The 457,167-nt window shown below is 62.8% G+C and carries 390 protein-coding genes, 8 tRNA genes, 10 rRNA genes, 7 pseudogenes and 1 riboswitch (2 of these 416 only partly in view); of the genes and pseudogenes, 177 read left to right on the top strand and 238 right to left on the bottom strand.

Annotated elements, in window-relative coordinates; translation table 11 throughout:
• Nucleotides 1–955, bottom strand: partial view of a proline--tRNA ligase gene (locus ACZ0AJ_RS16790; RefSeq protein ID WP_499455627.1) — the 5' portion only. 764 nt of this gene lie to the left of the window's left edge; 955 of the gene's 1,719 nt are visible here — the first part of the coding sequence; its start codon is at nt 953–955; its stop codon lies beyond the left edge, outside the window.
• 226 nt (nt 956–1,181) lie between these two features.
• Here ACZ0AJ_RS16790 and ACZ0AJ_RS16795 point away from each other — a divergent pair, with 226 nt between their 5' ends.
• The 3 genes from ACZ0AJ_RS16795 to ACZ0AJ_RS16805 all read left to right on the top strand — a co-directional run bounded on the left by ACZ0AJ_RS16795 (nt 1,182) and on the right by ACZ0AJ_RS16805 (nt 3,978).
• Nucleotides 1,182–1,817, top strand: a complete 636-nt coding sequence (locus ACZ0AJ_RS16795) for an RNA pyrophosphohydrolase (RefSeq protein ID WP_499455629.1) — start codon at nt 1,182–1,184, stop codon at nt 1,815–1,817.
• 138 nt (nt 1,818–1,955) lie between these two features.
• Nucleotides 1,956–3,479 (top strand): aspartyl protease family protein, encoded by a 1,524-nt coding sequence (locus tag ACZ0AJ_RS16800; RefSeq protein ID WP_499455630.1) that lies wholly within the window; start codon nt 1,956–1,958, stop codon nt 3,477–3,479.
• A 70-nt stretch (nt 3,480–3,549) separates the two neighbouring features.
• Complete coding sequence (locus tag ACZ0AJ_RS16805; RefSeq protein WP_183556282.1) at nt 3,550–3,978, top strand: DUF1841 family protein; 429 nt, start codon at nt 3,550–3,552, stop codon at nt 3,976–3,978.
• Between the two features lies 1 nt (nt 3,979).
• Here the strand turns inward: ACZ0AJ_RS16805 and ACZ0AJ_RS16810 are convergent, their stop codons facing one another.
• The 3 genes from ACZ0AJ_RS16810 to ACZ0AJ_RS16820 all read right to left on the bottom strand — a co-directional run bounded on the left by ACZ0AJ_RS16810 (nt 3,980) and on the right by ACZ0AJ_RS16820 (nt 6,284).
• Complete coding sequence (locus ACZ0AJ_RS16810) at nt 3,980–5,503, bottom strand: SulP family inorganic anion transporter (RefSeq protein ID WP_499456806.1); 1,524 nt, start codon at nt 5,501–5,503, stop codon at nt 3,980–3,982.
• Between the two features lie 83 nt (nt 5,504–5,586).
• The gene (locus ACZ0AJ_RS16815; protein WP_499455632.1) at nt 5,587–5,925 is read right to left on the bottom strand and encodes a c-type cytochrome; all 339 of its coding nucleotides are present in this window, start codon (nt 5,923–5,925) and stop codon (nt 5,587–5,589) included.
• A gap of 8 nt (nt 5,926–5,933) precedes the next feature.
• Nucleotides 5,934–6,284, bottom strand: coding sequence for a c-type cytochrome (locus ACZ0AJ_RS16820; protein WP_183556280.1), 351 nt, complete (start codon nt 6,282–6,284; stop codon nt 5,934–5,936).
• 176 nt (nt 6,285–6,460) lie between these two features.
• Between ACZ0AJ_RS16820 and ACZ0AJ_RS16825 the strand changes: the two genes are divergently transcribed.
• The 4 genes from ACZ0AJ_RS16825 (at nt 6,461) to ACZ0AJ_RS16840 (ending at nt 10,892) form a co-directional block, all read left to right on the top strand.
• Nucleotides 6,461–7,318 (top strand): AAA family ATPase, encoded by an 858-nt coding sequence (locus ACZ0AJ_RS16825; RefSeq protein ID WP_499455633.1) that lies wholly within the window; start codon nt 6,461–6,463, stop codon nt 7,316–7,318.
• Between the two features lie 25 nt (nt 7,319–7,343).
• Nucleotides 7,344–8,513, top strand: a complete 1,170-nt coding sequence (locus tag ACZ0AJ_RS16830) for a vWA domain-containing protein (RefSeq protein ID WP_499455634.1) — start codon at nt 7,344–7,346, stop codon at nt 8,511–8,513.
• Nucleotides 8,514–8,584: 71 nt separating this feature from the next.
• A complete protein-coding gene (locus ACZ0AJ_RS16835) occupies nt 8,585–9,775 on the top strand; it encodes a cation:proton antiporter (protein ID WP_499455636.1) in 1,191 nt (396 codons plus the stop codon).
• Nucleotides 9,765–10,892, top strand: a complete 1,128-nt coding sequence (locus ACZ0AJ_RS16840; RefSeq protein ID WP_499455637.1) for a YbdK family carboxylate-amine ligase — start codon at nt 9,765–9,767, stop codon at nt 10,890–10,892. Before ACZ0AJ_RS16835 ends, ACZ0AJ_RS16840 begins: the two co-directional genes overlap by 11 nt.
• Before the next feature lie 10 nt (nt 10,893–10,902).
• On the opposite strand, the gene ACZ0AJ_RS16845 is transcribed toward ACZ0AJ_RS16840, so the two are convergent.
• Entirely contained in the window at nt 10,903–11,247 is a 345-nt protein-coding gene (locus ACZ0AJ_RS16845) for an antibiotic biosynthesis monooxygenase family protein (protein ID WP_499455638.1), read from the bottom strand.
• The gene (locus tag ACZ0AJ_RS16850; protein ID WP_499455640.1) at nt 11,244–11,570 is read right to left on the bottom strand and encodes an NIPSNAP family protein; all 327 of its coding nucleotides are present in this window, start codon (nt 11,568–11,570) and stop codon (nt 11,244–11,246) included. Before ACZ0AJ_RS16850 ends, ACZ0AJ_RS16845 begins: the two co-directional genes overlap by 4 nt.
• 72 nt (nt 11,571–11,642) lie before the next feature.
• Here ACZ0AJ_RS16850 and ACZ0AJ_RS16855 point away from each other — a divergent pair, with 72 nt between their 5' ends.
• Nucleotides 11,643–12,374, top strand: a complete 732-nt coding sequence (locus ACZ0AJ_RS16855) for an ArsR/SmtB family transcription factor (protein WP_499455642.1) — start codon at nt 11,643–11,645, stop codon at nt 12,372–12,374.
• On the opposite strand, the gene ACZ0AJ_RS16860 is transcribed toward ACZ0AJ_RS16855, so the two are convergent.
• The 3 genes from ACZ0AJ_RS16860 to ACZ0AJ_RS16870 all read right to left on the bottom strand — a co-directional run bounded on the left by ACZ0AJ_RS16860 (nt 12,328) and on the right by ACZ0AJ_RS16870 (nt 14,670).
• Nucleotides 12,328–12,675 carry a hypothetical protein gene (locus ACZ0AJ_RS16860; RefSeq protein ID WP_499455643.1) on the bottom strand — a complete coding sequence of 116 codons (348 nt, stop codon included), beginning with the start codon at nt 12,673–12,675 and terminating at the stop codon, nt 12,328–12,330. The genes ACZ0AJ_RS16855 and ACZ0AJ_RS16860 overlap by 47 nt on opposite strands.
• A gap of 94 nt (nt 12,676–12,769) precedes the next feature.
• Entirely contained in the window at nt 12,770–13,780 is a 1,011-nt protein-coding gene (locus ACZ0AJ_RS16865) for a gamma-glutamyl-gamma-aminobutyrate hydrolase family protein (protein ID WP_499455644.1), read from the bottom strand.
• Nucleotides 13,781–13,845: 65 nt separating this feature from the next.
• The gene (locus ACZ0AJ_RS16870; RefSeq protein WP_499455645.1) at nt 13,846–14,670 is read right to left on the bottom strand and encodes a response regulator; all 825 of its coding nucleotides are present in this window, start codon (nt 14,668–14,670) and stop codon (nt 13,846–13,848) included.
• 173 nt (nt 14,671–14,843) lie between these two features.
• On the opposite strand from ACZ0AJ_RS16870, the gene ACZ0AJ_RS16875 reads away from it, so the two are divergent.
• Both ACZ0AJ_RS16875 and parC read left to right on the top strand, forming a co-directional pair.
• Nucleotides 14,844–16,838, top strand: a complete 1,995-nt coding sequence (locus ACZ0AJ_RS16875) for a DNA topoisomerase IV subunit B (RefSeq protein WP_258835692.1) — start codon at nt 14,844–14,846, stop codon at nt 16,836–16,838.
• 152 nt (nt 16,839–16,990) lie between these two features.
• Nucleotides 16,991–19,330, top strand: coding sequence for a DNA topoisomerase IV subunit A (gene parC / locus ACZ0AJ_RS16880; protein WP_499455680.1), 2,340 nt, complete (start codon nt 16,991–16,993; stop codon nt 19,328–19,330).
• A 307-nt stretch (nt 19,331–19,637) separates the two neighbouring features.
• Here the strand turns inward: parC and ACZ0AJ_RS16885 are convergent, their stop codons facing one another.
• Both ACZ0AJ_RS16885 and ACZ0AJ_RS16890 read right to left on the bottom strand, forming a co-directional pair.
• Nucleotides 19,638–20,132 (bottom strand): hypothetical protein, encoded by a 495-nt coding sequence (locus tag ACZ0AJ_RS16885; protein WP_183556267.1) that lies wholly within the window; start codon nt 20,130–20,132, stop codon nt 19,638–19,640.
• A 144-nt stretch (nt 20,133–20,276) separates the two neighbouring features.
• Complete coding sequence (locus ACZ0AJ_RS16890) at nt 20,277–21,689, bottom strand: IgA Peptidase M64 (RefSeq protein WP_499455648.1); 1,413 nt, start codon at nt 21,687–21,689, stop codon at nt 20,277–20,279.
• Between the two features lie 153 nt (nt 21,690–21,842).
• Here ACZ0AJ_RS16890 and ACZ0AJ_RS16895 point away from each other — a divergent pair, with 153 nt between their 5' ends.
• The gene (locus ACZ0AJ_RS16895; protein WP_499455649.1) at nt 21,843–22,874 is read left to right on the top strand and encodes an alpha/beta fold hydrolase; all 1,032 of its coding nucleotides are present in this window, start codon (nt 21,843–21,845) and stop codon (nt 22,872–22,874) included.
• A 4-nt stretch (nt 22,875–22,878) separates the two neighbouring features.
• Here ACZ0AJ_RS16895 and ACZ0AJ_RS16900 read toward each other — a convergent pair whose 3' ends face one another.
• Together ACZ0AJ_RS16900 and ACZ0AJ_RS16905 are read right to left on the bottom strand one after the other, a co-directional pair.
• A complete protein-coding gene (locus ACZ0AJ_RS16900; protein ID WP_499455683.1) occupies nt 22,879–24,123 on the bottom strand; it encodes a cyanophycinase in 1,245 nt (414 codons plus the stop codon).
• A 67-nt stretch (nt 24,124–24,190) separates the two neighbouring features.
• Nucleotides 24,191–24,628, bottom strand: coding sequence for a GNAT family N-acetyltransferase (locus ACZ0AJ_RS16905; protein ID WP_499455652.1), 438 nt, complete (start codon nt 24,626–24,628; stop codon nt 24,191–24,193).
• Nucleotides 24,629–24,827: 199 nt separating this feature from the next.
• On the opposite strand from ACZ0AJ_RS16905, the gene argH reads away from it, so the two are divergent.
• Nucleotides 24,828–26,225 carry an argininosuccinate lyase gene (argH, locus tag ACZ0AJ_RS16910; RefSeq protein WP_332532226.1) on the top strand — a complete coding sequence of 466 codons (1,398 nt, stop codon included), beginning with the start codon at nt 24,828–24,830 and terminating at the stop codon, nt 26,223–26,225.
• A gap of 77 nt (nt 26,226–26,302) precedes the next feature.
• Nucleotides 26,303–26,968, top strand: coding sequence for an HAD-IA family hydrolase (locus ACZ0AJ_RS16915; protein WP_499455654.1), 666 nt, complete (start codon nt 26,303–26,305; stop codon nt 26,966–26,968).
• Between the two features lie 108 nt (nt 26,969–27,076).
• Here the strand turns inward: ACZ0AJ_RS16915 and paaZ are convergent, their stop codons facing one another.
• Genes paaZ through paaA form a run of 12 tightly spaced genes read right to left on the bottom strand, consistent with a single transcriptional unit; the run spans nt 27,077 to nt 38,798 of the window.
• Entirely contained in the window at nt 27,077–29,149 is a 2,073-nt protein-coding gene (paaZ, locus tag ACZ0AJ_RS16920; protein WP_499455656.1) for a phenylacetic acid degradation bifunctional protein PaaZ, read from the bottom strand.
• Nucleotides 29,150–29,165: 16 nt separating this feature from the next.
• Nucleotides 29,166–29,765 carry a phenylacetic acid degradation protein PaaY gene (locus tag ACZ0AJ_RS16925; protein ID WP_499455657.1) on the bottom strand — a complete coding sequence of 200 codons (600 nt, stop codon included), beginning with the start codon at nt 29,763–29,765 and terminating at the stop codon, nt 29,166–29,168.
• A 4-nt stretch (nt 29,766–29,769) separates the two neighbouring features.
• Nucleotides 29,770–30,972, bottom strand: a complete 1,203-nt coding sequence (gene pcaF / locus ACZ0AJ_RS16930) for a 3-oxoadipyl-CoA thiolase (RefSeq protein ID WP_499455686.1) — start codon at nt 30,970–30,972, stop codon at nt 29,770–29,772.
• Between the two features lie 14 nt (nt 30,973–30,986).
• The gene (gene paaK / locus ACZ0AJ_RS16935; RefSeq protein ID WP_499455658.1) at nt 30,987–32,300 is read right to left on the bottom strand and encodes a phenylacetate--CoA ligase PaaK; all 1,314 of its coding nucleotides are present in this window, start codon (nt 32,298–32,300) and stop codon (nt 30,987–30,989) included.
• A gap of 18 nt (nt 32,301–32,318) precedes the next feature.
• Nucleotides 32,319–32,756: a hydroxyphenylacetyl-CoA thioesterase PaaI gene (paaI, locus tag ACZ0AJ_RS16940; protein ID WP_499455659.1), complete on the bottom strand. Its 438-nt coding sequence runs from the start codon at nt 32,754–32,756 to the stop codon at nt 32,319–32,321.
• Nucleotides 32,749–34,275 (bottom strand): 3-hydroxyacyl-CoA dehydrogenase PaaH, encoded by a 1,527-nt coding sequence (gene paaH / locus ACZ0AJ_RS16945; protein ID WP_499455689.1) that lies wholly within the window; start codon nt 34,273–34,275, stop codon nt 32,749–32,751. Before paaH ends, paaI begins: the two co-directional genes overlap by 8 nt.
• Nucleotides 34,276–34,277: 2 nt before the next feature.
• Nucleotides 34,278–35,069 (bottom strand): 2-(1,2-epoxy-1,2-dihydrophenyl)acetyl-CoA isomerase PaaG, encoded by a 792-nt coding sequence (paaG, locus tag ACZ0AJ_RS16950; protein ID WP_499455661.1) that lies wholly within the window; start codon nt 35,067–35,069, stop codon nt 34,278–34,280.
• Nucleotides 35,070–35,100: 31 nt separating this feature from the next.
• On the bottom strand, nt 35,101–36,177 hold the full coding sequence (paaE, locus tag ACZ0AJ_RS16955; protein ID WP_499455691.1) for a 1,2-phenylacetyl-CoA epoxidase subunit PaaE: 1,077 nt from the start codon (nt 36,175–36,177) through the stop codon (nt 35,101–35,103).
• 8 nt (nt 36,178–36,185) lie between these two features.
• Nucleotides 36,186–36,698: a 1,2-phenylacetyl-CoA epoxidase subunit PaaD gene (gene paaD / locus ACZ0AJ_RS16960; RefSeq protein WP_499455663.1), complete on the bottom strand. Its 513-nt coding sequence runs from the start codon at nt 36,696–36,698 to the stop codon at nt 36,186–36,188.
• Complete coding sequence (gene paaC / locus ACZ0AJ_RS16965; RefSeq protein ID WP_499455665.1) at nt 36,698–37,450, bottom strand: 1,2-phenylacetyl-CoA epoxidase subunit PaaC; 753 nt, start codon at nt 37,448–37,450, stop codon at nt 36,698–36,700. The genes paaD and paaC overlap by 1 nt, the downstream gene beginning before the upstream one ends.
• Before the next feature lie 20 nt (nt 37,451–37,470).
• Nucleotides 37,471–37,755, bottom strand: coding sequence for a 1,2-phenylacetyl-CoA epoxidase subunit PaaB (gene paaB / locus ACZ0AJ_RS16970; protein ID WP_183556248.1), 285 nt, complete (start codon nt 37,753–37,755; stop codon nt 37,471–37,473).
• Nucleotides 37,756–37,808: 53 nt separating this feature from the next.
• Nucleotides 37,809–38,798, bottom strand: a complete 990-nt coding sequence (gene paaA, locus ACZ0AJ_RS16975; RefSeq protein ID WP_499455666.1) for a 1,2-phenylacetyl-CoA epoxidase subunit PaaA — start codon at nt 38,796–38,798, stop codon at nt 37,809–37,811.
• A 101-nt stretch (nt 38,799–38,899) separates the two neighbouring features.
• Between paaA and paaX the strand changes: the two genes are divergently transcribed.
• Together paaX and ACZ0AJ_RS16985 are read left to right on the top strand one after the other, a co-directional pair.
• Entirely contained in the window at nt 38,900–39,820 is a 921-nt protein-coding gene (paaX, locus tag ACZ0AJ_RS16980; RefSeq protein ID WP_499455694.1) for a phenylacetic acid degradation operon negative regulatory protein PaaX, read from the top strand.
• A 56-nt stretch (nt 39,821–39,876) separates the two neighbouring features.
• Entirely contained in the window at nt 39,877–41,010 is a 1,134-nt protein-coding gene (locus ACZ0AJ_RS16985) for a M14 family metallopeptidase (protein WP_499455668.1), read from the top strand.
• Between the two features lie 479 nt (nt 41,011–41,489).
• On the opposite strand, the gene ACZ0AJ_RS16990 is transcribed toward ACZ0AJ_RS16985, so the two are convergent.
• The 3 genes from ACZ0AJ_RS16990 to pmbA are packed head-to-tail and all read right to left on the bottom strand — an operon-like array spanning nt 41,490 to nt 44,007.
• On the bottom strand, nt 41,490–42,386 hold the full coding sequence (locus tag ACZ0AJ_RS16990; RefSeq protein WP_499455670.1) for a DUF4214 domain-containing protein: 897 nt from the start codon (nt 42,384–42,386) through the stop codon (nt 41,490–41,492).
• Nucleotides 42,387–42,405: 19 nt separating this feature from the next.
• A complete protein-coding gene (locus ACZ0AJ_RS16995) occupies nt 42,406–42,645 on the bottom strand; it encodes a hypothetical protein (protein ID WP_183556243.1) in 240 nt (79 codons plus the stop codon).
• A gap of 9 nt (nt 42,646–42,654) precedes the next feature.
• On the bottom strand, nt 42,655–44,007 hold the full coding sequence (pmbA, locus tag ACZ0AJ_RS17000; protein ID WP_499455697.1) for a metalloprotease PmbA: 1,353 nt from the start codon (nt 44,005–44,007) through the stop codon (nt 42,655–42,657).
• A 93-nt stretch (nt 44,008–44,100) separates the two neighbouring features.
• Here pmbA and yjgA point away from each other — a divergent pair, with 93 nt between their 5' ends.
• Genes yjgA through ACZ0AJ_RS17015 form a run of 3 tightly spaced genes read left to right on the top strand, consistent with a single transcriptional unit; the run spans nt 44,101 to nt 45,981 of the window.
• The gene (gene yjgA, locus ACZ0AJ_RS17005; RefSeq protein ID WP_332532208.1) at nt 44,101–44,709 is read left to right on the top strand and encodes a ribosome biogenesis factor YjgA; all 609 of its coding nucleotides are present in this window, start codon (nt 44,101–44,103) and stop codon (nt 44,707–44,709) included.
• Nucleotides 44,687–45,316: a molybdopterin adenylyltransferase gene (mog, locus tag ACZ0AJ_RS17010; RefSeq protein ID WP_499455699.1), complete on the top strand. Its 630-nt coding sequence runs from the start codon at nt 44,687–44,689 to the stop codon at nt 45,314–45,316. The genes yjgA and mog overlap by 23 nt, the downstream gene beginning before the upstream one ends.
• Nucleotides 45,313–45,981: an alpha/beta hydrolase gene (locus tag ACZ0AJ_RS17015; RefSeq protein ID WP_499455700.1), complete on the top strand. Its 669-nt coding sequence runs from the start codon at nt 45,313–45,315 to the stop codon at nt 45,979–45,981. The genes mog and ACZ0AJ_RS17015 overlap by 4 nt, the downstream gene beginning before the upstream one ends.
• 162 nt (nt 45,982–46,143) lie before the next feature.
• Here ACZ0AJ_RS17015 and ACZ0AJ_RS17020 read toward each other — a convergent pair whose 3' ends face one another.
• Complete coding sequence (locus tag ACZ0AJ_RS17020) at nt 46,144–47,469, bottom strand: aspartate aminotransferase family protein (RefSeq protein ID WP_499455672.1); 1,326 nt, start codon at nt 47,467–47,469, stop codon at nt 46,144–46,146.
• A 131-nt stretch (nt 47,470–47,600) separates the two neighbouring features.
• On the opposite strand from ACZ0AJ_RS17020, the gene ACZ0AJ_RS17025 reads away from it, so the two are divergent.
• Complete coding sequence (locus ACZ0AJ_RS17025; RefSeq protein ID WP_499455673.1) at nt 47,601–48,158, top strand: carboxymuconolactone decarboxylase family protein; 558 nt, start codon at nt 47,601–47,603, stop codon at nt 48,156–48,158.
• Between the two features lie 6 nt (nt 48,159–48,164).
• Here ACZ0AJ_RS17025 and ACZ0AJ_RS17030 read toward each other — a convergent pair whose 3' ends face one another.
• The 3 genes from ACZ0AJ_RS17030 to ACZ0AJ_RS17040 are packed head-to-tail and all read right to left on the bottom strand — an operon-like array spanning nt 48,165 to nt 49,990.
• The gene (locus ACZ0AJ_RS17030) at nt 48,165–49,013 is read right to left on the bottom strand and encodes a fumarylacetoacetate hydrolase family protein (RefSeq protein WP_499455674.1); all 849 of its coding nucleotides are present in this window, start codon (nt 49,011–49,013) and stop codon (nt 48,165–48,167) included.
• A 57-nt stretch (nt 49,014–49,070) separates the two neighbouring features.
• Nucleotides 49,071–49,427 carry a c-type cytochrome gene (locus ACZ0AJ_RS17035; RefSeq protein WP_183556235.1) on the bottom strand — a complete coding sequence of 119 codons (357 nt, stop codon included), beginning with the start codon at nt 49,425–49,427 and terminating at the stop codon, nt 49,071–49,073.
• Nucleotides 49,424–49,990, bottom strand: coding sequence for a c-type cytochrome (locus ACZ0AJ_RS17040; RefSeq protein ID WP_499455703.1), 567 nt, complete (start codon nt 49,988–49,990; stop codon nt 49,424–49,426). The genes ACZ0AJ_RS17035 and ACZ0AJ_RS17040 overlap by 4 nt, the downstream gene beginning before the upstream one ends.
• A 156-nt stretch (nt 49,991–50,146) precedes the next feature.
• Between ACZ0AJ_RS17040 and ACZ0AJ_RS17045 the strand changes: the two genes are divergently transcribed.
• From ACZ0AJ_RS17045 to ACZ0AJ_RS17060, 4 genes are read left to right on the top strand one after another with little or no spacing between them, the layout of a single operon-like run.
• Nucleotides 50,147–50,533, top strand: coding sequence for a c-type cytochrome (locus tag ACZ0AJ_RS17045; RefSeq protein WP_499455678.1), 387 nt, complete (start codon nt 50,147–50,149; stop codon nt 50,531–50,533).
• Nucleotide 50,534: 1 nt separating this feature from the next.
• Nucleotides 50,535–51,503 carry a cytochrome c oxidase subunit II gene (coxB, locus tag ACZ0AJ_RS17050; RefSeq protein ID WP_499455679.1) on the top strand — a complete coding sequence of 323 codons (969 nt, stop codon included), beginning with the start codon at nt 50,535–50,537 and terminating at the stop codon, nt 51,501–51,503.
• Nucleotides 51,500–54,004 (top strand): cytochrome c oxidase subunit I, encoded by a 2,505-nt coding sequence (gene ctaD, locus ACZ0AJ_RS17055; protein WP_499455681.1) that lies wholly within the window; start codon nt 51,500–51,502, stop codon nt 54,002–54,004. The genes coxB and ctaD overlap by 4 nt, the downstream gene beginning before the upstream one ends.
• 4 nt (nt 54,005–54,008) lie before the next feature.
• Nucleotides 54,009–54,335, top strand: a complete 327-nt coding sequence (locus ACZ0AJ_RS17060; RefSeq protein WP_183556231.1) for a hypothetical protein — start codon at nt 54,009–54,011, stop codon at nt 54,333–54,335.
• 112 nt (nt 54,336–54,447) lie between these two features.
• On the opposite strand, the gene ACZ0AJ_RS17065 is transcribed toward ACZ0AJ_RS17060, so the two are convergent.
• The 3 genes from ACZ0AJ_RS17065 to ACZ0AJ_RS17075 all read right to left on the bottom strand — a co-directional run bounded on the left by ACZ0AJ_RS17065 (nt 54,448) and on the right by ACZ0AJ_RS17075 (nt 58,537).
• Nucleotides 54,448–55,761, bottom strand: coding sequence for a PQQ-dependent sugar dehydrogenase (locus ACZ0AJ_RS17065; RefSeq protein ID WP_499455682.1), 1,314 nt, complete (start codon nt 55,759–55,761; stop codon nt 54,448–54,450).
• A gap of 77 nt (nt 55,762–55,838) precedes the next feature.
• A complete protein-coding gene (locus ACZ0AJ_RS17070; RefSeq protein WP_499455684.1) occupies nt 55,839–57,113 on the bottom strand; it encodes an MFS transporter in 1,275 nt (424 codons plus the stop codon).
• A gap of 29 nt (nt 57,114–57,142) precedes the next feature.
• A complete protein-coding gene (locus tag ACZ0AJ_RS17075) occupies nt 57,143–58,537 on the bottom strand; it encodes a KamA family radical SAM protein (protein ID WP_499455685.1) in 1,395 nt (464 codons plus the stop codon).
• Between the two features lie 287 nt (nt 58,538–58,824).
• Here ACZ0AJ_RS17075 and ACZ0AJ_RS17080 point away from each other — a divergent pair, with 287 nt between their 5' ends.
• Together ACZ0AJ_RS17080 and ACZ0AJ_RS17085 are read left to right on the top strand one after the other, a co-directional pair.
• Nucleotides 58,825–59,280 carry a cache domain-containing protein gene (locus ACZ0AJ_RS17080; protein ID WP_499455708.1) on the top strand — a complete coding sequence of 152 codons (456 nt, stop codon included), beginning with the start codon at nt 58,825–58,827 and terminating at the stop codon, nt 59,278–59,280.
• Between the two features lie 80 nt (nt 59,281–59,360).
• Nucleotides 59,361–61,076 carry a methyl-accepting chemotaxis protein gene (locus ACZ0AJ_RS17085; protein WP_499455687.1) on the top strand — a complete coding sequence of 572 codons (1,716 nt, stop codon included), beginning with the start codon at nt 59,361–59,363 and terminating at the stop codon, nt 61,074–61,076.
• Here the strand turns inward: ACZ0AJ_RS17085 and ACZ0AJ_RS17090 are convergent.
• On the bottom strand, nt 61,073–61,657 hold the full coding sequence (locus ACZ0AJ_RS17090) for a DNA-3-methyladenine glycosylase (protein ID WP_499455688.1): 585 nt from the start codon (nt 61,655–61,657) through the stop codon (nt 61,073–61,075). The genes ACZ0AJ_RS17085 and ACZ0AJ_RS17090 overlap by 4 nt on opposite strands.
• A 161-nt stretch (nt 61,658–61,818) precedes the next feature.
• Here ACZ0AJ_RS17090 and ACZ0AJ_RS17095 point away from each other — a divergent pair, with 161 nt between their 5' ends.
• Together ACZ0AJ_RS17095 and ACZ0AJ_RS17100 are read left to right on the top strand one after the other, a co-directional pair.
• Nucleotides 61,819–62,676, top strand: a complete 858-nt coding sequence (locus tag ACZ0AJ_RS17095) for an HDOD domain-containing protein (RefSeq protein ID WP_183556224.1) — start codon at nt 61,819–61,821, stop codon at nt 62,674–62,676.
• A gap of 65 nt (nt 62,677–62,741) precedes the next feature.
• Complete coding sequence (locus tag ACZ0AJ_RS17100; protein WP_499455690.1) at nt 62,742–63,938, top strand: tetratricopeptide repeat protein; 1,197 nt, start codon at nt 62,742–62,744, stop codon at nt 63,936–63,938.
• A 68-nt stretch (nt 63,939–64,006) separates the two neighbouring features.
• Here the strand turns inward: ACZ0AJ_RS17100 and ACZ0AJ_RS17105 are convergent, their stop codons facing one another.
• The 7 genes from ACZ0AJ_RS17105 to ACZ0AJ_RS17135 all read right to left on the bottom strand — a co-directional run bounded on the left by ACZ0AJ_RS17105 (nt 64,007) and on the right by ACZ0AJ_RS17135 (nt 73,580).
• The gene (locus ACZ0AJ_RS17105) at nt 64,007–64,516 is read right to left on the bottom strand and encodes a DNA-deoxyinosine glycosylase (RefSeq protein ID WP_499455692.1); all 510 of its coding nucleotides are present in this window, start codon (nt 64,514–64,516) and stop codon (nt 64,007–64,009) included.
• An 88-nt stretch (nt 64,517–64,604) separates the two neighbouring features.
• On the bottom strand, nt 64,605–65,876 hold the full coding sequence (locus ACZ0AJ_RS17110; protein WP_499455693.1) for a glucan 1,4-alpha-maltotetraohydrolase domain-containing protein: 1,272 nt from the start codon (nt 65,874–65,876) through the stop codon (nt 64,605–64,607).
• A gap of 309 nt (nt 65,877–66,185) precedes the next feature.
• Nucleotides 66,186–67,697, bottom strand: coding sequence for an efflux transporter outer membrane subunit (locus ACZ0AJ_RS17115; protein ID WP_499455712.1), 1,512 nt, complete (start codon nt 67,695–67,697; stop codon nt 66,186–66,188).
• The gene (locus ACZ0AJ_RS17120; RefSeq protein ID WP_499455695.1) at nt 67,697–70,879 is read right to left on the bottom strand and encodes an efflux RND transporter permease subunit; all 3,183 of its coding nucleotides are present in this window, start codon (nt 70,877–70,879) and stop codon (nt 67,697–67,699) included. Before ACZ0AJ_RS17120 ends, ACZ0AJ_RS17115 begins: the two co-directional genes overlap by 1 nt.
• Nucleotides 70,880–70,885: 6 nt before the next feature.
• A complete protein-coding gene (locus tag ACZ0AJ_RS17125) occupies nt 70,886–72,091 on the bottom strand; it encodes an efflux RND transporter periplasmic adaptor subunit (RefSeq protein WP_499455714.1) in 1,206 nt (401 codons plus the stop codon).
• A gap of 428 nt (nt 72,092–72,519) precedes the next feature.
• A complete protein-coding gene (locus ACZ0AJ_RS17130) occupies nt 72,520–73,365 on the bottom strand; it encodes an alpha/beta hydrolase (protein ID WP_183556212.1) in 846 nt (281 codons plus the stop codon).
• Nucleotides 73,362–73,580 carry a hypothetical protein gene (locus ACZ0AJ_RS17135; protein ID WP_258835739.1) on the bottom strand — a complete coding sequence of 73 codons (219 nt, stop codon included), beginning with the start codon at nt 73,578–73,580 and terminating at the stop codon, nt 73,362–73,364. Before ACZ0AJ_RS17135 ends, ACZ0AJ_RS17130 begins: the two co-directional genes overlap by 4 nt.
• Before the next feature lie 140 nt (nt 73,581–73,720).
• Between ACZ0AJ_RS17135 and ACZ0AJ_RS17140 the strand changes: the two genes are divergently transcribed.
• From ACZ0AJ_RS17140 to ACZ0AJ_RS17155, 4 genes are all read left to right on the top strand, one after another.
• Complete coding sequence (locus ACZ0AJ_RS17140) at nt 73,721–74,674, top strand: LysR family transcriptional regulator (RefSeq protein ID WP_258835740.1); 954 nt, start codon at nt 73,721–73,723, stop codon at nt 74,672–74,674.
• Between the two features lie 62 nt (nt 74,675–74,736).
• Nucleotides 74,737–75,183, top strand: a complete 447-nt coding sequence (locus ACZ0AJ_RS17145) for an Mpo1 family 2-hydroxy fatty acid dioxygenase (RefSeq protein ID WP_499455701.1) — start codon at nt 74,737–74,739, stop codon at nt 75,181–75,183.
• A gap of 81 nt (nt 75,184–75,264) precedes the next feature.
• On the top strand, nt 75,265–76,203 hold the full coding sequence (locus ACZ0AJ_RS17150; RefSeq protein ID WP_183556208.1) for a DMT family transporter: 939 nt from the start codon (nt 75,265–75,267) through the stop codon (nt 76,201–76,203).
• Nucleotides 76,200–76,691 carry a GNAT family N-acetyltransferase gene (locus ACZ0AJ_RS17155; RefSeq protein ID WP_499455702.1) on the top strand — a complete coding sequence of 164 codons (492 nt, stop codon included), beginning with the start codon at nt 76,200–76,202 and terminating at the stop codon, nt 76,689–76,691. The genes ACZ0AJ_RS17150 and ACZ0AJ_RS17155 overlap by 4 nt, the downstream gene beginning before the upstream one ends.
• Before the next feature lie 237 nt (nt 76,692–76,928).
• Here the strand turns inward: ACZ0AJ_RS17155 and hutI are convergent, their stop codons facing one another.
• From hutI to ada, 8 genes are all read right to left on the bottom strand, one after another.
• Nucleotides 76,929–78,131, bottom strand: coding sequence for an imidazolonepropionase (hutI, locus tag ACZ0AJ_RS17160; RefSeq protein WP_499455704.1), 1,203 nt, complete (start codon nt 78,129–78,131; stop codon nt 76,929–76,931).
• On the bottom strand, nt 78,124–78,735 hold the full coding sequence (locus ACZ0AJ_RS17165; protein ID WP_499455705.1) for a HutD/Ves family protein: 612 nt from the start codon (nt 78,733–78,735) through the stop codon (nt 78,124–78,126). The genes hutI and ACZ0AJ_RS17165 overlap by 8 nt, the downstream gene beginning before the upstream one ends.
• A 12-nt stretch (nt 78,736–78,747) precedes the next feature.
• A complete protein-coding gene (locus tag ACZ0AJ_RS17170) occupies nt 78,748–80,106 on the bottom strand; it encodes a formimidoylglutamate deiminase (RefSeq protein WP_499455706.1) in 1,359 nt (452 codons plus the stop codon).
• Nucleotides 80,103–80,891 carry an N-formylglutamate deformylase gene (hutG, locus tag ACZ0AJ_RS17175; protein WP_499455707.1) on the bottom strand — a complete coding sequence of 263 codons (789 nt, stop codon included), beginning with the start codon at nt 80,889–80,891 and terminating at the stop codon, nt 80,103–80,105. Before hutG ends, ACZ0AJ_RS17170 begins: the two co-directional genes overlap by 4 nt.
• 18 nt (nt 80,892–80,909) lie before the next feature.
• Nucleotides 80,910–82,454 carry a histidine ammonia-lyase gene (hutH, locus tag ACZ0AJ_RS17180; RefSeq protein ID WP_499455709.1) on the bottom strand — a complete coding sequence of 515 codons (1,545 nt, stop codon included), beginning with the start codon at nt 82,452–82,454 and terminating at the stop codon, nt 80,910–80,912.
• A 4-nt stretch (nt 82,455–82,458) separates the two neighbouring features.
• On the bottom strand, nt 82,459–84,180 hold the full coding sequence (gene hutU / locus ACZ0AJ_RS17185; RefSeq protein ID WP_499455710.1) for a urocanate hydratase: 1,722 nt from the start codon (nt 84,178–84,180) through the stop codon (nt 82,459–82,461).
• 180 nt (nt 84,181–84,360) lie between these two features.
• Complete coding sequence (locus ACZ0AJ_RS17190) at nt 84,361–86,028, bottom strand: amidohydrolase (RefSeq protein ID WP_499455719.1); 1,668 nt, start codon at nt 86,026–86,028, stop codon at nt 84,361–84,363.
• 97 nt (nt 86,029–86,125) lie between these two features.
• On the bottom strand, nt 86,126–87,235 hold the full coding sequence (gene ada / locus ACZ0AJ_RS17195; protein WP_499455711.1) for a bifunctional DNA-binding transcriptional regulator/O6-methylguanine-DNA methyltransferase Ada: 1,110 nt from the start codon (nt 87,233–87,235) through the stop codon (nt 86,126–86,128).
• A 130-nt stretch (nt 87,236–87,365) separates the two neighbouring features.
• Here ada and hutC point away from each other — a divergent pair, with 130 nt between their 5' ends.
• From hutC to ACZ0AJ_RS17250, 11 genes and pseudogenes are all read left to right on the top strand, one after another.
• Nucleotides 87,366–88,106, top strand: a complete 741-nt coding sequence (gene hutC, locus ACZ0AJ_RS17200) for a histidine utilization transcriptional repressor HutC (RefSeq protein WP_499455713.1) — start codon at nt 87,366–87,368, stop codon at nt 88,104–88,106.
• 86 nt (nt 88,107–88,192) lie between these two features.
• Nucleotides 88,193–88,597 carry a response regulator gene (locus ACZ0AJ_RS17205; protein ID WP_499455722.1) on the top strand — a complete coding sequence of 135 codons (405 nt, stop codon included), beginning with the start codon at nt 88,193–88,195 and terminating at the stop codon, nt 88,595–88,597.
• Between the two features lie 233 nt (nt 88,598–88,830).
• Nucleotides 88,831–89,157, top strand: a complete 327-nt coding sequence (gene trxA / locus ACZ0AJ_RS17210; protein WP_183556197.1) for a thioredoxin TrxA — start codon at nt 88,831–88,833, stop codon at nt 89,155–89,157.
• 148 nt (nt 89,158–89,305) lie between these two features.
• Nucleotides 89,306–90,568 carry a transcription termination factor Rho gene (gene rho, locus ACZ0AJ_RS17215; protein ID WP_183556196.1) on the top strand — a complete coding sequence of 421 codons (1,263 nt, stop codon included), beginning with the start codon at nt 89,306–89,308 and terminating at the stop codon, nt 90,566–90,568.
• Between the two features lie 188 nt (nt 90,569–90,756).
• Complete coding sequence (locus ACZ0AJ_RS17220; protein ID WP_183556195.1) at nt 90,757–91,026, top strand: type B 50S ribosomal protein L31; 270 nt, start codon at nt 90,757–90,759, stop codon at nt 91,024–91,026.
• 140 nt (nt 91,027–91,166) lie between these two features.
• On the top strand, nt 91,167–92,885 hold the full coding sequence (locus ACZ0AJ_RS17225; protein ID WP_499455725.1) for an ArnT family glycosyltransferase: 1,719 nt from the start codon (nt 91,167–91,169) through the stop codon (nt 92,883–92,885).
• A 265-nt stretch (nt 92,886–93,150) separates the two neighbouring features.
• Nucleotides 93,151–93,618, top strand: a complete 468-nt coding sequence (locus tag ACZ0AJ_RS17230; protein ID WP_499455727.1) for a hypothetical protein — start codon at nt 93,151–93,153, stop codon at nt 93,616–93,618.
• Between the two features lie 110 nt (nt 93,619–93,728).
• Nucleotides 93,729–93,813 (top strand) — tRNA-Leu (locus ACZ0AJ_RS17235).
• A 1,297-nt stretch (nt 93,814–95,110) separates the two neighbouring features.
• Nucleotides 95,111–96,544, top strand: coding sequence for a DUF8370 family protein (locus ACZ0AJ_RS17240; RefSeq protein ID WP_499455729.1), 1,434 nt, complete (start codon nt 95,111–95,113; stop codon nt 96,542–96,544).
• Between the two features lie 37 nt (nt 96,545–96,581).
• Nucleotides 96,582–96,908 (top strand): annotated as a pseudogene (locus ACZ0AJ_RS17245) (translation initiation factor IF-2 associated domain-containing protein); the annotation flags it as partial.
• A gap of 87 nt (nt 96,909–96,995) precedes the next feature.
• The gene (locus ACZ0AJ_RS17250) at nt 96,996–98,672 is read left to right on the top strand and encodes an ATP-dependent nuclease (protein WP_499456807.1); all 1,677 of its coding nucleotides are present in this window, start codon (nt 96,996–96,998) and stop codon (nt 98,670–98,672) included.
• A gap of 448 nt (nt 98,673–99,120) precedes the next feature.
• Here ACZ0AJ_RS17250 and ACZ0AJ_RS17255 read toward each other — a convergent pair whose 3' ends face one another.
• A complete protein-coding gene (locus ACZ0AJ_RS17255) occupies nt 99,121–100,389 on the bottom strand; it encodes a sensor histidine kinase (RefSeq protein WP_499455720.1) in 1,269 nt (422 codons plus the stop codon).
• On the bottom strand, nt 100,386–101,939 hold the full coding sequence (locus tag ACZ0AJ_RS17260; RefSeq protein WP_499455731.1) for an ATPase domain-containing protein: 1,554 nt from the start codon (nt 101,937–101,939) through the stop codon (nt 100,386–100,388). The genes ACZ0AJ_RS17255 and ACZ0AJ_RS17260 overlap by 4 nt, the downstream gene beginning before the upstream one ends.
• Before the next feature lie 223 nt (nt 101,940–102,162).
• On the opposite strand from ACZ0AJ_RS17260, the pseudogene ACZ0AJ_RS17265 reads away from it, so the two are divergent.
• The 3 genes and pseudogenes from ACZ0AJ_RS17265 to ACZ0AJ_RS17275 all read left to right on the top strand — a co-directional run.
• Nucleotides 102,163–104,193 (top strand): annotated as a pseudogene (locus ACZ0AJ_RS17265) (O-linked N-acetylglucosamine transferase, SPINDLY family protein); the annotation flags it as partial.
• Between the two features lie 138 nt (nt 104,194–104,331).
• Nucleotides 104,332–105,510, top strand: a complete 1,179-nt coding sequence (locus ACZ0AJ_RS17270) for a DegT/DnrJ/EryC1/StrS family aminotransferase (protein WP_499456808.1) — start codon at nt 104,332–104,334, stop codon at nt 105,508–105,510.
• A gap of 18 nt (nt 105,511–105,528) precedes the next feature.
• On the top strand, nt 105,529–106,713 hold the full coding sequence (locus ACZ0AJ_RS17275) for an FkbM family methyltransferase (RefSeq protein WP_499455724.1): 1,185 nt from the start codon (nt 105,529–105,531) through the stop codon (nt 106,711–106,713).
• On the opposite strand, the gene ACZ0AJ_RS17280 is transcribed toward ACZ0AJ_RS17275, so the two are convergent.
• The 8 genes from ACZ0AJ_RS17280 to ACZ0AJ_RS17315 form a co-directional block, all read right to left on the bottom strand.
• Nucleotides 106,710–107,348 carry a hypothetical protein gene (locus tag ACZ0AJ_RS17280; RefSeq protein WP_499455734.1) on the bottom strand — a complete coding sequence of 213 codons (639 nt, stop codon included), beginning with the start codon at nt 107,346–107,348 and terminating at the stop codon, nt 106,710–106,712. The two genes, ACZ0AJ_RS17275 and ACZ0AJ_RS17280, sit on opposite strands and share 4 nt — an antisense overlap.
• A complete protein-coding gene (locus tag ACZ0AJ_RS17285; protein ID WP_499455736.1) occupies nt 107,338–108,474 on the bottom strand; it encodes an aromatic ring-hydroxylating oxygenase subunit alpha in 1,137 nt (378 codons plus the stop codon). Before ACZ0AJ_RS17285 ends, ACZ0AJ_RS17280 begins: the two co-directional genes overlap by 11 nt.
• Before the next feature lie 11 nt (nt 108,475–108,485).
• A complete protein-coding gene (locus ACZ0AJ_RS17290; protein WP_499455738.1) occupies nt 108,486–109,133 on the bottom strand; it encodes a PglD-related sugar-binding protein in 648 nt (215 codons plus the stop codon).
• Nucleotides 109,124–109,888 (bottom strand): SDR family NAD(P)-dependent oxidoreductase, encoded by a 765-nt coding sequence (locus ACZ0AJ_RS17295; protein WP_499455740.1) that lies wholly within the window; start codon nt 109,886–109,888, stop codon nt 109,124–109,126. Before ACZ0AJ_RS17295 ends, ACZ0AJ_RS17290 begins: the two co-directional genes overlap by 10 nt.
• The gene (locus tag ACZ0AJ_RS17300) at nt 109,885–110,631 is read right to left on the bottom strand and encodes an SDR family NAD(P)-dependent oxidoreductase (RefSeq protein WP_499455728.1); all 747 of its coding nucleotides are present in this window, start codon (nt 110,629–110,631) and stop codon (nt 109,885–109,887) included. Before ACZ0AJ_RS17300 ends, ACZ0AJ_RS17295 begins: the two co-directional genes overlap by 4 nt.
• A gap of 19 nt (nt 110,632–110,650) precedes the next feature.
• Nucleotides 110,651–111,688, bottom strand: coding sequence for a ketoacyl-ACP synthase III (locus ACZ0AJ_RS17305; protein ID WP_499455730.1), 1,038 nt, complete (start codon nt 111,686–111,688; stop codon nt 110,651–110,653).
• A gap of 4 nt (nt 111,689–111,692) precedes the next feature.
• Nucleotides 111,693–111,917 (bottom strand): acyl carrier protein, encoded by a 225-nt coding sequence (locus ACZ0AJ_RS17310; RefSeq protein WP_499455732.1) that lies wholly within the window; start codon nt 111,915–111,917, stop codon nt 111,693–111,695.
• Nucleotides 111,918–112,030: 113 nt separating this feature from the next.
• Nucleotides 112,031–112,786 (bottom strand): substrate-binding periplasmic protein, encoded by a 756-nt coding sequence (locus ACZ0AJ_RS17315; RefSeq protein WP_499455733.1) that lies wholly within the window; start codon nt 112,784–112,786, stop codon nt 112,031–112,033.
• A 252-nt stretch (nt 112,787–113,038) separates the two neighbouring features.
• On the opposite strand from ACZ0AJ_RS17315, the gene ACZ0AJ_RS17320 reads away from it, so the two are divergent.
• The gene (locus tag ACZ0AJ_RS17320; protein ID WP_499455743.1) at nt 113,039–116,401 is read left to right on the top strand and encodes an MHYT domain-containing protein; all 3,363 of its coding nucleotides are present in this window, start codon (nt 113,039–113,041) and stop codon (nt 116,399–116,401) included.
• Nucleotides 116,398–117,393 carry a response regulator gene (locus ACZ0AJ_RS17325; protein ID WP_499455745.1) on the top strand — a complete coding sequence of 332 codons (996 nt, stop codon included), beginning with the start codon at nt 116,398–116,400 and terminating at the stop codon, nt 117,391–117,393. The genes ACZ0AJ_RS17320 and ACZ0AJ_RS17325 overlap by 4 nt, the downstream gene beginning before the upstream one ends.
• Before the next feature lie 383 nt (nt 117,394–117,776).
• Here the strand turns inward: ACZ0AJ_RS17325 and ACZ0AJ_RS17330 are convergent, their stop codons facing one another.
• The 5 genes from ACZ0AJ_RS17330 to ACZ0AJ_RS17350 form a co-directional block, all read right to left on the bottom strand.
• Nucleotides 117,777–118,955, bottom strand: coding sequence for a glycosyltransferase family 4 protein (locus ACZ0AJ_RS17330; protein WP_499455735.1), 1,179 nt, complete (start codon nt 118,953–118,955; stop codon nt 117,777–117,779).
• Between the two features lie 12 nt (nt 118,956–118,967).
• On the bottom strand, nt 118,968–120,107 hold the full coding sequence (locus ACZ0AJ_RS17335) for a glycosyltransferase family 4 protein (RefSeq protein ID WP_499455737.1): 1,140 nt from the start codon (nt 120,105–120,107) through the stop codon (nt 118,968–118,970).
• Nucleotides 120,104–121,033, bottom strand: a complete 930-nt coding sequence (locus tag ACZ0AJ_RS17340) for an NAD-dependent epimerase/dehydratase family protein (RefSeq protein ID WP_499455739.1) — start codon at nt 121,031–121,033, stop codon at nt 120,104–120,106. Before ACZ0AJ_RS17340 ends, ACZ0AJ_RS17335 begins: the two co-directional genes overlap by 4 nt.
• Before the next feature lies 1 nt (nt 121,034).
• The gene (gene gmd, locus ACZ0AJ_RS17345) at nt 121,035–122,075 is read right to left on the bottom strand and encodes a GDP-mannose 4,6-dehydratase (RefSeq protein WP_499455747.1); all 1,041 of its coding nucleotides are present in this window, start codon (nt 122,073–122,075) and stop codon (nt 121,035–121,037) included.
• 288 nt (nt 122,076–122,363) lie between these two features.
• Nucleotides 122,364–124,676, bottom strand: coding sequence for an NADP-dependent malic enzyme (locus ACZ0AJ_RS17350; protein WP_183556172.1), 2,313 nt, complete (start codon nt 124,674–124,676; stop codon nt 122,364–122,366).
• Nucleotides 124,677–124,824: 148 nt separating this feature from the next.
• Between ACZ0AJ_RS17350 and thiL the strand changes: the two genes are divergently transcribed.
• Nucleotides 124,825–125,799, top strand: a complete 975-nt coding sequence (thiL, locus tag ACZ0AJ_RS17355) for a thiamine-phosphate kinase (protein ID WP_499455741.1) — start codon at nt 124,825–124,827, stop codon at nt 125,797–125,799.
• On the opposite strand, the gene ACZ0AJ_RS17360 is transcribed toward thiL, so the two are convergent.
• Both ACZ0AJ_RS17360 and ACZ0AJ_RS17365 read right to left on the bottom strand, forming a co-directional pair.
• Complete coding sequence (locus tag ACZ0AJ_RS17360) at nt 125,781–128,405, bottom strand: EAL domain-containing protein (RefSeq protein ID WP_499455742.1); 2,625 nt, start codon at nt 128,403–128,405, stop codon at nt 125,781–125,783. The two genes, thiL and ACZ0AJ_RS17360, sit on opposite strands and share 19 nt — an antisense overlap.
• Nucleotides 128,402–130,438: a sensor histidine kinase, YfiR-like protein-associated gene (locus tag ACZ0AJ_RS17365; RefSeq protein WP_499455750.1), complete on the bottom strand. Its 2,037-nt coding sequence runs from the start codon at nt 130,436–130,438 to the stop codon at nt 128,402–128,404. The genes ACZ0AJ_RS17360 and ACZ0AJ_RS17365 overlap by 4 nt, the downstream gene beginning before the upstream one ends.
• A gap of 398 nt (nt 130,439–130,836) precedes the next feature.
• Here ACZ0AJ_RS17365 and ACZ0AJ_RS17370 point away from each other — a divergent pair, with 398 nt between their 5' ends.
• The 5 genes from ACZ0AJ_RS17370 (at nt 130,837) to ACZ0AJ_RS17390 (ending at nt 136,841) form a co-directional block, all read left to right on the top strand.
• Nucleotides 130,837–131,319 (top strand): CinA family protein, encoded by a 483-nt coding sequence (locus ACZ0AJ_RS17370; protein WP_370660568.1) that lies wholly within the window; start codon nt 130,837–130,839, stop codon nt 131,317–131,319.
• A 165-nt stretch (nt 131,320–131,484) separates the two neighbouring features.
• The gene (locus ACZ0AJ_RS17375; RefSeq protein ID WP_499455752.1) at nt 131,485–134,319 is read left to right on the top strand and encodes a M16 family metallopeptidase; all 2,835 of its coding nucleotides are present in this window, start codon (nt 131,485–131,487) and stop codon (nt 134,317–134,319) included.
• A gap of 81 nt (nt 134,320–134,400) precedes the next feature.
• Nucleotides 134,401–134,751 carry an ArsR/SmtB family transcription factor gene (locus ACZ0AJ_RS17380; RefSeq protein ID WP_183556166.1) on the top strand — a complete coding sequence of 117 codons (351 nt, stop codon included), beginning with the start codon at nt 134,401–134,403 and terminating at the stop codon, nt 134,749–134,751.
• On the top strand, nt 134,748–135,758 hold the full coding sequence (locus ACZ0AJ_RS17385; protein ID WP_499455748.1) for a cation diffusion facilitator family transporter: 1,011 nt from the start codon (nt 134,748–134,750) through the stop codon (nt 135,756–135,758). The genes ACZ0AJ_RS17380 and ACZ0AJ_RS17385 overlap by 4 nt, the downstream gene beginning before the upstream one ends.
• Before the next feature lie 135 nt (nt 135,759–135,893).
• Nucleotides 135,894–136,841, top strand: coding sequence for a GSU2403 family nucleotidyltransferase fold protein (locus ACZ0AJ_RS17390; RefSeq protein WP_499455749.1), 948 nt, complete (start codon nt 135,894–135,896; stop codon nt 136,839–136,841).
• A 73-nt stretch (nt 136,842–136,914) separates the two neighbouring features.
• On the opposite strand, the gene ACZ0AJ_RS17395 is transcribed toward ACZ0AJ_RS17390, so the two are convergent.
• Together ACZ0AJ_RS17395 and tcdA are read right to left on the bottom strand one after the other, a co-directional pair.
• Nucleotides 136,915–137,442 (bottom strand): FKBP-type peptidyl-prolyl cis-trans isomerase, encoded by a 528-nt coding sequence (locus tag ACZ0AJ_RS17395; protein WP_499455751.1) that lies wholly within the window; start codon nt 137,440–137,442, stop codon nt 136,915–136,917.
• A gap of 48 nt (nt 137,443–137,490) precedes the next feature.
• Nucleotides 137,491–138,390: a tRNA cyclic N6-threonylcarbamoyladenosine(37) synthase TcdA gene (gene tcdA, locus ACZ0AJ_RS17400; protein WP_499455753.1), complete on the bottom strand. Its 900-nt coding sequence runs from the start codon at nt 138,388–138,390 to the stop codon at nt 137,491–137,493.
• Nucleotides 138,391–138,476: 86 nt separating this feature from the next.
• Here tcdA and pdxH point away from each other — a divergent pair, with 86 nt between their 5' ends.
• Nucleotides 138,477–139,703, top strand: a complete 1,227-nt coding sequence (gene pdxH / locus ACZ0AJ_RS17405; protein ID WP_499455756.1) for a pyridoxamine 5'-phosphate oxidase — start codon at nt 138,477–138,479, stop codon at nt 139,701–139,703.
• 104 nt (nt 139,704–139,807) lie between these two features.
• Here pdxH and msrA read toward each other — a convergent pair whose 3' ends face one another.
• A complete protein-coding gene (msrA, locus tag ACZ0AJ_RS17410) occupies nt 139,808–140,347 on the bottom strand; it encodes a peptide-methionine (S)-S-oxide reductase MsrA (protein WP_499455755.1) in 540 nt (179 codons plus the stop codon).
• A gap of 155 nt (nt 140,348–140,502) precedes the next feature.
• Here msrA and ACZ0AJ_RS17415 point away from each other — a divergent pair, with 155 nt between their 5' ends.
• Nucleotides 140,503–141,015 (top strand): flavin reductase family protein, encoded by a 513-nt coding sequence (locus ACZ0AJ_RS17415; RefSeq protein ID WP_258835791.1) that lies wholly within the window; start codon nt 140,503–140,505, stop codon nt 141,013–141,015.
• A 92-nt stretch (nt 141,016–141,107) separates the two neighbouring features.
• Nucleotides 141,108–142,301: an acyl-CoA dehydrogenase gene (locus tag ACZ0AJ_RS17420; RefSeq protein WP_183556159.1), complete on the top strand. Its 1,194-nt coding sequence runs from the start codon at nt 141,108–141,110 to the stop codon at nt 142,299–142,301.
• 37 nt (nt 142,302–142,338) lie between these two features.
• Here the strand turns inward: ACZ0AJ_RS17420 and ACZ0AJ_RS17425 are convergent, their stop codons facing one another.
• Nucleotides 142,339–143,217, bottom strand: a complete 879-nt coding sequence (locus tag ACZ0AJ_RS17425) for a LysR family transcriptional regulator (RefSeq protein WP_499455757.1) — start codon at nt 143,215–143,217, stop codon at nt 142,339–142,341.
• A gap of 111 nt (nt 143,218–143,328) precedes the next feature.
• On the opposite strand from ACZ0AJ_RS17425, the gene ACZ0AJ_RS17430 reads away from it, so the two are divergent.
• From ACZ0AJ_RS17430 to ACZ0AJ_RS17445, 4 genes are all read left to right on the top strand, one after another.
• A complete protein-coding gene (locus tag ACZ0AJ_RS17430; protein WP_499455758.1) occupies nt 143,329–144,288 on the top strand; it encodes a 3-hydroxyacyl-CoA dehydrogenase NAD-binding domain-containing protein in 960 nt (319 codons plus the stop codon).
• Between the two features lie 2 nt (nt 144,289–144,290).
• On the top strand, nt 144,291–144,983 hold the full coding sequence (locus ACZ0AJ_RS17435; protein WP_499455759.1) for an aspartate/glutamate racemase family protein: 693 nt from the start codon (nt 144,291–144,293) through the stop codon (nt 144,981–144,983).
• Nucleotides 144,984–145,035: 52 nt separating this feature from the next.
• On the top strand, nt 145,036–146,001 hold the full coding sequence (locus ACZ0AJ_RS17440) for a Bug family tripartite tricarboxylate transporter substrate binding protein (RefSeq protein WP_499455760.1): 966 nt from the start codon (nt 145,036–145,038) through the stop codon (nt 145,999–146,001).
• Nucleotides 146,002–146,085: 84 nt separating this feature from the next.
• Entirely contained in the window at nt 146,086–148,050 is a 1,965-nt protein-coding gene (locus tag ACZ0AJ_RS17445; RefSeq protein WP_499455761.1) for a phosphatase PAP2 family protein, read from the top strand.
• An 82-nt stretch (nt 148,051–148,132) separates the two neighbouring features.
• Here ACZ0AJ_RS17445 and ACZ0AJ_RS17450 read toward each other — a convergent pair whose 3' ends face one another.
• Nucleotides 148,133–148,480: a hypothetical protein gene (locus tag ACZ0AJ_RS17450; RefSeq protein WP_258835797.1), complete on the bottom strand. Its 348-nt coding sequence runs from the start codon at nt 148,478–148,480 to the stop codon at nt 148,133–148,135.
• A 238-nt stretch (nt 148,481–148,718) separates the two neighbouring features.
• On the bottom strand, nt 148,719–150,995 hold the full coding sequence (locus ACZ0AJ_RS17455) for a DOMON domain-containing protein (protein ID WP_499455762.1): 2,277 nt from the start codon (nt 150,993–150,995) through the stop codon (nt 148,719–148,721).
• Between the two features lie 273 nt (nt 150,996–151,268).
• Between ACZ0AJ_RS17455 and ACZ0AJ_RS17460 the strand changes: the two genes are divergently transcribed.
• Nucleotides 151,269–153,368: a putative bifunctional diguanylate cyclase/phosphodiesterase gene (locus tag ACZ0AJ_RS17460; RefSeq protein WP_499455763.1), complete on the top strand. Its 2,100-nt coding sequence runs from the start codon at nt 151,269–151,271 to the stop codon at nt 153,366–153,368.
• Nucleotides 153,369–153,414: 46 nt separating this feature from the next.
• On the opposite strand, the gene ACZ0AJ_RS17465 is transcribed toward ACZ0AJ_RS17460, so the two are convergent.
• From ACZ0AJ_RS17465 to ACZ0AJ_RS17515, 11 genes are all read right to left on the bottom strand, one after another.
• Entirely contained in the window at nt 153,415–154,098 is a 684-nt protein-coding gene (locus ACZ0AJ_RS17465) for an OmpW/AlkL family protein (protein WP_499455764.1), read from the bottom strand.
• Nucleotides 154,099–154,167: 69 nt separating this feature from the next.
• Nucleotides 154,168–155,529 carry an SGNH/GDSL hydrolase family protein gene (locus tag ACZ0AJ_RS17470; protein WP_183556149.1) on the bottom strand — a complete coding sequence of 454 codons (1,362 nt, stop codon included), beginning with the start codon at nt 155,527–155,529 and terminating at the stop codon, nt 154,168–154,170.
• A 259-nt stretch (nt 155,530–155,788) separates the two neighbouring features.
• A complete protein-coding gene (locus ACZ0AJ_RS17475) occupies nt 155,789–156,820 on the bottom strand; it encodes an L-threonylcarbamoyladenylate synthase (protein ID WP_499455765.1) in 1,032 nt (343 codons plus the stop codon).
• A 2-nt stretch (nt 156,821–156,822) separates the two neighbouring features.
• Entirely contained in the window at nt 156,823–158,022 is a 1,200-nt protein-coding gene (locus ACZ0AJ_RS17480) for a 5-(carboxyamino)imidazole ribonucleotide synthase (protein WP_499455766.1), read from the bottom strand.
• 4 nt (nt 158,023–158,026) lie between these two features.
• Nucleotides 158,027–158,524, bottom strand: coding sequence for a 5-(carboxyamino)imidazole ribonucleotide mutase (gene purE / locus ACZ0AJ_RS17485; RefSeq protein ID WP_332532801.1), 498 nt, complete (start codon nt 158,522–158,524; stop codon nt 158,027–158,029).
• Nucleotides 158,525–158,527: 3 nt separating this feature from the next.
• On the bottom strand, nt 158,528–159,424 hold the full coding sequence (locus ACZ0AJ_RS17490; protein WP_499455767.1) for a phosphoribosylaminoimidazolesuccinocarboxamide synthase: 897 nt from the start codon (nt 159,422–159,424) through the stop codon (nt 158,528–158,530).
• A gap of 275 nt (nt 159,425–159,699) precedes the next feature.
• The gene (gene fba / locus ACZ0AJ_RS17495) at nt 159,700–160,764 is read right to left on the bottom strand and encodes a class II fructose-bisphosphate aldolase (protein ID WP_183556144.1); all 1,065 of its coding nucleotides are present in this window, start codon (nt 160,762–160,764) and stop codon (nt 159,700–159,702) included.
• Between the two features lie 110 nt (nt 160,765–160,874).
• On the bottom strand, nt 160,875–162,323 hold the full coding sequence (gene pyk / locus ACZ0AJ_RS17500) for a pyruvate kinase (protein ID WP_183556143.1): 1,449 nt from the start codon (nt 162,321–162,323) through the stop codon (nt 160,875–160,877).
• Between the two features lie 53 nt (nt 162,324–162,376).
• Nucleotides 162,377–163,591 carry a phosphoglycerate kinase gene (locus tag ACZ0AJ_RS17505; protein ID WP_183556142.1) on the bottom strand — a complete coding sequence of 405 codons (1,215 nt, stop codon included), beginning with the start codon at nt 163,589–163,591 and terminating at the stop codon, nt 162,377–162,379.
• A 38-nt stretch (nt 163,592–163,629) separates the two neighbouring features.
• Nucleotides 163,630–163,974 (bottom strand): AzlD domain-containing protein, encoded by a 345-nt coding sequence (locus ACZ0AJ_RS17510; protein ID WP_183556141.1) that lies wholly within the window; start codon nt 163,972–163,974, stop codon nt 163,630–163,632.
• Complete coding sequence (locus tag ACZ0AJ_RS17515; protein ID WP_183556140.1) at nt 163,967–164,725, bottom strand: AzlC family ABC transporter permease; 759 nt, start codon at nt 164,723–164,725, stop codon at nt 163,967–163,969. Before ACZ0AJ_RS17515 ends, ACZ0AJ_RS17510 begins: the two co-directional genes overlap by 8 nt.
• A 222-nt stretch (nt 164,726–164,947) precedes the next feature.
• On the opposite strand from ACZ0AJ_RS17515, the gene ACZ0AJ_RS17520 reads away from it, so the two are divergent.
• From ACZ0AJ_RS17520 to ACZ0AJ_RS17530, 3 genes are read left to right on the top strand one after another with little or no spacing between them, the layout of a single operon-like run.
• Nucleotides 164,948–165,142, top strand: coding sequence for a zinc-finger domain-containing protein (locus tag ACZ0AJ_RS17520; protein WP_183556139.1), 195 nt, complete (start codon nt 164,948–164,950; stop codon nt 165,140–165,142).
• 47 nt (nt 165,143–165,189) lie between these two features.
• A complete protein-coding gene (locus tag ACZ0AJ_RS17525) occupies nt 165,190–166,173 on the top strand; it encodes a YheT family hydrolase (protein WP_499455768.1) in 984 nt (327 codons plus the stop codon).
• Between the two features lie 4 nt (nt 166,174–166,177).
• Nucleotides 166,178–166,765: a DUF2946 family protein gene (locus ACZ0AJ_RS17530; RefSeq protein WP_499455769.1), complete on the top strand. Its 588-nt coding sequence runs from the start codon at nt 166,178–166,180 to the stop codon at nt 166,763–166,765.
• Between the two features lie 317 nt (nt 166,766–167,082).
• Here ACZ0AJ_RS17530 and ACZ0AJ_RS17535 read toward each other — a convergent pair whose 3' ends face one another.
• Complete coding sequence (locus ACZ0AJ_RS17535; RefSeq protein ID WP_499456809.1) at nt 167,083–168,621, bottom strand: M48 family metalloprotease; 1,539 nt, start codon at nt 168,619–168,621, stop codon at nt 167,083–167,085.
• A gap of 124 nt (nt 168,622–168,745) precedes the next feature.
• On the opposite strand from ACZ0AJ_RS17535, the gene moaC reads away from it, so the two are divergent.
• The gene (moaC, locus tag ACZ0AJ_RS17540; RefSeq protein ID WP_499455770.1) at nt 168,746–169,252 is read left to right on the top strand and encodes a cyclic pyranopterin monophosphate synthase MoaC; all 507 of its coding nucleotides are present in this window, start codon (nt 168,746–168,748) and stop codon (nt 169,250–169,252) included.
• Nucleotide 169,253: 1 nt separating this feature from the next.
• Here moaC and ACZ0AJ_RS17545 read toward each other — a convergent pair whose 3' ends face one another.
• Nucleotides 169,254–170,186, bottom strand: a complete 933-nt coding sequence (locus ACZ0AJ_RS17545; RefSeq protein WP_499455771.1) for a MerR family transcriptional regulator — start codon at nt 170,184–170,186, stop codon at nt 169,254–169,256.
• A 167-nt stretch (nt 170,187–170,353) separates the two neighbouring features.
• Between ACZ0AJ_RS17545 and ACZ0AJ_RS17550 the strand changes: the two genes are divergently transcribed.
• The gene (locus ACZ0AJ_RS17550; protein WP_183556134.1) at nt 170,354–170,809 is read left to right on the top strand and encodes a fasciclin domain-containing protein; all 456 of its coding nucleotides are present in this window, start codon (nt 170,354–170,356) and stop codon (nt 170,807–170,809) included.
• 156 nt (nt 170,810–170,965) lie between these two features.
• Nucleotides 170,966–173,032 (top strand): S9 family peptidase, encoded by a 2,067-nt coding sequence (locus tag ACZ0AJ_RS17555; RefSeq protein WP_499455772.1) that lies wholly within the window; start codon nt 170,966–170,968, stop codon nt 173,030–173,032.
• Between the two features lie 51 nt (nt 173,033–173,083).
• Here the strand turns inward: ACZ0AJ_RS17555 and ACZ0AJ_RS17560 are convergent, their stop codons facing one another.
• The 6 genes from ACZ0AJ_RS17560 to recA form a co-directional block, all read right to left on the bottom strand.
• Nucleotides 173,084–173,572, bottom strand: coding sequence for a pilin (locus tag ACZ0AJ_RS17560; RefSeq protein WP_499455773.1), 489 nt, complete (start codon nt 173,570–173,572; stop codon nt 173,084–173,086).
• Between the two features lie 306 nt (nt 173,573–173,878).
• Nucleotides 173,879–174,760, bottom strand: a complete 882-nt coding sequence (gene sucD / locus ACZ0AJ_RS17565; RefSeq protein ID WP_183556132.1) for a succinate--CoA ligase subunit alpha — start codon at nt 174,758–174,760, stop codon at nt 173,879–173,881.
• 19 nt (nt 174,761–174,779) lie between these two features.
• Complete coding sequence (gene sucC / locus ACZ0AJ_RS17570) at nt 174,780–175,949, bottom strand: ADP-forming succinate--CoA ligase subunit beta (protein ID WP_183556131.1); 1,170 nt, start codon at nt 175,947–175,949, stop codon at nt 174,780–174,782.
• Between the two features lie 66 nt (nt 175,950–176,015).
• The gene (locus ACZ0AJ_RS17575) at nt 176,016–176,582 is read right to left on the bottom strand and encodes a DUF2889 domain-containing protein (protein WP_499455774.1); all 567 of its coding nucleotides are present in this window, start codon (nt 176,580–176,582) and stop codon (nt 176,016–176,018) included.
• Nucleotides 176,583–177,022: 440 nt separating this feature from the next.
• Entirely contained in the window at nt 177,023–177,487 is a 465-nt protein-coding gene (gene recX / locus ACZ0AJ_RS17580; protein ID WP_499455775.1) for a recombination regulator RecX, read from the bottom strand.
• A 75-nt stretch (nt 177,488–177,562) separates the two neighbouring features.
• On the bottom strand, nt 177,563–178,636 hold the full coding sequence (recA, locus tag ACZ0AJ_RS17585) for a recombinase RecA (RefSeq protein ID WP_183556129.1): 1,074 nt from the start codon (nt 178,634–178,636) through the stop codon (nt 177,563–177,565).
• 301 nt (nt 178,637–178,937) lie between these two features.
• Here recA and ACZ0AJ_RS17590 point away from each other — a divergent pair, with 301 nt between their 5' ends.
• The 5 genes from ACZ0AJ_RS17590 (at nt 178,938) to ACZ0AJ_RS17610 (ending at nt 185,729) form a co-directional block, all read left to right on the top strand.
• On the top strand, nt 178,938–179,678 hold the full coding sequence (locus ACZ0AJ_RS17590; RefSeq protein ID WP_183556128.1) for a response regulator: 741 nt from the start codon (nt 178,938–178,940) through the stop codon (nt 179,676–179,678).
• Nucleotides 179,675–181,222 (top strand): sensor histidine kinase, encoded by a 1,548-nt coding sequence (locus tag ACZ0AJ_RS17595; RefSeq protein WP_499455776.1) that lies wholly within the window; start codon nt 179,675–179,677, stop codon nt 181,220–181,222. The genes ACZ0AJ_RS17590 and ACZ0AJ_RS17595 overlap by 4 nt, the downstream gene beginning before the upstream one ends.
• 4 nt (nt 181,223–181,226) lie before the next feature.
• Nucleotides 181,227–181,526 (top strand): DUF4212 domain-containing protein, encoded by a 300-nt coding sequence (locus ACZ0AJ_RS17600; protein ID WP_499455777.1) that lies wholly within the window; start codon nt 181,227–181,229, stop codon nt 181,524–181,526.
• On the top strand, nt 181,523–183,589 hold the full coding sequence (locus ACZ0AJ_RS17605) for a sodium:solute symporter family protein (protein WP_499455778.1): 2,067 nt from the start codon (nt 181,523–181,525) through the stop codon (nt 183,587–183,589). Before ACZ0AJ_RS17600 ends, ACZ0AJ_RS17605 begins: the two co-directional genes overlap by 4 nt.
• Before the next feature lie 121 nt (nt 183,590–183,710).
• Nucleotides 183,711–185,729 (top strand): alpha/beta hydrolase family protein, encoded by a 2,019-nt coding sequence (locus ACZ0AJ_RS17610; protein ID WP_499455779.1) that lies wholly within the window; start codon nt 183,711–183,713, stop codon nt 185,727–185,729.
• 15 nt (nt 185,730–185,744) lie between these two features.
• Here the strand turns inward: ACZ0AJ_RS17610 and tssK are convergent, their stop codons facing one another.
• A complete protein-coding gene (tssK, locus tag ACZ0AJ_RS17615; RefSeq protein ID WP_499455780.1) occupies nt 185,745–187,076 on the bottom strand; it encodes a type VI secretion system baseplate subunit TssK in 1,332 nt (443 codons plus the stop codon).
• A gap of 196 nt (nt 187,077–187,272) precedes the next feature.
• Between tssK and tssE the strand changes: the two genes are divergently transcribed.
• The 11 genes from tssE (at nt 187,273) to ACZ0AJ_RS17670 (ending at nt 201,723) form a co-directional block, all read left to right on the top strand.
• A complete protein-coding gene (gene tssE / locus ACZ0AJ_RS17620) occupies nt 187,273–187,755 on the top strand; it encodes a type VI secretion system baseplate subunit TssE (RefSeq protein WP_499455781.1) in 483 nt (160 codons plus the stop codon).
• A 20-nt stretch (nt 187,756–187,775) separates the two neighbouring features.
• Complete coding sequence (gene tssF, locus ACZ0AJ_RS17625; protein WP_499455782.1) at nt 187,776–189,617, top strand: type VI secretion system baseplate subunit TssF; 1,842 nt, start codon at nt 187,776–187,778, stop codon at nt 189,615–189,617.
• Nucleotides 189,581–190,687, top strand: coding sequence for a type VI secretion system baseplate subunit TssG (gene tssG, locus ACZ0AJ_RS17630; RefSeq protein WP_499455783.1), 1,107 nt, complete (start codon nt 189,581–189,583; stop codon nt 190,685–190,687). Before tssF ends, tssG begins: the two co-directional genes overlap by 37 nt.
• A gap of 49 nt (nt 190,688–190,736) precedes the next feature.
• On the top strand, nt 190,737–193,421 hold the full coding sequence (locus ACZ0AJ_RS17635; RefSeq protein ID WP_499455784.1) for a type VI secretion system Vgr family protein: 2,685 nt from the start codon (nt 190,737–190,739) through the stop codon (nt 193,419–193,421).
• A complete protein-coding gene (locus ACZ0AJ_RS17640) occupies nt 193,418–195,247 on the top strand; it encodes an esterase/lipase family protein (RefSeq protein WP_499455785.1) in 1,830 nt (609 codons plus the stop codon). The genes ACZ0AJ_RS17635 and ACZ0AJ_RS17640 overlap by 4 nt, the downstream gene beginning before the upstream one ends.
• 110 nt (nt 195,248–195,357) lie before the next feature.
• Nucleotides 195,358–196,395, top strand: coding sequence for a T6SS immunity protein Tli4 family protein (locus ACZ0AJ_RS17645; protein ID WP_499455786.1), 1,038 nt, complete (start codon nt 195,358–195,360; stop codon nt 196,393–196,395).
• 31 nt (nt 196,396–196,426) lie between these two features.
• Nucleotides 196,427–196,684, top strand: a complete 258-nt coding sequence (locus ACZ0AJ_RS17650; protein WP_499455787.1) for a PAAR domain-containing protein — start codon at nt 196,427–196,429, stop codon at nt 196,682–196,684.
• Nucleotides 196,685–196,783: 99 nt separating this feature from the next.
• Nucleotides 196,784–198,412 carry a tetratricopeptide repeat protein gene (locus tag ACZ0AJ_RS17655; protein ID WP_499455788.1) on the top strand — a complete coding sequence of 543 codons (1,629 nt, stop codon included), beginning with the start codon at nt 196,784–196,786 and terminating at the stop codon, nt 198,410–198,412.
• A gap of 42 nt (nt 198,413–198,454) precedes the next feature.
• The gene (locus ACZ0AJ_RS17660; RefSeq protein WP_499455789.1) at nt 198,455–200,083 is read left to right on the top strand and encodes a tetratricopeptide repeat protein; all 1,629 of its coding nucleotides are present in this window, start codon (nt 198,455–198,457) and stop codon (nt 200,081–200,083) included.
• A gap of 42 nt (nt 200,084–200,125) precedes the next feature.
• Nucleotides 200,126–201,202 (top strand): SEL1-like repeat protein, encoded by a 1,077-nt coding sequence (locus ACZ0AJ_RS17665; protein ID WP_499455790.1) that lies wholly within the window; start codon nt 200,126–200,128, stop codon nt 201,200–201,202.
• Between the two features lie 263 nt (nt 201,203–201,465).
• Nucleotides 201,466–201,723, top strand: a complete 258-nt coding sequence (locus ACZ0AJ_RS17670; RefSeq protein WP_499455791.1) for a PAAR domain-containing protein — start codon at nt 201,466–201,468, stop codon at nt 201,721–201,723.
• Nucleotides 201,724–201,892: 169 nt separating this feature from the next.
• On the opposite strand, the gene cysC is transcribed toward ACZ0AJ_RS17670, so the two are convergent.
• Together cysC and purM are read right to left on the bottom strand one after the other, a co-directional pair.
• Nucleotides 201,893–202,504 (bottom strand): adenylyl-sulfate kinase, encoded by a 612-nt coding sequence (gene cysC, locus ACZ0AJ_RS17675; protein ID WP_499455792.1) that lies wholly within the window; start codon nt 202,502–202,504, stop codon nt 201,893–201,895.
• Nucleotides 202,505–202,509: 5 nt separating this feature from the next.
• Nucleotides 202,510–203,553: a phosphoribosylformylglycinamidine cyclo-ligase gene (gene purM / locus ACZ0AJ_RS17680; protein ID WP_258835832.1), complete on the bottom strand. Its 1,044-nt coding sequence runs from the start codon at nt 203,551–203,553 to the stop codon at nt 202,510–202,512.
• 190 nt (nt 203,554–203,743) lie between these two features.
• On the opposite strand from purM, the gene hda reads away from it, so the two are divergent.
• The 5 genes from hda (at nt 203,744) to ACZ0AJ_RS17705 (ending at nt 207,643) form a co-directional block, all read left to right on the top strand.
• Nucleotides 203,744–204,427 (top strand): DnaA regulatory inactivator Hda, encoded by a 684-nt coding sequence (gene hda / locus ACZ0AJ_RS17685; RefSeq protein ID WP_183556114.1) that lies wholly within the window; start codon nt 203,744–203,746, stop codon nt 204,425–204,427.
• Nucleotides 204,424–205,098 (top strand): HAD family hydrolase, encoded by a 675-nt coding sequence (locus ACZ0AJ_RS17690; protein ID WP_183556113.1) that lies wholly within the window; start codon nt 204,424–204,426, stop codon nt 205,096–205,098. The genes hda and ACZ0AJ_RS17690 overlap by 4 nt, the downstream gene beginning before the upstream one ends.
• On the top strand, nt 205,091–206,554 hold the full coding sequence (gene pcnB / locus ACZ0AJ_RS17695; RefSeq protein WP_499455793.1) for a polynucleotide adenylyltransferase PcnB: 1,464 nt from the start codon (nt 205,091–205,093) through the stop codon (nt 206,552–206,554). The genes ACZ0AJ_RS17690 and pcnB overlap by 8 nt, the downstream gene beginning before the upstream one ends.
• Nucleotides 206,551–207,024 carry a 2-amino-4-hydroxy-6-hydroxymethyldihydropteridine diphosphokinase gene (gene folK / locus ACZ0AJ_RS17700; protein ID WP_499455794.1) on the top strand — a complete coding sequence of 158 codons (474 nt, stop codon included), beginning with the start codon at nt 206,551–206,553 and terminating at the stop codon, nt 207,022–207,024. The genes pcnB and folK overlap by 4 nt, the downstream gene beginning before the upstream one ends.
• Nucleotides 207,025–207,103: 79 nt before the next feature.
• The gene (locus ACZ0AJ_RS17705) at nt 207,104–207,643 is read left to right on the top strand and encodes an NUDIX hydrolase (protein WP_499455795.1); all 540 of its coding nucleotides are present in this window, start codon (nt 207,104–207,106) and stop codon (nt 207,641–207,643) included.
• Nucleotides 207,644–207,913: 270 nt separating this feature from the next.
• Here the strand turns inward: ACZ0AJ_RS17705 and ACZ0AJ_RS17710 are convergent, their stop codons facing one another.
• Nucleotides 207,914–208,459, bottom strand: a complete 546-nt coding sequence (locus ACZ0AJ_RS17710) for a TetR/AcrR family transcriptional regulator (protein WP_499455796.1) — start codon at nt 208,457–208,459, stop codon at nt 207,914–207,916.
• 120 nt (nt 208,460–208,579) lie between these two features.
• On the opposite strand from ACZ0AJ_RS17710, the gene ACZ0AJ_RS17715 reads away from it, so the two are divergent.
• Nucleotides 208,580–208,918 carry a DMT family transporter gene (locus ACZ0AJ_RS17715; protein WP_499455797.1) on the top strand — a complete coding sequence of 113 codons (339 nt, stop codon included), beginning with the start codon at nt 208,580–208,582 and terminating at the stop codon, nt 208,916–208,918.
• Between the two features lie 18 nt (nt 208,919–208,936).
• Nucleotides 208,937–210,289: an acetyltransferase domain-containing protein gene (locus ACZ0AJ_RS17720; RefSeq protein WP_499455798.1), complete on the top strand. Its 1,353-nt coding sequence runs from the start codon at nt 208,937–208,939 to the stop codon at nt 210,287–210,289.
• A 199-nt stretch (nt 210,290–210,488) separates the two neighbouring features.
• Here ACZ0AJ_RS17720 and ACZ0AJ_RS17725 read toward each other — a convergent pair whose 3' ends face one another.
• Nucleotides 210,489–211,406, bottom strand: coding sequence for a LysR family transcriptional regulator (locus ACZ0AJ_RS17725; RefSeq protein WP_499455799.1), 918 nt, complete (start codon nt 211,404–211,406; stop codon nt 210,489–210,491).
• A 223-nt stretch (nt 211,407–211,629) separates the two neighbouring features.
• Here ACZ0AJ_RS17725 and ACZ0AJ_RS17730 point away from each other — a divergent pair, with 223 nt between their 5' ends.
• The 3 genes from ACZ0AJ_RS17730 (at nt 211,630) to ACZ0AJ_RS17740 (ending at nt 213,794) form a co-directional block, all read left to right on the top strand.
• On the top strand, nt 211,630–212,517 hold the full coding sequence (locus ACZ0AJ_RS17730) for a pirin family protein (RefSeq protein ID WP_499455800.1): 888 nt from the start codon (nt 211,630–211,632) through the stop codon (nt 212,515–212,517).
• The gene (locus ACZ0AJ_RS17735; RefSeq protein WP_499455801.1) at nt 212,514–213,119 is read left to right on the top strand and encodes an FMN-dependent NADH-azoreductase; all 606 of its coding nucleotides are present in this window, start codon (nt 212,514–212,516) and stop codon (nt 213,117–213,119) included. The genes ACZ0AJ_RS17730 and ACZ0AJ_RS17735 overlap by 4 nt, the downstream gene beginning before the upstream one ends.
• 93 nt (nt 213,120–213,212) lie before the next feature.
• Nucleotides 213,213–213,794: a YceI family protein gene (locus ACZ0AJ_RS17740; protein ID WP_499455802.1), complete on the top strand. Its 582-nt coding sequence runs from the start codon at nt 213,213–213,215 to the stop codon at nt 213,792–213,794.
• Between the two features lie 880 nt (nt 213,795–214,674).
• Here the strand turns inward: ACZ0AJ_RS17740 and ACZ0AJ_RS17745 are convergent.
• From ACZ0AJ_RS17745 to ACZ0AJ_RS17765, 5 genes are all read right to left on the bottom strand, one after another.
• A complete protein-coding gene (locus ACZ0AJ_RS17745; RefSeq protein ID WP_499455803.1) occupies nt 214,675–215,256 on the bottom strand; it encodes a cytochrome b in 582 nt (193 codons plus the stop codon).
• A gap of 1,349 nt (nt 215,257–216,605) precedes the next feature.
• Nucleotides 216,606–217,325, bottom strand: coding sequence for an arsenical resistance protein ArsH (gene arsH / locus ACZ0AJ_RS17750; RefSeq protein ID WP_499455804.1), 720 nt, complete (start codon nt 217,323–217,325; stop codon nt 216,606–216,608).
• A gap of 13 nt (nt 217,326–217,338) precedes the next feature.
• Complete coding sequence (locus ACZ0AJ_RS17755; RefSeq protein ID WP_499455805.1) at nt 217,339–218,619, bottom strand: arsenic transporter; 1,281 nt, start codon at nt 218,617–218,619, stop codon at nt 217,339–217,341.
• A 56-nt stretch (nt 218,620–218,675) separates the two neighbouring features.
• The gene (locus ACZ0AJ_RS17760; RefSeq protein ID WP_499455806.1) at nt 218,676–219,155 is read right to left on the bottom strand and encodes an arsenate reductase ArsC; all 480 of its coding nucleotides are present in this window, start codon (nt 219,153–219,155) and stop codon (nt 218,676–218,678) included.
• A gap of 35 nt (nt 219,156–219,190) precedes the next feature.
• The gene (locus ACZ0AJ_RS17765; protein ID WP_499456810.1) at nt 219,191–219,517 is read right to left on the bottom strand and encodes an ArsR/SmtB family transcription factor; all 327 of its coding nucleotides are present in this window, start codon (nt 219,515–219,517) and stop codon (nt 219,191–219,193) included.
• Between the two features lie 267 nt (nt 219,518–219,784).
• Between ACZ0AJ_RS17765 and panB the strand changes: the two genes are divergently transcribed.
• Nucleotides 219,785–220,672 (top strand): 3-methyl-2-oxobutanoate hydroxymethyltransferase, encoded by an 888-nt coding sequence (gene panB / locus ACZ0AJ_RS17770; RefSeq protein WP_499455807.1) that lies wholly within the window; start codon nt 219,785–219,787, stop codon nt 220,670–220,672.
• A 13-nt stretch (nt 220,673–220,685) separates the two neighbouring features.
• Here the strand turns inward: panB and ACZ0AJ_RS17775 are convergent, their stop codons facing one another.
• On the bottom strand, nt 220,686–221,837 hold the full coding sequence (locus ACZ0AJ_RS17775) for an MFS transporter (RefSeq protein WP_499455808.1): 1,152 nt from the start codon (nt 221,835–221,837) through the stop codon (nt 220,686–220,688).
• A complete protein-coding gene (locus ACZ0AJ_RS17780) occupies nt 221,834–222,610 on the bottom strand; it encodes a DeoR/GlpR family DNA-binding transcription regulator (RefSeq protein WP_499455809.1) in 777 nt (258 codons plus the stop codon). The genes ACZ0AJ_RS17775 and ACZ0AJ_RS17780 overlap by 4 nt, the downstream gene beginning before the upstream one ends.
• Nucleotides 222,611–222,791: 181 nt before the next feature.
• On the opposite strand from ACZ0AJ_RS17780, the gene ACZ0AJ_RS17785 reads away from it, so the two are divergent.
• From ACZ0AJ_RS17785 to ACZ0AJ_RS17795, 3 genes are all read left to right on the top strand, one after another.
• Nucleotides 222,792–223,853 (top strand): sensor histidine kinase, encoded by a 1,062-nt coding sequence (locus ACZ0AJ_RS17785; protein ID WP_499455810.1) that lies wholly within the window; start codon nt 222,792–222,794, stop codon nt 223,851–223,853.
• A gap of 2 nt (nt 223,854–223,855) precedes the next feature.
• Nucleotides 223,856–224,590 (top strand): LytR/AlgR family response regulator transcription factor, encoded by a 735-nt coding sequence (locus ACZ0AJ_RS17790; protein ID WP_499455811.1) that lies wholly within the window; start codon nt 223,856–223,858, stop codon nt 224,588–224,590.
• Nucleotides 224,591–224,666: 76 nt separating this feature from the next.
• Entirely contained in the window at nt 224,667–226,112 is a 1,446-nt protein-coding gene (locus ACZ0AJ_RS17795; protein ID WP_499455812.1) for a high affinity choline transporter 1, read from the top strand.
• Between the two features lie 106 nt (nt 226,113–226,218).
• Here ACZ0AJ_RS17795 and ACZ0AJ_RS17800 read toward each other — a convergent pair whose 3' ends face one another.
• Both ACZ0AJ_RS17800 and ACZ0AJ_RS17805 read right to left on the bottom strand, forming a co-directional pair.
• Nucleotides 226,219–227,589, bottom strand: coding sequence for a glutamine synthetase family protein (locus ACZ0AJ_RS17800; protein WP_183556091.1), 1,371 nt, complete (start codon nt 227,587–227,589; stop codon nt 226,219–226,221).
• A 55-nt stretch (nt 227,590–227,644) separates the two neighbouring features.
• Entirely contained in the window at nt 227,645–228,415 is a 771-nt protein-coding gene (locus tag ACZ0AJ_RS17805) for a gamma-glutamyl-gamma-aminobutyrate hydrolase family protein (protein WP_499455813.1), read from the bottom strand.
• A gap of 251 nt (nt 228,416–228,666) precedes the next feature.
• Between ACZ0AJ_RS17805 and gabD the strand changes: the two genes are divergently transcribed.
• Complete coding sequence (gene gabD / locus ACZ0AJ_RS17810; protein WP_499455814.1) at nt 228,667–230,121, top strand: NADP-dependent succinate-semialdehyde dehydrogenase; 1,455 nt, start codon at nt 228,667–228,669, stop codon at nt 230,119–230,121.
• A 13-nt stretch (nt 230,122–230,134) separates the two neighbouring features.
• Here gabD and ACZ0AJ_RS17815 read toward each other — a convergent pair whose 3' ends face one another.
• The 10 genes from ACZ0AJ_RS17815 to ACZ0AJ_RS17860 all read right to left on the bottom strand — a co-directional run bounded on the left by ACZ0AJ_RS17815 (nt 230,135) and on the right by ACZ0AJ_RS17860 (nt 240,894).
• On the bottom strand, nt 230,135–230,530 hold the full coding sequence (locus ACZ0AJ_RS17815; RefSeq protein ID WP_499456811.1) for a nucleotide pyrophosphohydrolase: 396 nt from the start codon (nt 230,528–230,530) through the stop codon (nt 230,135–230,137).
• Nucleotides 230,493–231,191: a carbonate dehydratase gene (gene can / locus ACZ0AJ_RS17820; RefSeq protein ID WP_482896414.1), complete on the bottom strand. Its 699-nt coding sequence runs from the start codon at nt 231,189–231,191 to the stop codon at nt 230,493–230,495. The genes ACZ0AJ_RS17815 and can overlap by 38 nt, the downstream gene beginning before the upstream one ends.
• A 228-nt stretch (nt 231,192–231,419) precedes the next feature.
• Nucleotides 231,420–232,547 carry a molecular chaperone DnaJ gene (gene dnaJ, locus ACZ0AJ_RS17825; protein WP_332533169.1) on the bottom strand — a complete coding sequence of 376 codons (1,128 nt, stop codon included), beginning with the start codon at nt 232,545–232,547 and terminating at the stop codon, nt 231,420–231,422.
• 120 nt (nt 232,548–232,667) lie between these two features.
• Nucleotides 232,668–234,620: a molecular chaperone DnaK gene (dnaK, locus tag ACZ0AJ_RS17830; protein ID WP_499455815.1), complete on the bottom strand. Its 1,953-nt coding sequence runs from the start codon at nt 234,618–234,620 to the stop codon at nt 232,668–232,670.
• A 93-nt stretch (nt 234,621–234,713) separates the two neighbouring features.
• The gene (gene grpE / locus ACZ0AJ_RS17835; RefSeq protein ID WP_183556083.1) at nt 234,714–235,277 is read right to left on the bottom strand and encodes a nucleotide exchange factor GrpE; all 564 of its coding nucleotides are present in this window, start codon (nt 235,275–235,277) and stop codon (nt 234,714–234,716) included.
• A gap of 196 nt (nt 235,278–235,473) precedes the next feature.
• Nucleotides 235,474–236,583: a ferrochelatase gene (gene hemH, locus ACZ0AJ_RS17840; protein WP_499455816.1), complete on the bottom strand. Its 1,110-nt coding sequence runs from the start codon at nt 236,581–236,583 to the stop codon at nt 235,474–235,476.
• Nucleotides 236,584–236,730: 147 nt separating this feature from the next.
• Entirely contained in the window at nt 236,731–237,159 is a 429-nt protein-coding gene (locus ACZ0AJ_RS17845) for an organic hydroperoxide resistance protein (RefSeq protein WP_343026298.1), read from the bottom strand.
• A gap of 76 nt (nt 237,160–237,235) precedes the next feature.
• Nucleotides 237,236–238,900: a DNA repair protein RecN gene (gene recN, locus ACZ0AJ_RS17850; protein WP_499455817.1), complete on the bottom strand. Its 1,665-nt coding sequence runs from the start codon at nt 238,898–238,900 to the stop codon at nt 237,236–237,238.
• 76 nt (nt 238,901–238,976) lie between these two features.
• Complete coding sequence (locus tag ACZ0AJ_RS17855; protein ID WP_499455818.1) at nt 238,977–239,879, bottom strand: NAD kinase; 903 nt, start codon at nt 239,877–239,879, stop codon at nt 238,977–238,979.
• 130 nt (nt 239,880–240,009) lie between these two features.
• On the bottom strand, nt 240,010–240,894 hold the full coding sequence (locus tag ACZ0AJ_RS17860) for a DUF3667 domain-containing protein (RefSeq protein ID WP_499455819.1): 885 nt from the start codon (nt 240,892–240,894) through the stop codon (nt 240,010–240,012).
• Nucleotides 240,895–241,037: 143 nt separating this feature from the next.
• On the opposite strand from ACZ0AJ_RS17860, the gene ACZ0AJ_RS17865 reads away from it, so the two are divergent.
• The 4 genes from ACZ0AJ_RS17865 to ribB all read left to right on the top strand — a co-directional run bounded on the left by ACZ0AJ_RS17865 (nt 241,038) and on the right by ribB (nt 243,298).
• A complete protein-coding gene (locus ACZ0AJ_RS17865; protein WP_499455820.1) occupies nt 241,038–241,379 on the top strand; it encodes a hypothetical protein in 342 nt (113 codons plus the stop codon).
• Between the two features lie 3 nt (nt 241,380–241,382).
• Nucleotides 241,383–241,814 carry an OsmC family protein gene (locus ACZ0AJ_RS17870; protein ID WP_183556076.1) on the top strand — a complete coding sequence of 144 codons (432 nt, stop codon included), beginning with the start codon at nt 241,383–241,385 and terminating at the stop codon, nt 241,812–241,814.
• 93 nt (nt 241,815–241,907) lie between these two features.
• Nucleotides 241,908–242,321, top strand: a complete 414-nt coding sequence (gene gloA / locus ACZ0AJ_RS17875; protein ID WP_258835858.1) for a lactoylglutathione lyase — start codon at nt 241,908–241,910, stop codon at nt 242,319–242,321.
• Between the two features lie 71 nt (nt 242,322–242,392).
• Nucleotides 242,393–242,545: riboswitch (FMN riboswitch) on the top strand.
• Between the two features lie 105 nt (nt 242,546–242,650).
• A complete protein-coding gene (ribB, locus tag ACZ0AJ_RS17880) occupies nt 242,651–243,298 on the top strand; it encodes a 3,4-dihydroxy-2-butanone-4-phosphate synthase (protein WP_499455821.1) in 648 nt (215 codons plus the stop codon).
• 110 nt (nt 243,299–243,408) lie between these two features.
• Here ribB and ACZ0AJ_RS17885 read toward each other — a convergent pair whose 3' ends face one another.
• From ACZ0AJ_RS17885 to ACZ0AJ_RS17900, 4 genes are all read right to left on the bottom strand, one after another.
• Nucleotides 243,409–244,767 carry a TolC family outer membrane protein gene (locus ACZ0AJ_RS17885; protein ID WP_183556073.1) on the bottom strand — a complete coding sequence of 453 codons (1,359 nt, stop codon included), beginning with the start codon at nt 244,765–244,767 and terminating at the stop codon, nt 243,409–243,411.
• Between the two features lie 39 nt (nt 244,768–244,806).
• Complete coding sequence (locus tag ACZ0AJ_RS17890) at nt 244,807–245,130, bottom strand: rhodanese-like domain-containing protein (protein WP_258835861.1); 324 nt, start codon at nt 245,128–245,130, stop codon at nt 244,807–244,809.
• A 10-nt stretch (nt 245,131–245,140) separates the two neighbouring features.
• Nucleotides 245,141–245,794, bottom strand: a complete 654-nt coding sequence (locus ACZ0AJ_RS17895) for a protein-L-isoaspartate O-methyltransferase family protein (protein WP_499455822.1) — start codon at nt 245,792–245,794, stop codon at nt 245,141–245,143.
• 183 nt (nt 245,795–245,977) lie between these two features.
• The gene (locus ACZ0AJ_RS17900; RefSeq protein ID WP_499455823.1) at nt 245,978–246,628 is read right to left on the bottom strand and encodes a TetR/AcrR family transcriptional regulator; all 651 of its coding nucleotides are present in this window, start codon (nt 246,626–246,628) and stop codon (nt 245,978–245,980) included.
• A gap of 179 nt (nt 246,629–246,807) precedes the next feature.
• On the opposite strand from ACZ0AJ_RS17900, the gene ACZ0AJ_RS17905 reads away from it, so the two are divergent.
• Entirely contained in the window at nt 246,808–247,092 is a 285-nt protein-coding gene (locus ACZ0AJ_RS17905; RefSeq protein ID WP_499455824.1) for a YkgJ family cysteine cluster protein, read from the top strand.
• A 10-nt stretch (nt 247,093–247,102) separates the two neighbouring features.
• Here the strand turns inward: ACZ0AJ_RS17905 and ACZ0AJ_RS17910 are convergent, their stop codons facing one another.
• Nucleotides 247,103–247,312: a hypothetical protein gene (locus ACZ0AJ_RS17910; RefSeq protein WP_499455825.1), complete on the bottom strand. Its 210-nt coding sequence runs from the start codon at nt 247,310–247,312 to the stop codon at nt 247,103–247,105.
• Between the two features lie 381 nt (nt 247,313–247,693).
• On the opposite strand from ACZ0AJ_RS17910, the gene ACZ0AJ_RS17915 reads away from it, so the two are divergent.
• On the top strand, nt 247,694–248,527 hold the full coding sequence (locus ACZ0AJ_RS17915) for an undecaprenyl-diphosphate phosphatase (protein ID WP_258835866.1): 834 nt from the start codon (nt 247,694–247,696) through the stop codon (nt 248,525–248,527).
• Nucleotides 248,528–248,585: 58 nt separating this feature from the next.
• A complete protein-coding gene (gene recQ / locus ACZ0AJ_RS17920; RefSeq protein ID WP_499455826.1) occupies nt 248,586–250,442 on the top strand; it encodes a DNA helicase RecQ in 1,857 nt (618 codons plus the stop codon).
• A 24-nt stretch (nt 250,443–250,466) separates the two neighbouring features.
• Here the strand turns inward: recQ and trmB are convergent, their stop codons facing one another.
• Nucleotides 250,467–251,147: a tRNA (guanosine(46)-N7)-methyltransferase TrmB gene (trmB, locus tag ACZ0AJ_RS17925; protein WP_499455827.1), complete on the bottom strand. Its 681-nt coding sequence runs from the start codon at nt 251,145–251,147 to the stop codon at nt 250,467–250,469.
• A 154-nt stretch (nt 251,148–251,301) separates the two neighbouring features.
• Between trmB and ACZ0AJ_RS17930 the strand changes: the two genes are divergently transcribed.
• Complete coding sequence (locus tag ACZ0AJ_RS17930) at nt 251,302–252,417, top strand: succinylglutamate desuccinylase/aspartoacylase family protein (RefSeq protein WP_499455828.1); 1,116 nt, start codon at nt 251,302–251,304, stop codon at nt 252,415–252,417.
• Here the strand turns inward: ACZ0AJ_RS17930 and ACZ0AJ_RS17935 are convergent.
• The 3 genes from ACZ0AJ_RS17935 to ACZ0AJ_RS17945 form a co-directional block, all read right to left on the bottom strand.
• Nucleotides 252,389–253,081: a DUF6064 family protein gene (locus tag ACZ0AJ_RS17935; RefSeq protein ID WP_499455829.1), complete on the bottom strand. Its 693-nt coding sequence runs from the start codon at nt 253,079–253,081 to the stop codon at nt 252,389–252,391. The genes ACZ0AJ_RS17930 and ACZ0AJ_RS17935 overlap by 29 nt on opposite strands.
• Nucleotides 253,078–254,007: an aldo/keto reductase gene (locus ACZ0AJ_RS17940; protein WP_499455830.1), complete on the bottom strand. Its 930-nt coding sequence runs from the start codon at nt 254,005–254,007 to the stop codon at nt 253,078–253,080. The genes ACZ0AJ_RS17935 and ACZ0AJ_RS17940 overlap by 4 nt, the downstream gene beginning before the upstream one ends.
• A gap of 374 nt (nt 254,008–254,381) precedes the next feature.
• Nucleotides 254,382–254,455, bottom strand: a tRNA-Gly gene (locus ACZ0AJ_RS17945).
• A 626-nt stretch (nt 254,456–255,081) separates the two neighbouring features.
• Between ACZ0AJ_RS17945 and ACZ0AJ_RS17950 the strand changes: the two genes are divergently transcribed.
• A complete protein-coding gene (locus ACZ0AJ_RS17950) occupies nt 255,082–256,050 on the top strand; it encodes a DNA-methyltransferase (RefSeq protein ID WP_499455831.1) in 969 nt (322 codons plus the stop codon).
• A gap of 60 nt (nt 256,051–256,110) precedes the next feature.
• Here the strand turns inward: ACZ0AJ_RS17950 and ACZ0AJ_RS17955 are convergent, their stop codons facing one another.
• Nucleotides 256,111–256,827 carry a BglII/BstYI family type II restriction endonuclease gene (locus ACZ0AJ_RS17955; RefSeq protein WP_499455832.1) on the bottom strand — a complete coding sequence of 239 codons (717 nt, stop codon included), beginning with the start codon at nt 256,825–256,827 and terminating at the stop codon, nt 256,111–256,113.
• A gap of 845 nt (nt 256,828–257,672) precedes the next feature.
• The gene (locus ACZ0AJ_RS17960) at nt 257,673–257,930 is read right to left on the bottom strand and encodes a tyrosine-type recombinase/integrase (protein ID WP_499456813.1); all 258 of its coding nucleotides are present in this window, start codon (nt 257,928–257,930) and stop codon (nt 257,673–257,675) included.
• Between the two features lie 722 nt (nt 257,931–258,652).
• Here ACZ0AJ_RS17960 and ACZ0AJ_RS17965 point away from each other — a divergent pair.
• The 3 genes and pseudogenes from ACZ0AJ_RS17965 to ACZ0AJ_RS17975 all read left to right on the top strand — a co-directional run bounded on the left by ACZ0AJ_RS17965 (nt 258,653) and on the right by ACZ0AJ_RS17975 (nt 261,289).
• Nucleotides 258,653–259,803 (top strand): annotated as a pseudogene (locus ACZ0AJ_RS17965) (IS3 family transposase).
• Nucleotides 259,804–259,810: 7 nt separating this feature from the next.
• On the top strand, nt 259,811–260,155 hold the full coding sequence (locus ACZ0AJ_RS17970; RefSeq protein ID WP_499455833.1) for a hypothetical protein: 345 nt from the start codon (nt 259,811–259,813) through the stop codon (nt 260,153–260,155).
• A 252-nt stretch (nt 260,156–260,407) separates the two neighbouring features.
• Nucleotides 260,408–261,289 (top strand): DUF4268 domain-containing protein, encoded by an 882-nt coding sequence (locus ACZ0AJ_RS17975; protein WP_499455834.1) that lies wholly within the window; start codon nt 260,408–260,410, stop codon nt 261,287–261,289.
• A gap of 929 nt (nt 261,290–262,218) precedes the next feature.
• On the opposite strand, the gene ACZ0AJ_RS17980 is transcribed toward ACZ0AJ_RS17975, so the two are convergent.
• The 18 genes from ACZ0AJ_RS17980 to ACZ0AJ_RS18065 form a co-directional block, all read right to left on the bottom strand.
• Entirely contained in the window at nt 262,219–263,937 is a 1,719-nt protein-coding gene (locus ACZ0AJ_RS17980) for a putative bifunctional diguanylate cyclase/phosphodiesterase (RefSeq protein ID WP_499455835.1), read from the bottom strand.
• Nucleotides 263,938–263,939: 2 nt separating this feature from the next.
• Nucleotides 263,940–265,658, bottom strand: a complete 1,719-nt coding sequence (kaiC, locus tag ACZ0AJ_RS17985) for a circadian clock protein KaiC (RefSeq protein WP_499455836.1) — start codon at nt 265,656–265,658, stop codon at nt 263,940–263,942.
• A 275-nt stretch (nt 265,659–265,933) separates the two neighbouring features.
• Nucleotides 265,934–266,962, bottom strand: a complete 1,029-nt coding sequence (locus ACZ0AJ_RS17990) for a TraB/GumN family protein (protein WP_499455837.1) — start codon at nt 266,960–266,962, stop codon at nt 265,934–265,936.
• 169 nt (nt 266,963–267,131) lie between these two features.
• Nucleotides 267,132–268,667, bottom strand: a complete 1,536-nt coding sequence (locus tag ACZ0AJ_RS17995) for a UdgX family uracil-DNA binding protein (protein WP_499455838.1) — start codon at nt 268,665–268,667, stop codon at nt 267,132–267,134.
• Entirely contained in the window at nt 268,664–269,893 is a 1,230-nt protein-coding gene (locus ACZ0AJ_RS18000) for a putative DNA modification/repair radical SAM protein (RefSeq protein WP_183556056.1), read from the bottom strand. The genes ACZ0AJ_RS17995 and ACZ0AJ_RS18000 overlap by 4 nt, the downstream gene beginning before the upstream one ends.
• 108 nt (nt 269,894–270,001) lie before the next feature.
• Nucleotides 270,002–271,552 (bottom strand): SEL1-like repeat protein, encoded by a 1,551-nt coding sequence (locus ACZ0AJ_RS18005; protein WP_499455839.1) that lies wholly within the window; start codon nt 271,550–271,552, stop codon nt 270,002–270,004.
• A 6-nt stretch (nt 271,553–271,558) separates the two neighbouring features.
• Complete coding sequence (locus ACZ0AJ_RS18010; protein ID WP_499455840.1) at nt 271,559–273,781, bottom strand: GGDEF/EAL domain-containing response regulator; 2,223 nt, start codon at nt 273,779–273,781, stop codon at nt 271,559–271,561.
• 8 nt (nt 273,782–273,789) lie between these two features.
• A complete protein-coding gene (locus ACZ0AJ_RS18015) occupies nt 273,790–275,961 on the bottom strand; it encodes an HDOD domain-containing protein (RefSeq protein ID WP_499455841.1) in 2,172 nt (723 codons plus the stop codon).
• 287 nt (nt 275,962–276,248) lie between these two features.
• Nucleotides 276,249–277,532, bottom strand: a complete 1,284-nt coding sequence (locus ACZ0AJ_RS18020) for a multidrug effflux MFS transporter (RefSeq protein WP_499455842.1) — start codon at nt 277,530–277,532, stop codon at nt 276,249–276,251.
• Nucleotides 277,533–277,545: 13 nt separating this feature from the next.
• Nucleotides 277,546–278,748, bottom strand: a complete 1,203-nt coding sequence (locus ACZ0AJ_RS18025) for a THUMP domain-containing class I SAM-dependent RNA methyltransferase (protein ID WP_379730857.1) — start codon at nt 278,746–278,748, stop codon at nt 277,546–277,548.
• Nucleotides 278,749–278,989: 241 nt separating this feature from the next.
• Nucleotides 278,990–279,403, bottom strand: a complete 414-nt coding sequence (locus tag ACZ0AJ_RS18030) for a CopD family protein (protein WP_499455843.1) — start codon at nt 279,401–279,403, stop codon at nt 278,990–278,992.
• Between the two features lie 25 nt (nt 279,404–279,428).
• Complete coding sequence (locus tag ACZ0AJ_RS18035) at nt 279,429–280,694, bottom strand: glutamate-5-semialdehyde dehydrogenase (protein WP_499455844.1); 1,266 nt, start codon at nt 280,692–280,694, stop codon at nt 279,429–279,431.
• An 81-nt stretch (nt 280,695–280,775) separates the two neighbouring features.
• On the bottom strand, nt 280,776–281,789 hold the full coding sequence (holA, locus tag ACZ0AJ_RS18040) for a DNA polymerase III subunit delta (RefSeq protein ID WP_183556049.1): 1,014 nt from the start codon (nt 281,787–281,789) through the stop codon (nt 280,776–280,778).
• A gap of 3 nt (nt 281,790–281,792) precedes the next feature.
• The gene (locus tag ACZ0AJ_RS18045) at nt 281,793–282,362 is read right to left on the bottom strand and encodes an LPS-assembly lipoprotein LptE (RefSeq protein WP_499455845.1); all 570 of its coding nucleotides are present in this window, start codon (nt 282,360–282,362) and stop codon (nt 281,793–281,795) included.
• Nucleotides 282,362–285,004, bottom strand: a complete 2,643-nt coding sequence (leuS, locus tag ACZ0AJ_RS18050) for a leucine--tRNA ligase (RefSeq protein ID WP_499455846.1) — start codon at nt 285,002–285,004, stop codon at nt 282,362–282,364. Before leuS ends, ACZ0AJ_RS18045 begins: the two co-directional genes overlap by 1 nt.
• Nucleotides 285,005–285,133: 129 nt before the next feature.
• Entirely contained in the window at nt 285,134–285,460 is a 327-nt protein-coding gene (locus tag ACZ0AJ_RS18055; protein WP_499455847.1) for a barstar family protein, read from the bottom strand.
• Between the two features lies 1 nt (nt 285,461).
• Nucleotides 285,462–286,271, bottom strand: coding sequence for a 4-hydroxy-tetrahydrodipicolinate reductase (gene dapB, locus ACZ0AJ_RS18060; protein WP_258835898.1), 810 nt, complete (start codon nt 286,269–286,271; stop codon nt 285,462–285,464).
• Between the two features lie 8 nt (nt 286,272–286,279).
• Nucleotides 286,280–286,891, bottom strand: a complete 612-nt coding sequence (locus ACZ0AJ_RS18065; protein WP_229424818.1) for an outer membrane protein assembly factor BamE — start codon at nt 286,889–286,891, stop codon at nt 286,280–286,282.
• A gap of 79 nt (nt 286,892–286,970) precedes the next feature.
• On the opposite strand from ACZ0AJ_RS18065, the gene fur reads away from it, so the two are divergent.
• Entirely contained in the window at nt 286,971–287,402 is a 432-nt protein-coding gene (gene fur, locus ACZ0AJ_RS18070) for a ferric iron uptake transcriptional regulator (RefSeq protein WP_499455848.1), read from the top strand.
• An 80-nt stretch (nt 287,403–287,482) separates the two neighbouring features.
• Here the strand turns inward: fur and hrcA are convergent, their stop codons facing one another.
• Together hrcA and ACZ0AJ_RS18080 are read right to left on the bottom strand one after the other, a co-directional pair.
• Nucleotides 287,483–288,499 (bottom strand): heat-inducible transcriptional repressor HrcA, encoded by a 1,017-nt coding sequence (gene hrcA, locus ACZ0AJ_RS18075; protein ID WP_499455849.1) that lies wholly within the window; start codon nt 288,497–288,499, stop codon nt 287,483–287,485.
• Nucleotides 288,500–288,590: 91 nt separating this feature from the next.
• Nucleotides 288,591–289,352, bottom strand: coding sequence for an HAD family hydrolase (locus tag ACZ0AJ_RS18080; protein ID WP_499455850.1), 762 nt, complete (start codon nt 289,350–289,352; stop codon nt 288,591–288,593).
• A gap of 19 nt (nt 289,353–289,371) precedes the next feature.
• Between ACZ0AJ_RS18080 and ACZ0AJ_RS18085 the strand changes: the two genes are divergently transcribed.
• The 3 genes from ACZ0AJ_RS18085 (at nt 289,372) to ACZ0AJ_RS18095 (ending at nt 290,843) form a co-directional block, all read left to right on the top strand.
• Nucleotides 289,372–289,512 (top strand): hypothetical protein, encoded by a 141-nt coding sequence (locus tag ACZ0AJ_RS18085; protein ID WP_258835903.1) that lies wholly within the window; start codon nt 289,372–289,374, stop codon nt 289,510–289,512.
• Between the two features lie 73 nt (nt 289,513–289,585).
• The gene (locus ACZ0AJ_RS18090; protein WP_499455851.1) at nt 289,586–290,179 is read left to right on the top strand and encodes a hypothetical protein; all 594 of its coding nucleotides are present in this window, start codon (nt 289,586–289,588) and stop codon (nt 290,177–290,179) included.
• Between the two features lie 19 nt (nt 290,180–290,198).
• Nucleotides 290,199–290,843 (top strand): hypothetical protein, encoded by a 645-nt coding sequence (locus ACZ0AJ_RS18095; RefSeq protein ID WP_499455852.1) that lies wholly within the window; start codon nt 290,199–290,201, stop codon nt 290,841–290,843.
• 234 nt (nt 290,844–291,077) lie between these two features.
• On the opposite strand, the gene rsmA is transcribed toward ACZ0AJ_RS18095, so the two are convergent.
• The 4 genes from rsmA to ACZ0AJ_RS18115 all read right to left on the bottom strand — a co-directional run bounded on the left by rsmA (nt 291,078) and on the right by ACZ0AJ_RS18115 (nt 296,713).
• On the bottom strand, nt 291,078–291,854 hold the full coding sequence (rsmA, locus tag ACZ0AJ_RS18100; protein ID WP_499455853.1) for a 16S rRNA (adenine(1518)-N(6)/adenine(1519)-N(6))-dimethyltransferase RsmA: 777 nt from the start codon (nt 291,852–291,854) through the stop codon (nt 291,078–291,080).
• 14 nt (nt 291,855–291,868) lie between these two features.
• On the bottom strand, nt 291,869–292,945 hold the full coding sequence (pdxA, locus tag ACZ0AJ_RS18105; protein WP_499455854.1) for a 4-hydroxythreonine-4-phosphate dehydrogenase PdxA: 1,077 nt from the start codon (nt 292,943–292,945) through the stop codon (nt 291,869–291,871).
• 3 nt (nt 292,946–292,948) lie between these two features.
• Complete coding sequence (locus tag ACZ0AJ_RS18110) at nt 292,949–294,361, bottom strand: peptidylprolyl isomerase (RefSeq protein ID WP_499455855.1); 1,413 nt, start codon at nt 294,359–294,361, stop codon at nt 292,949–292,951.
• 75 nt (nt 294,362–294,436) lie between these two features.
• Complete coding sequence (locus tag ACZ0AJ_RS18115) at nt 294,437–296,713, bottom strand: LPS-assembly protein LptD (RefSeq protein ID WP_499455856.1); 2,277 nt, start codon at nt 296,711–296,713, stop codon at nt 294,437–294,439.
• Nucleotides 296,714–296,826: 113 nt separating this feature from the next.
• On the opposite strand from ACZ0AJ_RS18115, the gene ACZ0AJ_RS18120 reads away from it, so the two are divergent.
• From ACZ0AJ_RS18120 to ACZ0AJ_RS18135, 4 genes are read left to right on the top strand one after another with little or no spacing between them, the layout of a single operon-like run.
• Nucleotides 296,827–297,891, top strand: a complete 1,065-nt coding sequence (locus ACZ0AJ_RS18120) for an aminoglycoside phosphotransferase family protein (protein WP_499455857.1) — start codon at nt 296,827–296,829, stop codon at nt 297,889–297,891.
• 10 nt (nt 297,892–297,901) lie between these two features.
• A complete protein-coding gene (gene murU / locus ACZ0AJ_RS18125; RefSeq protein ID WP_499455858.1) occupies nt 297,902–298,624 on the top strand; it encodes an N-acetylmuramate alpha-1-phosphate uridylyltransferase MurU in 723 nt (240 codons plus the stop codon).
• A complete protein-coding gene (gene pepP / locus ACZ0AJ_RS18130) occupies nt 298,621–299,967 on the top strand; it encodes a Xaa-Pro aminopeptidase (RefSeq protein WP_499455859.1) in 1,347 nt (448 codons plus the stop codon). Before murU ends, pepP begins: the two co-directional genes overlap by 4 nt.
• On the top strand, nt 299,964–301,112 hold the full coding sequence (locus ACZ0AJ_RS18135; RefSeq protein WP_499455860.1) for an FAD-dependent monooxygenase: 1,149 nt from the start codon (nt 299,964–299,966) through the stop codon (nt 301,110–301,112). The genes pepP and ACZ0AJ_RS18135 overlap by 4 nt, the downstream gene beginning before the upstream one ends.
• A gap of 226 nt (nt 301,113–301,338) precedes the next feature.
• Here ACZ0AJ_RS18135 and ACZ0AJ_RS18140 read toward each other — a convergent pair whose 3' ends face one another.
• The 5 genes from ACZ0AJ_RS18140 to ACZ0AJ_RS18160 all read right to left on the bottom strand — a co-directional run bounded on the left by ACZ0AJ_RS18140 (nt 301,339) and on the right by ACZ0AJ_RS18160 (nt 305,778).
• Nucleotides 301,339–302,025 carry a type 1 glutamine amidotransferase domain-containing protein gene (locus tag ACZ0AJ_RS18140; protein ID WP_499455861.1) on the bottom strand — a complete coding sequence of 229 codons (687 nt, stop codon included), beginning with the start codon at nt 302,023–302,025 and terminating at the stop codon, nt 301,339–301,341.
• 89 nt (nt 302,026–302,114) lie between these two features.
• Nucleotides 302,115–302,720, bottom strand: coding sequence for a TetR/AcrR family transcriptional regulator (locus tag ACZ0AJ_RS18145; protein ID WP_499455862.1), 606 nt, complete (start codon nt 302,718–302,720; stop codon nt 302,115–302,117).
• A gap of 132 nt (nt 302,721–302,852) precedes the next feature.
• Nucleotides 302,853–304,310, bottom strand: a complete 1,458-nt coding sequence (locus ACZ0AJ_RS18150) for an NAD(P)(+) transhydrogenase (Re/Si-specific) subunit beta (RefSeq protein ID WP_499455863.1) — start codon at nt 304,308–304,310, stop codon at nt 302,853–302,855.
• The gene (locus tag ACZ0AJ_RS18155) at nt 304,307–304,627 is read right to left on the bottom strand and encodes an NAD(P) transhydrogenase subunit alpha part 2 (protein WP_332533242.1); all 321 of its coding nucleotides are present in this window, start codon (nt 304,625–304,627) and stop codon (nt 304,307–304,309) included. Before ACZ0AJ_RS18155 ends, ACZ0AJ_RS18150 begins: the two co-directional genes overlap by 4 nt.
• A 38-nt stretch (nt 304,628–304,665) precedes the next feature.
• Nucleotides 304,666–305,778, bottom strand: a complete 1,113-nt coding sequence (locus tag ACZ0AJ_RS18160; protein WP_499455864.1) for a Re/Si-specific NAD(P)(+) transhydrogenase subunit alpha — start codon at nt 305,776–305,778, stop codon at nt 304,666–304,668.
• A gap of 248 nt (nt 305,779–306,026) precedes the next feature.
• Between ACZ0AJ_RS18160 and ACZ0AJ_RS18165 the strand changes: the two genes are divergently transcribed.
• Together ACZ0AJ_RS18165 and mnmA are read left to right on the top strand one after the other, a co-directional pair.
• Nucleotides 306,027–306,509: an NUDIX hydrolase gene (locus ACZ0AJ_RS18165; RefSeq protein WP_258835919.1), complete on the top strand. Its 483-nt coding sequence runs from the start codon at nt 306,027–306,029 to the stop codon at nt 306,507–306,509.
• 21 nt (nt 306,510–306,530) lie between these two features.
• On the top strand, nt 306,531–307,643 hold the full coding sequence (gene mnmA / locus ACZ0AJ_RS18170; RefSeq protein ID WP_258835920.1) for a tRNA 2-thiouridine(34) synthase MnmA: 1,113 nt from the start codon (nt 306,531–306,533) through the stop codon (nt 307,641–307,643).
• A 7-nt stretch (nt 307,644–307,650) separates the two neighbouring features.
• On the opposite strand, the gene ACZ0AJ_RS18175 is transcribed toward mnmA, so the two are convergent.
• The gene (locus ACZ0AJ_RS18175; protein WP_499455865.1) at nt 307,651–309,429 is read right to left on the bottom strand and encodes a sensor domain-containing phosphodiesterase; all 1,779 of its coding nucleotides are present in this window, start codon (nt 309,427–309,429) and stop codon (nt 307,651–307,653) included.
• A 167-nt stretch (nt 309,430–309,596) separates the two neighbouring features.
• Here ACZ0AJ_RS18175 and ACZ0AJ_RS18180 point away from each other — a divergent pair, with 167 nt between their 5' ends.
• The gene (locus ACZ0AJ_RS18180; protein WP_499455866.1) at nt 309,597–310,331 is read left to right on the top strand and encodes a GAF domain-containing protein; all 735 of its coding nucleotides are present in this window, start codon (nt 309,597–309,599) and stop codon (nt 310,329–310,331) included.
• Nucleotides 310,332–310,337: 6 nt separating this feature from the next.
• Here the strand turns inward: ACZ0AJ_RS18180 and ACZ0AJ_RS18185 are convergent, their stop codons facing one another.
• From ACZ0AJ_RS18185 to ACZ0AJ_RS18210, 6 genes are all read right to left on the bottom strand, one after another.
• Complete coding sequence (locus ACZ0AJ_RS18185) at nt 310,338–310,736, bottom strand: ANTAR domain-containing response regulator (RefSeq protein WP_499455867.1); 399 nt, start codon at nt 310,734–310,736, stop codon at nt 310,338–310,340.
• A 33-nt stretch (nt 310,737–310,769) separates the two neighbouring features.
• Nucleotides 310,770–311,552: a 5'-3' exonuclease gene (locus ACZ0AJ_RS18190; RefSeq protein ID WP_499455868.1), complete on the bottom strand. Its 783-nt coding sequence runs from the start codon at nt 311,550–311,552 to the stop codon at nt 310,770–310,772.
• Nucleotides 311,553–311,642: 90 nt separating this feature from the next.
• Complete coding sequence (locus ACZ0AJ_RS18195; RefSeq protein WP_499455869.1) at nt 311,643–312,323, bottom strand: glutathione S-transferase; 681 nt, start codon at nt 312,321–312,323, stop codon at nt 311,643–311,645.
• Nucleotides 312,324–312,393: 70 nt separating this feature from the next.
• On the bottom strand, nt 312,394–312,654 hold the full coding sequence (locus ACZ0AJ_RS18200; protein WP_499455870.1) for a DUF6587 family protein: 261 nt from the start codon (nt 312,652–312,654) through the stop codon (nt 312,394–312,396).
• A 2-nt stretch (nt 312,655–312,656) separates the two neighbouring features.
• Nucleotides 312,657–314,537 carry a ferrous iron transporter B gene (feoB, locus tag ACZ0AJ_RS18205; protein ID WP_499455871.1) on the bottom strand — a complete coding sequence of 627 codons (1,881 nt, stop codon included), beginning with the start codon at nt 314,535–314,537 and terminating at the stop codon, nt 312,657–312,659.
• Between the two features lie 4 nt (nt 314,538–314,541).
• Nucleotides 314,542–314,796: a FeoA family protein gene (locus tag ACZ0AJ_RS18210; protein WP_183556016.1), complete on the bottom strand. Its 255-nt coding sequence runs from the start codon at nt 314,794–314,796 to the stop codon at nt 314,542–314,544.
• Between the two features lie 248 nt (nt 314,797–315,044).
• Here ACZ0AJ_RS18210 and ACZ0AJ_RS18215 point away from each other — a divergent pair, with 248 nt between their 5' ends.
• Both ACZ0AJ_RS18215 and bfr read left to right on the top strand, forming a co-directional pair.
• Complete coding sequence (locus tag ACZ0AJ_RS18215; protein WP_183556015.1) at nt 315,045–315,254, top strand: (2Fe-2S)-binding protein; 210 nt, start codon at nt 315,045–315,047, stop codon at nt 315,252–315,254.
• 252 nt (nt 315,255–315,506) lie between these two features.
• Nucleotides 315,507–315,977 (top strand): bacterioferritin, encoded by a 471-nt coding sequence (gene bfr / locus ACZ0AJ_RS18220; RefSeq protein WP_183556014.1) that lies wholly within the window; start codon nt 315,507–315,509, stop codon nt 315,975–315,977.
• A 56-nt stretch (nt 315,978–316,033) separates the two neighbouring features.
• Here bfr and ACZ0AJ_RS18225 read toward each other — a convergent pair whose 3' ends face one another.
• Together ACZ0AJ_RS18225 and ACZ0AJ_RS18230 are read right to left on the bottom strand one after the other, a co-directional pair.
• Nucleotides 316,034–316,969: a PfkB family carbohydrate kinase gene (locus ACZ0AJ_RS18225; protein ID WP_499455872.1), complete on the bottom strand. Its 936-nt coding sequence runs from the start codon at nt 316,967–316,969 to the stop codon at nt 316,034–316,036.
• Nucleotides 316,966–317,583, bottom strand: coding sequence for a glutathione S-transferase N-terminal domain-containing protein (locus tag ACZ0AJ_RS18230; RefSeq protein WP_499455873.1), 618 nt, complete (start codon nt 317,581–317,583; stop codon nt 316,966–316,968). The genes ACZ0AJ_RS18225 and ACZ0AJ_RS18230 overlap by 4 nt, the downstream gene beginning before the upstream one ends.
• Before the next feature lie 157 nt (nt 317,584–317,740).
• Between ACZ0AJ_RS18230 and purB the strand changes: the two genes are divergently transcribed.
• Nucleotides 317,741–319,120 (top strand): adenylosuccinate lyase, encoded by a 1,380-nt coding sequence (gene purB, locus ACZ0AJ_RS18235; protein WP_499455874.1) that lies wholly within the window; start codon nt 317,741–317,743, stop codon nt 319,118–319,120.
• A gap of 72 nt (nt 319,121–319,192) precedes the next feature.
• Here the strand turns inward: purB and ACZ0AJ_RS18240 are convergent, their stop codons facing one another.
• On the bottom strand, nt 319,193–321,175 hold the full coding sequence (locus ACZ0AJ_RS18240; RefSeq protein ID WP_499455875.1) for a TOL_0244 family TonB-dependent receptor: 1,983 nt from the start codon (nt 321,173–321,175) through the stop codon (nt 319,193–319,195).
• 148 nt (nt 321,176–321,323) lie between these two features.
• Between ACZ0AJ_RS18240 and ACZ0AJ_RS18245 the strand changes: the two genes are divergently transcribed.
• The 3 genes from ACZ0AJ_RS18245 to ACZ0AJ_RS18255 all read left to right on the top strand — a co-directional run bounded on the left by ACZ0AJ_RS18245 (nt 321,324) and on the right by ACZ0AJ_RS18255 (nt 323,158).
• Nucleotides 321,324–321,872 (top strand): cytochrome b, encoded by a 549-nt coding sequence (locus tag ACZ0AJ_RS18245; protein WP_499455876.1) that lies wholly within the window; start codon nt 321,324–321,326, stop codon nt 321,870–321,872.
• Nucleotides 321,869–322,441, top strand: a complete 573-nt coding sequence (locus tag ACZ0AJ_RS18250; protein WP_499455877.1) for a YceI family protein — start codon at nt 321,869–321,871, stop codon at nt 322,439–322,441. The genes ACZ0AJ_RS18245 and ACZ0AJ_RS18250 overlap by 4 nt, the downstream gene beginning before the upstream one ends.
• A 147-nt stretch (nt 322,442–322,588) precedes the next feature.
• Nucleotides 322,589–323,158: a YceI family protein gene (locus ACZ0AJ_RS18255; RefSeq protein ID WP_258835932.1), complete on the top strand. Its 570-nt coding sequence runs from the start codon at nt 322,589–322,591 to the stop codon at nt 323,156–323,158.
• Between the two features lie 111 nt (nt 323,159–323,269).
• Here ACZ0AJ_RS18255 and ACZ0AJ_RS18260 read toward each other — a convergent pair whose 3' ends face one another.
• Entirely contained in the window at nt 323,270–324,592 is a 1,323-nt protein-coding gene (locus ACZ0AJ_RS18260; RefSeq protein WP_183556008.1) for a hypothetical protein, read from the bottom strand.
• A gap of 281 nt (nt 324,593–324,873) precedes the next feature.
• Here ACZ0AJ_RS18260 and ACZ0AJ_RS18265 point away from each other — a divergent pair, with 281 nt between their 5' ends.
• From ACZ0AJ_RS18265 to ACZ0AJ_RS18275, 3 genes are all read left to right on the top strand, one after another.
• Complete coding sequence (locus tag ACZ0AJ_RS18265; protein ID WP_123067791.1) at nt 324,874–325,143, top strand: GlsB/YeaQ/YmgE family stress response membrane protein; 270 nt, start codon at nt 324,874–324,876, stop codon at nt 325,141–325,143.
• A gap of 70 nt (nt 325,144–325,213) precedes the next feature.
• Nucleotides 325,214–326,491, top strand: coding sequence for a phospholipase D-like domain-containing protein (locus ACZ0AJ_RS18270; protein ID WP_258835933.1), 1,278 nt, complete (start codon nt 325,214–325,216; stop codon nt 326,489–326,491).
• Nucleotides 326,492–326,653: 162 nt separating this feature from the next.
• Nucleotides 326,654–328,813, top strand: a complete 2,160-nt coding sequence (locus ACZ0AJ_RS18275) for a S46 family peptidase (protein ID WP_499455878.1) — start codon at nt 326,654–326,656, stop codon at nt 328,811–328,813.
• 400 nt (nt 328,814–329,213) lie between these two features.
• Here the strand turns inward: ACZ0AJ_RS18275 and ACZ0AJ_RS18280 are convergent, their stop codons facing one another.
• The 12 genes from ACZ0AJ_RS18280 to ACZ0AJ_RS18335 form a co-directional block, all read right to left on the bottom strand.
• The gene (locus ACZ0AJ_RS18280; protein ID WP_499455879.1) at nt 329,214–329,864 is read right to left on the bottom strand and encodes a CatA-like O-acetyltransferase; all 651 of its coding nucleotides are present in this window, start codon (nt 329,862–329,864) and stop codon (nt 329,214–329,216) included.
• A 16-nt stretch (nt 329,865–329,880) separates the two neighbouring features.
• The gene (locus tag ACZ0AJ_RS18285) at nt 329,881–331,365 is read right to left on the bottom strand and encodes an APC family permease (RefSeq protein ID WP_499455880.1); all 1,485 of its coding nucleotides are present in this window, start codon (nt 331,363–331,365) and stop codon (nt 329,881–329,883) included.
• A gap of 140 nt (nt 331,366–331,505) precedes the next feature.
• Entirely contained in the window at nt 331,506–332,381 is an 876-nt protein-coding gene (locus ACZ0AJ_RS18290; protein ID WP_499455881.1) for a head GIN domain-containing protein, read from the bottom strand.
• Nucleotides 332,382–332,505: 124 nt separating this feature from the next.
• Nucleotides 332,506–333,618, bottom strand: a complete 1,113-nt coding sequence (locus ACZ0AJ_RS18295; protein ID WP_499455882.1) for an NADH:flavin oxidoreductase/NADH oxidase — start codon at nt 333,616–333,618, stop codon at nt 332,506–332,508.
• Nucleotides 333,619–333,890: 272 nt separating this feature from the next.
• A complete protein-coding gene (locus ACZ0AJ_RS18300; RefSeq protein ID WP_499455883.1) occupies nt 333,891–334,892 on the bottom strand; it encodes a succinylglutamate desuccinylase in 1,002 nt (333 codons plus the stop codon).
• 1 nt (nt 334,893) lies between these two features.
• Entirely contained in the window at nt 334,894–339,600 is a 4,707-nt protein-coding gene (locus tag ACZ0AJ_RS18305) for an NAD-glutamate dehydrogenase domain-containing protein (RefSeq protein WP_499455884.1), read from the bottom strand.
• Between the two features lie 97 nt (nt 339,601–339,697).
• Entirely contained in the window at nt 339,698–341,038 is a 1,341-nt protein-coding gene (gene astB / locus ACZ0AJ_RS18310) for an N-succinylarginine dihydrolase (RefSeq protein ID WP_499455885.1), read from the bottom strand.
• Between the two features lie 2 nt (nt 341,039–341,040).
• Nucleotides 341,041–342,525 (bottom strand): succinylglutamate-semialdehyde dehydrogenase, encoded by a 1,485-nt coding sequence (gene astD / locus ACZ0AJ_RS18315; RefSeq protein WP_499455886.1) that lies wholly within the window; start codon nt 342,523–342,525, stop codon nt 341,041–341,043.
• Nucleotides 342,518–343,597 carry an arginine N-succinyltransferase gene (gene astA, locus ACZ0AJ_RS18320; protein ID WP_499455887.1) on the bottom strand — a complete coding sequence of 360 codons (1,080 nt, stop codon included), beginning with the start codon at nt 343,595–343,597 and terminating at the stop codon, nt 342,518–342,520. The genes astD and astA overlap by 8 nt, the downstream gene beginning before the upstream one ends.
• A complete protein-coding gene (locus ACZ0AJ_RS18325; protein WP_499455888.1) occupies nt 343,588–344,640 on the bottom strand; it encodes an arginine N-succinyltransferase in 1,053 nt (350 codons plus the stop codon). The genes astA and ACZ0AJ_RS18325 overlap by 10 nt, the downstream gene beginning before the upstream one ends.
• A 68-nt stretch (nt 344,641–344,708) precedes the next feature.
• Complete coding sequence (locus ACZ0AJ_RS18330; RefSeq protein WP_258835945.1) at nt 344,709–346,010, bottom strand: acetylornithine/succinyldiaminopimelate transaminase; 1,302 nt, start codon at nt 346,008–346,010, stop codon at nt 344,709–344,711.
• 309 nt (nt 346,011–346,319) lie between these two features.
• Nucleotides 346,320–347,258 carry a GlxA family transcriptional regulator gene (locus ACZ0AJ_RS18335; protein WP_183555994.1) on the bottom strand — a complete coding sequence of 313 codons (939 nt, stop codon included), beginning with the start codon at nt 347,256–347,258 and terminating at the stop codon, nt 346,320–346,322.
• A gap of 224 nt (nt 347,259–347,482) precedes the next feature.
• On the opposite strand from ACZ0AJ_RS18335, the gene ACZ0AJ_RS18340 reads away from it, so the two are divergent.
• The 5 genes from ACZ0AJ_RS18340 to ACZ0AJ_RS18360 all read left to right on the top strand — a co-directional run bounded on the left by ACZ0AJ_RS18340 (nt 347,483) and on the right by ACZ0AJ_RS18360 (nt 352,013).
• Nucleotides 347,483–347,911: a MarR family winged helix-turn-helix transcriptional regulator gene (locus ACZ0AJ_RS18340; protein ID WP_229424815.1), complete on the top strand. Its 429-nt coding sequence runs from the start codon at nt 347,483–347,485 to the stop codon at nt 347,909–347,911.
• Nucleotides 347,908–348,189: a hypothetical protein gene (locus tag ACZ0AJ_RS18345; RefSeq protein ID WP_183555992.1), complete on the top strand. Its 282-nt coding sequence runs from the start codon at nt 347,908–347,910 to the stop codon at nt 348,187–348,189. The genes ACZ0AJ_RS18340 and ACZ0AJ_RS18345 overlap by 4 nt, the downstream gene beginning before the upstream one ends.
• 92 nt (nt 348,190–348,281) lie before the next feature.
• A complete protein-coding gene (locus ACZ0AJ_RS18350) occupies nt 348,282–349,115 on the top strand; it encodes an HDOD domain-containing protein (RefSeq protein ID WP_499455889.1) in 834 nt (277 codons plus the stop codon).
• Between the two features lie 263 nt (nt 349,116–349,378).
• Nucleotides 349,379–350,176, top strand: coding sequence for a 3-oxoacyl-ACP reductase FabG (gene fabG, locus ACZ0AJ_RS18355; RefSeq protein ID WP_499455890.1), 798 nt, complete (start codon nt 349,379–349,381; stop codon nt 350,174–350,176).
• Complete coding sequence (locus tag ACZ0AJ_RS18360; protein WP_499455891.1) at nt 350,169–352,013, top strand: glycoside hydrolase family 15 protein; 1,845 nt, start codon at nt 350,169–350,171, stop codon at nt 352,011–352,013. The genes fabG and ACZ0AJ_RS18360 overlap by 8 nt, the downstream gene beginning before the upstream one ends.
• 4 nt (nt 352,014–352,017) lie before the next feature.
• Here the strand turns inward: ACZ0AJ_RS18360 and ACZ0AJ_RS18365 are convergent, their stop codons facing one another.
• On the bottom strand, nt 352,018–353,046 hold the full coding sequence (locus ACZ0AJ_RS18365) for a zinc-dependent alcohol dehydrogenase family protein (RefSeq protein WP_499455892.1): 1,029 nt from the start codon (nt 353,044–353,046) through the stop codon (nt 352,018–352,020).
• Between the two features lie 103 nt (nt 353,047–353,149).
• Between ACZ0AJ_RS18365 and ACZ0AJ_RS18370 the strand changes: the two genes are divergently transcribed.
• On the top strand, nt 353,150–354,043 hold the full coding sequence (locus tag ACZ0AJ_RS18370) for a LysR family transcriptional regulator (protein ID WP_499455893.1): 894 nt from the start codon (nt 353,150–353,152) through the stop codon (nt 354,041–354,043).
• A gap of 145 nt (nt 354,044–354,188) precedes the next feature.
• Here ACZ0AJ_RS18370 and secF read toward each other — a convergent pair whose 3' ends face one another.
• The 5 genes from secF to queA form a co-directional block, all read right to left on the bottom strand.
• On the bottom strand, nt 354,189–355,211 hold the full coding sequence (gene secF, locus ACZ0AJ_RS18375; protein WP_183555986.1) for a protein translocase subunit SecF: 1,023 nt from the start codon (nt 355,209–355,211) through the stop codon (nt 354,189–354,191).
• Nucleotides 355,212–355,227: 16 nt separating this feature from the next.
• The gene (secD, locus tag ACZ0AJ_RS18380; protein ID WP_499455894.1) at nt 355,228–357,102 is read right to left on the bottom strand and encodes a protein translocase subunit SecD; all 1,875 of its coding nucleotides are present in this window, start codon (nt 357,100–357,102) and stop codon (nt 355,228–355,230) included.
• Between the two features lie 59 nt (nt 357,103–357,161).
• Complete coding sequence (yajC, locus tag ACZ0AJ_RS18385) at nt 357,162–357,494, bottom strand: preprotein translocase subunit YajC (protein WP_183555984.1); 333 nt, start codon at nt 357,492–357,494, stop codon at nt 357,162–357,164.
• Nucleotides 357,495–357,674: 180 nt separating this feature from the next.
• On the bottom strand, nt 357,675–358,814 hold the full coding sequence (tgt, locus tag ACZ0AJ_RS18390; RefSeq protein WP_499455895.1) for a tRNA guanosine(34) transglycosylase Tgt: 1,140 nt from the start codon (nt 358,812–358,814) through the stop codon (nt 357,675–357,677).
• A 12-nt stretch (nt 358,815–358,826) separates the two neighbouring features.
• Nucleotides 358,827–359,849, bottom strand: a complete 1,023-nt coding sequence (gene queA / locus ACZ0AJ_RS18395; RefSeq protein WP_499455896.1) for a tRNA preQ1(34) S-adenosylmethionine ribosyltransferase-isomerase QueA — start codon at nt 359,847–359,849, stop codon at nt 358,827–358,829.
• A gap of 118 nt (nt 359,850–359,967) precedes the next feature.
• On the opposite strand from queA, the gene recG reads away from it, so the two are divergent.
• On the top strand, nt 359,968–362,028 hold the full coding sequence (gene recG, locus ACZ0AJ_RS18400) for an ATP-dependent DNA helicase RecG (RefSeq protein WP_499455897.1): 2,061 nt from the start codon (nt 359,968–359,970) through the stop codon (nt 362,026–362,028).
• On the opposite strand, the gene ACZ0AJ_RS18405 is transcribed toward recG, so the two are convergent.
• Nucleotides 362,025–362,705, bottom strand: a complete 681-nt coding sequence (locus ACZ0AJ_RS18405) for an NYN domain-containing protein (protein WP_499455898.1) — start codon at nt 362,703–362,705, stop codon at nt 362,025–362,027. The genes recG and ACZ0AJ_RS18405 overlap by 4 nt on opposite strands.
• Before the next feature lie 266 nt (nt 362,706–362,971).
• Between ACZ0AJ_RS18405 and ACZ0AJ_RS18410 the strand changes: the two genes are divergently transcribed.
• From ACZ0AJ_RS18410 to ACZ0AJ_RS18420, 3 genes are all read left to right on the top strand, one after another.
• Nucleotides 362,972–363,718: a hypothetical protein gene (locus ACZ0AJ_RS18410; RefSeq protein ID WP_499455899.1), complete on the top strand. Its 747-nt coding sequence runs from the start codon at nt 362,972–362,974 to the stop codon at nt 363,716–363,718.
• An 87-nt stretch (nt 363,719–363,805) separates the two neighbouring features.
• Nucleotides 363,806–364,447: a nucleotidyltransferase domain-containing protein gene (locus tag ACZ0AJ_RS18415; protein WP_499455900.1), complete on the top strand. Its 642-nt coding sequence runs from the start codon at nt 363,806–363,808 to the stop codon at nt 364,445–364,447.
• Nucleotides 364,377–364,808 (top strand): hypothetical protein, encoded by a 432-nt coding sequence (locus ACZ0AJ_RS18420; protein WP_499455901.1) that lies wholly within the window; start codon nt 364,377–364,379, stop codon nt 364,806–364,808. Before ACZ0AJ_RS18415 ends, ACZ0AJ_RS18420 begins: the two co-directional genes overlap by 71 nt.
• 31 nt (nt 364,809–364,839) lie before the next feature.
• Here the strand turns inward: ACZ0AJ_RS18420 and ACZ0AJ_RS18425 are convergent, their stop codons facing one another.
• The 4 genes from ACZ0AJ_RS18425 to pyrC are packed head-to-tail and all read right to left on the bottom strand — an operon-like array spanning nt 364,840 to nt 368,071.
• Nucleotides 364,840–365,199: a glyoxalase superfamily protein gene (locus ACZ0AJ_RS18425; protein WP_499455902.1), complete on the bottom strand. Its 360-nt coding sequence runs from the start codon at nt 365,197–365,199 to the stop codon at nt 364,840–364,842.
• The gene (locus ACZ0AJ_RS18430) at nt 365,196–366,197 is read right to left on the bottom strand and encodes a Gfo/Idh/MocA family protein (RefSeq protein WP_499455903.1); all 1,002 of its coding nucleotides are present in this window, start codon (nt 366,195–366,197) and stop codon (nt 365,196–365,198) included. The genes ACZ0AJ_RS18425 and ACZ0AJ_RS18430 overlap by 4 nt, the downstream gene beginning before the upstream one ends.
• A gap of 15 nt (nt 366,198–366,212) precedes the next feature.
• Nucleotides 366,213–367,016: a DUF3025 domain-containing protein gene (locus ACZ0AJ_RS18435; protein WP_499455904.1), complete on the bottom strand. Its 804-nt coding sequence runs from the start codon at nt 367,014–367,016 to the stop codon at nt 366,213–366,215.
• Between the two features lie 5 nt (nt 367,017–367,021).
• Nucleotides 367,022–368,071 (bottom strand): dihydroorotase, encoded by a 1,050-nt coding sequence (gene pyrC, locus ACZ0AJ_RS18440; protein ID WP_499455905.1) that lies wholly within the window; start codon nt 368,069–368,071, stop codon nt 367,022–367,024.
• A gap of 264 nt (nt 368,072–368,335) precedes the next feature.
• On the opposite strand from pyrC, the gene ACZ0AJ_RS18445 reads away from it, so the two are divergent.
• The 3 genes from ACZ0AJ_RS18445 to ACZ0AJ_RS18455 all read left to right on the top strand — a co-directional run bounded on the left by ACZ0AJ_RS18445 (nt 368,336) and on the right by ACZ0AJ_RS18455 (nt 372,074).
• Complete coding sequence (locus ACZ0AJ_RS18445) at nt 368,336–369,604, top strand: dicarboxylate/amino acid:cation symporter (protein ID WP_499455906.1); 1,269 nt, start codon at nt 368,336–368,338, stop codon at nt 369,602–369,604.
• An 81-nt stretch (nt 369,605–369,685) separates the two neighbouring features.
• Nucleotides 369,686–370,969, top strand: a complete 1,284-nt coding sequence (locus ACZ0AJ_RS18450) for a metal-dependent hydrolase family protein (protein ID WP_499455907.1) — start codon at nt 369,686–369,688, stop codon at nt 370,967–370,969.
• 31 nt (nt 370,970–371,000) lie between these two features.
• Entirely contained in the window at nt 371,001–372,074 is a 1,074-nt protein-coding gene (locus ACZ0AJ_RS18455; RefSeq protein ID WP_499455908.1) for a type II asparaginase, read from the top strand.
• On the opposite strand, the gene ACZ0AJ_RS18460 is transcribed toward ACZ0AJ_RS18455, so the two are convergent.
• On the bottom strand, nt 372,075–373,958 hold the full coding sequence (locus ACZ0AJ_RS18460) for an ABCB family ABC transporter ATP-binding protein/permease (protein WP_499455909.1): 1,884 nt from the start codon (nt 373,956–373,958) through the stop codon (nt 372,075–372,077).
• A 56-nt stretch (nt 373,959–374,014) separates the two neighbouring features.
• On the opposite strand from ACZ0AJ_RS18460, the gene ACZ0AJ_RS18465 reads away from it, so the two are divergent.
• On the top strand, nt 374,015–374,458 hold the full coding sequence (locus ACZ0AJ_RS18465; protein ID WP_183555969.1) for an acyl-CoA thioesterase: 444 nt from the start codon (nt 374,015–374,017) through the stop codon (nt 374,456–374,458).
• Nucleotides 374,459–374,512: 54 nt separating this feature from the next.
• Here ACZ0AJ_RS18465 and ACZ0AJ_RS18470 read toward each other — a convergent pair whose 3' ends face one another.
• The 4 genes from ACZ0AJ_RS18470 to ACZ0AJ_RS18485 all read right to left on the bottom strand — a co-directional run bounded on the left by ACZ0AJ_RS18470 (nt 374,513) and on the right by ACZ0AJ_RS18485 (nt 381,351).
• On the bottom strand, nt 374,513–376,195 hold the full coding sequence (locus tag ACZ0AJ_RS18470; protein WP_499455910.1) for a long-chain-fatty-acid--CoA ligase: 1,683 nt from the start codon (nt 376,193–376,195) through the stop codon (nt 374,513–374,515).
• An 89-nt stretch (nt 376,196–376,284) separates the two neighbouring features.
• Nucleotides 376,285–377,973, bottom strand: coding sequence for a long-chain-fatty-acid--CoA ligase (locus tag ACZ0AJ_RS18475; RefSeq protein WP_499455911.1), 1,689 nt, complete (start codon nt 377,971–377,973; stop codon nt 376,285–376,287).
• Nucleotides 377,974–378,146: 173 nt separating this feature from the next.
• Complete coding sequence (locus ACZ0AJ_RS18480) at nt 378,147–379,223, bottom strand: aminopeptidase (protein WP_499456814.1); 1,077 nt, start codon at nt 379,221–379,223, stop codon at nt 378,147–378,149.
• A 25-nt stretch (nt 379,224–379,248) separates the two neighbouring features.
• Nucleotides 379,249–381,351 (bottom strand): molybdopterin-containing oxidoreductase family protein, encoded by a 2,103-nt coding sequence (locus ACZ0AJ_RS18485; RefSeq protein WP_499455912.1) that lies wholly within the window; start codon nt 381,349–381,351, stop codon nt 379,249–379,251.
• A 245-nt stretch (nt 381,352–381,596) separates the two neighbouring features.
• Here ACZ0AJ_RS18485 and ACZ0AJ_RS18490 point away from each other — a divergent pair, with 245 nt between their 5' ends.
• Complete coding sequence (locus tag ACZ0AJ_RS18490) at nt 381,597–382,790, top strand: M20 aminoacylase family protein (protein WP_499455913.1); 1,194 nt, start codon at nt 381,597–381,599, stop codon at nt 382,788–382,790.
• Nucleotides 382,791–382,835: 45 nt separating this feature from the next.
• Here the strand turns inward: ACZ0AJ_RS18490 and ACZ0AJ_RS18495 are convergent, their stop codons facing one another.
• Nucleotides 382,836–383,537, bottom strand: a complete 702-nt coding sequence (locus ACZ0AJ_RS18495; protein ID WP_499455914.1) for a suppressor of fused domain protein — start codon at nt 383,535–383,537, stop codon at nt 382,836–382,838.
• Between the two features lie 140 nt (nt 383,538–383,677).
• Here ACZ0AJ_RS18495 and ACZ0AJ_RS18500 point away from each other — a divergent pair, with 140 nt between their 5' ends.
• A complete protein-coding gene (locus ACZ0AJ_RS18500; protein WP_332533527.1) occupies nt 383,678–384,241 on the top strand; it encodes an acyloxyacyl hydrolase in 564 nt (187 codons plus the stop codon).
• 120 nt (nt 384,242–384,361) lie between these two features.
• Nucleotides 384,362–385,753 (top strand): DHA2 family efflux MFS transporter permease subunit, encoded by a 1,392-nt coding sequence (locus tag ACZ0AJ_RS18505; protein ID WP_499455915.1) that lies wholly within the window; start codon nt 384,362–384,364, stop codon nt 385,751–385,753.
• A 52-nt stretch (nt 385,754–385,805) separates the two neighbouring features.
• Here the strand turns inward: ACZ0AJ_RS18505 and ACZ0AJ_RS18510 are convergent, their stop codons facing one another.
• The 6 genes from ACZ0AJ_RS18510 to ACZ0AJ_RS18535 form a co-directional block, all read right to left on the bottom strand.
• Complete coding sequence (locus tag ACZ0AJ_RS18510; RefSeq protein ID WP_499455916.1) at nt 385,806–386,090, bottom strand: hypothetical protein; 285 nt, start codon at nt 386,088–386,090, stop codon at nt 385,806–385,808.
• A gap of 174 nt (nt 386,091–386,264) precedes the next feature.
• Nucleotides 386,265–386,377, bottom strand: a 5S ribosomal RNA gene (gene rrf, locus ACZ0AJ_RS18515).
• Between the two features lie 154 nt (nt 386,378–386,531).
• A 23S ribosomal RNA gene (locus ACZ0AJ_RS18520) occupies nt 386,532–389,423 on the bottom strand.
• A gap of 211 nt (nt 389,424–389,634) precedes the next feature.
• Nucleotides 389,635–389,710 (bottom strand) — tRNA-Ala (locus ACZ0AJ_RS18525).
• 22 nt (nt 389,711–389,732) lie between these two features.
• Nucleotides 389,733–389,809 (bottom strand) — tRNA-Ile (locus tag ACZ0AJ_RS18530).
• 82 nt (nt 389,810–389,891) lie between these two features.
• A 16S ribosomal RNA gene (locus ACZ0AJ_RS18535) occupies nt 389,892–391,424 on the bottom strand.
• The 16S, 23S and 5S rRNA genes sit together here with 2 tRNA genes alongside, the layout of an rRNA operon.
• 524 nt (nt 391,425–391,948) lie before the next feature.
• Here ACZ0AJ_RS18535 and ACZ0AJ_RS18540 point away from each other — a divergent pair.
• Nucleotides 391,949–392,359, top strand: a complete 411-nt coding sequence (locus ACZ0AJ_RS18540) for a DUF2061 domain-containing protein (protein WP_258838229.1) — start codon at nt 391,949–391,951, stop codon at nt 392,357–392,359.
• A gap of 215 nt (nt 392,360–392,574) precedes the next feature.
• Here the strand turns inward: ACZ0AJ_RS18540 and ACZ0AJ_RS18545 are convergent.
• From ACZ0AJ_RS18545 to ACZ0AJ_RS18620, 16 genes and pseudogenes are all read right to left on the bottom strand, one after another.
• Nucleotides 392,575–394,055: pseudogene (locus ACZ0AJ_RS18545) on the bottom strand (DUF3999 family protein).
• 18 nt (nt 394,056–394,073) lie between these two features.
• Complete coding sequence (locus ACZ0AJ_RS18550) at nt 394,074–397,325, bottom strand: DUF2339 domain-containing protein (protein WP_499455917.1); 3,252 nt, start codon at nt 397,323–397,325, stop codon at nt 394,074–394,076.
• Between the two features lie 357 nt (nt 397,326–397,682).
• A 5S ribosomal RNA gene (rrf, locus tag ACZ0AJ_RS18555) occupies nt 397,683–397,795 on the bottom strand.
• Nucleotides 397,796–397,952: 157 nt separating this feature from the next.
• A 23S ribosomal RNA gene (locus ACZ0AJ_RS18560) occupies nt 397,953–400,828 on the bottom strand.
• Nucleotides 400,829–401,072: 244 nt separating this feature from the next.
• Nucleotides 401,073–401,148, bottom strand: a tRNA-Ala gene (locus tag ACZ0AJ_RS18565).
• A 24-nt stretch (nt 401,149–401,172) separates the two neighbouring features.
• Nucleotides 401,173–401,249 (bottom strand) — tRNA-Ile (locus tag ACZ0AJ_RS18570).
• Between the two features lie 84 nt (nt 401,250–401,333).
• Nucleotides 401,334–402,866 (bottom strand): 16S ribosomal RNA (locus tag ACZ0AJ_RS18575).
• A gap of 389 nt (nt 402,867–403,255) precedes the next feature.
• Nucleotides 403,256–403,420: a Wadjet anti-phage system protein JetD domain-containing protein gene (locus tag ACZ0AJ_RS18580; RefSeq protein ID WP_499455918.1), complete on the bottom strand. Its 165-nt coding sequence runs from the start codon at nt 403,418–403,420 to the stop codon at nt 403,256–403,258.
• A 475-nt stretch (nt 403,421–403,895) separates the two neighbouring features.
• A pseudogene (locus ACZ0AJ_RS18585) lies at nt 403,896–404,414 on the bottom strand (ATP-binding protein); the annotation flags it as partial.
• Nucleotides 404,375–405,136 carry a DJ-1/PfpI family protein gene (locus ACZ0AJ_RS18590; protein WP_499455919.1) on the bottom strand — a complete coding sequence of 254 codons (762 nt, stop codon included), beginning with the start codon at nt 405,134–405,136 and terminating at the stop codon, nt 404,375–404,377. The pseudogene ACZ0AJ_RS18585 and the gene ACZ0AJ_RS18590, both read right to left, overlap by 40 nt.
• 129 nt (nt 405,137–405,265) lie before the next feature.
• Nucleotides 405,266–405,378: ribosomal RNA gene (rrf, locus tag ACZ0AJ_RS18595) — 5S ribosomal RNA — on the bottom strand.
• Nucleotides 405,379–405,535: 157 nt separating this feature from the next.
• Nucleotides 405,536–408,411, bottom strand: a 23S ribosomal RNA gene (locus tag ACZ0AJ_RS18600).
• A 211-nt stretch (nt 408,412–408,622) separates the two neighbouring features.
• Nucleotides 408,623–408,698 (bottom strand) — tRNA-Ala (locus tag ACZ0AJ_RS18605).
• A gap of 24 nt (nt 408,699–408,722) precedes the next feature.
• Nucleotides 408,723–408,799, bottom strand: a tRNA-Ile gene (locus ACZ0AJ_RS18610).
• 85 nt (nt 408,800–408,884) lie between these two features.
• Nucleotides 408,885–410,417, bottom strand: a 16S ribosomal RNA gene (locus tag ACZ0AJ_RS18615).
• A 300-nt stretch (nt 410,418–410,717) separates the two neighbouring features.
• Nucleotides 410,718–411,644: a LysR substrate-binding domain-containing protein gene (locus ACZ0AJ_RS18620; RefSeq protein ID WP_499455920.1), complete on the bottom strand. Its 927-nt coding sequence runs from the start codon at nt 411,642–411,644 to the stop codon at nt 410,718–410,720.
• 97 nt (nt 411,645–411,741) lie between these two features.
• Here ACZ0AJ_RS18620 and ACZ0AJ_RS18625 point away from each other — a divergent pair, with 97 nt between their 5' ends.
• Complete coding sequence (locus tag ACZ0AJ_RS18625; protein ID WP_499455921.1) at nt 411,742–412,617, top strand: aldo/keto reductase family oxidoreductase; 876 nt, start codon at nt 411,742–411,744, stop codon at nt 412,615–412,617.
• Here the strand turns inward: ACZ0AJ_RS18625 and ACZ0AJ_RS18630 are convergent.
• The 5 genes from ACZ0AJ_RS18630 to ACZ0AJ_RS18650 form a co-directional block, all read right to left on the bottom strand.
• A complete protein-coding gene (locus ACZ0AJ_RS18630; RefSeq protein ID WP_499455922.1) occupies nt 412,601–415,012 on the bottom strand; it encodes a penicillin acylase family protein in 2,412 nt (803 codons plus the stop codon). The genes ACZ0AJ_RS18625 and ACZ0AJ_RS18630 overlap by 17 nt on opposite strands.
• A 203-nt stretch (nt 415,013–415,215) precedes the next feature.
• Nucleotides 415,216–415,328: ribosomal RNA gene (rrf, locus tag ACZ0AJ_RS18635) — 5S ribosomal RNA — on the bottom strand.
• A 107-nt stretch (nt 415,329–415,435) separates the two neighbouring features.
• Entirely contained in the window at nt 415,436–416,113 is a 678-nt protein-coding gene (locus tag ACZ0AJ_RS18640) for a M48 family metallopeptidase (RefSeq protein WP_499455923.1), read from the bottom strand.
• A gap of 132 nt (nt 416,114–416,245) precedes the next feature.
• Complete coding sequence (locus tag ACZ0AJ_RS18645; RefSeq protein WP_499455924.1) at nt 416,246–416,710, bottom strand: YbjQ family protein; 465 nt, start codon at nt 416,708–416,710, stop codon at nt 416,246–416,248.
• Nucleotides 416,710–417,024, bottom strand: a complete 315-nt coding sequence (locus ACZ0AJ_RS18650) for a YbjQ family protein (RefSeq protein ID WP_183555251.1) — start codon at nt 417,022–417,024, stop codon at nt 416,710–416,712. Before ACZ0AJ_RS18650 ends, ACZ0AJ_RS18645 begins: the two co-directional genes overlap by 1 nt.
• Nucleotides 417,025–417,163: 139 nt before the next feature.
• On the opposite strand from ACZ0AJ_RS18650, the gene ACZ0AJ_RS18655 reads away from it, so the two are divergent.
• From ACZ0AJ_RS18655 to ACZ0AJ_RS18705, 11 genes and pseudogenes are all read left to right on the top strand, one after another.
• The gene (locus ACZ0AJ_RS18655; protein WP_499455925.1) at nt 417,164–418,678 is read left to right on the top strand and encodes a B12-binding domain-containing radical SAM protein; all 1,515 of its coding nucleotides are present in this window, start codon (nt 417,164–417,166) and stop codon (nt 418,676–418,678) included.
• Between the two features lie 52 nt (nt 418,679–418,730).
• Nucleotides 418,731–419,864: an MlaE family ABC transporter permease gene (locus ACZ0AJ_RS18660; RefSeq protein WP_499455926.1), complete on the top strand. Its 1,134-nt coding sequence runs from the start codon at nt 418,731–418,733 to the stop codon at nt 419,862–419,864.
• Nucleotides 419,864–420,722: pseudogene (locus tag ACZ0AJ_RS18665) on the top strand (ABC transporter ATP-binding protein). The gene ACZ0AJ_RS18660 and the pseudogene ACZ0AJ_RS18665 overlap by 1 nt, the downstream one beginning before the upstream one ends.
• A 1-nt stretch (nt 420,723) precedes the next feature.
• Nucleotides 420,724–421,671, top strand: a complete 948-nt coding sequence (locus ACZ0AJ_RS18670) for an MlaD family protein (RefSeq protein WP_499455927.1) — start codon at nt 420,724–420,726, stop codon at nt 421,669–421,671.
• An 8-nt stretch (nt 421,672–421,679) separates the two neighbouring features.
• Nucleotides 421,680–422,306 carry an ABC-type transport auxiliary lipoprotein family protein gene (locus tag ACZ0AJ_RS18675; RefSeq protein WP_499455928.1) on the top strand — a complete coding sequence of 209 codons (627 nt, stop codon included), beginning with the start codon at nt 421,680–421,682 and terminating at the stop codon, nt 422,304–422,306.
• The gene (locus ACZ0AJ_RS18680; protein ID WP_499455929.1) at nt 422,303–423,445 is read left to right on the top strand and encodes a VanZ family protein; all 1,143 of its coding nucleotides are present in this window, start codon (nt 422,303–422,305) and stop codon (nt 423,443–423,445) included. Before ACZ0AJ_RS18675 ends, ACZ0AJ_RS18680 begins: the two co-directional genes overlap by 4 nt.
• A 33-nt stretch (nt 423,446–423,478) precedes the next feature.
• Nucleotides 423,479–423,802, top strand: a complete 324-nt coding sequence (locus tag ACZ0AJ_RS18685; protein WP_183555244.1) for a (2Fe-2S) ferredoxin domain-containing protein — start codon at nt 423,479–423,481, stop codon at nt 423,800–423,802.
• Between the two features lie 2 nt (nt 423,803–423,804).
• Complete coding sequence (locus ACZ0AJ_RS18690) at nt 423,805–424,434, top strand: alpha/beta hydrolase (protein WP_183555243.1); 630 nt, start codon at nt 423,805–423,807, stop codon at nt 424,432–424,434.
• 103 nt (nt 424,435–424,537) lie between these two features.
• Nucleotides 424,538–425,683 carry a D-alanyl-D-alanine carboxypeptidase family protein gene (locus ACZ0AJ_RS18695; RefSeq protein WP_183555242.1) on the top strand — a complete coding sequence of 382 codons (1,146 nt, stop codon included), beginning with the start codon at nt 424,538–424,540 and terminating at the stop codon, nt 425,681–425,683.
• Nucleotides 425,684–425,906: 223 nt separating this feature from the next.
• Complete coding sequence (locus ACZ0AJ_RS18700) at nt 425,907–426,833, top strand: aldo/keto reductase (RefSeq protein WP_499455930.1); 927 nt, start codon at nt 425,907–425,909, stop codon at nt 426,831–426,833.
• Nucleotides 426,833–427,144 carry a metal-sensitive transcriptional regulator gene (locus ACZ0AJ_RS18705; RefSeq protein ID WP_499455931.1) on the top strand — a complete coding sequence of 104 codons (312 nt, stop codon included), beginning with the start codon at nt 426,833–426,835 and terminating at the stop codon, nt 427,142–427,144. The genes ACZ0AJ_RS18700 and ACZ0AJ_RS18705 overlap by 1 nt, the downstream gene beginning before the upstream one ends.
• Nucleotides 427,145–427,176: 32 nt before the next feature.
• Here the strand turns inward: ACZ0AJ_RS18705 and pssA are convergent, their stop codons facing one another.
• Nucleotides 427,177–427,959 carry a CDP-diacylglycerol--serine O-phosphatidyltransferase gene (gene pssA / locus ACZ0AJ_RS18710; protein ID WP_499455932.1) on the bottom strand — a complete coding sequence of 261 codons (783 nt, stop codon included), beginning with the start codon at nt 427,957–427,959 and terminating at the stop codon, nt 427,177–427,179.
• A gap of 141 nt (nt 427,960–428,100) precedes the next feature.
• Here pssA and ACZ0AJ_RS18715 point away from each other — a divergent pair, with 141 nt between their 5' ends.
• Together ACZ0AJ_RS18715 and ACZ0AJ_RS18720 are read left to right on the top strand one after the other, a co-directional pair.
• On the top strand, nt 428,101–429,069 hold the full coding sequence (locus tag ACZ0AJ_RS18715; protein WP_499455933.1) for a CAP domain-containing protein: 969 nt from the start codon (nt 428,101–428,103) through the stop codon (nt 429,067–429,069).
• Nucleotides 429,066–429,698 (top strand): Hpt domain-containing protein, encoded by a 633-nt coding sequence (locus ACZ0AJ_RS18720; RefSeq protein WP_499455934.1) that lies wholly within the window; start codon nt 429,066–429,068, stop codon nt 429,696–429,698. The genes ACZ0AJ_RS18715 and ACZ0AJ_RS18720 overlap by 4 nt, the downstream gene beginning before the upstream one ends.
• On the opposite strand, the gene ACZ0AJ_RS18725 is transcribed toward ACZ0AJ_RS18720, so the two are convergent.
• Both ACZ0AJ_RS18725 and ACZ0AJ_RS18730 read right to left on the bottom strand, forming a co-directional pair.
• Complete coding sequence (locus ACZ0AJ_RS18725; protein WP_499455935.1) at nt 429,688–429,903, bottom strand: hypothetical protein; 216 nt, start codon at nt 429,901–429,903, stop codon at nt 429,688–429,690. The two genes, ACZ0AJ_RS18720 and ACZ0AJ_RS18725, sit on opposite strands and share 11 nt — an antisense overlap.
• Before the next feature lie 211 nt (nt 429,904–430,114).
• Complete coding sequence (locus ACZ0AJ_RS18730; RefSeq protein ID WP_499455936.1) at nt 430,115–430,696, bottom strand: DUF1439 domain-containing protein; 582 nt, start codon at nt 430,694–430,696, stop codon at nt 430,115–430,117.
• A 207-nt stretch (nt 430,697–430,903) separates the two neighbouring features.
• Here ACZ0AJ_RS18730 and ACZ0AJ_RS18735 point away from each other — a divergent pair, with 207 nt between their 5' ends.
• Nucleotides 430,904–431,296: a Rap1a/Tai family immunity protein gene (locus ACZ0AJ_RS18735; RefSeq protein ID WP_499455937.1), complete on the top strand. Its 393-nt coding sequence runs from the start codon at nt 430,904–430,906 to the stop codon at nt 431,294–431,296.
• Nucleotides 431,297–431,491: 195 nt separating this feature from the next.
• Here ACZ0AJ_RS18735 and mnmE read toward each other — a convergent pair whose 3' ends face one another.
• From mnmE to rpmH, 5 genes are all read right to left on the bottom strand, one after another.
• Nucleotides 431,492–432,871 (bottom strand): tRNA uridine-5-carboxymethylaminomethyl(34) synthesis GTPase MnmE, encoded by a 1,380-nt coding sequence (gene mnmE, locus ACZ0AJ_RS18740; RefSeq protein WP_258838055.1) that lies wholly within the window; start codon nt 432,869–432,871, stop codon nt 431,492–431,494.
• A 213-nt stretch (nt 432,872–433,084) separates the two neighbouring features.
• Nucleotides 433,085–434,764 carry a membrane protein insertase YidC gene (gene yidC / locus ACZ0AJ_RS18745; RefSeq protein WP_499455938.1) on the bottom strand — a complete coding sequence of 560 codons (1,680 nt, stop codon included), beginning with the start codon at nt 434,762–434,764 and terminating at the stop codon, nt 433,085–433,087.
• Between the two features lie 8 nt (nt 434,765–434,772).
• Nucleotides 434,773–435,045: a membrane protein insertion efficiency factor YidD gene (yidD, locus tag ACZ0AJ_RS18750; protein ID WP_183555235.1), complete on the bottom strand. Its 273-nt coding sequence runs from the start codon at nt 435,043–435,045 to the stop codon at nt 434,773–434,775.
• A complete protein-coding gene (rnpA, locus tag ACZ0AJ_RS18755) occupies nt 435,042–435,437 on the bottom strand; it encodes a ribonuclease P protein component (RefSeq protein ID WP_258838052.1) in 396 nt (131 codons plus the stop codon). The genes yidD and rnpA overlap by 4 nt, the downstream gene beginning before the upstream one ends.
• A gap of 27 nt (nt 435,438–435,464) precedes the next feature.
• Entirely contained in the window at nt 435,465–435,599 is a 135-nt protein-coding gene (gene rpmH, locus ACZ0AJ_RS18760) for a 50S ribosomal protein L34 (protein WP_040378179.1), read from the bottom strand.
• A gap of 358 nt (nt 435,600–435,957) precedes the next feature.
• On the opposite strand from rpmH, the gene dnaA reads away from it, so the two are divergent.
• The 5 genes from dnaA (at nt 435,958) to ACZ0AJ_RS18785 (ending at nt 442,861) form a co-directional block, all read left to right on the top strand.
• Nucleotides 435,958–437,385, top strand: a complete 1,428-nt coding sequence (gene dnaA, locus ACZ0AJ_RS18765) for a chromosomal replication initiator protein DnaA (RefSeq protein WP_183555234.1) — start codon at nt 435,958–435,960, stop codon at nt 437,383–437,385.
• A gap of 96 nt (nt 437,386–437,481) precedes the next feature.
• Complete coding sequence (dnaN, locus tag ACZ0AJ_RS18770) at nt 437,482–438,588, top strand: DNA polymerase III subunit beta (RefSeq protein ID WP_499455939.1); 1,107 nt, start codon at nt 437,482–437,484, stop codon at nt 438,586–438,588.
• Nucleotides 438,589–438,783: 195 nt separating this feature from the next.
• Nucleotides 438,784–441,288, top strand: coding sequence for a DNA topoisomerase (ATP-hydrolyzing) subunit B (gene gyrB / locus ACZ0AJ_RS18775; protein ID WP_258838051.1), 2,505 nt, complete (start codon nt 438,784–438,786; stop codon nt 441,286–441,288).
• A gap of 243 nt (nt 441,289–441,531) precedes the next feature.
• The gene (locus ACZ0AJ_RS18780; RefSeq protein WP_499455940.1) at nt 441,532–441,969 is read left to right on the top strand and encodes a hypothetical protein; all 438 of its coding nucleotides are present in this window, start codon (nt 441,532–441,534) and stop codon (nt 441,967–441,969) included.
• 142 nt (nt 441,970–442,111) lie between these two features.
• Complete coding sequence (locus ACZ0AJ_RS18785; protein WP_499455941.1) at nt 442,112–442,861, top strand: HNH endonuclease; 750 nt, start codon at nt 442,112–442,114, stop codon at nt 442,859–442,861.
• Nucleotides 442,862–442,869: 8 nt separating this feature from the next.
• Here the strand turns inward: ACZ0AJ_RS18785 and ACZ0AJ_RS18790 are convergent, their stop codons facing one another.
• The 3 genes from ACZ0AJ_RS18790 to ACZ0AJ_RS18800 all read right to left on the bottom strand — a co-directional run bounded on the left by ACZ0AJ_RS18790 (nt 442,870) and on the right by ACZ0AJ_RS18800 (nt 445,090).
• The gene (locus tag ACZ0AJ_RS18790; RefSeq protein WP_499455942.1) at nt 442,870–443,181 is read right to left on the bottom strand and encodes a hypothetical protein; all 312 of its coding nucleotides are present in this window, start codon (nt 443,179–443,181) and stop codon (nt 442,870–442,872) included.
• 9 nt (nt 443,182–443,190) lie between these two features.
• The gene (locus ACZ0AJ_RS18795) at nt 443,191–443,811 is read right to left on the bottom strand and encodes a hypothetical protein (RefSeq protein WP_499455943.1); all 621 of its coding nucleotides are present in this window, start codon (nt 443,809–443,811) and stop codon (nt 443,191–443,193) included.
• A 178-nt stretch (nt 443,812–443,989) separates the two neighbouring features.
• Entirely contained in the window at nt 443,990–445,090 is a 1,101-nt protein-coding gene (locus ACZ0AJ_RS18800; protein WP_499455944.1) for an NHL repeat-containing protein, read from the bottom strand.
• A gap of 602 nt (nt 445,091–445,692) precedes the next feature.
• On the opposite strand from ACZ0AJ_RS18800, the gene leuA reads away from it, so the two are divergent.
• Nucleotides 445,693–447,375 (top strand): 2-isopropylmalate synthase, encoded by a 1,683-nt coding sequence (leuA, locus tag ACZ0AJ_RS18805; RefSeq protein ID WP_183555319.1) that lies wholly within the window; start codon nt 445,693–445,695, stop codon nt 447,373–447,375.
• 123 nt (nt 447,376–447,498) lie between these two features.
• On the opposite strand, the gene ACZ0AJ_RS18810 is transcribed toward leuA, so the two are convergent.
• Nucleotides 447,499–449,136 (bottom strand): ATP-binding domain-containing protein, encoded by a 1,638-nt coding sequence (locus ACZ0AJ_RS18810; RefSeq protein WP_499455945.1) that lies wholly within the window; start codon nt 449,134–449,136, stop codon nt 447,499–447,501.
• A 189-nt stretch (nt 449,137–449,325) separates the two neighbouring features.
• On the opposite strand from ACZ0AJ_RS18810, the gene ACZ0AJ_RS18815 reads away from it, so the two are divergent.
• From ACZ0AJ_RS18815 to ACZ0AJ_RS18850, 8 genes are all read left to right on the top strand, one after another.
• Complete coding sequence (locus tag ACZ0AJ_RS18815; RefSeq protein ID WP_499455946.1) at nt 449,326–452,064, top strand: DUF6701 domain-containing protein; 2,739 nt, start codon at nt 449,326–449,328, stop codon at nt 452,062–452,064.
• 20 nt (nt 452,065–452,084) lie between these two features.
• Nucleotides 452,085–452,534, top strand: coding sequence for a pilus assembly FimT family protein (locus tag ACZ0AJ_RS18820; protein ID WP_499455947.1), 450 nt, complete (start codon nt 452,085–452,087; stop codon nt 452,532–452,534).
• On the top strand, nt 452,524–452,967 hold the full coding sequence (locus ACZ0AJ_RS18825; RefSeq protein WP_499455948.1) for a type IV pilus modification PilV family protein: 444 nt from the start codon (nt 452,524–452,526) through the stop codon (nt 452,965–452,967). The genes ACZ0AJ_RS18820 and ACZ0AJ_RS18825 overlap by 11 nt, the downstream gene beginning before the upstream one ends.
• Nucleotides 452,964–453,845: a prepilin-type N-terminal cleavage/methylation domain-containing protein gene (locus ACZ0AJ_RS18830; RefSeq protein WP_499455949.1), complete on the top strand. Its 882-nt coding sequence runs from the start codon at nt 452,964–452,966 to the stop codon at nt 453,843–453,845. The genes ACZ0AJ_RS18825 and ACZ0AJ_RS18830 overlap by 4 nt, the downstream gene beginning before the upstream one ends.
• The gene (locus tag ACZ0AJ_RS18835; protein ID WP_499455950.1) at nt 453,842–454,369 is read left to right on the top strand and encodes a hypothetical protein; all 528 of its coding nucleotides are present in this window, start codon (nt 453,842–453,844) and stop codon (nt 454,367–454,369) included. Before ACZ0AJ_RS18830 ends, ACZ0AJ_RS18835 begins: the two co-directional genes overlap by 4 nt.
• 113 nt (nt 454,370–454,482) lie before the next feature.
• Nucleotides 454,483–455,397, top strand: a complete 915-nt coding sequence (locus ACZ0AJ_RS18840; RefSeq protein ID WP_499455951.1) for an AraC family transcriptional regulator — start codon at nt 454,483–454,485, stop codon at nt 455,395–455,397.
• Between the two features lie 75 nt (nt 455,398–455,472).
• Nucleotides 455,473–456,132: an HAD hydrolase-like protein gene (locus tag ACZ0AJ_RS18845; RefSeq protein ID WP_499455952.1), complete on the top strand. Its 660-nt coding sequence runs from the start codon at nt 455,473–455,475 to the stop codon at nt 456,130–456,132.
• Between the two features lie 50 nt (nt 456,133–456,182).
• Nucleotides 456,183–456,599, top strand: a complete 417-nt coding sequence (locus ACZ0AJ_RS18850; RefSeq protein WP_499455953.1) for a hypothetical protein — start codon at nt 456,183–456,185, stop codon at nt 456,597–456,599.
• Nucleotides 456,600–456,650: 51 nt separating this feature from the next.
• Here ACZ0AJ_RS18850 and ACZ0AJ_RS18855 read toward each other — a convergent pair.
• Together ACZ0AJ_RS18855 and folE are read right to left on the bottom strand one after the other, a co-directional pair.
• A pseudogene (locus tag ACZ0AJ_RS18855) lies at nt 456,651–456,926 on the bottom strand (transposase); the annotation flags it as partial.
• An 87-nt stretch (nt 456,927–457,013) separates the two neighbouring features.
• Nucleotides 457,014–457,167 carry the 3' portion of a GTP cyclohydrolase I FolE gene (gene folE, locus ACZ0AJ_RS18860; protein ID WP_499455954.1) on the bottom strand. Its footprint extends 413 nt past the window's final position, so 154 of the gene's 567 nt are visible here — the last part of the coding sequence; its start codon lies off the right edge, out of view; the stop codon is at nt 457,014–457,016.

The raw sequence follows: 457,167 nt of genomic DNA on the forward strand, positions 1-457,167 counted from the left end.
AGCGGTAACCGGCCAGGCCGTCGACCTTGCCGACCTTGATCTCGTTGAGTTCATGGTCGCCGCGCAGCAGCAGCACCCAGTAGCTCTTCTTGCCGTCGTTCTCGACGGTCAGGGCGATGGTCTTGACGGTCTGCGCCAGGTTCACGCCCAAGAGCGCAGCGACGGTCTCGCACTTGGTCGTGCCCGGGGTTGGCGTCTTGGTCAGCGTTTGCGTGGCAGCGGCGCGCTCGCCGCTGGCCACGGCTTCGGCCGCTTCCATATTGGCCGCGAAATCGGACGTCGGGCAGTAGACCAGCGCATCTTCGCCGGTGCTGGCGATGACGTGGAATTCGTGCGAGCCGGTGCCGCCGATGGCGCCGTTGTCGGCTGCCACCGCGCGGAACTTCAGGCCGAAGCGCGTGAAGATGCGGGTGTAGGCATCGAACATGGTCTGGTACGACGTCTGCATGCCGGCAACGTCGCGGTCGAACGAATACGCATCTTTCATCGTGAATTCGCGGCCGCGCATCAGGCCGAAGCGCGGACGGCGCTCGTCGCGGAACTTGGTCTGGATGTGATAGAAGTTCACCGGCAGCTGGCGATACGACTTGATCTCGCTGCGCACGACGTCGGTGATGACTTCTTCGGACGTCGGCTGGATCGCGAAGTCGCGGCCATGGCGGTCTTTCACGCGCATCAGCTCATCGCCCATCTTGTCCCAGCGACCTGTCTCTTGCCACAGTTCGGCCGGCTGCACGAGCGGCATCAGGAGTTCGATACCACCAGCGCGATTCATTTCTTCACGGACGATCGCTTCGACCTTGCGGATGACGCGCAGCCCGACCGGCATATACGTATAGATGCCGGAACCCAGGCGCTTGATCATCCCGGCGCGCATCATCAGCTTGTGGCTGACGATCTCGGCATCGGAAGGCGCTTCTTTCAGAGTTGAAATAAAAAATCGTGAGGCACGCATATCTGTGAATTCTTTTTAAAAAGAGAGGGTTATAATCGACCTAATTTTAAAGGATTAGCCGGCTGATGCGTCCAATCTTTCTACAAACAGGGTCCGGAACCAGCATCATCGACCGCGCAAGCGGTGCGGAAACCCCTTGGGCATGACAATACGTAAGTAAAAACACAAGGGTACCGAGTGCCCGCAAGAGGGAACGTCCGCCGGCAGAAAGTATCGAGGTGCACTTATGCTCGACCGTGAAGGGTTTCGGCCCAACGTCGGCATCATCCTGCTGAACGCTAACAACGAGGTCTGGTGGGGCAAGCGGGTGCGAGAGCACTCATGGCAATTTCCTCAAGGGGGAATCAAGTACGGCGAAACACCCGAGCAGGCAATGTACCGCGAGCTCGAGGAAGAAATCGGTTTGCGTCAGGAGCACGTCAAGATCGTGGGTCGCACCCGCGATTGGCTGCGCTATGAAGTGCCCGATCATTTCATCAAGCGTGAAATTCGCGGGCATTACCGTGGCCAGAAGCAGATCTGGTTCCTGCTGCGCATGGTCGCGCGCGACAACGAAGTCAATCTGCGCCTGACCGACCACCCCGAGTTCGACGCCTGGCGCTGGCACGACTACTGGGTGCCGCTCGACGTCGTGATCGAGTTCAAGCGCGACGTGTACCAGCGCGCACTGCAGGAGCTGTCGCGCTTTCTGAGCTGGCCCGCCAAGGGCCAGCACGGCGAGCGGCGTCACAGCGCGCGCTACCTGCGCCAGCCGCATGGCCGCGCGCAGCCTGGCGCCAAACCGGGGCAAGAGATGCTCGGGGCGGCCGGGCCGGGCAATCCGGCGGCGCCCGATGCACTGGTGCTGGCGCCGAACAAGTAGGCGTCAACAACGCATCGATACCGGAGCTGGCGTACGACGCGCCATGCTCCGGCTTCCCGCCTGCCCCTCGCAGACGCCCCCTTCATTTCATGCTCAAAGCATTGTTTTCACGGCAACATTCGCCGGTACAATGCTTGCATGACTACGCCTACCGCCCGCCTGCATTTGCTGCTGCTACTCCTTGCCCTGAGTGCCGTGCCCACTGCCCATGCCTGGCAGGCCGAGCCCAAGCGTTGTCAATTAACCCAGCTCGCGACGCTGCCCGTACGCTATACCGGCCCGGACCTGAACCTGACGATCGAAGGGCGGATCGACGGCACGCCGGCCGACATGCTGGTCGACACCGGCGCCAATGGCACGATACTCACGCGTACCGCGACCGAGCGGCGCGCGCTGACCCTGCGCCCTACTGACGGGCGTGCCTATGGCATTGGCGGCGCGGCCCGCATCTACAGCGCGCAGATCAAGGAATTCAAGGCCGGGCCGGCGGCGATCACCAACAGCCGCGTACGGGTACTGGGTGACTTCGGCACCGCGCCATCGTTCGAAGCGATCCTGGGTGCGCCATTCCTGCTCCAGTCCGACCTCGAGATTTCGCTGGCAACCAAGGAAATCAAGTTCTTCAAACCGACCAATTGCGATACCGCGCACCTGGCCTACTGGGACGAGAACGCCGTCGAGATTCCTTTCCGCTGGACCAGCTCGCGTCAGGCCAATCCCGAATTCAAAGTGCTCCTGAACGGCAAGGAAGTCACGGCGGTGATCGACAGCGGCGCCTCCAGCACGATGATGACGCGCCGGGCCGCGGAAAAAGCGGGTCTGAATCTGAATGCGCCAGATGTCACGCGGGCCGGCGAAGCGGGCGGCATTGGTACCAGGCGCATCGCGCGCTGGAACGTGACGCTGGACAAACTGCAGATCGGCCGCGAGACGATCAACAATGCCGACATCGGCGTGATCGACACGAATGACCTCGACGTCGATTTGCTGCTGGGCGCCGACTTCCTGCGCTCACACCGCGTCATGTTCGCGATGAGCCAGAAGAAGCTATACATCACCTACGTCGGAGGCGACGCACTTGGCCAGCGGCGCCGCATCGAACCGTGGCTGCAGCAGGAGGCCGACGCCGGCAATGGCGATGCGCAGATGATGGTGGCCTCGATGCACCGAAGCGGTCATGGCACGCCGCCTGACATGGCGCAGGCGCTGGTCTGGCTCGACAAGGCGGCCGCCAGCGGAAACCCGCGCGCCAACCTGGTGGTCGGCCAGCGCCTCATGAAAGAACGGCGCTATACCGAAGCGGTGATAAAGCTGCGCCAGGCGCTCGACCGCATGCCGGGCGAGCGCTCCGGCGCGCTGATGCTGTACACGGCGCGCATGCACAATAAAGATCCCGAGCTGGCGCGGCGCGAACTGGCCAGCGCCTTCACGCACGACATCGATGAATGGCCGGGGCCGATCGCCGATTTCTATCTCGGCAAGCTCGATGAAAGCCAGCTGCTCAAGCTCGCGCGCGAGGAATCGGCGCATGCGCTGCGGCGCACCTGCCAGGCGCGCTTTGCGATCGCCGAGCGCCATCGGTTCACGGGCAATGAAGAGCAGGCCAGGCGGGTGCTGGATGAGGCGCCCGAGTGCCGCCAGGGGCCGAAAGAGGCGTCCTGAGGCCGGCCCCGCGCCGGATCGGCGGCTGCGCTACAATGCCCGCTCTCCCCTTTTTTCGCCCCCTCCTGCCATGTTCACTCCGTCCTCGCACGACGTGCGCCGCTTTTTCTGCGACGCCTATCGCAAGCAACGCAATGGCGAAATCCTGACGCCGATGGATGCCATCGCGGCCGACTGGATCGTGCAGCATCCCGAGTACCACGACCAGTTCGAGGACATCGAGGCGGCGATCGCGCGCGACTATTCGGTCGAAGGCGGCAAGCCCAATCCGTTTTTGCACCTGTCGATGCACCTGTCGATCGCCGAGCAGATCTCGATCGACCAGCCGCGCGGCATCCGCGCCGCGCACGACATGCTGGTGGCCAAACGGGGCGAGCATGATGCCCACCACGAAATCATGGAATGCCTGGGCGAGATGATCTGGGCCTCACAGCGGGGCGGCGTGCCGCCCGATACCGAGGCGTATATCGAGTGCGTACGGCGCCGCGCGTTTGCCTGATTCAAGCGAGCTTGTCGTCCGCGACCCGGTAACGCGGGTCTTCCACCAGATTCACCTCGATCATGTCCTGCGCCTTTTCCAGCAGCTCGCGGCAGTCGGGGCTCAGGTGGCGCAGATGCAGGCGCTTGCCCAGCAGGCGGTAACGCTCGGCCAGCGCGTCGATCGCCTGGATCGCCGAATGGTCCACCACGCGCGCATGCAAAAAGTCGATCACGACGTCCTGCGGATCGTCCTTCGGCGTGAAGATGCCCTGAAACGCACTCACTGACGCGAAGAACAGCGTGCCATCGAGCGCGTACACCTTCCAGCCTTGATCATCGACCGCGACCGCCGCCTTCACCTGGCGCGCATGCTGCCACGCGAACACCAGCGCCGAGACGATCACGCCGGTCAGCACCGCCACCGCCAGGTCGACCAGCAGCGTGATGGCAGCCACCAGCACGACCACGAACAGATCCGCACGCGGCACGCGGCCGGCCAGGCGGAACGTGCCCCATTCGAAGGTCTTTTCGCAGACGACAAACATCACGCCGATCAGCGCCGCCAGTGGAATCGCCTCGATCCAGCTGGAGCCGAACAGGATGAAGCACAGCAGGATCACGGCCGCTGCGATGCCCGACAGGCGCCCGGTCGCGCCGCTGTTCACGTTGATCATGCTCTGGCCGATCAGCGCGCAGCCGCCCATGCCGCCAAACACGCCGCTGACGACGTTGGCCGCGCCCAGTGCCAGCGATTCGCGGTTCGGCTGGCCGCGCGTGTCGGTGATTTCGTCGATCAAGGTGAGCGTGAGGAGCGATTCGATCAGGCCCACACCCGCCATCACGAGCGCGTACGGGAACACGATGCGCAGCGTGTCCCACGTCATTGGCACGTCGGGCAGCGCGAAGCTGGGCAAGCCGCCGGCGATGGAACCGAGGTCGCCCACGGTGCGGGTCTCGACGCCCAGCAGCGCGCAGCCGACGCTGGCCACCAGGATGCCCACCAGCGTGGACGGCACCGCTTTGGTGATGCGCGGCGTCAGGTAGATCACCGCCATCGTGATGGCGATGATGACGCCCATCGTGACCAGCTGCGCGGCCGGCATCCATTGGGGCGTGCCATCAGGGCCCGCCACCTTGAAGTGCCCGAACTGGGCGAGAAAAATCACCAGCGCCAGCCCGTTGACGAAGCCGAGCATCACGGGATGCGGCACCATGCGGATGAATTTGCCGAGCCGCGCGGCGGCAAACAGCAGCTGCAGCACGCCCATGAGCACCACGGCCGCCAGCAGGTACTGCGCGCCATGCTGCACCACCAGCGCGATCATCACGACGGCCAGCGAGCCGGCAGCGGCCGAGATCATCCCGGGCCGCCCGCCGAATGCAGACGTGATGAAGGCGACCAGCACGGCTGCGTACAGGCCGGTGAGCGGCGACAGGTGGGCAACCAGGGCGAAGGCAATCGCCTCGGGCACGAGGGCCAGGGCGACCGTCAGGCCGCTGAGCAGGTTGGTTTTGAGGTAGGCAGGCGAAGTGAGAATAGACAGAGATGACACGAAAAGCTCCGGCGGGTGACGCGGCAAGGGGCTCGCATGTTACCAGGGAGTGCCTTGCGCGTCTGGCGCCGGGCTTATTTCTTGGTCACCAGCTGGCCCGGCAGACTGCCCAGGTAGGCGCCGAGATCGACCATGTCGCGGTTCGACAGTGGCTGCACCAGCGCCGCCATGATCGGGTTCACGCGCCCGTTCGGGCCGGCGCCGCGCTTGTAGGCACGCAGCGCCGTCGTCAGGTAGTCGGCGTGCTGGCCGGCCAGCTTGGGGTAGCTCGGGTCGATCGGCTTGTTGAAGTCGGCCCCGTGACACGAGGCGCAGTTGTGCGTCTTGGCCAGCGCCGCGCCGCGCGCGATGTCGGCGGCCGATGCGCTCGCGCCCAACGCGCCTAGCACCAGGGAAAAGACAATCCGTTGCATGGCGTGGTTCATCGCGTGGCCACCGTCTGTTGGGAGTAATAGGCCGCCACGTCGGCAATGTCCTGGTCGCTCAGCGACTTGGCGATATTGACCATCGACGGATGTTTGCGGTCGCCCTTGCGGTAAGCCTTGAGGGCGGATTCGAGATATTTGGCCGACTGGCCGCCGATCATGGGCACCCGGTAGACTTCGGGGAAGGCCGTCTTGTAGCCGCCCTGGATGCCGTGGCAGCCGATGCACATCTCGATCTTGGCGACGGCCGCCTTGGGATTGCCGACGACTTCTGCGGCCGTGGCGACGGCGCTGCCGGCGGTACAGGCGCATGCTGCCAGTACCAGTGGTGCCAAACTTGTTTTCATGGGCGTCTCTTAGTTGTAATTCAAAAACCGCAACCGCATAAAAAGTTAGCAAAGGTCTACCAACGGGCCGATTCTATCTGAAGACTTGACACCAGTCTACAAACCGGACGGCGGCAGCGTGGCCAAGGTTATGGCGTATACTTCCTGCCACCGACCGACTCGACAAAGCACCCGCCATGCATGCTGCTCCCCGCTTCGAAGGCAGCGACAAGTACGTCGCCACCGCCGACCTGAAACTGGCCGTCAACGCGGCCCTGACGCTGGGCCGCCCGCTCCTGATCAAGGGCGAGCCGGGCACCGGCAAGACCATGCTGGCCGAAGAAGTCGCGGCCAGCCTGAACATGCCGCTGCTGCAGTGGCACGTGAAATCGACCACCAAGGCCCAGCAGGGACTGTACGAGTACGACGCCGTCTCGCGCCTGCGCGACTCGCAACTGGGCGACGAGCGCGTGCGCGACATCCAGAACTACATCGTCAAGGGCGTGCTGTGGCAAGCCTTCACGGCGCCCGAACCCGTCGTGCTCCTGATCGACGAAGTCGACAAGGCCGACATCGAGTTTCCGAACGACCTGCTGCGCGAACTCGATCGCATGGAGTTCTATGTGTATGAAACGCGCGAGATGGTCGTGGCCACCCACCGCCCGCTCGTGATCATCACGTCGAACAACGAGAAGGAACTGCCGGACGCCTTCCTGCGCCGCTGCTTCTTCCACTACATCCAGTTCCCGGACCGCGAAACGATGGCCGACATCGTCGGCGTGCACTTCCCCAACCTGCGCCAGGATTTGCTGGCCGCCGCGCTGCAAAGCTTCTATGCCATGCGCGACGTCCCCGGCATCAAGAAGAAGCCATCGACGTCGGAATTTCTCGACTGGCTCAAGCTGCTGCTGGCCGAAGACGTGCCGGCCGAGGCCCTGCGCACCAGCGGCGAAGGCAAGGTGGGCATCCCGCCGCTGCACGGCGCCCTGCTCAAGAACGAGCAGGACGTGGGCCTGTTCGAGCGCCTGATGTTCATGGCGCGGAACAACCGGTGATGGTGGCGCCAGCCCCCTCGATGCGATGCTGATCGATTTTTTCCGCGCCCTGCGCGAGGCCCGCATCCCGGTCTCGATCCGCGAATTTTTGACACTGCTCGACGCGCTGCAACGCGGCGTGATCGCGCCGTCGCTGGACGACTTCTACTATCTCGCGCGCCTGACGCTGGTGAAGGACGAAGCCCATTTCGACAAGTTCGATCGCGTGTTCGGCGCCTGGTTCCGCGGCGTCGATGCGGTGTTTGACGAGAAGTCCGAGATTCCGCTCGACTGGCTGATCAAGCGCTTCGAGCGCGAACTCACGCCGGAGCAAAAGGCGCAGCTGGAAAAATTCGGCTACGACAAGCTGCAACAACGCCTGCAGGAACTGCTGAAAGAACAGAAGGAACGCCACGCGGGCGGCAGCAAGTGGATCGGCACCGGCGGCACGTCGCCGTTCGGGCATGGTGGCACTAACCCCGAAGGTATCCGCATTGGCGGCGAAAGCCGGAATCGCACCGCTGTGAAAGTGTGGGACCAGCGCACCTACCGTGACTACGACGGCGAGCGCGAACTGGGCACGCGCAACCTGAAGGTGGCGCTGCGCCGCCTGCGCCGCTTCGCGCGCCAGGGCGCGGCGGACGAACTGGCGCTGGACGATACGATCCGCGCCACCGCCAGCAATGCCGGCTGGCTCGACATCCGCATGCGCCCCGAGCGCAAGAACCGGATCAAGGTCGTGATGCTGTTCGACGTCGGCGGCTCGATGGACGACCATATCGAACGCACCGAAGAACTGTTCTCGGCCGCCAGCAGCGAATTCAAGAACATGGAGTTCTACTACTTCCACAACTGCGTCTACGACTACCTGTGGAAGAACAACGCACGCCGCCACAGCGAGCGCTTCGCCTCCTGGGACGTGCTGCGTAAATATCCGGCCGATACGCGCGTGCTGTTCGTTGGCGATGCAACCATGAGTCCGTACGAAGTCATGGCGCCCGGTGGCTCGGTCGAATACAACAACGACGAAGCCGGCGCGGTCTGGCTGGCGCGCTTCATGACAGCGTTTCCGAAATGCGCCTGGCTCAATCCCGAACCCGAGCACCTGTGGCAGTACCGGCAGTCGATCGCGCTGATTCGCCAGGTGATGAGCAACCGGATGTTCCCGATCACGCTGGAGGGCCTGGAACGGGCCATGCGCCTGTTGAGCAAGTAGTGTTAGCACGAACACGGACGCGAGCCGCCGGGCGCACTAGAATCGCGCAACGATAAGAAGAAGGAGACCGCATGCCTGACCTGTTGTCCGTATTGACGAGCCTTGCCTGGCCCCTGGCGATTGCGCTGGCGTGGCTGGCCGGTGAATTTGGCCAGCGCTGGACCGGCCTGCCCCGCATCAGCTTCTACGGCCTGGTCGGCTTCGCGCTGGGCAGTTCGCAGATCGGCGTGCTGCCCGCGGCCGATCTGGGTCCGGTCGCACTGCTGGCCAATATTGCCTTCGGCCTGGTCCTGTTCGAACTGGGCAACCGCATCAACCTGCGCTGGCTCGTCAACAATCCGTGGATCGGCGTAGCCGGCCTGGTCGAGTCCAGCCTGACGTTCATGCTCGTCTACCTCGTCGCCATCGCGTTTGGCGCGGCCCAGATCACGGCGCTGCTGATGGCGGCACTCTCCATGGCCACCTCCCCCGCCACCGTCGTGCGGGTCATCAACGAACAGAAAAGCTCGGGCCAGATGACCGAGCGCGTGCTGCACCTGTCGGCCCAGAACTGCGTGCTGGCCGTATTCGCGTTCAACGCCATCATCGGCGTCTGGCTGTTCCACACGCAGGATGCCGTCAGCGAGGCACTGTGGCAAAGCCTGGTCATGCTCGCCGCGTCGATCGTCGCCGGCGCCGTGTTCGGCCTGCTGGTGCCGGCGCTGCTGCGCGCGATCGGCAATGCGCAGCAGGACACCACTGTCGCGTTTGCGCTGGCCGTGATTCTGCTCGTGTCGATGTGCGATGTCGGCGGCCTGTCGCCGGTCGTGGCGGCGCTGGCCTTTGGCCTGACCGTGCGCTCGCGCCGCGTGACCTTTACCCAGACCCAGCGCAATTTCGGCGCGCTGGGCGAAGTGCTGACCGTGCTGCTGTTCGTGTACGCCGCCTCGACGCTCGACTGGCGTCTGGTGGCGGCCGGCGGCGTGATGGCGGTCGTCGTCGTGCTGGTGCGGCTGCTGGCCAAGACCGCTGGCGTGGCCGCGTTCTCGCACCTGTCGGGCGTCACCTGGCGCAAGGGCGCCCTCACCGGCCTGGGCCTGGCGCCGCTGGCCGTGTTCGTGATCCTGATGCTCGAACATGCGCGCTATGCCGGCCTGAAAGTGGTCGACGACCTGCACGCAATGGCTGCCGTGGCGATGCTGCTCGAAGTGTTTGGCCCGATCATCATCCAGCGCGCCCTGATCTGGGCGCACGAAGCACCGGAGTCCCATCATGCCGCTTGACGCGTTTACTTCGTCCACGCCGCTCACCTTCGGGGTCGAGCTCGAACTGCAACTGGTCAACCTGTCGGACTTCAACCTGACCGCCGCCAGCCCCGACCTGATGCATCTGCTGGAGCGCAAGCCGTTCCCCGGCAACGTCACGCCCGAGATCACCGAAAGCATGATCGAGATTAATTCGAGCGTGCACACATCGTATGACCCGTTGCTGGCCGAGCTGACCGAGATCCGCGACACGCTCGTCGCGGCGAGCGACACGCTCAATATCGGCATCGCCGGCGGCGGCACGCACCCGTTCCAGCATTGGTCCGACCAGCGCATTTCGGCCAAGCCGCGCTACGAATACCTGTCGCAGCTGTACGGCTACCTGGCCAAGCAGTTCACGGTGTTCGGCCAGCACGTGCACATCGGCTGCGCCAACGGCGACGATGCGATGTACCTGCTGCACGCGCTGAACCGCTACCTGCCGCACTTCATCGCGCTGTCGGCGTCGTCGCCGTTCGTGCAGGGCCACGACAGCCTGTTCGAATCGGCGCGCCTGAATTCCGTGTTCGCGTTTCCGATGAGCGGCCGCGCGCCTTTCACGCTCAGCTGGCAGGAGTTCACCGACGTGTACTTCGCCAAGATGGAACGCACGAACATCATCAAGAGCATGAAGGATTTTTACTGGGATCTGCGACCCAAGCCCGAATTCGGCACGATCGAGCTACGCGTGTGCGACACGCCGCTGACGGTGGAGCGGGCCGCCGCGCTGGCCGCCTACCTGCAGGCGCTGTGCCGCCACCTGCTCGAGCGCAAAGACGAGGCGCCTGCTGAAGATGACTACCTCGTCTACAACTACAACCGCTTCCAGGCTTGCCGCTTTGGCCTGGATGGCAGCATCACGCACCCGAAAACCTACGAGAGCATCGTGATCCGCGACGATATCCTGGCCACGCTCGAGCGGATGCTGCCGCACGCCGAAGCGCTGGGCAGCGTCGAGGCGTTGCAGCATCTGGCTGCCGCCGCGCGCGGCGGCAGCGATGCAGCCATCCTGCGTCGCCACGCCGAGCGCGAAGGCTCGGTCGAAGGGATGGTCAATGCGGCGATCGGGCACTTCCGGGGTGACCGCGTGGCGTGAGCTGCGCAAATCAGCCGTGCACTGCCCGGCTATCCGGCGGCGCCTGTTCCCGCTGCTGCATCCCGTAGTCGCGCACCACGTGCGCCACGCGCAAGCGGTAGTCACGAAACACGCCGTCACGGCCGGCCGCCTGCGCCGCCTGGTGCGCTTCCAGCGTGCGCCAGCGCTGCACAGCGTCTTCATCGCGCCAGAACGACAACGACAGCAGGCGGCCGGGCTGCGTGAGCGATTCGAACCGTTCCACCGACACGAAGCCATCGATCGCCTCGAGCGACGCGCGCAGCGCCTGCGCCGTGGCGAGGTACTCACGCTGGCGCGCCGGGTCGGGTTCGACTTCGAAAATGACCGCGATCACGCGCGGCTCCCGAGCGTGCCCTCCACCGCTTCGGTGAACGTGCGCGTTTCACGCATGATGAAACGCCCCTCGCGCGCCAGCGCAAAATTGGCGCGCGCTTCGTCATCCGTCTTCAAGCGTGTGCGGTACGCTTCGTAGTCAGCCAGACTGGCAAAGCCCACCAGACCCCAGGCCTCGTCGTTGGTCCCCTCGTGCGGCAGGAAGTAGCCGATCAAGAAGCCACCGAGCCGGGGAATGATGCGGCCCCAGTTGGCGGCGTATTCACGAAACTGCTCACGCTGAAACGGATCGATGCGATAGCGGATGAAACAGGTGATTGTCATAGTGACTCCTCGGGTTTGGAGCGGTCACCTTAGCCTGATGCCGTGGCCAGATGCTTCGGTTAAGATCGAAGCATGAGAGACGGTCCGAATATCACTACCATCGCCGCACTGATCGGCGACCAGGCGCGCGCGCAGGCCCTGACCTTGCTGATGGCCGGACGGGCGCTCACCGCCACCGAGCTGGCCGATGCGGCAGGCGTCACGCGCCAGACGATCAGCACCCATCTGGCGAAGCTGGTCGATGCCGGGCTGCTGGCCGTCCAGGCGCAGGGGCGGCACCGGTATTTCAGCATCGCCGATGCCGACGTGGCGGCGCTGCTCGAAACGCTGATGGGCATGGCCTTCGGCGCCGGCACGCTGCCGCTGCACCTGAAGCTGGGCCCGTCCGCGCCGGCCCTGCGCAAGGCGCGCGTCTGCTACGACCACCTGGCCGGCGAGCTTGGCGTGGTGCTGCATGACCGGCTGGCTGCGCGAGGCGCATTCGGCTTCGGCGCCGACGGCATGGTGCTCACGACCGCAGGCGCGTTACTGATCGGCCAGCTGGGCATCGATACCGCTGCACTGGCGCGCTCGCGGCGGCCCGTGTGCCGCACCTGCCTGGATTGGAGCGAGCGGCGTCACCATCTGGCCGGCGCACTGGGCAGCGCTCTGCTCGACCGGTTCGAACAACTTGGCTGGACGCGCCGCGTGGCAGGTTCGCGCGTCATGGCCTTCGATGCGCAGGGCGAGGTCGCCCTGCGTGACTGGCTCGATCAGGTCAGCCCGCCACCGGCACGCCCTTGCCCACCCAACCCGTCTTCATGAAGCGCGCCAGCAGCGGCTGTCTGGCAGGCGCCGGCGCCGGCAGCCTGGCGTCGACCACACTGGCCCACTGGTCGGCCAGTTGCTCGCAGGTGGCGCGCAGCACCGGGTCGATCGTCGGCAGGCGCGCCAGCGCGCACAGGTGGCGCTCAATGACGGACGCCAGCTTGACGCACGGCGGCTCGCCGTCGCCTTTCGCGCTGTAATGCGACATCAGGTGCAGCAGCGAGGCGACCAGCAGCGTGTCCTGGTTGCGCGGCTCGCCCGCTGTGGATGGCGTGGTGGGTGTGGGGGAAATCGTCATGCGAAGCGCTCCATGGACCAGAACAAGACAATGAGATGAGAATGATTCTCATTCATTATTCCCGTGTCACACGGCGAAAGCAAGCGATTTCGTGCTACAGGCGCGTCTCGCGCGCCGCGCGCAGAAATTCATCGAGCACCGGCGTGCAGTCGAGCAGATCGACACCGCCCGCGCGGTGGAACTCGGGGTGCCACTGCAAGCCCATGACGAAGTTGGCGCGCTGGTAGCGGATCGCCTCGATGATGCCGTCCGGCTCGGACATGGCTTCGATGCGGATATCGCGCCCCAGGTCCTTGACGGCCTGGTGGTGGATCGAATTGACCATCGCCTGCTGGATATTGGGGAACATGCGGCTAAGGGACGAACCCTTGGGGAACACGATCGCATGACGATGCGCGTCGTACAGGTCGTGCACGTGCGCCAGCGCGTCGGGACGGTCGGTGGCGACGTCCTGGTGCAGCGTGCCGCCGAAGGCCACGTTGATCAGCTGGCAGCCACGGCACACGCCCAGCACCGGTTTGCCGGCGTCGACGAATTCGTGCAGCAGTTCGAGCTCGTACACATCGCGCGCGCGGTCGCCGCTCCATTCGGGACGGGTGGGCGTTTCGGAATAGGTTTGCGGGGCGACGTCGGCCCCGCCCTGCAGCACCAGGCCATCCAGGTGACGTGCATAGTGGCGCAGCGTGATGTTGCTGGGGTGGAGCAAGCCGTTGGTATTGACCGTCGGGATCATGAACACCAGCACGTCGCGCGACATCACCCACTGAGCGATGGATTCCTCGAGGTATTGCAGGTTTTTGCTCAGCAGCCCCTTGGCGCCCGCTTCGGGATGGAAGATGCGGGCCGAGACACCAATGTGCAGCGTGCGCTGCATGATGTCGCGACTGAAGCGTTCACGCAGCGAGCGAAAGCGCGATGTGATGACCCGGCCGGCCAGGGCCACCGGGTTGTCGCCATCGCGCAGATAGCGCGCCGGTCCGCGTGCGTGCTGGCCGCCGCTGGCGCGCCGGTCGGGCACACGCACGCGCGTCTCGCGGCGTTCATCGATATCCGCCTCGGGCGAGGGGTCGTCTGGCTTGCGCTTGATGGGTTCGTCTTCGGTCATGTCATTAATATAACTTCGGCAATGCTGCGCACGATTCAAAGTTGTTACAAAAGGTCGCCATGCGCTCAGACCGGCACGTCGAGCAGCTTCTGGAAGGTCAGCATCAGGTGGCGCCCCGCCACGGGTGTCTCGAGCAGGCCGCGCGCGCCGGCCAGCCGGGCGCGGGCGCTGTCGTACTGAAACGATGGCGCGACCATGAACACCACGGGCGTGCGCCCGGCGCCGGCCTGCGCCTTGATCGATGAACACAGCGCATACGGTTCGATGCCTGGGGCGGCCGTGTTGATCAGGACCAGCGCGACCGGCGTCTCGTCGCACAGGCGCACGGCGGCGGCCCGGCTGTCGGTCCATTCGACGCCGATCCGGCGCGGCCCGAGCACCTGCGCCACCCGGTTGCGCAGGTTGCACGCCTGATCGACGATCAAGACCGGGCCATCGACGGGCCCATGGCGCAGTCGCGTGTAGAATGCGGGCGTTTCAAGATCCGGTCCCAGGCGCGGACGGCGGCGGCGTTCGGCCAGCACGCGGCGCGCACGGGCGCCATGCTGGGCCAGCGCATGCACGCGCGTGTCGAGTAGTTCGGCCAGCCTTTCATGCAGCGCCCGTTGGTCAAGCGGGCGGGTCAGGTTTGGCCAACGGGTGGCGTCGCTGCCGCCGATGACCAGTACCGGTTGCAGCGCATCGGGTGGCCGGCACGCCATTTGCGCCAGCGCAAACGGGTTGTCGCCGTTGGCAACCAGCAGATCCGGCTCTTGCAAACTATCGGCATGCAGGCAAGAATACGACGGCCCGACGCCCGGCGCGTCTTCGAGCAGCGCCGCCAGCCGGGCGGTTTCAACCGGATCAAAGCCGATCGGACGCACGGTGAACAGACAATGGGATCGCTGCATCGGGCCCCACCCTTCTTGCATCGATTATGTATTTACAGCGTAATCTAGCACAAAGGTGCAAGGCGAAAAGCACGACATAAGCGCAAAATACTGTATATTTATACAGTTAAAAAGCATTTCCTTTTCCGCTCGACAAGATAGAATGCCAACGCATTCTACAAATACTCTTCAAGATGGCCTCCAAGAAACCCGCTCCAGACTACAGCGAATCATCCATCCGTGTCCTCAAGGGACTCGAACCTGTGAAACAGCGTCCGGGCATGTACACCCGCACGGAAAATCCGCTCCACATCATCCAGGAAGTGATCGACAACGCCTCCGACGAGGCGCTGGGTGGCTATTGCAAGAACATCAGCGTCACGATGAACCCGGACGGCTCGATCACGGTCGAAGATGACGGCCGCGGCATCCCGGTCGGCATCCACCCCGAAGAAGGCGTGTCCACGGTCGAAATCGTGTTCACGCGCCTGCACGCCGGCGGCAAGTTCGACAAGGGCTCGGGCGGCGCGTATGCGTTCTCGGGCGGCCTGCACGGCGTCGGCGTGTCGGTCACCAATGCGCTGTCCAAGCGCCTCGAGATCGAAGTCTGGCGCAAGGACGATCAGGGCAACGGCCAGCACAAGCTGGTGTTCGCTGCCGGCGACGTGATCGAGCCCCTCACCTCCGCGCCGTTCGAGCGCGGCGGCAAGAAGAACGGCACGCGCGTCACGGCCTGGCCGGACGGCAAATACTTCGATTCGCCGACCATCCCGATGAACGACCTGCAACGCCTGCTGCGCTCGAAAGCCGTGCTGCTACCGGGCGTGACGGTCACGCTCACGAACGCCAAGGGCGAAGTCCAGACCTGGCGCTACGACGAGGGTCTGCGTGGCTACCTGACCGAAGCGCTGGCGCAAAGCTCCACCGGCGAAACCCTGATCCCGCTGTTCGAAGGCGCGCAGTACGCCGCTGCCGGCGACGACAGTTTTGCCGAAGGCGAAGGCGCGGCCTGGGTCGTGGCATGGACCGAAGAAGGCGGCGTGGTGCGTGAATCCTACGTCAACCTGATCCCCACCGTCAGCGGCGGCACGCACGAAGCCGGCCTGCGCGACGGCCTGTACGGCGCCGTCAAGAACTTCGTCGAGCTGCATGGCCTGCTGCCCAAAGGCGTCAAGCTGCTGCCCGAAGACGTGTTCGCGCGCGTCTCGTTCGTGCTGTCGGCCAAGGTGCTCGACCCGCAGTTCCAGGGCCAGACGAAAGAGCGCCTGAATTCGCGCGACGCGCTCAAGCTGGTTTCGACCTTCACCAGGCCGCCGCTCGAACTGTGGCTGAACCAGCACGTCGAATACGGCAAGAAGCTGGCCGAACTCGTGATCCGCCAGGCGCAATCGCGCCTGCGCTCGCTGCAGAAAGTCGAAAAGAAAAAATCGTCGGGCGTGGCCGTGTTGCCGGGCAAACTGACCGATTGCGAATCGAACGACATCACGCGCAACGAGCTGTTCCTGGTCGAGGGCGACTCGGCCGGCGGCTCGGCCAAGATGGGCCGCGACAAGGAATTCCAGGCCATCCTGCCGCTGCGCGGCAAGGTGCTCAACTCGTGGGAAACCGACCGCGACCGCCTGTTCGCCAACAATGAAATCCACGATATCTCGGTGGCGATCGGCGTCGATCCGCACAGCGCGGGCGACTCGCCCGACCTGACCGGTCTGCGCTACGGCAAGATCTGCATCCTGTCCGACGCCGACGTCGACGGCTCGCACATCCAGGTGCTGCTGCTCACGCTGTTCTTCAAACACTTTCCGGCGCTGTTCGCGAACGGGAACATCTGCATCGCGCGCCCTCCGCTGTTCCGTGTCGACGTGCCCGCGCGCGGCAAAAAGCCGATCCAGAAGCTGTATGCGCTGGACTCGGGCGAACTGCTGGCGATCGAAGACAAGCTGAAAAAAGAAGGCCTGAAAGAAGGCGTGTGGAGCATCTCCCGCTTCAAGGGCCTGGGCGAGATGAACGCCGAGCAGCTGTGGGAAACGACGATGAACCCGGACACGCGCCGCCTGCTGCCCGTGTTTTTGGGCGACTACGACCACGCCGAATCGTCGGCACGTTTCAATATGCTGATGGGCAAAGGCGAAGCCGCCGCGCGCCGCGCCTGGATCGAAGAACACGGAAACGAGACCGAGGCGGACATTTGATGAGACTGTGATCTGCAAGCTGAACTTGGGTTCCCGCCTCCGCGGGAACGACGGTCTTGCAGCCACTGGCCCAGGCACGTCGTTCCAGCGAAAGCTGGAACCCAAGTCCTCCGCACCGCCACTATCGCTCGCCAGAACACGAAACACACACCATGACGAACCAACCAAGTCTCTTTGAACAGCAACACGAGCCGTCCGACGTCGAGACGCTCACCCTCTCCACCTTCGCCGAGCGCGCCTACCTCGACTATGCCGTTTCGGTGGTCAAGGGCCGCGCGCTGCCGGACGTGTCGGACGGCCAGAAGCCGGTCCAGCGCCGCATCCTGTACGCGATGAATGAACTGGGCCTGGGCCCGACCGCCAAGCCGCGCAAATCGGCGGCCGTGGTCGGCGACGTGCTCGGCAAACTGCACCCGCACGGCGACCAGTCGGTGTACGACGCGCTGGTGCGCATGGCGCAGGACTTCTCGCTGCGCTACCCGCTGATCGACGGCCAGGGCAACTTCGGCTCACGCGACGGCGACGGCGCCGCCGCGATGCGCTATACCGAAGCGCGCCTGACGCCGATTGCCCGCATCCTGATGGATGAAATCGACATGGGCACGGTCGACTCGCAGCCGAACTACGACGGCTCGACCACCGAGCCGCGCACGCTGCCGGCGCGCCTGCCGATGGTGCTGCTCAACGGCGCCTCGGGCATCGCGGTCGGCCTGGCCACCGAGATCCCGTCGCACAATCTGCGCGAAGTGGCTGCCGCCGCCGTCGCCATGATCCGCAATCCGAAGATGTCGCACGCCGAGCTGATGGCCATCGTGCCCGGCCCCGACTTCCCGGGCGGCGGCCAGATCATCACCCCGGCGTCCAGCATCGCCGACATGTACGCGGTCGGCCGCGGTTCGATGAAGGTGCGCGCGCGCTGGAAGATCGAAGAACTGGCGCGCGGCCAGTGGCAGGCGATTGTCTACGAACTGCCGCCGGGCTGCTCGTCGCAGCGCGTGCTCGAAGAAATCGAAGAACTGACCAATCCGAAGGTCAAGGCCGGCAAGAAGGCGCTGCTGCCCGAGCAGCTCGCGCTGAAGAACACCGTGCTGGGCGCGCTCGATACGGTGCGCGACGAATCGGGCCGCGAAGCCGCGGTGCGCCTGGTGTTCGAGCCAAAGTCGAAGAACCAGGACCAGAACGAATTCATGCTGATGCTGCTCGCGCACACGTCGCTCGAGTCGTCCAGCCCGATCAATATGGTGATGATCGGCGGCGACGGCCGCCCGCGTCAAAAAGGCCTGGGCACGATCATCCAGGAGTGGATCGACTATCGCTTCACGACGATCCGCCGCCGCACCGACTTCAAGCTGGCCAAGGTCAACGACCGCATCCACATCCTGGAAGGCCGCGAGACGGTCCTGCTGAACATCGACAAGGTCATCGCCATCATCCGCAATGCGGATGAACCGAAGGCCGCGCTGATCGAAGAATTCCACCTGAGCGAACGCCAGGCCGAAGACATCCTCGAAATCCGCCTGCGCCAGCTGGCGCGCCTGGAAGCGATCAAGATCCAGCAAGAGCTGGCCGACCTGCGCAGCGAGAAGGAAAAGCTGCAGGACATCCTCGAGAACCCGTCGTCGATGAAGCGCCTGATCATCCGCGAAATCGAAGCCGACGCCAAGCAGTTCGGCGACGAGCGCCGCACCGTGATCGAAGAAGCACAGCGCGCAGTGGCCGAGCAGAAGGTCGTCGACGAACCGGTGACCGTCATCGTGTCCGAAAAAGGCTGGGTGCGTGCCCGCACCGGCATCGGCCACGACCCGGCGCAGTTCGCGTTCAAGGCCGGCGACTCGCTGTACAAGGCGTTCGAATGCCGCACGGTCGACCATCTGCTGGGCATTGGCGACAACGGCAAGGTGTATTCGGTGCCGGTGGCGGCGCTGCCTGGTTCGCGCGGTGACGGCGTGCCGATCACGACGCTGGTGGACCTGTCGGGCGGTATCCGCATCCTGCATTATTTCGCGGGTAATCCCGAGACGCGCCTGCTGCTGTCGACGTCGGATGCCTTTGGCTTCATCACCAAGGCGGGCGACATGGTCAGCCGTCTGAAAGGCGGCAAGTCATTCATCACGCTCAACGACGGCGCGACGCCGCTGCCGCCACGGATCGTGACCGACAGCTGCGGTGCGATCGCGTGCCTGTCCGAAAAGGGCCGCGTACTGGTGTTCGGCATTGACGAGATGAAGGTGCTGACCAATGGCGGCCGCGGCGTGACGCTGATGGAACTGGAGCCCAAAGAAACCATGCTGGCGGCGCAGCCGATCAACCAGAAAGGCCTGAACGTGATCGGCACCTGGGCCGGCGACAAGGCCCGTACGGTGGAACTGTTCGCGTCAGGCCTGGAGCCGCACTTCGGCAAGCGCTCGCGCAAGGGCAAGGCTTTGTCGGCGCGCATGAAGGCGCATGATCTGGGGATGCGGGCACTTGACGCCGATGCCGCGAAATCCTGACGCAACCACAGAGCGGCATAACGCCGCTCGTTGAATGCAAAAAATGCCGGCCTTCCGGCATTTTTCATTAGAGCGACTGCTTAGTTTTCAAAGCCGGGGTCAGGTCTGACATTCGGACACGACCTCAGCTCTAGCTACTTCCAATGGCGTCTATCCTGGAATTAACATAGAACGGGGCCAGCTCGTTCCGACTACATGACTGTCGAGATCGTGTCCAAATGTCAGACCTGACCCTCGCTTTTTCACTCACTCGTTGAACGCAAAAAAAATGCCGGCTGAGCCGGCATTTTTTATTGGAGCTAGTTGCTTAGTTCTTTGCAGCAGCCTTGTGCACGTCAGCCTGGGCTTCAGCGCGGACCTGTTCGGTCTTGGCAGCAGCGGTTGCCTTGTCGGCAGCAGCGTCGACCTGTGCTTTCAGCACTTTCTCGTCAGCCTTGATCATTTTCTTCTCGGCCTTCAGGTTCGCATCAGCGACTTTGCCTTCGGCCTTGGCCATTGCCTTGGCGCGGTCTTCAGGATCGGCCTTGGCGACGTTGGCAGCAGCGTCGGTGTGGGTCTTGACCAGCTTGGCGTGTGCATCGCCCTTGGTTTCGGTGGCCTTGGCCACGGTCTTGTTCAGCTTCTGGTCAGCCTTGACTGCGGCCTTGATTTCTTTTTGTTCTGCCTTGATGACGTCTTTCTCGGCGCTGGCTTCAGCCTTCACGATGCGGTTGTCCGCAGCGGTGGTGGTTGGTGCGGTGGTCTGGGCGTGAGCAGCGGTAACCATCAGGCCGGCGATAAGGGTTGCGATCAGTTTGTTCATGATAAGTTTCCTTTTGGTGGTCGCTGTACAGAGCGGGTTGCCCGTGCAGTCGTTGTTGTTGTTCAGTGATTCCAGAATACGGCGTCAAGACAGTCTGGTCTGTTAGCCACCACACGCAGAAATTGTCAGAGTTGTAAGCAAAGATTACTGACGAACAGAGCCCGCGTACAAATCAATGATGTCGGTGACCCCATCGCGGCACACCGGACAGAACGCATCGCTGCGATCGAACATCAGGCACTGCATCGCGGGCCGGTAGTAACCGCTGGCTTCGTAGTTGGCGCCTTCAAAAGCGCCGACCGCGTGGCGGTGCGGCTGCCGGTCGAACAGCGCGTTGGTCTGTTTGAGGTCTTCATGGAACAAGGCGCTCATTTCCGACTCCGGCCGGTTGGCCTCGCGCAGTGCGGCGCGCTTTTTTTGGTAGGCGCGCGACGCAGCTTCGTAGTCGGCCTTTGGCCATGGCGTCGGCAACGGCGTACCGGCCGTCACATGGCGCTGCCATTTGAGCTTGGCCGGGTCACGCAGTGCTGTCACGTTCGGCTCCCACGGCTCCATCCGTCCGCTCGCCGCGGCGTAGGCCACGGGCGATGTGTAGTACTCGTCGGCCAGGCCCGCGAAGTGGTGCCCGAATTCGTGTACGAACAGATAGTCGGCCCAGTCGTTGCCAGCTGCCGCGGTGCTGAACTGACCGAAGATCCCGCCACCGCCATAGGTGTCGTTGTTGACCAGGATCTCGATGAATTCATACGGCGCATGCTGGGCGATGTCGCGCAGCGCGCGGTTGTCGAGCGTGAGCACATAGCGCTCGCTGCCAAAAATGTCGTAGCGCGTGCCCAGCGCCGATGGGTGGTGAACGCCGGTCGATGGCCGGCTGATGCCCGACTGCGCGGTCGGCACGGCCATCGCCCAGACATTGAAGTCCTTCGCCCGCTCCTTGAATGGCGAGACCGAGAACAGGTGCGCCGACAGGCGCCGCGCATCCTGCTCGAATTTTTTCATCTCTGCCTCCGTGTAGCCATCGCCCAGGATCAGCAGGTCGACCTTGTCGGGCGACGGGCCGCTGACTTGAATTGGGATCGGCTTTGCCGCCGCCGGCGGCTGACGCTTGACCACGTCGGGTGCGTTTGGATCGACGTCGATGCTCCAGGCGACCGAAAACTGGTTGCGCTCGTCGCGTTTGAGGATGCGCACGCGCACCGGCTGCGCGAACTGGGGAAAGCGCACCGACTCGCTGAAACTGCGGCTGATGCGCCCTGCTTCCTCGGTCGTGCGCCACTCGCCGAACACGGTGGAAAAACCGCGCGAGTACAGGACGTCGCCCGTTTTCGAATCGACCACTTCGACCCGGTTCTGGCCACGGTTGGTGTCGTCCAGATTGCGCGCCGCGCTGCCGGGCCAGGGCAATGGCTCGATGACGACACGTTCGATCGCGTAGCTGTCCGCCAGCGCATTGCCGCTGTGCGCGTAGTCCAGGCGGACCGTGGCCGGCTGCGCGGCGTGGGCGAGTGAAGCGAACGCGCCAATCAGCAGCGCAGCAAAGGAATGAAACAGGCGCATCGCGAATCCCTGACAAGTAGATCGCGCTATTCTAAGCCCGCCGCGACCTGCAGCGACGCCGCCACCTGTCAGATGTGCCAGGCCAGGGCGATTGACCCGGCCGGGTAGCCACGCCACAATCGGCCTGGTCACCCTTGTCCATCCGGAGTTCCGATGTTCCGCCTGCGCGCCTGCCTTGTCGTTCCACTATTCAGTGCCTGCCTGGCCCATGCCGCTCCAATCTGCAAGCCCGGCCAGCCGGTCGACGAAAGCGGCTTCGTGGAGATCGGTGGCATCGCGCAGTGGGTCACCGTCAGCGGCGACGATTGCGCCAATCCGGTGCTGCTGTACGTGCATGGCGGCCCGGGCAATCCGACTTCGGTGTTTGGCGCCGGCCCGTATGCATCGTGGCGCAAGCACATCACGCTGGCCCAGTGGGATCAGCGCGGCAGCGGCATGACCTGGGGCCGTCACCGCCCCGGCGAGGACATCCCTTTGCGCATCGAACAGCTGCGCGACGATGGCCTCGACGTGGCGCGCTATCTGACGCAGCGTTTCGGCAGGGACAAGGTGATCCTGCTGGGCAGCTCGTGGGGCTCGATGATCGGCGCCCACATGGCCAAAGAAAAGCCGGGACTGTTCTGCGCCTATGTCGGCGTGGCCCAGCTGGTGGGTTACCGGGACAATGCCACGTCATGGAGCACGGTCATTGCGCGCGCCAGAACGGCGAACGACACTGCCACCGTCACGCAACTGGAGGCGCTCGGGCCGCCGCCCTGGACCAATCCGCGCAACTTCGGCATCGTGCGGCGCGCCGTGCGCAAGTACGAGGCGCCCAACATCGATCCGACGCCGCCACCCTGGTTCGAGGTGCTGCCTTTGTATGCTTCGCCGCAGGCAAAGGCCGACTACACCGAGGGCGAGGATTATTCGTTCCTGAAGTTCGTCGGCTGGAAAGGCGACGGCATGGCGTCCACGATGGACCTGTACCGCCTGGGCACACGCTACGAGCTGCCGGTCTATCTGGTGCAGGGAACAGAAGACCTGCTGACCGAGCCGAAGGTGACGCGCCGCTTCTTCGAGGCCATCACGGCGCCAGACAAGGCATTGATTGAGGTGCCGCGCGCCGGCCACGATCCGAACGGTCCGCTGATCGATGCACAGCGCCAGGTGCTGGCCGAACGCCTGCAGTGGCGCTGCGACTGAGCGATCACCGGTACTGATACAGCGGCCGTTGCACCACAATCGGCCGGATATCGAGCCGCACGTTGTAGACCGAATAGGCTTCGCTGTACGCCGACTGGTAGCCGACCGTCTCGTTCACGCGACCGAGCTTGAACTCGAAGCCGAGGTCGGGCCGGTCGGCATTCGGGCTGTCGAGCGACAGGCCGATTGCATCCGGCTGGTCGCTGTCGACCAGCTTGGACATCAGGTCGACCACCGTGCCGTTGCCGAGGATGTCGGCCGAGAACAGCGGCCCGCGCCAGTACGGCTTGTTCGCATCGAGCTTGCCGCGAACTTTCTCGGGCGCCGGTGTGAACACCTTGCTGTCCAGGTTGAAGCGGTCGCCGTTATCGAGATAGCTCAGGCGGCCGTTGCTGAGGTTGAAGGTGCCGTCGCGCGTGGCGGCATTGCTCAGGTCAACCAGCAGCGCGCCGCGATAGCCAAGCACTTCGACGTCGCGCTTCGGGCCCACGACCATCGCCGTGTTTTCGTCGATGCCCAGGCCGATGTTGTAGCCCTTGGCCAGCATCGCCGGCAGCATGCGCGCAAAGCGCCCGCGCACCAGCAGGTGCTGGTCGATGAAGACGTCGTCGCCGATGAAGCCCAGGCCGCGCGTGATCTGGCGGCCATCGGCCACGCCATGCTGCAGCGTGCCCAGCACCGAACGCGGATGGCCGAACATCGTGGCGCTCATGATGGCAGCGCCAGCGCTCGAGCCGGCGATGACGCCGCCGCGCCGGTACATGTCCCACAGCGCATCGAGCAGTTGCGTGTTGCTGCCATCGGGCCGGCGCAGCGCATTCGTAATGCGCGCCTGGTCGCCGCCCGAGAAGTAGGCACCGCCGGCCGAACGCACCGCCTCGACCAGCGCCGGATCTTCGGCCGCGGCGCGCACGTCGGAACCATCAAGGCGTTCGGCCACGGGGACGAAGAAGGCCTTGGCACCGTGCTGGTCCAGCCGTTCGATGAGATAGTTGCCAGCGCGTTCGGGGCTGGCCGAGGCCGAGGCAAACACCGCGATGCGGGCGTTCTTGCCGCCGGCAAGCTGCACGATGCGCGTCCAGACGGCGTCGTTGTCATCGCGCAGTGCGCCGCCGATGATGACGAGCGAGCCCTTGGGCTGCGGTGATGATGGCATGGACGGCGACTCGGCCGCGTGGCTATTGACGCTGGCGGCGACAGCCAGCGCGAGCGTGGCATGAACAACAATACGGACGACAGATTGGAACATGCGACTTCCCCCGATGAGTCATCAGCGTAAGCCTGATTCCAGTTTCACGTCGCCATGTTGAGTGCGCTCAGGATAAGTAGATGTTGGGAAAGTAACGCTCCATCAATGTCTCTGGACGCAACGGCGACGTAAACCCGAAGCGTTCGTACAGGCCGTGGCAATCCGACGTGGCCAGCGTGAAGCGGCGCAATTGCTGCAGGCTGGGATGCCGCATCACCACACCGATCAATTGCTTGCCATAACCACAGCCGCGGGATTCCGGCACGACGAACACATCCACCAGGTTCGCGAAGGTGGAAAAATCGGTGATCACGCGCGCGAAGGCGATCTGGCGACCATCGAGATAGCCCCCAAAGCACAGCGAGTTTTCAATGGCGCGCTCGACGACGGGCCGAGAAATGCCCACGGCCCAGGTGGACTGCTCGCTGAGGAAGCGGTAGATCATGGGAATGTCGAGACGGGTCTGGTCGGTGCTGACCTCGAAGCTGGAATCGTTCGTCATCATGGCCTGGACAAGGTGACAAAAAGTCATTCTAGCGCCGATTGGTACCAACGCAAGCGGCGATGTGGCGTGCCGCACCGGATTTTGCCAGGCCCCGCAAGGAAGTCTGTCCGCGAGCCGGCCTGCGAGCCCCGCCAGCCATGCCACATGGCACACGGGCAGCGCAGTTTATAATCGAAGGATCCCCAACCGGAATCCCACCATGACCGAACAATTCTCCAAAAAAGCCGAAGCCTGGTCTGCCCGCTTCTCCGAACCTGTATCGGATCTCGTCAAGCGCTACACCGCATCGGTCTTCTTCGACAAACGCCTGGCCCCGCACGATATCGAAGGCTCGCTCGCGCACGCCGAGATGCTGGCCGCGCAAGGCATCATCAGCGAACACGACCGCGCTGAAATCGAACGCGGCATGACGCAGATCCGGGCCGAGATCGACGCCGGCAGCTTCGAATGGCTGCTCGACCTCGAAGACGTGCACCTGAACATCGAAAAGCGCCTGACCGAACTGGTGGGCGACGCCGGCAAGCGCCTGCACACGGGCCGCTCGCGCAACGACCAGGTCGCCACCGACATCCGCCTGTACGTGCGCGCCGCGATCGACGACATCGTCACGCTGCTCGCCAGCCTGCGCGGCGCCCTGACGGACCTGGCCGAACGCCACGCCGACACGATCATGCCGGGTTTCACGCACCTGCAGGTGGCGCAACCGATCACCTTTGGCCACCACATGCTGGCCTACGTCGAAATGTTCGGCCGCGACGCCGAGCGCATGCTCGACGCGCGCCGCCGTGTGAACCGCCTGCCGCTGGGCGCCGCCGCCCTGGCCGGCACGACCTTCCCGATCGACCGCCTGCGCGTGGCCAAGACGCTCGGCTTTGACGACGTGTGCCACAACTCCCTCGATGCAGTGTCAGACCGCGACTTCGCGATCGAGTTCACGGCCGCCGCATCGATCCTGATGATGCACATCTCGCGCATGTCCGAAGAACTGGTCATGTGGATCAGCCCGCGCATCGGCTTCATCGACATCGCCGACCGCTTCTGCACCGGCTCGTCGATCATGCCACAAAAGAAGAATCCGGACGTGCCGGAGCTTGCCCGTGGCAAGACCGGCCGCGTATATGGCCACCTGATTGGCCTCCTGACCCTGATGAAGGGCCAGCCGCTGGCCTACAACAAGGACAACCAGGAAGACAAGGAACCGCTGTTCGACACGATCGACACCGTGATGGACACGCTGCGCATCTTCACCGACATGGCCTCGGGCATCACGGTCAAGGCCGAGAACATGCGCTCGGCAGCGCTGCAGGGCTATGCCACGGCCACCGACCTGGCCGACTACCTGGTCAAGCGCGGCCTGCCATTCCGCGACGCCCACGAAGCGGTGGCGCATGCCGTGCGCGCCTGCGACGTGGCCGGTTGCGACCTGTCCGAGATGTCGCTCGAGACACTGCAGACGTTCTCGCCGCTGATCGAAGAGGACGTGTTCGCGGTCCTCACGCTCGAAGGTTCAGTGGCCGCGCGCGACCACGTGGGCGGCACCGCGCCGAACCAGGTGCGTATCGCCATCGAGCGCGTGCGCAAGCAGCTGGCCGAGTAATTTCACATCCCTGGAGCGGGCCGGCGCTGCTACAGCGCCGGCCCGCTTTTCCATGCCCTTTTTAGATTGATGACGCCATGACCGCATTGCCCGCACGCGACTACGCCGCCTTCCTGTTCGACATGGACGGCACCATCCTGACATCCATCATCGCCGCCGAGCGCGTCTGGGCCGACTGGGCGCGCAGCCACGGGCTGGACGTCGACGTGTTCCTGCCGACGATCCACGGCAAGCGCAGCGTCGACACCGTGCGCGGCCTGGGCCTGCCCGATATCGACGCGGAAGCAGAAGCGCACCGCATCACGCTGGCCGAGATCGAGGACGTCGACGGCATTGAAGCGATTGCCGGTGTGGCTGCTTTCCTGGCCACGCTACCAGCAGAGCGCTGGGCAATCGTGACGTCGGCGCCGCGCGCGCTGGCCCAGGCGCGCATCGCCGCCGCGGGCCTGCCGCTGCCGCCGGTGCTGGTCGCGGCCGAAGACGTCAAGCACGGCAAGCCGGCGCCGGACCCGTTCCTGCTCGGCGCCGAGAAGCTGGGCATGCGCCCGGAAGAATGCCTCGTGTTCGAAGACACGCTGGCCGGCCTGCAGTCGGCCGCAGCCGCCGGCATGGACAGCGTGATGGTCACCGCGACGCACAAGCATCCGGTCGAAACCGACGTCACCGGCGTGCCGGATTACGATGATTTGCGGGCGATTCGCACGGGTGATGGCTTGCTGCGCCTGCAGCGCACGCGCTCGTGATTTTTTTTAAATCGTTCGACGTTCGTTGAACGCGTGGACGGGAGACCCGTCCACCCTACGATCGGTGGCATTGCGTAGGGTGGACGTGTTTCACGTCCACGCGTTCAATCAATGCAAAGACGATTCATCCACTGCGCGCTTCTGCACCAACGTCAAAATGTCATAACTGGCCACCAGCTCATCGCGCTGGTTGGTCACCTGCACGTCCCACGCGACCACGCCCTGCCCCCGTCCCTGCTCGTCCGTCCGGTTGCGATCGACCTTGCGCTTGCACGTCAGGCGCGCGCGGATCGTGTCGCCGATCGCCACCGGCGCCACGAAACGCAGGTTGTCCAGGCCATAGTTGGCCAGCACTGGCCCCGGCGCCGGCGAGACAAACAGGCCCGCGGCCGCCGACAGCACGAAGTAACCGTGCGCGATGCGCTGCCCGAACTGCGTGTCCTTGGCCGCGATGGCGTCGAAGTGCATGTAGAAGTAGTCGCCCGAAACGCCGCCGAAGTTGACGATGTCCGCTTCGCTCACCGTGCGCCGGTGCGTCAGCAGCGAGTGCCCGACTTCCAGATCCTCGAAATGCCGGCGGAACGGATGCAGGTCGCTTTCCTTGACCGCGCCACCGCGCACGTATTCGCCCGTGACGGCGCCGAGCATCGTGGGCGAACCCTGCACCGCCGCGCGCTGCAGGAAGTGCTTGACGGCGCGGATGCCGCCCAGTTCTTCACCGCCACCGGCGCGCCCCGGGCCGCCGTGCTTGAGTTGCGGCAGCGGCGAGCCGTGGCCGGTGCTGTCCACCGCCGCCTCGCGGTCGAGGATCAGCACGCGGCCGTGCGACGCCGCCACGATCGGCACCGCGTACGCAGCCAGCACCGGGTCTTTGGTCGCGAACGTGGTCACCAGGCTGCCCTTGCCGCGCGCCGCCAGTTCGAGGGCTTCGTCGATGTCGGTGTAGGTCATCAGGGTGCTGACCGGGCCGAAGGCTTCCACGTCGTGCACGGCGTCGTTGACCATCGCATTGCGGCATAACAGCAGCGTGGGCGAGAAGAAGGCGCCGCTGGCGACGTTCTCGCCCACCGGCTTGAACCCGTCGCGCGCACCGAACAGCACCTCGTTGCCGCGCGCGAGCAGCTCGACCCGCGCGCTCACGTCGCGGTGCTGGTCCATCGACGCCAGTGCGCCCATGCGCACACCTTCAACTTTCGGGTCGCCCACCGTGATCTTCGCGAGCCGCTCGCGCAGCCGCTCGCCGACCGCATCGACCAGCGCTTCGGGCACGATCACGCGCCGTATCGCCGTGCACTTCTGACCCGCCTTGCCGGTCATCTCGCGCGCGACTTCCTTGATGAACAGGTCGAACTCGGGATCGGACGGCAGCACGTCGGGCGCCAGCACCGCGCAGTTGAGCGAGTCGGCTTCGGCGGTGAACGGTACCGAGGCGCGGATCAGGTTCCCGTTCGCGCGCAGCATGGCGGCCGTGTCGGCCGACCCGGTGAACGTGACGGCATCAAAGCCGCCGAGGCGATCGAGCAGGTCGCCCGTGCTGCCGATCACGAGCTGCAGCGCGCCATCGGGCAGCAGGTTCGAGTCCACCATCATTTTCACCACCGCGTGGGTCAGGTAGCTGGTGGCGGTGGCTGGCTTGGCGATGCACGGCATCGCGGCCAGAAAGCTCGGCGCAAATTTTTCGAGCAGGCCCCAGATCGGAAAGTTGAAGGCGTTGATGTGCACCGCCACGCCGCCGCGCGGCACCAGGATGTGGGTGCCGGCAAAGCCGCCCCCCTTGCCCAGCGCGATGGCCGGACCTTCGTGCAGCACATTCGACGACGGCAGCTCGCGCGAGCCCATGCTGGCGTAGGCGAACAGCGTGCCGATGCCGCCTTCGACGTCGACCCAGCTGTCCTGGCGCGTCGCGCCGGTCAGGTGCGAGATGGCATACAGTTCTTCCTTGCGCTCCATCAGGTACAGCGCGAGCGCCTTCAGCGCGGCCGCGCGTTCCTGGAACGTCTGGCGCATCAGCGTCTTGACGCCCGTCTTGCGCGCAAAGGTGAGTGCTTCGTCGAAGTCGATCTTCTCGGCGTGCGTGTGATAGATCAGGGTGCTGTCGAGCGCGCTGTGCAGCGGCGTGTACGATGCGGCGCCGTGCCAGCGGCCGGCGATCAGGCTTTGCAGTGTCGGGATGTGGCCCATAAGGTCTCCAGTAGGTTCAGGACTTCGGCGTGTGCAGCGCGCTCGTGTCGAATGCAATGCGGCCACGGTCCGGCGCCACGGCGGTATCGGCATCGACTTCGCGCATTGTCTGCAGCGAGCGCACGGCCAGCTCGTGGTACTGGCGCGTGCCGAAACTCTTCCACGCGACGTCGTCGTCGGTCAGCGCGCGCACCACCTTGGCCGGCGTGCCCATAACCATCGAGCGCGGCGGGATGACCATCCCGGCTTTCACGAAGCTCATCGCGGCAACGATCGATTCCGCGCCGACGACCGCCTTGTCCATCACCACCGCGTTCATGCCGACCATCGCATTGCGCCCCACGCGGCAGCCATGCAGCACGGCGCCGTGGCCGATGTGGCCATCGACTTCGACCACGGTGTCTTCCAGCGGAAAGCCGTGCATCACGCACGAATCCTGCAGGTTGGCGCCTTCTTCGAGGATCAGGCGCCCGAAGTCGCCGCGCAGGCTCGCGCACGGGCCGATATAGCAGCGCGGGCCGACGATCACGTCGCCGATCAGCACGGCGGAAGGATGCACGTAGGCGCTTGGATGCACGACGGGCCGCACACCGTCGATTTCATAGACTTTGACCATGCTGCTAGACCCGCTCGACGATCAGGGCGATGCCCTGGCCGACGCCGATGCACATCGTGCACAGCGCGTAGCGCCCGCCTGTACGGTGCAGCTGGTTCACGGCGGTCATGACGAGGCGCGCACCGGACGCGCCCAGCGGATGCCCCAGCGCGATCGCGCCGCCGTTCGGGTTGACGTGCGCCGCGTCGTCCGGCACGCCCAGGTCGCGCAACACGGCCAGGCCCTGCGCGGCAAACGCCTCGTTCAATTCGATCACGTCCATCTGGTCCAGCCTCAAGCCCGTTTGCGCCAGCAGCTTCCTGACGGCCGGCGCCGGGCCGAAACCCATGATGCGCGGCGCCAGGCCGCTTGTCGCCATGCCGATCACGCGGGCACGCGGCGTCAAGCCGTGGCGCGCCGCGGCCTCGCCAGAGGCCAGCAGCAGCGCGCAGGCGCCATCGTTCAGGCTCGACGCGTTGCCGGCGGTGACCGAACCGTCCGGGCTTACCACGCCCTTCAGCTTGGCCAGCGCCTCGATGCTGGAATCGGCGCGCGGCTGTTCGTCGGTGTCGACGATGCGCGTTTCTTTTTTGCCCTGGAGCGTGACCGGCACGATCTCGTCCTTGAAGACGCCAGCAGCATGCGCCTGCGCCCAGCGCTGCTGGCTGCGCAGCGCGAATGCATCCTGATCGGCGCGGCTGACATTGAATTCGCGCGCCACGTTTTCGGCCGTTTCGGGCATCGAGTCGATGCCGTACTGCGCCTTCATGCGCGGATTGACGAAGCGCCAGCCGAGCGTCGTGTCCTCGATTTTCGCCGCGCGCGAAAACGCGCTGTCGGCCTTGCCCATGACGAACGGCGCACGCGTCATGCTCTCGACGCCGCCTGCGATCACCAGCTGCGCTTCGCCGGCCTTGATCGCGCGCGCGGCGGTGCCGATGGCGTCCATGCCCGAGCCGCACAGGCGGTTGATCGTGTTGGCCGGCACGTCCTGCGGCAGCCCGGCCAGCAGCGCGGCCATGCGCCCGACGTTGCGGTTGTCTTCGCCCGCCTGGTTCGCGCAGCCGTAGAACAGGTCGTCGACCTGGGTCCAGTCCACGCCGGGGTTACGGGCCATCAGCGCGGCGATGGGCAGCGCGGCCAGGTCGTCGGCGCGCACGGTCGAGAGTAGCCCGCCGTAGCGGCCGAAGGGTGTGCGGATGGCGTCGCAGATGAAAGCGTCAAGCATGCTGGTTTCCTTGTTCATTGTTTGGGACGGCCGTCGACCACGCGCCGGGCCTTGCCCGTCAGCGTGCGCTCGATGCCTTGCGGCGGCAACAGGCGCACACGCGTGGTCACGCCGACATAGGTCTTGATGCAGTGCTGCAGTTCACGCGCCTGCGCCTCGACGGCATCAGGCAGGAGCAGCGTATCGCGCAGTTCGCACAGCACCTCGAGCGTGTCGAGATGGCCGTCGCGCGCCACGACCAGCTGGTAGTGCGGCGCCAGTGCGGGCATGCGCAGCACCAGTTCTTCGATCTGGCTGGGGAACACGTTCACGCCGCGGATGATCAGCATGTCGTCCGAGCGCCCGGTGATGCGGCCCATGCGGCGCATCGCGCGCGAGGTCGGGGGCAGCAGGCGCGTCAGGTCGCGCGTGCGGTAGCGGATGATTGGCAGCGCTTCCTTGGTCAGCGACGTGAATACCAGCTCGCCCTCCTCGCCATCGGGCAGCACCTCGCCCGTGTCGGGGTCGATGATCTCGGGGTAGAAATGGTCTTCCCAGATCACCGGGCCGTCCTTGCTCTCGATGCATTCGCTGGCCACGCCCGGCCCCATCACCTCGGACAGGCCGTAGATGTCGACCGCATCGATACCGGCGCGCGTCTCGATCTCGCGCCGCATCGCATCGGTCCACGGCTCGGCGCCGAAGATGCCGACCTGCAGCGACGACGCTGCCGGGTCGAGCCCCTGGCGCGCGAATTCCTCGACAATGTTGAGCATGTACGACGGCGTGACCATGATGATCGATGGCTTGAAGTCGCAGATCAGCTGCACCTGTTTTTCGGTCTGCCCGCCCGACATCGGCACGACCGTGCAACCGAGGCGCTCGGCGCCGTAGTGCGCACCCAAGCCCCCGGTGAACAGGCCGTAGCCGTAGGCGATGTGCACCAGGTCGCCCCGGCGCCCGCCGGCAGCGCGGATCGAACGCGCGACGATGTTGGCCCAGGTGTCGATATCGTTCTGCGTGTAGCCGACCACGGTGGGCTTGCCGGTGGTGCCGGACGAGGCATGCACGCGCACCACCTGCTCGCGCGGCACCGCGAACATGCCGAACGGGTAGTTGTCGCGCAGGGCCTTCTTTTCGGTGAACGGAAATTTCGCCAGGTCGGCCAGGGTTTTTAAATCGCCCGGATGCACGCCTGCGGCGTCGAACGCGGTGCGGTAATGCGGCACGTTGTCATAAGCGTGCTGCAGCGTCCATTGCAGGCGTTGCAGTTGCAGCGCCTGCAGTTCGTCGCGGCTGGCGCGCTCGATCGGTTCCAGGTCGCCCGGTGCGGGAAGGTGTTGGACCATCTGTCGACTCCTTGTGGTTCAGGCGTCCACGGGCGCCACGGTGCCGCCGATGCGATGCGATTTGCCGCGAAACAGCGCGATGGTGCGCCCGTCCGCGGTCTTCACCGTGACGTCGTAGACGCCGGTTTTGCCCTGCAGCGCCTGCTCGGTGGCTTCGGCCACCAGCACGTCGCCCGCGCGGCCAGGGGCGAGATAATCGATCGTGCAGCCGGCGCCCACGGTGCTGAGGTTGTGCGAGTTGCAGGCGAAGGCAAAGGCGCTGTCGGCCAGCATGAAGATGTAGCCGCCGTGGCAGGTCGCATGCCCGTTGAGCATGTCGGCGCGCACCGTCATCGTCATCCGCGCGTAACCGGGCCGGATGTCATCCAGCACCATGCCCAGCGCCTGGCTGGCCGGGTCGCGTTCGAACATCGTGCGCCCGGCCAGCTCGGCGAGCATTTGTGCGTCTTCATGCATGAAAGCGCGCTCCCTGCGGATCGGCGGCCAGCTTGCGGCGCAGCAGCGGCGAGACGCGGTAGCGGTCTTCGCCATATGTCGCGGCCAGGTTCGACAGCACGGTCACGACCTGCCCCATGCCGATCGCGTCCAGCCAGGCCAGCGGCCCGCGCGGATAATTCACGCCCTTCTGCATCGCGATGTCCACGGCGCGCGCGCTGCACACGCCCTGGTGAACGGCGTCGGCCGCTTCGTTGGCCAGCATTGCCACCGTGCGCATCACGGCCAGGCCCGGGACGTCGTCCAGGCGCGTCACGACGAAACCGGCAGCCTGGAACAGGCCGACCGCCGCGCGCCAAGCCTCATCGCTACAGCCATCGGCACGTGCGAGCGCGATGCGCGGCGCCGTGGCCGCATCGAACAGCAGGTCGAACACGATCGTGTCGCGCTGGTTATCCGCCTGCGCGCGCTCGGTGGCGCTGCGCCCATCCGTGAGATGGATCGCCGCGCCGCCGCAGTACAGGCCCGGCGCCGCTTCGATCTCGGTCAGCTCGATGCCGGAAGCCTTCAACCGCGCGACGAGCGCATCGACGCCGCCGGGCGCGCCCGCGTACTTGATCGCCGCCGGCCGGTCGCAGGCAGCTTCGGAATGAACAACCGGCGCTTCCGCCCCGTCGCCGTAGCGATAGAACCCGCGTCCCGTCTTGCGGCCCAGATAACCCGCATTCACCAGCTCCTGCTGCAGCACCGAGGGCGTGAAATGCGGGTCGCCGAAGTACGCTGCGAACACCGATTGCGTGACCGAGAAATTGACGTCATGCCCGATCAGGTCCATCAGCTCGAAGGGCCCCATGCGAAAACCGCCGCACTCGCGCATGACGGCGTCGAGCGTGGCAACGTCCGCCGCCTGTTCAAGCAGCAGGCGCAGGGCTTCGCCATAGAACGGGCGCGCCACGCGGTTGACGATGAAACCAGGCGTCGACTTGGCGTGTACGGGACTTTTGCCCCATTTTTCGGCGGTGGCATACACGACCTGTGCGACTTCGCGCCCGGTCGCCAGGCCGCTCACCACTTCCACCAGCGCCATCAGCGGCGCCGGATTGAAGAAATGCATGCCGACCACGCGTTCGGGATGCGCCAGTTGCGCGCCGATCGCTGTGACCGAGATCGATGACGTGTTGGTCGCCAGGATGCAGTCGCTGGCAACGACTTCTTCGAGTGCGGCGAACAGCGCGCGCTTGACTTGCAGGTCTTCGACGATGGCCTCGATGACGAGCACCGCACCGGATGCTTCGTGCAAGGCATCGATGCGGCGCAGGCGCTCGCGCGCGAGATCGGATTCGACCGCGCCCATGCGCCCCTTCGCGACCAGGCGCGCATAGGTGGTGCCAATCTGCGCGATGGCCTTGTCGGCGGCGCCGGTGCGGGTATCGAACAGCAGAACCTGATGGCCGGCCGTGGCTGCGACCTGGGCGATGCCGGCGCCCATCGCGCCGCTGCCGATGACGGCAATCGTCGAATGCGGTGGCAGTGACTGCATCCCTAGTTCCCCTTGAACTGCGGCGCGCGCTTGGCCAGGAACGCGGCGACGCCTTCGCGGTAGTCGTGGCTGTTACCGAGTTCGCGCATCATGTCGGCTTCGAGCTGCAATTGCTGCTCCAGCGTGTTGGCGTAGCTGGCCTGAAAGGCGCGCTTGGTGAATGCCAGGCCCTTGGTCGGCGCCGCGGCAAAGTGCTTGGCCATGGCCAGCGCTTCGTCCATCAGGACGTCGTCCGGCACGCAGCGCCAGATCAGGCCCCAGGCTTCGGCTTTTTCGGCGCTGAGTTTTTCGCCCAGCATGGCCAGGCCCATCGCGCGCGCGGGGCCGATCAGGCGCGGCAAATGCCAGGTGCCGCCGGTGTCCGGGATCAGGCCCAGTTTGCTGAAGGCTTCGATGAAGCTGGCCGATTGGGCGGCCAGCACGATGTCGCAGGCCAGCGCCAGGTTGGCGCCGGCGCCGGCGGCCACGCCGTTGACGGCGCAGATGACGGGCATCGGCAGGTTCTTCAGCGTCAGCACGAGCGGCGCATAGAACTCCTCGACCGACGCGCCCAGGTCGACACTCGGGGCGCCCGGATCGACGGCGCGGTCGGCGAGATCCTGGCCGGCGCAAAAACCGCGGCCGGCCCCGGTCAGCACCAGCACGCGCACGGACTGGTCGGCCTGCACGCGGGTGAGCGCATCGCGCACTTCGAGGTGCATGGCGCGGGTAAAGCTGTTGAGGCGATCTGGGCGGTTCAGGGTCAGGATGGCGACGCCGCCTTCTACCTTGAACTGGATGCTGTCGTAGTTCATCGTGGTCTCCGTTTTTGTTCTGGTTGCGCGGTTATTCGGCGATATCGAAATCCACCACCACCTTGTCGGTCACCGGGAAACTCTGGCAGCTGAGCACGAACCCGCGCGCGACTTCATAGTCTTCCAGCGCGTAGTTGACGTCCATCTCCACTTCGCCATCGAGCACCTTGCAGCGGCAGGTCGAGCACACGCCGCCCTTGCACGAATAGCGCATGTCGATGCCAGCGCGCAGGCCCGCGTCCAGCAGCGATTCGGTGTCCCGATCCATCGTGAAGCTGGCGGCGCTGCCGTCCATGATCACGGTCACTTCGGTGTGCTGACGCGCGCTGGCAGCAACCGCGCGCGGCGTGCGCTCGCGGGTCGGCGCGCTCGCGGCAAACAGCTCGATGCGGATCTGCTCCTTGGCCAGCCCGGCCGCCTGCAACGCGCGCGAGACGCCATGCATCATGTCTTCGGGCCCGCAGATGAAGGCGACGTCGATGGCCTTGATGTCGATCCACTGGCGCAGGAACTGCGTGCACTTGTCTTCGGTGATGCGCCCGTTGAAGAGTTCAATGTCCTGCTGCTCGCGGCTCATCACGTAGACCAGGCGCAGGCGGTCCATGTACTGGTCCTTGAGGTCGGTGAGTTCGTCGCGAAACAGCACGCTCGACGAAGCGCGGTTGCCGTAGACGATCGTGAAGCGGCTGCCCGGTTCGGCCAGCAGCGTGGTCTTGACGATCGACAGGATCGGCGTGATCCCGCTGCCGGCGGCAAACGCCAGGTAGTGGCGAGCGCTGGCCGCGTCGAGCGGCACGTTGAAGTTGCCGCTCGGGGGCATGACGTCGAGCTGCGCGCCCGGTTGCAGGCTGTCGTTGGCCCAGCTGGAGAACTGGCCGCCGGGCGTGCGCTTGATCGCCACACGCAGCTGCTCGTCCTGAACCGCCGAACAGATCGAATACGAGCGGCGCACGTCCTCGCCATCGATCGTGGCGCGCAGCGTCAGGTACTGGCCCTGGCGGAAGGCGAAGGTTTCTTTCAATGCCGGCGGCACGTCGAACGTCACGCACACGGCGTCGCGCGTTTCGTGTTTCACCTTGCTGACGGTGAGTGGATGGAATTGGCTCATGCTGGGCTTTAATGACACTTGAAGTAATCGAACGGCTCACGGCAATCGAGGCATTTGTAGAGCGCCTTGCACGGGGTCGAGCCGAATTCACTGGTCAGCTGGGTGTGGGCCGAGCCGCAGTGCGGGCAACTCACGGCCGGCGCGGCGCGGCGGCGGATGCCGGCATGCAGGCCGCTGATGTCGATCGCCTGCTGCACGGGCGGCGCGATGCCGTAGCCGGTGAGCGCGGCCTTGCCGGCAGCGCTCATCCAGTCGGTGGTCCAGGCGGGCGCCAGACGCGTCGCGATGCGCACGCGCTCGAGGCCATGCGCGCGCAATGCGTCGCCCACGCTGTCGGCGATCACGGTCATGGCCGGACAGCCCGAATACGTCGGCGTGATCGTCACCACCCACGTGTCGTCGTCCAGCGTCACGTCGCGCACGATGCCCAGGTCGACGATCGAGATGACGGGAATTTCGGGATCGGCAACTTCGCCGAGCCAGGCCCAGACCTGCTCGACCGACACGGCCAGCGCAGTCATCACCAGGCCGCGCCCGGATAGGCGCGCTGCAGGAACTGCATCTCGGCCAGGATGAAGCCGAGGCGCTCGCTGTGCCGGCCCTGCTTGCCGCCGCGCTGCATCCAGGCGTCAGGCGAAGGCATGGTCAAGGTGGCTTCGGTGAATATGTCGGCCAGGTGGTTCAGGTAGGCTTCGCGCAGCGGCCCGACGGCCGGCGCCACGCCCTGTGCCACCATCGCCTCGTCGACCGCGTCGTACAGGAACATCTCGCCGCTGTACATCCACAGGTCGTCGAGCGCGGTCTGCATCATCGCGTGGCTGGTGGCCGTGCCGTCGCCCAGGCGCACCACCAGGTCGCCACTGCGGCGCAGGTGGTACGTGACTTCCTTGAGCGACTTGGCCGCGATTTCGACGATGCGCGGGTCGCTCGAGCGGGTCAGGCCATCCATCAAAAAGTAATGCCACGCATCGAACAGGAACTGGCGCATGACGACGTCGGCATAACTGCCATTGGGCTGCTCGAGCAGGATGCAGTTGCGGTACTCGCCGCCGTCACGCAGGAACGCAAGACGGTCTTCGTCGCGGCCCTGGCCTTCGAGTTCGGCGGCGTACGAGAGCCACATCCGGGTCTGGCCCAGCAGGTCGAGCGCCACGTTCGACAGCGCCATGTCTTCTTCGAGTGCCGGCCCCTTGCCGCACAACTGGCACAGTTGCTGCGACAGGATCAGGGCGTTGTCGCCCTGGCGCAGCAGGTAGTCGATTTTTGCATCCATGGGATTGGTCTCCGGCGCGCTCACAGATTCTTGACTTCTTCCGGCATCGGGAAGAACGTCGGGTGGCGATACACCTTGCTGTTTGCTGGCTCGAACAGCGACGATTTATCGGCCGGGCTGCTGGCGACGATGTCGGCGGCGCGCACGACCCAGATCGAGACGCCTTCGTTGCGGCGCGTGTAGACGTCGCGCGCGTTGTTGACGGCCATCTCGGCGTCAGGGGCGTGCAGGCTGCCGACGTGCTTGTGGGCGAGGCCGTGCTGGCTGCGGATGAAGACTTCCCACAGGGGCCATTCTTTGCTCATTGTTGTCTCCGTATTGCCATCGCATCGTGTGAGTGTGCGAATGTGCGGTGGAATCAGGCGGCCACTTTTTTTGCGGCCTGCTTGTCGGCGTGCGCGACCAGCGCGTCGCGGAACCATTCGCCGTCGTCCCAGGCCTTGACGCGCGTGCGCAGGCGCTCGCGGTTGCACGGGCCGTTGCCCTTCAAAACGTCGTAGAACTCGCTCCAGTCGATCGCGCCGAAGTCGTACGAGCCGCGTTCGGCATTCCATTTGAGGTCGGGATCCGGCACCGTCAGGCCCAGGTACTCGGCCTGGGGCACGGTCTGGTCGACCATGCGCTGGCGCAGTTCGTCGTTGGAGAACAGCTTGATGCGCCAGGCGCTCGACTGCGCGCTGTTGACCGACTCGGCATCGGACGGGCCGAACATCATCAGCGACGGCCACCACCAGCGATTGAGCGCATCCTGCGCCATCGCCTTCTGCTCGGGCGTGCCCTTCGCCAGCGCCATCATGATGTCGTAGCCCTGGCGCGCATGGAACGATTCTTCCTTGCAGACGCGGACCATGGCGCGCGCATACGGCCCGTACGAGCAGCGGCACAGCGGGATCTGGTTGATGATCGCCGAACCGTCGACCAGCCAGCCGATCGCGCCCATGTCAGCCCAGCTCAGGGTTGGGTAATTGAAGATGCTCGAATACTTGGCCTTACCGGCATGCAGCGCCGCCAGCAGCTCGTCGCGCGAGACGCCCAGGGTCTCGGCCGCGCTGTACAGATACAGGCCGTGGCCGGCCTCGTCCTGGATCTTGGCCAGCAGGACCGACTTGCGCTGCAGGGTCGGGGCGCGCGTGACCCAGTTGCCTTCCGGGAGCTGGCCGACGATCTCGGAATGGGCATGCTGCGAGATCTGCCGGATCAGCGTCTTGCGGTATGCTTCCGGCATCCAGTCCTTCGGTTCGATCTTGATCCCGGCGTCGATGCGCGCCTGGAATGCCCCCTCTTCGGCGCTCATGTCCTGTTCTGTGCGGACTTTATTGAGGCCTGTCTCCACCATTTGTGCGTACATGGATCTCTCCCGTTGCAAAATCTGTGCGAATCATAATACGATACAAAAAATCGGAAGTACACAATAATTTTGAATCATATCGAGCCAGCCCCGTGAATGACATGACCAGCACCCAGTGGATTGCCCACAGCCTGGCCACCGATCCGCCGCGCCACAAGTCGCTGGTAGTGACGATCTGCGGCGACGCGATCGCGCCCCACGGCGGCGCCTTCTGGCTCGGCAGCATGATCGAGCTGCTCGCCCCCTTTGGCGTGAACGACCGGCTGGTGCGCACCAACGTGTTCCGGCTGGTGCAGGAGGGCTGGCTGACGGCCAGCCGCGAGGGCCGGCGCAGTCGCTATGCGCTGGCGCCAACAGCGCTGCCGCGCTTCGAACGCGCCAACCGTCGCATCTACGCCGCGCCCGGTCAGGACTGGGATGGCCGCTGGACGTTCGTGCTGGCCACCAACGGCAGCATCGACAGCGACCTGCGCGCGCTGGTGCGCAAGGAACTTGAATGGGAAGGCTTTGCAATGCTGTCCAGCGGCGTGATGGCGCATCCGGCGCCCGACCGCGACCTGCTGCGCGACATCCTCGCGCGCACGGGTGCCGAGGGCCGCGTGTTCGTGTGCCAGGCCGATGAATTGCCGGATGCCGGTTCGCGCCCGCTGCCCGAACTGGTGGGCGACTGCTGGAACCTCGATGCGGTGGTGCTCGGGTACCGCGGCTTCATCGAGACGTTTGCGCCGCTGCCGGCGTTGCTGGCACGCGGCGATGTCAGCCCGGCGCACGCATTCGCGATCCGCACCTTGCTGATCCACGCCTACCGCCGCGTGCAGCTGCACGACCCGATGCTGCCGCTGCCCCTGCTGCCCGACCCGTGGCCGGGCGCCGACGCATATGCACTGGCGCGCACCATTTATCAACTGAGCCACGAACGCGCCGAGGAACACGTGCTGGCCATGCTGCGCGTCGAAGATGCGGCCACGCCCGACGCGGATGCGGCGTTTCGCGGCCGCTTCGGCGGGCTGGCGCCACGGTAGCGCGGCGAAAGCGGTATCATTTCTTCTTTGACGTCTTCCCAACACAGGACAACACCATGTCTATCAAGATCAGCAGCCAATTCGACGCTGGCGCCATCGAGGTCGTGAACGCCACGAGCGCGAACGCCATCGACCTGAACATCCGCAAGGATTCGCACGCCGACATCATCCAGTGGTTCTACTTCCGCCTGCAGGGCGCGCAAGGGCAAGCCTGCACCATCCGCCTGCTCAATGCCGGCAAGGCCGCCTATCCGGCCGGCTGGGAAAACTACCAGGCGATGGCGAGCTACGACCGCGTGAACTGGTTCCGCGTGCCGACATCGTTCGACGGCAACGTGCTGGCCATTGAGCACACGCCCGGCATGGACAGCGTGTATTACGCCTACTTCGAGCCGTATTCGTTCGAACGCCACCTCGAGCTGCTCGACCGCGCCCAGATGGCCGAAAACGTGCGCATGCTCGACCTGGGTTCGACCGTCGACGGCCGCGACCTGAACATGCTGGTGATTGGCGAGCCGGCCGAAGGCAAGAAGAAGGTCTGGGTCATCGCGCGACAGCACCCGGGCGAGACGATGGCCGAATGGTTCGTTGAAGGCATGCTCGACGCGCTGCTCGATCCGGCCAACCCGTTCGGCCGCCAGTTGCTCAAAGAGTCGGTGTTCTACGTCGTGCCGAACATGAACCCGGACGGCTCGGTACGCGGCAACCTGCGCACGAATGCCGCCGGCGCCAACCTGAACCGCGAGTGGCTCAATCCGAGCATGGAGCGCAGCCCGGAAGTCTTCCTGGTGCGCCAGAAGATGCACGAGACGGGCGTGGACGTGTGCCTCGACGTGCACGGCGACGAAGGCTTGCCGTACGTGTTCGTGGCCGGCAGCGAGTCGCTGCCGAACTTCACCGCCGAGCAAGGCGCGGCGCAGGCCAGCTTCATCGCCGACTTCAAGGTCGCCAGCCCCGACTTCCAGGACGTGCACGGCTACGGTAAGACGCCGTACACCGACCAGACCCTGACCATGGGCTCGCCGCACATCACGCACACCTTCGGCGCCCTGTCGCTGACGCTGGAACTGCCATTCAAGGACAATGCGAACGACCCGGATCCGCTGGTCGGCTGGGACGGCGCACGCAGCGCACGCCTGGGCGCGGCAGTGCTGCAGCCGGTGCTCAAGGCAATCCGCTCGCGCAAATAAGGACCGGCTCTGCAATGCAAAGCGCCGTCAAATCGACGGCGCTTTTTTTTATGCGTAGGGTGGGCGGGTACCCCGCCCACGCGTCCAACCAACCTTCGCATAACATGGAGCAAAGCTGGTTCAAACGCGTAAAGGTCCACAGCCGGGCTTTTTGAACCTAGCTTTTCACTGCAGCCGGGGTCCACAGCCGGGGTCAGGTCTGACATTCAGACACGACCTCAGCCTTAGTTTCTTCTAATGGTCTATTGCCCATTATTTGTGTGGCCCAATGCCAGCCAGTTCTGGTTATCCGACTGCCCGACTGTCGAGATCGTGTCCGAATGTCAGACCTGACCCCGGCTTTTTCAGTGCACGCCTGGGCGCGGCCGTGCTGCAGCCGGCGCTGAACACGATCCGCGCACACAAGTCGTCGCCTGCCACGCAATGCAAGGCGCCGTCAAACCGACGGCGCTTTTTTCATGCCTACGGTACGGAGAGCATCAACCGTACGGCACGTACTCGAAGCCGTTGGCGATGAGCGGCGCGACCGCCGCGATGTTTTCGGGGCTGTCGCTGATCGCGTCGAGTACCTGTGCGGCGGTTGCCTTGCCGCTGTCGAGCAGACCGGCCCAGTAGGCCAGGCCGCCTGCGTCGGGTGCACGTTCGAGGATGTTGGTGTAGTACTTCGTCACCAGGTCGGTATTGCTGGTCACGCCGCTGTACAGCCTGGCGTATTCGGCGCTGCCGATGAAGCCGGCGGCGATGTCGACGATGCTCAGGCCATCGTCGAGGCGGCCCATCCAGTACCCGAGACCGGCCAGGTCGGGCGCCCGGTCCAGCGCGGCCTGGTACAGGCGGTAGATGGTGCCGCCATTGTCGTTGGCGCCGACGTCGATGGCGATGTGCTTGTCAGTGAAGGCCAGGCGCTCCACGTTGATCAGGGTGTCGCTGCCGGCGGCGCCCGTGACCGCAAACGCGCTGTCGCTGCCACGCAGCATGTAGCTGGCGGCCGTGCCGCGATAGACGGCGGTGTCGATGCCGCCATAGCCATTGAGGAAATCATTGCCGGCGCTGCCGATGAGCGTGTCGGCGCCCGAGAGCACATAGGCGTAGGTCTGCTGCGTATCGAGTTCGTTGCGCGCGAATTGCGCAATCCGGGCGGCATCGAGCTGCGCATCCGAGACCCGGTAGACTTCGACGTTGTTCTGGAAATAGGACGTACCGGTGAACGTGCCGGCCACCCGGTCGATGCCGAGATAGGAGAAGGCGCCGCTGAAGGTCTGCTTGTTACCCGCACCCTCGATCGTGATGCGATTCTGGATCGCTTCGGTGATGGTCCACTCCCAGTCCTGGGCAGTACGGAAGTCGAATGCTCGATACAGCTCGATAGTGGCCATGCGCGATCCTTTCGGTGGATTACAGATCGACGCCCAAATGTGCCTTTACCCAGGCGTTGGCGTCGCTGCTGCTGTCGAAATGCAGGGTGGCGATCGCGGTTTTATCCGGCGCCAGGAAAGTGGCATACACCTTGCGGCCGTCCCCGCTCGAGCTGAGCAGATCGGATTGGGGAGCGAGCTCCACGGTGGCTACCAGGTCGAGGTTCAACAGCACCGTCTTGGGGCTGCTTTCCTTGTCGATGCGAACAAAGCGGGTCATGCGTTTTCCTTAGTTGCCGGCAATGACCATGTTCTCGATCAGAATCGAGCCCGTGGTCTTGTTGCCGCGAACCAGCGTGTCGGTGCCGACGGCAACGATCTGCTGGAACATATCGCGCATATTGCCGGCGATCGTGATTTCTTCGACCGGATACTGAATCACGCCCTGCTCGACCCAGTAACCGGATGCACCGCGCGAATAGTCGCCGGTGACGTAGTTGACGCCCTGCCCCATCAGTTCAGTAACCAGGAGGCCCGTGCCCAACTTGCGCAGCATGCCTTCGAAGTCATCGGTACGGCGGGTGGCCGTCGAGACGATCTCGAGGTTGTGCGCGCCGCCGGCGTTGCCGGTCGTTGGCATGCCCATCTTGCGCGCCGTATACGACGACAAGAAATAGCCTTGCAGCACGCCATCGCTGATCACCTTGCGGCGCACGGTCTTGACGCCCTCGTCATCGAACGGGGCCGAGCCGACGCCGCCGATCAGGTGCGGGTCTTCGACCACCTGGATATGCGATGGGAATACCGGCTTGTCGAGCATGTCGAGCAGGAACGTGGACTTGCGGTACAGCGCGCCACCGGAAACGGCTTGCACGAACGCGCCCAGGAGGCCCGCAGCCAGCGGCGCTTCGAACAGCACGGGGCAGGTGCAGGTGTTGAGCTTGCGGGCATTCAGGCGCGCCAGCGCGCGCTCGGCGGCGTAGCGGCCGACTTGTTCAGGCGCCGCCAGTTGCTTGGGATCGCGCGACGACGTGTACCAGTCGTCGCGCTGCATCCCGTTGCCCTTGCCGGCAATGGGCGCGACCGAGATCGTGTGACGCGAGAACGGGTAGCCGCCCAGAAAACCACGCGAATTGGCGGCCACGAAGTGCGACTGCTGCACGTAGACGCTGGCGCCTTCGCTGTTGGTGATGCGCTTGTCGACGGCGAACGCGGCGCCTTCGCAGCGCTGACCCAGCTCGACGGCTTGTTCGGTGGAGATCGGCCACGGGTAGAACAGGCGCAGGTCGCGCGGCGCGGTTTCGATCAGGTCGGCGTCGGGCAGACCGGCGCAGTCGTCCTCGGCCGTGAAGCGCGCGATGCTGGACGCGGCTTCGACCGTGGCCTTGAGCGAATCGGCGGAAAAATCGGACGTGCTCGCGTTGCCGCGGCGCTGGCCGAAATACACGGTGATGCCCAGGCCCTTGTCCTTGTTTTGCTCGATCGTCTCGATATTGCCTTTACGCACAGAAACCGACAGCCCGCTCCCTTCACTGATTTCGACCGCTGCATCGGACGCACCCTGCTCGCGCGCAAGCGCCAGCATGTCGCGCGCCAGCTGTTTCAGCTGATCCTGGGTGTGGGTAAAAGGGGTGTCATTCATGTGTGTTTTTCGTGGCCGTCCCTAAAACAGTTATCATAGCAGCCGTTTACTGTTTTCACTGATCGGCCCAGCGCCAATCAAATCATCCAAATCATGCCTAATCCAAATCGCGGCTCGGTGGGCTTCCAGTCCAACGAGTTCGAACCAGAGTACGACCGTCCTTCCAAATCTGAGCTCAAGCGCCAGTCGAACGAGTTGCAGAAGCTCGGCGAGCAGCTCGTCGAAGCGGCGCGCGACCGCGTCAAGCGCGTCGAGATGCCGGAGGACGTGCGCGATGCCATCCTCACGTGCCAGACCATTACCAACCACGAAGGCCGGCGCCGCGCGCTGCAATTCGTGGGCAAGAAAATGCGCACGCTGAACGAAGAAGAAGTCGCCGTCATCCAGCGCACGATCGACAGCTGGAAAGGCGCGTCGAAGGCCGAAACAGCATCGCTGCACGCGCTCGAACGCCGCCGCGACAAGCTGCTGTCGGACGACACGGCGCTGACCGTGCTGCTCGAAGAAAATCCCGAGCTCGACGTCCAGCACCTGCGCACCCTGATTCGCAACGCGCGCAAGGAAGTGGCCGAGTCCAAGCCGCCGAAAGCCTTCCGCGAAATCTTCCAGATCCTCAAGGACCTGCAAAAGAAGAAGAAAGCCGATGCGGCTGCCGCTGCCGACGACGAAGAAGCGAACGATGACGAGTCCGACGACGAGTAACGCTGTCGGCAACGACGAGCTGGTGATCGGCCTTGTCTCCGTTTCCGACCGCGCCAGCGGCGGGGTCTACGAAGACAAGGGCATCCCGGCGCTGAACGACTGGCTGGCCAGCGCGCTCACGACACCGTACCGGATCGAGACGCGCCTGATCCCGGACGAGCGCGCGGCCATCGAAGCCACGCTGATCGAGCTGGTCGACACGGCGCGCTGCCACCTGGTGCTCACCACCGGCGGCACCGGCCCGTCGCGGCGCGACGTCACGCCCGAGGCCACGCTGGCGGTGGCCACCAAAGAGATGCCGGGCTTTGGCGAGCAGATGCGCCAGATCAGCCTGCGCTTCGTGCCGACCGCGATCCTGTCGCGCCAGACCGCCGTGATCCGTGAAACCGCCGACCACGCGGCCCTGATCATGAACCTGCCGGGCCAGCCCAAGTCGATCAAGGAAACGCTCGAAGGCCTCAAGGACGACGCCGGCGCCACGATTGTCGGCGGCATCTTTGCGGCCGTGCCCTACTGCGTCGACCTGATCGGTGGCCCGTATATGGAAACCAATCCGGCGGTGAGCAAGACCTTCCGCCCCAAATCGGCATTGCGAAAGACACCATGACCCAGTTGCTGGACAATATCGAAATCGAGACCGCCCCGAATCCGACCATCGCCGTCGTCTGGCTGCACGGCCTGGGCGCCGACGGCAACGACTTCGTGCCGCTCGTGCGCGAACTAGACCTGACCGGCCTGCCGGGCATCCGCTTCGTGTTCCCGCATGCGAACACGATGCCGGTGACGATCAACGGCGGCTACGTGATGCGCTCGTGGTACGACATCGTCGCCACCGACCTCACGCGGCGCGAAGACGAAGGCGGCCTGCGCGCATCGCAGCTGCAGGTCGAGGCGCTGATCGCCCGCGAAAAAGCGCGTGGCATCCCGGCCTCGCGCATCATCCTGGCCGGCTTCTCGCAGGGTTGCGCGATGACGCTGCAGACTGGCCTGCGCCATCCAGAGAAACTGGCGGGCATGCTGTGCCTGTCGGGCTACCTGCCGCTGTCCAGCGTCGCCGGTGCCGAGCGCAGCGAAGCAAGCGTGGGTACGCCGATCTTCATGGCGCACGGCGTGCAGGATCCGGTGGTGCCGTTTGCCCGCGCCGAAGAGTCGCGCAAGGTCGTCGAGGCGCTCGGCTACCAGGTCGAGTGGCATGCGTATCCGATGCAGCACACGCTGTGCCTCGAAGAGGTGCAGGACATCTCGGCCTGGATTCGCAAGGTCGTGGCTTGATTTGACGTGACTGGTGTGCGGGGCTGACTTGGATTCCCGCCTTCGCGGGAATGACGTGCATTGGTAGCCGACTACGGTCATTCATCTTGGCCACGTGCCTGAAAAAACGTCGTTCCCGCGAAGGCGGGAACCCAAGTTTCGAAGCGCACCACCAACGCCACATCAGCCCACGATCGCCGCCTCCACCGCATCGGCAAGCCGCGACACAATCTCCGACAACTCCCCCGGCGTCACGATGAACGGCGGCGCCAGCAACACATGGTCACCATGCTGACCATCGATCGTCCCGCCCATCGGATACACCAGCAAGCCGCGCGCCATCGCCTCGGCCTTGATCGCCGCGTGTAGTTTGACCTCCGGCGCGAACGGCGCTTTCGTCTCCCGGTCACGCACGAATTCCAGCGCCAGGAACAGCCCGCGCCCGCGGATATCGCCCACGTGCTCGTGCGTGCCAAACGCATCGCCCAGCATCTGCCGCAGCAATGCGCCGCGGCGCTGCACTTGGGCCAGCAGGTCGTCACGCTCGATCACCTGCTGCACCGCCAGCGCCGCCGCTGCCGCCACCGGGTGGCCGATATACGTGTGCCCGTGCTGGAACATGCCGCTGCGCTGGCGCAGCGTGTCGACGATCGCCTCGTGTGCCAGCACCGCGCCGATCGGCTGGTAGCCGGCGCCCAGGCCCTTGGCCACGGCCACGATGTCCGGCGCCACGCCCTCCTGCCCGATCGCGTACATGCTGCCGGTGCGGCCCATGCCACACATGACCTCATCGGCGATGAACAGGATGCGGTGCCGGTCGCAGATATCGCGCACGCCCTGGAAGTAGCCCGGCGTGGGCGGGATCGCGCCGCCGGTGGCGCCCACCACCGGCTCGGCGACAAAAGCGATGATGGTGTCCGGCCCGGCCTTGATGACGGCCGTTTCGAGTTCGTCGAGCAGGCCGGCGGTGTAGTCGTCGAGCGACATGCCTTCGCTGCAGCCCCGGTAGGCATAGCAGGGCGCGACGCGCAGCGCCTCCTTCAGCAGCGGGGCAAAGGCGCGCTTGCGCCACTCGTTGCCGCCCACGCCCAGCGCGCCGAGCGTGTTGCCGTGGTAGCTCTGGCGACGCGCGATGAATTGCGTGCGCTGCGGCTCGCCCGCCTCGACCCAGTACTGGCGCGCCAGCTTGAGCGCGGTCTCCATCGCTTCCGAACCGCCCGAGACGAAATACACGCCGCCCATGTCCTGCGGCCCGCCGGCGATCAGGCGATCGGCCAGTTGCTCGGCCACTTCGGTGGTAAAGAACGCGGTGTGGGCGTACGCGCAGCGGTCGATCTGACGGTGCATAGCCGCGATCACGTCCGGGTGACCGTGGCCCAGCGACGACACGGCGGCGCCGCTGCTGGCGTCGAGGTAGGTCTTGCCGGTGCTGTCGCGCAGCACGATGCCGGCGCCGCCAACCGCCGTGGGCGGCATCTGGCGCAGGTTGCGGTGGATGATGTGGCTCATGGACGGCTCCCTCGGCGGTGGCTGCAACGCTTGACGATAAGCGTGCTCCGAGGCACTTCTTTTGATTTTTAGCGCGGGCCGTGCGAATATTTTCCTGCCTTCAATTTCGATACAACAGGCGGGTATGCTCGATGAATGAACGTCTCGGCCCCATCCCCGATCACGCCTTGACCACGGCCCAGCGCGCCGCCGCGCAGGAGATCATCGACGGCCCGCGGGGCGCCGTCTACGGCCCGTTCGTGCCGCTGCTGCGCAGTCCCGAACTGATGCTGCATGCGCAGCGCATGGGCGAGTACCTGCGCTACCGCAGCGCGCTCGGTGTGCGGTTGTCGGAGCTGGCGATCCTGGTCACGGCACGCCAGTGGGACCAAGCCGTCGAATGGGCGATCCACGCGCCGATCGCAGCGCAGGCGGGGATTCCGGCAGCGGTGATTGCAAAGATTGCAGAGCGCGAGCGGCCCGCCGATATGCTGGTCGACGAGGCGGTGGTGCACGACTTCTGCATCGAGCTGCACGAGACAAAGGCGGTGTCGGACCGCGTGTATGCGGACGCGCTGGCGCTGTTTGGTGAACAGGGCGCGGTCGACTTGATGGGGATCTGCGGCTACTACACGCTGCTGGCGATGGTGATGAATACAGCGCGCACCGCCGTACCGGATACAGGCGAGCCGCGCGGCAGCCCGCCTTGATACCCCTTACTTCGGATACGCCACGACGTCGGCCTGCTGCTCGCCGAGACCGGCGATCCCCAGGCGCAGCTGGTCGCCCTTTTTCAGGAAGCGCTGCGGCTTGCGGCCCATGCCCACGCCCGGCGGCGTGCCGGTGGTGATGATGTCGCCAGGTTCGAGCGTCATGAAGCGCGACACGTAGCTCACGAGGTGCGCGACGCTGAAGATCATGCTGGCCGTGTTCCCGGTCTGCATGCGCTTGCCGTTCAGTTCCAGGTACAGGTCGAGGTCCTGCACGTCGAGGATATCGTCGCGCGTGACGAGGAACGGACCAACCGGGCCGAAGGTATCGCAGCCCTTGCCCTTGTCCCACTGCGAACCCATCTCGAACTGGAAGGCGCGCTCGGTGACATCGTTGACCACGCAATAGCCAGCCACGAACTTGAGCGCCTCTTCTTCGCTCACGTACTGCGCGCGCGTGCCGATGATCACCCCGAGCTCGACTTCCCAGTCAGTTTTCTTCGAGCCTTTCGGCAGCTGGATCGGATCGTCCGGGCCGTTCAAGGCGCTGATCGCCTTGGTGAAGAAGATCGGTTCGGCCGGCACCTCGGCGCCCGTTTCGCGCACGTGGTCCAGGTAGTTCATGCCGATGCCGATGAATTTGCCGATGCCCTTGACCGGCACGCCCAGACGCGGATTGCCACGCACGAGCGGCAGCGTTTTCTGGTCGAGCTTGGCGAGTTTGCGCAGCGCCTTGTCGGACAGCTGCGACGGATCGATGTCGTCGATGATGCCGGACAGGTCGCGCAGGCGGCCCTCTTCATCGAACAGGCCCGGCTTTTCCTTGCCCGGGCGGCCATAGCGGACCAGTCTCATGATGTCATTCCTGTAGAAAAACGCGAATGATACCAATGAATGGGATCAATGAATGCGCTAGTGGCTCAGCAGGTAGGCGCTGATATCGATCGCATCGCGCTCGCTCACGCCCATGTTCGGCATCGCATTGCCCGGATCGATCGCCTGCGGATCGCGGATCCAGCGCACCAGGTTGGCCTGCGTGTTGGGCAGCTTGCCCGCGATGTAACGCTGCTGCGCGAGCTCGTCGAGCGGCCGGCCCACGCGCACGTCCGAACCGGGCACGCCCGGCACCACGTGGCAGGAGTGGCAGGCGTATTGCGCGGCGGCGATCTTGCCGCGCATCGGGTCGCCGACGAGGCCAGGGGCCAGTTTCGGGCCGCAGCCGGCCAGCAGCGCGGACACGCCAAGGAGGATGGTGATCGTGGATTTCATGGCTGGCCTTCCTGACCCTGCTGTGCGCGGCCTGTTGCTGTCTGCTCGACATGCGCCGGGACCGCACCGCCCGCCGTCATGCGTTTGAAGTCCTGGCTCGTCATGCCCGGCATGGCGCCCACGAACGCCACCACCGCCCACATGTCCGGCTCGCTCAAGTGGTATTCCCAGGCCGGCATGCCGCTCATCTTGATGCCGTTGCGGGTGATCCAGTACAGCTCGCGCGTCTTCCAGTTGACATCGGCATCCACCAGCGGGCCCGGGGCCGGCTGCATGCTCATCCCGATCGTATTGGGCGCGACGCCCGGGCCGCCGTGGCATTGCACGCAGTTGGCCTGGTAGACCAGCGCGCCGCGCTGCAGGCGTTCGGGCGTGTTCAGGTTGGGTGGCACCACGATCTCGCGCGCATGGTTCTGCACCGAGTACTGCATGCCCTCGCCCAGCACGGTGTACACCAGCGCGTAGTGCTGCGTGATCGCACTCAAGTCATAGAAGCCGCCGCGCAGCACGATCAGACCACCGACGGCGCCGATCGTGCCTGCCCCCAGCAGGGTCAGGACCATGGTCTTGACAATAAGTCGTGCGCGATTCGATAGCATAGCCTAGGGCGTCCAGTTGAAAGAATGACATCTACTTTCCTTGTATTATAAAAGCCATCGCTTTTTCACGAAAAATCAACCGTGCGCAACCCATCTCGTCAATATCAAGGCCTGTCTTCTGTGCTGAGGGCATTCCGCCCTACGCGCCTGACAACGGGCGCCCTGCTCTGCGCCGCAGCCCTGGCGAGCGGCTGCGCAAAAGAAGAACCCGCCTCGCGCGTTGTGGGCGGCGATCCCGAACGTGGCCGCTTACTGGTGCAGCAGTACCAGTGCGCCGCCTGCCACTTCATCCCCGAAGTACAGGGTCCGAACGGCGATGCCGGTCCGTCACTGCAGTACATGGGTCGCCTGAGCTATATCGCCGGCAGCATTCCGAACCAGCCCGAGAACATGATCCGCTTCCTTCAGAATCCCCCTGCCGTGAAACCCGGCACCCTGATGCCGGCGCTCGGTATCACCGACGACGAGGCGCGCCACATGGCCGCCTTCATGTATTCGCTCAAATAATATGACTCCCTTGAGCGACATCCAGTCCGTCATGCATCCGGCCGGCGCCGACGCGGCCATCATCTATCAGTTCACATGGGTCCTGTTCGTCGGCGGCACCGTGATCTTTGCCATCGTCATGGGCCTGCTCGCGCTGGCCATGCGGCGCCAGGCGCGCCCGATCACGCCTGGCGTCTGGATCCTCGGCGCCGGCATTGCATTCCCCGTCATCGTTCTGACCGCGCTGCTCAGCTGGAGCACGTGGCGCACCGGCCAACTGGTGCCGCAAACCTCGCACAAGGCATTGACCATCTCCGTGACCGGCAAGATGTGGTGGTGGGAAGTGCGCTACCGCGACCCGGCCAGCAACCGCGAAATCATCAGCGCCAACGAGATCGTCATTCCGGTCGGCGAATCGGTATACCTGGGCTTGACCGCATCGGACGTGATCCACAGCCTGTGGGTGCCGTCGCTGGCGGGCAAGCGCGACATGATCCCGGGCCGCGTCACGGGCCTGAACCTGCGCGCCGACAAGCCGGGCACCTACCGCGGCCAGTGCGCCGAATACTGCGGCGAGCAGCACGCCCGCATGGCGTTCCACGTGATCGCCCTGCCACGCCCCGAGTTCGACGCCTGGCTCGCACGCCAGGCCCAGCCGGCCGCGCCGGCCGACACCACGGTGCTGCAGCGCGGCCGCGAGGCCTTCCTCGCGCAGCAGTGCCAGACCTGCCACACGATCCGCGGCGTGACCGATGTCGCGCCGCAGCTGGATGCCCGGATTGCCGATGCCCCGCGCCTCGGCCCCGACCTCACGCACATCGGCAGCCGCCGGCACATCGCCGCCGGCACGCTGCGCAACCACCGCGGTACGCTGGCCGGCTGGATCGCCGACCCGCAAGCCATCAAAACGGGCGTCTTCATGCCGCCCTCCCCGGACCTGGACGGCGAGACCCTGCGCGCACTGGCCACCTACCTTGAGCACCTGAAATGACGCGCGACGCAACCTTACCCAATTCCGCCCCACGCCCGCCAGAGGAGCTGGAAAAACTGGAGGCCGTGTGGAAGACGCCATCCGGTCTGGGCTTCTTCAAGTCGGTCAACAACACCAATATCGGCCTGCTGTACATCGGCACCGCGATCCTATTCTTCATCCTGGCCGGCATCCTGGCCCTGATCATGCGGGTGCAGCTGTCGGTGCCGGACAACGACCTGGTCTCGGCCGGCACCTACAACCAGATCTTCACGATGCACGGCACCGTGATGATGTTCCTGTTCGCGATTCCGATCGTCGAGGCGATCGCCGTCTACCTGCTGCCGAATATGCTGGGCGCGCGCGATCTACCGTTCCCGCGCCTGTCGGCGTATGCGTTCTGGTGCTACGCCTTTGGTGGCCTGGCGTTCTTCTGCACGCTGTTCTGGGGTCTGGCGCCGGACGGCGGCTGGTTCATGTACCCGCCGCTGACGGGCATGAAGTATTCGCCTGGCCTCAACGCCGACTTCTGGCTGCTGGGGATTGGCTTCATCGAGATTTCCGCCATTGCCGGCGCCATCGAGCTGATCGTCGGCATCCTGTTTACCCGCGCGCCCGGCATGACGCTGCGCCGCATGCCGGTGTATGCGTGGGCCATGCTGGTCGTGGGGGTGATGATCGTGATCGCCTTCCCGGCCGTGATTGCCGGCACGGCGCTGCTCGAACTCGAGCGCGCGCTGAACCTGCCGATCTTCGACCCCGAACGCGGCGGCGACCCGATCATCTGGCAGCACCTGTTCTGGTTCTTCGGCCACCCCGAGGTCTACATCATCTTCCTGCCGGCCGCCGGCATGATCTCGACGATGATCCCGACCATCGCCGGCAACCGCCTGGTCGGCCGCCGCGCGATCGTCGTTGCGCTGGTCGGCGTGGGCATCTTCAGCTTCGGCCTGTGGGCGCACCACATGTTCACGGCGGGCCTGGGCGTCATTGAAATGAGCCTGATCTCGGCGGCCAGCATGGCCGTGGCGATCCCCACCGGCATCCAGGTGTTCGGCTGGATCGCCACGCTCTGGAGTGGCCGCATCAGGATGAATGCGCCGACGCTGTTCATGCTCGGCTTCATGTTCATCTTCGTGCTGGGCGGCCTGACCGGCGTGATGGTGGCCGTGATCCCGTTCGACTGGCAGGTGCACGACACCTACTTCATCGTGGCCCACCTGCACTATGTGCTCATCGGCGGCATGGTGTTCCCGGTGTTTGCCGCGATCTACTACTGGATCCCGCTCATCAACGGCAACACGATGTCCGAGCGCCTGTCGAAATGGACCTTCTGGCTGTTGTTCGGGGGCTTCAACATCAGCTTCTTCCCGATGCACATCACGGGCCTGTTCGGCATGCCGCGCCGCGTCTACACGTATTCGAGCGAGATGGGCTGGGATGCGCTGAACATGATCTCCACCCTGGGCTCGTTCCTGTTCGCCCTGGGCATCCTCTTGATGATCGTCGACGCCACGCGCACGCTGCGCCGTCCGACCAAGGACGTGGGCAATCCGTGGAATGCGGCCACCCTCGAATGGCTGCCGTCGGAAGACTACGGCAACCGCAGCATCCCGATCATCACGTCGGACGACCCGCTGTGGGACCAGCCGACGCTGTCGAAGGAAGTCGCCGAAGGCCGCCACTACCTGCCGAACACCGTCACCGGCCGCCGCGAAACCATCTCCACCAGCCCGGTCAGCGCCAGGCCGACCTACCTGATGATCCTGCCGGGCGACAGCTGGCTGACCGTGCTGGGCGCCTTCGGCACCGCCGGCTTCTTCCTGCTGCTGACCGTCAAGGCCAACGTGCTGGCGATCATCTGCGGCCTGATCGCCATCGGCTCGATCATTGCCTGGCTGTGGCAGTCGGACCAGAAGGTGCCGATGCGCGAAGCCGACATCGGCGGCGGCGTCACGCTGCCGATCGGCGCGCGCGGCACGGCGTCGCACTCGTGGTGGGGCACGTTCATCATGCTGATCGTGCTGTTCCTGATCTACTGCTCGTTCGCCTACGTCTACATCCACACATCGATGCGGCTGCAGATCTGCCCACCGCCGGGCGCATCGCTGCCGGCGTGGTCGTGGACGCTGCTGTCGGCCGCCCTGCTGCTGGGCGGTTCCGCGCTGGTGTGGCTGAGCGACCGGGTCTCGAACAAGCTCACGCCGTGGGTGCTGATCGTGGCACTGGCGTGCACCGCCGGCGCCTTCGGTGTCGACGTCTACAGCTGGCGCCTGGTGAACCTGGACGGCACCCGCGACACGTGGAGTGCATCGATCTCGATCCTGCTCGGCTTCCAGGGCATCATGCTGTTCGTGCTGCTGCTGGCCGCGCCGTACCTGTGCGTGCGCGCCTGGCGCGGCATGATCGTCCCCGAGAACCGTGCCACGCGCGACAATATCGCGCTGATCTGGCACTACGTGACGCTGCAGGGCTTCGCCGGATTCCTGGTGATCCGCGGCCTGCTGCTGGTGATGGAGTGATGCGATGAGCGACCATTTCTTTTCGCGCGCCACGCGCGCTTCACTGCCCCTGCTGATCTGGGGCGCGCACTTCGCGTTCGCGTATATCGTCGCAGCGAGTCAGTGCACGCCGGGCGCACTGCGCGCTGCGGGTCCCAATCCGTGGCTGTTGGGCGGCGCGACGCTGCTGTCGATGGCGGCGTGCGTGTGGGTCGGTGCCCTGGCCGGCAAGCGCCTGCGCCAGGGGTCCGACGAGTTCGTGGATTATGTGGGTGCAGCCAGCGCGGTACTGGCCGTGGTGGCGGTGGCGTGGACCGGGATTCCGGTGCTGCTGGTCACAGGCTGCGCCTGAAACACGTCGTTCCCGCGGAGGCGGGAACCCAAGTTCTTCGCGGTGCCAGTAACGCAAGCACACTTGGGTTCCAGCCTTCGCTGGAACGACGTGGGAGCGTTGTGAGTAGTTGCTATCCGGCGTCCGGCACCACCCGCCAGATCACATTGCCGACATCGTCGGCCACCAGCACCGCGCCCTTCTTGTCCACGGCAACGCCCACCGGCCGGCCCTGCGCCTCGCCATCCTTATTGACGAAGTCACTGAGGATGTCGACCGGTTTCCCGTTCGGCATGCCATCCCGGAACGGAATGAACACGACGTTGTAGCCCGAGCGCGGTTTGCGGTTCCATGAACCGTGGTTGCCGATGATCGCGCCGTTGCGGTACTGCGCCGGCAGCAGTGTGCCTTCATAGAACGTCAGGCCGAGCGCGGCCACGTGCGCGCCGAGCGCGTAGTCGGGCACGATCGCCTTGTCCACCAGATCAGGCCGCTGCGGCTTGACGCGTGCATCGATGTTCTTGCCGTAGTAGCTGTACGGCCAGCCATAGAACCCGCCGTCCTTCACCGACGTCAGGTAATCGGGCACCAGGTCGCTGCCGATTTCATCGCGCTCGTTCACGACCGTCCACAGCGCGCCCGTCTGCGGATTCCACGCCATGCCGTTCGGATTGCGCAGGCCCGACGCGAACAAACGCGTGGCGCCACTGGCCAGGTCCACCTCAAGGATCGCAGCGCGGTTCTTTTCGATGTCCATGCCGTTTTCGGCGACGTTGCTGTTCGAGCCGACCGTGGCGTACAGCTTCTTGCCGTCCGGGCTGGCGATGATGTTCTTGGTCCAGTGGTGGTTCAGCCCGGCCGGCAGCGGCGCGACCGGCTGCGCGGCTTGCGTGATTTCGGTGGCGCCTTCCTTGTAGTTGAAGCGCACGATGGCATCGGCATTGGCCACGTACAGCATGTCGCCCACCAGCGCCATGCCGAACGGCGAATGCAGGTTCTTCAGGAAGACCGTTTTGAGTTCGGCCACACCGTCGCCATCAGCGTCGCGCAGCAGCGTGATGCGGTTCGCGCTCGGTACACCGGCGCCGGCGCGGGCCATCACCTTGCTCTGTATCCAGTTGCGGATCCCGCCTGCCTCCGGCTTGGCCGGGGCATTCGATTCGGCTACCAGCACGTCGCCGTTGGGCAGCACGTACAGCCAGCGCGGATGATCGAGCGCCGTGGCGAACGCATTCACGTCCAGGCCGGCGGCCGCCGTGGGCATCACGCCCGCGGGCCAGCCGGTGGCCTTAGCGATGTTGACCGTCGGGATCAGGGTCTTGTTGGGCGCCTTGAGCTCGGGCTGCGGCCCGATGTCGGCGCCTTGCGGCAGCGTCGACTTGTCGCCGCAGGCAGCCAGCAACAGGAGGGTGGCGCCGGCGCACAGGCGCGGCAGATGATGTCGCATGGTGTTCCCCCAAAATACAGAATGGGGAATCTTATATTGACAAAACATTACAGCACGTACGTTACGGGGCAGCAATCTCAGGTCACCGGCAACGGTGCATCCTTGCGGCGGCGCGCGTACTGCCACAAGCCAGGCACCTGGATCAGCACCAGCAGCGCGAACGCACAGCGGTAGGCGGCGTCAGGCGCGTGGCCCAGCAGGTCGGGCTGCCACAGCCCGATCACCACGCCAAAGCCCGCCTGCACCAGGAAGGCGCCGATGAAGATCAACAGGTTCAAGAAGGTAGCGGCGCGCCCGGTCAGGGCCCGCGGCATCGACTGGGCCACGATCGCGTAGTCGATGCCGGTGACCGTCCCGGCCAGCGTGAACATCACCGACAGCCACGGAAAGCTGGGCCGGTAGCCGATCACGAACGCCGCCTGGATCAGCACGAACATCGTGATGCCGGCGGCCGCCACGTCGAGCGGTGGCATGCCGCGCCGTCCAGCCCACTCAGTGATCATCCCCACCGCGATGGCGCCGAACACCACGGCCGCCATGCCCAGGTACAGCAGGTAGGCGACGGCGTCTTCCGGGTACAGCGCCACGTCGGCCAGCCAGCGCCCGATCCACAGGCCCTGCACGCCGAAGAACACCGCATGCGGCACCAGCACGAGGGCCACCACCGCACGAAAGCCGGGCGCGCGCCAGACCTCGCGCAGCGCCGGCAAGAGCGGTGATAACGGGCTGCGGCTGGGCGCGGCGTCGCCCGTCTTCGGGTACAGCAGCGCGATCAGCAAGCCGGTACAGGCGACCAGGCCGGCCAGCAGCAGGAACAGACCTCGCCAGTCGGTGTACTCGAGCATCGCGCGCACCGGCATCGTGGCACTGGCCGCGCCCATGCCGCCCACGGCGATCAGGTAGCCGTGCACCGATGGCAGCCGGCTCGGGGCGATCCAGATCGACACGGCCTTGACCGCCGCCATGAAGCAGCCGCCCAGGCCGCACCCCATGACGGCGCGCGCCGCGAGCAGGCTCCAGAAGCCGCCGCCACGCGCAAACAGCAGCGCGCCGCAGGACGCCACCAGCAGCATCGCCACCTGCACGCGGCGCGGCCCGTAACGGTCCAGCGCCATCCCCACCGGCAGCTGGACCAGCGCGAACGCAAAGAAGAACGCGCTGGTGAGCAACCCCAGTTGGCCCGGCGTGAGCGCGAGCGCGCTCGCCAGTTGCGACGCCAGCACCGCATTCACGTTGCGCAGCAGCGAGGACAGGTAATGCCCCAGCGCGAACGGCACGAACACGTACATGAACACCGCCAGGCCGGACAGGCGCGGAGGAGCGGGAGACACCACCGTGGCAGCGGGTTGCATGGCGCAGGATCCGACCAAGCGTCGACCGGTTATGCCGCGTCGGGCTGGGCGTGGCCGCGCTGGCCGGCCGGCACCAGCGGGATCACGCGGCCGCCGGCGCCGCGCAGGGCGCCGCCGCTTTCGGTCTCGAAGAAGAAGCGGTCGCGCCCGAACGCGGGTTTCAGGTGATCGAGCCAGGTCGCCGTCGCATCGTATTTGGCAAAGAACGGCCGCCGCACCCATTCCGGATTGCGGGCCTGCAAAAACTGCAGCGCGAACAGCTTTTCGCCATTGATCGTGACGACGCCGTCGATCACGACCTTGCCGGGGAACGCGCTCATCGACGGCCCGCGCACGGTGCGCGACAGGCCCGAGACCATCGAATAGGCTGCCTGGAAGATCTCGTGGGCGCGCGCCAGCGGCAGTGCGAAGTAGTCGCGCGGGCCGGTGTCGCGCTCGACGAACATATAGTAGGGAATCGCGCCCAGGCGCACGCCCGTCGTCCACAGCTCGGCCCAGCTTTTCGGGTCTTCGTTGATGTGGCGGATCAGCGGGCCCTGCATGCGCAGCGTGGCGCCGGTGCCGACGATGCGCTTGACCGCCTGCTGCGCGATGGGTGCGCGCAGTTCGACCGCGTGATTGTAGTGGCCCATGATGGCCAGGTTCTTGCCGCTGGCGACCACCTTCTCGAACAGGCGCATCAGATCGTCGCTGTCCTTGTCCGACACGAAGCGCTGCGGCCAGTACGCGACCGACTTGGTGCCGATGCGGATGTTCTGGATGTGGGCCAGCTCGGGGATCAGGAGCGGCTCGAGGAATTCGGCCAGCGAGCGCGTATTCATGATCATCGGATCGCCCCCGGTAATCAAAACGTCGGTGACCTCGGTGTGCACCTTCAGGTAGTCCACCAGTTCGCCGCACTCGCGCGCATCGAACTTCAGGTCGTCCATGCCGACGAACTGCGGCCAACGAAAGCAGAAGGTGCAGTAGGCGTGGCAGGTCTGGCCGGCGCTCGGGAAAAACAGCACCGTTTCCTTGTACTTGTGCTGCAGGCCCTTGAGCGGCGCATCGTTCACGCGCGGCACGTTGTGCGTCATCTGGCCGGCCGGGTGCGGATTCATGCGCATGCGGATCGCGTGCACCAGGCGCGCGATCGCGGCGTCATCTTTTTTGACCAGCACCAGGTCGCGCAGCTGCTCGTATTCGGCGCCCGGGAGCATGTCGCGGTGCGGGAACGTCAGGCGGTAGATCGGATCGTCCGGCACCCGCGACCAGTCGATCAGCGTATCCATCACATACGCGTTGGTGCGAAACGGCAGCACGTGCGAGACCACCTGCACGGCTTCCTGCAGCTCGGGCGTGAGCCATTCCCATTGGCGCGCGGTCACGATCGACTGGCGCGTGAAGGGCTTGAACTTGGTGGGCGTCGTTGCAGTCGTGTTCACGAAGATCTCCAGAAGAAGACGATGGGAAGGCGGCGGAGTGCCGGAAAGAACCCATCTTAGGGAGGCCAAATGGACAGCAATTGCCATCAATCAATGAGATGGTGTCTGACTGCGTGAATAGGACAATCACGGGCTGTTGTAGGAAAAAGTGCGGCATCGGCGCAACGGCGCCCGTGCGATTTCCACGCGCTTGTGCGTGCGCAATCCGGCTCGGGCACGCGCCGCTAGAGTAGTGAATGCACTTAAGCAATATTTCCGAGGCATTTACCGCGAAAGGAAGCACCACCATGAAACTGATCGCTACCGCCGCCGCCCTGTGCCTGGGGCTGGCCTCGACCGCCGCCCTGGCCAATGAACCGACCGAGAAGGACGCCATCGCCATGGCCGAGCGCGGCGCCGCCCTGATCAAGGCCAAGGGCAAAGATGAAATGATGAAGCGCATCAATGCCAAGGACCCGGAATTCGTCCAGGGCCCGCTGTACATCGACCTGCGCGACGTCAAGACCGGCATCGTGCTGGCCCACCCGTACAACCCGTCGATCGTCGGCAAGGACCTGACCGACGTGCCCGATGCGAACGGCAAGAAGTACCGGCGCGAGATCATCGAGCTGGCCGCGGCCAAGGGCAAGGGCTGGGTCGATTACCAGTACAAGAATCCCACCACCGGCAAGATCGAACCCAAGACCACCTACATCCTGCTGGTCGACGGCGTGGTGCTCGAAGCGGGCATCTACAAGAAATAAGCCTGCGCCGGCCTCGCGCATCCCCTGCTGTCGCTGCCGTCGCCCTGCCCGCGATGGCAGCTTTTTTTGTGGAGTGACCCATGCTGAACAAACTGCGGATCGGCCAGAAACTGCTGCTCGCCCCGGGCCTCGTGCTCGTGCTGCTGACCATGCTGTCAGGCGCCTCCTACTATGGCATGGTGCGCCAGAACGCCTCGCTCGAACACATGGTGCAGGTGCGCGCCGCGCGCCTGCAGGCGGTGGCCGATGTCGCCGGCGAGGCGCGCTTCGTCCACGCCAACGCCTACCAGTTGCTGGCCTGGACCAATGGCAGCTTCGCCGAGAACCGCTTGCGCGCACTGACGGCCGACATCGGCCGCCGGCACGCCGCCCTCGGCGACAAATTGGGCAAGTTCGCGCACGCCGCCGAACGCGAAGAACGCGCGCCGGTCGCGGCCTCGCAAGCGGCGCTGACACGCTATCGCAAGGCGATCGGCGAGACGATCGAGATGGCGGCCGTGGACCAGTCGATCGCCACCAATGCGATGCAGAAGGCCGAGCAGCAGTTCGGCGCGCTCGACACCGCGCTGACGCAGCTGGCACAGATCGAAAAGACCATGAACCAGGAGGCCTACGCCGCCGCCAGGGCTGAATTTCGCACGCTGGGCTGGACCATGGCCGGCCTGGTGCTGCTGTCGATCACGCTGTCACTGGCGGTGACGATGCTGGTGCGGCGCGCGATGCTGGCCGGGATCCACTCGATTGCGCACACGGTCGGCGAACTGGCAGAAGGCCGGCTCGACGCGCCACCGGTAGACGCGCAGGGCCGCGACGAAATCGCCGACACGGGCCGCGCGCTGGATCACACGATCGCACGCCTGAATGCGGCGCTGCGCAGCGTGATGACGGCGGTGCGCTCGATCGATACGGCGTCGCGCGAAATCGCCACCGGCAATATGGACCTGTCGAGCCGCACCGAGATGCAGGCCAGCTCGCTCGAACAGACGGCCAGCACGATGGAGACCTTGACCACGGCGGTGAAGGACAACGCCACCAATGCGCGCCAGGCATCCGAGCTGGCGGCCGAAGCGGCGCAGCTGGCCGCGCGCGGCGGCCAGGCGGTACAAGGGGCGGTGACGACGATGGAATCGATCCAGGCCAGCTCGCGCAAGATCGTCGAGATCATCGGCGTCATCGACGGCATCTCGTTCCAGACCAATATCCTGGCCCTGAACGCAGCGGTGGAAGCAGCGCGCGCTGGCGAGCAGGGACGCGGCTTTGCCGTGGTGGCGTCCGAAGTGCGCACGCTGGCGCAACGCTCGGCGGCAGCGGCCAAGGAAATCAAGGGCCTGATCGCGGACTCGGTCAGCATCATCGAACGGGGCAACGCGTCGGTGAGCGAAGCCGGCGCCAGCATGGGCGACATCGTCTCGTCGGTGCGCCAGGTGAACGACATCATCGGGCGCATCAGCATCGCCAGCACCGAGCAAGCCGACGGCATCGCCGACGTCAATCGCGCGGTCGGGCAGATGGACAGCATGACGCAGCAGAATGCGGCGCTGGTCGAACAGGCCGCAGCAGCGGCCGAAAGCCTGAACGAGCAGACCGTCAATCTGGCCAAGGCCGTGGCGATCTTCCGCATCGCACCGGGTGACGACGACGTCGAAGAGGTGGAAGGAATGGAAAAAGCGCACGACGACGCGCCGGCGGTGGGCTTCCAGGGCGTGGCCGATCGCCGCAGCCGCGCCAGTACGATGCGCGCGAAGCCGGTGCCGGCCTTGCCACCGGCGACAACGCGCCGCCGCGGATCAGCTTAATTGCGCGCCTGGCTACGGATTGGCCGGCTCAGAAAACGCGAGCCGGCCAGGCCGAAGCGCCACGGCACGTCGACCGCCTTCGAGATGCCGATGCGGACGCCTTCCATGACGACCAGTCCCTCCTCTGCCGGCAGCAAGGTAAACGACGCGCCCTCCAGCGCCATCCCGTCGTGCGCACGCGTCACGCCCAGCGCCTGGCACAACTTGCCCGGCCCCGAACACAGCGCGCGCTCATCGAACGCATCGCGCCGGGCGCGCATGACGTCCAGCCCCGCCACCGGCTCCAGCGCGCGGATCAATACCCCGGCCCCGTGCCCCGCCTCGCGGCACACGAAGTTCAGGCACCAGTGGATGCCGTACGAGCGGTAGACGTAGGCATGCGCTGGCGGACCGAACATCGACGCGTTGCGCTCCGTCTCGCCGGCAAACGCGTGCGATGCCGCATCTTCGCGGTCATAGGCCTCGGTCTCGACGATGCGCCCGCCCACCCCGTCGAGCAGTACCGTTACCCCGATCAGCTGGCGCGCCACGGTGGCGGCGTCGGCTGAAAAATCAATTCCTGCAATTGTCGAAATAGCCATGGCGGGATTCTAGCGCGCACGCCAGTGCCCTGGCGCTATGGTGGAATTGCCACATTAACCAGTTGATTTGCACATTGCCTTGCTGCAATATTTTGGCGTGTGGAGTATAGTGACACGTTCCCCCGCAACGTCCGAGATGCCCTCTCGTGCCCCGCCATTTCATGAATACCGTCGTCGAATCCGCCCCCCAAACCGACCAGGTCGATGCCCTGATCAAGTCGATCCGCATTCCACCGCGGCCGAGCCTGCTTGCCGATCTGCAGCGCGAACTGGGGGCCGACGATCCATCGCCCGACGCCATCGGCCGGATCGTGGCCAGCGACGTCGGCATGTCCGGCGCCCTGCTCAAGCTGGCCAATTCGGCCGTTTACGGCGGGCGCCGCAAGGCCAAGTCGATCGAGCAGGCCATTCTGTTCCTGGGGATTAACCAAGTGGCGGCCCTGATGACCGGACTGCTGGCGCGCCAGGCGATTCCTGTCAACAGCGCCGCGCTGGCCAGCTTCTGGGACATCTCGACCCGCCGCGCGCACGCGATGGTGTTCCTGACGCGCCGCCTGCGCATGGGCGAGGCCGACGTGGCGCACACGTTCGGCCTGTTCTGCGACACCGGCGTGCCGCTCCTGATGGACCGCTTCAAGGATTACGACGTGACCTACGGCGCGGCGTCGATGGAAGCGCATCGCCCGTTCACCGACCTCGAGAACGAACGCCACGCGACCAGCCACGCCGCAATGGGCTGCCTGCTGGCCCGCAACTGGGGCCTGTCCGACCACGTGGCCTGGGCCATCCTGCACCATCACGATTTCGCCGTGATCGACGATGCCGCCACCGCGGGACCCGTGCGCTCGCTGGTCGCCCTGTCGCTGCTGGCCGAGAACGCGATCTGCCGCTACCAGGGCCACGCCGAGTCGAACGAATGGAACAAGGGCGGCGTGGCGGCCTGCGCGTATCTGGGCCTGTCGGACGAAGAAACCGCCGAGATCATGGACGAACTGCTGGAAGCGTTTCACGAAGACTGAGTTTTGACTTCGCCCGCAAGGGAGCGGATACTGCCATGTCAGTACGCTCGTTTGCAGGAGGCGCCATGCGCTGGGTCTTGTTCAATTGGCTGTCGCTCGGTTGGCTGTTTTTGTCGATGCTGCTGGCCGGCTGCGCCAGTCTCGCTCCTCCCCCTGCCCCGCCAGCGGCCTTGTTTGCCGATGCACGCTTTGCGCCACCCTCCGAGCCCATCGGCGCGCACGACCTGTTTGCGCTCAGCCCCGCGATGCGCACTTACCTGAACAGCAGCGCCTTCACGTCGCGCCTGCGCACCAAAGGCCTGCAGCACGGCCTGGTCGATGCGCTCTACAGCAAGTCCGACCTCAAGCTCGAATACGAATCGACCGTCACCCGCACCGCCAGCCAGACCTACGCTGCGCGCACGGGCAACTGCCTGTCGCTGGTGATCATGACGGCGGCCTTCGCGAAAGAGCTGGGCATGCCGGTCCGGTTCCAGAGCGTGGACGTCGACAACACCTGGAGCCGCACTGCCGGCCTGTACCTGTCCAGCTCCCACATCAATGTCAGCCTGGGCGAACGTCCGGCCGACGCGCCGCGCGGCTACCACCCGCAGCGCGTGCTGGTGGTCGATTTCATCCCGCGCGACGAGGCCGCGCGCCTGCGCACGCGCGAGCTCGAAGAAGACGACATCGTCGCCCTGTTCCTGAACAACCGCGCCGCCGAAGCGCTGGTGCAGGGCCGGCGTGACGACGCCTACTGGTGGGCGCGCGCGGCGGTCCTGGCGCGCCCCGGCGTGGCGAGCACGCTCAACACACTGGGCGTGATCTACCAGCGGCATGGCGAACCGGCGCTGGCCGAGCGCGCGTTCCAGGCGGCGCTGGTGCGCGAGCCCGAGAACCTGGCGGTGCTGCACAACCTGCAGCCGGTGCTGGTGGCGCTCGGCCGACCGCTGGAAGCGGCGGCGCTGGCCGCGCGCATCGCGGCGGTCGATCCGACGCCGCCGTACCACTACTTCGACCTGGGCACGGCCGCGCTCAAGGCTGGCCGGTATGACGATGCGGTAACCCACTTTGCGCGCGAGGTGCGGCGCGCGCCGTACAACGACGAGTTCCGGTTCTGGCTGGGCGTCGCCCATCTGCAGCTGGGGCATGTGCGCGATGCACGCGAACAGATCGCGCTGGCGGTCGATCACAGCACGCGGCAGGATATGCGCGAGGTGTACGTGGCAAAGCTGGCATATCTGCGGAAAATGGCGGCGGGGACCGGGACGCTTATTCGGTAGGCGGCGCTGATGATCCACCGCTTGCATCCGCAGCGCGGTGGCGTTACCTTGGTGATATCTGCAAAACGTCAATCCCCCAGCAAGCGCTGCCAGGCCAGCAGCTTTTGCGCAAACGGCATCGCCGCATACGCCGGCGAGGTCGATGGCAGCAGGACCGTGCGATACCCGGCGTCGGCAAATTGCGGTGCAAATTTGCCTGCCGTCCTGCCATTGAAGCCGACGGTTTCAAGCTGCGGGCAACGCTCGCGCAGCCGCGCGAAATCGTTCGCGGCCGGTGCACGGATGGCGGAATCGAGACTGCCTTCTCGCTCGCAGGCACCCAGCACATCCCACAAGCCGATGCCGTGCGCCAAAAGGCGCGGCAGGCGCTCGTCGTAGGGCAAGCCGGCCAGGTCTTCGCTCGTCAGTTGCGACAGGATCGGCCACAGCAGATTGCGCGGGTGCGCATAATACTGTCCGGCCGCCAGCGACGCGGCGCCCGGAAAACTGCCCAGCACGAGAATGCGGGTAGTAGCGTCGATCACGGGCGCGAGGCCAGTGAGCGGGGGAACAGGAACACAAGCAGATACGATGGACATGGCGCCATTGTAGCGGCGCGCAGCCGGCATCAGGCTGACGACCGGCCGCCGTGGCTGGCAGCCGGTACGTCACACACACAGCGGATCCTTACTTCATCCACACCGCGTAATTGCTGCCCGACGTCTGCAGCACCCAGCCCGTGCCGGTCGGGCTCCAGGCGTTCGGTCCGATCTTCATCGCGAGCTGGCGCGTGTTGCCCGTGACGACTGCGGCGTACAGTCCCTGCGCCGCCTGCTGGATCGCCACCGGCGACGTCGACGTTACCCCTGCTGCCCGGCGCGCTGCCATCAGCGCGGCAATCGGCGTCTTCAGGCCCCAGTTGTAGATGTGCGGGTAGTACACGGTCGGAATGCCGGGGTGGCTCAGCACATAGGCGTAACCCTGCATCACCGCGCCGCACGGCACGGCCCAGTGGTTCTGGCCGTTGCCGCAGCTTTCGGACGGACCGGTGTCGTGGTTGTCGACGAACGTCACCGCCATCGCCGGCCACCAGCCAATAGCGCCCTGCGGCTTGCCGGCGGCATCCTTCAGGCGCCAGTAATTGCCGTTGGCCAGCGCATCGTTGAGCAGGCCCTTGGTGGTGAAGTCGAACGCGCCGCAGCTGTTGCTGGTGCCGTTAATCCAGTTCATGATTTCCTGGCGGTGCGCATCGACGTTGTTCAGGTTCAGGTCGTTCCACAGCTCGCCGACGCAGAATTCGGCGTTGAAGGCATTGGCATACTGCCCGACGTAGCTGGGGCTGAAGCCGCGCACGTAGTCCACCCGCATGCCAGTAAAGCCCACCGGTTTGAGCGTGTAGTTCAGCCACGTGGTGATGCCGTTCTGGACTTCGCCGACGTTGCGGTGGTCCAGGTCGCGCCCGCCGTTGAAGCCGAGCGCCGTGTCGGCGCTGCCCAGGCCGCAGTTGCACTCGTCGTTGTTGACGATCGAATACGTGGTCCAGTTGGGATTGGTGAAGTCCGACCAGCCGGTGGTGCCGACGCGGTGGTTGACGACGACGTCGGCCACCGCCTTGATGCCGCTGTTCGTGAACGCGCGCACGACGTTGGTCAGCTCGGCCGAGCTGCCGTAGGCGGAATTCAGGTTGTTCAGCTGGCGCGGCAGATAGCCCTGCGACGCCGCCGAATCGGACGGCGGTGGGAACCAGACGTGGCTAAAGCCCATGGTTTTCAGCTCGCCCACATTGCCCTGCAAGGTGTTGTACCAGTTCGGACTCCTGGCACTCGACGAGTTCCAGTGGAAGCCCTGCAGCAGCACGGCAGAACTGTTACCCGCCTGGGCAGGCGGGGTGGCGGCCAGGGCCGGGTTACTCAATGCCACAACGCTGGTGGCAAGCATGGCGATGATGCTTTTCTTCATTTTGTCTCCTCCGGTGTAATTGATGTGTTTCAGTCCTTCAGGACATCGACGGACATACTGTTGGTCACGTAGATAAACTACGTAGCCGGTTGCCATGGTCTCTGAGCGGACACTTTCGGCCCACAGATTCTGTTCCTACCGTTTAACGGAGTCAATTGAATCAGGATATTTTGTAGTTTTGCTACACCAGTAAAAAAAACGGCGGTGCGTCCACACGCACCGCCGCAAAGGGCAAACAATTTTCGTAGGGTGGGCGGCATAGCCGCCCACCCTACCCGGCCGCCATATCACGCAGGGGCAGGTGAATGATCAGCGTTGCGCTACCGCCGCATTTACTGGCTGCGCTGCATTTATTGGCTGCGTCGCATCCCACCCGCCGCCCAGTGCGCGAATCAGCGCCACGGTCGTCAATGCGCGCTCACCGCGCAACTGCACCGCCGTGCGTTCTACGACCGCCAGGTTGCGCTGGGCGTCGAGCAGTTCGAGATAGCTCGAGCGGCCAGCGTCGTACAGCTTCTGCGCCAGGTCGGCCGAACGGCGTGCCGAGACCACGGCCGCGTCGATCTCACCGGCCTGCCCTGCCAGGATGCGCAGGCCGGCCAGGTTGTCCTCGACCTCGGCAAACGCCACCAGCACGCTCTGGCGATAGGTGCCCACCGATTCCTCGAGCACCGCTTCGCTGCGCACGATGTTGTTGCGGTTGCGGCCACCGTCGATGATCGGCATCGAGGCCAGGGCCCCAAGCAACCACGAACGGCTGCTCCACTTGAACACTTCCGAGAACACGCCGCCCACGCCGCCGCCATCGGCATTGATGGTCAGGGCCGGGAACATCGCCGCGCGCGCCACGCCGATGCGTGCGTTCGACGCTTCCATCGCGCGCTGGGCGGCGACGATGTCGGGCCGGCGTTCGAGCAGCGACGACGGCAGGCCGGCTGGAATCGCCGGCATCAGGCTCGCATCGAGCAGCGGGCTCGGACCAGCCACGTAGTCGGCCGCCGGTTTGCCCAGCAAGACCGCCAGTGCGTGCTCGGTCGTGGCGCGCTGGCGCTGCACGCCGATGGCTTCGGCGCGCGCGGTGGACAGCTCGGTGCGGGCGCGCGACAGGTCGAATTCACCGATGTCGCCCAGGTCGAAGCGGCGCTGCGTAACCTTGATGCTTTCTTCACGCAGCCGCACCGTGTCGGCCAGCGTCACCAGTTCGGCATCGAGCGCGCGCAGCCTGAAATAGGTCTGCGCAACATCCGCCTGCAAGGCCAGCAGCACCGAGCGGAAGTTGGCTTCGGAGGTCGCCGCATCGCCCCGCGCTGCCGACACGCCGGCCGCCACGCGGCCGAACAGATCGACCTCGTAGCTGGCCGACAGGCGCGCGCTGTAGCTCGTGTACGCCTCGGTCCCCACGCCTTGCGGCAGGTTCGATTCGCGTGGCGACAGGCGCGCACGCTGAGCGCCGATGCCCACGCCCACCTGCGGGATACGATCCGCTTCGGCGATGCCGGCAATCGCGCGCGCCTGCTTGACGCGGCTGGCCGCGACCGACAGGTTGGCGTTGTTGGCGGCGGCTTCGTCGATCAGCGCAGTCAGCGCCGGGTCGTTGAAGGCCAGCCACCACTGGCCACGTGGCTGCTGCTCGGCCGGCTGCGCCGGCTTCCAGCGCGCGCCGTCAATGCCCGCCACTTCCGCGGCCGGCGCTGGTGCCTGCGACTCGCGGAAGGCGTCCGGCGTGGCCACGTGCGGCTGCACGAAGTCGGGCGTGGCGCAGGCCGTCAGCAGCAGCGCCGCTAGCAGGGGCGCGACACCCTTTGCAATCATCGTATTCATCAGTGCACTCCTTCTGCGCTGTGCGCCACCGCAGGTGCGGTGTGCACGGGTTTTTCAAAACGCTTGGCCAGCGAGCGCAGCAACACGTAGAACAGCGGCGTGAGGAACAGGCCGAAGAAGGTCACGCCCAGCATGCCCCAGAACACGGCGACACCGATGGCGTGGCGCATCTCGGAACCCGCGCCGCTCGAGAACACCAGCGGCACGACGCCGGCGATGAACGCGATCGACGTCATCAGGATCGGCCGCAGGCGCAGGCGGCTTGCTTCCAGCGCAGCCTCGACGACGCTGCGGCCATGGTCTTCCAGTTCGCGGGCGAATTCGACGATCAGGATCGCGTTCTTCGACGCCAGGCCGACCAGCACGAACAGCGCGATCTGCGTGAACACATTGTTGTCGCCACCGGTGAGCTTGACGCCGATGAGCGCGCACAGGATCGACATCGGCACGATCAGGATCACCGACAGCGGCAGCGTCCAGCTTTCGTACTGGGCCGCCAGCACCAGGAACACCAGCAGCACGCACAGCGGGAACACATAGATCATCGTGTTACCCGACAGGACGTCCTGGTAGGTCAGCTCGGTCCATTCGTACGACACGCCCTTCGGCAGCACTTCTTTCGCGATGCGTTCCATCGCCGCCTGCGCCTGACCGGACGACACGCCGGGCGCTGCGCCGCCATTCATCTCGGCCGAAACATAGCCGTTGTAGCGCGTGACGCGGTCCGGACCATAGGTGTCCTTCACGCGCATCATCGACGACAGCGGAATCATCTCGCCCGTATTGCTGCGCACCTTGAACTGCTCGATCTGCTCGCGCTGCGAACGGAACGGCGCGTCAGCCTGCACACGCACCTGGTAGGTACGACCGAACTGGTTGAAGTCGTTCACGTACAGCGAGCCGAGGTTCACCTGCAAGGTCTGGTTGATGCTCGCCAGCGGCACGCCCAGCTGCTTGGCCTTCACGCGATCGATGTCCGCGTACAGCTGCGGCACGTTGATCTGGAAGCCCGAGAACACGCCGGCCAGTTCCGGCGTCTGCGCGGCCTTGGCCGTCAGTGCCTGCACTGCCTTGTTCAGCTCTTCGTAGCCGACATTGCCGCGGTCTTCGATCATCATCTTGAAGCCGCCCGTCGTACCGAGGCCATTGACCGGCGGCGGCGAGAGCACCATCACGAATGCATCTTCGACGGCGCCCATGCGCTTGTTGATCTCGGCGGCGATGGCTTCGGCGCTTTTCGCCTTGTCCTTGCGCTGGTCGAACGACTTCAGGCCGACGAACACGATGCCGGCGTTTGGCGCATTGGTAAAGCCGTTGATCGACAGGCCCGGGAAGGCGATCGACGATTCGACACCGGGAATCTCCTGGGCGATCTTCGACATCTGACGGATCACGGCGTCGGTGCGGTCGAGCGACGCAGCGTCCGGCAGTTGCGCGAAGCCGATCAGGTAGGCCTTGTCCTGCGGTGGCACGAAGCCCGGCGGCACCGCCTTGAACATGAACACCCCGGCCACGGCCAGCGCCAGGTAGACGCCGATCGCGGCGCTCTTGCGGCGCAGGACGCCCTTGACGCCGTGTTCATAGCGCACCGACGAGCGGCCGAAGAAGCGGTTGAAGGCGGCAAAGAAGCGACCCAGCACGACATCGATCATGCGCGTCAGGCGGTCTTTCGGCGCGTTGTGCGGTTTCAGCAAGGCAGCCGACAGGGCCGGTGCCAGCGTCAGCGAGGCGAAGGCCGAGATCACGGTCGAAATCGCGATGGTCAGTGCGAACTGGCGATAGAACTGGCCGGTCAGGCCCGACACGAAGGCGATCGGCACGAACACGGCGCACAGCACCAGCGCGATGGCGATGATCGGCCCGCTGACTTCCTTCATGGCCTGGATGGTCGCATCGCGTGGATTGAGGCCATCGGCGATATTGCGCTCGACGTTTTCCACCACCACGATCGCATCGTCGACCACGATGCCGATGGCCAGCACGAGGCCGAACAGCGACAGCGTATTGATCGAGAAACCGAAGGCCAGCATCACGGCAAAGGTACCGACCACCGACACCGGCACGGCCAGCAGCGGAATGATCGAGGCGCGCCAGGTCTGCAGGAAGATGATGACCACCAGCGCGACCAGCACCACCGCTTCGAACAGCGTCACGATGACCGAGTTGATCGACTCGCGCACGAACTGGGTCGGGTCATACACGATCGAGTACTTCACGCCTTCCGGGAATTCCTGCGACAGCGCTTCCATCGTTGTGCGCACGTCGGCCGAGAGTTGCAGGTCGTTCGCGCCAGGCGCCGCGAAGATCGGGATCGCGACGGCCGACTTGTTGTTCAGCAGTGAACGCAGTGCGTACGAGCTTGAACCGAGTTCCATGCGCGCGACATCCTTGAGCAGCGTGGTGCCGCCGTCGGCATTGGTCTTCAGGACGATGTCGCCGAATTCGTCGGTGCTTTGCAGGCGCCCTTGCGTGTTCACGGTGAGCTGGAAGTCGGCGTCCTTGGCCGGACCCTGGCCGATCACACCGGCTGCGACCTGCACGTTCTGTTCGCGGATCGCGTCGATGACGTCGCCGGCAGTCAGGCCACGCGCGGCGACCTTCTGCGGATCGAGCCAGATACGCATTGCGTAGTCGCCCGAGCCGAACAGCTGGACTTCGCCCATGCCCTTGATGCGGGCCAGCTGGTCCTTCACGTTCAGCACTGCGTAGTTGCGCAGATACAGGTCGTCGTAGCGGCCATCCGGTGAATTCAGATGGACCACCATCGTCAGGTTCGGCGACGACTTCACGGTCGTCACGCCGATCTGGCGCACTTCTTCGGGCAGCCGTGGCAGCGCGCGCTGGACCCGGTTCTGCACCGCGGTCTCGGCCTGCTCGACATCGGTGCCGATTTTAAACGTGACGGTCAGCGCCAGCGCGCCGTCGGACGTGTTTTGCGACGACATGTACAGCATGTCTTCGACGCCGTTGATCTGCTCTTCCAGCGGCGTGGCCACCGTTTCGGCGATGACCTTCGGATTCGCGCCCGGATACTGCGCGCGCACCACCACGGAGGGTGGCGTGACTTCGGGGTACTCGGAAATCGGCAGCATGAAGATCGAGATCAGGCCGGCGACAAAGATGATCACCGACAGCACGACCGCGAAGATCGGTTTGTCGACAAAGAATTTAGGAAAGTTCATGGTGACTTATGCTCCCGTTGCAGCCGCTGGGGTGGCCGCTGCCGCTGCGGGTGCCGGTGCTGCGGTGGCCACCATCGGCACCACTTGCGCGGCGATCGGGGCGCCCGGGCGCACGCGCTGCAAGCCGTTCACGACGATCTTCTCGCCCGGTTTCAGGCCTTCGCGCACGATGCGCAAGCCATCGTCCAGGGGCCCGAGTTTGACGCTGCGGTATTCGGCCTTGCCATCCTTGTCGACGACGTAGACGAACTTGCGGTCCTGGTCGGTGTTGATGGCGCGGTCGACGATCAGGATCTGCGGGGTCGGCGCGCCGCCGGCAATCTGCACGCGGGCAAAGAGGCCCGGCGCCAGCGCGCGGTCGGTGTTGGCCAGCGTGGCGCGCATGCGCACGCTGCCGCTGCGGCTGTCGAGCTGGTTGTCGACGAATTCGAGCTTGCCGCTGTGCGGGAAGCCTTCTTCGCCGGCCAGGCCCACCTTCACGTCCACCGGCTGGCCGGCGTTGGTGCGGCGCGACACGCGCAGGTAGGTGGATTCATCGCCATCGAAGCTGGCGTAGATGCGTTCGAGCGAGACGACCGAGGTCAGCACCGCAGTGGCGTCCACCAGATTACCAAGGGTGATTTCGGCCTTCGACACGCGGCCGTCGATCGGCGACGTCACGCGGGTGTAGGCCAGGTTCAGGCGCGCCGTTTCGTGCTCGGCCTGGGCGGCGCGCACGCTCGCATCCAGTTCCTTCTGGCCAGCCGAACGTTCGTCGAACTCGCGCTGGGCGATGGCCTTGTCGGCCAGCAGGCGCTCGGCGCGCTGCAATTCCAGGCGCGCCAGGTCGGCGCGTGCCTGCGCCGCAGCGGCAACGGCCTTCGTGCGGTCCGCTTCGGCCTGGTACGGCCGTGGGTCGATCACGAACAGGACTTCGCCCTTTTTCACTTCGGCGCCCGGCTTGAAGTTCACCGCCGTGATGTAGCCCGACACGCGGGGGCGGATTGCAACGACTTCGATCGCTTCCAGGCGACCGGAGAATTCCTGCGTTTCCGTCACGGCGCGCTGGATGACGACCGCGCTCGTGACTGGCGGCGCACTTGGCGCTGCGGCTGCCGGTGCGTCGTCGCTGGTGGCGTCCGCGCAGCCGGTGATACCGGCGCCCGCAAGACCTGCGATTGCCAGCGCGGCGATGATGACGCGCAGTTTGCCCATCCCTGATTGGTTATTCATGATTAACCCTTTTATTAAGAACGATGAAGTACGACGATGAAAAAAAAAGACAATAGAACCCCGTCCCGCGTCGCTGGCATGTCGGGCCAGACGAAACGCAGGCAAGACGAATCCCCTTCCGCGCCAGAGCGTGGAAAAATTTCTTGTTAGCTGATGTAGAGCCGGTGGCTTAGTCCGGCGGGTAGTTGTGCGTTATCTGCGAGGCAGGTACTGCGATTGGGCGCTGTGATTCATTCGCACTCTCTTATTTTGATTAACTCTTACTTACCCAAAAACCTGCATTAATCGTAGGGTGGACGGCTACGCCGTCCACGCGTTCAAATCCATATGGTTTTGTGGCACGCCATTGTTCGTTGGACGCGTGGGCGGGAAACCCGCCCACCCTACGTTATTGTTGTGATGACGTAATCGGAACAAGCCGGCGCACATCAAGCCCCCTGCCGCCCCTCCAGCCGCGCCAGGAAGTTGGCAATCTCGCCCATCGCCTGCCATTTGCAGGCGCATTCATTGCGGCCGTTCGGGTCTTGCAGATCGGCGGGCGCCATGCGCCGCACCGTGGTGCAGATGCCCGCATTGATCAGTTTTGCGCCATACAGCTCGGCTTCATCGCGCAGCGGATCGTCCTCAGCCGACAGGATCAGCGCCGGCGCCAGGTTCTTCAGGCGGCTCGAATGCAGCGGCGCTGCGTACGGATGCGAACGGTCAGCTGCATGGGGCAAATAGCCGCGATAGGCTTCGGCGCAGATCGTGGCGGCCTTTTCGCGGTCGGAGCATTGCGTGAGCTGGCGCATCGAGCCAGTGCTCAGGGCCGGATCGAGCATCGGCATGACCAGTATCTGGCCAGCGAGTGCCGGACCACCACGATCACGCGACATCAGCGCGCACACGGCCGCCAGGTTGGCGCCGGCTTCGATGCCGGCCGTCACCAGGAGCTTGCCGTTCCAGCCAAGCTTGGTCTTGTTCTTCTTGGCCCATTGCAGGACCGCGTGGGCATCCTCGACGGCGGCCGGGAACGGGCTGACAGTGGCCAGCGTGTAGCTCGGCGCCAGCACCAGCGGCAGATGATCGCATTCGGCCAGCGAGCGCAGGAAGTCGTCCGCCTCGTCGAGGTCGCCGCTGTCGAAGCCACCACCGTGGTAGAACACGACCAGCATGTCTCGCTTGGCGGCCGGGCCGGCGGCGTACAGGCGCGCGGGCAGCGGGCCGGTGGCGCCCGCGACTTCGAGGTCACGTACCTTCAGTGCGCGCTCCGGCATGTCGCCCACGGCATTCATCGCGGGACCTGCCCGAGTTCGAGCTCGACAATGCGTTCGTCGACGACGGCGCAATCGCCGACGCAGCTCATCTGCATCTGCATCGACAGCGCCCGCACGCCGCGTGCTTCGGCGCCAGCGGCGCGGGAATAAGCATCCGTGCAAAGCAATCCCGCCAGCGCGACGCCGCTAAGCGTGACTGCAACCGTGGTAAAAATGCCATCTCGAATACTCATGTCCTGCTCCGTCTTCTCAAGTAAATACTTTGTTGCGATGCACACATAATAGTCTTGATCCCCAATCGGATAAAGATGACAATACCGAATTGATTGTTCAGATTCCTGAACAATGTCACCAATTTCGAATCAAAATACAGATGAACAAGCTGCAAGCCATGGAAGTATTCGTGCAAGTCGTCGATGCGGGTAGCTTCACGCGCGCCGCCGATACGCTGCAAATGCCCAAGGCGACGGTGTCGACACTGATCCAAGCGCTGGAAACATCGCTCGCCTCGCGCCTGCTGCACCGCACGACCCGCCACGTGTCGGTGACATCCGACGGCGCCGCCTATTACGAGCGCTGCGTGCGGATCCTGTCGGACGTGCGCGACGCCGAAGAATCGCTCACGCGCCACCGCTTCAGCCCGAGTGGCCGGCTGCGGGTGGATGCGCCCACGGGTCTCACCTGCGAGATCCTGATCCCGGCCCTGCCCGATTTTTTTGCGCGCTATCCCGACATCACGCTGGAGATGGGCAGCACCGATCGCCCGGTCGATCTGGTCGAGGAAGGCGTCGATTGCGCCGTGCGCGGTGGCGACCTGATCGACAACAATCTGATCGCACGCCGCGTTGGCGTGATCAATTTCGTCACCTGCGCGGCGCCCTCATATATCGAGCGCTTCGGCATGCCGCTGCATCCGAACGATCTGGAGCGCCATCGCTGCGTCAATTATTTCTCGTCCAAGTCGGGCAAGGTCAGCGGCTGGGATTTCACCCGCGACGGCGAGCGCATCGAGGTCATGCTGCCCGGCGCCATCGCGCTCAACGACTCGAATGCCTATATCAAGGCGGGCCTGGCCGGCCTGGGCGTGATCAATATGACCGACTATCTTTTGTCCGAGCAGCTCGCTACCGGCAAGATGGTGCGGCTGCTGCCGGATTGGCGCTGCGATCCGATTCCCGTCCACGTGGTGTATCCGCACAACCGCCATTTGTCGGCCAAGGTGCGGGTATTCGTCGAATGGATCGCCGAGCTGTTCGCGAACCATGCCCATTTGCGCGTGCAGCCGGCCGACACCATGGCGCCGACGCCGGCGCTGCCGCCACGATAGGCCGCCGCACGGGGAACTGCAGCGGTAGAATCGTCCCTACAACAATACAGGGAGACGCCGCCATGTACACCGCATCCACGCCCCGCGCCATCGATGTCCTGCTGGCGCGCTATGGCGAAAGCCACCGCAATCCCGTCAATGAACTGATCCACATCGTCTGCATCCCGGCAATCGTGTTCAGCCTGCTGGGCATTCTATGGGCGCTTCACCCGGCGGTGGCGCTGCTGGTCGTGGCGGCAGCGCTGGCGTATTACGTCACGCTGTCGCGCACCTTCGCCCTGGGGATGGGCGTGATGGCTGGCGCCATGCTGGTACTGCTCGCCATGTTGCCGGACGGGACCGTGCTGCCGACGTCGATCGGCGTGTTCGTGGCGGCCTGGCTCGGCCAGTTCGTCGGCCACCACATCGAGGGCAAGAAGCCATCGTTCTTCGACGATCTGCGCTTCTTGCTGATCGGGCCGCTGTTCGTGCTGAGCATCCTGTACCGGCGCATCCGGGTCGCGTGGTGATGTTGCATTTCTACTACATCGGGGATGCCGGCCGATGAGCTGATGCCGACAGGAACCTGGCGGGCCATCTATACTCCCGCGATGTCTTCCCCCATCCTCTTTACCATCGCGTCCCTGATCTGGGGCTCGACCTTCTGGGCCATCACCCTGCAACTGGGACACACCGCACCGGCGGTGTCGGTGGCCTACCGCTTCTTCCTCGCCGCCGCGGCCCTGTTCGCCGTCTGCATCGCACGCCGCGAACGCCTGAGCCTGCCATGGCGCACGCACCGCTGGATGGCGCTGCAGGGCGGCCTGACCTTCGGCATCTCATATATCTGCACCTACCACGCGGAGCAGCACGTCGTCTCCGGCCTGGTGGCCGTGATGTTTGCGCTGATGGTGTTCTGGACGCCGATCTGGAGCCGCCTCTTTTTCGGCACCGCCATCAACCGCCGCACCTGGACTTGCGGCGCGGCGGCCACGGTGGGGGTCGCGCTGCTGTTCTGGCACGCCATTGGCGACGCCTGGCAGGCGATCCAGGCCGGCGGCAACGGCCACTTCATTGCGGGCGTCGTGCTGGCGCTGGCCGCGACCATGGCCAGCGCGGGCGGCAGCGTTGTCGTCACCAAGGTCAAGCAGCAGTGCGCGAACCTGCCGCTGACGATGGCGTGGTCGATGCTGTGGGGCGCGTCGATGGTGACGCTGTGGTCGCTCGCGAACGGCGACGCCTTCACACTGCCCGACAGCGGCACCTACTGGGCCGGCCTGTTCTACCTGTCGATCTTCGGCTCCGTCGTCGCCTTCTTTGCCTACTTCACGCTGATCGCCCGCATCGGCGCCAACAAGGCCGTGTACGTCACCGTCGTCACGCCCGTGCTGTCAGTGCTGCTGTCGGTGCTGCTTGAAGATTACCGCCCCGGCGCGCTCGAGTTCCTCGGCATGATCGTGTGCCTGGCGAGCGTGGCCTGGGCCGTGCGTGCGCCCGCACCGAAAATCGTCCAATCCGCCAATCTGAACAATCCCATCGAATCGCCATGACCGCTGCCCCATTTTCCATCCGCCCTGCCCGTCCGGACGACGTCACCCACATCCACGCCATGATCGTGGAACTGGCCGTCTTTGAAAAACTCGAACACATGGTCGTGGCCACCGAAGCGCTGCTGCACGAAGGCCTGTTCGGCGCGCACCCGTCGTGCGAAGCCATCGTCGGCGAAGAGAACGGCGAGGTCGTCACCTTCGCGCTGTTCTTCCATAACTTCTCGACCTTCCTCACCAAGAAAGGTTTGTACCTCGAAGACCTGTATGTGAAGCAGGCGCATCGCGGCAAGAACATCGGCACGCGCATGCTGCAACGCCTCGCTCAGCTGGCGGTCGAGCGCGGCTGCGGGCGTTTCGAGTGGTCGGTGTTGGACTGGAACGAGCCTGCAATTAATTTCTACAAGGCGATGGGCGCTGACGTGATGCCCGAGTGGCGTATCTGCCGCGTGACGGGCGAGAGCCTGACGGCACTGGCCGAACGCAGCTGATTCGGCTGACGCTAAATCCGACCGACAAAGAAAAACCCACGACGCGTTGGCGCCGTGGGCAAACCCATTTTGGCAAATGGGGAGGGGAGAAGTTGAATCACGAGAAGGACTATAGCCAGCGATCCTTAACGATTGATTAAGCCTTACATTTGCTTACGGCAGTCACCGTTTTTTTTACACGTCGTGAAATTCATCTTCTCCGAAACGGAGATGACAGCCTTGCGGGCGGTCAAAAGGTCAGCCGATGGTGCGCAAGACGCCGCCATGGATGACGACCTGGCAAGGATTCAAACCCATCGCGTAGGCAAGATCGGCAGGTCGCGCGATGTTCCATAACGCCAGGTCGGCGCGCTTGCCAACCGTGAGCGTGCCGATCTCGTCCTGCAAACCCAGCGCGCGCGCTGCGTGCGCGGTCACGCCCAGCAATGCCTCTTGCGGCGTGAGACGCCACAGCGTGCACGCCATGTTCAGCGCCAGCAGCAAGGACGTCAGCGGCGAGGTGCCGGGATTGCAGTCGGTGGCCACGGCCATCGGCACGCCAGCGGCGCGCAATGCGGCGATTGGCGGCATGGTCGTTTCGCGCAGATAGTAATAGGCGCCCGGCAGCAGCACGGCCACCGTGCCGGCCTGCGCCATCGCGGCAATGCCCTCTTCGCTCAGGTGTTCCAGATGATCGGCCGACAAACCACCATGGCGCGCCACGAGTGCGGCGCCGCCCTGGTCGGACAACTGCTCGGCATGCAGCTTGACGGGCAAGCCCAGCGCGCCTGCCTTGTCGAACACGCGCGCGGTCTGGGCGTTGGTAAAGCCGATGCGCTCGCAGAACGCATCGACTGCGTCCACTAAGCCCTGCGCCGCCAGCGCAGGCAGCATGACGTCGCACACGTCGGTCATGTAGTCGTCCGGGCGTCCCGCAAATTCAGGCGGCAGCGCGTGCGCGCCCAGAAAGGTGGTGACGACGCGCACCGGCAGCAGTTCACCAATGCGGCGCGCCGCGCGCAGCATGCGCTCTTCGGCGTCGGGCGCGAGGCCGTAGCCCGACTTGATCTCGAGCGTCGTCACGCCTTCCGCCAGCAAGGCCTTCACACGCGGCAGGCTGCCCGCGACGAGCGCATCGACATCCAGCGCGCGCGTGGCGCGCACGGTGGCCATGATGCCGCCGCCCTGACGCGCGATGTCTTCATAGGTGGCGCCGTTCAGGCGTGCTTCCCATTCGTCGCTGCGGTTGCCGCCATGGACGATATGCGTGTGGCAGTCGATCAGGCCGGGCGTGAGCCAGCCGCCGCCGCAGTCGTATTCGTGCGCGGCCGGCGGCGCATCATGTCGCGCGCCGATCCACGCGATGCGGCCATCCTTGATCGCCAGCGCGGCGTCGTGCAGCACGCCGTAGCCGTTGTCCATCGTGGCCAGGTGCACGTTGGACAGCAGCAGGTCAGTCATACATCCCCATGTCGTCATCGTCGTCGTCAGAGTAATAGTGGACGTCGACGATATAGATCGTGGCCTGCCCCGCCTCGAGGGTCCACACGGTGCCCTGGTCGAGCACCACCGCGTCGTAGCGCACGAGGCCGATGCGCTCGCTGTCGCTGGCCAGCTGCAGGCTGTCGCCTTCGGCCAAAAACAGCACCGTGATCTCGGCGCGCGCGATGAAGGTCGAGTCGCCGCTCAGGCGCCGCCGCCCGAACTGGTGATAACAGCGCTCGCTGCGCGACATGACATTGAAGTCGGTCGTCGGCCCGCGATTGAGCTTGGCCCGCACTTCCGAGCTGCCGTCGAACGCCACGACCGGCTCGGCATGCGTGATCAGGGTCGGCTCGCCATCGATCTGCAAGGTCATGCCGTGGCCGTCGACCAGCGCCAGCGTGCGGTCGACGCCCTCGAACTGCGAGAACGCGCCGTCTTCGGCGATGGTGGCGAGGCTGACGCGCCAGTCGAAATCGTCGAAGCCGGCGTCGAGCGGGCCGATCGCAATCTCGGTCGTGTTGCCGCCGCCGTTCTTCCACGGTACCGGGGCCAGGCCTGCAAACGGAATCAAGACAGTCATGTGGTCACCTTTCTAAGAACGCAAATCCCGCAGCGCCTGGCGGTAGCGCGCCGCAATCGCCTCCTGCGCCCGATGGCGGCCGCCCTGCACCACCCAGCGTCCGCCGCACAGCACGTCGCGCACGAGGTTATCGTTACCGCAAAATACCATGCGGCCAAGGACCTCGGCGTGGTCCACGCCATCCAGGTTCGGATGCTGCGCGTCGAGCACCAGCAGGTCGGCGCGCCGCCCTGCCGCCAGTGCGCCGACGCGCCGGCCAGTGGCCTGCGCGCCGCCAGCCAACGCAGCTTGCCACAAAAAGTCGCCGACGCTGCGCTGCGCTGGCACGTGCGCGACATTGCGCTGCCGGTGCTGCAGGCGCTGGCCGTATTCAAGCCAGCGCAATTCTTCGACAGGGCTTTGCGATACATGGCTGTCGCTGCCGATGCCGAAGCGCCCGCCGGCGGCGATGTACGGCGCCAGCGGAAACAGGCCGTCGCCCAGATTCGCCTCGGTGGTCGGGCACAGGCCGGCCACGGCGCCGCTGGCCGCCAGCGCCGTCACTTCCGCCGCGTTCAGGTGGGTGGCATGCACGAGGCACCAGCGTTCATCAAGCGCGAGCTGGTCGAGCAGATAGGCAACAGGCCGCTGACCCGTGTGCGCGATGCACTGCGCCACCTCGGCCTCCTGCTCGGCGATGTGGATGTGCAGCGGCCGCGCGGCGGGCAAGCCGGCCGCCAGCGCGCGGATCGCATCGATCCCGGCCGCGCGCAGCGAGTGCGGCGCCGCGCCCACTTCGAGCTGGCCGCCCCGCAGCGGCGCCAATGCCTCGACGATGCCCAGCACGTCGTCGACGTCCGTGCGAAAACGCGCCTGGCCCGCTGTGAGCGGCTGCGCGGCAAACCCGGCGTGGCTGTACAGCACCGGCAGCAGCGTCACGCCCATGCCGGCCAGTTGCGCGGCCGCGGCCACGCGCTCGGCTGTTTCGGCGGGCCGCGCGTAGCTGGCGCCATCAGCAGCGCGCTGCAAGTAATGAAATTCGCAGACCGATGTGTAGCCATGACGCAGGCACTCGGCGAACAGCTGCGCGGCGATGGCTTCGATCCCCTCCGGCGTGATGCGCGCGGCGAAGCGGTACATCAGGTCGCGCCAGGTCCAGAAACTGTCCGGGCCATCGCTGCCCGTTTCGGTCAGGCCGCCCAGCGCGCGCTGGAACGCGTGCGAATGCAGGTTGACCATCCCCGGCAGCACATACTCGGCGCGCGCCACGTTCAGCGGCGGGCGCGCGCCGGGCGCCACCTGCGTCAGGTCGCCCCCGCTGTCCCATTCGAGCAGCACGTCGCGCTGCCAGCCCTGCGGCAGCAGCGCGTGGCGCGCGAACAGCGCTGTCATGGGCGCACCCAGTCGACGGCGGCCTTGACCATGTCGCGCAGCAGCGGCCGCAGCGTCGCGGCGACCGCTGGCCGGTACTCGAACGGCGGCGCTTCGTTCATGTACAGGTACTGGCATTTCTCGAGCTGGATCGCGTGCACGCCCGATGCCGGCTGGCCGTAGTGGCGCGTGATGTGGCCGCCCTTGAAGCGGCCGTTGAGCGCGATCGAGAAACGCTCCTGTGCGCGCGCCACGTCCAGCACCGCGGCTTCGAGGCCCGGGGCGCAGGAGGTGCCTTCGGCCGTGCCGAAGTTCAGGTCGGGCAGCTTGCCGTCAAAAAAGCGCGGGACAACAGAGGCGATGGAGTGCGCGTCCCACAGCACCACGCGCCCGTGCTCCATCTTCAGGCGGTCGAGCTCCGCGCGCAACTGCGCGTGATACGGCTGCCAGTAGCGCGCCAGGCGCCGCTGCACCTCGGCCGCGTCGGGCTCCATGCCGTCGCGGTACAGGCGCTCGCGTCCGAACGTATCGAGCGGGCACAGGCCGGTGGTGTCCAGGCCCGGATACAGGTTCGTGTCTTCGGGTGGGCGATTCAGATCGATCAGGTAGCGCGACCAGCGCGCCGAGATGGTCGAGATGCCCATCTCTTCGAGAAAACCGTACAGCTCGGGCAGGTGCCAGTCGGTGTCGGCGCGCGCGGCGGCGCACGGTGCCAGCGTGTGCGCCACCTCGTCGGGAATATCGGTGCCCGCATGCGGCATCGATACCAGCATGGGAAGCCTGCCTGCCTTGAACCGGAATTCCATCGCAACTCCCTGGTCGATTTACGGATGCAGCGCCGAAAACAGCGTCTTGCACGAGGCCGACAAGGCCCCCTGCCACACCATCGTGCGCGCCGCCTCGATGTCCGGCGCGAAGAAGCGGTCGGCATCATATGGCGCAACCTGCTCGCGCAGCTGCGCATGGACCGATTCCAGCGTCTGCGAACTGCGCAGCGGCCGGTGGAACTCGATGCCCTGGCACGCGGCCAAGAGCTCGATGCCGACGATCACGCAGGTATTGTGCGCCATCTGGTGAAGACGGCGCGCCGCGAAGGTGGCCATGCTGACATGGTCTTCCTGGTTGGCCGAGGTCGGCAAACTGTCGACGCTGGCGGGATGGGCCAGCGACTTGTTTTCGGACGCCAGCGCCGCCGCCGTCACGTGGGCGATCATGAAGCCGGAATTGAGGCCCGGCTCGCGCACGAGGAAGGCCGGCAGGCCGGACAGGTTGGCGTCGATCAGCAGCGCGATGCGGCGTTCGGCCAGTGCGCCGATCTCGGCGATGGCCAGCGCCAGCGAATCGGCGGCAAACGCCACCGGCTCGGCATGGAAATTCCCGCCAGACAGGATGACGCTCCCCGCCTCGCCATTCATGAACAGCAGCGGATTGTCGGTGACGGCATTCGCCTCGATCAGCAGCGTGCGGCCGGCATTGCCGATCAGGTCCATCACGGCGCCCATCACCTGCGGTTGGCAACGCAGGCTGTACGGGTCCTGCACGCGCTCGTCGCCGACCAGGTGCGAGGCGCGGATTGCGCTGCCGGCCACCAGCTCGCGGTAGATGGCCGCTGCTGCGATCTGGCCCGGCTGCCCGCGCACGGCGTGGATGCGGGCGTCGAACGGTGCATCGCTGGCACGCGCGGCGTCGACCGACAGCGCGCCGGTGACCATGGCCGCTTCGAGCAGGCGCTCGGCCAGGAACAGGCCGTGCAGCGCCAGCGCGGTCGAGACCTGGGTGCCGTTGATCAGTGCCAGGCCCTCTTTCGCACCCAGCACGACCGGCGCGATGCCGGCCGCCGCCAGCGCATCAATGGCCTCGACCAGCACGCCGTTGTGGCGCACCTGGCCCACGCCCAGCATGGCCAGCGTCATGTGCGCCAGCGGCGCCAGGTCGCCCGATGCGCCAACCGATCCCTGCACGGGAATGGCCGGCATGATGTTGGCGTTGTACAGCGCAATCAGCGTCTCGACGATGAGCGGGCGCACGCCCGAGTAGCCGCGCGCCAGGCTGCCGATCTTGGTCAGCAGGATCAGGCGGACAATCTGGTCGTCGATCAGCGGCCCCGTACCCACCGCATGCGACAGGATCAGGTTGCGCTGCAGCGTGGCCAGTTGCTCGACCGGGATATGGGCCTTGGCCAGAATGCCGAAGCCCGTGTTGATGCCGTAGGCCGGATCGCCCTTGGCGACAATGGCGTCGACGGCCGCACTGGAAGCGGCGATGTCGCGCCAGGCCGCGCTGGCCAGGGTCAATGGTGCGTGCGCGCTCCAGGCGGCGCGCAGGTCGCCCAGGGTCAGCTGGCCGGGTTGCAGAGTGAATTCGTTCATGGATTTATTTGATCATCGGAAGATTGAGGCCATTGCGCCGGGCGCAGTCGATGGCGGTGTCGTAGCCGGCGTCGGCGTGGCGCATGACGCCCGAGCCACAGTCGTTGACCAGCACCCGCGCCAGGCGTTTTGCGGCGGCGTCGGTGCCGTCGGCGACGATGACGACGCCCGAGTGCTGCGAATAGCCCATGCCCACGCCGCCGCCATGGTGCAGGGAGACCCAGGTCGCGCCGCCCGCTGTATTGAGTAAGGCGTTCAGCAGCGGCCAGTCGGATACGGCATCGGTCCCGTCGCGCATCGCTTCGGTTTCGCGATTCGGGCTGGCGACCGAGCCGGTGTCGAGGTGGTCGCGCCCGATGACGATCGGCGCCTTCAGTTCGCCCGTGCGCACCATCTCGTTGAACGCGAGGCCCGCCAGATGGCGCTCGCCCAGGCCCAGCCAGCAGATGCGCGCCGGCAGGCCCTGGAACGCGATGCGGTCGCGCGCCATGTCGAGCCAGCGGTGCACGCGCGCGTCGTGCGGGAACAGCTCCTTGATTTTGGCGTCCGTTTTGTAGATGTCTTCGGGGTCGCCCGACAGCGCCACCCAGCGAAACGGCCCGCGCCCTTCGCAGAACTGCGGCCGGATATACGCCGGCACAAAGCCAGGGAAATCGAACGCATCCTGCACGCCTTCATCCTTGGCCACCTGGCGGATATTGTTGCCATAGTCGACCGCGTGGCAGCCCATCGCCTTGAAGTCGAGGATGGCGCGCACGTGCTGCGCGCAGGATGCCGCCGCGTCGCGCGTCAGGCGCGCGTGCTGCGCCGGGTCGCGCTGCGCGGCCTGCCATTCGGCCACGCTCCAGCCGCTTGGCAGGTAGCCGTTGATCAGGTCATGGGCCGAGGTCTGGTCGGTCACCAGGTCGGGCTTGATGCCGCCGGCCCGGGCGCGCCGTACGAGCTCCGGCAGCACGTCGGCGGCATTGCCAAGCAGGCCAATGGAGACGGCCTCGCGCTGCGCTGTGTGCTGCTGCACCATTGCCAGCGCCTCGTCGATGTCGCGCGCCTGCTTGTCGAGGTAACGCGTGCGCAGCCGAAAATCGATGCTGCTTTGCTGGCACTCCACGGTGAGCGACACAGCGCCGGCGAAGCTCGCGGCCAGCGGCTGCGCGCCGCCCATGCCGCCCAGGCCCGCCGTCAGGATCCAGCGACCCAGCATATCGCCGCCAAAGTGCTGGCGCCCTGCTTCGGCAAAGGTTTCGTAGGTGCCCTGCACGATGCCCTGCGTGCCGATATAGATCCAGCTGCCGGCCGTCATCTGGCCATACATGAACAGGCCACGGCGATCCAGCTCGTTGAAGTGGGCCCAGTCGGCCCATTTCGGCACCAGGTTGGAGTTTGCGAGCAGCACGCGTGGCGCGTCCGGGTGGGTCTGGAATACGCCGACCGGCTTGCCGGACTGGATCAGGAGGGTCTGGTCGTCGTCGAGCTCGCGCAGGCTGGCCAGGATCTGGTCGTAGCAGGCCCAGTTGCGGGCTGCACGGCCGATGCCACCATAGACGACGAGGCGCTGCGGGTTTTCCGCGACCTCGGCGTCCAGGTTATTTTGAATCATGCGGTAGGCCGCTTCGGTCAGCCAGCTCTTGCAACTGAGCGTGGTGCCGCGCGGGGCCTGGATCACGCGCGAGGGGTCGAAGCGGGGATCGTCGCGTGAATCGTCGATGAGACTGGCATCTTGGGACATGGCGGCTCCTTCGGGTCAGGGATGGGAATCCGCGTGCTTGCCGGATGATTTGGCTGCCAACCATCACCGCGTGGACGGAAATCCGACCACCCTACGAATGGGTTGGCGCCAACCGTCCCCGCGTGAACGCAGAATGCGTTCACCGTACCTCATTCAGGTTGTCTATACAACCCCGCCGGATTACTTTTTGAAGACCTGCTTGCCTGCCACCCACGTTTCGAGCACGCCGGTCTTGTGGATGTCGTACGTCGGCATCTTGAACAGGTCCTGGTCGATGATGATGAAGTCGGCCAGCTTGCCGGCTTCGAGCGAGCCGAGGCTGTCTTCGCGGTGCCCGGCGTAGGCAGCGTCGAGCGTGAAGCAGCGGAACGCCTCTTTCAGCGACATCGCCTGGTTCGGGTACCAGCCGGCCACCGGCTGGCCCTGCGCATCCTGGCGCGTGACGGCAGCGTGCAGGCCGAAGAACGGGTTTGGCGCTTCGACCGGGAAGTCCGAGCCGCAGGCGATGCGCGAACCCTGGTGCAGGAAGGTGCGCCAGGCATACGCGCCCTTGATGCGCTCGGGACCGACGCGGGTCTCGGCCATGTTTTTATCCGACGTCGCGTGGGTGGGCTGCATCGACGGGATGATGCCGATCGACTTGAAGCGCGGGATGTCGCCCGGCTGCACGACCTGCGCATGCTCGATGCGGTGACGCTGCGCGCTGCTCTTGGTTGCCGAGACTTCTTTCTGGTAGATGTCGAGGATCTGCTTGTTGCCGGCGTCGCCGATCGCATGCACATTGACCTGGTAACCGCGGCGCATCGCCTTCGTCATCATGGTGTCCATCTGCCCGCTCTTGAAGAACAGCAGGCCGTGCGAATGCGCATCATCGCTGTACGGCTTGATCAGCGCCGCGCCGCGGCTGCCCAGCGCGCCGTCCGAATATAACTTGACGGCGCGCAGTGCGTACATGCCGTTGCCGTAGTCGTTCAGCGGGCCGTTCTTGGCCAGCACATCGAAGTCCGCGCCGGCGCCGCCGATCATGCCGTATACGCGCGTCGTCAGCTTGCCCGCATCGGCATAAGCGCGGTACAGGCGGTCCTGGGTCACGTCCACGCCGGCGTCGTGCACGCTGGTCAGGCCCACGCGCGCCAGTTCGCTCAGGGCGCGGTCGAGGATCGTGCGCGATTCGGCCTCGGTCTGCGGCGGCAGCACCTTGGTCAGCAAATCCTGCGCGGTATCGACCAGGACGCCGGTGGCTTCGCCATTGGCGTCACGCACGATCTTGCCGCCGACCGGATCCGGCGTGGCTTTCGTGATGCCAGCCAGCGCCAGTGCGCGGCTGTTGGCCCAGCCGGCGTGGCCGTCGACGCGTTCGAGCCACACCGGCCGGTCGCTGACGACGGCGTCGAGTTCGGCGGCAGTGGGGAAGCGTCCCAGCTTCCAGTTTTCCTGGTTCCAGCCACGCCCGCGCAGCCACGGGTGCCCAGGATTGGCGCCTGCGTACTCGCCGATCGACTTCAGTGCGCCGGCCAGCGACGTGCTGTTGAACAGGTCGAGCTGCGTCAGTTGCTGGCCCAGGCCGAACACGTGGCCGTGGGCGTCGATCAGGCCGGGCAGCAGCGTGCGGCCACCCATGTCGATGCGTTTGGCCTGCGGCGCCTTGGCCGCGACATCCGCGCTGGCGCCCACGGCGATGATGCGGCCCGCGTCGTCAAAGGCGAGCGCGGTGAACTGCACCAGGTCGCCCTTGGTGTTGAGGGTATAGCCGTTGGCGTTGTCGATCAGGGTCGCGGCGTGGGCTGGCAAGCTGCCGGCAACGGCCAGGACGATCAGGGAACACAGGGGGGTCAAGCGGGCGCGCATGCGTGGTTTTCTCCGTTGGTTGGGATCCCGCGCCTCGTGGGCGCAGCTCGGCAGAGTGTATCGAAATTTGCATGCCCGGCATAGCACCGGCGTCCGTTCAATCCGGGTTGGATGCAACCTGCTCTTGTTCGCGTTCGAGCAGCGTGCGCTTGCGCTCGATCCCCCACCGATAACCCGACAGCGCGCCGCCCGTGCGCACCACGCGGTGGCAGGGAATCGCCACTGCCACCGGGTTGGCGGCGCAAGCCCCGGCCACGGCGCGCGCGCCGCCGGCCACGCCGACGATGGCGGCCAGCTCGGCGTAGCTGACCGTGCGGCCAGCCGGGATGCTGCGCAGCGCCTGCCACACGCGCTGCTGGAATGCGGTGCCGCGCACGTCCAGTGGCAACTCGAAACCGATGCGCGGCGCTTCGACCAGCGCGACGACCTGCGCCACGGTCTGCCCGAACGCAGCGTCGGCGCCTTCGAGTACGGCCTGCGGAAAGCGCGCCTGCAGATCGTCCAGCAGCGGCGCGGGCGCGTCGCCGATCAGGATCGCGCAGATCCCCCGCTCGGTCGCCGCCACCAGGATCGCGCCTAGTGAGCACTGCCCGATGGCGAAGCGGATCGTCTCGCCGCGCCCGCCGGCCCGGTAGTGCGCCGGCGCCATGCCCAGCACCGCCTGCGCGCCCGCATAGAAGCGCGTGCTGGAACCGTAGCCGGCGTCGAACAGCGCATCGAGCACCGGCGCGCCCTGCGCCAGCCCGCGCCGTACGCGCTCGCCGCGCCGCGCGGCCGCATACGCTTTCGGCGTGATCCCCGTCTGCGCCTTGAACACACGGTGAAAGTGAAAGCGGCTCATGCCAGCGGCCTGCGCCAGGCTGTCGAGGTCCGGCGCTTCGTCGGCGGCATCGATCAGGCGGCACACCCGCGCAACGGCGTCGCGCTGGCGCTCGGCGAGCGGCGGCAAGTGCGGCGCGCAGCGCAGGCAGGGTCGAAAGCCGGCAGCTTCGGCGGCATTTGGGTCCGCATGAAAGGCCACGTTGGCGCGCCGCGCCGCGCGCGATGGGCACGACGGCCGGCAATACACGCCGGTAGTGCGTACCGAATACACGAAGCAGCCGTCGAAGGCCGGGTCGCGCCCCTGCACGGCGGCCCAGCGCAGATCGGCGCTGTCGGCGCTGGCGTCGGCGTCGGCATTGGCATCGGTGGGAATGGTCATGTTCATGTTCATCTCCATGGGTCAGGCGGCAAGCCTATCGTAGCCCCATGCCTGGTGCTATGCACGCCGGGTCTTGCTTTCGAATCGAATGCTAAAATCGCAGCTGGTCAGACAGGCCGTCACTTCGGAGAACCGCTTGGACCCAAGGACCACACACGATCCCCTGCAAGACAGCCCCCCGGACAAAGCACCCATTTTCCGGCAAATCAAGGATTACCTGGTCGGCGAAATCGCGACCGGGCGCTGGAAGGAAGGCGACCTGGTGCCGTCCGAACAGGCGCTGGTGCGCCTGTTCGGCGTCTCGCGCATGACGGTCAACCGCGCCGTGCGCGAGCTCACCGCCGAACAGGTCCTGGTGCGGCGCCAGGGCTCGGGCACGTATGTCGCGCCGCAGAAGTACCAGGCCACGCTGGTCGAGATCCGCAATATCGCCGACGAGATCCGCGAACGCGGCAAGCAGCACACCAGCCGCGTGCTGGTGCTGGCAGCCGGCGTGGCGGACGATGGACTGGCCGCCGAATTCGCACTCGAGACGGGCAGCACGCTGTACCACTCGCTGATCGTCCACTTCGAGAACGACGTGCCGATCCAGTTTGAAGACCGCTGGGTGAATCCGGCCTGCGCCCCGGCTTACCTGGAACAGGATTTTTCCAGCATCACGCCCAATGAACACCTGATGGTGAGCGCGCCGCTGCAAGGCGCGACCTATACCATCGAGGCCCTGCCGGCAGCGGGCGACCCGGCCACGCATCTTGGCATCGCGCCCGGCGCGCCGTGCCTGGTGCTGCATCGGCGCACGACGTCGGCCGGCCGGATCGCCTCGGTGGTCACGATGTGGCATCCGGGCCACCTGACCCGCTTCACGGGCAGCGTATAACGATTAATTATGCGAACAGACAATAAACCATGCCACACTCTGGCCAACTGGCGGACCAGCCATCACCTTCCCCGTCAGGTATGACCATGCCATCGCCAGCGGCCAACGCGCCCATCCCTGAAGCGCCCCTGCACGTACTGGTGCTCGACGACGATCCGCTGCTGCTGGACGTGATGCGGGAAATGCTCGCCGTATGCGGAGTGAGCAACATCGCGCTCGAAACGCAGGCATGCAGTGCGCTGCAGCGCCTCGACCAATCGATGCCAGATGTCGTGATCTGCGACCTGATGATGCCGGAAATGGATGGCATCGAGTTCCTCCAGGCTGCAGCGGCGCAAGGGTATCAGGGCAAGGTGATCCTGATGTCGGCGCTCGAAGACGGCGTGCGCGAAGCGGCTGGCGAACTGGCGCGTGCACTGGGGCTGCAAGTCGTCGGTTCATTTCGCAAGCCGCTCGAACAAAACCAGTTGCGCGCCGCGCTGGCCTGTTGAATTTTTGTACAACCGGCTAAACACTTTTCAAAAAAATGCGGTATTATTCGGCTCATTCCCCGCCTGACACCCTCTAGCCGTTCTTCCAATATTGAAATTCGCACACAGTGCCTCCACCATTGTGTAGTAACAATATTAAGCAACACAGGAAGATACCCGGTAGCCGGTCGAGACGTTCCGCATGTCCTGTCTCAAGGCGTTAATCACAGTTACTACCTCTTATCGAGGAAACCATGAGCGAAAACATCAAACACATCAGCGATGCATCCTTTGAATCCGACGTGCTCAAATCCGAGCTGCCGGTGCTGGTCGATTTCTGGGCCGAGTGGTGCGGTCCTTGCAAGATGATTGCCCCGATCCTCGAAGAAGTCGCCAAGGAATACGGCGGCAAGATCACGATCGCCAAGATGGACGTCGACGCGAACCAGGCTGTTCCAGCCCAGTTCGGCATCCGCGGCATCCCGACCCTGATCCTGTTCAAGAATGGCGAAGTCGCTGCGCAGAAAGTCGGCGCACTGGCAAAAGGCCAATTGACCGCATTCATCGACAGCAACATCTGATTCAGCTGATACAATAAGCGGCGACGACGCGCCCGCGTCATCGCCTCCCGGCCGGGAGGGCCCACGGCTCATTGCCACCTTCCCGCCTTGATTAACCCACGCAGTTCCCTCCCCTACCTTTTTTACCCGTCACGGGTTACCCAAACACATGCATTTATCTGAACTGAAGGCGATGCACGTTTCCGCGCTGCTGGAAATGGCAATCGGCCTCGATATCGACAACGCAGCCCGCCTGCGCAAACAGGAATTGATGTTCGCAATCCTGAAGAAGCGCGCAAAAGGCGGTGAGCAGATCTTCGGCGACGGCGCTCTGGAAGTGCTGCCGGACGGTTTCGGTTTCCTGCGCTCGCCTGATGCGAGCTATATGGCCTCGACCGACGACATTTATATCTCCCCGTCGCAGATCCGTCGTTTCAACTTGCATACGGGTGACTCGATCGAAGGCGAAGTGCGTACGCCAAAAGACGGCGAACGCTATTTCGCGCTGGTCAAGGTCGACAAGGTCAATGGCGAATCGCCGGAAGCCTCGAAGCACCGCATCCTGTTCGAGAACCTGACGCCGCTGCACCCGAACGAGCCGCTGCGTCTCGAGCGCGACATGAACGGCGCCGAAAACATCACCGGCCGCATCGTCGACCTGATTTCGCCGATCGGCAAGGGCCAGCGCGGCCTGCTGGTGGCGTCGCCGAAGTCCGGCAAATCGGTCATGCTGCAGCACATCGCGCATGCGATCACGGCCAATCACCCCGACGTCACGCTGATCGTTCTGCTGATCGACGAACGTCCGGAAGAAGTGACCGAGATGCAGCGTTCGGTGCGCGGCGAAGTCGTCGCCTCGACCTTCGACGAACCAGCAACCCGCCACGTGCAGGTTGCCGAGATGGTGCTGGAAAAAGCCAAGCGCCTGGTCGAAATGAAGAAGGACGTCGTGATCCTGCTGGACTCGATCACCCGCCTGGCGCGCGCCTACAACACCGTGATTCCTGCCTCGGGCAAGGTCCTGACCGGTGGTGTCGACGCCAACGCGCTGCAGCGTCCGAAGCGCTTCTTCGGCGCAGCCCGTAATATCGAAGAAGGCGGCTCGCTGACCATCATCGCGACCGCGCTGATCGAAACCGGTTCGCGCATGGATGACGTGATCTTTGAAGAATTCAAGGGCACGGGCAATATGGAAGTGCACCTCGAGCGCCGCCTGGCCGAAAAGCGTGTCTATCCGTCGATCAACCTGAACAAATCGGGCACCCGTCGCGAAGAACTGCTGATCAAGCCGGACCAGCTGCAGAAAATCTGGATCCTGCGCAAGCTCCTGTACTCGATGGACGAGATCGAAGCGATGGAGTTCATCCTCGACAAGATGCGCGCCACGAAGAACAATGTGGAGTTCTTCGACATGATGCGCCGCGGCGGCTAAGCCACTGCAACGCATCACGCGCAAAGGCAGCCTTCGGGCTGCCTTTTTTGTTGGGCATTGCCGGAAGCTGAAAACCTATTTATAATCGCCGGTTCTGCCCAACCCTGGCAAGTGATCGGCAATCGGGTCAAGAAGCGAGACGACCGACGAAGTGCTGTTTGGCTACCAACTCTATAGAAAGCAAGACCATGAAGACCGAAACTCACCCAGAATACCGCGACGTCGTGTTCCATGACGTGTCGTGCGACTTCAAGTTCATCACGCGCTCGACCATCAACACCCGCGACAAGATCGAACACGAAGGCAAAGAATACCCACTGGTCAAGATCGAGGTGTCGGCTGAATCGCACCCGTTCTTCACCGGCAAGCACAAGATCGTCGACACCGCCGGCCGCGTCGAGAAGTTCCGCCAGAAATTCGGCGCAGTTGGTTCGAAGACCTCGGTCGCCAACGGCTAATTGCCGATGTAATACCGTCAAAGCCTTCACCGGCTTTGGCCAGACAGCCGGCTTTGCCGGCTTCAAAAAAGAAGCCGCTTACCCGGCTTCTTTTTTTTCGCGGCTATACTACGCGCTCATTTCCGCCATCAGACTTATCGATGAAACCAGTCCGTCTTCCCGCCGCCGCCACCCTGGCACTGCCCCGCTGGGCCCTGCTTGCGCTGGGCCTGTTCTACATCCTGCCAGGCCTGATCGGCCGCGACCTGTGGAAGGAAGACGCCGCCAGCTTCGGCATCATGTGGACGATGGCGCATGGCACGCTGGCCGACTGGCTGTATCCGAACATTGCCGGGCTTGCCAGCGTCGATGAAGGACCGCTCGCATTCTGGCTCGGCGCCGTGTGCATCAAGCTGTTCGGCTGGCTGCTGGGCGACGTGCTGGCTGCACGTGTCTCGACCGTCGGCATCTTCGTGCTGGGCACGATGTCGCTCTGGTACACCGCCTTTCACCTGGGCCGCCGCGCCGAAGCGCAGCCGCTGCGCCTGGCCTTCGGCGGCCAGCCCGAACCGGACGACTATGGCCGCACGCTGGGCGATACCGCCGTCCTGATCTACCTCGGCAGCCTGGGCCTGCTGCTGCAAAGCCACCTGACGCTCGCAGCGACGCTCCAGGGCGCCCTGCTCGCCTTCTTCCTGTACCGCGCCGTGCGCTACGTCGAGCTCGCCGGCACGCGCAACGCGGTACTGGTGGGCATCGCCCTTGGCGCGCTGACGCTCACGCAAGGCTTCCTGCCGCCGCTGGTACTGCTCGTGGCACTGTTTGCCTGCACCCGCTACCTCGAGCTGCCCACGCCACGCGCGCTGCGCGACCTGGCCGTTGCCGCCGGTGTCGGCTTCGCCATCACGCTGATCTGGATTGTACCCGCCACGGTATTGCAACCCTACGGCCTGTCGCCCGTCGCTGACTGGCTCAACTGGAACGCGCACCAGATCGGCCTGCCCGGCTGGCCAGCGCTGAAAGCCTTCTTCCGGATCGGCATCTGGTTCTTCTGGCCAGCCTGGCCATTCGCGCTGTGGGCAGTCTGGGCCTGGCGCCGCCAGCAGATGCTGCACATCGTGCTGCCCGTGTTCTTCTTCCTGGCACTGGTGCTGCAACTGCTGGCCGACCCCGCGCCCGAAAACAGCGACTTCCTGAAAATGCTGCCGCCGCTGGCACTGATGGCCGCTTTTGGTCTGCCAACGATGAAGCGTGGCGCGATCAACGCCATCGACTGGTTCTCGGTGATGGTGCTGACGATGCTGAGCGCGATCATCTGGCTGTTCTGGATCGCCAAGCTGACCGGCTGGCCGGCGCAGCTGGCCAAGAACGCGCTCAAGCTGGTGCCGGGCTTCACGCCCGAAATCGGCGTGGTCACCTTCATCGTTGCGGCCGGCGCCAGCGTCGGCTGGATCATGCTGGTGCACTGGCGCCTGTCGCGCCAGCCGGCGGTGCTGTGGCGCGCCGTGGTGCTGTCCTCCGGCGGCCTGATCCTGCTGTGGGTGCTGTTGATGACGCTGTTCCTGCCCGACCTGAACTACGGCAAAAGCTACGCCGGCGTGGCCCAGCAGATCGCCGCCCGCCTGCCAGCGGATGCCAACTGCATCGCCACCAACGTCGGCGCCGCCCAGCGCGCCTCGCTGGCCTTCTACGGCCGCCTGCCATTCGTCACGCTGGCCGGCGGCAAGTGCGACTACGTGCTGCTGCAAGACAGCCTGCGCAACCGCCGCGACGCGACCCTGCTGCCCAAGTGGAACGTGCGCGACGCGGTGCCGCTGTGGGAAGGCCGGAGGGCATCGGACCGCGACGAACGCTTCCGGCTCTTCCGCCAGAAGCCCTGAGCACTTCCCCCACAAGCCGCACTTCTGTGCGGCTTGTTCGTTCTGGGCCAATGACTGGCTGAAATCCACCTGTGCGCGGCAAGTGTTGTCTTTATGAGAAGCTGGCTTCAACGAATGCGTGTTTGCGCGCAGTCAAACGTCAGCCTCTGAGCGCTCGTCACAATGATCAAGTCGATGACGATTCAAATAATAGTTGGCTGGATATTGCACCAGTTTTCTTGATCGGCGCGAACACGGACTGATGCAGGCAGCCAGGGAGAGCAGCATGAACAGCGTGACATTTTCTGAAATCGAGCGTATCGGGAAACGCCCTGGCTTCCTGCAGCGCATCGATACCTGGCGCCAGTCGCTGCCATGGGCGCTCACATTGCTGGCCGGGTTGCCGCTACTGGTACTGGCCCTGCACCTGATCGATCCCGGCACGCCGATGCCGTTCCTCGTGGTGCCCGCCGTGGTCGGCGGCCTGCTCCCCGTCTGCATGCTGGGCCCCGGCCGCTTTGAAATGCGCAGCCGCGTCGATGCTTGCCAGATGATTGACAGGCTCGACGAAGCGCTGGGGGCGCTTGGCTACCGGCGCACGGCCGCCGACAGCACCAGCATCCGCTACTTCCGCCCACGCCCCTGGCTGCGCGGGCAGGAAGGTGCGATCGATGTCGCAGTGCGCGAGCATGTGCTGGAGATCGTCGGACCGATGGGGAGCTTGCGGTTGTTGCAGCATCGGATGACTTGTTAGCCAGCGTGGCGCTTGCTGTTGGGGTGTCCATATGGCGGCCCTCACAGCGAATTTCGCAGCACACTGGCCAGCTGAGCAATCGATGTGCTAAGATGCCCGCCTGCGATTGGGCCTCTGTGGCGGAATTGGTAGACGCACTTGACTCAAAATCAAGCGCCGTAAGGCGTGCCGGTTCGATTCCGGCCGGAGGCACCACCTACTCGCATCATGCATTCGTATTACGTTAAAAACCCGTTATCTTCTCAGGAAGCGCGGGTTTTTTGCTATCCGGCCTCAGCATTATCATACGCACGCCGTTTAGGGCAGCCACCGGTAACCGAGTCGCAAATTTCCCCTGCGTGGCAAAACATTGGATGTCGGGTCAAAACGCTGGGTCAATAACTTCGGGATCAGGTCTGACATTTAGAGACGAACTCAACGTAGTCAAACCTACTCGTCTCTTAAAAACATTGTTTAGGGAGTCTAGGCTATACGGAATGCACTCATTCAGTTTTGTAGATATGGAAGAACGTCAAATTTAAACCGCGGACTCTGACTTGGCTCGTTCAAAAGTGAGTCTTTTTTCAAATGTCAGACCTGAAAATGATTTTTGTTGTCGGCTCTTAGCTTGACTGAGCGACAGCAGTGGGAATGCGCTTCTGCGCTCGAGCCCCAAACGAAGTTCGTTACCAAGACCGAAGCACTAGCTGTCGCGTGTTTAAGGGCTGCAAGACGACATGCGAACTGTGCACCGGACGGCCACCTTTACCGAGATTGAAGCGTTGATGAAAGTACAACGCCGCTACGTGCTTTGGCGCTGTGCACTTGTGGTCGGGACTGAAAGCGCACCACTATTCGTAACTCGTTACGAATAGTTGACCGGCAAGCCGATCACGCGACAGGCCGCAGCACAGCAACTTGAAAAAGTGCGCAGCGCTCTTTCCAAATCGCGATAAGGTTCTAACCCAGCCGCGAGATGACTAGGTTAGGATTGACTTCTTTTCCTGGCGCTACTAGCCCGAAATTGCTCTAGTCATGCCTCACATCCCTCAGAATCCGCACCAATTCTAGGTGCAGACGACCCCGCACATGACAGGTCCAAATGACCTGACCTGTTTTGGCAAACGCTTCCTCATAGGTCAACCTTACACCGCCTGTTCTGGGTGGCGTAGCGCTTACGCGCCATAGCTCAAAGACATCGCTGTCCTCAAAATAAGCTGACCAAGCACTCAATAAAAGTAATTTTTCGTACCCCAAACGTTCAATTTCTTGACGAAGTTATTTTTTTTAAATTACTATTAGTTACCTACCAAAAAGAAATATTTTCCTCGACGATCGGCCGGCGTCGCTGAGCGATTCTGGATATGAAAGTCCTAGATTGTTCTCTAAAGCGTTGGGGGTAATGTAGAACAACTTTAAGCTGCGGAGCGTCAAACCCTATAGAATGTAAATATTATTAAGATACAATAGTATCTTGATCCATTCAAATTAGAAAAGAAAATATCTTCGAGCGATGGCAAAAGTACAGAACCCCATTTTATTTTCTACTCATTTCGGATTAGAACCAAGTGCCCTAGAAACGGCGGGTTTAATCGATCCATTTCTGAACGTAGATACTCAACTCTTCATCGATCCAACATTATTGGAAAAGTCTTCGAACTCGATAATTAAAGATAAGGCCTTACCTAATTTTAGGAGACACTTCAGCGATTTTTTGCGATTGTTAGTTATTTCTGAGCAAGAAGGTGATGCTGCATGGAGGGCCGCGCAACGCTTACTAGACCTTAGCGAACCTGGCGACAATGGATTAGGATACGGAGGGAGTGGGAGATCGGGAAGCTCTAGACCAAACGAAATCAGAGACAAGATAGTCAGGACTGCGAAAGAGATTATTACGTTAGGAAGCAAAGATCCCGAAATGCTAGGCCTTATGGGTTTCTTCGAAGAAAACGTAGGACCGGATACCATTAGCGACTTTACGACCCGAGTAATTGCAGATCAACTTTCTGAGATCACAGAGATTTTTTGCTTAACTAATAACATTCCAACCAGTGACAAAAATGAAGAAAGTCAGTTTAGCCTTCCATCATTTGATATCGGTGGAGGAAAGAAAAAATATTTTTTACTGGTACCAAGTGACATAGTCCGCGAGTTACCAATCTCAAACGATCCATCTGAAATATACGCAGCAATTTCTTTCAATCAAAAGATACGTGATAAAGTAAATTCATTCCTAGCGCACCCCGAAAAAACAACGGCAGCGGAACGCAAGGAAGCAATTCGCCGAACCGCATTGGAGTCAGTCGATTTATTTAATTCATTTTTAAAGGCAATCAAGGACTACACGCAACCTTATGATCAAAAAGAAGATTCTCTCGGATATCAAAAGCTAAAAGAAGTCCTTCAGTCAGACCTTGATTCATTCAAAATAGGGACAAAGTTCGACTTTTCAGAGGGACCTGAAAAAATCGTCGAACTGGTACATGAAACTATAGGATATTTCAAACATCACGTCGAAAATGGAAATTTATGGGAAGCGCTATGGGAAAATGGGAAACCCAAGAGAGAGAGAGCTTCTCAATTGATCTACTTTGCGATTGCCGACTGTTTTTGCAAGGCGAATAATATTGACATTTCTCCTGAAGCCAATATGGGAGGAGGCCCTATCGATTTCAAATTCAGCAAAGGATATGATGCCAGAGTTCTTGTCGAAATTAAGCGATCAAATGGCACAGTCAAGCATGGATACGAAAAACAACTTGAATTTTATAAGAAAGCAGCAAAAACATTTTTCGGAATTTTTGTGATAATTGATTACGGCGACTTGGGAAATAAATTACTTGCAATTGAAAAAATACGTGCAGACCGTATTGAATCTGGAGAGATCGCTTCCGCTATTGTCGTGATTGATGCCACTCCAAAAAAATCTGCAAGCAAGCGAGAATAGCGGTCAAATTCACTTATTAATACAACATTAAAATATAATGGCTAGTCAAACTGTTGGTCAATTTGCCACCGAACTGAAAATTCCGGCAGACCTGCTTATTACGCAGTTGCGCGCTGCAGGCGTACTGAAGGACAGCATAGCTGATTCGTTATCGCATGACGATAAGAACAAGTTGTTATACCATCTTCGCCAAACCCATGGTGCTGCTTTGGATAAGAAGAAGATCCAAGTCTCGCGAAAAGAGACCAACGAGGTTAAGCAGAGGGATGCAAATGGAAAAGCGAGAACAATCCAAGTTGAAGTTCATAAGAAAAGAACCTTCGTTCCGAGAGAGGCACTAGTTAAAGCTGAGACAATTGTTCCGACCGTTACCGACGTCTCTATCGCCAGCCTGACGCCAGGAACCGAATTCTCAACAGAAAAAACGATTCGATGGAGCAAGGTTGAATCAATTGAAATAGGAAATTTTAAAGCGATTGACAAATTAACATTGCCGCTATCTGATGTCACCATTATGGTCGGACCAAATGGGTCTGGAAAGTCATCAGTGTTGCAAGCAATTCATTGGGCTGCTCGGGCCGCCAGTTATATTGCGCCTCAAAAGCAAACTGAGGTGGTGTCATTTGAGCGACTGGATTACCTACCATCTAGCGAACCACTTATGACAGCACACAAACAAGAACTATCGAGCGATGGCGCAGAACCTACAACAGTCGTAATAAGGCACGTAGCCGCAGCAGGTGCAGTTGGGCAAGCTGCACATATTCGCATCCGGGCTGCTCGCAATCGTGGTGCTATTTCTGTTCAAATTGACGGTGGCAGCGCTGTTACTCCTTTTAAACAGAGAGAAAAGCTTATTACGGCCTATATTCCAGGCTTAGCAGGCCTTGCAGAGAAGGAGGCTTTGCTGGTTCGCCCTCTACTTCGGCGACAGGCATCAGGCGGGGATGCAGGGGGTGTGCTCAGAAATGTGCTTTTCAATATTGGAAGTCGACAGGATGGTGAGGATACCAATCTTGAAGCACTACTTCGTCTCGATAGGCTTAATGAACTTCTTAAGAGCGTCCACCCTAATGTTCACGTTGAAGTTGCATTCAACGATAGGGAAGACATCAATATACAGGCGAGTTTTGATGATGAACGGCTTAGTGGGGCTTGGCGACCGCTGGAGATGGCTGCAACTGGCGTCTTACAAGTGATTCAAATTTTTGCTTATCTTATACTTTTCCGACCTAAATTGTTGCTAGTGGATGAACCAGATGCTCATTTACATCCTGACAAGCAAGAAAGACTTATCGAGGCTCTTGAAGCTGCTGCTTCAGAATTTGATACCCAGATAATTTTGACAACACATAGCCCTCATATTGTTCGAGCTGCATCACCTAATGCTAATTTAGTTTGGATTAAGGAAGGGGCGGTAGTTGAGGAAGATAGTTCCTCCATACGTTCGCTGCTTGGATGGGGAGGATTAGATAAGAAAGTTCTCTTCTTTGTCGAGGATGAGCACGACCAGCATACGCGTGCCCTGCTTCGCCAGTGGCCCAAACTGCAACGGCAAGTTTCTATCTGTCGTTGTTATGGTGTCGATAACCTGCCGCGAAAAGCACTACTTACAGGATTTCTTGACGACAATTCCTTCGGTGTTAAGGTACTAATTCACAGAGACGGCGATTTTATGACGGCCGTTGAAAAGCGCAAGTGGGCTGAGCGATACAAACATGATGGGGTTGAAGTCTGGATTACTGAAAATGCTGATGTTGAGAGCTATTTTTGCCAGCCAAATTATTTAAGTGCTCTTTACGGAATTTCAGAGGCACAGGCTGAAGATATGATTCAAGAGGCAATCAATTTATGTGATGGTGCAAAGAAAAAATTCTGGGAAAAACGAAAAGTAAATCTTCGAGTTCTTAACGAAGATGGGGGTTCTCCAGCGTCAAGTGAGCTTTGGGAACAGGGTCAAGGTACGATTGCTACAGTGCATGGAAAAGCTCTTATAGGGCACCTAAAAAACGTATTAAAAAAAGCTGGACTGAACGAAAAAAAACTTGACAGGCTAACAATTCCAAACGGGGTTGAGCTAGCCACCGAACTAAGGGTTTTATTGGAATCAATGATCAATTTACAGTAGATCACGACACTTAGTTGCCAGCAGTCCGAATCAGAGAACAATGGTGGATGACGACCATTGCTCTGTTGCGAAGAAATTAGGCGCGAGCGAAAAAGCAGGCCGTGCAACTCGCTCAAAGGGTGTTCTGATAAAGCTGCAATAATGCTGCCGAGTAAGCTAGCATTTGTAATTCAATATCATAAAAGGGAGTTACGTATCTGGTTGCATTAAAACAACAGAAAAATATTTCGAACGTGCGCTCAAACTTAGGTACCGAACTGCAGATAGTTATAGATACGGAATCATCTTTTCATCCATAAGTGCATCCATAACTATCCAGAAATCGACAGCCCTCAGTAACTATGCGGGTTTCAAAAGATTTCGCATTCAGGCTGGAGCACCACCTACCTAGCCCACGTATTCGTATCACGCAAAAAACCCGCTGTCTACGCAGAAACGCGGGTTTTCGCTATCTGCCGTCTGGCCCCTCGGGCATCGCCACCCCAGCCCCCCTAACCGGCAACCGAATCGCAAACGTCGCCCCCCGTCCCCTTCCCTCACTACTGACACTGAGCGTCCCCTCATGCAGCTCCACAATCCGCCGCGCGATATACAGGCCCAGTCCCAGTCCGGTCGCATTGTCATGCTGCTGCAGCTTGAACGCGCCAAACACATGCGGCAGATCGTCCGCCTCGATCCCCTGCCCTGAATCCGCGATATCGATCTCGACCCATCCCCCGCTGCGGCGGATACCAATGCGAATCACCCCACCAACCGGCGTAAACTTGACCGCATTGAACAGCAGATTCCAGCACACCTGCTGCAGCCGCTGCCCATCGGCCTCGAAGCGGATATCGGCGCCGTAATCGGCTGGCGTCACCTGCATCAGGATCTGCTTGGCATGCGCGTGCGGCTCCACCGTGGCGATGGCGTCGCGCAGCACCTGCCCCAGCACGATCGGCTTGCGCACGATGGACATCTGCCCGGTCAGCGTGCGCGCAGCGTCGATCAGGTCGTCGACCATGCCGGCCTCCTGGCGCACGTGCACGCGCATGGATTCCAGGCCGCTAACGGCCTTCTCTGGCAAATCGGGAATCGTGCGCAGCATCAGCTCGATGCGCATCGACAGCGCTGACAGCGGCGTGCGCATCTCGTGCGAGACGGTTGCCAGGAACAGCTCGCGCGTGCGGTTCACGCGCGTCAGGTCGTCGATGGTTTCGCGCTGCCGGTCGAGCGTGCCCGAGAGCGTAAGCAGCAGGGTTTCGTAGGTGGCCATGCGCTGCGCCGATACCGGCGCGTCAAGGCGCACCTCGCTCCACAGCAGATGGCCCGACACGCCGATCTGCCGGCCGATGCGCTCGCAGGCCAGCGGTGAGCTGAAATCGGCAAAGCGCCAGCCGAACACCAGCACGCCATACACGTTACCGTGCAAGAGCAGCGGCAACGCGCGCACGCAGAAGCCTTCGCTGAATTCGCTGGCCGCTGGCGTGCCCTGCTGGCAGACGTCGCGCGCCAGGCTGCGCTCGAGCGCCGTGCCGGGGCCATCCTCGGCCCACAGCGTCGACTGCTCGGCGAGGAAGGTCGACATGCGCGACGCGGTCAGCGGCCCGATGCGGCGCACGCCGGCCGCGTCGTAGACGGATGTCACCAGCCCGGTCGCCTCGGTGTACTGGCGCAGCGGCGCGCGCCAGTCGTCCCAGTCGATGGGCGGCTTGTCGGGCAGGTCGACGGTAATCACCGGTCGGTTTCGACCGGCTGGTGCGTCGACTCGGGCAAGGGCTCGCCATTGGCGACGGCTTCCTCGATCATCGGACTCTGGCGCGATGGCGAACGCGACAGCAGACCGTAATACGACGAGAACGGCAGTTGCGGGACGGCCTGGGTATTGCTGTCGCTATCGTCCTTCAGGATCAGGCCGCCCACGTCGATCGTGTACTCGCGCGTCACTTGCAGGTTGCGGCTGCCGCGCACTTTCGGCACGGCCAGCGCGCGGCGCAGCACGGTAGAGATTTCGACGTAATTGAGCAGGATAATGTTGTCGACCAAGTGCGAGCCCTTGAGCTCTTCGCTGATCTGCGATACACCCAGCAGCTCGGGGCTTTCGTAGTTGAACAGCGTCGTGGCCAGCCGGTTCTTGAAGAAGCTCGCCAGCGCGTACAGGTAATCGGCCACTTCGCTGCGGCTGGTCATTTCATACACGGCGATCGAATCGAACACCACGCAGTCGATGCCTTCCTTTTCCACCAGCTTGATGATGCGGTCGAAGTGCACGTCCAGCTCGAGTTCGAGTGGCGACTCGTAATGGATGAACAGGTCGCCCGCATCGACCAGCGCCTGCAGATCAAAGCCCAGGGGCTTGGCGTTGCGCATCAACTGGCGTGCGTGTTCGTCCAGGCTCACCAAGAGCGCCTTGTGGCCGTTCTTGATCGCGTCGCTCAGGAACTGCACGCTGAGCACTGTCTTGCCGGTGCCGGAAATGCCGCTGACCAGCGTCACCGAGCCTTTGTAGATGCCGCCGTCCATCATCTTGTCGATGGCGGGTGAGCCGGTCGACAGGCGTTCTTCCGACGTCGGCTGGTCGGGCGACATGACCGGGCGCGACTGGGCGCGGCGGTACACGTGCACGCCCTGATGCGCCTCGATGCGCATGGTGTGGCTGCCGCCGATGAAATCCTGGCCGCGTGACTTGGCCACCGTCAGGCGGCGATGCACGCGGCGGCGCGATTCCTCGAACGTCAGCGAGATGATGGTGTCGAACACGAAGCGCTCGTGCGCCAGCACGCCGCCGAGCGACGCATCCTTTTCGGCCGTGACCATCGTCGTCACGCCCAGGCGCGTGAGCCCCTCGATCAGCAGGTGCACGTCTTCGCGGAACGGGATGTCGTTGCCTTCGGCGTACAGGCGTAGTGGCGTCAGGCCGTCGATCAGCAGGCGCTTGGCGCCCATCGCCGTCAGTGCGGCCGAAAACGCGCCGTCGCTGCTGCGAAATTCGCTCATCAGCACGGCCGGGCTGGTCTGGATGATCTTGATGCGGCCCTGGTCGATCATGCCCTGCAGGTCCCAGTCGAAGCCGGCGGCGTCGCGCAGCAGCTTGGCCGGGTCGAGCTCGAACGAGACGATGGCGCCCGGCTCGTCGAAATCGACGGCGCCGCGGTAAATGAAGCCCAGGCCCAGCGTCGTCTTGCCCGCACCGGGCGGCCCTTCGACGAGCAGGTTGTTATTGCGTGGGATGCCACCGTGCAGGATCTCGTCCAGCCCCACAATCCCCGTCCTCACCAACGCGCTCATGAACTCACCTTTTTTGCAGAATGAACCAGCTTATCATGTGTGCATGTTACGCTCCAGAGACAGTCGCATGCGGCCGGTTCTTGACCGTGGCAAGAGCATGATCTATCGTGTTCAATGATTCTGTAGAACAATCCTGCCGGTGCTCTTCATTGCCCCTGCGCCGGTCGTCACCTCCGTGTTTCTTGTACGTTCTCTTGCTATGCAAAGGCTACCGCCCGCATCCATGGAACCACAGCACACTCCCCCCAGCGACCCGGTCCGGCAACTCGTCGATGACGCATTGCAGGCCGCCGCGCACGAAACCTCGGCCGGCCAGCCGGCGCAGGCCGAGGCGCTGTACCGCGCCGTGCTCGACCTCGCCCCCGGCCATGCCGAAGCCCATTTTGGCCTGGGCCTGCTGGCGCGCCAGGCCGGCGACCTGGCCGCCGCGATCCCGCACCTGACCCAGGCCCTGCAGGGCGCTACGGACGAAGACCGCTACTGGCTCGCCTACATCGAAGCGCTGATCGCCGCGCGCCAGTTCGCCACGGCGACCGACTTGATTGCACTCGGTCGCAGCCACGGTCTGGCCGGGCCGGAAGTCGATGCGTTCGAACAGCAACTGGCGACGACCGGCACGCCAGACCCCGAAACCATCGCCGCCGCCACTGCGCTGTTCGCATCCGGGCGCCTGGACGAAGCGGGCTATGCGGCGCAGTTTTTAACCGGGCAGTTTCCACAGCATCCGTTCGGCTACAAGCTGCTGGGCGGCATCCATCATCTGCAGGGCAATCTGCAGCAGGCGCTCGAGTCGATGCAGGTGGCCGTGCAGTACGCGCCGGACGATGCCGAGGCGCTGAGCAACCTGGGCTTGCTGCTGCGGAGCGCAGGCCGGCTGGCCGACGCGCAGGCCGTGCTCGAACGCGCCGTCGCGCTGCGGGCCGACGATGCCAACGCCCACAACCACATGGCGCTCACGCTGCTCGACGCCGGGCGCCTCAACGAAGCGCATGCCAGCGCCAGCACCGCGCTCGCGCTCGATCCGGCGCATGCGCAGGCCGGCAATACGCTCGCGATGATCCTGCAGCATCAAAGCCGCGCGCTCGAGGCGGTCGAGGCCTACCGCGGCGTGCTGGCGCGCGATCCGCATAACACCGATGCGCACAGCAATATGCTGTTCTGCATGAGCCAGGTGAGCAGCATCGGTCCCGATGCGCTGTTCGCCGCGCACCGCGCGTTCGGGCAGCAGCTCGAAGCGCGCATCGGGGCGCCGCGTGCCGCCTGGGACAACACGCCGGACCCCGAGCGCACGCTGCGCGTCGGCCTTGTCTCGGCCGACCTGCGCAACCACGCGGTGGCCGCGTTCATCGAACCGCTGCTGGCGCGCCTGGCGGGCCGGCCCGGCCTGGCGCTCTACGCCTATTACAACTATCCGGTGCACGATGCGGTCACCGCGCGCCTGCGCGGTCACATGGCGCAGTGGCGCGACGTGGCCGGCCTGGATGACAGCGCGCTGGACGCTCAGATCGTCGCCGACGGCATCGACATCCTGATCGACCTGGCCGGCCACACTGCCCACAACCGGCTGCCCGTGTTCGCGCGCAAGCCGGCGCCGCTGCAGGCGACCTGGATCGGCTACCCGGGCACCACGGGCCTGGCAGCGATGGATTACTACCTGACCGACCGCTTCATCCTGCCGGCCGGCCAGTACGACCACCTGTTCACCGAAAAACTTCTTCGCTTGCCGGTCTCGGCGCCGTTCCAGCCGGCCGCCGACGCGCCCGATGTCGTCGCGCCCCCGGCGCTGGTCTATGGGTACGTCACGTTCGGCAGCTTCAATCGCCTCAGCAAGATCAGCCGCGACGTGGTCGCCGCCTGGGCCGGCCTGCTGCGCGCCGTGCCCACTGCGCGACTGCTCGTGGCCGGCCTGCCCGATCACGGCCACGAGAGCCTGCTGCCGTGGTTCGGCGAAGAAGGCATCGCGCCGGAGCGCCTGCGCTTTCATGGCCGCACCGGCATGCACGACTATCTGGCCCTGCACAACGAGGTCGACATCTGCCTCGACACCTTCCCGTACTCGGGCGGCACGACGACGCTGCACGCGATGTGGATGGGCGTGCCCACGCTCACGCTCGCGGGCGAGACCGCCGCCGGCCGCCAGACGGCCTGCATCCTCGAACACAATGCGCTGCCGCAGTTCATCGCGCACGACGCCGCCGACTTTGCCGCAAAGGGCGCGGCCGCGTGCAGCGACCTGCCCGCACTGGCCGCGCTGCGCGCCGGCATGCGCGACCGCTTCCCGCCCACCACGTCCGGCCCCATGAACCGGATCGCCGACAGCGTCGAGCACGCGCTGCGGCTGATCTGGCGGCGCTGGTGCGCAGGCGAGCCGGCCACCAGTTTCGACGTGCCGATGCCGCCGAAGCGCAAGCCGCAGCACGAGCCACACCAAACGCTGCCTCAGCAACCAGCTAATGTGCCGGCGCCGGCCACAACCCCGCTCCGCGTCACCCAGCCGCACCTGCCGCCGCTGCACGATTTCATTCCCTACCTCGAGCAGATCTGGGAGAGCAAATTCCTGACCAACGGCGGCCAGTTCCACCAGCAGCTCGAGGCGGCGCTGTGCGATTACCTGGGCGTCGCGCATATCTCGCTGTTTGCCAATGGCACGCTGGCCCTGATGACGGCCTTGCAGGCGCTGGGCATCGAGGGCGAGGTGATCACCACGCCGTATTCGTTCGTCGCCACCAGCCACGCGTTGCTGTGGAATGGCCTGCAGCCGGTCTTCGCCGACATCGATCCGCTCACGTTCAACCTCGATCCGGCCCGCATCGAAGCGGCGATCACGCCGCACACCACGGCCATCATGCCGGTGCACTGCTACGGCATCCCGTGCGACGTGGCGGCCATCGGGCGCATCGCCCGCAAGCATGGGCTGAAGGTCATCTACGACGCGGCCCATGCCTTTGGCGTGCGCCAGGACGGCGCCAGCATCCTGCGCCACGGCGACCTGTCGGTGCTGAGTTTTCATGCGACCAAGGTATTCAATACCTTTGAAGGCGGCGCGATCATCTGCGACGACGCCGCCACCAAGCGCCACATCGATCTACTCAGGAATTTCGGCATTCAGGACGAGCAGACGGTCGTTGCGGCCGGCATCAATGGCAAGATGAACGAGGTCAGCGCCGCCTTCGGCCTGCTGCAACTGCGCGGCATCGACGCCGTGCTCGCAGGGCGCCGCCAGATTGCCGCGCACTACCGGCGCCTACTGGCGGACATTCCCGGCATCGATGCGATGCCCGACCTCGGCGACGACGCCAACAACAGCTACTTCGCGGTGCTGGTGCGCGACACCTATCCCCTCAGCCGCGATGCGCTGCACCAGAAACTGCACGACGCGGGCATCCACGCGCGCCGGTATTTCTACCCCCTGATCAGCCACTTCCCGATGTACAGCGCCATGCCGTCGGCAGCGCCTGCGAACCTGCCCCACGCCAACGTGATCGCGAATCAGGTCATCTGCCTTCCCATCTATCCGGCCCTCGCCGCGCAGGACGTCGAGCGCATCGTCGGCCTGATCGCGTCATCCTGACGAACCACAGGACACACCATGACCATCCAGCCGTTTCGCCATGCGACGCTTGCCGACTTCAACACGCTCGCCAGCCACGCCGCTACCGCCTTCGACGACCTGCATGCATTCGACGAGGTCTACTTCCTGGGCGACCATACCGGCAGCTTTGCGCTGCGCGCCAACACCATCGCCAGGTCCCTGCCCAACTTTGCCGGCATCGCCGTGTTCTCGGTCTCGCCCGAAAAACGCACCCGCATCGCGCAGCAATTGCCGCTGCGGGTCAACTGGGGGTTCATCGAGATCGCCGACCTGGTGGCGCGCGCGGCCGGCAAACGCATCGTCGTCATCGATTTCAACGACAACCTCGCCGGCAAGCAGGTCGCCGCGAAGGTCGCAGCGCAGGGCGTGCCGGTGCGCGACTGCCTGTATGCGATGCATCAGCTGGATAACGTCCACACCTACCAGACCGTGCGCCAGGAGCGCGAGCACGTGGTGGCCAACCTGGCCCAGTTCAGCGCGCTGGCGGGGCGCTTCAGCGACGACTGGTCGCGCACCACGCTGCTGGCGCGCCTGCGCGCGTTCCTGACGCTGGATCGCCACCCACTGATCGAAGTGGCCTTCCCGCTCGGTGAATTCATGAACAGCTTTTCCACCCGGGCCGGACTGAAGGTCGGCACGGACGACATTTTTATCGACGCCGGGGCGGCGCACGGCGACACGGTGGCCCACTTCTTCCATATCGCGCGTGGCCGGTACCGCGCAGTGCATGCGTTCGAGCCAGATGCAACCAACTTCGCAGCGCTGCGCAACCTGGCTGCGCACCTGCCTGACGTGCACCCGTATTTCGCCGGCCTGGGCGCAGAAGATGGCGAGGTCGATTTCTACGAAAACCCGGACAACCGTTTCGGCAGCAACTTCGCTGGCGGGGGCGTCAAGACCACGATGAAGATCATGACCGTCGACAGCGTCGTCGATGAAGCCACGGTCATGAAGATCGATGTCGAAGGCTGGGAGGCGCAAGTGCTCAAGGGCGGCGCGCGCACGATCGCCACCTGCAAGCCGGACATGACCATCTCGGCCTACCACTATGCGAAGGACATCCCGGAACTGCTGGCCACGATGGACGACATCACCCGCTACCAGCACGTGGCGCTGCGCCACTACTCATCGAGCCTGTACGACACGCAGCTGCTGTTCTCGAACCGCCAGGATTTCAGTTAGGCGCCGATGATGACGATCGGCTGGGCATGGGTCGCGTGGATGAAGGTCCTGGCGGCGATGTCCTGCTCGATGCGCCCCGCCTTGTCGACGATGGACAGCTTGCCGATCTGGCGCCCATGCCCGACGATCACGCCCAGGCCGAGCGTGACCTGGGCGCCGACGCGCGCACCGCGGCCGACCACCACGCCCTCGTCGATCCAGACCGAGTGGCCGACCGTGACGCCGCTGCCGACGATGGCGCCGGCGCCGATCACGGTGTTGAAACCAATCCGGCTGCCATGCTGGATGATCGCGCCGGCGCCGATCCAGCAGTTGTCGTCCATGCGCACGCCAGCGGCCACCAGGGCGCCCGGTTCAACCAGCGCCGGCATGGCGATGCCGCGCAGGCGCAGGCTTGCCATCAGGTCCAGGCGCATGCCGTTCAGGAAGCGCGCGTCGAGTGCGACGAAAGCGCTAGCGCCTTCGCCGTCGAGGCCATCGAGACCGTCCAGCGCTGCCGCCAGCGCCGCCTGGCCGGCAGTCGGGTCCAGTTCCAGCGGCCGCAGCTCCAGCACGGCGGCTGGCGCAACAGAGCGCCACGCCGCCAGTGCGCGCGCCAGTTCCGGCCCGTGACCGATCACGTGCTTACAAGGCAAAGTTCCCCTCCATCAGGTCCAGGTACCAGAACTCCAGGCTGGCGTTGATGTATTCGTAATCGCCCAGATGGGGCGAGCGCGCCCCCGGGTGCAGCGTGCGCTGGATCTGTTCCATCACCTCGATATCTTCGCGCATGACGACATCGGCGCCCATCATGTGCGCATGGAGCACCGCGGCCGACGACGCGTACGGCTGCTTCTTCTTCGCTGTCAGGTAGTACACCACCAGGTCGGTACGCCCGGCCGCCACCGGGATGTGGTGCTCGATGATGAAGGCATGGCCGCCATTGGCCGACGCGATGTGCAGGTTCGGGAACGCCAGCCAGTTGTAGTACCAGTCCTGGTCGCGGTAACGCTCGACGTGGGCGTGGTACGGCTCGTCCGGGGGTGCCGCCATCGGCGCATCGCGCCCGCCGCCGCTGAAGCTGCGCATCAGGCCCAATGCGCGGTTGCGGTCGGCGATGCCAGCCTGCTGCAGGCGGCGCAGGCCCGCCACGCCCTCTTCGCTGATGCTGGCCTCGAACTTGACGTCCTGGTACAGCGAGCGCGCATGCAGGTAGCGCGGGTGGTGGCCGTCGCGCAGGTTTTCGTAGGCCAGCTTCCAGTTGAAGTGGCCCTCGTAGGTCGTCATGATCACTTCGCTGTCGTAGGCCAGCGACGACGCCGTGAGCGACGCGAGCATGGCCGCGCCGAACTGCTGCCTGATCGGCAGGGGCGTTTCGGCCAGGCACACGAACACTAGGTTGCCGACGACTTCCAGCGCAAAGCGGCGCAGATGGATGCAGGCCCGCTCTTCTGGCGCGAAGCGGTACAGCGCGGCCTCGTGCGGGATGCGCGTGGCGCCCTCGCGGTCGAAACTCCAGCCGTGGTAGCCGCAAAACAGCGGCCGCACGCCATGCGGCGCGACCTGGATCGGATTTTGCCGGTGCGGGCAGATGTTTTCGAATGCGCGCAGTTCGCCATGAAAGTTCTGGACCACGACCGGGATGCCAAACAGCGTGCGCGTGATGAAGGCGTTGTGCTTGTCCAGCATGACCCTCAGGCCCACGAACTGCCACAACGGTTTGAACAGCAGTTCGCGCTCACGCGCGAACCAGGCCTCGTCGATGTACGCCTGCGGGGGCATGCGTGAGCGCATTATCTGAACCTGAAGATCTTGGCCGGGTTGCCGATCATCGTCACGCCCGGCGGCACGTCGGCCATGACGGCGGCGCCGGCGCCAATGACGGCGCCATCGCCCACCTTCACGCGCGGCAGGATGGTCGCGTGCGGGTGGATGATCACGTCGCTGCCGATCCGCGCCCCGCCGCCCACGAACACGAAACTGCCGATCGTCGTGTAGTCGCCGATCTGCACGTCGTAGCCGATCACGCTGGTGGACTGGACGAACACGAAATCGCCCAGGCGCGTGTCCACGCCCATGCGCACCTCGGGTTCGAACAGGCAGCCGGCGCCCATCTCGACACCGATCGCCTTGTGCAGGCCGGTACGCAGGCTCATGAAGGTCGCGCCCTGCGCCAGCAGCGGCGCAGCGAAACGGCGGCGCTGCGCCGGCTGGCCCAGCGCGCACAGGAATTCTTCGTGCGGGCTCGCGCGCCAGGTCAGCGGGTCGCCCAGCACCGGCAGCGGCGTGTCGGCCGCCAGGTCGCTGCGGTTGTCGAGAAAGCCGATGACGGCCCAGTCAACGCCATTGGCGACGTCGCTTTGCATGATGTTGTAGACGCTGCGCCCAAAGCCGCCGGCGCTGATGATCAATGCGTCCTTCAGGCGCGGCGTCACGTCCATGGAATGCCTCCGTCCAGGTGCAGCTGCGTGCCCGTCACCTTGCGGCTGATATCGGCCAGCAGGTAGATGGCGGCGTAGGCAACGTCTTCGGGCTTGCCCAGGCCCAGCGGGTACATTTTCGCCTTGTCGTCGAGCCAGGCGCGGTCGTCGTTGACCAGCGGCGTATCGACCAGGCCCGGCGCGATGGCGTTGGCGCGCATGGCGCGCGGTGCGATTTCCAGGGCCAGCGGCCGGATCATGCCTTCGAGCGCCGCCTTGGACGCCGAATACGGGCCCACACCGACGGTGCCGGTGTGCGCCGCAATCGACGACATGAACACCAGCGAGGCGCCGTTGCGCAGCGTCTTTTTGGCCAGCAGCTGCTGGGTGAGCATCAGCGGTGCCAGGAAGTTCGCATCGAGCACCGTCTGCATGAAGCTCTGGCGCAGCATGCGCAGTGGCGTCACGCCATGCACGCCGGCCGCGTGCACCACGCCATCGAGCTCGCCGCACGCGGCCACCAGCCGCGCCATCTGCGGCGGATCGGTCAGGTCGGCCACGCAGGCCACGTGCTTGAGCCACACGTCGAGCCCCGCGTCGAGCAAGGCAAGCGTATCGCCAAGTCGCGCCGCATCGCGACCGTTGATGACGACGCGCGCGCCGGCGCGGGCGCATTCGACGGCGACGGCGCGCCCGATGCCGCTCGACGCGCCGGTGACCAGCACGGTCTTGCCGTGCAGGTGGAATGGATGCTGGAACAGGGCGTCGTCGTTCATCGCACGTGCAGGGTCAGGCCCGAATCGATGACCAGGGAAGTTCGTGATACCCAGCGGCTGGCCGGCGCCAGCAGCCAGGCGATGGCGCCGGCCACGTCGTCCGGTTCGATCATGCCCAGTGGCGCAAGGGCTGCCTTGTCGCCCGTGCTCATCACGTTTTGCAGGCCGTCGAGCATCGGCGTGGCGACGTAGCCGGGCGAGACGCAGTTGGCGCGCACGCCCTGCTTCGCGTGTTCGACCGCGATGGTGCGCACGGTGGCGGTCAGCGCCGCCTTGGCGCCGGAATAGATGCCGGTGGCGTGCGGCGCGACGTGTTCGGCCACCGCCGTCACGTACACGAGCGACGCATTGGCCGCGACCTTGCGCCTGGCCAGCAAGGCTTGCGTGAGCAGTACGGGCGCGTCGTAGTTCACGGCAAACAGCTGGTCGAGATGGCGCTGGGTCACCATGCGCATCGGCGCGAGCTGCGCGGCGCCGGCGCTGAACACGCAGCCGTCCAGGCTGGGCGCAGCATCGACGAGCGCCTGGCGCGCGGCCGGATCGGTCAGGTCGCCGATGATGGCCTGGTGGTCTGCGCCGGCCAGGCCAGCCACGACGCGTGCCAGGCGCTCGTGATCGCGGCCGCAGGCGAGAATGCGCGCGCCCATGGCTGCGCACAGGCGGGCCGTGGCTTCGCCGATGCCCGACGACGCGCCGGTGATCAGGATTGTCCGGCCCGCGAGGCTGAACGGCGATGCATTCATGATCGGCTCATGATTCGGCTCATGACTCGACCAGCGCCGGGAACACCGCGCGGTCGATGTCGACGATGCAGCTGCCCCACGACAGGCCGATGCCAAAGCCCGACATCAAGACCTTGTGCTTGCCGCCCTGCAGGGCCTCGCGCAGGCGCGCCGTCATCGTCACGGGGATCGAGGCCCCGCTGGTATTGCCGAAGTCGTGCAGCGTCGACGGCACCTTCTCGACCGGCAGGCCAAGCTTCTTGCGGATGGTGTCGTTGATCATCCGGTTCGCCTGGTGGAAGACGAAGTAGTCGATAGCGTCGATCGGGCATTCGGCATACGCCAGCAGATCGCGCACGGCGGGCGGCACGCGCTGCGTCGAGAAGCTCAGCACCGCCGGGCCGTCGAGCACCAGCGCGGCCGGACTGCGCAGGATTCCGTCCTCGTCCTTGTACGGCAGCAGATGCTGCGGGCCGATCGGCTCGCGATGCCCGCCCGCCGGCAGCATGATGGCGCGGTAGCCGCTGCCGTCGCTATTGAGGTCAAAGTACATTGGCGGCGCCGCCGGATCGTATTCGAGCGCGGTGGCCGTGCCCGCATCGGAGAACAGCGGCTCGACCACGGTGGCAGCCTTGTCGCCCACCAGCAGCAGCGCCTTCTTGATGCCGCCCGAGGCCATCATCGCGCCCAGCACGTGCAGGCCGAAGGCATAGGCCGAACAACCCAGGTTGATGTCGAAGGCGATCGTGCCGGGCTTGAGGCCCAGGCGGTCCTGCAGGATGATCGCAGTAGCGGGGATCAGGTAGTCGGGCGACTGGGTGATGACGATCAGCGCGTCGATCTCGTCCTTGTTCCACTGCAGCTCAACCAGCAGGCGCTCGCTGGCGTCGAACGCCAGGTCGGAGAAGGTTTGCCATTCGGGGCAGATGCGGCGCGTCTCGATGCCGATATTGCGCACCACGCGTTCGCGCGCGCTCTTGATCTGCGGCGGGCAGTCGTGCAGGTTGGACAGGACACGCCGTGGCACGCAGGACGCCATGCCGGCGTAACGGACATTGCGGATGGTCGCCTGGGCCATGGTGTCAGGCGATCAGTTTGTAGACGTCGCTCACGAGCTGGCACTCGACCAGATCCTTACCGGTGATCGCCTTGTCGTACTCCATGTCGAACATGATGATTACGCCCAGCGCCGCCAGCGAATCCCATTCGGGCAGTGCCTTGAGATTGGTGTCGCCGGTGAGGTCCACGGCGTCCTGGAAGTCGACCGCGCTCTTGAATTTTTCGACGAATTGCTGGAGTGTGTCCATTGCATCCTCGTGAAATCGTGTACTTGCGAAAAGTAGTAGTAACGCTGTTGCACAAGACAAGTTCGCTGATTGACGACAATCATGAATCACTATAAGTCAAACCAACGGCTCTGTCACCGTGCACTGGCACGCCGTTCGTAGCGCCGCTCGATGGCGCTTGCCGTGCCGTCGCGCTCGATCGTTTCAAACTCCGCATTCAAGCGCTTGACCAGCGCGTCGGGCACGGCCCGGTTGCAGGCCAGGTAGACGGCGACCCGGTTGAACACGAACACCGGCACGATCTGCTTGTCCCAGCCATTCCTGACCAGCACGTCACTGCCCGCGCGCCAGCTGGCGGCCCACAGGTCGATGCGGCCCTGCAGCAGCTTGGGCGGATTGAGCATGTCATGGGGCGACGTATCGACGACAAGGCCCCGGCTGCGCAGATAAGTGTCACGCGCGTCGCCGGCATAGGTGCCGATGCGCAGGCCGCGCGCATCTTCCAGGTTCGTAATGCGCCAGGCCCGGTCGGCGCGCCCCATCAGGACCCACTGCGCCTCGTCGGTCGGCCCGATCCATTTGAACAAGGCTTCCCGTTCCGGTGTGCGGGTGGCGGAGTACACGCAGCCGTTGGCCTGCTGCAGCGCCGCCGCGTACGCGCGCTTCCAGGGCAGCAGCGTGATGTCGTGGGTGACCCCGGCGCGTTCCATGACAACCCGGATCTTGTCGGTGGCAATGCCGACCACGCGCCCGTCTTCGAGCATGCTTGACGGCGCCGAGCTCTCGGTGGTGATCGACAGGTAGGGAACGGCCGGCGGGGCCGCCTTTGTCATTGCCGACAGGCTGCCCGACAGGATGACAAGGCCAATGCAGAGTTGCCGAAATCGCATTTGATTCTCTTGGATAACCGCCATGGGCACGGCGCGCAAGGGCGACGGGAAGTTGTTGACTGCGCCCCCAGCATACCAGCGAGCATGATTTTTACGCAATGAACAGCCTGAGATGGTCGCTTCGACGCTACAGAACACAACAATTCGTCCAGCAATCTCACGTGCACCAACACAGTAAATTCGGAAAATGCGATACTCCAGTTTAATGCTCCATGGAAGTTTTTTTTACTACAGCACAACTCTGCCTTCACTATGCTGCCATCGTTTGCCGTTCCTGAAGATCCATCCCTGCTGACGTACGGGATGTACGACCCCACGCTGGTGGTGCTGTCGCTGCTGGTGGCAATCTTCTCGTCGTGGATGGGCTTGCAGGTGACCGGTCAGGCCAGCGCCCATCCGTCGCACCGCGCCATCGCGCTCGGTACGGGCAGCCTGGCACTTGGCGCCGGGGTCTGGGCGATGCACTTCATCGGCATGCTTGCCTTCGACCTGTGCACGCCGGTGCATTACGACCACTGGACGACGCTGCTGTCGGCGCTGCCCAGCATCGGCGCGTCGTGGGTGGCGCTGAGCCTGATTTCGCGTCCCGAACTGCGCCTGTCGCATTTGCTCGTGGGCGGCGTGCTGGTTGGCGCCGGCATCGGCGCGATGCACTATGCCGGCATGGACGGCATGCGCATGCGGCTGTCGCTGCACTATGACCCGTTCACGTTCGCGGTCTCGATCCTGGTGGCCGTGATCCTGGCCACGCTGGCCCTGAGCGTGCGCCACGGCCTGTCGCGCTTCCAGTCGGTGTCCGAATCGCGCCGCCTGCTGCTGTCGGCCTGCGTGATGGGCTGCGCGATCGCCGGCATGCACTACACCGGCATGGCTGCTGCGCGCTTTTCGGGCACGGTCGATCCAGGCAGCGCAGCCGATACCAACAGCGGCTTCCTGGCGCTGTCGATCACGGTGACCACGGTGGCGCTGTCGGTGGCCGTGCTGGGCGTGAACGGCCTGCTGCGCTATCGCCAGATGTTCCAGGACCTCTCGCGCAGCGAAGCCTGGATGCGCGCCCTGCTCACCACCACGGTCGATGGCGTGATCACGGTCGGGCGCGATGGCGTCATCACCGAATTCAATGCGTCGGCCGAGCGCATTTTTGGCTGGCGCCGCGGCGAGATCGTCGGGCGCAGCATCGGGCTGCTGCTCACCGAGCGCGGTCGCGCCGCCAACTTCAATGTGCTGACCGTGCTGGCGCGTGGCAGCCTGGAAGGCATCAACACCAGCACCGAGACCTGGTGCCTGCACAAGGATGGCCACGAAGTCCCGGTACGGGGCGCAATCGGTCATGCGCGGCTGCGCGAGCAGGACCTGTTCGTCTGCTTCGTCACCGACATCAGCGAGCGGCGTGCGATGGAAAGCGCGCTGCAGGCCAGCGAGCAGCAGTTCCGCTCCCTGATCGGGAATATTCCCGGCATCTCGTACCGCAGCGCGCTCAATGAAGAATGGCCGATGATCTTCATCAGCGATGCAGTCGAACGCGTCACCGGTTACCCGGCGCGCGACTTCCTGGGCAGCCCGCCGCGCCGCGTGTTCGGCGCGATGATCCACGCCGAAGACCGCCTGCGGGTGGGCAAGGAAACCAGCGCCGCGATGCGCGAGCACCGGCCGTACCTGGTCGAATACCGCCTGCTGCATGCCGACGGCAGCGTGCGCTGGCTCTGGGAAAACGGCACCGGCGTGCACGACGAAGCCGGCAACCTCCAGTACCTCGATGGCGTCATCCTCGACATCACCGAGCGGCGCGAGATGGAAGAAGCGCTGCGCTGCGCCAAGGAGAAGGCCGAGCAGGCTGCGGCCGCCCGCGCCACCTTCGTGGCGAATATGAGCCACGAGATCCGCACGCCGATGAATTCGATCCTGGGCTTTACCGACGTGCTGCTCGATGGCGAACTCAATGTCGAGCAGCGCCGCCACCTGGACACCGTGCGCAGCGCCGGCCGCGCCCTGCTGCGACTGCTCAATGAAATCCTCGACACGGCCAAGCTCGAAAAAGGCGCGGTCGAACTCGAACAGAATGACTACAACCTGCTGTCCCTGATCGATGAACTGTCGTCGACGCTGGCGGCCAATGCGCGCGCCAAGGGCCTGCACCTGGATATCCAGTACGACCCGGCGCTGCCCACCGGCCTGCGCGGCGACGAACTGCGCATGCGCCAGGTGCTCACCAACCTGCTCGACAACGCGATCAAGTTCACCGCCACGGGCGGCGTGACGCTGACCGTGAGCGCCGATGTCGACCAGCTGTGCATCGCCGTGATCGACACCGGCATCGGCATCGCGCCCGACCGCCTGGCTGCGATCTTCGATCCGTTCACGCAGGCCGACGCGTCGATGACGCGCCGCTTCGGCGGCACCGGGCTGGGCACCACGATCAGCAAGCAGCTCGTCGAGCTGATGGGCGGGCGGATCTGGGCCGAGAGCCAGCCGGGCCAGGGCGCGACATTCCACGTGCGTGTGCCGCTGATCCTGGCGCGCTTTTGCAACCAGGCGCCGCGTGTGCGCAGCGCCGCCGTGCTGCCGCCGCTGCGCGTGCTGGTGGCCGACGACGTGCCGCAGAACCTCGAGCTGATGCAGCTGTTGATGACGCGCCGCGGGCACACGATGACGGCCGCGCGTGACGGCGGCGCGATCGTCGAACTGGCCACCAGCGGCGAGTACGACGTGGCGCTGATGGACTTCCAGATGCCGGTGATGGATGGCCTGGACGCGACCCGCGCCATTCGCGCGCACGAGGCGCGCCATGGCACCGCGCGACTGCCGGTGATCGCGATGACCGCCAGCGTGCTGGCCGAGCACCGCCAGGCCAGCGTGGACGCAGGCATGGACGGCTTTGCCAGCAAGCCGGTCGACTGGTTCGCCCTGTCGCACGAGATCGCGCGCGTGCTGGGCCTCGAAGGCGGCGTGCCGGTCGAAGCGGCCGCCGTTCCGACGGCGCCGCGCGAAGTGCTCAACCGGCGCGCGGGCCTGCACCGCTGGAGCAACCGCGAAGACGCTTATGCCGAAGCCCTCGACCACTTCAGCCGCCAGTACGCGCAGCTGGACGGCGCGATGCGCCTGCATGCCGCCGGCGGCGATCACGTACAACTGCGCATGCTGGCGCACAAGGTGCGCGGCGCGGCCGCCAACGTCGGCCTGGAGCGCTTGTCCGACGCGCTGGCGACGCTGGAGCAGGCGACCAATGCGGTGCCGACCGACGAGCGGCACGCGGCCGAGGCGCTCGGCGTGGCGGGACAGGCGCTCGAGGCCGCGCTGGCCGCGATCGGCAACGTCGCCGCCACGCCAGTGCCGGCCACGCCAGGCGCCGGCATCGACCTGACACGCGCGCGGCGCGCCGGCGGCGTGCTGCTCGAAGCGCTGCGCCGCGGCGCCCTGAACGACGGCGCCATGACCAGCCTGGCCGTGGCGCTGGCCGCCCATCCGGCCATCACCCGCGTGGTCCAGGTGCAGTCGGCCATCGCCGATTTCGACTTCGATCTCGCCCTCGATCACCTGGAAGCCGTGCTGGCGATCCTGGGGACCGAGTCCTCTGACGGCGCGCCTGGCGACGCCACCAACGATCCTTCCGCATGAACCAACCGACTACCCGACCGCTGATCCTGGCCGTCGACGATGAAGCGAGCAACCTGCAACTGCTGCGCCAGATCCTGCAGGACCACTACCGCCTGCTGTTCGCCAAGGATGGCGCACGCGCGCTCGAACTGGCGCGCCAGGAGCAGCCCGACCTGGTCCTGCTGGACGTGATGATGCCGGGGATGTCCGGCTACGAAGTGTGCGCGGCGCTGAAGGCCCATCCGGCCACGGCGTCGGTGCCGGTGATTTTCGTGACCGCGCTGACCGAGACGGCCGACGAGGTGGAAGGCTTCGAGGCCGGCGCGGTCGACTACATCACCAAGCCGGTCAGCCCGCCGGTGGTGCGCGCGCGCGTGCGCACCCACCTGTCGCTGGTGCGCATGGAAGCGCTGCGCGCGAGCCGCCTGGAGATCGTCCAGCGCCTGGGCCTTGCGGCCGAATACAAGGACAACGAGACCGGCCTGCACGTGATCCGCATGAGCCATTTTTCGCACATCCTGGGCATCGCGGCCGGCCTGAACGAAACGGAAGCGGACGACCTGCTGCACGCGGCGCCGATGCACGACGTGGGCAAGATCGGCATCCCGGATCGCATCCTGCAAAAACCGGGGCCGCTTGACCCCGACGAGTGGAAGATCATGCAGAGCCACGTGACGATCGGCGCCGAGATCATCGGCGAACACGCCAGCGGCATGCTGGCACTGGCGCGCCAGATCGCGCTCACGCACCACGAAAAATACGACGGCAGCGGCTACCCGAACGGCCTGGCCGGCGAAGCGATCCCGCTGGTCGGCCGCATCGTGGCCATCGCCGACGTCTTCGACGCCCTGACCTCGCTGCGACCGTACAAGAAAGCCTGGACCGAAGAAGACGCAGTCGCCTTCCTGCACGACCAGAAAGGCCGCCACTTCGACCCCCAGCTCGTCGACCTCTTCACCACCCGCCTCCCCGCCATCCGCGAAATCCGCACCCGCTGGGCCGAAAAACCCTGACCCTCCCCCCAAAAAACAATGAGGGTCAGAGTCGATTTATTGGGCAATTCCTCAAAGTTGTCAAACAATTCGACTCTGACCCTAATTATTTTGGAGGCTTTTTCGACGGTGCGCGGCGTTTCTGATGCCGTCAATAATTGAATTTTTTCGGAGCATCAAATTACACGCCAAACTGGCAAAAATTAATTAGGGTCAGAGTCGATTTATTGGGCAATTCCTCAAAGTTGTCAAACAATTCGACTCTGACCCTAATTGTTTTTCAAGGGTTTTTGGGCATGGATTTGTGGGGGTGACAGCGACTCAGGCGGGGATTGGGGGTGCGATCGGCGTTGCCGATCGCGGGGGGATGCGGTGTCTCAGACTTTCGTCTGCGATGCGTCGTCTCAGACTTTCGTCTGAGACAAACCTGCTTCCGTTTGCTCAAGCGCTGCTGTGCTTGAGCCGGTGGCGCGGCGGGCGATCAGGTCGTGGTAGAGCGCGGTGTAGTTGGCGGCCATTTGTTCGGAGGTGAACAGCTCTTCGAAGCGTGCGGCGGCGCGCCGGCCCATCGTGCGTGCCAGTTCGGGGTTGTCCCATAGCGTGCGCATTGCGGCGCGCAAGGCCAGCGCGTCCGATGGCGGGACCACCAGGCCCGTGTCGCCATCGATGTTGATGTACGTGGTGCCGGTACCGATCTCGCTCGAGATCATGGGCTTGCCGTACATCGCGCCTTCGAGCAGCGAGATGCCGAAGGCTTCCGAGCGCAGGTGCGACGGGAACGAGACCGCGTAGCACAGCGTCAGCAGCGCGGCTTTATCGGGTTCGTCGATCGCGCCGACGAACAGGACGTTTTTCAGGCCCAGGCGCGCGGCCTGTTCCTTGAGCTCGTGCTCGATCGGTCCCGCGCCGACGATGACGACCGGGTAATCGGTGCCGGCGGCCGCCTCGAGCAGGATGTGCAGGCCCTTGTAATAGCGCAGCACGCCCACGAACAGGAAGAACTTGGGACCGACCCGCTCGCGCCAGTACGCCAGGCGATCGGGGTCGGGCTGCGGGTAGGTGGTGCGGTCCAGGCCGAACGGGATCACGCTGGTCTTGCCCGGATAGCGCGCCAGTACGGTCGACGAGCCCAGGTAATTGGGCGAGGTCGCGACGATGGCGTCGACGCTGCGCAGGAAGCGGTGCTTGAGCGGCTGGTACAGGCGCAGCAAGTGGCGCTGGCGCACGATGTCGGAGTGGTACGTGACCACCGTCGGCTTGTTCACGCGCGCCATGAAGTGCGCCAGGTCCATGAACGGCCACGGGAAGTGGTAGTGCACGACGTCGGCTTCACGCGCCAGGCGTGCCAGCGCGCCGATCGACTGGACCGAGATGGCGTTGGATGCGATCTCGGCATTGAGCGGGACCCGGTGCACCATATGGCCTTCGAACTCGAACGGTGCGAGGTCTTGCTGGCGCGACAGCGACAGCACGGTATTGGTCACGCCAAGGCGCCCGGTGCCCACGGCCATCTGGCGGATCACCTGTTCGACGCCGCCGACCGAATCCGGGTGGTAGGTCTTGTAAAAATGAAGGACGCGCATAATCAACTCAGCTTACTGCGAAAGTACGGCTCGGTACACATTTGCCGTCAGGCGTGCGGTGTTTTGCCATGTCAGTTGTTCGGCACGTGCACGCCCTGCGGCGATGCAGCGCGTGCGCGCAACACTGTCCTGTGCCAGTGTGCGCATGGCCTCGGCCAGTTCGCCCGCCGACAGCGGATCCACCAGCAAGGCCGCATCGCCCGCCACTTCGGGCAGCGAGGTCGTGTTGGAAGCCACCACCGGCACGTTCGAGGCAAACGCTTCAAGCACCGGGATGCCGTAGCCCTCGTACAGCGAAGGGAAGACGAATACGCCAGCGCCGGCATACAGGTGGCGCAATTGCTCCTGGTCGGTCAGGCGATCGAGCCAGACGAGATTCTCGCCCGCCGCGCGCGCCGCCGCCATGCTGGCCACCAGGGCCTCGCTGCGGCTGCCGGGTGCGCCGACGATGACCAGCGCACGTTCGGCGCGCACGGCCGCCGGCAGCATCAGCCAGGCGGCCAGCAAGCGCTCGACGTTTTTGCGCGGCTGCAGCGTGCCCACGAACAGAAAATAGCCCGGCTGCAGCTTGTGGATCGCCAGCGTGGCCCGCGTGGCCTCTGGCGCGGGCGGCGTCAGCCAGCTTTCGTCGACGCCGCACGGCACCACCGTCACGCGCCGTTCGTCGACGCCAAAGCACTCGACCAGTTCGGGGATGGCGAAGTGCGACAGCGCGATCACGTGGTCGGCCTTGCGCGCAGCCTTCGCCTGCAACTGGTTTTTCAGCGCGCGCAAGCGCGGATTGCACCATTCCGGGTGCTTGATCGGCAGCGCGTCGTGCAGGCTGGCCACGACCGGGCAATCCATGCGCACCACGCGGTAATCGGTCACGTGGAATACGTCGAGCGGCATGTGCACACGGTGCGCCGCCGGCGTGACCAGGTCGAGCAGCGTGGCGGCTTCGAATGAATAGGGAAACGCCTGGCCGACACTGATGCCGGCAGCCCCGCCGCGCGCACGCGGCCAGGACCACGGCGTGACGGTGCAGCCGGTGGCCGGCAGGTGGCGCAGCAGCGCATTGGTGTAGACGCCGATGCCATCGAGGCGTCCGCCCGTCAGCCCCGGTTCGATCATGGTCGTCCCGAGGCCGACGTTGATCGCTGCGGCGTTCACGCCAGGCACATCCAGCGCAAGGTCTCATACAGCGGCGTCGGGGCCAGGTCGCCCACCACGGCAGTCAGCTTGCGATTGCTGCCAGTCAGTTGCAACACGTCGTTGGCGCGCACGAAGGCCGGGTTGACCTGCACGTCGATGCGATAGCCGGCGATCTCGCCCATCATCTCGATGACGTTCGACAGCGAGTGCGGCGTCCCGGAGCAGACGTTGAACGCTTCGCCGGCCGGCGCTGCCGCCAGGATGCGGCGATAGGCACGCGCCACCATGCGCACGTCCGAGAAGTCGCGTGCGATCGCGAGATTGCCCAGTTCGATGCGCGCTTCGTGGCGGCGGAAATGCGAGACGATTTTCGGCAGCAGAAAATTTTCCGCCTGCCCCACGCCGGTGTAGTTGAACGGCCGCACGATCGTGATCGGCAACTTGTCCATCCACAGGCGCGCCATGTATTCCATGGCCAGCTTGCTCACCGCATAATCGTTGGCCGGCGAAGGCGTCACGTCTTCATCGATGACAGGCACGCTGGCATTGCCATAGATGTTGGCCGACGACGCCAGCAGCACGCTGCTTGGCCGGTGATTGCCGGCAGCAAGCGCCTCGAGCAGATTGCGCGTGCCCACGACGTTGACGCGGTAAATCGCTTCGACGTTGGCGTGGCCGACAAACGCGATACCGGCCAGGTGCGCCACGACATCGGGCTGCACGTCGGCCACCATGGCCGCGACGGCATCGCGGTCGCACAGATCCACCGCGACCATGTCGGGGCCGACCTCTTCGCCCGGCATCACGGTGCCGAACACGCGGTAGCCGGCGGCTGTCAGCTCTTGCGCCAGGTAGTACCCGGTAAAGCCGCGCAGGCCCGTGATCAGGGCGCGCCGCCCTTCCCCTTCACGCAGCAGGGTGTCGTCCGTGGCCAGGCGCGTCATATCAGAACGAGAAGCCCAGTTCGTTGCGACGCAGGTCGGCATCGACCATCATCTGGCACAGCTCTTCGAGCGTGGTCTTCGGTTCCCAGCCCAGCTCGCGCTTCGCCTTGGCCGGATCGCCAATGAGCAGCTCGACTTCGGCCGGACGATAGAACTTCGGCGAGACGCGCACCAGTTGCTTGCCGCTGGTGGTGCAGTGGGCCACTTCGTTGTCGCCGCTGCCGCTCCAGTCGAGCGTCACGTCCACGGCCTTGAAGGCCATGTTGACGAAATCGCGCACGGTCTCGGTGCGGTTGGTCGCCAGCACATAGGTGTCAGGCTTGTCGGCCTGCAGCATGCGCCACATGCCTTCGACGTATTCCTTGGCAAAACCCCAGTCGCGCTTGGCGTCCATATTGCCCAGCTCGAGCACGTCCTGCTTGCCCAGCTTGATCTTGGCGACGGTATCGGTGATCTTGCGCGTGACGAACTCACGGCCACGCAGTGGCGACTCGTGGTTGAACAGGATGCCCGACGAACCGAAGATGTCATACGACTCGCGGTAATTGATCGTCATCCAGTGCGCGTACAGCTTGGCCACGCCGTACGGGCTGCGCGGGTAGAACGGTGTTTCTTCGATCTGCGGGATCGCCTGCACCTTGCCGAACATTTCCGACGTCGACGCCTGGTAGAAGCGGATGGTCGGGTTGACGATGCGAATCGCCTCAAGCAGGTGGACGGCGCCAAGGCCGGTAATCGATGCGGTAGCCAGCGGCTGGTCGAACGACACGCCAACGAAACTTTGCGCGGCCAGGTTGTAGACCTCGCCCGGCTGCGCCGTTTCCAGCAGGCGGATGCTCGAAGCCAGGTCGGTCAGGTCGTATTCGACCAGCGACAGGTTCGGATGCGTGGTAACGCCGAGCTCATCCATGCGCCAGAAATTGACTGAGCTCGAACGGCGATAGGTGCCGGTGACGTGGTAGCCTTTTTCGAGAAGCAGTTGCGCCAGATAGGCGCCGTCCTGGCCGGTGATGCCGGTGATGAGGGCTCGTTTGTTATGCATATGATGGATGATTTGAAGTTGGTCTTGCAGGCGCAACGTGATGAAAAAGGCGCCCGGCCAAACGAAGATTGTAACAGAGGAGGTCGCCAGACTGGCTCGCGCTCCGGAGTTTGGTGCAATTCAGACAACGCTTACCCGGTCAATTATGACGCGAAAATGACGCGGTAAACGGCCTGCTTACGGTTTGTTACGAGTGTCCCCGGGCCGCGACAAAGGGCGACAGCCCGAGACAAAGTACGGTCAGGCGGCGCGTGGACGGCACCGCCATCCACGCATTCATTGCCCCGCTTAGCGTGGCGAAACCGCCTCGACGACGGCCAGCGCCGTCATGTTGACGATCCGGCGCACGGTCGCTGACGGGGTCAGGATGTGCACCGGCCGCGCGCAGCCCAGCAGCACCGGGCCGATGGCGATGCCGTTGCCGGCGGCCGTCTTGACCAGGTTGTAGGCGATGTTCGCGGCGTCGATGTTCGGCATCACGAGCAGGTTCGCATCGCCCTTGAGCGTCGAGTTCGGCATGATCTTGGCGCGCATCTTGGCGTCGAGCGCCGTGTCGCCATGCATCTCGCCATCGATTTCCAGGTCGGGCTTCTTCTGCTGCACGAGAGCCAGCGCGGCGCGCATCTTTTGCGCCGATTCCGAATTGGCGCTGCCGAAGTTCGAGTGCGACAGCAACGCTGCGCGTGGCACGATGCCGAAGCGTTCCATCTCTTCGGCCGCCATCACCGTGATTTCGGCCAGTTGCTCGGCGTTCGGATTCTCGTTGACGTGGGTATCGACCATCGCCAGCTGGCGCTCCGGCGTGATGACGAAGTTCATCGCCGCATACACCTTGGCGCCGGCGCGCTTGCCCAGCACCTGGTCGACGAATTCCAGGTGCATCTGCGTGGTGCCGTAGGTGCCGCAGATCATGCCGTCGGCTTCGCCCTTGTGGATCATCATGGCGCCGATCAGCGTGTGGCGGCGGCGCATGGCCAGCTTGGCCAGGTCTTGCGTGACGCCCTTGCGCATCACCATCTGGTGATAGCTCTGCCAGTAATCGCGGTAACGCTCGTCGAAATCGGGATTGATGACGTCGAAGTGCACGCCGAGTTTCAGGCGCAGGCCGAATTTCTCGATGCGCTGCTCCAGCACGGCCGGACGACCGACCAGGATCGGGCGCGCCAGCTTTTCGTCGACCACCACCTGCACGGCGCGCAGCACGCGCTCTTCTTCGCCTTCGGCGTAGACGATGCGCTTGAGCTCATCCGGTGCGCTCTTGGCAATCGTAAACAGCGGCTTCATGAAGGTGCCGCTGCGGTAGACGAACTGCTGCAGGTTCTCGGCGTAAGCCGCCAGGTCCTCAATCGGGCGGGCAGCAACGCCGCCGTCCATCGCGGCCTTGGCCACGGCCGGCGCGATATGGGTCAACAGGCGCGGATCGAACGGCATCGGGATCAGGTATTCCGGACCGAACGACAGGTTCGAAATGCCATAGGCCGAGGCCACGATGTCCGACTGCTCGGCGTGCGCCAGGTCGGCAATCGCGTGGACCACGGCGATTTCCATTTCGCGCGTGATCGTCGTCGCGCCGCAATCGAGCGCGCCGCGGAACATGTACGGGAAGCACAGCACGTTGTTGACCTGGTTCGGATAATCCGAACGGCCGGTGGCGATGATGGCATCGCTGCGCACGGCTTTCACGTCTTCGGGCAGGATCTCGGGATTCGGGTTGGCCAGCGCCAGGATCAGCGGGCTCGGGCCCATCGACGCGACCATTTCTTTCTTGAGCACGCCACCAGCGGACAGGCCCAGGAAGATGTCGGCGCCCGGGATGACTTCGGCCAGGCTGCGGTGCGGCGTGTCCTGCGCGAAGCGTTCCTTGTCCGGGTCCATCAGTTCGACGCGGCCCTTGTAGACCACGCCGGCCAGGTCGGTGACATAGATGTTTTCGATCGGGAAGCCCAGGTCGACGATCAGGTCGAGGCAGGCCAGCGCGGCCGCGCCGGCACCGGACACCACCAGTTTGCACGATGTGATGTCCTTGCCCACGACTTTCAGGCCATTGAGGATCGCAGCGCCAACGATGATCGCGGTGCCGTGCTGGTCATCGTGGAAGACCGGGATCTTCATGCGCTCGCGCAGCTTGCGCTCGATGTAGAAGCACTCGGGCGCCTTGATGTCTTCGAGGTTCACGCCGCCAAAGGTCGGCTCGAGCGAGGCGATGATGTCGACCAGTTTGTCGGGATCGGTTTCGTTGATTTCGATGTCGAACACATCGATGGCGGCAAATTTCTTGAACAGCACGCCCTTGCCTTCCATCACCGGCTTGGACGCCAGCGGGCCGATATTGCCCAGGCCCAGCACGGCGGTGCCGTTGGTGATGACTGCTACCAGGTTACCGCGCGCCGTGTACTTGTAGGCGTTGGCGGGATCCTTGACGATTTCTTCGCATGGCGCCGCGACGCCCGGCGAGTACGCCAGCGCCAGGTCGCGCTGGTTCAGCAGGCCCTTGGTGGGCGTGACGCTGATCTTGCCGGGACGTGGGAACTGGTGATATTCGAGCGCTGCTTGGCGCAATTGCTGACGCAATTCTTCTTTTTTGTCAGATGACGAATCCATGCTGAAAGGCCTTCCTGGTGCGAAACGGGGCTTTCGATTCTATCAGAGAGGGTCTTGGCAACGACTACGTATTTTCAACATGATTATGTGCGGTTGCAGCAAAATCGCCCGGGCTGGCTAACCTTGGCGCCACGGTACAATCGCCGCCATGCTCTCCGAATTCGACCTCATCAAGCGTTACTTCAAGCGCGACCGGCCTGGCCGCGCGCCCCTGGGCATCGGCGACGACTGCGCCCTGCTCGCCATCACGCCGGGCCGCCAGCTTGCCATCTCGTCCGACATGCTGGTAGAAGATCGCCACTTTTTTGCCGGCGCCGACCCGCGCATGCTGGGCCACAAGGCGCTGGCCGTGAACCTGTCCGACCTGGCGGCGATGGGCGCCCGCCCCGTCGCCTTCACGCTGGCGCTGGCCCTGCCCGAAGCCAACCCGGACTGGCTCGCCGGCTTTTCGCAAGGCCTGTTCGCCCTGGCCGACGCGCACGAGTGCGAACTGATCGGGGGCGACACGACCAAAGGACCGCTGAACATCTGCATCACCGTGTTCGGCGAACTGTCGCCCGGCCACGCGCTGCGGCGCGATGCGGCGCAGGTGGGCGACGATATCTGGATCTCGGGCACGCTGGGCGACGCCCGGCTGGCACTGGCGGGGTACTGGAACGAGCTCGAATTCAAACTCGACCCGGCATTGCACGCAGAAGCGGCCACGCGCATGCACCTGCCAACGCCACGCGTGGCCCTCGGCCTGGCGCTGGCCAGCCTGCCGGTCGCCCATGCTGCGCTGGATATTTCGGACGGGCTGGTGGGCGACCTTGGCCACATCCTGCAAGCGTCGCGCGTGGGCGCGACGCTCGATGTCGATGCGCTGCCGGCCGGGCCGGTGCTGGCGCAGCAGGCGCCGGCGCTGCGGCGGCGCTTCACGGCGGCCGGCGGCGACGATTACGAGTTGTGCTTTACCGCGCCGCGCACTGCGCGCGCGGCCGTGCTGGCGGCGGGGGCGCAGGCCGGCACGCCGGTCACGCGGGTCGGCACGATCGACGCCGCGCCGGGGCTGCGCCTGGTCGATGCGCACGGCGTGGCGCTCGATCTGGCGCTGTCAGGCTGGGATCACTTCAGCGGCGCCTGATGCGCGGCGTCCCCGTGCGCGGGGTCGTCGCCTTCGCGCGGCGCCTTGCGGTCGTCATACGGGCCATGCGTCATCCAATAATGGCGAAACGCCAGCCGGATATTGTCACGCAGTTCCATGTCGTTCCACGGCTTGGTATAGAAGCGGTAGATCGCGCCGCGGTTGATCGAGTCGAGCACCGCCTCCACGCCGGTGTCCCCCGACAGGATGATGCGGATCGTTTCCGGATACATCTCCTTGACCTTGCTGAGAAACTCGGTCCCGCTCATCACCGGCATGCGCTGGTCGCACAGGATCACGTGCACGTGGTACAGCGCCAGCAATTCAAAGCCTTCGCTCGATGACGATGCCGTCAGCACGCGGTAGCCGTCGCGCCGGAACAGCCGGTGCAGCGCGGCCAGCACGTTGATATCGTCGTCGACGATGAGCAGCGTCTGCACGTTGTCGATAACTTCTGGCGGCTCGTTCGGATTGGCGCGGTTCGAGACCACGAGTGTGGCCAGCTGCGCAGCCGGCAGCGCACGCGAAAAGTAAAAGCCCTGGATTTCGTCGCAGCGGTTGCGCCGCAGGTAGGCCATCTGGGCGCGCGTCTCGACGCCTTCGGCAACCACCTGCATGTGCAGGCTGTGCGCCATGCTGATGATGGCCAGCGCGATCGCTGCGTCGTCCGGATTCGTGATGATGTCGCGCACGAACGCGATGTCGATCTTGAGCTTGTCGATCGGGAAGCGCTTCAGGTAGGCCAGGCTCGAGTAGCCGGTGCCGAAGTCGTCGATCGCAATGCGGATCCCCAGCGCCTTCAGGCGTGTGAGCACGGCCGTCGTGCGCTCGACATTTTGCATCAGCGCGCTTTCGGTCAGCTCCAGTTCAAGCAGGCCCGCCTCGATGCCGTGGCGTTCGAGGGCGCTGCGCACCACGTCTTCCAGATCGCCCTCGACGAACTGGCGGCTCGACACATTCACCGCCACCCGCACGTCGCGCACACCGTCCGCGTTCCAGGCCGCGATCTGGCGGCAGGCTTCGTTGATGATCCAGTCGCCCACGCGCACGACCAGGCCTGTTTCTTCCATCACCGGCACGAATTCGGCCGGATACACGAGGCCATAGCCGGGCCGGTTCCAGCGCAGCAGCGCTTCGCTGCCGGCAATGCGGCCCGTATTGAGTTCCAGCTTGGGCTGGTAGTGCAGCACGAACTGGTTGTCCGCCAGCGCGCCGCGCAGCGCCAGTTCGAGGTCCAGGCGCGCGAGCACCTGCACGTTCATGCCGGCGGTGAAGAAGCGGTAGCCGTCGCGCCCTGCTTCCTTGGCCCGCACCATGGCCGTGTCGGCGTACTTGACGAGCGTGCCCGGGTCGATCGTGTCGTCAGGGTACATCGCGATGCCGATGCTGGCCGTGAGCGCGGCCTGCTGGCCGTGCAGGTCGAACGGCAGGCGCAGCGATTCGCGTACTTCGTTGGCCATGTTCACGGCGTCCTGCTGCTCGCGCGGCATCGTCAGGATCAGGGCGAATTCATCGCCGCCCAGACGCCCGACCGAATCGCGCACCTTCACGCAGCGCACCAGGCGCGTGCTGAACTGGCGCAGCAATTCGTCGCCCGGCGCCGTGCCGAGCGAATCGTTGATCACCTTGAAGCGGTCGAGCGTGATGCACAGCACCGCCACGCGCCAGTTCTTGTCCTGGGCCAGCTCGATCGTGCCGCGCAGGTTTTCAAAGAACAGCGTGCGGTTCGGCAGGCCGGTCAGCGCGTCGTAGCTGGCCGCATGGCGCAGCCGTTCCTGCGCCTGCAGGCGCTCGCTGATGTCGCGCGCCACGGCGATCAGCATGCGCTGGGCGTTGCGCTGCCCTTCGGGGTCTTGCAGCTTCCAGCTGATTTCCACCGGCACCGAGCCTTCGCCGCCAGCGCGCAGCAGGTCGGTCTCGACGATGTCGGGTTCGGGCCGTCCGCCCTGTGCGGCCGCGCCCATGTGCCGTTCGAGCTGCGTGCGCGAGGCCAGGCCCAGCGCCACCGGATCGATGCGCAGCAGCGCGTCGCGCGAAAAACCCAGCATGCGGCAGGCGCCTTCGGACACGTCGACCATCGCCATGCTGGCCGTGTCGATCAAGAACAGCGCATCGGGCGTGGCGTCCATCGCGCCGCGAAAGCGCGCCAGTTCGGCGGTGCGCTCGCGCACCTGGCGTTCGAGTTCACTGCCGTAATCCAGGGATTCGCGGTGCAGCAGGCGCACCTCGAGCAGGTTGCGGATGCGCGTCATGACCTCGACCGTGTCGAACGGCTTGCCGATGAAGTCGCGCGCGCCGGCTTCGAGCGCCGCCAGTTTCTTGTCCGGCTCGGCCGTCACCACCAGCACCGGCAGCCACGAATCGCTCTCCAGGGGTTTCAAGGCCTCCATCACGTCGAAGCCGTCCATGCCGGGCATGTGCAGATCGAGGATGATCAGGTCGAAGCGGTGCTTCAGGTGCAGCGCGACGACCTGGCGCGGGTCGAACGTCGAGGTGACGTTTTCGTAGCCGGTGGTCTTGAGCAGATATTCAAGCAGCTGCACGTTGACCGGTTCGTCATCGACGACCAAAATGCGGGCCCGTCTGATGTCGGACAGGGAAATCATGGGTGGTTCCTTTCGCCTGACGCGGCCAGATCCGGCCCCTCGGCCAGGGTGCTGTTGATCGCTTCAGTGAACTTTTCGATGTCGATCGGCTTGGTGAGGTAGCGGTGGAAGCCCGCCGCCACGCCACGCTCGATATCGCGCGGCATGGCGTTGGCGGTCAGCGCAATCACGGGAATGTCCGCGGTTTCCGGGTCGGCACCCAGCTGGCGCAGCACCTCGAAGCCGCTCATGCCGGGCAGGTTCAGGTCCATCAGGATGATGTCGGGACGGTGCGCGCGCGCCAGTTGCAGGCCCAGGTGGCCGTCGTGCGCCGACAGCAGGCGCAGGTCGCGCCGGAATGCCACGATCTCTTCGACCAGGCGCAGGTTGGCCGGATTGTCCTCGACGTACAGCAGCAGGCGCGGTAAGAATTCGGCCCCGGAAGCAGACGAGGTCGACCCGTTGCCGCCGGGCGCAGCCCGTTCGGCCAGGCTGGACGTGCGCGGCGCGGTGCTGGCCAGCTCGATCCAGAACACGCTGCCCACACCCGGGCTGCTGGTCACGCCGATCTCGCCGCCCATCAGTTCCACCAGGCGCTTGGTCACCACCAGGCCGATGCCGGTGCCTTCCTGGGCCCCCGACTCCTGGCCCAGCCGGTTGAACGGCTGGAACAGGCTGGCGACCTGCTCGGGATTGAGCCCGTTGCCGGTGTCCTGGATCGACAGGCGCATGCGCGTGGGCGTGCACTGGTCGCACGTGAGCACCACGGCGCCCTCGTCGCGGTTGTACTTGACGGCATTCGACAGCAGATTGAGCATCACTTGCTTCAAGCGCGTGCGGTCGGCCATGACCACGGCGCCGTCGACGTCCGGGAACAGCACCCGCACCTTGCGCGTGGCGGCGATCGGCTCGATCATCGTGCGGCATTCGAGCAGGATGTCGGCCAGCGCGACCGGCTCCATCGACAGTGTGATGGTGCCCGATTCGACCTTGGCCAGGTCGAGGATCTCGTTGATCAGCGTGAGCAGGTGGCGGCCCGACTTGAGGATGTGATTGGCAAATTCCTTCTTTTGCTCGAGCGTCGACGGCAGCGTGTTGGAAGTGAGGATCTGGGCGAAACCCAGGATCGCATTGAGCGGCGTGCGCAGCTCGTGGCTCATCGACGACAAGAAGGCCGACTTGGCCTGGTTGGCGCTGCGCGCTTCTTCGTTGGCGTTGGCCAGCTCGGCGTTGGCCAGCGCCAGCTGCAGCGTGCGTTCATCGACGCGCTGCTCGAGCTGCTCGTTCAGGCGCATCACCTCTTGCTGGGCGTGCGAGCGCTCAGTGGCCGTGCGCAGGGTGGCGTTGTGCGAGTCTTCGAGCTCGCGCGTGCGGCCTTCGATTTCGGTGAGCATGGCGTTGAACGAGTCGGCCAGCTCGGCCGCCTCGTCATCACCGATGCGCGGCGCGCGGCGCGAATAATCGCGTGTGGCCACCACGTCGCGCGCCACTTCGGTGATCGCGATGATCGGCGACGTGAGCACGCGCCCGAAGCGCCGCATCATCAGGTAGGCGATCGCCATCGCGATCAGGGTCACGCCGACGGCAATGGCAAGGTAATCGATGAAGCGCGCCAGTATGCGGTTCTCGGCGCGCATCACGACGGTGCCGAGCGTCTCGCCATTTTCGAGGATCGGCTGGCTGACGACCATGATGCCGTTGCCGCTGTCGTCGATCTGCTCGAGCCGCTCGGGCACGGCCCGCTTTTCACCGGCGGCCGAATACGACGCGAACAGCTGGCCACGCGCATCGTAGATGGCGGCGCCGCGCACCAGGGGACTGGCCCGCAGCAGCAGCAAGTCTTCGTTGGCAAGGCGCGGGTCGTCAAAGGTAAGTGCAGCGGACGTCATGTGGCCGACCAGTTCGGCGTCGGTCGACAGGTCATTGGTGAGCGTGCGGTGATAGCTGCGCAGGTCATAGGCCACCACCAGGGCGATCGAGACCAGCAGTGCGACGAATGTGGTCGTCATCACCATTGCTACCAGCTTCTTGCGAATCGAGCGCTGGCGGCTCATGCTTCCTCCCCGAACCGTTTCACGAAACGGCGACGCGTGTGCGCGGGGCGCTGACCCGGCTGGGCTGGCGACTTCACGATCGGGCCAACCCTGGCTGGCCACATGCGATGCGTCCGTACGGCATTGTAAGATCTACGTAAAACAAAAAAGAGACATCCAGCCACGGAGGCCAGCTGCGTTCCAGCATAGCAGTCCGGCCAAGCCGCATGTCGCACGGAACATCTGTCAGGGTTCGACAACAACTTTGCCTTCGATATGTCCATGCTGAAAGCATAGCATCTTTACCTATGGCAATATCAAGCGGCAGACTGCTCTGCAGCCGTGCCTTGCGGGCGCACTGCGCGCTAGAATGGAATCACCCGGACAAGCCCGTCCGCCGACTGCACAAGGAGACGCACGTGACGCATGAACTTACCGATCTTGCAAATCAGGTCAGCCAGACGCTTGGCGCAAAAAAAATGATGCTGGCCACGGCCGAATCCTGTACCGGCGGCGGCATCGCCCAGGCGCTCACCGACATTCCCGGCTCGGGCGACTGGTTCGATTGCGGTTTTGTCACCTATTCGAACACGGCCAAGAACGACATGCTCGACGTGTCCGACGCCGTGATCGCGCAATTTGGCGCCGTCAGCGAAGAAGTGGCCGCCGCCATGGCTGCAGGCGCCGTCGCCAACAGCAGCGCCGATGTGGCTGTTTCGACCACCGGTATCGCCGGCCCGACGGGCGCCGTGCCCGGCAAGCCGATCGGCACCGTGTGCTTCGGCTGGGCGCAGGGCGACCGCGTGCAGACCGAGCGCCTGGTGTTCCAGGGCGATCGCCAGGCCGTGCGCGCGCAGGCCGTGGCGCATGCGCTGCGCGGGCTGCTGCGCTTCGTCGAATAGCCGGGCAATGGCGGCGCCGGGCCACGCCTTTCGTGCGTATCCGCGATAATAGCGTGTTGTGCGAGGCCAGTTCGACGGTGTCCTGCAGCCCCTCACTCTATGGGCTGGCCGGGGCGTCGCCTGGCCGACGCCGGCGTCGTTGCCAATGAATTATCTGGAGAATGCTTGAATATTCCTACCCTGATGGTCCCGCTGATGCTGGCCGCTGCGCCGGCCCCCGGCCCGGCCCAGGCGCAGCCCCCCGCCCCTGCATCGTCATCGGCAGCCGCGCCGGCGCCGGCGATCGCTTTTGAGAAGCTGGTGCTGCCCAACGGCCTGCAAGTGATCCTGGTCGAAGACAAGCGCCTGCCGATCGTGGCCGTGAACCTGTGGTACCACGTCGGGCCGGCCAACGAGGCGCCCGGCCTGACGGGCTTTGCCCACCTGTTCGAGCACATGATGTTCGCCGCCACCGCGCACATCCCGCGCGGCATGGCCGACCGCCTGCTCGAAGGCGCTGGCGCGACCGACAGCAACGGCGGCACGGGGTACGACAGCACCAGCTATTACGACACCGTGCCGTCGAATCAGCTCGAACTGGCGCTGTGGGTGCACGCAGACCGCATGGGCTACCTGCTCGACGTGCTCGACCAGCAGGCGCTGACCAACCAGCAGGACGTCGTGCGCAACGAGCGGCGCCAGACCGTCGAGGGCGAGCCGTATGGCATCGTCGAGGAAGCGCTGGCGCGCACGCTGTTCCCGCAGGGGCACCCGTACGCGGCCTCGATCATCGGTTCGCACGCCGACATCCAGAGCGCACGCCTGGAAGACGTGCGCGCCTTCTTCACCCAATACTATGGCCCCAACAATGCCAGCCTGGTGATTGCCGGCGACATCGACAAACAAACCGTGCGTGAGCTGGTCACGCGCTACTTCGGCGGCCTGCGACGCGGGCCGGACGTGGTGCGCCCGCACGTGGTCACGCCCCCGATCACGGCCGAACGCCGCGTCGTCGTGCGCGACCGCGTCGAGCTGCCGCGCGTGTTCATGGGCTGGCTCACGCCGCCGGCGTATCAACCGGGCGACGCCGAGCTGATGGTGGCGGCCACGATCCTGGGCGGCGGCAAGTCGAGCCGCCTGTACAAGTCACTTGTCTACGAACGCCAGATCGCGCAGGACGTCTCGGCCTCGCAGGGCTCGCTCGGCCTGGCCTCGACCTTTGTCATCGACGTGACGGCGCGGGCCGGCCACACGCCGCAAGAGATCGAAGCGGCAATCGACGCCGAACTGGCCCTGCTGCGCACCGAAGGCCCGACCGCGCGCGAGGTCGAACGCGCGCGCAACAGCCTGGAAACGTCGCTGCTGGCGTCGCTGGAAAAGCTGGGCGGCGACGGCCTGGCCGAGCAGCTCAATCACTACAACCTGTACACGGGCGACCCGGGCTACCTGGACAAGGACCTGGCGCGCCTGCGCCGCATCGACGCCGCCGCAGTCCAGCGCGCGGTGCAGACCTGGCTACCAGAGCAGGCGCGCGCCGTCGTCACGGGCGTGCCGGGCAAACCGAAGGTGGACGATCCGCGCGCTGGCAAGCCCGCCCGGACCGCCGCCGTGCCAACGCCGGCAGCCCCGGTCAACGTGGCCGAAGCATGGCGCGCGACGCCGCCGAAAGCCGGCCCGGCGCCCCGCTTCAGGCAGCCGCGCGGCGAGACCTTCACGCTGGCCAACGGCCTGACCGTCATCCACTACCGCAATCCGGCGCTCCCGCTCGTGTCGAGCCAGCTCGTGGTGCGTAGTGGCGGCGCCGCCAATCCATCCGACCTGCCCGGCCTGGCCGGTTTTACTGCCCAGATGCTGGAAGAAGGCACGGCCACGCGCAGCGCGCCGGCCATCGCCGACGACATCGCCCAGCTGGGCGCCTTCATGGACACGGGCAGCAGCGACGACGTCTCCACCGTCTCGCTGCTGGCCCTGACGTCCACCTTTGCGCGCGCGCTGGAAATCGTCGCCGACATCGTCCAGCGCCCGGCGTTCCCGGCCGCCGAGATCGAGCGCCAGCGCCAGGACCGCCTTGGCGCGCTCACGCAGCAGCGCGACGACCCGGAAACCGTGGCCGCGCTGGCGGCGGCAGGCGCGCTGTTTGGCGCCGGTCACCCGAAAGGCTATGGCCAGCTGGGCCTGGAACCGGCCATCCGGCGCACGACGCGCGATGACATCGTCGGCTTCTGGCGTCGCCATTACGTGCCGTCGAACGCGGCGCTGGTGGTCACGGGCGACATCACGCGCGCCGAACTGGAAGCACTGGCGCAGGCGCAGTTCGGCGGCTGGACGGCGTTTGATGCCCCAGCGGCTGCGGTTGCCCCGGCCAAACCGACGGCTGCGCGCCTGGTCGTGATCGATCAGCCGGATGCCGGCCAGACGGCGCTGCAGGTGGCGACGATGGGCCCGGCGCGCGACACACCCGACTTCCCGGCCCTGCAAATCATGAACGGGGTGCTGGGCGGGATGTTCTCGAGCCGGCTCAACAACAATCTGCGCGAGACGCGCGGGCTGACCTACGGGATCCATTCGCACTTCGACTACGACCGCCAGCCGGCGCCGTTTTCGGTCGAGGCCAGCGTCCAGCAGAATGCGACCGGTGAAGCGGTACGCGAAATCCTGCGCGAAGTCGCGCTGCTGCGGGAGGAGCCGATCTCCAGCGACGAGTTGGCGGCGGCGCGCAATGCGCAACTGCTGTCGCTGCCGGGGCAGTTCGAGACCAATGCCGACATCGGTGCGAGCCTGACGGAGTTGTTCGTCTATGGTTTGCCGGCGGATTACTACGACAGCCTGGCCACTCACCTGGCGGGTGTCGGCGTCGACGACGTGCAGGCGGTCGCGCGCCGCTGGCTCGACCCTGACCGGATGATCGTGGTGGCGGTGGGCGAACGGAAAAAAATCCTGCCGCAGTTGCAGAAGCTGGGATTGGGGCAGCCGGAGATTCGGGATGACGATGGGCAGGTGAGCAACAAGCCTCGCCACTGAACCGTTATTGCACCACACCATGCTTGCCCGGCACGGGCCTTTGCACTAACATGTGAACACCTATTCACATGTTAGAGTCTCATGCACGAACACATTCATACGCACCCGGCCGCCCAGCCGATTGCCCCGCCGCCCGAGGAAGCGATCGGCCAGCTGGCCGATCTGTTCCACCTGCTGGGTGACGCGACGCGCCTGCGCATCGTGCTGGCCTGCCTGACGCAGCCAACAGCCGTGGGCGATATTGCCAATACGCTGTCGCTGTCGAGTTCGCTGGTCAGCCACCATCTGCGCCTGCTGCGCGCCGCCCGCATCGTCAAGGCCGAGCGCCAGGGCAAGCAAGTCTTTTACGCAGCTGCCGACGCCCACATCAGCAGCCTGCTTTCCACCATGTTCGAGCACATCGCCGAACCCGCCACCGGAATGGACGCATGAGCCAACATCACCAGCACGATCATGACCACGATCATGGTCACGAGCACAAGCACGATCACAAGCACGACGAGCACAAGCACGACGACCATGACCACGGTCACGGCTTTGGCCACCACCACCACCACATGCCCTCCCCCGAAGGCAACGGGCGCGCTTTCGCGCTGGCGATCGGGCTCAACATGGCCTTCGTCATCATCGAATTCGGCTACGGCTTTATCGCGCACTCGACGGCGCTGATGGCCGACGCCGGTCACAACCTGTCCGACGTGCTGGGCCTGGTGCTGGCCTGGGGCGCGGCGGTGCTCGCCAAAAGCGTGCCGACTGGCCGCTATACCTACGGCCTGCGCGGCTCGTCGATCCTGGCGGCAATGGGCAACGGCCTGCTGCTGATGGTGGCGTGCGGCGCCATCGCCTGGGAAGCCGTGCAGCGCTTCGCCGAACCGGCGCCCGTGGCCGGCGCCACGGTGTCGATCGTTGCCGCCATCGGCGTGCTGATCAACGGCTTTTCGGCCTGGCTGTTCCTGGCTGGCAGCAAGGGCGACCTGAACATCCGCGGCGCCTACCTGCACATGGCGGCCGATGCGGCGCTGTCGCTGGGCGTGGCGATCTCGGGCTTGATCATCATGTTCTGGGGCTGGACCTGGATCGACCCGGCGGTGAGCCTGGCGATCGTGGTGGTGATCGTGCTGGGCACGTGGTCGCTGCTGCGCGAATCGGTGCAGCTGTCGATGGCGGCCGTGCCGCCTGGCGTGGATGCCGACAAGGTGCGCGGCTTCCTGCTCGCGCAGCCCGGCGTGGCTGATCTGCACGACCTGCACATCTGGGCGCTGAGCACGACCGAAACGGCGCTGACGGCGCACGTCGTGATGCCTGCCGGATATCCGGGCGATGCGGCGATCGATGCGATGGTGGACGGGTTATGCGGGCAGTTCGCGATTCATCACTGCACGCTGCAGGTCGAGGAAGGCACGACCCATCATCACTGCACGCTGCACGGGCACCACTAGACTATTTGCATTCATTACGGCTGGATGCATGAGGATTCACGTACTTATGTACATTGCATGCTACCAATCCACGGTGACGATAGGTGTTTCACCGTATAGAATGTAAAATCAAAGAATATACGGTGAATCGCTATCGTGAACTACTTTATACTTTCCGACAACGCAGCCCGACAGTACATGGACTCGGTCACGATTTTTTCCGAGCATGCTCGTACCGCTGAGCGAGCCCGGCAGTACAAAGGCGGGATGTATTGGAAGGTCGAAGGCAAATACGAATATCTCGTCAAAACAACACCAGACAATCGACAGCAGAGGATTGGCCGGCGGTCTGCTGAAACCGAAAAAATTCATGCTGACTTTACGACCTGCAAGCATCAGGTTGAAGAGCGACTAAAGTCCCTCAATGACGCACTACAAGAAGCGGAACGACTGAACAAAGCCTTGAAGGTTGGTCGTACCCCTGCTACTGTCGTATCGGTCCTTCAGGCTCTTCACGAATCGCGCGTGCATGACTACTTTACGGTCGTGGGTACCCACGCACTCTATGCCTATGAGGCTGCCGCGAGCGTACGCATTCAGCAAGGTGCGTTGGCAACGATGGACGTGGATTTGCTATGGGACGCGCGTAAGCGAATGCAGTTCTTGACAACAATGGCGCGTACCCAGACATCGATGCTTGCAGTACTTCAGCGCGCTGACAAAACCTTTCAACGCAAGGAGTCGCAGCTTGAAACTGCCATTAACGATAAAGGTTTCGAAGTCGATTTTTTGCGCCGTCAGCCCATCCAGCAAGACCCTCACCCGTTCCGGTTCACCGATGACGAGGAAGACTTGTGGCCGGTTCAAGCGGAAAGAGCCGGCGTGTTGACGGACTCTCCCCGCTTTGAACAAGTCGTTGTCTCAGTGACCGGGAAGATGGCGATGATGAGAACGATTGCGCCCGAAAGCTTCGTCCAGTTTAAGCTTTGGATGGCTGAGCAAGCCAAACACCGTGACCCTGCAAAGCGACGCCGCGATGTGCTTCAGGCGAGGATTGTGCAGGAATTACTGTCTGAGGCTCTGTTGCCGCCTTCTGCACCATGAAACAACCAGCATGCTACCGGCTTGAGGGGCGGGCAGCAGCTAGTCCAGCGCCATGTAGCTGCCCAGTCGTGCCTTACTTCACGTTGAGCAGTTCGACGTCGAAGATCAGATCGGAGTCCGGCGGAATCATCCCGCCGCCCGCGCCACGCTTGCCGTAGGCCAGCGCGCTCGGGATGATCAGCGTGCGCTTGCCGCCGACCTTCATGCCCGCTACGCCCTGCTCCCAGCCCTTGATCACACGGCCTGCGCCCAGCTGGAATTCCAGCGGATCGCGGCCATTGTCGAGCGACGAGTCGAACTTGCGGCCGCGCTGCTGCTTGGCCAGCGGCTTGTGGAACCAGCCCGTGTAATTGACGACGACATTGCTGCCGAGCGATGCTTCCTTGCCGGTGCCGACCACACGATCGACGATCTCGACCTGCGGTGCCTGGGTTTCGGCGGCGACTGGCGGCGTGACCGGGGTAGCAGCAGGCGCGGTAGTTGGCTGCTGCGCTTCCGGCGGCGGCTGGGTCGCGGGCTTGCTGGCGTCCTGTGCGCCTTCCTGGGCCTGGGCGCTGCCTGCCACCAGGAGCAGGGCGATGACTGCGGATCGACGAATCATGTGTGCTCTTCCATCAAAAGGTCGCAACCGGGCGGTTGCATCTGGCACCTATGATAGCAAGGCGGCCTCAGCTTGCACAGTTTGCCCGGCGGCTGCGGTGACAGCCTGCGCCTGGGCATTGGCCGCTTCGGCCAGCCGGCGCAGTACCTGCCCCGCCGTCACCATGCCGAAGGTGGCGGTCACCACCATGCACGAGCCGAATCCGGCGCAGTTCAGGCCCGTGATGCCGTTGTCATCGATCTCGCATGCCCCGCCAGCGTTGTCTTCGCCCGTGTCCGGATACCGCAGCGGCTCCATCGAAAACACGGCGTCGATGTGGTACTTCTGCTTTTCGCCGCGCGAAAAACCGTATTGCGCGCGCAGCAGCTTGCGCACTTTTTTCAGCAGCGGTTCCTGCTCGGTGCGGGCCAGGTCTCGGATCTCGACCTTGGTCGGATCGATCTGGCCGCCGGCGCCACCCACGACCACGAGCGGCATCTTGTTGGCGCTGCACCAGGCGATCAGCGCCGCCTTGGGCTTGACGCTGTCAATCGCATCGACCACATAGTCGAAGCCCTGGTTGGCCACCAGCGTCTCGATGTTCTCCAGGTCGATGAAGTCCTCGACCAGGGTCACCTGACAAAACGGGTTGATCTCGGCGATGCGCTGGCGCAGCGCTTCGATCTTCGGCATGCCGATAGTCGATGACAGCGCCTGGATCTGGCGGTTGATGTTCGATTCGGCGACGTTGTCGAGATCGATCAGGGTCAGGTGGCCGATGGCGCTGCGCGCCAGCGCCTCGACCACCCATGAACCGACGCCGCCGACGCCGATCACGCAAACGTGCGCCGCGCGGAAACGTTCCAGCGCAGGCTCACCATACAGGCGCCCGATGCCGCCGAAACGGCGCGCAAAGTCGACTTCCTCCGTGGGCGTTGCCGCCGCCCCTTGCTCAAGTAATTGATTCATCCCGATATTGTAGCGGACAGGTGTTTCGCGACTACACTAGAATGATCGTTCGTCAACCAAATAACCTGCGTGTCTCCCACAGAACAATGACCTCTCTCCTGCCCGACACCGCCCCCGATTTCTCCCAGCCGATCGCCGTGCTCAAGCATTGCCATGGCCGCATCCGCAAACAACTGTCCACCCTGGAAAAACTGCTGCCGCACCTGGCCGAACATGGCGTCGACAAGCAGGCGCGCGACGCCGCCGGCGCCGTGCTGCGCTACTTCGACAAGGCCGCGCACCTGCACCACGACGACGAAGAACAGGACCTGATCCCGATGCTGCGCGCCACCGCGCAGGGCGACGACGCCGCCACGCTGCAGGCGCTGGCGCCGACGATCGTGCAGGACCACAATGACATGGACGCCCTGTGGCAGGACCTGCACGAGCAACTGACGGCGATCGAAGCCGGCACCGGGACCATGCTCTCCAGCACGGCCGTCGAGCGCTTCGTCGCCCGCTACACGGCGCACATGGAGCGCGAAGAAAGCACGATGGCGCCGATGGCGATGCGCCTGTTCTCGCCCGAGCAGATGGCGCAGCTGGGCCAGGCGATGCAGCGCCGCCGCGGCCTGCTGGCGCCCGAGGCGTTTGACCAGCCGGTGGCCACAACATCGGCCAAGACAGCCGGCGTTGGCCAGGCAGTGGCCGATCTGCGCCAGGATTACGGCCAGGCCAGCCTGAATGAAGACGACGTGCTGGACGACCCGATCGCGCAATTCACGGCGTGGTTTGAGCAGGCACTGGCGGCGCAAGTGAACGAACCGAATGCGATGACGCTGGCAACGGTCGGCCCGGGCAACCGGCCAAGCTCGCGCATCGTGCTGATCAAGCAATTCGATCCGCGCGGTTTTACCTGGTACACCAATTACGACAGCCAGAAGGCGCAGGAACTGCGCGGCAACAACCAGGCCGCCCTGCTCTTCTTCTGGAGCGAGCTCGAGCGCCAGATCCGCATCGAAGGCCGTGTCGAGATGACGTCGAGCGAAGAAAGCGACCATTATTTCCGCAGCCGCCCGCTCAAGAGCCGGGTCGCGGCGATCGCGTCGCAACAGAGCAGCCCGATTGCCAGTCGCGCCGCGCTGGAAACGAATTACGACGCCGTGGCGCAGGCTGCCGGCGACGATCCGGCGCGCCCGGACAACTGGGGCGGTTTCCGCCTGGTGCCGGAGCGCATCGAGTTCTGGCAAGGCCGCCGCTCCCGCTTTCATGACCGGATCGTCTACCAGCGCCAGCCGGACGGCAGCTGGACGCGCAGCCGTCTTCAGCCGTAGGGTGGGCGGCTAGGCCGCCCACGCGGTGATGGTTGGCAGACAGATCATGCGGCACGCGATCGGCACCAGTATCGATCACCGCGTGGGCGGCACAGCCGCCCACCCTACCTCAGTCGTTCCGCAAACGTGGCGCGGAATTTGCTGACCTTCGGCGCCACCACGAACGCGCAATACCCCTGCAACGGGTGTTGCGCGAAGTAATTCTGGTGGTAGTCCTCGGCCTTGTACCAAGTTTCCTGCGGCAACACCTGCGTCACCAGCGGTGCATCCCACACCATGGCCATCTCGGCCATCACGGTGCGCGCGACAGCGTCCTGCGCCGGCGACGTGGTGAAAATCACTGACCGGTATTGCGTGCCGACGTCATTGCCCTGGCGATTCAATGTCGTCGGATCGTGGATCGTGAAAAAGATCTCGAGAATGTCGTGGTAGCTGATCACTGACGGATCGAACTCCAGGCGCACGACTTCGGCGTGGCCGGTGGTGCCGTTGCACACGGCCTCGTAGGTCGGTTGATCGGCATGACCGCCCATATAGCCTGACTCCACGCGCGTGACGCCGCGTGCTTCGAGAAACACCGCCTCGATGCACCAGAAGCAGCCGCCCCCGAGGATGGCGACGTCGCCCGTTGTTTGCTCACTCATGATGGCCCTTGTAATCGTAAAATTTCGATAAGCTTAATGTAGCGCAAAGCCCGGCTGGCCGCTGTATTGACCCGCTGCCGATACGGCTAGAAGGCATGGCGCGGCAAGCTTGCGCAGGACGGTGGCATAATGAGCGTCACAGTTCCAGGAACACCATGAATACACTTTCTGCCCGCGCGACCACGCGCGGCTTCGATACAACACATTTCCGCCAGGCGCTGTCGCAGTTTGCGACCGGCGTCACCGTCATTACGACCCGCCTGGCCGACGGCACCTTCCGTGGCCTGACGGCCAGCTCGTTCAACTCGGTTTCGCTCGACCCGCCGCTGGTGCTGTGGAGCCTGGGTGCCGGCGCGAACAGCATGCCGATCTTCAGCGGCAACTCGCACTACGTGATCAATGTGCTGTCTGCCGGCCAGGAAGACCTGGCGATGCGCTTTGCGCGTCGCGGCGAAAACCCGTTCGAGGGCGTCGACTACGAGCTGTCGCGCACCGGCCTGCCGATCCTCAAGGGCGTGTCGGCCTGGTTCGAATGCCACAACCGCAGCCGCTACCCGGAGGGCGATCACGTCATCTTCGTCGGCGAGGTCGAAGAGTGCCAGTTGCAACCGCAACCAGCACTGATCTTCCACGGCGGCAAGTTCGGCAGCACTGCCAGTCAAAAATGAAAATGCCTGTCGCAGTTTGAAAAGATCGGGCTGCGCCACGTTTCTATAATGGTCAGGTAACTTCTAACCAGAATTCAGAGACAGGATTTCCGATGACCCGTACCGACTCGCCCAAGAAAGCTGCTTTCCATTGGGATGACCCGCTGCTGCTGAACAGCCAGCTGACCGATGAAGAGCGCATGGTGCGCGACGCCAGCGCCGCCTATTGCCAGGACAAGCTGCGCCCGCGCGTGCTCGAAGCGTTCCGTCACGAGTCGATGGATGTCTCGATCTTCCGCGAGATGGGCGAATTGGGCCTGCTTGGCCCGACCATTCCCGAAGAATACGGCGGCCCGGCAATGGGGTATGTTGCCTACGGCCTGATCGCGCGCGAAGTCGAGCGCGTCGATTCCGGCTACCGCTCGATGATGAGCGTGCAATCGTCGCTCGTCATGGTGCCGATCTTTGAATTTGGCAACGAAGCCACCAAACAGAAATACCTGCCAAAGCTGGCCACCGGCGAATGGATCGGCTGCTTCGGCCTGACCGAGCCAAACCACGGCTCCGATCCCGGCTCGATGATTTCGCGCGCCCGCAAGGTCGAGGGCGGCTACAGCCTGTCCGGCGCCAAGATGTGGATCACCAACTCGCCCGTGGCTGACGTGTTCGTCGTGTGGGCGAAGGACGATGAAGGCGCGATCCGCGGCTTCGTGCTCGAAAAAGGCTGGAAGGGCTTGTCGGCCCCGGCAATCCACGGCAAGTTCGGCCTGCGCGCGTCGGTCACCGGCGAAATCGTCATGGACAATGTGTTCTGCCCGGAAGAAAACGCGTTCCCGGACGTGCGTGGCCTGAAGGGTCCGTTCACCTGCCTGAATTCGGCCCGCTACGGCATCGCCTGGGGCGCGCTGGGCGCGGCCGAAGACTGCTGGCACACGGCGCGCCAGTACACGATGGACCGCCAGCAATTCGGGAAGCCGCTTGCTGCCAACCAGCTGGTGCAAAAGAAGCTGGCCGACATGCAGACCGAAATCACGCTCGGCCTGCAAGGCTGCCTGCGCCTGGGCCGCATGAAGGACGAAGGCACGGCGGCGCCGGAAATCACGTCGATCATGAAGCGCAACTCGTGCGGCAAGTCGCTCGACATCGCCCGTATGGCGCGCGATATGCTGGGCGGTAACGGCATCTCGGATGAGTTCGGCATCATCCGCCACATGGTCAACCTCGAGGTCGTCAATACCTACGAAGGCACGCACGACATCCACGCGCTGATCCTCGGCCGCGCACAGACCGGCATCGCCGCGTTCTGATCACGTAGTCCCCACGGCGCGGCAATCGCCGCGCCGTTCAAGAACCATCCGCAATCTGCTCCTGCAATAGCACCAGCATCGCCTGCGCGGCTGGCGTGAGCGCACCTTCGCTGCGCCGGACCACGCCAATCGAACGCCGGATGACAGGATCGACCAGCTCACGCCTCATCAGCCCGGTGCTGGCAATCACATCGGCTGCCAGGCTCGGCAAGGCCGCCACACCCAGCTGCTCGACCACCATGGCGCCGATCGTGGCCAGGTGATCGACTTCAAACGCCGGATAAAAATTGATTCCCGCCTGCAGCGCAGCCGCGTCCACGTATTGCCGTACGCTGGTGTGGCGCGACATCGAAATATGCGGATACGGCAGCGTCTCGGGCAGGCGGATCGGGCTGCTGTCGCGGCCCAGCGGATGCCCGGGCGCGGCCAGCAGCACAAATTCATCGGTTGTCAGCGGGATGTATTCCAGATCCTGGTAGGCCGGATTGGCGGCAGTGATGGCGAAGTCAACGCGACCCTGGCGCACCAGTTCGAACGCTGGTTCTGACAGCGTATCGGCCAGCGACAGCGCGATGTCGGGATGGCGCGCATGAAAGACGCGGAACAGGCGCGGCACGAGCCGCGCTGCCAGCGACGGCATCGCGGCCAATGCCACCCGGCCCCGGTGCAGCGCCGTCACGTCCCGTACCGCCGCGGCCGAGCGCTCGATATCGGCAAGCAATTGCTGGGCGTGCAGGACGAGCACCTCGCCGGCAGCACTCAGGGCGACCGAGCGCGTGGTACGCGAGAACAGGCGACTGCCAAAGCCCTCCTCCAGCCGACCGATGAGGGTCGACAGGGCCGACTGCGACAGGCACACCTGCTGCGCCGCCTTGCTGAAGCTGAGCGTGTCAGCCAGGGCGAGGAAGGCACGCAACTCGCGTGCGGATAGATTTATTTCCATAATCGATAAGTTTATAGAAAAAATGCGTTTCTCAGATAATTTGATGAAGCGCAAACTAAGTTCATTCTCTTTTCGAAAATGATCATGGAAAACTTGATACTTCCCAAGCCTGCGCACGCGCTGGCACTCGTTGCAGGCGGCGGCACGATGGGCGCCGACGTGGCGATCGTGCTGGCGCGCGCCGGCTGCCGCGCGATCGTGCTCGAACCCGGCGCCACACGCCGCGACACGCTCGACACCTATTTTGGCGACACCCTGGGCAAGCTGGGGCTGGAACACAAGCGCGAGCGCATCACGACCTGCGCCAGCCTCGACGAACTCGACTGGCAGGCAATCGACCTGGTCATCGAGTGCATTCCAGAGAAGCTGGCGCTCAAGCAGGCACTGTTTGCCGAGCTGGTCAAGCGCGCGCGTCCCGATACTCTGCTGTGCAGCAACAGCTCGAGCTTCCCCATTTCGGCCATCGGCGAACACCTGGAAACAACCGAACGGATGCTGGGCCTGCACTTCTTCATGCCGGCGCATCTGGTGCCGCTGGTCGAGGTCGTGCTCGGCGCGAACTCGTCAAGCGAGCTGGCGGAGGCGTTGATGGCCTTCATGCGTGCCTGCGGCATGGTGCCGGTGCTGGTCCGCAAGGACCTGCCGGGTTTCCTGGCCAACCGCCTGCAGCATGCCCTCGCGCGCGAAGCGTTTGCGCTGATCGACGCCGGCATTGCCACGGCCGAGGATGTCGACGCTGCGGTGCGCTTCGGCTTCGGCTTTCGCTTTCTTGCGGCCGGCCCGGTGCTGCAGCGCGACCATGCCGGCATTGACGTGCACTACCCGGCAGCGACCACCATGTACCCGTCGCTCGCGGCCAACACCACGCCGGCCCGGGTGCTGGTGCAGCGCTACGACGCCGGCCACTACGGGATGAAGACGGGCGAAGGCTTTTATCGCTGGACGCCGGACACCATTGCTGCCGAGCGCGCGCGTTACGATGGCCTGTTGATGGCCGGGTTGCGCCTGCTGGCGCCTGAACTACCAAAGATCGAGGAACAATGATCATGTCTGCCCTCCCTTCAGCGGCGAAGCGCCCGGCGCCCCGTATCGCTCTGATCCACGCCCTGAGCCATTCGGTCGAGCCGATCAATGCCTTCATGGCAGAACAATGGCCCGAGGCCACACGCATGAATCTGCTCGACGATTCGCTGTCGGCCGACCTGGCCCGATCTGGCCGTGGCCTCGACGATGCAATGCACAAGCGTTTCGCCGACCTGGCGGACTATGCGCTTGGCAGCGGGGCCGAGGCCATCCTGTTTACCTGTTCGGCCTTCGGCCCCTGCATCGAAGCGGTGGCGCAGCGCTATCCGCACATTCCCGTGCTCAAGCCGAACCAGGCCATGATTGCCGATGCCGAGGCCGGTCAGGCGGCCGGCCCGGTGGGCCTGATCGCGACCTTCGGCCCCACGCTGGCCTCGATGCCCCCCGAATTTCCGGCGCGCGTGGCGCTGCGCTGCGCCCTGGCCGAAGGCGCGCTCGATGCGCTCAACCGGGGCGACGTCGACCTGCATGACGAGCTGATTGCCGACAGCGCACGGCGGCTGATCGACGACGGCTGCGCGACGATCGCACTGGCGCAATTCAGCATGGCGCGCGCACATGACGCTTGTGTTCGTGCCGCAGGTGCGCCCGTACTGACCACGGTGCACAGCGCCGTGCATGAACTGAAACGGCGCCTGGCGCAGCAGGCACCCTGAACGACAACGTACCACCCCACCAAAACAAAACAAGACAAACCGGAGACAAAGCATGCTCAAGAAGGTACTTCTCGCAACGCTGTTCATGACCCAGGCGCTTGTTGCCGGCGCCGCCGACGTCTATCCGTCGAAGCCGATCCGCTTCGTCGTGCCCTACCCGCCAGGCGGGCCGACGGACGCGATGGCGCGCCTGATCCAGGGGCCGCTGCAGGCAAAGTTCAAGGTACCCGTGATCATCGACAACCGGGGCGGCGCCGGCGGCAATATCGGCACCGGCATGGTGGCCAAGTCGGCGGCGGACGGCTACACGATCCTGCTGGCGGCCAGCGGGCCGATGGCGGTGAACAAGACGCTGTACAAATCGATCCCGTTCGACCCGGACAAGGATTTCGCCCCGGTGATCCAGATCTCGGCGTTTCCGCTGGTGCTCGAAGTGCACCCGTCGGTCACGGTCAAGAACGTCAAGCAGTTCATTGCCATGGCAAAGGAGCAGCCCGACATGCTGAGCTTTGCCTCGGCCGGCAACGGCACCCCGCAGCACCTGGCGGGCGAACTGTTCAACACTGCGGTGGGCACCAAACTGCAGCACGTTCCCTACAAGGGCGCCGGCCCGGCGCTGAACGATGTGCTGGGCGGGCACGTCAAGGTCATGTTCGACATCCTCGGCAGCTCGGTCCAGTACATCAAGACGGGCAAGCTGCATCCGATCGCCGTGACGACGGCCACGCGCGTGCCGTCCTTGCCGGACGTGCCGACCCTGGCCGAAGCGGGCTTGAGTGGCTACAACTTCACGGGCTGGCACGGCATCGTGGCGCCGGCCGCCACGCCCAAGCCGGTGGTGATGCGCCTGAATCAGGCGCTCAACGAGATCTTCGCCGATCCGGCCTTCCGCAAGAAATGGGAAGAGCTGGGCACACCGGTCGTCGGCGGCACGCCGGAAGCGTTCGGCACCCTGATGCGCACCGAATCGGTCAAGCTGGGCAAGGTGGTCAAGGACGCGGGCGTAACGGTCGACTGATGCGGCGCGGCGCGTCATCATGACGTCACACGCACTTCTTATCATCCCTTCAATTTTTCGCCTCACCACCATTGAAGGGTTCACATGCATCAGGTCGTTCTCCGCCGTCTTCCGCTTGCCGTCGCCATCGGCGCGGCACTTGCCCTGTCCGCCTGCGGTGGTTCCGACCACCATGACGACGCCGCCGCTGCCGATGTCGCCATCGTCATCCCGGCCGCGCCAGCGGACCAGGGCGCGGCCGACACGGCGCCGGTGCCATCGGTCCTGGCTTTTGTCGACACCGCCGCCACCAACCAGCGCGGCGACGCCCGCTACGCCACGCTGGCCACGAACGCCGGCGTGCGCGTGCTGGGCGGCATGCTCGCCATCTGGAAGCCAGTAACCGAACTCGTCGATGCAGGCCAGACGGCCCCGGCCGTCGACGGCTTCCCGGCCGTTGCCGCATCGACCTGGACCGGCGTGCCGAACGACGGCACCAATGGCGGGACGATCGTCAACGCCGCTGTGCACAATGCCAACATCGATTACGTCGTCAAAGCCACCGCCAGTCGCACCCCGGAACAGGCTCTGCTGGCGTATCTGGACGACCGGCGCGGCAAGGGCTACAGCGTCACCGGCGGCATGGGCCCGCTGACCGACGCATGGCGCAGCGCCTCGCGCGCGACCACCACCATCAACGACATGCCGGCGGATGCCACCAAGGTCAAGTATGAAGATGGCGGCAACAACAATGGCGTCGGCGGCGCTGCCAATGCCGAGTTCGGCAAGGTCGTCGACCTGGTCAATGCGATGGGCGGCAACGGTTCGACCGAGCCGGCCAAGCGCTTTTACAAGTACGCGCGCCCTTACCGCTGGAGCAGCGCGGTGCAGGTCGTGCCGCAACTCGAACCGGCCAAGAGCGCGACGCCGAACACCGACGGCGGCTTCACCAGCGGCCACTCGGCCGAGGCCGTGCGCAACGCCGTCGCGATGGCCTACGTACTGCCGGAACGCTACCAGGAACTGGTCGGCCGTGGTCTCGAACTGGGCGAGAGCCGCATCCTGGCCGGCATGCACTCGCCGCTGGACGTGATCAGCGGCCGCGTGCAGGCGCAAGCCGTCGCCGCCGCCAACCTGATCGCCGCTGGCGCCACCACGCGCGCCGCCGCCCGCGAGCAGGCGCAGAGCACGTTGATGAAGCTGACCGGCACCACCGCCAGCACCTTCCCGAGCTACGCCATCTCGGGCACGCCGGCGAACGATCGCTTTGCCGACTACGCGACGAGCAAAGCCAACTACCTGCGCCGCATGACCTTCGGCCTGCCGCTGATCGGTTCGACCACCGCACCGGCCGTGGTGCCAAAAGGCGCCGAAGTGCTGCTGGAAACGCGCCTGCCCTACCTGACCGACGCGCAGCGCCGCGTCGTGCTGAAAACCACCGCGATCGGTTCCGGTTATCCGGTCCTGGACGATGCTGAAGGCTGGGGCCGCCTGAATCTGTTTGCTGCGGCCGAGGGTTATGCCGTCTTCACCGGCAACGTCGTGCTGAACATGGACGCGAGCAAGGGCGGCTTTAATGCCGCAGACCGCTGGCGCAACGACATCACCGGCAGCGGCAAGCTGGTCAAGCAAGGCTCGGGCGCGTTGAAGCTGGGCGGCAAGAACGCCTGGACTGGCGGCACGCAGGTCGATGCCGGTAGCCTCGAAGCACTGTCGACAACGGCCTTCGGCACGGGTGACGTGTATGTCGCCGGCGGCGGTACCGTGATCAGCAACGCACCGGCCACACTGGTCGTGGGCGGCAAGTACACGCAGCTGACCGGCGCGACGCTGGAACTGCGCCTGGGCGCGGCCCAGGGCGGGCGCATGAGCGTGACGGGCGCGGCCACCATCGGCGGCGGCACCTTGCGCATCAAGTTCCAGGACGGCGTCAAGCCGGCCGTGGGCGACACGCTCACCGTCATCAGTGCAGCAAGCCTGAAGGGCAAGTTCGAGACCATCACAGTCGACGGCTTTAGCGTGACGCCGACCTACACCGACACCGGCCTGCAACTGCGCCTGGGTTCATAAGCGCAGCGTAGGTTGTACAAAAAATGGGGCCGGGTTCGATGACGAACCCGGCCCCATTGTTTTGCCACGTTACTGTCGCAGCTTATTCGTCGAACTCTTCGGCCAGATTCTTCCAGCCGCGGCTCTTGGCAAACGCGGAAAATTCTTCCGGCGCCTCGAGCACGATCAGACGGCTCTCTTGCAGGCCCGGGTCGCTGTGGCCGAAATCTGGCCCCTTGTACCCGAGCGTGCGCAGGCGCTCGACGAGTTGACGCACCAGGACGGTGTCCTTGTAGGCATCAGGATCGAGCTTGGCAGCAAACTCCACGTACACATCGATGATCCCGTAACCCTCGTCGAAAATGCGGATCTCTTTGACGTCGAGGGTACGGCCGTTGCTGTCCTTGGCCTGGAAGGCGCCGGACAGTTCAATATCGGTATCAGTAGTCATGGTGAAAGCATAGCACCGAGCCGCAGGTTGCGTAGCGCACGTCAAAATCCCAAAGCGGGGTCAGGTCTGACATTCGGACACGGCCTCTGCACTGGCATCTGTTTTTTGATTTCCTGAGCGAGACATTCCGGGCGGATCATTTAATACCGCTTTCGAATTTCAAGGCGATTCATCAGTCAAGCGACTAAGGTTGAGGTCGTGTCCGAATGTCAGACCTGACCCCGGCTTTTGACAGCGGCTACACTTCCCATTGCAGCTTGAAGGTCAGCGACCTGCTCCGTTCATCCACCAGCGGCAGCTTGTCATCGACAATGCCCAGCGACACCGTGCGGCCGTGCTGCCATTGGTAGCGGTACAGCAGCGAGCGGTGTACCTGGCGGTCGTTCCATGCTTCGAGTTGCGTTACCCCATCGTCGCGCCGTGCAGCCCAGGTGTTCTGCGCCAGCAGCCTCACTGAATCGCGCGGGCTGAAATGGACGATGGCCAGCGCGCGCCAGGCCGTGTCGGAAAATGCCGGCTGGCCCAGCGTGCCCTGCACCCAGGCGCGATTAATATGTTGATCGAGCTCCAGGGACCACCCGCGCGGCAAGGGAAAGCGCAGGCCGACGTCCAGGATCACATTCCCGCCCGGCCCCACGCGGTCGGCATCGGCGTCCATCTGGCGTCCCAGCGCCGCTTCCAGTGCGATCTTCGAGATCCATGGTGCGGGCGTCGTTTCGATGCCGACATTGATGACGCGCGTATCATGCAGGCGCCCCAGGGGCCGCGCGCGCTGGCGGTCGAAGCCCAGCTCGGCCCACACATTCGTGCGCCGGGTCGCGGCCAGCCAGACGCCCGGGCGCAGCTTGCGCTCGACCGTTTCGCCGCCGGCCTGGCCCGTCACCCGGTCGGCCAGCGTGCGCATCTCGTGCAGGACCAGGTAAGTCTCGAACTCGTACAGCTCCAGCCCGCCCAGGGATTGCGGCCCCAGGATGCGGTTGATCGAGCCGGTGGCGCGGGCGATGCCTGCTTGTGGCACGAAGCCGTTGTCGTTGACGAAGCCGGGCGCGATCGCCTCGACTTCGGCCTCGTACCACCAGCGTTCGGTCTTGTGCAGCGACTTGCCCCACAGATAGCCGCCCGAGCGCCCCGCCACCCGCGCCGGCACATCGTCGTCGACAAAGCCCGCCGTCGTGCGCGACACCATCGCCACGCCGGACAGTTGCTGCTGCTCGCCATCCGCCCCTTCGCTGCGCCACTGGGCATCGACGCCGACGACGTCGTTGCCCCCAAAGCGGTGGTAGTCGCGCTGCGAGGCGAACGCACCCAGCAGCAAGCCCTCTCCGTGCCAGCGTGCGCGCACGAGGCTCGCGACCGTGCGCTTGGTCTGCCCGTATTCCAGCGTTTCGTACGGCTTGCCGCGCAGGATCAGGCCACCCGGCTCGTCGCGCAGGCTCATCGCCGTGGCGTCGGCATGCGCCGCGCGCCAGGTCGCCCGCAGGCCGTATTCGGGATCGTTCACGGTGCGCGAATAAAAGGCCGGCAGCGGCAAGCCCAGCACGTCCGCACTCTCCAGAAAGAAGCCGCGCTTCTCGGGCAGCGACAGCGCGATATTGCCGGCGCCCTGCGACACCGGCTCGTCGATCTCGACCTGCGAGTAATCGGGATTGATGGTGGCATTGAACACCCAGTCGGCGCGCGGACGGGCATTGATCTCCAGGCCCAGTTCGGCCTGGCTGCCGCGCGTGCGCGTCCCCGGCATGGCGGCGCGTTCGCTGCGCACTGTCAGTTCGGGCCTCAGCTCCAGAAAGCTGCGGTCGCGCACCGCTTCCACGGTGGCCTCCATGCCATCGATCTCCTGCAGGAAGCTCAGGTGGCTGAGCGCGTCGATCCGGAATGGCGCCGTCACCAGCAGCATGCCGTCGGCATGCGGGATGCTGCGCTCGACCATCAGACGCCAGTTGCGGCCATCGGCGTACGGAAAGCGCAGGCTCGACAGCGGCCAGCGCACTTCCATGCTGTAGCCGTCGGGCAGGATGGTCACGGCCGTCTCGATCGGGAAATCCGGCCCCAGATCCGATTCGTCATCCTCGGCGCGGTGGATGCCGTCGCTGACCACGCCGGTGGTGTTGATGCGCACGAACTGGGCATTGCGGCCATGGCCGGCGGGGTCGATCCAGATGCCGATGAAGTCCTGGTCGACGCCAACCTTGTCGCGCCGCGCCAGCAGGCCCCGGCGCAGGTGCGGCGCGTCATCCCAGGCGCGGATGCCGAACACCAGCGCACCGTCGTCGACCAGCACTTGCACGCTGGTCTTCAAGGCACCGGGGGCAGGCGCGTCGTCGCGCGGCTGGTGCTTGTGGAAGTCCTGGTAGACAGGCGCGCGGCGCCATGCAGGGTCATCCAGGGCGCCGTCGATCGCGGGCGTGTCGCCCGCCGCGATGCGCAGCGCGCGCAAGCCACTGCCATGCGCATCGCACGCGTGCAGGACAGCACAAAGCAACAAGCCGAGACAGGCAAACGAAGCGGGAGACATGCGCAGCACCATGAAAATCAGCCGCTCAGTCTAGCATGCGACTTGCCAAAGAGAACACTTTTTGGGGCCCGGGATGCGGCGTCTGGATGACATGTGGCGCCGGTCAATTGTGACACCTTGCCAATGCCGCTTTACCTTGCGTGGCATACCGCATGCATCTGATGACGATTCGTCTGGTCACCCGTGCTTGGGGCTTGCGAGCGGCCCGATTTGCGCTACCATCGAATGCATGTTGCATGGCCTGCACAGGCTGGCGCATTTCACGGCAGAGGCATGATGAGCTTGACCCCACCCGTATCCGATCCGTCCGCATCCAGCCACAGCGATGCCTTGTCGCTCGACCTGCTGCTAAGTAATTTGCCGGGCGCTGCCTACCGCTGTCTCAATGACAGCGAATGGAGCATGGTGTTCATCAGCGACGGCGTCGAAAAAGTAACCGGCTACTCGGCTGCCGCGTTCACCGGTCGGCCGGGCCTGTCATTTGCGAGCATCATCCTGCCGGAAGACCGCGACCAGATGCATGCGGCGGTGGCGATCGCACTGGCCCAGAACCAGCCCTTCCAGGTCACGTACCGGATTCGCACTGCCAACGGGCAAATCCGGTGGATCTGGGAACAAGGCGCGCTGAACCGGCAGGCCGGGACGCTCGAAGGTTTCCTGGCCGATTTCACGCGGGTCAAGCACGCCGATCTGGTCATGCTCGAGCAGGCGTCATTCCTGCAACAGGCGCGTGATGCGATCATCGCGATGGACATGGCCTCGCGCATCAGCTACTGGAACCATGGCGCCGAGCGCCTGTACGGCTGGAGTGCGCACGAAGCGATCGGCAAGCGCTTTTGCGAGCTGCTGTGCGACGAGCAGGCACATTACGAAACCGCGTTCGCCCACACGCTGGCCGATGGCGAATGGTGCGGCGAACTGGCGCACATGCGGCGCGACGGCTCGAAGGTCGACACCGACACCCGCTGGACCTTGCTGGCGCCCGACGCCGTGCCGGGCGCGAGCCAGAAAATCCTGGTGATCGGCACCGACATCAGCGAGCGCAAATCGAGCGAGGCGCGGATCTTCCGGCTGGCGTTCTTCGACCATCTCACCGACCTGCCCAACCGCGCCAACCTGCTCGACCAGCTGCGCCGCGCCCTGCTTGGCAGCGCCCGCAGCGGCAAGTGCGGCGCGCTGATGTTCTGCGACCTGGACAACTTCAAGTACCTCAACGACAGCCAGGGCCACGCAGCCGGCGACCTGCTGCTGCAGGCCGTGGCGCGCCGGCTCGAAGGCTGCGTGCGCGAAGCGGACATGGTGGCGCGTCTGGGCGGCGACGAGTTCGTGGTGCTGATCCGGCCCGTCGAGGATTCGCGCGATGTAGCGGCGGCGCAGGCCGAAACGGTCGCCAAAAAGGTCGTCGCAGCACTGGCGGCGCCGTTCCAGCTGGGCGAGCTGCATTACACGCTGTCGGTAAGCGTCGGCGTGGTCACGCTGTGCGGCCTGCACGACACGGTCGAATCGACCTTGCGCCAGGCCGACGCCGCGATGTACCAGGCCAAGGCGGCCGGGCGCAACACGTTTCGCTTCCACGACCCGGCGGTGCAGGCCGCGTGGCTCGCGCGTGCCGAACTCGAAAGCGGCTTGCGGCGCGCGCTGCAACGCCACGAATTCGTACTGCACTACCAGCCGCAACTCGACCGCTCGGGCCGCGTGATCGGGGCCGAAGCCCTGCTGCGCTGGCACCAGCCCGATGGCAAGGTCGTGCTGCCGTTTGACTTCATCCGCATCGCTGAAGAAAGCGGGCTCATCATCGAGATCGGGGCCTGGGTCATGCGCACTGCCTGCCTCGAGCTGGCACGCTGGCAGCGCCAGCCGGCAACGGCCGGCCTGACGCTGTCGGTCAACGTCAGCGCGCGCCAGTTCACCGAACCGGATTTCGTCACGCTGCTGGCGACGATTTTTGCCGAGACCGGCGTGCAGCCGTCGGGGCTGCGCCTGGAGCTGACCGAAAGCCTGGTCGTGACCGATTTCACATCGACCGCGCAGACGATGGCCACACTGAAACGGCAGGGTGTCTCGTTTGCGCTGGACGACTTCGGCACCGGCTACTCGTCGCTGGCGTACCTGCGCAAGCTGCCGCTGGACCAGCTCAAGATCGACCGCTCGTTCATGCGCGAGGTTCTCACCGACCAGAACGACGCCTCGATCGTGCGCTCGATCATCGGGCTGGGCGACAGCCTGGGCTTGCAGGTGATTGCCGAAGGCGTGGAGACGGCGGGCCAGCACCAGTTTCTGGCCAATGCAGGCTGCCATCTCTATCAGGGCTTCCTGTACCAGCCGGCGATGAGTGCCGAACTATTCGTGCTGTACGCGACCGGCACGCATTAAAAAAGCCCGCACGCGGCGGGCTTTCGTCGAGCGACTTGCGCCGTGCTTAAAACTTGTAACCCACCGCCAGCACGATCGCCACCGGATCCAGTTTCATGAACTGGGTCTGGCCGGTCGAGAAGTGCACGTCGGTGCGCAGGCGCGTCTTGATGACCGTCGCATCGGCAAACCAGCGCTCGTCGAAGTTCATCGCGATACCGACTTGCGCGCTGTAGGTCAGCTTGTTGTCGATCTTGAAGGTAGTCGGCACGTCGCTGCCAGGATTGGTGATCGAGGTCAGCTTGCCGTTACCGCGTTCCTTCATGAAGTACGCGTAGGTCGGGCCCACGCCGATGAACGGACGGAAGGCCGCAGTCGGCGCGAAGAAGCGGTACTGGAAGAATGCAGTCGGCGGCAGCGCCTCGACCGTGCCCACCGAACCCACGCCGGTGATCGCGCCCGCACCGTAGATCTGGTGCTTGTATGGCGTGCCGAGGGCGCCCTCGACCGACAGGTTGTCGGTGAAGCTGTACGACAGGATGACCACTGGCTGCATGTCGTTGCCGACGTCGGCCTTGGTGCCTGGCAGTGCCGGCGCGCTGATGTCACCGCTTTCAACCTTCGGCATCAGGCGGTTGAAACCGACCTTGGCGGTGATCTGGCCGGCCGATTGCGCCGATGCGCCGGTGGCGAACGCCAGTGCGGCAGCGACACCCGCAACCTTGGCGATACTGCTAAAACGAACTTTCATGACTTCTCCTGATAGATGTGTGAGGGCCCGCCGCCAGGGCAGGCCCGCCGCTCGTTGCTGAGAACCTGCTTACAGCCAGCCCTTGATAGCCATGTCCTTGAAGACGTAGCGGGCGATAAGGTCGTTCTCGAACGGGGTCGGATGGATCCCGTCGGCGAACATGTAGCGGCTCACATCACCTGCCACCGTGTTGTTGGCGGTGCAGATCAGCGAGGTGCCACCCAGCGCGTTGTTGGCGCACGCCGGGGTACTGGTGTTGGTCAAGCCATACGGGCCAGGATTTTTCACCTGGTCGTTGCTGACCGAGTACAGATCGGAGTACAGCACGCGCGCATCGTCGGCGCCCAGGCCGGCCTTGAGCTGCGTGTTGAAGGCGTTGACCATTGCGGCGACCAGCGACTGGATCGCAGCCGGACGCGATTTCGCGGTCGGCGTGCTGGCCACGTCAGGCAGGTTGGCAACGATCACGTACTTCGCGCCCTTGGCCAGCAGTTCGTTCTTGACCAGGCCAGCCATCTGCGCACCGGCGGTGCCCAGCGCCGTCACCATCGCGGTGGCGTTGGCGGTGGCATAAGCGCCGGCGGCGGTGTTGCCAGCAGCGGTGCCGTCCGCTTGCGCGGCGGTCACGAGCGGACCGTACACAGCAGGTGCGGCAACAGCCGAATTGCCCGGCTGGGTAGCGGCAGCGCGCACGGCGGCAGCGACCAGCGTTGCATCGGTCTTGCCTGGGCGGGCATTCTCGGTGGCGATCGCGGCCAGGATTGCCTGGGTGGCGGCTTGCGGGTTGGTAGCGGTGGCGCCCAGGCGGGTGGCCAGGGCACCGGCGAAGGCTTGTGCACCGGCAGCGGTGCCGGCGCTGGTCACGGCTGCCAGTTGCATCAGCACGTCATTGCCGCCCGACAGGACCGTCACGAGCTCGGTGCCGGTGAACTTGTTGCCAGACCGGGCCAGGTGGTTGGCGATCTGGGTGACCATCGGGGTGGTCATTTCGCCGATCGGCGAGCCGGTCGCGGCATTGCCCGGGCCAATCGGATTGACCACGCGCGAACCGCCCTGGGCGTAGTTGAAGCAATTCGGATTGTTGACGATCGGTACCGAGAAGCCGAGCGATGCGTCACCTTGCAGGCCGGTCTGCGCAGCGCATGGCGCCGGCAGTTTGAGCTGGGCAGCCATGAAGTCAAGCCAGATCTTGCCGTTCAGGTCTTCGCTCTTGGCAGTGCTGTCACCGTTGATGGTGAACTTGCCGCCGCCAGCCGCCGCCACGGCGCCGACACGGTAGGTGCCGACGTCCGACAGGCTGTCGCCGAACGAGACCTGCTTGGTGAACGTGACCTTGGTCGCCTGGTCGCCGCCCGCCGGGCTGGTGCCGCCGCCGCACGCGGACAGCAGCGCTGCCGTCAGCACGGCCAGCGCAAAATTGGTTTGACGCATTGTGTCTCCTGAGTTGAATTTTTTCTAAACGAACGCTCGTGCTATTCGCTGCTTCATTACTATGCCAGCGTTCATTACCCATGTATAGCAAAATCCATTGCTTAATGGCCGTTGCGATACGTACCTATCAGATGCGATGGGTCTGGCTGTTGGGGTCGGATTATAACCAGCCTTTACTCGGCAGAAAGTGGGGAATTTGTAACGGGGGGCGGTAAGTTATGGCGTACTTACGCCCCATCAATCGATTCGTTGATTTGAATTAAACGTTTGGTCGACTGTTGAGCAATCCGTGGACGATGCCCGTCGATCCGTGCGCAGCGCGGCGCAGGCGATCGTTGACACCCAGCCACTCACCCTGTTGCGGCGGCGATTCGACCAGGATGACGTCGGCGCCCTGCCCGTCCATCGTGCGCAGCGCGGCGTACAGTGCATGGGCGAAGCCGGCAGGACGCGGCGGCAGGCGCTGGGCGGCGTGGGTTTCCGGCATGGTGCTGACGTGGATCAGCGCGACCTTGCGCCCGGCCGCATGCAGCTGTTCGATCGTCTCGAGCAGCACCGCGCGCTCCTGCATCGCCACCGGCGTGTGCGGTGCGTAATGCGATTCGAGCGTGCCCGAAGCGCGTGGCGCGGCCGCATCGGCTGCCGCCGGCAGGCGGTCGATCACGGCCGCGATCGCCTCGGCGCTGATGTGGCCAGGGCGCAGCAGCACGGGGCCGAGCGTGTCAAGGCGCGACAGGTCGACGATGGTCGATTCGATGCCGACCTGCGACGGGCCGCCATCGAGCACCATCGCCACCGTGTCGTCCATGGCGAATTCGTCGACGACGTGATCGGCCAGCGTCGGGCTGACATGCCCGAACTTGTTGGCCGAGGGCGCGGCAATGCCGCCCTTGCCGCACTTGAACGCGCGCAGCAGCGCCAGCGCCACCGGGTGCGCCGGGCAGCGCAGGCCGACCGTGTCCTGGCCACCGCTGACGGCATCGGGAATGTTCGGCGCGCGTTTCAGGATCATGGTCAGCGGGCCGGGCCAGAAGGCCGCGGCCAGCGCGCCGGCTTCTGGCGGGATATCGCAGGCCCAGTAGTCGAGCGGGGCTTCCGGCGCCAGGTGCACGATCACGGGATGGTCTTGCGGGCGGCCCTTGGCCGCGTAGATGGCGGCCACCGCAGCCGGATTCTCGGCATCGGCGCCCAGGCCGTACACGGTCTCGGTCGGAAACGCGACCAGTTCGCCCGCTTCGAGCAGGCGGGCGGCGGTGTCGATGACCGACTGGTCGATCTGCAGGTCGGTCATGGTTATGCGGCGATGCCGAGGATGGCGCAGGCGGCGCGCAGACTGGCCTGCGCTTCGCCGAGGGTCGGCGCGACGAAGGTCACGTGACCCATCTTGCGGGCGCGGCGCGGGTCGTCCTTGCCGTACAGGTGCAGGTTGGCGCCCGGCAGCGCCAGCACGCGGTCCCAGGCCGGTTCGCGCGTGTTGTCCGTGTCACCGTCAAACCACACGTCGCCCAGGATATTGAGCATGACGCTCGGCGAATGCTGGCGCACGTCGCCCAGCGGCAGGCGCGCCATCGCGCGCACCTGCTGTGCGAACTGGCTCGTGATGCAGGCGTCGATGGTGTAGTGGCCGCTGTTGTGCGGGCGCGGCGCCATCTCGTTGACGACCAGCGTGCCGTCGTCAAGCACGAAGAACTCGATGCACAGCACGCCCACATAACCCAGCTGGTCAACGATGGCGCGCGCCGCATCCTGCGCCTGGCGGGCGCATTCGGGCGACACGTTCGGGCCCGGCACGGTGGTGGTAAACAGGATGCCGTCGCGATGCACGTTTTCGGCGATCGGGTACACGACCGAGGCGCCATCAATGCCGCGCGCGGTCAGCACCGACACTTCGTAGGCCAGCGGCAGCATCTTTTCGAGCATGCAGGTCACGCCGTCCATATCGTCAAACGCCGCGCGCACATCGTCGCGCGTGCGCACGCGCACCTGGCCTTTGCCGTCGTACCCCATGCGTACGGTTTTCAGAATACCCGGCAGCAGATCGTCACCGATGGCGTCGATGTCGGCGTGCGAGGCGATCGTCTTGTGCGGCGCCGGCATCACCTTCGAGGTTGGCGCGCACTCGACAAAGAAACGCTTTTCGGCGATGCGGTCCTGCGCAATCGACACACACGATGCGCCCGGTGCGACAAAGCTGCCTTCGGCCAGCAGTTGCAGGCTGTCGGCCGGCACGTTCTCGAACTCGGTCGTCACGGCAGCGCACAGCGCGCGCAGTTCGGCCAGCGCCGCCGCATCGTCGTAGTTGCCTTCGATGGTGCGATCGGCAACCTGCCCGGCCGGGCAATCGGCGCTCGGTTCGAGCACGGCAACCTGGTAGCCCATGCTTTGCGCGGCATGCGCGAACATGCGGCCAAGCTGGCCGCCGCCCATCACGCCAAACCAGGTGGATGGATCGGCCGATGGAAGAATTGGAGAAGTCTGCTGCGCTTGGGTCATCGGATCAAACAGGTAAGGTCATGGCCTGGGCGGCGGCGGTCTGGTCGCGGCGGAACTGCTCCAGCTTGTCGGCCAGCGCCTCGTCATTGGCAGCCAGGATCGCCACGGCGGTCAGCGCTGCATTGGCGGCGCCCGCTTCACCGATGGCAAACGTTGCCACCGGCACGCCTTTGGGCATCTGCACGATCGACAGCAGCGAGTCTTCGCCACGCAGGTACTTCGATGGCACGGGCACGCCCAGCACCGGCACGATGGTCTTGGCGGCCACCATGCCAGGCAGGTGCGCCGCGCCGCCGGCGCCGGCGATGATCGCGCGCAGGCCGCGCGCGCGGGCTGTCTCGGCGTAGGTGAACATTTCGTCCGGCATGCGGTGGGCCGAAATCACCGACGCTTCGAATGGCACGCCGAACTGCTTCAGGATCGCGACCGCGTTCTGCATCACGTCCCAGTCGGACGACGAGCCCATGATGACGCCGACGAGCGGCTTGGATTGCTCGGTCATCGCTTATGCCTTCAGCTTTTCGCCGGTCAGGCGTTCGATGGCCTCGAAATACTTGGCCTGGGTTTTGTCGATGACGTCCTGCGGCAGGTTCGGCGCCGGTGCGGTCTTTGGCCACTCGGTCAGCGTTTCGAGATAGTCGCGCACGAACTGCTTGTCGAACGATGGCGGCGACATCCCCGGCGCGTACGAGTCGGCTGGCCAGAAGCGCGACGAATCGGCGGTCAGCACTTCGTCCATCAGGTGCAGCACGTTATTGTCATCCAGGCCGAATTCGAACTTGGTGTCGGCGATGATGATGCCGCGCGTGGCTGCGTATTCGGCAGCGGTGGTGTAGAGCTTGATGCTGATGTCGCGCATCTTGGCGGCCAGTTCGGCGCCGATTTTTTCTTCCATCTGGGCGAACGAGATGTTTTCGTCGTGCTCGCCCAGGTCGGCCTTGGCGGCCGGCGTGAAGATCGGCTCCGGCAGCTTTTCAGCCTGCTGAAGACCGGCTGGCAGCGAAATGCCGCAGATGGCACCGCTTTGCTGATAATCCTTCCAGCCCGAACCGATGATGTAGCCGCGCACGACGGCTTCGACCATGATCGGTGTCAAGCGCTTGGCCACGACCGCGCGGCCGGTTACCTGCTCGACCTCGTTCGGCGCGACCACGCTTTCCGGCGCAACGCCGGTCAGGTGGTTCGGCACGATGTGGCCGAGCTTCTCGAACCAGAAATCGCTCATCTGGTTCAGTACCTTGCCCTTGCCGGGAATCGGCTCGTTCATGACCACGTCGAAGGCCGACAGGCGGTCGGTGGTGACGATCAGGATCTTGTCGTCGCCAACGGCGTAGTTATCGCGCACCTTGCCGTGACCGAGCAGTGGCAGGGACTGAATGGAGGATTGGTAGAGGCTGTTCATAGATGGGGTATCAGGAAAGCGGAACCGGCGGAACGGGCCGCCGGTTGTGAAAGTCAGGCGGTAAAGCCTGGTCAATGCGATATTTTACGTCAAAACAGGCCGGCATCGATCAAACGACGGGCCTTGATACACGATCCGCGCCCTTAAAACGTCGTTCCCGCGAAGGCGGGAACCCAAGTCCATACACGCTGCAGCAAACCATGTGCTTGCCGCTGTGCGAAGCACATGGGGTTCCCGCCGCCGCGGGAACGACGTAGTCAAGGCGGCGCCGAGGTTTATTGAACGATCTGCGACAGCTCGCCGGCCTTGTAGCGCTCGGCCATCTTGTCCAGCGGGATCGGCTTGATCTTGTCAGCCTGGCCTTCGCAGCCAAACGACAGAAAGCGCGCCTTGCACACGTCCATTGCCGCTTCGCGTGCTGGCTTCAGGTAATCGCGTGGATCGAACTTCGACGGATTCTGGAACATGTACTTGCGAATCGCGGCCGTCATCGCCAGACGAATGTCGGTGTCAATGTTGATCTTGCGGACACCGTGCTTGATGCCCTCTTGAATCTCTTCGACCGGCACGCCGTAGGTCTCTTTCATGTCACCGCCGAATTCGCGGATGATCGCCAGCAGCTCTTGCGGCACCGACGACGAACCGTGCATCACCAGGTGCGTGTTCGGGATGCGTGCGTGAATCTCTTTGATGCGGTCGATCGCCAGGATGTCGCCGGTTGGCTTGCGCGTGAACTTGTAGGCGCCGTGCGAAGTACCGATGGCGATTGCCAGCGCGTCGCACTGGGTGCGCTTGACGAAGTCGGCAGCCTGGTCGACGTCGGTCAGCAGCTGCTCGCGGGTCATGGCGCCGTCGGCGCCATGACCGTCTTCCTTGTCGCCCATCATCGTTTCGAGCGAACCGAGCACGCCCAGTTCGGCTTCGACAGTCACGCCGATCGAGTGCGCGAACTTGACGACCTCTTGCGAGACAGCGACGTTGTACTCATAGCTGGCGACGCTCTTGCCATCGGCCTCGAGCGAACCGTCCATCATCACCGACGAGAAACCCGAACGGATCGCAGCCATGCAGACTGCCGGCGACTGGCCGTGATCCTGGTGCATGACGACCGGGATGTGCGGATAGGCTTCGACGGCAGCGTCGATCAGGTGACGCAGGAAGGCTTCGCCCGCGTACTTGCGCGCGCCGGCCGATGCCTGCATGATCACCGGGCTGTTAACAGCGTCGGCGGCAGCCATGATGGCCTGCACCTGTTCGAGGTTGTTGACGTTAAATGCCGGCAGGCCATAGCCGTTTTCGGCGGCGTGGTCCAGCAACTGACGCAGTGATACGAGTGCCATGGTAGTACTCCAAAACAATAAAGAAACTTGTCGGGAAGTGGTGCGCGCCGAGCGCGGCATGCCGAATTACCGGCATGCCGTGAACGCATCAGGCGCGGCGCCCCATCCCGTTAATCATATTCGCCTACACGCACGATCTTGAGCGCATTGGTGCCGCCGGCTTCGCCCATTGGCGAACCCCACGTCACCACGATCAGGTCGCCCTTGCGCACGTAACCTTCGTTCATCAACAGCTCTTCGGCCTTGCGCAGCACGGCGTGGCTGCCGCCTTCCTGCTCGAGGTGGAAGGCGCGCACGTTGCGGTACAGCGACGCCTTGCGCTCGGTCGTCTTGAGCGGGGTCAGCGCCAGAATCGGCGTGTCGATGCTGTGACGGCTCATCCACAACGCGGTCGAGCCCGATTCGGTCAGCGCCACGATCGCTTTTACGCGCAAGTGGTGCGCGGTAAACAGCGTACCGTACGCGATGGTCTGGTCGATGCGGGTGAACTGTTTGTTGAGGAAGTCGACGTCGACCTTGTTGTATTCGGACATCTCGGCTTCGAGGCAGACCGCGGCCATCATCTCGACGGTTTCGATCGGGTACTTGCCCGATGCGGTCTCGGCCGAGGTCATGACGGCGTCGGTGCCATCCAGCACGGCGTTGGCGACGTCCGAGACTTCGGCGCGGGTCGGCACGGCGTTGACGATCATCGACTCCATCATCTGGGTCGCGGTGATGGCCAGCTTGTTCGAATCGCGCGCCATGCGGATCATGCGCTTTTGCAGCGCCGGCACGGCGGCGTTGCCGACTTCGACGGCCAGGTCGCCACGGGCGACCATGATGCCGTCCGACGCATCCAGGATCTCTTGCAGCAGCGGAATCGCTTCGGCGCGCTCGATCTTGGCGATCATCATCGGCTTGTGACCGTACGGCTCGCCGGCAATATTGGCCAGCTGGCGCGCCATTTCCATGTCGGTCGCGCTTTTCGGGAACGAAATGGCCAGGTAGTCGGCCTGGAAGCTCATCGCGGTCTTGATGTCTTCCATGTCCTTCGACGTCAGGGCCGGCGCAGTCAGGCCGCCGCCCTGGCGGTTGATGCCCTTGTTGTTCGACAGCTCGCCGCCGACCTTGACGGTGGTGCAGATTTCGTGGCCGGCGACGCGGTCGACGATCAGCACGATCAGGCCGTCGTTGAGCAGCAGCCTGTCGCCCGGCTTGACGTCGCGCGGCAGTGCCTTGTAGTCGAGGCCCACGCGCTCCTGGTTGCCCAGTTCGCCGTTCTCGCCCCACTTGGCATCCAGGATGAACCGGTCGCCATTGTTCAGGAAGATCTTGCCTTCTTCAAACTTGCCGACGCGGATCTTCGGACCCTGCATGTCGGCCATGATGGCCACTTCACGGCCGCACTCGGCGGCGGCGCGGCGTACCAAAGTGGCCCGGTCGATGTGATCCTGGGCCTTCCCGTGCGAAAAGTTCAGCCGTACGACGTCGACGCCGGCGCGGATCATTTTGACGAGAATATCGAAGTCGGTCGATGCTGGGCCGATGGTTGCGACGATCTTGGTGCCACGGTACATGAAGTGTCCTTGTAAAAAACAAAGCGCAGCCACTGGCTGCGCTAGGGTCTCATTTATGCTGCAGACTGCGCGCTGCGTTGCAGCAGGATATCCACCGCCGGCAGCGTTTTTCCTTCGAGGAATTCCAGGAAGGCGCCACCACCGGTCGAAATGTAGCCGATCTGGTCGGCGATCTTGTATTTTGCAATCGCGGCCAGGGTGTCGCCGCCACCGGCGATCGAGAAGCCCTTGGAACCGGCGATGGCCAGCGCCAGGGTCTTGGTGCCCTCGGCAAACTGGTCGAATTCAAACACGCCAACAGGACCGTTCCAGACGATCGTGCCGGCCGTGGCGACCTGCTCTGCCAGCATGGCGGCGGTCTGCGGGCCGATGTCGAGGATCATGTCGTCGTCTTGTACGTCCGCCACCAGCTTGACGGTGGCGGCGGCCGTTGGCGCGAATTCCTTGGCGCACACGACGTCGACAGGAATCGGCACTTGCGCGCCGCGCGCGGCCATCTTGTCGATGATGGCTTTGGCTTCGTTCACCAGGTCGTTTTCAACGAGCGACTTGCCGATGTTCAGGCCGACGGCCTTCATGAACGTGTTGGCAATGCCGCCGCCGACGATCAGGTTGTCGACCTTGTCGGCCAGGCTTTGCAGGATGGTCAGCTTGCTCGAGACTTTCGAGCCGGCGACGATGGCCAGCAGCGGACGCTGCGGCTGACCGAGGGCCTTGCCCAGCGCGTCGAGTTCAGCGGCCAGCAGCGGACCTGCCGCGACGATTGGTGCAAACTTGGCGATGCCGTGCGTGGTGGCTTCGGCGCGGTGCGCAGTGCCGAACGCATCATTGACGTACACATCGCACAGCTTGGCCATTTTCTGGGCCAGTTCGTCGTTGTTTTTCTTCTCGCCCGCATTTACGCGGCAATTTTCCAGTAGCACGACCGAACCCGGTGCGACATCGACGCCGTCGACCCAGTTTTGCTTGAGTTCGACTGGCTGGCCGAGCAGCTCGGACAGGCGCGCGGCGACCGGCGCCAGGCTGTCTTCGGGCTTGAACGCGCCTTCGGTCGGCCGACCGAGGTGCGACGTCACCATCACTGCCGCACCCGCCTTGATGGCGGCCTGGATCGCCGGCACCGAAGCGCGAATGCGCGTGTCTTCGGTGATATTGCCAGCGTCATCTTGTGGCACATTCAGGTCGGCGCGAATGAAGACGCGCTTGCCCTGCAGGGCGTTCTGATCGATCAGGTCTTGCAAACGGGTGAAACGGCGGGAAGCGTCCATTGGTCAGCGTGGCAATAGTGAAAAAACGTCATTGTACATCAGGGGGTCCCACCAAAAACGTGCAGGACGCGCAGTGCAGTAAAGACAAGCATGCCGAATAAAATCGTCAGCAGCATGTTACGGCGCCACACATAGAACGCAAACGCGGCCAACCCCGCCAGCAGCTTCGGATTGGCCAGCGTGAACTGCAGGCCGCCCTGCGGATCGATCAGAAAATCGGGCCCGATGATGGCTGCCAGCGCGCAGGCCGGCGCATAGCGCAGCATTTCCTGCACCCGTGGCGGAATCGATACGCGGTGGCCGATCAGCCAGAACGAACTGCGCGTGGCGGCCGTGGCCACGCACAGCACGCCAATCACGACCCAGATTTCCCAATCAGCCACGGCGCGCCTTTATTTTGTCCATTGTTTCTTCGATCACCATCGCCGTCACCATCCCGACCAGCACCGCCAGCAGCAAACCCAGCTTGTAAGGCAACTCATACGCCAGCACCGAAACCGTGCCCGCCACCAGCACGCCGCACAAGGCCGCGCGGTTGATCATCAACGGCACCATGATGCAGAGAATGGCCAGCGTGCCGGCAAAGCCCAGGCCCCACTCGGCCGGCACGGTGCTGCCCAGGAATACCCCGATCACCGAGCCAATCTGCCAGGCGCCCCAGTTCGGGAACATCAAGCCCTTCAGGTACGACAGCTTGCCCACTGCCGGCGTCGGGCTCGGATATTTCTGCAGGAACAAGGCGACGGAAATATCGCCCGAGATATAGCCAAGATACAGGCGCTGGCGCCATGGCAAGTGGGCAAAGTGCGGCGCGAGCAGCGCCGAAAAGATCACGAAGCGCAGATTGACGACCAGCGCCGTGGCGAAGATGACCCAGATCGGCGCCTGCGCCGCGATCAGCGGCAACGACGCCAGTTGCGCCGAGCCAGCGAACACCAGCAGCGTCATGCCCAGCGCCTGCGGTACCGACAGGCCGCTCTTGACCATGGCGATGCCCACCACCAGGCCCCAGGCGGCGATGCCGAACAGTGTCGGCAGGCCGGTCTTGAAGCCGTCGCGAAATGCGTCGCGATCGGGCGCGTCGCCAATCGTGACAGGCAGCTGGCCAGCCGGCTCGCCCGCGTTCACGGACATGGTGGTGTGGCGTTCGTGCAACTTCCCAGCATCAAAATGACGGCTGGGACGACAGCGGCGGTCTGGAAACAGAGGGGCATGAAACGCATGGAATGGGTCGTGGCCTCTTGAGAAAGGGCACTTGGGCTCAATATGTTGAGCGCATTATTTTACGGTCATTTCGACAATAGGGGGAATCCGTTAGAATCCTGTCTTTGCCCACCTGCCAGACGGAGACACCAGATGACCCAAAAGACGATGCCAATCGTGGAACTCACGGCGAAAGACTTGCCGGCGCACTGCCCGAACCCGGCCATGCCGCTGTGGTCGTCGCACCCACGCGTCTTCCTCGATTTCGACCACCATGGCGAGGCAAAGTGCCCGTACTGCGGTACAGGCTACCGCCTGGCGCCAGGCACAGTGCTCAAGAACCACTGATCTTTCGGGGCGTACGCGACTGCACGCGCCCCTCTCCTCACTTCTTCATGCCCTACCGCGCACCACGCTGGCTGCCTGGCGGCCATCTCCAGACCATCTACCCGGCGACCTGCATCGCCAAGCCGCCCGTTGCCTACCGCCGCGAGCGCTGGACGAGTGCGGACGGCGACTTCGTCGATCTCGATTTTGTCGATGGCCAGCCGGGCCAGCCGCTGGTGGTGCTGTTTCACGGGCTGGAAGGCTCGTCCGACAGCCATTACGCACGGGCGCTGATGGCGGCCTTGGCAGCGCGCGGCTGGTCGGGCGTGGTGCCGCATTTCCGGGGCTGCTCGGGCGAGCCGAATCTGGCGCCCCGCTTTTATCACTCGGGCGATGCCGCAGAAGTCGAGTGGATCGTGCGCTCATTGCGCGCGCGCCATGACGGCGTGTTCTACGCGGCCGGCGTCTCGCTGGGCGGCAACGCGCTGCTGCGCTGGCTGGGCGAATCGGGCCATGGCGCCTCGATTGTCGATGCGGCGTGCGCGGTCTCGGCACCGCTCGACCTGGCGCGCGGCGGCGCGGCGCTGTCGTCAGGCTTCAACATGATTTACACCCGAATGTTCCTGCAGACGCTCAAGCCCAAGTGCCTGGCCAAGCTCGACCAGTTTCCGGGCCTGTTCGACCGCGCCGCGCTGCTCGCCGCGCGCGACCTGTACGCATTCGACAATGTGGTGACCGCGCCGCTGCACGGCTACCGCGACACCGACGACTACTGGCACCGCGCCAGCGCGCGCCACGTGCTGGACGCGATCACCGTGCCGACGCTCGTGCTCAATGCACGCAACGATCCGTTCCTGCCGGGGATGTATCTGCCGGCGACGGCATCGGCTGCGGTGACGCTCGAGTATCCGGCCACCGGTGGGCACGTGGGCTTTCCGACCGGGCCGTTTCCGGGGCGGATCGACTGGCTGGCGCAACGTATCCTGCAGCATTTCGATGGCGTGTCGGGCACGCGCGCGCTGACCGGCGCCGAACTGTGCGATGCTGGCTGACACTATGGACGATATCGTAAAACAGGCAATGGCCAAGTGGCCAAACGTACCGCACTGCTACGGCTGGCTCGCGCTCGATGCGCGCGGCCACTGGCGCATGCGCGACGAAGCGACCCAGCAGGCCGGCTTGCCCGGCGACCGGCTCGAGAACGAGAAACTTGTGGGGTTCATCAACCGCAATTACCTGCATGACGAACGGGGCAACTGGTATTTCCAGAACGGCCCGCAGCGCGTGTACGTGAATCTGGAGGCCGCGCCGTTCATTGCCCGCACCGATCCGCAGCAGGGTTTGCTATTGCAGACAGAGCAGGCGCTGACGGCTGTCGAGCACGTGTTTCTGAGCGATGCCGGCGCTGTGCTGTTTGCGGCCGGCGAGGTCGTGGCGCAGCTCGATGACCGCGATGTGGCGCAGGTGCTGGGCCAGTTCACACTGGATGGCCGCAACGCATCGGACGAGGCCGTGATGGCGTGGCTGGGCGGCGGGGCTGGCACGCTGGCGTTGCCGTGGCAGGGCAAGGTGTTCACTGTGGAACGGGTGGCGGACGCCGACTTGGCGCAGCGGTTCGGGTTCAACAGGATGCCGGCGCCATAAGCAGGTGATGGTGGCCAGGTGATCTGGCTGCCAATCCGCCCGCGCCACGTAGGGTGGAAGGCTCCCCCTTCCACGCGGTGATCGTTGCCGGCGCCGATTTCGGGCCGCATGATCTCGCTGTCAACCATCACCGCGTGGACGGGGAACCCGTCCACCCTACTGTGGTGATTGCCGGGGCCGGTTTCGGGCCGGATGATTTCGCTGCAAACCATCACCGCGTGGATGGGAGAACCGTGCCCTACGTAGGGTGGACGGGTTCCCGTCCACGCGGTGATCGTTGCTGGTGCCGTTTTTGGGCCGGCTGATCTGGCGAGCCGTCAATCGTCCTTCTCTTCCTTGTCCTTCTTTTGCTGCGCCTCGAGTTCGCGGGCGCGCGCGTCGATCACGGCCTGGTCGTAAAACGATGCGTCGCGCGCCTTGCGCGCCAGCTCCAGCTGCGCCATCGCGGCCGGCGTGGCGCCGGCCAGCACATACGATTCGGCCAGCGCCATGTGCTGCAGCGCGATCTTGCCCTGCTTTGCATAGGCCTTGGCCAACAGATCCTGCAGCTTGTATTCCTCGCGGTATTGCTGCGACTGGTCACGCAGAAAGCGCGTGGCCTCGTCGAGTTTGCCGGTGGCGATCATGGCGTCAGCGTACTGGTGCGCCAGCGAGCGCGACAGCGGGAAGCGCGCGTGCATCGTCTCGGCTTCCTTCACGGCCTCGGCCAGCACTGACGCCGGCTGGCCCGGCGCCATCTTGATTTCGATCGCCAGGCCCGCGTACATCGTCGCGCCATCGCCGACGTTCGAGGCCACCGACAACACGCCTTCGCGCGGCTTCATCGTCTCGCGTGATTTATCGAGCCAGCTCTGCGCGTCGGCCAGGTTGCCCTGCTTGAGCGCCAGGTAGGCCAGGCCATACTGCGCGCCGGCCTGCTGATGGCGGTGCGTTTCCCTGAGCTGCGTGTTGAAGGCGCTGCGCGTGTTGCGCTGGCCCTGCTCGCTTGGCTCCTGCAGCACGCGGATGCGCGCGCGCACCAGGTGAAAGTCGAGGCTGTCGACGCGCTGCTTTTTGGGCATTTCGCGGATGCGCGCCTGCATGTCGCTAATGCGCTCCTGGGTCAGCGGGTGGCTGCTCAGGTTGCTCAACCCTGTCGGCAGTTCGCCATACAGCTTTGACGCATTTTGCAGACGCCGGAAAAACGCGACGATGCCGGTGGTATCGTAGCCGCCTGCCTCCATGATCTGGAAGCCCACGCGGTCGGCCTCGCGCTCGGCGTCACGGCTGAAGTTGAGCTGGCGCTGGACCACCAGGCCCTGGCCGCCCATCAGCACGCCCATCGCCGCATCCGAGCCGGCCTTGGCGGCAAGCGCCGCCAGGATCATCGACGCCAGCGGCAGCAGGATATCCTGGCGCTGCTGGCCCAGCATGCGCGCGATGTGGCGCTGCGTGACGTGGCCGATCTCGTGCGCCACGACGCCGGCCAGTTCGGATTCGGTCTGGGCCGCAATGACCAGGCCCGAGTGCGCACCAATAAAACCGCCCGGCAGCGCGAACGCGTTCAGCGCCGCATCGCGCACGGCAAAGAAATGAAAATCGGCATTGGTCTCGCCGCGCGCGCCGGGCGCCGCAGCCACGAGGCCATTGCCAAAATTGTTCAGGTATTCGGAGATCGGTTCATCGTCGAGGTAATCGCGGTCGCGCCGGATGTCGCGCATGATCTCTTCGCCCAGCTTGCGCTCGACGACCGGCGACAGGTCGACACGCGCGGTGTCGCCCAGCGTCGGCAAGTGGATGTGGTCGGGGCGCTGGAGCGGATCGGACTGGGCGGCCACGGCAAACGCTGCCGTCGTGCACAGGGCAACGGCGGTCAGGACGGGGCGCCAGCGGCGCACGGATGCTGGTCGGACGACAGATTTCACGGTGCTATCATAACCGTATCCGCATGCACCCTGCTGCTCCCAGAACACTTTGTTACCCAACGATACCAACCCATTCATGACGCCTTCCACCCCGACCGCAGACCATCTGACCCACTTCGACGCCACCGGCCAGGCCCATATGGTCGATGTCGGCGCCAAAGAGGACACGCACCGCATCGCAGTGGCCGCCGGCACCATCCGCATGCAGCCCGCCACGCTGGCCCTGATCACGTCGGGCAGCGCAAAAAAGGGGGACGTGATCGGCATCGCGCGCATCGCCGCGATCATGGCCTCCAAGCGCACGAGCGATCTGGTGCCGCTGTGCCACCCTTTGCCGATCACGCGCGTGGCGGTCGATTTCGAGATTGACGAGGCGGCCAACAGCGTTCATTGCCGCGCGCAGGTGGAAACCATCGGCAAGACCGGCGTCGAGATGGAAGCGTTGACGAGTGTGCAGGTCGGCTTGCTGACCGTCTACGACATGTGCAAGGCGGTCGACCGCGGCATGGTGATGACCAATATCCGGGTCATGGAAAAGCATGGCGGCAAGAGCGGTGACTGGACTGCCGCCATCGACGCCTGACTCAGTTAAGGGCTTTCGGCAACGGCAACCCTTCCGTGATGGCCAGATGCTCCATCGCATCTTCCATCACGACACGCGCGCGGCCTGCCGCCATCTTCAGCCGCGCATGCAGCGCCTCGTCACCCGGATTGCGGTGGGCGCACTGGTCGCTGTAGCGCTCGAAGCTGGAAATCATCATCAGGATTTCTGACAAGTGCCGGGGACATTCGCAATCGAGGCGGATCCCGGCCGCCGTCATGATGTTGCCCAGCGCTTCCTCGTCGAAGCGGGGCGGCGCCACGGGCGGCAGCGGCTGCTCTTGCAGCGGCGGCCGGTGACCCGTCAGCGCCGACTGACACAGCAGCGCCAGTTCGGACAGGTCCGCCGGAATACGCGCCACCAGGCAGCCTTGCGCGCGCAGGGCGCGAATCGTGGCACTGGAACAAAAGCGGTACAGCACCACGACGGCTGCGACGCCGCTGGCCTCGCGCGCAGCGGCAATCGGCGCCAGGCCGGTATCGTCGAGTTCGGACTGTTCGATCACCAGCACGTCAGCCCCGACATCGCGCGGCAGCGCCAGCGCTTGTGCCAGCGTGGCGCAATGACCGCGCACGTCCAGCCCCAGCGCGGCCTGGCCGGTGGCGGCGATCCGGCGCGACAGCATGGCGCCGACCAGCAGCACGCGCGCTGGCGAGGTGGCAATCGCCCTCGCCTGACCATCCAGGCCCAGCATCGATTGCAGCTGTTCACGGTTCAGGCCAGCCAGCACGCCAATTGAATGGCCCTGGTCGACCAGTTGCTTGAGCAGGCCCAGGCGCGCGACCTGTTCGGCCGAATACAGGCGCTGGCCGCGCTCCGAGCGCTGCGCATCCGACAGACTGTAGCGGCGCTCCCAGACGCGCAGCGTTTCTACCGGCAAACCCGCCAGACGCGCAGCTGCGCCGGTTCGGTACATGATCGGTTCATGATGTGATCTTAGCGAGTTTTCCATAATATCGTCCCTTGATTGAACCTTTATTATGCTACATAAACGGTGCACACGTTAGACACGGGAACAAAATAAGCTTACATTTGTCTTAACGCGGTTCACACCGAACTGCAAAAACCACATGGAGTCATACGATGAAAAAATTTCTGATCGCACTGCCACTCGCCTTCGCCTTCGGCGCCGCCAACGCAGCAGATATCGTTGATACCGCCAAATCGGCTGGCACGTTCAATACGCTGGTCACGGCTGTCCAGGCTGCCGGCCTGACCGACACCCTGAAGGGTCCGGGCCCGTTCACCGTGTTCGCACCAACCGATGCCGCCTTTGCCAAGATTCCAAAAGCCAAACTCGACGCACTGCTGAAAGACAAGGCCGCGCTGACCAAAGTGCTGACGTACCACGTGGTGCCAGGCACCGTGAAAGCAGCCGACGTCAAGCCAGGCGACGTCAAGACCGTTGAAGGCAGCGCCTTCAAGGTCAAGGTCGCCGGCGGCAAAGTCATGGTCGACAAGGCTACCGTCACCAAGACCGACATCGTCGCCGACAACGGCGTGATCCACGTCATCGACACGGTCATCATGCCAAAATAATCACAACCTTCCTGTGCGTTAGGGAACGTTAAAGCGCCCCCGCTGCCCGGCATTGCCGGATAGCGGGGGCGTTGTCGTATCGGCTGGCCTGGCGCGCGTGGTACATTCCCGGCTTGCCTGCGGCACCCGGCCGCGGGACTGATCGACGAGGATGGCATGAAATTTCGTTTGATGACGGTGGCAGCGGCGACCCTGGCCGCCACCACCGCAATGGCCGCGCCGCGCGGCTTCACCGTGGAAGACCTGGTCAATATGGAACGGGTCGGTAGCCCGGCCGTATCGCCCGACGCCACGCGCGTGATTTACACCGTGCGCAGCACCGACATGGAAAAGAACCGCGGCAACACCCAACTCTGGATGATCGACCTGCGCGCCGCCAAGCCGACGCCGCAGCGCCTGACCGACCATGCGTCGAGCAGCGCCGATCCGGAATGGTCGCCGTCGGGCGACGCCGTGTACTTCCTGTCCGCGCGCTCCGGCTCGTCGCAGGTATGGCGCCAGCCGGTGGCCGGCGGCGCGCCTGTCAAGGTCACCGACCTGCCGCTGGACGTCGACAACTTCCGCGTCGCACCCACGGGCGACCGCCTGGCGTTCAGCCTGGCAGTATTCCGCGACTGCGCTGACCTGGCCTGCACCAAGGCCCGGCTCGACGCGAAAGAAAAAGAAAAGGCCACCGGCAAGGTGTATGACCGCCTGTTCGCGCGCCACTGGGATACCTGGAACGACCACCGCAATGCAGTGCTGTTCTCGGCGCCGATCGGCGCAGCAGGCGCGATCACCGGCGAGCCGGTCAGCCTGTCGGGCTCGCTCGACGGCGACGTGCCCTCAAAGCCTTTTGGTGACCGCGAGGAATACCGCTTCAGCCCGGACGGCAAGACGGTCGTGTTCTCGGCCCGCATCGCCGGCAAGACCGAAGCCTGGTCGACCAACTTCGACCTGTACAGCGTGCCGGCTGCAGGCGGCGCCGCCCCACGCAACCTGACGGCGGACAATCCGGCCTGGGACACCAAGGGCACGTTCTCGCCCGATGGCCGCACGCTGGCCTACCTGGCGATGGCGCGCCCCGGCTTTGAGGCCGACCGCTACCAGATCATGCTGATGGATGTGGCGACCGGCACCAAGCGCCCGCTGGCAGCCAGCTGGGACCGCTCGGCCGGCAGCCTGGTCTGGCGCGCCGACGGCAAGGCGCTGATCGTCGATGCGGAAGACATCGGCCAGCACCGCCTGTTCTCCATCGACGTGGCCGGCGGCACGGTCACCCCGCTGACCGACACCGGCGCCGTGGGCGCCTTCGATCTGCGCCGCGATACGCTGGTCTATACCCATGCGAACCTGTCTGCTGGTGCGCAATTGTTCTCGATGAAGCTGGGCGCCAAGCCGAAGCAGCTGACCACGTTGAACACCGAGCTGCTGAAAGACGTGCGCTGGGGCGAGGCCGAGCAGTTCTCGTTTGCCGGCGCCAATGGCGACACCGTGTACGGTTACGTGATGAAGCCGTGGAATGCGCAGCCGGGCCAACAATATCCGGTGGCGTTCATCGTCCACGGCGGGCCGCAAGGCAGCTTCGGCAACAGCTGGAGCTACCGCTGGAATCCGCAGACCTATGCCGGCGCAGGTTACGCGGCCGTGTTCATCGACTTCCACGGTTCGACCGGCTACGGCCAGAAGTTCACCGACTCGATCAGCAACGACTGGGGCGGCAAGCCGCTGGTCGACCTGCAAAAGGGCTACGACGCGGCAGTGAAGAAGTTCCCATGGCTGGACCGCTCACGCGACTGCGCGCTGGGCGCATCGTACGGCGGCTACATGATGAACTGGATCGCCGGTAACTGGTCGGATGAGTTCAAGTGCATCGTCAATCACGACGGCGTGTTCGACACGCGCGGTATGGCCTACTCGACCGAGGAGCAGTGGTTCACGGATTGGGAGAATGGCGGGCCGTACTACAAGGTGCCGGAGAACCATGAGCGCTTCAATCCGGTTCATCACGTGGCAAAGTGGAAGACGCCGATGCTGGTGATCCAGGGCGATCTGGACTTCCGGATTCCGACGGCGCAGGGGCTGGGGACGTTCACGGCGCTGCAGCGTCAGGGTGTCGAGAGCAAGCTGCTGGTGTTCCCGGATGAGAATCACTGGGTGCTCAAGCCGGCGAATTCGGTGCAGTGGCATCACACCGTGAATGGGTGGTTGGATCGGTTCTTGAAAGTGCAGCCAGCGAAGTGATGCTGGAACAAAAAAAGCCCGCTGGGAAGCGGGCTTTTTGCACTACGGGGATTACGGGGCAGGCGTGGTGGTGGCTGCTGGATTATTTTTGGTGATGGCTTCTTGGGCAACTTCATTAGTGATGCCGGACGGGGTGTTGGTCCACGACAGATTTGCTGCATTCTCGCCGGTAGATGGAGCCATGGTGATCACACCGTTATCAACACCCGTACCGATACCGGTGCCAAGAGTGACAACGATTTGGCCATCAGTCGTTGCCACACTAGCGATTTCCTTGGTGGTGAAGGTTGCTGGGATACCGTTGTCACCGCTATCGCAAGCGGTCAGAACACCACCGTTTTCCTGTGCGCACACGCCAACTGCAGTTTTTACTGCGGAGACCGACGAGAGCACCGAAGCCAGTTTTGCTTTGATGGTGTAGTTGCTGTACTGCGGAATTGCAACAGCAGCCAGAATACCGATAATTGCCACGACGATCATCAGTTCGATCAGGGTGAAGCCGCCTTCGGCCTTTTTGGTTTGCATTTGCTTGAAGTTCATTTTAAATCTCCGGGTTGGGTATTTCAAAAAAGTGGACCTACGTATCTTGTGCTGCTCACTGCTACGCTTTCTTATATGCAAGCGCTGTGCCAGCCCAAAAATGGCGTAAAACGGTCGATTTTATGAACAACAAACCAACAAACGCCTGCTTTAGAACAAAAAACGGCACCCTGAATGACAAAATTTGTCAGTGCCCTACAGCAATCTTTGTCACGCACGATGCGTATCAACAAAAAGTGGCGCACTAAACGAAAAACGGGAAGCTCGCGCTCCCCGTTTTAGCTTTCGATCAATAGATTGTCAGAATTACAGCATGGCCTTCAGCAGACGCGCCATTTCCGACGGGTTCTTGGTGACGGTGATGCCGCAGGCTTCCATGATTTCCAGCTTGGCTTGCGCGGTATCTGCACCGCCCGAGATCAGCGCGCCGGCGTGGCCCATGCGCTTGCCTGGTGGCGCGGTGACGCCAGCGATGAAGCCGACGACTGGCTTCTTCATGTTGTCCTTGATCCAGTAAGCCGCGTTGGCTTCGTCCGGACCACCGATTTCGCCGATCATGATGACCGCGTCGGTATCAGGATCGTCGTTGAACATCTGCATGACGTCGATGTGCTTCAGACCGTTGATCGGGTCACCACCGATGCCGACTGCCGACGACTGGCCCAGGCCCAGTGCGGTCAGCTGTGCAACTGCTTCATACGTCAGGGTACCCGAACGCGAGACGACGCCGATGCGGCCCTTGCGGTGGATGTGACCTGGCATGATGCCGATCTTGATTTCGTCAGGGGTGATCAGGCCTGGGCAGTTAGGGCCCAGCAGCAGGGTCTTCGAACCTGCTTTGGCCATACGGTCCTTGATTTCCATCATGTCACGGACTGGAATGCCTTCGGTAATGCAAATTGCCAGATCCAGCTCGGCTTCGACGGCTTCCCAGATGGCAGCGGCTGCGCCTGCTGGTGGGACGTAGATGACCGACACGTTGGCGCCGGTTTCTTTTTTCGCTTCCGAAACGGTTGCGAAAATCGGGATGCCTTCGAAATCTTCGCCGGCTTTCTTCGGGTTCACGCCAGCAACGAATGCTTCCTTGCCGTTTGCGTACTCGCGGCACATGCGGGTGTGGAACTGACCGGTTTTGCCGGTGATGCCCTGGGTGACTACTTTGGTATCTTTGTTGATCAGAATCGACATTTTTTTATTTCCTTAGCAATTAGGCTTGACCGGCAGCAGCGGCGACGACCGACTTGGCTGCGTCTTCCATCGTGTCTGCGGCGATGATTGGCAGGCCCGATTCGGCCAGCATCTTCTTGCCCAGGTCTTCGTTGGTGCCTTTCATGCGCACGACCAGCGGCACTTGCAGCGAAACGGCTTTCGATGCAGCGATCACGCCTTCGGCGATGACGTCGCAACGCATGATGCCGCCGAAGATGTTGACCAGGATGGCTTTCAGGTCAGGGTTCTTCAGCATGATCTTGAACGCTTCGGTCACTTTCTCAGCCGTGGCGCCACCGCCGACGTCGAGGAAGTTGGCTGGCTCACCGCCGAACAGCTTGATGGTGTCCATGGTGGCCATGGCCAGACCAGCGCCGTTCACCAGGCAGCCGATGTTGCCGTCGAGCGAGATGTAGGCCAGGTCGAATTTCGATGCTTCGACTTCAGCTGGATCTTCTTCGTCCAGATCGCGGTAAGCGACGATTTCAGGACGGCGATACAGCGCGTTCGCGTCGAAGTTGAATTTGGCGTCCAGGGCGATGATCTTGCCGCTGCCGGTAACGATCAGCGGGTTGATTTCGGCCAACGATGCATCGGTTTCCCAGTAGGCTTTGTACAGGCCCTGCAGGTTCGCACGTGCGTCGGCGATCGAGCCGGCTGGCACACCGATCTTGGCGGCGACGTCGTCAGCCTGCTCATCGGTCAGGCCGACTTTCGGGTCGATGATGACGTTGTGGATTTTTTCCGGGTTGCTGTGTGCGACTTCTTCGATGTCCATGCCGCCTTCCGACGAGGCCATCAGCACGACTTTCTGGCTTACGCGGTCGGTGACGAGCGAGACATACAGTTCTTGTTTGATGTCGGCGCCTTCTTCGACCATCAGGCGACGGACTTTCTGGCCTTCCGGGCTGGTCTGGTGCGTGATCAGCTGCATGCCCATGATCTGGTCAGCGTATTCCTTGACCTGCTCGAGCGATTTGGCGACCTTGACGCCGCCGCCCTTGCCACGGCCACCAGCGTGGATCTGTGCCTTGACGACCCAGACCGGACCACCCAGTTCTTCAGCAGCTTTGACAGCCTCTTCGACCGACATGCACGGAATGCCGCGCGGAACGGTCACCCCGAATTTTCGGAGGATTTCTTTGCCCTGATACTCATGGATCTTCATGCTGGCTTCCCTTCTATCTATTACTGAATTAGAAACGGTTGAACTACAAAAAAAACAAACGACGACTTAACCCGCCGACACGGCCTTGATGGACCAGCGCGGGTAATATTTGGCCACGGCGGGGCCGTCGCTGCGCAGGGCATGGCAACGGTCGAGCTCAAATGGACGGTCGGATGACGTGACGCCTTGCCCGCCTGGGGCATCGACGGTGTCGTCAGCAAAGGCTTGCAGCGCTGCAGTAGGCAGCACCTGGGCCAGTTCGGTCAGGTGGGTGCAGCCGAGCACGCCGGACAGGCGATCTTTCAGATGCAACCGGAAATGGTTCACGAGCGAGAGCCCGATCAACTTCTTGTAGGCAGGGCCGATGGTATCGCAAAAGCCCGGATACGGGACGGCATCGGATGCGGCTTCGGCATCGACGATGTTCAGGTCGCGGTCGATCGTGACACGCAGCTTCAGGTCGTGCACTGGCGTGCCGCCGGGCCGTTCGCCGGAAGCAAGTTCAACAGTACGCGTTTTCACATCGCGGATGCTGGCATCAAGATCCCACATGCCATCGTCGCGCGCATAGGCGTCGACTGTGATGGCGCGCGTATGCCGGAGCGAGCGCGATACGGGAAGAGACAAAGGCATAAATACCAGTGCCGTCGAGACGGCGGTTAGTGATGCAGCCGGTGTGCTAGTGCACGTCACCGCAGCTTCTGCGGCAACAACCGCTCATGCGGCGCTGCTTAAACCCGTAAAGTTTATCACAGCGTCCCGCCCGGTGCATCGCTAAAAGGGGACACCACGGCCAACGTCGACGGAGATGCCCGGACTTGGCAGGCGCTTGACAGCGTGTTTGACGCATATGGTATGCGCATGAAGGACAGCGGCCAGGGGCTGCCATTCATGCCATGAATGAGAGATATGGATTTTCGTTGTGGACACCGCAGACGTAAAAAAGCGCCAGCGTGCAGCGCCATCGCCCGTTGAGGAATATGCCTTGGCATATCGGGGATGACGCTCCACGCTGGCGCCTGAGGCAGCATCGCGTCGTCACTCGTGACTGCAAGCGATCACGAAAACGTTAATTAGTCGGGAAACTCATCGTCGTCGGGCGCACCCTGCATCGCCGCACGCGCCGCACGCTGGGAAAAACCACGCTGCAGCAAGAAGCGCATCTGCTTGGCGCGCGCCGCGGCATCCTCGGCAACCGTACCAAACTTGCGTTGCCAGACTTCGACCGCACGCGCGGTCTCGCTGTCGGACAGCCCGGCCTTGATGTCGACCAGTGCCTCGGTCGTTAATCCATGATTTTTCAATTCGGCCATCACGCGACTGTCGCCATAACGGCTCGCTTTACGGTTGACCAGGGATTCGGCGAAGCGCTCCTGCGACAACCAGTTATTTTTTTCAAGAAAATCGAGCAGGGCATCGACGTCATCGCCCTCTTCCGCATACTTGGACAGCTTGCGGCGCAATTCGAAGCGGCTGTGCTCGCGCTGCGACAGATAGCGCAGCGCGCGGCCCTTGAGACTGAGTACGGGTGCTGGCATGGGTAACGTCAGCCTATCAGCATGGCGCCGGGCGCTGGTGGCAAGCTGCTACCACCGCACCTTGCGCCCGGCTGATTATTCACCAACCGCCTGCAGCTTCGGCTTATCGTCACCACCGATCGTCGGTGGCAGCTCACGCACACCCAAGGCAGTACGGACCTTGTTTTCGATCTCACGCGCCAGGGCTGGACGGTCACGCAGGAACTGACGCGCGTTGTCTTTACCCTGACCAATACGCTCGCCGTTGTAGCTGTACCACGAGCCCGACTTCTCGACGATTTTGTTATCTGCGCCGAGATCCAGAATTTCGCCTTCACGGGACGTGCCTTCTCCATAAAGAATGTCGAAGTGCGCTTCCTTGAATGGCGGGGCAATCTTGTTCTTGACGACCTTGACCTTGGTTTCGTTACCGATCACTTCGTCACCCGACTTGATCGAGCCGGTACGACGGATGTCCAGGCGCACCGATGCGTAGAACTTCAGCGCGTTACCACCGGTGGTGGTCTCAGGGCTGCCGAACATGACGCCGATCTTCATGCGGATCTGGTTGATGAAGATGACCAGCGTGTTGGTGCGGTTGATCGAGCCGGTCAGCTTGCGCAGCGCTTGCGACATCAGGCGTGCCTGCAGGCCGGGCAGCGAGTCGCCCATATCGCCTTCGATTTCGGCGCGTGGCGTCAGGGCCGCGACTGAGTCGATGACGACCAGGTCGACACTGCCCGAGCGCACCAGCGCGTCGGTGATTTCAAGCGCCTGCTCGCCGGTATCCGGCTGCGAGATCAGCAGTTCGCTCAGGTTGATGCCCAGCTTTTGCGCGTAGGTGACGTCGAGTGCGTGCTCGGCGTCGATGAACGCGCAGGTGCCACCCAGTTTTTGCATCTGGGCGATGGTTTGCAGCGTCAGGGTGGTTTTACCCGACGATTCAGGACCGTAGATCTCGACGATACGGCCGCGCGGCAGGCCACCGACGCCCAGCGCGATGTCCAGGCCCAGCGAGCCGGTGGAGACCGTTTGTACTTCTTCGACCGGCGTGTTCGCATCCATGCGCATCACCGAGCCCTTGCCGAACTGCTTTTCAATCTGCGCCAGGGCGGCAGCCAGCGCCTTGCCCTTATCAGCGGCGTTCAATGCGGTTTTTTTGTCGTCCATGGTGTACTTTCTGTCGTGGAGTAGGCAAGGTGTGGGCGGTCACGCGCACTTCAAGAGCCAGTACTGTATAAAAATCCAGTGGTTTTTGCAAGCGAAAAGACGTGGTTATCTTACCAACAATCGCTCAGGACTCGCATTGTGACGGTAAATCCAACACAATAGGAGCCGACCGTCATCCCCGCGCAGGCGGGGATCCAGGTCTTGCGCAAGCAGCCTGCGTGAACCGCAACCACAATGCCAGGAACTTGGGTTCCCGCCTCCGCGGGAACGACGTGCTTATAATCAAAACCCGAGGTGCCCCATGCGAATTCTGCTTGCCGAAGATGATAGCGTACTTGCCGATGGCCTGACGCGCTCCCTGCGCCAGTCCGGCTACGCCATCGATTGTGTCAAGAACGGCCAGGATGCCGATACCGCCCTGTCCACGCAGGAGTTCGATCTGCTCATTCTCGATCTGGGCCTGCCGAAGATGTCCGGGCTTGAAGTGCTGCGCCGCCTGCGCGCCCGCGCCTCGCTGCTCCCTGTGTTGATCCTCACTGCGGCCGATTCCGTCGAACAGCGCGTCGAGGGTCTCGACCTGGGTGCCGACGACTACATGGCCAAGCCGTTTGCGCTGTCCGAGCTCGAAGCGCGGGTGCGGGCGCTGACCCGGCGCGGCGCCGGCGGCGGCGCGGCCGTCGTGCGCCATGGCCCGCTGGTCTATGACCAGGTCGGCCGCAGCGCCTACATCAACGACCAGATGCTCGACCTGTCGGCGCGCGAGCTGGGCCTGCTCGAAGTGCTGCTGGCGCGCACCGGGCGCCTCGTCTCCAAGGAGCAACTGGTCGACCACCTGTGCGAATGGGGCGAAGAAGTTTCCAACAATGCCATCGAGGTGTATGTGCACCGCCTGCGCAAGAAAATCGAGGTCGGCGGCGTGCGCATCGCCACCGTTCGCGGCCTGGGCTATTGCCTCGAGAAATTCTCCGAGGCCAGCGCGGCCGCTGCAGCTGCTGCCGCCGCGAACGACGCCCGCATCGCCGCCACCGCCGCCGACAAGTGAACGCCGGCTTCACGCCCGAGCCCGCGCAGCAGCAGCAGCAGTTCGAGCCGCTCTACGTTCCACCCAACCCCGAGCCGGACGAAAACATCCGTCACTCGCTGTTCGGGGAAATTCTCGACTGGATGCTCGCGCCGCTGCTGCTGCTGTGGCCGATGAGCATTGCGATCACCTACCTGGTCGCGAAATCGATCGCCAATCAACCGTTCGACGACGCGCTCGAAGACCGGGTCACGGTGCTGGGCCAGCAGATCCGCACCGTGGACGGCAAGACGGTCGGCCAGCTGCGCACGGCCGGACGCGACATCCTGCGCGCCGACGACGTCGACAGCGTGTACTACCTGCTGGCTGGCCCGGCTGGCGAACACCTTGATGGCGACCGCGACCTGCCGCGTCCGCGCGCCAACCGCGCCGGCGAGCCGGCCCGCAGCGGCACGGTCGAATTTCGCAACGACACCATCCACGGCACACCGATCCGCGTGGCCTATGCGTATGTGAATCTCGATCCGCTGCACGAACGGACGGCCTCGCCGACGCCGCCGCTGGCATTAGTGCAGGTGGCCGAAACGCTCGACAAGCGCGCCCACCTGGCCAACGAAATCATCAAGGGCGTGATCCTGCCCCAGTTCATCATCCTGCCGGTGATCCTGGCGCTGGTCTGGTTCGCGCTCTCGCGCGGCCTGAGCCCGCTGGCCGAGCTGCAGCAGCGCATCCGCGCGCGGCCACAGGACGATCTGTCGCCGATCGATCCGCGCCAGGTGCCCGAAGAAATCTCGCCACTGGTCGGCTCGTTCAACGACATGCTCGAGCGCCTGGGCAAGACGGTGGAGATGCAGAAACGCTTCATCGCCGACGCCGCGCACCAGATGAAAACGCCGCTGGCGGGGATGCGCATGCAATCCGAACTGGCCCTGCGCGAAGTCGATCCGGCCGAGATCCACCGCTCGCTCGAGCAGCTGGCCAAGAGCTCCGAATCGGCCACGCGCCTGATCAACCAGTTGCTGGCCCTGGCGCGCGCCGAGAACCAGCCGCAGGCGGGCCTGGCATTCGACGAGATCGACCTGGCCGCGGTGGCGCGCGAGACCGTGCAGGACTGGGTGCAGGCGTCGTTCGCCCACCAGATCGACCTGGGTTTCGAGCCGCCCGCCAATGACGACGAACGGGTGATGATCGCCGGCCAGCCCCTGATGCTGCGCGAGATGCTGTCGAACCTGATCGACAATGCGCTGCGCTATACGCCCGCTGGCGGCAGCGTGACGGTGCGCGTGCGCAGCAGCGGCGAACACGCGCTGCTCGAAGTCGAAGACACCGGCCCCGGCATCGCGCCAACCGAGCGCCTGCACGTGTTCGAACGCTTCTACCGCATCCTGGGCAGCAATACCCAGGGCAGCGGCCTGGGGCTGGCGATCGTGCGCGAAATCGTGCAGCAGCACGGCGCCGACATCGACATTTTCAATAATCCACGCAGCGTGTCCCCGCGCTTTCCGGGCAGCCTGTTTCGCCTGACCTTCCCACCGCCTGTGGGCGAACCCGACCATGTCGACTGATTCCATGCCCGAACCAACCTCCGACACAATGGCGCGCGCGCGCCTGGAACAGGCCCGCGCGATCCACTGGGACCGCACGCGGCGCATGTCGCTGCTGTTGCTGGCCGTCTGGCTCGTCACGGGCTTCGGCACCGTGTTCTTCGCGCGCGAGCTGGCGCGCTTCGAAGTGTTCGGCTGGCCGCTGTCGTTCTACATGGCCGCGCAAGGCGCCGCGCTGGTGTCGCTGACGATCATTGCCGTCTACGCCTGGCGCATGCGCCGGCTCGATCGCGATTACCACGCCGCGCTGGAACCTCGCCCATGAGCACGAACCCCGCGCCGGTTGTGAAGCACGGCTATTTCAAGAAGCTCTCGCGCTACTACCTGTCGTACACCGGCGCCTTCGCCATATTCCTGGCGGCCCTCGCCCTGCTCGAGCAGGAAGGCATGCCGCGCCTGTGGATCGGCTACCTGTTCATGTTCGCCACGATCGCGCTGTACGCGATCATCGGCGTGATCTGCCGCACCTCGAACGTCACCGAATACTACGTCGCCGGCCGGCGCGTGCCGGCCATGTTCAACGGCATGGCGACGGCGGCCGACTGGATCTCGGCGGCCAGCTTTATCAGCCTGGCCGGGGGCCTGTATCTGCAGGGCTTCGACGGCCTGGCCTTCATCATGGGCTGGACCGGCGGCTTTGTGCTGGTGGCGCTGCTGATCGCGCCCTACCTGCGCAAGTTTGCGCAGTACACGGTGCCCGACTTCCTGGCGGCGCGCTACGGCGGCGGCGCGGGCGGGCGCGGTGGCCCGGTGCGGGCGCTGGCCGTGAGCGCGACCATCCTGGTCTCGTTCACGTATGTGGTGGCGCAGATCTATGCGGTCGGCCTGATTGCCTCGCGGTTTACCGGCGTCGATTTTTCGGTCGGGATTTTCCTGGGCCTGGCCAGCATCCTGGTCTGCTCGTTCCTGGGCGGGATGCGCGCCATCACCTGGACCCAGGTGGCGCAGTACATCATCCTGCTGGTCGCGTTTCTGATTCCCACCATGTGGCTGTCGGTGAAGCACGCCGACAATCCGATCCCGCAGGTAGCGTACGGATCGCTCCTGCCCAAGCTCACCGCGCGCGAAGCCGAACTGGCGAAGGACCCGCGCGAAGCCCAGGTGCGCGCCGAGTTCCTGCGCCGCGCCGACGGCTACGCGGCGCGCGTGGCGGCCCTGCCCGAATCATGGGAAGCCGGCAAGCTCGACGCCCAGCGCCAGCTGGCCGCAGCCCGTGCGCGCAACGCGTCGCTGACCGAAGTGCGCCAGGCCGAGCGCGCGCTGACCACCTATCCCAACTCGGTCGACGACGCCCGTGCGCTGTGGCTCGAACGGCGTGACGCTAACCTGGCACGGGCACGCCCACCCGAGCCGCATGCGCAGCCGTTCCCCGGCGCCACGCCGGAAGAATCCGACGCACGCCGCAACAATTTTCTGGCGGTGGTGTTCTGCCTGATGTTCGGCACCGCCGCCCTGCCCCACATCCTGATGCGCGCCTACACCACGCCCTCGGTGCACGAGACGCGCGTGTCGGTGTTCTGGACGCTGTTCTTCATCCTGCTGGTGTACCTGACGATTCCGGCGCTGGCCGTGCTGGCCAAGTACGACATCTATACGTCGCTCGTGGGCAGCGATTTCTCGTCGCTGCCGACCTGGATTTCGTACTGGGCCAATGTCGACAAGGCCAATCCCCTGATCAGCGTGGCCGACATCAACGGCGACGGCATCGTGCAGCTAGCCGAATTCGCGATCGATGCCGATGTGCTGGTGCTGGCCACGCCCGAAATCGGCGGCCTGCCGTACGTGATCTCGGGCCTGGTTGCAGCGGGCGGCCTGGCAGCGGCGCTGTCCACGGCCGACGGCCTGCTGCTGGCCATTTCCAACGCGCTGTCGCACGACGTGTATTACAAAATGGTGGAACCGGGCGCGTCGACCCAGAAACGGGTGACGATCTCGAAGCTGCTGCTGCTGGCGGTGGCCTTCATCGCGGCGTACGCGGCGTCGCAAAAGCCGGCCGACATCCTGTCGCTGGTGGCGGCGGCTTTCTCGCTGGCCGGCTCCACGCTGTTCCCGGTGCTGGTGCTGGGCGTGTTCTGGAAGCGCGCCAACCACATCGGCGCCATCACCGGCATGGTCACGGGATTTGCCGTGTGCCTGTACTACATGCTGCGCGCCAGCCCGGTCCTGGGCGGCAATGCGCTGGAAACCTGGTTCGGCATCCTGCCGATGGCGGCCGGTGTGTTCGGGGTGCCGGCAGGGCTGTTCACGGTGGTGGTGGTGAGCCTGCTCACGCCCCGCCCGAGCCGCGCCAGTGCGGGCATGGTCGACTATATCCGGGCACCCGAATGACACGGGCAGGTGGAAACTGAGGTGGGAATTGAAGAGATTTTCCCGGTGATGCAAATGCTATTCTGGGCCGCGCCAACATAGGCCGAACCATATAAACACCAAGCATTTCACGGAAAACTTCATGTCTGCATTTACCCGCGTGCTGGCGAGGGCTACCTTCGCTGCGCTCGTCCTCGTCGCTTCGCCACTGACCCTCGCACAAACCCCGCCAGCCCCGCCACCCGTCTCGGCCTTCTTTGGCAACGCGCCGTTCGGCGACGCCAGGCTCTCGCCAAGCGGCCGCCATCTGGCCGTGCGCGCCAGCGCGCCGGGCAAGCGCGACTTTTTGACGGTCATCGACCTGGACACCAACAGCGCCAAGATCGTCGCCCATTACAACGACGCCGATGTCCGCAATTTTTACTGGATCAACGACCGGCGCCTGGTGTTCGACACGCATGACAAAGGCGTCGGTCCGGGCGACCAGCGCTTCATGCCCGGCATGTACGCGGTCGACTTCGACGGCGGCCGGTTCATTGAACTGGCCAGCCGTAACCTCATCAACAAGGTCACCGGCACGCGCATCGTGCGCCGGCTGCTGCCGCCGTCGAGCCAGATGGCCGGCAACACGCCATGGGTCGACTCGGATGACACCTACGCGCTGGCGCCAGTCGGCGACACCCGCAATGAACTGAGCCATGTCGACCTGCTCCAGGTGAACACCGTGTCGGGCCAGTTCAAAACGGTGCCGCGCCCCGGCGCCACGCGCGGCTGGCTGCTCGACCACAAGGGCGAACCGCGCCTGGCGATCACCTACAAGGACCTGACCACGACACTGCAGTATCTGGATCCGGCCACCGGCAAGTGGCGCGAATTGACCAGTTTCCCGGCATTCAAGGAAACCGCCGCGACGATCGAACCGGTGGCCTTCGGGCCGACCGGCACGCTGTTCGTGACGGCGCGCGGCAAGGCCGGAACGACCGCCATGCACACCTTCGATGTGAACACCGGCAAGCTCGATCCGCAACCGCTGCTGTCGGCGCCCGGCTACGATATCGATGGCGAGCTGGTGATCAACCGCGACAAGGTACTGGGCATGCAGTTCCGCACCGATGCGGTATCGAATGAATGGTTCGACGCCGGCATGAAGGCGATCCAGCAGGACGTCGACAAGCTGCTCCCGACGACGGTCAACCTGATGTCGGTGCCGGCCCGGGGTGACTCGCCCCTGCTCGTGGTCACCGCCTATTCGGATGTGGTGGCGCCGGTGTTTTTCTTGTACAACAGCAAAACCAAGTCGCTGAACAAGGTCGGCGAAGCGCAGCCAAGCATCGATCCGACGCAGATGGGGCGCCAGCAGTTCTTGCGCTACAAGGCGCGCGATGGCCTGGACATCCCTGCCCTGCTCACCCTGCCACCGGGCACCAGGCGCACCGGCCTGCCGCTGGTGGTGATGGTCCATGGCGGCCCCTGGGTGCGCGGCAAATCCTGGGGCTGGGCCCCCGATTCGCAATTTCTGGCCACGCGCGGCTACGCCGTGCTCGAACCCGAATTTCGTGGCAGCACGGGTTTCGGGTCCAACCATGAACGTGCCGGCTACAAGCAATGGGGCCTGGCCATGCAGAACGACATCGCCGACGGTGTACGCTGGGTCGTCGACAAGGGGCTGGTCGACCCCAAGCGCGTCTGCATCGCTGGGGCCAGTTACGGCGGCTATTCGACGCTGATGGGACTCGTCAACGATCCGGAGATGTTCCGCTGCGGTATCAGCTTTGTCGGCGTGACCGACATCGGCCTGCTGTTTGACAATGGCGCGCATTTCAGCAGCGACATGTCACGCGACGTCAAGCAGCACAGCCTGCCGGAACGGATCGGCGACCCGGTCAAGGATGCCGACCAGTTCAAGGCCACGTCACCGCTGCAGCAGGCGGCGCGCATCACCCAGCCGCTGCTGCTGGCCTACGGCGGCGTCGACCGGCGCGTGCCGATCAACCATGGCACCGCGCTGCGCAACGCCGTCATGCGCACCAACAAGCAGGTGGAATGGATCGAGTACCCGGAAGAAGGCCACGGCTGGGCGCTGGAAAAGAACCGCATCGATTTCTGGGGACGGGTCGAGAAGTTCCTCGACAAGAATATCGGCAGCGGGGCGGTGCGCTGACATCGCGGTGGTTGACTAGAGCACCACGACCAGGTCGATTTTCAGTCCCGGGATCCCGTCCGGCGCATATACCGCCAGCACGCCTGCCTCGAGTGCCTTGTCGTACAGGGGATTTTTGGTGGACAGCGAAAAATAGTAGGTGTTGGGCCGCACCGGGATCGCCGGGGGCACTTGCGGCATGTGCGCGATCGGTATGCCTGACAATGCTGACCCGATAATACTTTCCATATTCTCGGGCGCAGCGACCTTGAGCCGGATCGGCACCGTCGCCACCAGGTCAAGGCCCGCCATATCGGCAGTAATCGCCAGATAAAGCTGGCTTTGTTTCGTGACCTTGGCCGGATCCAGGATCGCCTGCGAGAATGTGCGCCGGCTCTTGTCGGCCACAAACGGGATGATGAGATAGTTGGTGCCGATCGCCGTATCGACCAGGTCGCGCAACAACGCGTCGAGCTCGGCGAATGCTTCGCCCATCGCCTCGTGGCGGTAGGCGGGCAGGTCGGCTGTTTTGTAGCGATCTGAAAAGGTCATCAGTCCGCCCGCGGCGGCAAGCATTTGCCGGAACATCACCTCGGGATGAAACCCGGGCGACCTGGCGCAGTGCATCAGCAGCGCATTGGCCGTGCTCAGGATGTTGAGCATCCACCACGACGAGATATCGCCCGCGCCGGCTTCGTACATGCTGTTGTTCGTCATGCGGTGCGTGCGCTGGAGCGATTCGATCTTCGTCGTGATCACACTGCTCAAGCCATCGAGCATGCGCACCAGGCCTGGCGCTGCGCCCACCGTGACGCTCGGCGGAATGAACTCCGGCACCAGCTCGAAGCCTCCTTCCGCTACCCGCCGCAGCCGCACCACCGGAATGCTGGCACGCGCCCCATGCGGCTCGACCTGCAGCAACAGCCGCACCTGCTTTTTAAGAAAGGGCACCTCGATCGCCAGCGCGTCACTGAACAGGTCAGTGGTATCCAGGTCGCAGCGCACGTAGCGGCTGTTGTCGTCGGCGTTGCCCCCATGCGGCTTGACCAGGGCAAGGGCTGCGTAGAACGTGAATGATTCTTCCTCCGGCGGCAGGCGCGTGAGATCGACCGGCTCGGGCAGCAGGTCGGCGCCGGGCGCTTCGACGATGTCTCCGTCGGGATAGATGAGAGACATCGTGTTCGCGCTCAGGCGGTTGTGTCCCAATCCGTCCACATTCCACGTCACCTTGCACACCCCCCAACAGTACGGATTGAGGGCGGAAGCGATGCGCTGGAGGCGGGTTTCGTGATAGAGATCCTGACGCTGAAAGTGCTGCGGCCCCAGCGTCAAGCCTTCCGACCACAGGACCTTCGATGTTGCGCTCATGGTTCCTCCCATTGAAGTTTCGCTGGACACATTCTCGGAAGGATGGCGTCGCGCCTGAAGCGCAATATTGATTTCGCGCAGCCAGGCAGCGTATCGATCAACCAGTGCATTCCCTTGTGACGGCGCAACGTTGCTGAGATTCACGATCCGACAATGGCTGCCGTGGGTGTTGTCCCGCTTTGACGAGAGGAGCGCGATGCGCGGCTTTACTTCGGGTCTGTTCGACCGCCTGGACGACACTGGTGAGCCCCCATCGGGTAACCGGCGCAACGCCCATGCGCGCTCTGTCGAGCATGCGCTGCGCAGCGTCACGCGCGATCTGCAGGCGTTGCTCAATACGCGCTGCGGCGTGCATCAGGCGTCGTTCAGCCCGCTCCCGACGGTATCGGGCTCCATCCTGAACTATGGCCTGATCGACTTCGCCGGTATGTGCATGAACAGCGATACGGACCAGCAGGAAATCTGCAAGGCCGTCCAGCTGGCCATCCAGCGCCATGAACCCCGGCTGCACAAGGTCCTCGTGTCACTGCGGGGCGCCAAGAGCGCCAGGGGCACCATCAACCGCGTGGAATTCGTGATCACTGCGCAGCTGAAACATGCGTCGATGCCCGAGGCGATGTCGTTCAATGCGGTATTTCGCCCCTCGCTCCAGCAGTATTCGATCGAAGGTGCCAACTAGAGGGCGCAATCGCTGATCCCATGGACGAATTGTTGACAAAGTACGAGCGCGAACTCGTCATTCTCAGGTCGCTGTGCAGGGAATATGCCCAGCGCTATCCCAAGGTTGCCGCCAGGCTGCAAATGGGTGGCGATACCTGCGACGATCCGCATGTCGAACGCCTGATACAGAGCACGGCCCTGCTCAGCGCGCGCGTGTCGAAGCGACTGGACGACTCGTATCCCGAATTTACTGAAGCCCTGCTCAACCTGCTCTATCCCCACTACCTGCGCCCGTTTCCGTCGTGCGCAATCGTGCGCGTTTCCAGCACACTCGATCGCCCGGACACGATCCCCGCCATGCCGCGCGGGACGTTGCTGGAATCGAAGCCAGTCCACGGCGTGGCATGCCGCTTCAAGACCATCCACGACGTCACACCGTCGCCTGTCGCACTGCGCACCGCCAGTTTCGAGACCATCATTCAGGCGCCGGTCGCAACACGCCTGCCGGACGACGTCACATCGTCGCTGACGCTGACATTCGGCGCCGCCGGATGGGGCCCGCTGCCGGCGCCGAATGCGGCGACTGTGCTGCGCGTGTATGCCGATGGCGATGCCTCGTTCTGCGCCACGCTGCGCGACGCGCTCTTCATGCACACGGTGGCGGCGTATGTTCAGCTTGACGAGGACGGCCCGTGGGAACGGTTACCTTGCATACCGATCGCACCTGCCGGATTTGCCCCTGACGATGCCCTGATTCCGTTCGACGCCCGCTCGCATGGGGCTTACCGCATTCTTGCCGAGTATTTCGCCTTTCCCGAGAAGTTCAATTTTTTCGACATCGATATTCCCTTGCTGCTGGCACGTGTACCTGCTGGCTGCCCCAGTGTCACGTTACGCCTGGGTCTTGCCGGCATCCGGCCCGACGCCGACAAGGCGCGCATGCTCGCCGGCTTGTCGACACAGCATCTGGTACAAGGTTGCACGCCCGTCGTCAATCTGTTCCAGCAGCCTGGCGTGCCGATCACGTACGACCAGCGAGCGGCCGACTACACCCTTCTGGCGCACGCCAATTTTCCGCAGGCATATGAGGTGTATTCGGTCGATGCGGTGCACCTGGTGCGCCAGAACGGCAACGACACGTCGATCACGGCATTCCAGCCGTTCTATGCGCTTCGGCACGGCGCACAATACGCCAGCGAGCAAGGACGCTACTGGTTCCTGCGGCACGACGAGACGCTTGCCTTGTGCAGTCCGGGCCATGAAAAATCGATCACGCTCGTCGGCGCCGATTGCGACCCGTTCGAGATCGAGAGAAATATCCTGTCGGTTGAACTGAGCTGCACCAACCGCGATCTGCCCTGCTCACTGGCCATCGGTGCGCCTGAAGGCGACCTGTTCATCCCGGGCGCAACACGCAACGCAGCGATCCGCATGGTGCGCAGGCCAACCCGCCCTGCCCGCTTGACGAATGACGCAGGCATGCACTGGCGCCTGATCTCGCACCTGGCGCTGAACCATCATTCCCTGATGGACGACGGTGTTCACGGCCTGCGCGAAATGCTGTCCCTCTACGACCTGGCCTCGTCGTCGGTCTCGCGGCGGCAAATCCGCGGCATCATCGCGCTCGACCAGCAGGACACCACGGCCTGGATCAGGCACAGGAACGGCACATCGCTGGTGCACGGCCTTGAAGTGCGCGTCACGCTCGACGAAGAAGCGTATGCCGGCGCCGGCCTGCATCTGTTCGTCCAGGTTCTGCACCAGTTCTTCGCGCTGTACGTGCAGCTAAACAGCTTCGTCGAACTGGTCGCCCTCTCGCAGCAAAGCGGAAAGGAGCTGATCCGATGCGCCCCACGAAGCGGAAGCATGAGCCTGCTGTAATCGCCCTGCTCCTGGCCGAGCCATACCGGTTCAGCTTCACCCAGCTCGTCAGCATCCTGCTACGCGCGCTGCAGCGCCATGGCATCGGCCGCGAACGCGCCTTGCGCACCGTGCTGTCGTTTCGCAACAGCCTGTCGCTGTCGTTTCCTGCCAGCGAAATCGAAGCGCTCGACGTCGAGCCGGCAACACAGGATCCACTTGGTGCGCTGCGCTCGGGAACATTGCGCCGCGTCCGGATCACGCCCGCATTCATCGGCCTGCTCGGCGCCAGTGGCACCCTGCCGGTGCACGATACCGAACGGATCGCAGCGCGCAAGTCGCTTGGGGACGATGCCAGCCAGCGCGAACTGCTCGATGTCATGTCGACCCGGTTGATCGGCCTGTTTTATGAAGCGTCGGTCAAGTACCGGGTCGAACACGACCTGGCCATCGGCGACGGGGACCGGTTGCTGCCGATGATGACTGCCTTGGCAGGCACGTGCCCGCCAAGGGCCGCAAGCGCCGGGCAACCAGTCAGGCACGTCAGGCAGGACACCGCAGCCTGTTTCGCCGGGCTGCTTCGCACCCGCCCGGTGGCGGCCGGCACGGTCGAACAGGTGTTGAGCAGCTACTTCAACGTGCCGGTCAGACTCGAACAATTCGTCGGCCGCTGGGATCCGGTTCCTGAAAACCGGCGCAGCACATTGGGCGTCACCAAGCCCGTACTCGGCATCAGCACGCCGCTGGGCATGCGCCTGTGGCGACATGACATCTGCGCGCGTCTGCATGTCGGGCCACTGGACGAAGCGCAAGCGCGCAGTTTTCTTCCCGGCGGCACGGCGCTGGCGGCACTGCGGGAAATGACAAGGATGTTTGCAGTGCCGACCTTGCACTACGAACTACGGTTGCTGCTTGCACCGCCTGCCATCAAGCAGCTTACCTTGAGCACGAGGACGCCAGCACGTCAGCTTGGGTGGAATACGTTTCTTACCGCGACACCAGGTATCGCGGATCGTCCCGACGTCCGGTTGATGCTGCAGACCTCGATGACTCGAAAAAGAGACAGACAGGAAAACGGTGACGTGGCTTAAAAAACGGCGTTGATGCCAGTCAATTGAGGCTGCGTGACGGCGGGCTAACGTGGTCGCTGACCATGTCGATTATTTCAACTGCGGCCGTGCAGCGGCCATCGGGAGCAACGCAATGGGCGAGAGCCAGACCATCGCAGCCGGCGCCGCACTATCGGCATTTTGCGGCAATTCGCAGCACAACCGGCTGATGCGACTGGACTTTCCTTTCGAGGATGGACCGCCCGCGATTTTGCTGCCAAATAAACTGGTCGCCCACGAGGAAGTCTCACGCGGATTCCGGTTCGAGGTCGACGTCCTGTCGGACGACCCGCGCATCCCGCTCAAGATGCTGATGGGCCGGATGGTCACGATTTCCCTGGTGCGCCAGGACGGCTCGCTGCGTTACTTCAACGGGTACATCACGCAACTGTCGTTCTTGCGTGCCGATGGCGGCTTTGCCTTTTACCGGATGGTGCTCGAGCCCTGGCTTGCCTTCGCGCGACTGCGCAAGGACAACGTGTCGTTCCATGGCAAGAGCGTGCAGCAGATCACCGAAGAAACGCTCAAGCACTACCGCCAGGCCGACTGGCACATGCATGTGTTCGAAGAAGATCCGCCACTGACCGTTGCCAATCAATATAACGAGACCGACTACAACCACCTGCACCGCCGTTGGGAAGCGCGGGGCATGCATTACTGGTACGAACACCGCTTTGACGGTCACAAGCTCATGCTCTCCGACAAGAGCTTCCATAACGAGCCGATCGACGCCACCAGCTATGACGACGTGGACGTCATCGCGTTCCACGACAAGAGCGGCTCGCTCGAAGATGACGGCATTCACCTGTGGAGTGCGAGCCGGCGCCTCGGCTCCGGCACGACCACGCTGGCCAGCGTCGACTACAAGAATCCCGGCGCGCAGCACGCCACCGGCTACTCCGCCAACCGGCAAGGTGACATAGTCGCCTACGAAGTGTACGAAGACAGCGGCGCCTACGGCTTTCGCATGCGCAGCGATGGCGAACGGCTCGCAACGCAGCGCATGGTGGAGCAGGACAAGGATACGCAAACGTTCGATGCCACCAGCAATGCCCGCAGCGTCCAGCCGGGGCGCACCTTCAAACTCGGTGGGCATTTCAGCGCCGAGCCGCGCTCGCTGGACTACGACCCCGAACCGCGCCGTGGCATTGGTGACCGCAGCTACCTGATCCTGTCTGTCGAGCACGAAGCGACCAACAACTACCAGGCTGGCGCGGGCGCCCCGTCGCACTACGAAAACCGGTTTACCTGCATTAACAGGGACATCCGCTGGCGGCCGGGTCGCGACTTCAACAGCGAGCCAGGCGCCTACATGGGCTTGCACACGGCGACAGTCGTCGGTCCGGCTGGCGCCGACATCCACACCGATGGTTTCGGCCGGGTCAAGCTGCAATTTCACTGGGACCGGCTGGGCCAGCACGACGAAAACAGCTCGCCATGGATTCGGGTGCTGAGCCCGGCTGCGGGGAAGGAGTTTGGCCACATCCGCCTGCCGCGCGTCGGCGAAGAAGTCGCCGTTGTCTATCCGAACGGGAATATCGACCATCCACTGATATTGGGCGCGCTCTACAACGGCACACACATGCCGCCATGGGCGCTGCCCGCGCAATCGGCCCTGGCAGGCTTGCGCAGCCGCGAGCTCGGCGGTGGTGCACGCGGTAACCACCTGGTGCTGGATGACACGAAAGAGATGATCCAGGCGCAGCTGAAGAGCGATCACCAGTGCAGTCAGCTGTCGCTCGGGCATATCACGCGGATCGAGGACAACGCCGGGCGCAAGGATGCACGCGGGGAAGGCTGGGAACTGACGACCAATGCATGGGGCGTTGCCCGCGCTGCCAACGGCATGCTCATCACAACCGAAGCCAGGATGAACGCAGTAGCCCATGCCAAGGACTTGGGCGAGACGGCTCAGCGGCTAGCATCAGCGGCACAAATTCAGAAACAACTGGCCTATATGGCGCTCGAACAGGAGGCACAAGAAAGTGGCCAGCAGGACGAAGCCGCCGACGACATCGAGGCTCAAAATTCAGCGATTCGAGGGGAGACCAGAGGTTCGATGCCCGAGCTCTCGGAGCCGCACCTGATTTTAGCGAGCCCCGCTGGCATCGAGCTGACGAGCGCCCAATCGACTCACATCGCCAGCGAACGTCACACCATGATCACAAGTGGCAAGAGCCTCTCGATCGCCAGCGCCAATGGTGTATTCGCCAGCGTCGGCAAGACCTTCAGACTGTTCGTTCATAAAGCTGGAATGAAACTGATAGCAGCTGCTGGCCAAGTGTCAGTGCACGCGCGAAGTGACAACGTGGAAATCATCGCCAACAAGGTGCTTGAACTGCTCAGCGAGACTGAGTGGGTGAATATTCGCGGCAAGAAAGGCGTGCGGCTGCATGGCGTCAACAATATGGTCGAGATCGGCGAAAAAGTTCAATTTTTTACCTCTGCGCCGGTGCTGTTTCACGGAAATCTGGAAACGCTGCCAGCGAAAAGCGTTTCTCAGGCTTTCAACGAACGCTCGTCCGACTACCAGTTCGACCAAGAGGTTAATTTCGTCGACGGCAACATGAAACCTGAAAAGAATATCTCTTACGAACTCTTACGCGACGATGGCACGGTTACAAACGGCAAAACCCCCGCCAACGGGAGCACCGAATTGCAGAAAGCAGGTAGCTTCGATTTCTACACGATCCGCTACAAAGGTGAACTACCATGAGCGACCAATCAGCACTCAACGAGCGCGGCAATCATCAAGGCGAATTCACGCAGGGCATTGGCGGATGGGCCGAATATACGGTCCACATGACACCAACGTCGGACACTGCCCGTCATGACGTGAAGCTTCCACCACGCAAAGTAATACCAGTGATTTTTTTGCCAGGTGTGATGGGTAGTAATCTTCGGCTAAGTAAAGCCCGACAGAACGCATTAAACCGACCAGATAACCGCTCCTGGCGCCCTGATGACATGGTAGGTACAAAAGGGGCTAGCACCGCGTTGAGTGGCACTGGTTTAGCTGGATGGTACAAAAATGCTACCCCGGCACAGCGCCAACTGATGTTAGATCAGAACGAAACCGAGGTCGAATATTACCGCTATACCGAGAGCAAGGATCGCTTCGATCCAGATGGGGCGGAAACGCTCGCAGCGGACCAACGACATCAGAACGTTCCCGACGATCTTGAAGCGATCCCGCCCCTCATCGGTGCGCGCAGGATCGCAGGCTGGAGGCCTGGACGCCAATCAACAGGGAAAAGGCGTGAATCAGCGGCACAGGTCGCAAGATGGCGCGGCTGGAGTGAAGTGTTGTTCGCCGGCGCCTACGGTCAGATGTTGAAAGCGGTTGAGCTCCACCTTAATAATATGGTCAGAGGTGACGCTGCCAATCCGATGTGGAAGCCATTCTTCGCTGATCCAACTACTTTCGGGGCAGTGGAAGCTAGCGCCCCATTAACCGAATACGATCTGAAGAAAATTTCAGCCTGCTGGTATCCGGTTCATGCAATGGGCTACAACTATTTGAGAAGCAATGGGGTGTCCGCACGCGAAATTGCGGAGCGCATACGTGGATTGACCAAGGGATATCAAAAACGAGGCTTCAAGTGTGATGAAGTGATCATCGTAACGCACAGCATGGGAGGGCTTCTCGCGCGTGCGCTCATTCATCCGAAATATGGGAATCTACTAGATGATGCATCGGTCAAGGTATTGGGCATGTACCACAATGTCATGCCGACCATGGGGGCCGCTGCGTCTTACAAACGAATGCGATTCGGCTTCTTAGAGGGAGCAGGTATGGTCGCGGAGACCTCGGCAAAGGTTCTAGGCATCAACGGTGAAAATGCTACTGCCATACTTGCAAACGCACCTGCAGCTCTGGAGCTATTTCCCGGGTCTGCTTACGGAAAAGGCTGGCTGAAGGTAATAGATGGATCAGGACGCGAGTTATGGAGCTTACCCGATAGCGGAGAAAGCCCTTTGAGAAGCATTTATATGCAGCCGCCGGATAAGTGGTGGCGGCTGCTGAATCCAGACTGGGTCAATCCTGCCCGTTTGAATGAAAAACAGGGAGGCGGCATTAATTCTGTCGTTGATCGTGTCAGAAAAGCTGCCGAGTTTATTGAAGACATCAGAGCCACTTTTCACCCAAGTAATTGTTACGGCAGCTTCTGTTTATCGTCAGAACGTCCATCTTACGGTGAGATTGTCTTTAAGGTAATGGAGCGTGAAGTGTGGGATTCGCGAAATATCGAATTGCCCGCTGCCCAAAGTTGGACTCTACTCAGCGACGATGGGACAGGAACACTCAAAGTGCAGGCCGGTACACGCATCCTTACACTCGTCTTGCAGCCTCCGATAGCGCCAGGAGACGAGACGGTCCCAGCCACTCGCTCAGCTAAAAAAATAGCCGGGAAATTGTTTGTACATGGTGAGAGTAAAGGCAAGAGCTATGAACACCAGAATAGCTTTGCAGACCATAACGTTCTCTCGTCTTTGTTGTACTCAATCGCTCAGATCGCCAAGACCGCAAAATGGGAGTGAATGTGAAAATCATGCGGCACTCGAAGTTCCTCGCTACTGCGACTACCATAATGATTGTGCTGGGATCTTCGTCTGGAGAATCACGAACCTATTCCTACAAGGAGACCGCCGTGCCCGAACAAGTAAAGCTCACTCCACGCCTGCAATCCATGTTTAATAAAACAAAAATTTTTTGTTTCGGCCGCTACGCGATTGAGGTGCCGTACGAAGCCCAGTTTGTTGCAGGAAGCTTTGCCTTACCATCTGATATCGTTACAGTTACGGGCGGATTGGATGAGGCAAAAATTCGTGTTGCAGAAAGAATAAGGAAGCTGAAGTCAGAAGAGCCAACCTCAGAAATTACTTTTAACGGACCAGGCCCGACAGAAAATAGCTGGCAAATACGCTATTTCGAAGACAAATATAAGAAGGAGCGCAACGCACTTTTTTTCGACACATATGTTAGTAAAGATAAGGTGACATTTATTCTTGGAGACTCAGTATCACAAAATGAATCTGAAAGCACCGTGATAAACCGACAACTCATGCGGGCGAAATATTTACAGCTACGAGCAATCGATGAAGTACCGACGGAATCCGGCTTTTGTGTCGATCATGGATTCATACCCAATAATAATTATGACCTTCAGGAAATAGTTAGCATTGGAATTTATCTACCAAGCCTCCCAGACGTGGCCTTCTCAGTCGGATCTAACAAAGATGCTTACGCTGATTATGAAAAATCCAGATTTGAGCAAATGAAGCGAGATGAATTGCCCCTACTTGCCCGCATCACGCATGCACAAAATATTCAAGGTGCTTCTTACCCTCCTCGTGATGTTCTACGTGAAGGAAAACGTGACGTACAACATTGGAAAGGCGAAGAATCATTAATTCGCAGGTCTGATGGCACCCATGATTTCGAGTGGGCATTCGTCGGTACGCCGGGAGATGTGGCAAACCCATCAGAATTCCATGCCGCCATGTTCACGAAAGTCGAACATAATATGGTAGGGGCGGCGAAAAAGGCTTCAGTCACCGATGACGAAGCTATAGCAATTTGGGACAAGTTTCTCTCTGCACTTAAATTCAGGGTCAAGGTGCCTGGCGCGCCCGAAGACTCCTATTATTTTCCCAAACCGCAAGCGGATACAACTGATCAAAAATAACGACACCACCAAACCATCTTCAGGAATAAATATGAAACACGAAGGCCGTGGCGTCATTCGCCTGAATGATAAGACAGATCATGGCGGCAAAGTCACCAGTGCCTCATCGAAGACGAAGGTAATGGGTATTGCCGCAGCTATCGAGGGCGACATGACGTTTTGTCCGGCATGCAGAGGAAACTTTCCAATCAAGCCGGATGGCGCGGGAGCGAAGCACAAGGGCAAATCATATGCTTACGAGGGCGATGTCACCGAATGCGGTGCGCACTTGATCAGCACATTGAAGTGATCAGGTTAACCTTGGGAAAAAAAGAATTTTCAAGCCTATAAAAGGGTTCCTATTACCACCCCAAGATAATCGTAGCGCCACACTAAGACTGAGCTAATAATGAAATTGCCTATTGCTCGTAAGCTGCTCTACTCCCTACTGACTGGACTCTTCATACTTTTCTCTTTCAAGGCATATACCATGGTGAACAACCAATATAAAACTAACCAAGACCTCCCCCGCAATGAAGAATTATCCCTTTTTAATCCCCATCGTCCAAGTTTCACTTGTGCAATTGAAGCAGATAAAGTCCCGCCAATTGATGCACAAGCCGAAAAATGGTTCCTCGAAGCGCAGACACTAGACGATCCAGACGCATGGGAAGAAGACCGCGACTACAAGAAGATCGTCCAATTGACACGTAATGCTGCGGACAGGCGCCATTGGAAAGCCATGCTCAACTTGGCTACGCTTTACCTAGAGAATCGCGATCCGCCGCATGGAGAAATGGACGCGATTGCTCTGGTAGAGAAAGCGATGCGTCTTGGTATTCCGGCTGCATATGACCGGATGGGCACCTACTACATGACTGGCGTCGGTGTTCCTGGCGACGCCACCAGAGCTTACGCATTCTGGCAAAGAGCAGCAGAGATGGGAAGTCCGCACGCGATGGCTTACCTCGGCGATAAACTGGCCGCGACATGGGACAGCCCCCGCGATGGATTTTGGGCGAACCTACCCGTCGCAACTAAAATGCTGGAATGTGCACTCGCTCAGGGTTATGGCCCGGCAGCCTATACGTTGGCTTTTCTTCAATCCTGGCCGTTAAAAACTGATGGAACAATTGCCGAATCTAGAACTGCGGCAACAAGATCACATGCATTACGCACTCTACACGAAGGTGTTAAATTCGGTTGCTCCAACTGCGCGCGAGGCATTTCCGGAGAGTTCCGCAACCCACAGGACTTGTCCGACATGCTCGTTCCACATCTCGATCAAGCCCGATCCGAGCGCTATGCCGTACTTCACGACGCCCTTGATCTTAATCCACTGCTGCGCTTTCCTAACCTTGACAAGGTGCTTCCATTACCGCCCGCACCGCTCTTGCCGTGGAATGGCGACAAACAGACTCTCATCGATGCCGCGAAAGGCACGACAAATCGACCCTCGGAGCTAAAATCAAGCGCTGCCTCTCAACGGCAAGGCCGGTACTACCTTGATGCCACATATGATTTGATCCTGAGCGAAGACAAGGCAAGGGGAACCGAAGCGCCATTCGCAGGATACTGGCAAGCCACCGCGCCATCCGAGTCGGCGCAGGTGCAGACCTGGCTCGAAGACATTCCGCCAGGCCTGTACCAGCCGGGAGAGGCGTTCGACCTGCCGCGATATCCGCAAGGAATGGGGAGCAGAGCCATCCCGGAGCTAATGTGGCAGCGTTTCCTCACAGTTCGCCACGACCATGGCGTAGTCAACCCAGTCGCCGCTACCGGGATGACGCGCAAAGTCATACGTACAGAACCGCAATGGTCCTGCAATGCGCTCAAGACGTGTCCGGTCACTAGCACGTGGCAACCTTGGCTTTCAACAGAACACCCACTGCATCAAGTCGTCAACCAACCGTGGCGCCAGGCCTGGGCGGTCGCCGAGCAACCGTTTCCGCAGTTTGTAGATGGCAGCTACCTTCCCTTCGATCCGGATGAGCTGACCTGGCATCTGATGGACAGCGCTGCACTGAAGCTGGGTTGACCGGGAAAAGCTCCCACTTCTCAATGAGACATCGAGCTGCCAATGACATTACCTCTGCTTCGCAAGATCGCATACGGCCTGCTGACGGTGGCTTTCCTGGTCTGCTCTTTCAACGCATTAAGCATTGTACGAGACCAATACAAAGCAACCCAAGCCCTGCCCCGCAACGAAAAACTGCCCCTCTTTAATCCGCACCGCTCTAGTTTCACTTGCCAGATTGAAGCAACTAAGGCGCCGCCCGTCGATGCACGAGCTGATAGCTCGTTCCTCGAAGCGCAAGCTCTCGACGACCCTAGCGCTTGGGAAGAAGACCGCGACTATGGGAGGATCGTACAGTTGACACGCCAAGCAGCCGACAGACACCACTGGAAAGCCATGCTTAACCTTGCCACCCTATACCTAGAGAACCGCGATCCGCCCCGTGGGCAAGTCGAGGCGCTAGTGCTCGTGGAGGAAGCGATGAGGCTCGGTGTTCCCGCTGCTTATGATCGCATGGGGACTTACTACATGCATGGCGTTGGCATGCCGGGAGACGCGACGAAAGCGTTCGCATTCTGGCAGCGAGCAGCCGAGATGGGAAATCCGCACGCAATGGGCTACCTAGGCGACAAGTTGGCGGCAACATGGAACAGTCCGCGAGACGGATTTTGGGCTAACATCCCTGTCGCGACAAAAATGCTTGAGTGCTCTTTGGCCCAAGGATATGGTCCTGCAGCATATAGTTTATATTACCTCCAGGCATGGCCACGTACCAGCGACGGAACTCGTTCCGGTCCCCAAAAAACTGAAACCAAAGCACTGGCACTTAGAACGTTACATCAGGGTGTAAAACACGGCTGTTCCGATTGCGCAAGAACGCTAACTATAGAATTCGGAGACCCGGACGACTTGGCAGACATGCTTGCCCCACATCTCGATAATGCACGTTCGAAGCGCTATCTAGTACTCCATAACGCCCTCGATCTTAATCCATTACTGCGTTTCCCCAACCTCGACAAGGTGCTCCCCTTACCACCTGCACCACTTCCCCCGTGGGATGGCGATAAACAAACGCTTATTGATGCCGCGAAAGGCGCGACAAATCGACCATCGGAAATAAAATCAAGCGCTGCCTCTCAACGGCAAGGCCGGTACTACCTTGATGCCACATATGATTTGATCCTGAGCGAAGACAAGGCAAGGAGAACCGAAGCGCCATTCGCAGGATACTGGCAAGCCATCGCGCCATCCAAGTCGGCGCAGGTGCAGACCTGGCTTGAAGATATTCCGCCAGGCCTGTACCAGCCGGGAGAGGCGTTCGACCTGCCGCGATATCCGCAAGGAATGGGGAGCAGAGCCATCCCGGAGCTAACGTGGCAGCGTTTCCTCACAGTCCGCCACGACGATGGCGTAGTTAACCCAGTCGCCGCTACCGGCATGACGCGCGAAGTCATACGCACACAACCGCAACGGTCCTGCAATGCACTCAAGACGTGTCCGGTCACTGGCACGTGGCAACCTTGTCTTTCAACAGAACACCCACTGCATCAAGTCGTCAACCAACCGTGGCGCCAGGCCTGGGTGGTCGCCGAGGAACCGTTTCCGCAGTTTGTAGATGGCAGCTACCTTCCCTTCGATCCGGATGAATTGACATGGCATCTGATGGATAGCGCTGCACCAAACCTGGGTTGACCGGGAAAAGCTCTCACCCCTCAACGAGACATCGAGCTGCCAATGAGATTACCTCTGCTTCGCAAGATCACATACGGCCTGCTGACGGTGGCTTTCTTGGTTTGCTCTTTCAACGCATTAAGCATCGTACGAGACCAATACAAGGCAACCCAAGCACTGCCCCGCAACGAAAAACTGCCCCTCTTTAATCCGCACCGCCCTAGCTTCACTTGCCAGATTGAAGCAACCAAGGTGCCGCCCGTCGATGCACAGGCCGAATTATGGTTCCAGGAAGCCCAGTCGCTGGACGATCTAGATGCATGGGAAGAAGACCGCGACTACAAAAAAATTGTTCAGTTGACGCGTCAAGCTGCGGAACGTCATCACTGGAAAGCGATGCTCAACTTGGCCAGCCTTTATCTGGAAAATCGCGATCTCCCCCATGGCGAATCCGACGCACTAGTTCTGGTCGAGCAGGCGATGCGGCTCGGCGTTCCTGCCGCCTATGATCGAATGGGCACCTTTTATTTGAACAATGTCGGCGTGGCTGGTGACGCTACCAAGGCATATTCATTCTGGCAAAAGGCGGCCGAGATGGGTAATCCACAGGCAATGGCCTATCTCGGCAATATGACCTCCGCAACGTGGGATAGCCCGATCGATGGATTCTGGGCCAACATCCCGGTTGCGACCAAGATGCTGGAGTGTGCGTTGCTTCAAGGCTATGGCCCTGCTGCATATAAATTAGCAAACCTTCGAGGAAAACCACGTGCATCAAACGGTAAAATCTCAGGGCCACGAACAGCTGAGACTAAAGCGCTAGCATTAGCGACTTTGCACGGCGGAGTAAGCCTCGGCTGCTCGGATTGCGCGCGAAGTCTGTCCGTCGAGTTCCGCAACCCACACGACTTAGCTGATATGCTCGTTCCACATCTCGATGAAGCCCGATCCGAGCGCTATGCTGTACTTCACAACGCTCTCGAGCTTAATCCCTTGCTGCGCTTTCCCAACCTCGACAAGGTACTCCCCTTACCGCCTGCACGGCTCTCGCCGTGGGATGGCGACAAACAAACGCTCATTGATACTGCAAAAGGCGTGACAAGTCGACCATCAGAGCCGAAATCAAGCGCTGCCCCTTAATGGTAAGGCCGGCACTACCTTGATGCCGCATATGACTCGATCACGAGCGAAGACAAAGCAAAATGAACCGAAGCGTCATTCGCAGGAAATCAACCGGGAGAAGCGTTCGACCTGTCGCGATGTCCGCAACGAATGAGGAGCAGAGCCATCCACTCGCTCTTTCGAGGAAGTGACCGCCATGTTGCAAGACCTTGCCCAACCACGGCGGCACTGGGCAAAAACCCGATTCCAGATTCTCACTTTGCACACCATAAGGAGCAGTCATGAAACACATGGGCCGCGGCGTCATTCGCCTGAACGATATGACCGATCATGGCGGAAAGGTCATCGCCGTGTCTTCTGGAACCATTGTCATGGGAGTCGAGGCGGCGCTGTCCGCCGACATGACTTTTTGCCCAAAATGCAAAGGTAATTTCGCGATCAAACCTGACGGCAGCGGCGCGCGGCACAAAGGCAAACCATATGCATACGATGGTGACTCAACAGCGTGCGGTGCTCATTTGATAGCGTCCATAAAATAGGCGCGTTGGCGGTCAACAAAAGCTGAAGACGTTTATTTGCCAGCACTGAAAGTGCATCGACGCGCGCAAGGACTGGATGTAAGGCCGTCGATCCTGCGCTGCCCTGAACAACATTCAACTTAAGACAGCAACATCGACAAATACGCCAACAAGAAGCTGGGGCAGAAATCTACTCGCCTTGATATTGGGCAGCCTTGATAATCTTCATCTGCCGCAGCTTGGCCAACACCTTACCCACCCCATCATCAACCGAAGCCACAGCACTATCAACAACCACCTCAGGCGCCTGAGGCGCCTCATACGGCGATGAAATCCCCGTAAACTCCGCCAACTGCCCTGCCCGTGCCCGCCGGTACAACCCTTTCGGATCGCGCGCCTCGCATACCGCCAGCGGGCAGCGGCAATACACTTCGATGAACTGCGGCGCCGGCACCAGCGCGCACGCGCGGGCGCGGTCTGCGCGCATGGGCGAAATGGCCGAGACGATTACGATCTGGCCGGCCTGGCAAAACAGGTGCGCCACTTCGCCGATGCGGCGAATGTTTTCGGAACGTTCAGGGAGGGAAAAACCGAGATCGGCGCACAGGCCATTGCGGACCTTGTCGCCATCGAGCGCGAATACCTGGCAGCCCAGGTCGAACAGCGTGCGTTGGAGCGCGTCGGCCAGCGTGGTCTTGCCGGCGCCGGACAGGCCGGTAATCCAGACCACGGCGCCGCCATGGCCGGCCCGCTGGCGCCGTTCCTCGTCGCGAATGGACAGGGACGGTGCCAGGGATGTCATCGCGGTTAGACGACGATGGTTTGCGCTTCGCCGTCGGCGCGGGCGCGGATTTCGCCGATGCGGTAGACGGTTTCGCCAGCCGCTTCGAGCTGGGCGAAGGCGGCGTCGGCGTTCTCTTTCGAGACGATGACGGTCATGCCGATGCCGCAGTTGAACACGCGGTGCATTTCGGCGTCAGCCACGCCGCCGTGCTGCTGCAGCCACTGGAACAGCGGCGGCATCGTCCACGACGAACCATCCAGCACGGCCGTCAGGTGATCCTGCAGCACGCGCGGGATGTTCTCCACCAGGCCGCCACCGGTGATGTGGACCAGGCCCTTGACTTCCATCGATGCCATCAGCGCCAGCAGCGGCTTGACGTACAGGCGGGTTGGCGCCATCAGCACGTCGGCCAGCTTGCGGCCGTGGAAGTCGCCGTCGAGGTCAGGCTTGGCCACTTCGATGATCTTGCGCACCAGCGAGTAACCGTTGGAGTGGATGCCCGACGAGGCCAGGCCCAGCACCACGTCACCCGGCACGATCTTGCTGCCGTCGATGATCTGCGATTTTTCGACCGCGCCGACGGCGAAGCCGGCCAGGTCGTATTCGCCGTCCGGGTACATGCCCGGCATTTCGGCGGTTTCGCCGCCCAGCAGCGCGCAGCCCGACTGTTCGCAGCCCAGGGCGATGCCCTTGACCACGGCGGTGGCGGTGGCCACGTCCAGCTTGCCGCAGGCGAAGTAGTCGAGGAAGAACAGCGGCTCGGCGCCCTGGACCAGGATGTCGTTGACGCTCATGGCCACCAGGTCGATGCCGACGGTGTCGTGGCGGTTCAGCTCGAACGCCAGGCGCAGCTTGGTGCCCACGCCATCGGTGCCCGAGACCAGGACCGGCTCCTTGAACTTCTTGCTGATTTCGAACAGACCGCCGAAGCCGCCGATCCCGCCCAGTACGCCCTCACGCATGGTGCGCTTGGCAAGTGGCTTGATCGCTTCGACCAGCGCGTCGCCGGCATCGATATCAACACCCGCATCGCGGTAGGAGAGAGAAACATTAGATGGTTGGTTCATGGTATTTGGCAGCGGAGGCGGTAAAATAGGAGGCGACCGGCGAAACTGGTCAATCCACTATTTTAGCAAAACGGCTTCCCCTGTATTCCTTTTATGGGCCGATCACCGCCGTTTAACGTACATAACAACGAAAACTTATCCTTACTGGCATGCCCATTCCTCCATCTTCCGGCATGAATCGGCCCTCGCGATGAAACAGCTGGTGCTCGATTTAGGCGCCGAACCGGCCCAGAGCCTCGACACCTTCCAGGTCGGGGCCAATGCCGAGCTGACGCACCTGATGCACCTGTTCGCCGAGCGCAGCTCGCGCGAGCATTTCGCCTATCTGTGGGGCGACACCGGCGCCGGCAAGACCCACCTGCTGCAGGGCCTGGCTGCCAGTCCGGGCGCGCGCTACATCCCGTTCGATGCGCCGGCCAGCCAGTTCGTGCATGCCGCCGGCACCACGCTGTACCTGCTCGACGACTGCCATCGCCTCAGTGCCCGGCGCCAGATCGACGCCTTTGCGCTGTTCAACCAGATCCGCGAGCACGGCGCCTACATGGTCTGCACCGGGCCCGTGCCGCCGGCGGTGCTGCAGGTGCGCGAAGACCTGCGCACGCGCATGGGCTGGGGCCTGGTGTACCAGATCCACGGCCTGTCCGACGACCAGAAGATCGAAGCGCTGACGCACGCCGCCGAGGCGCGCGGTTTGACGCTGTCGGCCAGCGTGTTACCCTATTTGTTGTCTCATTTCAAACGCGACATGCGTTCCCTGTCGACGATGCTCGATGCGCTTGACCAGTATTCGCTTGAAACCCAGCGGCCGGTCACGCTGCCGCTGCTGCGCGACCTGCTGTTGCAAGAAAACCTGCCGCTCGAATCCAAAGAATGAAAAACCTCGCCCTGTTTGACCTCGACCACACGCTGCTGCCGATCGACTCCGATCACGAATGGGGCGAATTCCTGGCGCGGGTTGGCGCGGTCGATGGCGACGCCTACCGCGCCCGCAACGACGCCTTCTTCGCCCAATACAACGCCGGTGTCCTCGATCCGGTCGAGTACCTCGAATTCGCACTTGGCACCCTGGCGGCATTCCCGCGCGCGGAACTCGACGCACTGTATGCGCGCTATATGCGCGAAGTGATCGAGCCGGCCATCACGCCGCAGGCCCTCCAGCTCGTGCGCGATCACCAGGCAGCCGGCGACCTGGTGGCGATCATCACCGCCACCAACCATTTCATCACGGCGCCGATCGCGGCGGCCTTCGGCGTCGAGCACCACATCGCCGCGATGCCCGAATTTGACGCTGCCGGCATGCTCACCGGGCGCCTGGCCGGCACGCCGACGTCGGGCCCCGGCAAGGTCGTTCACATGCACGCCTGGCTCGAACGCCTGGGGCAGCCGTTCGACAGCTTCGGGCGCAGCTACTTCTACAGCGATTCGCACAACGACATCCCGCTGCTGTCGATCGTGTCCCATCCGGTCGCCACCAATCCCGGCAAGGCGCTCGCAAGCCACGCGCGCGAACAGGGCTGGCCAACCATCCAACTATTCAATGATTAAAACCTTCATCCGTAAAATCCTGGGTGTGAAAGACCAGCGCGACCCGACCGAGCCGGTCATCCTCGGCCCCGACGAACACGGGATCGACCCGCGCAGCGTGTCGTCCAACGCGATCCGCGTGACGCAGGCGCTGCAGGAAGCCGGCTACCAGGCCTTCGTCGTCGGCGGCGCCGTGCGCGACATGCTGCTGGGCGTCAAACCCAAGGACTTCGACATCGCCACCGACGCCACGCCCGAGCAGGTGAAAAAACTGTTCCGGCGCGCCTTCATCATCGGCCGGCGCTTCCAGATCGTGCACGTGATGTTCGGTCAGGACCTGCTCGAGGTGACCACCTTCCGCGGCAACGGCAGCGACAACGCGCCGAAGGACGAACATGGCCGCGTCCTGCGCGACAACAGCTTCGGCCCCCAGCACGAAGACGCGGCGCGCCGCGACTTCACCATCAACGCCCTGTACTACGACCCGGCCAGCCAGCAGGTACTCGATTACCACGGCGGCATGGAAGACATCCGCAACAAGCTGCTGCGCATCATCGGCGTGCCCGAAGAACGCTATCGCGAAGACCCTGTGCGCATGCTGCGCGTCGTACGCTTCGCGGCCAAGCTGGGCTTCTCGATCGAGCAGGCCACGCTGGCGCCAATTCCCGTCATGGCCCCGCTGATCGACAACGTGCCGGCTGCGCGCGTGTTCGACGAGATGCTCAAGCTGCTCATGTCCGGCCACGCGCTGGCATGCCTGCAGCAACTGCGCTCGGCCGGCCTGCACCACGGCCTGCTGCCGCTGCTGGATGTCGTGCTCGAGCAGCCGATCGGCATGAAGTTCGTCACGCTGGCGCTCGAATCCACCGACAACCGCATCAAGGCCGGCAAGGGTGTCTCGCCGGGCTTCCTGTTTGCGTCGCTGCTGTGGCACCAGGTACTCGAAAAATGGACGGCCTATGTCGCCGGCGGCGAGTCGCCGATCCCTGCCCTGCACCTGGCGGCCGACGACGTGCTCGAAACGCAGACCGAGAACCTGGCCCTGCAGCGCCGCATCGCCACCGACATGCGCGACATCTGGGCCATGCAGCCGCGCTTCGAGCGCCGCGCCGGCCGCGCGCCGTACAAGCTCCTTGAACACCCGCGCTTCCGCGCCGGCTACGACTTCCTGCTGCTGCGCTGCGAATCGGGTGAACTCGACATGGAGATCGGCGACTGGTGGACCGATTTCTACGCCGCAGAAGGGGGCGATCGTGAGCGCCTGGTCGAAGTGGCCGTCTCGCGCGAGCGCGAAGGTGGCCCGGCCAAGAAGCGCCGGCCACGGCGCGCGCCGCGCAAGAGCGGCGGCGAAGGCGATGTCGGCGGCGTCGTGCATGCGCCGGACCCTGACGATGGCCTGACCGCCGAAGACCGGGCCCGCGACGCTGCCTATGCGGCGCACGAAGAAGCCAAGTACCGGGCCATGCGCGGCAAATGATCGCCTATATCGGCATCGGGGCAAATCTGGGCGACGCGCGTGCCAACGTGCTCGACGCGCTGGCGCGCCTTGCGCGCATGGACGGCGGCATGCTGGTGCACACGTCCAGCATGTACCGCACTGCCCCGATCGACTCGAGCGGCGACGATTACATCAACGCCGTGGCGTGTCTGGACACGTCACTTGGTGCGCACGAGCTGCTGGCGGCGCTGCAAGCCATCGAACAGGCCCATGGCCGCGAGCGCCCGTACCACAACGCACCGCGCACGCTCGACCTCGACCTGCTGCTATACGGTGACGAGACGATCGCCACCGACACCTTGACCGTGCCGCATCCACGCATGCACGAACGCGCATTCGTGATCGCGCCGCTGCTGGAAATCGCACCGGACATCGTCATCCCCGGCCACGGCGCCGCGCGCGACTTCGCGCAACTGGTGGCCGGCCAGACGATCGCCAAACTCGACTGATACCTGTACGCCAGACGCGGCGTGCCGGTCATGGCCTTGAGGCCACGGCGCCCACTTTCATGAAATACCAGGAGCTTTTGTGACGCTGCTGCATACACTGACCCATCCCGGCGTCTCGCTCGAAGGCACCATCTTCGAACGGCAGGCCGTGCGCGCCATCATCCTGCGTGGCCGCGACATTCTGCTGCTGTATACCCGTCGCTACGATGACTACAGCTTCCCGGGCGGCGGACTGGATGCGGGCGAAGACCCGATGGACGGCCTGCGCCGCGAACTGCTGGAAGAAACGGGCGCCGCCAACGTTACTGTCGAAGGTTATGTCGGCTATCTCGACGAGCATCGCCCGCCGCTGAAAAGTGGCTACGACGTGCTCTTCATGCGCTCGCACTTCTATCGCTGCCGCGTTGACGGCGAATTGGGCGCGACCTCGCCCGAAGCGTATGAGGTGGCCAACGGCATGGTGCCGCGCTGGATCGATATCGACGCCGCCATCGCACACAACGAGCGGATACTCGGTACCAAGCCGGTGCACATGGGGCTGTCGATTGCGCGTGAAACGTGGATGCTCAGGTACGCGCTGACCATGTTGGCGGCAGACGCTGCTGTGGGCGAACAATAAAGTTCGACACAAAAGCAAGTCGAAGCTTCGCAAATTTCAGGATTGCAACAATAAAGTTGCACACAACCTGAAGGTTCCTTCTCACTATTCGACCAGCTACTTCGACCCAAAGCAGCCGTTCGATAAAAGCGAAGCCTAACGTTGTTGCTCACATCGAAAACTATATTGGATGTACAAGCCTTACAAAAGTCGGCCTTATCAGCGCTAAATGCGACAGGTATTCTTAATTACCTGTCACGAAAATCTCGCTCATAGTACTAGACATAGGATTTAACGATCTGTTAGCAATTTTCTCATCAATAAAGCAAGTTCATCTCGATTTTCGTTGCTAATCTTATAAGTGTCCAGCAAATCGGATAGCCATAGCCCGTCAGCTGCCAAACGAACAAGAAGAGCATTTGGAGATGAAACCGGGTCAGATGACCGTTCGCCCTCAACTTGCTTACTCCAACGTTCAGCGATACCGCGATCAACGACACTCGCGACCAACAGAGCACGCCATCCTTTGTCATCTTTGTACGACGATCCCTTGAGCGACAGATGCGCGTACCGCATTGCTGGTGGGTCTGATGCCTCTTCCATCGCCAGCGCATCATTGAATTCAGTCACATAGAGTTCGCCTAACGCAGCGAACAGTTGATCCCTGGTTCCGAAGTGATGCTGTACAGCACCTTTGCTGACACCTGCAAGATCGGCAATCGTCCCGATTGAAACCGGCAACCCCTCACTTAGTAGCGTCGTTGCTGCGTCGAACAGTCTCTTTCGGACTTGATCAGGTTGTCTTGGCGACCGAGAAGTGTGCACTTTAGAGTTCATGGGTCAATTTTACAGTACGATCATGAGGTAGAATACGATCGTATCGTAAAATTCGGTGTCATGTGGATGTGACTGTATATATGCACGCCGTTAATAAAATAACTACACCAAAGGAAAGTCATGTTCCCATTACACTATCTCTGGCTAGCCGCTGCGATCTGCGCGGAGGTCGCGGGCAGTGCTTTCTTAGTCAAATCAGAACAATTCTCCCGTGTAGTACCAAGTGTGCTGGTAATCGTTTTTTATGGTTTCGCGTTCTACGGACTTGCCCAGGCACTCAAGAGCATGCCACTTGGTTTCGCATACGCCATATGGGCAGGGTTGGGCATTGTGCTGACGGCGCTGGTAGGTATGATTGTTTTCAAGCAAAGGCTTGATTTAGCAGGAGTGATTGGAATTGCGTTTATCGTCACGGGCGTGATCATAATGAATACACTTTCAAAGACTGCTTCTCATTAGCATAGCTAAATCTCGTTGATGCGATCATCCGATTCGGCCCCGGCAAGTATTGAAATTATCATTCAGCTTGCCAAGGTTAATGCCCTGCGATTGCATGTACGCAAATACCAACATGCCACAGTTGCGCATTGCCCGGTTACACAGGAAAGTAAAGTATTGATGACACAAACGACCGCAATCGGATCCTGCCAGCCACAACGCATCATTGTCACAGATCCCTTGGCCATCAACCGCCGTCGGTTACAGAGCCTCGATGCGCTGCGAGGTCTTGTCATGGTGATCATGCTGATCGATCATATTCGCGAGAATTGGTATCTCTACATAAGCGTGTCGGATCCGGTGAACCCGGCGACGGTAGACCCGTCTATGTTCTTCCTGCGTATTGTCACTAATCTCTGTGCACCTGTGTTCGTTGGTCTTACAGGTCTCAGTGCCTACTTGTATGGCGAAACCCATTCCCGACCCGAGACTGCTCAGTACCTGATAAAGCGCGGACTTCTGCTCATGGCAATCGACGCCACGCTAATTACCTTTGCCTGGACAGTCAAGCTACCTGTGACATTCTGGCTCCAGGTGATTTGGGCGATTGGGGTGTGCATGATTGCGTTGGCCATTCTCATCTACTTGCCGAAAAAGCTGCTGCTCGCGCTTGGCCTTTTGATAGTCGCCGGGCACAACCTGCTTGACGGCGTGCACTTCGTACCCGGCGAACCAGGCTTCGTGCCTTGGACGCTCTTGCACCAACGCGACATGATCGCATTACCATTCGGAGCGTTGGCCCGGACCTCCTACCCGGTGCTGCCGTGGATCGGCGTCATTGTGCTCGGATATCTACTAGGTAGCTGGTATCAGCGCGACAAGAGCAGTGCTGACGACTCCAGGCAACGTGTGAGTCGCCTCATCGCGCTCGGTCTTACGATGTTGACAGTGTTCTTCATGCTGCGCTTGTTAAACATTTATGGAGACAAGCCGTGGGTGTCGGGCGTCTCACCGCTACAGACATTCATGAGCTTCATCGCACTGACAAAGTATCCGCCGTCGCTCCTGTTCCTGCTTCAGACACTCGGCGTTGGTGTGATCTTGCTGGCTTTGTTCGAGCGCTGGGAAGGCCATCCATGGTTAAACGCACTCGCGGTCTTCGGCGGCGCACCAATGTTCTTTTACATCGTTCACATGTACGTATTGCGAGCGTTTTACCAGGTGGCTTTCCATATCTGGGGCCCAACGCACGGCGTCAGCTTCGGATTGGACAACCTCAATTGGATATGGCTCTGGTATGCGGTCTTGCTCCCGGTGCTGTACGTACCCACAGCATGGTACTCGCGGCTCAAGGCGCGCCGACGGGATATCACTTGGCTCAAGTATTTTTAACCAACTAACTGTGGCGAATGATCATGACAGCGTGGACGGGCCTGGTTGCAAACGTCATCACGCTGACAGGAGTACTTCGGCAGCTCATGCAAACACTTCCTGATAGCACCGCAGAGTATGCCCCGGGCCGCTGCTGATGCGGCCTTTGGATGGGCACAGCGGCCCTATAAAGGATTGTCGTGTGTTGCAACAAGCCGCCTCAGCCTTGCATTGCTTTCCAATAAGGCTCAGGACTGAAACGTTCGACGAGGAAATCGATGAAGCTGCGGACTTTCGGCGGCAGAAACTTGCGATTGGGATAAACAGCAAACACGGCGAGGTCGTCGGTTTCCCAGTCCGGGAGTATTCTTACCAGCGTCCCTTCCCGCAGCGCCTCATAAATCATGAAGTCCGGTTGCAAAGTGATACCCAGGCCTTCCACAGCGGCATTGCGCAAAATGTCGCCACTGTTGCCACGTAAATTACCCGAAACCTGAATTCTTCGCTCCTCCCTCTCCCTTTTGAAATGCCACTCGTTCGGTGAACTCACATACGAGTAAGTAAGACATTGGTGTTGGGCTAAGTCCTCCGGCACCGAAGGGGCTCCATGCTTTTGCAGGTAGCCCGGCGAGGCGCAAACGACGAGGCGAGAGCGCGCAAGCTTGCGGGAAACCAGTCCCGGATCGATTTTAGATGCAACGCGTATCGCAACATCGAACCCTTCCTCAACCATGTCGACCATCCTGTCGTTGAGTGTGACATCGACCTGAACACCCGGATATCGCTGCAGATATTCTGCGATCGCCAAACCCAGATGGCGTGCGCCGAATGCATTCGAGGAGCTCACTCTCAAGGTTCCGCGCGGTGCAGAGGCTTCCTGCGCTACGGAACTCTCCGCTTCCGAGATCATCGCCAGGACCTGGATCGCGCGCTCGTTGTAATCGACGCCGGCCTCAGTAAGCGAAAGCTTGCGCGTGGTGCGATGAAGCAGTCGAACGCCTAGATGTTCTTCAAGTCCGGCCACGTAACGCGTGGCCATGCCTCGCGAAAGACCCAGTCTGTCCGCCGCACCTACAAAGCTCCCAGCATCTACTACTGCGGTGAAGACTCGCATGCTCACTACAATGTCTACGCTCATATTGTTCTATAAAGTGAAATAATCAAATGTTATTTTGAGAGTTTATCTTCAATTTCGCAACTGGTTTAATGTACCTGATGATACGGAACGCGTTTATTTGCACTCAAGCCGGTCTTAGAACTCGCAAATAGCGACGCTCGCTGAATGGACAAAAGCGCAACGTGATCAGCAAAGCCGGTTACTGGCTTGGCTCTAACCAAATGACTTTTTAAGAGAGATGACCATGAAAACTGCCTGCAAATCGGAAGTAGTCCATGTGCCGCGTACTGTCGAACATGTTGTTGCGGGCCAGTCAACATCTGACGGCGCCGGCGTGCAATTGACGCGTGTGCTCAGCTACGAGTGGCAACACCGACTCGACCCTTTTTTGATGCTCGACTCTATCAGCTCCAATGAGCCTGGCGATTACCTTGGCGGTTTTCCGGATCATCCGCATCGGGGTTTCGAAATTGCCACCTACATGATCTCGGGACGGATGCGGCATCGTGATAGTGCCGGACATGAAGGGTTGCTGGAAAGCGGTGGCATGCAGTGGATGACCACCGGTAGCGGTGTGATTCATTCAGAAATGCCGGAGCAACAAGAGGGGCGCATGGAAGGCTTTCAACTTTGGTTGAATTTGCCAGCCAAAGACAAAATGCTCGTGCCCTGGTACCGCGATTTCAAGAGTGATGAAATTCCAGAATTTGTCACCGCAGAAGGCGTTACAGTTCGCGTTATCGCCGGCACCAGTCATGGCGTGTCAAGTGAGATTCAGCGCGATGCAACGCAACCACTGTATCTCGACCTGCATTTGCCCGCTGGTTCGCACTTTGCCCACGCACTACCGTCGGAATTCAACGCGCTGCTTTTCCCCTACCGTGGCGACCTGACAATTGGCACCAAAATTGTGCCATCGCGCCATATGGCGGTGCTCGAGAATAATGCGAACAGCGATGGCATCGTTTTACATGCTTCCGAACCAACCCGTGCACTGCTGCTCGCAGGGCGACCGCTGCGTCAACCGATCGCACGACAAGGGCCGTTTGTGATGAATACCCAGGAAGAAATCAACCAGGCTATCAGTGATTTACGCGGTGGCCGATTGACTACCCAGAAAGGGAAACAATGAAAATTCTCCAAATCAACACTAGTGCACGCAGCAATGGTTCTGAATCGACCCGTCTGGCGGATCTGATTGTCAAAGGCTTTGCCGCTAAAAACCCGGCTGCAGTCGTCATGCGTCATGACCTGGCAAGCAAGCCGCTATTGCTACTCGACGAATCGACCCTGAACGCGCTCAATACACCTGCTGAACAACGCACTCCTGAGCAGGCCGCACGCATTGCTGTCGATAACGCCCTGATCGCTGAATTGCAAGCGGCCGACATGGTGGTGATTGGTGCGCCAATGTACAACTTTAGTGTGACCGTTCAACTCAAGAGCTGGTTCGATGCCATCGCCCGTGCACAAGTCACCTTTCGTTATACGGAAAGCGGTCCCGAAGGACTGCTGACGGGTAAAAAAGTTTATGTCGCCTTGACCCGTGGCGGACTGCACCAGAATGCGCCGACTGACACGCAAGTCCCCTATCTGAAGACCATGCTAGGGTTCCTTGGGATGACTGACGTGCAGTTTGTCTACGCTGAAGGGCTGGGCCTTGGTCCTGAGGCCGTGCTGAAAGCACGGGCCAGCGCCGAAGCACAAATCGACGCCATCCTGGCGACACAGTAAAAAACAGGCATGTACGTGACATGGATTCGGACCGTACGGACTTGCTAGTGTTAACCCGACGCCGCGTGGCGTTCCAATCTTAGAAAGATAGAAATGAAAAATAAATTGTTGATCGCAGTAATTTTGGCTGTTGGCGGTATCTCCAGCGCAAGCGCCGCACCATCGACGTACCAGCTCGACCCTGCGCACACTTATCCAAGCTTCGAAACCGATCACTTCGGTGGCGTTTCGGTTTGGCGCGGCAAGTTCAACAAAAGCAGCGGTAACTTCACGATCGATACGGTCGCCAAAAAGGGGACATTGAATGTCACCATCGATATGGACTCGGTTGCCATCGGCAACGACACTTTGGATGCGGAGCTAAAAAGCGACAAGTTCTTTGACACAGCCAAGTTCCCTACCGCTGTCTATAAAGGTACTTCCGTAAAGTTCGACGGCTCTGGAAAGCCAACTGAAGTCATGGGAGAGCTCACGCTCCATGGCATTACCAAACCAGTCAACCTGAAGATCCTCTCGTACAAGTGCTTTATCAATCCGATGATGAAGAAAGAAGTATGTGGCACCGACGCGTTGGCCACGTTCAATCGTGCGGACTTCGGTATCAATTACGGCAAGGACTATGGATTTACGATGCCAGTAACGCTGCGAATTCAGGCCGAGGGCATCAAGCAATAAACAAACATCGCCACGCACTCATGCGTGGCGTAACGCAGCAACCGCCGGGATTGGCTAGTATTGACGCCGCCGCATGACCTCTAGCAGGACATGCGGCCGTTTCATTTGGAGAAGGCAGGCGGCCGCAAGCATGTCGAGTCGCTCCTACTGAACGATCAGGAAAATATCTTACGCCGAATCTGTTCCCGTTCGAGCAGTTGGAAGAAGCTCTGGACGATGACGTTTTCGTGGAAATTCTTACGCCGGTTCATCCTCTGGGTTAAATGATGCTCGCCCAGAACGCCGCGCGAATCGCACCGGCGGACTGACTATCTTGATCAGAATGTACCTTTCCCATATTACCGGGTCGCAGTCGCGAAATTGTTAGCAAGAGTGCTTTCGTTGCCAACGCCGAATCAGTGCGCGAACGCATCGAACATACGGCGATCCGGCGGTCCAGCGGTTCGGCGGTCCGGTACATCCGACCCGGGTTTACTAGCCGAGTACACCAACTCGCTTTCCAGATAGGGTCTCATGTCGTTGCAACGCGTACCCATTATGCAGGCAGCGAGGTCGATACCGCATTCGCCAATCAAGCTGCGCAGCACGATTGGTTCGATGTTGTGGATTTGAGTCAGGTTGGTTTTGGCTAGCTGATACATGGCCTGACCTGTTCGCTACGGTCGTCGGCGCTGCCAGTACGCATGCTGCAGGAGTAAGTTCGAACCGTGAGAATTGGTATTCACACTTAGCGCTTAACAGTCGGCCCAGGATCCAACTGGCCATCATTCGATTCCATCGATCGACTGGTCATGCTGCAATGTAGGCTGTAAGCTGGTTGCATCCATACCCGCCCACGGGTGTGGATGCAATCAGCCAAAAGCAACTGGCGAGAATGGTGTTATTTACGACGTAGGAAGTTTGGAAGCATGCTGTCGAGCACGCCGTCCTTGTCGATGAAGTGATGCTTGAATGCTGCTCCTATATGTCCCAGCACGACCAAGCCAACAATCCATGCGAGCCACTGATGGACCATTTTGGCTATGTCGTAGTACTCCGGCGCCGCTGCGGTCAGGGGCGGCAGCACAAACAAGCCCAACATCATGATCGGCTTGCCAGCCACCGAGCTCCAGAGCCAGCCAGACAATGGTAAGGCAATCAAACCGATAACGTATAACGCGTAGTGGCCAAGATGGGCTGCTTTCTGCATTGTCGGCGACATGTTTGCGGGAAGCGCCGGTACCGGATGCGTCAGTCGCCAGATGATTCGCACTGCAGTCAGGAACAACACTGTGCTGGCAATAGCCTTGTGGAGAAATGTTAGTTGGTGGTGGCTATTGAACTGGTCGCGCAGGTGCACCGCAACGAATCCAATCAACCAGGCCGCGATCCAGACTGCTGCCATGAGCCAGTGCTGGAACTTGCTCAGACCGTGATAGGTCCCCGCGGTGGTGCCGGTGGTGGGAGGTGATATATCATGCATCGTCGTTCCTAGTTAAAGATCATTTAGTTGAATATGCAGGCATTCTTGCTAGAAATGTTCCGCTAACACTTATTTGCAGAAACACGGTCTACGTGTCGCTTCTTGCTGTGCCATGACTATCAATGGAGGCAGCAGATGTTTCTAAGCTGATGGTCGATTTTGGCCATTCAGCGCGATGCGAGTAGTTCAGCAAGCCAGCACGTTCGTTGGCCACTGGTTGATCACGCTTCCATGCGTTGCACTCCGAAACCTTTACCAAGACAGAAGCTTCGAACGGCTGGTTGCAGAACTTATACAGATAGTGTGTTAGCCAACCAGATACGAACAGTAGCCTGTCGGCGTAAAGCAGAGACCTCCAAGATGGCACTGAACTGACATTGAGACGCCAGGCTGGTGCAGTGCACGACTGAGATCTACGTCACTGCTAAATCGGCATGCGGGTACATCAACGGCACTTAAGCACAGCGCCCAGGGCGCGCCTCGCACTGCGACCGACTGGAATGCTGTGATCGGCCAGCAAAGCAGGGGCGAGTTCGGCAATTATCGGTTCTCTGGGTGTCGGGGTAACGCATGCCGAACAGCACCTACGTGACGCCGCTGAAGTCGTGGGTGGTTTCAGCCAATTCTCTAGCAAGACGGCCGAGCGCCGTAAGTCTGCCAGTGTGCTGATACGACAACGATTGCGGTTTGCCAAGGTGGGCCTGCCGCAATCCGGCAAGAAGGCGCGCTAAGTTATCCTGCAACGCCAGAATTAAACTGCAGGAAACAAAATAGTGGACAGTCTAGTCATAGGCGCCTCGGTGATAGGAGTGACTATTCTAAACATGTCGGTTTGGCGGATAAAGATGCTGGTAGAAACTAGACTATTCCACTTCAGTCAACAATCGAAGGAATTTAATTTCCCCTGTCAGTGACAATAAATTAGATGACAAGTCCCGCCTAGTTACAAACCTTTTAACGGATAGCTCCGGGCGTTTTTTATCATTCCTTGAGCGCCAGGATGGGGGTTGCAGAGCTCCGCTACGCACGCAGCGACTGCTGGAAGTCATCCGCTGCATGCTTCGCCCCACCGAAACTTCCCGTGGTGATATTCCAAAGAAATACAAGACCTCGCTCAGCAGTTACTTGGTCCATTCAGATTCTTGGTGGGGGCGTGTTGGTCATGCGTTGTGTAGTGGCGCTTACACGTCCGCTGTCGGCTGATCTGCAGTGTTCGTGAAGGCCCGCTGTTGGCCGAAAGCGGAAGTTCGCCAGAGCATGTCCGCTCTGGCCTCTCATGTCGAACTTTATTGTTTGGTGTCCGACGTTATTGTTCGTCCACATCTGCGTCCGACTAACATCGATGTCGTTCAAATTTTCCCGATCTGCCGGTCAATCGCCTTGAGCGCACGCTCGTTACGCTCGCTATAACGGTCGGTCAGATAGTCGCTCCGGCCACGGGTCAGCAACGTAAACTTGACCAGTTCCTCCATCACATCGACCACGCGATCGTAATAAGCCGAGGGCCGCATCCGGCCTTCGTCATCGAATTCCTTGTACGCCATCGGTACCGACGACTGGTTCGGAATCGTGATCATGCGCATCCAGCGCCCCAGCAGGCGCAGCGTGTTGACGACGTTGAACGATTGCGACCCGCCGCAGACCTGCATCACGGCCAGCGTCCGGCCCTGGCTCGGGCGCACGGCGCCCTGCTCCAGCGGGATCCAGTCGATCTGGTTCTTCATCACGCCGGTCACCGTGCCGTGGCGCTCGGGGCTGCACCAGACCTGGCCTTCCGACCACAGACACAACGCGCGCAGTTCGACGACTTTCGGGTGCGTCTCCGGCACGCTGCCCACCATCGGCAAGGTCATCGGATCGAAGATTTTTACCTCGGCGCCGAAGTGTTCGAGGATGCGCGCTGCCTCGAAAGTGAGGAAACGGCTGAACGAGCGCTCGCGCAGGGAACCGTACAGCAGCAGGATGCGCGGCGGATGATTCATCTCCCCTACCGGCTCGAGCTTCTCGATGGTCGGCATGTCCAGCAGCTCTGGCCGGATGTTGGGCAGGTTCGGGATGGTGTCATTCATGGCGATAGCTTTCTTAGCTCAGGCGCAGCGCAAGCGCGCACAGGGTAACGAACAGGACCGGCAGAGTCAGCACGATACCAACCCGGAAGTAGTAGCCCCACGAGATGCGGATATCCTTCGCCGCCAGCACATGCAGCCACAGCAGGGTAGCCAGGCTGCCGATCGGGGTGATTTTGGGGCCGAGGTCGGCGCCGATGACGTTCGCATACACCATCGTCTCGCGCACCACGCCAGCGGTGGTCGTGGCGTCGATGGCCAACAGGCCCACCAGCACCGACGGCAGATTGTTCATGATCGAGGACAGGATCGCCGTGATAAAGCCAGTGCCAAGCGCCGCGCCCCAGACACCATATTGCGCACACCAGTTCAACAGCTCGGTCAGATACACCGTCAGCCCGGCGTTCCTCAGGCCGTACACGACCAGATACATGCCGAGCGAAAAGATCACGATCTGCCACGGCGCATCGCGCAGCACGGCGCGGGTCGAGATGCGGTGCCCGCGCGCGGCCACCGCCAGCAGGAGTGCTGCGCCGGCCGCCGCCACGGCGCTGATCGGTACGCCCATGTCGTCAAGCCAGAAGAACCCGACCAGCAGGATCCCCAGTACCCACCAGCCGGTGATGAAGGTTGCCCGGTCATGGATGGCGTCGCACGGATGCTTCAATTGCGCCATGTCGTAGTTCGCCGGAATGTCCTTGCGGAAGAACCAGATGAGTGCGCCAAGCGTTGCCGCCACCGCGACCAGATTGACCGGCACCATCACCGAGGCGTAGCGGGCGAAGCTGATGCCGAAATAGTCGGCCGAGACGATGTTGACGAGGTTCGACACGACCAGCGGCAGGCTGGCCGTGTCGGCGATGAAGCCGGCGGCCATGACGAAGGCCAGCGTCGCCTTGGGGGTGAAACGCAGCGCCAGCAGCATGGCGATCACGATCGGCGTCAGGATCAGCGCTGCGCCATCGTTGGCAAACAGGGCTGACACCGCGGCGCCGAGCAGCACGAGCAGGATGAACAGCCGCAGGCCATTGCCCTTGCCCCAGCGCGCAACGTGCAGGGCCGCCCACTCGAAGAAGCCCGCCTTGTCCAGCAGCAGGCTGATGATGATGATGGCGACGAATGCTCCCGTCGCATTCCAGACGATGGCCCACACCACCGGGATGTCGGCAACGTGGATGACACCGGTCAGCAGCGCGACCGCAGCGCCGGCCGTGGCGCTCCAGCCGATACCCAGTCCCCGGGGCTGCCAGATGACCAAAACGAGTGTTGCAAGAAAAATCAGCGATGCGATCAGCACAAAGGGTCCTAGTGAACAGGTCAATCAAATACAGCGTCGGCAGTGCCGGATGCCGCTCAGGGCAACAGGGTGCCGATGCGGTCGAGCTCGGTCTTGAACCGGTTGCGGTCAGCTTGCAGTTCCTCCAGCGGCAGCGCCAGGAAGGCGTGCATGCGGGCCAGGATGATGGCATAAGTACGCTCGAACGCCGCTTCGATTTGTTCGTCGGTACCGACGACGTGACCTGGATCGTCCAGGCCCCAGTGCGTCCGCAGCACCGGACCCAGGTAGGCAGGACAGGTCTCGCCGGCCGCGCTGCCGCAGACGGTCACGACGATATCCGGCGTGACCGGCAAATCGTCCCACGACTTGCTGTAGTAGCCCTCGGTCGAGATGCCCTTGCGGTGCAGGAGCGCGACGGCGCGCGGATGCAGCGTGCCCGTCGGCTGGCTGCCGGCGCTGATTGCCTGCCACCCCTCGGGCGCCAGATGGTTGAACGTGCCCTCGCTGAGGACGGAGCGGCACGAATTGCCGGTGCAGAGAAAGAGAATGTTCATAAGATGGTTGATCTGGTTAAAGGTCATGTGCAGCGTCAGTGCGGCTTGCAGGCATCGCCCGTGGCCGCGTCGCACGGAACGCCGCCGCAGCAGTTCTCGGTCAGAAAGCCGACCAGGCCATTCATCGTCGCGATGTTGGCTGAATAGATCACGAAGCGCCCATCCTGCCGGGACGACAGCAAATCTGCGTGCGACAGTTCTTTCAGATGAAACGACAGCGCCGAAGGCTGCACATCGAGGTGCTCGGCAATCCGGCTGGCAGCAAGACCCGCCGGCCCCACCTGGACCAGCAGCCGGAAAATCGCAAGGCGGCTCCCCTGCGACAAGGCGGAAAGGGCTGCAAGTGTTGCTTTGGTATCCATGGCGTTCCCGATCGGTGCATTACAAGACATGAGAATGATATCCCAACGGTACAACGATTCAAAGAATATTGAAGTATTTTGACGGCTTAATGACATGGGGCCGACCAGGCTCCTGGGGTAGCCGTGTCAGGAAAGGCAGGCTGCAGTAGAATGCGCGCTTGCACGAACCGAGCGCCACAGGCTTCATTTTTCGTTCGAGATCCTGCAGCTTCGCAGGGGCCGCATTACACTACGCGGCCAGGACGCATTGTTTTAAAGGATTTCTTCATGAGTGGTTATTTGCAGGGTAACGAGATGACGGCTGGCGCAGGTGCACCCGTGCCTGCCGCTGTGCCCGCGCCCGCGGCCCCCGTACCGGCAACCCCGAAAGCCGTCACCGTGCCATCGCTGCTGGCCATGCGCGCAGCCGGCAACAAGATCGCGATGCTGACCTGCTACGACGCCAGCTTCGCGTCGCTGATGGACCGCTGCGGCGTCGAGATCCTGCTGATCGGCGATTCGCTGGGCATGGTCTGCGCCGGTCACGATTCGACGCTGCCGGTGACGGTGGCCGACATGGTCTATCACACGGCCTCGGTCGCGCGCGGCAACAAGCACGCACTGGTGCTGGCCGATATGCCGTTCGGCGCTTACGGCAACCCGCAGCAGGCCTATGACAGCGCCGTGCAGCTGATGCGCGCTGGCGCGCAGATGATCAAGATCGAAGGCGGCGCCTGGCTGGCCGACACCGTGCGCCTGCTGGTCGAACGGGGCATTCCGGTGTGCGCGCACATTGGCCTCACGCCGCAGTTCGTGCACCAGCTGGGTGGTTTCCGCGTGCAGGGCAAGACCGACGCTGGCGCCGACAGCCTCAAGAACGATGCGCTGGCGCTGCAGGCGGCTGGCGCGGCGCTGATCCTGATCGAAGCGGTGCCCGCAGCGCTGGGCAAGGAAGTTACCGAGCTGCTGTCGGTGCCGACGATCGGCATCGGCGCCGGTCCCGATTGCTCGGGCCAGGTGTTGGTGATGCACGACCTGCTGGGCGTATTCCCGGGCCGCAAGGCGCGCTTCGTGAAGAACTTCATGGACGGCCAGACCAGCATCGACGCAGCCGTTACGAGCTATGTGACGGCCGTGAAGGATGGCAGCTTCCCGGCTGCCGAACACTGCTTCTGATCGTGATGACGCCCTAGCGCCGGATCACACGGGCGCTCAGGGCGATCACGAGGCCCGACAACGACAGCCCGCCCAGCGCCACCATGATGCTCGAGTGCATGGCGACCCAGCCCAGCACCGGTGGCGCGAGCAGCAAGCCACCGTAGCCGAGCGTGGCCACCGCTGCCACGCCGTTCCCGGCGCTCATGCCGGGGATGCGCGCGGCGGCCCCGAACAGCAGCGGCACCACGTTCGCCGCGCCCAGTCCCACCAGCGCGAAACCGACCGCTGACAGCACGAAGTGTGTGCTGGCCACTGCCAGCGCCAGCCCGGCGAACATCGCCAGGCCGCCAACCACCATGATGCGCAGCGCGCCGAAGCGCACGATCAGCCGGTCGCCGGCGAAGCGGCACGCCGCCATCGCAATCGAAAACGCCGAGAAGCCCAGCGCCGCCGACGCCGGCGTGGCGCCGGTGCGCTCTTGCATCAGCAAGGCGCTCCAGTCGACCAGCGCACCTTCGACCGCAAAGCACAACAGCGCCAGCAGGCCCAGGCCGAGCGCCGCGCCGCGCGGCAGCGAGAAGTGGCTGCCGGCGCCGTGCGTGGCCGCAAAGCCCATCACGCGCGGCGCAGACAGCGCCAGCACGACCGCCGTGACCACGCCGACCATCAGCGCGCCCTGGCCATGGCCCAGGCCCTGCCCGACCAGCAACCCGCCGATGCCGGCGCCAAACAGGCCACCGAGGCTGAAGAAGCCATGGAACGACGACATCGTCGGCAAGCCACGCGCGGTTTCGACTTCGCTCGCGTTGGCGTTCATCGCCACGTCCAGCGCGCCATTGCTGACGCCGAACAGGAACGCGGCGATGAACAGCAGCGGCAGACTCGGCGCGCCCATGATCAGCGGCGTCATCGTTGCAAACGCAAAGCCCGACAGCAGCACCATGCGGCGCGTGCCCCAGCGCCCGGTCAGGCCGCCCATCAGCGGCATCGCCAGCAACGCACCGGCAGCGACGGTCAGCAGCACCATGCTCAGCATGCCGGTATCGATCCCCATGCGCGCCTGCACGGTCGGCACATGCGCGGCCCACAAGCCAATGCCGGCGCCGTTGAGAAGAAACACGGTGGAGATGGCCCAGCGCGCCGCGTCGATGCTGCGTGGGGTAACGGTAGATGTGTGATTCATGCGGCAGCCTTTGTGGTGATGGTGATGTCGAGCGCCGGATGATGCTGGCGCAGCAGGGCAATGCTGGCGGCTGGTGCGTCGTACTCCAGCACCAGATGGTCGATCTCTGACAGCGCGCCGAACAGGAACGCCGCGCTGTCGTCGAAGCGTTCGTTGAGCGCCGCGACCGCGTGGCGCGTGCTGGCGGCGAACATCGCGCGTTTGAGCGCTGTTTCTTCGGGGTCGGAGGCACTCACGCCACGCGCGGGATCGAGGCCGCACACGCCGACGAGCGCCAGATCGAGCCGCAGGCGGGCCACCTCGGCCAGCGTGGCTGCGCCGACCGTCGCGCCGAGCGCCGGATGGTAAGTGCCGCCCAGCAGCACGATGCGGGTACGCTGGAACGCGCCCAGTGCCAGCGCGATCTGCGGGCTGTTGGTGACGATCGTCGCGGCGCAGCCGTCGTCGAGCAGGCGCGCCAGCGCCAGGTGCGTCGAACCGGCGTCGATCAGGACGGTGTCGCCGGGCCGGATGCAGGCGCGCAGACCATGCGCCAGTGCGGTCTTGCGCGGCAGGTCGGTGGTTGCACGCTCGCTGAAGCTGGGCTCCGGCTGACGCCGGATCGCACCGCCATGCACGCGGCGCAGCAGCCCGGCTGCATCGAGTTCGCGCAGGTCGCGCCGGATCGTGTCTTCCGAGGTGGCCAGGCGGGTGGCCAGTTCTGCCGCCAGTACCCTGCCCTCGCGTTCGACGGCATCGACGATGGCATCACGCCGTTCTTCGGCTAATTGCATGGCGTTCTCCTTGTTCTAGACACGTCACTGTACACAAACATGCATTTTCGTGCAATAACATGCATAAAAACGCAAAACCGGGATCGGTGTCTCGATGACGCAATCCTGCAGTTCGCACCGGATTCCCGCATTTCGGCGCAAGACCCGCCGCAGCGCGGTTTTTCTGCGCGATACTCGACAAATGACTACGACCAAGTCTTACGTCCTCTCGCCAATGTGGCGCCTGTACATCGCCGCCTGGCTGAGCTACATGCTGGTGATTGCACTGGTGATGCAGGCCGACACCCTGCTGGCGGGCCGGCTCGACCCATCCCTGTTCTGGCGAGCCTTTGTGAGCATTGCGCCATCGGCCGCGATGCTGGCCCTGCTCTGGCCGCTCAGTGCCCGCTTCGAACGGCGCGCCGTCGCCGGCGTGCAGCGCTTCGTGATCCACGTCGTGGCGGCAGTGGCCTTTGCCACCTACGCGCACACGGTGCTGGTGGTAACGCAGAACCCGCCGCCCCATCCGCTGTCCTGGCACCTGTGGCCCTTCCTGTACAACATGATGAGCTACGCCGTGGTGGCGGGTGTCTTTCACCTGGTGCGCGCCAACGCCGCGACCCAGCGCCAGGCCCTCGCCACGCAGCAGGCGCAGACGCTGCTGGTGGCGAGCGAACTGGGCGCGCTGCGCAGCAAGCTCAATCCGCACTTCCTGTTCAATACCCTGCACTCGATCATCGCCCTTACCGGCCGCAATCCAGAGGCGGCCGAGACGGCGCTGTTCCAGTTTTCGAACATGCTGCGCTACGTGCTCGACACCGAGCGCGCCGGCATCGACCGCGTCACGCTGGACGCCGAACTCGATTTCGTGCGCGACTATTTGGAGCTGGAAAGCCTGCGCCTGGGCGAGCGCCTGCGGGTCGAATGGGATCTCGACCCCGACCTGGGCGATTGCCTGGTGCCGGCCCTGAGCCTGCAACCGCTGGTCGAGAACAGCATCAAGCACGCCTTCAATCCATTCACCCGCCATGGCGTCCTGCGCATCGAGAGCCGACGCGAGCCCGCTACCGGCCTGCTGCGCGTGACCGTGCGCGACGACGGCCCCGGCGCCGCAGCGGCCACGATCGAGGCCTCGCCCGGCCTGGGCATCCGCACCATCGGCCGGCGCCTGGACCTCGACTACGCCGGCCGCGCCGCGCTGCGCATCGACTCCCAACCCGGCGCCGGCTTCGCCGCCTGCGTCACCGTGCCCACGACGCCATGACCATGAAGACCGTATTTTTCGCCGAAGACGAACCGCTCGCGCGCGACGTGCTGCGCGACGCCATCTACGCCCATCCGGGCCTGCGGCTGGTGGGCGAAGCGGCTGACGGCGCGAGCGCACTGGCGCGCATCGGGGCGCTGCGGCCCGACGTCGTGTTCATGGACATCCAGATGCCCGAGATGACGGGCCTCGAGGTGCTGCGCCAGCTCGACTACCTGCCGCAGATCGTCTTCACGACCGCGTATGATCACTATGCGGTGGCTGCGTTCGAACTGCACGCCGTCGACTACCTGCTCAAGCCGTTCACGCGGGCGCGCTTTGCCGACAGCGTGGCGCGTCTGCTCGATGGCGCGCGGTCCGAACGCGCCGCCGTCGAAGGTGCGCTGGTGCGTGCCAGCGCGGGGCCGGCGCCGCTCGATCGCATCCTCGTGCGCGACCGTGGCCGCATCTTTCCGCTCGCGGCGCACGAGATTGAATACATGAAGGCCGATTCGAAGTACACGGTGATCACCGCGCGCGGCCAGCATTTCCTGGTGCGCATCGGGATGTCGGAACTCGAAGCGCAGCTCGATCCACGGCGTTTCATCCGCGTGCACCGCTCGGCGCTGGTGAACCTGGACTTCGTCGAATCGATGCGCGCCGACGACCAGTCGCAACTGCAGATCTTCATGCGCGACGGGACCTGCATCGGCGCCAACCGCGAGGCTTCCCGACTGTTGCGCGAGATGGCAATTTAGGCCGCCGGCCAGGTTTCGGATTTATAATCGCGGAATTTTCCGCTCATAAATTTCCTGGCCTCGGAGCACCTACTGCATGAACCTCACTTTGATCACCTTCGTCGTGCTCTATCTGCTCGGCACGCTGACTCTCGGCATGTGGGCGGGCACGCGGATCAAGAACACCAGCGACTTCGCCGTCGCCGGACGCAGCCTGCCGCTGGTCATGGTGATCACCACCACGTTTGCGACCTGGTTCGGCGCCGAGACGGTGATGGGGATCCCGGCCAAGTTCGTGCAGGGCGGCCTGAACGCCGTGATCGAAGACCCGTTCGGGGCCGGCATGTGCCTGGTGCTGGTGGGCCTGTTCTTCGCCACCAAGCTGTATAAACTCAACCTGCTCACGATCGGCGACTACTACCGCCAGCGCTACGGCAAGGGCATCGAGATCTTCTGCTCGGTCGCCATCATCATGAGTTATCTCGGCTGGGTCGCGGCGCAGATCACCGCGCTGGGCCTGGTGTTTAGTGTCTTGACGGCCGGGGCGATGTCGCCGGCCGCCGGCATGATCGTCGGCACGCTGACGGTGCTGATCTATGTGGTGGTGGTGGGGGGCTTCCTGGCCGTGGCGATCACGGACTTCATTCAGATGATCGTGCTGGTCGTGGGCATGAGCGTGATTGCCTGGTTCGCGGCCGACCTGGCCGGGGGCGCCGGCAACGTGATGGCGATGGCGCAGAACGCCGACCTGTGGCGCGTCTGGCCCGAGCCAAGCTTTACCGACATCATGTTCTTCATCGCTGCGGCCGTGACGATGATGTTCGGCTCGATCCCCCAGCAGGACGTGTTCCAGCGCGTGATGTCGGCCAAGGACGCGCCAACCGCGCGCACCGGCGCCGTGATCGGCGGCGTCAGCTACATCCTGTTCGCTTTCGTGCCGATGTTCATCGTGGCCGCTGCCGTGGTGGTGATGGGCAGCCAGGCGCTCGAGATCGCGCAGAACGACTACCAGCGCCTGCTGCCGACCTTCGTGATGACCAAGATGCCGCTGGTGATGCAGATCCTGTTCTTCGGCGCCCTGCTCTCGGCAATCAAGAGCACGTCGTCGGCCACGCTGCTGGCGCCGTCGACGAGTTTTGTCGAGAACATCCTCAAGAACATCCGACCCGGCATGACCGACCGCCAGCAGCTGCTGGCGATGCGCATCACGATCGTGATCTTTGCGACGCTGGTGCTACTGTATGCGATCGCGATGGAAGGCACGTCGATCTACGAGCTGGTCTCGAGCGCGTATCAGGTGCCGCTGGTGGGGGCGTTCGTGCCGCTGGTGATGGGGCTGTACTGGAAGCGCGCGACGACCCAGGGTGCGATCCTGTCGATCGCGGGCGGCTTGCTGACGTGGATACTGTTCTTCGAGCAGATCACCGGCTGGGGCGTGCACTTCCCGGGGCAGCTGGCCGGGTTGATCATGGCGTTTGTCGGCATGGTCGTCGGGTCGCTGGCGCCGCAGGTGCTGGTCAATCGCCGCGAAGTGGCGGCGTAAGCCTTGGTTGAACGCGTGGACGGCGGAGCCGTCCACCCTACGTCGATAATCAGCCCAAGTGGTAGGGTGGACGGGTTCCTCGTCCACGCGTTCAACGAACGTCCAATCAAACGTGCAGCAGCAAATGCTCGCGTTCCCACGGGCTGATCACCCGCATGAACTCCTGGTGCTCCAGGTCTTTCACCGCCGTATAAACGTCGATGAAGCGCTCGCCCAACACGTCGCGCAGGCGGTCTTCGCGGCGCAGTACGGTGATCGCTTCGGACAGCCCTTGCGGCAGGTCCACCGGCATGTCGTAGGCGCTGCCTTCGACCATCGCTGATGGCTCGATCGCTTCGACCATCCCCAGGTAGCCGCAGGCCAGCGTGATCGCCAGCGCCAGGTACGGGTTGGCGTCGGCGCCGATCACGCGGTTCTCCACGCGCCGGTCCTGCGAACCCGACACCGGCACCCGGATACCCACGGTGCGGTTATCGATCCCCCACTGCAGATTGATCGGCGCAGCCGTGTGGCGCACGATGCGGCGGTACGAGTTCACGTACGGCGCAACGATCGCCATTGCCGACGGCATGTAGCGCTGCAGGCCGCCGATATAGTGGTGGAACAGCTCGGACGGTGCGCCGTCTTCGGTGCTGAAGATGTTCTTGCCCGTTTCGCCATCGATCACGCTCTGGTGCACGTGCATCGCCGAACCCGGCTCGTTGGCCATCGGCTTGGCCATGAAGGTCGCGTACATGTCGTGCTTGAGCGCTGCTTCGCGCAGCGTGCGCTTGAAGTAGAACACCTTGTCGGCCAGGCCCAGCGGCTCGCCATGCTGGAAGTTGATTTCCATCTGGCCGGCGCCGATCTCGTGGATCAGCGTGTCGACGTCCAGGTTCATCAGCTCGCAGTAGTCGTAGATGTCCTCGAACAGCGGATCGAACTCGTTGACCGCATCGATGCTGTAGACCTGGCGGCTCGTCTCGGCGCGGCCGCTGCGGCCAATCGGCGGCACCAGCGGCAGGTCGGGATCGATGTTCTTGGCTGTCAGGTAGAACTCCAGTTCCGGCGCCACCAGTGGCTTCCAGCCGCGCTGCTCGTAGAGCTTGAGCACGCGGCGCAGCACGCTGCGCGGCGCGAAGTCGACCAGGCGGCCATCGGCGTAATAGCAGTCATGGATCACTTGCGCGGTCGGGTCGACGGCCCACGGCACCATCGTAATCGTAGTCGGGTCGGCCTTGAGGATCATGTCGCGGTCGATGCTCGAGATGGCGCGCTCGTAGGCGTCGTCGCGTTCCGGCGTGTTGCCGGTCACGGTCATGCCCAGCACGACTTCAGGCAGGCGCATGCCACGGTCGTCGGTGAACTTCACGCGCGGCAGGATCTTGCCACGCGCAACGCCGGTCAGATCGGGCACCAGGCATTCGATTTCGGTGACCCGCTTTGCATCGAGCCACTCGTCCATATCGGTATAACTGAAATTTTCACGTATTGCCATCATTGCCTCATATCGGTAATCGATTGCGCGCCCGCTTCATGCCGGGCGCGCCGGGTCATTTCAACAGCGAGCCGCCGTCCAGGCGTTGCTCGCGGTAAGCGCGGCAGGCGTCGCCAAAGGCGCGGAACATCTTCATCGAGTACGGGTTGTGCTGGATGCGCCACTCGGGGTGCCACTGGACGGCCAGCGTAAAGCCGGGCGAGGTCGACACGGTGAATGCTTCCACCAGGCCGTCTTCGGCCACCGCTTCGACCGACAGGCCCGGCGCCAGTTCATTGACGCCCTGCCCGTGCAGCGAGTTCACGGGAATCTCGGCCGCGCCGAGAATGGCTTCCAGCATGCCGCCGGGCGTGACCGTGACGTTGTGCGCGTCGCCGTATTGCTCGTCCATGCCGAGCTCGGCTTTTTCACGGTGGTCGAACTTGCCCACGACCGTCTGCACTGCCTGGTGCAGGCTGCCGCCCAGGGCCACGTTCATCTCCTGGAAACCGCGGCAGATGGCGATGATCGGGACGCCGCGGCGCACCGCTTCACGGATCAGGGGCAAGGTGGTCTGGTCGCGTGCCGGGTCTTGTGGCAGCGTTGGATCCAGCACTTCTTCCGAGTAGTAGCTGGGATGCACATTGGATGCCGAGCCGGTCAGCATGATGCCGTCAATGGTGCCGAAGATGGTTTCCAGGTCCAGCGATTCGCCGGACGATGGCAGGATCAGCGAGGCGCAATCGGCGCCCAGGGTGACGGCGTCGACATACTTGTGCTGGGCGGCGTGATACGGATGTTCGCCGAAATCACGCGTGCATGCGGGGACGATTACGATAGGGCGCATGGTGTTGTCCTTCTCTTTGAGGCGCGCGACCACAAGGCAGTCAACGGGTCGGGCGCGGGGGAAATTTCATGTCAAAAGCTTAACTTCATTCGGCTGAGGCAGCCCACACGTTTCCAAAAGTCATTACAATTTCGAGAATCTCAGTATGCAGGAATCGGGCACGGCGGCACGTTCGTTTGCAAATGGGTCTACCATGACGGCTTGCATCCGCGCTCTGCAGCCGATGCTCGACATGAATTGACGAGGACACTATGCCGAATTTGAAAGACCCTTCCCTGCTGCGCCAGCAAGCCTTTGTTGGCGGCGCCTGGTGCGACGCCGACGACGGCCAGACCATTGCCGTGATCAACCCCGCCAACGGCGAAACCGTGGCCAGCGTGCCGCACATGGGCGCTGCTGAAACCAAGCGCGCCATCGATGCCGCCAACGCCGCCTGGCCGGCGTGGCGCAAACTGCCCGCAAAAGAACGCGCCGCCATCCTGCGCAAGTGGAACGACTTGATGCTGGAAAATGCCGACGACCTGGCGCTGTTGATGACGCTGGAACAAGGCAAACCGCTGGCTGAAGCCAAAGGCGAAGTGGCCTACGCCGCCTCGTACTTCGAGTGGTTTGGCGAAGAAGCCAAGCGCGTGGCCGGCGAAACGCTCGCTTCGCCATGGCCGGACAAACGCATCGTCGTGACCAAGGAGCCGATCGGCGTGTGCGCCGCGATCACGCCGTGGAACTTCCCGGCCGCGATGATCACCCGCAAGGTCGCGCCGGCGCTGGCCGCCGGTTGCCCGATCGTGCTCAAACCGGCCGAACTCACGCCGCTGTCAGCGCTGGCGCTGGCCGTACTGGCCGAGCGCGCCGGTGTGCCGAAAGGCGTGTTCAGCGTCGTGATTGGCGACTCGAAAGCCATCGGTGGCGAGATGACGGGCAACCCGCTCGTGCGCAAGCTGAGCTTTACCGGCTCGACCGCCGTGGGGCGTCTGCTGATGGAACAGTGCGCACCGACGGTCAAGAAGATTTCCCTCGAACTGGGCGGCAACGCGCCGTTCATCGTGTTCGACGATGCCGATCTGGGCGCCGCTGTCGAAGGCGCGATCGCCTCGAAATTCCGCAATGCCGGGCAGACCTGCGTGTGCGCCAACCGCCTGTACGTGCAGGATGGCGTGTACGACGAATTCGCGCGCAAGCTCGCCGTGGCAGTGGGCAAACTGAAGGTGGGTGATGGCCGCGAAGAAGGCGTCACGCAAGGCCCGCTGATCGAAGAAAAGGCCGTGCGCAAGATCGAACAGCACATCGAGGATGCGCAGGCCAAGGGCGCCAAGCTGCTGTTGGGCGGCAAACGCCACGCACTGGGCCACAGCTTCTTCGAGCCGACCGTGCTGACCGACGTGACGTCCGAGATGCTGGTGGCGCGCGAAGAAACCTTCGGCCCGCTGGCGCCGCTGTTCCGCTTCAAGACGGAAGACGAAGTGATTGCCATGGCCAACGACACCGAATTCGGGCTGGCATCGTACTTCTATGCGCGCGACATCGGCCGCGTCTGGCGCGTGGCCGAGGCGATCGAGAGCGGGATGGTGGGGGTCAATACCGGCATCATCTCGACCGAGGTCGCGCCGTTCGGCGGGGTCAAGCAATCAGGCCTGGGCCGTGAAGGCTCGACCTACGGGATGGACGATTACCTGGTCGTGAAGTACATCTGCATGGGCGGCATGTAAGCGGCGCCGGCGATCACGATTTTTTGTACTCTTTGTACTCGTAGTACTTGCGTGCATCGCCGCGCACCAGCTCGGCCGGATACTTCGCCCGGTTGAGCACCATCTTTTCTTCGACCGCCGCGACCAGGTCGACGTCGAGCTTGTCGGCCAGCCGTACGAGATAGACCAGCACATCGGCCATCTCGTGCCGCACTTCGACCAGTTTAGCGGCGCCGAGTTCATCGGCACGCCCGGTCTGCAGCCACTGGAAATGTTCCAGCAGCTCGGCCGCCTCGACCGTCAAGGCCGCCGCCAGGTTCTTCGGCGTGTGAAACTGATCCCAGTCACGCTCGTCGACGAACGCGCGCACCAGCGCGCGCAGTCGCATCAGATCACTGTCCACGCCGCTCTTCACGCACGACACCACCATCGACGTAGCCATCGAGAACCCGGCGCAGCTTTGGTTCGATCTCTTCGAAGCTGCTCACGGTGATGCCCAGGTCTCGCAGCAGGCCGTCGTGCACGCCGTACACCCAGCTGTGGATGGTCAGCGGCTGGCCACGTTCCCACGCATCGCGCACGATGGTGGTGTGGGCCGTGTTCATGACCTGCTCGGCCACGTTCAGCTCGACCAGGCGGTTGGTGGCGGCGCGGCCGCTCACATGGCCCAGGTACTTGCCGTGCTTGTCGCGTACATCGCGCACGTGGCCGAGCCAGTTGTCGGCCAGGCCCACGCGCGCATCGGTCAGCGCCGCGTGCACGCCCGAGCAGCCGTAGTGGCCGCAGATGATGATGTGCTTGACCTTCAGCACGTCAATGGCGAACTGCAGCACACTCAGACAGTTCAAATCCGAATGCACGACGACGTTGGCGATATTGCGATGAACGAACAGTTCGCCCGGCGCCATGCCCAGCAATTCGTTGGCGGGAACGCGGCTGTCCGAGCAGCCGATCCACAGGTATTCCGGCGCCTGCTGTTCCGACAGCGCCTTGAAGAAGTTCGGGTCCTCGGCCACCATCGTGGCGGCCCACGTGCGGTTGCGTTCGAACAGCTCTGCCGCGGTCAATCCCTTGGTCTTGTATTTGTCCATATTGGTTCCTTATGTTTATTACCGTCCCAAAAGGGGCGTTGCCAGGCCTGTTCTGGAGCAGGCTTCAAAGGCGGGTAGGTCTCGAAACAGGGGGAGTATAACCGTGTTGGCGGACACCGTCGTCAATACGACAGCGACTAGCCTAACGCGCCAAGCGTTGGCAAGATGCCAACCGCGTGGACAAAAAAAACCGCTGAAGGCTTGGCGCCGTTCAGCGGTAATTGGAACTTACTCGAAGAAGTCCTTGACCTTGTCCATCCAGCCCTTGCTCTGCGGGCTGTGCTTGGCGCCGCCTTCGATCGTCAGGCGCTCGAACTCGCGCAGCATGTCCTTCTGCTTGTCGGTCAGCTTGACCGGCGTCTCGACGATCACGTGGCAGAACAGATCGCCCGTGTAGCCCGAACGCACGTTCTTGATGCCCTTGCCCTTGAGGCGGAAGGTCTTGCCGGTCTGGGTGCCTTCAGGCACCGTGAACGACACCTTGCCGGTCAGGGTCGGCACTTCGATTTCGCCGCCCAGGGCCGCTTTCGAGAACGAGATCGGCATTTCGCAGTGCAGGTCGTCGCCTTCGCGCTGGAACACGGTGTGCGGCTTGATGTGGATCTCCACATACAGGTCGCCCGCCGGCCCGCCATTCGTACCCGGTTCGCCATTGCCCGACGAGCGGATGCGCATGCCGTTGTCGATACCGGCCGGGATCTTCACTTCCAGCGTCTTGTTGCGCTTGATGCGTCCGGCGCCGCCGCAGGCCGCGCACGGCTCGGGAATGATCTTGCCGCTGCCATGGCATTTCGGGCAGGTCTGCTGGACGCTGAAGAAGCCCTGCTGCATGCGCACCTGGCCATGACCGGCGCAGGTGGTGCAAGTCACAGGCTGCGTGCCCGGCTTGGCGCCGCTGCCGTGGCAGGTGTCGCACTTGTCCCAGCTCGGCACGCGGATCGTCGTGTCGAAGCCGTGAGCGGCCTGTTCCAGTGTGATCTCGAGGTTGTAGCGCAGGTCGGCGCCGCGGTACACCTGCGGGCCGGCACTGCGCCCGCCACGGCCACCGCCAAAGATGTCGCCGAAGATGTCGCCGAACGCATCGCCGAAACCACCGGCGCCGCCGCCCATGCCGCCCATGCCGCTGTTCGGATCGACGCCCGCATGACCGTAACGGTCATACGCTTCGCGCTTCTCCGGGTTGGTCAGCATCTCGTAGGCCTCTTTGACCTCCTTGAACTTCTCTTCCGCTTCCTTGTTATCCGGGTTGCGGTCAGGGTGGTACTTCATCGCAAGCTTGCGATAAGACTTCTTGATCTCGTCTTCCGACGCACCCTTCGCGACCCCAAGGATCTCGTAAAAATCACGCTTCGCCATGGTCGGCACCTAAAGTTATCTGAAAACTGAATTCTTTAAACCAAAAAAACCGAGCCGAGTACCTGGAAGGTGTCGGCTCGGCCTGTACGCGAAGGCATCAAGCCTTCGCGCCGGAGACGCTTACTTCGCGTCTTTGACTTCCTTGAAGTCGGCGTCGACAACGTCGTCGTCCTGCTTGCCCGACTGCTCGCCACCGGCTGCACCGGCGCCCGGGCCACCGGCCGCGCCAGCACCACCAGCCTGCTGCGCCTGCATGTCGGCGTACATCTTCTCGCCCAGCTTCTGCGACGCGCTCGACAGGGCTGCCGTCTTGGCATCGATGTCCGCCTTGTCGCCGCTCTTGATCGCGCCTTCGAGGTCGGTGATTGCCGCTTCGATCTGCTCTTTCTCACCGGCTTCCAGCTTGTCGCCGTATTCGGTCAGCGATTTGCGGGTCGAGTGCACCAGAGCGTCGCCCTGATTGCGCGCTTCCGCCATTTCCTTGACCTTCTTGTCTTCTTCGGCGTTCAGCTCGGCGTCCTTGACCATCTTCTGGATATCTTCTTCCGTCAGACCCGAGTTCGCCTTGACGGTGATCTTGTTCTCTTTGCCGGTGGCCTTGTCTTTCGCGCCGACGTGCAGAATGCCGTTGGCGTCGATGTCGAAGGTCACTTCGATCTGTGGCGTGCCACGCGATGCTGGCGGGATGCCTTCCAGATTGAACTCGCCCAGGCCCTTGTTACCGGCCGCGATTTCACGCTCGCCCTGGAACACCTTGATGGTCACGGCCGGCTGGTTGTCGTCGGCAGTCGAGAACACCTGCGAGAACTTGGTCGGGATCGTGGTGTTCTTGTGGATCATCTTGGTCATCACGCCGCCCAGGGTTTCGATACCCAGCGACAGTGGCGTCACGTCCAGCAGCAGCAGATCCTTGCGCTCGCCCGACAGGACCGAACCCTGGATCGCAGCGCCGACAGCGACGGCTTCATCCGGGTTGACGTCCTTGCGTGCTTCCTTGCCGAAGAATTCTTTAACTTTCTCCTGCACCTTCGGCATACGGGTCATACCGCCGACCAGGATGATGTCGTCGATGTCCGAAACCTTGACGCCGGCATCCTTGATGGCCATGCGGCATGGCTCGATCGTCTTGATGATCAGCTCTTCCACCAGCGACTCGAGCTTCGCACGGGTCATCTTCAGGTTCAGGTGGACCGGCGCGCCGTTCGCCATGGCGATGTACGGCTCGTTGATTTCAGTCTGCTGCGACGACGACAGTTCGATCTTTGCGCGCTCGGCCGAAGCCTTGATGCGCTGCAGGGCGATCGCGTCTTTCGACAGGTCGAGGCCGTTGATCTTCTTGAACTCGTCGATGATGTAATCGATGATGCGCTGGTCGAAGTCTTCGCCGCCCAGGAAGGTGTCGCCGTTGGTCGACAGCACTTCGAACTGCTTTTCGCCATCGACGTCAGCGATTTCGATGATCGAAACGTCGAACGTGCCGCCGCCCAGGTCATACACGGCGATCTTGCGGTCGCCCTTGTCGGTCTTGTCCAGGCCGAATGCCAGTGCGGCAGCGGTCGGCTCGTTGATGATGCGCTTGACGTCCAGGCCCGCGATACGGCCGGCATCCTTGGTTGCCTGGCGCTGCGAGTCGTTGAAGTACGCCGGCACGGTGATGACCGCTTCGGTGACTTCTTCGCCCAGGTAGTCCTCGGCGGTCTTCTTCATCTTGCGCAGCACTTCAGCCGAGATCTGCTGGGCAGCCAGTTTCTTGTCGCGCACACCAACCCATGCGTCGCCGTTGTCGGCCTTGACGATGGCATATGGCATCAGCGAGATGTCTTTTTGTACTTCTTTTTCATCGAACTTGCGGCCGATGAGACGCTTGACTGCAAACAGCGTGTTCTTCGGGTTGGTCACGGCCTGGCGCTTGGCCGGCGCGCCGACGAGGATCTCGCCGTCTTCCTGGTAAGCGATGATCGATGGCGTGGTACGCGCACCTTCAGCGTTCTCGATGACTTTTGGCTGACCGTTTTCCATGATGGCCACGCACGAGTTCGTGGTGCCAAGGTCGATACCGATAATTCTGCCCATGATGTATTCCTTTTTATATGCTGAGTTTCTGATGGATTCAATATTGGGAAAAACGGCGTGCTTTCAAGAGCATTACGCGGCACGCGGCCATTCTTATTTTGGTGCTGCTGCCGTCACGATGGCTGGCCGCAACAGGCGGTCGGCGATCATGTAACCCTTTTGCAGCACGGTGACCACGGTATTGGCTTCCTGCTCCGCCGGCACCACGGCAACGGCCTGGTGCTTGTTCGGATCCAGCTTGTCGCCCACTTGCGGCAGCACCTCGACCAGGCGGTTCTTTTCGAACGCGCTGGTGAGCTGCTTGAGCGTCATCTCGACGCCTTCCTTGATCGACTCGACCGTCGGCGCTTCGACCTTCAGTGCCATCTCCAGGCTGTCGCGCACCGGCACCATGGCCTCGGCGAAGCTTTCGATCGCAAATTTGTGGGCCTTGCTGACGTCTTCCTGGGCGCGGCGGCGGATGTTCTCCGCGTCGGCCTTGGCGCGCATGAAGGCGTCGTGCATCTCGGCCAGCTTGGCTTCGGTGGCGCTCAGTTGTTCTTCGAGGCCCGGCGTCCCTGCCTGCGCGGCGCCAGCGGTAGCACCATCGTTGATGTCGGCGCCAGGCGCCTGTACATCCTGCTCGTTGCTCATCTCTTTGTTTTCTTGGTCTTGCATCGGAAAAACTCCTGGAATCAAGGACTTGGCTGATTTAAAAACGTATCCTGATTGATACACAGCGCACCAGATGGGGCGATCTCCTACAATTACAAGGGGAATTGCAGGAAAGCCATCTGAAATTCAGGCAAATGCGGCCCTGCAGCGCCAACAACCCGCTATTTTAGCAGGTTGTCAACAGGCAAGTCGGTATGGACTAGTTGGGAGCGCCGAGGCTCTTGGCGCGCGCGGCGCCACGTTCGGCATCGATGCGGCGCGCTTCGCGCTGCGCCGGCGTGAGGATGGTCGGCCAGCCGATCAGGTGCTGCTCGGCGATTTCGGCCAGGCCGCGAATCCAGGCAGGCGACGCGTTCAGGCACGGGATGTAATGAAACTCCTTGCCGCCGGCCGCTTCAAAATCGTGGCGCACTTCCATCGAGATCTCTTCCAGCGTTTCCAGGCAGTCGCTGGTAAAGCCCGGACAGATCATGTCGATGCGCTCGAGGCCATCGCGCGCCAGTTGCGCGACGGTGGGCGCGGTGTACGGCTGCAGCCACTCGGCCTTGCCGAAGCGCGACTGGAACGTGACCATGTACTCGTCCTGCGACAGGTCGAGCGCGGTGGCCAGCAGGCGCGCGGTTTTATAGCACTCGCAGTGGTACTGGTCGCCCAGCAGCAGGGTGCGCTTGGGCACGCCATGGAAGCTCATCACCAGCTTCTGGCCACGGCCATGGTTGTCCCAGTGCGCCAGCACGTTGTCGCGCAGCGCATTGATATAGCCTTCGTGGTCGTGGTAATGCTTCACCAGGCGCAGCTCGGGAATGTTGCGCACCTTCGCGTAATGCTGGAACACGGCATCCCAGATCGAGGCGGTGGTGGTGCCCGAATATTGGGGGTAGGCGGGCAGCACGACGATGCGGTCGACGCCCTCCTCTTTCAGGCGATCGAGCACCTCGGGCATCGATGGCGAGCCGTAGCGCATTGCCATCGCCACGCTCACGTCTTCGTGGCCGCGCTCGGTCAGCATCGCTTGCAGGCGCGTGGCTTGCAGGGCCGTGTTCACGCGCAGGGGCGAACCGTCGCGGGTCCAGATCGTGCGGTATTTCGCAGCCGACTGGCCCGAGCGGAACGGCAGGATGATCAAGTGCAGGATGCACCACCAGACCAGGCGCGGCACCTCGACCACGCGCGGGTCGGACAGGAACTGCTTCAGGTAGCTGCGCACCTTGCCGCGCGTGGGCTCGTCAGGCGTGCCGAGGTTGACCAGCAAGACCGCGCTGCGCGGGATCGTACCGTGGGTATAAGGCGGTTCAGGGCGAAATGACATGGAGGCGTAGTGAAGACAGGATCTGGCCATTATAAGTCTGGCATGTCCTGCCCGCAGGCCCCAACAGCGGGTCAGCGCGCTTTGGGTTGCCGGTCCGTGGTGTTCGAGCCACGAACCGGCAAGGCTAACGCGAGGTTCGAATCAGAATCAGGTGCTCACGTGCAGGCGCACGTCGATGTTGTTGCGGGTGGCGTTCGAGTACGGGCACACGATGTGGGCCTTGTCCACCAGCTCTTGCAGCTGCGCCTGGTCCATGCCCGGGCCCTTGATGCTCAGGTCGACTTCGATGCCAAAGCCCGTCGGGATCTGGCCGATGCCGACGTCGCCGGTGATGGTCAGATCGGCCGGCAGCGTGACCTTGGCCTGGCCCGCGACAAATTTCAGCGCGCCCAGGAAGCAGGCCGAATAGCCGGCTGCAAACAGCTGCTCGGGATTGGTGCCCGCGCCGCCACCGCCGCCCAGCTCCTTCGGCGTGGACAGGGTCAGGTCCAGGACGCCGTCCGAACTTTTCGACGTGCCTTCACGGCCGCCTTGCGACGTGGCTTGTGCGCGATACAGGACTTTTTCGATGCTCATGCGAGTTCCTTCGATGGTGGTTGATGGGGTGCTTACTGTGCCACAAAAACGCCAGGCACCCGCGCCATGCAAGCCATCACGACGCCAGCAACTCTCTTGCATGCTTGCGCGTGGTCTCGGTAATTTCGATCCCGCCCAGCATGCGCGCCACTTCCTCGACCCGCGCGCGCTTGTCGAGCACGTCGATGCGCGAGACCGTGCGGCCGGCATCGGTCGTGCCCTTGGCCACCTGGAAGTGCTGGTTTGCCTGGCTGGCCACCTGCGGCAAGTGCGTCACGCACAGCACCTGGCGTTGCTGGCCCAGGCGCTTGAGCAGGCGCCCCACGACTTCGGCCACGCCGCCGCCGATGCCGGTGTCGACTTCGTCAAAAATCAGCGTCGGCACCGTCGTCGCATTCGACGTGATGACCGAAATCGCCAGCGAGATGCGCGCCAGCTCGCCGCCCGACGCCACCTTTGCCAGCGCGCGCGGCACGACGCCCGCGTGACCGGCCACCAGAAATTCAATGTGCTCCAGGCCATGCGCGCCCGGCTCGCCGCGGTTCAGGCCGATAGCAAAACTGCCGCCGCTCATGCTCAGCTCTTGCATCGCCGCCGTGACCTGCGTGCCCAGCTCGTGCGCCGCAGCCGCGCGCCGCACCGACAGGCGCCCGGCCACATCCATGTACGCCGCCTCGGCTTTTTCTTCCTGCTTGCGCAGGCCGTCGATGTCGGTGGCGTCGGCCAATTGGCGCAGCTTGGTGGCCAGCAGCGCATGTTCGTCCGGCAGTTCTTCGGGCGTGACGCGGTACTTGCGCGCGGCCGTGTGTAGCGCCTCCATGCGCGCGTCGACTTCGCGCAGGCGCGCCGGGTCGAGCTCGACCTTGTCGATATACGTGTTCAGCTCGGACACTGCCTCTTGCAGCTGGATGCGCGCAGGCTCCATGCAGTCGAGCACCGATTGCAACTGCGTATCAACATCTACCAGCTTGCCCAGCTTGGCGTTGAGCGCCGACAGTTGCGACAGGATCGGATGGTCGGATTCGGAGATGGCCGCCAGCGCTTCCTGCGCGCCTTCGAGCAGCGTCGCGGCGTGCGACAGGCGGCTGTGCTCGTTGCCGATCTCGAGCCACTCGCCGGCCTTCGGGGCCAGCTTGTCGAGCTCGGCCACCTGCCACTCGAGACGCTCGCGCTCGATCAGCACGTTCTTGGCATCGGCTTCGTATTCTTCGCGCTGGCGCACCAGTGCGCGCCAGGTGCGCCAGGCTTGCGACACTTCTTGCGCCTCGATGCGCGCGGCCGGATCGCGCACGCCGATCTGGTTGTCGAGCAGTGCACGCTGGGCGTCGGGCTTGAGCAGGCTCTGGTGCGCGTGCTGGCCGTGGATGTCGACCAGCAGGTCGCCCAGCTCGCGCAGTTGCGCCGCCGTGGCGGCGACGCCGTTGATATAACCCTTGGAGCGGCCGGCGTTGTCGATCACGCGGCGCAGCAGCGCCCCGCCCTCGTCGGCGCTGAAGTCGTGCTCGGCCAGCCAGACACGCGCTACTTCGGTCGGTGCGAAATCAGCGGTGATGTCGGCTTTGGCGGCGCCTTCGCGCACCATGCTGGCGTCGCCGCGGCCGCCCAGCGCCAGCTGCAGCGCATCGATCAGGATCGACTTGCCGGCGCCGGTTTCGCCGGTGAACACCGAGAAGCCGTTCGAGAATTCCAGTTCGATGGCGTCGACGATGACGAAGTCGCGGATGGTAAGTGTGCGCAGCATGAAAAATCGGGTCTCCGGCGGTTAGGGCGATTCTTTGACGACTCTGTAGCAAATGCGGGCGGCTGCGATGGGTAGCTTACTTGAGCCTGCCGTCGTTGGTGGGGTACTCGTTCCAGTGCAGTTTCTGGCGCAGCGTGTGGTAATAGCTCCAGTCGAGTGGATGCAGGAACGTGATCGTGTGCGGCGAGCGCGAGATCACGATCTGGTCGCCCAGTTGCAGGCTCGTGAAGGTTTGCATGTCGAAGTTGACGCTGATGTCGCGCCCGCTGACCAGTTCGACGACGATCTCGCTCGTGTCGGGCACCACGATCGGCCGGTTCGACAGCGCATGCGGCGCGATCGGCACCAGCACCGTGCCGCCCAGGCTCGGATGCAGCAATGGCCCGCCGGCCGACAGCGCGTACGCCGTCGAGCCGGTGGGCGTGGAGACGATCAGGCCATCCGAGCGCTGGTTGTACATGAATTGACCGTCGACGCTCAGTTTGAGTTCGACCATGCCGGCGCCGGTGCCGCGCGCCACGACCACGTCGTTGACCGCGACGCTGGAAAAGATCAGCACGCCATCGCGCATCACGCGCGCCTCGAGCAGCGTGCGCTCTTCGCGCCGCGCGCGGCCTTCCAGGATGTTGCTCAGTTGGGGCAGCATGTCGTCCAGCGCGATGTCGGTGATGAAGCCCAGGCGCCCCAGGTTGATGCCGATGAGGGCGATATCGTATTCGGCCAGCTGGCGCGCGATGCCGAGCATGGTGCCGTCGCCGCCGACGACGATGCCGATCTGCGCCTGGACGCCGAGCTCGGCCACGGTCATCGATTCGAGATTGTCGAGCGCGAGATTGGCGGCGGTATCGGCCTCGAACACGACGCGGTAGCCGGCCCCGACCAGAAAATCGCGGATGCGGCTGACCGGCTCTTCGACGCCTGGCGTGTTATGCCGCACCACGAGCGCGATGATCTGTTGCGGTTGGGGCGAAGCGGGCATGGAGATCTCGGCAGTAGTAGGTTAACAACACGCTGGAGATTAACCGATAATTCCTGCGGCTGCCATAGCAGCGCTCGGCAAACACTGTACAGATGCACAGTATACCGGTCGTCGCCCCGGTCCCGCAAGTTCAGCCCACCAGTGCCGCGCCCATGGCAACCATCACCGCCAGGATCAGGCTCAGCACATGAAGCAGGCTCAGCACGATCCAGCGCAGACCCGTGGCCAGGCGTGCGCCGCCATACACCCTGTGCATCGCCAGCGGCAGATACAACAGCAGCCACAGCAACAGCGGCAGCTCCAGGAAATCCAGCATCGATGGCAGCGTCAGCAGCACGCTGAACATCAGGAAAGCAAACGCATTGGTGTGCAGCGCGAAGAGGAAATGCTCGCCATAGCGCCGCCCCGTGCGCACGTACAGGATGCGCAGGTAGAAGGCGAACACTGGCATCAGCGCGAACACCGCGTACGGCGTGTAGCTGAAGAATGCCCCCTTGAGCGCCACTTCCTGATCGCGCCGCGGCAGGTCGAGGAAGTGCTGGACCTTCTGGGCCAGGGTGGCGTTGAGCGATCCGGCGCCAGTCACGAGTGGCGCCACGGCGCGCTTGAATTCAGTGGCAGGCTCGGGGGCTTTGCTGTCACCGGATATGACGACGGCCGACGGCGGTATCTCTTCGCCGAGATTGATCACTTCCATCCCGCTGAACTTGAACAGCGCAAAAAAGATGATGCTGAACGTCAGATACAGGCGCAGCGGCTGCAGGTAGCGCGTGCGCCGGCCTTCAATGTATTCGCAGGTGAGAAAGCCCGGCTTGAAGATCAGCCCGCCAAGCGACTTCCACAGCGCGCCTTCCAGCGCCACGTAGTGCGCGATGAATTCGTGCAGGAACTCGCGCGCGCTCGGCACGTGCAGGTGCGTGGCCTGCCCGCACTGATGGCAATAGTTGCCATCGGTAGCGGCGCGGCAGTTCTTGCAGACCGAGGTGGCGTGCTGCGGCAGGGTATCAGGCGTCACGGTGCATCTTTCGTCAACACGTTCGTGATCCTATCTTAGCCATGTAATTGCAAAAAAGCATCATATTTACAAAGTTCAATTGAGCGACCGTTTTGGGCGTGGGCAGTTAGGATGAGGATGACGAAAATACAAAGGAGATCGCAATGGCGACCAATGCAAAAGACCGCGCCGTGAATACGGACGAACCGATGGGCAACGATGGCGTCAAACGCCAGCCGCACGAACGCGATGAAACGCCGGATGGCCAGGACACCGAGCCGCGCGGCATCATGAAGCAGGCCGCCAGCGACCTCGAACAAGGCCTGATCGACACCGAAGCACGCGGCACGCCGGGCATTTCCGAGGCGGTCAACGCCGCACCCGGCGCGAGTGGCCAAGCCACCCCGCTGCCGGACCGCCATCGCGACATGCGCGACCACGAGGCTGAACCGGCGCCCGAGGCAAAAGACGACGACGATACTGACAACACCAACGAAAGGAAATAAGACATGACAATCAAACGCGACGGCAGCGCCGTATGGAGTGGTGGCATCAAGGATGGCAAGGGTCAGGTGTCGACCGGCAGCGGCGCACTGAAGGACCAGCCATATGGCTTCAACACCCGCTTTGAAGATGCACCAGGCACCAACCCAGAAGAACTGATCGGCGCGGCGCACGCCGGCTGCTTCACGATGGCGTTGTCGGGCCAGCTCGGCCAGGCCGGCCTGACTGCCGATGAACTGCGCACCAAGGCCACCGTGTCGATGGAAAAAGTCGAAGGCGGCTTCTCGATCACGGCGATCCACCTGGAACTGCGCGCGAAGATCCCGGGCGCGAGCCAGGAAGCCTTCGACAAGGCAGCGACCACGGCAAAAGAAAATTGCCCGGTGTCGAAGCTGCTGAACGCGACCATCACGCTCGACGCCAAGCTCGAGAGCTGATAGCGGGATTGGATGCGCATCGGGCCCTGTCCGGCAAGGAAACTGTCAAAGGCATAAAATGACGGTCTTTCCGAACCACATAAGGCACACACGATGCGCATCCTGCATACCATGTTGAGGGTCGGCGACCTGCAACGCTCCATCGACTTCTACACCACCGTGCTGGGCATGAAACTGCTGCGCACGAGCGAGAACGCCGAATACAAATACAGCCTGGCCTTCCTGGGCTACGGCAGCAATCCCGATCACGCCGAACTCGAGCTGACCTATAACTGGGGCACCGACAGCTACGACATGGGCACGGCCTACGGCCACATCGCCATCTCCACGGCTGACATCTACGCGACCTGCGACCAGGTGCGCGCAGCCGGTGGCAACATCTCGCGCGAGCCAGGTCCGGTCAAGGGCGGCACCACGGTGATCGCCTTCATTACCGATCCGGACGGCTACAAGGTTGAGCTGATCGAACGTGCCGACAACGCCAGCGGTGGCGGCCTGAGCAAGTAAGCCTGCCGCCTGCAGGGATTGCGCGGCGCTGCTACAATCGCCGCGCCTGCATCCTGCAGGCATCTACAACATTACGTCTTCGGGGCGGGGTGCGATTCCCCACCGGCGGTATGACCAGCAATGGTCGAGCCCGCGAGCGCCTGCCCGGCATCATGCCGGGTAGGGTCAGCAGATCTGGTGCGATGCCAGAGCCGACGGTATAGTCCGGATGAAAGAAGATGTGCGCGTTCACGCGCCCAGCCTGCCCTGCCTTGCGTGGGGTGCAGACGGGCGTGCGGCTGCGCTTTGCCCTGATGCGTTTTTCGCCCACTTTGCGAGGAGCGTTTCACATGCTGGTTTCTACCCATACCCTTTTCAGTCACGACCTGGAAGGCCGCATCGCCGCGGCGCTGGACGCCATGCGCGCCGGCATTCCGGTCATCCTGCTCGACGATTTCGATCGCGAGAACGAGGCCGACCTGATCGTCGCCGCCGAACACATCACCATCGACACCATGGCCCTGATGATCCGCGAATGCAGCGGCATCGTCTGCCTGTGCCTGCCTGACGAGAAGGTTCGCGCACTTGAACTGCCGCCGATGGCGCCGGACAACGGCAGCCGCTACGGCACACCGTTCACGGTCTCGATCGAGGCGCGCCATGGCGTGACCACCGGCGTCTCGGCCGCCGACCGCGTGACCACGATCCGGGCCGCCATCGCGCATGACGCCCGGCCGGACGACGTCGTGCGCCCGGGCCACGTGTTCCCGCTGCGCGCCACACCAGGCGGCGTGCTGGCGCGTGCCGGGCATACCGAAGGTTCGGTCGACCTGGCCCGGCTGGCCGGTCTGCAGCCGGCGGCCGTGCTGTGCGAATTGATGAACGCCGATGGCACGATGATGCGCGGGGAGCAGATCGAGCAGTTCGCGCAGGAGCGCGATTTTCCGATCCTGACGATTGCTGAATTGATTCAGTGGCGCAAGGCGCGAGGGCTATAGATTATTGTAGGGTGGACGGGTTCTCCGTCCACGCGTTCAACGACACTCACGATGCCACAAACCGGGGTAGGTTTGAACGCGTGGACGGCATAGCCGTCCACCCTACGTAGTTACTCAACTAGCAAACTGTTCACCGGCGTCAGGTCAGTCTCGCGCAGCGAACCTGCTGCCGCTTTCAGGCGCAAGCCATTGACGATCACGTCATAGCGCGCACGCGACAGGTCGGTGCGGGTCTGGTACAGCTGGCGCTGCGCATTGAGCACGTCGATATTGATCCGCACGCCCACCTGGTAACCAAGCTTGTTCGATTCGAGCGCCGACTGGCTCGACACTTCCGCCGCTTCCAGTGCTTTCACTTGCGCCAGGCCGCTGTTCACGCCCAGGAACGACTGGCGTGCCTGCAGCGCTGCATTGCGGCGCGTTGCTTCCAGCTCGTTGCGGGCACGGTCTTCCAGCGCGATCGATTCGCGCACACGGCTGGTGACGGCATAGCCGCTGAAGATCGGCACGCTCCACTGCAGGCCGATCGCATTGTTCTTGGTGTCACCCGAACTGCCAGTGCGGCCGTTGACGTCGCGGCGCGTCGAGCTGGCCACGAGGTCGAGCGTCGGCATGTGCCCGGCGCGGTTGCGCGATATGTCGCGCGTGGCGATTTCCACCTGGAGCTGACTGACCGTCACGCCATAGTTCTGGTTCTCGGCCGACGACACCCATGGATCGACCGTGGCCGGCTGTGGCACGGCCAGCGTCGTGCCAGGTTTCAGCGCCGCCAGGTTGCCCGGCGCAGTGCCGATGATGGCCTGCAGCGCGTTGCGCTTGTTGTCCAGGTCATTGACGGCAGCAAATTCCTGCGCCAGCACCAGGTCGTACGCGGCTTGCGCCTCGTGCGTATCGGTGATGGTCTGGGTGCCGACTTCAAAATTGCGCTTGGCCGATGCCAGTTGCTCGGTGGTGGCGTCCTTCTGGGCACGGGTCGATTCCAGCTTGTCCTGCGCCGCCAGCACGTCGAAGTAGGCTTGCGCTACGCGCGTGATCAGGTCTTGCTGGGCCTGCGCAAACTGGGCTTCGCCGATGGCTTGCTGCAGCTTGCTCTGCTGGTAGGTTTCCCAGCGATCCCAGCGATACAGCGGCTGCTGCAGCGCCAGCGTGTATTCGTTGGTGCGCAGGTTCGAGCCACTGCTGTTGATGGTGCCCGGCTGGCCGTTCGGCAAGGTGCCGAGCTGCCCGACATTCCATGGATCGAAGTCATTGTCGTTCTTGCTGAGTGCACCGCTGATGCCAACGGTCGGGAGTAGCCCTGCACGCCCCTGGATGATGCGCTCGCGGCTCGCCGACAGCGAAGCACGCGCACTCGCGTACGTCGCGTCATTGGCCAGTGCCTGCTGATACACCTGGATCAGGTCGGCAGCACCGGCGTTGAGCGAGAAGCACGCGCTCGCAAGCAGCACGGCGATAAGGGGTTTCTGCATTGCTATCTCCACAGGGGTCATCAAGTTTTTGGAATCAGGTCAATACGTCGGCATCGACGGATCGACTTGCACAGCCCAGGCGTGTATCCCGCCCGTCAAGTTGGTTACATTGTCAAAACCATTGCGCTCGAGGAAGGCAGCAACCTGCATGCTGCGCGCCCCGTGATGGCAGATGCAGACGACCTCGCGGTCGTCGTCGATCTCGGTCACGCGCACCGGAATCAGGTTCATCGGAATCTGGGTCGAGCCGGCGATCCGGCACGTCTCGAATTCCCAGTTCTCGCGCACGTCGAGCAGCAGCGGCTGCTCGCGCGCCGGATCGGCCAGCAAGGCGGCCAGTTCAGGAGCAGTAATCTGTTGCATCACAGCGTCCTCAGAACGTGAAACCGGACGGCTTCGTTGCGCCCGTCAGCGGCTTGGCGACAGTTTCGAACACGGTGACCGCCTCATGCGCGGTGGCCGAGGTGCGGGTGATCCGCTGGCACGTCATGGCCGGCGCAGTGCCGACAATCGCGATCATGCGGCCACCGATTTTCAGTTGCTTGATCAGCGACTCTGGCAGCAGCGGCAGCGCGCCCGACACGACGATCACGTCGTAATCGGTGCCGGTGGCCCAGCCCTGGGCGCCATTGCCCACTTCGACCGCCACATTGGTGATGCCGGCAGCGTCCAGGTTCTGCTTGGCCTGGGCAGCGGTTTCCGGGAGGATTTCAACGCTCGTCACATGACGCGCCTTGCTTGCCAGCAGCGCTGCCAGGTAGCCCGAACCGGTGCCGATCTGCAGCACGTTGTCGCCCTGCTTGACGCCAGCCTCTTGCGCCATGCGCGCTTCGACCTTCGGATTGAGCATGGCTTCGCCGCCCGGCAGCGGGATTTCGGTGTCGGCAAATGCCAGGTTCTGGTAGGCCTGTGGCACGAATTGTTCACGCTTGACCACGTGCAGCAGGTCGAGGATGTCCTGGTCCAGCACATTCCAAGGACGGATCTGCTGTTCGATCATATTGAAGCGGGCTTGTTCGATATTCATTTCAGTTCTCGGTGGAAAAATAAACAATCCGATATTCTAATCCGTGAACGGTGCTGGAACCTACCTGAATAGGTATCTCGAGGCACATCTTATCGACGCACGCCTTCCCCAGAGGAAAATTGCGACAGTCTGCAGTTTGGAGGGGATGAACGCCAGAAAACCGTCCCTGGCGTGAACGGGCGTTCAGCGGGCCGGTTGGCCAGCCGGCACGAGGCCATTGAGAGTGATGTCGAGGAAGGCGTCGAGGAAGGCTTCGGGATGCAGGTCGCAGCGCTCGCACGGGGCGATGGTGTGTTTCCAGGTGGAGAGCATCAGCATGGGCGCGATCAACACCTGGGTGGTCTGGGGAATATCGATCGCGCGAAACTCGCCGCGCTGCACACCGCGCTCGAGCATGCTGGAGATCATGCGCATGCCGCGGCTCATGACTTCAGTTTGATAAAAGCGGGCCAGCTCGGGGAAATTATCGGCTTCCGCAAAGATCAGCTTGCTGATGCCGGACGCCTTGGTCGCCCCCACCCGATGCCACCACGACAGGATCACGCTGCGCAGCAGGTCGGCGCTGTGGCCTTCAAATTCAGCGACCGAGACTTCGGCCTGCCCCAGCATCGGCACGATACTCTGGCGCACGACGGCCTTGAACAGGTCTTCCTTGTTGGTGTAATACAGATACAAGGTGCCCTTGGACACACCGGCACGTTTGGCCACGTCTTCCAGGCGGGTGGCGGCAAAGCCGCGTTCGACGAACAGCTCCACGGCAGCCGAGAGCAACTCTTGCGGCCGCGCTTCCTTGCGACGTTCCCAGCGTGGCTTGCTGTCTGTTTGGCAGTCCATTTTCCCACTCAGAAATTATCTAAGGAACAACCAATATAGACCTGTCATGTTGTTGCCGTCAAGCGACCGCTGCCGGACTAAAAATAGGTTGTTTTTTGCCACAGAAAGTACGAACCACATCATCCGATGCAGGCGCCGCGGTCCGATGTATACTTGCGGTCTGCCACTTTTCAAACGCCATGCTGTCCACCCCCGCCCCCTTCCAGTGCCGGCCGCAATGCGGCGCCTGCTGCACCGCCCCGTCGATCACCAGCCCGATTCCTGGCATGCCCAATGGCAAGCCGGCAGGCGTACGTTGCGTGCAATTGGGAGAAGACGAGCGCTGCCGTATCTTCGGGCAGCCCGAGCGGCCAGCCTTTTGCGGCGGACTGCAACCGTCACACGAGATGTGTGGCGATACGCGAACGCAAGCGATGGTCTGGTTGGGTGAGCTGGAACGGCTGACGGCGCCCGAGCCCGTTTGAATACGGTGGCTTAGATCGCTGGCTTGCCGCGTGCCTGTTGCACGCGCTGGAACAGGCCGCCGAGCGTCAGGCCATCGTGCCAGATGTCGCCCAGCAAGACGCCATAGCGTTCGCGCAGTGCGCGCGCCAATGGTTCGATGTCGGTGGCGTCGGGCATCCAGCGCGATGACTTGGTGGCGCGCACGACATTGAGCACCGGATCGTCAGGGCGCAGATGCAAGCGGTCGCAAGCACCAAAGGCGCAGGCAGAACCACACACGGTGAGGAAATCGCGGATGTCCTTGCGGGATGCGGCAGGGAAAGAACTGCGCCACGCCCGGCCCTGAAAAGGCCGGTAACGCAAGGCGTTGGGCAACTGCCAATCATGAAATGCTACCCAGGCCAGCGCAGCAAGAATGAGGACAAGAAAAAGACTCATGGGCTTGAGTGTAGCACGCGTTTTTACGCATGACACATCTTTACAGCGAGATTAAAACGGCCCCGATGCCATCAGCAGCAGCTCGTACGGTTCAGTTAGCCCAACGGCAGCCGCCCCGCTCATGGTAAGCTCTGCCCCCTCGCATGTACCTCCCACAGTTCACTTCCACAGCACAAAAACACCATGGATATCGTTCTCGCCATTAAGGCAATCATCATGGGCCTGGTCGAGGGTTTCACTGAATTCCTTCCGATTTCGTCGACTGGCCACCTGATCCTGATGGGCAGCTTGCTCGATTTCACGGGCACCAAAGCAACCGTTTTCAAGATTGTCATCCAGGCCGGCGCCATGCTGGCCGTGGTCTGGGAATACCGTGATCGCATCGCGAAGGTGTTCGCCGGGCTGGGCGCCGATCCCGTCCAGCAGCGCTTTGCGCGCAATGTCGTGATCGCATTCTTCCCCGCCGCCATTGCCGGCGTGCTGTTCAGCGCGGCCATTACCGAAGTGCTGTTCCACCCGATTCCCGTGGCGGTTGCCCTGGTGCTCGGCGGTATCGTCATCCTGTGGGTCGAACACCGCAACCGCCAGAACCCCAAGCCAGCGCGGGTCGAGACGGTCGACGACATGAGCATGCTCGATGCACTCAAGGTCGGCTTCGCGCAAGCCTTCGCGCTGATCCCCGGCACCAGCCGTTCGGGCTCGACGATCATCGGCGGCATGCTGTTCGGCCTGTCGCGCAAAGCCGCCACCGAATTCTCGTTCTTCCTGGCCATGCCGACGATGCTGGGCGCCACGGTCTACTCGATTGCCAAGGAGCGCGACCTGCTGTCGATGGCCGATGTGCCGCTGTTTAGCCTGGGCTTTTTCTCAGCGTTTATTTCCGCATTCCTGTGCGTGCGCTGGCTCCTGCGTTACATCAGCACACACGACTTCACGATCTTTGCCTGGTACCGTATCGTATTCGGTATCCTGATCCTCGTGACCGCCCAATTCGACCTTCTTACCTGGGCGGACTAAACCTGCAGCATCAGCCGGTCCAATACACAGCTTGAACACTCTGTCCGACATTGATCGTATGAATTCAGACACCGGCGCCGACACGGTCACCGACACTGGCGCCGACCTCAGCGCGCGTGCGCTTCACGTGCTCGAGACCGTCTTCGGCTACCCCGCCTTCCGCGGCCAGCAGGGCGAAATCGTCGAGCACGTGGCCAGTGGCGGCGACGCGCTGGTTTTGATGCCCACCGGCGGCGGCAAGTCGTTGTGCTACCAGATTCCCGCGCTGCTGCGCGACGGCGTCGGCGTGGTCATCTCGCCGCTGATCGCGCTGATGCAGGACCAGGTCGACGCGCTCGAAGAAGTCGGCGTGCGCGCCGCGTTCCTCAATTCGACCCAGACGTTCGAAGAAGCGATGCGCATCGAGCGCCTCGTGCGCACCGGCGAAATCGATCTGGTCTACGTGGCGCCCGAGCGCCTGATGACACAGCGCTGCCTCGAGCTGTTCGATGCATCCAAGATCTCGCTGTTCGCGATCGACGAAGCACACTGCGTCTCGCAATGGGGCCACGACTTCCGCCCCGAGTACATCCGCTTGTCGATTCTGCACGAGCGCTTCCCGAACGTGCCGCGCATCGCCCTCACCGCAACGGCCGACCAGCAAACGCGCGCCGAAATCGCGCTGCGCCTGCAACTGGGCGAAGCGCGCCAGTTCGTTTCGTCGTTCGACCGCCCCAACATCCGCTACTCGATCGTCGAGAAAGCCAACGGCCGCAAGCAGCTGCTCGACTTCATCGCCGGCGAGCACTCGGGCGACTCGGGCATCGTCTACTGCCTGTCGCGCAAGAAGGTCGAAGAAACCGCCGACTTCCTCAACGAAAACGGCATCCGCGCCATGGCCTACCACGCCGGCATGGAATACGCGGTGCGCGCCAAGAACCAGGCGCGCTTCCTGCGCGAAGAAAACATCGTCATGGTCGCCACCATCGCCTTCGGCATGGGCATCGACAAACCCGATGTGCGCTTCGTGTGCCACCTCGATCTGCCCAAGAGCATCGAGGGCTATTACCAGGAGACCGGCCGCGCCGGCCGTGACGGCGGCCCCGCCAGCGCCTGGATGGCCTATGGCCTGCAGGACGTGGTGCTGCAGCGCCGGATGATCGACGAATCCGAGGCCGACGAAACGTTCAAGCGCGTGCTGTCGATGAAGCTCGACGCCATGCTCGGCCTGTGCGAAACCCTGTCGTGCCGCCGCATGCGCCTGCTCGACTACTTCGGCGAACGCTCCGGCCCGTGCGGCAACTGCGACACCTGCCTGATCCCGCCGGTGAGCTTCGATGGTTCGGTGCCGGTGCAAAAACTTCTCTCCACCATCTATCGGGTCGACCAGCGTTTTGCGGGCGGCCACGTGATCGACGTGCTGCGCGGCGCGACCACCGAACGCATCACCCAGTGGCACCACGACAAGCTCACCGTGTATGGCGTTGGCGCCGACCGCAGCGAGCAAGAGTGGCGCGCCATCCTGCGCCAGGCGATCGCGCTGGGTCTCGTCACGGTCGACCACGACGCCTTCAGTTCGCTCAAGCTCACCGACGCCGCGCGTCCGGTGCTCAAGGGCGAGCAGACGGTGCAGCTGCGTCAGTACCAGAAACCGGTCAAGGCCAAGCGCCCTTCCACGTCGCGCTCGACGTTCGAGGAAGTGGAACTGTCGCGTTCCGAGCAAGGCATCTTCGAGCGCCTGCGCTCGTGGCGCATGGGCACCGCGCGCGAGCACGGCGTGCCGGCGTACGTCGTGTTCCAGGATGCGACGCTGCGCGAGATCGCCAAGGTCAAGCCGACCTCGATCGACCAGCTGCGCGGTGTGACCGGCGTGGGCGAGAAAAAGCTCGTGTCGTATGGCGACGCGATCGTCGCGATCATCAACGAGATGCTGTAACGCTATTCGCGAAACAGACGCGTGTTATTTGCGCGTGAAGACCAGATCCCACACACCGTGACCGAGCTTGATGCCGCGGTTCTCGAACTTGGTCAGCGGACGGTAGGCCGGCTGCGGCGCGTAGCCGTCCGCGGTATTGGCCAGCTCCGGCTCGGCACTCAGCACTTCCAGCATCTGCACTGCATAGTCTTCCCAGTCGGTCGCCAGGTGCAGGTAGCCGCCAGGGGCCAGCTTCTGGCACAGCAGCTTGACGAACGCCGGCTGGATCAGGCGGCGCTTGTTGTGACGCGCCTTGTGCCACGGGTCGGGGAAGAACACGTGCACGCCGTCGAGCGAGCCGTCGACGATCATGTGATTCAGCACCTCGAACACATCGTGCTGGATCAGGCGCAGGTTGGCGATGTCCTGCTCGCCGATCTGCTTGAGCAGGCTGCCGACACCCGGCGTGTGCACTTCGACGCCGATGAAGTCTTTCTCCGGCGTCAAGCGGGCGATATGGGCCGTGGTGTCGCCCATGCCGAAGCCGATTTCCAGGATCACCGGCGCGGTGCGGCCGAAGGCCTGCGCCACGTCGAGCGGTTCTTTCTTGTACCCGATCAGGAACTTCGGGCCCAGTTCATCGAAGGCCCGCGCCTGCGCGGTCGACAGCCGGCCCGCGCGCGTGACAAAACTGCGGATGCGGTGTTCGGTGGGATCGTACAGCATGGACCGCGCCGGGCCATTGTTGGGCTTATCAAGAGACATGGGATGTGGGGACGAAGAAAGTGAAGAGGAAAATGCGGCTGTCATTATAGCCGACGCGCCGCGCCGCCCGGATCGGCCATAATCGCGTCTTCATCCAGCTTGCCGGAGTTTGTCCATGCATTCCAAGAAACACCCGATCGCCATCGACGAGCATATCGCCGCCGTCAACCTGACCTCGTTCCACTATGGCGCGCCGGGCAGCGGGAAGAAGGTCTATATCCAGGCCTCGCTGCACGCGGACGAGGTGCCGGCCATGCTGGTCGCGCACGTGCTGCGCCAGGAACTCGAGCGCCTCGACGCCGAAGGCCGCATCAAGGACGAGGTGATCCTGGTGCCGGTGGCCAATCCGATCGGGCTGGCGCAGGTGATCCACGGCGCGCCGTTCGGCCGCTACGACCTGGCGACCGGCACCAACTTCAATCGCGCCTACCGCCACGTGGCGCAGGATGTGATGGCGGCAGTGGCCGGTCAGCTCGGCCAGGACGCCGCCGCCAACGTCGCGCTGATCCGCGAGCATGCACGGCGCTCGGTGGCAAGCTGGGAGCCCGCCAATCCCACCGCCACGCTCAAGAAAACGCTGCTCACGATGGCGATCGACGCCGACATCATGCTCGACCTGCACTGCGACACCGAGGCGGTGCTGCACATGTACGCGGGCACCCCGCTGGTCGAGGCGGTGCTGCCGCTGGCCGCGCTGATGGAAGCGCGCGTGCTGCTGGTGGCAACGGAATCGGGCGGCGAGCCGTTCGACGAAGCGTGTGGCCGCCTGTGGTGGGACCTCGCACGCCATTATCCTGGCGCCGCAATTCCGCCAGCCTGCGTGGCCGTCACCGTCGAACTGCGGGGCGAAAACGACGTCAATTACGATTACGCGCGCAAGGACGCCGATGCACTGCTGCAGTACCTAGCGCACCAGGGCGTACTGGATATCCCGGTTGGCGACATGCCCGCCTACGCCTGTGCGCCAACGCCGCTCGACGCCGTCGAACCACTGACCGCGCCGCATGCGGGCGTGCTCGTGCTGCGCAAGACGCTGGGGGACCGGGTCGAGGCGGGTGAGCCGATTGCGGACATCGTCAATCCGGTCAGCGGGCAAGTCACGCCAGTGGCGGCAAGCCGGCCCGGGTTGCTGTTTGCGTGCACGGCGCACCGGCATCTGCTGCGCGGGATGCACGTGTGCAAAGTGGCCGGGACGGACTCGTTCAGGATCGGGGATTTGCTGTCAAGTTGAGGTCGCGCGGTTTTTTGCTGACCATGATTCGGGCAAGTACGGCTGTCAATGCGAGCGCTGGCAGCAGCCATGCATGGCCGATCTTCAGTTCCATCAGCGTCGCGCCGCTGACCAGGCACCAGCTTACCGGGATCAGCCAGAAGATCGCGGGCGCACGCCATGCGAGCAGCATGCCCAGGGTGGCAACGACTGTGGGATCAGGGACGATGCTGAAGACTTCTGCCTGACGCCATTGGCCGCCATCGCGAGCCAGCGCCAGCAAGGGATAGGCGAGGATGGCCAGGACAGACAGGCCGAGTGCTAGAGGTTGAGGTGCTGGCGCTGCGTTAGCTGCGTTAGCTGGCCTGTACGCGAGCCAGCACAATAGCAGCGCCTGCGCTGCGAACGCCGCAGCAAAATACGGTGCCGCCGTGTTGATCTCGGCATAGCGCTCCAGATGATACGCCCAAGCGACCCAGCCCCAGGCTGCAGCCAGCACCAACGCCGCTGATCGGTGCAGGTGCTGGCGTGGCCGCGCGATGGCACCGATCACGATGACGCCCACCACCAGCGCCAGCAAATGCGCTGGCCAGATGGCAGTGTTGTAGCTCTCGATGAGCCGGTAGTAACTGCGGCTTGAAAACATCAAAAAGTCGGACAGCGAATACGTCCACCACTCGCTCATGCCAGCCTCTCGACATCCTGCGCGATGCGCTTGCGCAGCGCTTCGTCCGGCATGCGACCGGTGCCGGCCAGCAAATTTTCGCGCATGTGTGCGACGCTGGACGTGGCCGGAATCGCGCACGTGACGGCCGGATGCGTCACGATGAACTTGAGCAGCGCCTGCGCCCACGTCGTGCAGCCGATATCGGCCGCCCAGCCAGGCAACGGCTTGCCGGCCAGCGCCTGCGTCAGGTCGCCCTGGCGAAATGGCCGGTTGACGATCACGCCGATCTTGCGCTCGCGCGCCAGCGGCAGGATGCGCTGCTCGACGTCGCGATCGAGCGCGTTGTACGAGATTTGCACAAAGTCGATCGGCTGCGACGCCATGATCTTCTCGATCTCGGCGTGCCGCCGGCCTTCGGACGTGGTGATGCCGACGTAGCGCAGCCGCCCTTCCCGCTTCATCGCCAGCAGCAGCGGCAGGTGCTCTTCCCACGACAGCAGGTTGTGAACTTGCAGCAGATCGAAACGCGCGACGCGCCACAGCTTGCGCGACGCCTCGACCTGCGCCACGCCACGCGCGCCGCCGCTGACCCACACCTTATCGGCCGAGAACAGCCTCGCAGGCTTGAGCGTTTGCACGGCCTCGCCGATCACGTCCTGGGCTGAGCCGTACATGGGTGAGGAATCGACCAGCCTGCCGCCACCGGCGAAGAACTGGCGCATCACGTCGGTAGATTCACGGCGACCTTGTGGGTCGCGCCCGACGTTGAAAGTGATCCAGCTGCCAAGGCCGATAACGGGAAGTTGTTCGCCGCTTGAAGGGATGGGGCGGGTGAGCAACGGGGCGGGTGGTGCAGCGGCGAGCAGCGGTGACAAGGCCAGTCCGCCCGAGGCGGCAATCATGGATGCCAGCAGATGACGGCGTGATGGGGAGGTCAGTGGCATGCAGAGCGCTCCTTGCTTGGACGGGTAAAACGCAAGGCTACCTCGGCGCGACTGAACGTGGCGCAGCGCTACACCGTGGGATGCTGGGTCAGGCATCGTCTACACTACATCAGCGCCGTAATCCGACAAGCACATGCCGCATCCAGTTTGAAGGCAGCAAATGTCCAGGAAGTCAATGCGATGCCAAATCTCAGACCTGGAACAATCGTTCCAACACCGAAAGAAGATGCAGAAATTACAGCCGCAGCGATGGATGACCCTGACGCGCGTCCATTGTCCGATAATGAGTGGGAGCTGGTGAAGCCGATACGTAGCAGCGATGTGCCTGTCGATCCGGGAAGTCTTGAACCCAGGCGTTCGCGCTAGGTCATGACTGGAGCGGGTGAAGGGAATCGAACCCTCGTCGTAAGCTTGGGAAGCTTCTGCTCTACCATTGAGCTACACCCGCGTTGCCAGCATTCTACGCGCGTTCCAACGGTGTTGACAACCTTACAGTCCAGTGGCTGTGATGGAAATTGAGATGGCCAGTTCTTCTCGGGTGTAATGGTTGTTCAGCGTTCCACGCACAATTTGTGCCTGAGTATGCCATGTGTCTATAGACACGTACCTTAGCCCACCGCTTTAACGAGTTCGTGAGCCATAACCATAGAGGTTGACGTTGCCTCCAACACGACAATGCGGCGTAAAACTTTATTTCCCCCGGACTCCTGCTCCTGAACGTAGCGCAGGCATTAAGCCGAAAATCTCGCTGGTAGTCTGACAAGCGAAACAGCTTAATTGCATCCTGCCATGACGCCGCGAAATGCCTACAGTGTTCTATCAGCAATGTGACTTCATAGGCATCGTTGCAATCCAAACAACGTTGCCTCATATCGTTGAACGAAAAACATGTAAGAATAACAACTTAATGTAAATTTTTGATGAAAGTTACATAGCCGCAATGGAAACTATACGACTTTTTGACGGACGCTTCCCTCGATTCATAAGAACAGGGATAATCTCTGTTAGTGACCGCCCTGCGCTTCTGCAGTAGCATCAGCTGACCCGTTTATAGAACAAGAGGATTTTTTGAATATGCATAGCTTACTCGAGGTCGTGCCGGAGAAGTTGAAAGTAACCGATTCCTATCAATCCGACGCAGACGCCATTTTTTTATTCGGCGACTCAGCCAGCACGTTAAAAAACTTACCTGATAACTCAGTAAAGTTAATCATTACGTCGCCCCCATATAATTTGAACAAGGCGTATGAAGATAAAAAAAGCCTAGACGCTTATTTTCTTCAAATTGAACCGGTGATTAAAGAGCTAATGCGTGTCCTTTCTCCAGAAGGATCGCTGTGCTGGCAAGTTGGAAATTTTGTCGACGACGGGGAGATATTTCCATTAGACATGTACTTTTATCCTTACTTTAAGGAACACGGTCTACAACTCAGAAATAGGATAATCTGGCATTTTGACCATGGACTTCATGCAACCAAGAGGCTTTCTGGGAGGTATGAAACCCTACTTTGGTTCACAAAAACTAAAGACTACACCTTCAATCTCGATCCAATACGTGTTCCATCCAAATATCCCGGGAAGAGAAATTACAAGCCAGGCGAGAATTATGGAAAACCGTCAGGAAATCCTTTAGGGAAAAATCCTTCTGACATCTGGAAGCTTATTCAGCACGAGTGGGAAGAAGGCCTCTGGAACATCCCGAATGTAAAAGCGAACCATCCTGAAAAGACGCTTCATCCGTGCCAATTTCCGATTGAATTAGTTGAGCGCTGCGTATTGGCGCTGACAAACGAAAACGATATCGTTTTGGATCCATTTTCCGGCGTCGGATCGTCAATGCTTGCTGCACTTCGCCAAGGAAGGCGCGCAATTGGATGCGAAAAAGAAGCAGAATATGTTGCACTGGCAAAAGACCGAGTTGAAAAATTTTCCGCAGGAATATTGCCTTATCGCCCGCTCGGGAAACCAGTGCATGTCCCTTCGGGCCGCGAAAAAGTTTCCCAACGACCTACAGAATGGGATACTTCTAACAGTTTAATTTAATTGGAAAGCAGAACATCAAGACAAATCATTGCCGCCAGGAGTGTCTTGATGTTCAAATACTCATTTTGGCCCGGGTCTGGCCCCGTCGCGAGGGCCTTGGACTTCCCCGTTTGCAATCATTGTATCTCTAGAAGTCAAAAATCGCGCTCTCTTAGTCGCCACTTGCTGCAACTCAACCTCGGTACATTCGATTCCAATTATAAGTACCGGGATATCAATATTGGCGACCCCCCTTGCCCTCAGGTCCATTTCAATTTGAGAAAAAGAACTAACCCCGGTTGACATGTTCGGGATTAGAGACGGCATAGCGACAACCTCGATTCCGCAGTCGATTAGTCCTCGTTTTGAAAATATAGGCATTTTCGAAAAAATGTCATATCCCATAAATGCATATTTACCAAACTGAATTTCGAGCCCGACTTTATTTTTTATCCCGTCCATTTCGCGGAATTCGTTATTCCCGGACTTTTCCCCGATGGCATTATGGAAATCCATACTTGCTCCGTTCCAATACAATCTCGGCTCGGTAAATCCTTTTTTCCCAGTAGTACACGGCGTTGTCCACCCCAACTGCGACAAGCCTAATTTAAGGTGCCTGTTGATCGCTTCTGGCGAAAATATCAACGGTGGCTTCGACGTCTCATAGGAAATTTTACAAAGCATATCAACTGCGTTTATACTTGATATTGCGTTATAAATTTCTGTGAGTTCAGCTCCGTGATTCGCGCTTATAAATGCCTCACCATCACAATGGCTATACTTGCCACCAACTTTCATATTTTCGATCCATTCGTTGTTAGAATGGACCATGTTACCAGTGGGAAAAGTTCTTAGCAATACTTATAGTTGGCTTCGTAACACAACATCGCATTGTGATTCAAATGGTGTGAACTTACCACCACACTTGTGCGAGACTACTCTTTACGGCAGAGCCAATCCGTCGGACTGGATGGACAAAGTTCCAGATGAAATCTAAACGGTCGTCAGAGGGACAAATCATTTCTACCACCACTACTGGGCCAAACCCTGCTGTGGGTTGTGATGTGCCATGCAAGACTCTAGTGTGACGCCACGGAAGAAAGCGCCTTCAAAACGCCTCGTTCCGTTCGAGTTTTCAAGAAACGATTCGATCATGAGATACAACGGATCATCGCGATTGTACGCAACATCGATATAGATTTCTCCGCGATAGCGTACACGTCCAAACCCACTGGGCAAGCTACTGCACTCCCAATGCGAAATCTTGTTATCTAACAACCAGTTAATGATCGCCGTTCGCGACTCGTTCGTTAGATAGTCTTGCAGGTACGATGATTTGAAATGATGAAACTCAACGAAAATTACGTCATGCAGTCGTTAGCATGCGATTCATCGATATGATGCAGTAACTTTGGCACATCTCTCCCCCTTTGTCGCTTCATCTATTTACGATTGAAACTAGATTAAGGAAGCAGGTTACACGAGCATTGTTAGCGATTGTGAATAAGCGGTTTCTGCTAGACAAGCAGACTTCTCTCCTCTGGTAATTCCGATCTTACCCGCACCTGTCACCAGCACCTGAAGCGGGACAGTTTCTTCGAAATAGCGCGTAATACCGAACAGGCATTACGCGCATATTTTGCTTAATTGAAGGCAGCGTGAAGGGAGTCGATTAATCCTACTGCTTTGCGACTTGCATCATTTTGCGCGAGATGAGCATAACGTCTCGTCATTTTGGAATCGCTGTGACAAAGGGGCACCGCAACCTCATAAAGGCTAATTCCACTTTTCACGAGCTTGCTTGCGTATGAGTGGCGAAGGATGTGCATGGTAACCTTGTCACCCTTTTCGCGGACTATCTCTGGATCGTTCAACCCGGCTCGATCCATTTCCTTCCTAATCGCCTGAGCTGTGTAACCTCTAGCTTTTCAACTTTAAGTGCCTTTTGTCTTGTTAGCAGTACCGGTGCTGCCTACGTACTTCTTATTTTTAAATTGAAATTCATAGTACCAATTACTGCTATTTTCTCGTTTATGAAGAGCATGATCTTTTTCCAAACCAATATGAACATCCACCCTCAACCATTCAAGTGGAAGGGACAACGCATGAAGAATAAGCAAACTTGACAGGTTCAGTCAGAACGTTTCTTCATCCAATGAATTTTTCACACGCCTGTTAAGTCCGTTGTCCAAAGCAAGCCCTTTATAGATCCTGCCTTTCTTCGTACCAACTTCGAATCCACGTTCACGAATCATTTGACCAAAAGGGTTTTTAGAAAACTAGATGTTATAGTTTTCTTCACACCAAGTCTTAAAATATTTGTCCGCATCTGCTGCGGTAACGTAATAGCAAGCGCCGACAACGCAGTTTTCCGCAATCCATGCTCCTACAATATCCATCTCATTTTTGTAATCACTTGGAGCCTTCTGCACGGCTTTTGGGAGCGGCATGCCGGAATGTTGCCATTCAAGGCATTCGGTTAGCGCCCAGTTCGAAATTCCAGGGAGCTCTTGTCATAGTTCGTTCTCCAGATTCGGATTACGGTCCTGTTCCTTAATGGTTATGAATCGCCGCGACTATCGTAGACACTCCTGAGCCAGGATATCGAGCACAAGGAGAATGTATGAGTGGCAAGCGGTACACAGAGGAATTCAAGATTGCAGCGGTCAAGCAGGTGACGCAGGGCGGCCAGCCGGCGAGCGAAGTAGCGGCACGGCTCGGGATAAGCATTCACAGTCTGTACGCCTGGACGAAGCGCTATGGCGTACCCGAGGCGGAGCGCAAGGTCGTCGATGCCCAGTCCGACGAGATGCGGCGCCTGAAGGCCGAACTCAAGCGCGTCACGGAGGAGCGTGACATCTTGAAAAAGGCCGCGGTGTACTTTGCCAAGACGTCCGGGTAAGGTACACCTTAATTGCTCAGTTACAGGACCAATTCCCGGTGCGCCGGCTGTGCAAAGTGCTCGAGGTGCACCCAAGCGGCTTCTATGCCTGGCGCCTGAACCCCGAAAGCAAGTGCGCCATGGAAGACAAGCGCCTTCTGGTTCCGATCAAGGAATCGTGGCTCGAAAGCGGCAGCGTCTACGGCTACTGTAAGGTCAGCGACGATCTGCGCGAGCTCGGTGGGCGATGCGGTATCAATCGCGTCCATCGTCTCATGAGGTCGGCCGGAATTCGCTTGCAAACCGGCTACGCCAAGCGGAAATATAAACGCGGTGGTGCCCCTTCGCTGGTGGCGCCTAATCATTTGCAGCGCCAACTCGACGTGCAGTAACCGAATCGGGTCTGGGTGACCTACATCATGTACATTCGCACTTACGAAGGCTGGCTTTATCTGGCCGTTGTACTGGACCTGTTTTCGCGTCAGGTGGTCGGCTGGTCGATGAGTTCTCGAATCGATCGCGAGCTAGCGATGAATGCGCTCTTGATGGCTGTCTGGCGTCGGCAACCCAAGAATAGGGTAATGGTGCATTCTGACCAAGGCAGTCAGTTCAGCAGCTACGACTGGCGCGACTTCCTGGACCAGCACAATCTGCAGCAAAGCATGAGTCGACGAGGAAATTGCCACGATAACCCCGTGGCCGAGAGCTTCTTCCAGCTCCTGAAACGGGAACGAATCCGACGCAAGACATACAGCACTTGGGAAGAAGCAAGGCGTGATGTCTTCGATTACATCGAGATGTTTTACAATCCAAAGCGCCGACACAGCTTCAGCAATGACTTGTCGCCTGTCGAATATGAAAAGCAGTATTTCCGGCGGCTCGCGAGCGTCTAGAAAACTCGTGGCGATTCAGGTCAGGAACTGCAGCACCATTCAGTCGTTGGAGATAGTGGCTCATACGAAGCATGAGGCGGTGACGATGCCGCTCGATTACGTCTACATGTATATTGGCATGACCGAGCGCTACAAGCTTAGTCGGCGCACTGAGTTTATGAAGTTCAGGAAGAAGCTGAAGGAGACTTTGGTAGTTCCTTTGATAGAGGTCGATCTCGACTATTTCTTGTTTTCGGTATGGGAACCATCCATGAAACGAACGCTTGAGGCAACGCAAAAACTCATTTCCTTTACTGAAGAGTTATTACCTAATGGCGTAAGTGTCTTTTTTAATCAACAACGTGAACCGTAACTATGTATACGGCGCACTAAACAGCAGTATGATCGTACTTCGCCCTGCGTCTGCCATACCGATTTGGCTCAGTTCGTAGTAATTCTTAAACTAGCTGTACGGTTTCGGCCCAGCTATCAACATCATGGGAGAGATTTAATGGAGTTTGGAAAAATTGTGCCCGTCGCACTTCGGGAAATTTGGCCTGGCGAAGCAACACACTTTACACCCTGGTTGGCGGAAAACTTAGCAGTTCTATCTGAGGAACTAGGTATGGACCTCGAACTGGAATCGGTTGAGGGAGATGCAGGCGATTTTTCTGCTGACATTGTTGCTCACGATCTTTCGAGTAATCGACTAGTCGTGATTGAAAATCAGTTCGGCAGTACGGATCATCGGCATCTCGGTCAGGTTATTACGTACTCATCGGTTCTTGGTGCGGGCGTAGTCGTCTGGATTGCAGAAACAGTTCGAGCAGAACATAAGTCAGCGATTGACTTCTTAAATCAGAATCTAAAAGAAGGGTTACGGCTCTACGCCATCGAAGTTAGTGTTATCCGAATCGATGATTCTAAGCCAGCCTACGTGCTCAATACTGTCTGCGCTCCTACCGAAGCACAGATGAGCGCAGTGGATACTATCAAAGGGGATAGCGACACCGGGCAGCGATACCGAGCCTATTTTCAAGGATTGATAGATGAACTACGCAATGTGCATAAATTTACCAATGCCAAAGCAGGACAGCCCCAAAACTGGTACACGTTCGCATCTGAAAATTCTAAAGTGTTCAAATATTCAACGAGTTTCACGCAGGGCGGTCGCGTTCGCGCTGAAGTTTATATTGATAGCGGCGACAAAGCGCGCAATGAGGCGATATTGGATTTTCTCTCGACTCAAAAAAACGCTATCCAAGCAGAGTACGGAAGTAGTGAGCTCGTTTGGGAACGTCTAGATAAGAAAAGGGCATGTCGAGTCGCTGTTTATCGCGACGGCGATATCGATGTAGACTCAGAGATGCTTGATGGCATTCAAAAATGGGCTATTGAGCATCTCCTTAGATTAAGAGCGGTGTTTCCGAATAAGATTGTGGCAGCGATTAACGCTACTAAAGAAAAGCCTGCACCAAATCCAAATGAGACTTCGGGAAGATTCTGATATCAGATAACTGGCGGCTTCCGCGGAACTAATGAACGGGTACAATATTGCAATCACTCCTGAATTGCTCAGCACTGAGGCCCATTCAGTCAACTTTCGAAGCTTTTATTTAGCGCCGTTGATAACTCCAGTGGAAAATAACATTTCAACTTGCAGCGAAACGAGGTATCTCAGCGATGTCCAATATACCTCAAATGTAACAACATCATTTATTCTGGAATCAAAAACTAGTCTAGAATGAAATAACTTGTTGACAGGTTAGAGCTCTGACGTGCAATATCCTCGCCCATCTGCTCGGCACCAGGAAGCTTCATTGTGCCGAGTCATCGAATCAACTTGTCGCCGGGTGCTACATTGAAACATCTATATACCTTCGAAACGAAAGAAGAGGCCGAAGAGGCTCTTGCAAAGTTATTGGGTCCAAAGCGATTGGCTAGTGATCGAGACGGTACTGAGGTCATATACAATCTGTTTGGTGAGTTGACGTGGAGAAATCTTCACGCTTTGGGCCTGCATAATCTTCCTGAGCTGAAAAGCATTCTATCGCAGCGCGACTCTGGAGGTGCCTATAATAAGAGCCGTCACTGCGAAATCATCGCCGCTCTCGAAAACACTTCGCGAGTGTTCGGACTGTCAATTCCTACGCATTGGCGATGACGGCTGACGTACGAGTGTAAGTAAATGCTCAAATTTCACTTGGCTGGCACTGGCGGCGATTCGGGCCGGCGCGCAAAAAGGCTTATTATGAGCGCTAACAAAACCCAGAGGGAAGGCGTATTGTTGAAGACAGTACGCTAGTACGGCGAGATAATGCAACGCCCGTCCAGCATTCTGACAAATTCAACCGTTGGCAGCCGTGCCGTGAAATGAAATGGCCGTTTCTTTTCCGCCGTGATCGCGTGTTGCCCTGCCCTCGCGGCGATATTACGCTATGTATCGGACCGCATGTAACCGGGGCCGAGTCGGACCGCTCTGCCGTCGCGCAGCAGCGAGGCCAACTTGTGTGGGGGCAGCGGGCGGCTGAAATAATAGCCCTGTACCAGGTCGCAGCCGCGCTCGCGCAGATAGCGCCCTTGCCAGGCGGCGTAGGCGCCTTCGGCGGTAACGGTCAGGTTCAGGCTGTGGGCGAGCGCGATGGTGGCGCCCGCGATCGAGCTGTTGCGGTCGCCAATGCCGATTTCTGCGATGAGCGATTTGTCGACTTTCAGGTTATCGATCGGAAAGCGTTTCAGGTAACCCAGGCTGGAGTAGCCAATGCCGAAATCGTCGATCGACAACTGCACGCCAAGCGCCTTCAGTTTGTGCAGCGTGTCGCCGACGTCGCCCATCAGCGTCGTTTCTGTCAGTTCCAGTGCAAGGTAGCGCGCGTCGAGCGCACTGTCCGCCAGCGCACTCGATACCGCAGACACCAGTTGTGGGCGGCACTGACGCGCCGAGACGTTGACGGAAACCCGGATTGGCCGCAGACCCTGCCGCTGCCAGAGGCTGTTCTGGGCACAGGCGCGGCGCAGGACCCATTCGCCGATATCGACGATCAGGCCGGTTTCTTCGGCAGTCGGAATGAAGCGGTCGGGCCCCAGGATGCCCAGCATGGGATGGGACCAGCGCAGCAGCGCTTCGGCGCCGACGACCCGGCCGGTGGGCAGCGCCACCAGAGGCTGGTAAAAAATGAAGAACTCGTCATGCTCGAGGCCGCTGCGCAGGCTGTTTTCAAGGATGAGCCGCTCCACGGCGCGCGAGGTCAGTTTAGCGGTATAGAACTCGAAGCAGTTGCCCCCGCGCGCCTTGGCGTTGTACATGGCGCTGTCGGCATTGCGGGTGAGCATGTCGGCGTCGGCAGCGTCCGCCGGATACATGCTGATGCCCACACTGGCGCCGATGGAAAGACATTCGCCCTCGATGTCGAACGGCTCAGCCATGGCCGAAATGATCCGTTGTGCCATGGTGGCAGGCACGTCAGGCTGCTCGACATGCGGAAGGAGGAAGACGAATTCATCGCCGCCGACCCGGGCGACGGTGTCCGCCGGGCGGATCAGCGACTGCAGCCGCGCCGCCACGCTGCGCAGCAGGAGATCGCCCACGCGATGACCGAGCGAGTCGTTGATCAGCTTGAAGCGGTCGAGATCGAGGAACAGCAGCGCAACCGGGCCGGCATGGCCACTGGCAGTAGCCAGCGCGCGCGTCAGCCGCTCGCCCAGCAGGTAGCGGTTCGGCAGACCGGTCAGTGCATCGTGCTGGGCGCGAAAGACCATGCGCTCTTCCTCGGCCTTGCGCTCGCTGAGGTCGGAAAACACGCCGACGTAATGGGTCAGCACGGCGTGCTCGTCGCGCACTGCACTCAGCGACAGCGCCAGCGGCAGTTGAACGCCGGCGCTGGTGCAGCACGACAGCTCGCCACGCCAGTGCCCGGTGCTGCGGAGGGCACGCCACATGCCGCGGCAGGCTGCCGCATCCATGCGCGCGCCGTTCAGCCGGCTCATGGTTGCGCCCGTGACGTCCGCCGGCGCAAAGCCGGTGATGATGCTGAAGGCGGGATTCACGGCCAGGATACGACGCCGGGCATCGGCAACGAAGATCCCTTCGGCAAAGCACGCCAGGACCTGTTCAACATGCAACGGCGGTTCGACCCCGTCCAGCCATGCCGACATGGTCACGGTGCGCCCGGCTCGTGGTCAGCGCGAGATGATTGGTCGATGCCACGCAGGCGGCCGATTTCACTGGCGGCGGTGGCGCGCTGCGCTTTGTCACGCGCCATTTCTTCGGCCAGCGCCTCGCTTTCCAGACGACGCAACTCCAGTTCACGCTGAAGCAGCTCGATGCGGGTGCGCACCTGGGCCTCGGCCAGCGACAGTTCACGTTCCTTTTTCAGCAGGCTTGCATGCGCCGATGCCGACTCGCGCCGCACGGCTTCTTCTTTTTCCCAGCGCAGCGTACCCATCAAGACTTCACCGCCAGCGATATAGACGTCCGACAGCGTCACGCCGTCATTGGACAGGACCAGTTCGCGTGCCTGGCGCGAATGGGCAGTGCCGCGCGCCTTGACAATCGACAGCAGCCGGTTGCGTTCTCCCATCTGGACCTTGAATGACAGGTGGATCCAGGTGTCGGCGATGGTGGACACTTTCATTTCCGTGCTTTCGGGACTGTCGCTGTTATTCACCAGGCTCGTGCTGAGCATGGTGATGCCTTCGGTCTTGGTGAACCCAATCAGGCGCAACGGCACATCCATCATGATGCCGAACGCCTGCGACCTGAGCACGGCGGACAGCGGATCGATCACCAGGCAGCGCGGCTGGTACTGGCGAATCAGGGCCTTGATATACAGCAGATGCTGTTCGCCATTGAGCGCACCAGTCTGAACGGAATGAAAGCGCAGATTGCCGTCTGCGACTGCAGAGGCCAGATCGAGGCCGATGGACGACATGTTGCGGATGATCTCGCTGCTGCTCTCGTCGAAGCTGACGTACAGGCAGCGCTCGCCGCGCTGGACGCAGGCTTGGGCGAAAGCCGCAGCCAGCGTCGATTTGGCGGTGCCGGGCGACCCGGTCACCAGGATGGTACTACCGCGCAGATAGCCACCGCCAAGCATCGTGTCGAGCCGCTCCACGCCCGTAGAGACGCGCTCGGAGAAAGCGGGGAAACGCATCTCGTGCGACATCGGCATGGCCACTTCGATGCCGTCCGCGCCGATGATCAGCGGGAATTCCCCTTCGTAGATCGGCGAGCCGCGGTATTTGGCCACGCGCAGATCGCGATGGGCAAGGCCACCGATGACGTGCTGGCTCAGATGCACGACGCAATCGGCCATGTACTCGAGGAAATCGTTTCCGGGCTCGTTCGTCTGGTTTGCAGTACGCGCCCGGGTAGTGACGATGCCGGTGATGCCGTTGACGGTTAGCCAGTCCTGAATGCGGTAGAGCTCTTGCCGCTCTGTAAACGGGTCGTCGAGCAACGACAGCAGCACGTCGATCGAGTCGAACACGATGCGTGTGGCATGGTTCTCGGCAAACCGGGCGCGGATGCCCGACAAGAGAGCGCTGACATCGAAACGCCCGGTTTGCACGACATCGGGCGACATGCCGGCATCCATGAATGTGAGTTTGTCCTGGCCAGCAAGATCCCAGCCGAACGAGGCGGCGTTGGCAATGACGCTTTGCGAATTTTCTTCGAATGCGACGAAAATGCCGCGTTCGCCGTACAGGAGCGCGCCATTGATCAGTGTCTGCAAGGCGAACACGGTCTTGCCACTGCCGGGCCCGCCAATAAGGGTGCACGTGCGCCCATGCGGCAGGCCGCCGCCGGTAATCGCGTCAAACCCCTCAATGCCGGTGGGGGATTTTTTCACAGTCGCAACGTCAACGTCAGGCATGAGGATGCTCCAAGGCGGCGCCTGGAGCACGCCGATTGCTGAATAGGACAGCAGGGACGAATAGGGAGTTCCAGATGTGGCGCGAAAGGACGTGGCGCCTTGACATGGGCCGAACAATGGAGCGACAGCTTGCCTGGCGGCGCGCAACCGCAACGGCAAACCCATCAATGCCGCGACAGGCTTGAACGACGCTCTGCCGTGGATGCGGTGGATTGCGCGCGTCAGGCCCGCCGCAGCGCTATCGGCGCATGAGCGCCGGGGCCTGACGCATGCGGTTACTCGGGCTGCTCAACCTCATACCCCTTCGCCGCCAGCGCCGCGATCACGCCTTTCGGGTTGAAAATATCTGCCATCGACAGCATTGCAAAGGTAGACACATTGGTGTCAAGCGCCTTTTCAGCCGCCTCGACCCACTTGATGTACGAACGTGCCTTGGCGCTCCTGAATTCTGGTTCCGAGTCGAAAGCGGCGCTGTTCAGCAATGAGCCGAAGCACACCTCCTCACGCGCGGCGAAGTTCAGTGTGCGGATATCGTCCAGGTCACCTTTGGCCCAGGCGTTCGCGCGCATCGTTGCGGCGCCGATATCCTGTTCCAGTGTGGTCATTGTTTGTGCGAGGCAGGCGGCGTCGGCCAGGTTTGATTTCTTGAAGTTATTCAGCACCGTCCTTGCGTTGTCCATTGGGACAGCGATCTTCGTCGACGTCTCTTTCAGCTGGCTCTTTTTGATCAGATCGAGCAGCTGCTTGCGCACTACATATCCCTCGACCAAACCTGCTCCCTTGCGCGCTGCTTCCGTCAACGCCTGCGCAGCGAAGATCGGCCGTTCGCGCTCGACGCCACTGTTGTCGGGCAGGTATTTTGCCTTGAGCGTAGTCCACTGCGCGTAGTCTTGCGCCGGCATCACGTCGCGCAACCCGGCGCCATCCGGATTCTTGCGCACGCCGATCAGGCTTGGCAGCAGCGTGATCATTTTGAAGACACCTGCGCTGGCCGTCGCGCCGGGCGGCTCCAGGTACTCCTGCGAATTCCTGATCACGTTTTCCACCTGCTGCGAGCGCCACGTCATGTTCTTCGGCAGCGGCGCATACGTGCCAAATACCCACAGCACATGATCGCCCTTCTTTACCTTCCACATGCCCGGGCCAGGGCGCTGGGCGACGACGTGAATCTGTTCCGGCGCAGGTTCGACCGCGTCCGTGGTGACAACCGCGGCAGGCGGGGCACCGGCCCCGTCAAGCGACTGTGCCCATCCAGGGGCAGCCAGCAACGACAAGCACAGTGCGGGAACGACGAGTGGGCGCATGAAGGTATCCTGTTGTGAAAGTGGCCAGAAGCGTGCGCCGATTATGAGGCGGCCACTGCGGCAATCACAAGGACTTTCGAATGCATACGCAAGGCGCAGTATGCGAATAAGGATGGCCTGGGAGGGGTGCCCACCCGACTCCGCACGCGTCACGGTGCCGCGACGTGGGTCAGTTCTCGCCAGACTGCTCAAGCAGCGACTGCGCCACCCGCAAACCCTCGACCATCACGGCAAACGCCTCGTGCTTGGTCGCTTCGTCCGGCACGCGCAGCACGTACGACGGGTGGTAGATCGTCACCACCCACGCGTCCCCATGGCGCACCGGTTGGCCGAGACTGTCCCTGAGCGTCACGTTCCCCCTCTGCAGCACCGACTTGAGCGCGGTCGCGCCCATCGCCACGATCACCTTCGGCTTGCGGATGGCGATTTCTTTTTCGAGCCAGTAGTGGCAGGCCTCGATCTCTTTCTGCGCCGGCGTCTTGTGCAGGCGCCGTTTACCGCGCGGCTCCCACTTGAAATGCTTGACGGCGTTGGTAATATAAACACCCTTGCGATCCACCTCCGCCTGCGCGAACACGCGATCGAGCAGCTGGCCGGCCGGGCCGATAAACGGCTGGCCGGACAGGTCCTCCTGGTCGCCCGGCTGCTCGCCGACAAGCATGATCTGCGCGTGGTCCGGTCCGATCCCGCCGACCGCTTGCGTCGCGTGCTGCCACAGTTCGCAGCGCCGGCATTCGTCAAGCTTTGACGGCTGTTCGCGGTCGGGCTGTGCTTTCTCGGCCGCGATCGGAATCGTCGTGCCGCGGCGCTGCCCCACCTCGGCGACCTGGCCGATGCGGCGCGCGCCCAGGCCGGCCTGGCTGACCATCGACGGCACCAGCGCGCCCTCGGGCAAATTCTTCCAGAAGCGCGACGGCACATGGCTTTGCATGACCTTCGTGTTCAGGCGCGCGGGGTTGAAGATGCTGCGGTAGTAGGTCAGCCACAGCGCCTCGCCGTCGTCTTCCAGGTCGGCGGGGCCGGACATCAACGGCCCTGCGTCGTGCAGCGTGGCGCCGTCCCACAGCACGCTGGCCTCGGGCGTGGCGATCATCCAGGTCATCTTGCCCATGCGGGCAACGAAATGTTCGGCCACCTGCGGCAGCACGTCGTGCGCGGGTTCGAACCAGGCGACGAACTGCGGCGGCCCGGCCTCGATCGGCCGTTCGCGAAAGCGGATATACGCGAACATGTCGTGCACCTCGCGCCGCACGGCCTTGACCATCGACGTCAGCCGCGCGCCATCGGTATCGGCGGGCGACTGCACGTCGTGCTCGCCCTGCTGCCAGCGCCAGACCACGCGATACAGGAAGGCCCAGCGATCGTGGTCACGGTAACAGGCGGCGGTTTGCAGCATCTCCATCAGCGAGCGCGGGACTTGCGGCCTGGGTGTGGCTTGTGCCAACCGTTCGGCAGGCGGGGCGGCGAGAAGGTCGCCAGTCGGTTGCACCGTCTCCAGGGCGGATGCGGGCGCTGCCGGCGCGCTCGAAAACAAATCGGCACCGGGCTCGCCCCACGTCACTGCCTCGGGCGGCACGCCTGCGCGCAGCAGCGCGCGGGCCGTGGCGCGCCACTCGACGAACGAGGCCACCAGCAGCGGCTGGCCCGCGCGGACCGCGGCGACGGCCTCGCTGGCGACGACGGCTGCGCTGGCCGCGGGGGTCATGCTGCCTGCAGCTCCGGCCACAAGTTCATCTGCTGCGGTGCGTCGGCCATGTGCTTGCGCAGCAGGTCGGAGCTGGTCGCGCCCTGCGCCGGCTTGTAGTCGGCGGTGATGACGAACGGTGCCAGCTTTTTCAGGCTGCAGCGCAGCCGCGATAAATCTTCCCAGCGGATGCGGCGAATGCGGCGCAGGTCGGCGATGCGCTTGGCGTTGCGCAGGCCGATGCCGGGGATGCGCGCAATCAGCGTCGCATCGACGCGGTTCAGGTCCATCGGAAACTGGTCACGGTTCGACAGCGCCCAGGCCAGCTTGGGATCGATGTCCAGCGCCAGGTTGCCCGTCTGCGGCATGATCTCGCCGGCCGTGAAGCCGTAACTGCGCAGCAGGAAGTCGGCCTGGTACAGGCGGTGCTCGCGCAGCAGCGGCGGTGGCGCGAGCGGCACGCTCTTGGGGCTTTGCGGGATGGGACTGAATGCGGAGTAGTACACGCGCTTGAGCTTATAGCTGCCGTACAGCGTCTCGGCGGTGTTGAGGATCGTGTGGTCGTCGCTGGCGTCAGCGCCGACGATCATCTGCGTGCTCTGGCCGGCCGGCGCGAATGCAGGCGACCTTGGCTCTTCGGCTTTTTCATCGAGCTTGCGCCGGATGGAGCCCATCGCCAGCTTGATCGTGTGCACGCTCTTTTCGGGCGCCAGTCTGGTCACGCTGTCGTGCGTCGGCAGTTCGATGTTGACCGACAGGCGATCGGCCCAGCGCCCCGCTTCGGTGATCAGGAGCGGATCGGCATCGGGAATCGTCTTGAGGTGGATGTAGCCGCGGAAGTTGTGCACCTCGCGCAGGGTGCGCGCCACGGCCACCAGCTGCTCCATCGTGTAGTCGGCCGACTGGATGATGCCGGAACTGAGGAACAGGCCGTCGATGTAGTTGCGCAGGTAAAAATCCTGCGTCAGCTTGACCACTTCGTCGACCGCAAAGCGCGCGCGCGGCACGTTCGACGTGCGCCGGTTGATGCAGTACTGGCAGTCGTAGATGCAGAAGTTGGTGAGCAGGATCTTGAGCAGCGAGACGCAGCGGCCATCGGGCGTGTAGCTGTGGCAGATGCCCATGCCGGTGGTGGCGCCCAGGCCGTCCTTGCCCTCGGAGCCGCGCTTGGGCGCACCGCTGCTGGCGCAGGATGCGTCGTACTTGGCCGCGTCGGCCAGGATTTCGAGCTTGTCGTTGAGTTCCATCGGACGCCCGTGGCTGTATGGGCATACAGTATAACGTGGCGTGTCATGACAGAGGGTGCGGCAGCGCACCCGTGCGGGGGTGGCGCCGGTTCAAAGACGGGACGCTAGTTATGCGTGCAGCAAGCTTTCGGCCTGCGATAACTGCTGCGCGTCCATGCGGCGCGCGGTGCGGGCCAGGTAGTCGCGTGCCGGCCCGATCCCGGCGCCGCCCGCCCGATGCAGCCACGCATACGCTTCGACCAGATCGCGCGGCGCGCCCTGCCCCGCCGCATACATCACGCCCAGGTTGAACTGGGCCCGCGCGTGGCCCTGGCGCGCCGCGCACAGGTACCAGAAATGGGCGGCTTCGTAATCCTTGTCCGCGCCCTTGGCGCAGTCGTAGCGCAACCCCAGCTCGAACTGCGCCAGCGCGTGCTTCTGGTCGGCCGCCTTGTGCAGCCAGTCGGTGGCTTCGGCCGGGTCGCCCAGATCGAGCCGGTCGAGCAGCGTGGCCACCATATACTGCGCTGCCGCGTAACCCTGGGCCGCGGCGCGCCGGTACCACCCGAGTGCCTGCACGCTGTCCTGCGCTGCGCCGATGCCGTTTTCGTGGCGCAGGCCCAGGTCGAACTGCGCGCGCAGGTGGCCCTGCTCGGCCGCCTTGCGGTACCACGCCGTGGCCTCCACCGCATCGCGCTCGACGCCGTTGCCCGTGTCGAGGAGTTGCCCGAGGTGGTACTGCGCCACCGGCAAGCCCTGCTCGGCCGCGCGGCGGTACCAGACGGCCGCCTGCGCCGCATCCTGCACCACGCCCTGGCCGTGCTCGTGGCGCATGCCCAGACTGTCCTGCGCGCCCGCATGGCCCTGCTGCGCGGCGCGCCGGTACCAGATCGCGGCCAGCGCGTCGTCCTGCGGCACGCCGTGGCCCGTGTCGTACATCAGCGCCAGATTGAACTGCGAGCTGGCATGGCCCTGGATGCCCGCGCGGCCGTACCACAGCATCGCCTGTTCGCCGTCCGCTTCCACGTCCTGGCCCTTGTCGTAGCGCAGCCCGAGATTGAACTGGGCTGGCGCGTAGCCCTGCAGCGCGGCCTTGCGCAGCCAGCCGAGCGCCTGCGCCGGATCGCGCGCCACGCCCTGGCCGCTGTCGTAGCGCAGGCCCACGCTGTACTGCGAACGGGCATAGCCCTGGCTGGCCGCGCGCCGGTACCAGTCCAGGGCCGCATCGTGGTCCTGCGCTACGCCCTTGCCGGTGTCGTACATCATCCCGAGATTGTGCTGGGCGCCCGGCTCGCCCTGCTCTGCGGCGAGGCGGAACCAGTGCAGCGCGCGGCCCACGTCCTGCGCCACGCCCTGTCCTTTAGCGTACAGCCAGCCCAGGTTGTACTGCGCCAGCGCGTAGCCCTGGCTGGCGGCGCGCTCGTACCAGTGGGCGGCCAGCATGAAGTCCTGCGTCACGCCCTGGCCCTTCTGCAGCATCACGCCGAGGTTGTACTGGGCCTGCGCCAGATTGGCCGTGGCCGCGCGCCGGTACCAGCTCACCGCCAGTTCATCGCTTTGCGCCACGCCCTGGCCGTTCACGTACATGAAGCCCAGGCTGTGCTGGGCCTCGGCCACGCCCCGCTCGGCCAGGCCTTTCACACGCAGGAATTCGGCGCTGTACAACGACGTGTCGGGCATGCCCACTCAGGCCAGCACGGCGCGCAGGTTCGATCCGGGCCGGGTGCGCAGCGCCACCATGAAGTCGCCCAGCGAAATCGGGCGGTAGAACAGATAGCCCTGCATCGTCATGCAACCGTTGGCGCGCAGGTAGCGCGCCTGTTCCTCGGTCTCGACGCCTTCGGCGATCAGGTTCAGGCCCAGGCCACGCGCGATCGAGATGATCGCCAGGATCACCGGATAGTGGCCGTCTTCCTCGTGGATCTCCTTGACGAACGACTGGTCGATCTTGATCGTGTGGATCGGGAAGCGGTGCAGGTACGACAGCGACGAGTAGCCGGTGCCGAAGTCGTCGATCGCGATCGACACGCCCAGCTCGCACAGTTTGTTGAGCTGCTCGATTGCATACTGCGGGTTACGGATGCAGATGTTCTCGGTGATCTCGACTTCGATCTGCTGCGGCGAGATCGCGTAGCGCGCCAGGGCCCCGCGCATCTTCTCGAAGAAGTCGCCGCGGTCGAGGTATTGCGGCGACAGGTTCAGCGAGAGCCGGATGTCGCTGCCGCCGACGGCGTTCCAGCGCAGCATGTCGCGGCACAGCGCGCCGATCATCCAGTCCGAGATCGGCAGCATCAGGCCGTTTTCTTCGGCGAATGGCAAAAATTCGCCGGCCGACAAGCGCCCGCGGGTCGGGTGGTTCCAGCGCATCAGCGCCTCAGCGCCCGTGATATTGCCGGTCATGGCGTCGATCTGCGGCTGGTAGAACATCTCCAGCTCGTCGTGCTCGAGCGCGCGGCGCAGCGCCTGTTCCAGCGCGATCTTCTGGTGCGACACTTCGAGCATCGAGTCGTGATAGAAGCTGTGGCCGTTCTTGCCCAGCGCCTTCACCTGGTACATCGCGATGTCGGCGTGGCGCAGCAGTTCGTCGATCGATTCGCCGTCCTTCGGATAGATCGCGATGCCGATCGAGGCCGAGATGTGCACTTCGTGGCCATCGAGGTCGAACGGCAGCTGCAGGCAGGCCAGAAATTTATCGGCGACCATGCGCGCGTCGTCGTGGCTGACCAGCTCGGGCAGCACGATGGTGAATTCGTCGCCGCCCTGGCGCGCCAGCGTGTCGCCCTTGCGCAGGCATTCCTTCAGGCGGCTGGCCGCCTGCTGCAGCAGCTCGTCGCCCTTGACGTGGCCGAGCGTGTCGTTCACGAGCTTGAAGCGATCGAGGTCGATGAACATCACCGCAAGTTCGGTCTGCTTGCGCTTGGCCTGGATCACGGCCAGTCCCAGGCGGTCCTTGAACAGGATGCGGTTCGGCAGGTCGGTCAGGATGTCGTGGTAGGCCTGGTAGGCGATGACTTCCTCGGCGCGCTTGCGGTCGGTGATGTCGCGCGCCACGCCGTAGGTGCCGAAGAACTCGAGCTTTTTCACTTCCTGGTCCGGCACATGCATGCCGATCGCGTTCAGCGAAATCGTCATCAGCGTCGTGTTGAACGTGCGGTCGTTGCTGGTGTTGCCATTCCCGCCACGGCACTTCAGGCGCAGTTCGACGTTGCGCGATGCGCGTTCGTCGATGCGGCGCTCGTTGAACACGTAGCGCGCGCGCTCCAGGTCTTCTTCGTGCACGACGATCGAGTAATGCTTGCCGATCAGCTCTTCGCGCGTGTAGCCGAGCAGCTGGTAGGCGCGGTCGTTGACGAACGTGAAGCGGCCTTCGTGATTGAGCGTATAGATGATGTCTGGCGACGAGTCGACCAGGTAGCGGTACATCTTCTCGGAGTTCTCGAGCTGGTTCGCGATGCGCGCGTTTTCCAGCGCCAGGCGCCGGCGCCCCAGTGCATTGCTGACGGTCGAGAGCAGCTCTTCGCGGCTGTACGGCTTGCGCAGGTAGCTGTAGGCGCCGCGCTTGAGCGCGCCGATCGCGGCGTCGATGCCCACCTCGCCGCTCATCACGATCACGTCGGCGTCGATGCCCTTGTCGTTGATGAAGTCCATGATCTCGTGGCCGCCGATATCGGGCAGGCGCAGGTCGAGCAGGACCAGGTCGAAGCGCTGACGCGACAGCTGCGCCAGCGCCTCGGTGCCGGATGGCGCGGTCACAAGGCGGTAGCCGCGCCCCTGCAGCAATTCGTACAGCGATGCCAGCAGACGGGGTTCATCGTCGACCAGCAGCAGGCGTGACTGGCTGTCGGCGTCAAGTGTCGGGGAAAACGGGGATGGTTCACCAGGGAGCATGGTGGCAGGGTGCGCGTGCATGGTGAGGGTCAGGCGGAACCGAGCGCGCGCGCCGGCAGCGCGAGCGCCGTGCCAGCGCCGGTGTACGCCGGCAGGAGTATTTCAAACGAGGTACCGGAACTGGCGCTGCGGCAGGCGATATGGCCGCCCATCTTCTTGACCAGGCCATGGACGATCGACAGGCCCAGGCCGCGCTTGCCGCCATCGGGCGCGCCTTCCTTGCTGCTCTTGACGGGCATGAACAGATTGGCCAGCACCTCGCGCGACAGGCCCGGGCCGTTGTCGCTCACGCCCAGTTCGACGTACAGGTGGCGCTCGCGGTTGACGTGGCCGCGGTTGACGATCTCGATCCGGCCGCCGCTCTTGTGCTGCGGCCCGAATGCTTCGACCGCGTTCTTGACCAGGTTCACCAGGATCTGCTTGAGCACATCGGGGTCGCCCTCGATCGCGCTGTCGCCGTCCATGTGCGCCACGATCTGCACGCCGCCCGGCACGAAGCCGCTGGTGCGGAACAGGCGCAGCACATCGTCGACGACGCGGGCGGCATCGACCGGCCGCGGACCGGACTCCGGCACCTGCGGTTCGGCCAGGGAGCCGATCAACTGGCCCACGCGGTCGATTTCTTCGTTCAGGATCGACAGCTCGCCGCCCACCGGTTCCTGGCGCGCCAGCTTGCCGTCCAGGATGCTCAGGTAATTCTTGATGATCGCCAGCGGGTTGTTCACTTCGTGCACCACGCGGCGCGACGCGTCGCGGAATTCCTCGGCCACGTTGGCCAGCTGGCGGCGCGCGTGGCCGCGTTCGAGCAGCAGGTTCTCGAGGGCGCCGGCAGCCTGCGCGCCGAAGGCCTGCATGAACCGCTCGCGGCGCTGGCAATGCGGCAGCTGCCAGGCGGGCACGCCGCCAACCAGCACGCCCAGGCAGCGCGCGCCAGCCACCAGTGGGACCACCACCAGGCTGTCGGTGCCAAGGATGCGCAGCAGCTGCTCTTCGGCCAGACCAAGCTGCTGGCGTTCACCGCCCACGAACGCGGGCCGGCGCTCCAGCGCGCTGCGCGCCACCGGGCCGCCCTTGGCCAGCGACACCGAAAAATCGGCGATGCGCGCCACGCCCGGCGCCGGGGCGCCCGACAACAGGTGGCCAGTGGGGTTCTCGAGCAGCACGACGGCGCTTTCGAAATCGAACAGGATGCGGGCGGTGCGCGTCATCGCGTCGAGCAGACCCGACTCGCCCTGCTGGCGCGCCAGCGTCTGGCCGACTTCGGACACCAGCACCATATTGCGCACTTCTTCGTTCAGGCGCTTTTGCACCGGGTCGACCGCCGGCGGCGGCGCGTAGGCCGATGGCTGCGGAATGTCATCGGCGCCCGCCAGATCGATGCCCAGGTGCGCAGCGGCCTGCTCGACCTGGCGCGCGGCGCCGTCCATCAGGTGCGCCGTGCGCACGGCGTCGATCCCGCACAGCGCGCAGGCGTCGAGCACCATCGCCTCGTCGTGCGCGTGGCAGGTCAGCACATGCGCCAGGCGCACGATGCGGATCAGGGGATGGCTGCCTTCCAGGCGGTCGCCCGGCTCGTGGTGGTACAGCACCGCGTCGGCCAGGAACGAATCGAGCTGCCAGCGTTCGATCAGCCAGGCGCCCGCTTCGGCGTGGGTGATCTGGAGCGTGCGCTGCTCGACCGCGCACAGGTCTTCGTCATCGAGCGCGGTGAAGTTGAATGCGTATTCCTTGGGCGCGGCGGCCAGCAGCGCCAGGCGGCCGACATTGTGCAGCAGGCCCGCCAGATAGGCTTCTTCGGGATGGACGTAATCGAGCATGCGCGCCGCATCGCGCGCGATCACGGCGGCGGTCAGGGAATTTTTCCAGAACGCGCGCAGGTCGATGCTGCCGGCATGCGGGAAGCTGTTAAAGGTCTGGAATACCGAATCGCTGATCACGAGCGTCTTGATCATGTCGGTGCCCAGCGCCACCAGCGACTGTTCGAGATTGGCGCTGCGCGTGCTGCGGTGGTAGGCCGAGCTGTTGGCGACGGCCAGCAGCTTGGCCGTCATGCCGGCGTCCTTCGCAATCAGCGCGGCGAGTTCGGGCATGCCGAGATCGTCAGCTTGCAGGTGCTCGATCAGCTTGACCAGGATCTGCGGCATGGCCGGCAGCCGGGCGATCAGCAAGCGATTGCGAATATCCTGATCGGATAGGAGCATATTATCAAGCACGGCCGCCACTTGTCGAAGGGTTCTGGTAGGTGGCGATCGCGCCCGAACAGGCATGCCACGTCGCCCTGCACTTCAGTGCATGGAACAGGCGAGAGGTTTGCCCACTGCTCCAGGAGATAAAAACGTATCGTAACATATATACATTTCTGACCAGGAACAATAGTTACGGGAATACTCGTTGCAACGGGCGTCCGCGGGGAGTAAACACAGACGCCCTCTAAACTTGTTGTAACGATACGACTGTTTCCGTTTATTTACGTTCATTCAGTACAACGTCAGGGCGTCGATTCGCCCCGGGCGCGCAGCTTGCGGCGATGCCGTCGCGCGGTATCCCAGCACGCGAGCGACAACAGCACGAAGAATGCCTGGCCGAGCGCCAGCGCCAGCACCGAATGCGACAGCGCCGGTGCGACGGCGCCGGCCACGACCGCGCCCAGCAGCGTCAGAATGAACGACTGGCACGACGCCACCGTGCCACGGATGCGCGGGAACAGGTCGAGCGCCAGCAGCGTCGCGCCAGGCGCGATCAGCGAACTGCCAAAGGTGAAGAAGAACATCGGCGCCACGGTCCACGGCAGGGCCGGCGGCAGGAACGCGTGGTAGATCACGTTGAAGGTCACGGCGCCCAGCATGAAGAAAAAGCCCATGCGGATCTGGCGCGCGAAGTCCATCTTGCCGGCCAGCCGGTTGGCAACGAGCGAACCGAAGAAGATGCCGCTCACGGTCGGCACGAACAGCCATGCGAATTCGGACGGGCCCAGGCCCAGGCTTTCGGGCAGCATGACGGGCGCCGCAGCGATGTACAGGAACAGGCCGGCGAAGTTCAGCGCCGTCACGCCGGCCATCGTCAGAAACAGGAACGAGCTGAAGATGGCGCCATAGCTCTGCGCCAGGAAACGCGGATTGAACGGCTGCCGCTCGGTCGGCGGCACCGTCTCGGGCAGGTGCTTCCAGCAGAACCAGAACAGCAGTACCGTGTAGACCGACAGCGCCAGGAAGATCGCACGCCAGTCGAGCAGCGTGACGATCCAGCCGCCCACCACCGGCGCGATGGCCGGGGCGATCGAGAAGATCATCGTGACCATCGACAGCAGACGCGCCGCCGCGGTATCCGAATACAAATCGCGGATGATCGCGCGCCCCACCACCACGCCGGCCCCGGCCGAGACGCCCTGAAGGATGCGAAACACCCACAGGTATTCCACCGAGGACGCCGAGGCGCAGCCGAAGCTGCCAATTGCGAATACCACCAGCGCCACCAGGATCACATTGCGGCGCCCGAACGCATCGGACAGCGCGCCATGCCACAGCACCATGACGGCAAAGGCCAGCATGTAGGCGGTGAGGGTTTGCTGGACCTGCAGCGGCGTGGCGGCAAGCTGGGCCTGGATCTGCGGGAACGCCGGCAGGTAGGCGTCGATCGAGAATGGCCCCAGCATCGACAGCGCCGCCAGCAGCGTTGCCAGCCCGCCTGCCGAGAGCATCGCGATCTTGTGCGGCGGCGGCGGCGGCACGGGGGTGACGGGGTCCTTGGGCAGATCGGATGGTTCTGGCAGCATGGGTCGGTCCGGGTCAGTCCTGCTTTGGTTTGGCTTCCTCGCGGCGGTTGAAGCCCGCCACCATGTCGAAACGGAACAGGCGGCATTCGAGCGCGCCGTTGAAGAACGGGGTCTTGCGCGACTCTTTCAGGCGCAGCATTTTCGGCAGGCCCAGGTCGGCCGTGAACAGATAGGCGGTCCAGCCGGCAAAGCGCTGCTTGAGCGTCGTCGAAAACGCGGCGTAGAAGCCGGCCGCCATGTCGTCCTGCGGCACAGTGCTGTCGCCGCGCACGCCGATCCGCTCGCCGTACGGCGGGTTGGTGAGCAGGATGCCCGGCTCGGTCGTCGGCGCCGACACGTGCTGCGCTTCGATCTGCTTGAGCGGCACGTCGAACAGGATGCCGGCGATCTTCAGGTTATGGCGCGTCATTTCGACCATGTCGCCCGAGATGTCCGAGCCGAAGATGGTCGGCTCTTGCGGCAGCACGTTCGGCTTGACCGCTGCTTTCATCGCGGCCCAGGCCTGGCGGTCGTGGTCGGCGAATTTTTCGAAGGCAAAGCTGCGGCGCGCGCCGGACGGAATCCCTTGCAGCATCTGGGCGGCTTCGACGAGGATCGTGCCCGAACCGCACATCGGGTCGAACAGCGGCACGCCCGGCTTCCAGCCCGACACGCGCAGCAGACCTGCGGCGAGGTTCTCGCGCAGTGGCGCGTCGCCCGTCTCTTCACGCCAGCCGCGCTTGAACAGCGCTTCGCCCGAGGTGTCGAGGTAGACGATGAAGTTGCGGGCGTCGAGGAAGCCGACGATGCGCATGTCCGGTTCACGCGTGTTGACCGACGGGCGCTTGTCGTACTGGTCGCGGAAGCGGTCGCAGATCGCGTCCTTGATCTTGAGCGTGGTGAATTCGAGGCTGCGCAGCGGCGACTTGACGGCCGTGACGTCGACGCGGATCGTGTGATCGGGGCCGAACCAGTCTTCCCAGGTTTGCTCGAGCACCAGATCGTAGATGTCGTTTTCGGTGGTGTAGCTGCGCTGCGCCATGCGCATCAGCACGCGCGACGCGATGCGCGAATGCAGGTTGAGCAGCCAGGCATCCTGCATCGTGCCCGAGCAGTGCACGCCGCCAGGCACCTGGTTGTGCACCTTCAGCGTGGTGCTTTGTGCGGCGATCTCGCCGATTTCTTCGGCCAGTGCCGCTTCCATGCCGCGTGGGCATGGGCAAAAATAGGAAGCCATGAGGGGTACCCTTTGTCCGTTGATGATTCTGTGGAGATAACGCGTCAGCCTTGAAGCTGGATGACCGTGGATTGTTTAAACCGCAAACTTCAAAACCGTCATTCCCGCGTAGGCGGGAATCCAAGTCATTAGCGCAGCCACAAGAGCATGCTTTTGGCTATGCAAGCACCTTGGATTCCCGCCTTCGCGGGAATGACGTTTGTCGGGCGCGGGCCGATGCAAGGCCCGCATCCTGCCCTGCTTAGAACGGCTTGACGGTCACCAGGATGACAATCGCCAGCATCAGCACGACCGGCACTTCATTGAACCAGCGATACCATTTGTGGCTGCGCGTATTGACGCCACGCTCGAATTTCTTGAGGATGCCGCCACACATATGATGGTAGCCGATGGTCAGGAACACGAGCAGCAGTTTGGCATGCAGCCAGCCGCCCTGGATGCCATAACCCAGCCACAGCCATGCGCCCAGCAGCACCGCCGGCACCGACAGGATCATCGAGAAGCGGTACAGCCGGCGCGCCATGCCCAGCAAGCGGTCACGCGCCGCGGGGTTGGTTTCCTCGGCCAGGTTGACGAACAGGCGCGGCAGGTAGAACAGGCCGGCGAACCAGGACGCAATGAAGACGATGTGCAGTGCTTTGATCCAGAGGTACATGCTTTCCTTGTGGTGAACGTTGAATTCAGTTGCGTACTTCGCCGTGCCCGAACACGACATACTTGAGCGACGTGAGGCCTTCCAGTCCCACCGGGCCGCGTGCGTGCAGCTTGTCGTTCGAGATGCCGATCTCGGCGCCCAGGCCGTATTCGAAGCCATCGGCAAAGCGCGTCGATGCATTGATCATGACCGACGCCGAGTCGACTTCGCGCAAGAAGCGCATGGCGCCGCTGTGGTCTTCGGTGACGATCGATTCGGTGTGCTTCGACGAATACGCATCGATGTGGTCCATCGCCTCGTCGATGCCGGCCACCACCTTCACGGCCAGGATCGGGGCCAGGTATTCGGTCGACCAGTCTTCTTCCGTTGCCGCGACCAGGTGCGGATAACCGGCCAGGATCGCGAACGCTTCCGGGTCGGCGCGCAGTTCGACGTCCTTGGTCGCATACAGTTCGGCCAGGCGCGGCAGGACGGTTGGCGCGATGCCGCGCGCAACCAGCAGCGTTTCCATCGTGTTGCAGGTGCCGTAGCGGTGGCACTTGGCGTTGAATGCGATGGCCAGCGCCTTGTCGATATCGGCCTTGCCGTCGATGTAGACGTGGCAGATGCCATCGAGGTGCTTGATCATCGGGACCGTGGCTTCGGCCATCAGGCGCGCAATCAACCCCTTGCCGCCGCGCGGGACGATCACGTCCACGTACTGCGGCATCGTGATCAGCGCGCCGACGGCAGCGCGGTCGACCGTGTCGACCACCTGCACCGCCGCCTGCGGCAGGCCAGCACCCACCAGGCCTTCGGCCACCAGCGTGGCCAGCGCGCGGTTGCAGTGGATCGCTTCCGAGCCGCCGCGCAGGATCGCCGCATTGCCGCTCTTGATGCACAGGCCGGCCGCATCGACCGTCACGTTCGGGCGCGCTTCGTAGATGATGCCGATCACGCCCAGCGGCACGCGCATCTGGCCGACCTGGATGCCGCTCGGGCGCACTTTCATGTTCGAGATTTCGCCGACCGGATCGGGCAAGGCGACGATCTGGCGCAAGCCCGCGACCATCGTCGCGATCGCGGCGCTTGATAACGCCAGGCGGTCCATCAGTGCCGGTGCCAGGCCGGCAGCCTGGGCGGCCTCCAGGTCACGGGCATTGGCGGCGCGCAGCAGGTCGGCATCGCGTTCGATCGCATCGGCGATCAGGCTCAGGGCGCGGTTGCGGGTGGCGGTGTCGGCGCGTGCCATGGCGCGCGCGGCGGCGCGGGCCTGCTGGCCCAGCGTGTGCATGTGTGCGGTGATGTCCATCGTGTTTTCCATTGCATTAACCCGGCACGCGCAAGGCGGTGCTGTCCATCGGCGTCGAGCTAAGGCTTTGCTGCAGAAGGCTTACCGCGCCACCCGCAACGCCAGCTGCAACATCGCATCCCACGCGTCGCCTGCAAATTGTTTGGCGCGCAGACCCTTGACCATGCGGTCGACCTGCGCCGCTTGTTGCAGCGCCGCTTCGAGCGTCGCAAGCGACACGCGGCGCAGCGCCGGCTCCATCATCCGCTCGCGCGGCCCCCAGATCCGGTATTCCTTGAGCAGGGCATTCAGTGGCCTGCCCTGACTCATCCCGCTCTTCAATTTTAGCAGCGTGCGGATTTCCTCGGCCACGGCCCACAACACCAGCGGCAGCGCCTCGCCTTCGCCCTTCAGGCCTTCGAGCATGCGCACCAGGCGCGCCGTGTCGCCCGTGAGCATCGCCTCGGACAGCTTGAACACGTCGTAGCGCGCCACGTTCAGCACGGCGTCGTGCACCTGCTCGAACGTCAGCTTGCCCGGCTCGTGCAGCAGGCCGAGCTTTTGAATCTCCTGGTGCGCCGCCAGCAGATTGCCTTCGACGCGGTCGGCGATGAAGTCCAGGCTCTGGCGCTCGGCGCTCTGGCCCTGGCTTGCTAACCGGTTGCCGATCCAGGCCGGCAACTGCGCGCGCTCGATGTTCGGGATGTCGATGTAGACCGCCGCCTGCTGCAGCGCCGTCACCCACGACGCCTTGGCCGTCTGCCAGTCGAGCTTGGGCAGCGTGATCAGGGTCAGGTTATCGGGGCTGAGGTCTTTCGCATACGCCTGCAGTGCGGCGCTGCCGTCCTTGCCCGGTTTGCCGGTGGGGATGCGCAGCTCGATCAGCTTCTTGTCGCCGAACAGCGACAGCGCCTGGTTCGCTGCCAGCAGCTCGCCCCATTTGAAGGTGCGCTCCACACTGAGCACATCGCGCTCGGTATAGCCCTGCGCGCGCGCCGCCTTGCGGATGCGGTCGGCCGCTTCCAGCGCCAGCAGATGCTCGTCGCTGGCGATCACGTACAGCTGCGCCAGGTTCTTGGCCAGATGGCCGTCGAGCGCTTCGAGCCGCAGTTGCATCGTTTACGGCGTCGGCAAGGCGGCGGCCGGCGTCGCTGGCGCCGTCACGGGCGCCAGCGGCTTGATCGCCACCAGGCGGCGCAGGATCTGCTGCACCAGGTCGGACTGCATGTCGCGGTACAGCAGCGCTTCTTCGGATTCCTTGGCCAGCACCTGCGATTCATCGAACGCGATATTGCGGCGCAGGGTGATCTCGGTCGGCGCCAGCAGCTGGCGGTTGTTGGCATCGCGCACCTGGAACACGAGGGTGTAGCTCAGCGAGTATTCACGCACGCGACCCAGGCTGTTGAGCGACAGGATCGACTTGCCGCGCGACTCGCTGATCACATCGAACAACGCCTCGGCCTTGGACGCATCGGGTTCGATGCGCACGTTGTCGCCCGCGCGCAGATTGCGCTTGAGTTCCGTGCCCAGCGGCGAGGCTTCGTTGAACGACAGCCAGATGCTCTGGAACGGCACGTTGTACTGGCCGTCGCTGCCACGCAGCTTGAAGCCGCAGCCTGCCAGCATCGCGACCAGCAGGACTGCACCAAGGGCGCGTACGAGGTAGTTGTTGTTCGAGGTGTTCATCATCAGACCACGATATTGACAAGTTTGCCCGGCACGACGATGACCTTCTTCGGCGTGCCTTCGATGAACTTCTGCACCGCTTCGCTGGCCAGCGCAGCCGCTTCGATGGTCGCCTTGTCGGCATCCTTTGCGACCTTGACCGAACCACGCAGCTTGCCGTTCACCTGGATCATCATGTCGATCTCGGACTGTTCGAGCGCCTGTGGATCGACTTCCGGCCATGGGGCGTTGAGCAGGTCGCCGTGTACGCCGGCAAAGCCAAGTTCCTGCCACAGTGCGTGCGTGATGTGCGGCGCGACCGGGTTCAGCAAACGCAGGAAGATCGAGAAGCCTTCGGCGATGATGGCGTTGGATGCTGCGCTGTCATCGAGCTTGCCCGATTCGAGCGTGTTGAGCATCTTCATGCACGCCGAGACCACCGTGTTGTACTGGATGCGCTTCAGGTCGTAGTCGGCCTGTTGCAGGATCTTGTGTACTTCGCGGCGCAGGGTTTTCTGTGCGTCGGTGTGCGTGCCCTGCACTTCCCCGGTCAGCGCGGCGGCAATGCGCGCGCGCTGCGCGTAACCGAACGCCCACACGCGGCGCAGGAAACGGCTGGCGCCTTCGACGCCGCTGTTCGACCACTCGAGCGTCTGCTCGGGTGGCGACGCAAACATCGTAAACAGACGCGCGGTATCGGCGCCGTACTGCTCGATCTGCGCTTGCGGATCGATGCCGTTGTTTTTGGACTTCGACATCTTTTCGGTGCCACCGATTTCGACCGGCTGGCCGTCGGCCTTCAACACGGCGCTCTGCGGGCGGCCCTTGTCGTCGAAAGTCAGCTCGACATCGGCCGGGTTGAACCAGGTCTTCTTGGTCGATGCGTCTTCGCGGTAGTAGGTTTCGTTGAGCACCATGCCCTGCGTGAGCAGGTTCACGAACGGCTCGTCGAATTTGACCAGGCCGAAGTCGCGCATCACCTTGGTCCAGAAGCGCGCGTACAGCAGGTGCATGACGGCGTGTTCGATGCCGCCGATGTACTGGTCCATCGGCATCCAGTAATCGTTGCGCTCGTCGACCATCGCGTTGTTGGAACCCGGCGACGTATAGCGCATGTAGTACCACGACGAATCGATGAACGTGTCCATCGTGTCGGTTTCGCGGCGCGCGGGCTTGCCGCAGGTCGGGCAGTCGCACTTGAGGAACGCTTCGTCCTTGTTCAGTGGATTGCCGGTGCCGTCCGGGACCAGGTGCTCGGGCAGCACGACCGGCAGGTCGGCTTCTGGCACCGGCACGATGCCGCACTCGGCGCAGTGGATCATCGGGATCGGCGTGCCCCAGTAGCGCTGGCGCGAGATGCCCCAGTCGCGCAGGCGGAACGTGACCTTCTTGGCGCCCAGATCCTGGCTCGCCAGTTCACCCGAGACGGCGTTGACGGCCGAGGTGTAATCGAGACCGTCGTACTTGCCCGAGTTGATCGTGCGGCCGTTGTCCTTGTCGCCGTACCACTCCTGCCAGGCGTCGAGCGAGAATTCCTGGCCTTCGACGGCCACGACCTGCTTGATCGGCAGATTGTATTTTTTGGCGAAGCCGAAATCGCGTTCGTCATGCGCCGGCACGCCCATCACGGCGCCATCGCCGTAGGTGATCAGGACGTAGTTGCCGACCCAGACCGGAATCTGTTCCTGCGTGACCGGATGGGTGACGAACAGGCCGGTCGGCATGCCCTTCTTTTCCATTGTCGCCATGTCGGCTTCGATAACGGAACCGAGTTTGCATTCGGCGATGAATTGCTGCAGCGCCGGGTTGTTTTTTGCCGCGTGCTGGGCCAGCGCGTGCTCCGGCGCGACGGCGCAGAAGGTCACGCCCATGATCGTGTCGGCGCGCGTGGTGAAGACGTAGAGCTTGCCGTCGTCGATCGGCGCGCCGGTGTCATCGGCGATTGTGTGCGGGAACGCGAAGCGCACGCCCGTCGACTTGCCGATCCAGTTGGCCTGCATCGTGCGCACGCGCTCGGGCCAGCCCGGCAGCTTGTTGTCGACATGGTCGAGCAGCTCGTCGGCGTATTCGGTGATGCGCACGTAGTACATCGGGATTTCGCGCTTTTCAATGAGCGCGCCCGAACGCCAGCCGCGGCCGTCGACAACCTGCTCGTTGGCCAGCACGGTCTGGTCGACCGGGTCCCAGTTCACGGTGCCCGTCTTCTGGTAGATGATGCCCTTTTCGAGCATCTTGAGGAACATCCACTGGTTCCACTTGTAGTAGTCCGGCTTGCAGGCGGTCATCTCGCGCGACCAGTCGATCGCCAGGCCCATCGACTCCATCTGGCCACGCATGTGGGCGATGTTCGAGTAGGTCCATTCTGCAGGCGGCACGTTGTTGGCCATGGCCGCGTTTTCCGCCGGCATGCCGAATGCATCCCAGCCCATCGGCATCAGCACGTTGTAGCCGTTCATGCGCAGGTAGCGGTACATCACGTCATTGATCGTATAGTTGCGCACGTGGCCCATGTGCAGCTTGCCCGATGGGTAAGGCAGCATCGAGCAGGCGTAGTACTTGCCCTTCGGGAAACGCGGATCGTGTTCGACGGCTTTATAGGCGTCGATCGATTTCCAGTAGGCCTGGGCGGCCTGTTCGACTTCGGCTGGACTATATTTTTCTTGCATGATTTCTGCAGACGTAATGTGGGAGATGGAACCGGTCATTATAACCTGTTGATTTTGCACTACGGCGTGGCGTGGTGCAGGAAGGATGGTGCAATGAGACAGCGTCCGCTGAACGCTGCTCCGGGTAATTCAGCGCAGCACGAGTTTCAGTGCAGGCGTTTCGCCATAATCTTCATACCGCTCGTTGATGCCGCCGATACAAAAGGCCAGTTCCTCGAACAGATCCGGCGCGGCCGCCTTCATGGCCGCGGCGTCGCGAACGACGATCTCGAGCACTTCGTCCGGCGCCAGCCGGAAGCTGGTCATGTTTTCGTCGTCGCGCAGGTAGCTCAGGCAATCGACCCAGGCGTCGATGCTGTTCGCGTACGACGCCGGAAAGCCGAAAGCGGCCCGGCTTTGCGCATGAAACGAGGCCTCGTCGACGATCGCAGCGCCGTTCAGTTCTGCAACGGCCATATCAGGCTTTCAAGCCCAGCACGTCCTGCATGTCATACAGGCCGTGGGATTTGTCTGCCAGGAAGCGAGCGGCGCGCAGCGCGCCGTGTGCGTAGGTCACGCGGCTGCTGGATTTGTGGCTGATCTCGATGCGCTCGCCCGTGCCCAGGAACATGACGGTGTGGTCGCCCACGACGTCACCACCGCGCACGGTGGCAAAGCCGATCGTCGACGGATCGCGCTCGCCGGTGACGCCTTCGCGGCCGTACACGGCGCATTCCTTGAGGTCGCGGCCGATGGCGTCCGCAATCACTTCGCCCATCTTGAGCGCGGTGCCCGATGGTGCATCGACCTTGTGCCGGTGGTGCGCTTCGACGATTTCGATGTCGTAGCCTTCGGCGAAACTTTTGGCCGCCATTTCGAGCAGTTTGAGCGTGACGTTCACGCCCACGCTCATGTTCGGCGCGACCACGAGTCCGATCTTCTCGGCGGCGGCGGCAATCTCGGCCTTGCCGGCGTCATCGAAACCGGTGGTGCCGATCACCATCTGCTTGCCGTTGGCGGCGCAATACGCGAGGTGCGCCAGCGTGCCTTCAGGGCGGGTGAAGTCGATCAGGACGTCGGCGTTGTGCAGGCCGTGCTTGATGCTGTCTTCGATCATCACGCCAGTGAGGAAGCCCCCGAAGGCGCCGGCATCCTGGCCGATGAACGGCGAACCGGGCATGTCGAGGGCGCCGGCCAGGCGGGCGTCGGGTGCGTACTGGATGGCTTCGATCAGCATGCGGCCCATGCGGCCGCTGGCGCCGGCTACGGCAATATTCAACATCGTCATGGCAATCCTTACTGCTGGGTTGCCGGGGCGGTCACCGTGATCGGTGCGACCGGACGGCTTTCCGGCTTTTCTTTCTTGCTCGGCACCTTGGCGGGGCCGGCGATACGGTCGATGTAGTCGCGCTCGCTTGGCAGGTTGCCGCCTTCGAAACGCTCGACCACGTCATCCTTGAAGAACACCGTGACGCGGCTGGTGGTCAGTTCGCCATTGCCACGGGCCAGGTAGAACGGGTAATCCCAGCGGTCGGCATGGAAGGCATCGAGCAGCAGAGGCGAACCGAGCAGGAAACGCACCTGGTCGCGCGTCTGGCCGGCTTTCAGCTGGTTCAGCATCTCTTGCGAGACGAAGTTGCCCTGCTGGATGTCCGGACGGTAAGGCGAGAAGATCCACAGGAACTTTTGCAGGCGCGAAGCCTGCACGGTCTGCGCGCCGGCATTGGCGATGGCGGCCGATTTGTCGGCGTCGGCCGCGGTGGCCGCCGAGTCCGTTGCCACCGGTGGCGCCGGACGGGTCTGGTTGCGCCAGGACGCGCAGCCGGACAGCGTCAGCGTGCAGACGAGACCTGCCGCCAGCACCGCCTTGGCGGAAAATCGATGGGATACGGCTTGTTTGACGCGCATAGGTAACCTCAAATCGTTCGAGCGGGAGCTTTCAAAACGCTATATCATAAAGCACTCCGCCAATATGCGAGTAACAAACATGAGTAACAATCCGACCGACCTGAAGGCAAGCGGCCTGAAGGCCACGCTCCCGCGCCTGAAAATCCTGGAAATCTTCCAGAACAGCGCCGTGCGTCACCTGACTGCCGAAGATGTCTACAAGATCCTGTTGGCTGAAAACATGGACGTCGGCCTGGCTACCGTCTACCGCGTCCTGACGCAATTCGAGCAGGCCGGCCTGCTCAACCGCAACCACTTCGAAACCGGCAAGGCCATCTACGAACTCAATGCCGGCTCGCACCATGATCACCTCGTCTGCGTCACCTGCGGCCGGGTCGAAGAGTTCTACGACGACGAAATCGAGCAGCGCCAGAAAATGATCGCCGAAACCCACGGCTACACGATCGTTGACCACGCGCTGGCGATCTATGGCAGCTGCCCGCAGTGCCAGGCAGCGCGCAAGGCAGGCTGATCATCAGCGGCCCTGCAGGGCTGGCCAACAAAAAAGGGCGCACCGGATTTTCCCGTGCGCCCTTTTTACATCTAGCAAGCTTACGGCTGGCTCAGTGCGTTCGACAGCAGCTTGGCGGTGATGTCGACGATGGGAATCACCCGCTCGTACGCCATCCGCGTGGGGCCGATGACGCCCAAGGTGCCAACGATGCGACCATCGACGGCGTACGGCGCAGTGACCACGCTCATCTCGTCCATCGGGACCAGATTCGATTCGCCGCCGATGAAAATCTGCACGCCGCCGGCCTTGCTCGACATGTCGAGCAATTGCATCAGGCCAGTCTTTTGCTCGAACATCTCGAACATCTGGCGCAGCGAACTCATATTCGACGACAGGTCGGTCACCGACAGCAGGTTGCGCTCGCCGGAAATGACCACGTCGTCGCTGTCGGCCATCGCTTCGCTGCCGGCCTCGACTGCCGCATGCATCAGGCGTCCCATGTCGTCGCTCAGTTGCCGCAATTCGCCACTGAGGCGTTGGCGCACGCCGTCGAACGACTGGCCGGCAAAATTCTGGTTCAGGTAATTGGCCGATTGCGACAATTGCGTCGGCGTGTAGTCGACATCGGTCAACAGCAGGCGGTTTTGCACATCGCCACGGGGGTCGACGATCACGAGCAGGATGCGCTTTTCGGACAGGCGCAAGAATTCGATCTGCTGGAACACCGATTCGCGGCGCGGGCTTTGCACCACGCCGGCAAACTGCGACAGCGACGAGAGCATCTGGGCTGCGTTGGCGATCAGCTTTTGCGGATGCTGCAGCGGCAGGCGCATGCGCTCGGCGCCGACCGTCGTTTCATCGAGCTGCTTGACGGTCAACAGGGTGTCGACAAACACGCGGTACCCGCGCGGCGTCGGGATTCGGCCAGCCGAGGTGTGGGGACTGGCAACGAAGCCCATGTCCTCGAGGTCGGCCATGATGTTGCGGATCGTCGCGGGCGACAATTCCAGGCCCGACAGCTTGGACAGCGCGCGCGAGCCGACCGGCTGGCCGTCGGCAATATAGCGTTCGACAAGCGCTTTGAGCAGGGTTTGGGCACGGTGATCGAGTTGCATGGTTCCGGGAAGCGTCTTTTTCTGTGGTGCTGGGATGAGAATCAAATTGGGGCGCGGCACGGCAGCGCAAGGCCTGCGGTCCGTCCCAGTGTTATACGCGCATCCGCGCAGATCCGTGTGGCAACTCGTGCGGTGGCTCCTGTGACGGCTCGTGCCCGGCATCGAGCCAGTCGAGCAGCGCATCGATGCTGGCCACCTCGACATCGGGCCGCACTTGGTCGGCCAGCTCGTTGATCTTGCCGCTGCGGTTCATCCAGGCGGCGCGCAAACCTGCCTGCTGGGCGCCCTGGACATCGAGCAGCAGGTCGTCACCCACATACAGGGTGTCGGCCGGCAGCACCCCGAGTGCAGCGCAGCCTGCCAGGAAAATCCCCGGATCGGGCTTGGCCGCGCCAAAGTCGCGCGCCGCCACCGATGCCTGGAACTGGTCGGCCAGGCCAATGGTGACCAGGTCGGCCACGCCGTTCGTGACCGAACCCAGCAGCGCGCGCTGCCGGAGCCGCGCGAGGCCCGGCGCCACATCGTCATACAGCGTCACGGCATTGCGGGCGGCGACAAAGACGACCATGGCCTCGTCGACCCGGGCGACGTCCTCCCCCGCCTGCTCGAACGCGGCGACCAGGCCGGCGTGACGCAGCGCGCTCAGGTCGATCCCATACCGGGGCTCGCGGGCCAGCAATTCCAGGCGCGCCTGGCGCAGGCTGTCGATCGTGAACCGCTCGGCCACGCGCGGCGCATGCTGCTGCAACCACGTATACAACATGGTTTCGGCAGCCCGGATCACGGGCACGATCGGCCACAGGGTATCGTCGAGGTCGAACAGTACGGCTTTGGGCCAGGGATGGCGGGTCATCGGCTTCCAGGAAACAGGCATGAAAAAACGCTACGCCAGCATAGCGATGCATACGGCCAAAAGCAAACCGCACGGCCTGCGCGTTGCTTATATGACATTGTGCTTACAACCTGATACACATGCAAATGGGACGCAAATGGACCGGTTGCCTAATAAATGAACTAAAATGTTGAGCGATTTTTTGATTCCAACCGCGCAGCCTGCGCTTTCCCGCTAGATTATTTGGAGAATATATGAAGAGTTCCTACCTGCGCGCAAGCGCAGCGCTGGCATGCGCGGTCGTGTTGACTGCTTGCGGTGGTGACGACGGCCAGTTGCTGCTGGGCGGCACGATTTCCGGCGTGACCAGGCCTGGCATGGTCCTGATGAATAACGGCGGCTCGGAGTTCGAGGTGCCGGTCCCGTCGAACGGTACCGGTGTGACCCAGTTCAGTTTCCCTCAGCTGATTTCGTCGGATGACAAGTATGATGTGCGGGTCAAGAGCGTACCGTCGAATGTGAACAAGGAAAGTTGCCGCTATCGTTACAACACTGGGCGCGCAGGCTTTAATGTCGTCAATATTGAGATCGCTTGCGACTTCAAAACGCAAGCCCTTGGCGGCACCGTCAGCAACCTCAAGAATGAATTGATCCTGGTAAACGGCTCTGACCGCGTCATCGTTCCAGCCGGTGCAACGACCTTTGCCATGGCCAGCGTCGCACAAGACGCGCCTTATGGCGTGTCGATTCTGGCAAACCCTGCCGGCCAAAGCTGCACCATCGCCAACGGCGTCGGCACCATGGGCGCGGCCGATGTGAACAACGTGACCGTCACGTGCGCACCTTAATTTTCCTGGAGTCAAACGCATGAAGTCTTCCCTGATCCGCCCGGCGCTTGCGCTGGCGCTGGCTGCAAGCCTGGCCGCCTGTGGCGGCAGCGACAAAGCCGAGTTCACCGTTGCCGGTTCGGTGAACGGCCTTGTTTATGATGGCCTGGTCCTGACCAATGCCGGCGTGCCATTGAAAGTCGCACCGCCAACCACGGCCGGCGCAGCGGTACGCTTCGCTTTCCCCGACAAGCTGGAATACGGCGACACCTATGACGTCCGGGTCCTCACGCACCCGGCGCACCAGTTCTGCGAGCCGAGCGCTCCGCCCGACGGTCTGTATGCCAACAACGCCGATACGGCGGGCCGCCTCAGGACGATCGATATCGCGATCGCCTGCAAGATCAGCGAATACACCGTCGGCGGCACGATCACCGGCCTGACTGGCGCCGGCCTGGTGCTGGCCAATGGCAGCACCGGTGGCACCTACACGGCTGCAACGCCGGCAACGCCACCTGCCACGACGCCGATTGCCTACGAGCTTCCGCCAGTACAATTCGGCAAGACCTATGGCGTCACGGTCACCAGGCAGCCGTCCGGCCAGGTTTGCACGGTCGCAAACCCGACCGGTACGATGGGTGACGCAAAAGTGCAAAACGTCAACGTTACCTGCGTCGCTGCCTAGTTCTGGAGAGTTATACGCAATTCTTATGTCGAGTATGCGAAAGGAAAATTGGACTTATATGCTGTAACGCAGCATACTGATCCTGTCTCCTCCAACTCTCCTCAGAAAAGAATTGGATTTCGGCCCGCTCTTGTAGCGGGCCTTTTTTTTTGCCCGTGCCAGCAGCGTGACCATGAAAAAAGCGCCCTGAAGGCGCTTTGATCAGGTGACATGGTGGCCAGACGGCCACGGCGGCTATGCCTGGCTTGGCAGATTGGCCAGCGCCACATACTGCGCCAGACTCACCGCTTCGGGCCGCACGCTCGGATCGATGCCCGCTTCCACCAGCTGCGCCTCGGTAAACATCCCCGCCACGCAATTGCGAATCACCTTGCGCCGCTGCGAGAAGGCCTTGGCGACCACCGCTTCGAGGCGCTTGCCGTCGCATGGCAGTTGCTGCTTGACGGGCACCATGCGCACAATGGCCGATTCCACCTGCGGCGGCGGATCGAATGCGGTAGGCGGCACGATGAACATCAGCGACATGTCGTAACGCCATTGCAGCATCACCGACAGGCGGCCGTAAGTTTTGCTGCCCGGCTCGGCCACCATGCGCTCGACCACTTCCTTTTGCAGCATGAAGTGCTGGTCTTCGATCAGGTGGGCGAAGTCCGCCAGATGAAACAGCAGCGGGCTGGAAATGTTGTACGGCAAATTGCCCACTACGCGCAGCTTCTGCCCCTCGCCCACCGGAATCGCGCCGAAGTCGAACTTCAGGGCGTCGCCCGAATGCACCGTCAGGCGCTCGCGCGGATAGGCTTTTTCCAGCCGCGTGACCAGGTCGCGGTCGAGCTCGACGACGTGCATGTGGTCGAGCTGCTTGAGCAGCAACGCCGTCATCGCGGCCAGGCCCGGTCCGATTTCGACCATGGTTTCGCCCTGGCGCGGTGCAATGGCGTCGATGATGTCGGAGAGGACTTGCTTGTCGGTCAGGAAGTTCTGGCCGAAGCGCTTGCGTGCTACGTGTTTCATGAATGCTTTCTTGATTATTTGATGCCGGCCGCGCGCTGCGCCAGCACCATGTGCATGGCGGCGCCGATCGCTTCGATCATGCTGCCGCAATCGGCCAGGCCGAGACCCTGCGCGGCCAGGTCGAGCGCGGTGCCATGGTCGACCGAGGTGCGGATCAAAGGCAGGCCGAGCGTGACATTAATGCCGCGCCCGAAGGTCGCGTGCTTGAGCACCGGCAAACCCTGGTCGTGGTACATCGCCAGCACGCAATCGGCGTCCTTCAGATACTTCGGCTGGAACAGCGTGTCGGCCGGATACGGGCCGCGTGCGTCGATGCCACGCGCACGCGCTGCCTCGAGCACCGGCGTGATGACGTCGATCTCCTCACGGCCCAGGTAACCGTTTTCACCCGCGTGCGGGTTCAGGCCGGTGACCAGGATGACGGGCGCGGCGATGCCGAACTTGGTGGTCAGATCGGCGTGCAGGATGTCGAGCACCTGGGTCAGGTTCTCGCGCGTGAGCGCGCCCGGGACGTCCTTCAGCGGCAGATGGGTCGTGGCGAGTGCAACGCGCAGATACGGTTGATCCCCGCCTGGCGCGCCGGCCAGCATCATCACCACTTTCGGGGTGCCGGTCTTCTCGGCCAGGTATTCGGTGTGGCCGGAAAACGCGACACCGGCATCGTTGATCGTGCTTTTCTGCAGTGGCGCAGTGACGATGCCGTCGAACCAGCCCCGCTCGCAGCCTTCGATCGCCAGGTCGAGCGTGGCCAGCACGGCGCGGCCATTCTCGGGATCGAGCCGGCCCGGCACCACGTGGGCGTCGAGCGGCACGTCGATGACGGCCAGCCGCGCGGCGCCAAAGTGCGGCAGGCCGCCATTGCGCAGCGCCTGGGTCGACAGGGCGGCCAGGCGGATGTCAGGGTCGATCAGGCTGGCAGTGAGCGCCAGGAAGGCAGCGTCGCCCACCAGCACGCAGTTGGCCTCATCGCGCATGGCCCAGGCGGCGCGGATCGCGATCTCGGGGCCGATGCCGGCCGGCTCGCCGACCGTGATCGCCAGCGTGGGCCGTTGGTGCGCCAGCGGGCGCACAGGCGCCTGCGGCGCGACCATTGCTTACTGCTCCTCGCGGAATTCGACGTAGGCGCGGTCGCGCACCTGGCGCATCCAGTCTTCCATCGCTTCCTGCATCTTGCGGTCACGCAGGACCTGGCGTGCCACGTTGCGCTCTTTCTGCTGCGTCACGTCTTCGCTCTTGCGCTCGACGACCTGGATCAGGTGGAAACCGAACGGCGACTGCACGATGTCGGACGTATCGCCTGGCTTGAGGGCGTTCATCGCGGTCTCGAATTCCGGCACGGTGTCGCCCGGATACAGCCAGCCCAGATCGCCGCCCTTGCTGGCCGAACCATCCTGCGAGTACTGGCGCGCCAGGTCTTCGAAGGTGCCGGCGTTGTTGGCCATTTTTTCCTTGATTTCCAGCAGCTTGCGCTTGACCTCGCCCTCGGTCATGGTCGGGGTGACCTTGAGCAGGATATGGCGTGCGCGCGTCTGCTCGACGACGGCCTTGTCGGTCTCGCTGGCCAGCGAACGCTTGCCGGCCAGTTTCAGGATGTGGAAGCCGACGTTGGTCTTGAGGATCGGCGTGACCTGGCCAGCTTCCAGCTTGCGCAGCTCGGTCGAGAAATTCGGTGGCAGACGGTCGGCATCGCGCCAGCCGATGTCGCCGCCCTTGAGCGCGTCCGGCGCGTCGGAATAGGTCGAGGCCATGCGGGCGAAGTCGGCGCCGGTGCGCAGCTGGCGCATCACTTCTTCGGCGCGCGCGGCGCGGGCAGCGATCTGCTCGGGCGACGCGTTCTCGGGCACGCGCACCAGGATCTGGGCGATGTTGACTTCGATACGGTCGGCAGCGGCGGCCTTGGCGGCAGCCATATAGGTGTCGATCTCGGCTTCCGAGACTTGCACCTTGCTGTCGACTTCGTGCTCGCGCAGGCGCTGCATCATGATTTCGTTGCGGATGTCTTCGCGGAAGCGCGAGAAGGGCATGCCTTCTTTTTCCATCTGGTTGCGCATGTCCTGTACCGACAGCTTCTGGTTCTCGGCGATGCGGCCGATCGTGGCGTCCAGCGTGCGGTCGTCGACCTTGACGCCCATCTCCTTGGCCAGCTGCAGCTGGGCGCGCTCGACGATCATCGCCTCGAGCACCTGGCGTTCCATCGTGGCGGTGTCGGGCATCTGGGCGTTACGCGCCTTCATGTTTGCCGTCACCTGGACCATGCGGCCAGCCACTTCGTTGCGCGTGATGACTTCATCGTTGACGACGACCTGGATCGAGTCGACCACCTTGGCATTGGCCGAGGCAGGCGGCAGGAAGCCCGTACCGGCGGCTGGCGTCGTGGCGGCCGGCGTGGTGGCGGCCGGCGTACCGGCGGCAGGCGCCGCGGCCTGGGCCAGGACCTGGCCGGCGCTCATCGCGCACAGCAGCGCGGCTGCCAACTGGAGAGACTGCAAACGGGTAGTACGCATCATCTGGAAAGCACTCATTTGAGGATTGTTCACGTCAGGTTGGACGACGAAGTATGGACACCGAGTCTGAAATTTGACTTAGGGCCGGCCGAGACCAGCGTTCAGTCGCGTATAACCCGGGACGCTCTTGTTGAACGACTCGAGCGGATTGCCCAGGCCCAGGCGCGACAAGCCATTGAGCTCGAGCTGGAAGAAGATCGGCGTCGACGTCGTCTGGGCCGCCGTCACGAAACGCTGCGCGCCCATTCGGAACACCCAGCAATCGGCCTGGTATTCAAGACCGATCAGGCTCTCGATCAGCTTGCTGCCGGTGGACGGATTGACCGCCTGCCCCACGCCATACGAGCGCAGCGCATAGCTGACACGCCCGACGCCATACCAGCGTCGCGAGATCGGATACTGCGCCGACAGGTCGATATTGCGGAAGCTGTCACGCTGATAACGATACTCGGCATTCACGGCCTTCATCTTCCCCGGACGCCACTGCACGCTCACGTTCGAGCTGTACAGACTGCTTCCGGCCGCATCGTATTGTACGCCGCTATCGAAGGTCCAGGACTCGGAAATGGTGCCGCCGGCGGCCAGCAGCAGGTCGTACCGGCTTTGCTGCGCCGCTTCGCCCGCAATGCGTACGCGCGGCTCTTCGAAGTACAGGCGCTGGCCAATGGCCAGGCGCAGGCGCTCGGCGCCGTCTTCCTGGATGAAGCGCGACACCAGCGCCGCGGTCAGCTGGTTGGCGTCGGACACGCGGTCCAGGCCAACGTAGCGGTTCTCGGAAAACAGCTGGGCATAATTGAAGCCCGAGCGGCCCGTGTCGAACAGCGGGACATCGTCCTGGTTTTCGTACGGCGTGTAGACATAGAACAGGCGCGGTTCGAGCGTCTGCGTGGTGGACTTGCCGAACAGCGAAGCATCGCGTTCGAACACCATGCCGCTGTCGAGTGACACCGTCGGAATCGTGCGCGTCAGCTTGGTCGGCTTGTTCAGGCGCGTCGCGTGATCGTCCAGATCGTACTGGGCCGCGTTGTACATCAGCTTGGGCGTGACGAACCAGCCCGGGCGCACGATCGGATAGCTGACCTGACCCTGGACCACGGCGCGCGAGCCGCCCACGTCGGTGGGGTGGGCGAAGCGGGTCGCCTCGGCGTCCACCGCCCAGTCGAAGCCCGCCACGTCGTAGCGCGCCGAACGGAAGTTAATCTGTGGCAGGCGGTCATACGGCCGCGGTACCGTCAGGCTTGGATTGGTGGCGGCCGCCGGATCCTGCAGCACCTGGTAATTCTGGGCGCGCGCGGACAGGCTCCAGTACTGGCCCGAGTAATCGGTGCGCAGTTCGCGCAGCAGCTGGCGCTCGGCGCTGGCGGCGACAGTGCGCGAAAAGTCGGACGGGTATTCATCGTCCGATGCGCCATGCAGGTTCCAGCCGTACGACCAGTTCGGCTTGATCGCGCCGTTGTGCAGCGAGTCGGCGCGCCAGCGCGTGGTGCCCGTCTGGCGGTCGTCCGGCAGCACTTCGACGTGGGTTTCACCGTTGTAGGTGCTGCCCAGGTAACGCCCGGTCGCGCCCAGCTGGAAACCGCGGTCGAACATCATGCGCGGGTACAACGTCAGGTCGCGGTTCGGTGCGATGTTGACGTAGTACGGCACCATCACCTCGGCCTTGCCCTGCGAGCCGAAGCCGACGGTCGGCGGCAGCCAGCCCGAACGGCGCTGACCCGACAGCGAGAACGACATCGCCGGCGTGCCCAGAATCGGCACGTCCTTGAAATAGATGACGGTCTTGCCGGCAGTGCCGACGTCGCGGCCCTTGTCCAGGCGCAGTGTGCTCGATTTCAGGTACCAGTCGGGATCCGGTCCTTCGCAGGTGCTGTAGGTACCGTCGCGCACGACGGCCTGCTGTTCACCCAGAAAGTCGATCCGGCTCGCCTGGCCCTGGGCATTGTTCGCCGCCATGAAATAGGTCGGGTTGAGCAGGTAGCCCTTGCCCGTTTCGAGGTTCAGCTGCAGCTCGTCGCCCTTGTAGCGGTCGCCAAAGCGCCACATGTCGACGTTGCCGGAGGCCGTGACCTGGTCTTCGACGATCAGGTAGCAGGCCGTGTCGGCGGTCATGCCGGTCTGGCCGCGCGTGATCTCGACGTTACGGGAGAGATCGAGCCGGCGGTCGGGCCGGCCGGCGATATCCTCGGCCTTGACGGTGACGGGAAGGTCGTCCTCGGCCTGGGCCGTTGGTGCAGGGGCGGTGACGTTGACGGTGGCGGGCGTCTGGGCGAACGCAGGCATTGCAGTGACCGAAGCCATTGCATACAGTGCGAGCACGTGTCGTGGTGGGAATGGTTGGGCCGAGGACCAGCTCATGGAAAATCGCAGCTCATGGAGAATCGACGTGCGCCATAAAGGGCGGTTTTTTTGGGATGAATCCCTTATTATAGGGGAATTAGTTCAACCAACCGGATTCATCAGGCCGCTTCATGTCATCTTTGTCTCAAAACCTTTCCGCCTCCGCCGACGCAGTGCCAGATACCCGGCTGTCGCAACTGAACGAATGGCTGGCCACGACCGGCCTGGTCGATGTCGCGTCCGGCCGCCGCGCCTCCGTCGACGCCAGTTTCCGGCGCTATTTCCGCTACGACGTCGTGGCCGATATGCAGGCCAAGCTGGGCGCAACGCTGGTCGCGATGGATGCCCCGCCAGAGCGCGAGAACGTGCCGGCCTTCATCCACGTGCAGGGCTTGCTGCTCGAGGCCGGCGTGAGCGTGCCGGCGATCGCCGCACGCAACGTCGAACAGGGCTTCCTGCTGCTGTCCGATCTGGGCAACACCACCTACCTGTCGCGCCTGTCCATCGACAATGCCGCCTTCATGTATTCGGACGCCGTCGATGCGCTGCTCAAGTTCCAGATGGCCAGCCAGCCGGACGTGCTGCCCGAGTTCGACCGCGCCTTCGTCATGCGCGAGCTGGGCATCTTCCCCGAGTGGTACCTGGGCAAGCACCTGGGCGTGACGCTCGACGACAAGCAGCAGGCGCAGCTCAATGGCGTATTCGAAGCCATTGCCGCCAACGTGCTGGCGCAGCAGCAGGTGTTCATGCACCGCGATTTCCATTCGCGCAACCTGATGTTCCTCGACCAGCACAACCCGGGCGTGATCGACTTCCAGGACGCCGTGTATGGCCCGGTCACGTACGACCTGGCCTCGCTCCTGCGCGACGCTTACATCCAGTGGGACGAAGACATGGTGCTCGACTGGGTGGTGCGCTACTGGCAAAGCGCCAAAAGCGTCGGCTTGCCGGTCAATCCGGACATCGACGCGTTCTACCGCGACTTCGAATACATGGCCCTGCAGCGCCACCTGAAAATCCTCGGCATCTTCTGCCGCCTGAACTACCGCGATAACAAGGCCCACTACATGGGCGACCTGCCGACGGTGCTCGACTACGTGCGCAAGACCGCCAACCGCTACAACGAACTCAAGCCGCTGCTGCGCCTGCTCGACGCAATCGACGACAAGCCGCAACAGTTCGGCTACACCTTCTAAGGCAACCATCATGAAAGCGATGATTTTTGCCGCCGGCCGCGGCGAGCGCATGCGGCCACTCACCGATACCTGCCCGAAGCCCCTGCTCAAGGTGCGCGGCCGGCCCCTGATCACCTGGCACGTGCTGAACCTGGTGCGCGCCGGGATCGTCGACATCGTCATCAACCACTCGCACCTGGGCCACATGATCGAGGCCGAGCTGGGCGACGGCAGCCGCTACGGCGCGCGCATCGTCTACTCGCACGAACCGAGCCCGCTCGAGACGGCCGGCGGCGTGGCCAATGCGCTGCACCTGCTGGGCGACGAACCCTTCTTGGCCGTGTCGGGCGACATCTATGCGCCCTACTTCGACTTCACCGAGGCGCTCGACGCGCTCAAGGACAAGGACGCGGTGGGCCAGGTCTATGCAGTCGACCAGCGCGACATCGCCTGGCTGTGGCTCACGCCGAACCCGTGGCACAACCCGGAAGGCGACTTCGCGCTCGACATGTACACGCTGCGCAACGAGGGTGACGTCAAGTTCAATTTCGCCGGCATCGGTGTCTACCGGCCCGAGATGTTCGATGGCATCCGCGCGGGCGAGTTCGTCAAGTTCGGGCTCCTAATGCGCCAGTACATCGAGCAGGGTCGCATCGGCGGCGAGGTGTATCACGGCCAGTGGGTCAATGTCGGCACCGTCGGCCAGCTGGAAGAACTGAACGCGCCGCTGCGGCCGGCCAAGTCGGCGCCATGATGCCGGCCGGCGCCGTGCATGCGGACCGGCGCGCGCGCGTGCTGGCGCAGATGCAGCCAGGCGCAGTGGCGGTGCTGGGCACGGCGCCCGAAGTCATGCGCAATGGCGACAGCCCGTATCCGTACCGGCACGACAGCTATTTTTACTACCTGAGCGGGTTCGCCGAGCCTGACAGCGTCCTCGTGCTGGTGGCAGCGCTCGATGCGCGCCCTGCCCGCGCGATCCTGTTCTGCCGCGCGAAAGACCACGACCATGAAATCTGGGACGGCTTTCGCTACGGGCCCGATGCGGCGCGCACGGCATTCGGGTTCGACGAGGCGTATCCGGTCGACGAACTCGATCACCGCATGGTCGGCATCCTGTCGAATGCACCGGCGCTGTACTACGCGTCGGGCCACAGCGCAGCGCTCGATGCGCAGATCACCGGCTGGCTGAAGGGCGTACGCGCGCTGGGCCGCACGGGCGTGACGGCGCCGGCAACGACGCATCACCTCTTGGTGCTGCTGGACGAGATGCGGCTGTTGAAGGATGCGCACGAAGTGGACCTGATGGCGCGCGCCGGCGCCATCTCGGCTGCGGCGCATGCGCGCGCAATGCGCGCCACGCGCCCCGGCATGGTCGAATACGAGATCGAGGCCGAACTGCTGCACGAGTTTCGCCGCAACGGCGCGCAGGCGCCAGCGTATTCGCCCATCGTCGCATCGGGCCCGAATGCCTGCGTGCTGCACTACATTGCCAACGACCGCCGCATTCTCGACGGCGAACTGGTACTGATCGACGCCGGCTGCGAAATCGATGGCTACGCGGGCGACATCACGCGCACCTATCCGGCCAACGGCCGCTTCACGGCGCCGCAGCGCACGCTGTACGAACTGGTGCTGCGCGCTCAGGCTGCGGCGCTGGCGGCCGTCCGGCCCGGGCAACCGTACAGCGGCATCCACGAGGCGGCAGTGCAGGTGCTGACCGAAGGGATGCTCGACCTGGGCCTGCTCGACAAACGCAAGGTCGGCTCGATCGACGAGGCGATCGGCACGCGCGCATTCGCCCAGTTCTACATGCACGGCACCGGCCACTGGCTCGGGATGGACGTGCACGATGTGGGCGTGTACCGCGATCTGGCGCTGGCCGAGAAACCATCGCGCGCGCTGCAGCCGGGCATGGCGCTGACCGTGGAGCCGGGCATCTATGTGCGGCCGGCCGACGGCGTGCCCGAAGAATACTGGAACATCGGCATCCGGATCGAGGACGACGTCGTCGTTACCGATACGGGTGCGCGCATCCTGACGGACGACGTACCGAAAGACGTGGCGGAGATTGAAGCATGGATGAAGGCAGCACGATGACGAACCAAACTTACGACGTCGATGTGGCGATTTGCGGCGCAGGGCCGGTGGGCCTGGCGCTGGCGGCTTTCCTGGTACGGCGCGGCATCGCCGGGGCGCGTATCGCGCTTATCGACGGCAAGTCGCTGGGCCAGGCGATTACAGATCCGCGTTCGATTGCGCTGTCGTGGGGCAGCGCGCAACTGCTGCAAGAGGTGGGCGCCTGGCCGCTGGCCGCCACGCCGATCCACGAGATCCACGTCTCGCGCCGCGGCCAGCTGGGCCGCAGCCTGATGCAGCGCGAAGACCACGATGTGCCGGCCCTGGGCTACGTGACGCGCTACGGCGCCGTCGTCGACGCACTGGCGAAGGTGGGCGAGCAGGCCGGCGTCTTGATGCTGCGCCCGGCGCGCGTGACGTCGCTCGATGAACAGCCGGATGCAGCGCTGCTGCACCTGGACGATGGCAGCACGGTGCGTGCACGGGTGGCAGTGCAGGCCGAAGGCGGCCTGTTTGGCGCGCAGGACCAGCGCGCTCGCAGCCGCGACTACGAGCAGAGCGCCGTGATCGCGCGCGTGACGACGGCGCTGCCGATTGCGCACCGCGCGTTTGAACGCTTCACCGACGAAGGCCCGCTGGCACTGCTGCCCGAAGACGGCGCCGATGGCCACCAGTACGCGCTGGTCTGGTGCATGCGCCCGGAACGCGCACAAGCGATCCTGGCGCTGGACGACACCCATTTCCTGACGCAGCTGGGCGAGGCGTTCGGCGCCCGCCTGGGCGCCTTCACGAAAGTATCGCCGCGCAGCGCGTTCCCGCTCGGCCTGAACGCCGAAGCACGGGCCACGGCGCGCACGGTCGCCATCGGCAATGCCGCGCAAACGCTGCACCCGGTAGCAGGCCAGGGCCTGAACCTGGGCCTGCGCGACGCCGCGGTGCTGGCACGCCAGCTGGCGCGCGGGACGGATGCGCAAGCCATCGCCCGCTTCACAGAAGACCGCGCAGGCGACCGCCGCACGACCATCGGCCTGACCGACACGATGGCCCGCGCCTTCACGATCCGCGGCCCGCTGCAACCGCTGCTCGGCCTGGGCCTGGCCGCCCTCGACCTGACCCGCCCTGCCCGCACGCTGCTGGCCGACCTGATGATGTTCGGCCGCCGCTAACCCGGAGCAATTACCCAACAATTGGGGTCAGAGTCGAATTGTTTGACAACGTTTTATTAAATGGCCGCCAATACATTGCCAACGGCGATGTATTGGCGGCTGCCATGTCAGTAGCGTAGGGTGGACGGCTGCGCCGTCCACGCGTTCAAATCCACGTGATGTCGTGGTGCGTCACAGTTTGTCAAACGCGTGGGCGGGAAACCCGCCCACCCTACGATCAACTGATTCAATTCGACCGCGACAGCGCTTCCAGCAGCTTGGTGGCAGTGGCCGCCGACGAACCCGGATTCTGGCCGGTAATCAGCAAGCCATCAGTGACCACATACGAACCCCAGTCATCGGTGCGCGAATAGTTACCGCCTTTTGCCTTGAGCTCGTCTTCCACCAGGAATGGCACGATGTCCGTCAGTTCAACGGCGGCTTCTTCGGTGTTGGTGAAGCCCGTGACGCGCTTGCCCTGCACGAGTGGCGTGCCGTCGGCATTCTTTACGTGACGCAGCACGCCCGGTGCGTGGCACACCAGCGCCACCGGCTTGTTCGCAGCGATGAACGACTCGATCAGCGCGATCGAGTTGCGGTCTTCGGCCAGGTCCCACAGCGGTCCGTGGCCGCCCGGGTAAAACACGGCATCGAAGTCGCCCTGCGAGACGGTGTCGAGACGCACGGTCGCAGCCAGTTGCTCGTTCGCCGCAGCATCGGCCTTGAAGCGGCGGGTGTCATCGGTCTGGGCCGATGCATCATCACTCTTCGGGTCGAGCGGTGGCTGGCCGCCGGCAGGCGAAGCCAGCACGATGTTGGCGCCGGCTTCCTTCAGCGCGTAATACGGGGCGGCCAGCTCTTCGAGCCAGAAGCCGGTCTTGCGGCCGGTGTTGCCCAGGGTGTCGTGCGAGGTGAGTACGATCAGAATGTTCATGGTGTGGCTCCTTGTTGTTGATGTTAATAGACCAGTCGTCTAGATTGTGTGTCAAAAAAACGCTTCGTGTGAAGCGTTCGATATTCGTGTTATTCCGGCAATTGCAACAGGCGCCGCGTAGTCGCCAGCGCAGCATCAAACGCTACTGCATCCCGCGCGATCTTGGCCATGAGGCTGGCGCCCAGCCACAGCTGGTACAGACTCTGCGCCACCTGCCCGGCCTCGCCCTCCACCTTCAGCGAACCGTCGGCGATGCCGCCTTCAATGGCCTCGGCCAGACGGGCAACGATACCGGCGGTGCCTTGCTTGAGCGTCAGGCGCATCGGCTCGGACAGATCGACTACTTCCGCGCCCAGCTTGACGGCCAGGCACTTGCCCTGGCAATCATCAAATGACTGGTTCGTGCGCCATTGCCCGAAGTAGGTCAGCAATTTGCTGGCCATCCTCGCATCCGGATTGCGCAGCGTGACGTCCATCTCCGCCAGATAGGCCTCGAAATACCTGGCCAGCAGCGCTTCGCCAAAGGCATCCTTCGAGCCGAAGTAATGGTAGAACGATCCCTTGGGCACGCCGGCCGAGACCAGTATCTCGTTCAGGCCCACGGCCGAGAACCCTTTGCCAGCCATGATGCGTTGCCCGACGTCGAGGATAGTGTCACGAACGCCTGACGATTCGGATGTCAATGCTTTTGCCATGAACCTACTATACAGCAAAATTAGACCAGTCGTCTAGCGCCGCACTCAAACGAGTCGCCAGGCTGGATGGCCAGCGTTCCTGAGGGCTATTAGCCAATAATTCGACTCTGACCCTAATTGTTGGGCTATTGCTTAGTCGACGGCTTTGACCATCGCTTCGATGACTTTTTTGGCGTCGCCGAAGACCATCATCGTGTTGGGCTGGTAGAACAGGTCGTTGTCCAGGCCCGCGTAGCCGGAGGCCATCGAGCGTTTGTTGACGATGATGCTTTTGGCCCGGTAGGCTTCCAGGATCGGCATGCCTGCAATCGCCGACTTCGGGTCTTTTGCGGCCGGGTTCACCACATCGTTGGCGCCCAGGACCAGGACCACATCGGTCTGGCCGAATTCGCCGTTGATGTCTTCCATCTCGGCCACCTGATCGTACGGTACTTCGGCTTCCGCCAGCAGCACGTTCATGTGGCCCGGCATACGCCCGGCCACGGGGTGGATCGCGTAGCGCACCGTCACGCCGTGGGCGGTCAGCTTGTCGACCAGTTCCTTGACCGTGTGCTGTGCGCGCGCCACGGCCAGGCCGTAACCGGGGACGATGATCACCGATTCGGCATTCTGCAGGATGAACGCGGCGTCTTCGGCCGAGCCGGATTTGACGGGCCGCTGCTCTTTCGCGCCACCCGCGTCGGCCACCGCTTCGCCGCCAAAGCCGCCCAGCAGCACATTGAAGAACGAGCGGTTCATCGCCTTGCACATGATGTACGAGAGGATCGCGCCGCTCGAGCCTACCAGCGAGCCGGCGATGATCAGCATGGCGTTGTTCAGCGAGAAGCCGATCCCCGCCGCCGCCCAGCCCGAGTACGAGTTGAGCATCGATACCACCACCGGCATATCGGCCCCGCCGATCGGGATGATGATCAACACGCCCAGCACGAACGCCAGCGCCGCCATCACGATGAACGCGCCCCATGCGGGTTCAAGGCCATCGGTAAAGCAGAAGACCAGCCCCAGCGCGACAATCGCGATGGCGACGAACAGATTCAGGATGTGCTGGCCCGCAAAGCGCACCGGTGCGCCCTGGAACAGGCGAAACTTGTACTTGCCCGACAGCTTGCCGAAGGCGATGACCGAGCCCGAAAACGTCACCGCACCGACGAACGTGCCGATGAACAGCTCGAGCCGGTTCCCGAATGGCAGCGGTTCGCCCCGCGTCGTGATGTTGAAGGCCCACGGCTCGGCCACTGCCGCGATCGCGATGCAGACGGCGGCGAGCCCGATCAGCGAGTGCATCGCCGCGACCAGCTCCGGCATCTTGGTCATCTCGACTTTTTTCGCGGCGGTGGCGCCAATCGCGCCGCCCACGACCACGCCCAGCAGCACCAGGCCGAATCCCAGTCCCCCGCCCTGCTGCAGCCGCTCCTGCAGCTTGAGCATCAGCGCGACCGTGGTGAGCACCGCGATCGCCATGCCGGCCATCCCGAATGCATTGCCCAGGCGCGCCGTCGATGGCGACGACAAGCCCTTGAGCGCCTGGATGAAGCACACCGAGGCGACCAGATAGAACAGCGTGACCAGGTTCATGCTGATGGCGTTCATGCCGCATCCTCCTGCTTCGGCGCGGCCTTGGGCGCCTTCTTGCGGAACATCTCCAGCATGCGCTGCGTGACGAGGAAGCCACCAAACACGTTCACGGCCGCCAGAGCCACGGCCAGCGTGCCTGCCACGCGCCCCGTCAAGCCTTCGGTCAGGCCCGCGGCCAGCATGGCGCCGACAATGACGATCGCCGAAATCGCGTTGGTGACCGCCATCAGGGGCGTGTGCAGCGCCGGTGTAACGGTCCAGACCACGTGGTAGCCGACGTAGATCGCCAGCACGAAGATGATCAGGTTGATGACGGTGTGGCTGATGTCCATGGTGTCTCCTGTCCGTTCTTGTCAACGATGCCAACGTCTTACTTGCGCAGCAGTTCTCCGGCGCTGCACATCAGGGTCGCGCGCACGATCTCGTCGCCGCGGTCGATATGGAACTGGCCGTCGGCGTCGATCACCAGCTTGAGAAAATCGAGCACGTTGCGCGCATACAGGGCCGAGGCATCGGCCGGCACCAGCGTGGCCAGATCGGGTTCGCCGATGATGTGCACGCCGTGCTTGAGGACAGTGGCGCCGATCTCGCTCAGGGCGCAGTTGCCACCCTGCGCCACGGCCATGTCGACAATCACCGACCCCGGCTTCATGGCCCGCACCGTGTCTTCGCCGATCAGCACCGGCGCGCGCCGGCCCGGAATCAGGGCCGTGGTAATGATGATGTCGGCCAGCTTCGCGCGTTCGTGCACGAGCTGCGCCTGGCGCCGCATCCAGTCGGCCGGCATCGCGCGCGCATAGCCGCCGCTGCCGGCCGCGATCTCGCGCTCTTCGTCGGTTTCATACGGCACGTCGATGAATTTCGCGCCAAGCGACTCCACCTGTTCTTTCACTGGCGGGCGCACGTCGGATGCTTCGATCACGGCGCCCAGCCGCTTGGCGGTGGCGATGGCCTGCAGGCCTGCCACCCCGACGCCCATGATCAGCACGCGCGCAGCCTTGACGGTGCCGGCGGCAGTCATCAACATCGGCATGAAGCGCCCGTAGCTATTTGCGGCCAGCAGGATGGCCTTGTAGCCGGCGATGTTCGCCTGCGACGACAGCACGTCGAGCGACTGTGCGCGCGTGATGCGCGGCGCGGCTTCCAGGGCAAAGGCAGTAATGCCGGCGGTGGCCAGCGCAGCGAGATTCTCACCATCGAAGGGATCGAGCATCCCGACCAGCACCGCGTCGCGGCGCATCATGGCCAGCTCGCCGGCAGCGGGACTGCGCACCTTGAGCACCAGGTCGGCGCCGAACGCGCCAGGGGCATCGACGATGACGGCGCCGGCGGCCTCGAACGCGGCGTCTGGCGCCGCCGCATGCAGGCCGGCGCCGGCCTGCACCATGACCTCGTGGCGTGCGGCCAGCTTTTTCACGGTCTCGGGGGTGGCTGCAACACGGGTCTCGCCCGGCCGGGTTTCGGCCGGAATACCAATTCTCATGGATCCCTCCATTCGTTGAACTGCCGCGCCAGCAAATCTATCACGTCTTTACAGTGATTGTTCAAATATTAAATTTGCGTGGCCGATTTGATCATCCGTAGAGACCGTGCAGGGCGCACGGAGCCATGATGGTTGTTTTTGCGTCAGATCAAGCCCGATTAACCACATGCCAACGTTGCAGGAAGCGACCGGCTGAGCAAACACGGGCCTTGTCAAGGTAGAATACCGGCTCATTTTCAAGGACAGGCATGAGCGATATCTTCAAACCATCGGTTACCGTGGCAGCGATCATCGAGCACGAGGGCCGGTTCCTGCTGATCGAAGAAGAGACGAGCGAAGGTATCAAGCTGAACCAGCCCGCCGGCCATCTCGACCCGCACGAATCGCTGGAACAGGCGGTGGTGCGCGAAGCGCTCGAAGAAACGGCGCACGAGTTCATCCCGCGCTCGCTGGTGGGCATGTACATGTCGCGCTACCACTCAAAGTCGCGCAATGCCGACGTCACCTACCTGCGTTTCACCTTTGCCGGCAGCGTCGGGCGCCAGTTCGACCAGCCGCTCGACGAGGGCATCCTGCGCACCATGTGGATGACGCGCGACGAAATCGCCGCCACCGTGGACCGCCACCGCAGCCCGATCGTGCTGCGCTGCGTGGACGACTACCTGGCCGGCCAGAGCACGCCGCTCTCGCTGCTGCACACCCACCCTTCGGTCTTCGAAGGCGGGATCTGAAGAATTCACTACGGACGTAACATGCGCAAGAAAAAAGTCGTGATCGGGATGTCGGGCGGAGTCGACTCCTCGGTCGCGGCCTGGATGCTCAAGGAACAAGGCTACGACGTGGTCGGCCTGTTCATGAAAAACTGGGAAGACGACGACGATTCCGAATACTGCTCGACGCGCCAGGACTGGATCGACGCGGCCAGCGTGGCCGACGTGGTCGGTGTGGACATCGAGGCGGTCAACTTCGCCGCCGAATACAAGGACCGCGTGTTCGCCGAGTTCCTGCGCGAATACCAGGCCGGCCGCACCCCGAACCCGGACGTGCTGTGCAACGCCGAAATCAAGTTCAAGGCCTTTCTCGACCATGCGATGAAGCTGGGCGCCGACCTGATCGCCACCGGCCACTATGCGCGCGTGCGCGAAAACACGGCCAGCGGCAGCTTCGAGCTGCTCAAGGCCTTCGACGCCACCAAGGACCAGAGTTATTTTCTGCATCGCCTGAGCCAGGCGCAGTTGTCCAAGTCCCTGTTCCCGCTGGGCGAGATCCCGAAAACCGAGGTACGCAAGATCGCCGAAAAACTCCAGCTGCCCAACGCGGCCAAGAAGGATTCGACCGGCATCTGCTTCATCGGCGAGCGGCCGTTCCGCGACTTCTTGAACCGCTACCTGGCCTACAAGCCGGGCCCGATCCGGCTCGACGACGGCACACAGGTGGGCGAACACGTCGGCCTGTCGTTCTACACGCTGGGCCAGCGCAAGGGGATCGGGATCGGGGGTCTGAAGTCACGCAAGACCGCTGACGGTATCAGCGAGCCGTGGTTCGTCGCGCGCAAGGACATCGAGGCCAACACGCTCTACATCGTGCAGGGCCATGATCATCCGTGGCTGCTGTCGGACCGGCTCGAAGCCGGCCAGGCCAGCTGGATCGCCGGCCACGCACCGGCGGCCGGCGCGCTGTCGGCCAAGACCCGCTACCGCCAGGCCGACATGGCCTGCCGCGTGCTGGCCGATGGCGACGCGCGCTTCGCGCTCGATTTCGATGAAGCCCAATGGGCGGTCACGCCGGGCCAGTCGGCCGTGCTGTACGACGGCGACGTGTGTCTGGGCGGCGGCATCATCGACGTGCGCTCAAGCGCCGCCTGACGCCACATCAAGGCTGGCGCGCCGCCAGCCACTCCACCAGCACGGCGGGCGCCAGCGGCCGCGCGTGCAGGTAACCCTGGACCTCGTCACAGCCGGCCAGGCGCAGGAAATCTTCCACTTCCACCGTTTCGACGCCTTCGGCCACGACCTTGTGACCGAGATCGTGCGACAGCTTGATCATCGTGCCCACCAGCGCGCGGCAGCGTTCGTCCTGGACCAGGTTGCGCATGAAGCTCTGGTCGATCTTGACCACGTTCGCCGGCAGGCTTTGCAGGTACGACAGGCTGCTGTAGCCGGTGCCGAAGTCGTCGATCGCCAGTTGCACGCCGGCGCGCCCGAGGCGCTCGAGCGTGGCCTGCGCGACCTTTGGATTGCGCATCAGCGCACTTTCGGTCAGCTCGATCACCAGGCACGATGGCGCCAGGCCATGGTGCTGTAATTCCATCAGCACGCGGTCGCAGAAATCCGGCTCTTCCAGATTCACGGCTGAGACATTCACCGCCACCTGCAACGCCAGACCGTCCCGGCGCCAGGCGACCATCTGGCGCAGCGCCGCGCGCAGCACCCACTCGGTGGTGGCGCGCGCCAGTGACGTCGTCTCGATCACCGGCATGAATTCGCCGGGCGAGATCGCGCCGGCCGTCGGATGGTTCCAGCGCAGCAGCGCTTCGACACCGACGCAGGCGCCATCGAGCAGGCTGACCTTGGGCTGGAATACCAGATGCAGTTCGTCCTCGCTCGCGAGCGCGGCGCCGAATTCGGTCACCAGCCAGAAGCGGCGCTGCAGGATCGCGTCGTGATGCGACGAGAACACGCGCACGCAGCGTTCGGCCGCCAGCGCATCGTGCGCGGCGCTGTGCATATTGCGCAGCAGGTCCAGGCCTTCGGTCTGGCCGACCGTGAACGGCGCGATGCCCACCGTCGTCGTCGTGATCAGGCGCGCCTGACCATAACTGGCGCGCGCATCGAGCCACGACTGCATCTGCTCGCAGAACGGCTCGATCGACAAGCCGCGCGGCGCGAAGAACGCAAACTGCGTGCTGCCCACATGATAGATCTTGCCGGCGCCGCCCAGGCGCAGCTGCGGCACCGTTTCACGCACCATGTCGTCGAGATAGCTCGACCCCATGACGCGCTGGGCATCGCTCAGTTCCTGCGGGCTGGCCAGGCTGATCAGGGCGGCGAGGCGCACCTCGCCATTCGGCTCATACAGTTCGAGGTCATTGAAGTCGATGATGAACTGGTTGCGGTTCGGCAGGCCGCTGACCGGATCGACGCGCCCGAATGCATGCTGCAGTTCGATCTGCGCCATCACCATGGTCGCCAGGTCCGTCAGCGCCTGGCGCTCGGCCAGGCTGACCTGGCGCGGTTCGGTACCGAGCACGCACATCGCGCCCAGGCAAAAGCCTTCGCTGGTCGTGAGCGGCGCGCCGGCATAGAAGCGGATTCCGCCGTCCGCCAGCGGGCTGTCGCGGAAATACGGGTCTTCCAGCAAATCCGGCACGACCAGTACCTCGCGCTCGTCCGACACCATCGCGCACGGCGCTCTCATCCGCGGAATCGTGTCGTGGGTAATACCGACCTTCGACTTGAACCATTGACGGTTGGCGTCGGTCAGCGAGACCGCCGCGATCGGCAACCCGAATAATTGCGCGGCCATGCGTGTGATGCGATCGAACGCTTCGCTGGGCGGGCTGTCGAGCAGCTCCAGACGACGCAGGGCATCGAGACGGGCAGTCTCGTACTGAGGCGACGCACAGTGCGGTTGAAAGAGCGGAGGATTCATGAAAAGACGACGCGCCGTTGCGCGTAAATATGACGAATATGACGGACAGAATCTATTGTTGCTAATAAAAAACTTAAGGTCAATCATTATTTTCAAGCGAATCGTTGTATTCGTCATTTTTAGTTGCTTCGTGTAAAATAAAAGCAGCAAATCACATGAACGATGTCATGAAAACACATGAATTTAACGATCCGATACTGACTACCCGCGAAGCAGCGCAGTTGCTTGGTGTTGCTGTCAGTACGGCCCAGGTATGGATGGAGAGCGGTGATTTGCCGGCCTGGAAGACACCTGGCGGCCATCGTCGTGTGCGCTACAGCGCCGTGATGCGCCTGGTGCGCGAGCGAGTCGCATTAAAAGAAGCCGATAAGGCGACAAGTACCCCAGTGGCTGCGGAGTTCCTGCCGGCTTCGGCGCCGGATTACCCGGTCCCGACCAATGAGGCACAGCGGCTGGCAGCGCTCGCTCACAGCGGCCTGATGGATTCGGAAGATGACGTGGCCTTCGATCGCCTGACCTGGCTTGCCGGCCACGCCACGGGCTGCCCCATGTCCCTGATCACCTTGTTGTCAGCAGAGCGCCAGTGGTGCAAATCGCGCGTCGGAATGGAAAACCGCGAGACCACGCGTTCATTGGCCTTCTGCAGTCACGCGCTGATGCAGGACGAGCCTTTCGTGGTCGAGGATGCCAGTGCCGATCCGCGCTTTGCCGACAACCCGATGGTCACCGGCGCGCCGTTCATCCGTTTTTATGCCGGCTACCCGGTACGCACCGCCGACGGGCTCGCGCTGGGCTCGCTGTGCGTGCTCGATACCGAGCCGCGCCGCCTGCGCGAGCGCGAGATGCGCGCACTGCGCGAACTGGCCGTGCTCGCGTCGGACGAAGTGCAGCGCCGCGCATAGCCTGCATCAGCCCGGCTTGCCCGGCGCCTGCTGCTGCTGCTTGACGAAGGCGATGACGGTATTGCGGATCGTCTTGAGCACGGTGTCGGCCTTGAACGGCTTGACGATGAAGCCGTGCACGCCACGCCCCAGCGCGCTCTGGACTGCGGCGGCGTCGAGCGTGCCCGACACCAGAAACACGAGCGTCTTGGGCAGCGTCGCGCGCAGCTGCTCGACCACGTCGCTGCCGTCCTCAACCTGTTCGCGCGCGATGCAGATCACGTGCGGGTGGTGCTTGACTGCCAGCGCCAACCCCAGCGCGCTGGTGTGCGTGGCGCCGACCACGTTGTAGCTGCCGTCGGCCAGCACGGTGCCGAGCGTCGAGCGCGAGACGGCGTTTGCATCCACGATGACCGCTTTGAGCATAGCTTCACATTCCTTGTCAGTGCGCTGAATAAATCAGCCTTCGTACGCCAGTGTTTTCCATGTCACGCCCAGGCGCACGTCCAGTTTCAGCGACACCAGACAGCGTGACATCTCCAGTATCTCACGCTCGGCGCGCAATCTCTCGCCAAGTGGCGTCTTGAGGATGCCGGCGCCGGCCATCACGGCCTCGAGATTGCCGTACGCACCCAGCAGGCGCGCCGCCGTTTTCATGCCGACCTTCGACACGCCCGGCACGCCATCGGTCGGGTCGCCCATCAGCGCCAGCAGGTCGTGCAACTGCTCGGGCGCCACGCCAAAGCGTGCACGGACCCAGGCGTCGTCGTGCCACTCGTTCTTGAAATGATCCCACACCAGCGCGCCGTGTGCGATCAAAGGATGCAGGTCCTTGTCGGTGGTGGCCACGACCGCCGTGCCGCGGCCTTCGGACAGCCAGCGCATCACGCCGGTAGCGATCACATCGTCGGCTTCGACCTCGGGCACCATCAGCACATGCAGGCCCGCCGCGCGCAGGCGGTCGTGAAATTCGGGCAGCGCCGCGCGCAGTTCGGACGGCATTGCCGCCCTGCCCTCGCGGTAGCGCGGATACAGCGCATGGCGCCAGGTGGGGCCGCCATAATCAAAAGCAGCCAGCACGTGGGTCGGCGCATGCGCCTCGAGCACGTTACGAAACGACGAGAACGCATGGCGCAGCGCGATGCTGGCCTTCAGGTCGGAATCGGGCTCGGGGCTGGCTTCGTAGACGCGGCGCACGATGTTCAGGCCGTCGATCGCGAGCAGCTTTCCCGGAGTAGACATGTGATGTGGGCATGAAGAGACGTGGAAGGCGCCCATCATAAACCGGTTGCACGGTCGCGGGAAGATGCGCGACCGTGGTGGGGACTGGCCTTACTTCGCGTACGCGTACTCGCCACCGCGCTCGAGCGCGCGGCGGTACGCCGGCCGCGCATGGATGCGGGCCAGGAAATCGGTCAGGTTCGGGTACTTGGCATCGAGCCCGCCGCGCGAGGCAGCTGCCTCGAGCGGGAAGCTCAGCTGGATGTCGGCGGCGCTGAACTCTTCACCGGCAAACCACGGGTGTTTGCCCAGTTCAGCTTCGAGATAAGACAGTTGCAGCGCGATCTGCGGCAGCACGAAGGTGCCCTTGACCTTCTGCGCAATGCCGCGCGCGATCGGCTTGGCAAAGAAGGGCATCGGCGTGCTTTCGATCTTGTCGAACACGAGCTTGAGCAGCAGCGGCGACATCATCGAGCCTTCGGCAAAGTGCAGAAAGTGCGTGTAGCGCAGGCGCGCCGGCGTGCGGGCGGCGGGCACCAGGCGTGGCGCATGCGTGTCGGAGGCGCGCGCGGTCAGGTACTCGACAATGGCGCCCGACTCGGCCACCACGAGGTCGCCATCGGTGATCACGGGCGATTTGCCCAGCGGGTGCACGGCCTTCAGTTCGGGCGGGGCCAGCATTGTCTTGGGATCGCGCTCGTAGCGCTTGATCTCGTACTCGAGTCCGAGTTCTTCGAGCAGCCAGAGGATGCGCTGCGAGCGCGAATTGTTCAGGTGGTGGACGACGATCATGGCGTGGACAGGAAAGTGGAGATGGCGGCCAGCTTAGCACCGTTGGCCACGCACCTGCAGCCCGCTAGCGCTAGCGCTGGTGCAGCTTGATGACGCGGTGCTTGCCCGCGCCCTGCGGTGCCGGCGCCGCGGCTTTCGGGGCGCAGCTGCCGCAGCTGCCGCCACCGCAGGCGCCGCCGCTGCTGGTACGCAGCCAGCGCGCCAGCGCCGACTGGCGGCCGTCCCTTGTCAGCAGCAGCACCGCGCGTGCTCGCAGCGGGGCCGGCAGGTACTTCGCGCCCAGGTACAGCGCGGCGACGGTAACGATGACGATGACGGTCAGTTCTTGCATGGTTAGGCTCCGGTGAAGGCCAGCGTGACGCGATAGACGATGAACGCCGCCACGTAGGCCAGCGCGAACATGTAGCCGGCCATGATCCAGGCATATTTGCGGCTGCCCGTTTCGCGCGCCACGGTGGCGAGCGTCGGCAGACAGTGCGGCGCATAGACATACCAGGCCAGCAGCGACAGGCCGGTGGCCAGCGACCACGACTGGGCGATCAGCGGTGCCAGCGTATTGCCGACTTCATCGCCGCCCGACAGCGCGTACACGGTGCCCAGCGCGCCGACCGCCACTTCACGCGCGGCCATGCCCGGCACCAGCGCGATGGCGATCTGCCAGTTGAAGCCGATCGGAGCCAGCACGACTTCGAGTGCGCGGCCGATCATGCCCGCCACGCTGTAATAGATCGGCGGATGGGTCGCGCCTTCCGGTGCGCCGGGGAAGCTGGAGAACAGCCAGAGCAGGATCATCATGGCCAGGATCAGGGTACCGACGCGCATCAGGAAGATCTTGGCGCGTTCGAGCAGGCCCGAGGCCAGGCCGCGCGGATGCGGCCAGTGATAGGCCGGCAGTTCGAGCATGAGCGCGTGCTGCTTGTAGCCGTTGCGGCGCTTCATGAACCAGGCCACGGCCATCGCCGACAGAATGCCGGCCAGGTACAGCACGAACAGCACGATGCCCTGCAGGTTCATGAAGCCGCCCACGACGCGGTCGGGAATGAACGCGGCGATCAGGAGCGCATACACCGGCAGGCGCGCCGAACACGTCATCAATGGCGCAATCATGATCGTGACCAGGCGGTCGCGCGGATTCTGGATCGTGCGCGCAGCCATCACGCCCGGAATCGCGCAGGCAAACGACGACAACAGCGGCAGGAACGAGCGGCCCGACAGGCCCACGCTGCCCATGATGCGGTCGAGCAGGAACGCCGCGCGCGGCAGGTAGCCGACGTCCTCTAACAACAGGATGAAGAAGAACAGGATCAGAATCTGCGGCAGGAACACGAGCACGCTGCCCACGCCGGCGATGATGCCGTCGACGATGAGACTGTGCAGCATGCCCTCGCCGATCCACGAGCCGACCATCTGGCCAAAGGCGCCCATGCCCGCCTCGATCAGTTCGATCGGTGCATCGCCCCAGCTGAACACGGCCTGGAAAATCACGAACATCAAGAGCGCCAGGATGATCGGACCGGCGACCGGGTGCAGCACGACGCCGTCGATCTTTTCGCTCAGGTTGCCGGTGTCCTTCGCCGACGAGACGGCAGCGGCCAGGATGCGGCGCACTTCGCGCTGCGTGTCTTCGACCGACACTTCGTCGATCGCCGACAGCGGTTTGGGCGTTACCGGCACGCCGAACGGCATTGCGTCGAGCTGGGCCAGCAAGGCCTTCTCGCCGCCGGACTGAATCGCAACCGTCTCGACGACCGGCATGCCCAGCTCTTGCGAGAGCTTGGCCGTGTCGATCTCGATGCCGCGCTTTTTGGCCACATCGACCATGTTCAGCGCCAGCACCATCGGCAGGCCCAGACGGCGCAGCTCGAGCACCAGGCGCAGGTTCAGGCGCAGGTTGGTGGCGTTGACGACGCACAGGATGGCGTCGGGCGGGACTTCACCGGCGCGCAGGCCGGCGACCACGTCGCGCGTGATGCCTTCGTCGGGCGTCTGCGCATTCAGGCTGTAGGCGCCCGGCAGGTCGAGCACGCGAAACGCGCGCCCGGCGGGCGACGTGAAGCTGCCCTCCTTGCGTTCGATCGTGACGCCGGCGTAGTTGGCGACTTTCTGGCGCGCGCCGGTCAGGCGGTTGAAGAGCGCGGTCTTGCCGCAGTTGGGGTTGCCCAGCAGTGCAACCAGCGGCGTGCGTGACGCGACTTGCGATTCCATGACTCCCATGCGACTAGTCCGCCTGGATCGAGACGAGAGCAGCTTCGAAGCGGCGCAGCGCAAAGGTGGATTCACCGACCTTGACGGCCAGCGGACCGCCCATCACGCGCTTGAGCACGCGAATGCGCTCGCCCGGCACGAAGCCCAGCTCCATCAGGCGGCGCTGGACGTCGATGCCGCCCTCCTGCGCACCGGACGCAAGATGGACAACGGTGGCGCTCTGGCCCGTCTTGAGCGAGTCGAGGGTTGGCAATGCGGCGTGGGTCATGGCGGCTTCCGAAAAATTGTTGCGCGTATGAGACAGCGACTGGAACGATCCCGGTATCATAAACCTAAATAGGAATTATTTCTATTTGCAGCTTGTCATTGCCAGACGGTCAAGTCCAAAAAAAGTGCATTTGAACCGAAAATTTCGCTTGCGTTCACGGTCGAGTTTACAGAAAATAGCAACGCAAATGAGAATGATTCGCATTTTATAGACTAAACTGCAATGGTTGTTTCAAAAGGGTTGCTCCAATGATCGTCTGTGTCTGCAATAACATCTCCGACCGTGAAATCCGCCAGGCTGCTGAACTGGGCATCTCGTCGATCGCCGAACTGCGCAAGGAACTGGGCGTGGGCACCATGTGCGGCACCTGCGTCAGCTATGCACGCGAAGTGCTGCACGAGCACATCGACAGCAAGACCACCGTCACCGAAGTGCGCCGCTTGCCACAGGCTGCCTGAGCCTTCTTCGATTTTCCGGTAGCGCTGGCCTCGCAATCTGTGCGGGGCTTTTTTTCGTCGGTGGCAACGGTGTAACCGGGTAGTGAGAACCGTTCGCACAGTGAACTGAGAACGGTTGCTATTACGCGCAGAAATGGCACATTTCGCGTTATTTAATGCGCTTTTTTACCCATTTTCGCGCAATTTCTAGCGTTTTAATGGCTCTCTGTTTGCTATCATGGAGGTCATTCAACACATTACCGAGGGCACCCCATGAAAGGCGATCCAAACGTCATCCGTCTGCTGAACGCACAGCTGACCAACGAGCTGACCGCGATCAACCAGTACTTCCTGCACGCGCGCATGTATCGCCACTGGGGCCTGGACAAGCTGGCGAAGAAGGAATACGACGAATCGATCGGCGAAATGAAGCACGCCGACAAGCTAATCGAACGCATCCTGATGCTCGACGCGCTGCCAAACCTGCAGGCGCTGCACAAGCTGATGATCGGTGAGTCGACGCAGGAAACGCTCGAATGCGACCTGAAACTCGAACGTGCCGCGCACGTGACGGTCAAGGAAGGCATCGGCGCCTGCGAAGCGGCGGCCGATTACGTGTCGCGCGACCTGCTGTTGATGATTCTCGAAGACACCGAAGAGCACATCGAGTGGTTGGAGACGCAGCTGGACCTGATCGTCAAGATCGGCATCCAGAACTACCTGCAGACCCAGATCGGCGAGTAAGCTTTGCCGGCCGGACTCCCGCCCGGGAGTCCGGCGCTTCAGGCACTAGCGCACCCTCAGCGCCAGCGCGTCATCCACTTGTCGTAAAACCCCATATCCCTTGGCACCGCACCCGGTATCGCGCAGATCGCACCGGCGAATTCGTTCGCGCGCGCGAGCGTGACGTCCAGCGACCAGCCGCGCGCCGTACCGAGCAGGAAAATGGCCGAGAAGGCGTCGCCCGCCCCCACCGTGTCGATGACGAACGGCGGCGCCGGCGTCTCGTGGTTCTTGAGCGCGCTGCCATCGCTGCCGAAGTACACCGAGCCGCGGTGGCCCAGCGTGACGATCAGCGCGTCGAGCGAAAACATCGTCAGCAAGGCCTGGCATGATGCGCGCACTTCGTCGGCCGACAGCGCCGGGGCGTCGGCTTGGATCTGGCAATACCAGCCGAATAGCGCCTGCAATTCTTCTTCATTGACCTTGACGATGTTGGCCGCGTCCAGCGAGCGGGCCACGCCGCGTTCGTCGTACTGGCCGTCGCGCAGGTTCAGGTCGAGAAAGCGTGGCGCGCTGCTGGCCGCCAGCACTGCCGTCAGAGCGGCGCGCGACTGCAGGTTGCGCTGGGCCAGCATACCGAAATAGACCATGGCCGGCTGCACGCCCGCCAGCGCAGCGCCGGCCGTGGCGGCATCGATGAAATCGTAGGCCTGGTGCGGCAGGATCGTGAAGCGGTGGCCGCGCGGGCCGCGCTCGACCAGCACGCGGCCGGTTTCTTCGATCGGATCGACCTGCAGCCCGGCGTCGCTCATGGCGAAGCGTTCGAACTCGGCGCGCACCAGCTGGCCGCTGCGGTCGTTACCGATGCGCGTGATTGCCAGGCACGGCGCCATGAAGGCGGACAGGTGGCGCGCCACATTGAACGGCGCACCGCCGACGATCTGCTCGTTGTTGAAGTCGTCGACGAGCGCTTCGCCGAAGATGACCGTCGTGGACAGGTTGTTGTCCATCATGCGGCGACGACAGGCACGGTGTCCTTGAACGACTGGCGTTCGGACAGTTTGTCGAACAGGCGCGCCAGGTTGGGGTAGTCACCGCGCCAGTCGATCTCGGGGAAGCGGAACGCGAGCCAGCCCAGCGCGCAGCCCACGGCGACGTCGGCCAGCGTGTACTGGTTGCTGCGGCAGAAGGCGCCCTCGCCCAGGCGCTCGGACATCACGCGCAGGCCGGTAGTCACCTTGCCCATCTGGCGGGCGATCCACTCGGGACTTTGCTGCGCTTCGGGGCGCAGCGTTTTTTCAAGGCGCACCAGCACGGCCGCATCGAGCACGCCATCGGCGAGCGCTTCCCAGACCTTGACCTCGGCCCGTTCGCGCCCGTTCGGCGGCAGCAGCTTGCACACCGGGGTGAGCGTGTCGAGGTATTCGACGATCACGCGCGAATCGTACAGGGCACTGCCGTCATCCATCAGCAGGCATGGCACCTTGCCCAGCGGGTTGGTCTGCGCGATGGTGGTGTCGGCCGACCAGACGTTTTCGAGGATGAAGGCGCAGTCGAGCTTTTTCTCGGCCAGCACGACGCGCACCTTGCGCACGTAGGGGCTGGCAACGGAACCGATGAGTTTCATGGATGTACGCAAGTGGAAATTGGACTTCAGTATAGCATCGGCCCCAGCCGCAAAACCTGCACCGGCGCCGCTACGGTGCGCTGCAACATCGCAGCATCGGCAAGGGGTGGACGGCCGGCCAGTGGTAAAATCCGCGTTTTTGACCGACACGCCAGCCATGACCTCTACTGCTCTGTCGCCGACCCTGTCGGCCCTGTCCCCGCTCGATGGCCGTTACGCCACCAAAACCGACAAGCTGCGTCCCATCCTGTCGGAAACGGGTTTCATGCACCACCGCGTGAAGGTGGAAATCGCGTGGCTGCAGGCGCTGTCGCAGGCAGGCTTCGCCGAGATCAAGCCATTCTCGAGCGAAGCGATCGCTCACCTGGACGGCATGGCGGCCAACTTCGGCGAGAAGGACGCGGCCCGCATCAAGGAAATCGAAGCGGTCACCAACCATGACGTCAAGGCGGTCGAGTACTGGCTCAAGGAGCAGGTCAAGGACGTGCCGGAACTGGTCGCGGCCAGCGAATTCATCCACTTCGCCTGCACCTCGGAAGACATCAACAACACATCGCACGGCATGATGCTCAAAGCGGCGCGCGATGGCGTGATGCTGCCGGCGCTGCAGGCGATCATCGCCAAGCTGACCGAGATCGCGCATACCAATGCGGCGCTGCCGATGCTGTCGCGCACCCACGGCCAGACGGCCAGCCCGACCACGCTGGGCAAGGAGATGGCCAACGTCGTCGCCCGCCTGCAGCGCGCCATGAAGCGCATCGCTGACGTCGAAATCCTGGGCAAGATGAATGGCGCGGTCGGCAATTACAACGCGCACCTGTCGGCCTATCCGGGCTTCGACTGGCCGGCGTTCTCGAAGGACGTCATCGAGACGCGCCTGGGCTTGACCTTCAACCCGTACACGATCCAGATCGAACCGCACGACTACATGGCCGAGATGTTCGACGCGTTTTCGCGCGCCAACACGATCCTGCTCGACCTGAACCGCGACATCTGGACCTACGTTTCGCTGGGCTACTTCAAGCAGAAGCTGAAGGCCGGCGAAATCGGCTCGTCGACCATGCCGCACAAGGTCAACCCGATCGACTTCGAAAACTCGGAAGGCAACCTGGGCCTGGCCAACGCGCTGCTGCGCCACATGGCCGACAAGCTGCCAGTCTCGCGCATGCAGCGTGACCTGACCGATTCGACGGTGCTGCGCAATATCGGCGTGGGCTTCGGCTACACGCTGCTGGCCTACGACAGCTGCCTGCGTGGCCTGAACAAGCTGGAAGTGAACGCAGCGCGCCTCGAGCAGGACCTGGACGCGAACTGGGAAGTGCTGGCCGAGCCGGTGCAGACCGTGATGCGCCGCTACGGCATCGAGAACCCGTACGAGCAGCTCAAGGAACTCACGCGCGGCAAGGGCATCACCCGCGACGCACTGCGTGAATTCATCGGAACGCTGGCCGTGCCGCAGGAAGCGAAAGACCTGATGCTGGCAATGACGCCGGCAAACTACATCGGACTGGCCGCCAAGCTGGCGGCAGAGATCTGATGTTGCGCACGATGCCGCCACACGGCGGCATCGTGCATGCATCTGCATTCATGATGCGCCGGCCCCGGCGCGTCAGTAATCCCACCTGACCTTCGCTCCCACACGCCGCTCGAACTCTGCCCAATACGTGGTCGAGCCGAACTCCGCGTGCCCGCCATTCAGGTTCTCGCCATACACCGACAAGGCCACGCCCGGCCGCAAGCGCCAGCCGAAGCGCGCATCGAGCGCCGTCGACGACGCAATGCGCGACGCCGGCATCTCGCCGGTCCGGCGCAGCGTGACGTCGATCTCGCGCGCATCGTCGATGTTGTAGTGCGACCGCAGTTGCAGCGTATGGGACGGGTCGCGCCGCGCCGCGGCCACGCCCATCACGTCGTTGCCGCCGGGTTTGAGGGCCAGGCGCTGGTGCAGCGCCGTCCAGCCGGCCGACAGGCGCCAGCGCGGCAGTGCCTGCCAATTGCCCCAGGTTTCGATGCCGCTGGCGCTGCCCTTGAGCAGACTGGCAAATTCGACGTAACTGAAGGTGGGGTCGATCTGCTGCCCCCTCAGATGGTCGTAATCGTGGTGGTACAGCACGACCGTGTACGACAGGCCCGCCGCCGGCTGGCCGCGGTAGCCCAGTTCGAGCACGCGCGCCACTTCACTGCGCACGTGCGGCCCGCCGCGCAGGATGAACGGCGCCTGGCCGGGCACCCAGGCATCGACGTCCAGCCGCGCGGGCGAGCGCACCGTGCGCGCGGCCGATGCCCACAGCGCTTGCTGGGGCGAGAGGCGCCACGACAGGCGCGCGCTCGGCAGCCATTCGATGCCGGTGTAATGGTTGTATTCGACGCGCCCGCCCAGCGTCAGGCGCCAGTCGTCGTTCAGCAGGATGTCGTCCTGCACGAACACGCTACCCCAGCGCAGCAGTTTGCGCGCCGGCAGGAACGCGACCCAGGGGCTATTGGTGACGCGGTCACGCGTGCTGCGGTAGTTGGCGCCCCACATCAGGTCATGGCGGCCTTTGGTGGCCAGCGTGTGCTGGAACTGCACGTCTGCGGTCGTGAGGCGCTCGGCGAATAGTGGCGGCGCCTCGCGCACGGTGTGATCGAGAAAGGCTTGCAGCGATACGCTGGCGCCCGCGTCAAGTGTGCGCTGCCAGCGCGCCAGCAGGTTGGCGCCATCCGAGCGCACGCGGCCAAATGTGGATGGGCCGAACGGCGTGGCCAGTTCGCCCGGCGCCGGCTGATCGAGGCGCCCGCGATTGAGATTGCCCACGACCGAGAAGGCATCGTCGCCCTGCTCCCAGTCGGCGCGCACGCCCACCAGCGCGCGCCGGTAGCCGTCGTCGATGCGCCCGTCCCCAATGCGCTCGCTGTCGCTGCGCCGCGTGACCTTGCCATACGCGCGCCAGGCCACGCCGCCATCGCTGGTGCCGCCCTGGCGAAACGCGGCGCCGGCCGCGCCGTCGCTGGCGCCATGCAGCGCCACCATGCCGCCCTGCGTATCGAAGGCCGAACGCGTGCTGATATTGATGACGCCACTGACGGCGTTCAGGCCCCACATCACGCCACCCGGCCCGCTGACCACCTCGATGCGCGCGATATCTTCGAGCAGCACGTCCTGCGCATCCCAGAACACGCCCGCAAACAGCGGCGTATACACCGAGCGGCCATCGATCAGCACCAGGATCTTGTTGGACAGGACGCTTGGCCCACTGTTCATGCCGCGCGCGCTGATCGAGTAGGCATAGCCATTGATGCGCGCCACGTGCAGATTGGGCGCAAGACGCAATACCTCGGGCAGCGAATCGGCGCCGGAGCTGCGGATGTCGTCGGCAGTGATGACGAACACCGCCGCCGATGCGTCCTGCAGGCGCTCGGGCCGCTTCGAGACCGACGTCACCTGGATATTGGCCAGTTCCTCGATCGACAGGTCGGCCAGATCGGCCAGATCGACAGGATTGGCCTGGCCATGGGCGAACGCCAGGACAGGCGCGGCGCAAACAAGAGCAACCCAGACAGCAGCGACACGCGCTCTGGCGGCAAACGGCATGCAGGGTATGAATGCGCTCATAACCAGATATTACATTCGGCAGAACGTGGTGGTGTATCTTTTGCAATCCGGTGTGGCTTGTTGGGCATGTAAAACCGTGTCAACACCACGACGGCCTTTTTTGCTATAGTGAGTTAGTTCTAGCCCGTACTAATTACTTATAAGAAAAATGCGTCGCTATTCGATTCCTGCAATCGTGCTGCACTGGCTGATGGCCATCGCGATCATCGGTACTTTTACCCTTGGCCTCGTCATGACCGACATCCAGGGCATCAGCATGGCCAAGCTGCGCTACACGAGCTGGCACAAGTGGGCCGGCGTGACGATCCTGGCACTGGCCGCGCTACGCCTTTTATGGCGCCTGTTCAACAAGCCACCTGCGTATCCTGCCGGGTTGCCGCGCTGGCAGCATGGCGCCGCCCACGGCCTGCATCTGGCGCTGTACGTGCTGATGTTCGCCGTGCCGCTATCCGGCTATTTCTTCAGCCTGGCGGCCGGCTATCCGGTCGTCTATTTCAGCAAGTTCCCGCTGCCGGTGCTGATCGGCCCCGACCCGGTGCTGCGCGAGACGCTGCGCGGCCTGCATTACTGGCTCAATATGCTGCTGGCGGCCCTTGTTGCCTTGCACGTACTTGCCGCGCTCAAGCACCTGCTCATCGACCGTGACGGCATCATGAAGCGCATGCTTCCCATCCCTACCCCGAAGGAAAAACCATGAATTCCATCAAGGCCCTGCTGCTGGCCAGCCTGGTTGCCGGCAGCGTCGCTGCCGTGCAGGCCGCGCCACTCAAGACCGACCTGGCAGCCAGCGGTGTTTCGGCTGTCTTCAAGCAGATGAACGTGCCGGTGGAAGCACCGTTTCGCACGTTCGCGGCGCAGATCGATTACGACGCCGCCAAGCCGGCGGCGGCCAGCGCCAGCGTCGAGATCACGACGGCCAGCTTCGATATCGGCGACGCCATGTATAACAAGGAAGTGGCCAAGAAGGAATGGTTCAATTCGGCGCAATTTCCTAAGGCTACTTTCGTCTCGACCAGCATCGCAGCGGCCGGTGCCGGCAAGCTGACGGTGTCGGGCAAGCTGACCCTGAAAGGCAAGAGCGCCAATGTCACGTTCCCGCTGACGGTCAAGGCGGCTGGTGCAAAAACCGTGTTCGAAGGCCAGTTGCCAATCAAGCGTCTGGCGTTCAATATCGGCGAAGGCGAGTGGAAAGACACGAGCATGGTCGCCGATGAAGTTGTCATCAAGTTTCGCGTTACCGCAGCACCAGCTACCCCAGCAAAATAAACTGTTTCACCACCACGTAGGGTGGACGGGTTCCCCGTCCACGCGTTCAACGAAGCTTGCTCAGTTTGAACGCGTGGGCGGCATAGCCGCCCACCCTACGGCTGCACGACAAATCTCTCTATCAACTTTTTTACAGGAATCGCACCCATGAACATCAAGCACCTGATCGCAGCCGCTGCCGCCTTTGCCGCCACGTCGGCCTTCGCCGCGCCAGTCACGTACGACATCGAGCCGAACCACACCTACCCGAGCTTCGAAGCTGACCACATGGGTCTGTCGGTATGGCGCGGCAAGTTCAACAAGTCGAGCGGCAGCGTCACCATCGACCGCGAAGCCAAGACCGGCTCGCTGGACATCACCGTCGACATCAACAGCATCGATTTCGGCCACGAAAAGATGAACGAGCACGCGAAAAAGCCGGACATCTTCGATGCTGCCAAGTACCCGACCGCGACCTTCAAGTCGAAGGCGATCAAGTTCACGGGCGACGTGCCGACCTCGGTCGACGGCGAACTGACCCTGCACGGCGTGACCAAGCCACTGACCCTGCAGATCAACAAGTTCAAGTGCATCATGCACCCGATGCTCAAGAAAGAAGCATGCGGCGCGGACGTGACCGGCACCTTCAAGCGCGACGACTTCGGCATCAGCTTCGGCCTGCCGAACTTCTCGCCGGAAGTGAAGCTGGCAATCCAGGTTGAAGCAGTGAAAAAGTAATCTGGTTCGACCATGAAAAATCCCCGCCGGTTCGCACCGGCGGGGATTTTTTTGATCAGCGCACTGACGAATCAGTGCAGCTCAGTGCTGCTCAGTGCACCTCAGTGCCGATTAGCGGCCATCACGGTCGAAGTCGCCCGGGATCGCGCGCTCGACACGGTGCCAGCCGGCGCGGGTGGCCGACTTGGCCTGGTCCCAGCTCAGACGCGAATTGCCTTTCGAGCGGTCCCATTCGGTCGACAGACGACCTTCGTTGGCATCGTAGCCACCGTCGTACTTGTCGTAGTTGTTGTAGCCCAGTGCGTAGGCTGGCTCGTAGTCGTCGTAGGTGTAGCCTGGCGTGTAGTAAGGCTGGGTCTGGTACTCATTGCGCCAGTAGTCATTCTCGGCCTTTGGATTGACCACATGGCCCACGCCCTTGCCTGCTGCGCCGCCGACCATGCCGCCGATCGCCGCGCCTGCCGCCACGCCCAGTGGGCCGGCTGCTGCACCGATCACCGCGCCAACCGTCGCGCCGCCGCCAGCACCGACGCCTTGCGCCAGGTTATGGTCGCTCAGTTCGTCGGTCGCTTTTGGATTGACCACTTCGCCCGCGCCACGGCCAGCTGCACCGCCTGCCAGGCCGCCGACGACAGCGCCTGCTGCCATGCCGATCGGACCGCCAACAGCGCCGACCAGTGCGCCTGCTGCTGCGCCCGAACCTGCGCCCACGCCCTTGGCCAGATGGTGCTCGGACAGGTCGTCGTTGGCTTTTGGATTGACCACTTCAGCTGCGCCCTGGCCAGCGATGCCGCCAGCGATGCCGCCGACAACCGCGCCTGCTGCCATGCCGATCGGACCAGCAACGGTGCCGACGGTCGCGCCCAGTGCCGCGCCGCCTGCCACGCCCAGGCCAGCGCCCAGCACGTGCGAACCACCCTGTTCGGTCCACGATTTGTGGATGTGCGCTGCATCTTCATCCGAACGTGCATTCACGCCCAGCAGGATGCCGCCGCCCTTGATGCCTTCTTCATAGTGCTGTGCGCGTTCTTCCGGGATGCCGGCACCGATCAGCGCGCCGATCAGGCCACCGGTGATACCACCCGCGCCAGCACCGGCCAGCGCCGCTGCCAGAGGACCGGCGACGACCAGGCCCAGGCCTGGCAGCACCAGCGTGGTGCCCACTGCTGCGATACCGGCCAGCACGGCGCCGATGGTGCCGCCGATACCGGCGCCAATGCCCGCGCCTTCAGCCGCCTTGGTGCCCAGTTCGGTGTCGGTGTCGGCGAAGTGGGTCTGACGGGTGGAGTCGGACATCATCAGGTTGACGTCATCGCGGTTGTAGCCGCGCTCGGACACGGTGCCATACGCACGCTCGGCGCTGGCACGGTCAGGGAACAGGCCAGTGACCATGCGCTGGTTATCCGTGGTGCGGGTGGTATCGAAGCTGCTCATGATGAATCCTTTGCTGGTTGGTTTCGGCAGCCGGCTACGGATGAGCTGTTGCTGCCAAGGACCTTCACCATAGGCCCCGTCTTCGCATGGCTCTGTTCGATGACGCACGTTCGGATGACTGACAGCATCTTGCCGCAAAGAATTTTCACGACGATGCAAATTCGTCATCGAAGGTACGCTGCCGCACCGACCCGCGTTTGTAGCGTCTTTAGACTTTTTCACATGGTCACGGCATTCGTTGGGCCTGGGGGAAATATCTTATCAATTGAGGAGGAAGCACCATGTTATTCATTATCTGGATCGTCGTTGGCGGTATTCTGGGTTGGCTGGCCAGCATGGTCATGAAAACCGATGCCGAGCAAGGCATCATCCTGAACGTTGTGGTCGGTATCATCGGCGCCTTCCTGGGCGGCTGGTTGCTGTCGCCACTGTTCGGTACCGGCACTATCAATTCCGACGACTTCAGTGTTGCTTCGCTCCTGGTGTCGTTCCTGGGTGCAGTCATCCTGCTGGCTATCGTGAATCTGCTGCGTCGCGGTCGCGTTCGCTAATATGGTGGTTCGCCACCCATAAAAAACCAACGCCCTGTGCGTTGGTTTTTTTTCCTCTGCGATTTTACTGATGAGCTCAAAAAAGTTCTGGACACTGTTGCTGACAGTGGCCGCCACCCTCGTTCTGGGGGTGCTCGCATTGAATTTCATGCCGGGCGAAAAACAGATCGAACGCCAGCTGACACGGCAATACGATACGGCCGATCCGCAGTTCCGTCGCTCGCTCGGCGTCTTGCTGGGGCCACCCATCATCGAAGGCAACCAGGTCGAGGCGCTGCTCAATGGCGACCAGATCTTCCCGGCGATGCTCGAGGCCATTCGCGGGGCGAAAAAAACGATCACGCTGGAAACCTATATCTACTGGTCGGAATCGATCGGTACCGAGTTTTCCGAGGCCCTGGCCGAGCGCGCACGCGCCGGCGTGAAGGTGCACGTGATGCTCGACTTCATGGGCAGCATGAAGATGGACAATGCCCAGGTCGACAAGATGAAAGCGGCCGGCGTGCAGGTGCAGCGCTATCACAAGCCGGTCTGGTGGAAGCTGGCGCGCATGAACAACCGCACCCACCGCAAGCTGCTGATCATCGACGGCACGGTCGGCTTCACGGGCGGCGTGGGCATTGCCGACCAATGGCGCGGCAACGCGCAGGACGAAGACCACTGGCGCGACAGCCACTTCCGCGTCGAAGGCCCGGTCGTCGGGCAGATGCAGGCCGTATTCAACGACAACTGGACCAAGGCCACGGGCGTCGTGCTCGATGGCCCGGCGTACTTCCCGCCGCTCCAGCCGAAAGGCACGATGCCGGCGCAGATGTTCTCCAGCTCGCCCACTGGCGGCAGCGAGAGCATGCACCTGATGTACCTGATGGCGATCACGTCGGCGCGCGAGACGATCGATCTGTCGGCCTCGTACTTCGTGCCGGATGAACTGACGGTGCGTACGCTGATCGCCGCCGCCAAACGCGGCGTGAAGGTACGCCTGATCACGCCGGGCCACATCATCGATTCGGATCTGGTGCGGGCGGCCTCGCGCGACCGCTGGCCCGAACTGCTGGCGGCGGGTGTGCAGATCTCGGAATACCAGCCGACGATGTACCACGTCAAAACGCTGATCGTCGACAAGCTGCTGGTATCGGTGGGGTCGACCAACTTCGACAACCGCTCGTTCAGTATCAATGACGAGGCGAACCTGAACGTGCTCGATGCCGGGTTTGCGACGCAGATGACGGACGTCTTTGACGCCGACTGGAAGCTGGCCAAGCCGGTAACGCCGCAGGCCCTCGCCAAGCGGCCATGGTGGGAACACGTGAGCACGTGGTTCGCGTCGTTGTTCGAGGCGCAGTTGTAAGCGCCGTTGCAGGCATCGTTGCAAAGAAGCCCGCGCCGGGACAGGCGCGGGCTTTTTCATTGGCGTGGCTGAAATACAGGTTGACGATCCGATAGCGGATTAACCATACTCACGAACACTCCCCGGAGTCCGTCATTCCCCTTCCCAACCAGACCAAAGCGCATGAAAAAGACCCTTCTCTCGCTCGCCATCCTGACCAGCTTCGCCGCCCAAGCGGACGAAGGCATGTGGATGCCGCAACAGCTGCCACAAGTAGCCAAGCAACTGAAAGCCGCCGGCCTCAAGCTGGATCCGGCAAATCTGACCAAGCTGACTGAATTCCCGATGGGCGCGATCGTGAGCCTGGGCGGCTGCTCGGCGTCGTTCGTCTCGCCGCAAGGTCTGGTCGTGACCAACCACCACTGCGTCTACAACAGCATCGCCGTCAACTCGACGCCAGAGCGCGACCTGCTGGCCAACGGCTTCCTGGCCAAGACCATGGCCGACGAGCTGCCAGCATCGCCCGGCAGCCGCGTGTACGTCACCGACGAAGTGGCCAATGTCAGCGCCCAGGTCATCACCCCTGAGGTCGCCAAGCTGACCGGCAAGGCCCGCATCGACGCCATCGAAAAGAACCAGAAAACCCTGGTGGCGGCCTGCGAAAAAGATGCCGGTTACCGCTGCACCGTGGCCAGCTTTTACGGCGGCCTGGAATTCTATCGCCTGAAACAGCTCGAAATCCGCGACGTGCGCCTGGTGCACGCACCGGCGTCGGGCGTCGGCAAATTCGGCGGCGACACCGACAACTGGATGTGGCCACGCCACACGGGCGACTACGGTTTCTACCGCGCGTATGTCAGCAAGGATGGCAAGTCGGCCGAGTTCTCGAAGGACAACGTGCCGTACCAGCCGAAGCACATCATCAAGATCGCGAAAGACAACCCGAAAGAAGGCGACTTCGTGATGGTGCTGGGCTACCCGGGCCGCACCAACCGTCACCGCCTGCCGTCCGAAGTGGCGTTCACGTTCGACTGGAACTACCCGGCCTTCATCCAGGCCTCGAGCGAGACGCTGGCCATCATCGACCGCGAAACCAAGGCCGATCCGGCTGCACGGCTGAAATACGCGGGCCAGATCGCGGGCGTGAACAACTACTACAAGAATCGCAAGGGCATGCTGGTCTCGTACCAGGGCAGCGACTTCCTGCAGCGTAAAACCGCCGAGCACAATGCGCTCAAGGCGTGGGTCAATGGCGACGCTGCGCGCAAGGCGCAGTACGCCGCCGACATCGACACCGCTGAAAAGCTGATCGCCGAACGCGATGCGGGCACCAAGAAGAGCTTCTTCCAGACCTACGCGCAACCGAAGTTCCTGTCGTCGGCACGCACGCTGTACCGCCTGGCTAACGAGCGCACCAAGCCGGACGCCGAGCGCAAGACCGGCTACCAGGAACGCGACCTGCCACGCCTGACGTCGGTCGTCGAAGGCCAGGACCGCACCTACGACGAAAAAGTCGACAAGGCGCTGGTGCTGAACTTCCTGACCAAGTACAACGCACAACCGGCCGCCGAGCACGACGCCGCGTTCGACGCCGCACTGGGCATCCGCGCCGGCATGAGCGAAGCCGAACTGAAGGCCGCACTCGACCGTATCTATGCAGGCTCGAAACTTGCCGACAAGGCAGCGCGCACCGCGTGGCTGAAAAAGACGCCAGCCGAGTTCAAGGCATCGAACGACAGCTTCATCAAGGCCGCGGTCGCAATGTATGACGCCGACATGAAGGACGAAGAAAAGCAGGAAGAATCGGCCGGCAAGATCCAGCAAGCCTACGGCAACTACATGAAGGCCAAGATCGCCTACATGAACAGCCGCGGCCAGGCCGTCTACCCGGACGCCAACAGCACGCTGCGCGTCACCTTCGGCAAGATCGCCGGCCGCCCACAAGGCGCCGACGGCACCACCGGCTGGACCGCCTTCACCACCGTTGCAGGCGTCACCGCCAAGCACACGGGCGAAGGCGAGTTCGACGCGCCGGACAACCAGCTGGCTACCATCCAGGCGAAGAACTTCGGCAAGTACGTCGACCCGAAACTGAAAACGCTGCCAGTGAACTTCCTGGCGACGCTGGACATCACGGGCGGCAACTCGGGTTCGGCCGCACTGAACGCCAAGGGCGAGCTGATCGGCCTGGCATTCGACGGCACGCTCGACTCGATCATTTCGGATTGGGACTTCAACAAAGCGATGACCCGCTCGATCCAGGTCGATACCCGCTACATGCTGTGGAATATGCAGTACGTCGACAAGGCCGATAACCTGCTGAAAGAAATGAACGCGCTGTAAATCCCGCGTTCTCAATCCCGCCAAAGGCCGCGCTACCGCAAGGAGCGCGGCCTTTTTAATACCCCAAACAAATTCCCCAACAATTAGGGTCAGAGTCGAATTGTTTGACAACTTTTGCGGATGAGCCGTTAATGCGACTCTGACCCTAGTTATCTCAGGGGCAATTGGCCAATAATTCGACTCTGACCCTAATTAATTTTTATGTAAATTTGGCGGGTTTGGGTAGCTGCAGGAAACTAATGCCAAGAGTATTTGAATGTGCCGTAACTTCTACCAAACTCAAGCAGAAAAACACCGCAAAAACAATTAGGGTCAGAGTCGAATTGTTTGACAACTTTTGCTGATGAGCCGTTAATGCGACTCTGACCCTAGTTATCTCTGGGGCAATTGGCCAATAATTCTACTCTGACCCTAATTGAAGGATGGTGGTGAGTTCGGTGGTGATTTGTTCGGCCAGGCGGTGGATGTGGAGGCCGTCGACGAAGCCGTGGTGGGCCTGGACCGAGAATGGCAGCGTCAGTTCTCCGTTGGGGGCGTCGCGAAAGCGCCCCCAGGCCAGTGACGGGATGTCGGGCTGTGCCAGCACCGCGGTCGGGTGCTGGATTGATGTGAAGTCGAGCCAGGGGATGCAGGTGACGAAGACTTGCTCTTTTGCCTGGCGCGGTGACAGGGCGGCGTACTGCGTGTTCAACGCGGTCATGCCGGCGGCTTCGGCGCCGGCGGCGCGGCTGCGGGCAACGAACGTGTGCAGGTCGTCGGACCACGCGAACATCGCGAAATTCAGGTCGTCGTTGGCGTTCGTGACGGTGAACGACGGATTCAGGCGTTCGATGCGAATGACCTCGCCGTCCACGATGCGGTAGCAGAAATTCTCGATCTTCAGCACCGCGCGCAGCGTGGCGCACAGCAGCACGTGAAATGGCGCCAGTCCCTGCGCGCGGCACCAGGGACGAAAGTCCGGCAGCGTCAGCGTGAAGCACAGGTTCAGCGCCGGGCTGTCCATGCTGTCGAACAGCGCGAAGCGGTCGCGCCGTCGTTCAAACTTGTCCATCGTGATCGCCAGCCACTTACGCCTGCTGTTTGTTCAGGCGGCTGTTGCGCATGCTGTAGACGAAGTAGGTCACGACCGCCACGCCCATCCAGATGAAGAACACGCGGAACGTGGTGCTCGACAAATCCTTCATGATGTACAGGCAGGCCAGTACCGACAGGCCCGGGACCACATACGGACCGAACGGCACGCGGAAGCCCGGTGGCGCATCAGGACCCTGCTTGTGGCGGATCACCGGCACCGCGATCGACACCACCATGAACGCCGTCAGCGTCCCCATGCTGACCATGTCCCACAAGAAGGTCGAGTCGACCGTGCCGGCCACCAGGCCCACGACGGTGCACACGATGATCGTATTGGCCACCGGCGCCTGCGTGCGCGGGCTGACTTTCTGGAACACTTTCGGGATCAGGCCATCGCGGCTGATCGCATACAGGATGCGGGTCTGGCCGTAGATCGTCACCAGCGTCACCGAGAACACCGACACCACGGCGCCAGCCGACAGGATCAGTGCCGGCCAGGCCTGGCCCGTCACGTTCTGCAGGATCACCGACAGGCCAGCTTCCTGGCCTTCAAACAGGTGCGCCGGCTGCGCGCCCATCGCGGCAATCGCCACCAGCATGTAGAACACGGTGACGATGACCAGCGCCGACAGGATCCCGATCGGCACGTTGCGGCGCGGGTCCTTGACCTCTTCGCCGGCGGTGGCGATGGTGTCCAGGCCAATGAACGAGAAGAACACGGTGCCGGCAGCGGCGGTCACGCCGGCCATGCCCGCGTAACCCTTGCTCTCGTCCATATTGAAGAATGGCTGGAAGTTGTTGGCGTCAAAGCCGGTGAACGCAATCGCGGCAAAGAACACCAGGATCGCCAGCTTGATCATCACCATGATGGCATTGGTCGTGGCCGATTCCTTCGTGCCGCGCACCAGCATGATGCCGCACATGATCACGAGCAGGATCGGCGGCAGGTTGATGTGGCCCGGATTGAACGAGACGTTATGGTGGTCCGACACGAACATCGGCGAGCGCAACTCGATCGGTATCTGCCAGTGGAACGCGTTGAGCAGGAAGTTGTTCAGGTAATCGGACCAGCCGATCGATGTCGCACTGGCCGCCAGCCCGTATTCGAGCAGCAGGCAGCCGGCGACGATGAACGCCGCGAATTCGCCCAGCGTCGCATACGCGAACGAGTACGAAGAGCCCGATGCCGGCACGCGTCCGGCCAGTTCGGCGTAGCACAGCGCGGTCAGGCCGGCGGTGATTGCCGCGAGCAGAAATGAGAGAACGACGGCAGGACCGGCTTTCGGCACTGCTTCAACCATCGTGAAAAAGATGCCGGTACCGATCGTGGCGCCCACGCCGATCATCGTCAGCGGGAACAGCCCGAGCGAGCGATGCAGGCCAGGCAAGGCGCCGGCAACGCCAACGGATGTGCCCTCGTCGTGATGGCGTCCCGCCGGTTTGGTACGTAGCAGCTTTTGGCCCAGAGTCTGATTCACGGCGAGTCCTTCAGTACGCGGTTGCAATCGCGTTCGATGCCGCCGGTAAGCAGTCCCCAAACGCAGTCTCAAAACGAAGCTGCGATTATAGGGGACTCTGCTGTCGCTGAAGACATTTTGTTTGCATGCGCGACAAGACCTCAATCGAGCAGGTGAATGCGCTCGCCCGTCATGCTGCGCTGGGCCGGCTGGCCATACACGCGGATGCCGCCCGAGCCCGATGTACGGGCAAACAGCGACTGCCTGACCGTGGCCCGGATGCTGCCGGCGCCGCTCGCGCCCAGGTCGGCGTCCTGCGTCGTCAGGCCCGCCAGATCGGCGCTGGCCGAGCCGCTCACGCGGGCGTTGAGCGAGCGCACGGCGCCGCTGGCATCGAGCGAACTCGATCCACTCAGCTCCATGCGCGCGACCTCGCCGTTCACGGGCCCGACGCGCATCCGGCTCGACCCGGACAGCGTGACATCGATGCTGTTGCTGGTGAGCCGGGCCGCATCCAGCAGACCGGAGCCGCTCGCGCGTGCATGCAGATTGCCGGCGCTGCCAGCCAGCGTCACGCTCGCCGAACCGCTCTTGCGCACGTCGAGCGGCGCGCCATTCAGGCCGCCCACGTCGACGCGGGTCGCGCCCGACGCGCGCACCTCGGTCAGGCGCGGCGTCGTATAGATGATGCGTAGCAGCGTCTTGCTGCGCAGGTTCTGCTCGGACCAGATGCGCAGCGTGTCGCCCTGCGTCTCGGTGCGAATCAGCGGCAGCAGGTTGCTGTCGGCTTCCACCACCAGCGACGCGACCGGCCCCACGCGCACATCGACCGGCAGCGCGCCGCTCACGTCCAGTGCCGGCAGCGCCGCGATGGCGCGGGCATCGCGCGCCGCGACACCGTTCCCCTCCGTCGTCCCGCTGCTCCACGACGTATGAACGCGCATGTCGCTGCCATCCTGCGGCGCGACGATGATGGCGCAGCCGGCAAGTGCAGAAAGAGCAGCAAGAGCGGCGGCAAGGGCGATGGAGGTACGCATGGCAGTCCTGACAGGTTGTTGTTCGGGTGATGGCACTCTACCAACCGCCCTGCCCCCCAACGTGCTGCATGCGACGAACTGCAAAAACGGCGCCGTGGACTGCATGCTCCCGGCGCGAGCGGTGTCAGCCCTTGCCAGGCCGCGTGGTATCGAACAGCGTCTTGAATTCGTGCGGCTGCGAGCGCCAGTACTGTGGCGGCGCGCTTACCTGCGCCCCCAGTTCGGCCGCCGCGTGCCACGGCCAGCGCGGGTCGTACAGCATCGCGCGCGCGAGGGCGATGACGTCCGCCTGGCCCGCCTGCAAAATGGCTTCGGCGTGGCGCGCCTCGGTGATCAGGCCCACGCCGATCGTCGGCAGGCCCGTGTCCCGCTTGATCCGCTCGGCGAAGCCGATCTGGTAACCCGGCTCCACAGGAATCTTCTGGGCGGTCGACAAGCCGCCGCTCGAGACGTGAATGAAGTCGCAGCCAATGCGCTCGAGCTCCTGCGCAAAGCGCACGCTCTGTTCGAGGTCCCAGCCGCCGTCGACCCAGTCAGTGGCCGAGATGCGCACCCCGAGCGTCATCGACGGCACGGCGGCGCGCACGGCGGCAAAGACCTCGAGCGGATAGCGCATGCGGTTCTCGAGCGAGCCGCCATATTCGTCGGTGCGGTGGTTGGCCAGCGGCGAGAGGAACTGGTGCAGCAGATAGCCGTGGGCGCCATGCAGCTCGATCGCGTCAAAACCCAGCGCATGCGCGCGGCGTGCAGCGGCCACAAAACCGTCGCGTACCCGCGCCAAGCCGGCAGCATCGAGCGCCAGCGGCGCGGCGTCGCCCTCGGTATGCGGCACAGCGGACGGGCCTTCGGTCTGCCAGCCGTTAGCCGCGTCAGGGGCGATCTGCGCGCCACCTTCCCACGGCACGTTCGTCGACGCCTTGCGGCCAGCATGGCTCAGCTGGATGCCGATCTTGATGGGCGAATGACGACGCATCGCCGCCAGAACCGGCGCCAGCGCGTCAGCATGGGCGTCGGACCACAGGCCCAGGTCATTCGGTGAGATGCGGCCTTCCGGAACGACGGCCGTGGCTTCAAGGGTGATCAGCGCAGCGCCGGACAGCGCCAGGCTGCCCAGATGGATCATGTGCCAGTCGGTGGCCAGGCCATCGACAGCGGAATACTGGCACATCGGCGCGATGGTAATACGGTTGGACAGCTCGAGGGGGCCGAGCGAGTACGGTGAAAACAGCATGGTCATGGTGGCTCCTGCATATCAAGAGCACCAGTCTAGCCCGACATGAAAATTCGTGTCGTCGACCAAAAAAAAGCGGGGGTCAGGTCTGACATTCGGACACGGTCTCGACAATCGGGGCTGGGAACCAGCAGGTACCGGGCCATACGGATACCGGGCAAGACACCATTGGAAGTGGTCAAGGCTGAGGTCGTGTCCGAATGTCAGACCTGACCCTGGCTGTGTTATGACAATTTTTTTCGTCAGCCAAAAAGAAGCGGGCCGTGGCCCGCTTGGTCTTACCTGATGCGCACCACCATGATCCCGGCGCGCAGCCCTACCCTTACATCCGGGTTCGGGAACACGACCAGTTCTTCGTCGTGCTGCACCGTGTAGGTCGTTGCACCATCCTGCGCGATGACGTCACCTTTTTGCATCGGCGTGAAGTTCCAGGTCTCGCGTCCCACGCGCATGGTAAATGCGTCGGACAGCTTGATGATCGACTGCGCCGTTGCAAACACGCGCGGCGCAGTCGTCGCTGGCTGCGCCGGCTGCCCACGCAGCAGGCGATCCAGCGCGCTTGATGCGGCGGCGAACTGCGACAGATCATTCTGCCCCAGCGTGCCAACACGACCCAGTTCGACCGTGCTGCTGGCCGCGCCAAGATGCTCGGCCGTGAAGTAACTGTAGGTGCCGGCCGATTCGGGATTCATGATGATCGCTTCGATTCTCGCCTCGCCCAGCCACCCCATCAAGCTCGCGCGCGCCGCATCAGCAATCAGTTCCGGCACGATCGCGAACATCGGATAGTGCGATGGCCTGATTGCCGTGTGCAGGTCGAGGTGCCAGCGCGCAGGGCCGCTGCCCTCGAAAAACGCGCGCGTTGCCTCGATCAGCACATCGGCGCGCCCGGCCTCGAACGTCCCGGCGAGCGAGCCACGCTCGGCGCGGAACATCCGGTTCAGGTCCGCGTCGATGAAACGCTTGCCGGCGCGGATGGCATCGATATGCCCGACACACAGCATCAGGTCCACCGCCAGCGTGCTGGCGGAGCGTGACAGCGCGTCGACCAGATACGCCACCATCTCGATCGGCCCCGTCTCGTCGCCATGCACGCCGACCGACACCAGGACGCTGGGACGGTCGGCGTCCGGCGTTGCGGCGCGCACCGTCAGGATCCCTGACGCTGGCAACCCGACGACAAAGCCGGCATCGCGAAAACGCTGCGCGACCGCGCCGAAGTCGGCTTCGGCCAGTGCGCGCACCGCTTCCGGCAAACCTGCTACGGATGCAGCACTCATCTTATGCAGCCAGACGTTCTGGCGAGAGGCCTTCCGACAGCGCCCACACGTCCAGCATCGCCTGCTCCAGTTCGGTCGGCGGCGCAAAGCCCGTCAAGCCGCGCGCGGCGGTCACTTCATCCACCGCTGCCTGCATGTCGTTGCCGTTGTGGCCCGCATGCTCGATCACCTGCAGCAGCAGGCGCTGCTGCGCGCGGCGCAGCGATTGCAGCGCGTAGTTGCGCAGCTGTTCCTGCGACTTGCTCTGCGCCGGCAGCTTCAGGCCCAGTTCCAGCGTGTCGATACCGACCTGCTGGCGCAGCAGCGTGCCGACCTGCAGGAACTGCAGCAGCGACATGCCCTCTGGCCGTGGCACCGACACTGCCGCGAACAGGAACGAGGCTTGCGACTCGATGATCTCGACCGCCTTCCAGGCCGCTGCAAACTGCGGCGGCAGGCCCGTGTGGCCATCGGCCTCGGAGCGGAACTTGGCGGCCGCGCTCCCGTCGGCTTCGGCGAACAGCGTCGAGAGCTCGTCCAGGCCTTGCGAGCCTGGCGGCAGCGACAGCACGCCTTCGATCGTGGCGCGTTGCAGCGCGCGGGTGCGGTTGTCGACCGAAACCGACACGTCGCGCGGCACCACCAGGGCGTCGGCGTCGAGCGCATCGAACACCGGCGCCAGGTGCAGCGCAGCCCAGGCCTTGGCCCACGCCTTGACGACTTCGGTGTCGTCGATGCGGTGTTCCAGCGCCAGGTCGCGCAGCATCAGCGGGCCGCAACGGTTCACGGCTTCGTTGGCCAGCACGGTGGCCAGGATGGCGTTGGCCAGCGGATGGTCCAGCGGATCGCGGGTGGCGACCAGCTGCGCCGGGAAGTAAGGCCGCAGCAGTGCGTCGGCCCAGACTTCGTCGGTCAGCGGCAGTGCAGCCAGCGTGCGCTTGAAGCGGTTCTTGACGTTGGCAATCACCACCGCCAGTTCCGGCGCCGTCAGGCCCAGGCCCAGCGCCTTGCGGCGCAGCAGTTCGACATCGCTCGGGAGCTGTTCAAGCTCGCGCGACACGGCGCCTTCGGCTTCCAGGTTGGCGATCAGGGCGATGTAGCCATCGACCACCGCGCCGGTGGCTTGCGCCTGTACTTCGCGCGTCAGCAAATGCGTCTGCAGCGTGTTGTCGCGCAGGACCAGGCGCTCGATCTCGCCGGTCATTTCGTTCAGCGTGCGGTTACGGTCGGTTTCCGACAACTGGCCAGCATTGACTTCGGTGTCGAGCCAGATCTTGACGTTGACTTCATGGTCCGAGCAATCCACGCCGGCCGAGTTGTCGATCGCATCGGTGAAGATGCGGCCACCGGCGAGCGCAAATTCGATGCGACCGGCCTGGGTCGCGCCCAGATTGCCGCCTTCGCTCACCACCTTGCAGCGCAGCTCATTGCCGTTGACGCGGATCTGGTCGTTGGCGCGGTCCTTCACTTGCGCGTGCGTCTCGGTCGAGGCCTTGATATAGGTGCCGATGCCGCCGTTATAGAACAGGTCGACCGGCGCCTTGACGATGCGGTGCATCAGTTCCTGTGGCGGCAGCGACGTCTCTTCGATCTGCAGCGCCTCGCGGATCTGCGGTGAGAGTTCGATCGAGCGGGCATTGCGCGGGTACACGCCGCCGCCAGCCGAGATCAGGCTCTTGTCATAGTCTTCCCACGACGAGCGTGGCAGCGCGAACATGCGCTCGCGTTCCTTGAACGAGACTTCGACGTCCGGGGTCGGGTCCAGGAAGATGTGGCGGTGGTCGAACGCCGCCACCAGTTTCAGCTGGCGCGACAGCAGCACGCCGTTGCCGAACACGTCGCCCGACATGTCGCCCACGCCGGTCATCGTGATCGGGTTGTTGGCCAGGTCGTGGCCCAGTTCATAGAAGTGGCGCTTGACCGCTTCGAACGCGCCCTTGGCGGTGATGCCCATCTTCTTGTGGTCGTAGCCGTTCGAGCCGCCCGACGCGAACGCGTCGCCCAGCCAGAAGCCACGCTGCACGGCGATGCTGTTGGCGATGTCCGAGAACGTCGCGGTGCCCTTGTCGGCTGCCACCACCAGGTACGGATCGTCCTGGTCGTGACGCACGGTTGCCTCTGGCGGCACGATCTCGCCGCGCACGCGGTTGTCGGTCACTTCCAGCAGGCTGGCGATGAACAGGCGATACACGGCTTCGCCCTCGGCGGCGACCACGTCGCGCGCTGCATCCTTCGGCATCTGCTTGCAGACAAAGCCGCCTTTCGAGCCGGCCGGCACGATGACGGCGTTCTTGACCATCTGCGCCTTTACCAGGCCCAGCACCTCGGTGCGGTAGTCTTCCATGCGGTCCGACCAGCGCAGGCCGCCGCGGGCGACCGGGCCGCCGCGCAGGTGCACGCCTTCGAAGCGGCGCGAGAACACGTAGATTTCGCGGAACGGCCGCGGCTCCGGCGCCAGCGCCAGGTCGCTCGTGTCGACCTTGAAGATGATCTTTTCGCCGCTGTTCTGGAAGTAGTTGGTGCGCACCGTGGCCAGCGCCAGGTCGATCAGCGCGGCCATGATTTCTTCGGTGTCGGCGTGGTTCACGCCCGGCAGGCTGGTTTTCAGCAGGTACAGCGCGCTGCTGCCTTCGTTGCGTTGTTCGTCGGTCAGGGCCGGATCGAAGCGCTGCATGAAGCCGTTGACGAATTCCTTGACCAGGCCAGGCTGGGCGCGCAGCGTTTCAGCCATGTAGCGCACCGAGAACTTCGAGCCGAGCTGGCGCCAGTAGCTGATGTAGGCGCGCACCAGCTGCACTTCGCGCAACGACAGGCCGCCTTCGATCGTCAGGCCGTTCATGCGGCCATCTTCGGCTTCGTCGTTGAACAGGGCAGAGAACAGTTCTTCGGCCACTTTGCCGATGCCAGGCTTGGTGAGTTTGGCGGCGCTTTCGGCGTCGACCGACAGCGCGGTCACGTAGCGGCGCACGCCATCCAGACCCGTGTGGCGGAAGGTCTGCTCGCGGTCGACCGCGATGCCGGCGTTCTGCAGCGCCGGCAGGATGCGCGACAGCGACGGCACGGTCTCGCTCGAGTACAGGCGGATCGAGGTGCCGGCAGCGTCATCCTGCTCGATGCGCGCGGTGACGCGATCCGGACGGCAGCGCGTCAGCAGCGCGTGCACGTCGCGGAACGCCGTTTCGGGCGCCGTGGCGGAGACAAAACTCACGGGCAGCGTCGGCACCACCTTGCGCATCAGGCTGCGCAGGCGGCTTTCATCGACGCTGTTGGTCAGCTGGGCAAAGCGGTCATGCCAGCCATCGAGCACGCCCAGCAGCGGCGCCTGCAGATCGGTTTCCAGGTCGAGCGGATAGCGGGCCGCGTGCGCGATCAGGTACACGCGTGCCAGCGGGCCATCGGCCACCAGGGTCTGGACGTCGACGTCGCGCGCGCCCGAGCTGTCCTTCAGGGCGGCTGCCAGGCTCGCGGCCACGGCAGCGCTGAAGCGCTCGCGCGGCAGGTACACCAGCACGTTCAGGTGACGGCGATACACGTCGCGGCGTGCAAATACCTTGGCGCGCGGCTGCTTGTACAGCGACACCACGGCGCTGCAGACTTCGGCCAGCCATTCCGGCTCGGCTTCCAGCGCTTCGTTGCGCGGCAGCGATTCGAGGATCTCGATGAATTTCTCGGCGCGGAAACCTTCCTGGCGCACGCCGGCGATGCCGAGCACCTTGGCCACGCGGCCACGGGCGAACGGCAGGCGCGCCAGCGGGGTCGAAGTCGCAGCGCGGGTGAACAGGCCAATGAAGCAATGCTCGCCCAGGATGCGGCCCTGCGCGTCGGTATCGCGCACGCCGATGAAGTCCAGCGGCTGGTCGCGGTGCAGCGTGCCGCCCACGTCGGCCTTGACGATCGACAGCGTGTCAGCACGGCGCGACAGCGTATCGAGGTCGCCCGGAATGCTGGCCAGGCAATCGCCATACACCGGATGCGCGGTGTCTTTCAGCACGCCGATGCGGCTGCCCAGATCGCGTTCGAGTTCGCGCTCGCCCGCCTTGACGACGTAGTAGGCATAGCCGAACGGCTCGAAGCCTTCGTTCTTGGCCCATTCGAGGAAGGCGGCGGCTTCCTGGCCGTCCGGCGTGCCGGCGGCGGCAGCGGCTGCGGCCACGGCGGTCATGCGGTCGCCCATGGCGACGGCGTCGCGCTGCACGGTGGCGGCGTCGCTGGCGACCATGCGGATGCGCGCGGTCAGCTTGTCGAGTTCTTCGAACTGCAGTTCATCGTTCAGCAGGCACAGGACGATGGATTCGAGCGGGCTGCCCGCTTCGCCGATGGCGACCAGCGCGCCGCTCGCGTCGCGGCGTACCGACAGCACGGCGTTCATGACGCCGGCGGCGACGATGCGCTCGCGGCGCAACGCCATGACGAACGAGTCGACCAGGTACGGGCGGTCATCGTTGAGAATCAAGAGTGCGGTGGCCTTGCCGCCGCGGCCGTCCGAGTAACCCATCGTGGCGATCTGCGCGCCAGGGCCGGTGCGCTGGGCCAGTTGCGAGAAACCGTCCACCAGCACGGGCGCCAGGCTGTGCGGCGCGGTGCCGGCCAGGTCTTCGTCGTCGAGCGACTCGAGCCAGGCGGCGATCAAGGCGTTGACCTGCGCGCTGCCGGCCGATTGACTGGCCGAACCGTTCTCGTTGATCAGCGCCAGCGTCTGGCCGCGCAAATCGTTGGGCATATCTTTCATCTTGCTTCTCCAAAGTTGTGTGCCTGGCGCGCCGCAGCTCGTGGCATGGCGCTGCCCTGCTTTATATGGACGGGGATTACCCGCCCGAATCCTGCTGTTACAAGTCGTACAGCCCCGGCAAGCCGAGGATGCGTGTGAGTTCTTCCAGCGCGGCGGCGCATTCAAGCGCCAGCTGTGGGTCCATCAGATCCTGCGTCTCGATGCGGTCGCGATAGTGGCGTTCGACCCACGCAACCAGTTGCGCGTACAGCGCCTCGGTCATGATCACGCCCTGGTGCATCGCGGCCGCTTCGGCATCGGTCAGCGCCACGCGCAGGCGCAGGCACGCCGGCCCACCGCCGTTGCGCATGCTCTGGCGCAGGTCGAACTCGATCAATTCGTCGATCGGTCCACGCCCCGCCAGCAAGCCTGCCAGATAATCGGCAACCGCGGCGTTCTCGCGGCATTCGTGCGGCACCACCAGCGCCATGCGGCCATCCGCCTTGGACAGCAGCTGGCTGTTGAACAGGTAGCTGGCGACGGCGTCGCCCACCGCCACCTGGCTCGTCGCCACGCGCACCGGATGCAGCTCGGTACCGGCAACGGCCAGCGCGCGCCGCAGCGCGTCGAGCGTGCCCGCTTCATCGGCAAACGCCTGCTCGTGATAGAACAGCACATTGCCATTGCCGACCGCGATGACGTCGTTGTGAAACACGCCCTGGTCGATCACGTCCGGGTTCTGCGATGCAAACACGGTGCGCGCCGGGTCCAGGCCATGCAGGCGTGCGATGGCTTGCGACGCTTCGAGTGTCTGGCGCGCCGGGTATTTTTTCGGCGCCGGGGCGGACGGATCGAACTCGACGCGGCCATACACGAAGAACTCGACGCCGGCGGCGCCGTGGCTCGCGGCAAAGCGCGTGTGGTTGGCCGCGCCTTCGTCGGCAAAGGCCGGCACCGATGGCAGCGGGTCGTGCACCATGAAATGCTCGCTGTTGCCGAAGATCGCGCGCAGCGTGCGCGTGGCCTGCACGTGTTCTTCGGCGCGGTGCAGCTTGTTGTTCAGGTTCGCGGCCGTGAAGTGCACGCGGCCATCGAGCGAATCGGCCGACGGGCTGACGGTGGCCGCGTTGGCGGTCCACATCGGCGCGGCCGACCAGGCGCAGGCCAGGATCACGGGGGCTTCACGATAAGCGCGGGCCAGCACATCGGCGTCGGTGCCCGAAAAGCCCAGGCTGCGCAGCAGTCTGAAATTCGGGCGGCCCTGGGGCGGCATCACCGCCTGCGCAAAGCCGCGCGCGGCCAGCTCACGCATCTTGGCCAGGCCCTGCAAGGCGGCCTGGCGCGGATTGGAGCTGCTGCGCACATTGCTGAACGAGGCCACGTTACCGAACGACAGACCGGCATAGTTGTGCGACGGGCCAACCAGCCCGTCGAAATTGAATTCGCGTGCGTCGCGCATGGTCAGGCTCCTTCGGCCGGGAAGCTCAAGCCAGGCGAGAGCTTGGCCGGCATGTCCAGCACCGGGTTTTCGATCGAGGCGACCGGATAGGAGCAATAGTCGGCGGCGTAATACGCGCTCGGGCGATGGTTGCCCGACTTGCCCACGCCGCCGAACGGCGCCGAGCTGGCCGCGCCGGTGGTTGGCCGGTTCCAGTTGACGATGCCAGCGCGGGCGCGCACGGCAAAGCGCTGCCACAGGTCTTCGGACGGCGACAGCAGGCTTGCGGCCAGGCCGTAGTCGGTGGCGTTGGCCACCCGCAGCGCCTCGTCGAAACTCGCGACGCGAATCACCTGCAGCAAGGGGCCGAACCATTCTTCGTCCGGGATGCCCTGCGCATCGGTCGTATCGACGATGCCGGCCGTGACGAAGCCGGTGTTCGGGTCGAGCTGGCGCATCGCCAGCAGCAGCTTGCCGCCCTTGGCAACCATGTCTTCCTGCGCCTGCACCAGGCGCGCGGCGACGGCGCTCGAGACGACGGGACCCATGAACGGCTGCGGCTCGGCGTTCGACGGGCCGACCTGCAACTGCGCGGCCACGGCCACCAGGCGCGCGAGAAACGCGTTGCCGGCAGCGCCGTTTTCGATCACGAGGCGGCGCGCGCAGGTGCAGCGCTGGCCGGCCGAGATGAAGGCCGACATCACCGTGTGGTGCACGGCCGCGTCGATGTCTTCTACGCCCCACACGACGAGCGGATTGTTGCCGCCCATTTCCAGCGCCAGCATCTTGCCCGGCTGGCCACCGAACTGTTTATGCAACGCGGCGCCGGTCTGGCTGCTGCCGGTAAACAGCACGCCGTCGATCAGCGCCTGCTGGCCCAGTGCGATGCCGGTGTCGCGGCCGCCGTTGACCAGGTTCAGCACGCCCTTCGGCAAACCGGCCTGCTCCCACAGCTGCACCGTCTTGACGGCCGTGCGCGGTGCGTATTCGCTCGGCTTGAACAGCAGCGTGTTCCCGGCGATCAGCGCCGGCACGATGTGGCCATTCGGCAGGTGGCCCGGGAAGTTGTAGGGTCCGTAGACGGCGAACACGCCGTGCGGGCGGTGGCGCAGCACGGCGTTGCCGTCGGCGACCTTGCTTGCGCTCTCGCCGGTGCGGGCAGCGTGCGCCTGGACCGAGATGTCGATCTTGTTGGCCATCGTCGCGACTTCCGTGCGCGCTTCCCACAACGGTTTGCCGACTTCTTCGGCGATCGTCGCGGCGAGCGACTCGGCGTTGTCCTTCAGCAGATCGCGAAAACGCGTGGCAATGGCGATGCGCTCGGCCAGCGGCATCAAGGCCCAGGCTTCGAAGCTGTCGTGCGCGGCTTGCGCGGCGCGCGCGATGTCATCCGGACTCGAGGCATTGCTGGTCCAGGTCTGGCGGCCGGTCGATGGGTCGATCGTCGCGAGTTCGGCGCCGCTGCCGGCGAGCCATTCGCCGTTGATGTAATTCGAGAGATTAGCCATGGGTGTTTTTCCTGGTATTGAGTGTCAGGGTACGCACGTTGTCGCCGGCGGCGATGCGCAGCAGCGCCAGCTCGTCGGGACTCAGGACCACGCTGCCCGCGCCAGGCACGGCGCGCGTGAGGATCATCCGGAAGTCGTCCAGGCGCGTGTTCGACACCAGCATGTGTTCGGTGTCGTGGGCGACGTCCTTGGGTGCGCCTTCAAGCACCTCGCCGGCATCGATCACCGGCAAGCCTTGCGCCGCCACGGCCAGCACGCTGTCGCGCACCGCGCGCAGTTCGGACACGCGGCCCTGCAGCACGGGGCCGGCGTCGAAGATGTCGACATAGCCTTCGTAGTACATGCCCTCTTGCTCGAGCAGGCGGCGCGCCGGCTGGGTCGAGGTGTGCACCTTGCCGATGACGTCAATCGCCGATTGCGGCAGGTAGTCGACGTACAGCGGCTGGCGCGGCATCAGTTCGGCGATGAAGGATTTCTTGCCGATCGCCGTCAGGCCATCGACATGGTTGAAATCCATCTTGAAGAAGTGCCGGCCCAGGCCTTCGTAGAACGGCGAATCGCCCTCCTCGTCCTGGTAGCCGCGCATCTCGGCAATGATCTTTTCGGTAAACAGCTGCTGGAACTGGGCGATGAACAGGAAGCGGCTCTTGGAGAGCCACTTGCCGTTGAAGCCCACGCGGTATTCAGGCAGCAAAAACAGCGAGCACAGTTCGGTCGAACCGGTGAGATCGTTCGACAGGTACAGCGTCTCCATGCGCGTGAAGACATTCAGTTCGCGGCTGCAGTGCACCAGCGTACCGATACGGTAGTTGTAGAACGGCTCGGTCAGGCCCACCGCGCCCTTGATTGCGCAGACGCCGGCGATGCTGCCGTCCTGCGGCTCTTCGAGCACGAACATGTAGTCGCGCTGCTCGGGGCGGATGGTTTCGGCAAACGACGCCTCGGACGTGGCCAGGCGCTGGCCGAGCATTTCGGGATCGGGCTTCAGCGTGGTCATGCCACTGCCGGCCTGGTGCGCCATATTGATCAGGGCGTCCAGGTCGGACGTTTTGGCGGCGCGGATCACGAGCATGACGGTTCTCCTTCGATGCGCAGGCAGACAACCTCGTCGCCCGCTGCGACGCCAAGCGCTTGCTGGACGTCGCGCGGCAGCGCGATCGTCGATGCATGATCGAGCGGCGAAGAGTGCAGCGTCACGGCCCGGAAGCCATTGTCGACGCTGGCAACGGCGTAGGCCACCGGCGCGCCGTGGTTCGGCGACTCTTGCCCGGCAGCGGCAACGCGCAGGCGCTGCGACGCGCCGAACGAACGCAGCGCATTCTTGTGCGCCTGCAGGATCGGGCCGCCGTCGAAAATGTCGATGTACTCGTCGGCTTCAAAACCTTCCTGCGCCAGCAGATCGAACGCCATCTGGCCGCCCGGATGGATCTGGCCCAGCGCCGCCTGGGCGTCGCCCGGCAGCAGCGGCACGTAGACGGGATAGTGCGGCATCAGTTCGACGATCAGCGTGCGGTTGCGGGCGCCTTCGATCAGGCGCTCGGCTTCGAGAAAATCCATCTTGAAGAACTTGCGGCCCAGCGCATTCCAGAACGGCGACTGGCCATCGGCATCGACGCGCCCGGCCAGCGGCACGAAGAAGCGGTCGCCAAAGCGGTGCGGTGCGAGCATCGCGTACAGCAGGCGCGCACGCGACAGCAGCGCCGCTTCGACGCCGGCGCTTTCGCGGTTGCGGACAAAAAAGCCCGACAGGTGCGAGTAGGCAGTCAGCTCCGAGCACAGCGTCAGCGCGTGCACGTTGTGGCTGATGTTCAGGTCGCGCGAGACCTGCTGGATGACATCGTTGCGAAACGCGAAATAGGTGCCGTTCGAGCCGGCCGATGCGTGGATGGCGGCAGTGCCGACGACCTCGCGCGAGCGCAGGTCTTCGAGCACGAACAGATACGATTCTTCGCTTGGAATATCGACTTGCGCGGCGAACGAGGCGAGCGAGCGCTCGACGGCGGCATTGATGCCTTCACGCGTGCGCGGGAGCGTATGCACCCCCGGCATCGAAATAGCGGCCATCGCTTCGAGCGCGCCGATATCCGCGCGATCTACCGGACGGACAACATACATGTGGTCTCCCTGTGGGTCAGTGCGTGCGGCCGGCCGCCTTGTTCAAGGCAGCCGGCGGGTCCGATGCATCAGGCGGCGTCGGGTGCAGGCACGGGTGCCTCTTTGCGTGGCGCCGCAGGTTCGTCGATGGCGTCGGCCAAAAATTCGGCCACGGCGGCGCGCATGATGCGGTTCGCTTCGGCGATCTGCGCGTCCGAGACAATCAGCGCCGGCGCCAGGCGCACGACGTCCGGACCGGCGATCAGGAGCATCAGGCCCATCTTCTCGGCGATCTTGGTGAAGTCCTTCGAGCGGCCTTTCGACGTTTCCGCCATCGGCAGGCCCAGGAGCAGACCCATGCCGCGTGGCTGGCCGAACACCTGCGGGAAGTCCGCCGCCAGTTGCAGCAGGTTCGTCATGATCGCCACGTTGGCTTCTTTCACGCGCGCCAGGAAAGCCGGCTGGTTGATGATCTCCAGGACCTTCAGTGCCACCGTGGTGGCCAGCGGATTACCGCCGTAGGTCGTGCCGTGGCTGCCCACGCCCAGGTGCTGGGCGATCTCGGTGGTGGTGAGCATCGCGCCGATCGGGTAGCCGTTGCCCAGCGCCTTGGCCGACGTCAGCACGTCCGGCTTGACGTTCATCTGCTCGTAGGCGAACAGCGTGCCGGTACGGCCCATGCCCGACTGGACTTCGTCGAAGATCAGCAGTGCGCCGGTCTGGTCGCACAGCTCGCGCAGCGCTTTCAGGTAGTCCGGGTTACCCGGAATGACGCCGCCCTCGCCCTGGATCGGCTCGACGATCACGGCCGCGACATCATCGGTAATCGCGGCGCGCGCGGCCTCGATGTCGTTGTACGGGATATGGCTCAGTTCCGGTGGCAGTGGCTCGAAGCCTTCGGTGTATTTCGACTGGCCGCCGACCGACACGGTAAACAACGTGCGGCCGTGGAACGAGGCCAGGCACGAGACGATGCGCGACTTGTGCGGACCGAACTTGGTGTGCGCGTATTTACGAGCGAGCTTGAGCGCCGCTTCGTTGGCTTCGGCGCCCGAGTTGCAGAAGAACGCGCGCTCGGCGAACGTCGCTTCGGTCAGGGCACTGGCCAGGCGCAGCACCGGCTCGTTGGTGTAGCCGTTGCCAAGGTGCCAGAGGGTGTTGAGCTGCTTGGTCAGCGCTTCGTTCACTTCAGGATGGGCGTGGCCCAGCGAGGTGACGGCGATGCCCGAGGTGAAGTCCAGATACTGCTTGCCTTCCTGGTCCCACAGGTCCAGGCCCGATGCGCGCACCGGCACCATGGCGGCCGGGGCGTAGGTCGGGACCAGGACGTCGTCGAAGGTCTGGCGGGTGACAGACCGCGTGGCGATACCCGAGTCGAGCTGAGCGTTCATGGCTTTTTCCTCATCCAATCAATGTAAATGGCGCGGGACAAGTCTCCCGCATGATCGATTCATTATAGAAACGCTGGCCGACAACTTCTTTTAGAAGTGCGACAGGCATTTTCATTTTTGGACGAGGTAGTTATTGGCATGGAGATAACGGGGCTACTGGCTGGCTTCCATCGCACGTCGTTCCAGCGAAGGCTGGAACCCAAGCTCGTCGCGTGCCTGTAGCGTTAAACTTTGCCGATATGCACGCACACTTGGGTTCCAGCCTCTGCTGGAACGACGTGCGAGGGGACGTAGCCAAGAGGTAAGTAATCACTGCGCCAGCTTCCTCTGCCGCTCTTCGCGCGGCGTATTGCCGAACAGGGCCCCAAAGGCCGTCGAAAAGTGCGAGCCGGACGAAAAACCGCACATCAGCCCCACCTGCACGATCGAGTGGTTGGTGTCGAGCAGCAGCTGGCGCGAGCGGCGCAGGCGCAGTTCGAGGTAGTAGCGCGACGGCAGGCTGCCCAGGTATTGCTTGAACAGGCGCTCGAGCTGGCGCCGCGAAATGCCGGCCAGCTGGGCAATTTCGTCGGTGGACAACGGCTCTTCGATATTGGCTTCCATCAGCGCCACCGCCTCGGACAGTTTCGGTTGCAGCGCGCCGAAGCGGGCCTGCAGCGCCACGCGCTGGCGCTCGTCCGGGCCGCGCACGCGGTCGATGCACAGCGTTTCCTTCACTTGCGCCTGGACGGTCGCGCCGAACAGCAGATCGACCAGCGTCAGCGCGAAGTCGATGCTGGCCGCGCCGCCGCAGCAGGTCAGGCGATTGGCGTCGAATTCGTACAGGTTGGGGGTGAGCAGGGCCTGCTCGGCCTGGGCATTGACGTCCGGGTACAGCGCCCACGGCAGCGCGGTGCGCACGCCATGCAGGACGCCGGCGTCGGCCAGCCACAGCACGCCGGCGCCGACGCCGCCCCAGAACGGCGCGGCGCGGCAGCGTTCGACCAGCGCGCGCAAGTTGGCCGGGCGCAGCGCTGCTTCGGCCTCGTCGGCCACCAGCAGCACCAGGTGCCAGTGACGCTGGGCGTCGCCCATGAATTTGTCGGGACTGCGCACGTCGACGTGCAGGCGCTCGGGCCCAAGTACCTTGGCAGCCAGCCGCAGCGGCTGGTACAGCCCGGACCAGGTCAGCGCGTCCGGCTCGCCGGCATTGACCAGCAGCACGCGCAGCAGCCGCTCCTGGGTCAGCAGGGACAGGTCAGGCTGCATCGCGGCGGATGGTCAGGGTCACGAAAAGGAAACGGCCACAGGCCTGTGCAAACGACATGGGCGTACATCATACCGGAGAACATTCAGGCAACAAGCCTGTGCGGTCCGCCCCGCCATATTGCGTACCGATGGACGCGCGGTGCTGCGGGCAGTGCAGCGGGCGGCTATAATCCCGGCCCATGGGGGAACGATATCTAAAAAGCGTCCGACTGCTGGCCGAGTGCATGCAGAGCTTCGAGCGCGTCTCGGGTGACGCCGTGCGCCAGAATGGCTTGACGCATGCGCAGTTCGATATCATCGCCACGCTCGGCAACACGAGCGGCATGAGCTACAAGGAGCTGGGCGAGCGCACCCTGATCACCAAGGGCACGCTCACCGGCGTCATCGAGCGCCTGGAGCACAAGGGCCTGGTACTGCGCGAGCGCAGCTGCGACGACAAGCGTTCGTTCTTCGTGCGCCTCACGCCGGCCGGGGAACAGGTATTCTGCGATGTATTCCCGCTCGTGATCGCACGCGGCAAGGAATTATTCCACGCTTACAGCGACACCGACTTCGCCACGCTCGAAACCGCCCTGACGCTGCTGCGCACCCGGATCACCAGCCATGGCAACGGTCCCCTGCCATCACCACCCCACCTGAAGGAAACGCCTTGAAAACCGCCCTCATCGACGACAAGAAGCCCGCCCATTTCGACAAGCACATCATCGGCAACATCCTGCTCGACGTCGCTCCCCTGGATGAAGTCCAGCAAGAACCGATGCTGATCGGCGTGCGCAACGAAGCTGGCGAAATCTACCGCCTGATCGGCGCCACCAAGCTCAACAGCTACATGAACGCCGTTGAAGAACTGTTCGACCTGGGCCTGGCCGATGAGCTGGAAAACACCGAAGAGCCAAAAGAAGGCTGCGACGCCATCTTCAGCGAAGCGTAATCCGGTCGCAGGGACACCACAAGCCATCGCCCGGGGTTCTCCAGGGCAATATATTTGGTCGCGTTCCGATGGGTTGGGGGTATAATTTTTTGATGGACCAACTCTCCTCCCTTGACAGCATTGCTGCTGAAGCCAGCCGGGGCGAACTCACGTTCCCCACCAGCGTTCACGCATCGCTCAGGTTGCAGCGTGCGTTGAGCGAACCCGATTGCCATATCGACGCCGCCGCCCGTCTCGTGCAGGCCGAGCCGCTGCTGGCCGCGCGCACGGTGGCGATCGCCAACTCGGTCGCCTATAACCGCTCCGGCAACGACGTCACGAGCGTGCCCGCTGCCGTGCAGCGGGTGGGTTTTCGCACGCTGGGCGCGCTGGCCGCGTCCGTCATCGTGCGCCAGCTGGCCAGCGAAATCCGCGACCCCGGCCTGCGCAAGAAAGCCGACCAGCTCTGGACCCACTCGGCCCACGTGGCAGCACTGGCCCAGGTGATCGCGCGCCGCGTCTCGTTCGTCGACCATGAAACTGCGCTGTTCGCCGGTATCGTGCACGAAGTCGGCGGCTTTTATCTGCTGTCGCGCGCCGAAGCAATGCCGGGGCTGCTGGACGACAATTTGGATGCCTGGCTCGACCACGGCGAAGCGGCCATCGGTCGCGGCGTGCTGCACCAGCTGGCCGTGCCGGCGCCCGTGATGAGCGCCATCGAAGCCTTGTGGGACGGCATGCGCGCGCTGCCGCCCGAAACCCTCGGCGACACACTGCTGCTGGCCAATGACCTGGCGCCGTTCCCGTCGCCGCTGTTCGCACCCGTGGGCGCCACGACCTATGCGGGCGCAGCCACCATCGACTTCGTGTTCGGCCACGGCACGCTCAAGGGCGTACTGGCAGAGTCGGGCGAAGAGGTCAAGAGCCTGACCTCGGCGCTGCTGTAGGCAAAAAAATGCCCGCTCGGTGAGGAGCGGGCCAAAGTCCAAAACTAGGGATGTCCTGAAAGAGACAGCCCGATCTTATGTCTGGTGGGGTGCGCACTCGGTGCGCTGACTCACACTCGCGCCATCTTTTCGCGCGGATTCCGTGCTCGTTTTTCCACACGCCATTGCCACCCGTGGCGTGCCGGTCGCCTCCCCGCTTTCTGCTAAGGTCACGCCAATAACCGGCGTACGCAGCGGTGCGCCCCGACCTTCTGGAGAATCCCATGAAAATCAGCTTGCAAGACCAGGTGGTGCTCGTCACTGGCGGCGATTCCGGCATCGGCCGCGGCATCAGCCTCGCGTTCGCCGAGGCCGGCGCGCAGGTCGTCGTCAATTACAACAGCAGCCGTGACAAGGCCGAAAAAGTCGTCGCCCAGATCACGGGCGCCGGTGGCCGCGCCGTCGCGGTCCAGGCCAATGTCGGGCACGAAGACGACGTCACGCGCCTGTTCGACGAAACCGTCAAGGCGTTCGGCGGCATCGATATCCTGGTAGCCAATTCGGGCATCCAGAAAGACGCCCCGATCGCCGAAATGACGCTCAAGGACTGGCAAGCCGTCATCGACGTCAACCTCACCGGTCAGTTCCTGTGCACGCGCGCGGCCATCCGGCAATTTCGCGAGCAGGGCAACCGTGGCCGCATGCGCGCCAACGGCGCCATCCTGTGCATGAGTTCCGTGCACGAGATCATTCCCTGGGCCGGCCACGTCAACTACGCCGCGTCTAAAGGCGGCATCGGCATGCTGATGCGTTCCCTGGCGCAGGAAGTGGCGCCCGACCGCATCCGCGTCAATGCCATTGCGCCGGGCGCGATCCGCACGCCGATCAATGCCGAGGCCACCGAAGGCGCCGCGGCCGACAAGCTGCTCAAGCTGATCCCGTACGGCCGCATCGGCGACGTGGAAGACGTCGCGGCGCTGGCGCTGTTCATGGCATCCGACCTGGCCGACTACATGACCGGCACCACGGTGTATGTCGACGGGGGCATGACGCTGTATCCGGGCTTCGAAGACAATGGTTGAACGCTCAAGCAACCCGGCGCCCAATCCACCGGCCACGCCGCCACCAAGGCCCATCGCCGATCACGGCGCGATCGGCAACCTGGCCACGATGGCGCTTGTCGCCACCGACGGCACGATCGACTTTCTGTGCTGGCCCGACTTCGACAGCCCCAGCATATTCGCCGCCCTGCTCGATCCGGACACGGGCGGCCACTTCACGCTCGCCCCGCAGATGGCGGATGCGCGCGTCGTGCAGACCTACCTGCCCGACACCAACGTCCTGCTCACGCAGTGGCTGAGTGACGAGGCCAGTGTCCAGGTCACCGACCTGATGGCTGGCCCCGAGGAAATCGGTCACGGTGCGGCGCGCCTGCTGCGCCGCGTGCAGGTCACGAAGGGCGACGTGTGCATGCGGCTCGATTGCCAGCCGCGCTTCGACTACGCGCGGCTGCAGCCCGAGGTCAGCATCACGCAGGGCCAAGTAGTGTTTTCCGCCGCCGGGGCGCCCTCGCTGCGCCTGTGTGCGCCGGTCGACTTCACCAGCATCGACGGCGGCGCCGGCGCCACCTTCGTGCTGAAAGCAGGCGAGTCGATCGACATCGTCATGGACGAAGAAGGCGACCCACCGCTCGACCAGGCGGCGCGCGATGCGCTGGTGGTTGACGTCGTCGCGCACTGGCGCAACTGGGCCCGGCGCTCGACCTACAAGGGCCGCTGGCGCGAGGACGTCACGCGTTCGGCACTGGTGCTCAAGCTGATGACATCGCGCCGTCACGGCTCGATGGTCGCTGCCGCCACCTTCGGCCTGCCCGAGGTGCTGGGCGGCTCGCGCAACTGGGATTACCGCTCGACCTGGATCCGCGATGCGTCGTTCACCGTGTATGCGCTGATGCGCCTTGGCTACACCGATGAAGCCAAGGCGTTCACGCGCTGGTCGGCCGAGCGGCCCAACCATGGGCCGGACGATGGCCAGCTGCGCATCATGTACGCGCTCGACGGCGGCGAAGTGCAGGCCGAAGTCGATCTCGATCACCTGGCCGGTTATGCCGGCTCGCAGCCGGTCCGGATCGGCAACGACGCGGCGACCCAGCTGCAGCTCGATATCTTCGGCGCCCTGCTCGACGCGGTTTACCTGAGCAACAAGTACGGCGAAGCGATCTCGCACGCCGACTGGCTCGGCGTCTGTCACGTGGTCGGCTTCGTGTGCGACAACTGGCGCCGGCCCGATGCCGGCATCTGGGAAGGCCGCGAAGCGCCGCGCGAGCACCTGCACTCGCAACTCATGTGCTGGGTGGCGGTCGACCGGGCAGTCCGCCTGGCCAGCAAGCGCTCGCTGACCGCCCCGTTCGACCGCTGGATCGCGGCGCGCAACGACATCTCCAACTACATCTGGGCCACGTTCTGGAACAAGGAACTGGGCCACTTCGTGCGCAGCAAGGGCTCCACCGACCTCGATGGCGCGATGCTGATGATGCCGCTGGTGCGCTTCATCGGCTCGACCGACCCGCAGTGGCTGGCCACGCTCGACGCCATCGGCGACCAGCTGGGCGACGACGCGCTGGTGCTGCGCTACGACCGCGACGATGGCCTCGAGGGCGAGGAAGGCGCGTTCGCGGCCTGTTCGTTCTGGTACGTGGAATGCCTGGCGCGCGCCGGCCGCCTGGAGCAGGCGCACAACAATATGGAAAAGTTGCTCGCCTACGGTAACCACGTCGGGCTGTACGCGGAGGAGTTCACCGGCAAGGCCGAGCTGCTCGGTAACTTCCCGCAGGCGTTCACGCACCTGGCCCTGATCAGCGCCGCGACGTATCTCGACAGCGCGCTCGATGGCAGGAACAACCATCCGTGGCAGTTGTGATCGCTTAAGCCATCTCGATCACGATCTTTCCGAACGGGCCTGCCGCCAGGTGCGCCAGCGCCTCCGGTAGCGCCGCCAGCGGATAGCGCCGATCGATCACGGGCGCGATGCCGGTGTGGTCCACCGCGCGCACCAGCGCTTCAAGCGCGCGCCGGTGGCCGACGCTGATCCCCTGCAGCGTGACCTGCTTGCGCAGCATCAGGCCGGACGAGCCGGAGAACGTGAAGCCGTCGAACACGCCAATCAATGAAATCCGCCCCTGCACCGCCACCGCATGCAGCGCGCGGTCCAGGTGCGCGCCACCGACCATCTCGAGCACGTGATCGGCGCCCCGCTCGCCGGTGATGCGGTACACCGCCTCGACCCAGTCCTCGCGCGCATAATTGATCAGGTGCGCCGCGCCCAGCGCCTTGGCCCGGTCGAGCTTGGCGTCGCTGGACGAGGTCACGATCGCCGTCGCGCCATGTGCCACCGCCAGCTGCAGCGCGAACAGCGAGACCCCGCCCGTGCCCTGGATCAGCACCGTCTGGCCGGCGTGCAGCTGCCCGTGCTCGACCAGCGCGCTCCAGGCAGTCAGGCCGGCCACCGGCAGCGTGCTGGCCTGCGCATCGTCCAGGCGTTTGGGCGCCGTCACGAACCAGTCTTCCGGCAGCGCCACATACTCGGCCAGCACACCGGGCGCCGCGCCCCCGAGCGTATGGGCGGGCGGATGACGCGCAGTCCCCGCAGGCAAGCCATCAAACCAGCCCGCCTCGAAGGTCGAGATCACGCGCTGGCCCGGCTGCAGGCGCCGGGCGCCATCCCCAGCCGCAGCGACCACGCCACACAGGTCCGAGCCCGGCGTCAGCGGAAACACGGGCGGAATGCCCATGCCAGCATCAATCGCCAGCAGGTCGCGGTAGTTCAGCGCGACCGCACCAACCCGAACCAGGACTTCGCCCGGACCGGGCTGGGGCACCGGCGCGTTCGCCAGCGTCAGGTTGTTGCGGCCGGGCGCGGCCAGGCGCCAGTGGCGCATCGTGGTTGGAAGCATGAGATAACCTTTAGAGCAGATTGAGATGGCTGCCATGGTAATTGCGGATATCCCGGATAATTAGCCCCAAAAACATCACATGATTTATGCCGAAAGTTCTTGAATGACTGCGATTGTCGATACCTCTGCCGGTCTGGCCGCATTTGTCCGCACGATCGAGGCCGGGTCGTTCAGCGACGCTGCGCGCCTGCTGGGCGCGAGTCCCTCGGCGGTATCGAAAAGCGTGGCGCGGCTGGAAGCGCGGCTCGGTGTGCGGCTGATCCAGCGCTCGACACGCACGCTGGCACTGACGGCCGAAGGCGCGCTGTATTTCGAGCGGGTGGCGCCGCTGATCCAGGCGCTGGCCGATGCGGAGCAAGCGCTGCGCACGCCGGACGATGTGAGCGGCCTGCTGCGCGTGGCGGCGCCGAGTGACTTGGGCCGCACCGTGTTCGCCGGCTGGGCCGAGCGTTTCGCACGTGCGCATCCCCGGCTCAAGCTCGAACTGGGGATTGCCGACCGCCAGGTCGACCTGATCCGCGAAGGGTATGACGTGGCGATCCGCGTTGGTGCCCTGCTGGACAACCGCCTGACGGCGCGCCGGCTGACGGTGCTGCAGCCGGTGCTCGTCGCCGCGCCGGCTTACCTGGCGCGGTGCGGGCAACCGGCCGAACGTGCGGACCTGGCCGAGCACGCCTGCCTGCGCTACCTGACGCCGGCCGGCCCCTTCCCCTGGACCTGGGCCGACGGCAGCAGCCTGGTACCGGACGGTCCATTCGACACCAACGATGGCGTGGTGCTGCGCCAGGCTGCGCTGGCAGGCGCCGGTATCGCCCAGCTGGCCAGGATCGCCGTGGCGGACGATCTGGCCGCCGGCCGCCTCGACATCGTGCTGCCACACTTGCCGATGCCAGGGCTGGAGGTACACGCGCTGCATGCCTACGGACGCCAGGCGCCGCAGCGGGTGCGCTTGTTCATTGCCTTTTTGCAGCAGCAATTTGCAGCCGACCACGCTTAGCGACAGGGCAAAAAAAACCCGCGCCGTTGCCGGGGCGGGTAAAGTCCAAAACTAGGGATGTCCTGAAAGAGACAGTTCCACTATAAATACGGGCACATCGCGGCTCCGTGCGTTGACACACACAAAGCCGCAATCGTGCAATCGATCAGACGACGGCGCCGTCCGTGTCGTCTTTCTCCTTGACCGGCTTGATCAGGTCTTCACGCTTGACGCCCAGCCACATCGCCACGGCCGCGGCCACGAACACCGACGAATAGATACCGAAGCAGATACCGATGGCCAGTGCAATTGCGAAGTAGTGCAGCGCGTAGCCGCCAAAGAACAGCATCGACATGACCATCATCAGCGTCGAGCCGTGCGTGATGATCGTGCGCGAGATCGTGCTGGTGATCGCGTGGTCGATCACTTCCGGCACGCTCATGCGGCGCTGCTTGCGGAACATCTCGCGGATCCGGTCGAAGATGACGACCGACTCGTTGACAGAGTAGCCCAGCACCGCCAGCGTTGCCGCCAGCACCGTCAGCGAGAATTCCCACTGGAAGAACGCGAAGAAGCCCAGGATGATGACCACGTCGTGCAGGTTGGCGACCACGGCGGCGACAGCGAATTTCCATTCGAAGCGGATCGCCAGGTAGACCACGATGCCCAGGATGACCATCAGCAGCGCGTTCAGGCCGTTCTGGGCCAGCTCGTCGCCGACCGACGGACCGACGAACTGCACTTGCTGCAGGCTGATCAGCTCTTGCCCGCCTGGTGCGACGCAGCTGGTGCGGTTGAGCACTTCACCCTTGTCGGTCGTCGTTTGCGTCTGCTTGGTCGTGCCCTGATCGTCGCGGCAAATCGCGTTGAACACGGCCGTCGAGCTGCTCGCCGCTGGCGCGCCTGCGACGATCGGCAGACGCAGCATGATGTCCTGCGCGGTGCCGAAGCTGGCCACCTCAGGATGCGAATAGCCCATGCCGCGCAGCGTGTTGCGGATCTTTTCCTGGTCCGCCGCCTTTGGATACAGCAGCTCCATCACCGTGCCGCCCGTGAACTCCACCGAGAAGTTCAGGGGCTTGGTGATCAGGAAGAACACCGCCGCCACGAATGTGATCACCGAGATCGCATTGAGGACCAGCGCGTGGCGCATGAACGGGATGTCCCGTTTGATCTTGAAAAATTCCATTGTCGTATCCCGGTGCTTACTTCTTGTTAGGCGTCATGCCAGGCTGCCAGACCGTGCCGATCGAAATCTTCGTCAGCTTCTTCTGGCGGCCGTACCACAGGTTGGCGAAACCGCGCGCCACGACCACGGCCGAGAACATCGAGGTCAGGATGCCCAGGCAGTGGACGACGGCAAAACCACGCACCGGACCGGAACCGAAGATGAGGAGCGCCAGGCCGACGATCAGCGTGGTGACGTTGGAGTCGACGATGGTGTCCCAGGCATGCTTGGAACCGGCCGAAATCGCCGCCTGCGGCGTCGCGCCGGCACGCAGCTCTTCGCGAATACGTTCGTTCACCAAGACGTTCGAGTCAATTGCCACGCCCAGTGCCAGCGCGATTGCCGCGATACCCGGCAGGGTCAGCGTGATCTGCAGGATCGACAGCAGGGCCAGCAGGAACAGCACGTTGGCCGCCAGCGCCAGCGCCGAGAACACGCCGAACAGGTGGTAGTAGATGACCATGAAGATCGCAATTGCCACGAAGCCCCAGATGGTCGAGTGCAGGCCACGCTCGATGTTCTCGGCGCCCAGCTGCGGGCCGATCACGCGTTCTTCGACGAATTCCATCGGCGCCGACAGCGCGCCCGAGCGCAGCAGCAGTGCCAGCTCGTTGGCGTCCTGCGAGGTGCCCATATTGGTGATCTGGAAGGTCGAACCCAGTTCGCTCTGGATGGTCGGGGCCGACAGCACGTTGTAGACGCCCTTTTCTTTCAGCAGGATCGCCATGCGCTTGCCGACGTTTTCACGCGTGGCCAGGCGGATGCGGCGGCCGCCGTCGCCGTTCAGGTCGAGCGAGACGGCAGGCTGCTGGTTCTGGTCGAAGCTGGCGGTGGCGCTCGAAATCGATTCGCCGGTCAGGATAATGTCGCGTGAGACGACGATCGGTGCGCCGCGGCCTTCGGTAAACAGTTCGGAGTTCAGCGGAATCGCTGCCGACAGCTCGGTGCCCGGGGTCACGGTGGTGTCGACCATGCGCAGTTCGAGCGTGGCGGTGCGGCCGATGATGTCTTTCGCGCGTGCGACGTCCTGCACGCCTGGCAGCTGGACCACGATGCGGTCGGCGCCCTGCTGCTGGATGATCGGCTCGGTGGTGCCCAGTTCATTGATGCGCTTGGACAGCGTCATGATGTTCTGCTTGATGCCGTCTTCGACCGAGCGCTTGATGGCTTCGGGCTTGAGGCTCACGACCAGCTTCATGTCGGCGCCATCGGCGGCGTCGGCAAAGGCCAGCTCGCTCGACTGCGCGGCCAGCACATTGCGCGCGTTGCTGCGGGTCGCGGCATCGCGGAAGCGCACTTCGATGGTGTCGCGCACGCGCTCGATGCCGCTGTGGCGCACGTTCTTGTCGCGCAGGTTGCTGCGCACGCTCGACTGCAGGGCCTTGACCTTGTTGTCGAGCACCGCCTTGGTGTCGACCTGCAGCAGGAAGTGCACGCCGCCGCGCAAGTCCAGGCCCAGGCTCATTGGCGCTGCGCCAATGGCCGTCATCCAGGCCGGGGTGTTCTTCACCAGGTTGACGGTGACGATGTAATCGGGATTGGCAGGATCGCGGTTCAGTTCGCGCTCCAAGGCCAGCTTGGCCTTGAACTGCTCTTCGGTACCGGCGAAGCGCGCGCGCACCGAGGTGGTGTGGCCCGTGCCTTCGAGGCTGATACCGGTGGATGGAATGCCGGCACGCTTGAGCGCATCCTCGACCACAGTAGTGGAGGCACTCGTGATATTCAGGGTAGAACGGCCTGATGTGACCTGCAACGCCGGCGTTTCGCCGAAGTAGTTCGGTGCCGTGTACAAGGCGCCCAGCAGCAGCGCAATGACGATCAGTATGTATTTCCAGACGGGATAGCGATTCATAGTGTTCCGGCGTTCAGGTTAGGCAGTGCGGGTTGCCCCGCACGGCGCACAGCTAAGGCTTACAGGGCTTTGAGCGTGCCTTTTGGCAGCAGCGTGGTCACCGAATTCTTTTGCACGGTGATTTCGGTGCCGACGGCAACTTCCAGCGTCACATAGGCTTCGGCCACTTTCGAAACACGGCCGACGATACCGCCGGCGGTCACGACTTCGTCGCCCTTGGCCAGTGCGTCCATCATGGCTTTCGCCTCTTTCTGGCGTTTCTGCTGGGGACGGATCATCAGGAAATACATGACCACGAACATCAGGATCAGCGGCAGGAAGGTCGTCAGGCTACCCATGATGCCGGCATCGGCGACAGGGGCAGTTTGCGCGTACGCGTTGGAAATGAACACAAGAACTCCGATGGTGAAGTTAAAAAAATAAGCGGTGTATTCTAGCATCGGCCAGAAGCCGCAAACCATATCCGGCAGTATGTCGTCTTGCTTTCAGGTATTGCAAGACAAACCGGTCGATATTGCATGCAGCCCCGACCGTCAATACCGCGAGATCGGGGCCGCAGGGTAAGCAAGTGCTTACACGCCGCGTGCGCGGTCGGCCGCGAATTTGACGCGGAACGCCTGGAAGCTGTCGGCGTCGATCGCGTCGCGCATTTCCTGCATCAGATTCAGGTAGTAATGCAGGTTGTGGATCGTGTTCAGGCGCGCGCCCAGAATCTCGTTCGAGCGGTGCAGGTGGTGCAGGTAGGCGCGCGAGAAATTCTGGCAGCAGTAGCAGGTGCAGCTCTCGTCGAGCGGCGCCATCTCTTCTTTATAGCGCGCATTCTTGATCTTGACGTCGCCAAAGCGCGTAAACAGCCAGCCGTTGCGGGCGTTCCGGGTCGGCATCACGCAGTCGAACATGTCGACGCCGTTGGCCACGCCATCGACCAGGTCTTCCGGCGTGCCCACGCCCATCAGGTAGTGCGGCTTGTTCTCGGGCAGGCGCGGACCGACGTGGGCCAGGATGCGCTTCATGTCTTCCTTCGGCTCACCAACCGACAGGCCGCCAATGGCCAGACCCGGGAAGTTGATGTCTTCCAGGCCGGCGAGCGACTCGTCGCGCAGGTGCTCGTACATGCCGCCCTGGACGATGCCGAACAGCGCGTTCGGGTTGCCGCCGGCATTGAACTCGTTCATCGAGCGCTGGGCCCAGCGCAGCGACATGCGCATCGATTTGGCTGCTTCGTCGGCAGTGGCTGGACGGCCGTCGATTTCGTAGGGCGTGCATTCGTCGAACTGCATCACGATGTCCGAATTGAGCGCGCGCTGGATCTGCATCGAGATCTCGGGCGACAGGAACAGTTTCGAGCCGTCGATCGGCGAGGCGAACTTGACGCCCTCTTCCGTGATTTTGCGCATCGCGCCCAGCGAAAACACCTGGAAGCCGCCCGAGTCGGTCAGGATCGGGCCATCCCAGCCCATGAACTTGTGCAGGCCGCCGAACTTGTTCATTACGTCCACGCCCGGGCGCAGCCACAGGTGGAAGGTATTGCCCAGGATGATCTGCGAGCCGACGTCTTTCAGCTCGATCGGGTCCATCGCCTTGACCGAGCCATAGGTACCGACTGGCATGAAGATCGGGGTTTCGATGGTGCCGTGGTTGAGCTTCAGGCGGCCGCGGCGGGCATGCGACAGGCCGCTGGTGTCTTTTTTGAGCAGGGTAAATTCGAGCATGTGTTCTCTGACTTATCGTGAGGTGGTGCTCAAGAGCATGGCGTCGCCATAGCTGAAGAAGCGGTATTCGTTGGCAATCGCGTGCGCGTAGGCAGCGCGGATCGGCGCGTAGCCGGCAAAGGCCGACACCAGCATCAGGAGCGTCGACTTGGGCAGGTGGAAGTTGGTCACCAGGCGCGTAACGGTTTTAAAGGTGTAGCCGGGCGTGATGAACAGGGCCGTGTCGGCGCTGCCAGCGACCAGCTCGCCGCTTTGCGACGCCGACTCCAGCGCGCGCAGGCTCGTCGTCCCGACGGCAATCACGTCGCGGCCTGCGGCTTTGGTGGCGCGCACCGCGTCCACCGTCTCTTGCGCGATCGTGTACCACTCGGTATGCATCTTGTGTTCGCTGAGGTCTTCAACCCGCACCGGCTGGAAGGTGCCGGCGCCCACGTGCAGCGTAACGTAGGCGAAGTTCACGCCTTTCGCGGCCAGGCGGTCGAGCAGCGGCTGATCGAAGTGCAGGCCGGCCGTGGGCGCGGCCACGGCGCCCGGCTCTTTCGAGTACACGGTCTGATAACGCTGTTCGTCGAATTCGTCGGCGGTGTGCTCGATGTACGGCGGCAGCGGCAGGCGGCCGTGCGCTTCGATCAGGTCGAACACATCGCCTTCAAAGTGCAGCGTGAAGAATTCGCCGGCGCGCTCGCCTGCCGTCACATCGAAGGCATCGGCCAGGCGGATGCGGTTACCCGGCTTGGGCGACTTCGACGCCCGCACCTGGGCCAGCACCGTGCGGTTGTCGAGCACGCGCTCGACCAGCACCTCGACCTGGCCGCCGGATTCCTTGACGCCGAAGAAGCGCGCCTTGAGCACGCGGGTGTTGTTCATCACGAGCAGGTCGCCCGCCTGCAGTTGGTCGACGATGTCGGCGAACTGGCGGTCGATGATCTGGTCGCCATCGAGGTGCAGCAGGCGCGACGCGCTGCGGTCCGGCAGCGGCAATTGCGCAATGCGCTCAGGGGGCAGGTCGAAGTCGAAATCGGATAGCGAATACATGATGTTCAATTGGTTGGGCAAATCTCGGCAAATCAATGCTGCCAGCTTTACAATAGAGGCTTGAAGCGCATACGGCGAACCTTCTATTTTACGTCAGCAAGCGCCACTTTGCCGCAATATGCCCGCCCTTAAAACCACAACGCCCCCAAAAACGCTCGAAAGCAAGCTCGCCCGCCTTGGCCTGCGCACCGACATGGACCTGGTGCTGCACCTGCCGCTGCGCTACGAGGACGAGACCCAGATCATCACGATCCGGGATGCCTGCATGCGCGGTGGCCAGACCTGGCAGGTGGAAGGCATCGTGACCAAGAACGAGATCTCGTTCAAGCCGCGCCGCCAGTTGCTCGTCACGATCGCCGACGCATCGGGCGACCTGCTGCTGCGCTTCATGAATTTCTACGGCAGTCAGGTCAAGCAGATGGCCGAAGGCGTGCGCATCCGTGCGCGGGGCGAACTCAAACACGGCTTCTTCGGTGCCGAGATGGTCCACCCGGGCTACAAGGTCGTCAACGAAGGCGCGCCCCTGCCCGCCTCGCTCACGCCCGTGTACCCGGCCGGCGAAGGCTTGTCGCAGACGGTGCTGCGGCGCGCGATCGCCGATGCGATGAAGCGCATCGACTGGGCCGACACCGTGCCGCCCGCGATCCGCAAGCGCATGGACCTGATGGACTTCGAGCCAGCCGTAAAGCTGCTGCACTACCCGCCGGCGGATGTCGACGAGCACGCGCTAATCGAGCGCTCGCATCCAGCCTGGGACCGCATGAAGTTCGACGAACTGCTGGCGCAGCAGTTGTCGTTGAAACGCGCGCAGCGTGCGCGCCGCGAAAAAGGCGCACCGCCACTACGCGCGATGGGCCAGTTGTCCGAAGGCTTTCTGGCCGGCCTGCCCTTCGCGCTGACCGGCGCGCAGCAACGCGTGGTCGAAGAAATCCGCGCCGATCTGCGCGCCGGCTATCCGATGCAGCGCTTGCTGCAGGGCGACGTCGGCAGCGGCAAGACGGTGGTCTCGGCACTGGCCGCCGCGCAGGCGATCGACAGCGGCTACCAGGCGGCCCTGATGGCGCCGACCGAGATCCTGGCCGAGCAGCACTTCCGCAAGATCGCGGCGTGGATGGAGCCGCTTGGCGTGAAGGTCGCGTGGCTGACCGGTAGCCTGAAGAAAAAGGACAAGGCGGCATCGAACGCGTTGATCGAATCGGGCGCGGCCAATCTGGTGATCGGCACGCACGCCCTGATCCAGGACTCGGTGCAGTTCGCGAAACTGGGCCTGGTGATCGTCGACGAACAGCACCGCTTCGGCGTCGGCCAGCGCCTCACGCTGCGCAACAAGGGCAGCGACGGCCTGGTGCCGCACCAGCTGATGATGTCGGCCACGCCGATCCCGCGCACGCTGGCAATGACGTATTACGCCGACCTTGAAGTCTCGGTGATCGACGAACTGCCGCCGGGACGCAGCCCGATCGTCACGCGCGCCATTGACCAGAACCGCCGCGATGAAGTCGTCGAGCGCGTGTACGCGGCGGCGCTCGAAGGCCGCCAGGTGTACTGGGTCTGCCCGCTGATCGAGGAATCCGAAGCGCTGCAATTGCAGACGGCGACCGAGACCTACGAGACGCTGGCCGAGTCGCTGCCCGATCTGCAGGTAGGGCTGGTGCATGGCCGCATGAAGCCGGCCGAGAAGCAGGAAGTGATGGACGCGTTCACGGCGGGCCAGGTACATGTGCTGGTGGCGACGACCGTCATCGAGGTGGGCGTGGACGTGCCCAATGCGTCGCTGATGGTGATCGAGCATGCGGAGCGGTTTGGCTTGTCGCAGCTGCACCAGTTGCGCGGGCGCGTGGGCCGCGGTTCGGCGGCGTCGGTGTGCCTGCTGCTGTACCAGTCGCCGCTGGGCCAGGTGGCCAAGCAGCGCCTGTTGACGATGCGCGAAACAACGGACGGCTTCGAGATCGCGCGGCGTGACCTGGAGATTCGCGGGCCTGGTGAGTTTCTGGGCGCGCGCCAGTCAGGCCAGGCGATGCTGCGCTTTGCCGATCTGGAGATCGATCAGTGGATGGTCGACCGGGCGCGGGATGTGGCGCAGTGGCTGCTCGATGGCGAGACGCTTGAAAAGATGGCGGTCGTCGATGCGCACCTGGCGCGCTGGCTGGGTGGGCGTGAAGAGTTCCTGAAGGTCTAGACGGCGCGCAGAATGGGAGATGCCGGTTCCGCTTTGGACGCCATGCCGACGCTGCAGTGGCCACCGGCAGTCTGGTGCAGTCGCAACTGCTCGCAAGCCTCGATCATTGTGCGCAACTTGGTGTGACCGTGCGCTGCCGGAGAAAACCCGGGGCTGGCTTTCCTGAGCTGATTTCCCAGCTCGCTCAGGTTGACCAGTCCATTTTGGGAGACTTTGGCGACTTTGCGAACCGTCTTCACCAATAAGCTGCGCCAATCAACCACCACGTTGTCATCGACCGGCGCCGCTGGCGGTTCGACTTTCGCTGCGATGGACGCCGCTTCATGAAACCGGTCGCACGCATGACGCAAGGCCGCAGGCGTCTTCACTTCGCCAACGACATGCACACCAGCCCCGCGCTCCTGCAGCTTGCGGCACAAGCCGACAAAATCCGAGTCGCTCGTCACGATCACGAACTGGGTGGCGCGCCCGTCGAGCAGCATCTCCAATGCGTCCAGCGCCAGCGCGATATCGGCCGTGTTCTTCCCGCCCACATACTGAAATTGCAAACACGGCGCAAAGCCGTGGCGGATCAGCGCTTCCTGCCATTTGTTGGTCAGCGACGCCGCGTTGCCGTAACCGCGCCGCAGCACCACACGCCCCAGGCTCGATGCATGCTGCATCGCCTGATCGAGCACGGCGCTCTGCGCATTTTCGCAATCGACCAGTACCGCGACATTCCGTTCTGCAGACATGAGAATTCCCGTTAGGCAACAGCTTAACTCTAGCAGGATATTGAGGACGGGCGGGTGGCATTTCCCGTCTGGGCGCTTACCGTGTTGTACAAACGCACTGTGACAATCCGTTAGAAATTTGCACCCTGTTTACGGCTATCTTGGCTGCGTTGCAATGTCCTGCCCCGGGCTGTTGCGCCTCTCATTCACCATTCAATACGGAACCTGGCATGCCTATCGTCGGACTCGGACTGCACTTTCTGATCGCGCTGTTCTTCGCGGTCCATGCGCTGCGCAACGGGCGCCAACTGTATTGGCTGCTGATCCTGTTCTCGTTCCCGCTTCTTGGCAGCCTGGCCTACTTCGTGGCCGAGTACCTGCCCGCGTCGCGCCTTCAGCGCCAGGGCCGCATCGCCACCCGTGCGCTGCACAAAACCATCGATCCGGGCCGTGACGTGCGTGAAGCGCGGCGCGCGTTCGACCTGACCCCGACGGCGCACAACCAGATGCGCCTGGCCGCCGCGCTGCTGGGTGCGGGCCAGTCCGAAGAAGCCGTGCAGCATTACGATGCCTGCCTGCGCGGGCCGTTCGCAGGCGATCCGGAAGTGGTGCTGGGCGCTGCGCGTGCCAATGCGGCGCATGGCCAGCCGGCCGCAGCGATTGCGCTGCTCGCGTCGCTGCAAGATCGGCAGCCAGGCTTTCGCGCCGATGAGGTCGCGCTGGCGCTGGGCCGCGCGTATGCCGCGAACAATCAGCAGCTTGAAGCCGGCGTGCAGTTCGAGTCAGTGGTGGAACGCTTCGGCAGTATCGATGCGCGCGTCGAACTGGCGCTGTGGGCCATCGCCAACGGCAAGAACGATGTGGCGCAGCGCGAGCTGAAAGAGATCGCGCATGCGCGCAAGCACATGGAAAAGCACACGCGGGACCTGCATCGCGAGTTGTTCAGGCGGCTGGATACGGCGACTGCACCAACGTAACGCTTGCCTCCTGGTGCGACCATTGAGTAAGCCGTCTATTCAGCCGCGACTTTGACAATACCTTATTTGGGTACTATCATTCCCTTTATGGGTACTTATGCCGAAGCGCTTTTCACTAAAACACAGCAACGCGTGCTGGCGGTATTGTTCGGCCAACCGCATCGTTCTTTTTACGCGAATGAAATTATCGAACTGGCGCAGTCCGGTTCAGGTGCCGTACAACGGGAGCTAGCGCGTCTGCAAGCGTCACGCCTCGTGACCGTACAGAAGATCGGAAACCAAAAGCATTATCAGGCAAACCCGGACGCGCCAATCTACGAGGAACTGCGCGGCATCGTCATGAAAACGTTCGGCGTGGCCGACGTGCTGCGCAATGCGCTCATCCCATTGTGGCCTCTTATCGAGGTAGCGTTTATTTACGGTTCTTTGGCCAAGGGCACGGAACATGCAGGCAGCGATGTTGATCTAATGGTGATTGGATCACTGCCATCAAACGTCCAGTTACTCGAACTACTGCTGCCAACGCATGCTCTGCTGGGCCGCGTCGTCAATCCGACGCTCTATACAGCGGCCGAATTTTCGCAACGCGTACAGGTTGGCAAGTCGTTTATTATTCGCGTGCTGGAGCAGCCTAAAGTCTTCGTCAAAGGAAACGAGCATGACATTTCCCGAATCGGCAGCGCTGGCGAACTTGGCCCGGATCGGCAAGTTGAAGGCAGAGCCGCCTGACGCTCGCGAGAGCGCCGGCTTGTTACGCTCAGCGACGGTACGTCTGCAGGATGCCCGGCAACCCATCCTGTCGCTCGAGAGTCGCTTTGACCTGGCCTACAATGCCGCGCACGCGGCCGCATTGTCGGCTTTGAGAACGCATGGCTACCGCAGCGAGAACCGCTATCTGGTCTTTCAGTGCCTCGAACACACATTGGGCTACGCACCGACGCAATGGCTGCTACTCGATCAAGCGCACAAGAAACGCAATCTTGCCGAGTACGAGGGCGATCTTGACGTCACAGAGGGCTTCGTCGAGGAACTGATTGACGCTGCCGCTGCGTTGATCGCGGCAGTACATGCATTGCAGAAGAGATCATGACGTTGATTCTGACACCTGCATGCCGGGAATTCTACGAAATGAACAACGTCAGGCGATTCCCAAACGGGTCACGCACGGTGAGCTCGCGCGATCCCCAAGGCGTATCTTCGATTGAAGGGCGCGCATAACCATACTCCCTGCCCGTCAGCTCGGCATACAGCGCATCGATATCGTCAACGACGATCCGCAGCGCCGCACCAGGACAACAATCGCCATGATGTTCGCTCAGGTGCAACACGCACCCGTCACGCGCGATCTGCAGGTACAGCGGCAGGTCGGGTGCGAAGCGGTGTTCCCAGTCGACCTTGAAACCGAGGTAGTCGACGTAGAACTGCCTGGCCTTCGCTTCATCGAAGATACGCAGGATCGGCGTGACGGCGCCAAGCATCATGCTGGCGGGCGTACCCGGTCTGCCTCGTAACGCAAGCCGATCTGGCGCCGGATCTCGTCCATCACGCCCATCAGCGCCAGCGTTTCGCGCTGCGTCATCACCGGGCTTTCCAGCAAACCGGCTTGCCAGCAGCGCTGCGCCTCGATGGCTTCATGCACGTAGCCGTTGCCGAGATACGGCGTGTCGATCGTGCGCGAAGTGCCGTCGTCGAGCGTGACCGTGACCGATGTCGCGCAGTGGAAGCGCGTGTTCATGCGCACGTGGCCACGCTCGCCCGCCACCGTCAGTTCGGCCGGCGTGCGCGCCAGCAGCGAGCAGCTGCAGACCGACATGCCGCCGCCTTCGTGCTTGAGCGTGAAGCCCGTCTGCACGTCGACGCCCGTCGGGCCCATTTCGGCCTGCGCGCGGATTTCCGCCACCGGGCCAAGCAGGCCCGCGGCGATCGACAACGGATAGATGCCCAGGTCGAGCAGCGCGCCGCCGCCCAGCTCGGGATTGAAGACGCGGTGCTCGGGGCCGAACGTGGCGGCGAACCCGAAGTCAGCCACCACCTGGCGCGGCGTGCCGATTTCGCCGGACGCCAGGATACGCTGGACTTCCTGGTAGGCCGGCAGGTAGCGCGTCCACATTGCCTCCATCAGGAACAGGCGCTTTGTGCGCGCCAGCGTGACCACCTGCTCGGCTTCGCGCAGGTTCATCGTGAACGGCTTTTCGCACAGGACGCCCTTGCCGGCGCGCAGGGCCATCAGCGCATTTTCGACGTGCTGCGGGTGCGGCGTGCCGATGTAGACCAGGTCGATGTCCGGGTTCGCGACCAAGGCCCCGTACGAGCCGTAACTGGCCAGCGCGCCGAATTCGCGGCCGAATGCATCGGCCGTTTCCTGGTTGCGTGACGCCACGCCGGCCAGCACCGCGCCCGGCACATCCTTGAGTGCAGTGGCAAAGGCATGGGCAATCTTGCCCGTGCCGAGGATTCCCCAACGTACCGCTTCAGCCATGCACATTCTCCTTGGTTAGTCCGTCCGGCGTGGACGGAACACGGTGGTATCACAATAAAAGTCAGCGTCCTGTCCCGGCCACCAGCCCGGCACGCCCAGCACCTGCAGCGGTGTGAAGCCCGCTGCGGCGCCATTGCTCGCCAGGCCTTCGCCGGCCAGTGCAGCGGCCACCTCGTGGTCGATCCAGGCGCGGCGCGCGGCCGGCGCGAGTAGAAAGTAAGCGTCGTCCACGAACACGACGCGCGTGTGCGCGGTGATCGCCTTGCGCGGCGTGACCAGCTTTTCCATCAGCGCGTGGCCGAACAGCCAGACCTCGGCGTCGCGGCCGAACATCGCGCGCCCGTCGTACAGCGCTTCGAGCCAGCGATGTGCGCGCAGGTCGTCGACCAATGCATGTCCAGCGTCATTGTCGCGCACCACCAGCAACGCCGCGTTCTCATCGAAGATCGTGGCGGCGTCGCGCGCCGGTCCACGCGACTTGCCCACGCCGGCCTGCGCGATCTGCGCCGCCTGCAGCGTGTTCAGGGCGCGTTTGATCCCCGGGAACGTCAGCCACACCAGCGCATTGAAGAAGTCGTGCAGATTGTCGCGCGTGGGCACCTGCCCTGTCGCGCCGATGAAAGCCTCGTACGCCATGCCGTCGGGCAGGCTCGCTTGCGGCACGAAGCGCAAAGGCTGGCCGGCGCCGTTGCGCAGGCCCTGCGCGCAGGCGGCCGCATTGAAGGCGTCGATGAAACCGTCGGGCGGCGGCGCGGCGTGCTCGAAGGCCGGGCGCACCGTGTCGTACCACGGCTGCGCCCAGTCGATCGGCGGCAGCATCGGTGTTACAGCATCTTCCAGTTGATGGTCTCGCCCGCATTGAGCGGCACCAGCTGGTGCTCGGCCATCGGCACCGATTGGGGCAGCGTCCAGGCTTCGCGCTTGAGCGTGATCGTGCCCTCGTTGCGCGGCAGGTTGTAGAAGGCCGGGCCGTTGAAGCTGGCGAATGCCTCCAGCTGGTCGAGCGCGCCGGCCTGGGCGAAGGCTTCGGTATACATCTCCATCGCGTGCAGCGCCGTGTAGCAGCCCGCGCAGCCGCAGGCCGCGTACTTGGTGTGCACCGCGTGCGGGGCCGAGTCGGTACCCAGGAAGAAGCGCTCGTCGCCGCTGGTGGCGGCGGTGACCAGCGCCAGACGATGTTCTTCGCGCTTGAGCACTGGCAGGCAGTAGAAGTCAGGGCGGATGCCGCCCTTGAACAGCTCATTGCGGTTGTACAGCAGGTGGTGCGCGGTGATGGTGGCGGCGATCGGGCCTTCGGCTTCAGCCACGTACTGGGCGGCATCCCTGGTGGTGATGTGCTCGAACACGACCGGCAGGGCCGGCATGTCGCGGCGCAGCGGGCGCATGACGCGCTCGATGAACACGGCTTCGCGGTCGAACAGGTCGATGTCGCTATTGGTAACTTCGCCGTGCACCAGCAGCGGCATGCCGATTTCCTGCATTACTTCAAGCGTCTTGTAGCACTTGGTCAGGTCGGTGACGCCAGCGTCGGAATTGGTCGTGGCGCCCGCTGGGTACAGCTTGACGGCGTGGATGAAGCCCGTGTCCTGCGCGCGGCGGATCTCGTCCGGGTTGGTGTTGTCGGTCAGGTACAGCGTCATCAGGGGCTCGAACTGCACGCCCTCGGGCAGCGCAGCCAGGATGCGGGCGCGGTAGTCCAGCGCCATGGCCGTGGTGGTAACGGGCGGGCGCAGGTTCGGCATCACGATCGCGCGCGCGAACTGGCGCGCGCTGTGCGGCAGCACGCTGGCCATGGCCGCGCCGTCGCGCAGGTGCAGGTGCCAGTCGTCGGGACGGGTGATGGTGATGGTGTCGGGGATTTCGATGGTGGACATGGCGGCTCTCGGAAAACGGATGGCGTATTTTACCTGTGCCGGGGCGCCGTGGATCACCGCGCAACGTGGCGCGATCGCTCACATGCGCCACACGCGACTGCATGCTTGACAGCACTAACAGCCCCTAGGATACTGCGGAACTTGCCATAATCTTCAGAATCAACTGGTCTTTCGGTCCTCGACAGCCAGCCACTGCCCGAACAATTCACCAGCGACAGCGCCGTTGCCGCGGGTGTCGCACAGGTCCCAAAGACAGGAAGCTTTATGAACAATCGAAACCGCCTGACCACTTATATTCTGATCGCGCTGGTGATCGGTATTCTGGTCGGCTATCTGGTCAACACCAATTCGGACACGGCCGGCGCGCAAAGCTTCGCCGACACGATGTCGTTGATCACGACGCTGTTCCTTCGCCTGATCAAGATGATCATCGCGCCGCTGGTGTTTGCCACCCTGGTGGTCGGCATTGCCAAGATGGGCGACGCCAAGGAAGTCGGCCGCATCGGCGTCAAGGCGCTGGGCTGGTTCTTCATCGCCTCGCTCATCTCGCTGTCGCTGGGCCTGATCCTGGTGAACCTGTTCCGTCCCGGTGACGCGCTGTTCGCCGCCGGCATGATGCCGCCAGTGGGCACGGATGCGGGCATTACCACCACCGGCCTGACGATGAAGGACTTCATCACCCACCTGGTGCCAACCTCCATTGTCGACGGCATGGCCCGTAACGAGATCCTGCAGATCGTCGTGTTCTCGGTGTTCTTCGGTACCGCTGCCGCTGCCGTCGGTGCGCGCGCCACGCCGATGATCGATGCCATCGACGGCGTTGCCCACGTCATGCTCAAGCTGACCGGCTATGTGATGAACTTCGCACCGATCGCAGTGCTGGCCGCCGTCTCGGGCATCATCGCCAAGAGCGGCCTGGGCGTGCTGTCGACGTATGGCGTCTTCATGGCCCAGTTCTACTTCGGCATTGCGCTCCTGTGGGTGGTGTTGATCGGCATCGGCATGATCTTCGTCGGCCCGCGCATCCTGCGCCTGATCGCCGAACTGCGTGGCCCGACCCTGCTGGCCTTCTCGACCGCATCGTCCGAAGCGGCGTTTCCGAAAACCCTGGAAGGCCTGGAGCGTTTCGGCGTCAAGAACCGCCTGGCCTCGTTCGTGCTGCCAATCGGTTACTCGTTCAACCTCGATGGCTCGATGATGTACTGCACCTTCGCCGCCGTCTTCATCGCCCAGGCTTACGGCATCGAGCTGTCGATGAGTACCCAGATCACGATGATGCTGGTGCTGATGCTGACCTCCAAAGGCATGGCCGGTGTGCCGCGTGCATCGCTGGTCGTGATCGCCGCCACGCTGAACCAGTTCGACATCCCGGAAGCCGGCCTGCTGCTGCTGCTGGCGATCGACCACTTCCTGGACATGGCCCGCTCGGCCACCAACGTCATCGGCAACGGCATCGCCACCGCCGTCGTTGCCAAGTGGGAGGGCGAGCTCGGAGAGCCGAACGCCGAACCCGCCATTTCACCGCTGCGCTAGGCGCGGCGGGCATTGCCTGACACCGAAGGCCTTCCAGCGATGGAGGGCCTTTTTTTTCATGAAAATAACGAGGGACGAACGATGAAAACCATGATGGCCGCCGGCATGCTGCTGGCCTTGAACAGCGCGCACGCCGCCACCCAGACAGTCGATTGCGGCCGCCTGCTGGACGTGCAGCAAGGCACCTGGCGCGAACGCGTCAGCATCGTCATCGAGAACGGCAGCATCGTCTCGGTCGGCCCCATGACCGGCGCCCCCGGCAATATCGACCTGTCGCGCCACGCCTGCCTGCCTGGCCTGATCGACATGCACGTGCACCTGACCAGCGAGACCCTGCCGGCAGTGGACGCCTACCGCGACCGCCTCACCGCCAACCCGGCCGACATGGCCTACCGTTCGATCAAGTTTGCCGAGCGCACGCTGATGGCAGGCTTTACGACGGTGCGCGACCTGGGCGCAGCCGATGACCTGAACATCGCCCTCAAGCGGGCGATTGCCGCCGGCGACGTGCCGGGCCCGCGCATGTTCACGGCCGGTAAATCGCTGGCCACCACGGGCGGGCATGCCGATCCGACCAACAACCTGTCGCACTTTTTGAACGAGAAGATCGGCACGCCCGGCCCGGTCGAGGGTGTTCTCAACAGCCCGGAAGAAGCCCGCCAGGCCGTGCGCCAGCGCTACAAGGATGGTGCGGACCTGATCAAGGTGACGGCCACCGGCGGTGTGCTGAGCCAAGCCGCCAGCGGCCAGAATTCGCAGTACACCGAGGACGAGCTGCGCGCCGTGGTCACGACCGCGAAGGATTACGGCTTTCGCGTCGCTGCCCACGCCCACGGCGCAGAAGGCATGAAACGCGCGCTGCGCGCCGGCGTCGACTCGATCGAACATGGCACGCTGATGGACGACGACGTCATCACGCTTTTCAAGAAGACCGGCGGCTGGTACGTGCCAACCATCTCGGCCGGCCGCTACGTGGCGGACAAGGCCAAGGTGCCGAACTACTACTCGGCGCTGGTGCAGCCCAAGGCGGCGGCGATCGGGCCGCAGCTGCAGGCCACGTTCGCCCGCGCCCACAAGGCCGGCGTGAAGATCGCGTTCGGCACCGATGCCGGCGTGTTCCCGCATGGCGAAAATGCGAAGGAATTCGGCTACATGGTCGAAGCGGGCATGACGCCGATCGAGGCAATCCGCGCCGCGACCGTCAATGCGGCCGTGCTGCTGGATCAGCCCAAGCGCCTGGGCGCGATCGCGCCGGGGTTCGCGGCCGACATCATCGCGGTCGAGGGCGACCCGCTCAAGGACGTCAAGCTGCTCGAGCAGGTCAAGTTCGTGATGAAGGATGGCGTCGTCTTTAAAAAGCTGTAAGCTGCCGGGTTTATAAAACCCGGAGACCTTCATGCTGTTCCCGCGATCTGCCCACGCCGCCCTGTGCGGCGTTCTTTTTCTGTTTGCGGCCGCCGTCCAGGCCCAGACCGCCAAGCTGCCGAACGTGACGATCCTCGCCACCGGCGGCACCATCGCCGGAACGGGCGCCAGCAGCACGACGACGGTCGGCTATACCGCTGCCACTGTCGGCGTGCAATCGCTGATCGCGGCCGTGCCCGAGATCACGAAGGTGGCCAACGTCACCGGCGAACAGGTATTCCAGATTGCCAGTGAAAACATCAGCGATGCGCAGTGGCTGCAACTGGCCAAACGCGTCAACGTGCTGCTGGCGCAAAGCAGCGTCGATGGCATCGTCATCACGCACGGCACCGACACGCTGGAAGAGACGGCATACTTTTTGAATCTGGTCGTCAAGAGCAAGAAGCCGGTGGTGGTGGTCGGCTCGATGCGGCCGTCAACGGCGCTGTCGGCCGACGGCCCGATCAATCTGTACAACGCGGTGCGCCTGGCCGGCACGCCTGACGCGGCGGGCCGCGGCGTGCTGGTGGCGATGAATGACCAGATCCACGCGGCGCGCGACGTCACCAAAGCCAATACGACGACGGCAGACACCTTCCGCACGACGGAGCTGGGCATGATCGGCTACATCCAGGGTGGCAAGCCGTTCTTTTATCGCGACGTGACGCGCAAGCACACGGTCGATACCGAATTCGATCTGGCCAAACTGGATGCGCTGCCGCAGGTGGACGTGGCGTACGCGTATGCGAACGTGGGCGATGTGGCGGTCAATGCGCTGGTGGCAGCCGGCGCCAAGGGTCTGGTGCATGCTGGTGTCGGCAACGGCAGCCTGCCTGCCAAAACCAGGCCGGCGCTGGTGGCTGCGCGGGCCAAGGGTGTCATCGTCGTGCGTGCGAGCCGCGTCGGCCAGGGCATCGTGGCGCGCAATGGCGAAGCCAATGACGATCAGCTGGACTTCGTGGTGGCCGATACGCTCAGTCCTCAGAAGGCGCGCATTCTGTTGATGCTGGCGTTGACGAAAACGACCAGCACCAAGGAAATTCAGCGGATGTTTTATACGTATTGATTACGTGCCGGATACCGTAGCGTGGACGGCTGCGCCGTCCACGCGTTCAAACGCTTCCGGCACCAGCGGCGGCGAGGCCACATCCTCGTCGGGCCGCGCCAGCTGCCGGTCCCACATCTGCGCATACAGGCCGCGCGCGGCCAGCAGCGAACCATGCGTGCCGCGCTCGACGATCTTGCCGTGATCGAGCACGATGATCTGCTGCGCATCGGCGATCGTGGACAGGCGGTGCGCAATCACCAGCGTCGTGCGGTTCTTCGCGATCTCTTTCAACTGCGCCTGGATCGCCTGCTCGGCGCGCGAGTCGAGCGCCGACGTGGCTTCGTCGAAGATCAGCAGCGCCGGGTCTTTCAGCAGCGTGCGCGCGATCGCCACGCGCTGCTTCTCGCCACCGGACAGTTTCAACCCCCGCTCACCCACCATGCTCTGATAGCCATCCGGCAGGCTTTCGATGAAGTCGTGGATCGACGCCGCGCGCGCGGCTGCCACGATGTCGTCGCGGCTGGCGCCGGGCCGGCCATACGCGATGTTGTATTCGATCGTGTCGTTGAACAGCACTGTATCTTGCGGGACGATGCCGATTGCCGCGCGCAGCGAAGACTGCGTGATGTCGCGCAGGTCCTGGCCATCGATGCGGATCGCGCCGCCGTTCACGTCATAGAAGCGAAACAGCAGGCGTGACAGCGTGGACTTGCCCGAGCCGCTGTGGCCCACCACCGCTGTCGTGGTGCCGGCGGCAATGGTGAAGTCGACGTCGAACAGGATCTGGCGCTTGGTCTCGTAGCTGAATTCCACGTGCGAGAACTCGACCTGCGCGCCCTTGATATCCAGCGGCAGCGCCTTGGGGCCGTCGGCCACTTCGCGGTTCTGGTCGAGCAGGCCAAACAGGCGCTCCATGTCGGCCAGGCTTTGCTTGATCTCGCGGTAGATCACGCCCAGGAAGTTCAGCGGCATGTACAGCTGGATCATGAAGGTGTTGACCAGCACCAGATCGCCCAGGCTCATGGTGCCGTTGATGACGCCCTGCGTGGCGCGCCACAGGATCAGCGTGACGGCAGTCGCGATGATCAGCGACTGGCCCGTGTTCAGGACCGACAGCGAGGTCTGCGAGCGCACGCCGGCGTTCTCGTAGTTCTTCAGGCCCTCGTCATAGCGTTTGGCTTCGTAGTCTTCGTTGCCGAAGTATTTCACCGTCTCGTAATTGAGCAGCGAGTCGATCGCCTTGGTACTGGCTTTCGATTCGAGGTCGTTCATCGTGCGCCGGAAGTGCGTACGCCATTCGGTGACCACCACGGTGAAGGTGATGTACGAGGCCAGCGCCACCGCGGTGATGATGCTGAACCAGATGTCGTAATTCAGTATCAGGTAGCCCAGCACCAGCGTGATCTCGACCAGCGTCGGCAGGATGTTAAAGAGCGAGTACGAGATCAGCGAGTTCACGCCACGCGTGCCGCGCTCGATGTCGCGCGTCATGCCGCCCGTCTGGCGGTTCAGGTGAAAGCGCAGCGACAGCGCGTGCAGGTGACGGAACACGCGCAGCGCGATGGTGCGCACGGCGCGCTGCGTCACGCGCGCGAACAGAAATTCGCGCAGCTCGGTGAAGACGGTCATCGACAGCCGCAGCAAGCCGTAGGCGATCAGCACGCCGACCGGCAGCACCATCAGTGCGTGCGGGTGCGCGGGATCGATGGCCAGGCCGTCGATCAGCCGCTTGAGCACCAGCGGCACGCCGACGTTGGCCATCTTGGCCGCGACCAGCGCGCCCATGGCGGCCAGCACGCGCCACTTGTAGACCCACAGGTACGGGAACAAGGTCTTGAGCGTTGCCCAGTCGTTGCGGGGAATGCCGGTAGGGTCCGGCGGAAGTGAGGTATTGCGGCGCATGGGGAGACTTTTGTGGTTCAATTCGGGTCGATTGTAGCTTTTACCGAGAATTCACGATGACCACGCCCGAAAATACCGTTACCACGCCCAGTACCATTCGCCTCCCCGCCGGCAAGATGCCCGAACTGCGGGTCATGCCCGCCCCGTCCGACGCCAATGTGTATGGCGATGTGTTCGGCGGCTGGATCATGGCCCAGGTCGACCTGGCCGGTTCGCTGCCGGCCACGCGCCGCGCCAATGGCCGCGTGGCGACCATCGCCGTGAACTCGTTTTTGTTCAAGAATCCGGTGTTCGTCGGCGACCTGCTGTCGTTCTATGCCGATATCACCAAGGTGGGCAACACGTCGATCACGGTGTTCGTCGAGGTGTACGCCGAGCGTAACCGGCTGGCGGCCGAAGTGGTCAAGGTGACCGAGGCGACGCTGACCTATGTGGCCACCGGTCCGGATCGCAAGCCGCGCCAGTTGCCGCCGCTCGAATCGCTGATCGCGAACCGGTAATCCGGTCGTGAAAAAGGCCGCCATGATGGCGGCCTCCAGAACCTCATGCCGGCATCAGCCCGGCTTTTTTTCGTCGCGCAATTCGCGCCGCAGGATCTTGCCGACGTTCGTCTTCGGCAGCGTCTCGCGGAACTCGACAAACTTCGGCCGCTTGTAGCCGGTCAGCTGCTCCTTGCAGAAGGCCTTGACCTGATCGGCGGTGAGGCTCGCGTCCTTCTTGACCACATACAGCTTGACCGCCTCGCCCGAGTGCTGGTCGGGCACGCCCACGCACGCCACTTCGAGCACGCCCGGCATCGCCGCGACCACGCCTTCGACCTCGTTCGGATACACATTGAAGCCCGAGACCAGGATCATGTCCTTCTTGCGATCGACGATGCGGGTGTAGCCCTTGTCGTCCATGATGCCGATGTCGCCGGTCTTGAAGAAGCCGTCGGGCGTCATGACCTTGGCCGTCTCGTCATCGCGCTGCCAGTAGCCGGCCATGACCTGCGGGCCACGCACGGCGATTTCGCCGGCGGTGCCGAACGGGACGGCATTGCCGGCATCGTCCAGGATGCGCAGTTCGGTCGATGGCAGCGGCAGGCCGATGGTGCCGGTGAACTCGCTGATGTCGCAGCGGTTGGCGGTGACCACGGGCGAGGTCTCGGACAAGCCGTAGCCTTCGACGATCGGGATGCCTGTCGTCTTGAGCCACTTGTCGGCCACCGCTTTTTGCACGGCCATGCCGCCGCCCGGGCACACCATCAGGCCCGAGAAATCGAGCTTGGCGAAATCGTCGTCGTTGAGCAGGCCGTTGTACAGGGTGTTTACGGCCGGGAAGATGTTGATGCGGTAGCCACCCAGCTCCTTGATGAAGCCCTTGATGTCGCGCGGGTTCGGGATCAACAGGTTCATGCCGCCCACGCGCAGGCCAAGCAGCGCGCAGACCGTCAGCGCATAGATGTGGTACAGCGGCAGCGCGCAGGCAAACTGCGGCTGCTCGCCCGCCAGCTGGCGCCCCAGGGTCGGCGCAAACCAGGCCTCGTTCTGCAGCACGTTGGCGATCACGTGGCGGTGCAGCAGCACCGCGCCCTTCGACACGCCCGTGGTGCCGCCCGTGTACTGCAGGAAGGCGATGTCGTCGTGGCCGATCGCAACCTGCCCCAGGGTTTCGCGCGCGCCCTCGGCCAGCACCTTGTTGAAGGCGACCGCGCCTGGCAGCGAGTAGGCCGGCACCATCTTCTTGACCTTGCGCACCACCAGGTTGACCAGCGTGCCTTTCAGGCCGCCCAGCAGGTCGCCCATCGTGGCCAGGATGACGTGTTTGACCTGCGTCTGGCCGAGCACCTGCTCCAGCGTGTGGGCAAAGTTTTCCAGCACCACGATCGCCTCGGCGCCCGAGTCGGTCAGCTGGTGCTGCAGCTCACGCGGGGTGTAGAGCGGATTCACGTTGACGACGACGTAACCGGCGCGCAGCACGGCGGCCAGCGCCACCGGATACTGCAGCACGTTGGGCATCATCAGCGCCACGCGCGCGCCGGGTTTCAGGCCCTTCGCCTGCAGCCAGGCGGCCATGCGCTGCGACATCGTATCGAGTTCGGAAAACGTGATGGACTTGCCCATGCAGGCATAGGCCTTGCGGTCGGCGTACTTGCGAAACGCCTCCTCGAGCAAATGCGCCAGCGAGCGATATTGCGTCGCATCGATCTCTGCCGGTACACCGGTTTCGTACGACGTGAGCCAGAATTTGTCCATGTATTCCACTGCCTTCCTTGTTGGTTCCAATAAAACGCCGAAGCCGCCTTGTAGGCGGCTTCGGCTGGTTGCCCATCATCCGCCGTGACTTATGCCACCGTGTCCGCCTGCTTTTCGTCCCGCAGCGCGCGGCGGAGAATCTTGCCGACGTTGGTCTTGGGAAGCTCATCGCGGAACTCGATGTACTTGGGGCGTTTGTAGCCGGTGAATTCCTGCTTGCAGTAGGCCAGCAAGTCGTCTGTCGTGAGGCCCGGGTCTTTTTTTACCACGAATACTTTGACCGCCTCGCCCGAATGGGCGTCCGGCACACCGACCACCGCGCATTCGAGCACGCCCGGATGGCCGGCGATCACGCCTTCGAGCTCGTTCGGGTACACGTTGAAACCCGACACCAGGATCATGTCCTTCTTGCGATCGACGATCCTGACGTAGCCGCCCTCGTCCATGATGCCAATGTCGCCCGAGCGGAAGAAGCCGTCGGCCGTCATGACCTTGGCGGTTTCGGCCGGCTGGTTCCAGTACCCCTGCATGACTTGCGGGCCGCGGATCGCGATCTCGCCGCTCTCGCCCCGCGCCACCGGGTTGCCTGCATCGTCGATGATGGCGATGTCGGTCGATGGCACCGGCAGGCCGATGGTGCCGGTGAAGTCCAGCACGTCGGCGCGGTTGCAGGTGGCCACCGGCGAGGTCTCGGACAGGCCGTAGCCTTCGATGATGGCCACGCCGGTGATATCGCGCCATTTGTCGGCCACAGCCTTTTGCACCGCCATGCCGCCGCCATTGCAGATACGCAGGCCGGAGAAATCGAGGTGGGCGAAATCGGGGTTGTTCACCAGCGCGTTGTACAGCGTGTTCACGGCCGGCAGCATGTTGAAGCGGTACTTGGCGAGCTCTTTGACGAAGCCCGGGATGTCGCGCGGGTTCACGATCAGCACGTTCAGGGCGCCCATGCGCATGCCCCACATGGCGCACGCGGTCAGCGCGAAGATGTGATACAGCGGCAGCGCGCACACGATCGTCAGTGGCTCGCCGCCCGCCTCGCCCAGCGCCGGTGCCGACCATGCTTCGCTTTGCAGCACGTTGGCGATCACGTTGCGGTGCGTGAGCGTGGCGCCTTTTGACGGCCCGGTGGTGCCGCCCGTGTACTGCAGGAAGGCGACGTCGCCGGCCTTGAGCGTGGCCGGCTTGAAGGTCATGCGGGCGCCCTGCGCCAGCGCGTCCTTGAACGACACCATGTTCGGCAGCGAAAACTCGGGCACCATCTTCTTGACGTGACGGACCACGAAATTGACCACCATGCCCTTGGCGCCGCCAAGCAGTTCGCCCATGTTCGCCACCACCACGTGGCGCAGCGGCGTCTTGCCCATCACCTTCTGCACGGTGTGGGCAAAGTTTTCCAGCACGATGATCGCTTCGGCGCCCGAGTCGGTGATCTGGTGTTCGAGTTCGCGCGCGGTGTAGAGGGGATTGACGTTGACGACGACGTAGCCGGCGCGCAGCACGGCGGCCAGCGCGATCGGGTACTGCAACACATTGGGCATCATGAGCGCCACGCGCGCGCCGGGCGTCAGGCCGCGGCTTTGCAGCCAGGCGGCGAGCTTTTGCGAATACGCGTCAAGTTCGCGGTAGGTGAGGAACTTGTCCATGCAGACAAAGGCATTGCGGTCCGCGAATTTGCTGAACGATTCTTCCAGCAATTGCACCAGCGAAGAGTACTGATCCGGATTGATCTCTGCCGGCATGCCTGGTGGATACGACTGCAGCCAAATCTTGTCCATGGGTTGCCTCTGTCTCGGGATCTTTTGCAAGATCATGATCGTTCTTGTCGACGGCCGTGCTATGTTGCCGGCTCGCGTGCGCACGAAGCTTATGCCTTTGCTATCGCTGGTTGTGATGCTATCGGGCAGCGCCCTTGTGCGCAAGCGCTTTTACGCCGATTGGAACCGGCCCTCTACGGCAGAGCACTCATGGTGCGCTGCACCACCTGCAGGCCCGTTGAACCCGTCGCAGCCAACCCCGTCAACACACGGGTACGCTCTTTCTTGTCGAGGGCGGCGAGGCGGTTGACGGCCTTGTAGAAACCCGTCCACGTTTTCTCGCGGCGCAGCAGGGCGCGAAACGCCGGCACCAGATCATTGTAGGTCGCCACCGAGGCAAGATGCGCATTGGACAGCGGCTCGGCAAAGAAGCGGTCATAGCCGGCGTAACCGCCCCAGTTTGCCTTGAGCACCTGGTAGTCGTTCTGCAGCGCGATGAACAGGCGGCCCTTGGTGGCGCGCTTGGTGGCGTCCGGTTCCATGCTCTTGTAGGTGCGCTCGAGCTCGCCGCGATAACGCAGCAGCAGCGCCAGGAAGTCGCGCTTGCGCGCCTTGTAGCGGTCGTAGGCTGCGCTCATGGCCGGGTTGCCGAAGCGTTCGAGCCAGGCTTCCACGCCGGCCTGCTCCACGGCGCTGGCGAACGATTCATTGAATTGCGAATCGCCCGCGACGTAGACGACCTGGTGCGCCAGCTCATGGAAGATCAGGCGCGCCAGTTCGGCGTCCGGGTAATTGATGAAGGTCGATACCAGCGGGTCGCTGAACCAGCCGAGCGTCGAATAGGCGCTCACGCCACCCACTTCCACGTCGTGGCCTTCTGCGCGCAGTTGCCGGGCATAGGCCTGGGCGTCGGTCTTGCTGTAGTAGCCGCGGTAGTTCACGCACCCGGCGACCGGGAAGCACCACTGGATCGGTTTGAGCGACAGTTCGGGCGTGGCCACCACGTTCCACAGCACGTAGGGGCGTTTGAGACTGGTGTAATTGGTGTAGCTGCCGTTATCGGGCAGCTGCATTTCCTGGATGGCAAAGCGGCGGATCTGGCGCGCCGCTTCGAGCCGGTGCCGCAATTTGGCGCTGGTGCCGGTGTCGGCGATCCAGTCGTCGATCGGGCGCGCATCGGACAGCAGTTGCAGCTGGCCTTGCGCGGCCTGGGTGTAGTACGAGAGCGATGAGCAGCTTGTCAACATCAGGGCCGCAGCTGCCGCGGCCATGAGCGGCCGGAAGGCCAGTGAGAATCTAGAGGGCGTCATCTCGTGTCGGGGGCGCGGCTTTTTCAACCTGCACCAGGGTGTCGTAGAAAGTGGGCGCCCGGCCCATGTCGGTCAAACGCTGGCTGGTGACTTCGTTGGCGTTCTTGCCGTCGGTGGCCAGTTTTTTCCACCAGATCGACAAGCCCACCACCAATCCAGCGCGCGCCTTGTCGGTCACGCGTGCACGGGCGAGGAACGAACCGCGGTCGTTATAAATGCGCGCCATGTCACCGTGCGCGATGCCGCGTGCGGCGGCGTCAAGCGGGTGGATGTCGAGGTGCGGTTCGCCCTCAGTTGCGCGCAGGCTCTGTACATTGACAAACGTTGAGTTGAGGAAGTTCCGTGCCGGCGGAGAAATCATGGCCAGCGGATAGGTTTTTGCCAGCTCGGGGTTCGATGCGACCGACTCGTACGGCGGGATGTACGTGGGCACCGGATCGAGGCCGTCGGCTAGCATGCTCTCGGAAAAGAACTCGCACTTGCCCGATGGCGTCGTGAAGCCGCCGTCGGCAAACGGCGCGTCCGGCATGTTGAGCTTGCTCCAGCCGGTGCGCTTGAGCGACTCCCAATCGAAGTGCACCGCCCGCGTATCCTTGCTGTTGAAGGCTTGCGCTGCGATAGCATCATCGCTCTCGCGGAAGCACGGATCGGTAAAGCCCATGCGCGCGGCCAGCAGGCGGAAGAACTCGGTATTCGGCTTGGATTCGCCCACCGGCTCGACAGCGGCGTTATTGGCCATCATGTACAGGTGGCCGTAGGCCAGGTGCGCATCGACGTGTTCGAGCTGCGTGGTGGCCGGCAGCAGGATGTCGGCGTAGTCGGCGCTGTCGGTATGAAAGTGCTCGAGCACCACGGTGAACAGGTCTTCGCGCTCGAAGCCTTGCTGCACCTTGCGCGAATCGGGCGCAATGGCCAGCGGGTTCGCGTTGTAGACGATGACGGCCTCGATCTTCGGACCGAAATCGGGCGCGCTCTCGCGCAGCAAGTCGTCGCCGATCGTGGTCATGTTGATCGTGCGCGGGGTGCGGCCGGCCAGCAGATCCGGGCGCTGCAGCGCCGGGCGGTTGGTCGGGAACGAGGCCGAGCTCGATAGCTGGATGCCGCCTGCGGGCAGGCGCCAGGCGCCCACCAGGGCCGGCAGGCAGGCGATATTGCGCACGGCCATGCCGCCGCCGCGCACGCGCTGGATGCCATAGTTGACGCGGATCGCGGCCGCTTCGCCGTTCTTTGCGGTCTGGCCGTACAGGCGCGCCAGGTTGACCACTTCATCGACGCTGATGCCGCAGATGGCGGCCGTGCGTTCAGGCGGCCATTCGAGCGCGCGCGCCTTGAGGGGCTCGAAACCCAGCGTGTGCTTGTCGATGTAGGCGTGGTCGAGCAGGTCCTCCTGGATCAGCACATGCATCATGCCCAGGGCCAGCGCGGCATCCGTGCCGGGCAGCAGCGCAATATGTTGATGGCATTTTTCGGCGGTGAGCGAGCGATACGGATCAATGGCAATCAAGGTGGCGCCATTGCGCTTGGCTTCTTGCGCGCGCATCCAGAAATGCAGGTTCGACGCGATCGGGTTACCGCCCCAGATCAGGATCAATTTGGCGTTCTGGAACTGTTCGAGGTCGGTGCCGATCGAACTACCGATGGAATACCGGTAGCCGGTTGCGCCGGCCGTGGCGCAGATGGTGCGATCGAGCAGCGACGCGCCCAGTTGATTGAAAAAGCGCAGCGACATCGATTCGCCCTGCACCAGGCCCATCGTGCCGCAATAGCTGTACGGCAGGATCGCCTCGGGGTCGCGCGCGGCGATGCCGGTCAGGCGCGTGGCGATCTCGTCCAGTGCGGCGTCCCATGTGATGCGCTCGAACTTGCCTTCGCCCTTGCGGCCGACGCGCCGCATCGGATACAGCACGCGGTCCGGGTGGTAGGTGCGCTCGATGTAGCGCGAGACCTTGGTGCACAGCACGCCGGCGGTGGTGGGATGGTCCGGGTCGCCCTTGACCTCTGTGGCGACGCCGTTCTCGACTTTGATCAGCAGCGCGCAGGTATCGGGGCAATCGTGGGGACAGGTCGCACGGACGGTGGTGGTGGTCATATTGTTATTTGGGCTTGAATGCAGGCTGCACTGAAAAAAACTGCGCTAAACCAATACTTTATACGATTCGGACGGGGTTCGTGACCTCCCCTGACAAGTCTGTTTAAGGCACGCTACAATAGTTAAAACCATGCCATGCAAGGGTGGCAAGACAACCGAGGGGCCTCCAGCAAACCCCTACGTGCAGCGCCTGACGCGCTGCAGCGCGCGGCAGCGTCACCGAGGTCCCCATCGCGGAGAACATCATGAAACTGGTTGAACCTATCCTGGCGTCACTCGCCGAAATCCAGGCAATCCGGCGCGACCTGCACGCGCATCCCGAATTGGGCTACGAAGAACACCGTACCGCGCAGATCGTGGCCGACCGGCTCGAAGCGTGGGGCATTCCCGTCGTGCGTGGCCTTGGCGTGACGGGCGTCGTCGGCATCATCAAGAACGGCACGTCCGAGCGCGCGATCGGCCTGCGCGCCGACATGGACGCGCTGCCCATGCAGGAAATCAATGGCTTCGCCCACGCGTCGACCAATGCGGGCAAGATGCACGCCTGTGGTCACGACGGCCACACGGCGATGCTGCTCGGCGCCGCGCACTATCTGGCGCAGCACCGTAATTTCGACGGCACCGTGTACCTGATTTTCCAGCCGGCCGAAGAAGGCGGCGGCGGCGGGCAGCGCATGATCGAGGATGGCCTGTTCGAACGCTTCCCGATGGACGCCGTGTACGGCATGCACAACTGGCCAGGCATCGCCGAAGGCACGTTTGCCGTGGTCGACGGGCCGATGATGGCGTCGAGTAACGAGTTTCGCGTGACCGTACGCGGCAAGGGCGCCCACGCGGCGCAGCCGCACCGCGGCATCGATCCGATCATGGTGGCGGTGCAGATCGCGCAGGCGTGGCAAACGATCATCTCGCGCGAAAAGAACCCGCTGCTCACGGCGGTGTTGTCGATTACCCAGATCCACGCAGGCAGTGCTACCAACATCATTCCGGATGAAGCGCAGCTGGTGGGCACGGTGCGTACGTTCACGACCGAGGTGCTCGACCTGATCGAGCGACGCATGCAGGAAATGGCCGACGGGATTGCTGCGGGCTTTGGCGCGACGGTCGACTTTGGCTTCAAGCGCAAGTATCCGCCGCTGGTAAACCACACCGAGCAGACCGCGTTTGCGATCGAGGCAATGCGCGCGGTGGTGGGCCCGGACGCGGTCAATGTGAATGTCGAGCCGACCATGGGCGCCGAGGATTTCGCCTTCATGCTGCAGGCCAAGCCAGGCTGCTATGTCTTCCTGGGCAATGGCGACGGCGACCATCGCACGGGTGGCCACGGTCTTGGGCCATGCCAGTTGCACAATGCCAGTTACGACTTCAACGACAACCTGCTGCCAATTGGCGCGAGCTATTGGGTACGCCTGGCGGAGACGAGTCTGCCGGTTGCCTGACAACGTGCAGGGCCGGGCGTCGCGCCCGGCCCTGCCTGACGGCGCCTAGAACAGGCCGAGGAATTTTTTCTTGACCGTGTTCTTGCGCGCCGGATCGACGACATCGGTCACGTCCTTGTCGTTGAACTTGTCGATCAGGGCGGCAAAACCCTGGTGCCGCGCCAGATCCAGTTCTTCCTTGAACAGCGGCACGACGCAGTGGAAGTAAATGTCCTTGCCTTCGACCGTCACCGAGTGAAACGGTTCCGGCGTCGACACCGGCGGCAGCAGGATGGCGCCGCAAAAGCCCACGCCCTCGACGTAGGGCTTGAGCGGTGCGCCGTTGGGCAGCGCATGGCCCAGGCCAATCCAGGTGCCCTGGTTATGCGGATAGTGCGCCAGATGGCGCATCAGGGCCACCGGCCAGTACCAGCGTTCTTCCTTGATCGCCGCTTCGTCGAGCTGCCAGTTCGCCGGCAGGGTCATGATCAGCTCGGCGAACGGCGGCGCGCCTTCCGGCGTCGTCATCGGACGCTTGCTCATTCCCGAGGTCACGAGACGCACGTAAGGGAAGTCGGCGGTTGGTGCGATCACGTGGATGTCGACCTGGACGGCGCCGCCATCGGTCTCGTGGAAGAACATCGCGGGCGCGCCCAGGTGCGTGGCAATGTGTTCGCCAACAGGGTCATGCGGCAGCACGACGGATTCGGGTTGGCGCTGCATCGGCGCGGTCAACGGATACAGCGGAGTGATGGTTGGTTCGGCCATGGTGATCGATCGATATTGTTGCGGCGGGCGCCTATGATACCTGTGCCGCCCGCTTGCGTGGCTGCCAGCACGCTATTGTTCTCGCTAGTACAATACCGCATTATTCCAAAATGTCATCCCCCACCCTTTCCAGGTAGACCATGTTCACTCTCAAAAAAATCAGCATGCTGGCGCTGGCCAGCGCCGCGCTGTGCGCGCCTGCCGCGTTCGCCCAATCCACCGTGGGCAACGGTTATATCGATTCCGTGTCGTTCGAATACGGTACTAACCCGCAGCAGCGCATGGGCCGCGTCGCGATCCAGTCGGACTGGGACAAGCAGTGGTTCGCCGGCAATGGTCGCCATCTGTCGGGTTACTTTGAAACGAACCTGGCCCTGTGGCGCCTGAATTCGTACGAGAACGTTCGTGGTCGCAACAAGAACATCGGCGTGCTGGGCTTTACCCCGGTGTTCCGCTACCAGAACGACAACAAGCTGGGCCTGTATGGTGAAATTGGTATCGGCCTGAACCTGCTGTCGACGCTGTACAAGAATGAAGACAAGGAACTGTCGACCGCGTTCCAGTTTGGCGACCATATCGGCGTGGGCTATACCACCGCCAAGTGGGACTTCGGCCTGAAATACCAGCACTATTCGAACGGCAGCATCAAGAGCCCGAACGCCGGCGCGAACTGGCTCGTCGCAAAGGCAGCCTACCGCTTCTGATGGGTTTTATTACCCGCGTGACACCCGCCCCGGCCGCGGGTGCACGGCGCGGGTAAATAGCATTTCGTGACACAATCGGGCCTTTCGCGGCGTAGTCCGCGCGCTGCTGTCGAGGCCCGATTGACTCCTTCGCCCACCCTCAAACGCTATCTCCCCTGGCTCGTCGCCATCGCGCTGTTCATGGAACAGCTGGACGCGACCATCGTCAATACCGCCATTCCCAGCATCGCCGCCAGTCTTGGCGTCACACCGCTCAGTCTCAAATCCGTCGTCACCAGCTATATCCTGGGCCTGGCTGTCGGTATTCCGCTCAGTGGCTGGATGGCCGATCGCTTCGGTACCCGACGCGTGTTTTTTACCGCAATTTCAATTTTCACCTTTGCGTCCGTGTTGTGCGGCTTGTCGGTCGATGCGCGCATGATGACGGCCGCGCGCCTGCTGCAAGGGTTGGGCGGCGCGATGATGATCCCGATCGGGCGTCTGTCGATCGTGCGTACGTTTCCCAAGAACGAGTTACTGGGAGCGATGAACTTCGTGATCATCCCGGCGCTGATCGGTCCATTGCTGGGCCCCACAATCGGCGGGCTGATCGTGCACTGGACCACCTGGCGTGTGATCTTCTTCGTCAATGTTCCAGTGGGCTTGATCGCGCTGTACTTTGTCTGGCGGCATATGCCGGATTACCGTGCGGAGCAGCGGCGCCCGCTTGATGTGGCCGGCCTGCTGCTGTTCAGCAGCGGCACGGCCTTGCTGTCCTGGGTGCTGGAAGTGTTTGGCGAGCACACGCTCGACGGCATCACGGCTGGTCTGCTGTTCTTGCTGGCACTGGGTTTTCTCGGCGCCTACGCCTGGCATGCATGCCGCACGAAGTTTCCGTTGCTGCGCCTGACGCTGCTCAAGGTGCGGACTTTCCGCATCGCGGTGCTGGGCGGCTTCGTCACCCGTCTCGGCGTCGGTGGCCTGCCGTTCCTGCTGCCGCTGCTGTACCAGCTGGGCCTGGGGATGCCGGCGTGGCAGTCGGGGCTCATGATGATGCCGTCTGCATTGGCGGCGATGGGGATGAAGCTGTTCGCGCCGCGCCTGCTGGCGCGCTTCGGTTATCGGCAGGTGCTGCTGGCCAACACGATCATGATTGGTTTCACCATCGCCATGTTCACGCTGGTCGATGCCGGCTCGCCATTGATCATGATCGTGTGCATCAGCCTGATGCTGGGGTTCTTTAACTCGCTGCAGTTTTCGAGCATGAACACGCTGGCCTACGCCGACATTGAACCGGCGGACTCGAGCATGGCGAGCACGATCTCCAGCTCGCTGCAGCAATTGTCGATGAGCTTTGGCCTGGCGGCAGGATCGATCGTCACTGCCTGGTTCCTTGGTGACGTGTCCCAGACCAATGGGGGCCAGGTGACGCAAGCGATACACCACGGGTTCATGGCGCTGGCGATTTTGACGCTGTTCTCTTCCCTGGTGTTCTGGCGCCTGCGCCGCGACGATGGCGACAGCATCAGCTAGAGCCGCGGCGTGGCCAAGACGGTTGAACCGGTGACGGTGACGGGGCAGTAGGTTACGCCGGCCTTGTGAGGGGGGCGAGGACTTTTTCGCGGTTGTTCAGGATGAAACTCACGAAGGTCGGCTCTTTGACGGCCAGGCGTACCAGACCCGGCAGCAATGGATAGCAGAATGTGGCGATTCTTCGCACGCATTCATCATCGCGCAGGGCAGCTTGCGCGGCCTGGCCTGTGCCGCCGTGCAGCATTGGTGCGAGCGTGGCGCGTTGCTTGTCTACAATGGCGGCGATGGGCGTCATGAGTCTGGCGTTCAACGCGGCATGGTCGATGGGATCTGACATGGTGATTCTCCAGTGGTGGTCGATGGAGAATGTTGGCGTAGAGCCGGCTGGTCGATGCTGATGTTGGGCAACAGAGTGGCCAAGTCCCGCCTTGCGTGGAAAGCAGCAACATATCGAACGCCCAAAGCGAAAAGCCCCACTCAGATCACTGAGTGGGGCTTTTCTATATAACTAGCCTGACGATAACCTACTTTCACACTGGTTGCAGCACTATCATCGGCGCAAAGTCGTTTCACGGTCCTGTTCGGGATGGGAAGGGGTGGGACCGACTTGCTATGGTCATCAGGCATAACTTGTACGAATGTCGCTTGAACGCGTGGACGGCATAGCCATCCACCCTACGTCAGGTGACACTCTGAATCTGGAAGAAGTAGTTTTTATTGGGGTCGTATTTGTATCAACAACAGCTGAACTCTTGTAACCCTGGACTACCAAGGTTATAGGGACAAGCCGTACGGGCAATTAGTACTGGTTAGCTTAATGCATTACTGCACTTCCACACCCAGCCTATCAACGTCCTGGTCTCGAACGACCCTTTAAAGAGCTCAAGGCTCTGGGAAATCTCATCTCAAGGCAAGTTTCCCGCTTAGATGCTTTCAGCGGTTATCTCTTCCGAACTTAGCTACCCGGCAATGCCACTGGCGTGACAACCGGTACACCAGAGGTTCGTCCACTCCGGTCCTCTCGTACTAGGAGCAGCCCCCTTCAAATTTCCAACGCCCACGGCAGATAGGGACCAAACTGTCTCACGACGTTTTAAACCCAGCTCACGTACCACTTTAAATGGCGAACAGCCATACCCTTGGGACCGGCTACAGCCCCAGGATGTGATGAGCCGACATCGAGGTGCCAAACTCCCCCGTCGATATGAACTCTTGGGAGGAATCAGCCTGTTATCCCCAGAGTACCTTTTATCCGTTGAGCGATGGCCCTTCCATACAGAACCACCGGATCACTATGTCCTACTTTCGTACCTGCTCGACTTGTCGGTCTCGCAGTTAAGCACGCTTATGCCATTGCACTATCATCACGATGTCCGACCGTAATTAGCGTACCTTCGAACTCCTCCGTTACACTTTAGGAGGAGACCGCCCCAGTCAAACTGCCTACCATGCACTGTCCCCGATCCGGATAACGGACCAAGGTTAGAACCTCAAATGAACCAGGGTGGTATTTCAAGGTTGGCTCCACAAACACTAGCGTGTCTGCTTCAAAGCCTCCCACCTATCCTACACAGATTGATTCAAAGTCCAATGCAAAGCTACAGTAAAGGTTCATGGGGTCTTTCCGTCTAGCCGCGGGTAGATTGCATCATCACAAACATTTCAACTTCGCTGAGTCTCGGGAGGAGACAGTGTGGCCATCGTTACGCCATTCGTGCAGGTCGGAACTTACCCGACAAGGAATTTCGCTACCTTAGGACCGTTATAGTTACGGCCGCCGTTTACTGGGACTTCAATCAAGAGCTTGCACCCCATCATTTAATCTTCCAGCACCGGGCAGGCGTCACACCCTATACGTCCACTTTCGTGTTTGCAGAGTGCTGTGTTTTTATTAAACAGTCGCAGCCACCATTTTATTGCAACCCGTTCATCCTCATGGAGTAAACCAATCAAACTACTAGGGCGTACCTTATCCCGAAGTTACGGTACCAATTTGCCGAGTTCCTTCTCCCGAGTTCTCTCAAGCGCCTTAGAATACTCATCTCGCCCACCTGTGTCGGTTTGCGGTACGGTCTCGTATGACTGAAGCTTAGAGGCTTTTCTTGGAACCACTTCCGATTGCTTCAGAACCTAAGTTCCTCGTCTCGACCCCTTGAATTACGTACCCGGATTTGCCTAAGTACCTTCTATGAGTCAAAAACTGGCTATTCCAACAGCCAGACAACCTTCCGCGATCCGTCCCCCCATCGCATCATACGACGGTGCAGGAATATTAACCTGCTTCCCATCAGCTACGCATCTCTGCCTCGCCTTAGGGGCCGACTCACCCTGCTCCGATGAACGTTGAACAGGAAACCTTGGGCTTACGGCGTGGAGGCTTTTCACCCCCATTATCGCTACTCATGTCAGCATTCGCACTTCTGATACCTCCAGCATCCTTTACAAGACACCTTCGCAGGCTTACAGAACGCTCTCCTACCATATTGATCAAGTAATAAATTACGAGAAAAATATCCGCAGCTTCGGTGACTGGCTTAGCCCCGTTACATCTTCCGCGCAGGACGACTCGATCAGTGAGCTATTACGCTTTCTTTAAATGATGGCTGCTTCTAAGCCAACATCCTGACTGTTTTAGCCTTCCCACTTCGTTTTCCACTTAGCCAATCTTTGGGACCTTAGCTGGCGGTCTGGGTTGTTTCCCTCTTGACACCGGACGTTAGCACCCGATGTCTGTCTCCCAAGCTCGCACTCATCGGTATTCGGAGTTTGCAATGGTTTGGTAAGTCGCAATGACCCCCTAGCCATAACAGTGCTCTACCCCCGATGGTGATACTTGAGGCACTACCTAAATAGTTTTCGGAGAGAACCAGCTATTTCCAAGTTTGTTTAGCCTTTCACCCCTACCCACAGCTCATCCCCTAATTTTTCAACATTAGTGGGTTCGGACCTCCAGGGCGTGTTACCGCACCTTCATCCTGGCCATGGGTAGATCACTTGGTTTCGGGTCTACACCCAGCGACTGTCGCCCTATTCGGACTCGATTTCTCTACGGCTCCCCTATACGGTTAACCTTGCCACTGAATGTAAGTCGCTGACCCATTATACAAAAGGTACGCAGTCACGGAACAAGTCCGCTCCTACTGTTTGTATGCACACGGTTTCAGGATCTATTTCACTCCCCTCCCGGGGTTCTTTTCGCCTTTCCCTCACGGTACTGGTTCACTATCGGTCGATTACGAGTATTTAGCCTTGGAGGATGGTCCCCCCATGTTCAGACAGGATTTCTCGTGTCCCGCCCTACTTGTCGTATGCTTAGTACCACCGTTCAGATTTCGTGTAAGGGGCTATCACCCTCTATGGCGCTTATTTCCAGAAGCTTCCACTATCCGATCGACTATTACATACAGGCTCATCCCATTTCGCTCGCCACTACTTTGGGAATCTCGGTTGATTTCTTTTCCTGCAGCTACTTAGATGTTTCAGTTCGCCGCGTTCGCTTTGCATACCTATGTATTCAGTATGCAATGACCTATAAAGGCCGGGTTTCCCCATTCGGAAATCTGCGGATCAAAGCTCGTTTGCTAGCTCCCCGCAGCTTATCGCAAGCTACTACGTCCTTCATCGCCTGTAATCGCCAAGGCATCCACCATGTGCACTTATTCGCTTGTCCCTATAACGTTGGCCTCTGCTGACAACAGAGATCGTCACAGGTACAAGAGTACAGCTGTGTTGCAATGATACAAATACTACTACCCAAGCACATGCTGTCGCATGTGCTTAAAAACTTTACTTCTTCCAGATTGTTAAAGAACGAAAAAACAGTGATCTCGAAAAGACCAAACCTAAGCATCTATGCTTACGTTTGAACTTTTACCATTTGATGGTGGAGGATGACGGGATCGAACCGACGACCCCCTGCTTGCAAAGCAGGTGCTCTCCCAGCTGAGCTAATCCCCCATTAGGTGATGCTAGTGCTGATTGGTAGGGCTGGTTGGACTCGAACCAACGACCCCCGCGTTATCAACACGGTGCTCTAACCAGCTGAGCTACAGCCCCGATAAAACTGTTCTTTACTTGTTCAACAGTCGATAAGCGTGGACGCTTGATGATGAGACTTTCGTCTCCGGTGCTACTCTAGAAAGGAGGTGATCCAGCCGCACCTTCCGATACGGCTACCTTGTTACGACTTCACCCCAGTCACGAATCCTACCGTGGTAAGCGCCCTCCTTGCGGTTAAGCTACCTACTTCTGGTAAAACCCGCTCCCATGGTGTGACGGGCGGTGTGTACAAGACCCGGGAACGTATTCACCGCGACATGCTGATCCGCGATTACTAGCGATTCCAACTTCACGCAGTCGAGTTGCAGACTGCGATCCGGACTACGATACACTTTCTGGGATTAGCTCCCCCTCGCGGGTTGGCGGCCCTCTGTATGTACCATTGTATGACGTGTGAAGCCCTACCCATAAGGGCCATGAGGACTTGACGTCATCCCCACCTTCCTCCGGTTTGTCACCGGCAGTCTCATTAGAGTGCTCAACTAAATGTAGCAACTAATGACAAGGGTTGCGCTCGTTGCGGGACTTAACCCAACATCTCACGACACGAGCTGACGACAGCCATGCAGCACCTGTGTTACGGTTCTCTTTCGAGCACAGCCAAATCTCTTCGGCCTTCCGTACATGTCAAGGGTAGGTAAGGTTTTTCGCGTTGCATCGAATTAATCCACATCATCCACCGCTTGTGCGGGTCCCCGTCAATTCCTTTGAGTTTTAATCTTGCGACCGTACTCCCCAGGCGGTCTACTTCACGCGTTAGCTGCGTTACCAAGTTAATTAAAACCCGACAACTAGTAGACATCGTTTAGGGCGTGGACTACCAGGGTATCTAATCCTGTTTGCTCCCCACGCTTTCGTGCATGAGCGTCAATCTTGACCCAGGGGGCTGCCTTCGCCATCGGTGTTCCTCCACATCTCTACGCATTTCACTGCTACACGTGGAATTCTACCCCCCTCTGCCAGATTCTAGCCTTGCAGTCTCCAACGCAATTCCCAGGTTGAGCCCGGGGATTTCACGTCAGACTTACAAAACCGCCTGCGCACGCTTTACGCCCAGTAATTCCGATTAACGCTTGCACCCTACGTATTACCGCGGCTGCTGGCACGTAGTTAGCCGGTGCTTATTCTTCAGGTACCGTCATTAGCGAGGGATATTAGCCCCCACCGTTTCTTCCCTGACAAAAGAGCTTTACAACCCGAAGGCCTTCTTCACTCACGCGGCATTGCTGGATCAGGCTTTCGCCCATTGTCCAAAATTCCCCACTGCTGCCTCCCGTAGGAGTCTGGACCGTGTCTCAGTTCCAGTGTGGCTGGTCGTCCTCTCAGACCAGCTACTGATCGTGGCCTTGGTGAGCCTTTACCTCACCAACTAGCTAATCAGATATCGGCCGCTCCAGGAGCACAAGGTCCGAAGATCCCCTGCTTTCATCCTTAGATCGTATGCGGTATTAGCGTAACTTTCGCTACGTTATCCCCCACTCTTGGGTACGTTCCGATATATTACTCACCCGTTCGCCACTCGCCGCCAGGTTGCCCCGCGCTGCCGTTCGACTTGCATGTGTAAAGCATGCCGCCAGCGTTCAATCTGAGCCAGGATCAAACTCTTCAGTTCAATCTCTGTTTGTTGGCATTTCTGCCACCCTACCTTACGGCAGGGGTCGCTCACTCAAAATACTGACCGTTACTCATTGCTGAGCAACGTATTTCTTTTTTGTGAACATTTGATAATTTAAGTAATCAAGAACCGAAGTTCTTGGCACCTTCATCAAACGCCCACACTTATCGACTGTTAATTTTTAAAGAACTTTATTCGGTGCTGCTTCTGCTGTTTGCTACGAAGCGTTGTGTTCGTTAGCAGCAGAGAGGCGAGATTATGAAGTGTTTCTCATTTTTCGTCAACCCCTTCTTTCCTTCGCTGTCGCTGCTTTTAAGCAGTGTCTGCGTCGGGCAGAACGAGACTATAACAAACTTGTGACATGTTCGGCAAGGGGCTTATGAAATACTGCGGTCTATCGCAATTAGACCCTCAATAGGAAGACGCTATCGCAATGGTAGATATATATGCCTTTGTGTGCTAATCGAGAATGACTATCATTTGCCTCTACCGTATCAACACGTGCAATCTCAGGAGTCAAGATGGTCGTTGCTGCCAAGAAAACCAGTCAAGTCATCACCCACATGGCCATTGCTTTCGCCATTGCGTACGCGCTGACTGGTTCGGTCATGTTCAGCGGCCTCGCAATCATCATTGAGCCCGTGATCAATGTGCTGCTCCTCCCTTTCCACGAGAAAGCCTGGGAGGCCATCCGAGCCCGGGCACGCTCCGAGCGCGAACGCTATGCCCGACGCGCTGCCGAAAAAGTCAGCCAGACCGCCATGCATATGGTCGTGGGGTTCACCGTCATTTACTGCGCGACGGGCTCGCTCGCGTCCGGCGGTATCGCGGCCATCCTTGAACCGGTATGCAATGTACTTCTGCTGCCAATTCACGACCGCTTCTGGGACCGGCTCGAATTGCGCGTCGCCGGCCAGCACGGCGCTGCCTGAGTCACTCGTGGCGAAGGCTGCACAGGCTCGGCAATAACAGATGGAGCAGCTTGACCATCCCATCCAGCATGAGGGTCACAGCAACGCTTAACACCATGACCAGGCTGTCCGTGCGCAAGTGCCTGCGCCAGCTCGGTCGGAACAGATCGATCCTCCACAGCAGTGTCTTACCACCCATCTGTGCGTTGAGTCGTTTGGTCGCTTCTTTTCTTCATTTACTCAGAGGCATGCAGCCCGCTGTCGGGAGCAATGTCAGATGAAGGCGGGCTGGAAGTATCTACCTTCATCTGACGGAACAGATGCCAGGCCATGGCGGCAAGTGCCGCAAGGCCGCACACCAACACGCCCCACAACCAGTAGCGACGGGTGCCAGCAGTCCGGTCAGCCTCCACGATCGCGGCTGGCGATTGCTGTTGTACGAGTGCCCCCGGTGTCGCAGATTCCAGCTCAGCCAGTTCACGCGACGTAAAGCCCGGCGCAACCTGGGAGAGCGGCACGCTGGCAGCCGTAGCACTGGCGCGGCCAAATGCCAGTTGGTATGGCGCCTTGCCAGCAGCCACAAACACAATGGTTGCAGGTGCCCAACGCAAGCGCAAGGCAGGACGCTCCAGGATGGCCGTCAGTGGTCGGGCCACCCAAATGGACGCATTGGTGGGTGCGATCTCGACGTCGCCTGAAACGCGCTGCTGTCCCTTCTGTGACAATTGATAAAAGGTTGTATTCACGATTGGCTGCAAGCGCGTCACAACCCGGTCACCCGGTTTGCGGTTAGGCGTGGTTTGGTACTGGCCCACTATCACCGGCATGACGACGTTCTGCCCTTCAAACACGAACCCAACAGCGATCGCGGGAATGGCGACAGGCGCTGCATACATCACATCGCGTCCTTCGGCAGCTGGCAGGCCCGGCAAAACAATGGTCTCCATTTGCATGGCGGCGTACTGCTGCACGACATAGTCGGCGTTGATGTCAGCAAAGGCGAGCGGCTTGCCCTCGAGCCAACGAATACGGGCGTAGCGAAATGGCCGCGGCGAAAATTCGATGCGGTGCTTGCCGACGCTTGCGCCTCGATCGTTGACCAGCCAACTGACCGCCGCCTCTGCCAGCACGTCCCAGTCTTGCAGGTCGTTACTTACATCGACCGCAACGTGCGCGTTGTAGTTGTCGATTCCCGGGGGCAGCGATAACGCCAGCGCGCCCACTGGTGCGGCAGCGCTGACCTTCGCAGCCAGTGCTGCCGGCTGAAGGTCGAGGATCAGGCTTTGGAGCTCGTCGCTCGCTACGCGCGATGGCGTCGTCACCGAGATGACAGCACCGTCACTCCGGGTTCGGATCTGCAAGCTTTCAGGCATCGACCCTGTGTCACGGGCGGTACCATACAGTGGGAAAATAGCGACCGGTGCAGTCGCCTTTTTTTCTACTGCTGGTGGCGCCTGATCGATCAGCGCAAAGGCATCGACGCACCAACGGCATCGAACACGCGCAGATCGTGCAAGGCGGACGAGCGCGCGTTGAGATAGACCGCACGCGGCAGCGGCAGTCGCACGATGGCTTGGCTGCTCATGGTGCGCAAAGGGAGACGATGAGAATCATCGGTCAGCCTGTCGGTTGGGGCCGCTGGACTTTCAGTGACGGCGGCGCCCGTCAGCGCGAATGCCATGATGACGCAGCAGTACCTGCAGAGAGAAATCGGCATGGGTCGTTCTCCTGTAAGTCAAGCTGACGCAGCCATTGACGCGGCCTGCGGTGCTTTCGGATACGGTGCAAGATAGCCCACCAGTAGCAGCAACAGGCCAACACCAACGAACGACACAACGCGCGCGATACTTCCGCCATTGGCCAGGTCAACCAGGAACAGCTTGGCCACCACAATGCCGTACAACAGCGCGCCGATCCACCAGACCCGTCGTCGAGCAGTGCGTGCCGCAATGCGCATGAGCGTGAAAGCACTTGCACCCCAAGCCAGAGAGAGCAATGCCTGCACCGTTTGCGAAGCCATGAGATCGGCAAGCCGGTAATCAATGCCAAGGTAATGCGCCGCACTACGTAGCAGAATGAGATTGAACCAGAGCCACGCTGCCACCATGGTGCCACGCAGCAGCGTGGATAGAGCGGGCTGATCCAGTGCAGACCTGGCAGCGAGTTGCCGCAACGTGCTTACCCATAGCATCAGCACAAACCCTGTGGTCAGATCGAGCGGGTTGAGCAGTGGAATATAGGGCAACGGGGCCATCGCACCATCGTGCCGCAGGTTCCACAGAGCGGTCGGCAACATCAGCAGAAGGCTACCCACTGGAATGGCAATCGACCGATACCAGTCCGCGATCTGCGCGGTGGGCCAGCGCCCTTTCATACTCCGAAGCAGTAAGTTGACAAGAAACAGCATCATTACCCATGTCGGCAGGTAATTGCTCCATGCCGCGTCCGTGACCCAGCCGCCTTGCAAGATCAATGTGCTGTCGGTTGGCGTGGCTAACCATCCGTCGATCAGGATCGCGCCGGTTGGCCACAATGCGAGCCACGGCCCACCCATGCGCACGGTGTGCAGCAGCTGCAAGACGGTGCGGTTCAGGAGCAACCCGCTGGTATGCCAGCGTAGCATCGCCTGTTCGCTGCCCAGCCATGCAACTGCCCATGCGATCCAGAGCGCGGCGTCCGGAAGCGCATGCGTGCCGTACAGCAGTGCAAGCGAACGCAGCGTGATGATGCCCAGCGCGGCCCAGCAGACAAGGGCAAACCAGCGTAACTGCGGCCAGGAAAAGCGCGATGCGCAGTGTACCGACGCGATCGACGTGGCCGCGATGCCAAGCACATACAGTGCGAGCCAGCGGGAATCCACGCTGCCCAGGGTGGCGGGCAGATAGTCGACGAACCGACCGGCTGCGACATTCAGAGTGCAGACCCACCAGATGCCACTCCACAGCAGCAGTAACGCTGACAGGTAGCTGCCGTTTCGCCTGGACGCGGCTAGCTTCAGCGAGCGACTGGTGGCGAACGCCGCCACGGCCAGGATCACCAGGCCGAGCAAGGGCATCTCGTCATTTGGCTCGACCATGCTAAGCCATGACAACCCAGGCCTCGCAGCGACGGCCAGGCCGATGGCGCCTGCGATCTGGGTAGCCAGAACCAGTTGGCGCGCGGTTGTCCAGACCATCCGCAGGCTGAGGGCATACAGCAGCAGCGCCGTGAGGATCGACCCGACCACGATCCAGTCTGCCAGGATGGCGCCCGAGAAGCGCAGGGTCGCTTCCGTCACCCATCCGGCCAGCAGCCACAGCGCCGCGAACATCAACGCCGTGTTGGCCAGCGTATTGGTGGCCAGTGCAGACAGATCCTGCTTGTCGCTGTTGTTGTCGCTCTGGCGGAATGCCAGAGCCACCGCAAATGCGCCGGCAGCGAGCAGCAAGAAACTCAGCCACAAGTTCGCCGTCAAGGCTGCAGCCATGTCGATGTGAGACAGCGCGGTCATGAAGCTGATCCAGGCGCCGGCCTGCAGCAACAGTCCACAGACCCAGATGGGACGCCGCTGGTGGCGCAATCCGAACCACACGAAGCCGAATCCTTGCAGCGCCCACGCGGCCGAGGTCCAGCGCGCATCCAGGGCAAACGGGATCGTCAGCGTGCCGAAAATGGTGCCAAGGATGGCAAAGGTCCGGACCAGCGTCCGCCAGCGCTCCTTGCCGGCACGCCAGAGAATCGTTCCGGCCACGAGATAAAATCCGCCCAGCCCCAGTGCTGAAAATGCCAGTCCGAACGGCATGTCCCTGACCAGCCCGACCTGAAACCCGAAGGTCAACAGCGGTGTTCCCATGATCAGCGTGACATCGACATAATCCTGCAACCGTGTTCTCGTGCGACCCGCGAATGCGAAAGGGATAGCTGAGTAGCACAGGAAAAAAAGAATCAGAAATGCCTGCGCCGACGTGTAATGGTCCGGGGTGTACTGCAACCCGCCCCATGCCCCAGCGACACCGAACGTGAAGACAAAGCCCAGCAGATTGAGCTGATGCCACGACCGCTTGAACGCCAGCGCAAACACGCCAACGTTGAGCATCGCGTAGTAAGAGAACAAGGCGATGTGATTCCCCTGTCCGGTCGACAACAGCAGCGGGCAGGCGAAGCCGCCGGTAATGCCAAATGCCGCGAGCGACGGTGCCTCCTGCAAAATGGCAAGAAGGCACGTGAATACCGTGAGCGACACCAGCAAGGCAAATGCGAATCCCGCAGGTATCAAGGCGTAGCGCTGGAATGCGCTGAAGATCACCAGCATCAGGATGGCGATTGCGGTTCCCTGCACTGGCAAGCCAATCTCCCTGCGTTTGCTACGCAGGCGCCAGCCCCATCCAAGAAGACCCATGTCGGCCAACACCAGCGAAGCCAGCCGCAGTTCAATCGGGATCGTGATGGTCGCCGCGACATACTTGAGCAGGAATGCAATGCCGATAAACAGGATAACCAGGCCGAGCTTGGCGACCAGATTCCCGGTCATCAACCAGGTTTTGACTGCAACCAGCCAGCGAGGTGGCGGAGATACCGCTTTGGTTGAAGCATCAGGATCCGGCGGTGGCGTGATCGCTTCGTGTTGAATCGGGCTGCCACGGCTTCGGCCACGACGGGGAGTACCTCGTTTTGCTTGGGGCGACCGATGGATTGTCTGGGCGTCATCGGCATTCGCACTGGCACTGGTACCGTCCCCCCCCTGGACTTGTGCATGGGCGCTATCTGGCAAAACGGCAGGTGGCACCTGCTCAACATCATCCTTTAGTACTGTGGAAACGGCCGTGTCGGCAGGACGAGGCGCCGGTGTTTCCAGAGGTGCCGGAGATAGCTGTTGGACCTTCTCGCGGAGCAAAACCAGCTGCTCTTCCAATTCGTTGATTTGGTAGCCGCGTCGCAGCCCCACAAGCCAGGCTGCAATGAAGGGATAAGCCGCTATTATCAACACCCATGTGGTGATCTCACGCATGGCGGCCCTTCATGTGAAGTACTTGGTTCCGCCAGTCCGGACCCACGCATCATGCGGCAGCCCCCTTGGCGTCAAAGAAATAGTAAGAGCCAGAAGCATGCGCAGAAATGAACCTGTTTGACCGTTGCGCCCGATCAAATCATAGGGTTGGTACGTGGGGTTTTGCTGCCACACTGTGATCAGTGGCGTATGACAGAGGCGGCAAACTCTAGCGAGCCTGAGGATGAGCAGCACGCCAAACAGGCATGACAACTTGTAAGAATGGGTTGGATGGTCGATGGGTCGATCGCATCAAGTCGATCGCCCAAAGCGAAAAGCCCCACTCAGATCACTGAGTGGGGCTTTTCTATATAACTAGCCTGACGATAACCTACTTTCACACTGGTTGCAGCACTATCATCGGCGCAAAGTCGTTTCACGGTCCTGTTCGGGATGGGAAGGGGTGGGACCGACTTGCTATGGTCATCAGGCATAACTTGTACGAGTATCGTTGTTGAACGCGTGGACGGGGAACCCGTCCACCCTACGTAGGTAGGTACTCTGAATCTGGAAGAAGTAGTTTTTATTGGGGGTCGTATTTGTATCAACAACAGCTGAACTCTTGCAACCCTGGACTACCAAGGTTATAGGGACAAGCCGTACGGGCAATTAGTACTGGTTAGCTTAATGCATTACTGCACTTCCACACCCAGCCTATCAACGTCCTGGTCTCGAACGACCCTTTAAAGAGCTCAAGGCTCTGGGAAATCTCATCTCAAGGCAAGTTTCCCGCTTAGATGCTTTCAGCGGTTATCTCTTCCGAACTTAGCTACCCGGCAATGCCACTGGCGTGACAACCGGTACACCAGAGGTTCGTCCACTCCGGTCCTCTCGTACTAGGAGCAGCCCCCTTCAAATTTCCAACGCCCACGGCAGATAGGGACCAAACTGTCTCACGACGTTTTAAACCCAGCTCACGTACCACTTTAAATGGCGAACAGCCATACCCTTGGGACCGGCTACAGCCCCAGGATGTGATGAGCCGACATCGAGGTGCCAAACTCCCCCGTCGATATGAACTCTTGGGAGGAATCAGCCTGTTATCCCCAGAGTACCTTTTATCCGTTGAGCGATGGCCCTTCCATACAGAACCACCGGATCACTATGTCCTACTTTCGTACCTGCTCGACTTGTCGGTCTCGCAGTTAAGCACGCTTATGCCATTGCACTATCATCACGATGTCCGACCGTAATTAGCGTACCTTCGAACTCCTCCGTTACACTTTAGGAGGAGACCGCCCCAGTCAAACTGCCTACCATGCACTGTCCCCGATCCGGATAACGGACCAAGGTTAGAACCTCAAATGAACCAGGGTGGTATTTCAAGGTTGGCTCCACAAACACTAGCGTGTCTGCTTCAAAGCCTCCCACCTATCCTACACAGATTGATTCAAAGTCCAATGCAAAGCTACAGTAAAGGTTCATGGGGTCTTTCCGTCTAGCCGCGGGTAGATTGCATCATCACAAACATTTCAACTTCGCTGAGTCTCGGGAGGAGACAGTGTGGCCATCGTTACGCCATTCGTGCAGGTCGGAACTTACCCGACAAGGAATTTCGCTACCTTAGGACCGTTATAGTTACGGCCGCCGTTTACTGGGACTTCAATCAAGAGCTTGCACCCCATCATTTAATCTTCCAGCACCGGGCAGGCGTCACACCCTATACGTCCACTTTCGTGTTTGCAGAGTGCTGTGTTTTTATTAAACAGTCGCAGCCACCATTTTATTGCAACCCGTTCATCCTCATGGAGTAAACCAATCAAACTACTAGGGCGTACCTTATCCCGAAGTTACGGTACCAATTTGCCGAGTTCCTTCTCCCGAGTTCTCTCAAGCGCCTTAGAATACTCATCTCGCCCACCTGTGTCGGTTTGCGGTACGGTCTCGTATGACTGAAGCTTAGAGGCTTTTCTTGGAACCACTTCCGATTGCTTCAGAACCTAAGTTCCTCGTCTCAACCCCTTGAATTACGTGCCCGGATTTGCCTAAGCACCTTCTATGAGTCAAAAACTGGCTATTCCAACAGCCAGACAACCTTCCGCGATCCGTCCCCCCATCGCATCATACGACGGTGCAGGAATATTAACCTGCTTCCCATCAGCTACGCATCTCTGCCTCGCCTTAGGGGCCGACTCACCCTGCTCCGATGAACGTTGAACAGGAAACCTTGGGCTTACGGCGTGGAGGCTTTTCACCCCCATTATCGCTACTCATGTCAGCATTCGCACTTCTGATACCTCCAGCATCCTTTACAAGACACCTTCGCAGGCTTACAGAACGCTCTCCTACCATATGTCCTAAAACATATCCGCAGCTTCGGTGACTGGCTTAGCCCCGTTACATCTTCCGCGCAGGACGACTCGATCAGTGAGCTATTACGCTTTCTTTAAATGATGGCTGCTTCTAAGCCAACATCCTGACTGTTTTAGCCTTCCCACTTCGTTTTCCACTTAGCCAATCTTTGGGACCTTAGCTGGCGGTCTGGGTTGTTTCCCTCTTGACACCGGACGTTAGCACCCGATGTCTGTCTCCCAAGCTCGCACTCATCGGTATTCGGAGTTTGCAATGGTTTGGTAAGTCGCAATGACCCCCTAGCCATAACAGTGCTCTACCCCCGATGGTGATACTTGAGGCACTACCTAAATAGTTTTCGGAGAGAACCAGCTATTTCCAAGTTTGTTTAGCCTTTCACCCCTACCCACAGCTCATCCCCTAATTTTTCAACATTAGTGGGTTCGGACCTCCAGGGCGTGTTACCGCACCTTCATCCTGGCCATGGGTAGATCACTTGGTTTCGGGTCTACACCCAGCGACTGTCGCCCTATTCGGACTCGATTTCTCTACGGCTCCCCTATACGGTTAACCTCGCCACTGAATGTAAGTCGCTGACCCATTATACAAAAGGTACGCAGTCACGGAACAAGTCCGCTCCTACTGTTTGTATGCACACGGTTTCAGGATCTATTTCACTCCCCTCCCGGGGTTCTTTTCGCCTTTCCCTCACGGTACTGGTTCACTATCGGTCGATTACGAGTATTTAGCCTTGGAGGATGGTCCCCCCATGTTCAGACAGGATTTCTCGTGTCCCGCCCTACTTGTCGTATGCTTAGTACCACCGTTCGAATTTCGTGTAAGGGGCTATCACCCTCTATGGCGCCTATTTCCAGAGGCTTCCACTATCCGATCGACTATTACATACAGGCTCATCCCATTTCGCTCGCCACTACTTTGGGAATCTCGGTTGATTTCTTTTCCTGCAGCTACTTAGATGTTTCAGTTCGCCGCGTTCGCTTTGCATACCTATGTATTCAGTATGCAATGACCTATAAAGGCCGGGTTTCCCCATTCGGAAATCTGCGGATCAAAGCTCGTTTGCTAGCTCCCCGCAGCTTATCGCAAGCTACTACGTCCTTCATCGCCTGTAATCGCCAAGGCATCCACCATGTGCACTTATTCGCTTGTCCCTATAACGTTGGCCTCTGCTGACAACAGAGATCGTCACAGGTACAAGAGTACAGCTGTGTTGCAATGATACAAATACTACTACCCAAGCATGCATCACATCTCGTTTCCGATTTGCGCTACATACTTAAAAACTTTACTTCTTCCAGATTGTTAAAGAACGAAAAAACAGTGATCTCGAAAAGACCAAACCTAAACCGCGTTGGCGTATTCGCCAGGCTTACGTTTGAACTTTTACCATCTAAATGGTGGAGGATGACGGGATCGAACCGACGACCCCCTGCTTGCAAAGCAGGTGCTCTCCCAGCTGAGCTAATCCCCCATTCAGGTGATGCTTGGTGCTGATTGGTAGGGCTGGTTGGACTCGAACCAACGACCCCCGCGTTATCAACACGGTGCTCTAACCAGCTGAGCTACAGCCCCGATAAAACTGTTCTTTACTATTCAACAGTCGATAAGCGTGGACGCTTGGTGATGAAACTTCTCAGTTTCGTGGTGCTACTCTAGAAAGGAGGTGATCCAGCCGCACCTTCCGATACGGCTACCTTGTTACGACTTCACCCCAGTCACGAATCCTACCGTGGTAAGCGCCCTCCTTGCGGTTAAGCTACCTACTTCTGGTAAAACCCGCTCCCATGGTGTGACGGGCGGTGTGTACAAGACCCGGGAACGTATTCACCGCGACATGCTGATCCGCGATTACTAGCGATTCCAACTTCACGCAGTCGAGTTGCAGACTGCGATCCGGACTACGATACACTTTCTGGGATTAGCTCCCCCTCGCGGGTTGGCGGCCCTCTGTATGTACCATTGTATGACGTGTGAAGCCCTACCCATAAGGGCCATGAGGACTTGACGTCATCCCCACCTTCCTCCGGTTTGTCACCGGCAGTCTCATTAGAGTGCTCAACTAAATGTAGCAACTAATGACAAGGGTTGCGCTCGTTGCGGGACTTAACCCAACATCTCACGACACGAGCTGACGACAGCCATGCAGCACCTGTGTTACGGTTCTCTTTCGAGCACAACCAAATCTCTTCGGTCTTCCGTACATGTCAAGGGTAGGTAAGGTTTTTCGCGTTGCATCGAATTAATCCACATCATCCACCGCTTGTGCGGGTCCCCGTCAATTCCTTTGAGTTTTAATCTTGCGACCGTACTCCCCAGGCGGTCTACTTCACGCGTTAGCTGCGTTACCAAGTTAATTAAAACCCGACAACTAGTAGACATCGTTTAGGGCGTGGACTACCAGGGTATCTAATCCTGTTTGCTCCCCACGCTTTCGTGCATGAGCGTCAATCTTGACCCAGGGGGCTGCCTTCGCCATCGGTGTTCCTCCACATCTCTACGCATTTCACTGCTACACGTGGAATTCTACCCCCCTCTGCCAGATTCTAGCCTTGCAGTCTCCAACGCAATTCCCAGGTTGAGCCCGGGGATTTCACGTCAGACTTACAAAACCGCCTGCGCACGCTTTACGCCCAGTAATTCCGATTAACGCTTGCACCCTACGTATTACCGCGGCTGCTGGCACGTAGTTAGCCGGTGCTTATTCTTCAGGTACCGTCATTAGCGAGGGATATTAGCCCCCACCGTTTCTTCCCTGACAAAAGAGCTTTACAACCCGAAGGCCTTCTTCACTCACGCGGCATTGCTGGATCAGGCTTTCGCCCATTGTCCAAAATTCCCCACTGCTGCCTCCCGTAGGAGTCTGGACCGTGTCTCAGTTCCAGTGTGGCTGGTCGTCCTCTCAGACCAGCTACTGATCGTGGCCTTGGTGAGCCTTTACCTCACCAACTAGCTAATCAGATATCGGCCGCTCCAGGAGCACAAGGTCCGAAGATCCCCTGCTTTCATCCTTAGATCGTATGCGGTATTAGCGTAACTTTCGCTACGTTATCCCCCACTCTTGGGTACGTTCCGATATATTACTCACCCGTTCGCCACTCGCCGCCAGGTTGCCCCGCGCTGCCGTTCGACTTGCATGTGTAAAGCATGCCGCCAGCGTTCAATCTGAGCCAGGATCAAACTCTTCAGTTCAATCTCTGTTTGTTGGCATTTCTGCCACCCTACCTTACGGCAGGGGTCGCTCACTCAAAATACTGACCGTTACTCATTGCTGAGCAACGTATTTCTTTTTTGTGAACATTTGATAATTTAAGTAATCAAGAACCGAAGTTCTTGGCACCTTCATCAAACGCCCACACTTATCGACTGTTAATTTTTAAAGAACTTTATTCGGTGCTGCTCCTGCTGTTTGCTACGAAGCGTTGTGTTCGTCAGCAGCAGAGAAGAGAGAGTATGCGGTGTTTTGCGATGTTCGTCAACTTCTTTTTTCTTCCCTCTTCGCTGCTGCATCCATTTGAATGCTTCTGCGTCGAGGGAGCGAGACTATAACAAACGCGGGACCAGCCTGCAAGGCAATCATGTCATCCATGTTGAATTGCGGTGGTACCCCATCCATAAGCAATACGCTCCTGCTCCAGGCGAAGCCGCTCGCCTAGAACGTTATCGCGCAGCGCGCCATACAGCGCATGCTCGTCATCGGTAAGCCGGGTCGTAGTACGCCTCAGGCACCAGAAGCGACAGGCCAAAGGCGTGCGGCAGCCGCAGCTCGCGCTCCGTCACACCCGTCTCGGTCAGCCGCTTGCTGCGCTCGTCGCGTTGCCTGACGCACTCGGACTGGCCCGCAGCGATGGCGAGGCCATTGGCGTCGAAGGTATCCGCGTCGACCGCCGCCGGCAGACCAAGCGCCCTCGCGATCAGGTCATATTTTTGCGCCCGTTCGCTGCGTTCTTTCTTGCTCTCTTCGATGCGCACGATCTCGGCGCGGATCTGCTCGATGCGGTTGCCATCATTGGCCGAGATGGCGGCCGTGAGTTCGTCGCGCGTGCGGGCCTGCGTGCGCCGGTCGTGCACAAGCTGCGCGAGCCTGGCGCCCGCACGCTCTTCGTCGAGAGCCCAGCTGGCAATCCGCTTGTCGAGTAGCTCGCACTTGATGTGGGCGAACCAGGGCCGTAGCGCGTCAACCTGCTGCACCAGCGCGGCGTGCCGGTTGCAATCGGCCGTCAGCGGTTGCGGCCGTTCGATCTGGGCGCGAGCTTTGAGCACTGCTTCATGCACGCGATTGAGGTCGTCGACGTGCGTGATCAGCGCATCGATGCGCGGCTGTACCGGGAACGGTTCGAGCATGTGCTGGCGCACGAATTCGGTCAGGTTACCCATCGATTTCAGCGATACCGTCTAGTGGAACAGATCCATCGCCTGCTCCGAGCCGATGCCAAAGCGGCGCCGGAAACCACGCGGATCCTTGAACCAGAATACCTGCGCGAGCGTGACCGTCTGCCCATAGCCCTCGTTGCAGCATTCGCCGAGCAGTACCGAATAGCTGCGGTGATCGCGCAGCGCGACGGCGCGCGCGCTCATGCCGGTATCGCCGCGCCTGGACTTGAAGTGTCCGAGCAAATAGGTACGCAGCGTGCGCTCGCGCGCATCGGTGCCGGCCGCCTTGTTGTACGAGACCTTGTTGGCCGGGACCAGCAGCGTCGTCAACGCATCGACGCTGGTCGACTTGCCGGAGCCGATATCCCGTTGTCTGAGTGGTTACGGATACCGTGACTGTACTGCGGTTGTGCCGTTAGGCCAGCGGGAAGGATGCTGCGCCTATCCAGGCACGGGCCCTCAGCCTCGGGCGACATCGACGCGACCAGCTCGTCGTACCAGCATGCCTGCCGCGTCTTGTGGAGACGGTACCAGGCAGTTGCCGTCGCCGGCCGCCATACCTTGAGCATCTTCAGCACTTCATACGAGAATTCCAGCGGCGCCAGGCCGCTCGCGGTAATCAGATTATCGCCGCGAACTGCCGGCTTATAGCGGTAGTGGGACTGCCCGGTGTATGCAGGGCAAGCCGCTTGCAAGGATCCGAGATCGTTGGAGGTATGGCGACGCCGGTCAAGTGCACCGGTGCTGGCAAGGCCGACCGTCGCGCCGCAGATGGCGGCAACATTGTGCCCCTGGTCGAGGGCATCGCGCGCTAGTGTCAGGAATGGTCTGACGACTGGCATCTGCCAGACATCCCCACCAGGTAGCAGGAGCAGATCGTCCACTTGCAGTTGAACGGTATCGACCGTCACGTCAGGCACATACCGGATGCCGCCCATACTGTGCACCGCGTCCAGGGTAACCCCGAGTTTGACCAGACTGCATGCCATCCCGGGATCGCGGAAGAAACGCCGACTGTGCAGCTCGGCCGTCAGATAGCCAATTTCCCAATCCGCCATCGTGTCGATTACCGCGAGGTAGACGTTCATCGTGATGTCCTTGCTGGGTCGGTGTGGTTTGACAATGATATCGGTGTATCTTGACGTTCGATATGGTATCGATCGCCCAAAGCGAAAAGCCCCACTCAGGTCACTGAGTGGGGCTTTTCTATATAACTAACCTGACGATAACCTACTTTCACACTGGTTGCAGCACTATCATCGGCGCAAAGTCGTTTCACGGTCCTGTTCGGGATGGGAAGGGGTGGGACCGACTTGCTATGGTCATCAGGCATAACTTGTACGAGTATCGTTGTTGAACGCGTGGACGGGAAACCCGTCCACCCTACGCAAGTAGGTACTCTGAATCTGGAAGAAGTAGTTTTTATTTGGGGTCGTATTTGTATCAACAACAGCTGAACTCTTGCAACCCTTGACTACCAAGGTTATAGGGACAAGCCGTACGGGCAATTAGTACTGGTTAGCTTAATGCATTACTGCACTTCCACACCCAGCCTATCAACGTCCTGGTCTCGAACGACCCTTTAAAGAGCTCAAGGCTCTGGGAAATCTCATCTCAAGGCAAGTTTCCCGCTTAGATGCTTTCAGCGGTTATCTCTTCCGAACTTAGCTACCCGGCAATGCCACTGGCGTGACAACCGGTACACCAGAGGTTCGTCCACTCCGGTCCTCTCGTACTAGGAGCAGCCCCCTTCAAATTTCCAACGCCCACGGCAGATAGGGACCAAACTGTCTCACGACGTTTTAAACCCAGCTCACGTACCACTTTAAATGGCGAACAGCCATACCCTTGGGACCGGCTACAGCCCCAGGATGTGATGAGCCGACATCGAGGTGCCAAACTCCCCCGTCGATATGAACTCTTGGGAGGAATCAGCCTGTTATCCCCAGAGTACCTTTTATCCGTTGAGCGATGGCCCTTCCATACAGAACCACCGGATCACTATGTCCTACTTTCGTACCTGCTCGACTTGTCGGTCTCGCAGTTAAGCACGCTTATGCCATTGCACTATCATCACGATGTCCGACCGTAATTAGCGTACCTTCGAACTCCTCCGTTACACTTTAGGAGGAGACCGCCCCAGTCAAACTGCCTACCATGCACTGTCCCCGATCCGGATAACGGACCAAGGTTAGAACCTCAAATGAACCAGGGTGGTATTTCAAGGTTGGCTCCACAAACACTAGCGTGTCTGCTTCAAAGCCTCCCACCTATCCTACACAGATTGATTCAAAGTCCAATGCAAAGCTACAGTAAAGGTTCATGGGGTCTTTCCGTCTAGCCGCGGGTAGATTGCATCATCACAAACATTTCAACTTCGCTGAGTCTCGGGAGGAGACAGTGTGGCCATCGTTACGCCATTCGTGCAGGTCGGAACTTACCCGACAAGGAATTTCGCTACCTTAGGACCGTTATAGTTACGGCCGCCGTTTACTGGGACTTCAATCAAGAGCTTGCACCCCATCATTTAATCTTCCAGCACCGGGCAGGCGTCACACCCTATACGTCCACTTTCGTGTTTGCAGAGTGCTGTGTTTTTATTAAACAGTCGCAGCCACCATTTTATTGCAACCCGTTCATCCTCATGGAGTAAACCAATCAAACTACTAGGGCGTACCTTATCCCGAAGTTACGGTACCAATTTGCCGAGTTCCTTCTCCCGAGTTCTCTCAAGCGCCTTAGAATACTCATCTCGCCCACCTGTGTCGGTTTGCGGTACGGTCTCGTATGACTGAAGCTTAGAGGCTTTTCTTGGAACCACTTCCGATTGCTTCAGAACCTAAGTTCCTCGTCTCGACCCCTTGAATTACGTACCCGGATTTGCCTAAGTACCTTCTATGAGTCAAAAACTGGCTATTCCAACAGCCAGACAACCTTCCGCGATCCGTCCCCCCATCGCATCATACGACGGTGCAGGAATATTAACCTGCTTCCCATCAGCTACGCATCTCTGCCTCGCCTTAGGGGCCGACTCACCCTGCTCCGATGAACGTTGAACAGGAAACCTTGGGCTTACGGCGTGGAGGCTTTTCACCCCCATTATCGCTACTCATGTCAGCATTCGCACTTCTGATACCTCCAGAATCCTTTACAAGACACCTTCGCAGGCTTACAGAACGCTCTCCTACCATATGTCCTAAGACATATCCGCAGCTTCGGTGACTGGCTTAGCCCCGTTACATCTTCCGCGCAGGACGACTCGATCAGTGAGCTATTACGCTTTCTTTAAATGATGGCTGCTTCTAAGCCAACATCCTGACTGTTTTAGCCTTCCCACTTCGTTTTCCACTTAGCCAATCTTTGGGACCTTAGCTGGCGGTCTGGGTTGTTTCCCTCTTGACACCGGACGTTAGCACCCGATGTCTGTCTCCCAAGCTCGCACTCATCGGTATTCGGAGTTTGCAATGGTTTGGTAAGTCGCAATGACCCCCTAGCCATAACAGTGCTCTACCCCCGATGGTGATACTTGAGGCACTACCTAAATAGTTTTCGGAGAGAACCAGCTATTTCCAAGTTTGTTTAGCCTTTCACCCCTACCCACAGCTCATCCCCTAATTTTTCAACATTAGTGGGTTCGGACCTCCAGGGCGTGTTACCGCACCTTCATCCTGGCCATGGGTAGATCACTTGGTTTCGGGTCTACACCCAGCGACTGTCGCCCTATTCGGACTCGATTTCTCTACGGCTCCCCTATACGGTTAACCTCGCCACTGAATGTAAGTCGCTGACCCATTATACAAAAGGTACGCAGTCACGGAACAAGTCCGCTCCTACTGTTTGTATGCACACGGTTTCAGGATCTATTTCACTCCCCTCCCGGGGTTCTTTTCGCCTTTCCCTCACGGTACTGGTTCACTATCGGTCGATTACGAGTATTTAGCCTTGGAGGATGGTCCCCCCATGTTCAGACAGGATTTCTCGTGTCCCGCCCTACTTGTCGTATGCTTAGTACCACCGTTCAGATTTCGTGTAAGGGGCTATCACCCTCTATGGCGCTTATTTCCAGAAGCTTCCACTATCCGATCGACTATCACATACAGGCTCATCCCATTTCGCTCGCCACTACTTTGGGAATCTCGGTTGATTTCTTTTCCTGCAGCTACTTAGATGTTTCAGTTCGCCGCGTTCGCTTTGCATACCTATGTATTCAGTATGCAATGACCTATAAAGGCCGGGTTTCCCCATTCGGAAATCTGCGGATCAAAGCTCGTTTGCTAGCTCCCCGCAGCTTATCGCAAGCTACTACGTCCTTCATCGCCTGTAATCGCCAAGGCATCCACCATGTGCACTTATTCGCTTGTCCCTATAACGTTGGCCTCTGCTGACAACAGAGATCGTCACAGGTACAAGAGTACAGATGTGTTGCAATGATACAAATACTACTACCCAAGCACATGCTGTCGCATGTGCTTAAAAACTTTACTTCTTCCAGATTGTTAAAGAACGAAAAAACAGTGATCTCGAAAAGACCAAACCTAAGCATCTATGCTTACGTTTGAACTTTTACCATTTGATGGTGGAGGATGACGGGATCGAACCGACGACCCCCTGCTTGCAAAGCAGGTGCTCTCCCAGCTGAGCTAATCCCCCATTCAGGTGATGCTTGGTGCTGATTGGTAGGGCTGGTTGGACTCGAACCAACGACCCCCGCGTTATCAACACGGTGCTCTAACCAGCTGAGCTACAGCCCCGATAAAACTGTTCTTTACTTGTTCAACAGTCGATAAGCGTGGACGCTTGATAATGAAACTTCTCAGTTTCGTGGTGCTACTCTAGAAAGGAGGTGATCCAGCCGCACCTTCCGATACGGCTACCTTGTTACGACTTCACCCCAGTCACGAATCCTACCGTGGTAAGCGCCCTCCTTGCGGTTAAGCTACCTACTTCTGGTAAAACCCGCTCCCATGGTGTGACGGGCGGTGTGTACAAGACCCGGGAACGTATTCACCGCGACATGCTGATCCGCGATTACTAGCGATTCCAACTTCACGCAGTCGAGTTGCAGACTGCGATCCGGACTACGATACACTTTCTGGGATTAGCTCCCCCTCGCGGGTTGGCGGCCCTCTGTATGTACCATTGTATGACGTGTGAAGCCCTACCCATAAGGGCCATGAGGACTTGACGTCATCCCCACCTTCCTCCGGTTTGTCACCGGCAGTCTCATTAGAGTGCTCAACTAAATGTAGCAACTAATGACAAGGGTTGCGCTCGTTGCGGGACTTAACCCAACATCTCACGACACGAGCTGACGACAGCCATGCAGCACCTGTGTTACGGTTCTCTTTCGAGCACAACCAAATCTCTTCGGTCTTCCGTACATGTCAAGGGTAGGTAAGGTTTTTCGCGTTGCATCGAATTAATCCACATCATCCACCGCTTGTGCGGGTCCCCGTCAATTCCTTTGAGTTTTAATCTTGCGACCGTACTCCCCAGGCGGTCTACTTCACGCGTTAGCTGCGTTACCAAGTTAATTAAAACCCGACAACTAGTAGACATCGTTTAGGGCGTGGACTACCAGGGTATCTAATCCTGTTTGCTCCCCACGCTTTCGTGCATGAGCGTCAATCTTGACCCAGGGGGCTGCCTTCGCCATCGGTGTTCCTCCACATCTCTACGCATTTCACTGCTACACGTGGAATTCTACCCCCCTCTGCCAGATTCTAGCCTTGCAGTCTCCAACGCAATTCCCAGGTTGAGCCCGGGGATTTCACGTCAGACTTACAAAACCGCCTGCGCACGCTTTACGCCCAGTAATTCCGATTAACGCTTGCACCCTACGTATTACCGCGGCTGCTGGCACGTAGTTAGCCGGTGCTTATTCTTCAGGTACCGTCATTAGCGAAGGATATTAGCCCTCACCGTTTCTTCCCTGACAAAAGAGCTTTACAACCCGAAGGCCTTCTTCACTCACGCGGCATTGCTGGATCAGGCTTTCGCCCATTGTCCAAAATTCCCCACTGCTGCCTCCCGTAGGAGTCTGGACCGTGTCTCAGTTCCAGTGTGGCTGGTCGTCCTCTCAGACCAGCTACTGATCGTGGCCTTGGTGAGCCTTTACCTCACCAACTAGCTAATCAGATATCGGCCGCTCCAGGAGCACAAGGTCCGAAGATCCCCTGCTTTCATCCTTAGATCGTATGCGGTATTAGCGTAACTTTCGCTACGTTATCCCCCACTCTTGGGTACGTTCCGATATATTACTCACCCGTTCGCCACTCGCCGCCAGGTTGCCCCGCGCTGCCGTTCGACTTGCATGTGTAAAGCATGCCGCCAGCGTTCAATCTGAGCCAGGATCAAACTCTTCAGTTCAATCTCTGTTTGTTGGCATTTCTGCCACCCTGCATTGCTGCAGGGGTCGCCCACTCAAAATACTGACCGTTACTCATTGCTGAGCAACGTATTTCTTTTTTGTGAACATTTGATAATTTAAGTAATCAAAGACCGAGGTCTTTGGCACCTTCATCAAACGCCCACACTTATCGACTGTTAATTTTTAAAGAACTTTATCTGGTGCTGCTTCATCTGCCGTTTGCTTCGAATCGTTTTGTTCGCTGCAGCAGAGGAATGAGATTATGCTCGACCAGCTGAGCTTCGTCAACAGCTTATTTTTCAGTTGTGTGACAAATCCGGCGCCTTTTCACCCTCGCTGCGGATGAAGTCGACGAAGGCGCGCAGCGGCGCCGGCACCAGCTTGCGGCCCGGGTAATACAGGAACGGCCCGGAGAACTGTGGCCACCATGGCTGCAGCACGGGTTCGAGCAACCCTTTTGCAACATACGGCGCCAGCCAGTCCTCGAACAGGTACACCACACCCAGCCCCTGAACGGCCGCATCGATCGACAGGTCCAGCGCGCCGCCGATCTGTACCAACAATTGTCCGTTGGGTTCAACGGTGATGGTCTCCCCATCGCGTTCAAACACCCACTGGATCATCGCCCCGCTGGCAAAGCGCGCCCGGATGCAGGCAACTGGCGGCAAGTCACGCGGATGTGCAGGCATGGCATGCCGGGCCAGGTACGCGGGTGATGCCGCCGCCGCCATGCGCTGGATGCGCGGCCCGATCGGCACGGCAATCATGTCCTGCTCGAGCCGCTCTTCATACCGGATACCGGCATCGCACCCCGCGGCCAGCACATCCACGAAGCTCTCCTCCGCGACCACCTCCAGGCGGATCTCCGGATACCGTGCCAGGAACCGCGGCACGATGGACGGCAGCACCAGCCGTGCTGCACTCATCGGCACATTCAGTCGCAATGTCCCGGTTGGTGTGTCGCGAAAGCCATTGATCACATCCAGGGCGGCGTCGATCTCCTGCAATGCCGGATCGAGTCGTGCCAACAGGCTGCTGCCCGCCTCAGTCAGCGTCACGCTGCGCGTGGTCCGATTGAGCAAGCGCACACCGAGCCGCGTTTCAAGACGCCGCACCGCTTCGCTCAGGCCGGATGCGCTGCCGTCCGTCGCGCGCGCCGCGTCACGGAAGCCGCCGGCACGCGCCACTGCGACAAAGGCAGACAACTCTCCCAGATCGGTTTTCATTGTTCGTTTTTTCGTACAACCTGTGTGGATTTGCCCGGATTGTCACACAGACGCATGCGTCGTATCGTGATTCCACTTACTCACAAGAAGGAAAACCATGTCCATTATCGATCAGGCAGGCACCTATACACTCGGCGACCGCACCGTACGCCGTCTTGGCTACGGTGCCATGCAACTGGCCGGCCCTCACGTGTTCGGTCCGCCGAAGGATGCGGACGCGGCCCGCGCCGTGCTGCGCGAGGCCGTCGAGCTCGGCGTCAACCACATCGACACGTCCGATTTCTACGGTCCCCACGTAACCAATCAATTGATCCGCGAAGCGCTGCATCCTTATCGGGACGATTTGGTCATCGTGACCAAGATCGGGGCGCGCCGCGGTCCGGATGCCAGCTGGCTGCCAGCCTTCTCGGCGCCCGAACTTGAACAGGCCGTGCATGACAATCTGCGCAACCTGGGCCTGGATGTGCTCGATGTGGTTAACCTGCGCGCGATGTTCGACATGTTCAAGCCGGCAGAAGGTTCACTGGAAGCACAGCTGACCAAGCTGGCAGAGCTGCGCCAGCGCGGCCTGATCCGCCACATCGGCCTGAGCAATGTCACGCTGCAGCAGGTGGAAGACGCCCAGCGCATCGTGCCGATCGCCTGCGTGCAGAATATGTACAACCTCGTCCACCGCCAGGACGATGCCCTGATCGATGCGCTGGCCGCCAAAGGCATCCCTTACGTGCCGTTCTTCCCGCTGGGCGGCTTCACGCCCCTGCAGTCGGATGCCCTGTCCGGCGTGGCGCAACAACTCGGTGCGACATCAATGCAGGTGGCGATCGCCTGGCTGCTGCGCCGCGCGCCGAACCTGCTCCTGATCCCGGGCACCTCATCCGTCAGCCACCTGCGCGAGAATCTGGCTGCAGCGCAATTGACGCTGCCGGACGATGCGATGACAGCGCTGAACGGTATCGCTACTCCCGCAGCGTGACGGTCGTGTAATTCGGGTCGGCCTTGATCTTCTCTTGCGTAAAGGGAAGGCTTGGCCAGCTCTTGCGCGAATACAGCAGCGTCTGGTCGGCATACCACGGCGACGCGGGGTCGACCGACTGCCCATACGTCAGCATCGCCTGCGCCACCGGCCCCTGCTCGTCGAACGTCACGGTCTGCAGATAGCTCTGCCCCCAATGCGCACCGACATAGCCTTGTGCCGTCAAGCCACTGCGCATCGTCAGTGACCCATACGTACCCTCCTGGTTCCCATTGCCGCCGTGCAGCGGAATCCGCACGCCATTGCGTGGCTCGACCTGATAGTCACCCAGGCGGCCATCAAGTGGCACGCCGAGCGACTGCAGCTTGTCGGCCGCGGTCCTGAGCGCCGCCAGCATCGCGGGCATGGCCGCCGGCGCCACGCCCGCCGGCGTATTGACCGGATCCGCCGGATCGAACGGCCGCGCCCATTTGTTCGGGATCGCCGTTGCCACCGCCCAGAATTCGCGGAACAGCACCGCGCCCCGGCTGTCCAGATCGGCGCGCCGGTCCCACGCTTGCAGTGTCGTGCAGGCTTGCTGCATCAGCGTGCTGCTCGCGCTGCTGCAGGCGGTCAACAACTCGGGCAGCACCAGCTCGGCCGCATAGACGCGATTCGAGAACGCCAGCGCCTGCATGTCAGCGAGGTTCAACTTGTTGCGCTGGGCCAGCAAATCCTCCACTTGGCGGAACCCAATCCGGGTGCGCAGGCTTTGCTCGGCATTCACGCGCCCATACAGCGGCGAATAGCCCAGTGGCGCCGGCCCCGTGAGCAGCGCCTTCGGATTGGTCAGCCAGTAACTGTCGTTCGAATTGCCGACGTAATCGGTGCGCATCATCCACGGCGCCGTGGCCGGCGCGTAAATGCCGGCCGGCGCGCCCATATCCTGCCCCCAGCCGCAGCTGCTCTTTGACCCATCGAACAGCAGCGCCGCCTGCAGCAACAGGCAACCATTCACGAACTTGTCCGCATTCATGTGCGGCACGACACTGGCGTCCGCATACAGCGTATTGCCATCGCGGTCGGCCGCCACCGTGTTCACCCATGGCAATCCCACCACCTTGTCGAGCGAATCCTTCAGCGTGCGCACACTGGTGGCGGTGCCGATGCCCAGCCACTGCTCGAGCATCCGGGTATTGCTGCGGTTCGGGTCGGCCAGCACATACGCGGCCTGGGCCGTCCACGTCAAACCCGCTGATGGCCGGCTGATGACCGCGCCCTGGTGACTAAAATAAAAGGTTTTGGTGCGCCGGCCGACCAGGCCGTCGGGCAGCAGTGCCTCGACCGTCACCGTTTTCGACGTCATCGTGCGCCGCGCCCCGTCATATAGATACGTGGTGCCAGTGGCGTCACCGGGATCCAGCGCCAGCCGGAACGTGGTGAAGTGATTGGCGAACGTGACCGTGTGGCTCCAGGCGACGTCGCGGTTGAAACCGATGACGACGGCCGGCACGCCGCCGATGATCACGCCCATCGCATCGTAGCGCCCCGGCACGGTCAGGTGGGCCTGATAGAAGCGGTCGGTCGTGGTCCACGGATAATGCGGGTTGCCAAGCAATAGCCCGCGCCCATTGGCGGACAAGTCCTTGCCCACCGCCAGCGCATTGCTGCCGAAGCCTTGCCGGTTGAGCAGGTCGAGCTGCGCGACCAGCGACGACGCGTCGATCTTGCGTGGTGCTGCTTTGGCCAGCGTTACGGGCGCGCCGGGAACCCGACCGGCAGCAACGAAGTCGCGGGCAAATGCCTGGCCCGATGCGTGCAACGCTTTTTCCGCCACCACCAGCATCATGTCATCGAGCGAAATCGGGCGCACCCATTTCGTGTTGGCACAGGCCGCCGGCAACTTGCTTCCCGCATCTTTGAGGTACCGGTTATAGCCTTCGACATAGCCTTCTAGCAGGTCGCGTGGCTCACGCGCGCCGCTGGCATACCCCGCGCGCAATTGCTCGATGTCGAGGTAGCCCTTGAAGAAGAAGTCGCTGTCTTCGTTGTTCAGGTCCATGAACCCGCTGCCGCCGCCATACTCGTCGCCGGTGCGCTGGCGTGGCCGTGCGTCGGCGCCGAAGAACAGCGAGCGCTCACCGCGCACGGTCAGCACCGCGTCGGCGAACATGCAGACATTGTCCTGGGCATAGGCATACGCCAGACCATAGCCGAGGCTGCGGAAGTCGTCGGCCCGCACATGCGGCACACCATGCGCGGTGCGGGCGACGTCGACGTTGATGCGGGCGGCGGTGGCTGGGGGCGGCGGCTGAACGGCCGGATCGTCATCATGATCCCGACCACAGGCGCCCAGCGCCAGCACGAGTGGGATTGCAAGGAGGCGACGGTACGCAGCAGGATGACGACGTTGCATGAGGGACGCTTTCTGCGGCAGGCGCCGCGCGATCAGACCATGACGAAGTAAAACTATTGCAATACTTTAACCCTAAAATAGTGCCTATGTGCTATTTCTCTCGCATGGATGCGGCGCCGACGCGACAAACACGGTGCTACGAAAACGGCGCTCCAAAGCAAAAAAGCCCACCAGACACCTGGTGGGCTTTCTCTATATAACTAGCCTGACGATAAACTACTTTCACACTGGTTGCAGCACTATCATCGTCGCAAAATCGTTTCACGGTCCTGTTCGGGATGGGAAGGGGTGGGACCGATTTGCTATGGTCATCAGGCATAACTTGCTGGAAAACTGTTCCTCTACTGGGCAACAGGCTTCCTGAATTCCGGCTCGCATTCTAACAAGCAATTTCCGATACCGCCAGCTTTATCGCACACCCCGTCAAAAACGCGGCAACGCCTGCACCGGGCCAGCCTGCAAGCCCGCCTGGCGCATCGCCACCTGCACGGCATCGATACGCGCCGCCATCGACGGATGCGACGCCAGATAATGCAGCACGGCCGGCGTCTTGCCCTCTTCGCGCTGCAAGGTGGTGAACAATTCGGTGGCGCCGCCAGCATGGCCATAGCGACATTGCAGGATAGCCAGTGCCTTCGCATCCGCCGCGGCTTCGCGGCCCCGCGAATAGCCCGACTCACCGAGATGCTGCGCCGGCGCCAGCACGCCCGCCGTCCCGCTGCCGTCACCCGTGAGCACGGTGGCAGCGGCAATCAGCACCACTCGCCGGCCAACTGCGCGCAAGTGATCGCGGTTGGCCATGTGCGACAGCTCATGGGCCAGCACGAACGCCATGCCGTTTTCGGACTGCACACTGTCGAACAGCGCCGAGAACACGATCACCACGCCGCCTGGCGCCACCATCGCATTGGGCGTGTCCGAGCGGTTCACTCGTACCGTGACCGGACCGCTGACGCCAGCGCAGCGGCGCATACCGTCGACCAGATCCTGGGCCCAGGCTTCGCGCGTGCGCATCGCCGGCTCGCTGGCGGGCGGTGTCCATGCCACCATCTGCGTCAGCTGCGCCTCGGTCTGCTGGGCCCATCCGGTCCACCACCACATCGACCAGCCAGCCCAGCACCAGATAGCCGACGATCACCGCCGCCGACAGCCCGGCCAGGATCAGCACGAAATCCTTGAGCGGATGGCCAGGCGTGACGTTGTCGTTGTGCTCGGGCAGCGACGCCTGGTATTTCATGGTGCGGCGCTCTGTTCCACGTAATAGATGGCGGTGCCGTAGGCCAGCACCTCGACGCCATTGATCTGCCGCTGGTTGCCGGTGAGCGGCATCGTTTCGAGGCGCACGTTGACGATCTCGTGGGCGCCCGGGCAGCTTTCCTTCAGGCGCAGCACCGCTTCACGCTTGGCGCGATCGAGCAGCGTTTCGTACGACTGCACCGGCCCGCCCACCAGCGAGCGCAGCGCCGAGGCTGCCTTCTTGAAGTGATCGACCGCCACCACCACGCTGCCCGTAACCAGCTCGGTGCGCGCCACTGGCGCAGACCCGAGCAATGTCTTGAGCGATGTGGCCGGCAAGTGCAGCCAGGTTTTTTCCCTGGCGATGATGGAGCGGTAATGCCTAGCTTCGGCCATACGCCCGAAGACGTAGCCCAACCCAATCGGCACCGTCCAGAAGACAATCAGGAAAATTAAGTCCATCAGCCCACCGTCACCGCAGTGCCGTAGACATAGATCTCGGCGGCGCCGGCGGCCACCGACGAGGTCGAGAAGCGCACATTGACGACGGCGTTCGCCCCCATCTGCGTGGCTTGTGCCTGCATACGCTCGGTGGCCTGCGCGCGCGATTCTTCCAGCAACTCGGTGTAGCCCTTGAGTTCGCCGCCAACCATGTTCTTCAGTCCCGCCATGATGTCGCGGCCCACGTGCTTGGAGCGCACCGAGCTGCCGGAGACAACGCCGTGACACGCCGTGATGGTCTTGCCCGGAACGGTTTCGATATTGGTCATGAACATGGAAGGCACTTTCTAAATAAAGGGTCAGCGATTGTAGGCACCAATCTTTATTTGAGGCAATGTCGACTGCATAGTCACGCGAATGACTGCAGCATCACAGTAAAATACCGCCTTCACACCCCCTCCTCCTGCCCCTACCATGTCGATCCTGCTCACCACCCTGAATGCCCGCTACACGCACGCCTCGCTCGGACTGCGCTACCTGCTGGCCAATATGGGTCCGCTGCAGGACCAGACCCGCATCCAGGAATTCGTCACCGGCGCCAAGACCGCCGACCTCGTCGAGCGCATCCTGGCGCACGCGCCGCGCATCGTCGGCTTCGGCGTGTATATCTGGAACGTCGAAGAAACCACGCGCCTGGTGGCGATGCTCAAGCGCGTCGCGCCTACCGTGAAGATCATCCTGGGCGGCCCGGAAGTCTCGCACGAGACCGGCGAACAGGAGATCGTCGGGCTGGCCGACTACGTCGTCACCGGCTGGGGCGACGTCACGTTCCCCAAGCTGTGCGGCGAAATCCTCAATGGCCCGAAGCCTTTGATGAAGATCCACGCCGGCGTGCAGCCGCCGATGGACGCCATCGCCCTGCCCTATGCGCTGTACAACGACGACGACATCGCCAACCGCACCCTGTACGTGGAAGCCTCGCGCGGCTGCCCGTTTAAGTGCGAGTTCTGCCTGTCCTCGCTCGACAAGACCGCCTGGCCATTCCCGCTCGACGCTTTCCTGGCCGAGATGGAAGCAATGTACGCACGCGGTGCGCGCCTGTTTAAATTCGTCGACCGCACGTTCAACCTGAACGTCAAGACGAGCCTGCGCATCATGGACTTCTTCCTCGATAAAATCGCGCAGTATCCGGACGACCCGATCTACGCCCACTTCGAGCTGGTGCCCGACCACTTACCCGATGCGCTGAAGGACACCATCGCCAAATTCCCGGCCGGCGCGCTGCAGTTCGAGATCGGCATCCAGAGCTTCAATCCCGAAGTGCAGGCGCTTGTGAGCCGCCGCCAGAACAACGAGAAGGCGGCCGAGAACATCCGCTGGCTCACGCAGCATGCCACCGCCCACCTCCACGTCGACCTGATTGCTGGCCTGCCGGGCGAAGACGTGGCCAGCTTCGCGCGCGGCTTCGACCAGCTGGTGGGCCTGGGCGCTGAAGAAATCCAGTTCGGCATCCTCAAGCGCCTGCGCGGCACGCCGATCATCCGCCACACCGAAGCCTTCGGCATGGTCTACGATCCGTACCCGCCATACACCGTGCTGGCGACCGACAAGATCGACTTTGCGACCATGCAGCGCCTGGTGCGCTTTGCGCGCTACTGGGATCTGGTGGCCAACTCGGGCCGCTTTGCCAACACCACGCCGGTGCTGCTGGGCGAGGCGCCATTCGACAATTTCATGGCGTTTTCGGACTGGATCTACACGCGCACCGACGCCACGCACCGCATCGCGCTCGATCGCCTGGCCAGGCTGGTGGCCGAGTACTTACAGGTGCGCGGCATGGCGGCGCATGAAGCGGCCAGCCTGCTCGCCAGCGACTATGCCGGGAAGGTCGATGCGCCGGCACGCACGCCGCAAGCGGTCGCTGGCACGGTCCCGGATACGGCGCGCGCGGTGGCCCCATCGCGCCAGGCGCGCCACCTCGCAGCCTGATCGCGCAACCAACAATGTGGCAGCGGGCGCGATTCTCTTTTACACTGCCGCAATGCAGATTGAAAATGCGCCAACATTAACCATTCAACAGGCCGGCCAGGGGGCGGGCCAATCTGTCATCGCCAGCGGGGTCTGGCAAGTCCACGGCCTGTCGCAGCACGGTATATTGAAGGGCATCACGCGCCAGCTCGCGGGCCTGAAAGACAAATCGGCCTGCACCTGGGACCTGTCCGGCGTCGATAGCCTCGACCACATCGGCGCCCAGATGTTCTGGAATACCTGGAACAAGCAGCGCCCACCGCGCCTCACGCTCGACCCGCGCCAGGAAGACCTGTTCAAGCGCATCGAAGCAGCCAGCAAGATCACGCTGCCGCGCCAGCGCGTCAGTCCCTTCGACTGGCTGATCAGGCTGGGCGCCGGCATGCTCGACTTTTTTGCGCACCTGCGCAGCTTCATTGGCCTGATCGGTATCGTGATCCAGGACCTGTGGCGCTTTGTGCGCCGCCCGGCCACCGGCCCGTGGCGCGAAATCTCGGCCAATATCTATCACTCGGGTTTTCAGGCACTGGGCATCACGGCGATCGTGGGCTTCTTGATCGGGATCGTGCTGTCGTTCCTGTCGTCGCAGCAGCTGCGCATGTTCGGCGGCGACGCCTACCTGGTCAACATCCTCGGCATGGCGGTGATCCGCGAACTGGGTCCTCTGCTGGCGGCGATCCTGGTCGCCGGCCGCTCCGGTTCGTCGATCACGGCGCAACTGGGCGTCATGCGCGTGACCGAGGAGCTCGATGCGATGCTGGTGATGGGCGTCTCGCACGGCTACCGCCTGATCCTGCCGAAGGTGATCGCGCTGGCGATCTCGATGCCGCTGCTGGTGGTATGGACCGATGCGATGGCCCTGCTGGGCGGCATGGTGTCGGCGAAAATCGAGATGGGCATGTCATTCCGCTACTTCCTGCAAAAGCTGCCCGACGCGGTGCCGTTCGTGAACTACACCATTGGCCTGCTCAAGGGCGCGACCTTTGGCGTGCTGATCGCGCTGATCGCGTGCCACTTCGGCCTGCGCATCAAGCCCAATACCGAAAGCCTCGGGCGCGGCACCACGACCTCGGTCGTCACCGCGATCACGGTGGTGATCCTGGCCGACGCGGTCTACGCGATCATCTTCAGCAACACGGGATTCTGATGGCCGACACCCAAGCACAATCCCCCCAGCGCCTGAACCTGCGGCCCGACGAAGACGTGGGCAAACCCGTCGTCGAGATCCGCAACCTGTGGACCCGGTTCGGCCGCACCGTCGTGCACCAGGACCTGAACCTCGAAATCTACGATGGCGAGATCCTGTCGATCGTCGGCGGCTCGGGCACCGGCAAGACCGTGCTGCTGCGCCAGATGCTGGGCCTGGAGCGCCCGTCGCAGGGCAGCGTGCACGTATTCGGCGAAGACATCAGCGCGGCCAAGCCCGAGCAGCTGCAACGCATGCGCAACCATTGGGGTATGCTGTTCCAGCAGGGCGCGCTGTATTCGGCGCTGAACGTCTTCGACAACATCGCCCTGCCGATGCGCGAGCTGCATGCGCTGCCCGAGGACGTGATCCGCGACGCGGTGCTGCTCAAGATGGACATGGTGGGCCTGGGGCCGGAACACGCGGCCAAGATGCCATCCGACCTGTCCGGCGGCATGGTCAAGCGCGCGGCACTGGCACGGGCACTGGCGCTCGAGCCGCAACTGCTGTTTCTCGACGAGCCGACCGCAGGCCTGGACCCCGACCTGTCGGACGCCTTCGTCACGCTGATCCAGACGCTGCACCGCGAACTGAAACTGACGGTGGTGATGGTCACGCACGACCTGGACACGCTGTTCGCGCTGTCCTCGCGCATCGCGGTGCTGGCCGAAAAACACGTGCTGGCCGTCGGACCATCGTGCGACGTGCTCAAGGTCGAGCACCCGTTCATCAAACACTTTTTCCTGGGCCCAGCGCGGCCAGCGGGCACTGGAAGTGCTCGACGAGCGCCGGGCCCAGAACGAATCGGAGACACACTAGTATGGAAAACAGGTCACATGCGCTGATGACCGGCATCTTCACAATCGCTCTGTTGGTGGCGACGGTGCTGATCGGCCTCTGGTTCAACCGCGACAAGACCGAACTGGTGCCGTACGAGATCGTCACCACCCAGTCGATTCCCGGCCTGAACCCGCAAGCCACGGTGCGCTACCGGGGCCTGGAGATCGGGCGCGTCGACACCATCGTGTTCGATCCGCGCGTCACCGGCCAGATCCTGATTCGCCTGTCGGTCGACGAAGCCTCGCCCATTACCAGCACCACCTATGCCTCGCTCGGCTACCAGGGCGTGACGGGCATCGCGTTCATCCAGCTGAACGACGAGCGCACCGGGTCGCCGCGTCTGGCCACCGGTGGCGAGCGCATTGCCCGCATCCCGCTGCGTCCCGGCCTGCTCGACCAGCTCGAGGACCGCGGCCTGGCGATCCTCGACAAGGCCGAAAAGATCACCACCAGCCTCGATGAGTTGCTCAGCCCGGAAAACCGCGCCACGATGCTCGGCGCGTTCGAGAGCGTGGACCGCGCCGCCGAGGCCTACGCGGCGATCCCGCAGCGGCTCGATCCAGTGCTGGACCGCTTGCCGTCACTGGTCACGAAGGTCGACCGCAGCATGGACTCGATCGACACGCTGGCCACCAGCGCCACCTCGATGACGCGCAACTACGACAACCTGGCCACGCGCCTGCAAGCCCCGGACGGCCCGATCGAACGCCTGAACAGCACCATCGGTGCGCTCGGCGCGGCCACCAGCGAGCTGGAACTGGAAACGCTGCCGCACGTGGTGCAGATGACCGACGAAGCACGCGCCTCGCTGCGCGCCGTGCGCCGCACCGCGAATTCGTTCTCCGACCGCCCGCAAAGCATCCTGTTCGGCACACCGGGCGATGCGCCCGGACCGGGCGAGCCGGGCTTCGCGCCCCCGACCAAATGAGGACCACCGTGAATTTCCGCCCCTACCGCCTCGCCGTTGCCGTGACCGTTGCTGGTGCCGCGCTCTTGGCCGGCTGTGCCAGCAACAAGGGCGCGCCCAATACCATCTATGACTTCGGCGCGCCATCGGTCCAGCTGTTCACGGCTGCCAATCCATCGTCGCACCTGCCTCCGATCGTCGTGATGGACGCCACCGGCGGCGCTGTCCTCGACAACGAACGCATGGTGTACCGGCTGAACTATGCCGACCCGCTGCAAGCCCGTACCTACGCCGGCAGCCGCTGGAGCGGCACGCCGCTCGATTTGATCACGCGGCGCCTCAAGGTGCGCCTGGCGCAAGCCGGTGTCACGGTGCTGTCGGCCACCGACGCAGCCAACCGCGTGCCGATCCTGCGCATCGAGGTCGACGACTTCGTGCATGCGTTTTCCAGCGCCAGTGCAAGCGAAGGGCAGATCCTGCTGCGCGCGTCGGTCCTGGTCGACCATCGCCTGGTGGCCCAGAAAAGCTTCGCGCACAACGCCCCTGCCCCGAGCCAGGACGCCGCCGGTGGTGTGGCCGCGCTGGCCGCCGGTACCGACCGGATCGCGCTCGATCTCAAGAACTGGCTGTCGACCCTCGACCTGCAGGGCAAATGAGCGACGAGGCCATCTCCGCCGAAGTCGCGGCCGGGCGCTCGCGCGGCTCGCCGATCGTGCGCGCCGCGCTGATGGCGTATCTGCTGCTGATCATCTATGCCAGCTGGTTTCCGTTCACCGGCTGGCGCGATACGGGCGTGGCGCCGCTGGCGTTTTTGAATCTGGTCAAGCAGCGTTACTTCACGGGCTTCGATGTCGGCGTCAATATCGTCGGCTACATCCCGTTCGGGCTGCTGCTGGTGCTGTCGTTCTATCCGCGCGTGCGTGGCATCTGGGCGGTGCTGCTGGCCGCGCTGATCGGCATCTTCACCACCGGCGTCATGGAAACGGTGCAGAACTTTTTGCCCAGCCGAGTGCCGTCGAACCTCGACTTCGTCACCAATGCGGGCGGCGCGCTGCTCGGCGCCGTGCTGGGCGCCTTGTGGGCCCCTGGCCTGCTCGATCGCAGCCGCCTGTTCAAGCTGCGCCAGCGCTGGTTCGCGCCGCATGCGAGCCAGGGACTGGTGCTGGTGGCCATGTGGCCGCTGGCGCAGATCTACCCGCAAAGCTACCTGTTCGGCCATGGCCAGGTGCTGCCGATCGTCTCCGGCTGGTTGTCGTCTTGGTTCGATACCGAGATCGACCTGGTGGCCATGCTGCGCCCCGGCGTGACGATGAGTGTCGAGCAGTACTGGCTGTCCGAGACCATCATCACCGCCTGCGGCATGACCGGCGCCGCGCTCACGCTGATGTGCCTCGTGCGCCGCGGCGCGCCGCGCTTCTGGCTGATGATCGCCCTGCTGGCGGCCGCGCTGGTGCTCAAGGCGTTTGCCAGCTCGCTGCTGTTCCGGCCCGATAATGCACTGGTCTGGGTCACGCCGGGCGCCGAAGGGGGCTTCTTGATCGGCATGATCATGCTCTCGGGCCTGGTGTTTGCGCCGCAGGTGGCGCAGCGGCGCCTGGCGGTGGTGACGCTGATACTGGCGCTGGTGGTCGTCAACACGATTCCGGTGAACCCGTATTTCTCGTCCACACTGCAGGGCTGGGTGCAGGGCAAATTCCTGAACTTCAATGGCGCGGCGTGGTTCCTGTCACTGAGCTGGCCGTTCTTCGCGCTCTGGTTCCTGCTGCTGCCGTCACATAAACTCAATCGCCAGTAAGATAATACTTCTGCCTTTTTCGACGAGAACGCCATGACCGACCAACCGTTTTACCAGCACCACGTATTTTTCTGCATGAACGAGCGCGAAGGCAAGGATGCGCGCCAGAGCTGCGGCAAGTGCGGCTCTGAAAAAGCCCAGAAACACGCCAAGAAGCGCATCAAGGAACTGGGCCTGAGCGGCGAAGGCAAGGTGCGCATCAACCAGGCCGGTTGTCTCGACCGCTGCGAAGAAGGCCCCGTGCTCGTGGTGTACCCGGAAGGCGTCTGGTACACCTATGTCGATAACGAAGACATCGACGACATCATCGATACCCACCTGGTCGGCGGCAAGGTCGTCGATCGTCTCAAGATCTGACCATGAACATCCACTCGCAAAAATTCTATCTGGACGGCGACGCCGGCAAGATGCAATGCCTGCTCGACCTGCCCGACGACGCCCCGCGCGGCATCGCGCTGGTCGCGCACCCGCACCCGCTGTACGGCGGCACCATGGAAAACAAGGTCGCGCAGACGCTGGCGCGCACCTTCGTCACGCTGGGTTACGCCGTGGCGCGCTTCAATTTCCGCGGTGTCGGTGAATCCGAAGGCGTGTACGACGACGGCAAGGGCGAAGTGGACGACATGGCGATCATGTACGAGCACATGCGTGCGCGCTACCCCGACCTGCCGGTGACGCTCGCCGGTTTTTCGTTCGGCACCTTCGTGCAGGCGCAGTTCGCGCTGCGCCTGGAAGCCGAGGGCCGCGCGCCCGAGCGCCTGGTACTGGTAGGCACCGCGGCCGGCAAATGGCCGATGCCGCCCGTGCCGCAAGACACGATCCTGATCCACGGCGAGCAGGACGACACGATCACGATGCAGCAGGTATTCGACTGGGCTCGTCCGCTGGATATCCCCGTGATCATCATTCCGGGCGCCGACCACTTCTTCCATCGCCGGCTCGGCCACATTAAAAATCTGGTCGTTCAACTGTGGCGCCGTGACATTTAACGGTCACAGTCCCCTATAATCATTCCCTTCTCTTGAGGCAGTGCCCCCGGGCATTGCCTTGCGCTCTACCACCGCTCCACCTTTTACAATGACGAACGTTTCCATGAAAAAACTGTTAGCGGCCTTTGCCGCCAGCCTGGTAATGATCTCGGCCAGTGCGCAAACCGTGCCGGCTCCATCCATCGCAGCCAAGTCGTGGTTACTGCTCGACACCACAAGCGGCCAGGTCATCGCGTCGCAAGACCAGAACATGCGCATCGAACCGGCGTCGCTGGCCAAGATCATGACCGCGTATGTTGCGTTCTCGGCGATCCGCGACAAGCGCCTGTCGATGAACCAGATGGTCAATGTGTCCGAGCGCGCCTGGAAAGTCGACAGCAGCAGCTCGAAGATGTTCATCGACCCGCGCGTGCCAGTCTCGATCAGCGACCTGCTGCATGGCCTGATGATCCAGTCGGGCAATGACGCCGCCGTGGCGATCGCGGAAGCCGTTGCCGGCGACGAAGCCACCTTCGTCACGCTGATGAATCGCGAAGCGCAGCGCCTGGGTTTGAAGAGCACACGGTTTGCCAACCCGCACGGCCTGCCGGACGCGAACAACTACTCGACCGCCGCCGACCTGGCCAACCTGGCCTCGCACGTGATTCGCGACTTCCCCGAGTTCTACAAGATCGACTCGATCAAGCAGTTCACGTACAACAAGATCACCCAGCAGAACCGCAACCGCCTGCTGTGGCTCGATCCGACCGTCGATGGCATGAAGACCGGCCACACCGATTCGTCGGGCTACAGCATGATCTCGTCGGCGCGCCGCCCGAACGGCAGCACGGGCGAGCGTCGCCTGGTCGCCGTCGTGCTGGGCACCAGCTCGACCGAGGTGCGCACGCAAGAGAGCCAGAAGCTGCTGAACTGGGGCTTCCAGAACTTCGACACCGTGAAGCTGTACTCGAAAGGCCAGGCGATCCAGACCCCGCAGATCTGGAAAGGCTCGCAGCCGACCGTGAAGATCGGCTTCACGCGCGACATCCTGGTGACCGTGCCGAAGGGCGTGGCCGGTAAACTCAAGCCGGTGCTGGAGCGCCGCGATCCATTGGTCGCGCCGCTGGCGCGCAATGGCGCGGTCGGCACGCTCAAGATGACGGTCGACGGCAAGCCGCTGCTGGTGCTGCCGGTCGTCGCCCTGGAAGAAGTCCAGGAAGCGAGCATCTTTGGCCGCGCCTGGGATTCGATGCGTCTCTGGATGCAGTAATCCGGTCGCCAGACCCGACAAGCCCGCCCGCGCAGCAGCGCCGGCGGGCTTTTTTTACCCCGGAATGCTGAACCGTCATTCCCGCGCAGGCGGGAATCCAAGTCCGTTGCGTGCCAGGATCAAGGCTGCAGCAAGGGTGTGCAACCTGGGTTCCCGCCTTCGCGGGAACGACGTATCGGCTACCGCTATAATCGTGTAATCCTGTCATGACGAAAGAAACCCGATGTCGCCTGCCCTGCCTGCCGATCTGCGCTGCCCCCGCACCCTCACGCGCGAAGGCGGCCCGACGCTCTCGCGCATCGTCGCCGGCATGTGGCGCATGACCGAATGGGCGATGCCGGTCGCAGCGCGCGTCGAGTTTATCGAACAATGCATTGCGCTTGGCGTGACCTCGTTCGACCATGCCGACATCTATGGCGACTATGGCGTCGAGCTGCTGTTTGGCGAGGCCCTGCGCGCCCAGCCTTCACTGCGCGCCCGCATCGAACTGGTGAGCAAGTGCGGCATCCGGCTCATGTCGGCCAAACATCCCGGCCACACGATCCAGCATTACGACACCGATGCGGCGCACATCATCGCGTCGGCCGAAGAATCGCTGCGCCGCCTGCATACCGACCACCTCGACCTGCTGCTGATCCATCGGCCCGACCCTTTGATGAACTTCGACGAGATTGCCGAAGCCTTTACGCGGTTACAGACGGCCGGCAAGGTGCGGCACGTGGGCGTGTCGAATTTCACACGGCACCAATTTGAGTCACTGAACCGCCGCGTGGCCCTGAGCACCAACCAGGTCGAGTTCTCGCCGCTCGTGACCACGCCCCTGTTCGACGAAACTTTCGACGGCCTGCAAGACCTGGGCATCGCGCCGATGGTCTGGTCGCCACTGGGTGGCGGGCGCCTGTTCGATCCAGCGAATGAACGCGCCGCCCTGCTGCGCCAGACGATCCAGGGCATTGCCGATCGTTTGAACCAGCCGTTTGCCAGCGTGGTGTTCGCGTGGATCATGCGCCTGCCAAGCCGGCCGATTCCACTGACCGGCACCGGCCGCATCGCGGCAATTGCCGACGCGGTGGCCGGCACGACGTTCGCGTTGTCGCGCGAGGACTGGTTCCAGATCCTGCGCGCCGCGCGCGGCCACGAGGTCGCCTGATGCTCGAGGCCCACGTCAAGATCGTCGAAGGCAAGGCGCTGACGGCGCCGCAAAAGAAGGATCTGCTGAACCGGCTGGCACGGATCGAGGGCCAGCTGCGCGGCGTGCAGAAACTGATTGCACTGGCCGACACGCCAGTGGACTGCGACGCAGTGGCGCAGCAGATGGCGGCAGCACGCAAGGCGCTCGACCGCTCGTTCGTGCAGCTGCTGACCGCGTCGATCGTGACGCAGACGAGTGGTGCGGCCGACCTGCCTGAGGCCCGCGAACGGGCCGCACACCTGGCCGCAATGCTCGACAAGTTCGCCTGAACGAAAAAACGGCCCTTGTCAGGGCCGCCGGTTCACTCTTCGTCGTAGACTTTTGGCTGCGCCACGCCGCGCCAGCCCATCTTCCAGCCGATATTGAGCAGCAAGGTCAGGCTGATGTACACCAGGAAGAACAGCACGAAAAAGCGCGTCTGCAGCACGGCCAGCAAGGCCGCGCAGACGGCGACGATCACGATCATCAGCTTGCCGCTCGGGTGCTTGGAGCTGGGGAAGCGGATGGTCGAGACCATCAGCGCGCCAACCACCACCATCAGGCCCGCGACCATGAACGCCTGGGCCATCTGGGTAACCGGATCGGGCCAGGCCACGACCACGGCCGACACGCATGCCGCGCCGGCAGTGATCGGCATGCCCACGAAGTAGCGCGGGTCGGTGCGGCCCTGGCTGATATTGAAGCGCGCCAGACGCAGCGCGCCGCAGGTGACGAACACGAAGCAGGCCAGGCCACCCATGCGCACCAGCGTCGGATGCACGTCGTTCAGTTGCGTGAAGCCGTAGCAGTACAGCAGCAGGCCTGGGGCGCAGCCGAAGTTCATCACGTCGGCGATCGAGTCGAGCTGCATGCCGAAGCTGGACTGGGTATTGGTGGCGCGTGCCACGAAGCCGTCGAGCGCATCGAACACGCCGGCCAGCACCAGCAGGATGGCGGCCAGGCGGAAGTCGCCCGGGGCGCCCACACCCGCATTGTCGACCGAGATCACGATACTGGCGAAGCCGCAGGCAATCGACAGCAACGTGACGGAACTCGGCAGGGCGAACTTGGCGCGTGCGAGGCGTTGTTGGTTAATAGGCTTCAATGGACGACTCGACAAGATAAATGATGGCTTATTCTACAGCCTGCAAAACAAGGTGGTTGCGCGTTGACGTCACCACCCGCCGTCACATCCGGATTTGCCCTAGAATATCAAATTACACCCCGTATTGACAGGAGTTGCAAGATGAGCTATACGCTCCGTTGGCAGTTAATGATCCCAGCCCTGGCCGCCGTCCTGGGCCTGGCTGGCTGCGGCAGCAGCGATAGCGACAGCCTGTCCGGCCAGGTTACCGGCGGCACCGCCGTCAATCCGGATTCATCCGTGGCACCCGACCCCATCGGGATCGCGGCGCCGACGCAGACCGGCAATATCGCTGTCGACGGGCGCAACTGGATCAACTACCGGCGCGGCCAGATCGGTGTACCGCAGGTACCCGAGAACGCGCAGATCAACAACGCCGCGCTCGGGCATTCCGAATACCTGCGCGTCAATAACCTCATGAGCCACGACCAGGTCGCCGGGCGCCAGGGCTTTACCGGCGCCGACCTGGGCGCGCGCCTGAACGCGGCCGGCTACACGTTGCGCGCCGATCGTGGCTATGCCTACGGCGAAGTCATCTCGGGCAGCCGCAACGGCTCGGGCTTCTACATGGCCGAAGAACTGATCACTGCGATCTACCACCGCTTCGTGATCTTCGAGCCGATGTTCCGCGAGATCGGCACCGGCGCGGCCACGGCCAGCAGCGGCTACCGCTACTTCACGGCCGATTTCGCCAGCCGCGACGGCTTCGGTCCCGGCATCGCACGCGGCACGCTCGTCACCTGGCCGTTCAATGGCCAGACCCAGGTCGTGCCGAACTTCTTCAGCAATACCGAGCAGCCCGACCCGGTCCCCAACGCCAACGAAGTGGGCTATCCGATCAGCGTGCACACCAACCTCGATGCCAACGTCACGGTCACGGGCTTCACCGTGCGCCCGCGCGGCGGCAGCGACCTGACCGTGCTGCGCGTCCTGCCGCTGTCCGACAACAAGCCTGCTGCCGCCATCATCCCGCTGCAGCCGCTGCGCGGGTCCACCGTCTACGACGTCAGCTTCGCCGGCACGGTCAATGGTGCGGCCGTCACGCGCACCTGGTCGTTCACCACCCGGTGACGGACGCCCCGAGCGGCGACGCCGCAGCCGTCATCGACCTTGCGGCAGCTCTGGACCGGGTCATGGGCGACCGTGCGATGTTCCTGCGCCTGCTGGCGCGCTTTGCCGCCGACTACCGCGACCTGATCGCGCGCCTGCAAGCTGCCATCGCTGCCGGCGACACCGTGCTGGCGCAGCGCATCGCCCACACGCTCAAGGGCGCGGCCGGCATGATCGAGGCACTCCCGCTGCGCCGCCTGGCGCTCGAGGTCGAACTGGCGCTCAAGGCTGACGGCGCGGCGCCGCCGGCGCTGATGGATGCACTGGACTGTGAGCTGACGCGGGTGCTGGTGGAAGTGGATGCGCTGCTGGTGGCGCCGGATGCGGCGCCTCTGCCGGTGGTGTCGTCAACGGCAGCGCCAGCGCTGCCGGTCGATGCGCGCGACCTGACGCGGCTGCGCGCAATGCTCGACATCGGCGATGGCCGCGCGCCCGAACTGGTGGCGCTGCTAAGGCCACGCCTGTTGGTCACGCTGGGCGCCGACCGCATGGCGGCGCTGGAGAAGTCCATCGAGCGTTTCGATTTCGAACATGCGTTGCTGCTGCTGGCGCATGCAGGCAACGCATCGCCGCTAGACCTCAACGCGTAAACTCGGCCTCTTCGTCGAAGGCGTCGGCGCAGGGCTTGCCGCAGAAGCGCCGCACGCTGTCGAGCGGCTTTTCGCAATACCAGCATGAGCCCTTGGCGGGCAGGTTGGCGCGGGTGGGCGCGGCGCTCACGGCGGCGGCAACCGAGACGGGCGGTGCCTGGAGCGGCCTGCCACCGTTCGGAAAACTTTCATAAATCGTTTCCAAGATCCACCCCCTGATACGGCAACCTGAAGTCAGAGAAAGATTACTTCAGTGGAACTCCATGCCCATGAGAAAGCGCAAGCGGGAGCCCAACTGGCGAACCCATCCTGCGGTTCGTTGCGTATCAGTGTGCTCCGAATGCAATGTGGGTGCAATCCCTGATCTGCCGTGCCGATGCAATTTGACGCAACTGCAACATGCGGATCGGGCTGGGTTACTTCGCCGGTTCGAGCGTGACCAGGAGACCCGTGCGGGTGGTCTGGATGCGCGTCGGGACAAATTGGACGCCGGCGTAGCGCAAGTCCTTCTGGTCAAACGCATACACCGGCATGTCGCGCGCAACGGTGTCGATCAGCGTATTGGCCACGCGCGCGAGCCGGCGCTCGGCCTCGGGATTGCCAAGCTGCAGGCGGTCGACGCGTGGCTCGGCCATCATGACGGCGGCGCGCCCTGGATCGATGTACAGGCGGCCCGAGAACGCAACGTTGCCAGCCCAGGCGCGCGCAAACGGCGGCGCGACTGACGCATCGACGGCGAGCGCGACCCGGTCCTGATCCGGCACCAGCGACAATTGCGGGCGCGTGAGCTGGACGTCAAAAATGTCCAGCAGGCGTTCATTGATCGGGAAGCGCTTGTCGAGGCTGGATTGCAGCTTGTGCAGCGGCAGCTCGACCTGACGCGGGCCGAGGACGCTGGCGCAGGATGACAATAGAGTGGCGCCGACCAGCATGGCGGCGAGCCGAAACAGCGTGCGGCGCGCAGGATGGGGGGCAAGGGTCGTGATTCGCGTGTTCATAGCAGCAAGCCTAGCATGCCCGGCCGTGTTGGCGCGCGACGCGTCGCGACAACAGCGGTGAGCGATGCACAAATGCGAGCCGTTGCGCTTTGGACAGCTACCGCTATTCGCACAGGCATTTCATACAAGTTGATGCGCTGGCGACGCGCAAGACCGTCTCAAGTTTTGGACGACACAATACTCACTCACAATTCATCGGAGGTGGGTATGGCGAATCGTATGAGGTGCGCAGTTCTGTGCGCTGTCCTGACGCTGATATGCGGCGCGGCGGCGCAGCCGCTTGGCGCATTCACATGGCACCTGTCGGGCGATAGGTTCGTGGCAAAGGTGGCCGGACAGCCAGGCGTGGATAAATGGAGCCAGCAGCCCGATGCGGCGTTCCAGCAGCGGTATGCAGAGGGCTATCAGGCAGGGGTTGTCGATGCAACGCAGGGGCGGCTGTGGTGCGCGCCGCGCGGTATGAAGCCGCTGGAAATCGATGATCGTATATGGGACGAGCTGCGCGGGCGCGCTGGCTCGATGCCGGGCAATGCAGCCGCCGAGCTGATAGCGCTGTATGTGGCTCGCTTCCCTTGCGCTGCCGAAAAACTACCCGAGTAACCGCGTCGTCAGCCGCGACACGTTGTTCCAGCAGATCGGGTGGGATGACCTGATCAAAAATCCCGGCTACGGCAATACCTGCGCAATTCGCGTCAGTTTGGCGCTGATCCGGTCGGGCGTCACAATCCCCGGTGGTCGCCTTCCTATCAAGAGGATCGAGCCGGGACAGGCATCGAATCCCCCATTGGCAACTATCTATTTTCCGATACAGAATCGCCCGAAAATCACCCCCAGCAAATCATCCGGCGTGAATTGCCCGGTGATGCTGGAAAGCTGATCCTGCGCCAGCCGCAGCTCTTCGGCAAACAGGTCCAGCGACTGGTCATCCTGCATTGCGTGCTGGCGCGCCAGTTCCAGATGGTCGCTTGCCGCGCGCAGCGCAATCAGGTGCCGCTCGCGCGCCAGGAACAGCGATTCGCCCGTCTGCTGCCAGCCAGCGATACGCAGCAGTTCGGCGCGCAGCAGGTCGATGCCGAGCTTTTCGTGCGCCGACAGATACAGGTGCACGGCGTCCGTGCTTTCATCTTTTGACGGCTTGTGGCCCGACAGGTCGATCTTGTTCCAGATGCGCACCACCGGCACGTTGGCCGGGAAGGCCGCGACGATGGCTTCGTCGGCCGCGCTCGGGCCCAGGTTCGCGTCGAGCAGGTGCAGGATCACGTCGGCCTTGCCCACTTCGCCCCAGGTGCGCTCGATGCCGATGCGCTCGACCACGTCAATCTCGTCGCTGATCGCGCGGATGCCGGCGGTGTCGATGATGTTCAGCGGGATGCCCTCGATCTGGATCGTCTCGCTGACCTTGTCACGCGTGGTGCCGGCAATCGGCGTGACGATGGCAACGTCGGCGCCGGCCAGTGCGTTCAGCAGTGACGACTTGCCCACGTTCGGCTGCCCGACCAGCACGACATTCAACCCTTCACGCAGCAGCGCGCCTTGCGCCGCCTGGCGGAACACGTGTTCCAGCGCCGTGATGATCCCGGCCAGCTGGCCGCGCGCGTTCGATTTTTCGAGGAAGTCGATTTCTTCTTCCGGGAAGTCGAGCGTGGCTTCGACCAGCATGCGCAGATTGGTCGTCTGGTCCACCAGCGTGTGCACCACTTGCGAAAACGCGCCCGACAGCGATTGCGACGCCGACTTGGCGGCAGCTTCGGTGGAGGCGTCGATCAGGTCGGCCACCGCCTCGGCCTGGGCCAGGTCGAGCTTGTCGTTGAGGAACGCGCGGCGCGTGAATTCACCCGGTTCGGCCAGGCGCAGGTCCATGCTGCTGCCCGCTTCCAGCACCCGTCCCAGCAGCATCTGCAGCACGATCGGGCCGCCGTGGCCCTGCAGTTCCAGCACGTCTTCGCCGGTGTACGAATGCGGCCCCGGGAAGTACAGGGCCAGGCCCTCGTCGATGATGTCGCCGTTGGCGGCCTTGAACGGGATATAGGTTGCGTGGCGCGGCGCGAGCGTCGCACCGGGGAACAGCGCGGCGATCAGCGCACCGAGTTCCTTGCCGGAGGCGCGCACGACGCCGATGCCGCCGCGGCCGGGGGCAGTGGCGATGGCGGCGATGGGTGAGGTATCGAGTTTCATGGAGCGATTGTAAGGGATTCGGGTGATGGGTATGGGGGATGACTTGGGTTCCCGCCTTCGCGGGAACGACGGTTTTCAAGCTGCGGGCTGCGACACAACCCATGACCCGTAAAGCCAACACGTCATTCCCGCGCAGGCGGGAATCCAAGTCCATCGCACACGCAAAAAAAACCCGCGCACAAGGCGCGGGTTTTTCGCAAGGACCAAGGCAGCTTACTTCGCTGCGGCCGTCTCGAACTTGCGCGTGATGACCCACTGCTGCGCGATTGACAGGATGTTGTTGACCACCCAGTACAGCACGAGGCCGGACGGGAAGAAGAAGAACACCACCGAGAACGCGATCGGCATGAACAGCATCATCTTGGCCTGCACCGGGTCGGTCGGCTGCGGATTGAGCTTGGTCGTGATGAACATCGACACCGCATAAATGACCGGCAGGATGTAGAACGGGTCAGGCTGCGTCAGATCCTGGATCCAGCCGATCCATGGCGCGCCGCGCATCTCGACCGAGGCCTGCAGCACCCAGTACAGGGCGAAGAAGACCGGCATCTGCACCAGGATCGGCAGGCAGCCGCCCAGCGGATTGATCTTCTCGGTCTTGTACAGCTCCATCGTGGCTTGCTGCATCTTGACTGGATCGCTCTTGAAGCGTTCGCGGATCGCCTGCATTTTTGGCGTGACCACACGCATCTTGGCCATGCTGCGATAACCTGCCGCCGACAGCGGGAAGAACGCCAGCTTGATCAGGATGGTCAGCGCGACGATGGTCCAGCCCCAGTTGCCCAGCATCGCGTGCAGCTGCGTCATGACCCAGAAGATCGGCTTGGCGATCACGGTCAGCATGCCGTAGTCCTTCACCAGCTCGAGGCCCGGGGTGATGGTTTCCAGCGTGCGCTCGTCCTGCGGACCTGAATACAGGCGCGAATCGACCGACACGGTGGCGCCAGGCGCCACGGTGCCCATCGACTGCACGGTACCGATCGCATACAGGTTCGTGGCGATCTTCTTGGTGAAGATGTCACGTGGCGCCCGGTCGGCCGGAATGAAGGCCGACACAAAGAAGTGCTGCGAGATCGCGACCCAGCCGTTGTCGGCCTTCAGCGCGTGATCCGCACTGCCCTTTTCGATCTGCTCGAAGGTCAGCTTCTGGTACTTGTCGGTGCTCGTGTACAACGTCGGGCCGGTGTAGCTTGGCATGAACCACGAATCGGTGGCCGGCTTGGTGCCGTCATGCTGCAGCTGCAGGTACAGCGATGGCTGGACCGGCGCAGTGCCGATATTGGTCACGTCGTGACGCACGCCGATCAGGTAGTCGCCCTTGCGGAACGTCAGCGTCTTGGTCAGGCGCACGCCGCCCTGCTCCGCATCCATCACGACCTGCACCTGGCCATTCGCGCCCAGCGTACGCACGCCAGGACGCACGGTGAACGGCGTGGTGTGGTTCGGCAGCACGCCAGCGGCGGTGGTGCCGATCAGGCCAGTCTGGCCCAGGTACACGTTCGGACCATTCACGCTGAACAGGACCTGGTTCTTGGTCTTGTCGAAGTGATCGCGGTACTGGAGCATCTCGAGGCGCTTGATCACGCCGCCGACCGGGTCGATGTCGACCTTGACGACGTCGGTGGTGACGGTAACGACCGGGCTTGCCACGGCGGCCACTGGCGCGCCGCCAGGAACAGCAGGCGCACCTGGCGTGGCCGGCACACCGGGCACGGCATTGCTGCCCGCTTGCGGTGCAGCCGGCACATCGGATGTCTTTTGCTGGGCAACCTGGGCCGGACGCGCCGGCGAGAACATCGACTGTTTGCCGTTAGCCACCATCCAATTGTTCCAGAGAACAATCAGGGAAATGGCGAACACGATCCACAGGACAGTACGTTTATTGAATTCCATTGGAGTCTTCAGGAGTGGTTGCAACCGCAAGCGGCTGAATGGGATTCCTTGGCGCCGTGAGGCGGCACCGGGTCGAGGCCGCCGGCGTGCCACGGATGGCAGCGGCCCACGCGGCGCGCGGCCAGCCATGAGCCGCGTGCAGCGCCGTGGACGCGCAACGCTTCGATCGCATAATTGGAACAACTGGGATAGAAACGGCAGCGCGGCCCGAGCATTGGCGAGATCAGCAGTTGATAACCGCGCAAGATCCCGACAAACAGCGAGACGAGCAGCGCTTTCATGCCGCGTCCACCGGCGCCGGGCGCCGCAGCTGCGACGCAAACAGGCGCGTCAGTTCCACCTTCAACGCGGCCTTCAGAGCCCGGTTCGTCGCCGGGCCATCCTTGCCGTTGACCGGCCGCGACAAGCGGACGATGCAATCGACAGGCGGCAGGCCGGTGGTGCGGAACAGTTCACGCGTGATGCGCTTGATCGTGTTGCGCGTGACCGCGCGCGGCGCAAAGCGCTTGGCCGCAACGACGCCCAGCCGCGCATGCGGCAGTGCGTTCGGTCGCGTATAGAGCACGAAATGCGCCGTTTTTTGCGCCGGCCGCAAACGAAAAACGGATGAAAATTCATCCGTTTTAACGATGCGCCGAACGCGCGCGAAGTCGTGCGAACCTTCGCCTGTCATCACTGACCGCAACGTGCGGTGTGTGACTTAGACAGCCAGACGCTTGCGGCCTTTGGCGCGGCGAGCGTTCAGGACTTGACGGCCACCACGGGTAGCCATACGTGCGCGGAAGCCGTGCGTGCGCTTGCGACGGACGACGGAAGGTTGGTAAGTACGTTTCATGGTGGTCTCGCTTAAAGCAAAATAAGATGCAAAATCGGGTCTGACTTGAGTCAGATTCGGCGCCGATGACAATTTCGCAGATTAAGCTCGCGTCATGCCACAGGTCTCTCTTCGCCCGACTACCAGCCGCTGAAATTATCAGCCTGACACGGTGCACGGACGGGGAACCCTGAATTAGACTCTAATTCGCGCATCAGTGTCAAGGTGGATGTTGTTTCGCAAGCCGCCATCACCGCCCTTCCCGGCCCCGCTGCCGGGCACCCCGACAGGCCGTTTCGGTGGAAAATATGTGTAGCGCCTGTGGATAACTTTGTCCGGTGCGGGTAAAATAGCGTGTTACGTATCAACAAGCGAAGTAATGGAAAATTTTTGGCAGACCTGTTCCGCGCAGCTAGAGCTCGAGCTCACGCCACAGCAATATAGCGCGTGGATCAAACCGCTGGTCGCCCTCGACTACGAAGACGGCAAGCTGCGCGTGGCCGCACCGAATCGCTTCAAGCTCGACTGGGTCAAGACACAGTTTGCCACCCGCATCACGGAGTTGGCAGCCCAGTACTGGGAAGCGCCGGTCGAGGTGCAGTTCGTGCTCGACCCAAAAACGCATCCGTCGCGCAACACGGTCAGTGCCGGTGCGTCCGGCTCCACCGCGACGGTCGACTTCAACGCCCCGCGCCCGGCGCCCGGCGCTGAACACCCGAGCCCGAACAGCGGCAACGGCCCGAGCCACAACCAGAACCTGAACATCGCCAACTCGCCGAAACGCGAGCAAAGCCGCATCAACACCGAGCTGACCTTCGACAGCTTCGTGACCGGTAAGGCCAACCAGCTGGCGCGCGCCGCCGCCATCCAGGTGGCGAACAACCCGGGCGTGTCGTACAACCCGCTGTTCTTCTACGGCGGCGTCGGCCTGGGTAAAACTCACCTGATCCATGCGATCGGCAACCAGGTCATGGCCGACCAGCCGAACGCGCGCATCCGCTACATCCACGCCGAGCAGTACGTGCGCGACGTCGTCACGGCGTACCAACGCAAGGGCTTCGACGACTTCAAGCACTACTATCACTCGCTCGACATGCTGTTGATCGATGATATTCAGTTTTTCGGCGGCAAAAGCCGCACGCAGGAAGAATTCTTCTATGCGTTCGAGGCGCTGATCGCCGCGAAGAAACAGATCATCATCACGTCGGATACTTATCCGAAAGAGATCACGGGCATGGACGACCGCCTGATCTCGCGTTTCGATTCCGGCCTGACGGTGGCGATCGAGCCGCCGGAGCTGGAAATGCGCGTCGCGATTCTGCTCAAGAAAGCGCAATCCGAAGACGTGACGCTGTCGGACGACGTCGCCTTCTTCGTGGCAAAACACCTGCGCTCGAACGTGCGCGAGCTCGAAGGCGCACTTCGCAAGATCCTGGCGTACTCACGTTTCCACGGCAAGGACATCACGATCGATGTCGTGAAAGAAGCGCTGAAGGATCTGCTGTCGGTGCAGAACCGCCAGATATCGGTGGAAAACATCCAGAAGACGGTGGCGGACTTCTTCAACATCAAGGTCGCGGACATGTACTCGAAGCGCCGGCCGGCCAACATCGCCCGCCCGCGCCAGATCGCGATGTACCTGGCCAAGGAACTGACGCAAAAGAGCTTGCCGGAAATCGGCGAACTGTTCGGCGGACGCGACCACACGACGGTGTTGCACGCGGTGCGCAAGATCGCGGGCGACCGCCAGAAGAATCCCGAATGCAACCACGAGCTGCACGTGCTGGAACAGACCCTGAAAGGGTAATCCGGCAGCAGCCGGGCAGACGCCTTGTGTTTGCTGCAGGCAATGGCACAATATCGTTTTAGTAATAATTAACCAATCAAACGTACTGAGGATAAAATGCAACTGGTCAAATCCACCCGAGATACGCTTCTCCGGCCACTGCAGATCGTGAGTGGTATTGTCGAGCGTCGGCACACTATGCCGATTCTGGCCAATATCCTCATTCGCAAAGATGGCCAGAACGTGTCGTTCCTGTCGACCGACACCGAAGTACAGATCACCACGCACGCCAATATCGGCGCGGGCGACGACGTTGCCGGCACGACGGTTGCCGCACGCAAGCTGCTCGACATCCTGCGCGCGCTGCCGGAATCGGGCGACGTCACGATGACGCTGCAAAACAAGCGCCTGGCCGTGCAGAGCGGCAAGTCGCGCTTCGCGCTGCAGACGCTCGCGGCCGAAGAGTTCCCGACCGTCTCGATCGCCGACACCTACAACGCTTCGGTCACGCTGCCGCAAAAGACGCTCAAGCACCTGTTCAACATGGTGTACTTCTCGATGGCGCAGCAGGACATCCGCTACTACCTGAACGGCCTGCTCCTGGTGCTCGACGGCAGCAATATTATTGCAGTAGCTACAGACGGTCACCGCCTGGCTTTCTGCTCGGTGGAAACCGAACAGCAGTTCGAACGCCAGGAAGTGATCATCCCGCGCAAGACCATCATCGAACTGCAGCGCCTGCTGGAAGAAAGCGATGAAACGGTCCGTCTGGACATCGCCGCGTCGCAAGTCAAACTGACCTTCGCCGACATCGAGCTGGTCTCGAAACTGGTTGAGGGCAAGTTCCCTGACTACACGCGCGTGATTCCGAAGGGTTACAAGAACGACTTCACGATCAGCCGCGATGAACTGCTGCGCTCGCTGCAGCGCGCCGCGATCATGACCAGTGACAAGTTCAAGGGCGTGCGCTGCATCATCGAGCCGGGCGTCATGAAGATCAGCTCGACCAATGCCGACCAGGAAGAAGCAGTCGAAGAACTCGAGATCGACTACGGTGGCGATTCGATCGACATCGGCTTCAACGTGACTTACCTGCTCGACGTGCTCAACAACCTGAAGTGCGACCAGGTCAACATCGCCCTGGGCGACTCGAACTCGTCGGCGCTGATCTCGATTCCCGAGGTCGGCGACTTCAAGTATGTCGTCATGCCGATGCGTATTTAAGAAGGCTGGCTGACCGGCGACGTAGCGTCACAAGTTAGCCCAACCCCGTCGTTCCCGCGCAGGCGGGAACCCAAGTTCGCTGGCGTTCACGCACACTTGGATTCCCGCCTGCGCGGGAATGACGGTTCCGGGGTCGCAGGCCAGAAGTTGCAGCCTGCGCCGTCCCGGATCCACCCGTTTTATAGAAAGTAGTCCATGTCCGAGAATACCCCAGCAGAAAATATCCCCGCCATCCCGGTGGATGATTATGGCGCCTCCTCGATCCAGATCCTGGAAGGTCTGGAAGCGGTGCGCAAGCGCCCGGGCATGTACATTGGCGACACGTCCGACGGCACCGGCCTGCACCACCTGGTCTTCGAAGTGCTGGACAACTCGATCGACGAATCGCTGGCCGGCCACTGCACCGAAATCCACGTCACGATCCACTCGGACAACTCGATTTCGATTACCGACAACGGCCGCGGCATCCCGGTCGGCCTGAAAATGGACGACAAGCACGAGCCAAAACGCTCGGCGGCCGAGATCGTCCTGACCGAGCTGCACGCCGGCGGCAAGTTCGACCAGAACTCGTATAAAGTTTCCGGCGGCCTGCACGGCGTGGGCGTGTCGTGCGTGAATGCACTGTCAAAACTGCTGCGCGTGACGATCCGCCGCGACGGCAAAGTGCACCAGATGGAATTCGTGCGCGGCGTGCCGCAAAACCGCGAACTGGCGATGGTCAACGGCGTCGAAGTCTCGCCAATCAAGGTCATCGGCGAGACCGACAAGCGCGGCACCGACGTGCACTTCTGGGCCGACGAGACCATCTTCAACCACGTCGAGTTCCATTACGAAATCCTGTCCAAGCGCATCCGCGAACTGTCGTTCCTGAACAATGGCGTGAGCATCAAGCTGACCGACCAGCGCTCGGGCAAGGAAGAAATCTATGCTTTCGAAGGCGGCACGCGCGGCTTCGTCGAATACATCAACAAGACCAAGAACGTGCTGCACCCGACCGTCTTCCAGGCGACCGGCGAGCGCATGTCGGACCAGAACACGAACATCTCGGTTGACGTGTCGATGCAGTGGAACGACGCGTTCAACGAGCAGGTGCTGTGCTTCACGAACAACATCCCGCAGCGCGACGGCGGCAGCCACCTGACGGGCCTGCGCGCTGCCATGACGCGCGTGATCAACAAGTACATCGACGAGCACGAGTTCGCCAAGAAGGCCAAGGTTGAAATTTCTGGCGACGACATGCGTGAAGGCCTGACCTGCGTGCTGTCAGTGAAAGTGCCGGAACCGAAGTTCTCGTCGCAGACCAAAGATAAACTGGTGTCGTCCGAAGTGCGCGGCCCGGTCGAAGAGATCGTCGCCAAGACCCTGACCGACTTCCTGGCCGAAAAGCCGAACGACGCCAAGATCATCTGCGGCAAGATCGTCGAAGCCGCCCGCGCCCGCGAAGCCGCGCGCAAGGCACGCGACCTGACGCGCCGCAAAGGCGTCATGGACGGCCTGGGCCTGTCGTCGAAACTGGCCGACTGCCAGGAACGCGACCCGGCGCTGGCCGAACTGTACATCGTCGAGGGTGACTCGGCAGGCGGCTCGGCCAAGCAGGGCCGCGACCGCAAGTTCCAGGCCATCCTGCCGCTGCGCGGCAAGGTGCTGAACGTGGAAAAGGCGCGCTTTGAAAAGATGCTGTCGTCGGAACAGATCACGACCCTGATCGCCACGCTCGGCACGTCGATCGGCCCGGACGAATTCAACGTCGAGAAATTGCGCTACCACCGCATCATCATCATGACCGATGCGGACGTCGACGGCGCCCACATCCGCACCCTGCTGCTGACGCTGTTCTACCGCCAGATGCCGCAACTGGTCGAGCGCGGCCACATCTACATCGCGCAACCGCCGCTGTACAAGGTCAAAGCCGGCCGCGATGAACGCTATCTGAAGGACGACATCGAAGAAGCCAGCTACATGATGACGTTCGCGCTCAATACCGCGTCGCTCATCCCGCGCGATGGCGCCGAGCCGATCAGTGGCGAAGCGTTGGGTGAACTGGCACGCCAGTACAACCTGGCCAACACCATCATGATGCGCCTGACGCGCGTGATCGACCGGGCAGCACTGACCGCGATCTTCAGCGGCGGCGTGGCACTGGACCTGACCACGCTCGAAAACGCAGAAGCATCGGCGCAAGCGATGGAAAAATCGATCAACGACCCGGCCGTCAAGGTCAAGGTGCGCTCGGACGACTTGTCGGAAAAGCACGCGCTGCGCATCGAACGCATCTACCACGGCAACGTGCAGGTGACATCGATCGACGCCGACTTCGTGGCAGGCGCGGATTACGCGGTGCTGGCCAACTCGGCAGCAACGTTCCAGGGCCTGATGGGCGAAGGCGCGATCGTGCGCCGTGGCGAAGGCGAGCGCATGAAGGAATTCGCCGTGCGCGACTTCCACGCAGCGATGCTGTGGCTGCGTGAAGAAGCCGAACGCGGCGTGTCGAAGCAGCGTTACAAAGGGCTGGGCGAGATGAACCCGTCGCAGTTGTGGGAAACCACGATGGATCCGACCGTGCGTCGTCTGCTGAAGGTGCAGATCGATGATGCGATCGCGGCGGATCAGATCTTTACGACGTTGATGGGGGATGACGTGGAACCGCGTCGGAACTTTATTGAGGCGAATGCGCTGCGGGCGGGGAATATTGACGTTTAAGATGCTTGCTTGAACGATCGTCCAGAAAGGGCCAACCATTCGGTTGGCCCTTTTTCATTGGATGCGCGGCAGGCACCGTTACATGGCGTGCAACCCGTGCTAGTATTAACGCTGGGCAGTGCACGCCGCCCAGCTCTCGCGAAAGCCAACGCACCTGCTCAGGAAAATCCGTTTCAGGAGTCATACCTGTTTAATCACAGTCGCCGTAGCGAGAGCGGCAACATCATGTGAATAGGATCAGGCATGCGCCCCCAAACTCAGCAACAAATCCCGCTCGACACCAACACCGACTTTTTGCGCCGCCACGCCCGTGGCATGTTGCGCAGCGCGCACTCGAACCAACCCAGCAAGGCGCTCCCTATCGTCCGCCGTGTCCACACGGCGCGCGCGTTTTCAATGCCACGCCTGACCGAGCTTTACCATGCTCGCGCCAAGCTACAACTCAAGCATATGTTTCGCACGCTGGCAGCGGAACTCGGCTATGCGAGTTGGGATGCCTGCAAACGCGACATCGATCGTCGCCCGAGCGAGATTCTGGATTGCTTCCGGCTCGACCTCGGCGCGTTCGGCGACCATGAGCATGTTTGGTTTGCAGACCAGCCCACGGCTGCTGCATGGCAGCGCCAGCATGGTGGTCGGATGATTGTGTATGGTACTCAGGCTGTCATGATGCCGACTTGAACGGTCAATATTGGAAATGGCCGGCCGTCTGAGCGGCCATTCTGGTTGGTTTTCTTTTAACGACCACGACGACAATTCGCAAATGTTGTTGCTGAGATATTGAACAGTCGATAGACTGGGGGAACATTATGTTCTTCCCGTCATGTCCGAATCCGTCCACGAGTCACCCGTTATCAGTAACAGTCCATGGACGGACGATGAGTTGTTGCGTGCTATCGAAGCCTACCTCGACATGCTGCGGGCCGAATTGAATGGCCAGCCATACAGCAAGGCCCAGATAAACCGTGATTTACGGGCCGGCCCACTTGCGACGCGGACCAAGGGCTCCATTGAGTTCCGTATGCAGAATATATCGGCGGCGCTGTATGAGCTGAAAATGCCCTGGATCGTGGGCTATCTGCCTGCGAAAAATATTGGCACCACCGTCAAGGAAAAGATGATCACGCTGCTGCATACGAGCGGCATCGAATTTCTTGAGCCGTTCGTTGCAACAGCCGATCCGGCAAGATTGGCGAGGAACGTGACGGCATTGCGGCAGCAAACGCTTGCTACGCGTCCACTCGGCAGCTTTCAACCAGCCATGATATCGATGATTGCGACCTCTTACGTGCGAGACCCGGCGGTGAAAGCATGGGTGCTGCAAGTCGCAAACGGTCACTGCGAAGGTTGTGATGCTCCCGCACCGTTTATAGGCGGCGACGGCCTGCCCTACCTCGAAGTCCATCACGTCATGCCATTGTCGAGCCACGGCTCCGATACCACGGCGAATGCGGCCGCCTTGTGCCCAAACTGTCATCGTCGCTGCCACTCATCAATTGATCGCGACGAATTCAAGCTCGCCTTGTATCAGAAAATTGCTCGGCTGATCGTCGAAGTGCCGGCCTTGGATTAACGTACCAGCTAACGCTGATTGTCTCGCGGCTCGATCTGTTCTTCGTACACGCTCAGCAGTTTTTTCACGTCGGCATTGCTTCCATATTTCTTTTTGAGCAAGCGCAGTAGCCGATCGGTACCGCGACAGCGTTTCTCGATTTGGCCAGTGACTTCCTGCATCCGCTCGGCCTCCTCAGGCTCGGGTAGCTCGCCACGAAAGTGATCGCACGCGTCGCGTTGCGCAATAAATTTTCTGACATCGTTTGGCAGCTTTTCCGCTGCGAAAATGGACGGGCAGGAGAACAGAAGAAGAATAGGAACGATAACAAGCGTCTTCATAAAATCTCCTTACGTACCATTGTCAGACCAGTGTGGTTCGTCCCGCCCACGCCGGTTGTATTTGATGACGCCATAACTTTCGCCGACTCTATGGAGCTGAAGGTTCATGCCACTCCATGGCGGCGTTTTTATTTCTACGGTGTTGCCATGACTATCTACAATCAACAAATTCCCCTGCCAGCTTACCGACATGTCAATTGCGCTTCCAATGATGTGGCGAGAAGTGAGGGACGGCGCTACGCCGAGTCGTTCCATTCCAAAGGCTTTCACCATCTCGGAGGCACCAGCAATTGATGCAACTCGTGAATAGTTTCCTGAACGGTCCGAGTGGGACCAGTTGATGCAAACTCCATTCATTGAAGGGATGCTCTGCGGATCCACATGAGCCCTGACAATGCGCCAGCTCCAATGCATCAGATAAGCACGACGTGGGTCGCGTAAGGTGCCGTTGATGACGACGATTGCACCAGCGGCACGTATCGCTCCAATAAATGTTTCGACTCTGCCACGGAACGGATTTGCTAGGTCTGCAGTAGAGCGACTCCCGGGAAAGCGCTTGACCCATTGAGCACCGCTAGTTTCGGCAGAGACTGAGGCGATGTTTTTTATTCCATGTTTGACGATGTTCATCTCCAGCTTTCAAGGTTGAAACTGGACGATTACAAATTACATCAAGCCTGCATGCATTGTGTCTGCACAAATGTACCGGCAGTGAAGAACAGGAATGCTTAGAGTCACTGGCACGCGGTAGACCAACCCCGCAAAAAGATTGCACGATTCTCCGACGTGGCGCGAACCTTCGTGCTGCTTACCGCAGCCGAATCTTGACCACCGCATTCCCCGACGTCACATACAGCAGCCCTTTGCCGTCCGTAACGATGCCGCGAATTTCACCCAAGCTCCCCGGCAAATCACCAACCCGCAACGTCGTCGCCCGCGTCGTCCCAGCCACCGTCGTCACCACACCCGCCGGCGTAATCTTTCGCACGAGGTTATTCACCGCATCCGCCGCATACAGATTGCCTTGAGGATCAACGGTCAGCGCCACGACCTGCTCGAAGCGCGCCGCGTTGCCGGTGCCGTTGACCGCGCCGCGAACGTTCGGCGCACCAGCGATCGTGAACAGATTGTCCGACCCAAAATTGGCCGTTGGATTCCAGCGACTGATCTCGCGCTCTAGATCGAACAAGTACACGACATTGCTGCTGTCGACCGCCACCCCGCGCGGCGCCAACGTGCGCGTTCCAAACAGGTCGCCCACCGTGTTCTGCCCTTCCAGAATTCCCGTCCCGCCTGCACCGATGGCAAAGCGGCGCGTGCCGTAGTTATTGGTGATGTAGAGATTGTTGTTGGCATCGACGGCGATCCCACCTGGCGTGACGTCAGGCCGGCTGGCTGTCGCGACGTTGCTGCCAACCGGGATCGTGGTCACCGTCGCGACCTGGCCACCGGTTGTGATGCTGCGAATATTTAACTCATCCGCCACATACACCGTGCCACCGCTCCCGACCGTCAACGCGACCGGATTGACGAAGCGCGCATTGGCCGCAGCACCATTGGTCAGCCGGCTCTGCCCTGCGCCGCCGGCCAGCGTGGTCACCACACCGTCCGGCGTGATCTTGCGGATGACGTAGTTGCCGCGATCCGCCACATACACATTGCCGCTGCTGTCGATCGCCAGCCCGTGCGGATTGTTGAAGCGCGCCGCCGTGCCGGTGCCGTCCATGGTCCCGTCGGCAGTCGGATCGCCCGCGAACACCGACAGCGCCGACGTTTGTGCTGGTGGCGGCTTGTCATCGTCCTTGTCCTTCGGGATGCCGTCGCCGCAACCTGCCAGCAGCGTCATCAAACCAAGGGCGCCAAGCAGATTCAGGCGCGAACGGGACACATCGTTATCAGGGCGGCGCATTGGCAAAACCTTTAGAAAGCATCTCGAACGATGCTATCACGGGCCTTTGAGCGCGGTGGTGCTGCCGGTGATGGCTGGTGCATAAACTGCGCCGGACATTCCCCTGCTGCGTGTCAGATGCAGGCGACGTACTTGGGTTCCCGCCTTCGCGGGAACGACGTTTTCATGTTGACTAGAAAATAATGCCACCCGGAATTCCCGTACTTTCTTTTCCACACGCGCCTATTGTCCGCTTGACATACGGCGCCGAGTTCCTTAAAGTCGAAATTATGTCTTTCACCCTGCATCTGTCGAACACTCTCCCAGCCGCTGGCGCGCTATCGCTAGCTGCACTGCTACTACGCGCCTGATCGTTCGGCCGTACGCCCGGCACACGCCGGTCCCCACAGCAGCAGGAAAGTCGCAGATGTCTACCACGCCAATTTTCGCTTCATCGTTTTTCCTCACCGGGTCCATCCTGGCGGCGAGCGCTCGCGTCCAGTTTGCACTGGCGCTAAACCTACCGACCGGTTGCCGGGCCTCGCGTTTCGTGGCCCGTCCGGCAGCCTCCGCCACCCAAGGCTTCACCGCCGCCCAGTGACCAAACCAATCAGGAGCACCCGATCATGTTGACCAATCCCGCCGCCAAGTACCGTCCCTTCCCTGCCATCGACCTGGCAGACCGCCAGTGGCCAAGCCGCACCATCACCACGCCGCCGATCTGGATGAGCACCGACCTGCGCGACGGTAACCAGGCATTGATCGAGCCGATGAGCCCGGAGAAGAAGCTGCGCTTCTTCAAGATGCTGGTCAAGATCGGCATCAAGGAGATCGAGGTGGGCTTCCCGTCCGCCTCGCAGACCGACTTCGATTTCGTGCGCATGCTGGTCGACGACAAGCACATCCCGGACGACGTCACCATCATCGTGCTGACCCAGTCGCGCGACGAGCTGATTCGCCGCACCGTCGAATCGGCCGTCGGCGCCAAGCGCGCGATCGTTCACGTCTACAACTCGGTCGCGCCAGTGTTCCGCCGCGTGGTGTTCAATATGGAGCGCGACGAGATCGTGCAGATCGCCGTCAAGGGCACGCAGCTGATCAAGGATCTGACGTCCCAGCATCCGCAGACCCAGTGGGGCCTCGAGTATTCGCCGGAGTCGTTCTCGACGACCGAGCTGGATTTCTCGAAGCAGATCACCGATGCGGTCAGTGCCGTCTGGCAGCCGACGCCGGCCAACAAGATGATCGTCAACCTGCCGTCGACCGTCGAAGCGGCCACGCCGAATGTCTACGCCGACCAGATCGAGTGGATGTGCCGTAACCTGAACAACCGCGAATCGCTCGTCATCAGCGTCCACCCGCACAACGACCGTGGCACCGCCGTCGCCGCCGCCGAACTGGCGGTGATGGCCGGCGCAGACCGCGTCGAGGGCTGCCTGTTCGGTAATGGCGAGCGCACCGGCAACGTCGATCTGGTCACGCTGGCGATGAACCTGTACACGCAGGGCGTGCACCCGGGCCTGGACTTCTCGGACATCGACGCCGTGCGCCAGCTGGTCGAAGACTGCAATCAGCTGCCGGTGCACCCGCGCCATCCGTATGCGGGCGATCTGGTGTTCACGGCGTTCTCGGGTTCGCACCAGGATGCGATCAAAAAGGGTTTTGCCAAGCAGCAGGCCGACGCCATCTGGGAAGTGCCGTACCTGCCGATCGATCCGGCCGACCTGGGGCGCAGCTACGATGCGGTCATCCGCGTCAACAGCCAGTCGGGCAAGGGCGGCATGGCCTACCTGCTTGAGCAGGAATACGGCCTGCAACTGCCGCGCCGTCTGCAGATCGAGTTCTCGCGTGTCGTGCAGCGCCAGGCCGATGAGAGCGGCCGCGAAATCAACCCGGCCGACCTGCACGCGCTGTTTGCACGCGAGTACCTGGACCAGCAAGAGCCGTATCACTACATCGCGCACCGCATGACCGAAGACAGCGCGCATGACGTGCAGCTCGAAGTCGACGTGGCGCGCCACCATGCGCCACAGGTGTTCTCGGGCCGCGGCAACGGGCCGATCGATGCATTTGTCACGGCGCTGGGCCTCGAGATTCGCCTGATGGATTACCACGAACATGCGATCGGCTCGGGCGCCGATGCCCGTGCAGCGTGCTATGTCGAGCTGCGGGTGGGCAATGGCCCGACGTTGTTCGGTGTCGGCATTGACAGCAATATCGTGACGGCGTCGTTCAAGTCGGTGCTGTCGGCGGTGAACCGCCATGTGGTGAGTGCCGAGCCGAATTCGGACGCATTGGCGGCATAACGATGTCACTTGGGCTCCCGCCTTCGCGGGAGCGACGGTGTTCAGGCTGAGGCCCCCTCACCAAGCACGTCGTCCCCGCGAAGGCGGGGACCCAAGGTCAGCCACCGACGTCGCAACCGCAACTCACCGCCCGCTCATCCGATCCACGATCTGCAACGACGCGCGCTCGCTCATCACCAGCACGAGCTTGAGCCGCGCGCGCGTCATCCCCACGAACAGCTTGCGCAGCGTCTGGTCGTCAAGTTCCTCGAAATCGATCTCGGTAAAAATCAGCGCCGGCGCCGACTGCCCCTTGAAGCGGTACACCGATTCAGCCAGCAATCCGCCTTCGCGGAACACCGGCGTGCCGAACAAGTCATACGCCCCCGTGAACGAGCGCAGCGAGTGCGCGTCGCTCAGGCGATCGAGCTGCAGAATCGCCGACTTTTCGCGGCCGCGAAACGCGCAGATCGCGATGTCCTGGCGCCCGAAGCCGGCCGCCAGGCACGACGTCACGGCGCGCCGCGTCTGCGCCAGCATCGCTTCGACGTCACCTTCCGGATAAGTCAGCTCTTCGATGTCGGCGCCCTTGAACGGGCTGCCTGCCTCCACCGGCTGGTGCGATGCGCCGATGGCCGTGAGCATGTCGACGATCTGGCGCGGACTGCGGTAATTGACATGCGAATGCAGCGTCACCCAGCCGGGCAGCGGCACCATCCCGCGGCCGTACAGGTTCTGGTCCGGGTCTTCCATCCAGATCGCGCGCCCGCCTTCTTTCAGCATGCGCAGCACGATGTCGCGCCATGCCACTGAAAAATCCTGGCCTTCGTCGACGATGACGACGTCGAACTGCCAGGTTTCGGGCAAGGTGGCGTCGGCCATCGATGCTTCGATCTTTTCCCACACATCCGCCGCCGCGTAATCGGGCGTGATGTCCTGCGCGCGCAGCCAGGCGTCCGACAGCATGTGGAAGGTTGCCACCCGCCCGCCGGCCGGCACCAGCCGTTCGATGTGGTCGGCCAGCGGCCGGTTGAAGCACACGTACAGCGGACGCAGGCCAGCGTCGATGGCGGCGCTGTATTCGGCCAGCGCCAGCTGCGTCTTGCCGCTGCCGGCGGTGCCGATCACGTGCAGCCGGAATGGCGAGAAGTCGAGCCGCCGCGCCCAAGTGGCCAGGCCGCCCGAGAGTTTGGTGACCATCGCCTCGGCGTTGCCGATCATGGCGCTCGGATCGGGGCGCAAATTCAGCGTGTCGCCCAGGAAGCGCGTGACCTTGTCGAAGTCGTCGGTGCGCTCGGTGATGGGCAGCGCCTCGCGGATCACGCGCGCCAGCTTGGGTTTGTTCGATGCATCGATGATGTGGTCGGCGTCGATGCCGGCCAGCGGCTGGTCGCGCACGATGTAGTCGGGGCAGTACAGCAGGTAGTCGATCGACAGCTTTCCCTGGAAGCGCTTGGCCAGGCCCTCGATCGTAGCCAGGATCTGCGTACGCACCTTGCGCGGCTTGCCCTGGTAGCTTTTGACCAGGCCTTCCGGCGTCTCGTTCAGAAAGCCGGCGACCTGCTCGATGACCAGGATGCGGCCATTCGGCGCGAGCACGATGAAGTCGACGTCGCCGTACACCGAATAACCCTGCTCGACGTTCGTCCAGTGCACGCCGTGGTAGATCACGTAGGGCGTGTCGGCCAGGCGTTGCTCCAGGTAGGCGAGTGTCTCAATTTCGCGGGCGGCGGCGCCCGTGACGGACAGTTCGCGCCAGCCGCTTGGTTGGATATGGGCCATGGTGTCCGCTAACGTTAATAAGGTGGAAACTATTGTAAGACTGTTTCCACGATAGCCACACACCGTTGTCCATACCACGCACCCGGTGCGCGGAAAGCTGTCGAATGGTTGCCTGAGTGAAAAATCTATTGTGGCTGTACGGCAATCCAGTGCACACTTTCGTTCATCCCGTTTCGTGCAGGTTTCCTTGTGTATTTCACTTCCCCGTTCTCGCTGATCCTGCGCACGACGCTGGCCCTGTTCGGCCTGCTACTCGCGACCGGCGCCGCCCAGGCCGGCGTGACGTATCGCTTTGGCGGCGCGGCGGTACCGGGCTGCTCGCTGTCGGGCAAGGTCTACACCTGCCCCAGCAGTGCGGGTATCGCATGGGATGACAAGATCGTCATCGACTCGGGCTATACCGTCAGCGTGCGGTCCGATTTCACGTTCGGCTACAACCAGGGCCTGACGATGTCGGGCACCGCGCGCCTGACCAGTACGGGCAATCTGAGCATCGCTGATCTCCCGCCCGCCAACCTGAATGTGTCCGGCGGCTCCTTCAGTGCTGCCAAAACCTTCACCGCGGGTAACCAGGTGCAGACCTTCAAGGCCGACATCAGCGCTGCGTCGCTGGTGCTGGGCAGCGGGTCGACCTTGCAGATCACTGGCACGCTGGTGTCCACCGGACCGGTCACCATCGGATCGAACACGACGATCACCGGCCCCGTCACCGGCACCACGGTCTCCATCGGCACGCCGGTCAGGATCACGGGCGACGTCAAGGCGTCCACGAGCCTGTTCCTGGGCTCGGGCAGCACGATCGACGGCAACGTCGACACCGGTCAGATGACGCTGCAAGCCTCGGACGCGCTCATCACGGGCAATGCAGCGGTCGACTTTGCAAAGCTGGACTGGCACGGCCGCGTGGCCAAGAAAATCATCTGCAAATCGGGGACGAGCCCTGGCGAGTGCGACTGCGTGGACAACCAGAGCGGCTATCCGGTCAACACGCCCGAAGGCCCGACCTGTGAGTCAGCCAAGCCGGCGACGGCCCCCTTGCACCATTTTCAGATCACCCATGACGGCAGCGGCCGCACCTGCGCGCCGGAAAGCGTGACCGTGACGGCCTGCGCCAACGAGTCTTGCAGCGCCTTGTACAAGGGCGGCGCACAAATCACGTTGTCGCCGGGTGCAGTGGCGGCCACCATCGACAGCTCCGGTACCACGCTGGCGCAGGTGTCACGCAACACGGCCGGCGTGGACACCCTGCAACTGACGCAAAGTGGCGCCAAACCGGCCACCACCTGCTACAACAGTACGAGCAAGACAACCAGCTGCGCGATGACGTTCGCCAGCGGCGTGAGCTTCCGGATCGATGCGAACCACCACAAGGCCGGTGTCAGCGCAGGCGCCATCGTCACGGCACTCGCCCCCGACCCTGCCACCGGCCAGTGCGTAGCGGCCTTCAAGAAAACCAGCAAGGATATCGCGTACGCCTGCCAGCATGTCACGACCAGTGTCGACACCAAGGGTTTGCTGCTGACCGATACCACGACCAAACGCGCCGCCACGCTGGTGTGTTCCACCGGTGCGGCGCAAGCCGTCAGCAGCTATTTCGATGACTACGGCAAGGCAGCGCTGACGCTGGCCTACCAGGATGTGGGCACGCTCAAGCTTCTGGCGTCGTTCGACGATGCCCAGGGCGACACCACGGTGACCGTTGTGCCCAACAAATTCATCTTTTCAACATTGCCTTCCTCACCCATTCGCGCGGGCGACAATTTCCAGGTCACCGTCACGGCGGTCAACGAGGCCGGCGCCACCACGCCAAGTTTCAACCGCAGCACCCTGGCGGCTGGTGCAACGCTCACTGACATTGCGGTGTCCTGCGTGGGCAAGGGAAGCGCGAACCTGTTCACCGGCGCCAAAATGGAATTCAATAGCGGCGTCGGTGTGGCGACCCTGGCGTGGGGCGACGTCGGCATGCTGGACCTGAAAGCGACGTTGAGCGATTTTTTGGGTAGCAAGGTAGAAGTGTTGAGCACCAGTGGCAAGTCAGCGACATGCACGCCGACCGTCGGCCCCTTCATCCCCAAATATTTCAAGGTCGATTATCTGACTGCGAGTACGACACGCACGTTTTACTATGCCGGCCAGCCAATCCCTGTCGAGGTGGCGGCGATGAATGCGCAAGGCGCCATGACCACGAACTATTCGGGCGATCTGGGCGTGAGCGAAACGGTGACGCTCACTGCGCTCAATCCGGCCGACTATGCTGCAATCAAGGACACCAGCGCCGAACTGAAGGACTTCACCGTGCCGGCGAGCGCCTTCAAGGCCGGGCTCGCACAGGCCAAGCCGGCCTACGGGCCGACAACCGCGGCGCCGATCGCTGCCAGCATTTTGCTCAGGGCCAGCAACAGCGGGGGCGTGGTGACATCGGGCGATGGCAAAGGTACATATGAAAAAGCCCGGCCTGCAGTCCATAGTGGCCGCCTGCGTATCGCCAATGCATTCGGTCGCACCAACACGCCACTGCCGATGCGCATTGAAGCCTATTACTGGACCGGCAAAAGCTGGCTGTTCAATCAGAAGGATGACTTCACCGTGATTCCGGCTAGCGCGTTCGTGCAAGCGGCCCGTCCAAAAGTGACGAATGGCGTGGCGCCGACGATTGGCGCCGTCAAGAGTGCCGTGGTACTGGCCAGCGGCCGCGGGCAAGTCGACCTGACGGGTGACCGGCCCGGCTGGATCGATCTGGCGATCAATCTGGGCAATGATACGCAGCCCCTGCCGTGCAACAACGCCGTATATCCGAAGAACACCGGCGCCCGGCTGGCCTGGCTGCGCCTGCCCACGGGCTGCGCCGATCCATCGGCGCGCGCGACCTTTGGCGAGCAGTCGGCCGAAGAGCGTCGCATCATCCATGTGCGCCAGGTGTTCAATTGAGCCGCCAGCAGGGTTTCACGATGGTTGAACTGATCACGGTGATGGTGCTGATCGGCGTGCTGGCAGCCTTCGCCCTCCCGCGCCTGATGGGAGACAGCGCGACCGGTGCGGCCCTGTTTGGCGACCAGGTGGCCAGTGGACTGCGCATGGCCCAGAAAAGCGCGGTCGCGCGGCGCCGCACGGTATGCGTGACCACGACGGCAACCACGCTGATGCTGCGCGTGCGTACCGCCGTCGGCAACGGCCCCTGTGGCAACGTGCAGCTGCAGGGCATCACCGATGGTCTGTACGACAGCAAGGAAGCAGGCATCGTCATGAGCGGCGCGCCCCCGCTGCTGCTGTTCCGGCCCGACGGCACCATCGATGACGGCAACGGCGTACGCCTGGGCAGGGTCGACATCGCCATCAAGGGTGCTGACGCCATCCGGCGCACCATCACGCTCGACGGAGGCACTGGCTATGTCCATTAAACGCATGGCAGGCACCACGCTGATCGAACTGATCGTTGCGATCGTGATCGTGGGCACCGCCCTGGCCGGGCTCGTGGCTGCCTACAACCGCGCCAATATCGCCTCCACCGATCCCTTGATTACCCAGCAAATGCTGGCGATCGCCGAATCGATGATGGAAGAGGTCATGCAAAAGCCGTTCGTCGCCCAACCGAATCAGGCAGGCCGCTTGTTTTTCAATGACCTCATGGACTACAACGGCTACGGGCCTGTCGCCGTCAGCAATGTCAACGGCGCCCCTGTCCCGGACCTGGAACGCTATACCGTGCAGGTGCAGGTCAACCAGCAGGGCATCACCGGCGTGGCCGTCACCGACGCCATGCGCGTCCAGGTCATCGTGCGCGCGCCCGGCGCCCAGGATCTGCGTCTGGTCGGCTGGAGGACGCGTCCATGAGCCATTGCATGCGCTACTCCATGCGCCATAGCGTGCAGCGCGATGGCGGCTTCACGCTGGTCGAGCTGATCCTGGTCATCGTCCTGATCGGCATCATCGGCGGCGTGCTCACGATGCAGCTGGCCCCGGCCATCCAGAGTTACCTCTTGATCAGCCAGCGCGCAGGCCTGACGAGTCAGGCTGACACCGCGCTGCGCAGGATCACCACCGAGGTGCGCGCCGCCGTGCCCAATTCGCTGCGCCTGAATAATCCGCAATGCCTGGACCTCGTGCCAACCCGCGATGGCGGTCGTTATCGAATGGGCCCCGACACGGTCAATCCCAACGACGCCCATATCAACGATGCCGAAACCGGTGCCGCGTTCGATGTGCTCACGCCGCTCAATGCGATGCCGACGCCAGGCGATGCGATCGTGATCGGCAACCGCAGTCCGGACGATGTGTATAACGACTCCAATGTCGGCACGGTCAGCGCGCTGGCCGGGCCATCGCCGAATGCGCAGGCCGGCATCAGCCGCATCATGCTGAACGCGCCGATCCAGATTCCCCAAGGGTACGATGGCGGCCGCTTCCTGGTCGTGCCAGCAGCCGAGCGCGTCGTTACTTACGTCTGTACGCAGGGCGTCGACAAAGTAACTGGCAACGGCACAGGCTTCCTGACACGGTTTTCCCGCACCACGTCTGGCGCAACGACGTGCAATACACCGGCCGGCACATCGGCCATCGTGGCCACCCGGGTGTCGGCGTGCAGCTTCGTTGTCTACACCAACCAGGGAGCGACCCAGGACAGCGGCTTCGTACAACTCCAGCTCACGCTGACTGAGCGCGGTGAATCGGTCCCGCTCACGATCGGCACCCACGTCGACAACCTGCCATGAGCCGCTCCCTCATCCTTCCGCGGCGCCAGTCAGGCTTCGCCTATATCGCTGCCGTGATCTTCCTGGTGGTGATTGCCGGCGTCGCGGTCGTGCTGTTGCGCCTGACCGAGACCCAGCAGAGCACCGTCAACCAGGCCTTGCTGGCTGCGCGCGCCAGTCTGGCGGCGCGCGGCGGCCTTGAATGGGTCTTCAACAACCCGGCGCAGCGCTGCTCCCAGGCCCCTCTATCGACCAGCAATGCAGCGCCAGCGGGAACGGTCAACCATCTCACTGACTTCCGTGCCGAGTCCGGATTTCTGGTCAGTGTCAGCTGCTCGTTCCGCGCCTATAACGAGGGCGAGGCGATCGATGCCAGCGGTAACTCGTCTCCCGTTGTCAAACGCATCTACCGGATCGAGGCCGTGGCCTGCAATGGCACTGCCACCACCTGCCCGGACTCTGGCAGCGTGCCACGCGCCGATTATGTCGAGCGCGCGCAAGTGGCCACCATCTGCCTGCTGACCAACGGCACGCCTTGCGTGTGAGTGTTATCGTCGGCAGCCGCTGCCTTGCCGGAGGATCGTGCAATCTTCCCGGACCATCACACGCCCAGCCGGTGGTCTAATGGCACGTTGTTCACCGACCCGAGAAACTGCCCATGCAAGCGATCCGCGACCTCGCTACCCAGATTGCGCAGCACGCCCCCGGCGACGGCATGCATCAGAGCCCGATCCCCGGCGTGTGGCTGATCCGCAGCGGCCAGACCACCGAACCGCTGCGTGTCGTGCACACGCCGGCCGTGTGCATCATCGCGCAGGGCGCCAAGCTGGTCTCGCTGGGCGGCACTGACTACCGCTACGACACGGCCAAGTTCCTGGTGGTGTCGGTCGATTTGCCGGTGACCGGCTGCGTGACGCTGGCGACCGAGGATGAACCCTATCTGTGCCTGCGGGTCGATCTCGACGCGCAGTTGCTCGCCGCGCTCGACCTGGAACTGCCGGCGCGGCCGACCGCGCGCGGCACGCCTCCGGCGCGCGGGCTGTTCCTGAGCGAGACCACACCCGCGCTGCTCGAAGTCGCCAACCGCCTCGTGCGCCTGCTCGATGCGCCCCACGACATCGCGGTGCTCGCGCCGCTGCTGCTGAAGGAATTCCACTATCGTCTGCTCACCGGCGAGCATGCCGACACGGTGCGCCATTGCGCCCGCGGCGATGGCCGCATCGCGCAGGTCACCCGCGCCATCTGCTGGATCAAGGATCACTACAACCGGCCATTGAGCGTCGAGCGCCTGGCCGGCGAGGTCGGCATGAGTTCGTCGACGCTGCACGAGCACTTCAAGACCGTGACCTCGATGAGTCCCCTGCAGTACCAGAAGCAGTTGCGCCTGCAAGAGGCGCGGCGGCTGATGCTCGCCGGGTCGATCGACGCGGCGCGCGCAGGCCACGCGGTGGGTTACGAAAGCAGCTCGCAGTTTTCGCGCGAATACGCGCGCTTCTTCGGCCTGTCGCCGGGGCGCGATGCGACGCGGCTGCGCCAGTCGCTGCAGTCGGGCGGCCTGCAGGCGATGCGCTGACAGGGGCGTGCCGGCGACGTGCCGGCACGGCGGTCTCTATAATCGTCGCATGACGTTTATTCCACTGACCCGCGCATGAGCTATCGCTTGGCGATCTTCGACTTCGACGGCACGCTGGCCGACTCGTGGCCCTTCTTCATGAGCGTGTTCAACGAGATCGCCGATCAGCACGGCTTCCGGCGCGTCGACGCCGCGCAGGCCGAGCAGCTGCGCCACTACGGTCCGCGCGACATCATGCGCCATGTCGGCATGCCGGCCTGGAAGCTGCCGATCGCCTCGCGCTCGTTCATCGACCGCATGCGCGGCGCCACCGGCCGCATCGCGCTGTTCGACGGCATTGCCCACACGCTGCGCGAGCTCGACCGCAATGGCGTGCGGCTGGCGGTGGTGTCGTCCAATGCCGAAGACAATGTGCGCGACGTGCTGGGGCCGGAACTGGCAAGCCTGATGGGGCAGTACGAATGCGGCATGTCGATCTTCGGCAAGGCGGCGCGCATCCGCAAGGTCGTGCGCCGTGCCACGGTGCCGGCGATCCAGGCGCTGTATGTCGGCGACCAGACCACCGATGGCGACGCTGCGCGCCGGGCAGGGATCGCGTTCGGGGCGGTCGGCTGGGGCTATGCGTCGATGGAAGCGCTGCGCCGGGTGGCCCCGGAGCGCGAGTTCGGCACGCCTGCGGATCTGCTGTCACTCGCAAGCCAAACGTGCCCGCCACGGAATTGCCCGGACGCATAGGCCAGTTGCTATACTCGGCAGCAACTGCATCAATGAACAACGGACCTTTCATGCGCCTTCCACTCATCTTCCTGACTCCGCTGCTGCTGAGCGGCTGCTTCATCGAGACGTCGACGTACGTGATCGACCTGAATACCGATCACGCGATCACGCTGAAGGTGGAGAAGGACAATTTCTGGACGAAAGAAGGCACGCTGCGCGTCGTCATGTCGCGCCTGCCGGATTGCCAGCGCCAGTACGAGCTGGGCTCGGTGTGGCTGGCCGACTTGCAGGTCGAGCTGTTCGGCAACGGCAACAACGTCTATACGCTGCGCGCAGACGACCAGGCGTGGCAGATCGACACCACGACCTGTAGTGAACTGAAGGCGCCCGATCCCGATGCCGTTACCGGTCTGCCGCTGGGAAGCTTCACGCTGAACAGCGACAACAAGCTCAACTTCGAGAAGCCGGAAACGGCCAGCGAATAACGCTCAGTAGCGGTGCATCAGCGCGCGCAATCGCGCGAGCTCGATCTCACGGCCTGATTTCTCGAGCACGCTTTCGAGCAGCGACTGGCCGTTTTCGCGTTGCATGGTCCACTGCGTAAAATACTCGTGCACCGTGCGCCACGGGGGAAAATCGGGTGGCATCGCGCGCCAGGTGGCGCCGGTGTGCAAAAAATACAACACGGCGCAAAACACGTCGTACAAATCGTGCTTGCGCGGGCGCGTCTTGCGGCGCGCCGCTTCAAGCATGGCGCGCACGCCCTCGAAGTGTTCGCGTGGGATATCGCTGGGGTAGACAGCTCGGTCCATGGGTGACCTCCAAAACAGCTTGGGGGCCCGGATCTGGAACAGGTTCCCTAGCTGTATTTACAGTCTACCCAAAATAATTGAACCTAGCTAGTCCCGCGCCAGGGCAAGAAACTCGGTTCGCAGTGCCAGGTTCGGCTGCAGCTCGCCCAGCAGGGTCGAGGTGATGGTTTCTTCGCCAATGGCGCGGATGCCACGGCTTTCCATGCACAGGTGGCGGCACTTGATGACTACGCCGACTGCT

Source organism: Telluria sp. AC161, assembly GCF_979258535.1.

Bases quoted from the DNA above. Each gene is read 5' to 3' on its own strand.
- ACZ0AJ_RS18340 (WP_229424815.1), top strand. From the start codon at position 347,483: ATGCAGAGCTTCGAGCGCGTCTCGGGTGACGCCGTGCGCCAGAATGGC.
- ACZ0AJ_RS18245 (WP_499455876.1), top strand. From the start codon at position 321,324: ATGCGTCGCTATTCGATTCCTGCAATCGTGCTGCACTGGCTGATGGCC.
- ACZ0AJ_RS18685 (WP_183555244.1), top strand. From the start codon at position 423,479: ATGACCGACCAACCGTTTTACCAGCACCACGTATTTTTCTGCATGAAC.
- ACZ0AJ_RS17790 (WP_499455811.1), top strand. From the start codon at position 223,856: ATGAAGACCGTATTTTTCGCCGAAGACGAACCGCTCGCGCGCGACGTG.
- sucD (WP_183556132.1), bottom strand. From the start codon at position 174,760: ATGTCGATTCTGATCAACAAAGATACCAAAGTAGTCACCCAGGGCATC.
- ACZ0AJ_RS17145 (WP_499455701.1), top strand. From the start codon at position 74,737: ATGTACACCGCATCCACGCCCCGCGCCATCGATGTCCTGCTGGCGCGC.
- ACZ0AJ_RS18820 (WP_499455947.1), top strand. From the start codon at position 452,085: ATGGTTGAACTGATCACGGTGATGGTGCTGATCGGCGTGCTGGCAGCC.
- ACZ0AJ_RS18255 (WP_258835932.1), top strand. From the start codon at position 322,589: ATGAACATCAAGCACCTGATCGCAGCCGCTGCCGCCTTTGCCGCCACG.
- paaX (WP_499455694.1), top strand. From the start codon at position 38,900: ATGACCAGCACCCAGTGGATTGCCCACAGCCTGGCCACCGATCCGCCG.
- ACZ0AJ_RS17690 (WP_183556113.1), top strand. From the start codon at position 204,424: ATGAAAAACCTCGCCCTGTTTGACCTCGACCACACGCTGCTGCCGATC.
- ACZ0AJ_RS17435 (WP_499455759.1), top strand. From the start codon at position 144,291: ATGTCTGCCCTCCCTTCAGCGGCGAAGCGCCCGGCGCCCCGTATCGCT.
- argH (WP_332532226.1), top strand. From the start codon at position 24,828: ATGACCGAACAATTCTCCAAAAAAGCCGAAGCCTGGTCTGCCCGCTTC.
- ACZ0AJ_RS18425 (WP_499455902.1), bottom strand. From the start codon at position 365,199: ATGATGCTTGGCGCCGTCACGCCGATCCTGCGTATCTTCGATGAAGCG.
- ACZ0AJ_RS17290 (WP_499455738.1), bottom strand. From the start codon at position 109,133: ATGGACGTGACGCCGCGCCTGAAGGACGCATTGATCATCAGCGCCGGC.
- ACZ0AJ_RS17165 (WP_499455705.1), bottom strand. From the start codon at position 78,735: ATGACTGTCTTGATTCCGTTTGCAGGCCTGGCCCCGGTACCGTGGAAG.
- ACZ0AJ_RS16875 (WP_258835692.1), top strand. From the start codon at position 14,844: ATGGCCTCCAAGAAACCCGCTCCAGACTACAGCGAATCATCCATCCGT.
- dnaN (WP_499455939.1), top strand. From the start codon at position 437,482: ATGCAACTGGTCAAATCCACCCGAGATACGCTTCTCCGGCCACTGCAG.
- ACZ0AJ_RS18645 (WP_499455924.1), bottom strand. From the start codon at position 416,710: ATGGACTTAATTTTCCTGATTGTCTTCTGGACGGTGCCGATTGGGTTG.
- ACZ0AJ_RS17915 (WP_258835866.1), top strand. From the start codon at position 247,694: ATGGATATCGTTCTCGCCATTAAGGCAATCATCATGGGCCTGGTCGAG.
- ACZ0AJ_RS18485 (WP_499455912.1), bottom strand. From the start codon at position 381,351: ATGACCACCACCACCGTCCGTGCGACCTGTCCCCACGATTGCCCCGAT.
- ACZ0AJ_RS17315 (WP_499455733.1), bottom strand. From the start codon at position 112,786: ATGCGATTTCGGCAACTCTGCATTGGCCTTGTCATCCTGTCGGGCAGC.
- ACZ0AJ_RS17070 (WP_499455684.1), bottom strand. From the start codon at position 57,113: ATGCAACCCGCTGCCACGGTGGTGTCTCCCGCTCCTCCGCGCCTGTCC.
- ACZ0AJ_RS16885 (WP_183556267.1), bottom strand. From the start codon at position 20,132: ATGAACAAACTGATCGCAACCCTTATCGCCGGCCTGATGGTTACCGCT.
- ACZ0AJ_RS18160 (WP_499455864.1), bottom strand. From the start codon at position 305,778: ATGAGAATTGGTATTCCGGCCGAAACCCGGCCGGGCGAGACCCGTGTT.
- ACZ0AJ_RS18330 (WP_258835945.1), bottom strand. From the start codon at position 346,010: ATGAACGCTCAGCTCGACTCGGGTATCGCCACGCGGTCTGTCACCCGC.
- ACZ0AJ_RS18000 (WP_183556056.1), bottom strand. From the start codon at position 269,893: ATGGAACTCAACGACAAGCTCGAAATCCTGGCCGACGCGGCCAAGTAC.
- ACZ0AJ_RS17895 (WP_499455822.1), bottom strand. From the start codon at position 245,794: ATGAATATCGAACAAGCCCGCTTCAATATGATCGAACAGCAGATCCGT.
- mnmA (WP_258835920.1), top strand. From the start codon at position 306,531: ATGCGCAAGAAAAAAGTCGTGATCGGGATGTCGGGCGGAGTCGACTCC.
- ACZ0AJ_RS17760 (WP_499455806.1), bottom strand. From the start codon at position 219,155: ATGAACATTCTCTTTCTCTGCACCGGCAATTCGTGCCGCTCCGTCCTC.
- ACZ0AJ_RS18280 (WP_499455879.1), bottom strand. From the start codon at position 329,864: ATGGACAAGTTTGAACGACGGCGCGACCGCTTCGCGCTGTTCGACAGC.
- ACZ0AJ_RS17650 (WP_499455787.1), top strand. From the start codon at position 196,427: ATGAAACACGAAGGCCGTGGCGTCATTCGCCTGAATGATAAGACAGAT.
- ACZ0AJ_RS17220 (WP_183556195.1), top strand. From the start codon at position 90,757: ATGAAGACCGAAACTCACCCAGAATACCGCGACGTCGTGTTCCATGAC.
- ACZ0AJ_RS17140 (WP_258835740.1), top strand. From the start codon at position 73,721: ATGAACAAGCTGCAAGCCATGGAAGTATTCGTGCAAGTCGTCGATGCG.
- yidC (WP_499455938.1), bottom strand. From the start codon at position 434,764: ATGGAATTCAATAAACGTACTGTCCTGTGGATCGTGTTCGCCATTTCC.
- hrcA (WP_499455849.1), bottom strand. From the start codon at position 288,499: ATGCAACTCGATCACCGTGCCCAAACCCTGCTCAAAGCGCTTGTCGAA.
- ACZ0AJ_RS18020 (WP_499455842.1), bottom strand. From the start codon at position 277,532: ATGCTGCCAGAACCATCCGATCTGCCCAAGGACCCCGTCACCCCCGTG.
- moaC (WP_499455770.1), top strand. From the start codon at position 168,746: ATGACGCCTTCCACCCCGACCGCAGACCATCTGACCCACTTCGACGCC.
- ACZ0AJ_RS18290 (WP_499455881.1), bottom strand. From the start codon at position 332,381: ATGCGTACCTCCATCGCCCTTGCCGCCGCTCTTGCTGCTCTTTCTGCA.
- ACZ0AJ_RS17780 (WP_499455809.1), bottom strand. From the start codon at position 222,610: ATGCAATTAGCCGAAGAACGGCGTGATGCCATCGTCGATGCCGTCGAA.
- ACZ0AJ_RS17105 (WP_499455692.1), bottom strand. From the start codon at position 64,516: ATGTCCATCGTATCTGCTTGTGTTCCTGTTCCCCCGCTCACTGGCCTC.
- ACZ0AJ_RS17240 (WP_499455729.1), top strand. From the start codon at position 95,111: ATGGCAAAAGTACAGAACCCCATTTTATTTTCTACTCATTTCGGATTA.
- ACZ0AJ_RS17555 (WP_499455772.1), top strand. From the start codon at position 170,966: ATGAAATTTCGTTTGATGACGGTGGCAGCGGCGACCCTGGCCGCCACC.
- ACZ0AJ_RS18655 (WP_499455925.1), top strand. From the start codon at position 417,164: ATGTCGATCCTGCTCACCACCCTGAATGCCCGCTACACGCACGCCTCG.
- ACZ0AJ_RS17470 (WP_183556149.1), bottom strand. From the start codon at position 155,529: ATGCGTCAAACCAATTTTGCGCTGGCCGTGCTGACGGCAGCGCTGCTG.
- ACZ0AJ_RS16890 (WP_499455648.1), bottom strand. From the start codon at position 21,689: ATGCGCCTGTTTCATTCCTTTGCTGCGCTGCTGATTGGCGCGTTCGCT.
- pyk (WP_183556143.1), bottom strand. From the start codon at position 162,323: ATGTACCGTGGCACCAAGATCGTCGCAACCATCGGCCCAGCATCGACC.
- ACZ0AJ_RS17730 (WP_499455800.1), top strand. From the start codon at position 211,630: ATGAAAACTGCCTGCAAATCGGAAGTAGTCCATGTGCCGCGTACTGTC.
- ACZ0AJ_RS17300 (WP_499455728.1), bottom strand. From the start codon at position 110,631: ATGAATGCATCGCCGTTCAGCCTCGCGGGCCGGACAATCCTGATCACC.
- ACZ0AJ_RS18085 (WP_258835903.1), top strand. From the start codon at position 289,372: ATGAAAAAACGCTACGCCAGCATAGCGATGCATACGGCCAAAAGCAAA.
- dnaJ (WP_332533169.1), bottom strand. From the start codon at position 232,547: ATGGCGAAGCGTGATTTTTACGAGATCCTTGGGGTCGCGAAGGGTGCG.
- ACZ0AJ_RS18140 (WP_499455861.1), bottom strand. From the start codon at position 302,025: ATGAACATTCTGATCGTACTCACCTCGCACGACACCCTGGGCAACACC.
- ACZ0AJ_RS17080 (WP_499455708.1), top strand. From the start codon at position 58,825: ATGAAACTGATCGCTACCGCCGCCGCCCTGTGCCTGGGGCTGGCCTCG.
- recG (WP_499455897.1), top strand. From the start codon at position 359,968: ATGCCCGCCCTTAAAACCACAACGCCCCCAAAAACGCTCGAAAGCAAG.
- ACZ0AJ_RS17725 (WP_499455799.1), bottom strand. From the start codon at position 211,406: ATGAGCGTAGACATTGTAGTGAGCATGCGAGTCTTCACCGCAGTAGTA.
- ACZ0AJ_RS18270 (WP_258835933.1), top strand. From the start codon at position 325,214: ATGAGCTCAAAAAAGTTCTGGACACTGTTGCTGACAGTGGCCGCCACC.
- tssE (WP_499455781.1), top strand. From the start codon at position 187,273: ATGCGCGGCTTTACTTCGGGTCTGTTCGACCGCCTGGACGACACTGGT.
- ACZ0AJ_RS18250 (WP_499455877.1), top strand. From the start codon at position 321,869: ATGAATTCCATCAAGGCCCTGCTGCTGGCCAGCCTGGTTGCCGGCAGC.
- tcdA (WP_499455753.1), bottom strand. From the start codon at position 138,390: ATGAATCAATTACTTGAGCAAGGGGCGGCGGCAACGCCCACGGAGGAA.
- ACZ0AJ_RS17900 (WP_499455823.1), bottom strand. From the start codon at position 246,628: ATGGACTGCCAAACAGACAGCAAGCCACGCTGGGAACGTCGCAAGGAA.
- ACZ0AJ_RS17660 (WP_499455789.1), top strand. From the start codon at position 198,455: ATGACATTACCTCTGCTTCGCAAGATCGCATACGGCCTGCTGACGGTG.
- ACZ0AJ_RS16800 (WP_499455630.1), top strand. From the start codon at position 1,956: ATGACTACGCCTACCGCCCGCCTGCATTTGCTGCTGCTACTCCTTGCC.
- ACZ0AJ_RS17480 (WP_499455766.1), bottom strand. From the start codon at position 158,022: ATGACCCAAGCGCAGCAGACTTCTCCAATTCTTCCATCGGCCGATCCA.
- ACZ0AJ_RS18500 (WP_332533527.1), top strand. From the start codon at position 383,678: ATGTTCACTCTCAAAAAAATCAGCATGCTGGCGCTGGCCAGCGCCGCG.
- ACZ0AJ_RS16990 (WP_499455670.1), bottom strand. From the start codon at position 42,386: ATGGCCACTATCGAGCTGTATCGAGCATTCGACTTCCGTACTGCCCAG.
- ACZ0AJ_RS16860 (WP_499455643.1), bottom strand. From the start codon at position 12,675: ATGACGATTTCCCCCACACCCACCACGCCATCCACAGCGGGCGAGCCG.
- ACZ0AJ_RS18035 (WP_499455844.1), bottom strand. From the start codon at position 280,694: ATGGACATCACCGCACACATGCACACGCTGGGCCAGCAGGCCCGCGCC.
- purE (WP_332532801.1), bottom strand. From the start codon at position 158,524: ATGACCGAGCAATCCAAGCCGCTCGTCGGCGTCATCATGGGCTCGTCG.
- ACZ0AJ_RS16825 (WP_499455633.1), top strand. From the start codon at position 6,461: ATGCATGCTGCTCCCCGCTTCGAAGGCAGCGACAAGTACGTCGCCACC.
- tssF (WP_499455782.1), top strand. From the start codon at position 187,776: ATGGACGAATTGTTGACAAAGTACGAGCGCGAACTCGTCATTCTCAGG.
- rsmA (WP_499455853.1), bottom strand. From the start codon at position 291,854: ATGAAACACGTAGCACGCAAGCGCTTCGGCCAGAACTTCCTGACCGAC.
- ACZ0AJ_RS18150 (WP_499455863.1), bottom strand. From the start codon at position 304,310: ATGAACGCCATCAGCATGAACCTGGTCACGCTGTTCTATCTGGTCGCC.
- ACZ0AJ_RS17285 (WP_499455736.1), bottom strand. From the start codon at position 108,474: ATGCCCCCGCAGGCGTACATCGACGAGGCCTGGTTCGCGCGTGAGCGC.
- ACZ0AJ_RS17365 (WP_499455750.1), bottom strand. From the start codon at position 130,438: ATGAGCCGCCAGCGCTCGATTCGCAAGAAGCTGGTAGCAATGGTGATG.
- pmbA (WP_499455697.1), bottom strand. From the start codon at position 44,007: ATGAATGACACCCCTTTTACCCACACCCAGGATCAGCTGAAACAGCTG.
- ACZ0AJ_RS18065 (WP_229424818.1), bottom strand. From the start codon at position 286,891: ATGCGCGTCAAACAAGCCGTATCCCATCGATTTTCCGCCAAGGCGGTG.
- ACZ0AJ_RS16925 (WP_499455657.1), bottom strand. From the start codon at position 29,765: ATGGTCAAAGTCTATGAAATCGACGGTGTGCGGCCCGTCGTGCATCCA.
- ACZ0AJ_RS18295 (WP_499455882.1), bottom strand. From the start codon at position 333,618: ATGACCATGCTGTTTTCACCGTACTCGCTCGGCCCCCTCGAGCTGTCC.
- ACZ0AJ_RS17550 (WP_183556134.1), top strand. From the start codon at position 170,354: ATGAAAAAATTTCTGATCGCACTGCCACTCGCCTTCGCCTTCGGCGCC.
- ACZ0AJ_RS17745 (WP_499455803.1), bottom strand. From the start codon at position 215,256: ATGCATGATATATCACCTCCCACCACCGGCACCACCGCGGGGACCTAT.
- ACZ0AJ_RS17330 (WP_499455735.1), bottom strand. From the start codon at position 118,955: ATGCGCGTCCTTCATTTTTACAAGACCTACCACCCGGATTCGGTCGGC.
- ACZ0AJ_RS17310 (WP_499455732.1), bottom strand. From the start codon at position 111,917: ATGGACACACTCCAGCAATTCGTCGAAAAATTCAAGAGCGCGGTCGAC.
- ACZ0AJ_RS18480 (WP_499456814.1), bottom strand. From the start codon at position 379,223: ATGGCCGCGGCAGCTGCGGCCCTGATGTTGACAAGCTGCTCATCGCTC.
- ACZ0AJ_RS17380 (WP_183556166.1), top strand. From the start codon at position 134,401: ATGCACGAACACATTCATACGCACCCGGCCGCCCAGCCGATTGCCCCG.
- gloA (WP_258835858.1), top strand. From the start codon at position 241,908: ATGCGCATCCTGCATACCATGTTGAGGGTCGGCGACCTGCAACGCTCC.
- rho (WP_183556196.1), top strand. From the start codon at position 89,306: ATGCATTTATCTGAACTGAAGGCGATGCACGTTTCCGCGCTGCTGGAA.
- ACZ0AJ_RS17890 (WP_258835861.1), bottom strand. From the start codon at position 245,130: ATGCAACAGATTACTGCTCCTGAACTGGCCGCCTTGCTGGCCGATCCG.
- ACZ0AJ_RS17490 (WP_499455767.1), bottom strand. From the start codon at position 159,424: ATGAACAGCCTCTACCAATCCTCCATTCAGTCCCTGCCACTGCTCGGT.
- ACZ0AJ_RS17715 (WP_499455797.1), top strand. From the start codon at position 208,580: ATGTTCCCATTACACTATCTCTGGCTAGCCGCTGCGATCTGCGCGGAG.
- ACZ0AJ_RS18195 (WP_499455869.1), bottom strand. From the start codon at position 312,323: ATGATCGTCGTCCACCACCTGAACAATTCGCGCTCGCAGCGCATCCTC.
- ACZ0AJ_RS17610 (WP_499455779.1), top strand. From the start codon at position 183,711: ATGTCTGCATTTACCCGCGTGCTGGCGAGGGCTACCTTCGCTGCGCTC.
- ACZ0AJ_RS17225 (WP_499455725.1), top strand. From the start codon at position 91,167: ATGAAACCAGTCCGTCTTCCCGCCGCCGCCACCCTGGCACTGCCCCGC.
- ACZ0AJ_RS16795 (WP_499455629.1), top strand. From the start codon at position 1,182: ATGCTCGACCGTGAAGGGTTTCGGCCCAACGTCGGCATCATCCTGCTG.
- dapB (WP_258835898.1), bottom strand. From the start codon at position 286,271: ATGACGATGTTGAATATTGCCGTAGCCGGCGCCAGCGGCCGCATGGGC.
- holA (WP_183556049.1), bottom strand. From the start codon at position 281,789: ATGCAACTGCGGCTCGAAGCGCTCGACGGCCATCTGGCCAAGAACCTG.
- ACZ0AJ_RS17475 (WP_499455765.1), bottom strand. From the start codon at position 156,820: ATGACCGACCTGCAGATCGACCAGTCGGTCATCGACACCGCCGCCCGC.
- ACZ0AJ_RS17980 (WP_499455835.1), bottom strand. From the start codon at position 263,937: ATGTCGGCATGGCTGGACGGGGTCGAACCGCCGTTGCATGTTGAACAG.
- hda (WP_183556114.1), top strand. From the start codon at position 203,744: ATGAAACAGCTGGTGCTCGATTTAGGCGCCGAACCGGCCCAGAGCCTC.
- recX (WP_499455775.1), bottom strand. From the start codon at position 177,487: ATGCCAGCACCCGTACTCAGTCTCAAGGGCCGCGCGCTGCGCTATCTG.
- ACZ0AJ_RS17150 (WP_183556208.1), top strand. From the start codon at position 75,265: ATGTCTTCCCCCATCCTCTTTACCATCGCGTCCCTGATCTGGGGCTCG.
- ACZ0AJ_RS17765 (WP_499456810.1), bottom strand. From the start codon at position 219,517: ATGGATACCAAAGCAACACTTGCAGCCCTTTCCGCCTTGTCGCAGGGG.
- ACZ0AJ_RS16820 (WP_183556280.1), bottom strand. From the start codon at position 6,284: ATGAAAACAAGTTTGGCACCACTGGTACTGGCAGCATGCGCCTGTACC.
- ACZ0AJ_RS18795 (WP_499455943.1), bottom strand. From the start codon at position 443,811: ATGAACATCGTCAAACATGGAATAAAAAACATCGCCTCAGTCTCTGCC.
- ACZ0AJ_RS18620 (WP_499455920.1), bottom strand. From the start codon at position 411,644: ATGAAAACCGATCTGGGAGAGTTGTCTGCCTTTGTCGCAGTGGCGCGT.
- ACZ0AJ_RS18660 (WP_499455926.1), top strand. From the start codon at position 418,731: ATGCAGATTGAAAATGCGCCAACATTAACCATTCAACAGGCCGGCCAG.
- parC (WP_499455680.1), top strand. From the start codon at position 16,991: ATGACGAACCAACCAAGTCTCTTTGAACAGCAACACGAGCCGTCCGAC.
- ACZ0AJ_RS17430 (WP_499455758.1), top strand. From the start codon at position 143,329: ATGGAAAACTTGATACTTCCCAAGCCTGCGCACGCGCTGGCACTCGTT.
- ACZ0AJ_RS18335 (WP_183555994.1), bottom strand. From the start codon at position 347,258: ATGCAGCCTGACCTGTCCCTGCTGACCCAGGAGCGGCTGCTGCGCGTG.
- ACZ0AJ_RS17275 (WP_499455724.1), top strand. From the start codon at position 105,529: ATGACCATCCAGCCGTTTCGCCATGCGACGCTTGCCGACTTCAACACG.
- bfr (WP_183556014.1), top strand. From the start codon at position 315,507: ATGAAAGGCGATCCAAACGTCATCCGTCTGCTGAACGCACAGCTGACC.
- hutI (WP_499455704.1), bottom strand. From the start codon at position 78,131: ATGACTGACCTGCTGCTGTCCAACGTGCACCTGGCCACGATGGACAAC.
- ACZ0AJ_RS17120 (WP_499455695.1), bottom strand. From the start codon at position 70,879: ATGAACTTTCCTAAATTCTTTGTCGACAAACCGATCTTCGCGGTCGTG.
- paaB (WP_183556248.1), bottom strand. From the start codon at position 37,755: ATGAGCAAAGAATGGCCCCTGTGGGAAGTCTTCATCCGCAGCCAGCAC.
- panB (WP_499455807.1), top strand. From the start codon at position 219,785: ATGAGTGGTTATTTGCAGGGTAACGAGATGACGGCTGGCGCAGGTGCA.
- ACZ0AJ_RS17205 (WP_499455722.1), top strand. From the start codon at position 88,193: ATGCCATCGCCAGCGGCCAACGCGCCCATCCCTGAAGCGCCCCTGCAC.
- dnaA (WP_183555234.1), top strand. From the start codon at position 435,958: ATGGAAAATTTTTGGCAGACCTGTTCCGCGCAGCTAGAGCTCGAGCTC.
- ACZ0AJ_RS18165 (WP_258835919.1), top strand. From the start codon at position 306,027: ATGAGCGATATCTTCAAACCATCGGTTACCGTGGCAGCGATCATCGAG.
- trxA (WP_183556197.1), top strand. From the start codon at position 88,831: ATGAGCGAAAACATCAAACACATCAGCGATGCATCCTTTGAATCCGAC.
- secD (WP_499455894.1), bottom strand. From the start codon at position 357,102: ATGAATCGCTATCCCGTCTGGAAATACATACTGATCGTCATTGCGCTG.
- astD (WP_499455886.1), bottom strand. From the start codon at position 342,525: ATGGCTAATCTCTCGAATTACATCAACGGCGAATGGCTCGCCGGCAGC.
- paaA (WP_499455666.1), bottom strand. From the start codon at position 38,798: ATGTACGCACAAATGGTGGAGACAGGCCTCAATAAAGTCCGCACAGAA.
- secF (WP_183555986.1), bottom strand. From the start codon at position 355,211: ATGGAATTTTTCAAGATCAAACGGGACATCCCGTTCATGCGCCACGCG.
- ACZ0AJ_RS17100 (WP_499455690.1), top strand. From the start codon at position 62,742: ATGCGCTGGGTCTTGTTCAATTGGCTGTCGCTCGGTTGGCTGTTTTTG.
- recN (WP_499455817.1), bottom strand. From the start codon at position 238,900: ATGCTGCGCACACTTACCATCCGCGACTTCGTCATCGTCGACGCCATC.
- ACZ0AJ_RS18700 (WP_499455930.1), top strand. From the start codon at position 425,907: ATGTCGCCTGCCCTGCCTGCCGATCTGCGCTGCCCCCGCACCCTCACG.
- ACZ0AJ_RS18185 (WP_499455867.1), bottom strand. From the start codon at position 310,736: ATGCTCAAAGCGGTCATCGTGGATGCAAACGCCGTCTCGCGCTCGACG.
- ACZ0AJ_RS17450 (WP_258835797.1), bottom strand. From the start codon at position 148,480: ATGACTACTGATACCGATATTGAACTGTCCGGCGCCTTCCAGGCCAAG.
- ACZ0AJ_RS18175 (WP_499455865.1), bottom strand. From the start codon at position 309,429: ATGAATCCTCCGCTCTTTCAACCGCACTGTGCGTCGCCTCAGTACGAG.
- ACZ0AJ_RS18365 (WP_499455892.1), bottom strand. From the start codon at position 353,046: ATGCTTCCAACCACGATGCGCCACTGGCGCCTGGCCGCGCCCGGCCGC.
- ACZ0AJ_RS17130 (WP_183556212.1), bottom strand. From the start codon at position 73,365: ATGAATGCCGTGGGCGACATGCCGGAGCGCGCACTGAAGGTACGTGAC.
- ACZ0AJ_RS17465 (WP_499455764.1), bottom strand. From the start codon at position 154,098: ATGAAAGTTCGTTTTAGCAGTATCGCCAAGGTTGCGGGTGTCGCTGCC.
- ACZ0AJ_RS18670 (WP_499455927.1), top strand. From the start codon at position 420,724: ATGGAAAACAGGTCACATGCGCTGATGACCGGCATCTTCACAATCGCT.
- ACZ0AJ_RS17950 (WP_499455831.1), top strand. From the start codon at position 255,082: ATGCATAGCTTACTCGAGGTCGTGCCGGAGAAGTTGAAAGTAACCGAT.
- pdxA (WP_499455854.1), bottom strand. From the start codon at position 292,945: ATGGTCGCGCCGCAGGCGCCTGTGCGCCCGCTGGCGCACCAACGGCCC.
- ACZ0AJ_RS16830 (WP_499455634.1), top strand. From the start codon at position 7,344: ATGCTGATCGATTTTTTCCGCGCCCTGCGCGAGGCCCGCATCCCGGTC.
- fba (WP_183556144.1), bottom strand. From the start codon at position 160,764: ATGGCACTCGTATCACTGCGTCAGTTGCTGGACCACGCCGCCGAAAAC.
- ACZ0AJ_RS18650 (WP_183555251.1), bottom strand. From the start codon at position 417,024: ATGTTCATGACCAATATCGAAACCGTTCCGGGCAAGACCATCACGGCG.
- ACZ0AJ_RS17795 (WP_499455812.1), top strand. From the start codon at position 224,667: ATGAACCTCACTTTGATCACCTTCGTCGTGCTCTATCTGCTCGGCACG.
- ACZ0AJ_RS17115 (WP_499455712.1), bottom strand. From the start codon at position 67,697: ATGAATACGATGATTGCAAAGGGTGTCGCGCCCCTGCTAGCGGCGCTG.
- ACZ0AJ_RS18025 (WP_379730857.1), bottom strand. From the start codon at position 278,748: ATGGCTTCCTATTTTTGCCCATGCCCACGCGGCATGGAAGCGGCACTG.
- ACZ0AJ_RS18190 (WP_499455868.1), bottom strand. From the start codon at position 311,552: ATGTCTACTCCGGGAAAGCTGCTCGCGATCGACGGCCTGAACATCGTG.
- ACZ0AJ_RS18785 (WP_499455941.1), top strand. From the start codon at position 442,112: ATGTCCGAATCCGTCCACGAGTCACCCGTTATCAGTAACAGTCCATGG.
- ACZ0AJ_RS17605 (WP_499455778.1), top strand. From the start codon at position 181,523: ATGAGCACGAACCCCGCGCCGGTTGTGAAGCACGGCTATTTCAAGAAG.
- ACZ0AJ_RS16855 (WP_499455642.1), top strand. From the start codon at position 11,643: ATGAGAGACGGTCCGAATATCACTACCATCGCCGCACTGATCGGCGAC.
- ACZ0AJ_RS18470 (WP_499455910.1), bottom strand. From the start codon at position 376,195: ATGGACAAATTCTGGCTCACGTCGTACGAAACCGGTGTACCGGCAGAG.
- ACZ0AJ_RS16900 (WP_499455683.1), bottom strand. From the start codon at position 24,123: ATGTTCCAATCTGTCGTCCGTATTGTTGTTCATGCCACGCTCGCGCTG.
- ACZ0AJ_RS18260 (WP_183556008.1), bottom strand. From the start codon at position 324,592: ATGAGCAGCTTCGATACCACCCGCACCACGGATAACCAGCGCATGGTC.
- ACZ0AJ_RS17125 (WP_499455714.1), bottom strand. From the start codon at position 72,091: ATGAATAACCAATCAGGGATGGGCAAACTGCGCGTCATCATCGCCGCG.
- ACZ0AJ_RS18135 (WP_499455860.1), top strand. From the start codon at position 299,964: ATGACGAACCAAACTTACGACGTCGATGTGGCGATTTGCGGCGCAGGG.
- ACZ0AJ_RS17460 (WP_499455763.1), top strand. From the start codon at position 151,269: ATGATGAGCTTGACCCCACCCGTATCCGATCCGTCCGCATCCAGCCAC.
- ACZ0AJ_RS17385 (WP_499455748.1), top strand. From the start codon at position 134,748: ATGAGCCAACATCACCAGCACGATCATGACCACGATCATGGTCACGAG.
- ACZ0AJ_RS17445 (WP_499455761.1), top strand. From the start codon at position 146,086: ATGCATCAGGTCGTTCTCCGCCGTCTTCCGCTTGCCGTCGCCATCGGC.
- ACZ0AJ_RS18225 (WP_499455872.1), bottom strand. From the start codon at position 316,969: ATGATGGACAACAACCTGTCCACGACGGTCATCTTCGGCGAAGCGCTC.
- ACZ0AJ_RS18540 (WP_258838229.1), top strand. From the start codon at position 391,949: ATGGTCGTTGCTGCCAAGAAAACCAGTCAAGTCATCACCCACATGGCC.
- ACZ0AJ_RS18055 (WP_499455847.1), bottom strand. From the start codon at position 285,460: ATGGCCGTTGCAGAACTGAACGGCGCTGCGATCGTCGACGAGGCCTCG.
- ACZ0AJ_RS18590 (WP_499455919.1), bottom strand. From the start codon at position 405,136: ATGAACGTCTACCTCGCGGTAATCGACACGATGGCGGATTGGGAAATT.
- ACZ0AJ_RS16815 (WP_499455632.1), bottom strand. From the start codon at position 5,925: ATGCAACGGATTGTCTTTTCCCTGGTGCTAGGCGCGTTGGGCGCGAGC.
- ACZ0AJ_RS18825 (WP_499455948.1), top strand. From the start codon at position 452,524: ATGTCCATTAAACGCATGGCAGGCACCACGCTGATCGAACTGATCGTT.
- ACZ0AJ_RS17155 (WP_499455702.1), top strand. From the start codon at position 76,200: ATGACCGCTGCCCCATTTTCCATCCGCCCTGCCCGTCCGGACGACGTC.
- astA (WP_499455887.1), bottom strand. From the start codon at position 343,597: ATGCTCGTGATCCGCGCCGCCAAAACGTCCGACCTGGACGCCCTGATC.
- ACZ0AJ_RS17930 (WP_499455828.1), top strand. From the start codon at position 251,302: ATGCATTCCAAGAAACACCCGATCGCCATCGACGAGCATATCGCCGCC.
- ACZ0AJ_RS17320 (WP_499455743.1), top strand. From the start codon at position 113,039: ATGCTGCCATCGTTTGCCGTTCCTGAAGATCCATCCCTGCTGACGTAC.
- ACZ0AJ_RS18625 (WP_499455921.1), top strand. From the start codon at position 411,742: ATGTCCATTATCGATCAGGCAGGCACCTATACACTCGGCGACCGCACC.
- ACZ0AJ_RS17935 (WP_499455829.1), bottom strand. From the start codon at position 253,081: ATGAGCGAGTGGTGGACGTATTCGCTGTCCGACTTTTTGATGTTTTCA.
- ACZ0AJ_RS16840 (WP_499455637.1), top strand. From the start codon at position 9,765: ATGCCGCTTGACGCGTTTACTTCGTCCACGCCGCTCACCTTCGGGGTC.
- ACZ0AJ_RS17870 (WP_183556076.1), top strand. From the start codon at position 241,383: ATGACAATCAAACGCGACGGCAGCGCCGTATGGAGTGGTGGCATCAAG.
- ACZ0AJ_RS18110 (WP_499455855.1), bottom strand. From the start codon at position 294,361: ATGATGCGTACTACCCGTTTGCAGTCTCTCCAGTTGGCAGCCGCGCTG.
- ACZ0AJ_RS18800 (WP_499455944.1), bottom strand. From the start codon at position 445,090: ATGCGCCGCCCTGATAACGATGTGTCCCGTTCGCGCCTGAATCTGCTT.
- ACZ0AJ_RS17395 (WP_499455751.1), bottom strand. From the start codon at position 137,442: ATGATTCGTCGATCCGCAGTCATCGCCCTGCTCCTGGTGGCAGGCAGC.
- tssG (WP_499455783.1), top strand. From the start codon at position 189,581: ATGCGCCCCACGAAGCGGAAGCATGAGCCTGCTGTAATCGCCCTGCTC.
- feoB (WP_499455871.1), bottom strand. From the start codon at position 314,537: ATGGGAGTCATGGAATCGCAAGTCGCGTCACGCACGCCGCTGGTTGCA.
- ACZ0AJ_RS18830 (WP_499455949.1), top strand. From the start codon at position 452,964: ATGAGCCATTGCATGCGCTACTCCATGCGCCATAGCGTGCAGCGCGAT.
- ACZ0AJ_RS17360 (WP_499455742.1), bottom strand. From the start codon at position 128,405: ATGATTTCCCTGTCCGACATCAGACGGGCCCGCATTTTGGTCGTCGAT.
- ACZ0AJ_RS18300 (WP_499455883.1), bottom strand. From the start codon at position 334,892: ATGAGTGCTGCATCCGTAGCAGGTTTGCCGGAAGCGGTGCGCGCACTG.
- ACZ0AJ_RS16870 (WP_499455645.1), bottom strand. From the start codon at position 14,670: ATGCAGCGATCCCATTGTCTGTTCACCGTGCGTCCGATCGGCTTTGAT.
- ACZ0AJ_RS18115 (WP_499455856.1), bottom strand. From the start codon at position 296,713: ATGAGCTGGTCCTCGGCCCAACCATTCCCACCACGACACGTGCTCGCA.
- pcnB (WP_499455793.1), top strand. From the start codon at position 205,091: ATGATTAAAACCTTCATCCGTAAAATCCTGGGTGTGAAAGACCAGCGC.
- yjgA (WP_332532208.1), top strand. From the start codon at position 44,101: ATGCCTAATCCAAATCGCGGCTCGGTGGGCTTCCAGTCCAACGAGTTC.
- ACZ0AJ_RS17665 (WP_499455790.1), top strand. From the start codon at position 200,126: ATGAGATTACCTCTGCTTCGCAAGATCACATACGGCCTGCTGACGGTG.
- ACZ0AJ_RS16835 (WP_499455636.1), top strand. From the start codon at position 8,585: ATGCCTGACCTGTTGTCCGTATTGACGAGCCTTGCCTGGCCCCTGGCG.
- astB (WP_499455885.1), bottom strand. From the start codon at position 341,038: ATGCGCGACGCACGCGAATTCAATTTCGACGGGCTGGTTGGCCCGTCG.
- ACZ0AJ_RS17065 (WP_499455682.1), bottom strand. From the start codon at position 55,761: ATGCGACATCATCTGCCGCGCCTGTGCGCCGGCGCCACCCTCCTGTTG.
- ACZ0AJ_RS18460 (WP_499455909.1), bottom strand. From the start codon at position 373,958: ATGCGCCGCAATACCTCACTTCCGCCGGACCCTACCGGCATTCCCCGC.
- paaZ (WP_499455656.1), bottom strand. From the start codon at position 29,149: ATGGGCCACATCCCGACACTGCAAAGCCTGATCGCCGGCCGCTGGCAC.
- ACZ0AJ_RS18475 (WP_499455911.1), bottom strand. From the start codon at position 377,973: ATGGACAAGATTTGGCTGCAGTCGTATCCACCAGGCATGCCGGCAGAG.
- ACZ0AJ_RS18465 (WP_183555969.1), top strand. From the start codon at position 374,015: ATGACCACGCCCGAAAATACCGTTACCACGCCCAGTACCATTCGCCTC.
- ACZ0AJ_RS17260 (WP_499455731.1), bottom strand. From the start codon at position 101,939: ATGAGCGCGTTGGTGAGGACGGGGATTGTGGGGCTGGACGAGATCCTG.
- queA (WP_499455896.1), bottom strand. From the start codon at position 359,849: ATGTATTCGCTATCCGATTTCGACTTCGACCTGCCCCCTGAGCGCATT.
- ACZ0AJ_RS17455 (WP_499455762.1), bottom strand. From the start codon at position 150,995: ATGTCTCCCGCTTCGTTTGCCTGTCTCGGCTTGTTGCTTTGTGCTGTC.
- ACZ0AJ_RS17170 (WP_499455706.1), bottom strand. From the start codon at position 80,106: ATGACAGCGCTGTTCGCGCGCCACGCGCTGCTGCCGCAGGGCTGGCAG.
- ACZ0AJ_RS18350 (WP_499455889.1), top strand. From the start codon at position 348,282: ATGGACCAACTCTCCTCCCTTGACAGCATTGCTGCTGAAGCCAGCCGG.
- ACZ0AJ_RS17735 (WP_499455801.1), top strand. From the start codon at position 212,514: ATGAAAATTCTCCAAATCAACACTAGTGCACGCAGCAATGGTTCTGAA.
- mog (WP_499455699.1), top strand. From the start codon at position 44,687: ATGACGAGTCCGACGACGAGTAACGCTGTCGGCAACGACGAGCTGGTG.
- pyrC (WP_499455905.1), bottom strand. From the start codon at position 368,071: ATGTCCACCATCGAAATCCCCGACACCATCACCATCACCCGTCCCGAC.
- ACZ0AJ_RS17515 (WP_183556140.1), bottom strand. From the start codon at position 164,725: ATGTCCGTGAACGCGGGCGAGCCGGCTGGCCAGCTGCCTGTCACGATT.
- ACZ0AJ_RS16905 (WP_499455652.1), bottom strand. From the start codon at position 24,628: ATGATGACGAACGATTCCAGCTTCGAGGTCAGCACCGACCAGACCCGT.
- ACZ0AJ_RS17590 (WP_183556128.1), top strand. From the start codon at position 178,938: ATGCGAATTCTGCTTGCCGAAGATGATAGCGTACTTGCCGATGGCCTG.
- ACZ0AJ_RS18450 (WP_499455907.1), top strand. From the start codon at position 369,686: ATGAAAACCATGATGGCCGCCGGCATGCTGCTGGCCTTGAACAGCGCG.
- grpE (WP_183556083.1), bottom strand. From the start codon at position 235,277: ATGCAAGACCAAGAAAACAAAGAGATGAGCAACGAGCAGGATGTACAG.
- ACZ0AJ_RS18030 (WP_499455843.1), bottom strand. From the start codon at position 279,403: ATGTACCTCTGGATCAAAGCACTGCACATCGTCTTCATTGCGTCCTGG.
- coxB (WP_499455679.1), top strand. From the start codon at position 50,535: ATGACTCCCTTGAGCGACATCCAGTCCGTCATGCATCCGGCCGGCGCC.
- ACZ0AJ_RS18305 (WP_499455884.1), bottom strand. From the start codon at position 339,600: ATGAAAGATATGCCCAACGATTTGCGCGGCCAGACGCTGGCGCTGATC.
- ACZ0AJ_RS18145 (WP_499455862.1), bottom strand. From the start codon at position 302,720: ATGGCAAAAGCATTGACATCCGAATCGTCAGGCGTTCGTGACACTATC.
- ACZ0AJ_RS17020 (WP_499455672.1), bottom strand. From the start codon at position 47,469: ATGAGCCACATCATCCACCGCAACCTGCGCCAGATGCCGCCCACGGCG.
- ACZ0AJ_RS17905 (WP_499455824.1), top strand. From the start codon at position 246,808: ATGCTGTCCACCCCCGCCCCCTTCCAGTGCCGGCCGCAATGCGGCGCC.
- ACZ0AJ_RS17815 (WP_499456811.1), bottom strand. From the start codon at position 230,530: ATGGTGGTGTCGTGCGTGAAGAGCGGCGTGGACAGTGATCTGATGCGA.
- ACZ0AJ_RS17990 (WP_499455837.1), bottom strand. From the start codon at position 266,962: ATGCGCCCACTCGTCGTTCCCGCACTGTGCTTGTCGTTGCTGGCTGCC.
- ACZ0AJ_RS17085 (WP_499455687.1), top strand. From the start codon at position 59,361: ATGCTGAACAAACTGCGGATCGGCCAGAAACTGCTGCTCGCCCCGGGC.
- rnpA (WP_258838052.1), bottom strand. From the start codon at position 435,437: ATGACAGGCGAAGGTTCGCACGACTTCGCGCGCGTTCGGCGCATCGTT.
- gyrB (WP_258838051.1), top strand. From the start codon at position 438,784: ATGTCCGAGAATACCCCAGCAGAAAATATCCCCGCCATCCCGGTGGAT.
- ACZ0AJ_RS18630 (WP_499455922.1), bottom strand. From the start codon at position 415,012: ATGCAACGTCGTCATCCTGCTGCGTACCGTCGCCTCCTTGCAATCCCA.
- ACZ0AJ_RS18360 (WP_499455891.1), top strand. From the start codon at position 350,169: ATGGTTGAACGCTCAAGCAACCCGGCGCCCAATCCACCGGCCACGCCG.
- ACZ0AJ_RS18090 (WP_499455851.1), top strand. From the start codon at position 289,586: ATGAAGAGTTCCTACCTGCGCGCAAGCGCAGCGCTGGCATGCGCGGTC.
- ACZ0AJ_RS18850 (WP_499455953.1), top strand. From the start codon at position 456,183: ATGCGCCTTCCACTCATCTTCCTGACTCCGCTGCTGCTGAGCGGCTGC.
- paaE (WP_499455691.1), bottom strand. From the start codon at position 36,177: ATGAGCCAATTCCATCCACTCACCGTCAGCAAGGTGAAACACGAAACG.
- paaC (WP_499455665.1), bottom strand. From the start codon at position 37,450: ATGGATGCAAAAATCGACTACCTGCTGCGCCAGGGCGACAACGCCCTG.
- ACZ0AJ_RS18735 (WP_499455937.1), top strand. From the start codon at position 430,904: ATGGCGAATCGTATGAGGTGCGCAGTTCTGTGCGCTGTCCTGACGCTG.
- ACZ0AJ_RS18690 (WP_183555243.1), top strand. From the start codon at position 423,805: ATGAACATCCACTCGCAAAAATTCTATCTGGACGGCGACGCCGGCAAG.
- ACZ0AJ_RS17350 (WP_183556172.1), bottom strand. From the start codon at position 124,676: ATGGATTCGTCATCTGACAAAAAAGAAGAATTGCGTCAGCAATTGCGC.
- ACZ0AJ_RS18215 (WP_183556015.1), top strand. From the start codon at position 315,045: ATGATCGTCTGTGTCTGCAATAACATCTCCGACCGTGAAATCCGCCAG.
- pcaF (WP_499455686.1), bottom strand. From the start codon at position 30,972: ATGCTTGACGCTTTCATCTGCGACGCCATCCGCACACCCTTCGGCCGC.
- ACZ0AJ_RS16985 (WP_499455668.1), top strand. From the start codon at position 39,877: ATGTCTATCAAGATCAGCAGCCAATTCGACGCTGGCGCCATCGAGGTC.
- ACZ0AJ_RS17305 (WP_499455730.1), bottom strand. From the start codon at position 111,688: ATGGCCCAGGCGACCATCCGCAATGTCCGTTACGCCGGCATGGCGTCC.
- ACZ0AJ_RS17440 (WP_499455760.1), top strand. From the start codon at position 145,036: ATGCTCAAGAAGGTACTTCTCGCAACGCTGTTCATGACCCAGGCGCTT.
- ACZ0AJ_RS17710 (WP_499455796.1), bottom strand. From the start codon at position 208,459: ATGAACTCTAAAGTGCACACTTCTCGGTCGCCAAGACAACCTGATCAA.
- ACZ0AJ_RS17800 (WP_183556091.1), bottom strand. From the start codon at position 227,589: ATGGCAATACGTGAAAATTTCAGTTATACCGATATGGACGAGTGGCTC.
- hutU (WP_499455710.1), bottom strand. From the start codon at position 84,180: ATGTCCCAAGATGCCAGTCTCATCGACGATTCACGCGACGATCCCCGC.
- tssK (WP_499455780.1), bottom strand. From the start codon at position 187,076: ATGAGCGCAACATCGAAGGTCCTGTGGTCGGAAGGCTTGACGCTGGGG.
- ACZ0AJ_RS16895 (WP_499455649.1), top strand. From the start codon at position 21,843: ATGTTCCGCCTGCGCGCCTGCCTTGTCGTTCCACTATTCAGTGCCTGC.
- arsH (WP_499455804.1), bottom strand. From the start codon at position 217,325: ATGAATGACACCATCCCGAACCTGCCCAACATCCGGCCAGAGCTGCTG.
- ACZ0AJ_RS17975 (WP_499455834.1), top strand. From the start codon at position 260,408: ATGGACCTCGAACTGGAATCGGTTGAGGGAGATGCAGGCGATTTTTCT.
- ACZ0AJ_RS17505 (WP_183556142.1), bottom strand. From the start codon at position 163,591: ATGGACGCTTCCCGCCGTTTCACCCGTTTGCAAGACCTGATCGATCAG.
- leuS (WP_499455846.1), bottom strand. From the start codon at position 285,004: ATGCAAGAAAAATATAGTCCAGCCGAAGTCGAACAGGCCGCCCAGGCC.
- purM (WP_258835832.1), bottom strand. From the start codon at position 203,553: ATGAACCAACCATCTAATGTTTCTCTCTCCTACCGCGATGCGGGTGTT.
- dnaK (WP_499455815.1), bottom strand. From the start codon at position 234,620: ATGGGCAGAATTATCGGTATCGACCTTGGCACCACGAACTCGTGCGTG.
- ACZ0AJ_RS18265 (WP_123067791.1), top strand. From the start codon at position 324,874: ATGTTATTCATTATCTGGATCGTCGTTGGCGGTATTCTGGGTTGGCTG.
- recA (WP_183556129.1), bottom strand. From the start codon at position 178,636: ATGGACGACAAAAAAACCGCATTGAACGCCGCTGATAAGGGCAAGGCG.
- ACZ0AJ_RS17720 (WP_499455798.1), top strand. From the start codon at position 208,937: ATGCGATCATCCGATTCGGCCCCGGCAAGTATTGAAATTATCATTCAG.
- ACZ0AJ_RS17090 (WP_499455688.1), bottom strand. From the start codon at position 61,657: ATGGCTATTTCGACAATTGCAGGAATTGATTTTTCAGCCGACGCCGCC.
- ACZ0AJ_RS17525 (WP_499455768.1), top strand. From the start codon at position 165,190: ATGCCCTACCGCGCACCACGCTGGCTGCCTGGCGGCCATCTCCAGACC.
- ACZ0AJ_RS17030 (WP_499455674.1), bottom strand. From the start codon at position 49,013: ATGAGACTGGTCCGCTATGGCCGCCCGGGCAAGGAAAAGCCGGGCCTG.
- ACZ0AJ_RS17545 (WP_499455771.1), bottom strand. From the start codon at position 170,186: ATGTACCGAACCGGCGCAGCTGCGCGTCTGGCGGGTTTGCCGGTAGAA.
- ACZ0AJ_RS17060 (WP_183556231.1), top strand. From the start codon at position 54,009: ATGAGCGACCATTTCTTTTCGCGCGCCACGCGCGCTTCACTGCCCCTG.
- ACZ0AJ_RS18420 (WP_499455901.1), top strand. From the start codon at position 364,377: ATGACATTTCCCGAATCGGCAGCGCTGGCGAACTTGGCCCGGATCGGC.
- ACZ0AJ_RS18370 (WP_499455893.1), top strand. From the start codon at position 353,150: ATGACTGCGATTGTCGATACCTCTGCCGGTCTGGCCGCATTTGTCCGC.
- ACZ0AJ_RS17025 (WP_499455673.1), top strand. From the start codon at position 47,601: ATGAATGAACGTCTCGGCCCCATCCCCGATCACGCCTTGACCACGGCC.
- ACZ0AJ_RS17035 (WP_183556235.1), bottom strand. From the start codon at position 49,427: ATGAAATCCACGATCACCATCCTCCTTGGCGTGTCCGCGCTGCTGGCC.
- ACZ0AJ_RS18705 (WP_499455931.1), top strand. From the start codon at position 426,833: ATGCTCGAGGCCCACGTCAAGATCGTCGAAGGCAAGGCGCTGACGGCG.
- ACZ0AJ_RS16995 (WP_183556243.1), bottom strand. From the start codon at position 42,645: ATGACCCGCTTTGTTCGCATCGACAAGGAAAGCAGCCCCAAGACGGTG.
- gabD (WP_499455814.1), top strand. From the start codon at position 228,667: ATGCCGAATTTGAAAGACCCTTCCCTGCTGCGCCAGCAAGCCTTTGTT.
- ACZ0AJ_RS18845 (WP_499455952.1), top strand. From the start codon at position 455,473: ATGAGCTATCGCTTGGCGATCTTCGACTTCGACGGCACGCTGGCCGAC.
- ada (WP_499455711.1), bottom strand. From the start codon at position 87,235: ATGAACATGACCATTCCCACCGATGCCAATGCCGACGCCGACGCCAGC.
- ctaD (WP_499455681.1), top strand. From the start codon at position 51,500: ATGACGCGCGACGCAACCTTACCCAATTCCGCCCCACGCCCGCCAGAG.
- paaD (WP_499455663.1), bottom strand. From the start codon at position 36,698: ATGACTGCGCTGGCCGTGTCGGTCGAGCAGGTCTGGGCCTGGCTCGGC.
- ACZ0AJ_RS18780 (WP_499455940.1), top strand. From the start codon at position 441,532: ATGCGCCCCCAAACTCAGCAACAAATCCCGCTCGACACCAACACCGAC.
- folK (WP_499455794.1), top strand. From the start codon at position 206,551: ATGATCGCCTATATCGGCATCGGGGCAAATCTGGGCGACGCGCGTGCC.
- ACZ0AJ_RS18200 (WP_499455870.1), bottom strand. From the start codon at position 312,654: ATGCAAGAACTGACCGTCATCGTCATCGTTACCGTCGCCGCGCTGTAC.
- ACZ0AJ_RS18415 (WP_499455900.1), top strand. From the start codon at position 363,806: ATGGGTACTTATGCCGAAGCGCTTTTCACTAAAACACAGCAACGCGTG.
- ACZ0AJ_RS17855 (WP_499455818.1), bottom strand. From the start codon at position 239,879: ATGCCCGCTTCGCCCCAACCGCAACAGATCATCGCGCTCGTGGTGCGG.
- ACZ0AJ_RS17940 (WP_499455830.1), bottom strand. From the start codon at position 254,007: ATGCCACTGACCTCCCCATCACGCCGTCATCTGCTGGCATCCATGATT.
- ACZ0AJ_RS17095 (WP_183556224.1), top strand. From the start codon at position 61,819: ATGAATACCGTCGTCGAATCCGCCCCCCAAACCGACCAGGTCGATGCC.
- paaG (WP_499455661.1), bottom strand. From the start codon at position 35,069: ATGAACTACGACAGCATCCAGTTCAAGGTAGAAGGCGGCGTCGCCATC.
- ACZ0AJ_RS16915 (WP_499455654.1), top strand. From the start codon at position 26,303: ATGACCGCATTGCCCGCACGCGACTACGCCGCCTTCCTGTTCGACATG.
- ACZ0AJ_RS17845 (WP_343026298.1), bottom strand. From the start codon at position 237,159: ATGAGCATCGAAAAAGTCCTGTATCGCGCACAAGCCACGTCGCAAGGC.
- ACZ0AJ_RS17955 (WP_499455832.1), bottom strand. From the start codon at position 256,827: ATGAAAGTTGGTGGCAAGTATAGCCATTGTGATGGTGAGGCATTTATA.
- pdxH (WP_499455756.1), top strand. From the start codon at position 138,477: ATGACCTCTCTCCTGCCCGACACCGCCCCCGATTTCTCCCAGCCGATC.
- ACZ0AJ_RS17110 (WP_499455693.1), bottom strand. From the start codon at position 65,876: ATGAAGAAAAGCATCATCGCCATGCTTGCCACCAGCGTTGTGGCATTG.
- yidD (WP_183555235.1), bottom strand. From the start codon at position 435,045: ATGAAAGCGCTGCTCGTCTCGCTGTTTGTCGGGATCTTGCGCGGTTAT.
- ACZ0AJ_RS18005 (WP_499455839.1), bottom strand. From the start codon at position 271,552: ATGCCCGACACGTCGTTGTACAGCGCCGAATTCCTGCGTGTGAAAGGC.
- ACZ0AJ_RS18835 (WP_499455950.1), top strand. From the start codon at position 453,842: ATGAGCCGCTCCCTCATCCTTCCGCGGCGCCAGTCAGGCTTCGCCTAT.
- pepP (WP_499455859.1), top strand. From the start codon at position 298,621: ATGATGCCGGCCGGCGCCGTGCATGCGGACCGGCGCGCGCGCGTGCTG.
- can (WP_482896414.1), bottom strand. From the start codon at position 231,191: ATGGACAAATACAAGACCAAGGGATTGACCGCGGCAGAGCTGTTCGAA.
- ACZ0AJ_RS16850 (WP_499455640.1), bottom strand. From the start codon at position 11,570: ATGACAATCACCTGTTTCATCCGCTATCGCATCGATCCGTTTCAGCGT.
- ACZ0AJ_RS18275 (WP_499455878.1), top strand. From the start codon at position 326,654: ATGAAAAAGACCCTTCTCTCGCTCGCCATCCTGACCAGCTTCGCCGCC.
- ACZ0AJ_RS17600 (WP_499455777.1), top strand. From the start codon at position 181,227: ATGCCCGAACCAACCTCCGACACAATGGCGCGCGCGCGCCTGGAACAG.
- ACZ0AJ_RS18455 (WP_499455908.1), top strand. From the start codon at position 371,001: ATGCTGTTCCCGCGATCTGCCCACGCCGCCCTGTGCGGCGTTCTTTTT.
- ACZ0AJ_RS18695 (WP_183555242.1), top strand. From the start codon at position 424,538: ATGAAAAAACTGTTAGCGGCCTTTGCCGCCAGCCTGGTAATGATCTCG.
- ACZ0AJ_RS18810 (WP_499455945.1), bottom strand. From the start codon at position 449,136: ATGGCCCATATCCAACCAAGCGGCTGGCGCGAACTGTCCGTCACGGGC.
- ACZ0AJ_RS18325 (WP_499455888.1), bottom strand. From the start codon at position 344,640: ATGTATGTTGTCCGTCCGGTAGATCGCGCGGATATCGGCGCGCTCGAA.
- murU (WP_499455858.1), top strand. From the start codon at position 297,902: ATGAAAGCGATGATTTTTGCCGCCGGCCGCGGCGAGCGCATGCGGCCA.
- recQ (WP_499455826.1), top strand. From the start codon at position 248,586: ATGAATTCAGACACCGGCGCCGACACGGTCACCGACACTGGCGCCGAC.
- hutH (WP_499455709.1), bottom strand. From the start codon at position 82,454: ATGAACGAATTCACTCTGCAACCCGGCCAGCTGACCCTGGGCGACCTG.
- ACZ0AJ_RS17885 (WP_183556073.1), bottom strand. From the start codon at position 244,767: ATGCAGAAACCCCTTATCGCCGTGCTGCTTGCGAGCGCGTGCTTCTCG.
- ACZ0AJ_RS17670 (WP_499455791.1), top strand. From the start codon at position 201,466: ATGAAACACATGGGCCGCGGCGTCATTCGCCTGAACGATATGACCGAT.
- ACZ0AJ_RS18840 (WP_499455951.1), top strand. From the start codon at position 454,483: ATGCAAGCGATCCGCGACCTCGCTACCCAGATTGCGCAGCACGCCCCC.
- hemH (WP_499455816.1), bottom strand. From the start codon at position 236,583: ATGTCATTTCGCCCTGAACCGCCTTATACCCACGGTACGATCCCGCGC.
- ACZ0AJ_RS17740 (WP_499455802.1), top strand. From the start codon at position 213,213: ATGAAAAATAAATTGTTGATCGCAGTAATTTTGGCTGTTGGCGGTATC.
- rpmH (WP_040378179.1), bottom strand. From the start codon at position 435,599: ATGAAACGTACTTACCAACCTTCCGTCGTCCGTCGCAAGCGCACGCAC.
- paaK (WP_499455658.1), bottom strand. From the start codon at position 32,300: ATGGTCCAACACCTTCCCGCACCGGGCGACCTGGAACCGATCGAGCGC.
- fur (WP_499455848.1), top strand. From the start codon at position 286,971: ATGAGTAACAATCCGACCGACCTGAAGGCAAGCGGCCTGAAGGCCACG.
- ACZ0AJ_RS18430 (WP_499455903.1), bottom strand. From the start codon at position 366,197: ATGGCTGAAGCGGTACGTTGGGGAATCCTCGGCACGGGCAAGATTGCC.
- ACZ0AJ_RS18495 (WP_499455914.1), bottom strand. From the start codon at position 383,537: ATGGCCGAACCAACCATCACTCCGCTGTATCCGTTGACCGCGCCGATG.
- ACZ0AJ_RS17340 (WP_499455739.1), bottom strand. From the start codon at position 121,033: ATGACGCGCCTGGCCACGGACGACACCCTGCTGCGTGAAGGGGAAGGG.
- ACZ0AJ_RS18640 (WP_499455923.1), bottom strand. From the start codon at position 416,113: ATGTGGTGGTGGACCGGATGGGCCCAGCAGACCGAGGCGCAGCTGACG.
- ACZ0AJ_RS17295 (WP_499455740.1), bottom strand. From the start codon at position 109,888: ATGAACGACGACGCCCTGTTCCAGCATCCATTCCACCTGCACGGCAAG.
- ACZ0AJ_RS18010 (WP_499455840.1), bottom strand. From the start codon at position 273,781: ATGCACGCGCACCCTGCCACCATGCTCCCTGGTGAACCATCCCCGTTT.
- ACZ0AJ_RS17865 (WP_499455820.1), top strand. From the start codon at position 241,038: ATGGCGACCAATGCAAAAGACCGCGCCGTGAATACGGACGAACCGATG.
- gmd (WP_499455747.1), bottom strand. From the start codon at position 122,075: ATGCATAACAAACGAGCCCTCATCACCGGCATCACCGGCCAGGACGGC.
- ACZ0AJ_RS17995 (WP_499455838.1), bottom strand. From the start codon at position 268,667: ATGACCCCCGCGGCCAGCGCAGCCGTCGTCGCCAGCGAGGCCGTCGCC.
- ACZ0AJ_RS17775 (WP_499455808.1), bottom strand. From the start codon at position 221,837: ATGAATCACACATCTACCGTTACCCCACGCAGCATCGACGCGGCGCGC.
- ACZ0AJ_RS18490 (WP_499455913.1), top strand. From the start codon at position 381,597: ATGAAACTGGTTGAACCTATCCTGGCGTCACTCGCCGAAATCCAGGCA.
- ACZ0AJ_RS17420 (WP_183556159.1), top strand. From the start codon at position 141,108: ATGACCCGTACCGACTCGCCCAAGAAAGCTGCTTTCCATTGGGATGAC.
- ACZ0AJ_RS18095 (WP_499455852.1), top strand. From the start codon at position 290,199: ATGAAGTCTTCCCTGATCCGCCCGGCGCTTGCGCTGGCGCTGGCTGCA.
- paaH (WP_499455689.1), bottom strand. From the start codon at position 34,275: ATGCAGTCACTGCCACCGCATTCGACGATTGCCGTCATCGGCAGCGGC.
- cysC (WP_499455792.1), bottom strand. From the start codon at position 202,504: ATGACATCCCTGGCACCGTCCCTGTCCATTCGCGACGAGGAACGGCGC.
- ACZ0AJ_RS17530 (WP_499455769.1), top strand. From the start codon at position 166,178: ATGGACGATATCGTAAAACAGGCAATGGCCAAGTGGCCAAACGTACCG.
- ribB (WP_499455821.1), top strand. From the start codon at position 242,651: ATGCTGGTTTCTACCCATACCCTTTTCAGTCACGACCTGGAAGGCCGC.
- sucC (WP_183556131.1), bottom strand. From the start codon at position 175,949: ATGAAGATCCATGAGTATCAGGGCAAAGAAATCCTCCGAAAATTCGGG.
- ACZ0AJ_RS17785 (WP_499455810.1), top strand. From the start codon at position 222,792: ATGACTACGACCAAGTCTTACGTCCTCTCGCCAATGTGGCGCCTGTAC.
- trmB (WP_499455827.1), bottom strand. From the start codon at position 251,147: ATGCTGTACGATCCCACCGAACACCGCATCCGCAGTTTTGTCACGCGC.
- ACZ0AJ_RS17805 (WP_499455813.1), bottom strand. From the start codon at position 228,415: ATGCGCCCTATCGTAATCGTCCCCGCATGCACGCGTGATTTCGGCGAA.
- ACZ0AJ_RS17040 (WP_499455703.1), bottom strand. From the start codon at position 49,990: ATGGTCCTGACCCTGCTGGGGGCAGGCACGATCGGCGCCGTCGGTGGT.
- ACZ0AJ_RS17655 (WP_499455788.1), top strand. From the start codon at position 196,784: ATGAAATTGCCTATTGCTCGTAAGCTGCTCTACTCCCTACTGACTGGA.
- msrA (WP_499455755.1), bottom strand. From the start codon at position 140,347: ATGAGTGAGCAAACAACGGGCGACGTCGCCATCCTCGGGGGCGGCTGC.
- ACZ0AJ_RS17520 (WP_183556139.1), top strand. From the start codon at position 164,948: ATGACCCAAAAGACGATGCCAATCGTGGAACTCACGGCGAAAGACTTG.
- ACZ0AJ_RS18180 (WP_499455866.1), top strand. From the start codon at position 309,597: ATGAAAACACATGAATTTAACGATCCGATACTGACTACCCGCGAAGCA.
- ACZ0AJ_RS16805 (WP_183556282.1), top strand. From the start codon at position 3,550: ATGTTCACTCCGTCCTCGCACGACGTGCGCCGCTTTTTCTGCGACGCC.
- ACZ0AJ_RS18240 (WP_499455875.1), bottom strand. From the start codon at position 321,175: ATGAGCGCATTCATACCCTGCATGCCGTTTGCCGCCAGAGCGCGTGTC.
- ACZ0AJ_RS18730 (WP_499455936.1), bottom strand. From the start codon at position 430,696: ATGAACACGCGAATCACGACCCTTGCCCCCCATCCTGCGCGCCGCACG.
- ACZ0AJ_RS18015 (WP_499455841.1), bottom strand. From the start codon at position 275,961: ATGCTCCTATCCGATCAGGATATTCGCAATCGCTTGCTGATCGCCCGG.
- ACZ0AJ_RS18715 (WP_499455933.1), top strand. From the start codon at position 428,101: ATGAGCTATACGCTCCGTTGGCAGTTAATGATCCCAGCCCTGGCCGCC.
- hutG (WP_499455707.1), bottom strand. From the start codon at position 80,891: ATGGAATTCCGGTTCAAGGCAGGCAGGCTTCCCATGCTGGTATCGATG.
- ACZ0AJ_RS18155 (WP_332533242.1), bottom strand. From the start codon at position 304,627: ATGGACATCAGCCACACCGTCATCAACCTGATCATCTTCGTGCTGGCG.
- ACZ0AJ_RS17415 (WP_258835791.1), top strand. From the start codon at position 140,503: ATGAATACACTTTCTGCCCGCGCGACCACGCGCGGCTTCGATACAACA.
- ACZ0AJ_RS18210 (WP_183556016.1), bottom strand. From the start codon at position 314,796: ATGACCCACGCCGCATTGCCAACCCTCGACTCGCTCAAGACGGGCCAG.
- ACZ0AJ_RS18045 (WP_499455845.1), bottom strand. From the start codon at position 282,362: ATGATGAACACCTCGAACAACAACTACCTCGTACGCGCCCTTGGTGCA.
- mnmE (WP_258838055.1), bottom strand. From the start codon at position 432,871: ATGAAACTCGATACCTCACCCATCGCCGCCATCGCCACTGCCCCCGGC.
- ACZ0AJ_RS17190 (WP_499455719.1), bottom strand. From the start codon at position 86,028: ATGCGCGCCCGCTTGACCCCCCTGTGTTCCCTGATCGTCCTGGCCGTT.
- ACZ0AJ_RS17270 (WP_499456808.1), top strand. From the start codon at position 104,332: ATGCCGCCGAAGCGCAAGCCGCAGCACGAGCCACACCAAACGCTGCCT.
- ACZ0AJ_RS18080 (WP_499455850.1), bottom strand. From the start codon at position 289,352: ATGACCCGCCATCCCTGGCCCAAAGCCGTACTGTTCGACCTCGACGAT.
- ACZ0AJ_RS17135 (WP_258835739.1), bottom strand. From the start codon at position 73,580: ATGAGTATTCGAGATGGCATTTTTACCACGGTTGCAGTCACGCTTAGC.
- ACZ0AJ_RS17015 (WP_499455700.1), top strand. From the start codon at position 45,313: ATGACCCAGTTGCTGGACAATATCGAAATCGAGACCGCCCCGAATCCG.
- ACZ0AJ_RS18230 (WP_499455873.1), bottom strand. From the start codon at position 317,583: ATGAAACTCATCGGTTCCGTTGCCAGCCCCTACGTGCGCAAGGTGCGC.
- ACZ0AJ_RS18445 (WP_499455906.1), top strand. From the start codon at position 368,336: ATGAACAATCGAAACCGCCTGACCACTTATATTCTGATCGCGCTGGTG.
- ACZ0AJ_RS17325 (WP_499455745.1), top strand. From the start codon at position 116,398: ATGAACCAACCGACTACCCGACCGCTGATCCTGGCCGTCGACGATGAA.
- ACZ0AJ_RS18120 (WP_499455857.1), top strand. From the start codon at position 296,827: ATGTCATCTTTGTCTCAAAACCTTTCCGCCTCCGCCGACGCAGTGCCA.
- ACZ0AJ_RS17560 (WP_499455773.1), bottom strand. From the start codon at position 173,572: ATGAACTTCAAGCAAATGCAAACCAAAAAGGCCGAAGGCGGCTTCACC.
- ACZ0AJ_RS17575 (WP_499455774.1), bottom strand. From the start codon at position 176,582: ATGCCTTTGTCTCTTCCCGTATCGCGCTCGCTCCGGCATACGCGCGCC.
- ACZ0AJ_RS18435 (WP_499455904.1), bottom strand. From the start codon at position 367,016: ATGCTGCCGCCGATCGACTGGGCGCAGCCGTGGTACGACACGGTGCGC.
- ACZ0AJ_RS17640 (WP_499455785.1), top strand. From the start codon at position 193,418: ATGAGCGACCAATCAGCACTCAACGAGCGCGGCAATCATCAAGGCGAA.
- ACZ0AJ_RS17230 (WP_499455727.1), top strand. From the start codon at position 93,151: ATGAACAGCGTGACATTTTCTGAAATCGAGCGTATCGGGAAACGCCCT.
- ACZ0AJ_RS18410 (WP_499455899.1), top strand. From the start codon at position 362,972: ATGCCTATCGTCGGACTCGGACTGCACTTTCTGATCGCGCTGTTCTTC.
- kaiC (WP_499455836.1), bottom strand. From the start codon at position 265,658: ATGCCTGACGTTGACGTTGCGACTGTGAAAAAATCCCCCACCGGCATT.
- ACZ0AJ_RS18790 (WP_499455942.1), bottom strand. From the start codon at position 443,181: ATGAAGACGCTTGTTATCGTTCCTATTCTTCTTCTGTTCTCCTGCCCG.
- ACZ0AJ_RS16865 (WP_499455644.1), bottom strand. From the start codon at position 13,780: ATGACCGAAGACGAACCCATCAAGCGCAAGCCAGACGACCCCTCGCCC.
- thiL (WP_499455741.1), top strand. From the start codon at position 124,825: ATGCTCTCCGAATTCGACCTCATCAAGCGTTACTTCAAGCGCGACCGG.
- tgt (WP_499455895.1), bottom strand. From the start codon at position 358,814: ATGCTCGAATTTACCCTGCTCAAAAAAGACACCAGCGGCCTGTCGCAT.
- ACZ0AJ_RS18550 (WP_499455917.1), bottom strand. From the start codon at position 397,325: ATGCGTGAGATCACCACATGGGTGTTGATAATAGCGGCTTATCCCTTC.
- ACZ0AJ_RS18680 (WP_499455929.1), top strand. From the start codon at position 422,303: ATGAGCGACGAGGCCATCTCCGCCGAAGTCGCGGCCGGGCGCTCGCGC.
- paaI (WP_499455659.1), bottom strand. From the start codon at position 32,756: ATGCATGAAGACGCACAAATGCTCGCCGAGCTGGCCGGGCGCACGATG.
- ACZ0AJ_RS18510 (WP_499455916.1), bottom strand. From the start codon at position 386,090: ATGTCAGATCCCATCGACCATGCCGCGTTGAACGCCAGACTCATGACG.
- purB (WP_499455874.1), top strand. From the start codon at position 317,741: ATGACCTCTACTGCTCTGTCGCCGACCCTGTCGGCCCTGTCCCCGCTC.
- fabG (WP_499455890.1), top strand. From the start codon at position 349,379: ATGAAAATCAGCTTGCAAGACCAGGTGGTGCTCGTCACTGGCGGCGAT.